The 439,716-nt window shown below is 66.0% G+C and carries 414 protein-coding genes, 4 tRNA genes, 2 other RNA genes and 11 pseudogenes (2 of these 431 cut by a window edge); 208 read left to right on the plus strand and 223 right to left on the minus strand.

Annotated features, from left to right (window positions below; genetic code table 11):
* Positions 1 to 766: the 3' portion of a multidrug effflux MFS transporter gene (locus ACW9UL_RS04040; protein WP_397496061.1), read on the plus strand. The gene continues 404 nt to the left of window position 1, outside the view; the window shows 766 of its 1,170 coding nt (coding positions 405–1,170); its start codon lies off the left edge, out of view; its stop codon occupies positions 764 to 766.
* 166 nt (positions 767 to 932) lie between these two features.
* Here ACW9UL_RS04040 and adeC read toward each other — a convergent pair whose 3' ends face one another.
* The 3 genes from adeC to ACW9UL_RS04055 are packed head-to-tail and all read right to left on the minus strand — an operon-like array spanning position 933 to position 6,669.
* Complete coding sequence (adeC, locus tag ACW9UL_RS04045) at positions 933 to 2,366, minus strand: AdeC/AdeK/OprM family multidrug efflux complex outer membrane factor (protein WP_457789058.1); 1,434 nt, start codon at positions 2,364 to 2,366, stop codon at positions 933 to 935.
* A complete protein-coding gene (locus tag ACW9UL_RS04050) occupies positions 2,363 to 5,506 on the minus strand; it encodes an efflux RND transporter permease subunit (protein ID WP_457789060.1) in 3,144 nt (1,047 codons plus the stop codon). Before ACW9UL_RS04050 ends, adeC begins: the two co-directional genes overlap by 4 nt.
* 14 nt (positions 5,507 to 5,520) lie before the next feature.
* Positions 5,521 to 6,669: an efflux RND transporter periplasmic adaptor subunit gene (locus ACW9UL_RS04055; RefSeq protein WP_457789062.1), complete on the minus strand. Its 1,149-nt coding sequence runs from the start codon at positions 6,667 to 6,669 to the stop codon at positions 5,521 to 5,523.
* A gap of 179 nt (positions 6,670 to 6,848) precedes the next feature.
* Between ACW9UL_RS04055 and ACW9UL_RS04060 the strand changes: the two genes are divergently transcribed.
* Positions 6,849 to 7,484, plus strand: a complete 636-nt coding sequence (locus tag ACW9UL_RS04060; protein WP_031302949.1) for a TetR family transcriptional regulator — start codon at positions 6,849 to 6,851, stop codon at positions 7,482 to 7,484.
* Positions 7,485 to 7,490: 6 nt separating this feature from the next.
* Here the strand turns inward: ACW9UL_RS04060 and ACW9UL_RS04065 are convergent, their stop codons facing one another.
* The 3 genes from ACW9UL_RS04065 to ACW9UL_RS04075 form a co-directional block, all read right to left on the minus strand.
* Positions 7,491 to 7,670 (minus strand): hypothetical protein, encoded by a 180-nt coding sequence (locus ACW9UL_RS04065; RefSeq protein WP_021443408.1) that lies wholly within the window; start codon positions 7,668 to 7,670, stop codon positions 7,491 to 7,493.
* A 31-nt stretch (positions 7,671 to 7,701) separates the two neighbouring features.
* Entirely contained in the window at positions 7,702 to 9,069 is a 1,368-nt protein-coding gene (locus ACW9UL_RS04070; protein ID WP_457789064.1) for a PAS domain-containing protein, read from the minus strand.
* A 77-nt stretch (positions 9,070 to 9,146) separates the two neighbouring features.
* On the minus strand, positions 9,147 to 10,163 hold the full coding sequence (locus tag ACW9UL_RS04075; protein WP_457789065.1) for a zinc-binding alcohol dehydrogenase family protein: 1,017 nt from the start codon (positions 10,161 to 10,163) through the stop codon (positions 9,147 to 9,149).
* Positions 10,164 to 10,265: 102 nt separating this feature from the next.
* On the opposite strand from ACW9UL_RS04075, the gene vimR reads away from it, so the two are divergent.
* The 4 genes from vimR to ACW9UL_RS04095 all read left to right on the plus strand — a co-directional run bounded on the left by vimR (position 10,266) and on the right by ACW9UL_RS04095 (position 13,689).
* Positions 10,266 to 11,183, plus strand: coding sequence for a transcription regulator VimR (vimR, locus tag ACW9UL_RS04080; protein WP_457789067.1), 918 nt, complete (start codon positions 10,266 to 10,268; stop codon positions 11,181 to 11,183).
* A 67-nt stretch (positions 11,184 to 11,250) separates the two neighbouring features.
* Positions 11,251 to 11,637, plus strand: a complete 387-nt coding sequence (locus tag ACW9UL_RS04085; protein ID WP_457789069.1) for a DUF2946 domain-containing protein — start codon at positions 11,251 to 11,253, stop codon at positions 11,635 to 11,637.
* A gap of 79 nt (positions 11,638 to 11,716) precedes the next feature.
* Positions 11,717 to 13,120 (plus strand): PepSY-associated TM helix domain-containing protein, encoded by a 1,404-nt coding sequence (locus ACW9UL_RS04090; protein WP_457789071.1) that lies wholly within the window; start codon positions 11,717 to 11,719, stop codon positions 13,118 to 13,120.
* Between the two features lie 89 nt (positions 13,121 to 13,209).
* On the plus strand, positions 13,210 to 13,689 hold the full coding sequence (locus ACW9UL_RS04095) for a copper chaperone PCu(A)C (RefSeq protein WP_457789073.1): 480 nt from the start codon (positions 13,210 to 13,212) through the stop codon (positions 13,687 to 13,689).
* 37 nt (positions 13,690 to 13,726) lie between these two features.
* On the opposite strand, the gene ACW9UL_RS04100 is transcribed toward ACW9UL_RS04095, so the two are convergent.
* On the minus strand, positions 13,727 to 15,691 hold the full coding sequence (locus tag ACW9UL_RS04100; protein ID WP_457789075.1) for a methyl-accepting chemotaxis protein: 1,965 nt from the start codon (positions 15,689 to 15,691) through the stop codon (positions 13,727 to 13,729).
* 104 nt (positions 15,692 to 15,795) lie between these two features.
* Positions 15,796 to 17,409 (minus strand): diguanylate cyclase, encoded by a 1,614-nt coding sequence (locus tag ACW9UL_RS04105; protein ID WP_457789077.1) that lies wholly within the window; start codon positions 17,407 to 17,409, stop codon positions 15,796 to 15,798.
* A gap of 265 nt (positions 17,410 to 17,674) precedes the next feature.
* Here ACW9UL_RS04105 and ACW9UL_RS04110 point away from each other — a divergent pair, with 265 nt between their 5' ends.
* The 4 genes from ACW9UL_RS04110 (at position 17,675) to speA (ending at position 21,919) form a co-directional block, all read left to right on the plus strand.
* The gene (locus ACW9UL_RS04110; protein WP_457789079.1) at positions 17,675 to 18,736 is read left to right on the plus strand and encodes a DUF2333 family protein; all 1,062 of its coding nucleotides are present in this window, start codon (positions 17,675 to 17,677) and stop codon (positions 18,734 to 18,736) included.
* Positions 18,736 to 19,275 (plus strand): NUDIX hydrolase, encoded by a 540-nt coding sequence (locus ACW9UL_RS04115; protein ID WP_457789080.1) that lies wholly within the window; start codon positions 18,736 to 18,738, stop codon positions 19,273 to 19,275. Before ACW9UL_RS04110 ends, ACW9UL_RS04115 begins: the two co-directional genes overlap by 1 nt.
* A 236-nt stretch (positions 19,276 to 19,511) precedes the next feature.
* Positions 19,512 to 19,883, plus strand: coding sequence for a translation initiation factor Sui1 (locus ACW9UL_RS04120; protein WP_397496076.1), 372 nt, complete (start codon positions 19,512 to 19,514; stop codon positions 19,881 to 19,883).
* Positions 19,884 to 20,005: 122 nt separating this feature from the next.
* The gene (gene speA / locus ACW9UL_RS04125) at positions 20,006 to 21,919 is read left to right on the plus strand and encodes an arginine decarboxylase (protein WP_021442309.1); all 1,914 of its coding nucleotides are present in this window, start codon (positions 20,006 to 20,008) and stop codon (positions 21,917 to 21,919) included.
* Positions 21,920 to 21,967: 48 nt separating this feature from the next.
* On the opposite strand, the gene ACW9UL_RS04130 is transcribed toward speA, so the two are convergent.
* From ACW9UL_RS04130 to algW, 3 genes are all read right to left on the minus strand, one after another.
* Complete coding sequence (locus ACW9UL_RS04130) at positions 21,968 to 22,687, minus strand: DUF4198 domain-containing protein (protein ID WP_457789082.1); 720 nt, start codon at positions 22,685 to 22,687, stop codon at positions 21,968 to 21,970.
* A gap of 13 nt (positions 22,688 to 22,700) precedes the next feature.
* A complete protein-coding gene (locus tag ACW9UL_RS04135; protein ID WP_457790907.1) occupies positions 22,701 to 24,761 on the minus strand; it encodes a TonB-dependent siderophore receptor in 2,061 nt (686 codons plus the stop codon).
* A 103-nt stretch (positions 24,762 to 24,864) separates the two neighbouring features.
* Positions 24,865 to 26,007, minus strand: a complete 1,143-nt coding sequence (algW, locus tag ACW9UL_RS04140) for a Do family serine endopeptidase AlgW (RefSeq protein ID WP_021442306.1) — start codon at positions 26,005 to 26,007, stop codon at positions 24,865 to 24,867.
* Between the two features lie 111 nt (positions 26,008 to 26,118).
* On the opposite strand from algW, the gene ACW9UL_RS04145 reads away from it, so the two are divergent.
* From ACW9UL_RS04145 to cysN, 3 genes are all read left to right on the plus strand, one after another.
* Positions 26,119 to 26,877 carry a Nif3-like dinuclear metal center hexameric protein gene (locus ACW9UL_RS04145; RefSeq protein ID WP_457789084.1) on the plus strand — a complete coding sequence of 253 codons (759 nt, stop codon included), beginning with the start codon at positions 26,119 to 26,121 and terminating at the stop codon, positions 26,875 to 26,877.
* A gap of 133 nt (positions 26,878 to 27,010) precedes the next feature.
* Positions 27,011 to 27,928, plus strand: coding sequence for a sulfate adenylyltransferase subunit CysD (cysD, locus tag ACW9UL_RS04150; protein ID WP_021442304.1), 918 nt, complete (start codon positions 27,011 to 27,013; stop codon positions 27,926 to 27,928).
* Positions 27,929 to 27,940: 12 nt separating this feature from the next.
* Positions 27,941 to 29,836, plus strand: a complete 1,896-nt coding sequence (gene cysN / locus ACW9UL_RS04155) for a sulfate adenylyltransferase subunit CysN (protein WP_021442303.1) — start codon at positions 27,941 to 27,943, stop codon at positions 29,834 to 29,836.
* A 269-nt stretch (positions 29,837 to 30,105) separates the two neighbouring features.
* Here cysN and ACW9UL_RS04160 read toward each other — a convergent pair whose 3' ends face one another.
* On the minus strand, positions 30,106 to 30,537 hold the full coding sequence (locus ACW9UL_RS04160; protein ID WP_031302694.1) for a Z-ring associated ZapG family protein: 432 nt from the start codon (positions 30,535 to 30,537) through the stop codon (positions 30,106 to 30,108).
* A gap of 128 nt (positions 30,538 to 30,665) precedes the next feature.
* Here ACW9UL_RS04160 and ACW9UL_RS04165 point away from each other — a divergent pair, with 128 nt between their 5' ends.
* The 3 genes from ACW9UL_RS04165 to zapE all read left to right on the plus strand — a co-directional run bounded on the left by ACW9UL_RS04165 (position 30,666) and on the right by zapE (position 33,958).
* Positions 30,666 to 31,295, plus strand: coding sequence for an alpha/beta hydrolase (locus ACW9UL_RS04165; protein WP_122108205.1), 630 nt, complete (start codon positions 30,666 to 30,668; stop codon positions 31,293 to 31,295).
* 25 nt (positions 31,296 to 31,320) lie between these two features.
* Entirely contained in the window at positions 31,321 to 32,667 is a 1,347-nt protein-coding gene (locus tag ACW9UL_RS04170; RefSeq protein ID WP_457789087.1) for a tryptophan--tRNA ligase, read from the plus strand.
* Between the two features lie 196 nt (positions 32,668 to 32,863).
* The gene (gene zapE, locus ACW9UL_RS04175) at positions 32,864 to 33,958 is read left to right on the plus strand and encodes a cell division protein ZapE (protein ID WP_021442299.1); all 1,095 of its coding nucleotides are present in this window, start codon (positions 32,864 to 32,866) and stop codon (positions 33,956 to 33,958) included.
* Between the two features lie 96 nt (positions 33,959 to 34,054).
* Here zapE and ACW9UL_RS04180 read toward each other — a convergent pair whose 3' ends face one another.
* Both ACW9UL_RS04180 and ACW9UL_RS04185 read right to left on the minus strand, forming a co-directional pair.
* Positions 34,055 to 35,017 carry a hypothetical protein gene (locus ACW9UL_RS04180; RefSeq protein ID WP_457789089.1) on the minus strand — a complete coding sequence of 321 codons (963 nt, stop codon included), beginning with the start codon at positions 35,015 to 35,017 and terminating at the stop codon, positions 34,055 to 34,057.
* Positions 35,018 to 35,101: 84 nt separating this feature from the next.
* A complete protein-coding gene (locus tag ACW9UL_RS04185; RefSeq protein ID WP_177342870.1) occupies positions 35,102 to 36,004 on the minus strand; it encodes a GlxA family transcriptional regulator in 903 nt (300 codons plus the stop codon).
* A 240-nt stretch (positions 36,005 to 36,244) separates the two neighbouring features.
* Between ACW9UL_RS04185 and ACW9UL_RS04190 the strand changes: the two genes are divergently transcribed.
* Complete coding sequence (locus ACW9UL_RS04190; protein WP_457789091.1) at positions 36,245 to 37,384, plus strand: acyl-CoA dehydrogenase family protein; 1,140 nt, start codon at positions 36,245 to 36,247, stop codon at positions 37,382 to 37,384.
* 57 nt (positions 37,385 to 37,441) lie between these two features.
* On the opposite strand, the gene ACW9UL_RS04195 is transcribed toward ACW9UL_RS04190, so the two are convergent.
* Positions 37,442 to 38,479, minus strand: coding sequence for an NADP(H)-dependent aldo-keto reductase (locus ACW9UL_RS04195; protein ID WP_457789093.1), 1,038 nt, complete (start codon positions 38,477 to 38,479; stop codon positions 37,442 to 37,444).
* 280 nt (positions 38,480 to 38,759) lie between these two features.
* On the opposite strand from ACW9UL_RS04195, the gene rplM reads away from it, so the two are divergent.
* From rplM to ACW9UL_RS04230, 7 genes are all read left to right on the plus strand, one after another.
* Positions 38,760 to 39,188 carry a 50S ribosomal protein L13 gene (gene rplM / locus ACW9UL_RS04200; protein WP_021442294.1) on the plus strand — a complete coding sequence of 143 codons (429 nt, stop codon included), beginning with the start codon at positions 38,760 to 38,762 and terminating at the stop codon, positions 39,186 to 39,188.
* Between the two features lie 14 nt (positions 39,189 to 39,202).
* Entirely contained in the window at positions 39,203 to 39,595 is a 393-nt protein-coding gene (gene rpsI / locus ACW9UL_RS04205; protein ID WP_003242948.1) for a 30S ribosomal protein S9, read from the plus strand.
* 253 nt (positions 39,596 to 39,848) lie between these two features.
* Positions 39,849 to 40,442 (plus strand): ubiquinol-cytochrome c reductase iron-sulfur subunit, encoded by a 594-nt coding sequence (gene petA / locus ACW9UL_RS04210; protein ID WP_031302693.1) that lies wholly within the window; start codon positions 39,849 to 39,851, stop codon positions 40,440 to 40,442.
* Positions 40,442 to 41,653, plus strand: coding sequence for a cytochrome b (locus ACW9UL_RS04215; protein WP_457789096.1), 1,212 nt, complete (start codon positions 40,442 to 40,444; stop codon positions 41,651 to 41,653). The genes petA and ACW9UL_RS04215 overlap by 1 nt, the downstream gene beginning before the upstream one ends.
* A complete protein-coding gene (locus ACW9UL_RS04220; RefSeq protein ID WP_021442291.1) occupies positions 41,653 to 42,432 on the plus strand; it encodes a cytochrome c1 in 780 nt (259 codons plus the stop codon). The genes ACW9UL_RS04215 and ACW9UL_RS04220 overlap by 1 nt, the downstream gene beginning before the upstream one ends.
* 167 nt (positions 42,433 to 42,599) lie before the next feature.
* Positions 42,600 to 43,217, plus strand: a complete 618-nt coding sequence (locus tag ACW9UL_RS04225; RefSeq protein ID WP_021442290.1) for a glutathione S-transferase N-terminal domain-containing protein — start codon at positions 42,600 to 42,602, stop codon at positions 43,215 to 43,217.
* A 13-nt stretch (positions 43,218 to 43,230) separates the two neighbouring features.
* Positions 43,231 to 43,644, plus strand: a complete 414-nt coding sequence (locus tag ACW9UL_RS04230; RefSeq protein WP_397496085.1) for a ClpXP protease specificity-enhancing factor — start codon at positions 43,231 to 43,233, stop codon at positions 43,642 to 43,644.
* A gap of 121 nt (positions 43,645 to 43,765) precedes the next feature.
* Here ACW9UL_RS04230 and ACW9UL_RS04235 read toward each other — a convergent pair whose 3' ends face one another.
* The 4 genes from ACW9UL_RS04235 to ACW9UL_RS04250 are packed head-to-tail and all read right to left on the minus strand — an operon-like array spanning position 43,766 to position 47,070.
* Positions 43,766 to 44,299: a BON domain-containing protein gene (locus ACW9UL_RS04235; protein ID WP_457789099.1), complete on the minus strand. Its 534-nt coding sequence runs from the start codon at positions 44,297 to 44,299 to the stop codon at positions 43,766 to 43,768.
* Positions 44,296 to 44,889, minus strand: a complete 594-nt coding sequence (locus ACW9UL_RS04240) for a phosphoheptose isomerase (RefSeq protein WP_021442287.1) — start codon at positions 44,887 to 44,889, stop codon at positions 44,296 to 44,298. The genes ACW9UL_RS04235 and ACW9UL_RS04240 overlap by 4 nt, the downstream gene beginning before the upstream one ends.
* 25 nt (positions 44,890 to 44,914) lie before the next feature.
* A complete protein-coding gene (locus tag ACW9UL_RS04245) occupies positions 44,915 to 45,265 on the minus strand; it encodes a YraN family protein (protein WP_021442286.1) in 351 nt (116 codons plus the stop codon).
* Positions 45,262 to 47,070 carry a penicillin-binding protein activator gene (locus ACW9UL_RS04250; RefSeq protein ID WP_457789101.1) on the minus strand — a complete coding sequence of 603 codons (1,809 nt, stop codon included), beginning with the start codon at positions 47,068 to 47,070 and terminating at the stop codon, positions 45,262 to 45,264. The genes ACW9UL_RS04245 and ACW9UL_RS04250 overlap by 4 nt, the downstream gene beginning before the upstream one ends.
* 89 nt (positions 47,071 to 47,159) lie before the next feature.
* Here ACW9UL_RS04250 and rsmI point away from each other — a divergent pair, with 89 nt between their 5' ends.
* From rsmI to lpxC, 18 genes are all read left to right on the plus strand, one after another.
* Positions 47,160 to 48,059: a 16S rRNA (cytidine(1402)-2'-O)-methyltransferase gene (gene rsmI / locus ACW9UL_RS04255; RefSeq protein WP_457789103.1), complete on the plus strand. Its 900-nt coding sequence runs from the start codon at positions 47,160 to 47,162 to the stop codon at positions 48,057 to 48,059.
* An 80-nt stretch (positions 48,060 to 48,139) separates the two neighbouring features.
* Positions 48,140 to 48,487, plus strand: an RNA gene (rnpB, locus tag ACW9UL_RS04260) — RNase P RNA component class A.
* 311 nt (positions 48,488 to 48,798) lie between these two features.
* A complete protein-coding gene (mraZ, locus tag ACW9UL_RS04265; protein WP_457789105.1) occupies positions 48,799 to 49,254 on the plus strand; it encodes a division/cell wall cluster transcriptional repressor MraZ in 456 nt (151 codons plus the stop codon).
* A gap of 2 nt (positions 49,255 to 49,256) precedes the next feature.
* Positions 49,257 to 50,201: a 16S rRNA (cytosine(1402)-N(4))-methyltransferase RsmH gene (gene rsmH / locus ACW9UL_RS04270; RefSeq protein WP_457789107.1), complete on the plus strand. Its 945-nt coding sequence runs from the start codon at positions 49,257 to 49,259 to the stop codon at positions 50,199 to 50,201.
* Between the two features lie 20 nt (positions 50,202 to 50,221).
* Positions 50,222 to 50,491, plus strand: a complete 270-nt coding sequence (ftsL, locus tag ACW9UL_RS04275) for a cell division protein FtsL (protein ID WP_031303043.1) — start codon at positions 50,222 to 50,224, stop codon at positions 50,489 to 50,491.
* Complete coding sequence (locus tag ACW9UL_RS04280) at positions 50,488 to 52,215, plus strand: peptidoglycan D,D-transpeptidase FtsI family protein (RefSeq protein WP_021443737.1); 1,728 nt, start codon at positions 50,488 to 50,490, stop codon at positions 52,213 to 52,215. The genes ftsL and ACW9UL_RS04280 overlap by 4 nt, the downstream gene beginning before the upstream one ends.
* On the plus strand, positions 52,215 to 53,678 hold the full coding sequence (locus tag ACW9UL_RS04285; protein WP_457789110.1) for a UDP-N-acetylmuramoyl-L-alanyl-D-glutamate--2,6-diaminopimelate ligase: 1,464 nt from the start codon (positions 52,215 to 52,217) through the stop codon (positions 53,676 to 53,678). The genes ACW9UL_RS04280 and ACW9UL_RS04285 overlap by 1 nt, the downstream gene beginning before the upstream one ends.
* The gene (locus tag ACW9UL_RS04290) at positions 53,671 to 55,041 is read left to right on the plus strand and encodes a UDP-N-acetylmuramoyl-tripeptide--D-alanyl-D-alanine ligase (protein ID WP_457789112.1); all 1,371 of its coding nucleotides are present in this window, start codon (positions 53,671 to 53,673) and stop codon (positions 55,039 to 55,041) included. The genes ACW9UL_RS04285 and ACW9UL_RS04290 overlap by 8 nt, the downstream gene beginning before the upstream one ends.
* Positions 55,042 to 56,124, plus strand: coding sequence for a phospho-N-acetylmuramoyl-pentapeptide-transferase (mraY, locus tag ACW9UL_RS04295; protein WP_021443818.1), 1,083 nt, complete (start codon positions 55,042 to 55,044; stop codon positions 56,122 to 56,124).
* Between the two features lie 6 nt (positions 56,125 to 56,130).
* The gene (murD, locus tag ACW9UL_RS04300; RefSeq protein WP_457789114.1) at positions 56,131 to 57,477 is read left to right on the plus strand and encodes a UDP-N-acetylmuramoyl-L-alanine--D-glutamate ligase; all 1,347 of its coding nucleotides are present in this window, start codon (positions 56,131 to 56,133) and stop codon (positions 57,475 to 57,477) included.
* Positions 57,477 to 58,697, plus strand: coding sequence for a putative lipid II flippase FtsW (gene ftsW, locus ACW9UL_RS04305; RefSeq protein ID WP_457789116.1), 1,221 nt, complete (start codon positions 57,477 to 57,479; stop codon positions 58,695 to 58,697). The genes murD and ftsW overlap by 1 nt, the downstream gene beginning before the upstream one ends.
* On the plus strand, positions 58,687 to 59,757 hold the full coding sequence (murG, locus tag ACW9UL_RS04310) for an undecaprenyldiphospho-muramoylpentapeptide beta-N-acetylglucosaminyltransferase (RefSeq protein ID WP_457789118.1): 1,071 nt from the start codon (positions 58,687 to 58,689) through the stop codon (positions 59,755 to 59,757). Before ftsW ends, murG begins: the two co-directional genes overlap by 11 nt.
* Entirely contained in the window at positions 59,750 to 61,192 is a 1,443-nt protein-coding gene (murC, locus tag ACW9UL_RS04315) for a UDP-N-acetylmuramate--L-alanine ligase (RefSeq protein WP_021442022.1), read from the plus strand. The genes murG and murC overlap by 8 nt, the downstream gene beginning before the upstream one ends.
* Positions 61,189 to 62,130: a D-alanine--D-alanine ligase gene (locus ACW9UL_RS04320; protein ID WP_457789120.1), complete on the plus strand. Its 942-nt coding sequence runs from the start codon at positions 61,189 to 61,191 to the stop codon at positions 62,128 to 62,130. Before murC ends, ACW9UL_RS04320 begins: the two co-directional genes overlap by 4 nt.
* Before the next feature lie 3 nt (positions 62,131 to 62,133).
* Entirely contained in the window at positions 62,134 to 63,000 is an 867-nt protein-coding gene (locus ACW9UL_RS04325; RefSeq protein WP_021442020.1) for a cell division protein FtsQ/DivIB, read from the plus strand.
* Positions 63,001 to 63,014: 14 nt separating this feature from the next.
* Positions 63,015 to 64,262: a cell division protein FtsA gene (gene ftsA, locus ACW9UL_RS04330; protein WP_021442019.1), complete on the plus strand. Its 1,248-nt coding sequence runs from the start codon at positions 63,015 to 63,017 to the stop codon at positions 64,260 to 64,262.
* Positions 64,263 to 64,304: 42 nt separating this feature from the next.
* Positions 64,305 to 65,498, plus strand: coding sequence for a cell division protein FtsZ (gene ftsZ, locus ACW9UL_RS04335; RefSeq protein ID WP_021442018.1), 1,194 nt, complete (start codon positions 64,305 to 64,307; stop codon positions 65,496 to 65,498).
* A gap of 112 nt (positions 65,499 to 65,610) precedes the next feature.
* Entirely contained in the window at positions 65,611 to 66,522 is a 912-nt protein-coding gene (gene lpxC / locus ACW9UL_RS04340) for a UDP-3-O-acyl-N-acetylglucosamine deacetylase (protein ID WP_021442017.1), read from the plus strand.
* A gap of 89 nt (positions 66,523 to 66,611) precedes the next feature.
* Here the strand turns inward: lpxC and ACW9UL_RS04345 are convergent, their stop codons facing one another.
* Complete coding sequence (locus tag ACW9UL_RS04345; RefSeq protein ID WP_122108224.1) at positions 66,612 to 67,067, minus strand: DUF721 domain-containing protein; 456 nt, start codon at positions 67,065 to 67,067, stop codon at positions 66,612 to 66,614.
* A gap of 79 nt (positions 67,068 to 67,146) precedes the next feature.
* Here ACW9UL_RS04345 and ACW9UL_RS04350 point away from each other — a divergent pair, with 79 nt between their 5' ends.
* From ACW9UL_RS04350 to ACW9UL_RS04370, 5 genes are all read left to right on the plus strand, one after another.
* Positions 67,147 to 68,067, plus strand: a complete 921-nt coding sequence (locus ACW9UL_RS04350; RefSeq protein ID WP_021442014.1) for a M23 family metallopeptidase — start codon at positions 67,147 to 67,149, stop codon at positions 68,065 to 68,067.
* 254 nt (positions 68,068 to 68,321) lie between these two features.
* On the plus strand, positions 68,322 to 71,057 hold the full coding sequence (secA, locus tag ACW9UL_RS04355; protein WP_122108226.1) for a preprotein translocase subunit SecA: 2,736 nt from the start codon (positions 68,322 to 68,324) through the stop codon (positions 71,055 to 71,057).
* A 152-nt stretch (positions 71,058 to 71,209) separates the two neighbouring features.
* A complete protein-coding gene (gene argJ, locus ACW9UL_RS04360; RefSeq protein WP_457789124.1) occupies positions 71,210 to 72,427 on the plus strand; it encodes a bifunctional glutamate N-acetyltransferase/amino-acid acetyltransferase ArgJ in 1,218 nt (405 codons plus the stop codon).
* Between the two features lie 123 nt (positions 72,428 to 72,550).
* A complete protein-coding gene (locus tag ACW9UL_RS04365) occupies positions 72,551 to 73,183 on the plus strand; it encodes a glutathione S-transferase family protein (RefSeq protein ID WP_021445038.1) in 633 nt (210 codons plus the stop codon).
* Positions 73,180 to 74,121, plus strand: a complete 942-nt coding sequence (locus ACW9UL_RS04370) for a Nudix family hydrolase (protein WP_457789126.1) — start codon at positions 73,180 to 73,182, stop codon at positions 74,119 to 74,121. The genes ACW9UL_RS04365 and ACW9UL_RS04370 overlap by 4 nt, the downstream gene beginning before the upstream one ends.
* A 114-nt stretch (positions 74,122 to 74,235) precedes the next feature.
* Here ACW9UL_RS04370 and ACW9UL_RS04375 read toward each other — a convergent pair whose 3' ends face one another.
* From ACW9UL_RS04375 to ACW9UL_RS04390, 4 genes are all read right to left on the minus strand, one after another.
* On the minus strand, positions 74,236 to 74,811 hold the full coding sequence (locus ACW9UL_RS04375) for a cob(I)yrinic acid a,c-diamide adenosyltransferase (protein WP_457789128.1): 576 nt from the start codon (positions 74,809 to 74,811) through the stop codon (positions 74,236 to 74,238).
* Between the two features lie 2 nt (positions 74,812 to 74,813).
* Positions 74,814 to 76,832 (minus strand): ATP-binding protein, encoded by a 2,019-nt coding sequence (locus ACW9UL_RS04380; RefSeq protein WP_457789130.1) that lies wholly within the window; start codon positions 76,830 to 76,832, stop codon positions 74,814 to 74,816.
* A gap of 149 nt (positions 76,833 to 76,981) precedes the next feature.
* Positions 76,982 to 77,893 (minus strand): putative 2-dehydropantoate 2-reductase, encoded by a 912-nt coding sequence (locus tag ACW9UL_RS04385; protein ID WP_457789132.1) that lies wholly within the window; start codon positions 77,891 to 77,893, stop codon positions 76,982 to 76,984.
* Complete coding sequence (locus ACW9UL_RS04390) at positions 77,890 to 78,852, minus strand: response regulator (RefSeq protein ID WP_021444164.1); 963 nt, start codon at positions 78,850 to 78,852, stop codon at positions 77,890 to 77,892. Before ACW9UL_RS04390 ends, ACW9UL_RS04385 begins: the two co-directional genes overlap by 4 nt.
* A gap of 136 nt (positions 78,853 to 78,988) precedes the next feature.
* Here ACW9UL_RS04390 and ACW9UL_RS04395 point away from each other — a divergent pair, with 136 nt between their 5' ends.
* Both ACW9UL_RS04395 and ACW9UL_RS04400 read left to right on the plus strand, forming a co-directional pair.
* On the plus strand, positions 78,989 to 79,468 hold the full coding sequence (locus ACW9UL_RS04395) for a YajQ family cyclic di-GMP-binding protein (RefSeq protein WP_021444165.1): 480 nt from the start codon (positions 78,989 to 78,991) through the stop codon (positions 79,466 to 79,468).
* 101 nt (positions 79,469 to 79,569) lie between these two features.
* Positions 79,570 to 80,397, plus strand: coding sequence for a mechanosensitive ion channel family protein (locus tag ACW9UL_RS04400; protein WP_021444166.1), 828 nt, complete (start codon positions 79,570 to 79,572; stop codon positions 80,395 to 80,397).
* 55 nt (positions 80,398 to 80,452) lie between these two features.
* Here the strand turns inward: ACW9UL_RS04400 and ACW9UL_RS04405 are convergent, their stop codons facing one another.
* Together ACW9UL_RS04405 and ACW9UL_RS04410 are read right to left on the minus strand one after the other, a co-directional pair.
* A complete protein-coding gene (locus tag ACW9UL_RS04405; RefSeq protein ID WP_021444167.1) occupies positions 80,453 to 81,997 on the minus strand; it encodes an AmpG family muropeptide MFS transporter in 1,545 nt (514 codons plus the stop codon).
* Positions 81,998 to 82,034: 37 nt separating this feature from the next.
* Positions 82,035 to 82,427 (minus strand): MGMT family protein, encoded by a 393-nt coding sequence (locus tag ACW9UL_RS04410; RefSeq protein ID WP_122108250.1) that lies wholly within the window; start codon positions 82,425 to 82,427, stop codon positions 82,035 to 82,037.
* Here ACW9UL_RS04410 and ACW9UL_RS04415 point away from each other — a divergent pair.
* Together ACW9UL_RS04415 and ACW9UL_RS04420 are read left to right on the plus strand one after the other, a co-directional pair.
* Entirely contained in the window at positions 82,426 to 83,424 is a 999-nt protein-coding gene (locus ACW9UL_RS04415; RefSeq protein WP_021441760.1) for a DUF481 domain-containing protein, read from the plus strand. The genes ACW9UL_RS04410 and ACW9UL_RS04415 overlap by 2 nt on opposite strands.
* 133 nt (positions 83,425 to 83,557) lie before the next feature.
* On the plus strand, positions 83,558 to 84,571 hold the full coding sequence (locus ACW9UL_RS04420) for a DUF481 domain-containing protein (RefSeq protein WP_122108251.1): 1,014 nt from the start codon (positions 83,558 to 83,560) through the stop codon (positions 84,569 to 84,571).
* Positions 84,572 to 84,637: 66 nt separating this feature from the next.
* On the opposite strand, the gene ACW9UL_RS04425 is transcribed toward ACW9UL_RS04420, so the two are convergent.
* Positions 84,638 to 85,903 (minus strand): uracil-xanthine permease family protein, encoded by a 1,266-nt coding sequence (locus tag ACW9UL_RS04425; RefSeq protein ID WP_122108252.1) that lies wholly within the window; start codon positions 85,901 to 85,903, stop codon positions 84,638 to 84,640.
* 2 nt (positions 85,904 to 85,905) lie between these two features.
* On the minus strand, positions 85,906 to 86,544 hold the full coding sequence (gene upp / locus ACW9UL_RS04430; protein ID WP_021441757.1) for a uracil phosphoribosyltransferase: 639 nt from the start codon (positions 86,542 to 86,544) through the stop codon (positions 85,906 to 85,908).
* 382 nt (positions 86,545 to 86,926) lie between these two features.
* Here upp and ACW9UL_RS04435 point away from each other — a divergent pair, with 382 nt between their 5' ends.
* Complete coding sequence (locus tag ACW9UL_RS04435; protein ID WP_457789136.1) at positions 86,927 to 87,484, plus strand: hypoxanthine-guanine phosphoribosyltransferase; 558 nt, start codon at positions 86,927 to 86,929, stop codon at positions 87,482 to 87,484.
* Between the two features lie 29 nt (positions 87,485 to 87,513).
* On the opposite strand, the gene dauA is transcribed toward ACW9UL_RS04435, so the two are convergent.
* Positions 87,514 to 89,241 (minus strand): C4-dicarboxylic acid transporter DauA, encoded by a 1,728-nt coding sequence (gene dauA / locus ACW9UL_RS04440; RefSeq protein WP_457789138.1) that lies wholly within the window; start codon positions 89,239 to 89,241, stop codon positions 87,514 to 87,516.
* Positions 89,242 to 89,413: 172 nt separating this feature from the next.
* Between dauA and ACW9UL_RS04445 the strand changes: the two genes are divergently transcribed.
* A complete protein-coding gene (locus ACW9UL_RS04445) occupies positions 89,414 to 89,704 on the plus strand; it encodes a PA4642 family protein (RefSeq protein WP_021441754.1) in 291 nt (96 codons plus the stop codon).
* A gap of 110 nt (positions 89,705 to 89,814) precedes the next feature.
* On the opposite strand, the gene rpsT is transcribed toward ACW9UL_RS04445, so the two are convergent.
* Positions 89,815 to 90,093, minus strand: a complete 279-nt coding sequence (gene rpsT / locus ACW9UL_RS04450; RefSeq protein WP_021441753.1) for a 30S ribosomal protein S20 — start codon at positions 90,091 to 90,093, stop codon at positions 89,815 to 89,817.
* Positions 90,094 to 90,285: 192 nt separating this feature from the next.
* Here rpsT and murJ point away from each other — a divergent pair, with 192 nt between their 5' ends.
* The 6 genes from murJ to ispH all read left to right on the plus strand — a co-directional run bounded on the left by murJ (position 90,286) and on the right by ispH (position 97,676).
* On the plus strand, positions 90,286 to 91,821 hold the full coding sequence (gene murJ / locus ACW9UL_RS04455; protein ID WP_122108255.1) for a murein biosynthesis integral membrane protein MurJ: 1,536 nt from the start codon (positions 90,286 to 90,288) through the stop codon (positions 91,819 to 91,821).
* A gap of 61 nt (positions 91,822 to 91,882) precedes the next feature.
* The gene (gene ribF / locus ACW9UL_RS04460) at positions 91,883 to 92,833 is read left to right on the plus strand and encodes a bifunctional riboflavin kinase/FAD synthetase (RefSeq protein ID WP_021441751.1); all 951 of its coding nucleotides are present in this window, start codon (positions 91,883 to 91,885) and stop codon (positions 92,831 to 92,833) included.
* Entirely contained in the window at positions 92,830 to 95,661 is a 2,832-nt protein-coding gene (gene ileS / locus ACW9UL_RS04465) for an isoleucine--tRNA ligase (RefSeq protein ID WP_457789141.1), read from the plus strand. The genes ribF and ileS overlap by 4 nt, the downstream gene beginning before the upstream one ends.
* A complete protein-coding gene (gene lspA, locus ACW9UL_RS04470; protein ID WP_457789142.1) occupies positions 95,654 to 96,163 on the plus strand; it encodes a signal peptidase II in 510 nt (169 codons plus the stop codon). The genes ileS and lspA overlap by 8 nt, the downstream gene beginning before the upstream one ends.
* The gene (locus tag ACW9UL_RS04475; protein WP_457789144.1) at positions 96,156 to 96,593 is read left to right on the plus strand and encodes an FKBP-type peptidyl-prolyl cis-trans isomerase; all 438 of its coding nucleotides are present in this window, start codon (positions 96,156 to 96,158) and stop codon (positions 96,591 to 96,593) included. Before lspA ends, ACW9UL_RS04475 begins: the two co-directional genes overlap by 8 nt.
* A 138-nt stretch (positions 96,594 to 96,731) precedes the next feature.
* Positions 96,732 to 97,676 (plus strand): 4-hydroxy-3-methylbut-2-enyl diphosphate reductase, encoded by a 945-nt coding sequence (gene ispH, locus ACW9UL_RS04480; protein ID WP_457789146.1) that lies wholly within the window; start codon positions 96,732 to 96,734, stop codon positions 97,674 to 97,676.
* Between the two features lie 54 nt (positions 97,677 to 97,730).
* On the opposite strand, the gene ACW9UL_RS04485 is transcribed toward ispH, so the two are convergent.
* The 8 genes from ACW9UL_RS04485 to ACW9UL_RS04520 all read right to left on the minus strand — a co-directional run bounded on the left by ACW9UL_RS04485 (position 97,731) and on the right by ACW9UL_RS04520 (position 106,058).
* Positions 97,731 to 98,171, minus strand: coding sequence for a type IV pilin protein (locus ACW9UL_RS04485; RefSeq protein ID WP_143501402.1), 441 nt, complete (start codon positions 98,169 to 98,171; stop codon positions 97,731 to 97,733).
* A complete protein-coding gene (locus ACW9UL_RS04490; RefSeq protein ID WP_457789148.1) occupies positions 98,171 to 102,592 on the minus strand; it encodes a PilC/PilY family type IV pilus protein in 4,422 nt (1,473 codons plus the stop codon). Before ACW9UL_RS04490 ends, ACW9UL_RS04485 begins: the two co-directional genes overlap by 1 nt.
* A 15-nt stretch (positions 102,593 to 102,607) precedes the next feature.
* Entirely contained in the window at positions 102,608 to 102,931 is a 324-nt protein-coding gene (locus tag ACW9UL_RS04495) for a hypothetical protein (RefSeq protein WP_457789150.1), read from the minus strand.
* 11 nt (positions 102,932 to 102,942) lie between these two features.
* Positions 102,943 to 103,476: a pilus assembly PilX family protein gene (locus ACW9UL_RS04500; RefSeq protein WP_457789152.1), complete on the minus strand. Its 534-nt coding sequence runs from the start codon at positions 103,474 to 103,476 to the stop codon at positions 102,943 to 102,945.
* Between the two features lie 11 nt (positions 103,477 to 103,487).
* Entirely contained in the window at positions 103,488 to 104,327 is an 840-nt protein-coding gene (locus ACW9UL_RS04505) for a PilW family protein (protein ID WP_457789154.1), read from the minus strand.
* A complete protein-coding gene (pilV, locus tag ACW9UL_RS04510) occupies positions 104,324 to 104,941 on the minus strand; it encodes a type IV pilus modification protein PilV (protein WP_457789156.1) in 618 nt (205 codons plus the stop codon). Before pilV ends, ACW9UL_RS04505 begins: the two co-directional genes overlap by 4 nt.
* Positions 104,910 to 105,422, minus strand: coding sequence for a GspH/FimT family pseudopilin (locus ACW9UL_RS04515; RefSeq protein ID WP_457789158.1), 513 nt, complete (start codon positions 105,420 to 105,422; stop codon positions 104,910 to 104,912). Before ACW9UL_RS04515 ends, pilV begins: the two co-directional genes overlap by 32 nt.
* Before the next feature lie 111 nt (positions 105,423 to 105,533).
* The gene (locus ACW9UL_RS04520) at positions 105,534 to 106,058 is read right to left on the minus strand and encodes a GspH/FimT family protein (protein ID WP_457789160.1); all 525 of its coding nucleotides are present in this window, start codon (positions 106,056 to 106,058) and stop codon (positions 105,534 to 105,536) included.
* Between the two features lie 85 nt (positions 106,059 to 106,143).
* On the opposite strand from ACW9UL_RS04520, the gene thiO reads away from it, so the two are divergent.
* A complete protein-coding gene (gene thiO, locus ACW9UL_RS04525) occupies positions 106,144 to 107,238 on the plus strand; it encodes a glycine oxidase ThiO (RefSeq protein ID WP_457789162.1) in 1,095 nt (364 codons plus the stop codon).
* A gap of 81 nt (positions 107,239 to 107,319) precedes the next feature.
* Here thiO and ACW9UL_RS04530 read toward each other — a convergent pair whose 3' ends face one another.
* The 4 genes from ACW9UL_RS04530 to ACW9UL_RS04545 form a co-directional block, all read right to left on the minus strand.
* Entirely contained in the window at positions 107,320 to 108,660 is a 1,341-nt protein-coding gene (locus ACW9UL_RS04530; RefSeq protein WP_457789164.1) for a sigma-54-dependent transcriptional regulator, read from the minus strand.
* Positions 108,661 to 108,662: 2 nt separating this feature from the next.
* A complete protein-coding gene (locus ACW9UL_RS04535; protein WP_457789166.1) occupies positions 108,663 to 110,255 on the minus strand; it encodes a sensor histidine kinase in 1,593 nt (530 codons plus the stop codon).
* Positions 110,245 to 110,481: a PP0621 family protein gene (locus tag ACW9UL_RS04540; protein ID WP_021441730.1), complete on the minus strand. Its 237-nt coding sequence runs from the start codon at positions 110,479 to 110,481 to the stop codon at positions 110,245 to 110,247. The genes ACW9UL_RS04535 and ACW9UL_RS04540 overlap by 11 nt, the downstream gene beginning before the upstream one ends.
* A gap of 139 nt (positions 110,482 to 110,620) precedes the next feature.
* Entirely contained in the window at positions 110,621 to 111,613 is a 993-nt protein-coding gene (locus ACW9UL_RS04545; protein WP_021441729.1) for an outer membrane protein assembly factor BamD, read from the minus strand.
* A gap of 139 nt (positions 111,614 to 111,752) precedes the next feature.
* On the opposite strand from ACW9UL_RS04545, the gene rluD reads away from it, so the two are divergent.
* The 4 genes from rluD (at position 111,753) to ACW9UL_RS04565 (ending at position 115,412) form a co-directional block, all read left to right on the plus strand.
* Positions 111,753 to 112,727: a 23S rRNA pseudouridine(1911/1915/1917) synthase RluD gene (gene rluD / locus ACW9UL_RS04550; RefSeq protein ID WP_457789168.1), complete on the plus strand. Its 975-nt coding sequence runs from the start codon at positions 111,753 to 111,755 to the stop codon at positions 112,725 to 112,727.
* Positions 112,724 to 113,461 (plus strand): peptidoglycan editing factor PgeF, encoded by a 738-nt coding sequence (gene pgeF / locus ACW9UL_RS04555; RefSeq protein WP_457789170.1) that lies wholly within the window; start codon positions 112,724 to 112,726, stop codon positions 113,459 to 113,461. The genes rluD and pgeF overlap by 4 nt, the downstream gene beginning before the upstream one ends.
* A 193-nt stretch (positions 113,462 to 113,654) precedes the next feature.
* On the plus strand, positions 113,655 to 114,245 hold the full coding sequence (locus tag ACW9UL_RS04560) for a TetR/AcrR family transcriptional regulator (RefSeq protein ID WP_457789172.1): 591 nt from the start codon (positions 113,655 to 113,657) through the stop codon (positions 114,243 to 114,245).
* 57 nt (positions 114,246 to 114,302) lie between these two features.
* The gene (locus tag ACW9UL_RS04565; RefSeq protein ID WP_457789174.1) at positions 114,303 to 115,412 is read left to right on the plus strand and encodes an NADH:flavin oxidoreductase; all 1,110 of its coding nucleotides are present in this window, start codon (positions 114,303 to 114,305) and stop codon (positions 115,410 to 115,412) included.
* A gap of 128 nt (positions 115,413 to 115,540) precedes the next feature.
* Here the strand turns inward: ACW9UL_RS04565 and ACW9UL_RS04570 are convergent, their stop codons facing one another.
* From ACW9UL_RS04570 to ACW9UL_RS04580, 3 genes are all read right to left on the minus strand, one after another.
* Entirely contained in the window at positions 115,541 to 116,770 is a 1,230-nt protein-coding gene (locus ACW9UL_RS04570; RefSeq protein WP_457789176.1) for a glycosyltransferase family 4 protein, read from the minus strand.
* 15 nt (positions 116,771 to 116,785) lie between these two features.
* Complete coding sequence (gene cysZ, locus ACW9UL_RS04575) at positions 116,786 to 117,544, minus strand: sulfate transporter CysZ (RefSeq protein WP_457789178.1); 759 nt, start codon at positions 117,542 to 117,544, stop codon at positions 116,786 to 116,788.
* Between the two features lie 68 nt (positions 117,545 to 117,612).
* Positions 117,613 to 119,595 carry a sensor domain-containing diguanylate cyclase gene (locus ACW9UL_RS04580; RefSeq protein WP_457789180.1) on the minus strand — a complete coding sequence of 661 codons (1,983 nt, stop codon included), beginning with the start codon at positions 119,593 to 119,595 and terminating at the stop codon, positions 117,613 to 117,615.
* Positions 119,596 to 119,830: 235 nt separating this feature from the next.
* On the opposite strand from ACW9UL_RS04580, the gene trxB reads away from it, so the two are divergent.
* On the plus strand, positions 119,831 to 120,778 hold the full coding sequence (gene trxB, locus ACW9UL_RS04585; RefSeq protein ID WP_021444336.1) for a thioredoxin-disulfide reductase: 948 nt from the start codon (positions 119,831 to 119,833) through the stop codon (positions 120,776 to 120,778).
* A gap of 75 nt (positions 120,779 to 120,853) precedes the next feature.
* On the opposite strand, the gene ACW9UL_RS04590 is transcribed toward trxB, so the two are convergent.
* From ACW9UL_RS04590 to yaaA, 17 genes are all read right to left on the minus strand, one after another.
* Positions 120,854 to 122,014, minus strand: a complete 1,161-nt coding sequence (locus ACW9UL_RS04590; protein ID WP_457789183.1) for an AAA family ATPase — start codon at positions 122,012 to 122,014, stop codon at positions 120,854 to 120,856.
* Between the two features lie 21 nt (positions 122,015 to 122,035).
* On the minus strand, positions 122,036 to 122,404 hold the full coding sequence (locus ACW9UL_RS04595; RefSeq protein ID WP_457789185.1) for a hypothetical protein: 369 nt from the start codon (positions 122,402 to 122,404) through the stop codon (positions 122,036 to 122,038).
* Complete coding sequence (locus ACW9UL_RS04600; protein ID WP_457789187.1) at positions 122,401 to 123,231, minus strand: SDR family oxidoreductase; 831 nt, start codon at positions 123,229 to 123,231, stop codon at positions 122,401 to 122,403. The genes ACW9UL_RS04595 and ACW9UL_RS04600 overlap by 4 nt, the downstream gene beginning before the upstream one ends.
* Positions 123,232 to 123,283: 52 nt before the next feature.
* Positions 123,284 to 123,748, minus strand: coding sequence for a hypothetical protein (locus tag ACW9UL_RS04605; RefSeq protein ID WP_021443312.1), 465 nt, complete (start codon positions 123,746 to 123,748; stop codon positions 123,284 to 123,286).
* Positions 123,749 to 123,903: 155 nt separating this feature from the next.
* On the minus strand, positions 123,904 to 125,337 hold the full coding sequence (locus tag ACW9UL_RS04610; RefSeq protein ID WP_457789188.1) for a mannose-1-phosphate guanylyltransferase/mannose-6-phosphate isomerase: 1,434 nt from the start codon (positions 125,335 to 125,337) through the stop codon (positions 123,904 to 123,906).
* Positions 125,338 to 125,548: 211 nt separating this feature from the next.
* Positions 125,549 to 126,196, minus strand: a complete 648-nt coding sequence (locus ACW9UL_RS04615; protein ID WP_021443310.1) for an alginate O-acetyltransferase AlgF — start codon at positions 126,194 to 126,196, stop codon at positions 125,549 to 125,551.
* Between the two features lie 25 nt (positions 126,197 to 126,221).
* On the minus strand, positions 126,222 to 127,355 hold the full coding sequence (locus ACW9UL_RS04620) for an alginate O-acetyltransferase (protein ID WP_457789192.1): 1,134 nt from the start codon (positions 127,353 to 127,355) through the stop codon (positions 126,222 to 126,224).
* A gap of 13 nt (positions 127,356 to 127,368) precedes the next feature.
* Positions 127,369 to 128,820 (minus strand): MBOAT family O-acyltransferase, encoded by a 1,452-nt coding sequence (locus ACW9UL_RS04625; protein ID WP_457789194.1) that lies wholly within the window; start codon positions 128,818 to 128,820, stop codon positions 127,369 to 127,371.
* Positions 128,821 to 128,939: 119 nt separating this feature from the next.
* Positions 128,940 to 130,010 (minus strand): mannuronate-specific alginate lyase, encoded by a 1,071-nt coding sequence (locus ACW9UL_RS04630; RefSeq protein WP_457789196.1) that lies wholly within the window; start codon positions 130,008 to 130,010, stop codon positions 128,940 to 128,942.
* A gap of 8 nt (positions 130,011 to 130,018) precedes the next feature.
* Positions 130,019 to 131,449, minus strand: a complete 1,431-nt coding sequence (locus ACW9UL_RS04635) for an alginate O-acetyltransferase (RefSeq protein WP_457789198.1) — start codon at positions 131,447 to 131,449, stop codon at positions 130,019 to 130,021.
* 11 nt (positions 131,450 to 131,460) lie between these two features.
* Positions 131,461 to 133,020, minus strand: a complete 1,560-nt coding sequence (algG, locus tag ACW9UL_RS04640; protein ID WP_457789200.1) for a mannuronan 5-epimerase AlgG — start codon at positions 133,018 to 133,020, stop codon at positions 131,461 to 131,463.
* Positions 133,021 to 133,031: 11 nt separating this feature from the next.
* On the minus strand, positions 133,032 to 134,483 hold the full coding sequence (locus tag ACW9UL_RS04645; protein WP_457790910.1) for an alginate export family protein: 1,452 nt from the start codon (positions 134,481 to 134,483) through the stop codon (positions 133,032 to 133,034).
* A gap of 14 nt (positions 134,484 to 134,497) precedes the next feature.
* Positions 134,498 to 135,883 (minus strand): alginate biosynthesis TPR repeat lipoprotein AlgK, encoded by a 1,386-nt coding sequence (algK, locus tag ACW9UL_RS04650; RefSeq protein ID WP_457789202.1) that lies wholly within the window; start codon positions 135,881 to 135,883, stop codon positions 134,498 to 134,500.
* Positions 135,884 to 135,887: 4 nt separating this feature from the next.
* A complete protein-coding gene (locus ACW9UL_RS04655) occupies positions 135,888 to 137,051 on the minus strand; it encodes an alginate biosynthesis protein Alg44 (protein WP_021441932.1) in 1,164 nt (387 codons plus the stop codon).
* 26 nt (positions 137,052 to 137,077) lie between these two features.
* Positions 137,078 to 138,559, minus strand: a complete 1,482-nt coding sequence (locus ACW9UL_RS04660) for a glycosyltransferase family 2 protein (RefSeq protein ID WP_457789204.1) — start codon at positions 138,557 to 138,559, stop codon at positions 137,078 to 137,080.
* A gap of 47 nt (positions 138,560 to 138,606) precedes the next feature.
* Positions 138,607 to 139,917, minus strand: coding sequence for a GDP-mannose 6-dehydrogenase (algD, locus tag ACW9UL_RS04665; RefSeq protein ID WP_457789206.1), 1,311 nt, complete (start codon positions 139,915 to 139,917; stop codon positions 138,607 to 138,609).
* Positions 139,918 to 140,599: 682 nt separating this feature from the next.
* Positions 140,600 to 141,379, minus strand: coding sequence for a peroxide stress protein YaaA (yaaA, locus tag ACW9UL_RS04670; RefSeq protein WP_021441935.1), 780 nt, complete (start codon positions 141,377 to 141,379; stop codon positions 140,600 to 140,602).
* Positions 141,380 to 141,591: 212 nt separating this feature from the next.
* Here yaaA and dmeF point away from each other — a divergent pair, with 212 nt between their 5' ends.
* The 5 genes from dmeF (at position 141,592) to moaE (ending at position 145,757) form a co-directional block, all read left to right on the plus strand.
* Positions 141,592 to 142,557, plus strand: a complete 966-nt coding sequence (gene dmeF / locus ACW9UL_RS04675) for a CDF family Co(II)/Ni(II) efflux transporter DmeF (RefSeq protein WP_457789208.1) — start codon at positions 141,592 to 141,594, stop codon at positions 142,555 to 142,557.
* A gap of 293 nt (positions 142,558 to 142,850) precedes the next feature.
* Entirely contained in the window at positions 142,851 to 144,242 is a 1,392-nt protein-coding gene (locus ACW9UL_RS04680) for a PhoH family protein (protein WP_021441937.1), read from the plus strand.
* A 234-nt stretch (positions 144,243 to 144,476) separates the two neighbouring features.
* Positions 144,477 to 144,953, plus strand: a complete 477-nt coding sequence (gene moaC / locus ACW9UL_RS04685) for a cyclic pyranopterin monophosphate synthase MoaC (RefSeq protein ID WP_122108283.1) — start codon at positions 144,477 to 144,479, stop codon at positions 144,951 to 144,953.
* Positions 144,950 to 145,192: a MoaD/ThiS family protein gene (locus ACW9UL_RS04690; protein WP_397496148.1), complete on the plus strand. Its 243-nt coding sequence runs from the start codon at positions 144,950 to 144,952 to the stop codon at positions 145,190 to 145,192. The genes moaC and ACW9UL_RS04690 overlap by 4 nt, the downstream gene beginning before the upstream one ends.
* 112 nt (positions 145,193 to 145,304) lie before the next feature.
* Entirely contained in the window at positions 145,305 to 145,757 is a 453-nt protein-coding gene (gene moaE / locus ACW9UL_RS04695) for a molybdopterin synthase catalytic subunit MoaE (protein ID WP_457789211.1), read from the plus strand.
* A gap of 12 nt (positions 145,758 to 145,769) precedes the next feature.
* Here the strand turns inward: moaE and ACW9UL_RS04700 are convergent, their stop codons facing one another.
* Complete coding sequence (locus ACW9UL_RS04700) at positions 145,770 to 145,934, minus strand: hypothetical protein (protein WP_021441941.1); 165 nt, start codon at positions 145,932 to 145,934, stop codon at positions 145,770 to 145,772.
* A 174-nt stretch (positions 145,935 to 146,108) separates the two neighbouring features.
* Between ACW9UL_RS04700 and ACW9UL_RS04705 the strand changes: the two genes are divergently transcribed.
* From ACW9UL_RS04705 to ACW9UL_RS04720, 4 genes are all read left to right on the plus strand, one after another.
* Positions 146,109 to 148,064: a bifunctional metallophosphatase/5'-nucleotidase gene (locus ACW9UL_RS04705; protein WP_457789213.1), complete on the plus strand. Its 1,956-nt coding sequence runs from the start codon at positions 146,109 to 146,111 to the stop codon at positions 148,062 to 148,064.
* 243 nt (positions 148,065 to 148,307) lie between these two features.
* Positions 148,308 to 149,219: a DMT family transporter gene (locus tag ACW9UL_RS04710; protein WP_457789215.1), complete on the plus strand. Its 912-nt coding sequence runs from the start codon at positions 148,308 to 148,310 to the stop codon at positions 149,217 to 149,219.
* A gap of 126 nt (positions 149,220 to 149,345) precedes the next feature.
* Positions 149,346 to 149,504, plus strand: a complete 159-nt coding sequence (locus tag ACW9UL_RS04715; protein WP_397496152.1) for a hypothetical protein — start codon at positions 149,346 to 149,348, stop codon at positions 149,502 to 149,504.
* Positions 149,505 to 149,683: 179 nt separating this feature from the next.
* Positions 149,684 to 149,760: transfer RNA gene (locus tag ACW9UL_RS04720), tRNA-Met, on the plus strand.
* Between the two features lie 81 nt (positions 149,761 to 149,841).
* Here ACW9UL_RS04720 and ACW9UL_RS04725 read toward each other — a convergent pair.
* From ACW9UL_RS04725 to ACW9UL_RS04770, 10 genes are all read right to left on the minus strand, one after another.
* A complete protein-coding gene (locus ACW9UL_RS04725; protein ID WP_457789217.1) occupies positions 149,842 to 150,486 on the minus strand; it encodes an MBL fold metallo-hydrolase in 645 nt (214 codons plus the stop codon).
* Between the two features lie 314 nt (positions 150,487 to 150,800).
* On the minus strand, positions 150,801 to 151,901 hold the full coding sequence (gene ychF, locus ACW9UL_RS04730) for a redox-regulated ATPase YchF (protein ID WP_021446127.1): 1,101 nt from the start codon (positions 151,899 to 151,901) through the stop codon (positions 150,801 to 150,803).
* 25 nt (positions 151,902 to 151,926) lie between these two features.
* Complete coding sequence (gene pth / locus ACW9UL_RS04735) at positions 151,927 to 152,517, minus strand: aminoacyl-tRNA hydrolase (RefSeq protein WP_031304062.1); 591 nt, start codon at positions 152,515 to 152,517, stop codon at positions 151,927 to 151,929.
* Between the two features lie 63 nt (positions 152,518 to 152,580).
* The gene (locus ACW9UL_RS04740) at positions 152,581 to 153,180 is read right to left on the minus strand and encodes a 50S ribosomal protein L25/general stress protein Ctc (protein WP_021446125.1); all 600 of its coding nucleotides are present in this window, start codon (positions 153,178 to 153,180) and stop codon (positions 152,581 to 152,583) included.
* A 108-nt stretch (positions 153,181 to 153,288) separates the two neighbouring features.
* Positions 153,289 to 154,230 (minus strand): ribose-phosphate pyrophosphokinase, encoded by a 942-nt coding sequence (locus ACW9UL_RS04745; protein ID WP_003244667.1) that lies wholly within the window; start codon positions 154,228 to 154,230, stop codon positions 153,289 to 153,291.
* 45 nt (positions 154,231 to 154,275) lie between these two features.
* Positions 154,276 to 154,350: transfer RNA gene (locus ACW9UL_RS04750), tRNA-Gln, on the minus strand.
* 56 nt (positions 154,351 to 154,406) lie between these two features.
* Positions 154,407 to 154,481 (minus strand) — tRNA-Gln (locus ACW9UL_RS04755).
* Between the two features lie 26 nt (positions 154,482 to 154,507).
* Positions 154,508 to 155,383 carry a 4-(cytidine 5'-diphospho)-2-C-methyl-D-erythritol kinase gene (gene ispE, locus ACW9UL_RS04760; RefSeq protein WP_457789221.1) on the minus strand — a complete coding sequence of 292 codons (876 nt, stop codon included), beginning with the start codon at positions 155,381 to 155,383 and terminating at the stop codon, positions 154,508 to 154,510.
* Between the two features lie 169 nt (positions 155,384 to 155,552).
* Entirely contained in the window at positions 155,553 to 156,170 is a 618-nt protein-coding gene (lolB, locus tag ACW9UL_RS04765; RefSeq protein WP_021446123.1) for a lipoprotein insertase outer membrane protein LolB, read from the minus strand.
* On the minus strand, positions 156,170 to 157,897 hold the full coding sequence (locus ACW9UL_RS04770) for a tetratricopeptide repeat protein (RefSeq protein ID WP_457789223.1): 1,728 nt from the start codon (positions 157,895 to 157,897) through the stop codon (positions 156,170 to 156,172). Before ACW9UL_RS04770 ends, lolB begins: the two co-directional genes overlap by 1 nt.
* A gap of 198 nt (positions 157,898 to 158,095) precedes the next feature.
* Here ACW9UL_RS04770 and hemA point away from each other — a divergent pair, with 198 nt between their 5' ends.
* From hemA to ACW9UL_RS04800, 6 genes are all read left to right on the plus strand, one after another.
* Positions 158,096 to 159,376 carry a glutamyl-tRNA reductase gene (hemA, locus tag ACW9UL_RS04775; RefSeq protein WP_021446121.1) on the plus strand — a complete coding sequence of 427 codons (1,281 nt, stop codon included), beginning with the start codon at positions 158,096 to 158,098 and terminating at the stop codon, positions 159,374 to 159,376.
* Entirely contained in the window at positions 159,373 to 160,455 is a 1,083-nt protein-coding gene (gene prfA, locus ACW9UL_RS04780; RefSeq protein ID WP_031304060.1) for a peptide chain release factor 1, read from the plus strand. Before hemA ends, prfA begins: the two co-directional genes overlap by 4 nt.
* Before the next feature lie 173 nt (positions 160,456 to 160,628).
* Positions 160,629 to 161,462, plus strand: coding sequence for a peptide chain release factor N(5)-glutamine methyltransferase (prmC, locus tag ACW9UL_RS04785; protein ID WP_457789225.1), 834 nt, complete (start codon positions 160,629 to 160,631; stop codon positions 161,460 to 161,462).
* A gap of 7 nt (positions 161,463 to 161,469) precedes the next feature.
* Positions 161,470 to 162,228: a molybdopterin-synthase adenylyltransferase MoeB gene (locus tag ACW9UL_RS04790; RefSeq protein ID WP_457790911.1), complete on the plus strand. Its 759-nt coding sequence runs from the start codon at positions 161,470 to 161,472 to the stop codon at positions 162,226 to 162,228.
* Positions 162,218 to 163,006 (plus strand): glutamate racemase, encoded by a 789-nt coding sequence (gene murI / locus ACW9UL_RS04795; protein WP_122108353.1) that lies wholly within the window; start codon positions 162,218 to 162,220, stop codon positions 163,004 to 163,006. The genes ACW9UL_RS04790 and murI overlap by 11 nt, the downstream gene beginning before the upstream one ends.
* Before the next feature lie 100 nt (positions 163,007 to 163,106).
* Positions 163,107 to 163,622 (plus strand): acyloxyacyl hydrolase, encoded by a 516-nt coding sequence (locus tag ACW9UL_RS04800; RefSeq protein ID WP_031302943.1) that lies wholly within the window; start codon positions 163,107 to 163,109, stop codon positions 163,620 to 163,622.
* Positions 163,623 to 163,706: 84 nt separating this feature from the next.
* Here the strand turns inward: ACW9UL_RS04800 and ACW9UL_RS04805 are convergent, their stop codons facing one another.
* The 12 genes from ACW9UL_RS04805 to ACW9UL_RS04860 form a co-directional block, all read right to left on the minus strand.
* Positions 163,707 to 164,018 carry a YkgJ family cysteine cluster protein gene (locus ACW9UL_RS04805; protein WP_021443347.1) on the minus strand — a complete coding sequence of 104 codons (312 nt, stop codon included), beginning with the start codon at positions 164,016 to 164,018 and terminating at the stop codon, positions 163,707 to 163,709.
* 136 nt (positions 164,019 to 164,154) lie between these two features.
* The gene (locus ACW9UL_RS04810) at positions 164,155 to 164,682 is read right to left on the minus strand and encodes a DUF2878 domain-containing protein (protein ID WP_457789228.1); all 528 of its coding nucleotides are present in this window, start codon (positions 164,680 to 164,682) and stop codon (positions 164,155 to 164,157) included.
* Complete coding sequence (locus ACW9UL_RS04815) at positions 164,675 to 165,949, minus strand: SAM-dependent methyltransferase (RefSeq protein WP_021443345.1); 1,275 nt, start codon at positions 165,947 to 165,949, stop codon at positions 164,675 to 164,677. The genes ACW9UL_RS04810 and ACW9UL_RS04815 overlap by 8 nt, the downstream gene beginning before the upstream one ends.
* Positions 165,936 to 166,736, minus strand: a complete 801-nt coding sequence (locus tag ACW9UL_RS04820) for a DUF1365 domain-containing protein (protein WP_457789230.1) — start codon at positions 166,734 to 166,736, stop codon at positions 165,936 to 165,938. The genes ACW9UL_RS04815 and ACW9UL_RS04820 overlap by 14 nt, the downstream gene beginning before the upstream one ends.
* Positions 166,736 to 167,983, minus strand: a complete 1,248-nt coding sequence (locus tag ACW9UL_RS04825) for an NAD(P)/FAD-dependent oxidoreductase (protein ID WP_457789232.1) — start codon at positions 167,981 to 167,983, stop codon at positions 166,736 to 166,738. The genes ACW9UL_RS04820 and ACW9UL_RS04825 overlap by 1 nt, the downstream gene beginning before the upstream one ends.
* Positions 167,980 to 168,747 (minus strand): SDR family NAD(P)-dependent oxidoreductase, encoded by a 768-nt coding sequence (locus tag ACW9UL_RS04830; RefSeq protein ID WP_457789234.1) that lies wholly within the window; start codon positions 168,745 to 168,747, stop codon positions 167,980 to 167,982. Before ACW9UL_RS04830 ends, ACW9UL_RS04825 begins: the two co-directional genes overlap by 4 nt.
* Positions 168,744 to 169,166 (minus strand): nuclear transport factor 2 family protein, encoded by a 423-nt coding sequence (locus tag ACW9UL_RS04835; RefSeq protein ID WP_457789236.1) that lies wholly within the window; start codon positions 169,164 to 169,166, stop codon positions 168,744 to 168,746. The genes ACW9UL_RS04830 and ACW9UL_RS04835 overlap by 4 nt, the downstream gene beginning before the upstream one ends.
* Complete coding sequence (gene phrB / locus ACW9UL_RS04840) at positions 169,163 to 170,599, minus strand: deoxyribodipyrimidine photo-lyase (protein ID WP_457789237.1); 1,437 nt, start codon at positions 170,597 to 170,599, stop codon at positions 169,163 to 169,165. Before phrB ends, ACW9UL_RS04835 begins: the two co-directional genes overlap by 4 nt.
* Positions 170,587 to 171,552, minus strand: a complete 966-nt coding sequence (locus ACW9UL_RS04845; protein ID WP_457789239.1) for a MerR family transcriptional regulator — start codon at positions 171,550 to 171,552, stop codon at positions 170,587 to 170,589. Before ACW9UL_RS04845 ends, phrB begins: the two co-directional genes overlap by 13 nt.
* Positions 171,542 to 172,492, minus strand: coding sequence for a YbgA family protein (locus tag ACW9UL_RS04850; RefSeq protein ID WP_122108303.1), 951 nt, complete (start codon positions 172,490 to 172,492; stop codon positions 171,542 to 171,544). The genes ACW9UL_RS04845 and ACW9UL_RS04850 overlap by 11 nt, the downstream gene beginning before the upstream one ends.
* A gap of 173 nt (positions 172,493 to 172,665) precedes the next feature.
* The gene (locus ACW9UL_RS04855; RefSeq protein WP_457789241.1) at positions 172,666 to 172,890 is read right to left on the minus strand and encodes a TIGR02450 family Trp-rich protein; all 225 of its coding nucleotides are present in this window, start codon (positions 172,888 to 172,890) and stop codon (positions 172,666 to 172,668) included.
* Positions 172,887 to 173,873 carry an NAD(P)/FAD-dependent oxidoreductase gene (locus tag ACW9UL_RS04860; RefSeq protein ID WP_122108304.1) on the minus strand — a complete coding sequence of 329 codons (987 nt, stop codon included), beginning with the start codon at positions 173,871 to 173,873 and terminating at the stop codon, positions 172,887 to 172,889. The genes ACW9UL_RS04855 and ACW9UL_RS04860 overlap by 4 nt, the downstream gene beginning before the upstream one ends.
* A gap of 203 nt (positions 173,874 to 174,076) precedes the next feature.
* On the opposite strand from ACW9UL_RS04860, the gene ACW9UL_RS04865 reads away from it, so the two are divergent.
* The 3 genes from ACW9UL_RS04865 (at position 174,077) to ACW9UL_RS04875 (ending at position 177,497) form a co-directional block, all read left to right on the plus strand.
* Positions 174,077 to 174,979, plus strand: coding sequence for a TIGR01777 family oxidoreductase (locus tag ACW9UL_RS04865; RefSeq protein WP_397496171.1), 903 nt, complete (start codon positions 174,077 to 174,079; stop codon positions 174,977 to 174,979).
* A 12-nt stretch (positions 174,980 to 174,991) separates the two neighbouring features.
* Positions 174,992 to 176,014 (plus strand): ferrochelatase, encoded by a 1,023-nt coding sequence (gene hemH, locus ACW9UL_RS04870; RefSeq protein WP_021443495.1) that lies wholly within the window; start codon positions 174,992 to 174,994, stop codon positions 176,012 to 176,014.
* 151 nt (positions 176,015 to 176,165) lie between these two features.
* The gene (locus tag ACW9UL_RS04875) at positions 176,166 to 177,497 is read left to right on the plus strand and encodes a spinster family MFS transporter (RefSeq protein ID WP_021443494.1); all 1,332 of its coding nucleotides are present in this window, start codon (positions 176,166 to 176,168) and stop codon (positions 177,495 to 177,497) included.
* Between the two features lie 76 nt (positions 177,498 to 177,573).
* Here ACW9UL_RS04875 and ACW9UL_RS04880 read toward each other — a convergent pair whose 3' ends face one another.
* The 4 genes from ACW9UL_RS04880 to ACW9UL_RS04895 form a co-directional block, all read right to left on the minus strand.
* Positions 177,574 to 177,930 carry a hypothetical protein gene (locus ACW9UL_RS04880; protein ID WP_397496174.1) on the minus strand — a complete coding sequence of 119 codons (357 nt, stop codon included), beginning with the start codon at positions 177,928 to 177,930 and terminating at the stop codon, positions 177,574 to 177,576.
* A gap of 116 nt (positions 177,931 to 178,046) precedes the next feature.
* Entirely contained in the window at positions 178,047 to 178,787 is a 741-nt protein-coding gene (locus ACW9UL_RS04885; RefSeq protein ID WP_397496175.1) for a hypothetical protein, read from the minus strand.
* Positions 178,788 to 178,953: 166 nt separating this feature from the next.
* Complete coding sequence (locus ACW9UL_RS04890; RefSeq protein WP_457789244.1) at positions 178,954 to 179,676, minus strand: substrate-binding periplasmic protein; 723 nt, start codon at positions 179,674 to 179,676, stop codon at positions 178,954 to 178,956.
* 65 nt (positions 179,677 to 179,741) lie between these two features.
* Positions 179,742 to 180,083 (minus strand): zinc ribbon domain-containing protein YjdM, encoded by a 342-nt coding sequence (locus ACW9UL_RS04895; RefSeq protein ID WP_457789246.1) that lies wholly within the window; start codon positions 180,081 to 180,083, stop codon positions 179,742 to 179,744.
* Between the two features lie 456 nt (positions 180,084 to 180,539).
* On the opposite strand from ACW9UL_RS04895, the gene ACW9UL_RS04900 reads away from it, so the two are divergent.
* Both ACW9UL_RS04900 and ACW9UL_RS04905 read left to right on the plus strand, forming a co-directional pair.
* Positions 180,540 to 181,319, plus strand: a complete 780-nt coding sequence (locus tag ACW9UL_RS04900; RefSeq protein WP_397496177.1) for a gamma-glutamyl-gamma-aminobutyrate hydrolase family protein — start codon at positions 180,540 to 180,542, stop codon at positions 181,317 to 181,319.
* Between the two features lie 128 nt (positions 181,320 to 181,447).
* Positions 181,448 to 181,864 carry a CBS domain-containing protein gene (locus ACW9UL_RS04905; RefSeq protein WP_457789248.1) on the plus strand — a complete coding sequence of 139 codons (417 nt, stop codon included), beginning with the start codon at positions 181,448 to 181,450 and terminating at the stop codon, positions 181,862 to 181,864.
* A gap of 70 nt (positions 181,865 to 181,934) precedes the next feature.
* Here the strand turns inward: ACW9UL_RS04905 and ACW9UL_RS04910 are convergent, their stop codons facing one another.
* The 4 genes from ACW9UL_RS04910 to ACW9UL_RS04925 all read right to left on the minus strand — a co-directional run bounded on the left by ACW9UL_RS04910 (position 181,935) and on the right by ACW9UL_RS04925 (position 185,181).
* Complete coding sequence (locus ACW9UL_RS04910) at positions 181,935 to 182,408, minus strand: LEA/WHy family protein (protein ID WP_457789250.1); 474 nt, start codon at positions 182,406 to 182,408, stop codon at positions 181,935 to 181,937.
* Between the two features lie 54 nt (positions 182,409 to 182,462).
* Positions 182,463 to 183,311 carry an EamA family transporter gene (locus ACW9UL_RS04915; protein WP_457789252.1) on the minus strand — a complete coding sequence of 283 codons (849 nt, stop codon included), beginning with the start codon at positions 183,309 to 183,311 and terminating at the stop codon, positions 182,463 to 182,465.
* A gap of 228 nt (positions 183,312 to 183,539) precedes the next feature.
* Positions 183,540 to 184,304 carry a phytanoyl-CoA dioxygenase family protein gene (locus ACW9UL_RS04920; RefSeq protein WP_457789254.1) on the minus strand — a complete coding sequence of 255 codons (765 nt, stop codon included), beginning with the start codon at positions 184,302 to 184,304 and terminating at the stop codon, positions 183,540 to 183,542.
* 70 nt (positions 184,305 to 184,374) lie between these two features.
* Positions 184,375 to 185,181, minus strand: coding sequence for an outer membrane protein OmpK (locus tag ACW9UL_RS04925; protein ID WP_457789256.1), 807 nt, complete (start codon positions 185,179 to 185,181; stop codon positions 184,375 to 184,377).
* A 340-nt stretch (positions 185,182 to 185,521) separates the two neighbouring features.
* Between ACW9UL_RS04925 and ACW9UL_RS04930 the strand changes: the two genes are divergently transcribed.
* Positions 185,522 to 186,316 carry an SDR family NAD(P)-dependent oxidoreductase gene (locus ACW9UL_RS04930; protein WP_457789258.1) on the plus strand — a complete coding sequence of 265 codons (795 nt, stop codon included), beginning with the start codon at positions 185,522 to 185,524 and terminating at the stop codon, positions 186,314 to 186,316.
* Positions 186,317 to 186,342: 26 nt separating this feature from the next.
* Here ACW9UL_RS04930 and ACW9UL_RS04935 read toward each other — a convergent pair whose 3' ends face one another.
* Together ACW9UL_RS04935 and ACW9UL_RS04940 are read right to left on the minus strand one after the other, a co-directional pair.
* Positions 186,343 to 186,918 carry a TetR/AcrR family transcriptional regulator gene (locus ACW9UL_RS04935; RefSeq protein ID WP_457789260.1) on the minus strand — a complete coding sequence of 192 codons (576 nt, stop codon included), beginning with the start codon at positions 186,916 to 186,918 and terminating at the stop codon, positions 186,343 to 186,345.
* A 77-nt stretch (positions 186,919 to 186,995) separates the two neighbouring features.
* On the minus strand, positions 186,996 to 187,544 hold the full coding sequence (locus ACW9UL_RS04940) for a PaaI family thioesterase (RefSeq protein ID WP_457789261.1): 549 nt from the start codon (positions 187,542 to 187,544) through the stop codon (positions 186,996 to 186,998).
* Between the two features lie 84 nt (positions 187,545 to 187,628).
* Between ACW9UL_RS04940 and ACW9UL_RS04945 the strand changes: the two genes are divergently transcribed.
* Together ACW9UL_RS04945 and lpdA are read left to right on the plus strand one after the other, a co-directional pair.
* Positions 187,629 to 188,834 carry an MFS transporter gene (locus ACW9UL_RS04945; RefSeq protein WP_457789263.1) on the plus strand — a complete coding sequence of 402 codons (1,206 nt, stop codon included), beginning with the start codon at positions 187,629 to 187,631 and terminating at the stop codon, positions 188,832 to 188,834.
* A complete protein-coding gene (gene lpdA / locus ACW9UL_RS04950; RefSeq protein ID WP_457789265.1) occupies positions 188,831 to 190,231 on the plus strand; it encodes a dihydrolipoyl dehydrogenase in 1,401 nt (466 codons plus the stop codon). Before ACW9UL_RS04945 ends, lpdA begins: the two co-directional genes overlap by 4 nt.
* Before the next feature lie 111 nt (positions 190,232 to 190,342).
* Here the strand turns inward: lpdA and ACW9UL_RS04955 are convergent, their stop codons facing one another.
* The 12 genes from ACW9UL_RS04955 to ACW9UL_RS05010 form a co-directional block, all read right to left on the minus strand.
* Complete coding sequence (locus ACW9UL_RS04955) at positions 190,343 to 190,708, minus strand: DUF5064 family protein (protein ID WP_021443085.1); 366 nt, start codon at positions 190,706 to 190,708, stop codon at positions 190,343 to 190,345.
* 50 nt (positions 190,709 to 190,758) lie between these two features.
* Complete coding sequence (gene arcC / locus ACW9UL_RS04960) at positions 190,759 to 191,685, minus strand: carbamate kinase (protein WP_457789267.1); 927 nt, start codon at positions 191,683 to 191,685, stop codon at positions 190,759 to 190,761.
* A 59-nt stretch (positions 191,686 to 191,744) separates the two neighbouring features.
* Positions 191,745 to 192,755 carry an ornithine carbamoyltransferase gene (locus tag ACW9UL_RS04965; RefSeq protein ID WP_021443087.1) on the minus strand — a complete coding sequence of 337 codons (1,011 nt, stop codon included), beginning with the start codon at positions 192,753 to 192,755 and terminating at the stop codon, positions 191,745 to 191,747.
* Between the two features lie 67 nt (positions 192,756 to 192,822).
* On the minus strand, positions 192,823 to 194,073 hold the full coding sequence (gene arcA / locus ACW9UL_RS04970; protein ID WP_457789268.1) for an arginine deiminase: 1,251 nt from the start codon (positions 194,071 to 194,073) through the stop codon (positions 192,823 to 192,825).
* A gap of 16 nt (positions 194,074 to 194,089) precedes the next feature.
* Positions 194,090 to 195,517 carry an arginine-ornithine antiporter gene (gene arcD / locus ACW9UL_RS04975; protein WP_021443089.1) on the minus strand — a complete coding sequence of 476 codons (1,428 nt, stop codon included), beginning with the start codon at positions 195,515 to 195,517 and terminating at the stop codon, positions 194,090 to 194,092.
* Between the two features lie 423 nt (positions 195,518 to 195,940).
* Complete coding sequence (gene proC / locus ACW9UL_RS04980) at positions 195,941 to 196,732, minus strand: pyrroline-5-carboxylate reductase (protein WP_457789271.1); 792 nt, start codon at positions 196,730 to 196,732, stop codon at positions 195,941 to 195,943.
* A gap of 115 nt (positions 196,733 to 196,847) precedes the next feature.
* On the minus strand, positions 196,848 to 200,783 hold the full coding sequence (gene putA, locus ACW9UL_RS04985) for a trifunctional transcriptional regulator/proline dehydrogenase/L-glutamate gamma-semialdehyde dehydrogenase (RefSeq protein ID WP_457789273.1): 3,936 nt from the start codon (positions 200,781 to 200,783) through the stop codon (positions 196,848 to 196,850).
* 375 nt (positions 200,784 to 201,158) lie between these two features.
* Positions 201,159 to 201,386, minus strand: a complete 228-nt coding sequence (locus ACW9UL_RS04990) for a DUF2790 domain-containing protein (protein WP_021444122.1) — start codon at positions 201,384 to 201,386, stop codon at positions 201,159 to 201,161.
* A 114-nt stretch (positions 201,387 to 201,500) separates the two neighbouring features.
* A complete protein-coding gene (locus tag ACW9UL_RS04995; protein ID WP_021444121.1) occupies positions 201,501 to 201,677 on the minus strand; it encodes a hypothetical protein in 177 nt (58 codons plus the stop codon).
* A gap of 90 nt (positions 201,678 to 201,767) precedes the next feature.
* Entirely contained in the window at positions 201,768 to 202,724 is a 957-nt protein-coding gene (locus ACW9UL_RS05000; RefSeq protein ID WP_457789275.1) for a LysR family transcriptional regulator, read from the minus strand.
* Positions 202,725 to 202,763: 39 nt separating this feature from the next.
* Positions 202,764 to 203,366 carry a LysE/ArgO family amino acid transporter gene (locus ACW9UL_RS05005; protein ID WP_122108325.1) on the minus strand — a complete coding sequence of 201 codons (603 nt, stop codon included), beginning with the start codon at positions 203,364 to 203,366 and terminating at the stop codon, positions 202,764 to 202,766.
* Positions 203,366 to 203,779, minus strand: coding sequence for an ACT domain-containing protein (locus tag ACW9UL_RS05010; RefSeq protein ID WP_397496190.1), 414 nt, complete (start codon positions 203,777 to 203,779; stop codon positions 203,366 to 203,368). The genes ACW9UL_RS05005 and ACW9UL_RS05010 overlap by 1 nt, the downstream gene beginning before the upstream one ends.
* Positions 203,780 to 203,874: 95 nt before the next feature.
* Between ACW9UL_RS05010 and ACW9UL_RS05015 the strand changes: the two genes are divergently transcribed.
* Positions 203,875 to 204,768 (plus strand): LysR family transcriptional regulator ArgP, encoded by an 894-nt coding sequence (locus tag ACW9UL_RS05015; RefSeq protein WP_397496191.1) that lies wholly within the window; start codon positions 203,875 to 203,877, stop codon positions 204,766 to 204,768.
* Positions 204,769 to 204,831: 63 nt separating this feature from the next.
* Here ACW9UL_RS05015 and ACW9UL_RS05020 read toward each other — a convergent pair whose 3' ends face one another.
* Complete coding sequence (locus tag ACW9UL_RS05020) at positions 204,832 to 205,893, minus strand: saccharopine dehydrogenase family protein (protein ID WP_457789278.1); 1,062 nt, start codon at positions 205,891 to 205,893, stop codon at positions 204,832 to 204,834.
* A gap of 177 nt (positions 205,894 to 206,070) precedes the next feature.
* Here ACW9UL_RS05020 and ACW9UL_RS05025 point away from each other — a divergent pair, with 177 nt between their 5' ends.
* On the plus strand, positions 206,071 to 207,063 hold the full coding sequence (locus ACW9UL_RS05025; protein ID WP_457789280.1) for an NAD-dependent epimerase/dehydratase family protein: 993 nt from the start codon (positions 206,071 to 206,073) through the stop codon (positions 207,061 to 207,063).
* A gap of 103 nt (positions 207,064 to 207,166) precedes the next feature.
* Here ACW9UL_RS05025 and ACW9UL_RS05030 read toward each other — a convergent pair whose 3' ends face one another.
* Complete coding sequence (locus ACW9UL_RS05030; RefSeq protein ID WP_021445244.1) at positions 207,167 to 207,457, minus strand: hypothetical protein; 291 nt, start codon at positions 207,455 to 207,457, stop codon at positions 207,167 to 207,169.
* 343 nt (positions 207,458 to 207,800) lie between these two features.
* On the opposite strand from ACW9UL_RS05030, the gene ACW9UL_RS05035 reads away from it, so the two are divergent.
* Entirely contained in the window at positions 207,801 to 208,646 is an 846-nt protein-coding gene (locus ACW9UL_RS05035) for an ATPase (RefSeq protein WP_457789282.1), read from the plus strand.
* A gap of 127 nt (positions 208,647 to 208,773) precedes the next feature.
* Here ACW9UL_RS05035 and ACW9UL_RS05040 read toward each other — a convergent pair whose 3' ends face one another.
* Together ACW9UL_RS05040 and ACW9UL_RS05045 are read right to left on the minus strand one after the other, a co-directional pair.
* A complete protein-coding gene (locus ACW9UL_RS05040) occupies positions 208,774 to 209,823 on the minus strand; it encodes an alkene reductase (protein ID WP_122108332.1) in 1,050 nt (349 codons plus the stop codon).
* Between the two features lie 38 nt (positions 209,824 to 209,861).
* The gene (locus tag ACW9UL_RS05045) at positions 209,862 to 210,182 is read right to left on the minus strand and encodes an ArsR/SmtB family transcription factor (RefSeq protein ID WP_031303395.1); all 321 of its coding nucleotides are present in this window, start codon (positions 210,180 to 210,182) and stop codon (positions 209,862 to 209,864) included.
* A 102-nt stretch (positions 210,183 to 210,284) separates the two neighbouring features.
* On the opposite strand from ACW9UL_RS05045, the gene ACW9UL_RS05050 reads away from it, so the two are divergent.
* Complete coding sequence (locus ACW9UL_RS05050; protein ID WP_122108334.1) at positions 210,285 to 210,860, plus strand: acyl carrier protein phosphodiesterase; 576 nt, start codon at positions 210,285 to 210,287, stop codon at positions 210,858 to 210,860.
* A 33-nt stretch (positions 210,861 to 210,893) separates the two neighbouring features.
* Here the strand turns inward: ACW9UL_RS05050 and ACW9UL_RS05055 are convergent, their stop codons facing one another.
* Positions 210,894 to 213,608 (minus strand): cation-transporting P-type ATPase, encoded by a 2,715-nt coding sequence (locus ACW9UL_RS05055; RefSeq protein WP_457789285.1) that lies wholly within the window; start codon positions 213,606 to 213,608, stop codon positions 210,894 to 210,896.
* A 132-nt stretch (positions 213,609 to 213,740) separates the two neighbouring features.
* On the opposite strand from ACW9UL_RS05055, the gene ACW9UL_RS05060 reads away from it, so the two are divergent.
* The gene (locus ACW9UL_RS05060) at positions 213,741 to 214,592 is read left to right on the plus strand and encodes a universal stress protein (RefSeq protein ID WP_457789287.1); all 852 of its coding nucleotides are present in this window, start codon (positions 213,741 to 213,743) and stop codon (positions 214,590 to 214,592) included.
* Positions 214,593 to 214,654: 62 nt separating this feature from the next.
* On the opposite strand, the gene ACW9UL_RS05065 is transcribed toward ACW9UL_RS05060, so the two are convergent.
* Complete coding sequence (locus ACW9UL_RS05065) at positions 214,655 to 215,428, minus strand: lysophospholipid acyltransferase family protein (protein WP_457789289.1); 774 nt, start codon at positions 215,426 to 215,428, stop codon at positions 214,655 to 214,657.
* A gap of 178 nt (positions 215,429 to 215,606) precedes the next feature.
* Entirely contained in the window at positions 215,607 to 216,350 is a 744-nt protein-coding gene (gene olsB, locus ACW9UL_RS05070; protein WP_021444159.1) for an L-ornithine N(alpha)-acyltransferase, read from the minus strand.
* 149 nt (positions 216,351 to 216,499) lie between these two features.
* Here olsB and ACW9UL_RS05075 point away from each other — a divergent pair, with 149 nt between their 5' ends.
* The 10 genes and pseudogenes from ACW9UL_RS05075 to ACW9UL_RS05120 form a co-directional block, all read left to right on the plus strand.
* Positions 216,500 to 217,387, plus strand: a complete 888-nt coding sequence (locus ACW9UL_RS05075) for an acyl-CoA dehydrogenase middle domain-containing protein (RefSeq protein ID WP_457789291.1) — start codon at positions 216,500 to 216,502, stop codon at positions 217,385 to 217,387.
* Between the two features lie 66 nt (positions 217,388 to 217,453).
* Positions 217,454 to 218,239 carry an oxygen-binding di-iron domain-containing protein gene (locus ACW9UL_RS05080; RefSeq protein ID WP_021445675.1) on the plus strand — a complete coding sequence of 262 codons (786 nt, stop codon included), beginning with the start codon at positions 217,454 to 217,456 and terminating at the stop codon, positions 218,237 to 218,239.
* 160 nt (positions 218,240 to 218,399) lie between these two features.
* Positions 218,400 to 219,518, plus strand: coding sequence for a serine hydrolase domain-containing protein (locus tag ACW9UL_RS05085; protein ID WP_457789293.1), 1,119 nt, complete (start codon positions 218,400 to 218,402; stop codon positions 219,516 to 219,518).
* Positions 219,515 to 219,835 (plus strand): amidase, encoded by a 321-nt coding sequence (locus tag ACW9UL_RS05090; protein WP_122108339.1) that lies wholly within the window; start codon positions 219,515 to 219,517, stop codon positions 219,833 to 219,835. The genes ACW9UL_RS05085 and ACW9UL_RS05090 overlap by 4 nt, the downstream gene beginning before the upstream one ends.
* A 142-nt stretch (positions 219,836 to 219,977) precedes the next feature.
* Positions 219,978 to 220,550: a YceI family protein gene (locus ACW9UL_RS05095; RefSeq protein WP_397496201.1), complete on the plus strand. Its 573-nt coding sequence runs from the start codon at positions 219,978 to 219,980 to the stop codon at positions 220,548 to 220,550.
* A complete protein-coding gene (locus ACW9UL_RS05100) occupies positions 220,550 to 221,707 on the plus strand; it encodes a phospholipase D-like domain-containing protein (RefSeq protein ID WP_397496202.1) in 1,158 nt (385 codons plus the stop codon). Before ACW9UL_RS05095 ends, ACW9UL_RS05100 begins: the two co-directional genes overlap by 1 nt.
* Positions 221,708 to 221,919: 212 nt before the next feature.
* Positions 221,920 to 223,686, plus strand: coding sequence for a DUF1302 domain-containing protein (locus tag ACW9UL_RS05105; RefSeq protein WP_397496203.1), 1,767 nt, complete (start codon positions 221,920 to 221,922; stop codon positions 223,684 to 223,686).
* A 28-nt stretch (positions 223,687 to 223,714) separates the two neighbouring features.
* Positions 223,715 to 225,085, plus strand: coding sequence for a DUF1329 domain-containing protein (locus ACW9UL_RS05110; protein ID WP_397496204.1), 1,371 nt, complete (start codon positions 223,715 to 223,717; stop codon positions 225,083 to 225,085).
* A 509-nt stretch (positions 225,086 to 225,594) separates the two neighbouring features.
* Positions 225,595 to 227,391, plus strand: a pseudogene (locus tag ACW9UL_RS05115) (winged helix-turn-helix domain-containing protein); the annotation flags it as partial.
* A gap of 135 nt (positions 227,392 to 227,526) precedes the next feature.
* Positions 227,527 to 227,760, plus strand: a pseudogene (locus ACW9UL_RS05120) (response regulator transcription factor); the annotation flags it as partial.
* A 13-nt stretch (positions 227,761 to 227,773) separates the two neighbouring features.
* On the opposite strand, the gene ACW9UL_RS05125 reads toward ACW9UL_RS05120, so the two are convergent.
* The 4 genes from ACW9UL_RS05125 to ACW9UL_RS05140 form a co-directional block, all read right to left on the minus strand.
* A complete protein-coding gene (locus ACW9UL_RS05125) occupies positions 227,774 to 229,117 on the minus strand; it encodes a short-chain fatty acid transporter (protein WP_457789296.1) in 1,344 nt (447 codons plus the stop codon).
* A 175-nt stretch (positions 229,118 to 229,292) separates the two neighbouring features.
* Positions 229,293 to 230,471: an acetyl-CoA C-acetyltransferase gene (locus tag ACW9UL_RS05130; RefSeq protein WP_457789298.1), complete on the minus strand. Its 1,179-nt coding sequence runs from the start codon at positions 230,469 to 230,471 to the stop codon at positions 229,293 to 229,295.
* Positions 230,472 to 230,651: 180 nt separating this feature from the next.
* Positions 230,652 to 231,308, minus strand: a complete 657-nt coding sequence (locus tag ACW9UL_RS05135) for a CoA transferase subunit B (protein WP_457789300.1) — start codon at positions 231,306 to 231,308, stop codon at positions 230,652 to 230,654.
* Positions 231,309 to 231,320: 12 nt separating this feature from the next.
* Complete coding sequence (locus ACW9UL_RS05140; protein WP_021443594.1) at positions 231,321 to 232,019, minus strand: CoA transferase subunit A; 699 nt, start codon at positions 232,017 to 232,019, stop codon at positions 231,321 to 231,323.
* A 104-nt stretch (positions 232,020 to 232,123) separates the two neighbouring features.
* Between ACW9UL_RS05140 and ACW9UL_RS05145 the strand changes: the two genes are divergently transcribed.
* Positions 232,124 to 233,014 (plus strand): LysR family transcriptional regulator, encoded by an 891-nt coding sequence (locus ACW9UL_RS05145; protein ID WP_457789302.1) that lies wholly within the window; start codon positions 232,124 to 232,126, stop codon positions 233,012 to 233,014.
* Here ACW9UL_RS05145 and ACW9UL_RS05150 read toward each other — a convergent pair.
* The gene (locus ACW9UL_RS05150; RefSeq protein WP_457789304.1) at positions 233,011 to 233,604 is read right to left on the minus strand and encodes a nucleotidyltransferase family protein; all 594 of its coding nucleotides are present in this window, start codon (positions 233,602 to 233,604) and stop codon (positions 233,011 to 233,013) included. The two genes, ACW9UL_RS05145 and ACW9UL_RS05150, sit on opposite strands and share 4 nt — an antisense overlap.
* 111 nt (positions 233,605 to 233,715) lie before the next feature.
* Positions 233,716 to 233,955, minus strand: coding sequence for a cytoplasmic protein (locus ACW9UL_RS05155; protein ID WP_457789306.1), 240 nt, complete (start codon positions 233,953 to 233,955; stop codon positions 233,716 to 233,718).
* Between the two features lie 189 nt (positions 233,956 to 234,144).
* Here ACW9UL_RS05155 and ACW9UL_RS05160 point away from each other — a divergent pair.
* A pseudogene (locus ACW9UL_RS05160) lies at positions 234,145 to 234,462 on the plus strand (3-alpha domain-containing protein); the annotation flags it as partial.
* Between the two features lie 117 nt (positions 234,463 to 234,579).
* Positions 234,580 to 235,542: a helix-turn-helix domain-containing protein gene (locus ACW9UL_RS05165; RefSeq protein WP_457789308.1), complete on the plus strand. Its 963-nt coding sequence runs from the start codon at positions 234,580 to 234,582 to the stop codon at positions 235,540 to 235,542.
* Here ACW9UL_RS05165 and ACW9UL_RS05170 read toward each other — a convergent pair.
* Positions 235,529 to 235,912, minus strand: coding sequence for a helix-turn-helix domain-containing protein (locus ACW9UL_RS05170; protein ID WP_457789310.1), 384 nt, complete (start codon positions 235,910 to 235,912; stop codon positions 235,529 to 235,531). The two genes, ACW9UL_RS05165 and ACW9UL_RS05170, sit on opposite strands and share 14 nt — an antisense overlap.
* Positions 235,913 to 236,140: 228 nt before the next feature.
* On the opposite strand from ACW9UL_RS05170, the gene ACW9UL_RS05175 reads away from it, so the two are divergent.
* The 4 genes from ACW9UL_RS05175 (at position 236,141) to ACW9UL_RS05190 (ending at position 239,801) form a co-directional block, all read left to right on the plus strand.
* Positions 236,141 to 237,259 carry an SMP-30/gluconolactonase/LRE family protein gene (locus ACW9UL_RS05175; RefSeq protein WP_457789312.1) on the plus strand — a complete coding sequence of 373 codons (1,119 nt, stop codon included), beginning with the start codon at positions 236,141 to 236,143 and terminating at the stop codon, positions 237,257 to 237,259.
* Positions 237,260 to 237,404: 145 nt separating this feature from the next.
* Positions 237,405 to 238,229: an alpha/beta fold hydrolase gene (locus ACW9UL_RS05180; protein WP_457789314.1), complete on the plus strand. Its 825-nt coding sequence runs from the start codon at positions 237,405 to 237,407 to the stop codon at positions 238,227 to 238,229.
* Positions 238,230 to 238,267: 38 nt separating this feature from the next.
* On the plus strand, positions 238,268 to 238,822 hold the full coding sequence (locus ACW9UL_RS05185; protein WP_397496212.1) for a cysteine hydrolase family protein: 555 nt from the start codon (positions 238,268 to 238,270) through the stop codon (positions 238,820 to 238,822).
* A gap of 133 nt (positions 238,823 to 238,955) precedes the next feature.
* The gene (locus ACW9UL_RS05190; RefSeq protein ID WP_457789316.1) at positions 238,956 to 239,801 is read left to right on the plus strand and encodes an alpha/beta fold hydrolase; all 846 of its coding nucleotides are present in this window, start codon (positions 238,956 to 238,958) and stop codon (positions 239,799 to 239,801) included.
* A gap of 424 nt (positions 239,802 to 240,225) precedes the next feature.
* Here the strand turns inward: ACW9UL_RS05190 and ACW9UL_RS05195 are convergent, their stop codons facing one another.
* From ACW9UL_RS05195 to fabG, 9 genes and pseudogenes are all read right to left on the minus strand, one after another.
* Positions 240,226 to 240,495 (minus strand): hypothetical protein, encoded by a 270-nt coding sequence (locus ACW9UL_RS05195; protein WP_457789318.1) that lies wholly within the window; start codon positions 240,493 to 240,495, stop codon positions 240,226 to 240,228.
* Between the two features lie 568 nt (positions 240,496 to 241,063).
* Positions 241,064 to 241,415, minus strand: a pseudogene (locus tag ACW9UL_RS05200) (aldehyde dehydrogenase family protein); the annotation flags it as partial.
* 33 nt (positions 241,416 to 241,448) lie between these two features.
* A complete protein-coding gene (wrbA, locus tag ACW9UL_RS05205; RefSeq protein ID WP_457789320.1) occupies positions 241,449 to 242,048 on the minus strand; it encodes an NAD(P)H:quinone oxidoreductase in 600 nt (199 codons plus the stop codon).
* 156 nt (positions 242,049 to 242,204) lie between these two features.
* A complete protein-coding gene (locus ACW9UL_RS05210; RefSeq protein ID WP_457789322.1) occupies positions 242,205 to 242,852 on the minus strand; it encodes a helix-turn-helix domain-containing protein in 648 nt (215 codons plus the stop codon).
* Between the two features lie 300 nt (positions 242,853 to 243,152).
* Complete coding sequence (gabD, locus tag ACW9UL_RS05215; protein WP_457789324.1) at positions 243,153 to 244,595, minus strand: NADP-dependent succinate-semialdehyde dehydrogenase; 1,443 nt, start codon at positions 244,593 to 244,595, stop codon at positions 243,153 to 243,155.
* A gap of 75 nt (positions 244,596 to 244,670) precedes the next feature.
* Complete coding sequence (locus ACW9UL_RS05220) at positions 244,671 to 246,314, minus strand: acetolactate synthase large subunit (RefSeq protein ID WP_457789325.1); 1,644 nt, start codon at positions 246,312 to 246,314, stop codon at positions 244,671 to 244,673.
* Between the two features lie 37 nt (positions 246,315 to 246,351).
* Positions 246,352 to 246,696, minus strand: a complete 345-nt coding sequence (locus tag ACW9UL_RS05225) for an antibiotic biosynthesis monooxygenase family protein (protein WP_457789327.1) — start codon at positions 246,694 to 246,696, stop codon at positions 246,352 to 246,354.
* Between the two features lie 40 nt (positions 246,697 to 246,736).
* Complete coding sequence (locus ACW9UL_RS05230) at positions 246,737 to 247,711, minus strand: zinc-dependent alcohol dehydrogenase family protein (RefSeq protein ID WP_457789329.1); 975 nt, start codon at positions 247,709 to 247,711, stop codon at positions 246,737 to 246,739.
* A gap of 64 nt (positions 247,712 to 247,775) precedes the next feature.
* Complete coding sequence (gene fabG / locus ACW9UL_RS05235) at positions 247,776 to 248,549, minus strand: 3-oxoacyl-ACP reductase FabG (protein ID WP_457789331.1); 774 nt, start codon at positions 248,547 to 248,549, stop codon at positions 247,776 to 247,778.
* Positions 248,550 to 248,930: 381 nt separating this feature from the next.
* Here fabG and qhpR point away from each other — a divergent pair, with 381 nt between their 5' ends.
* Positions 248,931 to 249,983 carry an AraC-like transcriptional regulator QhpR gene (qhpR, locus tag ACW9UL_RS05240; RefSeq protein ID WP_457789333.1) on the plus strand — a complete coding sequence of 351 codons (1,053 nt, stop codon included), beginning with the start codon at positions 248,931 to 248,933 and terminating at the stop codon, positions 249,981 to 249,983.
* Between the two features lie 98 nt (positions 249,984 to 250,081).
* Here qhpR and ACW9UL_RS05245 read toward each other — a convergent pair whose 3' ends face one another.
* Entirely contained in the window at positions 250,082 to 251,095 is a 1,014-nt protein-coding gene (locus ACW9UL_RS05245) for a phosphotransferase enzyme family protein (protein ID WP_457789334.1), read from the minus strand.
* Positions 251,096 to 251,354: 259 nt separating this feature from the next.
* Between ACW9UL_RS05245 and ACW9UL_RS05250 the strand changes: the two genes are divergently transcribed.
* The 4 genes from ACW9UL_RS05250 to ACW9UL_RS05265 all read left to right on the plus strand — a co-directional run bounded on the left by ACW9UL_RS05250 (position 251,355) and on the right by ACW9UL_RS05265 (position 257,512).
* Positions 251,355 to 252,665: an aspartate aminotransferase family protein gene (locus tag ACW9UL_RS05250; RefSeq protein WP_457789336.1), complete on the plus strand. Its 1,311-nt coding sequence runs from the start codon at positions 251,355 to 251,357 to the stop codon at positions 252,663 to 252,665.
* A 55-nt stretch (positions 252,666 to 252,720) separates the two neighbouring features.
* Complete coding sequence (gene exaC / locus ACW9UL_RS05255) at positions 252,721 to 254,241, plus strand: acetaldehyde dehydrogenase ExaC (protein ID WP_457789338.1); 1,521 nt, start codon at positions 252,721 to 252,723, stop codon at positions 254,239 to 254,241.
* A gap of 73 nt (positions 254,242 to 254,314) precedes the next feature.
* Positions 254,315 to 255,763 (plus strand): ethanolamine permease, encoded by a 1,449-nt coding sequence (eat, locus tag ACW9UL_RS05260; protein WP_457789340.1) that lies wholly within the window; start codon positions 254,315 to 254,317, stop codon positions 255,761 to 255,763.
* Positions 255,764 to 255,889: 126 nt separating this feature from the next.
* Positions 255,890 to 257,512: an acyl-CoA synthetase gene (locus ACW9UL_RS05265; protein WP_457789342.1), complete on the plus strand. Its 1,623-nt coding sequence runs from the start codon at positions 255,890 to 255,892 to the stop codon at positions 257,510 to 257,512.
* Between the two features lie 174 nt (positions 257,513 to 257,686).
* Here ACW9UL_RS05265 and bkdR read toward each other — a convergent pair whose 3' ends face one another.
* Positions 257,687 to 258,172 (minus strand): Bkd operon transcriptional regulator BkdR, encoded by a 486-nt coding sequence (bkdR, locus tag ACW9UL_RS05270; protein WP_148117580.1) that lies wholly within the window; start codon positions 258,170 to 258,172, stop codon positions 257,687 to 257,689.
* Positions 258,173 to 258,308: 136 nt separating this feature from the next.
* Between bkdR and ACW9UL_RS05275 the strand changes: the two genes are divergently transcribed.
* Positions 258,309 to 259,268 carry a DMT family transporter gene (locus tag ACW9UL_RS05275; RefSeq protein WP_457789344.1) on the plus strand — a complete coding sequence of 320 codons (960 nt, stop codon included), beginning with the start codon at positions 258,309 to 258,311 and terminating at the stop codon, positions 259,266 to 259,268.
* Between the two features lie 394 nt (positions 259,269 to 259,662).
* Here ACW9UL_RS05275 and ACW9UL_RS05280 read toward each other — a convergent pair whose 3' ends face one another.
* Positions 259,663 to 260,586, minus strand: coding sequence for a LysR family transcriptional regulator (locus tag ACW9UL_RS05280; protein WP_195882831.1), 924 nt, complete (start codon positions 260,584 to 260,586; stop codon positions 259,663 to 259,665).
* A 148-nt stretch (positions 260,587 to 260,734) separates the two neighbouring features.
* Here ACW9UL_RS05280 and ACW9UL_RS05285 point away from each other — a divergent pair, with 148 nt between their 5' ends.
* Complete coding sequence (locus ACW9UL_RS05285) at positions 260,735 to 261,697, plus strand: LysR family transcriptional regulator (RefSeq protein ID WP_457789345.1); 963 nt, start codon at positions 260,735 to 260,737, stop codon at positions 261,695 to 261,697.
* Positions 261,698 to 262,318: 621 nt separating this feature from the next.
* Here ACW9UL_RS05285 and ACW9UL_RS05290 read toward each other — a convergent pair.
* The 4 genes and pseudogenes from ACW9UL_RS05290 to ACW9UL_RS05305 form a co-directional block, all read right to left on the minus strand.
* The gene (locus ACW9UL_RS05290) at positions 262,319 to 263,695 is read right to left on the minus strand and encodes a hypothetical protein (protein WP_457789347.1); all 1,377 of its coding nucleotides are present in this window, start codon (positions 263,693 to 263,695) and stop codon (positions 262,319 to 262,321) included.
* A 99-nt stretch (positions 263,696 to 263,794) separates the two neighbouring features.
* Entirely contained in the window at positions 263,795 to 264,619 is an 825-nt protein-coding gene (locus ACW9UL_RS05295) for an FRG domain-containing protein (RefSeq protein WP_457790912.1), read from the minus strand.
* A gap of 42 nt (positions 264,620 to 264,661) precedes the next feature.
* Positions 264,662 to 264,991: pseudogene (locus ACW9UL_RS05300) on the minus strand (YegP family protein); the annotation flags it as partial.
* Positions 264,992 to 265,058: 67 nt separating this feature from the next.
* A complete protein-coding gene (locus ACW9UL_RS05305) occupies positions 265,059 to 265,331 on the minus strand; it encodes a DNA-binding protein (protein WP_457789349.1) in 273 nt (90 codons plus the stop codon).
* A gap of 114 nt (positions 265,332 to 265,445) precedes the next feature.
* On the opposite strand from ACW9UL_RS05305, the gene ACW9UL_RS05310 reads away from it, so the two are divergent.
* The 8 genes from ACW9UL_RS05310 to ACW9UL_RS05345 all read left to right on the plus strand — a co-directional run bounded on the left by ACW9UL_RS05310 (position 265,446) and on the right by ACW9UL_RS05345 (position 269,525).
* Complete coding sequence (locus ACW9UL_RS05310; RefSeq protein ID WP_312913460.1) at positions 265,446 to 265,664, plus strand: DNA-binding protein; 219 nt, start codon at positions 265,446 to 265,448, stop codon at positions 265,662 to 265,664.
* Entirely contained in the window at positions 265,661 to 265,834 is a 174-nt protein-coding gene (locus ACW9UL_RS05315; RefSeq protein ID WP_092374249.1) for an Arc family DNA-binding protein, read from the plus strand. Before ACW9UL_RS05310 ends, ACW9UL_RS05315 begins: the two co-directional genes overlap by 4 nt.
* Positions 265,821 to 266,036, plus strand: coding sequence for a hypothetical protein (locus tag ACW9UL_RS05320; RefSeq protein ID WP_457789352.1), 216 nt, complete (start codon positions 265,821 to 265,823; stop codon positions 266,034 to 266,036). The genes ACW9UL_RS05315 and ACW9UL_RS05320 overlap by 14 nt, the downstream gene beginning before the upstream one ends.
* Positions 266,029 to 266,370 (plus strand): hypothetical protein, encoded by a 342-nt coding sequence (locus ACW9UL_RS05325; RefSeq protein WP_457789354.1) that lies wholly within the window; start codon positions 266,029 to 266,031, stop codon positions 266,368 to 266,370. The genes ACW9UL_RS05320 and ACW9UL_RS05325 overlap by 8 nt, the downstream gene beginning before the upstream one ends.
* Positions 266,363 to 266,752, plus strand: coding sequence for a hypothetical protein (locus ACW9UL_RS05330; protein ID WP_457789356.1), 390 nt, complete (start codon positions 266,363 to 266,365; stop codon positions 266,750 to 266,752). Before ACW9UL_RS05325 ends, ACW9UL_RS05330 begins: the two co-directional genes overlap by 8 nt.
* A 12-nt stretch (positions 266,753 to 266,764) precedes the next feature.
* Positions 266,765 to 267,079 (plus strand): hypothetical protein, encoded by a 315-nt coding sequence (locus tag ACW9UL_RS05335; RefSeq protein ID WP_457789358.1) that lies wholly within the window; start codon positions 266,765 to 266,767, stop codon positions 267,077 to 267,079.
* A 140-nt stretch (positions 267,080 to 267,219) separates the two neighbouring features.
* On the plus strand, positions 267,220 to 268,500 hold the full coding sequence (locus ACW9UL_RS05340; protein WP_457789360.1) for a phage replication initiation factor: 1,281 nt from the start codon (positions 267,220 to 267,222) through the stop codon (positions 268,498 to 268,500).
* Positions 268,497 to 269,525 carry a phage integrase gene (locus ACW9UL_RS05345; RefSeq protein ID WP_457789362.1) on the plus strand — a complete coding sequence of 343 codons (1,029 nt, stop codon included), beginning with the start codon at positions 268,497 to 268,499 and terminating at the stop codon, positions 269,523 to 269,525. The genes ACW9UL_RS05340 and ACW9UL_RS05345 overlap by 4 nt, the downstream gene beginning before the upstream one ends.
* A 223-nt stretch (positions 269,526 to 269,748) precedes the next feature.
* On the opposite strand, the gene ACW9UL_RS05350 is transcribed toward ACW9UL_RS05345, so the two are convergent.
* A complete protein-coding gene (locus ACW9UL_RS05350; RefSeq protein WP_457789364.1) occupies positions 269,749 to 270,603 on the minus strand; it encodes a hypothetical protein in 855 nt (284 codons plus the stop codon).
* Positions 270,604 to 271,024: 421 nt separating this feature from the next.
* On the opposite strand from ACW9UL_RS05350, the gene ACW9UL_RS05355 reads away from it, so the two are divergent.
* The 3 genes from ACW9UL_RS05355 (at position 271,025) to ACW9UL_RS05365 (ending at position 274,890) form a co-directional block, all read left to right on the plus strand.
* Entirely contained in the window at positions 271,025 to 271,258 is a 234-nt protein-coding gene (locus ACW9UL_RS05355; RefSeq protein ID WP_033978991.1) for a helix-turn-helix transcriptional regulator, read from the plus strand.
* A gap of 336 nt (positions 271,259 to 271,594) precedes the next feature.
* On the plus strand, positions 271,595 to 272,560 hold the full coding sequence (locus ACW9UL_RS05360; RefSeq protein WP_457789366.1) for a YagK/YfjJ domain-containing protein: 966 nt from the start codon (positions 271,595 to 271,597) through the stop codon (positions 272,558 to 272,560).
* 179 nt (positions 272,561 to 272,739) lie between these two features.
* Positions 272,740 to 274,890 carry an NERD domain-containing protein gene (locus tag ACW9UL_RS05365; RefSeq protein ID WP_457789368.1) on the plus strand — a complete coding sequence of 717 codons (2,151 nt, stop codon included), beginning with the start codon at positions 272,740 to 272,742 and terminating at the stop codon, positions 274,888 to 274,890.
* 552 nt (positions 274,891 to 275,442) lie between these two features.
* Here ACW9UL_RS05365 and ACW9UL_RS05370 read toward each other — a convergent pair.
* The gene (locus tag ACW9UL_RS05370) at positions 275,443 to 276,021 is read right to left on the minus strand and encodes a plasmid pRiA4b ORF-3 family protein (RefSeq protein WP_457789370.1); all 579 of its coding nucleotides are present in this window, start codon (positions 276,019 to 276,021) and stop codon (positions 275,443 to 275,445) included.
* A 14-nt stretch (positions 276,022 to 276,035) separates the two neighbouring features.
* Positions 276,036 to 276,911: a helix-turn-helix transcriptional regulator gene (locus tag ACW9UL_RS05375; RefSeq protein ID WP_457789372.1), complete on the minus strand. Its 876-nt coding sequence runs from the start codon at positions 276,909 to 276,911 to the stop codon at positions 276,036 to 276,038.
* A 636-nt stretch (positions 276,912 to 277,547) separates the two neighbouring features.
* Between ACW9UL_RS05375 and ACW9UL_RS05380 the strand changes: the two genes are divergently transcribed.
* The 6 genes from ACW9UL_RS05380 to ACW9UL_RS05405 are packed head-to-tail and all read left to right on the plus strand — an operon-like array spanning position 277,548 to position 287,809.
* Positions 277,548 to 280,172, plus strand: a complete 2,625-nt coding sequence (locus tag ACW9UL_RS05380; protein ID WP_457790913.1) for a sigma-70 family RNA polymerase sigma factor — start codon at positions 277,548 to 277,550, stop codon at positions 280,170 to 280,172.
* Between the two features lie 38 nt (positions 280,173 to 280,210).
* On the plus strand, positions 280,211 to 281,704 hold the full coding sequence (locus ACW9UL_RS05385; protein WP_201268337.1) for an ATP-binding protein: 1,494 nt from the start codon (positions 280,211 to 280,213) through the stop codon (positions 281,702 to 281,704).
* Complete coding sequence (locus ACW9UL_RS05390) at positions 281,701 to 284,577, plus strand: Z1 domain-containing protein (protein ID WP_128729990.1); 2,877 nt, start codon at positions 281,701 to 281,703, stop codon at positions 284,575 to 284,577. Before ACW9UL_RS05385 ends, ACW9UL_RS05390 begins: the two co-directional genes overlap by 4 nt.
* Positions 284,561 to 285,577 carry a PD-(D/E)XK motif protein gene (locus ACW9UL_RS05395; RefSeq protein ID WP_075749821.1) on the plus strand — a complete coding sequence of 339 codons (1,017 nt, stop codon included), beginning with the start codon at positions 284,561 to 284,563 and terminating at the stop codon, positions 285,575 to 285,577. The genes ACW9UL_RS05390 and ACW9UL_RS05395 overlap by 17 nt, the downstream gene beginning before the upstream one ends.
* Entirely contained in the window at positions 285,567 to 287,351 is a 1,785-nt protein-coding gene (locus ACW9UL_RS05400; protein ID WP_457789375.1) for an AIPR family protein, read from the plus strand. The genes ACW9UL_RS05395 and ACW9UL_RS05400 overlap by 11 nt, the downstream gene beginning before the upstream one ends.
* A complete protein-coding gene (locus ACW9UL_RS05405) occupies positions 287,348 to 287,809 on the plus strand; it encodes a very short patch repair endonuclease (RefSeq protein WP_276574281.1) in 462 nt (153 codons plus the stop codon). Before ACW9UL_RS05400 ends, ACW9UL_RS05405 begins: the two co-directional genes overlap by 4 nt.
* Here ACW9UL_RS05405 and ACW9UL_RS05410 read toward each other — a convergent pair.
* The 3 genes from ACW9UL_RS05410 to ACW9UL_RS05420 all read right to left on the minus strand — a co-directional run bounded on the left by ACW9UL_RS05410 (position 287,757) and on the right by ACW9UL_RS05420 (position 291,578).
* On the minus strand, positions 287,757 to 289,343 hold the full coding sequence (locus ACW9UL_RS05410) for a DNA cytosine methyltransferase (RefSeq protein WP_075751197.1): 1,587 nt from the start codon (positions 289,341 to 289,343) through the stop codon (positions 287,757 to 287,759). The genes ACW9UL_RS05405 and ACW9UL_RS05410 overlap by 53 nt on opposite strands.
* 544 nt (positions 289,344 to 289,887) lie before the next feature.
* Positions 289,888 to 291,063, minus strand: a complete 1,176-nt coding sequence (locus ACW9UL_RS05415; RefSeq protein WP_457789377.1) for a toxin-antitoxin system YwqK family antitoxin — start codon at positions 291,061 to 291,063, stop codon at positions 289,888 to 289,890.
* A gap of 161 nt (positions 291,064 to 291,224) precedes the next feature.
* A complete protein-coding gene (locus ACW9UL_RS05420) occupies positions 291,225 to 291,578 on the minus strand; it encodes a hypothetical protein (protein ID WP_075751196.1) in 354 nt (117 codons plus the stop codon).
* Between the two features lie 130 nt (positions 291,579 to 291,708).
* Between ACW9UL_RS05420 and relB the strand changes: the two genes are divergently transcribed.
* Positions 291,709 to 292,056 (plus strand): type II toxin-antitoxin system RelB family anti-toxin, encoded by a 348-nt coding sequence (relB, locus tag ACW9UL_RS05425; protein WP_457789379.1) that lies wholly within the window; start codon positions 291,709 to 291,711, stop codon positions 292,054 to 292,056.
* Here relB and ACW9UL_RS05430 read toward each other — a convergent pair.
* The 7 genes from ACW9UL_RS05430 to ACW9UL_RS05460 all read right to left on the minus strand — a co-directional run bounded on the left by ACW9UL_RS05430 (position 292,043) and on the right by ACW9UL_RS05460 (position 296,608).
* Positions 292,043 to 292,348 (minus strand): hypothetical protein, encoded by a 306-nt coding sequence (locus ACW9UL_RS05430; protein WP_457789381.1) that lies wholly within the window; start codon positions 292,346 to 292,348, stop codon positions 292,043 to 292,045. The genes relB and ACW9UL_RS05430 overlap by 14 nt on opposite strands.
* A gap of 59 nt (positions 292,349 to 292,407) precedes the next feature.
* Complete coding sequence (locus ACW9UL_RS05435; protein WP_457789383.1) at positions 292,408 to 292,617, minus strand: hypothetical protein; 210 nt, start codon at positions 292,615 to 292,617, stop codon at positions 292,408 to 292,410.
* A gap of 13 nt (positions 292,618 to 292,630) precedes the next feature.
* Complete coding sequence (radC, locus tag ACW9UL_RS05440) at positions 292,631 to 293,128, minus strand: RadC family protein (protein WP_457789384.1); 498 nt, start codon at positions 293,126 to 293,128, stop codon at positions 292,631 to 292,633.
* The gene (locus tag ACW9UL_RS05445; RefSeq protein ID WP_457789386.1) at positions 293,100 to 294,050 is read right to left on the minus strand and encodes a recombination directionality factor; all 951 of its coding nucleotides are present in this window, start codon (positions 294,048 to 294,050) and stop codon (positions 293,100 to 293,102) included. Before ACW9UL_RS05445 ends, radC begins: the two co-directional genes overlap by 29 nt.
* 90 nt (positions 294,051 to 294,140) lie before the next feature.
* The gene (locus tag ACW9UL_RS05450) at positions 294,141 to 295,145 is read right to left on the minus strand and encodes a YqaJ viral recombinase family nuclease (RefSeq protein ID WP_457789388.1); all 1,005 of its coding nucleotides are present in this window, start codon (positions 295,143 to 295,145) and stop codon (positions 294,141 to 294,143) included.
* A 75-nt stretch (positions 295,146 to 295,220) separates the two neighbouring features.
* A complete protein-coding gene (locus tag ACW9UL_RS05455) occupies positions 295,221 to 296,189 on the minus strand; it encodes a TIGR03299 family phage/plasmid-derived protein (protein WP_457789390.1) in 969 nt (322 codons plus the stop codon).
* Positions 296,190 to 296,278: 89 nt separating this feature from the next.
* On the minus strand, positions 296,279 to 296,608 hold the full coding sequence (locus ACW9UL_RS05460; protein ID WP_457789391.1) for a hypothetical protein: 330 nt from the start codon (positions 296,606 to 296,608) through the stop codon (positions 296,279 to 296,281).
* Positions 296,609 to 296,857: 249 nt separating this feature from the next.
* Here ACW9UL_RS05460 and ACW9UL_RS05465 point away from each other — a divergent pair, with 249 nt between their 5' ends.
* Both ACW9UL_RS05465 and ACW9UL_RS05470 read left to right on the plus strand, forming a co-directional pair.
* Positions 296,858 to 298,009 carry a dsDNA nuclease domain-containing protein gene (locus ACW9UL_RS05465; RefSeq protein ID WP_457789393.1) on the plus strand — a complete coding sequence of 384 codons (1,152 nt, stop codon included), beginning with the start codon at positions 296,858 to 296,860 and terminating at the stop codon, positions 298,007 to 298,009.
* Between the two features lie 33 nt (positions 298,010 to 298,042).
* Positions 298,043 to 299,770 carry a GumC domain-containing protein gene (locus ACW9UL_RS05470; protein ID WP_457789395.1) on the plus strand — a complete coding sequence of 576 codons (1,728 nt, stop codon included), beginning with the start codon at positions 298,043 to 298,045 and terminating at the stop codon, positions 299,768 to 299,770.
* 16 nt (positions 299,771 to 299,786) lie between these two features.
* On the opposite strand, the gene ACW9UL_RS05475 is transcribed toward ACW9UL_RS05470, so the two are convergent.
* Positions 299,787 to 301,043, minus strand: a complete 1,257-nt coding sequence (locus ACW9UL_RS05475) for an integrase domain-containing protein (RefSeq protein ID WP_457790915.1) — start codon at positions 301,041 to 301,043, stop codon at positions 299,787 to 299,789.
* A 185-nt stretch (positions 301,044 to 301,228) separates the two neighbouring features.
* Positions 301,229 to 301,585: a transfer-messenger RNA gene (ssrA, locus tag ACW9UL_RS05480) on the minus strand.
* Between the two features lie 131 nt (positions 301,586 to 301,716).
* On the opposite strand from ssrA, the gene ACW9UL_RS05485 reads away from it, so the two are divergent.
* Positions 301,717 to 304,632 carry a hybrid sensor histidine kinase/response regulator gene (locus ACW9UL_RS05485; protein ID WP_457789397.1) on the plus strand — a complete coding sequence of 972 codons (2,916 nt, stop codon included), beginning with the start codon at positions 301,717 to 301,719 and terminating at the stop codon, positions 304,630 to 304,632.
* A gap of 58 nt (positions 304,633 to 304,690) precedes the next feature.
* Here the strand turns inward: ACW9UL_RS05485 and ACW9UL_RS05490 are convergent, their stop codons facing one another.
* From ACW9UL_RS05490 to ACW9UL_RS05500, 3 genes are all read right to left on the minus strand, one after another.
* Complete coding sequence (locus ACW9UL_RS05490) at positions 304,691 to 304,936, minus strand: PA2433 domain-containing protein (protein WP_122107630.1); 246 nt, start codon at positions 304,934 to 304,936, stop codon at positions 304,691 to 304,693.
* Positions 304,937 to 305,010: 74 nt separating this feature from the next.
* Entirely contained in the window at positions 305,011 to 306,231 is a 1,221-nt protein-coding gene (locus ACW9UL_RS05495) for an RtcB family protein (RefSeq protein ID WP_457789399.1), read from the minus strand.
* Positions 306,232 to 306,280: 49 nt separating this feature from the next.
* Positions 306,281 to 308,125 carry an Lnb N-terminal periplasmic domain-containing protein gene (locus tag ACW9UL_RS05500; RefSeq protein WP_457789401.1) on the minus strand — a complete coding sequence of 615 codons (1,845 nt, stop codon included), beginning with the start codon at positions 308,123 to 308,125 and terminating at the stop codon, positions 306,281 to 306,283.
* Positions 308,126 to 308,263: 138 nt separating this feature from the next.
* On the opposite strand from ACW9UL_RS05500, the gene ACW9UL_RS05505 reads away from it, so the two are divergent.
* Complete coding sequence (locus ACW9UL_RS05505) at positions 308,264 to 308,584, plus strand: TraR/DksA family transcriptional regulator (protein ID WP_457789403.1); 321 nt, start codon at positions 308,264 to 308,266, stop codon at positions 308,582 to 308,584.
* Here the strand turns inward: ACW9UL_RS05505 and ACW9UL_RS05510 are convergent.
* Complete coding sequence (locus ACW9UL_RS05510) at positions 308,577 to 310,217, minus strand: cation:proton antiporter (protein ID WP_397496244.1); 1,641 nt, start codon at positions 310,215 to 310,217, stop codon at positions 308,577 to 308,579. The genes ACW9UL_RS05505 and ACW9UL_RS05510 overlap by 8 nt on opposite strands.
* 145 nt (positions 310,218 to 310,362) lie before the next feature.
* Here ACW9UL_RS05510 and ACW9UL_RS05515 point away from each other — a divergent pair, with 145 nt between their 5' ends.
* From ACW9UL_RS05515 to ACW9UL_RS05545, 7 genes are all read left to right on the plus strand, one after another.
* A complete protein-coding gene (locus ACW9UL_RS05515) occupies positions 310,363 to 312,852 on the plus strand; it encodes a Lon protease family protein (RefSeq protein WP_122107626.1) in 2,490 nt (829 codons plus the stop codon).
* 165 nt (positions 312,853 to 313,017) lie between these two features.
* Positions 313,018 to 313,359 carry a PA4575 family protein gene (locus ACW9UL_RS05520; RefSeq protein ID WP_021443601.1) on the plus strand — a complete coding sequence of 114 codons (342 nt, stop codon included), beginning with the start codon at positions 313,018 to 313,020 and terminating at the stop codon, positions 313,357 to 313,359.
* Between the two features lie 191 nt (positions 313,360 to 313,550).
* Positions 313,551 to 314,045, plus strand: a complete 495-nt coding sequence (locus ACW9UL_RS05525; RefSeq protein WP_021443600.1) for a TIGR00645 family protein — start codon at positions 313,551 to 313,553, stop codon at positions 314,043 to 314,045.
* Positions 314,046 to 314,185: 140 nt separating this feature from the next.
* Complete coding sequence (locus ACW9UL_RS05530; RefSeq protein WP_021443599.1) at positions 314,186 to 314,491, plus strand: DUF6482 family protein; 306 nt, start codon at positions 314,186 to 314,188, stop codon at positions 314,489 to 314,491.
* Positions 314,492 to 314,501: 10 nt separating this feature from the next.
* Positions 314,502 to 316,037 (plus strand): cryptochrome/photolyase family protein, encoded by a 1,536-nt coding sequence (locus ACW9UL_RS05535; protein WP_457789407.1) that lies wholly within the window; start codon positions 314,502 to 314,504, stop codon positions 316,035 to 316,037.
* Positions 316,034 to 316,180, plus strand: coding sequence for a DUF2256 domain-containing protein (locus ACW9UL_RS05540; RefSeq protein WP_021442569.1), 147 nt, complete (start codon positions 316,034 to 316,036; stop codon positions 316,178 to 316,180). Before ACW9UL_RS05535 ends, ACW9UL_RS05540 begins: the two co-directional genes overlap by 4 nt.
* 62 nt (positions 316,181 to 316,242) lie before the next feature.
* Complete coding sequence (locus ACW9UL_RS05545) at positions 316,243 to 316,872, plus strand: FKBP-type peptidyl-prolyl cis-trans isomerase (RefSeq protein WP_021442570.1); 630 nt, start codon at positions 316,243 to 316,245, stop codon at positions 316,870 to 316,872.
* 145 nt (positions 316,873 to 317,017) lie between these two features.
* On the opposite strand, the gene ACW9UL_RS05550 is transcribed toward ACW9UL_RS05545, so the two are convergent.
* The 8 genes from ACW9UL_RS05550 to ACW9UL_RS05585 all read right to left on the minus strand — a co-directional run bounded on the left by ACW9UL_RS05550 (position 317,018) and on the right by ACW9UL_RS05585 (position 328,747).
* Entirely contained in the window at positions 317,018 to 317,245 is a 228-nt protein-coding gene (locus ACW9UL_RS05550; RefSeq protein ID WP_457789409.1) for a PA4570 family protein, read from the minus strand.
* Positions 317,246 to 317,381: 136 nt separating this feature from the next.
* Entirely contained in the window at positions 317,382 to 320,441 is a 3,060-nt protein-coding gene (locus tag ACW9UL_RS05555) for a multidrug efflux RND transporter permease subunit (RefSeq protein WP_457789411.1), read from the minus strand.
* A gap of 101 nt (positions 320,442 to 320,542) precedes the next feature.
* Complete coding sequence (locus ACW9UL_RS05560; RefSeq protein ID WP_397496248.1) at positions 320,543 to 321,676, minus strand: efflux RND transporter periplasmic adaptor subunit; 1,134 nt, start codon at positions 321,674 to 321,676, stop codon at positions 320,543 to 320,545.
* A 141-nt stretch (positions 321,677 to 321,817) separates the two neighbouring features.
* On the minus strand, positions 321,818 to 323,440 hold the full coding sequence (locus ACW9UL_RS05565; RefSeq protein WP_457789413.1) for a methyl-accepting chemotaxis protein: 1,623 nt from the start codon (positions 323,438 to 323,440) through the stop codon (positions 321,818 to 321,820).
* 148 nt (positions 323,441 to 323,588) lie between these two features.
* Positions 323,589 to 324,692: a DUF1513 domain-containing protein gene (locus ACW9UL_RS05570; RefSeq protein ID WP_397496250.1), complete on the minus strand. Its 1,104-nt coding sequence runs from the start codon at positions 324,690 to 324,692 to the stop codon at positions 323,589 to 323,591.
* Between the two features lie 2 nt (positions 324,693 to 324,694).
* Positions 324,695 to 325,756 (minus strand): imelysin family protein, encoded by a 1,062-nt coding sequence (locus ACW9UL_RS05575; protein ID WP_457789415.1) that lies wholly within the window; start codon positions 325,754 to 325,756, stop codon positions 324,695 to 324,697.
* Positions 325,757 to 325,766: 10 nt separating this feature from the next.
* Positions 325,767 to 327,179: a di-heme oxidoreductase family protein gene (locus ACW9UL_RS05580; protein WP_457789417.1), complete on the minus strand. Its 1,413-nt coding sequence runs from the start codon at positions 327,177 to 327,179 to the stop codon at positions 325,767 to 325,769.
* Positions 327,180 to 327,409: 230 nt separating this feature from the next.
* Complete coding sequence (locus ACW9UL_RS05585; protein WP_457789419.1) at positions 327,410 to 328,747, minus strand: imelysin family protein; 1,338 nt, start codon at positions 328,745 to 328,747, stop codon at positions 327,410 to 327,412.
* 189 nt (positions 328,748 to 328,936) lie between these two features.
* On the opposite strand from ACW9UL_RS05585, the gene ACW9UL_RS05590 reads away from it, so the two are divergent.
* Both ACW9UL_RS05590 and ACW9UL_RS05595 read left to right on the plus strand, forming a co-directional pair.
* On the plus strand, positions 328,937 to 329,509 hold the full coding sequence (locus tag ACW9UL_RS05590) for a LemA family protein (protein WP_122107615.1): 573 nt from the start codon (positions 328,937 to 328,939) through the stop codon (positions 329,507 to 329,509).
* Between the two features lie 4 nt (positions 329,510 to 329,513).
* Complete coding sequence (locus ACW9UL_RS05595) at positions 329,514 to 330,416, plus strand: GIDE domain-containing protein (protein WP_021443759.1); 903 nt, start codon at positions 329,514 to 329,516, stop codon at positions 330,414 to 330,416.
* A 42-nt stretch (positions 330,417 to 330,458) separates the two neighbouring features.
* Here ACW9UL_RS05595 and ACW9UL_RS05600 read toward each other — a convergent pair whose 3' ends face one another.
* The 9 genes from ACW9UL_RS05600 to ACW9UL_RS05640 all read right to left on the minus strand — a co-directional run bounded on the left by ACW9UL_RS05600 (position 330,459) and on the right by ACW9UL_RS05640 (position 341,274).
* Positions 330,459 to 332,525, minus strand: coding sequence for a putative bifunctional diguanylate cyclase/phosphodiesterase (locus ACW9UL_RS05600; protein ID WP_122107614.1), 2,067 nt, complete (start codon positions 332,523 to 332,525; stop codon positions 330,459 to 330,461).
* Positions 332,526 to 332,762: 237 nt separating this feature from the next.
* The gene (sodB, locus tag ACW9UL_RS05605) at positions 332,763 to 333,344 is read right to left on the minus strand and encodes a superoxide dismutase [Fe] (protein WP_021443757.1); all 582 of its coding nucleotides are present in this window, start codon (positions 333,342 to 333,344) and stop codon (positions 332,763 to 332,765) included.
* Between the two features lie 274 nt (positions 333,345 to 333,618).
* The gene (locus ACW9UL_RS05610; protein WP_457789422.1) at positions 333,619 to 334,950 is read right to left on the minus strand and encodes a DUF58 domain-containing protein; all 1,332 of its coding nucleotides are present in this window, start codon (positions 334,948 to 334,950) and stop codon (positions 333,619 to 333,621) included.
* Complete coding sequence (locus tag ACW9UL_RS05615) at positions 334,947 to 335,987, minus strand: AAA family ATPase (protein WP_397496258.1); 1,041 nt, start codon at positions 335,985 to 335,987, stop codon at positions 334,947 to 334,949. Before ACW9UL_RS05615 ends, ACW9UL_RS05610 begins: the two co-directional genes overlap by 4 nt.
* The gene (locus ACW9UL_RS05620) at positions 335,984 to 337,165 is read right to left on the minus strand and encodes a DUF4350 domain-containing protein (RefSeq protein ID WP_397496259.1); all 1,182 of its coding nucleotides are present in this window, start codon (positions 337,163 to 337,165) and stop codon (positions 335,984 to 335,986) included. The genes ACW9UL_RS05615 and ACW9UL_RS05620 overlap by 4 nt, the downstream gene beginning before the upstream one ends.
* The gene (locus ACW9UL_RS05625) at positions 337,162 to 338,739 is read right to left on the minus strand and encodes a DUF4129 domain-containing protein (RefSeq protein WP_457789424.1); all 1,578 of its coding nucleotides are present in this window, start codon (positions 338,737 to 338,739) and stop codon (positions 337,162 to 337,164) included. The genes ACW9UL_RS05620 and ACW9UL_RS05625 overlap by 4 nt, the downstream gene beginning before the upstream one ends.
* Positions 338,726 to 339,706 (minus strand): stage II sporulation protein M, encoded by a 981-nt coding sequence (locus tag ACW9UL_RS05630; protein ID WP_457789426.1) that lies wholly within the window; start codon positions 339,704 to 339,706, stop codon positions 338,726 to 338,728. The genes ACW9UL_RS05625 and ACW9UL_RS05630 overlap by 14 nt, the downstream gene beginning before the upstream one ends.
* Entirely contained in the window at positions 339,703 to 340,428 is a 726-nt protein-coding gene (locus ACW9UL_RS05635; RefSeq protein WP_457789428.1) for an RDD family protein, read from the minus strand. The genes ACW9UL_RS05630 and ACW9UL_RS05635 overlap by 4 nt, the downstream gene beginning before the upstream one ends.
* 87 nt (positions 340,429 to 340,515) lie before the next feature.
* Positions 340,516 to 341,274 (minus strand): hypothetical protein, encoded by a 759-nt coding sequence (locus ACW9UL_RS05640; RefSeq protein ID WP_021442676.1) that lies wholly within the window; start codon positions 341,272 to 341,274, stop codon positions 340,516 to 340,518.
* A gap of 180 nt (positions 341,275 to 341,454) precedes the next feature.
* Between ACW9UL_RS05640 and sbcB the strand changes: the two genes are divergently transcribed.
* Entirely contained in the window at positions 341,455 to 342,888 is a 1,434-nt protein-coding gene (sbcB, locus tag ACW9UL_RS05645) for an exodeoxyribonuclease I (RefSeq protein WP_457789430.1), read from the plus strand.
* Between the two features lie 259 nt (positions 342,889 to 343,147).
* On the opposite strand, the gene mvaT is transcribed toward sbcB, so the two are convergent.
* Positions 343,148 to 343,522, minus strand: a complete 375-nt coding sequence (mvaT, locus tag ACW9UL_RS05650) for a histone-like nucleoid-structuring protein MvaT (protein WP_021442678.1) — start codon at positions 343,520 to 343,522, stop codon at positions 343,148 to 343,150.
* A gap of 303 nt (positions 343,523 to 343,825) precedes the next feature.
* Here mvaT and purU point away from each other — a divergent pair, with 303 nt between their 5' ends.
* The 3 genes from purU (at position 343,826) to ACW9UL_RS05665 (ending at position 345,520) form a co-directional block, all read left to right on the plus strand.
* Complete coding sequence (purU, locus tag ACW9UL_RS05655; protein WP_457789432.1) at positions 343,826 to 344,677, plus strand: formyltetrahydrofolate deformylase; 852 nt, start codon at positions 343,826 to 343,828, stop codon at positions 344,675 to 344,677.
* A gap of 45 nt (positions 344,678 to 344,722) precedes the next feature.
* Positions 344,723 to 345,148, plus strand: coding sequence for a CBS domain-containing protein (locus ACW9UL_RS05660; RefSeq protein ID WP_021442680.1), 426 nt, complete (start codon positions 344,723 to 344,725; stop codon positions 345,146 to 345,148).
* Between the two features lie 198 nt (positions 345,149 to 345,346).
* Complete coding sequence (locus tag ACW9UL_RS05665) at positions 345,347 to 345,520, plus strand: hypothetical protein (RefSeq protein ID WP_021442681.1); 174 nt, start codon at positions 345,347 to 345,349, stop codon at positions 345,518 to 345,520.
* 42 nt (positions 345,521 to 345,562) lie between these two features.
* Here the strand turns inward: ACW9UL_RS05665 and ACW9UL_RS05670 are convergent, their stop codons facing one another.
* Positions 345,563 to 347,440 carry a methyl-accepting chemotaxis protein gene (locus ACW9UL_RS05670; protein ID WP_457789434.1) on the minus strand — a complete coding sequence of 626 codons (1,878 nt, stop codon included), beginning with the start codon at positions 347,438 to 347,440 and terminating at the stop codon, positions 345,563 to 345,565.
* A gap of 157 nt (positions 347,441 to 347,597) precedes the next feature.
* On the opposite strand from ACW9UL_RS05670, the gene ACW9UL_RS05675 reads away from it, so the two are divergent.
* Positions 347,598 to 349,082, plus strand: a complete 1,485-nt coding sequence (locus tag ACW9UL_RS05675; protein WP_397496264.1) for a helicase HerA-like domain-containing protein — start codon at positions 347,598 to 347,600, stop codon at positions 349,080 to 349,082.
* 122 nt (positions 349,083 to 349,204) lie between these two features.
* On the opposite strand, the gene ACW9UL_RS05680 is transcribed toward ACW9UL_RS05675, so the two are convergent.
* Together ACW9UL_RS05680 and ACW9UL_RS05685 are read right to left on the minus strand one after the other, a co-directional pair.
* A complete protein-coding gene (locus ACW9UL_RS05680) occupies positions 349,205 to 349,417 on the minus strand; it encodes a hypothetical protein (RefSeq protein WP_122107604.1) in 213 nt (70 codons plus the stop codon).
* A gap of 247 nt (positions 349,418 to 349,664) precedes the next feature.
* Positions 349,665 to 350,439 (minus strand): annotated as a pseudogene (locus ACW9UL_RS05685) (aldose 1-epimerase).
* 100 nt (positions 350,440 to 350,539) lie between these two features.
* Here ACW9UL_RS05685 and ACW9UL_RS05690 point away from each other — a divergent pair.
* Complete coding sequence (locus ACW9UL_RS05690) at positions 350,540 to 351,295, plus strand: FadR/GntR family transcriptional regulator (protein WP_397485782.1); 756 nt, start codon at positions 350,540 to 350,542, stop codon at positions 351,293 to 351,295.
* 7 nt (positions 351,296 to 351,302) lie between these two features.
* On the opposite strand, the gene ACW9UL_RS05695 is transcribed toward ACW9UL_RS05690, so the two are convergent.
* Both ACW9UL_RS05695 and ACW9UL_RS05700 read right to left on the minus strand, forming a co-directional pair.
* On the minus strand, positions 351,303 to 352,205 hold the full coding sequence (locus tag ACW9UL_RS05695; protein ID WP_457789437.1) for an EamA family transporter: 903 nt from the start codon (positions 352,203 to 352,205) through the stop codon (positions 351,303 to 351,305).
* 103 nt (positions 352,206 to 352,308) lie between these two features.
* Positions 352,309 to 353,118: pseudogene (locus tag ACW9UL_RS05700) on the minus strand (TRAP transporter large permease); the annotation flags it as partial.
* A gap of 189 nt (positions 353,119 to 353,307) precedes the next feature.
* On the opposite strand from ACW9UL_RS05700, the gene ACW9UL_RS05705 reads away from it, so the two are divergent.
* On the plus strand, positions 353,308 to 353,496 hold the full coding sequence (locus ACW9UL_RS05705) for a hypothetical protein (RefSeq protein ID WP_457791016.1): 189 nt from the start codon (positions 353,308 to 353,310) through the stop codon (positions 353,494 to 353,496).
* A 276-nt stretch (positions 353,497 to 353,772) separates the two neighbouring features.
* Here ACW9UL_RS05705 and ACW9UL_RS05710 read toward each other — a convergent pair whose 3' ends face one another.
* From ACW9UL_RS05710 to ACW9UL_RS05720, 3 genes are all read right to left on the minus strand, one after another.
* On the minus strand, positions 353,773 to 354,123 hold the full coding sequence (locus ACW9UL_RS05710; RefSeq protein WP_457789438.1) for an antibiotic biosynthesis monooxygenase family protein: 351 nt from the start codon (positions 354,121 to 354,123) through the stop codon (positions 353,773 to 353,775).
* Positions 354,124 to 354,163: 40 nt separating this feature from the next.
* Positions 354,164 to 355,138: a zinc-dependent alcohol dehydrogenase family protein gene (locus tag ACW9UL_RS05715; protein ID WP_397496268.1), complete on the minus strand. Its 975-nt coding sequence runs from the start codon at positions 355,136 to 355,138 to the stop codon at positions 354,164 to 354,166.
* Between the two features lie 147 nt (positions 355,139 to 355,285).
* On the minus strand, positions 355,286 to 355,588 hold the full coding sequence (locus tag ACW9UL_RS05720; protein WP_021445912.1) for an ArsR/SmtB family transcription factor: 303 nt from the start codon (positions 355,586 to 355,588) through the stop codon (positions 355,286 to 355,288).
* A 268-nt stretch (positions 355,589 to 355,856) separates the two neighbouring features.
* On the opposite strand from ACW9UL_RS05720, the pseudogene ACW9UL_RS05725 reads away from it, so the two are divergent.
* Positions 355,857 to 356,082, plus strand: a pseudogene (locus tag ACW9UL_RS05725) (enolase C-terminal domain-like protein); the annotation flags it as partial.
* A gap of 6 nt (positions 356,083 to 356,088) precedes the next feature.
* Here ACW9UL_RS05725 and ACW9UL_RS05730 read toward each other — a convergent pair.
* Positions 356,089 to 356,580: pseudogene (locus ACW9UL_RS05730) on the minus strand (tripartite tricarboxylate transporter permease); the annotation flags it as partial.
* A 138-nt stretch (positions 356,581 to 356,718) separates the two neighbouring features.
* On the opposite strand from ACW9UL_RS05730, the gene ACW9UL_RS05735 reads away from it, so the two are divergent.
* On the plus strand, positions 356,719 to 356,913 hold the full coding sequence (locus ACW9UL_RS05735) for a hypothetical protein (protein ID WP_457791018.1): 195 nt from the start codon (positions 356,719 to 356,721) through the stop codon (positions 356,911 to 356,913).
* Between the two features lie 131 nt (positions 356,914 to 357,044).
* On the opposite strand, the gene ACW9UL_RS05740 is transcribed toward ACW9UL_RS05735, so the two are convergent.
* Positions 357,045 to 357,665 carry an NADPH-dependent F420 reductase gene (locus ACW9UL_RS05740; protein WP_371921454.1) on the minus strand — a complete coding sequence of 207 codons (621 nt, stop codon included), beginning with the start codon at positions 357,663 to 357,665 and terminating at the stop codon, positions 357,045 to 357,047.
* Positions 357,666 to 357,728: 63 nt separating this feature from the next.
* Positions 357,729 to 358,478 carry a 3-oxoacyl-ACP reductase family protein gene (locus ACW9UL_RS05745; RefSeq protein WP_457789441.1) on the minus strand — a complete coding sequence of 250 codons (750 nt, stop codon included), beginning with the start codon at positions 358,476 to 358,478 and terminating at the stop codon, positions 357,729 to 357,731.
* Between the two features lie 187 nt (positions 358,479 to 358,665).
* Between ACW9UL_RS05745 and ACW9UL_RS05750 the strand changes: the two genes are divergently transcribed.
* The 3 genes from ACW9UL_RS05750 to ACW9UL_RS05760 all read left to right on the plus strand — a co-directional run bounded on the left by ACW9UL_RS05750 (position 358,666) and on the right by ACW9UL_RS05760 (position 361,349).
* Complete coding sequence (locus tag ACW9UL_RS05750) at positions 358,666 to 359,592, plus strand: LysR family transcriptional regulator (RefSeq protein WP_457789443.1); 927 nt, start codon at positions 358,666 to 358,668, stop codon at positions 359,590 to 359,592.
* Positions 359,593 to 359,661: 69 nt separating this feature from the next.
* Complete coding sequence (locus ACW9UL_RS05755) at positions 359,662 to 360,591, plus strand: ABC transporter ATP-binding protein (protein ID WP_122107596.1); 930 nt, start codon at positions 359,662 to 359,664, stop codon at positions 360,589 to 360,591.
* Positions 360,588 to 361,349: an ABC transporter permease gene (locus ACW9UL_RS05760; protein ID WP_021446366.1), complete on the plus strand. Its 762-nt coding sequence runs from the start codon at positions 360,588 to 360,590 to the stop codon at positions 361,347 to 361,349. The genes ACW9UL_RS05755 and ACW9UL_RS05760 overlap by 4 nt, the downstream gene beginning before the upstream one ends.
* 247 nt (positions 361,350 to 361,596) lie before the next feature.
* On the opposite strand, the gene ACW9UL_RS05765 is transcribed toward ACW9UL_RS05760, so the two are convergent.
* From ACW9UL_RS05765 to ACW9UL_RS05775, 3 genes are all read right to left on the minus strand, one after another.
* On the minus strand, positions 361,597 to 361,995 hold the full coding sequence (locus ACW9UL_RS05765; RefSeq protein ID WP_457789445.1) for a protease inhibitor I42 family protein: 399 nt from the start codon (positions 361,993 to 361,995) through the stop codon (positions 361,597 to 361,599).
* A 167-nt stretch (positions 361,996 to 362,162) separates the two neighbouring features.
* Complete coding sequence (lon, locus tag ACW9UL_RS05770) at positions 362,163 to 364,559, minus strand: endopeptidase La (protein WP_457789447.1); 2,397 nt, start codon at positions 364,557 to 364,559, stop codon at positions 362,163 to 362,165.
* Positions 364,560 to 364,625: 66 nt separating this feature from the next.
* Complete coding sequence (locus ACW9UL_RS05775) at positions 364,626 to 365,330, minus strand: hypothetical protein (protein WP_021446369.1); 705 nt, start codon at positions 365,328 to 365,330, stop codon at positions 364,626 to 364,628.
* A 277-nt stretch (positions 365,331 to 365,607) separates the two neighbouring features.
* Here ACW9UL_RS05775 and ACW9UL_RS05780 point away from each other — a divergent pair, with 277 nt between their 5' ends.
* The 5 genes from ACW9UL_RS05780 to ACW9UL_RS05800 all read left to right on the plus strand — a co-directional run bounded on the left by ACW9UL_RS05780 (position 365,608) and on the right by ACW9UL_RS05800 (position 370,784).
* Positions 365,608 to 366,357 carry a helix-turn-helix transcriptional regulator gene (locus tag ACW9UL_RS05780; protein ID WP_397496272.1) on the plus strand — a complete coding sequence of 250 codons (750 nt, stop codon included), beginning with the start codon at positions 365,608 to 365,610 and terminating at the stop codon, positions 366,355 to 366,357.
* A gap of 137 nt (positions 366,358 to 366,494) precedes the next feature.
* Positions 366,495 to 367,181, plus strand: a complete 687-nt coding sequence (locus ACW9UL_RS05785) for a methylamine utilization protein (RefSeq protein ID WP_457789449.1) — start codon at positions 366,495 to 366,497, stop codon at positions 367,179 to 367,181.
* A complete protein-coding gene (locus ACW9UL_RS05790) occupies positions 367,168 to 369,507 on the plus strand; it encodes a putative bifunctional diguanylate cyclase/phosphodiesterase (protein WP_457789451.1) in 2,340 nt (779 codons plus the stop codon). Before ACW9UL_RS05785 ends, ACW9UL_RS05790 begins: the two co-directional genes overlap by 14 nt.
* Before the next feature lie 3 nt (positions 369,508 to 369,510).
* Positions 369,511 to 370,362 (plus strand): DUF3034 family protein, encoded by an 852-nt coding sequence (locus ACW9UL_RS05795; protein ID WP_457789453.1) that lies wholly within the window; start codon positions 369,511 to 369,513, stop codon positions 370,360 to 370,362.
* Between the two features lie 2 nt (positions 370,363 to 370,364).
* Positions 370,365 to 370,784, plus strand: coding sequence for a group I truncated hemoglobin (locus tag ACW9UL_RS05800; RefSeq protein WP_021442098.1), 420 nt, complete (start codon positions 370,365 to 370,367; stop codon positions 370,782 to 370,784).
* Positions 370,785 to 370,802: 18 nt separating this feature from the next.
* Here ACW9UL_RS05800 and lpcA read toward each other — a convergent pair whose 3' ends face one another.
* The 6 genes from lpcA to minC all read right to left on the minus strand — a co-directional run bounded on the left by lpcA (position 370,803) and on the right by minC (position 375,594).
* Positions 370,803 to 371,390, minus strand: a complete 588-nt coding sequence (lpcA, locus tag ACW9UL_RS05805) for a D-sedoheptulose 7-phosphate isomerase (RefSeq protein ID WP_122107590.1) — start codon at positions 371,388 to 371,390, stop codon at positions 370,803 to 370,805.
* A 14-nt stretch (positions 371,391 to 371,404) separates the two neighbouring features.
* Entirely contained in the window at positions 371,405 to 372,694 is a 1,290-nt protein-coding gene (locus ACW9UL_RS05810; protein ID WP_021442100.1) for a M18 family aminopeptidase, read from the minus strand.
* A 220-nt stretch (positions 372,695 to 372,914) separates the two neighbouring features.
* Positions 372,915 to 373,550, minus strand: a complete 636-nt coding sequence (locus ACW9UL_RS05815) for an RluA family pseudouridine synthase (RefSeq protein ID WP_457789455.1) — start codon at positions 373,548 to 373,550, stop codon at positions 372,915 to 372,917.
* 148 nt (positions 373,551 to 373,698) lie between these two features.
* Positions 373,699 to 373,953, minus strand: a complete 255-nt coding sequence (gene minE / locus ACW9UL_RS05820; protein WP_021443221.1) for a cell division topological specificity factor MinE — start codon at positions 373,951 to 373,953, stop codon at positions 373,699 to 373,701.
* The gene (gene minD, locus ACW9UL_RS05825) at positions 373,954 to 374,766 is read right to left on the minus strand and encodes a septum site-determining protein MinD (RefSeq protein WP_021443220.1); all 813 of its coding nucleotides are present in this window, start codon (positions 374,764 to 374,766) and stop codon (positions 373,954 to 373,956) included.
* A 102-nt stretch (positions 374,767 to 374,868) separates the two neighbouring features.
* Positions 374,869 to 375,594 carry a septum site-determining protein MinC gene (gene minC, locus ACW9UL_RS05830; RefSeq protein WP_457789458.1) on the minus strand — a complete coding sequence of 242 codons (726 nt, stop codon included), beginning with the start codon at positions 375,592 to 375,594 and terminating at the stop codon, positions 374,869 to 374,871.
* 151 nt (positions 375,595 to 375,745) lie between these two features.
* On the opposite strand from minC, the gene ACW9UL_RS05835 reads away from it, so the two are divergent.
* Together ACW9UL_RS05835 and ACW9UL_RS05840 are read left to right on the plus strand one after the other, a co-directional pair.
* Complete coding sequence (locus tag ACW9UL_RS05835) at positions 375,746 to 376,678, plus strand: lipid A biosynthesis lauroyl acyltransferase (protein ID WP_457789460.1); 933 nt, start codon at positions 375,746 to 375,748, stop codon at positions 376,676 to 376,678.
* 37 nt (positions 376,679 to 376,715) lie between these two features.
* Complete coding sequence (locus ACW9UL_RS05840; protein WP_457789462.1) at positions 376,716 to 377,897, plus strand: patatin-like phospholipase family protein; 1,182 nt, start codon at positions 376,716 to 376,718, stop codon at positions 377,895 to 377,897.
* A gap of 12 nt (positions 377,898 to 377,909) precedes the next feature.
* Here the strand turns inward: ACW9UL_RS05840 and ACW9UL_RS05845 are convergent, their stop codons facing one another.
* The 6 genes from ACW9UL_RS05845 to ACW9UL_RS05870 all read right to left on the minus strand — a co-directional run bounded on the left by ACW9UL_RS05845 (position 377,910) and on the right by ACW9UL_RS05870 (position 382,322).
* Positions 377,910 to 378,764, minus strand: a complete 855-nt coding sequence (locus ACW9UL_RS05845) for a pirin family protein (RefSeq protein WP_457789464.1) — start codon at positions 378,762 to 378,764, stop codon at positions 377,910 to 377,912.
* 102 nt (positions 378,765 to 378,866) lie between these two features.
* A complete protein-coding gene (locus ACW9UL_RS05850) occupies positions 378,867 to 379,310 on the minus strand; it encodes a MerR family DNA-binding protein (protein ID WP_457789466.1) in 444 nt (147 codons plus the stop codon).
* 91 nt (positions 379,311 to 379,401) lie between these two features.
* Positions 379,402 to 380,169, minus strand: a complete 768-nt coding sequence (locus ACW9UL_RS05855) for an MlaA family lipoprotein (protein WP_021443875.1) — start codon at positions 380,167 to 380,169, stop codon at positions 379,402 to 379,404.
* Positions 380,162 to 381,460, minus strand: a complete 1,299-nt coding sequence (gene mlaY / locus ACW9UL_RS05860; protein ID WP_457789468.1) for a lipid asymmetry maintenance lipase MlaY — start codon at positions 381,458 to 381,460, stop codon at positions 380,162 to 380,164. Before mlaY ends, ACW9UL_RS05855 begins: the two co-directional genes overlap by 8 nt.
* Before the next feature lie 88 nt (positions 381,461 to 381,548).
* Complete coding sequence (locus ACW9UL_RS05865) at positions 381,549 to 382,037, minus strand: GNAT family N-acetyltransferase (RefSeq protein WP_021443873.1); 489 nt, start codon at positions 382,035 to 382,037, stop codon at positions 381,549 to 381,551.
* A 63-nt stretch (positions 382,038 to 382,100) separates the two neighbouring features.
* Entirely contained in the window at positions 382,101 to 382,322 is a 222-nt protein-coding gene (locus ACW9UL_RS05870; RefSeq protein ID WP_397496292.1) for a DUF2061 domain-containing protein, read from the minus strand.
* A gap of 252 nt (positions 382,323 to 382,574) precedes the next feature.
* Here ACW9UL_RS05870 and ACW9UL_RS05875 point away from each other — a divergent pair, with 252 nt between their 5' ends.
* The 10 genes from ACW9UL_RS05875 (at position 382,575) to ACW9UL_RS05920 (ending at position 392,323) form a co-directional block, all read left to right on the plus strand.
* Entirely contained in the window at positions 382,575 to 382,943 is a 369-nt protein-coding gene (locus ACW9UL_RS05875; protein WP_457789470.1) for a DUF2784 domain-containing protein, read from the plus strand.
* A 107-nt stretch (positions 382,944 to 383,050) separates the two neighbouring features.
* A complete protein-coding gene (locus ACW9UL_RS05880; RefSeq protein ID WP_021443870.1) occupies positions 383,051 to 383,863 on the plus strand; it encodes an SDR family oxidoreductase in 813 nt (270 codons plus the stop codon).
* A 100-nt stretch (positions 383,864 to 383,963) separates the two neighbouring features.
* Entirely contained in the window at positions 383,964 to 385,154 is a 1,191-nt protein-coding gene (locus tag ACW9UL_RS05885) for an MFS transporter (protein WP_457789472.1), read from the plus strand.
* Positions 385,155 to 385,228: 74 nt separating this feature from the next.
* On the plus strand, positions 385,229 to 385,657 hold the full coding sequence (locus tag ACW9UL_RS05890) for a hypothetical protein (protein WP_021444565.1): 429 nt from the start codon (positions 385,229 to 385,231) through the stop codon (positions 385,655 to 385,657).
* A 10-nt stretch (positions 385,658 to 385,667) separates the two neighbouring features.
* Positions 385,668 to 386,000, plus strand: coding sequence for a YnfA family protein (locus ACW9UL_RS05895; protein ID WP_021444564.1), 333 nt, complete (start codon positions 385,668 to 385,670; stop codon positions 385,998 to 386,000).
* A gap of 180 nt (positions 386,001 to 386,180) precedes the next feature.
* On the plus strand, positions 386,181 to 387,494 hold the full coding sequence (locus tag ACW9UL_RS05900) for an OprO/OprP family phosphate-selective porin (protein WP_021444563.1): 1,314 nt from the start codon (positions 386,181 to 386,183) through the stop codon (positions 387,492 to 387,494).
* Between the two features lie 156 nt (positions 387,495 to 387,650).
* Entirely contained in the window at positions 387,651 to 388,775 is a 1,125-nt protein-coding gene (locus ACW9UL_RS05905) for a GNAT family N-acetyltransferase (protein ID WP_397496295.1), read from the plus strand.
* A 464-nt stretch (positions 388,776 to 389,239) separates the two neighbouring features.
* Positions 389,240 to 390,724 carry a sodium/proline symporter PutP gene (putP, locus tag ACW9UL_RS05910; protein WP_122107565.1) on the plus strand — a complete coding sequence of 495 codons (1,485 nt, stop codon included), beginning with the start codon at positions 389,240 to 389,242 and terminating at the stop codon, positions 390,722 to 390,724.
* A gap of 178 nt (positions 390,725 to 390,902) precedes the next feature.
* Positions 390,903 to 392,033, plus strand: coding sequence for a redoxin domain-containing protein (locus tag ACW9UL_RS05915; RefSeq protein ID WP_457789475.1), 1,131 nt, complete (start codon positions 390,903 to 390,905; stop codon positions 392,031 to 392,033).
* 71 nt (positions 392,034 to 392,104) lie between these two features.
* Positions 392,105 to 392,323 (plus strand): VF530 family protein, encoded by a 219-nt coding sequence (locus tag ACW9UL_RS05920; RefSeq protein WP_397485715.1) that lies wholly within the window; start codon positions 392,105 to 392,107, stop codon positions 392,321 to 392,323.
* Positions 392,324 to 392,412: 89 nt separating this feature from the next.
* On the opposite strand, the gene ACW9UL_RS05925 is transcribed toward ACW9UL_RS05920, so the two are convergent.
* Entirely contained in the window at positions 392,413 to 393,297 is an 885-nt protein-coding gene (locus ACW9UL_RS05925) for an alpha/beta hydrolase (protein ID WP_457789477.1), read from the minus strand.
* A gap of 93 nt (positions 393,298 to 393,390) precedes the next feature.
* Complete coding sequence (locus tag ACW9UL_RS05930; protein ID WP_457789479.1) at positions 393,391 to 396,489, minus strand: transglycosylase domain-containing protein; 3,099 nt, start codon at positions 396,487 to 396,489, stop codon at positions 393,391 to 393,393.
* 144 nt (positions 396,490 to 396,633) lie between these two features.
* Between ACW9UL_RS05930 and ACW9UL_RS05935 the strand changes: the two genes are divergently transcribed.
* From ACW9UL_RS05935 to ACW9UL_RS05950, 4 genes are read left to right on the plus strand one after another with little or no spacing between them, the layout of a single operon-like run.
* A complete protein-coding gene (locus ACW9UL_RS05935; RefSeq protein ID WP_031303464.1) occupies positions 396,634 to 397,314 on the plus strand; it encodes a class I SAM-dependent methyltransferase in 681 nt (226 codons plus the stop codon).
* Positions 397,315 to 397,316: 2 nt separating this feature from the next.
* Complete coding sequence (locus ACW9UL_RS05940; RefSeq protein WP_457789481.1) at positions 397,317 to 397,736, plus strand: VOC family protein; 420 nt, start codon at positions 397,317 to 397,319, stop codon at positions 397,734 to 397,736.
* Entirely contained in the window at positions 397,720 to 398,139 is a 420-nt protein-coding gene (locus ACW9UL_RS05945) for a VOC family protein (protein WP_457789483.1), read from the plus strand. Before ACW9UL_RS05940 ends, ACW9UL_RS05945 begins: the two co-directional genes overlap by 17 nt.
* An 18-nt stretch (positions 398,140 to 398,157) precedes the next feature.
* On the plus strand, positions 398,158 to 398,979 hold the full coding sequence (locus tag ACW9UL_RS05950) for an aldo/keto reductase (protein WP_457789485.1): 822 nt from the start codon (positions 398,158 to 398,160) through the stop codon (positions 398,977 to 398,979).
* A gap of 14 nt (positions 398,980 to 398,993) precedes the next feature.
* Here the strand turns inward: ACW9UL_RS05950 and ACW9UL_RS05955 are convergent, their stop codons facing one another.
* From ACW9UL_RS05955 to ACW9UL_RS05965, 3 genes are read right to left on the minus strand one after another with little or no spacing between them, the layout of a single operon-like run.
* Entirely contained in the window at positions 398,994 to 399,566 is a 573-nt protein-coding gene (locus tag ACW9UL_RS05955; protein WP_021445053.1) for a lytic transglycosylase domain-containing protein, read from the minus strand.
* Positions 399,567 to 399,573: 7 nt separating this feature from the next.
* Positions 399,574 to 400,527 carry a hypothetical protein gene (locus ACW9UL_RS05960; protein WP_122107559.1) on the minus strand — a complete coding sequence of 318 codons (954 nt, stop codon included), beginning with the start codon at positions 400,525 to 400,527 and terminating at the stop codon, positions 399,574 to 399,576.
* A gap of 20 nt (positions 400,528 to 400,547) precedes the next feature.
* Positions 400,548 to 402,263 carry a proline--tRNA ligase gene (locus ACW9UL_RS05965; RefSeq protein ID WP_021445051.1) on the minus strand — a complete coding sequence of 572 codons (1,716 nt, stop codon included), beginning with the start codon at positions 402,261 to 402,263 and terminating at the stop codon, positions 400,548 to 400,550.
* Positions 402,264 to 402,407: 144 nt separating this feature from the next.
* On the opposite strand from ACW9UL_RS05965, the gene ACW9UL_RS05970 reads away from it, so the two are divergent.
* On the plus strand, positions 402,408 to 402,815 hold the full coding sequence (locus ACW9UL_RS05970; RefSeq protein WP_031303460.1) for a PaaI family thioesterase: 408 nt from the start codon (positions 402,408 to 402,410) through the stop codon (positions 402,813 to 402,815).
* A gap of 80 nt (positions 402,816 to 402,895) precedes the next feature.
* Here ACW9UL_RS05970 and ACW9UL_RS05975 read toward each other — a convergent pair whose 3' ends face one another.
* Entirely contained in the window at positions 402,896 to 404,176 is a 1,281-nt protein-coding gene (locus tag ACW9UL_RS05975) for an OprD family porin (protein ID WP_122107557.1), read from the minus strand.
* 670 nt (positions 404,177 to 404,846) lie between these two features.
* On the opposite strand from ACW9UL_RS05975, the gene ACW9UL_RS05980 reads away from it, so the two are divergent.
* Both ACW9UL_RS05980 and ACW9UL_RS05985 read left to right on the plus strand, forming a co-directional pair.
* The gene (locus ACW9UL_RS05980) at positions 404,847 to 405,278 is read left to right on the plus strand and encodes an HIT family protein (protein WP_122107556.1); all 432 of its coding nucleotides are present in this window, start codon (positions 404,847 to 404,849) and stop codon (positions 405,276 to 405,278) included.
* Positions 405,275 to 405,481: a SlyX family protein gene (locus ACW9UL_RS05985; protein ID WP_457789488.1), complete on the plus strand. Its 207-nt coding sequence runs from the start codon at positions 405,275 to 405,277 to the stop codon at positions 405,479 to 405,481. Before ACW9UL_RS05980 ends, ACW9UL_RS05985 begins: the two co-directional genes overlap by 4 nt.
* Positions 405,482 to 405,645: 164 nt before the next feature.
* Here the strand turns inward: ACW9UL_RS05985 and ACW9UL_RS05990 are convergent.
* The 6 genes and pseudogenes from ACW9UL_RS05990 to ACW9UL_RS06015 form a co-directional block, all read right to left on the minus strand.
* Positions 405,646 to 405,864: pseudogene (locus tag ACW9UL_RS05990) on the minus strand (cold-shock protein); the annotation flags it as partial.
* 99 nt (positions 405,865 to 405,963) lie between these two features.
* Positions 405,964 to 406,275, minus strand: a pseudogene (locus ACW9UL_RS05995) (cold shock domain-containing protein membrane protein); the annotation flags it as partial.
* Between the two features lie 171 nt (positions 406,276 to 406,446).
* A complete protein-coding gene (locus ACW9UL_RS06000) occupies positions 406,447 to 407,514 on the minus strand; it encodes a GGDEF domain-containing protein (RefSeq protein WP_122107554.1) in 1,068 nt (355 codons plus the stop codon).
* A gap of 97 nt (positions 407,515 to 407,611) precedes the next feature.
* Positions 407,612 to 408,082: a Dps family protein gene (locus ACW9UL_RS06005; RefSeq protein ID WP_021445044.1), complete on the minus strand. Its 471-nt coding sequence runs from the start codon at positions 408,080 to 408,082 to the stop codon at positions 407,612 to 407,614.
* A gap of 134 nt (positions 408,083 to 408,216) precedes the next feature.
* Positions 408,217 to 409,035, minus strand: coding sequence for an SDR family NAD(P)-dependent oxidoreductase (locus tag ACW9UL_RS06010; RefSeq protein WP_122107553.1), 819 nt, complete (start codon positions 409,033 to 409,035; stop codon positions 408,217 to 408,219).
* Positions 409,036 to 409,109: 74 nt separating this feature from the next.
* Entirely contained in the window at positions 409,110 to 410,228 is a 1,119-nt protein-coding gene (locus ACW9UL_RS06015; protein WP_457789491.1) for an HD-GYP domain-containing protein, read from the minus strand.
* A gap of 198 nt (positions 410,229 to 410,426) precedes the next feature.
* Here ACW9UL_RS06015 and aspS point away from each other — a divergent pair, with 198 nt between their 5' ends.
* From aspS to nadA, 16 genes are all read left to right on the plus strand, one after another.
* Entirely contained in the window at positions 410,427 to 412,202 is a 1,776-nt protein-coding gene (gene aspS, locus ACW9UL_RS06020) for an aspartate--tRNA ligase (protein ID WP_457789493.1), read from the plus strand.
* Between the two features lie 85 nt (positions 412,203 to 412,287).
* The gene (locus ACW9UL_RS06025) at positions 412,288 to 413,037 is read left to right on the plus strand and encodes a YebC/PmpR family DNA-binding transcriptional regulator (RefSeq protein WP_457789495.1); all 750 of its coding nucleotides are present in this window, start codon (positions 412,288 to 412,290) and stop codon (positions 413,035 to 413,037) included.
* A 169-nt stretch (positions 413,038 to 413,206) separates the two neighbouring features.
* A complete protein-coding gene (ruvC, locus tag ACW9UL_RS06030) occupies positions 413,207 to 413,731 on the plus strand; it encodes a crossover junction endodeoxyribonuclease RuvC (RefSeq protein WP_021445489.1) in 525 nt (174 codons plus the stop codon).
* Positions 413,732 to 413,752: 21 nt separating this feature from the next.
* A complete protein-coding gene (ruvA, locus tag ACW9UL_RS06035) occupies positions 413,753 to 414,358 on the plus strand; it encodes a Holliday junction branch migration protein RuvA (protein ID WP_021445488.1) in 606 nt (201 codons plus the stop codon).
* Between the two features lie 13 nt (positions 414,359 to 414,371).
* Complete coding sequence (gene ruvB, locus ACW9UL_RS06040) at positions 414,372 to 415,424, plus strand: Holliday junction branch migration DNA helicase RuvB (protein WP_122107549.1); 1,053 nt, start codon at positions 414,372 to 414,374, stop codon at positions 415,422 to 415,424.
* Between the two features lie 53 nt (positions 415,425 to 415,477).
* Complete coding sequence (gene ybgC, locus ACW9UL_RS06045; protein ID WP_021445486.1) at positions 415,478 to 415,930, plus strand: tol-pal system-associated acyl-CoA thioesterase; 453 nt, start codon at positions 415,478 to 415,480, stop codon at positions 415,928 to 415,930.
* A 32-nt stretch (positions 415,931 to 415,962) separates the two neighbouring features.
* Positions 415,963 to 416,634, plus strand: coding sequence for a protein TolQ (tolQ, locus tag ACW9UL_RS06050; protein ID WP_031303639.1), 672 nt, complete (start codon positions 415,963 to 415,965; stop codon positions 416,632 to 416,634).
* Positions 416,635 to 416,661: 27 nt separating this feature from the next.
* Positions 416,662 to 417,114: a protein TolR gene (gene tolR / locus ACW9UL_RS06055; RefSeq protein ID WP_021445484.1), complete on the plus strand. Its 453-nt coding sequence runs from the start codon at positions 416,662 to 416,664 to the stop codon at positions 417,112 to 417,114.
* Entirely contained in the window at positions 417,111 to 418,067 is a 957-nt protein-coding gene (gene tolA / locus ACW9UL_RS06060; RefSeq protein WP_122107547.1) for a cell envelope integrity protein TolA, read from the plus strand. Before tolR ends, tolA begins: the two co-directional genes overlap by 4 nt.
* Before the next feature lie 5 nt (positions 418,068 to 418,072).
* On the plus strand, positions 418,073 to 419,371 hold the full coding sequence (tolB, locus tag ACW9UL_RS06065) for a Tol-Pal system beta propeller repeat protein TolB (RefSeq protein ID WP_021445482.1): 1,299 nt from the start codon (positions 418,073 to 418,075) through the stop codon (positions 419,369 to 419,371).
* A 55-nt stretch (positions 419,372 to 419,426) separates the two neighbouring features.
* The gene (gene pal / locus ACW9UL_RS06070) at positions 419,427 to 419,924 is read left to right on the plus strand and encodes a peptidoglycan-associated lipoprotein Pal (protein ID WP_003241687.1); all 498 of its coding nucleotides are present in this window, start codon (positions 419,427 to 419,429) and stop codon (positions 419,922 to 419,924) included.
* Between the two features lie 6 nt (positions 419,925 to 419,930).
* Positions 419,931 to 420,743, plus strand: a complete 813-nt coding sequence (gene ybgF / locus ACW9UL_RS06075; protein WP_036988431.1) for a tol-pal system protein YbgF — start codon at positions 419,931 to 419,933, stop codon at positions 420,741 to 420,743.
* Between the two features lie 282 nt (positions 420,744 to 421,025).
* Complete coding sequence (gene queE, locus ACW9UL_RS06080; RefSeq protein ID WP_031303636.1) at positions 421,026 to 421,673, plus strand: 7-carboxy-7-deazaguanine synthase QueE; 648 nt, start codon at positions 421,026 to 421,028, stop codon at positions 421,671 to 421,673.
* Between the two features lie 2 nt (positions 421,674 to 421,675).
* A complete protein-coding gene (gene queC / locus ACW9UL_RS06085; RefSeq protein WP_457789499.1) occupies positions 421,676 to 422,350 on the plus strand; it encodes a 7-cyano-7-deazaguanine synthase QueC in 675 nt (224 codons plus the stop codon).
* 58 nt (positions 422,351 to 422,408) lie between these two features.
* Positions 422,409 to 422,484, plus strand: a tRNA-Lys gene (locus ACW9UL_RS06090).
* Between the two features lie 137 nt (positions 422,485 to 422,621).
* Positions 422,622 to 423,680: a quinolinate synthase NadA gene (gene nadA, locus ACW9UL_RS06095; protein ID WP_021445478.1), complete on the plus strand. Its 1,059-nt coding sequence runs from the start codon at positions 422,622 to 422,624 to the stop codon at positions 423,678 to 423,680.
* Positions 423,681 to 423,760: 80 nt separating this feature from the next.
* Here nadA and ACW9UL_RS06100 read toward each other — a convergent pair whose 3' ends face one another.
* Together ACW9UL_RS06100 and ACW9UL_RS06105 are read right to left on the minus strand one after the other, a co-directional pair.
* Positions 423,761 to 424,834, minus strand: coding sequence for an LOG family protein (locus ACW9UL_RS06100; RefSeq protein ID WP_457789501.1), 1,074 nt, complete (start codon positions 424,832 to 424,834; stop codon positions 423,761 to 423,763).
* A 128-nt stretch (positions 424,835 to 424,962) separates the two neighbouring features.
* On the minus strand, positions 424,963 to 426,366 hold the full coding sequence (locus ACW9UL_RS06105) for an MBL fold metallo-hydrolase RNA specificity domain-containing protein (RefSeq protein ID WP_457789503.1): 1,404 nt from the start codon (positions 426,364 to 426,366) through the stop codon (positions 424,963 to 424,965).
* 190 nt (positions 426,367 to 426,556) lie between these two features.
* On the opposite strand from ACW9UL_RS06105, the gene ACW9UL_RS06110 reads away from it, so the two are divergent.
* The gene (locus tag ACW9UL_RS06110) at positions 426,557 to 426,751 is read left to right on the plus strand and encodes a hypothetical protein (RefSeq protein ID WP_021445475.1); all 195 of its coding nucleotides are present in this window, start codon (positions 426,557 to 426,559) and stop codon (positions 426,749 to 426,751) included.
* A gap of 4 nt (positions 426,752 to 426,755) precedes the next feature.
* On the opposite strand, the gene ACW9UL_RS06115 is transcribed toward ACW9UL_RS06110, so the two are convergent.
* Positions 426,756 to 427,154 carry a quorum-sensing-regulated virulence factor family protein gene (locus ACW9UL_RS06115; protein ID WP_021445474.1) on the minus strand — a complete coding sequence of 133 codons (399 nt, stop codon included), beginning with the start codon at positions 427,152 to 427,154 and terminating at the stop codon, positions 426,756 to 426,758.
* 121 nt (positions 427,155 to 427,275) lie between these two features.
* On the opposite strand from ACW9UL_RS06115, the gene ACW9UL_RS06120 reads away from it, so the two are divergent.
* On the plus strand, positions 427,276 to 428,001 hold the full coding sequence (locus ACW9UL_RS06120) for a tRNA-uridine aminocarboxypropyltransferase (RefSeq protein WP_457789506.1): 726 nt from the start codon (positions 427,276 to 427,278) through the stop codon (positions 427,999 to 428,001).
* 60 nt (positions 428,002 to 428,061) lie between these two features.
* Here ACW9UL_RS06120 and ACW9UL_RS06125 read toward each other — a convergent pair whose 3' ends face one another.
* Positions 428,062 to 429,030 carry a DMT family transporter gene (locus ACW9UL_RS06125; protein WP_457789507.1) on the minus strand — a complete coding sequence of 323 codons (969 nt, stop codon included), beginning with the start codon at positions 429,028 to 429,030 and terminating at the stop codon, positions 428,062 to 428,064.
* Between the two features lie 203 nt (positions 429,031 to 429,233).
* Here ACW9UL_RS06125 and erdR point away from each other — a divergent pair, with 203 nt between their 5' ends.
* Positions 429,234 to 429,881, plus strand: a complete 648-nt coding sequence (erdR, locus tag ACW9UL_RS06130; protein ID WP_021445471.1) for a response regulator transcription factor ErdR — start codon at positions 429,234 to 429,236, stop codon at positions 429,879 to 429,881.
* Positions 429,882 to 429,944: 63 nt separating this feature from the next.
* Here erdR and ACW9UL_RS06135 read toward each other — a convergent pair whose 3' ends face one another.
* Positions 429,945 to 430,871 carry a LysR family transcriptional regulator gene (locus ACW9UL_RS06135; protein ID WP_031303633.1) on the minus strand — a complete coding sequence of 309 codons (927 nt, stop codon included), beginning with the start codon at positions 430,869 to 430,871 and terminating at the stop codon, positions 429,945 to 429,947.
* A 114-nt stretch (positions 430,872 to 430,985) separates the two neighbouring features.
* Between ACW9UL_RS06135 and fpr the strand changes: the two genes are divergently transcribed.
* Positions 430,986 to 431,765: a ferredoxin-NADP reductase gene (fpr, locus tag ACW9UL_RS06140; RefSeq protein WP_021445469.1), complete on the plus strand. Its 780-nt coding sequence runs from the start codon at positions 430,986 to 430,988 to the stop codon at positions 431,763 to 431,765.
* 104 nt (positions 431,766 to 431,869) lie between these two features.
* On the opposite strand, the gene ACW9UL_RS06145 is transcribed toward fpr, so the two are convergent.
* Genes ACW9UL_RS06145 through ACW9UL_RS06155 form a run of 3 tightly spaced genes read right to left on the minus strand, consistent with a single transcriptional unit; the run spans position 431,870 to position 434,164 of the window.
* Entirely contained in the window at positions 431,870 to 432,424 is a 555-nt protein-coding gene (locus tag ACW9UL_RS06145; protein ID WP_021445468.1) for a peptidylprolyl isomerase, read from the minus strand.
* Between the two features lie 5 nt (positions 432,425 to 432,429).
* The gene (locus ACW9UL_RS06150) at positions 432,430 to 433,227 is read right to left on the minus strand and encodes an alpha/beta fold hydrolase (protein WP_457789510.1); all 798 of its coding nucleotides are present in this window, start codon (positions 433,225 to 433,227) and stop codon (positions 432,430 to 432,432) included.
* A 10-nt stretch (positions 433,228 to 433,237) separates the two neighbouring features.
* A complete protein-coding gene (locus tag ACW9UL_RS06155; RefSeq protein WP_397496314.1) occupies positions 433,238 to 434,164 on the minus strand; it encodes a LysR family transcriptional regulator in 927 nt (308 codons plus the stop codon).
* A gap of 228 nt (positions 434,165 to 434,392) precedes the next feature.
* On the opposite strand from ACW9UL_RS06155, the gene ACW9UL_RS06160 reads away from it, so the two are divergent.
* The 4 genes from ACW9UL_RS06160 to rarD all read left to right on the plus strand — a co-directional run bounded on the left by ACW9UL_RS06160 (position 434,393) and on the right by rarD (position 437,436).
* Positions 434,393 to 434,707 (plus strand): hypothetical protein, encoded by a 315-nt coding sequence (locus tag ACW9UL_RS06160; RefSeq protein WP_021445465.1) that lies wholly within the window; start codon positions 434,393 to 434,395, stop codon positions 434,705 to 434,707.
* Between the two features lie 135 nt (positions 434,708 to 434,842).
* The gene (locus tag ACW9UL_RS06165) at positions 434,843 to 435,442 is read left to right on the plus strand and encodes an FMN-dependent NADH-azoreductase (protein WP_122107540.1); all 600 of its coding nucleotides are present in this window, start codon (positions 434,843 to 434,845) and stop codon (positions 435,440 to 435,442) included.
* Positions 435,443 to 435,670: 228 nt separating this feature from the next.
* A complete protein-coding gene (locus ACW9UL_RS06170) occupies positions 435,671 to 436,543 on the plus strand; it encodes a carboxylate/amino acid/amine transporter (RefSeq protein ID WP_457789513.1) in 873 nt (290 codons plus the stop codon).
* On the plus strand, positions 436,543 to 437,436 hold the full coding sequence (gene rarD, locus ACW9UL_RS06175) for an EamA family transporter RarD (RefSeq protein ID WP_457789514.1): 894 nt from the start codon (positions 436,543 to 436,545) through the stop codon (positions 437,434 to 437,436). The genes ACW9UL_RS06170 and rarD overlap by 1 nt, the downstream gene beginning before the upstream one ends.
* Here the strand turns inward: rarD and ACW9UL_RS06180 are convergent, their stop codons facing one another.
* The 3 genes from ACW9UL_RS06180 to ACW9UL_RS06190 form a co-directional block, all read right to left on the minus strand.
* A complete protein-coding gene (locus ACW9UL_RS06180) occupies positions 437,437 to 438,015 on the minus strand; it encodes a dihydrofolate reductase family protein (RefSeq protein ID WP_457789515.1) in 579 nt (192 codons plus the stop codon).
* A 99-nt stretch (positions 438,016 to 438,114) separates the two neighbouring features.
* A complete protein-coding gene (locus ACW9UL_RS06185; RefSeq protein ID WP_457789517.1) occupies positions 438,115 to 438,522 on the minus strand; it encodes an anti-virulence regulator CigR family protein in 408 nt (135 codons plus the stop codon).
* A gap of 54 nt (positions 438,523 to 438,576) precedes the next feature.
* A protein-coding gene (locus ACW9UL_RS06190) for a mechanosensitive ion channel family protein (RefSeq protein WP_457789519.1) crosses the window boundary here: on the minus strand, positions 438,577 to 439,716 show its 3' portion. 156 nt of this gene lie beyond the right edge of the window; the window shows 1,140 of its 1,296 coding nt (coding positions 157–1,296); the start codon falls outside the window, past its right edge — the gene reads right to left on this strand; the stop codon is at positions 438,577 to 438,579.

The raw sequence follows: 439,716 nt of genomic DNA on the forward strand, positions 1-439,716 counted from the left end.
GGTGATGGGCCTGGCGCCTATCCTCGCGCCGCTGGGCGGCGGCCTGCTGCTCGGCACCCTGGGCTGGCCGTGGATCTTCCACAGTCTGGCGCTGTTCGCCGGCCTGTGCCTGCTGGCGGTGTTGCTGTGGCTGCCGGAAACGCGGCCGCGAGGTCTGGCGCCGGCGCCGCTGCGCGGGGCGCTGGGGCAGTACCGGGTGCTGTTGGGCAATGGCGCCTTCATCACCTATTCGCTGGCCGGCGGCGTGGCGATGGCCGGGATGTTCGCCTATATCGCCGGTTCGCCTTTCGTCTTCATCGAGCTGTACGGGGTGCCGGCCGAGCACTACGGCTGGCTGTTCGGCAGCAACGCCGCCGGTTTCGTGCTGATGGCACAGGTCAATGCGCGCCTGGTGCGCCGTGGCGGGCCGGGCCGCTGGTTGCGGCGCATGGCGCCGCTGTACCTGGCCAGCGGCCTGGCGTTGCTGGGGCTGGCGGCCTGGCAGCCGGCCAGCCTGTGGCCGCTGCTGGTGCCGCTGTTCGTCTGCGTCGCCAGCCTGGGCAGCATCCTGCCCAACGCCACCGCCTGCGCCATGGCCGGCCAGGGTGAACACGCCGGCAGCGCCTCGGCGCTGCTCGGCAGCCTGCAGTTCAGCGTGGCGGCCAGCGCCTCGGCCCTGGTCGGCGCCCTGCACGACGGCACGGCGGCGCCCATGGCCTTGGTGATCGCACTGTGCGGCGCCGGGACCTGCGCCTTCGCCTGGCGGAGTCGGCACTATGCCGGTTGATAAGAGGGGCGTCGGTGCGGGCTACCCCCTCTCCACGGACGGGCGAATGGATAGATCGACGTATCGACAGCTACCGCGCGTATGGCCTGAATAGAAAAACGCCCCCGCATTAACTGCGGGGGCGGCGCGTGGGATAAGGCTCATCCGTGATGCGGGGTACGCGCGATCAACCTTGCGGGGCCGTGCCCGTATTGGCGTTCCAGCCGCCGCCGAGGGCCTTGTACAGTTCCACTTCGCTGGCGAGCTGGGCCAGGCGGTCGCCGATCAGTTGCTGGCGCACGCTGAACAGCTGGCGCTGGGCGTCTAGCAGGGTCAGGTAGCTGTCGACCCCGGTGCGGTAGCGGCGTTCGGCCAGTTGGTAGTAGGTCTCGGTGGTGTCCAGCAGGGCGCGCTGGGCCGCCAGCTGCTCGCGGTAGGTGGTGCGTGCGGCGAGGCGGTCGGCGACTTCCTGGAAGGCGACCTGGATGGCCTTCTCGTACTGCGCCACCTGGATGTCGTTCTGCAGCTCGGCGTAGTCGAGGTTGGCGCGCAGGCGCCCGGCGTTGAAGATCGGCAGGCTGATGCTGGGCTGAAACAGCCAGGTGCCGGAGCCGCCGTCGAACAGCCCGGACAGCTGGCTGCTGGCGGTGCCGGCATTGGCGGTGAGGCTGACGCTGGGGAAGAAGGCCGCGCGCGCCGCGCCGATATTGGCGTTGGCCGCCTTGAGCTGGTGCTCGGCCTGCAGCAGGTCGGGGCGCCGTTGCAGCAGATCCGACGGCAGCCCGGCCGGCACGCTCTCGAGCAGCTCGGCGTCCAGCGCCAGGCCCTGCGGCAGGTCGTCCGGCAGGCCGGTGCCGAGCAGCTGGGTCAGGGCGTTGCGATCCTGCGCCACCAGGCGCTGGTACTGCGCCAGGCTCACCCGCGCGCTGTCCACCGCGCTGCGCGCCTGGCTCAGGGCCAGGGCATCGGCGACGCCGACGTCGAAGCTGCGCTGGGTCAGGCGGTAGCTGTCTTCGTAGGTCGCCAGGGTGTCACGGGTCAGCTGCAGCAGGGCCAGATCGGCCTGCCATTGCAGGTAGGCGCTGGCGACGCTGGCCACCAGGCTGATCTGGGTGCTGCGCGCCGCCTGTTCGGTGGCCAGGTACTGTTCCAGCGCCTGCTCGTTGAGGCTGCGGATGCGGCCGAAGAAATCCAGCTCCCAGGCATTCACCCCCAGGGTCGCGCTGTACTGGCCGCCGGTGCTGGCCGCGCCGTTCTGGCTGAGGTCGGCCGGCAGACGCTGGCGGGTGCCGCTGCCATCGGCGGAGAGCGACGGCAGCAGCTCGCTGCGCTGGATGCGGTACAGCGCGCGGTAGGCCTCGACGTTGAGTGCGGCCACGCGCAGGTCGCGGTTGTTTTCCAGCGCCAGCTGCACCAGCTGCTGCAGCGCCGGGTCGCGGAAGAACTCGCGCCATTGCAGGTCGGCGGCGGCGCGGCTGCCTTCGCTGGCGGCGCTGCCGTAGGCCTCGCCCTGCGGCCAGTCGGCGGCCAGTGGGGCGTCCGGGCGCTGGTAATCGGGAATCAGGCTGCAGCCGCCGAGCAGGGCGGCGGTCACGGCCAGGGTCAACAGGGACTGCCTCACTGCAGCGCCTCCTTTTCAGTTTCGCCGGCCGGCTCGGTTTTGTTCTTCTCGAACAGCGAGCAGACCAGCACGTAGAACAGCGGAATCCAGAAGATCGCCAGCACCAGGGCGCTGAGCATGCCGCCGATCACCCCGGTGCCGATGGCGTGCTTGCTGCCGGCACCGGCGCCGCTGGCGATGGCCAGCGGCAGCACGCCGAGGATGAACGCCAGCGAGGTCATGACGATCGGGCGCAGACGCATGCGGCAGGCCTCGATGGCCGCCTCGGTGAAGCTCATGCCCTGCTCGTACTGGGCCTTGGCGAACTCGACGATGAGGATCGCGTTGCGCGCCGACAGGCCGATGGTGGTGAGCAGGCCGACCTGGAAGAACACGTCGTTGGACAGCCCGCGGCCGTAGGTGGCCAGCAGCGCGCCGATGATCCCCAGCGGCACCACCAGCATCACCGAGAACGGGATCGACCAGCTCTCGTACAGCGCCGCCAGGCAGAGGAACACCACCAGCAGCGACAGGGCGTACAGCGCCGGCGCCTGCGAGCCGGACAGGCGTTCCTCGTAGGACAGCCCGGTCCAGGCGTAGCCGACGCCTTCGGGCAGCTGCTTGGCGATTTCCTCCACCGCGGCCATGGCGTCGCCCGAGCTGAAGCCGGGCGCCGGCGCGCCGAGGATTTCCACCGCCGACACGCCGTTGTAGCGGCTCAGCTTGGGCGGCCCATAGGTCCACTCGCCGCTGGCAAAGGCGCTGAACGGCACCATCTGTCCGGCGGCGTTGCGCACGTACCACTTGTTCAGGTCTTCCGGGCTCATGCGCGCCGAGGACACGCCCTGCAGGTAGACCTTCTTCACCCGGCCACGGTCGATGAAGTCGTTGACGTAGCTGGCGCCCCAGGCGATCGACAGGGTGTTGTTGATGTCCGCCAGCGACAGGCCGAGGGCGCTGGCCTTCTCGTCGTCGATCAGCAGCTGGTACTGCGGCTCGTCGCGCAGGCCGTTGGCGCGCACGCTGGTCAGCGTCGGGTGCTGGTTGGCCAGCTGGAGGAACTGGTCGCGCGCCTGGTTGAGCACCTCGTGGCCGACGCCGGCCTGATCCTGGAGGAACAGGTTGAAGCCGGTGGCGTTGCCCAGCTCCATCACCGCCGGCGGGGCGAAGGCGAACACCATGGCGTCGCGGAAGCTGAAGAAGTGCTGCTGCGCGCGCTGGGCCAGGGCGGCCACGCCGTTCTCCGCGCCGGGCCGTTCACCCCAGGGCTTGAGCATGATGAAGGCCATGCCCGAGCTCTGCCCGCGACCGGCGAAGTTGAAGCCGGTGACGGTGAACACCGATTTCACCGTGCTGCTTTCCTCGTCCAGCAGGTACTGGCGCATCTCGTCGACCACCGCCTGGGTGCGCTCGGCGCTGGAGCCGGCCGGGGTCTGCACCTGGGCGAACAGCACGCCCTGGTCTTCCTCGGGGAGGAAGGCGGTGGGAATGCGGGTGAACATAAAGGCCATCACAGCGACGATGGCGAGGTACAGCACGAGGTACGGCGCCTTGCGCTTGAGCATGGCGGTCACGCCGCGCTGGTAGGCGTCCGAGCTGCGCTCGAACTTGCGGTTGAACCAGCCGAAGAACCCCTTCTTCTCATGGTGCTCGCCCTTGGCGATGGGCTTGAGCAGGGTCGCGCACAGCGCCGGGGTGAAGATCAGCGCCACCAGCACCGACAGGGCCATGGCCGAGACGATGGTGATGGAGAACTGCCGGTAGATCACCCCGGTGGAGCCGCCGAAGAAGGCCATCGGCAGGAACACCGCCGACAGCACCAGGGCGATGCCCACCAGCGCGCCCTGGATCTGGCCCATCGACTTGCGCGTGGCCTCCAGCGGCGACAGGCCTTCCTCGCGCATCACCCGCTCGACGTTTTCCACCACCACGATGGCGTCGTCCACCAGCAGGCCGATGGCCAGGACCATGGCGAACATGGTCAGGGTGTTGATGGAGAAGCCGAACGCCGCCAGCACGCCGAAGGTGCCGAGCAGCACCACCGGCACCGCCAGGGTGGGGATGATGGTGGCGCGCAGGTTCTGCAGGAACAGGAACATCACCAGGAACACCAGGACGATGGCCTCGAACAGGGTGTGCACCACCCCCTCGATGGAGGCCGAGATCACCGGCGTGGTGTCGTAGGGGAAGACCACCTCCATGCCCGCCGGGAAGAACGGTTCCAGCGTGGCGATGGTCTCGCGCACCGCCTTGGCGGTGTCCAGGGCGTTGGCGCCGGTGGCCAGCTTGACCGCCAGGCCGGAGGCCGGCATGCCGTTGAACTGCGCGCTGATGGCGTAGTTCTCGCCGCCCAGCTCGACCTTGGCGACGTCGCCCAGGCGCACCTGGGAACCATCGGTCTCGACCTTGAGGAGGATGTTGCGGAACTCCTCGGGGGTTTGCAGGCGGGTCTTGCCGATGATGGTGGCGTTGAGCTGGTTGCCCGGCGAGGCGGGCAGGCCGCCGAACTGACCGGAGGAAATCTGCACGTTCTGCGCCTGGATCGCGTTGCGCACGTCCACCGGGGTCAGCTGGAAGGCGTTGAGCTTGGCCGGGTCGAGCCAGATGCGCATGGCGTACTGGGCGCCGAACACCTGGAAGTCGCCGACGCCCTTGGTCCGCGAGATCGGGTCCTGCAGGTTGGAAACGATGTAGTTGGCCAGGTCGTCCTTGCTCATGCTGCCGTCGGTGGAGACCACGCCGATCACCAGTAGGAAGTTCTTCACCGCCTTGGTCACGCGGATGCCCTGCTGCTGCACTTCCTGCGGCAGCAGCGGAGTGGCCAGCTGCAGCTTGTTCTGCACCTGCACCTGGGCGATGTCCGGGTTGACCCCCTGCTCGAAGGTCACGGTGATTTCCATGCTGCCGTCGGAGTTGCTCGACGAGCTGATGTAGCGCAGCCCGTCGATGCCGTTGAGCTGCTGCTCGATCACCTGCACCACGGTGTCCTGCACCGTCTGCGCCGAGGCGCCGGGGTAGCTGACGCTGATGCCCACCGCGGGCGCGGCGATGCTCGGGTACTGGTTGATCGGCAGCTTGAGGATGGACAGGCCGCCGGCCAGCATGATCACCAGGGCGATGACCCAGGCGAAGATCGGCCGGTCGATAAAGAATCTGGACATTCAGTGGCGCTCCGTTAGCCCTTGCCGTTGCCCGGGGCGGCGTCCTGCGCCACCTCGTCGGCCTTGATATTGCGCGCCGGCACGGTCTTGACCTGGGTGCCGGGCTGGATGAACTGCAGGCCCTCGGTGATCAGGCGGTCGCCCTCGGCCAGGCCTTCCTCGACCAGCCAGGCGTTGCCGGCGGTGCGCTCGGCCTTGAGCAGGCGCTGTTCGACCTTGCCGTCGGCGTCCACCACCAGCGCCACCGGCTCGCCCTTGAGGTTGCGCGTCACGCCCTGCTGCGGGGCGAGGATGGCGTCGCGCTTGACCCCGGAGAGCAGCTCGGCATGCACGAACATGCCCGGCAGCAGCAGGTGGTCGGGGTTGGGGAACACCGCGCGCAGGGTCACCGAGCCGGTGCCTTCGTCCACCGCCACCTCGGAGAACTCCAGGCTGCCCTCGTGGGCGTAGCGGCTGCCGTCCTCCAGTTTCAGCGCGACCCTGGCGCCGCCGTCGCCGGCCTTCTGCAGCTGGCCGCTGGCCAGGTCGCGGCGCAGGCGCAGCAGCTCCTTGCTCGACTGGGTGACGTCGACGTAGATCGGGTCGAGCTGCTGGATGGTGGCCAGGGCGGCGCTCTGGCCGTTGCTCACCAGGGCGCCTTCGCTGGCCGCGGATCGGCCGATGCGGCCGCCGATCGGCGCCAGCACCTTGGTGTAGCGCAGGTCGATGCGCGCCTGCTCCAGCGCCGCCTCGGCCTGCAGGCTGGCGGCGCGCGCCTCGTCGTAGGCCTGCTGGCTGACGGCCTGGTCGGCCACCAGCAGCTTGTAGCGCTCGGCCAGGGCGCTGGCCGACAGCAGGGTGGCCTGGGCGCTCTTGAAGCTGGCCTGATAGCTGGCCGCATCGATCTGGTACAGCTGCTGACCGGCCTTGACCTCGCTGCCCTCGGTGAACAGACGCTTCTGGATGATGCCAGCGACCTGCGGGCGCACCTCGGCGATGCGGTAGGCGCTGGTGCGGCCCGGCAGTTCGCTGGTCAGGGCGTAGGGTTGCGCTTGCAGCGTCACCACCCCGACTTCGGGGGCCTGTTGGGTCTGCGGGGCGCTGGCTTCCTGGCAGCCGGAGAGGCTGAGCAGGGCCGCAGCAATGGCGGAAACCATGACGGCGAAGGCTGGCTTCGTGTGCATCTGAGGTGACCTCGTTTGTCGAATCTGGTGCCCGGAGGGGCGGGGAGGGCAGTAACTGAGAACCAATGGCGGCGAATATACTTACGTACGTGAATGTTTGTAAATGCCTAAAACTGCCTTCATACTCCAGCCCGGCGCTCTAGCGAGCGGCTATTGGGCGATACAGGTAGGCGCGGAAAATGGTCAGACGAACCAAAGAAGAAGCCGAGGCGACGCGGGTGCAGATACTCGATGCCGCCGAACGGGTGTTCCACGCCCAGGGCGTTTCGCGCGCCTCGTTGGCGGAAGTGGCCAAGGCCGCCGGGGTCAGCCGCGGCGCCATCTACTGGCATTTCGACAACAAGCTGGACCTGTTCCAGGCCATGCTCGAACGCCTGCGTCTGCCGCTGGAAGAACTGGCCCGGGCCAGCGAGAGCGAGGACGAGCCGGACCCGCTGGGCTGCATGCGCGAACTGCTGGTCAAGGCCCTTACCCGCCTGGCGCAGGACGCGCAGAGCCGGCGCATCCACGACATCCTGCGTTACAAATGCGAGTACACCGGCGAGCTGGTCGGCCTGCGCGAACGCCTGCAGGCGCTCAGCGCCGAGTGCGACCAGCGCATCGCCAGGGCCCTGGGCAACGCGGTGAGCCGCGGCCAGCTGCCGGCGCAGCTGGACTGCCGGCGCGCGGCGGTGTGCCTGCACGCCTACATGGAAGGGGTGGAAGCCAACTGGCTGCTGGTGCCCGATTTCGACCTGGCTGCGCAGGCACCGGCGCTGGTGGACGCGGTGCTGGACATGCTGCGCAGCAGCCCGGCATTGCGCAGCCCGGCCTAGGCTGCTTCAGCTCGCCTGGCTGTGCTGCCGCCAGGGCAGGGCATGTGGCGCGCGCAGGCGCGCCTCGAGGGTGGCGACGAACTGGCGGGCCTCGCCTTCGCTGCGAAAGCTCACGCTGTGTTGATCCAGACGTACCTGCCAGAGGGTCTGGCCGGTCTTGTTCAGCGGCTGAATGAGGATGTTCATGCTGCACCACCTCTTGGGGGGAGCAGCAATCTTAGTCCGCCGGCTTGGCAGTTTCCTGACCTGGATCAAGCAGCCGACCATCGGCGCGTAGGCTGCCGTGCAGGCCGTGGCGCGGTTCGCTGCCGGTGGCCAGGCGCAGACTCACCGGCAGCGGTTCGGCGCCGGCGCGCAGCAGCAGGGCCGGGCCCTGCCAGTGGCTGCGGTGGCCCGCGAGCAGGGCGGCGATGGTCGCCTGCAGCGGCTCGCCCGCGGGATCCCGCAGGTAGTCGCCCAGCGGCAGGCCCAGGCAGCTGTGGCCGGGGCGCCCGCTCAAGCGATCCCAGGCCGGGTTGAGGAAGGTCAGGCGGCCCTGGCTGTCGGTCAGGCACACGGCATCGTCGATCTCCTGCACCAGCTCGCGGTAGCGCAGCTCGGACACCTGCAGCTCGTCGCGGGCGCGGCGCTGCTCGGTGAGGTCGATGTCGATGCAGTACATCTCCGCCTGGCCGCGGCTGTTGCGCAGCATCACGTGGCTGGAGAACACCCAGACCAGGCTGCCGTCCTGGCGCTGCAGCTGGATCTCTGCGGCGGGAATCACCGGTCCGCCCAGGTGCCAGGCCTGGATCGCCGCCACCACCTGACGGCGTTCGGCCTCCGGCACTATCAGTTCCTCCAGGCGCCGGCCGAGGGCGTCCTGCAGGCGGTAGCCGTACAGCTGCTCGCTGGCCGGGTTCCAGAAGATCACCCGGCGCTCGCGGTCGTAGCCCTGCACGGCGATGCGCGGGGTCTGCTCGAACAGCTGGCGAAAGCGCTGCTCGCTTTCGCGCAGAGCCTGCTCGTCGCGCTTCTGCGCGCTGATGTTCTGCAGGGTGCCGAGGGCATGGCCGGGGCGATCCGCCTCGCCGTGCAGCAGCAGCCAGTATTCGCCGTTGTCGCGCGACTGGCGCAGGCGCAGGCTGAGGTGCAGGGCCTGGCCCTCCTGCAGCAGCGCCAGCAGGGCGCGGCGCGCCGCCGGGCGGTCGCCGGGATGGATCAGGGCGAGCAACTGGTCGAGATGGCGCGGCGCCTGGGCCTCGCTCTGGCCGAGCAGCTCCAGGGCTTCCTCGCCCCAGCTGAACTGGCCGTCGTAGTCCCAGCTGCCGAGGGCGGCGTTGCGCTGCGCCTGCTGCAGCATGCGCGTGCGCAACTGCAGGGCGTCGTAGAGCCGCGATTGCTGGGCCAGGGCGTAGCGGGTCAGGGCGTACACCAGCAGGCTGCTGAACGCCACGAACAGCAGGCCCTTGGCGGTCTGCCAGACGGCCTGCAGGCCGGGGTCGGCGACCAGGGCCTGCAGCGCGCCGTCGCTGAAGACGATCCACAGCACGCCGAAGGCGCAGTAGATGGCGGTCAGATACAGGGGGTGGGCCAGTTTACGACGCATGACAAGACTCGCACTGAGGCGCCAGCGGGCGCCTCAGCAAGTCTAGCTGGCCTATTGCGAGTGGTGGCGAGAGGCTATCAAAAGCCTTCGAGGACGATCTTGCCCCGCGCCTGGCCGCTTTCCAGCAGGGCGTGGGCGCGGCGCAGATTGGCCGCGTCGATGCGGCCGAAGTGCTCGCCCAGGGTGGTCTTCAGCACGCCGCTGTCCACCAGCGCGGAGACCCGCTGCAGCAGACGGTGCTGCTCGATCATGTCCTCGGTCTGGAACAGCGAGCGGGTGAACATCAGCTCCCAGTGCAGCGACAGGCTCTTGCGCTTGAGCAGCATCACGTCCAGCGGCTGCAGCGGGTCGTCGATCAGCGCCAGGCGGCCCTGCGGCGCCAGCGCCTCGACCAGCTGCGCGAAGTGCTGGTCGGTCTGGGTCAGGCTGGCGACGTGGCTGACCTGGCCGAGGCCGAGGCGCGCCAGTTCCGCGGCCAGCGGCTGGCTGTGGTCGAGCACCTGATGGGCGCCCAGTTCGCGCACCCAGGCCTGGGTCTGCGGCCGCGAGGCGGTGGCGATCACCTGCAGTTCGGTGAGCTGGCGCGCCAGCTGCACCAGGATCGAGCCGACCCCGCCGGCGGCGCCGACGATCAGCAGGCTTTGGCCCTGGCTGGCCTGGCCTTCGCCGACCTGCAGGCGCTCGAACAGCAGTTCCCAGGCGGTGATGGCGGTCAGCGGCAGGGCGGCGGCCTCGGCGAACGACAGGCTGGCGGGCATGTGGCCGACGATGCGCTCGTCGACCAGGTGCAGCTCGCTGTTGGCCCCGGCGCGGTCGATGGCGCCGGCGTAGAACACCCGATCGCCGGGTTGGAACAGGCTCACCTCGCTGCCCACCGCCTGCACCACGCCGGCGGCGTCCCAGCCCAGTACCTTGGCCGTGCCGTGTTCCGGGGCGACGTTGCGGCGGATCTTGGTGTCCACCGGGTTGACCGAGATGGCCTGCACCGCCACCAGCAGGTCGCGCGGGCCGGGGGTGGGGGCGGGCAGTTCGACATCCTGCAGGGCGTCGGGATGCTCGGCGGGCAGGGACTGGTAATAGGCGACGGCTTTCATCGGGGCGAGCTCCGCGGGAGAGGGTGTCGCCATGCTCGGCTATTTCACAAAGGCGAAAAAGCGCGTAGGAATAGAGTCTCTTTCATTATTTTTTTGAAAATCATGCTGCGTTTCGACGACCTGCAACTCTTCGTCCGCACTGCCGAGACCGGCAGCCTGTCCGCCGCCGCGCGCCTGCTGGAGGTGTCGCCGGCGGTGGCCAGCGCCGCGCTCAAGCGCCTGGAACAGCAACTGCAGGTGCGCCTGCTGGCCCGTTCCACCCGCAGCCTGCGCCTGACCCCGGAAGGCGAGCTGTTTCTCGGCCATGCGCGCCTGGCCCTGCACAGCCTGGAGGACGGTCGCCGGCAGCTGGCCGGCAGCAAGGCCGAGATCGGCGGCGTGCTGCAGCTGTCGGTGCCCTCGGATTTCGGCCGCAACACCCTGCTGCCCTGGCTCGACGCGTTCCAGCGCGAGCATCCGCAGCTGCACCTGCGCCTGCTGCTGGGCGACCGCGTCGCCGACCTGTTCCGCGAGCCGGTGGACATTGCCCTGCGCTACGGCGCGCCGGAAGACTCCAGCCTGGTGGCGCTGCCGCTGGCGGCGGACAACCGCCGCGTGCTGTGCGCCGCCCCGGCCTACCTGGCGCGGCATGGCGCGCCGCAGACGCCGGAGGCGCTGGCCGAGCACAACTGCCTGCTCTATATGCTCGGCGGGCGGGTGCACGAGCGCTGGCGCTTCCACAGTGGCAAGCGCGAAATCGCCCTGACGGTCACCGGCGACCGGGTCAGCGACGATGCCGACGTGGTGCGCCGCTGGGCGGTGGCGGGGCAGGGGCTGGTGTATAAATCCTGGCTGGATGTCGCCGGCGACGTGCGCGCCGGGCGCCTGCAGCTGCTGTTGCCGCAGTGGCGCGGCGAGCCGACCCCGCTCAACCTGGTCTGCGCCCACCGCGCGCAGCTGAGCCGGCCGGTGCACCTGCTGCGCGAGTTCGTCCAGGCGCGCTGCGCCGAGCTGCTGGCGCATGCCCCCTGGCGCGGCTAGGCTTGCACTCGGCTGCGGCAATCCACCGCAGTGTCGCGCCGCCATCGCCTGTTTAGAGTCGCGCCCCATGAAACTGGCCCGCAAACACCGCTCGCTGACCGCCTGGCTGCTGTACTTCAGCATCCTGTTCGGCGCGTTCGTCTGCGCCATCAGCCACGGCCAGATGGCCGGCCTGCAGCTCAGCGGGCTGGATGGCCAGTACTGCTCCTTCGAGGGCAACTTCGGCGCCGGCGCCGATCTCGACGGCTCCGGCGTGGTCGCGCCCAATCCGGCCACCGGCTCCGGTTGCGCCCTGAGCAGCAGCTTCAGCGCCATCATCCTCGCCGCCTTCCTCGGCCTGCTCGGCCTGCTGCCGGTCAGTCGCGCGCTGCCCGGCGTCAGCCTCGTGGTCCGTCGCCCGCTCCGCTACCTCTGGCCCTCGGCCAACCCCCGCGCTTCTCCGTTGTTCGCCTGATCAGCCTGCCCCTGGCGGGGCATTCCCCACCATGCGAATAGTGCGTCGCGCGGCATGCGCGCGACGCTGGAGAACTCCCATGTCGTCACCCTCCGATGCCGTTGCAGGGGCTCGCATGCGCGCGCAGCCCGCTTTCTACAACCTGGTCTGGCGCTGGCATTTCTATGCCGGGCTGTTCGTCATCCCCTTTATGGTCATGCTGTCGATCACCGGCATGATCTACCTGTTCAAGCCACAGCTGGACCAGTGGCTGTACGCCGATCTGCTGCAGGTGCCGGCGGGCGAACGGCCCCTGGATGCCGACCGCCAGCTGGCCATCGTCCGCGCAGCCTATCCGCAGGCAGCGGTGAGCAAGTACCTGCCGCCGGTGGCGGAGGATCGCAGCGCGCAGTTCGTGATCGGTCAGGACGGACAGGAACTCAATCTGTTCCTCGACCCCTACCGCGGCACGCTGCTCGGCGTGCAGGACGCCAGCTGGAACCTGCAGGCGGTGGTGCGCAAGCTGCACGGCGATCTGCTGCTCGGCACAGTCGGCGACCGCCTGATCGAACTGGCCGCCGGCTGGGGCGTGGTGCTGGTGGTCTCCGGCCTGTACCTCTGGTGGCCGCGCGGCAGCGGCGGCGCCGGCGTGCTGTGGCCGCGCCTGGACGCCCGCGGGCGTCTGCTGTGGCGTGATCTGCACGGGGTCACCGGCTTCTGGGGCAGCCTGTTGCTGCTGTTGATGCTGCTCACCGGGATGACCTGGACCGGCTTCTGGGGCGCGCAGTTCGCCGGCACCTGGAACCACTTCCCCGCGGCGATGTGGGACGCGGTGCCGAAGTCCGGGCAACTCACCGGCAGCCTCAACGACAGCCGCCAGCAGACCGTGGCCTGGGCGGTGGAAGTGACGCCGCTGCCGGCCTCCGACCCGCATGCCGGGCAGCATGGCCAGCGTCCCGCCGGCGCGGCCGCGGCGCCGCAGATCGGCCTGCAGCAGGTGGTCGACACGGCCGCGGCGCAGGCTGTGCAGCCGGGTTACAGCATCAGCTTCCCGCGCGGCGCCGAAGGCGTCTACACCGTCGCCCTGTTCGCCGACGACCCGCGCCACGACGCCACCCTGCACCTGGATCAGTACAGCGGCGCGCTGCTCGCCGATGTGCGCTGGCGCGACTACGGCCTGGTCGCCAGAACGGTGGAGAGCGGGGTGAAGCTGCACGAGGGCAAGATGTTCGGCCTGGCCAACCAGCTGCTGATGGCGCTGGTCTGCCTGTTGATCCTGTTCGGCGCGGTCAGCGGCCTGCTGCTCTGGTGGCAGCGCCGCCCGGCCGGTCGCCTTGGCGTGCCGCCGCTGCGTCACGACCTGCCGCGCTGGAAGGTCGGGGTGGCGATCATGCTGGCGCTCGGCCTGGTCTTCCCGCTGGTCGGCGCCTCGCTGCTGCTGATCTGGCTGCTGGATCGCCTGCTGGCGCGGTTGCCGGCCTGGCGCCGGCTGGCCAGCGACTGATGCGCCACCTTTATCGCGGCGCCCCGGCCCTGGCCGGCGTCGCCGGATTCATTCAGGCTACGGCCGACTATCGCAACTGGAGGAACACCATGCTGCCGAACAAATTCCTGCTGCTGGGCGCGCTGCTCGGCGCCAGCCTGCTGGCCCAGGCCCACGACTACCAGGCCGGCGACCTGCATATCGACCACCCCTGGTCGCGCGCCATGCCGCCGGTGGCGCCGACCGCCGCCGCCTACTTCGTGGTGCACAACCGGGGCCGCGAGGCCGATCGCCTGCTCGCCGTCAGCACCCCGGTGGCTGGCAAGGCCGAGCTGCACGAGCATGTGCACGAAGGCGAGGTGATGAGGATGCAGCAGGTGCAGGACGTGACCATCCCCGCCGGCGGCGAGGTGCAGTTCGCGCCCATGGGCTACCACGTGATGCTGTTCGAGCTGAAGCAGCAGGCCAAGGACGGCGAACGCTTCCCGCTGACCCTGACCTTCGAGAAGGCCGGCCAGGTCGAGGTCGAGGTGGCGGTGCAGCAAGAGGCGCCGATGGTCGAGGCCGCCCATGAGCATCACCAGCACTGAGGCGAGCGCAGCGGCAGTGCCCGGCTGACGCACGCGTCTAGACGCGAAACACCTGCACCGCACTATGCAGCTGCCCGCCCAGGTGCAGTAGCTGCTCGCCCTGGTCGCGGCTGCGGCCGATGCGCTGCAGGTTGTCGCCGCCGAGCTGGTGGATGCGTTCGCCGTGCTCGCGGATTTCGCCGACCGCCTCGCTCTGTTGCGCGGTGGCGTCGGCGATGCGTTCGGCCATGCTGGCGATGGTGCGGATTGCCGCGACGATTTCGTCGAGCGCGCCGTCGGCCGCCTCGGCCTTGCCGGCGGTGGCCTCGGCATGTTCGACCTGGGCGCGCATGGCGCTCACCGACTGGCGCGCGGCCTGCTGCAGGCGGCCGATCAGCTCCTGGATCTCGGCGGTGGCGCTACCGGTGCGCTGCGACAGCGAACGCACCTCGTCGGCGACCACGGCAAAGCCGCGGCCGGCCTCGCCGGCCCGCGCCGCCTCGATGGCGGCGTTGAGCGCGAGCAGATTGGTCTGCTCGGCGATGCCGCGGATCACCGTCAGTACGCCGCCGATGGTGGCGGTCTCCTCGGCCAGGCGCTCGATCGCCTGGGCGTTGTCCTGCACCTCGCCGACCAGCGCGTGCAGCCCTTCCAGGCTCTGGCCGATGACCCGCTGGCCCTGCTCCAGGGCGCGGTCGGCGTCGCGGCTGGCGTCGGCGGTCTGGCTGGCGTCCTGCGCCACCTGGCCGATGGTGGCTTCCAGTTCGCTCAGCGCGTCGCGGATCAGCGCGGTGTCGCCGGCCTGGCGCTCGGCGCCGGCATGCAGGCCGCCGCTGAGCTCGGCCAGGGTGCGACTGGAGCCGGCGACCTGCTCGGCGTGGCCGCGGATGCTGGCGACCAGCTCGACCAGGTAGCGGCGCAGGTGATTGAGCGAGTCCTCGATATCGCGCAGCTCGCGGGTGCGCGCGCCGATGGCGATGGGCGTGGCGAAGTCGCCGCGGGCCCAGGCCGACAGCGCCGGCACCAGCTGGCTGAGCACCCGGGTCAGGCGCCGCTGGATGCTGTCGATGGTCAGCGCGATCAGCAGGATCAGGCCGATCATCAGGCCCTGGATCAGCCGCACGTCGCCCTGGATGCGCGCGTACTCGGCCTTGACCTGCGGCTCCAGGGCGGCCAGCGCCTGCTGCAGCTGGTCGATGCGCGCGCGGGTGGCGGCGGCCAGTTGCTGGCGCTGCTCGACCAGCTCGCGGGTGCGCTGCAGCTCGGCCGGGTAGCGGCGTACCAGGGCGGCGAAGTCGCGCTTGAGGGCGACGCCACGATCTTCCGCCTGGCTGGCGCTGCTGTCGTCGGCCAGGCCGAGCAGGGCGGCGAAGCCGACGCTGGCCGAGTCCGAAGCCTCCGCCACACCGAGCAGCGGCAGGCTGTCGAGGCGCCCGGCCTGTGCGCCGAGGGCCTTGAGTTCGCGTTCGATATCGGCCAGCAGCTCGTTGCGGCCCTGGGCAACGAAGCGACCGCGGGCATGGCCCAGGCGCGTCAGGTGTTGGCTGGCGTCGAACAGCGGGCGGCGGTAATCCTGCGCTGACGCCCCCGTGGCCGAGTCGGCGTACTGCGCCAGCTGCTCCAGCGCGCCGCCCATCTCCCGTTCGGCCTGCAGCAGCAGGCCCTGCGGGTCGCCGGCCAGCTTGCCGGCGGCGAGCAGCTCGCCTGCGCTGAAGGTGCGCAATTGCTCCAGGCTCGGCCGCAGCTCCTCGGCCAGCGGCGCCGGTAGCTCGTCGAGCGCCAGCTCCAGGCCGTCGATGGCCTGGCCCGCGGCGCTGTGGCGCAGGGCGTCGCCGCTGGCCAGGTAGGCCTGGATATTGCCGGCCACGTCCTGCTGGAACTGCTGGGACAGCGCCAGGTAGCGCTCCATCAGCTGGAACGGCTGTTGCAGCGCGCGCTGCGACCACCACAGAGTCGCCGCCAGGGCGACGCAGACGGTGACCAGCAGCAGGGTGTTGAGGTTGGTGAGCAGCTTGAGACGCATGGCGGGCTCGATCGACGGCTGAACGATGCCCGCGAGCCTATTGCGGTTTGGTTACAGGCTGATGACGTTGTGCGTTGCGTCACGTTCCGGCGACCGGCGAGCCGTCACGCGCCGCGGTACAGCTCCACCCGGTTGCGGCCGCCGTGCTTGGCCCGGTACAGCGCCTCGTCGGCCTGCTTGGACAGGGCGTTGCCGTCCAGGCCCGGCTGCAGCATGGCGATGCCGCAGCTGAAGGTGCAGGAGAGGTCCTGCGGCTGCGCCGGGTAGTGGATCTCGGCGAAGCGCTGGCGGATTTCCTCGAGCACCCGCAGCGCCGATTGCTCGTCGGTATCGGGCAGCACCACGGCGAATTCCTCGCCGCCGTAGCGGCCGATATGGTCGGTCTTGCGCAGGCGCTGCTTGAGAAACAGCGCCAGGCTCTTGATCACCCGGTCGCCCATGGGGTGGCCGTAGCTGTCGTTGACCCTCTTGAAGTGGTCGATGTCGAGCATGGCGAAGGCCAGCGGCTGCTCGTCGCGGCGCGCGCGGAAGCAGGCGTCTTCGAGCAGCTGCAGGGTGTGGGTGTGGTTGTACAGGCCGGTCAGGCTGTCGCGCACCATGCGCGCCTTGAGGTTGCGCGCGCGGGCGGCGCGGTTGCGCACGGTGGCGATCAGATGGCGCGGCTTGATCGGCTTGGTGAGGAAATCGTCGCCGCCCTCACTCATGGCGTCGAGCTGCTTGTCCAGGTCGTCTTCGGCCGACAGGTAGATGATCGGCACGCTGACGTAGCGGTCGTTGTGGCGGATCACCTTGGCCAGCTCGGTGCCGCTGCACTCGGGCATGTACATGTCGAGGATGATCAGGTCGGGCTGGAACTCGGCCAGCGCGTCCATCGCCTGGATCGGCTCGGTCAGGGTGTGGGTGAGGATGCCGGCGCTGTTGAGCACGCGCTCGGTGTGGGTGGCCTGGGCCTTGGAGTCGTCGACGATCAGCACCTTGTAGGGATCGTACTGGGCGACGTGGGTCAGCACCTCGATGCGTTCGAGCAGACTGGAGGCGTCCAGCGAGCCGGTGAAGAACTCCTGGCCGCCGGCGCGCACCGCGGCCAGGCGGGTCGGCGTGTCGGTGTCGCGGTGGCTGAAGAACAGCAGCGGAATCTTCTGCTCCAGGCCCTGCTGCAGCGAGTCGGCCAGCGCCAGGCCGGCACCGGCGAAGTCGACGTCCATGACGATGGCGGCCGGGTGGCGCTCGGCGATCGCGGCGCGAAACGCCGCGGCGTCTGTCAGCGCCTGCGCGGCCAGGCCGAAGAACTCCAGCTGCTGGGCCAGGCGCTCGGCGCGGGCGGTGTCCTGCAGGGCCAGGTAGACCGGCTTGCGCAGCGGCGGCAGGAAGGTCTGCTCGAACGCGTCGCCGTGGCGCAGGCCGGTGCGCGACAGGCGCTGCATGGCCAGGTTGAGCTGGCCGATCAGGCTGCTGTTGAGGCGTCCGCGGTTGTCCGCCACCGCCATCAGGCTGGCGGCGATGGCCTCGGCCAGCTGGGCATGCTCGGCCTGCTCGAAGCGCTCGGCGTAGCGCAGCAGGCGCAGGTTGGCCTCGCCCAGTTCGGCCATGCCGGCGTCGTTCCATTCGCTGCGCTGCAGGCGCTGCCAGACTTCCAGCACCTGGCGCGCCTGATGGATCACGCGCTGGGCGAAGTGATGCTTGAGGCGATCGCGACTGGGGTCTGGGTGCTCGGTCATGGGCCGACTTCTTTAAATGACTGGGTCAGTGGTGGCTCGATGCTATCACTTGGCAGCGGCGCTGACAGTGCCGTCGATCAATTGGCGTCGTGTTTTCTGTCGAATAGGCGACATAAACCTAGCTTTTTCCCACTGACTTGCCACCGGCGGTAAGTTTGCCCGTGCGCCCTGCGCTTTGCGGCGTGCTTGCCTTATAGTGCGGACACGCAACCCGTTGTCCGGGGCGCGGTCGAACATTCGAATTTGCTGAAGGAAGGACACTGCCATGCTGGACTGGAAGAATCGCGCGGCGAGCTCGCCCGACGCCGCCGCCAAGGCCGCCACGTACGCAGGCGAGCGCAGCGGCGCCAGCCTGATCGGTCGCGCGGTCGGCGGACTGCTCGGCGTCTACCTGCTGCTGGCCCTGGTGGTCGGCTGGTACTGGAGTCAGGAGCCGTCGGCCTTCCCGGTGCAGCAGCGGGCCCAGGCCGCGGCGGAGCAGGCCAAGCGCCAGCTGGTCGGCGGCTACACCACGGTGGAGACCCTCAAGCAGGTGGCCGGCACCCTGCTGGACAAGCCCGGCGGCTACCTGTCCAACGACCTGGCGCCGCCCGGCCTGTGGCTGGACAACATGCCGAGCTGGGAGTATGGCGTGCTGGTGCAGGTGCGTGACTTCTCCCGCGCCCTGCGCAAGGACTTCGCCCGCTCGCAGTCGCAATCCACCGAGGACCCGGACCTGGCCCAGGCCGAGCCGCGCTTCCACTTCGACAACAAGAGCTGGGCGCTGCCGGCCTCGGAGTCCGAGTACCGCGAAGGGATCAAGGCGCTGGATCGCTACCTGGCCCGCCTGGCCGATCCGAGCAAGCAGAACGCGCAGTTCTATACTCGCGCCGACAACCTCAACAACTGGCTGGGCGACGCCGGCACCCGTCTCGGTTCGCTGTCGCAGCGGCTGTCCGCCAGCGTCGGTCAGGTGCGCCTGAACACCGAGGTGCTGCCGAGCGAGCCGGACGCCACGGCGGTGGGCGAGGGCGGCATCTACGAGACGCCCTGGCTGCAGATCGACAACGTGTTCTACGAGGCGCGCGGCCAGGCCTGGGCACTGGCGCACCTGCTGCGCGCGGTCGAGGTGGACTTCGCCGACGTGCTGGCGAAGAAGAACGCCACGGTCAGCGTGCGGCAGATCATCCGCGAGCTGGAGGCGGCGCAGGAAACCCTGTGGAGCCCGATGATCCTCAACGGCAGCGGCTACGGCCTGCTGGCCAACCACTCGCTGGTGATGGCCAACTACATCTCGCGGGCCAATGCGGCGATCATCGACCTGCGCCAGCTGCTGAGCCAGGGCTGATGGCGGCGATCTCCGAGGCGGAAGCGGCGCATCGCGCCGCCTCCGACGCCGAGCGGGTGGCCTGGGTCGACGAACAGGACCGGCCGCTCGGCGGGGTGTCGCGCGCCGAGCTGCGCGAGCGCCGGCTGATCGGCCGCGGCACCTATATCCTGCTGTTCAACTCGGCCGGCCTGCTCTGCGTGCACCGGCGCACCCTGAGCAAGGCGCTGTATCCCGGCTACTGGGACGTGGCCGCCGGCGGCATGGTGCTGGAAGGCGAGGCATACGCCGAGTCGGCCGAGCGCGAACTGGCCGAGGAACTGGGCATAGTCGACGCCGAGCTGGTCGAGCATGCGCATTTTCTCTACGACGCCCCGGAAAGCCGGCTGTGGTGCATGGCCTACTCGGCGGTGTCGGATGCGCCGCTGGTGCTGCAGCCGGAAGAAGTGCTGGAGGCGCGCTTCATCAGCGTCGAGCAGGCGCTGGAGGAGACCCGCCGCTTGTCCTATTGTCCGGACTCGCTGGCCGCGCTGGAGCGTTACCTGGCGGCAACCGGGTAGCCCGGATGCAATCCGGGGTGTCAGGCATTCCGAGCACGCCGTGCGCGATGACGAACGGCGTCGCCAAAGTGCCGCACAATGACGCAAATCCGTACTTAGCAAGCGCCGCCTTTGCCGTTACACTGCGCGACCTTTTCAGCGGACGTCTGTCCGCTTGCGCTGCCCCTGCCAGAGTGGGGCTTCGCGGTCGACGCCCGTCGACCAGTCGCTATCCTGACCCCTACGAGGACAAGCCGGTGGTCAAGAAAGCTTCGTCATTTTCCGCCCTGAGCGGTCTCGTCTATTCCACCGACACTGGTCGGCATTGCCCTGGCTGCGGCCAACCGGTGGACGCCTGCAGCTGCAAGCAGAGCCAGCTTCCCGCCGGTGACGGCATCGCCCGTGTACGCCGTGAAACCAAGGGCCGTGGCGGCAAGACGGTGACCACGGTGAGCGGTGTGCCGCTGGCCGAGGAGCCGCTCAAGGAGCTGGCCAGCGCGCTGAAGAAGCGCTGCGGCACCGGCGGCGCGCTGAAGGACGGGGTGATCGAGATCCAGGGCGATCATGTCGAGTTGCTCCTCGCGGAACTGAGCAAGCGCGGTTTCACCGCGAAGAAGTCCGGCGGCTGAAGCGTCATTTCCTAAACTTCGATGCTGCTCATGCGGTCAACCGCCGAGCAAACGTCATCTTGCATCCTTAATTTCCAGGCTGGCCACCTAGAGGGCCAGACTCATTCTCATGGGAGAACCCGATGTCCGCACGACGCACCCGCAAAGACGACGGCAGCCAGTGGACGGTAGCCGACAGCCGCAGTGTCTACGGTATTCGCCATTGGGGCGCCGGCTATTTTTCGATCAATGATGCCGGCCGCATCGAGGTGCGTCCCAACGGCCCGGACAGCGCGCCGATCGACCTCTACGACCAGGTCGATGAGTTGCGTCAGAGCGGTCTGTCGCTGCCCTTGCTGGTGCGCTTCCCGGACATCCTGCAGGACCGCGTACGCCGTCTGACCGGTGCCTTCGACGCCAGCATCGAGCGCCTCGAATACCAGAGCCGCTACACCGCGCTGTACCCGATCAAGGTCAACCAGCAGGAGGCGGTGGTGGAGAACATCATCGCCACGCAGAACGTCTCCATCGGCCTGGAAGCCGGCTCCAAGCCCGAGCTGCTGGCGGTGCTGGCGCTGGCGCCGAAGGGCGGCACCATCGTCTGCAACGGCTACAAGGACCGCGAGTTCATCCGTCTGGCGCTGATGGGGCAGAAGCTCGGCCACAACGTGTTTATCGTCATCGAGAAGGAATCCGAGGTGCGCCTGGTGATCGAGGAGGCGGCCGAGCTCAAGGTCGCGCCGCAGATCGGCCTGCGCGTACGCCTGTCCTCGCTGGCATCAAGCAAGTGGGCCGACACCGGCGGCGAGAAGTCCAAGTTCGGCCTGTCCGCCGCGCAGATCCTGCAGGTGGTCGAGCGCTTCAAGGCCGCCGGCCTGGATCAGGGGATTCGCCTGCTGCATTTCCACATGGGCTCGCAGATCGCCAACATCGCCGACTACCGCAAGGGCTTCCGCGAGGCCATCCGTTACTACGGCGAGCTGCGCGCGCTGGGCCTGCCGGTCGATCACATCGACGTCGGTGGCGGCCTGGGGGTGGACTACGACGGCACCCACTCGCGCAACGCCAGCTCGATCAACTACGACATGCAGGACTACGCCGATGCCGTGGTCGACATGCTCAAGGAGTTCTGCGACCGCCAGGAAATCCCCCATCCGCACATCTTCTCCGAGAGCGGCCGGGCCATGACCGCGCACCACGCCGTGCTGCTGGTGCAGGTCACCGACGTCGAGCGGCACAACGACAAGGTGCCGGAGATCGATGCCAGCGTCGAACAGCCGGAAGTGCTGCAGGTGCTGATCGAGCTGCTCGACGACAGCGACCCGGAGATGGTCGCCGAGACCTACTGGCGCGCCACCCACTACATCGAGGAGGTGGCGGCACAGTACTCGGCGGGCAAGCTCGATCTGCCGCAGAAGGCCCTGGCCGAGCAGTGCTACTTCGCCATCTGCCGGCGCCTGTACAACCAGCTCAAGGCGCGTCAGCGTTCGCACCGCGCGGTGCTCGACGAGCTCAACGACAAGCTGGCGGACAAGTACATCTGCAACTTCTCGGTGTTCCAGAGCCTGCCGGACACCTGGGCCATCGGCCAGATCCTGCCGATTCTGCCGCTGTCGCGGCTGGACGAGGAGCCGCTGCGCCGCGCCGTGCTGCAGGACCTGACCTGCGACTCCGACGGCAAGATCCGCCAGTACGTCGACGAGCAGTCGATTGAGACCAGCCTGCCGGTGCACGAGGTGCGCGAGGGCGAGGACTATGTGCTGGGTATCTTCCTGGTCGGCGCCTACCAGGAGATCCTGGGCGATATGCACAACCTGTTCGGCGACACCGACTCGGTGAACATCTATCAGAACGCCGACGGCAGCGTGTACCACGCCGGCATCGAGACCCACGATACCATCGAGGACATGCTGCGCTACGTGCACCTGTCACCCGAGGAGCTGATGACCCACTACCGCGACAAGGTGGCCAGCGCCAGGATCAGCGCCCGCGAGCGCACCCAGTTCCTCGACGCCCTGCGTCTGGGCCTGACCCGCTCGTCCTACCTGGCCTCCTGAGTCCCCTGACCGCGCGCCGCCCTGGGCGCGCGGTCAGGCCGACCGCGGTTATTCGTGGTGCGCCTGGCCGAGGAAGGTCAGCGAGGCGAACAGGCCGCGAGTCTCGATATCCGCATCGTTCGCCACCGGCAGGCTGACCTCGGCGCTGATGATGTTCAGCCCCTGGTTGCGCACCGGTACCTGCGCGCGACCTTCGGCATCGGTCACCGCGCTGACCTGGTGCGGTGCGCCGCGGTAGTCGCCGACCAGCTCGACGCCCGCCAGCGGCTTGCCGTCCACCAGCACCCGCACCGGCAGCGACTTGCCCGGGCCGACCTTGAGCGGGTCGGTTTCCGGCAGGATGACCATCTTCAGTTGATTCAGCGCCGGCAGCTGGGCGCCTTCGGCGTAGATCGCCAGGCTGTACTTGTAGGTGTGCAGCGACTGGGTCGAGTTCGCCACCTGGCTGCGACCCTGGTTGATCCATTGGCCGTCCGGGGTCTTCGACCAGGCGCCGTTGTCCAGCGCCACACCGAGCACGGCGGGGGGCTTCAAGGGTTGCAGGCGGGCGTGGTCGCTCAGGCGCTCGACGCTCACCGGGATCATCTTGCCGGCGGCGTCATAGGCCCAGGCGCCGCTGATCTTCTCGGCCTTGAAGACGTTGTCCTCGGCGCCGTGGCCATAGACCACTTCGATGTTGCCGCGACGCTGTTCGGTCCACAGACCGTGGGCAAGGACGTTGCCGCTGGCGAACAGGCCGGCGAGGAGCAGGTAGGCAGGGATACGCATGTGAAACTCCGATTCAGAGGTTGAGGGTCAGGTTGACGCTGAGGTTGCGGGGCTCGCCGGGCAGTACCCAGACGCTGTTGAACGAGCGCTCGTAGTACTTGCGGTCGAAAAGGTTGTTGAGGTTCAGGCCCAGGCTGAGGTCCTGGGTGGCCTGCCAGCGTGCGAGCAGGTCGACCGTGGTGTAGGCCGGCAGCTCGAAATCGCTGCCGGTCTGCCCGGAGCGGTCGCCGACATGGGTGATCGCGGCGCCCAGCTCCGAGCCTTGCAGGGCGCCGCCCTGGAACTGATAGACGCCCATCAGGCTGGCGCTGTTGCGGGCGATGCCGAGCAGGTCGCTACCCTCGGGAATGCTGTTGTCCGCGGTCACTTCGGCGTCGATGTAGGCGTAGGCACCGATAATCCTCACGGCCTCGCTGAGCTGGCCGCTGATCTGCAGGTCGAGGCCCTGGCTGCGCGCCTTGCCGGCGGCGATGCTGTCGCCGGGACTGTTCGGGTCGGCGGTCAGCACGTTTTCCTTGTCGATATGAAACAGCGCCACGGTGGCGCCCAGACGGCTGTCGAGCAGGTCGAGCTTAAGCCCCGTTTCATAGCCGAGACCCTTTTCCGGTTTGAACACCTGGCCCTGAGCGCCGATGGCATTGGGTTTGAACGACATCGAGGCATTGGCGAACACGCCGACCTCTGGCGTCAGCTGATAGAGCAGGCCCGCGCGCGGGGTGGCGACATCCTTGCTCTGCTCGTTGCTGACCCGCGTGCTGCGGTTGCGCGCAGTCTGCTCGAAACGCTCCAGGCGCACGCCGAGCAGGCCGCTCCAGCGCTCGCTGAAGGCGATCTGATCCTGCAGGTTGAGGGCGTAGCTCTCGGTATGCTCGTGGAAGTCGTTGGGATTGACGATCGACGGCTTGGGCTGGCCGTAGACCGGGTTATGGATGTCCTGGCCGTAGCCCAGGCCGGTGACGCTCTGCGGGTACTTCTGGCTGTTGCGGTAGTTCTCGTACTCCAGGCCCATCAGCGTCTGGTGCTGCCAGCCGGCCAGCTCGAACTGGCCGTGCAGTTCGGCCTGGGTGATGCTGTCGTTCCACTCGAAACTGCGCTCGCGATAGAAGCGCGTGACCTGGTCGCCGATCAGCCGCGACGGCTCCGAGCTGTTGCCGTCCAGCGTGCCCTGGCTGTAATGGCTGGCCAGGCGCAGTTTCCAGGCATCGTTCAGATAATGCTCGAGGCTGACCTGCAACAGCTGGTTGTCGTTGCGGATCTTGCCGTCGTTGGGCTCGCCGAGAAAGGTCGAGCGCTTGACCGCGCCCATCTTGCCGTCGACCGCCGGAATGCCACGGTCGAACACCGAGTCGGTGCGCGAGAACTCGCTATCGAGGGTCAGCAGGGTGTCCGGCGACAACTGCCAACTGAAAGTCGGATTGACGATCTGCCGCTGGTTGCCGACGTGGTCCCGAAAACTGCCGTTGTCTTCCACTGCCAGGTTGACCCGCGAGAGCAGGGTGCCCTCGTCGTTTAGCGGCGTATTGACGTCGAGACTGCTGCGGTAGCGATCCCAGCGTCCGGCGCTGGCCTTGAACTGGGTGAAGGGCTCCAGTTGCGGGCGCTTGGTGACGATATTGACCAGGCCGCCGGGGTCGCCGCGGCCGTAGAGTGCCGCGGCCGGGCCCTTGAGCACCTCCAGGCGCTCGATGGCCGAGGCGTCCGGCGAGCTGTAGCTGCCGCGGTTGATGGCGAAACCGTTGCGGTACAGCTCGCCGGTGGTGAAGCCGCGCACGCTGTAGTTGAGGAAGGTCAGGCCGCCGAAGTTGTTCTGCCGCGACACGCCGCCGGCGAAATCCAGGGCGCGGTCGATGCGCGTGCTGCCGAGGTCGTCGAGCACCTGGGCGGGCACCACGGCGATGCTCTGGGGAATCGCCTCGATGCGCGTGTCGGTGCGGGTGGCGCTGGCCGAGCGCGTGGCGCGGTAGCCCTGCACCGGACCGTCAGCCAGCTCGGCGTCGGCGCTGATGATGCTGTCCTCGAGCTGGGCGGGAGATGGCGTGGCGAGGGCGCTGGGAGCCAGCAGGCTGGCAAGCAGGGCAAGGGTGGCGCGCAAGGGAAGGCTCCTGTCGATGGGATTTAATGTAATAACATAACATTAAACCCAATCGAGAAGAGTTCCCAGATGAAAATTCAGCCGATCAGTTGCCGTTGACGGGGGGGCGCAGGCCGATTTCCGCGGTCAGTTCCAGCGTCTTGCCGTTGCGCAGCACCTCGATGCGGATCTGGTCGCCCGGCTTGGTACGCGCCACCTGGTTCATCGAGCGGCGGCCGTCGCCGGCCGGTTCGCCGTCGATGCTGAGGATCAGGTCGCCCGGCTGCAGGCCGGCCTTCTGCGCCGGGCCGTCGCGATAGAGGCCGGCGACGACGATGCCGGGGCGGCCTTCGAGGCCGAAGGACTCGGCCAGTTCCGGGGTCAGCGGTTGCACCTCGATGCCCAGCCAGCCGCGAATCACCTGGCCGTGCTCGATGATCGCCTGCATCACCTCCAGCGCCAGCTTGACCGGGATGGCGAAGCCGATGCCCTGCGAGCCGCCGGACTTGGAGAAGATCGCGGTGTTGATGCCCACCAGGTTGCCGTGGGCGTCGACCAGCGCGCCGCCGGAGTTGCCCGGGTTGATCGCCGCGTCGGTCTGGATGAAGTCCTCGTAGGTATTGAGGCCCAGCTGGTTGCGCCCGGTGGCGCTGATGATGCCCATGGTCACGGTCTGGCCGACGCCGAAGGGGTTGCCGATGGCCAGGGTGACGTCGCCGATCTTGATGGTGTCGGAGCGGCCCAGGGTGATAGCCGGCAGGTCGGGCAGATCGATCTTGAGTACCGCCAGGTCGGTTTCCGGATCGGTGCCGATCACCCTTGCCAGGGTGTCGCGACCATCCTTGAGCGCCACGACTATCTGGTCGGCGCCGCTGACCACGTGGTTGTTGGTCAGCAGGTAGCCCTCGCGGCTCATCAGCACCGCCGAGCCCAGGCTCGACTCCATGCGCTGCTGGCGCGGCAGGTTGTCGCCGAAGAAGCGGCGGAAGGTGGGGTCCTCGAACAGCGGGTGCGTCGGCTTGCTCACCAGCTTGGTGGTGTAGAGGTTGGCCACCGCCGGCGAGGCGGTATCCACCGCCTCGGCATAGGACACCGGGCCCTCCTGCAGGCGGCTGTAGATCGGCGCCTGCAGCATATGCACTTCCTGGCGGGGCAGGCCGACCCACTCCGGATAGCGCTGGATAATCAACAGCGCGAGCAGCACGCCGACCAGCAAGGGCCAGCCGAGGAAACGCAGGGCCTGGGACATCGAGACGATCTCTGAGAGTTGCGAGGGGCCAAGGTGCCCCTTAAGGTGGCGCATTATAGAGAGGTGCCGGCCAATAAGGCAGCGGCCCGCAACAGCTTGTGAGGAAACCCCATGGCCATTGCCTTGTCTACCCTGGTCGCCGAAGCCGATGCCTATCTGGGCGCCGCGCGCATCGCCGATTACTGCCCCAACGGCCTGCAGGTCGAGGGGCGGCCGCAGGTGCGTCGCATCGTCAGCGGCGTCACCGCCAGCCAGGCGCTGATCGAGGCGGCCATCGACGCCGAGGCCGACGTGCTGCTGGTGCACCACGGCTACTTCTGGAAGGGCGAGAACCCCTGCGTCACCGGTATGAAGCAGCGCCGGCTGAAGGCGCTGCTGGCTGCCGACATCAGCCTGCTGGCCTATCACCTGCCGCTGGATCTGCACCCCGAGGTGGGCAACAACGTGCAACTGGCGCGCCAGCTCGGCATCGTCGTCGAAGGCCCGCTGGAGCCGGACAACCCGCGCACCGTCGGCCTGGTGGGGTCGCTGGAGGAGCCGATGAGCGCCGCCGATTTCGCTCGCCAGGTGCAACAGGCGCTCGGCCGCGAGCCGCTGCTGGTGGAGGGCGAGGGACTGATCCGCCGGGTTGGCTGGTGCACCGGCGGCGGTCAGGGCTACATCGACCAGGCCATCGCCGCCGGCGTCGACCTGTACCTGACCGGCGAAGCCTCCGAGCAGACCTTCCATAGCGCGCGGGAGAACGGCATCGCCTTCATCGCCGCCGGCCACCACGCCACCGAGCGCTACGGCGTGCAGGCGCTGGGCGACTACCTGGCGCGGCGCTTCGCCCTCGAACACTTGTTTATCGACTGCCCGAATCCGATCTGAGGGCGCTTTCTTGCGGGTATAAAACTAGACCTTTTCGATCTAAGTAGCGTCCTGATTAGAAGTTGGCGCTGTGCTAGAGTGCGCCCTCGTCCACGGCCCGCCGGCCCAATTACACAGCAAACCGTGAGTAGCCATGCTCGATAAACTGACCCACCTGAAGCAGCTGGAGGCGGAAAGTATCCACATCATTCGTGAAGTGGCCGCCGAATTCGACAACCCGGTAATGCTCTATTCCATCGGTAAAGACTCCGCCGTGATGCTGCACCTGGCGCGCAAGGCGTTCTTTCCCGGCAAGCTGCCGTTCCCGGTGATGCACGTCGACACCCGCTGGAAATTCCAGGAGATGTACCGCTTCCGCGACAAGATGGTCAGCGAGATGGGCCTGGACCTGATCACCCACATCAACCCCGATGGCGTGGCGCAGGACATGAACCCCTTCACCTACGGCAGTGCCAAGCACACCGACGTGATGAAGACCGAGGGCCTCAAGCAGGCGCTGGACAAGTACGGCTTCGACGCCGCCTTCGGTGGCGCGCGCCGCGACGAGGAGAAGTCCCGCGCCAAGGAGCGGGTGTACTCCTTCCGCGACAGCAAGCACCGCTGGGACCCGAAGAACCAGCGTCCCGAGCTGTGGAACGTGTACAACGGCAAGGTCAAGAAGGGCGAGTCGATCCGCGTGTTCCCGCTGTCGAACTGGACCGAGCTGGACATCTGGCAGTACATCTACCTGGAGCAGATTCCGATCGTGCCGCTGTACTTCGCCGCCGAGCGCGAAGTGATCGAGAGGAACGGCACCCTGATCATGATCGACGACGAGCGCATCCTCGAGCACCTGTCGGACGAGGAGAAGGCGCGCATCACCAAGAAGATGGTGCGCTTCCGCACCCTGGGCTGCTACCCGCTGACCGGCGCGGTGGAGTCCACCGCGGCGACCCTGCCGGACATCATCCAGGAAATGCTCCTGACTCGTACTTCCGAACGCCAGGGCCGGGTGATCGACCACGACGCCGCCGGCTCGATGGAAGAGAAAAAACGCCAGGGCTACTTCTAAGGATTCCGCACCATGAGTCATCAATCCGATTTGATCAGCGAGGACATCCTCGCCTACCTGGCCCAGCACGAACGCAAGGAACTGCTGCGCTTTCTCACCTGCGGCAACGTCGACGACGGCAAGAGCACCCTGATCGGGCGCCTGCTGCACGACTCCAAGATGATCTACGAAGACCATCTGGAAGCCATCAGCCGCGACTCGAAGAAGGTCGGCACCACCGGCGACGACATCGACCTGGCGCTGCTGGTCGACGGCCTGCAGGCCGAGCGCGAGCAGGGCATCACCATCGACGTGGCCTACCGCTATTTCAGTACGGCCAAGCGCAAGTTCATCATCGCCGACACCCCCGGCCATGAGCAGTACACCCGCAACATGGCCACCGGCGCGTCCACCTGCGACCTGGCGATCATCCTGATCGACGCCCGCTACGGCGTGCAGACCCAGACCAAGCGCCACAGCTTCATCGCCTCCCTGCTGGGCATCAAGCACATCGTCGTCGCGGTCAACAAGATGGACCTCAAGGACTTCGACCAGGGCGTGTTCGAGTCGATCAAGGCCGACTACCTGGCCTTCGCCGACAAGATCAGCCTCAAGCCCAGTACGCTGCATTTCGTCCCCATGTCGGCGCTCAAGGGCGACAACGTGGTCAACAAGTCCGAGCGCTCGCCCTGGTACGACGGCCAGTCGCTGATGGAAATCCTCGAGACCGTGGAAGTGGCGGGCGACCGCAATTTCGACGACCTGCGCTTCCCGGTGCAGTACGTCAACCGCCCCAACCTCAACTTCCGCGGCTTCGCCGGCACCCTGGCCAGCGGCATCGTGCGCAAGGGCGACGAAGTGATGGCGCTGCCGTCGGGCAAGACCAGCAAGGTCAAGTCCATCGTCACCTTCGAGGGCGAGCTGGAGCACGCCGGCCCCGGCCAGGCCATCACCCTGACCCTGGAAGACGAGATCGACGTGTCGCGCGGCGACATGCTGGTGCACGCCGACAACCGTCCGCAGGTCACCGACAGCTTCGAGGCCATGCTGGTGTGGATGGGCGAAGAGCCGATGCTGCCGGGCAAGAAGTACGACATCAAGCGCGCCACCAGCTACGTGCCGGGCTCGATCCCGAGCATCGTGCACCGCGTCGACGTCAACACCCTGGAGCAGGGCGCGGCCAGCGAACTGAAGCTCAACGAGATCGGCCGGGTCAAGGTCGCCCTGGATGCGCCCATTGCCCTCGACGGCTACGAGCACAACCGCACCACCGGCGCCTTTATCGTTATCGACCGCCTGACCAACGGTACCGTCGGCGCGGGCATGATCATTGCCGATCCGGTCGGCCATGGCGGCGGCCAGCACGGCCGTCTGGCCCATGTGTCGACCGAGGAGCGCGCCGCGCGCTTCGGCCAGCAGCCGGCCACCGTGCTGTTCAGCGGCCTGTCCGGCGCCGGCAAGAGCACCCTGGCCTACGCCGTGGAGCGCAAGCTGTTCGACATGGGCCGCGCCGTCTACGTGCTCGATGGTCAGAACCTGCGCCACGACCTGAACAAGGGCCTGCCGCAGGATCGCGCCGGGCGTACCGAGAACTGGCGTCGCGCCGCCCATGTGGCGCGCCAGTTCAACGAGGCCGGTCTGCTGACCCTGGCCGCCTTCGTCGCCCCGGATGCCGAGGGCCGCGAGCAGGCCAAGGCGCTGATCGGCGGCGAGCGCCTGCTCACCGTCTACGTGCAGGCCTCGCCGCAGGTCTGCCGCGAACGCGACCCGCAGGGCCTGTATGCCGCCGCCGGCGACAACATCCCCGGCGAGTCCTTCGCCTACGACGTGCCGCTGGACGCCGATCTGGTGATCGACACCCAGACCGTGTCGGTGGAAGAGGGCGTCAAGCAGGTGCTGCAGCTGCTGCGTAGTCGCGGCGCCATCTAGCAGCCTGCGCGCAATGCAAAAAGCCCCGCTCGCCAGCGGGGCTTTTTGTTGGTTGCGCTTTATTGGGGGTAACGGGCGAGGTCCACCTGGCCTGTCGAGGCGCCGATCCGGCCTCCGCAGGTGCGAATCTATTCGCGGTTGCGCGGTGAGTTTCGCGGATAAACCTGCGCCTTGGCGGCCATCCAGGGTGCCCGTGTCGGATTGCATCCGGGCTACAAGGCCAATAAAAAAGCCCCGCAATAGCGGGGCTCCCTGTCTTGGCCGAGGGGTTACTTCTTCAACCCGTAGCTCTCGTCCAGCATGCCGGGGCCGTCGCTTTTCGGCGCGTAGTCCTTGGGCATTTCGTAGTTCTTCGGCGGGGTCAGGCGTTCGCGCTTCTCGCCACCTTCGCTGCTGCTGAGGGCGGCCAGCAGACGCTGGCGGGTCAGTTCGTCCAGGGCCAGACGATTGGCGCCGTCGGACAGGTGCTCCTGCACGTCCTGGTAGCTCTGGGTGAGTTTCTTCACCAGGCTGGCGGTGGTGTTGAAGTGGGTCACCACTTCGTTCTGGTAGGCCTCGAAGCGTGCCTGCATTTCTTCCATCTGCCGCTGCGTGCGGCTCGGTGCGGCGCTGGGCGCCAGGCGAGCGATCAGAAAGCCGACGGCAATGCCGACCACCAGGGTCAGGGCGGGTATCAACCAGGCTGTAAGGGTCTGTTCCACGAGTCCTTCCTCTCAAAACGGCTTTGCTTTACGTTAGCGGCTCGAACCTGCGCTGTATACGGCTATGCCGTGCCGCGCAGACAGTTTGCTAGACGAGTCGACCCGATCCGGGGTCACGGAGTTCTCTGTTGCTCAACCGCGAAACCGCCGTTTTTATCCCTGGCCCCGTCGGCCAGCTCGAAGCCCTTTTTCTCGAAGTGCCCGACGCCCGCGGCGTGGCGCTGATCTGCCACCCCAATCCGGTGCAGGGCGGCACCATGCTCAACAAGGTGGTTTCCACCCTGCAACGCAGCGCCCGCGACTGCGGCCTGCATACCCTGCGCTTTAATTATCGCGGCGTCGGCGCCAGTGCCGGCAGCCATGACATGGGCAGCGGCGAGGTGGACGACGCCGAAGCGGTGGCCGCCTGGCTGCGCGAAGGGTACCCGGATCTGCCGCTCACCCTGCTCGGGTTCTCCTTCGGCGGTTTCGTCGCCGCCGCGCTGGGCGCGCGTCTGGAGCGCCAGGGCGTGGCGCTGGACAAGCTGTTTATGGTGGCGCCGGCGGTGCACCGGTTGACCGCCGACAATCCGCCGGCGGCTAATTGCCCGCTGGTGCTGATCCAGCCGGACGCCGACGAAGTGGTCGAGCCGCAGGCGGTGTACGACTGGTCGGCGAACCTTGGGCGTGCCCACGAGCTGCTGAAAGTGGCAGAATGCGGCCACTTCTTTCACGGCAAGCTGACCGATCTGAAGGATCTGCTGTTGCCGCGTCTCTGAACCAGCTGTACGACAAGCGAACGCCATGACCACCCGTATCCTCACCGGCATCACCACCACCGGCACCCCGCACCTGGGCAACTACGCCGGCGCCATCCGCCCGGCCATAGTCGCCAGCCGCGCCGCGGATGCCGATTCGTTCTACTTCCTCGCCGACTACCACGCGCTGATCAAATGCGACGACCCGGCGCGTATCCAGCGTTCGCGTCTGGAGATCGCCGCCACCTGGCTGGCGCTGGGCCTGGACGTGAACAAGGCGACCTTCTACCGCCAGTCCGACATCCCCGAGATTCCCGAGCTGTGCTGGCTGCTCACCTGCGTCGCCGGCAAGGGCCTGCTCAATCGCGCCCACGCCTACAAGGCGTCGGTGGACAAGAACGTCGAGGCCGGCGAAGACCCGGACGCCGGCATCACCATGGGCCTGTTCAGCTACCCGGTGCTGATGGCGGCGGACATCCTGATGTTCAACGCGCACAAGGTGCCGGTCGGCCGCGACCAGATCCAGCACGTGGAGATGGCCCGCGACATCGGCCAGCGCTTCAACCACCTGTTCGGTGCCGGCCGCGAGCTGTTCACCCTGCCCGAGGCGGTGATCGAGGAGGAAGTGGCGACCCTGCCCGGCCTCGACGGCCGCAAGATGAGCAAAAGCTACGACAACACCATCCCGCTGTTCGGCAGCGCCAAGCAGCTCAAGGACGCCATCGCCCGCATCGTCACCGACTCGCGCCTGCCGGGCGAGCCCAAGGACGCCGACGGCTCGCACCTGTTCACCCTGTACCAGGCCTTCGCCACCCCGGCGCAGCAGGCCGAGTTCCGCGCCGAGCTGGAAGGCGGCCTGGCCTGGGGCGAGGCGAAGAATCGCCTGTACCAGCTGCTGGAAAACGAGCTGGGTGAGGCGCGCGAGCGCTACAACGCGCTGATCGCCAGGCCCGCCGACCTGGAGGACATCCTCCTGGCCGGCGCCGCCAAGGCGCGCCGGATTGCCACGCCCTTCCTCGGCGAACTGCGCGAGGCGGTGGGCCTGCGTTCGTTCCGCGAGCAGGTGCAAACCGCCGCCGGCGAGAAGAAGAAGGCGGCCAAGAGCGCACGCTTCGTCAGCTTCCGCGACGAGGACGGCAGCTTCCGCTTCCGCCTGCTGGATGCCGCCGGCGAACAGCTGTTGCTGTCGAAAGCCTTCGCCGACGGCAAGTCGGCCGGCATGGTCAATAAGCGCCTGCAGTCCGGCGAACCACTGGATGTGCGCGCCGAAGGGCAGGGCTTCGGCGTCTGGCTGGATGACGAATGCGTGGCGACCAGCCCCGCGTTCGCCGATGCCGTGGCACTGGACGCCGCCATCGCCCGTCTGCGCGAGGCGTTGGCGACGCAGGAATGATGTCGCCCGGATGGCAGCCGGGCGACGGCCCGACGCCGTAGGTTGGGTTGAGGCGCGTAGCGACGAAGCCCAACGGCTCATGGCATGCCGTTGCCGGTCGTTGGGCTGCGCTGCGCTCAGCCCAACCTGCGATTGCCAATCCACGGGGGCGTCGCTAAAGTGACGCCCCCGTTTTTACTTGCCCGGCTAACGAATCATGACTCCTTTCGAGCGCTATCAGGCCGACCTCCAGCGGCCCGACTTCTTCCATGATGCGGCCCAGGAAAACGCCGTGCGCCACCTGCAGCGGCTGTACGACGAGCTGGTGGCCGCCGACCAGGGCAAGGGCGGTCTGCTCGGCAAACTGTTCGGCAAGAAGCCGCAGGGGCCGGTCAAGGGCATCTATTTCTGGGGTGGCGTCGGGCGCGGCAAGACCTACCTGGTCGATACCTTCTTCGACGCGCTGCCGTTCGAGCGGAAGATGCGCACCCACTTCCACCGCTTCATGAAGCGCGTGCATGAGGAGATGCGCACCCTCAAGGGCGAGAAGAACCCGCTGACCATCATCGGCCGGCGCTTCGCCGACGAGGCGCGGGTGATCTGCTTCGACGAGTTCTTCGTCAGCGATATCACCGATGCGATGATCCTCGCCACCCTGCTGGAGGAGCTGTTCAAGAACGGCGTGTCGCTGGTGGCCACCTCCAACATCGTGCCGGACGGCCTGTACAAGGACGGCCTGCAGCGCGCGCGCTTCCTGCCGGCCATCGCCCTGCTCAAGCAGCACACCGACATCGTCAACGTCGACAGCGGCGTCGACTACCGCCTGCGCGCGCTGGAGCAGGCCGAGCTGTTCCACTTCCCGCTGGACGCCGAGGCTGAGGTCAGCCTGGACAAGAGCTTCAGGAGCCTGCTGCCGGAGCACTGCTCGGTGCAGGAGCACGAGGCGCTGATGATCGAGAACCGCCCCATAGTCGCGCGCAAGGTCGGCGACGACGTGGCCTGGTTCGAGTTCCGCGAGCTGTGCGACGGCCCGCGCAGCCAGAACGACTACATCGAGCTGGGCAAGATCTTCCACGCGGTGATCCTGGCCAACGTCGAGCAGATGAGCACCGCCAAGGACGACATGGCCCGGCGCTTCATCAACCTGGTGGACGAGTTCTACGACCGCAACGTCAAGCTGATCATCTCCGCTGAGGTGGAGCTGAAGGACCTGTACACCGGCGGCCGCCTGACCTTCGAGTTCCAGCGCACCCTCAGCCGCCTGCTGGAGATGCAGTCGCACGAGTTCCTGTCGCGGCCGCACAAGCCCTGATGGCTTGCGCAGCATGAAAAAAGGCGACCCGAGTGGTCGCCTTTTTCGTATTGGCTGGTGCGCGCGGCGATCCGGATAGGGGGCGCCGCCGGCGGCTCAGTGCTTAGCCAGCTTCTGCTGGTACTGGGCGAGCATCTTCTGCGCATGGGCCACTTCCAGCGCCTCCATGGCGTTGATCGGCGTGATCGCCACGGCGCGCTCGAGGTGCTCGACGACCTTGTCGTGCTGGTCGTCGCCGTACACGTAGGTCAGCGCGTTGGCGTATTCGTAATGGCCGATCGGCAGGTCGTCGCGGGCCTGGAAGCTGCGGCTGAAGTATTTCTCCATATTGTCCGCGCTGACCCCGTAGGTCATCTTGCCCACCAGCTTGCCCACCTTGCGGATCACCCCGGCCTCGTAGCCGCCGTACAGCGCCAGGGCGAAGGGCTGCTGCGGCTGCTTGGCCAGCAGCGCCTCGAGCTCGTCGGGGATCTGCGAGGTGTAACCGCGCTTGAGCACCACCGGCACCGACAGCTCCTCGCCCAGGCGCGCCTTGGCGTAGACCCGGCCGAACTGGGCGACGGTGTCGGCCTGCACCAGTTCGCCGGCCTCGTCGGTGTAGGCGATCACTTCTTCCAGCAGGCGATGCTTCTCGGCCTGCTCCGGCACCAGAAACATGGCGTAGATCACCTGGGCGAACAGCGCCGGGATCTGCCCGCCGACGCCGAGCGTCAGGCCCTGCTCCTTGGCCTGGGCGAAGTCGCCGCGGAACATCAGGCGCCAGACCTCCTGCAGTTTCTGCGCATAGACCTCGGCCTCTTCCGGCTTGCCGGTGAAGCCGGTGCCAGCCGCCACGGTCCTCTCCAGCGTCTGCGGATGGCGGCTGGCCATGCTCACCACCCAGTCGGCGTCGGGGAAGGGGTAGTCGCCGAAGCCGCGGGTCAGCTGCGGCCAGGCCTGGCGCAGCTTGTCGCCGCTGTAGTCGTAGGCGCTCTGGTCGAGCGGGAAGGGCTTCCAGTTGTCGTCCGCCACGGCGGTGAGGCTGCAGGCGGCAAGCAGGGCGATAAGGGTGCGGCGCATGGCGATGGACCTGTTGTTGTTATCAGTGTCCCGATCATAGGCCGGCGTCACCTGCAGCCAACCTAACCAAGGGTGGGTGGCTGTTCAGTGGCTGTCCTTGTGCTGGAACTGGCGGCGGTACTGATTCGGCGACAGCTCGGTGTGCTGGCGGAACAGTCGGGCGAAGAAGCTGGCGTCGTCGTAACCGACCTCGTAGCTGATGGTCTTGATGCTCTTGCGTGTGGAGGACAGCAGGCTCTTGGCGGTTTCGATGCGCAGGCGCTGCAGGTAGTGCAGCGGCTTGTCGCCCGTCGCACCTTGGAACCGGCGCATGAAGTTGCGGATGCTCATGCCGTGCTCGCGGGCCACGTCCTCGAAACGGAACTTGTCGGCATAGTGCTCCTCCAGCCAATGCTGGATCTGCAGCACGGTGACGTCCTGGTGCAGCTTCTGGCCGCCGAAGCCGATGCGCCCCGGGGTGTAGCTGCGCTGTACCTCGTAGAGAATGTCGCGGGCCACGCCCTGGGCCACGCCGGCGCCACAGTAGCGCTCGATCAGGTAGATATAGAGGTCGCAGGCCGAGGTGACGCCGCCGGCGCAGTACAGGTTGTCGGCATCGGACAGGTGCTTGTCCTGGTTGAGCAGCACCCTGGGGAAGCGCTCGGCGAACTCGCGGAAGAAACGCCAGTAGGTGGTCGCCTCCTTGCCGTCGAGCAGGCCGGCCTCGGCCATCCAGAACACCCCGCTGGCTTCGCCGCAGATCGCCGTGCCGGCCGCGTGCTGGCGTTTGAGCCAGTCCAGCACCTGCGGATAGCGGCGGCTGAGGGCGTCGAAGTCGTCCCAGAAGGCCGGCAGGATGATCACGTCGCAGGCCTCCAAGCCGCCGTCCACCGGCACCTGCACCTTGCTGAAGCTATTCACCGGCAGGCCGTCCGGGCTGACCAGGTGGATCTCGAACGGTGGCTCATGGCCCAGGCCCTGCTGCTTGGCGTAACGGATGCCGGCCATATGGAAGAAGTCCTTGGCCTGCATCAGGGTGGAGGCGAATACGCCGTCGGTGGCGAGGATGCTGACGCGGCGCAGCGGGGCATTGGATTGGGTAGGCATAGATATTGTTCTTTTTAGGGCTAAGCGGTCATGCGACGGCTGGATCGTCTTATTTTTTGGCGCTTGTGTCCAGTGTGACCAAGCGTTTGCTTGGCTAAAGTCGAGGCCACTTTCCCCAAGGTCTCAGACACAGGTAGCGCCATGATCCCCAGAACGATTTTCAGCTCCGACCATGAACTGTTCCGCGACAGCGTGCGCAAGTTCCTCGAGCAGGAAGCGGTGCCTTTTCATGCACAGTGGGAAAAGGACGGTCATGTCGACCGCGCGCTGTGGAACAAGGCCGGCGAGGCCGGCATGCTCTGCTCGCACATCCCCGAGGAATACGGCGGCATGGCCGCAGACTTCCTCTACAGCGCAGTGGTGATCGAGGAGATCGGCCGCCTGGGCCTGACCGGCATCGGCTTCTCCCTGCATTCGGACATCGTCGCGCCCTACATCCTGCATTACGGCAGCGAGGCGCAGAAGCAGCATTACCTGCCCAAGCTGGTCAGCGGCGAGCTGGTCACCGCCATCGCCATGACCGAGCCGGGCGCCGGCTCCGACCTGCAGGGGGTGAAGACCACCGCGGTGCTGGACGGCGACGAGTACGTGATCAACGGCTCGAAGACCTTTATCACCAACGGCTGGCTGGCCGACCTGGTCATCGTGGTGGCCAAGACCGATCCCAAGGCCGGGGCCAAGGGCACCAGTCTGTTCTTGGTGGAGGCGGGTACGCCGGGCTTCGCCAAGGGCAAGCGCCTGGAGAAGGTGGGCATGAAGGCGCAGGATACTTCCGAGCTGTTCTTCCAGGACGTGCGCGTCCCCAAGGAAAACCTGCTGGGTCAGGCCGGCATGGGCTTCGCCTACCTGATGCAGGAGCTGCCGCAGGAGCGCCTGACCGTCGGCGTCGGCGCCCTGGCCTCGGCCGAGGCGGCGCTGCAGTGGACGCTGGACTACACCCGCGAGCGCAAGGCATTCGGCAAGGCGGTGGCGGACTTCCAGAACACCCGCTTCAAGCTGGCTGAGATGGCCACCGAGATCCAGGTCGGCCGGGTGTTCGTCGACCGCTGCCTGGAGCTGCATCTGCAGGGCAAGCTCGACGTGCCCGCCGCGGCCATGCTCAAGTATTGGGGCACCGACCTGCAGTGCAAGGTGCTCGACGAGTGCGTGCAGCTGCACGGCGGCTACGGCTACATGTGGGAATACCCGGTGGCGCGCGCCTGGGCCGACGCGCGGGTGCAGCGCATCTACGCCGGCACCAACGAGATCATGAAGGAAATCATCGCCCGCTCGCTGGTCTGAGTGCGGTGATGACAAGAAAAAGCCCGGCATTGCCGGGCTTTTTCGTTTGAGTCGGGATCAGGGCGCCGGGTTGGGCTGCGCCTTGTGGATCGCCTCGATGCCGGCCAGCACTTCCTCGGAGAGTCGCAGCTCGGCGCTGGCCAGGTTGCTGTCCAGTTGCGTCAGGCTGGTGGCGCCGATGATGTTGCTGGTGACGAAGGGTTGTGCTGTGACGAAGGCCAGGGCCATCTGCGCCGGATCCAGGCCGTGCGCGCGGGCCAGGGCGACGTAGCGCGAGCAGGCCGCCTCCGACTGCGGGTTGGTGTAGCGGGTGAAGCGGCTGAACAGGCTGATGCGCGCGCCGGCCGGCCGCGCGCCGCCCTCGTACTTGCCGCTGAGCATGCCGAAGGCCAGCGGCGAGTAGGCCAGCAGGCCGCACTGCTCGCGCATCGCCACCTCCGCCAGGCCCACCTCGAAGCTGCGGTTGAGCAGGTTGTAGGGGTTCTGGATCGACACCGCACGCGGCCAGCCGCGGCTTTCGGCCAGTTGCAGGAATTTCATGGTGCCCCAGGGCGTTTCGTTGGACAGGCCGATATGGCGGATCTTGCCGGCCTTGACCTGCTCGTCGAGCACTCGCAGGGTTTCTTCCAGCGGCGTGAAGTCCGCTTCCTGATGCTGGTAGCCGAGCTGGCCGAAAAAGTTGGTCGGACGTTCCGGCCAGTGCAGCTGGTAGAGGTCGATCCAGTCGGTCTGCAGGCGTTTCAGGCTTGCGTCCAGCGCCGCGACTATATGCGCGCGGTCGAATTTCAACTGGCCGCCGCGGATATGGCCGATGCCGTTGCCGGGGCCGGCGATCTTGCTCGCCAGGATCCAGTCGGCGCGGTCGCCCCGTTGCCTGAAGTAGCTGCCGATGATCTGTTCGGTGCGGCTGTAGGTCTCGGCGCGCGGCGGCACCGGGTACATCTCGGCGGTATCCATGAAATTGATGCCGCAGGCCTTGGCGCGCTCGATCTGGGCATGGCCCTCGGCCTCGCTGTTCTGTTCGCCCCAGGTCATGGTGCCTAGGCAGAGGGCGCTGACCCTGAGGTCGGTACGGCCCAGCTGACGGTATTCCATTGCTGACTCCTAGTTTTCGACTGCAGGTGAGAGGGGGCATCAAAGCAGGTTGCTATTTTCGCTGCAATCGGCATAATTCCGCGGCTCTCGACGCGGGAACGCCTAGCTCGCTGACAGAGAAGGTGGGGATGCCTAGCCCGCCGAACACCCCGCCGTAGCGGACGCGCTGACCCGAGCCCCCGATAGCGTCTGTTTCCGGCCGTCTTTGACTTGTCAAAGCAAGCACTATTCAGTAAGATCCGCCGTCTTATTTTCAGGGCGGCCCCTGAGGCTATAGCGAATGAAGACTTTTACTGCAAAACCGGAAACTGTTAAGCGCGACTGGTACGTCGTCGACGCTGCAGGTCAGACCCTGGGTCGTCTGGCCACCGAAATCGCCAGCCGTCTGCGCGGCAAGCACAAGCCCGAGTACACCCCGCACGTCGACACTGGCGATTACATCGTCGTGATCAACGCCGAGCAGGTGCGTGTCACCGGTGCCAAGACCAGCGACAAGATGTACTACTCCCACTCCGGTTTCCCGGGCGGCATCAAGTCGATCAACTTCGAGAAGCTGATCGCTCGTGCTCCTGAGCGCGTGATCGAGACCGCGGTCAAAGGCATGCTGCCGAAGAACCCGCTGGGTCGCGACATGTACCGTAAGCTGAAGGTGTACAAGGGTGCCGTCCACCCGCACACCGCTCAGCAGCCCCAAGAACTGAAGATTTAACGGAATAGTTCATTATGTCGGCGACTCAAAACTACGGCACTGGCCGTCGCAAGACCGCAACCGCGCGCGTATTCCTGCGTCCGGGCACCGGTAACATCTCCATCAACAACCGCAGCCTGGATACCTTCTTCGGCCGCGAGACCGCTCGCATGGTCGTACGTCAGCCGCTGGAGCTGACCGAGACTACTGAGAAGTTCGACATCTACGTTACCGTTATCGGTGGCGGTGTCAGTGGTCAGGCTGGTGCCATCCGTCACGGCATCACCCGCGCCCTGATCGAGTACGACGAGACCCTGCGCAGCCCGCTGCGTAAAGCCGGTTACGTCACTCGCGACGCCCGTGAAGTCGAGCGTAAGAAAGTCGGTCTGCGCAAGGCGCGTAAGCGTCCGCAGTACTCCAAGCGTTAATTCGCTGGCGCTTTCGAAGACGCCCAGTTTCCTTTCGGAACTGGGCGTTTTTTATGGGCGCGACAAAACGCTGCGACAACGTGCCGCAGCCGCGCAAGCCGCGCGCGACAAGGCTTTCGCCGGCCTGTTCGGGGGTAATTACCTTGTCAGAAAAGGGGCTTTTCTTTACCATTTGGCGAATTTTTTGCGCGGCCCGATTTTTACTTAGTAGAGGCCTGAACAACAGGCCACAAAGCTGATGGGAGACGACTGAATGAGCAATGACGGCGTGAATGCAGGCCGACGTCGCTTCCTGGTGGCAGCCACTTCCGTGGTGGGCGCTGCCGGAGCGGTAGGTGCTGCGACTCCGTTCGTGGGGTCATGGTTCCCCAGTGCCAAGGCCAAGGCGGCCGGGGCACCGGTGAAGGTGAACGTCAGCAAGATCGAGGCGGGTCAGCAGATGGTTGCTGAGTGGCGCGGTCAGCCGGTGTTCATCGTGCGCCGTACCGAGGAGATCCTGGCCAACCTGACCAAGATCGAAGGCGGCATGGCCGACCCCGAATCCGCTGCCTCGGTGCAGCCGGAGTACGTCGACAAGAAGACCCGTTCGATCAAGCCCGAGCTGCTGGTGCTGGTCGGCCTGTGCACCCACCTGGGCTGCGCACCGTCCTTCCGCCCGGAAGTGGCCCCGGCCGACCTCGGTCCGGATTGGGTCGGTGGCTATTTCTGCCCCTGCCACGGTTCGCGCTACGACCTCGCCGGCCGCGTCTACAAGGCTCAGCCCGCGCCGTTGAACCTGCCAGTGCCGCCGCACACCTACGAGACGGATGATGTGATCATCATCGGTGTGGACCAGGAGAACGCCTGATGAGCAAATTCATGGAATGGGTGGATGCGCGCTTCCCCGCCACCAAGATGTGGGAAGACCATCTGTCCAAGTACTACGCACCGAAGAACTTCAACTTCTTCTACTTCTTCGGCTCCCTGGCGCTGCTGGTGCTGGTCAACCAGATCGTCACCGGCATCTGGCTGACCATGAGCTTCGAGCCTTCGGCCGAGGGCGCCTTCGCCTCCGTCGAATACATCATGCGCGACGTCGAGTACGGCTGGATTCTGCGCTACCTGCACTCCACCGGCGCTTCGGCGTTCTTCGTGGTGGTCTACCTGCACATGTTCCGCGGTCTGCTCTACGGCTCCTACCAGAAGCCGCGCGAGCTGGTGTGGATCTTCGGCATGCTGATCTACCTGATGCTGATGGCCGAGGCCTTCATGGGCTACCTGCTGCCCTGGGGCCAGATGTCCTACTGGGGCGCCCAGGTGATCATCTCGCTGTTCGGCGCCATCCCGGTGATCGGCGACGACCTGACTCAGTGGATTCGCGGTGACTACCTGATTTCCGGGATCACCCTGAACCGCTTCTTCGCCCTGCACGTGATCGCCCTGCCGATCGTGATTCTCGGCCTGGTGGTGCTGCACATCCTGGCGCTGCACGAAGTTGGCTCGAACAACCCGGACGGCGTCGACATCAAGAAGAACAAGGACGAGAACGGTGTGCCGCTGGACGGCATCGCCTTCCACCCTTACTACACCGTGAAAGATATCGTCGGCGTGGTGGTGTTCCTCTTCGTGTTCTGCTTCGTGGTGTTCTTCTTCCCGGAAATGGGCGGTTACTTCCTCGAGAAGCCGAACTTCGAAGCGGCCAACCCGTTCAAGACCCCTGAGCATATCGCCCCGGTGTGGTACTTCACCCCCTACTACGCGATCCTCCGCGCGGTGCCGGACAAGCTGCTCGGCGTAATCGCCATGGGCGCGGCCATCGCGGTGCTGTTCGTCCTGCCGTGGCTCGACCGTAGCCCGGTCAAGTCCATGCGCTACAAGGGCTGGCTGAGCAAGATCTGGCTGGTGATCTTCTGCATTTCCTTCGTCATCCTCGGCGTACTGGGCGTGCTGTCGCCGACTCCGGGTCGTACCCTGCTGTCGCAGGTGTGCACCTTCCTGTACTTCGCGTACTTCATCCTGATGCCGTTCTACACCAGGTTGGAGAAGACCAAACCGGTTCCGGAAAGGGTGACTGGCTGATGAAAAAGCTCTTCGCTGCATTTGTGATCGCTGCGCTGCCGGCCCTGGCCCTGGGCGCAGCCAGCAACTATCCGCTGGACAAAGTGGATATCGACCTGCGCGACAAGGCCGCCATGCAGGACGGCGCGCGCACCTTCGCCAACTACTGCATGGGCTGCCACTCGGCCCAGTACCAGCGTTACGAGCGCGTGGCCGACGACCTCGGCATTCCGCACGAGATCATGCTGGAGAACCTGGTGTTCACCGATGCCAAGATCGGCGACCACATGAAGATCGGCATGAAGCCGGACGACGCCAAGGCCTGGTTCGGTGCGGCGCCGCCCGACCTGACCCTGGTCGCCCGGGTACGCGGCAACGACTGGCTGTACACCTACCTGCGCACCTTCTACGCCGACCCGGCACGTCCGCTGGGCGCCAACAACAAGGTGTTCCCCAACGTCGGCATGCCCAACGTGCTGGTAGGTCTGCAGGGCAACCAGGTGATCGGCTGCAAGCAGGTGCAGGTGGTGGAGAACGGCAAGAAGCAGTTCGACCCGCTGACCGGCACCCCGATCACTCACGAAGCCTGTGACCAGCTGACCGTCGAGCCGAACAGCGGCAGCCTGAGCGAGGCCGAGTTCGACGAGAAGATCAAGAACCTGGTGACCTTCCTGGCCTACTCGGCCAACCCGGTCAAGCTGGAGTCCCAGCGCATCGGCACCTACGTGCTGCTGTACCTGGCCTTCTTCTTCGTCTTCGCCTACCTGCTCAAGCGCGAATACTGGAAGGACGTGCACTAAGCCGCTTTACCCCTGCTGTCGACCTGCGCGCCCTATATGGGCGCGCAGGTTTTTGTGACCTGCCATCCCTGGCGGCCACCCCTGCGGGGCCGTCGCAAGCGACGTCAAAAATTGCTTCCGGCAATTTTTCCTGCTTCTGATAAATCCAAAACGCGAGGAGGATCGCCATGGCGGTGACCAATAGGTTGACCTGCTACTCCGACCCCGCCGACCACTATTCCCATCGCGTGCGTCTGGTGCTCGCCGAGAAAGGTGTCAGCGTCGAGATCGTCGATGTCGAGCTGGGCCGCTGTCCGCCCAAGCTGGCCGAACTCAATCCCTACGGCAGCGTGCCGACCCTGGTCGACCGCGACCTGGCGCTGTACGAATCGTCCGTGGTGATGGAATATCTGGATGAGCGTTACCCGCATCCGCCGCTGTTGCCGGTGTATCCGGTGGCGCGCGCCAACAGCCGCCTGCTGATGCACCGTATCCAGCGCGACTGGTGCGCCCTGGTCGACCGCATTCTCGACAAGCGCAGCAAGGAGGCCGAGCGCCAGCTGGCGCGCAAGGAGTTGCGCGAGAGCCTGACCGGCGTGTCGCCGCTGTTCGCCGACAAGCCGTTCTTTCTCAGTGACGAGTTGAGCCTGGTGGATTGCTGCCTGCTGCCGATTCTCTGGCGTTTGCCGCGGCTGGGGATCGAGTTGCCGCGACCGGCAAAGCCGCTGCTCGACTACATGGAACGGCAGTTCGCCCGCGAGGCCTTCCAGGCCAGTCTGTCCGCCGCCGAGCGCGAAATGCGCTGAGAAGGAGAAAACCATGAATTCCAGCCGTCCCTACCTGGTGCGCGCCCTGTACGAGTGGATAGTCGACAACGATTGCACCCCGCACCTGCTGGTCAATGCCGAATACCCCGGGGTGCAGGTGCCGCCGGGCTTCGCCAGCGACGGGCAGATCGTGCTCAACGCATCGCCCGGCGCGGTGCGACACCTGCATATGGACAATCAGGCGGTGAGCTTCGAGGGGCGCTTCGGCGGCGTGGCCCACAGCCTGTACATCCCGGCCGCGGCGATCCTGGCGATCTATGCGCGGGAGAACGGCCAGGGCATGGTCTTCGACATGGAACCGCCGCAGGCGGACGACGAAGACGAGCAAGGTCCGGACGACGACGGCCCGTCCGGCGGCGAGCCGCCGCGGCCCAGCGGTCGGCCGAGCCTCAAGGTGGTCAAGTAGGGCTGCTGCAGGCCAGGGCAAGAAAGAGTTGCATGACAATAAAAACGGGCGCCAATGGGCGCCCGTTTTTACTTGCAGCTTGCGGGGGAGGCGGCCATCCGCCTTATGGTTTGCCGCTGCCTCAGTTGGTGTACTCGAACAGGCGCACCACCTTCTGCACCCCGGCCACGCCCTGCACCACGCGGGTGGCGGCGTTGGCTTCCTCGCGGGTCACCAGGCCAAGCAAGTAGACGATGCCGTTTTCGGTGACCACCTTGATCCGCGTGCTCGGCACCGTGGCGTCGGCGAGCATCTGGGTCTTGATCTTGGTGGTCAGCAGCGAGTCGTTGCTGCGCGCCAGCAGCGAGGCCGGTTGCTGCACCTGCAGCTCGTTATAGACCTTCTTCACCCCCTGCACGCGGCGCGCGGCCTGGGCAGCGGCGTCCTTCAGCTCGCTGCGCGGGGTCTGCCCGGCGAGCAGAATCACGCCGTTGTAGCTGGTGACGATGATCCGCGAGGTCGGGCTGGCCAGGTCGGCGTGGGCCTTGCTGACCTGGGTGGCGACATCCGGGCCGAGGAACTGGTCGTCGATCTTGTTGCCGATGCTGCGGCTGCCGCAGCCGGCCAGGCTCAGGGTAATGGCCAGGGCGGCCAGGATCAGGGCGGAACGCTTCATTCTTCACTCCCGAATAGTTGACTGTCGATCAGGTCGCAGAGGCAGTGGATGGCCAGCAGGTGGACCTCCTGGATGCGTGCGGTGACTTTGGCCGGCACGCGGATCTCCACGTCCTCGGGCAGCAGCAGCGAGGCCATGCCGCCGCCGTCGCGGCCGGTGAGGGCGACCACGGTCATCTCGCGGTCGTGGGCGGCCTGGATGGCCTGGATCACGTTGGCCGAGTTGCCGCTGGTGGAGATGGCCAGCAGCACGTCGCCGGGCTGGCCGAGGGCGCGGATCTGCTTGGAGAACACCTCGTTGTAGCTGTAGTCGTTGGCGATCGAGGTGATGGTCGAGCTGTCGGTGGTCAGGGCGATGGCCGGCAGGCTGGGGCGCTCGCGCTCGAAGCGGTTGAGCAGCTCGGAGGAGAAGTGCTGGGCGTCGCCGGCCGAGCCGCCGTTGCCGCAGGAGAGAATCTTGCCCTCGTTGAGCAGGGCCTGAACCATCACTAGGCTGGCGTGCTCGATGTAGGGAACCAGGACTTCCATGGCCTGTTGCTTGGTGTCGATGCTGGCTTGGAACAGCTGGCGGATTCGGGATTGCATGTCCATCGGTTAAACCTTGAGTGTGCGGCCGTCAGGCGTCGAAGGCGTTCTTGATCCAGTCGAGGCCGGGGCCGCCGATGGCGACCACGTCGAAGCGGCAGGGGTGGCGGGCCCAGCGAGACTGCTGCTGGAGGAAGAGCTCGGCGGCCATGATCAACTTGCCGCGCTTGCGCGCATCGATACTCTCCAGGGCGCCGCCCCAGGCGCTGTGACGGCGGGCGCGGACTTCGACGAATACTACTGTATCGCCGTCGAGCATGACCAGATCGAGCTCGCCGCGGCGACAGCTCCAGTTCCGTTCGATCAGGCGCAGGCCGTTACGTTCCAGATGCTCTCGGGCTGCCTGTTCGGCGGCCCGGCCGAGCTCGTTGTGGGCACTCAATTGAGCGCGTCGGGAAGGCGCTGGACCTGGCCGCCGCGGAACTCGGCCCAGGGCAACTGGCGTTCGATGCGCTGTGCCGGGTTGAGGCTGAGGCTGCCGGACAGGCCGTCGATGCGCGACTCCGGCAGGGCCTTGAGCTGGCCCAGGCGCGGCGCCAGGCGGTAGGCGTCGACACCCATGGCGTACAGCCGACCGAGGCTGCCGGCGGCCTGCGGCCACTGACCGCTGACCTGCTGGCGCAGCGGATCCTGCGCGTCCAGCAGCCAGGGCGTCTCGCAGAAGCGGATGCCTTCCAGGTCCTGGTACTGCGCCTGGCTGTGGGCGCCGGTGAACAGGTGCGAGGTGGCGTACACCGGCACGTCGCCGGCGTACTGGAAAGCCAGGGTCGGCTTGATCTGCTGCGCCTGTTGCGGGGTGGCGGCGAGGAAGATGAAGTCGATGTCCTGGCGCCGCGCCGGCTGGGCGTCGAGGTTGGTGCCCAGGGTGTTCTGCAGGCGACGGGCGCGGGCCTCGCTTTCGCGCAGCTGGAACAGGTCGGCGATCTGCCGGGCCAGTTCCACCGGCTGGTCGACGTGTTCGGCGGCGATCAGGCTGCCGCCCTGGGCCTGCCAGCTCTGGCGGAAGGCTTCCAGCACGCGGTCGCCCCAGTCGCCGCGCGGCACCAGGGCCACGGCGCGGCGCATGCCATCGTCCCAGGCGCGACGGGCCACTTCGCGGGCCTCGTCCTCGGCGGCCAGGCCGAACTGGAACAGCTGGGCCGGGCCTTCCTGGCTGGCGTCGCTGTAGTTCAGCGCCAGGGTGGTGATCGGCAGCTGCTCGCGCTCGCTGAGCTGCTTGACCAGCGGCTTCTCCAGCGGGCCGACCACCAGTTGCACGCCGTCGGCCTGGGCCTGCTGGTAGAAGGCGTCCAGCGAGCCGATGCGGGCGCTGTCGTAGAGTTGGATCTGCGGCGGGTTCTGGCCGGCCTGCTGGGCCTCGTAGTGGGCGGCGAGGAAGCCGTCGCGCAGGGCGCGGGCGACGCTGGCCAGTTGGCCTTCCTGGGGCAGCAGCAGGGCGATGCGGGTCAGCGGCTGGCTGGCCAGCTCGCGCAGCTTGCCCAGCGCCTCGGGCAGCTGTTCGGCGGCCGGGTGTTGCGGGTTCTGCGCGACCCATTGATCGATGGCGGCTTGCTGCTGCTCCAGGGTGGCGCCGGCCTTGGTCACGCGCGCCAGTTCCAGCCAGCCGGCCAGGTCGCTGTCGGCGCCGGCCGAGGTCTGCGGCGGCAGGATGGAAACCAGGGCCCAGATGCTTTCATGGTTGTCGTGGGCGGCCTGGCCGCTGAGCAGCGGGGCGATGAACACCCGCTCGCGGGCGGCGGCCAGGGCCTGGCCGTCGGCTTCCAGGGCGCGGGCGCGGACCAGTTGGGTGCGGATCTGCTGCTCCACCGGCAGCTCGGCCAGGCGCTCCAGGCTGGGGTGTTGCAGGGCCTGCAGGGCGCTCTTGGGCTGCTGGCGGGCCAGCGCCAGTTCGGCGTCCAGGGTGCTGGCGAAGATCTGCTGGGCTGGCGCCAGGGCGGCCAGGTCGATCTGTTCGCGGATGCGCGCGGCGCGGGCGATGTCCTTCTGCTGATAGGCCTGGTCGGCGGCGGACAGGCGCAGCAGGGCGGCCTGCTCCGGCTTGCTTTCGGCGGCCTGCTGGAGCATCTGCTCGATGCTGGCCTGTGGGGTGCGCGGCAGCTGACCCAGGGTGTTGGAGGGCGAGCTGGCGCAGGCGGCGAGCAGGCCGGCCAGGCAAAGGACGGAAAGGGGGCGCAGGCTAGCGATCATCGGGGCATCCTGGTGCTTGAGCGAATCAGGCGGCGATTGTACCCAAGCCCTGCAGTCGGTGCGATGTTGCCGGGGTGGAAGCGGCTAGAATGAGCGCTCTTTCAATTAACGAGGTGTTTCCAGTGAGTCATTCCGCCGTCGTCAGCGCTCAGCCCGGCACCCTCTACGTGGTCGCCACGCCGATCGGCAACCTGGACGACATCAGTGCCCGCGCCCTGCGGGTTCTGCGCGACGTGGCGTTGATCGCCGCCGAAGACACCCGTCACTCGGTGCGCTTGCTGCAGCATTTCGGCATCGAAACGCCGCTGGCGGCCTGCCATGAGCACAACGAGCGCGACCAGGGCGGGCGCTTTCTCGCCAAACTGGAGGCCGGCGAGGATGTGGCGCTGATCTCCGATGCGGGCACGCCGCTGATCTCCGATCCCGGCTACCATCTGGTGCGTCAGGCGCGCGCCGCCGGCTTCGCCGTGGTGCCGGTGCCGGGAGCCTGTGCGCTGATCGCCGCACTGTCGGCCGCGGGCCTGCCGTCGGATCGCTTCATCTTCGAGGGTTTTCTGCCGGCCAAGACTGTGGGGCGGCGCGCGCGCCTGGAGCAGGTGCGCGAGGAGCCGCGCACGCTGATCTTCTACGAGGCGCCGCACCGGATTCTCGAGTGCCTGGAGGACATGCGTGCGGTGTTCGGCGACGAGCGTCCGGCGCTGCTGGCCCGCGAGCTGACCAAGACCTTCGAGACTCTCAAGGGCCTGCCGCTGGCCGAACTGTGCGCCTGGGTGGCCGGCGACAGCAATCAGCAGCGCGGCGAGTGCGTGGTGCTGGTGGCCGGCTGGCAGGCGCCGGAAGGCGAGGAGGCGGTCAGCGCCGAGGCGCTGCGGGTACTCGACCTGCTGCTGGCGGAAATGCCGCTCAAGCGCGCGGCGGCGTTGGCCGCCGAGATCACCGGGGTGCGCAAGAACCTGCTCTACCAGGTGTCGCTGACGCGCCAGGGATGAGCTCGCTCCTGCAGGGGGCAGGCTGCTTTTTCTTGCAGCTTGTGGCTTGCCGCTTGCGGCTTTGTTAACCTTGCCGGCGGAGAGTCGATCGGACAGTCGCTGCCTTCGCAAGAAGGGGGAGGAAAGTCCGGGCTCCATAGGGCGGAGTGCCAGGTAACCCCTGGGAGGCGCGAGCCTACGGAAAGTGCCACAGAAAATAACCGCCTAAGCGCTTCGGCGCCGGTAAGGGTGAAAAGGTGCGGTAAGAGCGCACCGCACGGCTGGCAACAGTCCGTGGCTAGGTAAACCCCACTCGGAGCAAGACCAAATAGGGTTCCATTGGCGTGGCCCGCGCTGGAACCGGGTAGGTTGCTAAAGGCGTGCAGTGATGTACGTCGTAGAGGAATGACTGTCCTCGACAGAACCCGGCTTACAGATCGACTCTCCACCTCTTTTTCCCCTCGATTTGCGCTTTTACTTCCCGCCTTTCTAATACCGAAAAAATCTTACTCTTAACAAATTACTTTAAGTTCGAATTTCAGCTCTCTGGAATAGCTGGTTTTTGTCTCTTGACTACCCCTTCCAGCATCGCTTTTTTCCTCGCTTTCGTTCGCTAAATCTCCGTCCTGTAAGGATTTTTCCCTTCTGGCGCGCCTTGACGGTGGGGCGTACGCATTCCTATAGTGTGCGCAAGTGGTGAGAAGTGGCATGAAGTGGGTTTTTTTGGGCATGGAAAGCTAATTACAGGGGAAGCGCAGCCGTGTTTCGCGGAGCTAACGCCATCAGTCTCGACGCCAAAGGGCGCCTCGCGATGCCGAGTCGGTATCGCGACGAGCTCGTTTCGCGTTGTGCCGGCCAGCTCATCGTCACCATCGATGCCGTCGACCCCTGCCTCTGTGTCTACCCGCTGGCCGAATGGGAGCTGATCGAGAACAAGCTGCGCGAACTGGCCTCCTTCCGTGAAGAGAACCGCCGCCTGCAGCGCCTGCTGATCGGCAACGCCGTCGACCTCGAACTGGATGCCAGCGGCCGTTTCCTGGTGCCGCCGCGCCTGCGCGAGTACGCCAAGCTGGACAAGCGGGCGATGCTCGTCGGCCAGCTCAACAAGTTTCAACTCTGGGGCGAAGATACCTGGAATGCCGTAGCCGAAGCCGATCTGGCTGCCATCAAGCAGCCCGGCGCCCTTTCCGACGACTTGCGTGACCTGATCCTGTGACCATGACCGATAGCACCTTGCGCCATATCACCGTGCTGCTCGACGAGGCCGTCGAGGGGCTCGCCGTGCGCGCCGGCGGCTGCTACTTGGACGGTACCTTCGGTCGCGGCGGACACAGTCGGCTGATCTTGCAGAAGCTCGGCCCGGACGGGCGGCTCCTGGGGTTCGACAAGGACCCCCTGGCGATAGCCACCGGGGAAGCATTGGCGGCCGAAGACGGCCGCTTTGTCGTTGTGCAGCGCAGTTTTGCGGAACTCGGCGAGGAAGTCGCTGTCCGCGGCCTGGCCGGCAAGGTCGCCGGCATCCTGCTGGACCTCGGCGTGTCGTCGCCGCAGCTGGACGATCCCGAGCGCGGCTTCAGCTTCCTCAACGACGGCCCGCTGGATATGCGCATGAACCCCGCAGTGGGCGTCAGCGCGGCGGACTGGATCGCCACGGCCGCCGAAGACGAGATCGCCCGCGTGCTCAAGGACTACGGCGAAGAGCGTTTCGCCAAGCGCATGGCGCGCGCCGTGGTGCAGCGCCGCGAGCAGCAGCCCTTTACCCGCACCGCCGACCTGGCAAAGGTGCTGACCGAGGCCAACCCGGCCTGGGAGAAGGGCAAGAACCCGGCGACCCGCGCCTTCCAGGGTATTCGTATCTATATCAACAACGAACTGGGCGACCTCGAGCGCGGCCTCGACGCGGCGCTGGAAGCGCTGGAAGTCGGCGGTCGCCTGGTGGTGATCAGCTTCCACTCGCTGGAAGACCGCATCGTCAAGCAGTTCATGAAGCGCCAGGCCAAGGGCGAGGCGGACAAGCTGCCGCGCGACCTGCCGATCATCCCCAAGGCCTTCGAGCCGCGCCTGAAACTGATCGGCAAGCCGGTCTTCGCCGGCGAAGCGGAGCTCAAGGCCAACCCGCGCTCGCGCAGCGCGGTGATGCGCATCGCGGAGAAACTGCGGTGAACCTGCGTCTCGGCAAGACCATGCCCAGCGGCAGCCTGCTGATGCTGGTGCTGTTCATCGCGGTGCTGCTGTCCGCCCTGGCGGTGTCCTACAGCGCGCACTGGAATCGCCAGCTGCTCAACGAGTTGTACGGTGAGCTCAGCGTGCGCGACAAGGCGCAGGCCGAGTGGGGCCGACTGATTCTCGAACAAAGCACCTGGACGGCGCACAACCGCATCGAGGCGCTGGCCAGCGAGCGGCTGCAGATGCGCATTCCCGACCCCGCCGAAGTGCGCATGGTGCAGCCATGATCGGACTCGAAGGCGCGCTCTACCCCTGGCGCTTCCGCCTGGTGCTGGCCCTGCTGGCGCTGATGGTCGGCGCCATCGCCTGGCGCATGCTCGATCTGCAGGTGCTCGACCACGATTTCCTCAAGGCCCATGGCGATGCGCGCAGCGTGCGGCACATCCCGATTCCGGCGCACCGCGGCCTGATTACCGACCGCAACGGCGAGCCACTGGCGGTGAGCACCCCGGTCACCACCCTGTGGGCCAATGGCAAGGAACTGCAGGCCGGGCGCGAGCGCTGGCCGGCGCTGGCCGCCGCCCTGGGTCAGGAGCCCAAGGCCTTCGCCGAGCGCTTGCAGCAGAACAAGGAACGCGAGTTCATGTACCTGGTGCGCGGCCTGACCCCGGAGAAGGGCCAGAGCGTGCTCGACCTCAAGGTGCCGGGCGTCTACGCCATCGAGGAGTTCCGCCGCTTCTACCCGGCCGGCGAAGTGGCGGCCCATGTGGTCGGCTTCACCGATATCGACGACCGCGGCCGCGAAGGCATGGAGCTGGCCTATGAAGAATGGCTGGCCGGCGTGCCGGGCAAGCGCCAGGTGCTCAAGGACCGCCGCGGCAAGCTGATCAAGGACGTCCAGGTCGCGCAGAACGCCAAGGCCGGCAAGGCCTTGGCGTTGTCCATCGACCTGCGTCTGCAGTACCTGGCCCATCGCGAGCTGCGCAACGCGCTGCTGGAACACGATGCCAAGGCCGGCAGCCTGGTGATGGTCGACGTCAAGACCGGCGAAGTGCTGGCCATGGTCAACCACCCCACCTACAACCCCAACAACCGGCGCAACCTGACCCCGGCGGCGATGCGCAACCGCGCCATGATCGACGTGTTCGAGCCCGGCTCGACCATCAAGCCGCTGTCGATGGCCGCCGCCCTGGAGACCGGACGCTGGAAGCCCAGCGATATCGTCCAGGTGGGCAACGGCACGCTGCAGATCGGCCGTTACAACATCCGCGACGTGTCCCGCACCCAGGGCCCGGCGCTGGATTTGCCTGGCATCCTGATCAATTCCAGTAACGTCGGCATGAGCAAGATCGCCTTCGACGTCGGCGGCGAGCAGCTCTACGAAGTATTCAGCAAGCTGGGCTTCGGTCGCGACACCGGCCTGGGCTTCCCCGGTGAGCGGGTCGGCAATCTACCCAACCACCGCCAGTGGCGCCAGGCCGAGACCGCCACGCTGTCCTACGGCTACGGCCTGTCGGTGACCGCGGTGCAACTGGCCCACGCCTACGCCGCGCTGGGCAACGGCGGCGGCATGGTGCCGCTGTCGATGATCCGCGTGGACAGCACGCCGGGCTCGATGCAGGTGGTGCCGCCCGAGGTGGCCAAGACCCTGCAGGGCATGTTGCAACAGGTCATCGAGTCTCCGCGCGGGGCCGTTCGCGCCCAGGTGCCGGGCTACCACGTGGCCGGCAAGAGCGGTACGGCGCGCAAGACCAGCGTCGGTACCAAGGGCTACCAGGCCAACTCCTACCGTTCGCTGTTCGCCGGCTTCGCCCCGGCGCAGAACCCGCGCATCGCCATGGTGGTGGTGGTCGACGAGCCCGGCAAGGGCGCCTATTACGGCGGCCTGATCTCCGCGCCGGTATTCAGCCGGGTGATGGCCGGTTCGCTGCGCCTGATGAATATCGCGCCGGACAACCTGCCGCCGCCGGAGCAGAAGGTAGCCGCCATGACCCAGGGAGGGCGCAACTGATGCCCATGCCACTCAATCAATTGCTGCCGGCCGCCGAGAGCGCCGTGCTGATTCGCGAACTGACCCTGGATAGCCGCAAGGTGCGCCCGGGCGACCTGTTCCTCGCCGTGCCCGGCACCCAGCAGGATGGCCGCGTGCATATCGCCGACGCCGTCGCCCGCGGCGCCGCCGCGGTGGCCTACGAGGCCGAAGGGGCTGCCCCCATGCACGCCGAAACTGCGGTGCTGGTGCCGGTCAAGGGGCTGGCCGGCCAGCTGTCGGCCATCGCCGGGCGCTTCTATGGTGAGCCGAGCCGCGGCCTGCACCTGGTCGGCATCACCGGCACCAACGGCAAGACCAGCGTCAGCCAGCTGCTGGCCCAGGCGCTGGACCTGCTCGGCCAGCGTTGCGGCATCGTCGGTACCCTGGGCAACGGTTTCCACGGCGCGCTGGAACAGGGCAAGCACACCACGCCCGACCCGGTCGGGGTGCAGGCCACCCTGGCCGGCCTCAAGCAGGCCGGTGCCCGTGCGGTGGCCATGGAAGTGTCCTCCCACGGCCTGGATCAGGGCCGAGTGGCGGCGCTGGAGTTCGACGTCGCGGTGTTCACCAACTTGTCGCGCGACCACCTCGATTACCACGGCGACATGCAGGCCTACGGTGCGGCCAAGGCCAAGCTGTTCGCCTGGCCGAACCTGCGTTGTCGGGTGATCAATCTGGATGACGCCTTCGGTCAGGAGTTGGCGCAGCAGGTGCATGATTCGCGCCTGATCGGCTACAGCCTGAGCGACGCCAACGCCTTCGTTTATTGCAGCGAAGCGCAGTTCGATGATCATGGCGTACGTGCGCGCCTGGTCACCCCGCGTGGCGAAGGCATGCTGCGCAGCAACCTGCTCGGCCGCTTCAACCTGAGCAACCTGCTGGCGGTGGTCGGCGCGCTGCTGGGCATGGACTACGGCCTCGACGAGATTCTCCAGGTGCTGCCGCAGCTGCAGGGGCCGGCCGGGCGCATGCAGCGCCTCGGCGGCGGCGACCGGCCGCTGGTGGTGGTGGATTACGCGCACACCCCGGACGCCCTGGAGAAGGTGCTCGAGGCCATGCGCCCGCACGTGCGCGGGCGGCTGATCTGCCTGTTCGGCTGCGGCGGCGACCGCGACCGCGGCAAGCGCCCGCTGATGGCCGCGGCGGCCGAGCGTCTGGCCGATGCGGTGTGGGTCACCGACGACAACCCGCGCAGCGAAGACCCCGCGCAGATCATCAACGATATCCGCGCCGGCCTCAAAGCGCCGGATGCCGTGCAGTTCGTCCCGGGGCGCGGCGAGGCCATCGCCCGCCTGGTGGCGCAGGCCGAGGCCGCCGATGTGCTGGTGCTGGCCGGCAAGGGTCACGAGGATTACCAGGAGATCATGGGCGTGCGTCACCCCTTCTCCGATCTGATCGAGGCGAACAAGGCCCTGGCGGCCTGGGAGGCGGCCCATGCTTAAGCCCTGGCTGCTCGGCGAAGTCGCCGGCCCTCTCAACGCTCGCCTGATCGGTGCCGACGTCGCCTTCTCCGCCGTCGGCACCGACAGCCGTACCATCGCCCCCGGCCAGCTGTTCGTGGCGCTGACCGGGCCGCGCTTCGACGGCCATGACTACCTGGCCGAAGTGGCCGCCAAGGGCGCGGTCGCCGCCCTGGTCGAGCGTGAAGTGGCCAATGCACCGCTGCCGCAGTTGCTGGTGGCCGATAGCCGCCTGGCCCTCGGTCAGCTCGGCGCGCTCAATCGCCAGGCCTTCAGCGGCCCGCTGGCGGCCGTGACCGGTTCCAGCGGCAAGACCAGCGTCAAGGAGATGCTCGCCGCCATTCTGCGCGCCGGCCTGAACGGTGCAGTGCTGGCCACCCGCGGCAACCTCAACAACGACCTCGGCGCGCCGCTGACCCTGCTCGAACTGGCGCCGGAGCACCGCGCCGGGGTGATCGAGCTGGGCGCCAACCATGTCGGCGAGATCGCCTACACCGTTAGCCTGACCCGGCCGCAGGTGGCGATCATCACCAATGCCGGCAATGCCCATGTCGGCGAGTTCGGCGGCCCGGAAAAGATTGTCCAGGCCAAGGGCGAGATTCTCGAAGGCCTGCCGCAGGACGGCGTGGCCGTGCTCAATCTGGACGACAAGGCCTTCGCCATCTGGCAGCAACGGGCCGCCGGGCGCCGGGTGCTGAGCTTCTCGCTGGTCGATCAGGCCGCCGATTTCCATGCCGGCGAGCTGAGCCGTGACGAGCGCGGCTGCCAGGGCTTCACCCTGCAGGGTGCGGCTGGCCGCGCGCGCATCCAGCTCAACCTGCTCGGCGTGCACAACGTCGCCAACGCCCTGGCCGCCTGCGCCGCCGCCCATGCCCTGGGCCTGCCGTTGGTCGCCATGATTCAGGGCCTGGAAAGCCTGCAGCCGGTCAAAGGCCGCGCCGTAGCGCAGTTGACGGCCACTGGCGTGCGGGTGATCGACGACAGCTACAACGCCAACCCGGTGTCGATGTGCGCGGCGGTGGATATACTCGCCGCCTTCTCCGGCCGCACCGTCCTGGTGCTCGGGGATATGGGCGAGTTGGGCCAGTGGGCCGAGCAGGGCCACCGCGATGTCGGTCGTCATGCCGCCGGCAAGGTCGATGCGATCTATGCCGTGGGGCCGCTGATGCGCTTTGCGGTCGAGGAATTCGGCTCAAAAGGCCGCCATTTCGCCGATCAAGCCAGCCTGATCGCAGCGCTTCGCGCCGAGCAGGCCGGCAGCACACTACTAATCAAGGGTTCACGCAGCGCTGCCATGGACAAGGTCGTGGCGGCGCTCTGTGGCGTATCTGGGGAGAATCACTAAATGCTGCTGCTGCTGGCGGAGTACCTGCAACAGTTCCACAAGGGCTTCGCGGTCTTTCAGTACCTGACCCTGCGCGGCATCCTCGGCGTGCTCACCGCCCTGGCCCTGTCGCTGTGGCTCGGTCCCTGGATGATCCGCACCCTGCAGATCCGCCAGATCGGCCAGGCCGTGCGCCACGACGGCCCGCAGTCGCACCTGTCGAAGAAGGGCACGCCGACCATGGGCGGCGCGCTGATCCTCAGCGCCATCGCCGTGAGCACTCTGCTGTGGGCCGACCTGTCCAACCGCTACGTCTGGGTGGTACTGGCGGTGACCCTGCTGTTCGGTGCCATCGGCTGGGTCGACGACTACCGCAAGGTGATCGAGAAGAACTCGCGCGGCCTGCCGAGCCGCTGGAAGTATTTCTGGCAGTCGGTATTCGGCCTGGCGGCGGCGATCTTCCTTTATATGACCGCACAGAGCCCGGTGGAGACCACCCTGATCCTGCCGCTGCTGAAGGACGTCGCCATTCCCCTGGGCGTCGGCTTCATCGTCCTGACCTATTTCGTCATCGTCGGCACCAGCAACGCGGTGAACCTCACCGACGGCCTCGACGGCCTGGCCATTCTGCCCACGGTGATGGTGGCTGGCGCGCTGGCGATCTTCTGCTACCTGTCGGGCAACATCAAATTCGCCGAGTACCTGCTGATTCCCTACGTGCCGGGCGCCGGTGAACTGATCGTGTTCTGCGCCGCGCTGGTCGGCGCCGGCCTGGGCTTTCTCTGGTTCAACACCTACCCGGCGCAGGTCTTTATGGGCGACGTCGGTGCGCTGGCCCTCGGCGCCGCGCTGGGCACCATCGCCGTGATCGTGCGCCAGGAAGTGGTGCTGTTCATCATGGGCGGGGTGTTCGTCATGGAAACCCTGTCGGTGATCATCCAGGTCGCCAGCTTCAAGCTGACCGGCAAGCGCGTGTTCCGCATGGCACCGATTCACCACCATTTCGAACTCAAGGGCTGGCCTGAGCCGCGCGTGATCGTCCGTTTCTGGATCATCACCGTGATTCTCGTGCTGATCGGCCTGGCCACCCTGAAACTGAGGTAATAGAGCGTGTCATTGATCGCTTCCGACCAGTTCCGCATCGTTGTCGGCCTCGGCAAGAGCGGCATGTCCCTGGTGCGCTTCCTGGCGCAGCAGGGCGTGCGCTTTGCCGTGGCCGATACGCGCGCGAACCCGCCGGAGCTGGAAACGCTCAAGCGTGACTACCCGCAGGTGGAAGTACGTTGCGGCGAGCTGGACGTGGACTTCCTCTGCCGCGCCTCGGAACTGTACGTGAGCCCGGGCCTGGCTGTGGCGACTCCAGCGCTGGCCGCAGCGGCTGCACGCGGGGTCAAACTGTCTGGTGATATCGACCTGTTCGCCCGCCACGCCAAGGCGCCGATCGTCGCCATCACCGGCTCCAACGCCAAGAGCACCGTCACCACCCTGGTCGGCGAGATGGCGGCTGCGGCGGGCAAGCGCGTCGCCGTGGGTGGCAACCTCGGTACCCCGGCGCTGGATCTGTTGGCCGACGATGTCGAGCTGTACGTGCTGGAGCTGTCCAGCTTCCAGCTGGAGACCACCGATCAGCTCAATGCCGAAGTGGCCACCTGCCTGAACGTCAGCGAAGACCACATGGACCGTTACAGCGGTCTGCCGGCCTATCACCTGGCCAAGCATCGGATCTTCCGTGGTGCCCGTCAGGTGGTGATCAACCGCGACGACGCGCTGTCGCGTCCGCTGATCGCCGACCAGGTGACCTGCTGGGAATTCGGTCTGGGCAAGCCCGACTTCAAGCGCTTCGGTCTGCTCGAGGAAAACGGCGAGAAGTCCCTGGCGTTTCGCTTCGAAGCGTTGCTGCCGGTGAGCGAGCTGAAGATCCGCGGCGCGCACAACCAGTCCAACGCCCTGGCCGCCCTGGCCCTTGGCCATGCCGTCGGCCTGCGGATGGACGCCATGCTGGCCGCCCTGCGCCAGTTCGCCGGGCTGCCGCACCGCTGCCAGTGGGTCGGCGAGCGCGCCGGGGTGAACTACTACGACGATTCCAAGGCCACCAACGTCGGTGCCGCGCTGGCCGCCATCGAAGGCCTGGGTGGCGATATCGCCGGCAAGCTGGTGCTGATCGCCGGCGGCGACGGCAAGGGCGCCGATTTCTCCGCACTGAAGGCGCCGGTGGCGCGTTTCTGCCGCGCCGTGGTGCTGCTCGGCCGCGATGCCGAGCGGATCGCCGCGGCCCTGGGCGACGCCGCGCCGCTGGTTCGGGTGAAAGCCCTCGACGAAGCCGTGCTGCGTTGCAGCGAGCTGGCCGAGGCGGGCGATGCCGTGCTGCTGTCGCCGGCCTGCGCCAGCCTGGACATGTTCAAGAACTTCGAAGAACGCGGGCGGCTGTTCGCCCAGGCCGTGGAGGGGCTCGTCTGATGCTGGCCTTCCTGTGTCCCTACCCGTCGCCGCTGCTCAGTCGTCGTGGCCTCGACCTCGACTTCCCGCTGCTGGCCGGCTGCCTGGGCCTGCTCGGCCTGGGCCTGGTGATGATCACCTCGGCCTCCTCGGAGGTGGCGGCGGCGCTGTCCGGCAACCCGCTGTACCACATGATTCGCCACCTGATTTACCTGATCATCGGCCTCGGCGCCGCCGGCGTGGTGCTGCTGATCCCCATGAGCTTCTGGCAGCGCTATGGCTGGATGCTGCTGCTGGCCGCCTTCGCCCTGCTGGTGCTGGTGCTGGTGCCGGGCATCGGCCGCGAGGTCAACGGCGCGCGGCGCTGGATCGGCTTCGGCGCGTTCAACGTGCAGCCCTCGGAAATCGCCAAGGTGTTCGTGGTGGTCTACCTGGCCGGCTACCTGGTGCGCCGTCAGGAAGAAGTGCGCGAGAGCTGGGCCGGTTTCTTCAAACCCTTCGTCGTGCTGCTGCCGATGGCCGGCCTGCTGCTGCTGGAGCCGGACTTCGGCGCCACCGTGGTGATGATGGGCGCGGCCATGGCCATGCTGTTCTTGGGCGGCGTCGGCCTGCTGCGCTTCGGCCTGATGGTGGCCCTGGCGGTCGGCGCGGTGTTCGTCCTGGTGCAGACCCAGGAATACCGCCTGCAGCGCCTGATCACCTTCACTGACCCCTGGGCCGACCAGTACGGCGCCGGCTACCAGCTGACCCAGGCGCTGATCGCCTTCGGCCGTGGCGAATGGTTCGGTGTCGGCCTGGGCAACAGCATCCAGAAGCAGTTCTACCTGCCGGAAGCCCACACCGACTTCGTCTTCTCGGTGCTGGCCGAGGAGCTCGGCCTGATCGGCGCCTTGGCGACCCTGGCGCTGTTCGTCTTCGTCTGCGTGCGCGGCCTGTACATCGGCCTGTGGGCGGAGAAGGCCAAGCAGTTCTTCGCCGCCTACGTGGCCTATGGCCTGTCGTTCCTGTGGATCGGCCAGTTCCTGATCAATATCGGGGTGAACACCGGGCTGCTGCCGACCAAGGGCCTGACCCTGCCGTTCCTCAGCTATGGCGGCAGCTCGCTGGTGATCTGCTGCGTCAGCCTGGCGCTGCTGCTGCGCATCGAGTGGGAGCGGCGCAACGTGCTGGGCAACGAGGACGTCGAGTTCGACGAGGCGGATTTCGCCGAGCCGAACCAGGAGGTCGCCCATGCGCGGTAACGTGCTGATCATGGCCGGCGGCACCGGCGGCCACGTGTTCCCGGCGCTGGCCTGCGCCCGTGAGTTCCAGGCACGCGGCTACGCCGTGCACTGGCTGGGCACGCCGCGTGGCATCGAGAACGAGCTGGTGCCGCAGGCCGGCCTGCCGCTGCACCTGATCGACGTCAGCGGCCTGCGCGGCAAGGGCAAGTTGTCCTTGCTCAAGGCGCCGTTCCAGCTGCTGCGCTCGCTGTGGCAGGCGCGGCGCATCGTGCGCCAGCTGCAGCCGGTGTGCGTGCTCGGCATGGGCGGCTACGTCACCGGCCCCGGCGGCCTGGCCGCGCGCCTGGCCGGCGTGCCGCTGGTGATCCACGAGCAGAATGCCGTGGCCGGCACCGCCAACCGCCTGCTGTCGCGCATCGCCGCGCGTATCTGCGAGGCCTTCCCGAATACCTTCGCCGCGTCCGACAAGCGCCGTACCACCGGCAACCCGGTGCGTGAGGAGCTGTTCCTCGAGACCCCGCGCGAACCGCTGGCCGGGCGCAAGCCGCACCTGCTGGTGCTGGGCGGCAGCCTGGGCGCCGAACCGCTGAACAAGCTGCTGCCCGAGGCCCTGGCCCTGCTGCCGGCCGAGTTGCGCCCGCAGCTGTTCCACCAAGCCGGCAAGCAACACGCCGAGGTCACCGCGGAGCGTTATCGCAATGCCGCGGTCGAAGCCGAGGTCGCGCCCTTCATCAAGGACATGGCCCGTGCCTACGGCTGGGCCGATCTGGTGATCTGCCGCGCCGGTGCGCTGACCGTCAGCGAACTGGCTGCCGCCGGTCTGCCGTCGTTTCTCGTGCCCTTGCCGCATGCCATCGACGACCACCAGAGCCGCAACGCCGAATACCTGGCGAAGGAGGGCGCGGCCGTCCTTCTTCCGCAACACGCCACTGACGCGGCCAAGCTCGCCGCGCAGCTCACCGAGGTTCTGATGCACCTGGAAAAACTCACCGCCATGGGCGCCACCGCGCGTCGCCTGGCCAAGCCCGACGCCACCCGCGCGGTGGTCGATATCTGCCAGGAGGTGGCCCATGGCTAAGTCGCCCGCCGCGGTCAAGGCCGAAGTGCGGCGCATGCGCCGTATCCGCCGCATCCATTTCGTCGGCATCGGCGGCGCCGGCATGTGCGGCATCGCCGAGGTGCTGCTCAACCTGGGCTACGAAGTGTCCGGCTCCGACCTCAAGGCCTCGGCGGTGACCGAGCGCCTGGAAAACTTTGGCGCCAAGATCTTCATCGGCCATGCCGCGGAGAACGCCGAGCAGGCCGACGTGCTGGTGGTGTCCAGCGCCGTCAACGCCCGCAACCCGGAAGTCGCCACCGCCCTGGAGCGGCGCATTCCGGTGGTGCCGCGCGCCGAGATGCTCGCCGAGCTGATGCGCTACCGCCACGGCATCGCGGTGGCCGGTACCCACGGCAAGACCACCACCACCAGCCTGCTGGCCTCGGTGTTCGCCGCCGGTGGCCTGGATCCGACCTTCGTCATCGGCGGCCGCCTCAACGCCGCCGGCACCAATGCCCAGCTCGGCTCCAGCCGTTTCCTGATCGCCGAGGCGGACGAGAGCGACGCCAGCTTCCTGCACCTGCAACCGATGGTCTCGGTGGTCACCAATATCGACGCCGACCATATGAGCACCTATGGCGGCGACTTCAATGTGCTGAAGAAGACCTTCATCGAGTTCCTCCACAACCTGCCGTTCTACGGCCTGGCCGTGCTCTGCGTGGACGATCCGGTGGTGCGCGAGCTGCTACCGCAGGTCGGTCGCCCGACCGTGACCTACGGCTTTGCCGAAGACGCCGACGTGCGCGCGATCAACGTGCGTCAGGAAGGCATGCGCACCCACTTCACCGTGCTGCGCCCGGACTGCGCGCCGCTCGACGTGTCGGTCAACATGCCCGGCAATCACAACGTCCTCAATGCCCTGGCGACCATCGCCATCGCCACCGACGAGGGCATCGACGATGCCGCCATAGTCGCCGGCCTGTCGGGCTTCCAGGGCGTCGGTCGACGCTTCCAGGTCTACGGCGAGCTGCCGGTGGACGGCGGCAGCGTGATGCTGGTCGACGACTACGGCCACCACCCGCGCGAAGTGGCCGCGGTGATCAAGGCCGTGCGCGGCGGCTGGCCGGAGCGCCGCCTGGTGATGGTCTACCAGCCGCACCGCTACAGCCGTACCCGCGACCTGTACGACGACTTCGTCCAGGTGCTCGGCGAAGCCAACGTGCTGCTGCTGGTGGAGGTCTACCCGGCCGGCGAGGAGCCGATCCCCGGCGCCGACAGCCGGCAGCTGTGCCACAGCATCCGCCAGCGCGGCCAGCTCGACCCGATCTACGTCGAGCGCGGTACCGACCTGGCGCCGCTGCTCAAACCGCTGCTGCGTGCCGGCGACATCCTGCTGTGCCAGGGCGCCGGCGATATCGGTGCGGTGGCGCCGCAACTGATCAAGCACCCGCTGTTCGTGGGGGAGTCGCAATGAGTTTGCACAGTAGCCTCGATCCCAAGGCTTTCGGCCGCGTCGCCGTGCTGTTCGGCGGCAAGAGCGCCGAGCGCGAGGTGTCGCTGAAGTCCGGCAAGGCCGTGCTCGGCGCCCTGCAGGCCGCCGGGGTGGACGCCTTCGGCATCGACGTGGGCGACGACTTCCTGGCTCGCCTGAATGCCGAGAAGATCGACCGCGCCTTTATCGTGCTGCACGGTCGCGGCGGCGAGGACGGCTCCATGCAGGGCCTGCTCGAGTGCGCCGGCATCCCCTACACCGGCAGCGGCATCCTCGCCTCCGCCCTGGCGATGGACAAGCTGCGCACCAAGCAGGTCTGGCACAGCCTCGGCCTGCCGACGCCGCGCCATGCGGTGCTGAGCTCACAGGCCGACTGCGAGGCGGCCGCCGTCGAGCTGGGCTTCCCGTTGATCGTCAAGCCGGCCCATGAAGGGTCCAGTATCGGCATGGCCAAGGTCGACAGCGTCGAGGCGCTGATCGCGGCCTGGCAGGACGCCGCGCGCTACGACAGCCAGGTGCTGGTCGAGCAGTGGATCGCCGGTCCGGAATTCACCATCGCCGTGCTGCGCGGCCAGGTGCTGCCGCCGATCGGTCTGGGCACCCCGCACAGCTTCTACGACTACGACGCCAAGTACCTGGCCGATGACACCCAGTACCGCATTCCCTGCGGCCTTTCGGCCGAGAAAGAGGCGGAACTGAAAGAGCTGACCGCGCGTGCCTGCGAGGCCGTGGGCACTCAGGGCTGGGCGCGCGCCGACGTGATGCAGGATGCCAGCGGCCAGTTCTGGCTGCTGGAAGTCAACACCGTACCGGGCATGACCGATCACAGCCTGGTACCGATGGCCGCGCGCGCCGCCGGCCTGGATTTCCAGCAGCTGGTGCTGGCGATCCTGGCCGACAGCGTCGAGGCGAGGGGTTAAGCAATGGTCACGGCCGTGCGTCACCAGGACTCGCTGAGGGCGCCGCTGCGCGGCAAGCCCGCGCCGCGTGGCGCCAGCCGTCTGGTGGCCAAGGAGCCGGTGCGCCTGCGCCTGCCCAAGGCGGATTTTTCCTGGGTGGGGCGTCTGGCCTGGCCGCTGCTGCTGGTGGGCTTGGGCTTCGGCGCCTACGAGGGCGCGTTGCGTCTGCTGCCCTATGCCGACCGGCCCATCGCCAAGGTCAGCGTGCAGGGCGATCTGGCCTATGTCAGCCAGCAGGCGGTGCAGCGGCGCATCGCGCCCTATATCGAGGCGAGCTTCTTCAGCGTCGACCTGCGCGGCATGCGCGAAGAGCTGGAGCAGATGCCCTGGATCGCCCACGCCGAGGTACGCCGGGTGTGGCCGGACCAGGTCGACGTGCGCCTGGAGGAGCAACTGCCGATCGCCCGTTGGGGCGACGAGGCGCTGCTCAACAACCAGGGCCAGGCGTTCGCCCCGCAGGAGCTGAACCACTATCAGCACCTGCCGCAGCTGTCCGGCCCCAAGCGCGCGCAGCCCAGGGTGATGCAGCAGTACCAGATGCTCAGCCAGCTGCTGCGGCCGCTGGGTTTTACCGTGGTCGGCCTGCAATTGCGCGAGCGCGGCAGCTGGTTCCTCTCGGCCACCGAGAACGCCAGCGGACAACGCATCGAGCTGCTGCTGGGGCGCGATCACGTGGTGGAAAAAATGCGTCGGTTCGCCGCCATATACGAGCGGGAACTGAAAGAACAGAGCGCGAACATCGCGCGCATCGACTTGCGCTACGCCAACGGCCTGGCCGTGGCCTGGCGCGAGCCGGTGGAGCCGGCCGCGGCCGAGCAGAAAGTGAATTGAGGAGAGGCAGCACAATGAATAGCGCGCAGAGCGGCAAGATGATCGTCGGCCTGGACATCGGCACCTCCAAGGTGGTGGCGCTGGTGGGCGAGGTGACTGCCGACGGCCAGCTGGAAATCGTCGGCATCGGCACGCACCCGTCGCGCGGCCTGAAGAAAGGCGTGGTGGTCAATATCGAGTCCACCGTGGCCTCGATTCAGCGCGCGGTGGAGGAGGCGCAGCTGATGGCCGGCTGCCGCATCCACTCGGCCTTCGTCGGCGTGGCCGGCAACCATATCCGCAGCCTGAACAGCCACGGCATCGTCGCCATTCGTGATCGCGAAGTGAGCCCGGCCGATATCGAGCGGGTGCTCGACGCCGCGCAGGCGGTGGCCATCCCGGCGGATCAGCGGGTGCTGCACACCCTGGCGCAGGACTACGTGATCGACAATCAGGAAGGCGTGCGCGAGCCGTTGGGCATGTCCGGCGTGCGCCTGGAGGCCAAGGTGCACGTGGTCACCTGCGCGGTCAACGCCTCGCAGAACATCGAGAAATGCGTACGCCGCTGCGGCCTGGAAGTCGACGACATCATCCTCGAGCAGCTGGCCTCGGCTTACTCGGTGCTGACCGAGGACGAGAAGGAACTGGGTGTCTGCCTGGTCGACATCGGCGGCGGCACCACCGATATCGCCATCTTCACCGAGGGGGCGATTCGCCACACCGCGGTGATCCCGATTGCCGGCGACCAGGTCACCAACGACATCGCCATGGCCCTGCGCACCCCGACCCAGTACGCCGAGGAAATCAAGATCCGCTACGCCTGCGCCCTGGCCAAGCTGGCCGGTGCCGGCGAAACCATCAAGGTGCCCAGCGTCGGCGACCGGCCGCCGCGCGATCTGTCGCGCCAGTCCCTGGCCGAGGTGGTCGAGCCGCGCTACGACGAGCTGTTCACCCTGATCCAGGCCGAGCTGCGCCGCAGCGGCTACGAAGACCTGATTCCCGCCGGCATCGTCATGACCGGCGGCACGGCGAAGATGGAAGGCGCGGTCGAGCTGGCCGAGGAAATCTTCCACATGCCCGTGCGTCTCGGCGTGCCGCACAGCGTCAAGGGCATGGCCGACGTGGTGCGCAACCCGATTTATTCCACCGGCGTGGGGCTGCTGATGTACGGGCTGCAGAAGCAGAACGACGGCGTTTCCATGTCGGTGGGCAGTCCTTACCAGGACGAAAACAAGACCCCGGTACTCGAGCGCCTCAAGCGCTGGGTGCAAGGCAATTTCTGAATTTGCAGTAGGCGTTACAACTAGAAAGGAAGGAGAGGGATCATGTTCGAACTAGTAGATAACATTCCGCAAAGCGCGGTCATCAAGGTCATCGGTGTCGGTGGTGGCGGCGGCAACGCGGTCAACCACATGGCGGTCAGCAACATCGAAGGCGTCGAGTTCATCTGCGCCAACACCGATGCGCAGGCGCTGAAGAACATCGGCGCGCGCACCGTGTTGCAGCTCGGCCCGGGCGTGACCAAGGGTCTGGGCGCCGGCGCCAATCCGGAAGTCGGTCGTCAGGCCGCGCTGGAAGATCGCGAGCGCATCGCCGAAGTCCTGCAGGGCACCGACATGGTGTTCATCACCACCGGCATGGGCGGTGGTACCGGTACCGGCGCCGCGCCGGTGATCGCCGAGGTGGCCAAGGAGCTGGGCATCCTCACCGTCGCCGTGGTCACCCGTCCGTTCCCGTTCGAGGGCAAGAAGCGCATGCTGATCGCCGACGAAGGCATCCGTGCGCTGGCCGAGAGTGTCGACTCGCTGATCACCATCCCCAACGAGAAGCTGCTGACCATCCTCGGCAAGGACGCGAGCCTCTTGTCCGCCTTCGCCAAGGCCGACGACGTGCTGGCCGGCGCGGTGCGCGGCATCTCCGACATCATCAAGCGTCCGGGCATGATCAACGTCGACTTCGCCGACGTGAAGACGGTGATGAGCGAAATGGGCATGGCCATGATGGGCACCGGCTGCGCCAGCGGCCCGAACCGCGCCCGCGAGGCCACCGAGGCGGCGATCCGCAACCCGCTGCTGGAAGACGTCAACCTGCAGGGCGCGCGCGGCATCCTGGTCAACATCACCGCCGGCCCGGACCTGTCCCTGGGCGAGTACTCCGACGTGGGTAACATCATCGAGCAGTTCGCCTCCGACCAGGCCACCGTCAAGGTCGGCACCGTGATCGACGCCGACATGCGCGACGAGCTGCACGTCACCGTGGTCGCCACCGGCCTCGGCGCGCGCATGGAGAAGCCGGTCAAGGTGATCGACAACACCGTGCAGGTCGCCGCCAGCCAGCCGGTTGCCCAGCAGTCCGCCGCGCAGCCGCGCAGCGAGCAGTCGGTCAACTACAAGGACTACGAGCGTCCCACCGTACAGCGCCAGAGCCACGGCGGCGCGGCGACCGCGGCCAAGCTCAATACCCAGGACGATCTCGATTACCTGGATATTCCGGCGTTCCTGCGTCGTCAGGCCGATTGATGGAATGTATCAGGAGTATAAGGGTGATTGGTGTTCAGCAAAGGCCGGTTCTGCTATCATCCCCGGCCATTGTTGAAAACAGTTCGCAACTAGCGATATAGCGGCCAAAGCCATGATCAGACAACGCACCCTGAAGAACATCATCCGTGCCACCGGCGTCGGCCTGCACTCGGGGGAAAAGGTTTACCTGACCCTGAAGCCGGCTCCGGTGGACAGCGGCATCGTGTTCCGTCGTACCGACCTCGACCCCGTGGTGGAAATCCGCGCGCTGGCCGGGAATGTCGGTGAAACCACCATGTCGACCACGCTGGTCAATGGTGATGTCAAGGTGGATACGGTAGAGCACCTGCTTTCGGCCATGGCAGGCCTGGGCATCGATAACGCCTACGTCGAGCTCTCCGCGTCCGAAGTGCCGATCATGGATGGCAGCGCCGGTCCCTTTGTATTCCTGATTCAATCCGCCGGCCTGCAGGAGCAGGACGCGCCGAAGAAGTTCATCCGCATCCTGCGCGAAGTCACGGTGGAGGAGGGCGACAAGCGCGCCACCTTCGTGCCCTTCGACGGTTTCAAGGTGAGCTTCGAGATCGATTTCGATCACCCCGTGTTCCGCAATCGCACGCAGAGCGCCAGTGTGGATTTCTCCAGCACCTCCTTCGTCAAGGAAGTCAGCCGGGCCCGCACCTTCGGTTTCATGCGTGACATCGAGTTCCTCCGTTCGCAGAACCTGGCACTCGGCGGCAGCGTGGAGAACGCCATCGTGGTCGACGAGTACCGCGTGCTCAACGAAGACGGCCTGCGTTACGAGGACGAGTTCGTCAAGCACAAGATTCTCGACGCCATCGGCGACCTGTACCTGCTGGGCAACAGCCTGATCGGCGAGTTCAGGGGCTTCAAGTCGGGGCACGCGCTGAATAATCGCCTGCTGCGCACCCTGATCGAGCAGACCGATGCCTGGGAAATGGTGACCTTCGAGGACGCCAAGCTCGCGCCGATCTCCTACATGCGCCCGGTTGCGGCGGTGTAGTTCGACCTCTCTTTCTCGCTTCAAAATTAGTGGCCACCCTAGGGTGGCCTCTTTTTTGCCTGGTTCTTTCGACGAGCGGTCTTGGGCGCTTATTCGGCGTCCTTGGTATGGCTGGCCAGGCGCTCGAGAGCCGCGCGCAGCCTGGGATCGCGGATACCTTCGGCGCCGGCCTGGATGCTCTGCGCGGCGCTGGCGGAGAGGTGAATTGTGCGACCGGGCGCACGACTCGCGCCGCTTTGCGGTTGCACCTTGAACAGGATTTTCGTTAAGGTCGCGAACTCTTCCAACGCTTGCAGCTGCCTGTGCAGCCTGCGCTGCTGATAGCGCAAGCGTGTTGCCCAGTGGCCATCGGTCACGATCAACAACAAACAGCCGTCGCGCCAGGAGGCCACATGACAGTGCTCCCGGGCGGCTGGTTGCAGCTGGCTTTCGACAAGACGCTGCAGATGGGCCAGGCGTTGCGCCTGACCGAACAGCGCTTTCAGGGGCTTGGCTTCGCGTAACAGCGCAGCGGGTGCCTGGGCCGGCAAGGGACGGAACGTCATGGCAGGAGGCCTTAGTATTGCAGAGCCGTCATGGTAGCAGAGCCTGCTACCAGCCTGGGTTCTGCCAGAAGGGGATGCCATGCATATTATCCTGCTCAACGGCCGGCACGGTTCGGCGCGAACGATCAATCTCGACCTGCGCTGGCTGCTGCTGGCTTTGTTCCTCCTGCTCAGCCTGAGCCTCGGCGCCGGCGCCGCCCTCGGCGCCAAGTGGCTGATCGCCGAACCCATTGCCGACAGCCAGCTGGCCGAAGCCCTCGACCAGCAGCGCGAGCAGGTCGGCGCGGTACGTCTGGACGCCCAGCGCCAGCTGGATGCCTTCGCCGCTCACGTCGCCGAACTGCAGGCGCGCCTGACCCGTCTCGATGCCCTCGGCGAGCGCCTGACCGAACTGGCCGAGCTGGACGCCAGTGAATTCGATTTCTCCCTCGACGTCGGCCAGGGCGGTGCCGAGGATGCCCTCGGCGCCTCGGCCTATGCGCCGCCGCCGTTCATGACCGCGCTGGACGAGTTGGCCCTGCGCGTCGACAGCCGCGAGCAGCAGCTGGAAGTGCTCGAGCAACTGCTCGGCGAGCGCCGCCTCAGCGAGGCCGAGTTCCTCTCCGGGCGGCCGGTGCTGCAGGGCTACATGTCTTCGCCGTTCGGCCGCCGGGTGCACCCGCTGACCGGGCGTTCGAGCATGCACAAGGGCGTCGACTTCGCCGCCAAGCCCGGCAGCGACGTGGTGGCGGTGGCCGCCGGGGTGGTGACCTTCTCCGGCAGGAAGAGCGGCTACGGCAATGTGGTGGAAATCAGCCACGCCGACGGTTATGTCACCCTCTATGCGCACAACCAGAGCAACACGGTGCAGATCGGCGACCTGGTGCAGCGTGGTCAGACCATCGCCAAGGTCGGCCGCAGCGGCCGCTCCACCGGTTATCACGTGCATTTCGAAGTCAGCAAGGATGGCCGCCAGGTCAATCCCGCGCTCTATATCGCCCGCGCCAGCGGCGTCGAGTGAGTTGCGTCTGAAAGGGTCGGCAACCGCCGTCGCTTGAATTCCTCGCATTCGCCCCAACCTATTGGTTCATGCCGCGCCGCCGCGATTGTCTGGGGCGTGCGCGGCCTGCGCCATCACGCGGTAGCAATGGGCAGACAACGTCACTTTCCTCCCCGGCTTTTCCGGGTAGAATGCCCCCTTCGCCCGCAGCCACACTGGCTGCCAGGTCGCGATTTGCGCCGACCTCCATCCATTCGCCGGAAGATCCTGTCGATATGTTTGCGCCTCTGTTGAAAAAACTTTTCGGAAGCAAGAATGAGCGTGAAGTCAAACGCATGCTCAAGGCGGTGCAATCCGTCAACGCCCTCGAAGAGCAGATGATCGCCCTCTCGGACGAGCAACTGCGCGGCAAGACCGAAGAGTTCAAGGCCCGTCTGGGCCAGGGCGAAACCCTCGATCAGTTGCTTCCCGAAGCCTTCGCCGTGGCCCGCGAGGCCGGCAAGCGGGTGATGGGCATGCGTCACTTCGACGTGCAGCTGATCGGCGGCATGACCCTGCACGAAGGCAAGATCGCCGAGATGCGCACCGGCGAGGGCAAGACCCTGGTGGGCACCCTGGCGGTGTACCTCAACGCGCTGTCCGGCAAGGGCACCCACGTGGTCACGGTCAACGAATACCTGGCCCGCCGCGACGCCAACTGGATGCGGCCGCTGTACGAATTCCTCGGCCTGTCGGTGGGCATCGTCACCCCCTTCCAGCCGCCGGAGGAGAAACGCGCCGCCTACGCCGCCGACATCACCTACGGCACCAACAACGAATTCGGTTTCGACTACCTGCGCGACAACATGGCCTTCAGCCTGGAGGACAAGTTCCAGCGCGAGCTGAACTTCGCCGTGATCGACGAAGTCGACTCCATCCTCATCGACGAGGCGCGGACCCCGCTGATCATCTCCGGTCAGGCCGAGGACAGCTCCAAGCTGTATATCGAGATCAACAAGCTGATCCCGCGCCTCAAGCAGCACATCGAGGAAGAGGAAGGCGTGGTCACGCAGGAAGGCCACTACAAGGTCGACGAGAAGTCGCGCCAGGTCGAACTCAACGAGCAGGGCCACCAGTACGTCGAGGAAATGCTCACCGACGCCGGCCTCTTGGCCGAGGGCGAGAGCCTCTATTCGGCGCACAACCTGGGCCTGCTGACCCACGTCTACGCCGGCCTGCGCGCACACACCCTGTTCCACCGCAACATCGAATACATAGTGCAGAACGGCCAGGTGATCCTGATCGACGAGCACACCGGCCGCACCATGCCCGGCCGTCGCCTGTCCGAAGGCCTGCACCAGGCCATCGAGGCCAAGGAAGGGGTGAACATCCAGGCCGAGAGCCAGACCCTCGCCTCGACCACCTTCCAGAACTACTTCCGCCTGTACAACAAGCTGTCCGGCATGACCGGTACCGCCGACACCGAGGCCTTCGAGTTCCGTCAGATCTACGGCCTCGACGTGGTGGTGATCCCCACCAACAAGGCCGTCGCCCGTAAGGACTTCAACGACCTGGTCTACCTGACCCAGGAGGAGAAGTACCAGGCGATCATCGCCGACATCAAGGAATGCCAGGCCCTGGGCCGGCCGACCCTGGTCGGTACCGCGTCGATCGAGGCGTCCGAGTACGTCAGCCAGTTGCTGAACAAGGAAAAGATCGAGCACAAGGTGCTCAACGCCAAGTACCACGACAAGGAAGCCGAGATCATCGCCCAGGCCGGGCGTCCCGGCGCGGTGACCATCGCCACCAACATGGCCGGTCGCGGTACCGACATCCTCCTCGGCGGTAACTGGGAGGTGGAAGTCGCCGCCCTGGAGAACCCCACCGACGAGCAGATCGCGCAGATCAAGGCCGAGTGGCAGAAGCGCCACCAGCAGGTGATCGAGGCCGGCGGCCTGCACGTGATCGCCTCCGAGCGTCATGAATCGCGACGTATCGACAACCAGCTGCGCGGCCGTGCCGGTCGCCAGGGCGACCCGGGTTCCAGCCGCTTCTACCTGTCGCTGGAAGACAACCTGATGCGCATCTTCGCCTCGGACCGGGTGAAGAACTTCATGAAGGCCCTCGGCATGCAGTCCGGCGAGGCCATCGAACACCGCATGGTCACCAACGCCATCGAGAAGGCGCAGCGCAAGGTGGAAGGGCGCAACTTCGACATGCGCAAGCAGCTGCTCGAATTCGACGACGTGGCCAACGAGCAGCGCAAGGTGATCTACCACATGCGCAACAGCCTGCTGGCCGCGGAAAGCGTCGGCGACACCATCGCCGAGTTCCGCGAGGAAGTGCTGAGCGCCGCGATCAACGGCCACATCCCGCCGCAGTCGATGCCCGAGCAGTGGGACGTCGCCGGCCTGGAGGCCACCCTGCAGAGCGACTTCGGCCTCAAGCTGCCGATTCAGCAGTGGCTCGACGAGGACGACAAGCTGTACGAGGAGACCCTGCGCGAGCGCATCCTCGCCGAGCTGCTGGCCGCCTACAACGAGAAGGAAACCCAGGCCAGCGCCGAGGCCCTGCGGACCTTCGAGAAGCAGATCCTGCTGCGCGTGCTGGACGACCTGTGGAAGGACCACCTGTCGACCATGGATCACCTGCGCCACGGCATCCACCTGCGCGGCTACGCGCAGAAGAACCCCAAGCAGGAATACAAGCGCGAGTCCTTCGCCCTGTTCCAGGACCTGCTGGAGTCGATCAAGCGCGACACCATCCGCGTGCTGTGCCATGTGCAGGTGCGCCGCGAAGACCCGGCCGAGGAAGAGGCGCGCCTGCGTCGCGAGGCCGAGGCCCTGGCCGAGCGCATGCAGTTCCAGCACGCCGAAGCCTCCGCCCTGGCCCAGCCGCAAGCGCTCGGCGAGGAGGGCGACGTCGCCGTGGCCGCCGCGCCGGTGCGCGCCGAGCCCAAGGTCGGCCGCAACGAGCCCTGCCCCTGCGGCTCGGGCAAGAAGTACAAGCACTGCCACGGCCAGATCGGCTGACCGCCGGCCCGCAAGGGCCGCTTGCAGTAGAGGGCGCTTCAGCTATGCTGTCGCCGCCCTGACAACGCCGCGAACGGCCCAGCCGCTCGCGGCGTTTTACCATCTACCCGGCCGCCTGCGCGGTCACCGAACACCTCAAAGGAGCGCTCTCTATGGCTGTTGGTCTTGGCCCGCTGTCCACCCTGCACCCGGTTCCCGGCTTCGAGCTGGGCATCGCCTCGGCCGGCATCAAGCGCCCGGGGCGCAAGGATGTGGTGGTGATGCGCTGCGCCGAAGGTTCGCGCATCGCCGGGGTGACCACCACCAACGCCTTCTGCGCGGCACCGGTGCTGATCACCCGCGAGCGCCTGGGTGGCGAGGTGCGCTACCTGCTGACCAACACCGGCAATGCCAACGCCGGCACCGGTGCCGATGGCCTGGCGCGTGCCCGCCGTGCCTGCGCCCGGCTGGCCGAGCTGACCGGCGTGGCCGAGGCGGCGGTGCTGCCGTTTTCCACCGGGGTGATCGGCGAGCCGCTGCCGGTGGAGAAGATCGAGTCCGCCTTGCAGGCGGCGCTGGACGATCTCAAGGAAGACAACTGGGTCAATGCCGCCACCGGCATCATGACCACCGACACCCTGCCCAAGGGCGCCAGCCGCCAGTTCCAGCACGACGGCGTCACCGTCACCGTGACCGGCATTTCCAAGGGCGCCGGGATGATCCGGCCGAACATGGCGACCATGCTCGGCTACATCGCCACCGATGCCAAAGTGGCCCGCGGCGTGCTGCAGGACCTGGTGCGCGACGCGGCGAACAAGTCGTTCAACCGCATCACCATCGACGGCGACACCTCGACCAACGACTGCTGCATGCTGATCGCCACCGGCCAGGCCGCCCTGCCGGAGATCGTCGACGCCTCCGGCGAGCTGTTCGCCAAGCTTAAGCAGGCGGTGTTCGAGGTGTTCATGGAAGTCGCCCAGGCCATCGTCCGCGACGGCGAGGGTGCGACCAAGTTCGTCACAGTGCAGGTCAACGGCGGCGGCACCCACCAGGAATGCCTCGACGTGGCCTACGCCGTGGCCCACTCGCCGCTGATCAAGACCGCGCTGTTCGCCTCCGACCCGAACTGGGGGCGCATCCTTGCCGCTGTGGGCTATGCCGGCGTACCGCAACTGGACGTGAGCAAGATCGACGTGTTCCTCGGCGAAGTCTGTATCGCCAGCAAGGGTTGCCGCGCCACCAGCTACACCGAGGAGCAGGGCGCGGCGGTGATGGCCCGCGAGGAAATCACAATCCGCATCGAGCTGGGCCGCGGCAGCTGCAGCGAGACCATCTGGACCACCGACCTGTCCCACGAATACGTCAAGATCAACGCCGAATACCGCACCTGAGTAACCTCGGCTGTGCACTATTCCCGCGCCTCATGCCCCCATGACGCGCGGGAATTTGCCTTTCGGGGAGCGAACTTTTACCGTCTCTCGATCCCTTCCTTAAGCAATCCAAGGAGCATCGGCATGGCCCTGCAACTGGTGATCGGCGACAAGAACTATTCCTCCTGGTCGCTGCGCGCGGCCCTGGCCCTGGAACTGGCCGGCGAGCCCTATGACGAGGTGCAGGTGCGGCTCTACCAGCCGGACAGCCGCGCGCGCCTGCTCGCGCATTCGCCGACCGGCAAGGTGCCGGTGCTGCTGACCGAGGAAGGCCCGGTATGGGACTCGCTGGCCATCGCCGAGTACCTGGCCGAGCGCTTTCCCGAGGCCCATCTGTGGCCGCGCGGCGAGTACGCCCGCGCGCTGGCGCGCAGCATCTGCGCGGAAATGCACAGCGGCTTCGCCGCGCTGCGCAGCCACCTGCCGATGGACCTGGCGCGCGACCAGGCGTTGACCGAGTTGCCCGACGCGGCCCAGGCCGACATCGACCGCATCTGCGCGATCTGGGCCGATTGCCGCGAGCGCTTCGGTCAGGACGGTCATTACCTGTTCGGCCACGCCAGCATCGCCGATGCCTTCTACGCGCCGGTGGCGGCGCGCCTGCGCAGCTACCGGGTGGTGCTGCCGACGACCGCGGCGGCCTATGTCGAGACCCTCTACCAGTGGCCGGCGTTCCAGCGCTGGTACCGAGCCGCCCTGCAGGAGGTGCAGGGGTGAAGCGCATCCATGTCGCGGCGGCGGTGATTCGCGCCGCGGACGGCCGCATCCTGATCGCCAAGCGCCCGCCGGACAAGCACCAGGGCGGCCTGTGGGAGTTTCCCGGCGGCAAGGTGGAAGACGGCGAGGCGGTCGAGCGTGCCCTGGCCCGCGAGCTGGAGGAGGAGTTGGGCATCCGCCCGACGGTGGTGCGGCCGCTGATCCAGGTGCGCCACGACTACCCGGACAAGCAGGTGCTGCTGGATGTCTGGGAGGTCTCGGCATTCGTCGGTGAGCCCCATGGCGCCGAGGGCCAGCCGCTGGCCTGGGTCGCCCCGGGACGGCTCGGCGATTACCAGTTCCCCGCCGCCAACGCGCCGATAGTCGCCGCGGCGCGCCTGCCCGAGCAGTACCTGATCACCCCCGACGGGCTGACGCCCGAGCAATTGCTCGCCGGCGTGCAGCGCGCCATCGCCGGCGGCACGCGGCTGCTGCAGCTGCGCGCGCCGAATCTGTTCGACGCCCAGTATCGTGATCTGGCGCTGGATATCCAGGGCCTGTGCGCCGGCAAGGCGCAGCTGATGCTCAAGGGCCCGGCGGAGTGGCTGGCGGACTTTCCCGCCGCCGGCTGGCACCTGACCGCGGCGCAGCTGCGCCAGCTCGCCGGCCGCGGCCGGCCGCTGGAGCCCGGGCGCTGGCTGGCCGCCTCCTGTCACGATGCCGAGGAGCTGGCGCTGGCCGGCGAGCTGGCAGTGGACTTCGTCACCCTGTCGCCGCTGCAGGCCACTCAGTCCCACCCGCAGGCCCGGCCGCTGGGGTGGGACGCCGCCGCCGAGTTGCTGCGCCACTGCAACCGGCCGGCCTACCTGCTCGGCGGCGTCGGCCCCGGCGAAATCGAGCGCGCCCGGCAGATCGGCGCCCAGGGCGTCGCCGGAATCCGCGCGCTCTGGCCGGCGTAGGTTGGCTTGAGGCGCGCAGCGCCGAAGCCCAACGGACGGCGCTGAGGATTTCTGCGACTTGTCGCGGGGTTCGCCGTCGGGCTTCACAGCGCTCAGGCTCCGCGCCCGCCCCGCCTACGGCTTCTCCGCCGCCTGCCAGAGCACCTCGGCGATGCCCTGGCGCTTGCCGATCAGGCGCGCGGCGACGAACAGCAGGTCGGAGAGGCGGTTGACGTAGGCCAGACCCTCGGCGCGCAGCGGTTCCACCGCGTTGAGGTGCTGGCAGCGGCGTTCGGCGCCGCGGGCGACGCTGCGGCAGAGATGGGCCTGGGCCACCAGGCGCGAGCCGCCGGGCAGGATGAAGTTCTCCAGCGGGCCGACCTCCTCGTTCCAGCGGTCGATGGCTGCCTCCAGGCGCTGCACTTCGCTGGCCTGCAGGGCCTGGTAGTCGGGCATCGCCAGTTCGCCGCCGAGGTCGAACAGGCGGTGCTGACAGGGCGCCAGCACCGCGGCGATTTCCTGCAAGCCCGGCCACCTGGCCTCGCCTTCGGCCAGCTCGGCCAGCAGCAGGCCGAGCTGGCTGTTGAGCGTGTCCAGCTCGCCCATGGCTTCGATGCGCGGGTGGTCCTTGGTCACCCGGCGGCCATCGGCCAGGCCGGTCTCGCCCTTGTCGCCGGTGCGGGTGTAGATCTTGGAAAGGCGGTAGCCCATGTTCAGAGTCCTGTGCTGTCGGGAGCGGGGGCCAGCGGCAGGCGCAGGGTGAAGCAGGTGCCCTGGCCGGGCTTGGATTGCACTTCCATCTGCCCCTTGTGGTTGTTGGTGACGATGAAATAGGACACCGCCAGGCCCAGGCCGGTGCCCTGGCCGACTTCCTTGGTGGTGAAGAACGGCTCGAAGATGCGCTTGCGCACGGCCTCGCTCATGCCGGTGCCGTTGTCCTCGACCTGCAGTTCGGCCCAGTTGCCGACCTGGCGCGTACGCAGGGTGATGCGCCCGGGTTCGTCGGGCGCGCTGCGCTGGTGGATGGCCTGGGCGGCGTTCTTCAGCAGGTTGAGCAGCACCTGCTCCAGCTCGTTGGCGGTGGCGGCCACCGCGCCCAGCTGTGGGTCGAAGTCGCGGACGATGTGCAGCGCCTTGAAGTCGAAGCTGTCGGTGAGGTCGAAGTCGTTGCCGGCGATCTCCAGCGCCTGGTCGATCAGTGCCGGCAGCTGGCAGGGCGCCAGTTGCCGGTCGCTGCGCCGGCTGAAGCTGAGCATATGGCTGACGATCTTCGCGGCGCGCTGGCCGGCCTGCTGGATGCCGTCGAGCAGGCGCGGCACCTCGCGGGCCTCGAGGTAGCGGTCGATGCTTTCCAGGCAGACGCCGATCTGTTCGGCCTGTTCGCGGTTCTTTTCCAGTTCCGGCGACAGGCGCCGGCGGATGTTCTGCACGTTGTGCAGGATGGCGCCGAGCGGGTTGTTGATCTCGTGTGCCATGCCGGCGGCCAGGCCGCCGACCGAGAGCATCTTCTCCGACTGCACCATCATTTCCTCCAGCGCCAGGCGCTGGGTGATGTCGTCGATGCGGATCACCGCGCCGCGCCCGGCACCGCCCATCAGCGGGTAGAAGGTCAGGGCATAGTGGCGCGGCTCCTCGTCCTTGTGCCAGGTGACCCGCTCGATCTTCTCCACCCGGTGCTGCTCGGCGGTGCGCTTGAGCTGTGGCAGGAAGGGCTTGAGCGGCGGGAAGGCGAGGAACACCGGCTGGTTCAGCGCCTCGTCCAGGCGCGTGCCGGAGAGTGCGCTGGCCTCCTGGTTCCATTGGGTGACGTAGAGCTGCTCGTCGAGGGCGATCAGCGCCGAGGGCATGGAGTCGATGATGCTGTTGAGGTAGTTCTGGAAACCGGTGAGCTTTTTCTCGATCTTGCTGCGCACCTGCACCTCCAGCTCCAGCTTGCGGTTGGAGTGGCGGGTTTCCTCGGCCAGGCTCTGCGCCTGGTCGAAGGCGGCCTGGGCGTCGTCGCGGGCGCGGCTGAGCTGCTGCTCGCGCGCCTCCATGCGCATCAGCATGGTGTTGAAGGCGTCGGCCAGGCTGCCGATCTCGTCCTGGTTGCCGCGGGCGGCGCGCAGGGCGTAGTTCTCCTCGCGGGTGACCTGGCGCGACAGCTCCTCCAGTTTGCGGATCGGCCTGGTCACCAGGCGCCTGATCTGCCGCGCCACCAGCAGCCAGAGCAGCACGCTGAGCGCCAGGATCGCCAGGCTGGCGGTCAGGGTGCCGGTGTAGAAGGCGCCGGGCAGTTCGCTGGAGGCCACCAGCAGCAGGGCGCCGGGGCGGCCGCTGGGGTGCGGCAGCTCGACCAGGTGGTTGGCGCGAAAGGCGGTCTCGCGCCAGTGCGGCAGCTGGCTGAGCTGCAACGGCACCTGCAGTTTCTCGCCGCGTTGCAGCTGCGCCAGGCTGACCCCGTTGCTGTCGTAGATCACCGCCGCGCGCAGCGGCGCGTAGTCGTCCAGGCGCTTGAGCAGGGCTTCGGCGGAGGCCGGCGAGTGCAGCGCCTCCTTGCTCAGCGCCGGGCTGGCGATCAGCCGGCCGAGGGTGTGCAGGGCCTGCGGCGCCATGCTCTCCTGGGTGATCCAGTAGGCGGCGCTGATAAAGGCCAGGTTGGCGATCAACAGCACCGCGGCGAGCAGCACCAGCAGCGCGGCGAGCAGCTTGCGGCCGACCGGCAGGTTGTCGAGGTGCTGACGCAGTCGCATGTGGCTATCGCTGTGACGGGCGGGAAGGGCAGGTTAGCGCGGCCGGGCGGCCATTGCCATGGCGGGATCGGGCGGCTGCGCACAGGTCGTGGGGTGGACATGCCGCAGCCCGGCTTGTCCACGGGGGCGGGCGCTGGTGGACAGGGCCGTCAGTCCAGCGGCAGGCCGCGTGCACCGAGGTGCGCTAGCAGGCGCTGCTGCAGGTGCTGCAGGTGCGGCAGCTGCAGGTCATGGCGGCGGGCGGTGGCGCAGGCATGGCCGAGCAGGTAGGCGATCTCGGTACGGCGGCCCTGGGCCACGTCCTGGTGCATGGAGGAGTAGTTGGCCGCGGTGGCTTCTATCACCCGCTGCACTTCCTCGTGCAGCTGCTCGGCCGCCGCCGGCTGGCCGCAGCGCTGCAGCAGCTCGCTCAGCTCGGCGCAGAGCGTGGCGACCTCGGCCGGGTGTTCGCGCAGGCCGCCGTTGCGGCAGTCATGGAGCACGGTCAGCGGGTTGATCGCGCAGTTCAGCGCCAGCTTGCGCCACAGCCGGGCGAGGATGTCCGGGCTCCACTGATAGGGAATGCCGGCGCGTTCGAGCTCGTCGAGCCAGGGCGGCGGCAGCGGGTCGGCCGGATCGCCCAGCCAGGTGTGGCCGTTGCCGGCGAACACCACCTGGAAGTCGGCCTGGCGAAACGCACCCTCGGTACTGGAGGCGAACAGGCAGCGCTGCTGCGGCAGGCGCTGGGCCACCGCGTCCTGGCTGCCCAGGCCGTTCTGCAGCAGCAGCAACTCGCCATCGGCGGCCAGGCGCGGCGCCAGTTCGGCGGCTGCGGCCTCGGCATCGTAGGCCTTGCAGGCCAGCAGCAGGCGGTGGATCGGCGCATCGGCCTGCGGCAGTTCGGCGGGGATGGCGTAGCGGCGGGCTGCGCCGCGCTCGACCAGGGTCAGGCCGCCGGCCTGCTGGTAGGCCGCCAGGCGTTCGTGGTTACGCAGGATCAGCCGTACCGGCAGGCCGGCGCGGGCCAGGCGGGCGGCCCACAGGCTGCCCAGGCTGCCGGCGCCGAGAACGTGCCAGGTCACAGCAGCGGCAGGCGCATGGCGGCGACCCGGCCGCTGGCGTAGGACTCGGCCAGCAGGCCTTCGGCATGGCGGATCAGCTGTTCTGGATCGGTAGGCAGGGCCTTGGCGTCCAGGCCCACCAGGCTGATGCCGGCCTTGAGCGTGACAAAGCCTTCGCTGGTCTTGAATGCCTTGAGGTTGAGGCCCTCGTGCAGGCGCTTGAAGCTGCTCGGCGAGCATTCGTGGAGGTCTTCGAGCAGGGTGATCAGGCCGAAGTGGTTGTCGTCCAGGCGGGTCAGCACGTCCAGCGGCCGCACCAGTTGCTGCAGGCGCCGGGCCACGCCGTGCAGCAGCTCGTTGTAGAAGCGGTCGCCGAACTTGCGGTGCAGCTGGCCAGCCTCTGGCAGGCCGATCAGCAGGTAGCACACCGCGCCGCCGCGCGACTCCACCTGGCGCAGGCTGTCGGCCAGCTTCTGCCGCAGGTAGCGCGGGTTGCCCAGGCCGGTGAGCGGGTCGACCAGGTTGCGCCGCTCCAGGCTGGCGATGTTCTGCGTCAGCAGGCGGTTTTCCTGCAGCAGGCGCTGCAGGGTATTGCACAGACGGTCGGCGGCGTAGACCCGCGGCACCAGTTGCTCGTTCATCGCCGCCTTGCTGATGAAGTCGTCGACGCCGCGATCGAAGGCCTCGCCCAGCACGTTCTCGCCCTCTTTGCCGGTGAGCAGGATGACGTAGGTGTAGTGATCGGCCGTCTCGTCCAGCTGGCGCACCCGCGCGGTCAGCTCCAGGCCGTCTATCTCGGGCATCAGCCAGTCGGCCAGAAGTACGCTGGCGGGACGCTCTTCGAGCAGCTGCAGGGCCTCGGCGGCGCTGCTGGCGAAGCGCACGTCCTGGTAGCCGGCCTGGCTCAGGGCGCGACCGATCATGGCGCTGGAGAACTTGGCGTCGTCCACCACCAGGATGCTGAGATGGGGGTTGGGCATGGGCAGGCTCGCGACAGAGAGGAAGGACGCCAAACGGCGTGGATCAGTCCGGTTATAATGGGCCCGCCATAGTTATCGTCAAGTCAGGCGCGTTCACTCCGTGAAGGGGATCGCGCCGTCCATCAGGAGCAAGCCCATGCCTTCGTTCGACGTGGTGTCGGAACTGGACAAACACGAACTGACCAACGCGGTCGACAATGCCGTCAAGGAACTCGATCGCCGTTTCGATCTGCGCGGCAAGTGCAGCATCGAAAGCAAGGACAAGACCCTCACCCTGACCGCCGAAGCCGAGTTCATGCTCGAGCAGGTGCTCGACATCGTGCGCAGCAGCCTGATCAAGCGCAAGATCGACTGTCAGTGCATGGAAGCCAAGGAGGCCTACGCCTCCGGCAAGGTGATGAAACAGGAGGTGACCTTCCGCGAGGGCATCGACAAGGAGCTGGCGAAGAAGATCGTCGCCCATATCAAGGACGCCAAGCTCAAGGTGCAGGCCGCCATCCAGGGCGAGCAGGTGCGCATCACCGGCAAGAAGCGCGATGACCTGCAGGAGGCCATCGCCCTGCTGCGCGGTCACGATTTCGGCATGCCGCTGCAGTACAACAACTTCCGCGATTGAACCTTTGCCGCCTAGCGGCGTCGCAACGCAGGATTGATAGCATTCTGACCGCCATGGCATGCCATGGCGGTGTCGTTTCATGCACAGGAAAGGAGTACCCCATGGAGATGAACGTCGACGAACTGGTGAAGCTCTCGGAGGCCTGGCTGCCGGTGGTGCTGGAGTACAGCGGCAAGCTGACCCTGGCGCTGATCACCCTGCTGATCGGCTGGTGGCTGATCGGCCGGCTGACTGCCAGCATCGGTCGTCTGCTCGAGGCGCGGCGCGTGGATCGGGCGCTGAGCAGCTTTATCGGCAGCCTGGTCAGCATCGTGCTGCGCATTCTGCTGCTGATCAGCGTGGCCTCGATGATCGGCGTGGAGACCACCTCTTTCATCGCCATGATCGGTGCAGCCGGCCTGGCCATCGGCCTGGCCCTGCAGGGCAGCCTGGCCAACTTCGCCGGCGGCGTGCTGATCATGCTGTTCCGCCCGTTCCGCGCCGGCGACTGGATCGAGGCGCAGGGCGTGGCCGGTAGCGTCGACAGCATCCAGATCTTCCACACCACGCTGAAGACCGCCGACAACAAGGTGGTCATCGTGCCCAACGGCAGCCTGTCCAACGGCCATATCACCAACTATTCGCGCGAACCGCGCCGGCGTGCCGACATCAATATCGGCATCGACTACTCCAGCGACATCAAGCGCGCCCGCGAAGTGCTGCTGGAGATCGCCAAGGACCCGCGCGTGCACCTCGATCCGGCGCCGGTGGTGTTCGTCACCGGTCTGGGCGACAGCGCGGTCAACCTGTCGCTGCGGGTGTGGGTGGCCACCGCCGATTTCTGGCCGGTGACCTTCGAGTTCACCGAGCTGGCCAAGGAGCGCCTGACCGCCGCCGGCATCGGCATCCCCTTCCCGCAGCGGGTGGTGCACCTGGCCAAGGCCGACTGAGGCGTAGCGGATGGAAAAAGCCCCGGCAGGTCCGGGGCTTTTTTCTGTCTGTCGTTCAGGCCTTCTCCGCCGGCGCTACCGGCGTGTCGCCGTTGGGCTGGCGGCGGTCGCGGCCCCACTGCAGGGCGATCAGGATCAGCGTGGGGATGCCGAGCAGCGCGGTGGCGAGGAAGAAGTGGGCGTAGCCGAGCTTCTCCACCATAACCCCGGAGTAGCCGCCGATCAGGCGCGGCAGCAGCAGCATGATGGAGCTGAGCAGGGCGTACTGGGTGGCGGAGAACTTCAGGTTGGTCAGGCTCGACAGGTAGGCGACGAAGGCCGCGGTGGCCAGGCCGGCGCTGAAGTTGTCGCAGCTGATGGTGACGATCAGCATGTTCAGGTGCGGGCCCATGCCCACCAGCAGCATGAACAGCAGGTTGGTCGCCGCCGAGGCGAAGGCGCCGATCAGCAGGATCGGCATGATGCCGAAGCGTACGATCAGCAGGCCGCCCATGCCGGCGCCGAGCAGGGTCATGACCAGGCCGAACAGCTTGCTGACGCTGGCGATCTGATCCTTGGAAAAGCCCTGGTCGATATAGAAGACGTTGGCCATCACCCCCATCACCGTGTCCGACAGCCGGTAGGTGGCGATCAGGCCCAGCAGCAGCAGGGCCTGCCAGCGGTAACGCAGGATGAAGTCGTTGACCGGGGTCAGCACCGGCGCCAGGCTGCGCCGGCCCATGGCCGACAGGCACAGCGCGGTGAGGATGGTGTAGAGCAGGGCGCGCAGGAAGGCGCGGTCCTCCAGCAGCAGGTCGAGCAGGCTGGCCTCGCCGCGCAGCACGCTGGCGAAGTCGGTGTGGAAGAACTGGGTGAACATCGCCGGCACCGACACCAGCAGCACGATCAGCACCAGCACCGAGAGGATCTGCCGCACGAAGCCGTACTTGGCCGCCGCCAGCTGGGTCTTCAGCGGCACCGGCGGCTCGCGCATCCACAGGCTGGTGAGCAGGCCCGGCAGCATCAGCAGGGCGAACACCAGGTAGGTGCCGGCCCAGGCGCCGTGCTTGTACAGCTGCGCGGTGGAGCCGAAGCCCTCGGCGAAATACAGCGCGCCGGCGGTGGCGAGCAGCGCGGCGACCCGGTAGCCGGCCATGTAGGCGGCGGCCAGGGCGGCCTGACGGGTGTCGTCGACGATCTCCAGGCGGTAGGCGTCCACCGCGATGTCCTGGGTGGCCGAGGCGAAGGCCACCACCACCGCCAGGGCGATCAGCCAGCTGAGCTGGGTTTGCGGGTCGAAGCTGGCCATGCCGACCAGACCGACGGCGATCAGGCTCTGCGCCAGCACCAGCCAGGAGCGGCGCCGGCCCAGCTTGCCCAGCAGCGGCAGGCGCCATTGGTCGAGCATCGGCGCCCACACCCATTTGAAGGCGTAGGCCAGGCCGATCAGGCTGGCGAAGCCGATGGTCTCGCGCGCCACGCCGGCTTCGCGCAGCCACACCGACAGGGTGGAGAACACCAGCATGTAAGGCAGGCCGGCGGCGAAGCCGAGCAGGAGCAGTGCCAGGGTGGCGGGGCTGGCATAGGTGGCGAGGGCTTCTCGCCAGGATTTGCGTGGCATCGGGCTCGAATCTGGGGAACGGGTGATAGCGCGCACTCTAACCGCTGTGCTCCATCGGGCGCCAGCCGTGCCGACGGATATCCACCCGTTCGTTCAGGATACTGATGCCTTCGGCGCGCAAGCGCGCGCGCTGCTCGTTGCCCGCCGGCGTTCCGGCGCCCAGGCTCAGGCGTCCGCCGGCGCCGAGCACCCGATGCCAGGGCAGCGCGGTGCCCTCCGGCAACTGGCCGAGGGTGCGCCCGACCCAGCGCGCGGCGCGACCCAGGCCGGCCAGTCGGGCCAGCTCGCCGTAGCTGATCACCTTGCCCGCCGGCACCTGCGCCAGCACCAGGTACAGCGCCTCGCGCCGGGCCTCGGCGCTTGCCGGTGGCGGGGCCGGCCATGCAGACTCTGCCGGGTCCACTGTGCCCCTATGGGTTGTCCTCGTCATGCTGCCACGCCTGTTGTTCGCCTTCGTCCTTTATACCCTGGCCGCACCGCTGTGGGCCGACACCGTGTGGCTCGACAACGGCGACCGCCTCAGCGGCGAGATCGTCCTGCTCGACGGCGGCAAGCTGGCGCTGAAGACCAAGTACGCCGGCCAGGTGCTGATCGACTGGAAGGATATCGACACCCTGAGCTCGGACAAACCCCTGCTGCTGCGCCGCCAGGGCTTCGACAGCGAGCTGAGCAAGACCCTGGCGGCGGCCGGCGCCGGCATGGTGCGGGTGGAGGGCGAGCGCAGCCAGGTGCTGCCGCTGGCCGAGATCACCCGCCTGGTGCCGCCGCGGCCGCTGCTGGAGGATCGCGTCTGGGAAGGCAATCTCGACGCCAAGCTGGATATGGAGCGCAACGACAGCAAGGTCGACGAGTGGAAGCTCAAGGGCAACACGCGCGTCGAACATGGGCGCTGGCGCCACGTGCTGAGCGGCGAGCTGGAGCACGAGACCAAGAACGGCGAGAAGGTCGACGATAACTGGGAGCTGGAGTACGACCTCGACCGCTTCTTCACCGAGCACTGGTTCTGGCGGGTGGGGGGGGAGCAGCGCGAGGACGAGTTCGAGTCCATCGAGCGCCAGCGCATCCTCGGCACCGGGCCGGGCTACCGCTTCTGGGACGACGAGCTGGGCCGCTTCGACCTGATCGCCCAGTTCAACCGGGTGCGGCTGGAATCGGACATCGTCGATCTGGCCTTCGACACCACCTCGCTGGAGCTGGACTACAAGCGCCTGCTGTGGGGCACGCGGCTGGAGTTCTATGCCAACGCCGAGCTGCAGATGCCGCATATCGACGCCATCGACTACGTGCTCGACAGCGAATTCGGCCTGCGCTACCGCCTCAACCAGTGGGCGCGGCTGTCGCTGCTGTACGAGCTCGACCAGTTGCGCGGTCAGGGCCAGACCATCTCGGATCGCCATTACCTGATCGGTGTCGGCGTGGGCTGGTGATGCCGCCCCGCGGAGTGCCGCCCAGCGGAAAAAGCTGAACTCTGCCGGCCGATGCCGGTCAGCTCTTGCTCTGGCGTCGGGCTTGCGCATAATGCCCGGCTTTTCGCCCCATCAGAGCTCAGTTGTCCTCGTTATGTCGCGTTCGCTACCGCTTTCCCTGCTCAGCCTGAGCCTTGCCCTGCTCAGTTCCACCGCCGTCGCCGATACCGTCTGGCTGAAGAACGGCGACCGCCTGACCGGCACCATCAAGTTCTACGACGGCAACAAGTTGCTGCTCCAGACCGACTATGGCGGCGCCATCGCCCTGGACTGGAAGAAGATCGCCACCCTGGAGAGCGAGCAGGCGCTGCTGATCAAGCAGGACGACTTCAATGGCGAGCGCGCCAAGTCGCTGCAGGCCGCCGAGCCGGGCAAGGTGACCCTGGCCAATGGCGACGTGCCGAAGACCGTGGAGTTGAGCGAGATCGCCCAGATCATCAAGCCCAAGCCGCTGGTGGAGGATTTCACCTGGAAGGGCAACGTCGACCTGGCGCTCGACTACAAGCGCGCCGAGAGCGACACCGACGACTACGATGTCGACGTCAAGACCCAGGCCCGCCACGGCTGGTGGCGGCACAACGCGCAGGCCGAGTACAACCGCGAGCTGAAGGACGATGTGGTCAGCACCGACAACTGGAGCGCCGAGTACGCCCTCGACCGCTTCCTCACCGAACAGTGGTTCTGGCAGGGCCGCTTCGAGTACAAGCGCGACCGCATCGAGGAGCTGGAGCGTCAGCGCACCCTGGGTACCGGTCCCGGTTACCAGTTCTGGGACAACGAACTGGGCGCCTTCTCCGTCGCCACCCTGGCCAACCGCAGCGACTACGTCTACAGCAACGGCGAGCAGGACCGCTTCTACGCGCTCAGCGTCAAGTGGGACTACAACCGCTACCTGATCGGCAAGGCGGTGGAACTGTTCAGCGTCGGCGAGGTGGGCAAGCCGCTGGAAGGCGTCGCCGACTACACCCTGGATGCCGAGGTCGGCCTGCGCTACAAGGTCACCGACTGGGCCTCGCTGAACATGAAGGCGGAAAAGGACATCGTCAGCGGTGCCGAGGGCGAGCTGGACGAGACCCGCTACAGCCTGGGCTTCGGCGTCGGCTGGTAAGCGCCCGGCGCAGTGGCCGAGCACGAAAAAGCCCGCGACTATCGCGGGCTTTTTCATGGGGACGACTCAGTCGGCCTCTTCGAGGCTTTTGTTGTTCCAGCCGGCGCCGCCGGGGAGCAGCAGGTTGAGCAGCAGGGCGCTGACGGCGCACAGGGAAATCCCCGACAGGGCGAATTCCTTGCCGCCGATCACCATGCCGCCGATGCCGAATACCAGGGTGACCGAGACGATGATCAGGTTGCGCGCCTCGGACAGGTCGACCTGGTGGCGGATCAGGGTGTTGAGGCCGACCACCGCGATGGAGCCGAACAGCAGGCAGAGGATGCCGCCCATCACCGGCACCGGAATGCTCTGCAGGGCAACGCCGAACTTGCCGACGAAGGCCAGGGCGATGGCGAACAGCGCGGCCCAGGTCATGATCTTCGGGTTGTAGCTCTTGGTCAGCATCACCGCGCCGGTCACTTCGGCGTAGGTGGTGTTGGGCGGGCCGCCGAACAGGCCGGCGGCCGAGGTGGCCAGGCCGTCGCCGAGCAGGGTGCGGTGCAGGCCGGGCTTCTTGACGAAGTTCTTGCCGGTGACGCTGCCGATCGCCACCACGCCGCCGATATGCTCGATGGCAGGCGCCAGCGCTACCGGCACCATGTACAGGATGGCGCCCCAGTGCAGCTCGGGCGCGACGAAATTGGGCAGCGCCAGCCAGGGCGCACTCGCCACCGCGCTGGTGTCGATCACCCCGAGCACGGCGGCGATCAGGCAGCCGACGGCGATGCCGGCAAGGATCGGCACCAGGCGGAAGATGCCGCGGCCGAGCACGGCGACCAGCAGGGTGGTGAGCAGCGCCGGCATCGAGATCAGCATGGCGGTGGTATAGGGCACCAGCTCGACGCTGCCGTCGCCGGCCTTGCCCATGGCCATGTTCACCGCCACCGGCGACAGGGCCAGGCCGATGGAGATGATCACCGGGGCGATCACCACCGGCGGCAGCAGGCGGTCGATGAAGCTGGGGCCGCGCAGTTTGACCAGCACCGAGAGCAGGATGTAGACCAGGCCGGCCGCCATCACTCCGCCGAGCACCGCCGGCAGGCCGAACTCACCCTTGGCCGCCAGAATCGGCGCGATGAAGGCGAAGCTGGAGGCGAGGAACACCGGCACCTGGCGTTTGGTCACCAGCTGGAACAGCAGGGTACCGAGGCCGGCGGTGAACAGCGCGACGTTGGGGTCCATGCCGGTGATCAGCGGCATCAGCACCAGGGCGCCGAAGGCCACGAAGAGCATCTGCGCGCCGGAGAGGCCCTGGCGCCAGAGCGGATCCTTGAATTCCGTTTGCGACATGTTCAGGCGTCCTTCTGCTTGGTGCCGAAGATCTTGTCGCCGGCATCGCCCAGGCCGGGGATGATGTAGCCGTGCTCATTCAGGCGCTCGTCGATCGAGGCGGTGAAGATGGTCACGTCGGGGTGGGCCTTCTCGACCGCTTTGATGCCCTCGGGCGCGGCGACCAGCACCATGGCGCGGATGTCCTTGCAGCCGGCCTTCTTCAGCAGGTCGATGGTGGCGACCATGGAGCCGCCGGTGGCCAGCATCGGGTCGATGATCAGCGCCAGGCGTTCGTCGATCTCCGGTGCCAGTTTCTCCAGGTAGGTGTGCGCCTCCAGGGTTTCCTCGTTGCGCGCCACGCCCACGGCGCTGACCTTGGCCCCGGGGATCAGGCTGAGCACACCGTCGAGCATGCCGATGCCGGCGCGCAGGATGGGCACCACGGTGATCTTCTTGCCGGCGATCTTCTCCACCTGCACCGCGCCGGCCCAGCCCTGGATCTCGTAGCTTTCCAGCGGCAGGTCGTTGGTCGCCTCGTAGGTCAGCAGCGCGCCCACTTCCTGGGCCAGTTCGCGGAAATTCTTGGTGCTGATGTCGGCGCGGCGCATCAGGCCGATTTTGTGACGGATCAGCGGGTGGCGGATCTCGCGGATGGGCATGGGCTGGGGTCTCCGGCGGGCTGAGAGCCCATTCACGGTCTGCTGCGCGTCGGCCAAACAGCGTTGAAAACAGCTTCGGAATGCTCATTTACCACTCGTAAACTCCGCTTCCTCAGCTTTTTTCGCCGCTGTTTTGCTCTAGCTCGCGAGACCCTGAACGGGCTCTGGGAAAAATCGCGTTAGATTAAAGCATTGCTCATGCCAGGTGGTGGGTGACTGATGGGTCAGCGCACCGCGCGAGCGGCCTCGGCTACGCTGGTCAGGCGAGGCTTGGCAAGTGCGACGCAGGTCTGTACCTTTGCCCGCTTTTATTTGACTGATCGCTCAGCTTTTGCCGCCGATCGCCGCTCATTTCATCAGCCCGACCAAGAGAGAACGCCCCATGTCCGCCGATCTCGCGCACATCCGCCAAGTCATGGCGGAAGCCGACTGCCTGTTCACCGAAGCCGAGGTGGAAGCGGCCATCGACCGCGTCGCCGCCCAAATCAACGCCGAACTGGCCGAACGCAACCCGGTGGTGTTCTGCGTGATGAACGGCGGCCTGATCTTCTCCGGCAAGCTGCTGCCCAAGCTGGCCTTCCCGCTGGAGGCGTCCTACCTGCACGCCACCCGCTACCGCAACGAGACCAGCGGCGGCGAGCTGTTCTGGAAGGCCAAGCCGGAAGTCTCCTTTATCGACCGCGACGTGCTGATCATCGACGACATCCTCGACGAAGGGCATACCCTGGGCGCGATCATCGACTTCTGCCGCCACGCCGGCGCCCGTGCGGTGCACACCGCGGTACTGATCGACAAGGAACACCAGCGCAAGGCGCGCCCGGATCTCAAGGCCAACTACGTCGGCCTGCACTGCGTCGACCGCTATATCTTCGGCTACGGCATGGACTACAAGGGCTACTGGCGCAACGCCGCCGGCATCTACGCGGTCAAGGGGCTGTAAGCGCGTGCTGCGCCCGGATTTCATCCGGGCTACGGCTCCAGGCCTTCTCCCAGCCAGCGCAGCGCCTTCTGCCGCGCCTGCGCCAGATCGCGCACATAAGCCAGTTCGCCGGCGCGCCGGTGCACCCCGGCGCGGCGCAGTTGCAGGCGCACCTGCGCGGTCGGGCCGCTGAGGATCAGCGCCACGCCCTGCTGGCGGTAGTCGCGCAGCACGTTGTCCAGCGCGGCGATGGCGGTCATGTCCAGCAGTGGCACCGCGCTGATATCGACTATCACCACGCGCACCCCGGGGGTGAGGCGGCGCAGCACGCTCAGTGCCTTCTCCGCCGCGCCGAAGAACAGCGGCCCGCGAATGGCGTAGGCCAGCACGTGCTCGGGCAGGTCCTGCAGGGCCTGGCGCTGCTGCCGGCTCAGCGCGGCGGTGTCGGTCAGCTCGCTCATGCGCTTGATGAACAGCCCGGCGGCCAGCAGCAGGCCGACGCCGACCGCCAGCACCATGTCGAACAGCACCGTCAGCAGCAGGCAGGTGAGCAGCACCAGCACGTCGCCGCGCGGGGCGATGCGCAGGGTGTGGGCCACATGCTGCGGTTCACTCATGTTCCACGCCACCACCAGCAGCAGGGCCGCCAGCGCCGCCATCGGCAGGTAGCTGAACAGCGGCGCCAGCAGCAGGATGGCAGCCAGCACCACGCCGGCGTGAATCAGCGCCGCCAGCGGCGAGAAGGCGCCGGCGCGCACGTTGGCGGCGGTGCGGGCGATGGCCGCGGTGGCGGTGATTCCGCCGAAGAAGGGCGCGGCCAGGTTGCCCAGGCCCTGGCCGATCAGCTCGGCATTGGGGTCGTGCTTGCTGCCGCTCATGCCGTCGGCGACCACGGCGCAGAGCAAGGATTCGATGGCGCCGAGCATGGCGATGGCGAAGGCCGGGGCCAGCAGCTGGCGGATCAGCTCGAAGGACAGCACCAGCGGCTGGCCGTCCGCGCCGGGCAGGTGCCAGGGCAGGCCCGGGCTGGGTAGCAAGGGCGGAATGCCGGGGTGCTCGACGCCGTCGACCATATAGCTGAAGCGCTCGCCCAGGGTCGCCACCGGCAGGCCGAGGCGCTCCAGGGCGAGCGCCAGCAGGGCGCCGACGGCCAGGGCGACCAGGTGCGCGGGAATCTTCGGCGCCAGGCGCGGCCACAGCAGCAGGGTGGCCAGGCAGACGGCGCCGACCAGGCTGTCGCCCGGCTGCAGGCTGGGCAGCGCGCTGGCCAGCAGGGCGAGCTGCTGCAGCAGGTGCTGCGGGGTTTCGGCCAGTTCCAGGCCGAGCAGGTCCTTGAGCTGCAGGATGGCGATGACGATGCCGATGCCGGCGGTGAAGCCCAGGGTCACCGGATAGGGCACGAACTCGATCAGGCGGCCGGCGCGCAGCAGGCCCAGGGTGATCAGGATGATGCCGGCCAGCAGGGTGCACAGCAGCAACCCGCCCAGACCATATTGCTGGGTGATCGGCAGCAGGATCACCACGAAGGCCGCGGTGGGCCCGGAGATATTGAAGCGTGAGCCGCCGCACAGGGCGATCAGTGGCGCCGCGACCAGCACGGTGTACAGGCCATGCTGCGGCGCCACGCCGACCGCGATGGCCAGCGCCATGGCCAAGGGGATGGCGATGATGCCAACCGTCAGCCCGGCGCTCAGGTCGCCGCGCAGGGCCTTCCAGGAGTAGCCGGCGCGCAGGGTCTGGCGCCAGGCGGCGAACAGCGGCAGGGAGTGGCGTGGCATGGTGGCTCCGGGATGGCTCGGCGCATTATAGGAGCGGCGCGCCGTGCGGCGGCATGACCTAGGTCGGCTGTTGCGTCGAATGTTCGCGTGCTAGCTTGCTCGGCTGCGCGTTGAGCCGCGCGCGGCGCGGCGGTAAACTGCCGGCCCTCTGTAATGCTGGCGGGAGCGGGCGATGCGTAAAGACAAGAAGCAGGTGATTGGCGAAGAAATCAGCGACGACTCGATCAAGCTGTTCCTGGCGGTGGAGCCGGCCGACGCCACGCCACCCTCGCTGCACAAGCTGATCAAGGCCTATCGCGGTCTGCGTATCGACGACTTCGAGCGTTTCGTCGGCTTCTTCGTCGCCGCCGGCTACGACCTAACGGCTACCGACGCGCAGGGCCACGACTTCGTCGCCCTGATCCAGGATCAGCGCAACGCCGAACCCTATATCGAGGTGATCAAGGCCGCGCGCGCCGGCTGATCCTGCAGTCGGGCGGACATGCCGAAGGCTTGTCCGCCCTGTGGTTTGCCTTTTCTTCCAGGCAATAAAAAACCGGCCACGAGGGCCGGTTTTTCAAGAACCTGTCGCGATTAGGCGGCAGCAGCTTCGCCCAGCGCCTTGATGTGCGCGTTCAGGCGGCTCTTGTGACGAGCGGCTTTGTTCTTGTGGATGATGCCCTTGTCGGCCATGCGGTCGATGACCGGAACGGCCAGGGTGTAGGACGACTTGGCAAGCTCGAGGTCTTTGGCGTCGATAGCCTTGACCACGTTCTTGATGTAGGTACGGACCATGGAGCGCAGGCTGGCGTTATGGCTACGGCGCTTCTCAGCCTGTTTGGCGCGTTTTTTGGCAGAAGGTGAGTTGGCCACCGTCAAGCTCCTCGAAAACTGGGGGGTTACGACAAATAAGGCCGCGAATCATGCCGACCCCCTGGGCATCTGTCAAGCCCGCTGGCGCTTTCCCGTGCTGGCCTGACCAATGGCGGCTCGCTACACTCGACGCCTTCGCGCGCCGGCGGATTGTCCTGCGGCGCGCCCGTTTGCGGGAAATCGAGTCACTCCATGAATCTGCTCAAATCCCTGGCCGCGGTCAGTTCCCTGACCATGGTCTCGCGCGTGCTTGGTTTCGTGCGCGACACCATCATCGCTCGCACCTTCGGCGCCGGGGTGGCGTCGGACGCCTTCGTGGTGGCCTTCAAGCTGCCCAACCTGCTGCGCCGCATCTTCGCCGAGGGGGCGTTCTCCCAGGCCTTCGTGCCGATCCTGGCCGAGTACAAGATGCAGCAGGGCGAGGAGGCCACGCGCACCTTCGTCGCCTACGTCTCGGGCTTGCTGACCCTGGTGCTGGCGCTGGTCACCGCCATCGGCGTGCTGGCCGCACCCTGGATCGTCTGGGCCACCGCGCCGGGGTTCGCCGATGAGGCCGAGCGCTTCGAGCTGACCGTCGACCTGCTGCGGGTGACCTTCCCCTATATCCTGCTGATCTCGCTGTCGTCGCTGGCCGGCGCCATCCTCAACACCTGGAACCGCTTCTCGGTGCCGGCCTTCGTGCCGACCCTGCTGAACGTCAGCATGATCGGCTTTTCCGTCTTCCTGACGCCCTATTTCGACCCGCCGATCATGGCCCTGGGCTGGGCGGTGCTGGTCGGCGGCCTGCTGCAGCTGCTCTGGCAACTGCCGCATCTGAAGAAGATCGGCATGCTGGTGCTGCCGCGCCTGAGTTTTGGCGACCTCGGCGTATGGCGCGTGCTCAAGCAGATGGGGCCGGCGATCTTCGGCGTGTCGGTGAGCCAGATCTCGCTGATCATCAACACCATCTTCGCCTCCTTCCTGGTCGCCGGCTCGGTGTCCTGGATGTACTACGCCGACCGCCTGATGGAGCTGCCCTCGGGCGTGCTCGGCGTGGCCCTGGGCACCATCCTGCTGCCGGCGCTGTCGAAGACCTACGCCAGCCGCGACCGCGAGGAGTACCGCCGCCTGCTCGACTGGGGCCTGCGCCTGTGTTTCCTGCTGGTGCTGCCCAGCGCCCTGGCCCTGGCGGTGCTGGCCGAGCCGCTGACCGTGTCGCTGTTCCAGTACGGCAAGTTCACCGCCAGCGACGCGCTGATGACCCAGCAGGCGCTGATCGCCTATTCCATCGGCCTGCTCGGCATCATCCTGGTGAAGATCCTGGCGCCCGGCTTCTACGCCCAGCAGAACATCAAGACGCCGGTGAAGATCGCCGTGGTGACCCTGGTCTTCACCCAGTTGATGAACCTGGTGCTGGTCGGCCCGCTGGCGCACGCCGGCCTGGCCCTGGCGATCAGCCTGGCGGCCTGCCTGAACGCCGGGTTGCTGTACTGGCAGCTGCGCCGCGCCGATATCTTCCGGCCGCTGCCGGGCTGGGGCCTATTCCTGCTCAAGCTGGTGCTGGCGGTGACGGCGATGGTGGCGGTGCTGCTGGGCCTGCTGCAGATCATGCCGGCCTGGGCCGAGGGCGACATGCCGCTGCGCCTGCTGCGTCTCGGCGCGCTGGTGGTCGCCGGGCTGCTGGTCTACTTCGGCATGCTGCTGCTGCTCGGTTTCCGCCTGCGCGACTTTGCCCGGCGGACGGTCTGACGCCTGTATTGGGCCGCGGGCTGTGCGTATAATCGGCCACTTTGTGAACAAGAAGCGTGCTATGCAGCTGGTTCGAGGTCTTCATAACCTGCAGCCCCAGACGCGGGGCTGCGTGGTCACCATCGGTAATTTCGACGGCGTTCATCGTGGGCACCAGGCCATCCTGGCGCGCCTGCGCGAGCGTGCCGCGGAATTGGCCGTGCCCAGCTGCGTGGTGATCTTCGAGCCGCAGCCGCGCGAATTCTTCGGTCCCGACACCGCTCCGGCGCGGCTGACCCGGCTGCGCGACAAGCTCGCCCTGCTGGCCGCCGAAGGCGTCGACATGGTGCTGTGCCTGGCCTTCAACCGCCGCCTGCGCGAGCTGTCGGCGGCCGAGTTCGTCCAGCGCGTGCTGGTCGACGGCCTCGGCGTGAAGGACCTGGAAATCGGCGACGATTTCCGCTTCGGCTGCGACCGCGCCGGCGATTTCGAATTTCTCCAGGCCGCCGGGCGGCGCCACGGTTTCAGCGTCGATGCCTCGACCACGGTGGAGGTGCGCGGTGGCCGGGTCAGCAGCACCCGCGTACGCCAGGCCCTGGCCGATGGCGATTTCGAGCTGGCCGAGGCGCTGCTGGGCCGGCCGTTCCGCATCGCCGGGCGTGTGCTGCACGGGCAGAAGCTCGGCCGCCAGCTGGCCGCCCCCACCGCCAATATCCAGCTCAAGCGGCGCAAGGTGCCGCTGTCCGGGGTGTACCTGGTGAGTTGCGTGGTGGACGGCCAAATTCAACCGGGCGTGGCCAATATCGGCGTGCGCCCCAGCGTTGCCGGCGACGGCAGCGCCCATCTGGAAGTGCACCTTCTGGATTTCGCCGGCGACCTGTATGGCCGGCGCCTCTCGGTGGCCTTCCACCACAAGCTGCGTGACGAGCAGCGTTTCGCCTCGCTGGAGGCCCTGAAGACGGCGATTGCCGCCGATATTGCCGCTGCCCGTGATTATTGGCAGAGCCACCCGCTGATGAAGAGTCCGACATGACCGATTACAAAGCCACGCTGAACCTGCCCGATACCCCGTTCCCGATGAAGGCCGGCCTGCCGCAACGCGAGCCGCAGACCCTGCAGCGTTGGAACGAGATTGGCCTGTATAGCAAGCTGCGGCAGATCGGCGAGGGTCGGCCCAAGTTCGTCCTGCACGACGGTCCGCCCTATGCCAACGGCAGCATCCATATCGGTCATGCGGTGAACAAGATCCTCAAGGACATCATCACCCGCTCCAAGACCCTGGCCGGTTTCGACGCGCCCTACGTGCCGGGCTGGGACTGCCATGGCCTGCCGATCGAGCACAAGGTCGAGACCACCTTCGGCAAGAACCAGCCGGCCGACCTGACCCGTGAGCGCTGCCGCAGCTACGCCGGCGAGCAGATCGAAGGGCAGAAGGCCGACTTCATCCGCCTCGGCGTGCTGGGCGACTGGGACAACCCCTACAAGACCATGGATTTCGCCAACGAGGCCGGCGAGATCCGCGCCCTGGCCGAGATGGTCAAGCAGGGCTTCGTGTTCAAGGGCCTGAAGCCGGTCAACTGGTGCTTCGACTGCGGCTCGGCGCTGGCCGAGGCCGAGGTGGAGTACCAGGACAAGAAATCCGACGCCATCGACGTCGCCTTCCCGGTGGAAGACGCCGGCAAGCTGGCCGCCGCCTTCGGCCTGGCCGAGCTGAGCAAACCGGCCGCCATCGTCATCTGGACCACCACGCCCTGGACCATTCCGGCCAACCAGGCGCTCAACGTCCATCCGGAATTCAGCTACGCGCTGGTCGACACCGGCGCGCGCATCCTGCTGCTGGCTGAGGAGCTGGTCGAGTCCTGCCTGCAGCGCTACGGCCTGCAAGGCCAGGTGATCGCCACCGCGCCGGGCGCGGCGCTGGAGCTGATCCGTTTCCGCCACCCCTTCTACGAGCGCTTCTCGCCGATCTACCTGGCCGACTACGTCGCCCTCGACGCCGGTACCGGCATCGTCCACTCGTCGCCGGCCTACGGCGAGGACGACTTCCGCACCTGCAAAGCCTACGGCATGAGCAACGACGACATTCTCAGCCCGGTGCAGAGCAACGGCGTCTACACCGCGGATCTGCCGTTCTTCGGCGGCCAGTTTATCTGGAAGGCCAATGCCAACATCGTGGCCAAGCTCGACGAAGTCGGCGCGCTGCTCAAGCACCAGCCGATCCAGCACAGCTACATGCACTGCTGGCGGCACAAGACCCCGCTGATCTACCGCGCCACCGCGCAGTGGTTCGTCGGCATGGACACTCAACCCAATGATGGCGCGACCCTGCGCGAGCGCGCGCTGGCGGCCATCGAGCAGACCCAGTTCGTCCCGGCCTGGGGCCAGGCGCGTCTGCACAGCATGATCGCCGGCCGTCCCGACTGGTGCATCTCGCGCCAGCGCAACTGGGGCGTGCCGATCCCGTTCTTCCTGCACAAGGTCACCGGCGAGCTGCATCCGCGCACCGTCGAGTTGATGGAGATCGTGGCCAAGCGTGTCGAGCAAGAGGGCATCGAAGCCTGGTTCAAGCTCGACGCCGCCGAATTGCTCGGCGCCGAGGCCGCCGACTACGACAAGATCAACGACACCCTGGACGTGTGGTTCGATTCCGGTACCACCCACTGGCACGTGCTGCGCGGTTCGCACGACCTCGGTCACATCTCTGGCCCGCGCGCCGATCTGTATCTGGAAGGTTCGGATCAGCACCGCGGCTGGTTCCACTCGTCGCTGCTGACCGGCAGCGCCATCGACGGCCACGCGCCCTACAAGGCGCTGCTGACCCACGGCTTCGTGGTCGACGAGAACGGCCGCAAGATGTCCAAGTCGCTCGGCAATGTGGTCGCGCCGCAGGAGGTCAACGACAGCCTGGGTGCCGACATCATGCGCCTGTGGGTCGCCTCCACCGACTATTCCGGCGAGATGGCGGTGTCCAAGGTGATCCTGCAGCGCAGCGCCGACGCCTACCGCCGTATCCGCAACACCGCGCGCTTCATGTTGGCCAACCTCAACGGCTTCGATCCGGCCAAGGATCTGCTGCAGCCCGAGCAGATGCTCGACCTCGACCGCTGGGCCGTCGACGCGGCCCTGCGCCTGCAGGAAGAGATCATCGAGGCGTACGCCGACTACCGCTTCTGGAACGTCTACTCCAAGGTGCACAACTTCTGCGTGCAGGAGCTGGGCGGCTTCTACCTGGACATCATCAAGGACCGTCAGTACACCACCGCTGCCGACAGCGTCGCGCGTCGCTCCTGCCAGAGCGCGCTGTACCACATCAGCGAGGCGCTGGTGCGCTGGGTCGCGCCGATCCTAGCGTTCACCGCCGAGGAAATCTGGCAGTTCCTGCCGGGCGAGCGCAACGAGTCGGTGATGCTCAATACCTGGTACGAGGGGCTCAGCCGCCTGCCGGAGGGTTTCGAGCTGGATCGTGCCTACTGGGATCGGATCATGGCGGTCAAGGCCGCGGTCAACAAGGAACTGGAGAACCTGCGCACGGCCAAGGCCATCGGCGGCAGCCTGCAGGCCGAGGTCACCCTGTTCTGCGACGAGGCCAAGCAGGCCGATCTGGCCAAGCTCGGCGACGAGCTGCGTTTCGCCCTGATCACCTCGGCGGCGCAGACTGCGCCACTGGCCGAGGCGCCGGCCGATGCGGTGGTCACCGAGGTGGAGGGGCTGAAGCTGAAGATCCTCAAGTCCGCCCACGCCAAGTGCGGTCGCTGCTGGCACTTCCGCGCCGACGTCGGCAGCCATGCCGCCCATCCGGAACTGTGCGGCCGCTGCGTGAGCAATATCGAAGGTGCAGGCGAGGTGCGCAAGCATGCCTGAGGTCTCGCGTTTCGGGCATCTGCCCTGGCTGCTGCTGAGCCTGCTAATTCTGGTTGCCGACCGTCTGAGCAAGGATTTCTTCGAGGCCAGCCTGAGCATGTACCAGCGTATCGAAGTCATCCCCGGCTACTTCGATTGGACCCTGGCCTACAACACCGGCGCGGCCTTCAGCTTCCTGGCCGATGCCGCCGGCTGGCAGCGCTGGTTCTTCGCCGCTATCGCCATCGTGGTCAGCATCGTGCTGGTGGTTTGGCTCAAGCGCCTCAAACGCCACGAAACCCTGCTGGCCGTGGCGCTGGCCATGGTTCTGGGCGGAGCCCTGGGTAACCTCTACGACCGCGTGGTGCTCGGCCACGTGGTCGACTTCATCCTGGTGCACTGGCAGGATCAGTACCGTTTCCCTGCGTTCAACATCGCCGACACCTTCATCACCATCGGCGCCATCCTCCTGGCGCTGGATATGTTCAAAAGCAACAAGTCCGGAGAACCTGCCAATGACTGACGTACGCATCGGCCCGGACAGGGAAGTCACCCTGCATTTCGCCCTCAAGCTGGAGAACGGCGACGTGGTCGACAGCACCTTCGACAAGCAGCCGGCGACCTTCAAGGTCGGCGACGGCAACCTGCTGCCCGGCTTCGAGCAGGCGCTGTACGGCTTCAAGGCCGGCGACAAACGCAGCGTGCAGGTGCAGCCGGAGCAGGGCTTCGGCCAGCCCAACCCGCAGAACGTGCAGGTCATGCCGCGCAGCCAGTTCGAGGGCATGGAACTGTCCGAAGGGCTGCTGGTGATCTTCAACGACGCCGCCAATGCCGAGCTGCCCGGGGTGGTCAAGGCCTTCGACGACAAGCAGGTGACCATCGACTTCAACCACCCGCTGGCCGGCAAGGTGCTCGACTTCGAGGTGGAGATCCTCTCGGTCAAGGCGATTTAGCCCGAATCGTCGCTTCCGTGGGAGCGGCTTTAGCCGCGAAGCTCTTGTTGCAGCCTGCGCTTATCCCGCGCAGGCTGTATCTTCCGGGATCGACCGATAGCGGCGCGTCGATCCTCGATCAATACCGAGACAACCAGCATGCATATCAAACTCGCCAATCCCCGCGGCTTCTGCGCCGGCGTCGACCGCGCCATCGAGATCGTCAACCGCGCCCTGGAAGTCTTCGGCCCGCCGATCTACGTGCGTCACGAAGTGGTGCACAACAAGTTCGTGGTCGAGGATCTGCGCGCCCGCGGTGCCATCTTCGTCGAAGAGCTGGACCAGGTACCGGACGACGTCATCGTCATCTTCAGCGCCCACGGCGTGTCCCAGGCGGTACGCGCCGAGGCCGAGCGCCGAGGACTGAAGGTGTTCGACGCCACCTGCCCGCTGGTGACCAAGGTGCATATGGAGGTGGTGCGCTACAGCCGCGAGGGCCGCGAGTGCATCCTCATCGGCCACGAGGGCCATCCGGAAGTGGAAGGCACCATGGGCCAGTACGACGCCAGCAACGGCGGCGCCATCTACCTGGTGGAAGACGAGACCGACGTCGCCGAGCTGCAGGTGCGCAATCCCGAGGCGCTGGCCTTCGTCACCCAGACCACGCTGTCGATGGACGACACCAGCAAGGTGATCGACGCCCTACGCGCCAAGTTCCCCGCCATCGGCGGGCCGCGCAAGGACGATATCTGCTACGCCACGCAGAACCGCCAGGACGCGGTCAAGCAGCTCGCCGCCGAGTGCGACGTGCTGCTGGTGGTGGGCAGCCCCAACAGTTCCAACTCCAACCGCCTGCGCGAGTTGGCCGAGCGCATGGGCACCCCGGCCTACCTGATCGACGGCGCCGAGGATCTCAAGGCCGAATGGTTCGACGGGGTAAGCGGCATCGGCATCACCGCCGGCGCCTCGGCGCCGGAAGTGCTGGTGCGCGGGGTGGTCGAACAGCTGCGCGCCTGGGGTGCGCAAGGGGAGACCGAACTGGACGGGCGGCCGGAGAACGTGACGTTTTCCATGCCGAAGGAGTTGCGGGTTAGGCAGGCGTGAGTTTTCGCGCAAATAAAAAAGCCGGCGTTAAGCCGGCTTTTTACTTTTTTCTTTCTACCAACAGCTTTCCACCGTACCGCTGCCTGTCTCGGTCTTTATGCCCTGGCTGTTCAGTCCCAGGTTGCCGCACTGCGTGTCCGCCGCCTGCGCGCCAACGGCGGTAGCCACCAGTCGTACGCAGCGAGTCAGCGGGGTGCCGGCGGCACACGCCTGGGCCGCGATGCTGTAGCGCCCTTCGTCGCTGATTACCGGGGCGTTGGCGGCAACGCCGGGAAAGGCCAGGCCGCCGGCGCCGAGGTTGGCGGTGTAGCTCTGGTTCTGCGAGTAGAAGCGTTCCTGCGCCTGCATGAGCTGGGTCAGCTTTGCATGGCCATCGGAGCGCCCCGTCTTGAGCAGGTACTGCTGATAATTGGGGTAGGCGATGGCGGCCAGTATGCCGATTATCGCTACCGCAATCATGAGTTCGATCAGCGTGAAACCGCGCTGCTGTCGCATCAGTTTTCTCTCCAGTAGGTCGTGGTCACCGGTGCAGGATTCTCGCAGAACTCTGCGCCTTCCACACAGCCATCAGGTCCCGGCTTGCCGTCGCCGCCAGCGGCCAGGCCGCCGACTTCCGAGCCGTTGACGATATTCGGCGTGCCGTCATCGGAGAACACGATTGCCGGAGAGGGCGGGATCCCGGAGCGCACCAGGGCATAGCTGCGGATCGGTACTTCATTCTTGGTGAAGATCGCACCGGCGTCGATCAGGCTGAGGGCGTAAGCGCGGCCACGACCGACGTCGGGACCACAGGTGGTAACGGTCTCGCCACGCGGGCTGAAGGTGTTGAACAGCACCGCGCCACGGAACGACAGCGAGGCAGAAAGTACCTTCTCGCCCTTGGGCAGACGCAGGAACCAGCCTTTGCTGTTGGCCAGCAATGTCTGGTTCGGCACGTAGTTGTTACCGGGGGTCAACTGGGCGTAGAGGGTGTTGATCTGCTCGCGCAGCGCCGGCAGGCCGTCGGTCTCGTCGAGGGTAGCCAGTTGCGCCTGGTCGACCAGGAACTGATAGGCCTCGAATACCGTCAGGTCATCGCCGTAGAGCGCCTTGGCCGCTGCCAGCTGTTCTGGCGTGAGCAGCCCGGAACCCTCGTCATAGGCGGCGCTGGAGATCAGATTGGCCTGCACCTGCGATGCATCGGCCTGGGCGCGCAGGTCGTTGCGCGTGCTTTCCAGTTGTGCCACCAGCGCCACGTTGCTGGCCAGGTTGGCCGCGTTGTTGGCGAGTTCGGTGTTCTTGCTCGCCTCGTCGCGGGCCAGCAGGTCGGCCTCGCTCGGTGCCGGGGATGCCGAACCGGTCAGGTCTTGCAGTTCGGCCAGGGCCTCGCCGATTGCGGTGCTATCTCCCCCGCTGATCGCACTATTGAGTTGCGCCAGGGCGTCCTGCAGGGCGGTGCTGGTCTGGCCGTCATTGAGGCCGTTGCGCTGATCCGCTTCGGGGCTGCCGGCATAGCTCTGGTTCAGTCCGTCCAGCTCGGCCTGCAGGTTGGCAATGGTGTCATCGTTCGCCGATGCCGCCTTGGCGGCGAGAAGCGCCTGTTCCTTGTCGACAATGGCCTGGTAGAGCGTGCCCAGCCCGGTTTGCAGGCTGATCAGGGCACCGTAGCTTTCGGCCAGCGACTGGCTATGGGTGGACAGCGCTTGCTGTTTCGCTTCGGACTGATCGCGGGCAGTGGTCGCGGCGTCATAGGCTGCTTGAGCGTCGCTCAGTGCTTGCTGTTTATCCACATTACCTGGGTCAGCCGCCAGAGCGCTCTGAGCGGCATCGCGATTAGCCTGCGCCGTATTGTAGGCAGCCTGTTTGCTGGCCAGATCTGCTTCGGCGTCGGTACGCGCCTGCTGCATGGCTTTCAGGGTTTGCTGGTTCGCCAGCAGCCCTTGCTGCAGCTTGCTCTGCTCACTGCTTTCGGCTGCGTGGGGCTGCAGATAGGGATCGGCGGCCATGATGGTATCGATCTGGGTTTGAGCGTCATTGGCGCTGCTGTTGGCCTGCAGCATGGCGTTGTAGGCCGCAGTGAAGCCGGACGAGTCCTTGTAGGCGTTGAACGCATCGCGGGCAGAGCCTACGGAGGCATTCAGGGCATTGATCTCGGCCTCCAGCTCCGCAATGTCCTCAAGAATCTGAGCAGCCTGGGCGTCCGTCAGATCAACGCTGGAGACGTCCACCAGGTCGCTCTCGGTCATGGTGGTGTAGGTGCTCGGCTTGGTGAAGACATTGGCATCGCGCAGCACGTAGAAGCGGTCGATGGTGTCCTCGTTGAGCGGGTGGGCCCGGTAGCCTGAACCGACAGAGATAGTGAAATAGGTCTTGCCGCCACGCTCGCGGATCAAGGCCACGTCGGGCGTGCTGAAGAAGCGACGATTGTTCAGGGCGTTGTCGCCGCCCAGTCGGGCGATACGGCCGCCGGTTGCCAGGTTGGCGGCACCGGTGTTGGCATTGTTGATATCGAAGCGGAAGACCTGCGCCCGGCTATCGGCGGCATACAGAATGTCGGCCAGACCGTCGCCATTGATATCGATGATCACCGGGTCTGCTGGCATGCTGTGGGTCATGCTGGCCAGTTGCAGGTTGGCACCGGTTTCCGTGGTGTGGCCGGCGCGCCAGATCAGCTGGCCGGTTTCGGCGTTGACGATATACAGGCTGTTGCCATAGCTATCGTTGGCCAGGGGCGTATTGGGGCTGTCGTTGTCCTGCAGGGGGTCGTAGCCGCCGCTGAAGATAAGCACCTTGGTCTTGGTGCCGTTGACGTTGATATCGGCCAGTTTGGGCGTGGACCAGGTCTGCCCCAGTTTTTCGAAGCCGGGAGTGGTGCCGCCCTTGATCACCCACTTCAGGGCGGGGGCAGTGATGGTGCCGACGTCCAGCGCATAGTAATTGCGGCCGCCGCGGCGCATGCCGGCGTAAAGAATGCTCTTGGTGATATCGCGGGTCTTGGCGGCGGTGTTGAGTGCGCCATATTCAACCCACAGGTTGAATTGGCCATCCATGCCGTAGCGCTTGTTCTCGGAGCCCTTGGGGTCGCGGTAATAGGCGTCGAGGTTAGGCAGCAACTCCTTCGGAATAAAGGCGAACTGTTCTACGCCGGTCTTGGGGTCGACGGCATGAATGAAGCCCTCGTTGGTGCCGAAGAACATATAGAGCTGTTCGGGGGAAGTCGCGGTACCCTTCTTGGCAGCCTCGACGCGCACCAGATCCTCGTCGGTCTTGTAGGCGACCAGGCGGGGTTCGTTGTGCAGCACGTCGGCTAGCTGCTGGCGAGCTTGATCGCCGTTGTCGGGGTCTAGGCCGCGACCCCACTTGATGGCGTTCTCCCTTGCAGTGGTAGTACTGACGCCCATAAGCGTATTGGTTACGGCGTTGTTACCCGTTGTCAGTGCGTGCGTGCTGGTGCTCAGCAGGACGCTGCCGGTAACCCCTGCGCTGGCCGTCGGGGAGCGGTCGGCAGCTGTCCAGGTGTAGACATTGCGGCTGCTAGGGCTGCCCAGCATGCCGGCGATACCGCCCTTGGCCACATCGCTGCCGTCCATGGTCGACCAATAACTGGAGGCGTTTTCCCTGAAGAAGCCTGTGGCCTCGTCGACGGCCGGCTGGCCGTTCTTGTCGACGATTTGTGCGGCAACGGTGTTGCCTTGCGCATCGGTGCTCTCGGGCTTGAGTGTGTAGCGTTTGACGTTGCCCACCCAGCGCGCGCCCTCCGCCGGACGGAACAGCGCGTAATAGAGATCGTTGCGGAAACCCAGGTTGTTATAGGCACTCACCGCGACGCTGGGGGTGGCGAAGGTGGTGTTCTCGGCGAGGATTTCCACCAGGATCGACTTCAGTGCCGATACCAGTCCGGAAGTGTTGTCGGTGGTGAAATAGCGGCCGTTACCGGCAGTAGCGGTGTTTTGCAGCAATGTCTGGTTGGTGGCGAAACCGATGGTGTAGGTGCTGACGGTCTGCTTGCCTGGTTGGCCACTGCTGACGTCCTGATTGGCCAGATGCTCGGCCAGGTGTGGCATGCACTCGCCGCTTCGACTGGTGCTGCTGGTACCGGGGTCGCGGCAGGTGGCGGCCAGATACTGGGTGTTTGCAGCGCCAGAGGTGCTGATCAGCGCGCGGATGTCGTTGTTGGCCGAGTTGTCGTAGGTGGGTTCGCCGTCGGTGAGCAGAATGATATTGCTCTTCTGGCAAGAGTACTGGATGGGGCTGTTGTAACTGCTACCGGATTTGGAGGCGGCGACGCTTGGCTTGGTTGGGTTGGTCCAGCTATTGCCATCTTCATAAGCCGCGTTGGTACCGTTGCCGAACTTTGGTGTCGCGCCTTTCATATAAAGCGCAGCTTCATAGAAACTTTCCGAAATGGGCGTATTGGACGCGCCATAGAGGCGGTTAAGTTCCGTGATGAAGCTATCGGCTGTCGTACTGGCGCGGCCCACGGGGATGGCGACCATCCCGCCTTCCTCGTTGCTGGTGTTGGGGGCGGCGTCGAAGTGCATCAGGCCGATATTGACGTCATCGCTTAAGCGCAGTTCTTCAATAAGGGTATTGGTTACGTCTTTGACGACTTGCAGGCGAGTTTTTCGGTATTCGTAATTATCGACATAGTTCTGGCACCTGCCTCGGTTGTCGTATCTTGTGCAGGTTCGACTTACCAGTATGGCTTCGCAGCGGTTGCGGATATTTCTTTCCGCCACGGTGCAGGTCGTGCCAGGAACGCTGGTTTGCATCGAGCCCGAGTTGTCGATGACAAACATCAAGTTGGGACGTACTTGCTGGTCTTCCGGAAGTTTACGGCTAACGTAGATTTCGGTGTCGTCTGCAAGTGCGGTCTGGAAGGTCAGCCCAACATAGAGAAAACTGCCGAGGACGAGGGAGAACGAGCGGGTATTCATATTCTGTCCGTCCTGTTACTTGGCAATTATTTCGTTGATTGAATCAATTGGCTTGTTGCGAAGGAAGACCGTGCCCTCCAGGGACTGGCCGTCCTGCAGGTTATCGGCGGTCATTCTTTGACCGTTGATATACACCAGGGCGCCTGGTGAGAAGGGCAGCAGGCGCAGTGGGCATTCCGGGCAGGGACGCAGTTCGCCATAGGGGTGGCCGCCGGTCATGCGGATGGTGACTTCAACCATCTCTAACGGGGCATAACTGTTGGTGTCTTCTTCGGCATATGCGCTGGCGTTCAGTAGCAGGCCGATAGGCAGCATGAGAGTGGCTGCAAGTTTGTACATGTGGATTCTCCCTAGCCCTTGGTATTCATGAAAACCAGGCCTTGCGACTGATCCGAGTAGGCGCCGTTACCCATCTGTGAGCGGGTCTGCAATTCATAGTCGGTGCACTCGAAACGTTCGAGGCTTGCGCCCGTGCAGAGACTGGGGCGGGTAAAACGCACCACGGTAAAACCGGGGGCGGGGATGGGGGTTTGGGTGTCGACCCCTCTGCCTGCGGTGCTGGCAGGAAGGCCGAGCACCTGCAACTGGGCGGCGGTAAGTTTTTTCGGATATCCGCCGTCACCGTCGGAGTAGCGGCCCGCGTTCAGTGCTTCCAGCAAGGGCATGCGACCGGAGAGACTGGCATTGAATACCAGCAGTTCGGAGCGAATCTCGTTCTGGGCCAACTGGAAGGTTTCGTTACGGAATTGCGAGTTGCTGGCCATGCGCTCTTCCAGGGTGGAAAACTGCATGGCGGTAATACCGGCGATGGTGAGCACGACCAGAAATACCAGTGCCACGATCAGGGTGGCACCGGTCTGGCGGGATGGGGCTGCGATATTCATGGCGCCTGACCTCAGAAGGTGTTGCGTAGCTTGATAGTGGTGGTGAAGACTTGACGGGCTCTGCCGTCATCAAAAGCTGCGGTCGGAGCCGCATCCAGCAATACATATCGGCGTGCCGGGGCAGGTGGGTCTACGGGTTCGATCGAGTTGGCCAACACGGCGATACGAACCGCTACGACGTCGTTCCAGGCGTTCAGCGCTGTAACGCGGTCGGCCGAAACATACTGGTTGACGTTATTGCGATCACCGCTGGTGCTGATTCCGTATTGGATTTGCAGCGCATCCACTCCATCAATCAACGGTGAAGCGCCGGGGCCGGCGACCCATTCACCCGCGCCTTTGGTGAAGTTCCAGGACCTACAGCCCAGTGCAGAGGGGGCGCCATCGGCCCCAGGGATAATCTCAAAATGATTGATTATGAGGTCTGTATTGGCGGTGGCGCCGCTGAGGGTATTGCCCAGGCAATCCCGGCGTGCGCCCTCGAGGATTCGTGGTTGCAATGCGAAACCAATGGTGTCCGATGCATTGCCGGCGCCTTGGGTGCTGCAAACGCGCGGAGTGTTGCAGTTTGTGGCGCCAGGAGTGGCGATAGGGTTTGGCGGGGCAGTTGTGGTGTTGGCAGCTTCCACATAACCGGCATGACGTGCGCTCTGGGCAATAAACTCCAGGGCGAAGCGTCCGTTTTCTTGCAGGCGCGACGCTGCTTCGTTGCTGGCGTAGGTCTGCTTCGATGAGAAAAACACCTGAACGACGCCGGTCAGCAGCAGCATGCTGATAACCAGGGCAACCAACAACTCGACAATGGAAAGGCCGCGCTGCCTCGAGAGATGAATGGACTCGCGATAGTTCATCGTTCAATCCTCAACTCGGTCGTGGCGCCGTCGCTTGTAGCTGCTTCGTTCTTGGCGCTGGGGTTGCTTCGGTTGAGCCAGTTCAGGCTGAGATCCAGGTTGTTGCCGTCAACGGTGGCGCCGACCAGATTGCCGGCCGCGGGAGGCGTGATGAAGTCTCGGCTATTGAAGCGGGCGTCGATGGTGTTGAAGTTGGCAATCGCGGCATAGCTACACTGCGCTTCCCAGGCATCGAAGGCCGCCATCTGCGCGGCATTGCACTCGCTGGCATTGACCTTTGCTGCCGTGCTGGGGTTGTAGTAATCGGCGCACATGCGTGCCGGCAGCGCGGCGCAATTTTGCGCGGCGGCATATTGGGCGGCAGTACCGTCCGGGTTGGCGCGCATGCGCTCGATAAAGTCCTGCATCAGCCAGACCGACTGCGAGCGTTGCCCGCTGTCGGCGGTGCTCTGCAGCGAGCTGAGCTGCATGGCAGCCAGCCCCAGCAGGCCGACGGTGAAAATCAGTAGAGCGACCAGTACCTCGATCAGCGAGGCGCCGCGCTGCGTGCATGAAGATGAGTTCATATACATTCCTTGACTGTCAGCAGCCGTCGTCGCGCGCGACTTTTTCAACTTCCGCACGCCCCTGAAGGTTCAAGGTGATGCAGCGGGCACTCTCGCCTGCCGCCTTGAGATTGGGGGAGGTCACGGCCAGGGCTGCGTTGGCCTGAGTAGCGGTGCCGTCACGGCGAAACACCAGAACCGGCGGGTTGGCGATACCGGAGCTGGTGATGCTCACGCCATTGGTTCCTGTGAAGACCCGTATAACGTCAGCATGATTACAGTTGTTGCCAATGGTGGCCGGGCCTACACACCAGCCATCGCTCCAGCCGCTGGCGGTGCCTGTGCGCGGAATGACCCGGACATCCTGATTGAGCTTTAGCGCCTCGCTTCTGGCGAACGCCAGAGAAAGCATCATTTCATTCGCCTGGGAGCTGACGCGCTGCTTGATGGCGAAGTCGGTGACGGCGGGCATCGCCAAGCCCAGGATGATCCCGAGCAGCGCCAGGGTGACCATCAACTCGATAAGGGTGAATCCGTATTGCTGCTTCATCGGGCGGAGTCCTTGCAATGTGCTTTGCATCATTGCCAGTTGCCTCGCGCGCTTCAAGATTGACCGGGACGTCCGGTGGCTTTGCGGTGCCGAGTGGTCGAGCCTGTCCCGTCACTGAGGGCAACGTGCGTCTTCAGTCGAGGTTTTTACCCGCCCCTGTCGACTGATAACGACCGCGCCCGCCTTGGCACCAGGCTTGGCTGGGCAGAGGCTCATGGTGCCGTTGCTGACGAAGGTGACCCCCTGGCTGCTGAAGTGGATCGAGTTGTTTGGCAGCATGCCGCGCCAGTGCAGGCTGATGCTGCTGGGTAGGTAGAGTGTGCTGACGATTTCTTCCCCCGGATCGAGGCGACGATTGCCGTTGCCATCGATAAAGCTGCTGATGCTCTCGCTCCAGCTCTGCTGGCAGAGGCCTTGCTCCGAGAGCGGGCAGAGGGTTACCCGGCTTTGGCTGGTCATCGCCAGGTAGCGGGCCTTGCTAGTCATATGAAATAGTCCGGTTTTCAGACTGTGCATTTGCTGGCGATCCTGCCAGACCGAAGAAGCGGGGACTGCCATGCCCATCAACAGACCGAGCACTGCAAGTGTGAGGAGTAGTTCGAGCAGGCTATAGCCCGCAATCTGATTGGCTCTCATCCTGAGTTCCCAATGTCGTTGTCCGTAACAATCTTTAGGGTAGAGCAATACCTGAATTTTCCCAATCGATGTGGAGCGCTTGGTTTTGTTGGATGCAATAGTTGTAGGTGGTGGGGCGCTAGGTTTGCTGACGGCCAGCAATCTTGCCGCACAAGGGATTCAGGTGACCCTGATCGAGCGGGGCTATGTCGGCACTGAATCCTCCTGGGCCGGCGGCGGCATCGTTTCGCCGCTCTATCCCTGGCGTTACGGCGCGGCGGTGACGGCGTTGGCGCATTGGTCGCAGGATTTCTATCCGGGGCTCGGCGAGCAGTTGCTGGCGGCGACCGGGATCGATCCCGAGGTGCATGTCACCGGCCTGTACTGGCTGGATCTGGACGACGAGGCCGAGGCGCTGGCCTGGGCGGCGCGTGAGGGGCGGGTGTTGCGGGCGGTGGAGATCGCCGAGGTGCATGCCCGGGTGCCGGCGCTGGGTGCGGGCTTCGCGCGCGCCATCCATATGCCGGGGGTGGCCAATGTGCGTAACCCGCGGCTGGTCAAGGCGCTGCGCGCGGCGCTGCTGGCGATGCCGAACGTGGAGTTGCGTGAGCAGTGTGCGGTCAGCGGCTTCATTCAGGAGGGTGGACGGATCTGTGGCGTCACCACGGCCGACGGCGAGATTCGCGCGGAGCGTGTGGTGCTGGCCGCCGGGGCCTGGAGTGGCGAGTTGCTCAAGAGCCTGGGGATCGATCTGCCGGTGCAGCCGGTCAAGGGCCAGATGATTCTCTACAAGTGCGCCGCGGACTTTCTGCCGAGCATGGTGCTGGCCGGAGGGCGCTACGCGATCCCGCGGCGCGACGGGCATATCCTGGTGGGCAGCACCCTGGAGCATGCCGGCTTCGACAAGACGCCGACCGAGGTGGCCCTGGCCAGTCTGAAGGATTCGGCGGAGACGCTGTTGCCGGCCTTGAAGGAGGCCGAGGTGGTCGGCCATTGGGCCGGTCTGCGGCCGGGTTCGCCGGAGGGTATTCCCTTTATCGGCGAGGTGCCTTCGTATCCCGGGCTGTGGCTCAATTGCGGGCATTACCGCAACGGCTTGGTGCTGGCGCCGGCGTCCTGCCGCTTGCTGGCCGATCTGCTGCTGGGGCGCGAGCCGATCATCGATCCGGCGCCCTATGCGCCGGCGGGGCGGCTGGGCTAGCTTGGCCAGGGGCATGCGGTATCGATCCCGCGCTTGGGTGGATGTAAACAGCGACATCCACCCTGCGGAACGCTGTGTGTCCTAGTCGATCCCCAGTTTCTTCAGGCGGTAGCGCATCGAGCGGAACGTCAGGCCCAGGCGTTGGGCGGCGGCGGTGCGGTTCCAGCGGGTTTCTTCCAGGGCCTGCATGATCAGCTTGCGCTCGATGCCTTCGAGGTAGTCCTCCAGGTTGTCGATCTGCGCCAGGCTGGTTTCGCCGGCCTCGCCGCTCGGGCCTGCGGCGTCGGCCAGGCGCAGGTCGGCGGCGCTGATCTGGTCGTCCTCGCACAGGGTGTAGGCGCGTTCGAGCATGTTCTCCAGCTCGCGCACGTTGCCCGGGAAGCGGTAGTTCTTCAGTTTTTCCAGCGCCTCGGGTTGCAGCTTGGCGGCGGCCAGGCCGCTGCCGTCGGCCAGGCGCGCGAGCATCACCGTGGCCAGCTGGGCGATGTCCTCGCGGCGCTCGCGCAGCGGCGGCACGCGCAGTTCGATGACGTTGAGGCGGTAGTAGAGGTCCTGGCGGAAGCGCCCGGCGGCCACTTCGGCGGCCAGGTCCTTGTGTGTGGCGCAGAGGATGCGCACGTCCACCACCACTTCCTGCTGGCCACCGACGGCGCGCACGGCCTTCTCCTGGATGGCGCGCAGCAGCTTGACCTGCATCGGCAGCGGCAGGTCGGCCACTTCGTCGAGGAACAGGGTGCCGCCGTTGGCGGCCTGGAACAGGCCCTGCTTGTCCTCGATGGCGCCGGTGAAGCTGCCCTTCTTGTGGCCGAAGAACTCGCTCTCCATCAGCTCCGAGGGGATGGCGCCGCAGTTGACCGGAACGAATGGCTGCTCGGCGCGCGGGCCCTGTTCGTGAATCAGCCGCGCCACCAGTTCCTTGCCGCTGCCCGACTCGCCGCTGATATAGACCGGCGCCTGACTGCGGGCGAGTTTCTGGATCTGCTTGCGCAGCGCCTTCATCGGCGGCGAGTCGCCGAGCAGGCGGTTGTCCACCGGCGCGTCCTCGCCCTCGGGAGAGCGGATGCGCAGGGCGGTGGCCACCAGTTCGCGCAGGCGGCCGAGGTCCACCGGCTTGGTGACGAAGTCGAAGGCGCCGGCCTTGAGCGCGTTGATCGCGGTGTCCAGGCTGCCGTAGGCGGTGATCATCGCCACCGGCACCTGCGGGTGGCGCTGCTGGATGTGCTGCACCAGGTCGAGGCCGGTGCCGTCGGGCAGGCGCATGTCGGTCAGGCACAGGTCGAAGGGTTCGCGTGCCAGCCACTCGCGCGCTTCCTTGACGTTGCGCGCGCTGCGCGTGTCCAGCTTCATCCGGCCGAGGGTGATTTCCAGCAGTTCGCGGATGTCCGGTTCGTCGTCGACGATCAAGGCTCTCTGGCGGGTCATGGTCAGCTCAGTTTGCGCGGGTGGGCGAAGGTGATGCGAAAGCAGCTGCCGCCACCTTCGCGGGGTTTGTAGTCGAGGCGTGCCTGGTTGCCCTGGCACAGCTCGCGGGAAATATACAGGCCCAGGCCCGTGCCCTTGTTCTCGGTGGTGTAGAAGGGCTCGAAGATGTGCTGCTCCTGCTCGGGTGGCACGCCGGGGCCGTCGTCGAGGATTTCCAGCACCGGCAGGTCGCTGGCCTCGTCGCGGAACAGGCGCAGCCAGACCTGGCCGATCTTGTGCTGCTTGGCGCTGTAGCGCAGGCCATTCTGCACCAGGTTGGTCAGCACCTGGGTCAGCTGGTGCGGGTCCATGCGCGTCTGCAGGCTGCCGCCCTGGGTCTCCAGGTGGATCTGCCGGTCGGCCGGCGCCGAGCTGCGGAACTCGCTGGCGAAGCGGTGCAACCAGTATTTCAGGTCGAGCAGTTGCGGCTCGGCCTGGCGTCGGCGCGACAGCTGCAGGACGTTCTCGATCACCAGGTTCATGCGCTTGGAGTGATCCTGGATGATCTGCGCCAGGCGCTGATCCGGGCCCTGCAGGTCTTCCGACTCCTGCAGCAGCTGCGCGGCGTGGCTGATGGCGCCGAGCGGGTTGCGAATCTCGTGGGCGATGCCGGCGGTCAGTCTTCCCAGGGAGGCCAGCTTGAGCTGCTGCGCCTGCTGGGCGATCTGCGAGATGTCGTCGAGAAACACCAGGATGTGCTGCTGCTCGCCGCGCTGCAGGGAAATGAAGCTGGGCTGCAGCACCGGGCCGTCGGGCTGGGCCTGCAGGTTGTCGGGGCGCAGGGTGGGGTTGTGCAGCCACTGCTGCAGGCGCTTGACCAGCTCGGGGCAGTGCGGGTCGATGATCTTGCCGGTCAGTTCGCCGCGCCCTAGCAACTGGGTGGCGCCCTGATTGGCCAGCAGCACGCGGTGCTGGGTGTCGAGCACCAGGATGCCGGTGCGCATGCGCTGGAGGATCTGCGCGTTGAGCTCTTCCAGGTTGGCCACGTCGGCGGCGCGCTGTTCGGCGAGGTTTTCGCTGACCTGCAGGCGGCGGGTGATGCCCTGGATGAACAGCGCGCCGGCGAAGCACAGTGCGCCGAGGGCGCCGGCCTGCACGTACTGCGCGGCGGCGGCCGGACGGTTGAGGCTGAGGTAGAAGGTCAGGTAGATCAGCGCCATCGCGGCGACGGCGGCGATCAGCAGGCCGATGCGTCCGCGCAGCAGAATATTGGCGATGGCCACCGCCACCACCAGCAGGTTGCCGATGCCGCTGGGCGTGCCGCCGGCAGCGTAGAACAGGCCGGAGAGGAAGATCACGTCGACCAGCGCCAGGCTGAACAGCTGCATCAGGTGCCTGGGCTTCTGCACCAGCACGGCGATGAAGATGTTGAGGATCAGGTAGACCCAGCTGCCGGTGCGAAACAGCTCGATATGCATCACGTCGAGCAGTTGCTCGTCGAGGTTGCTGGAGATCAGCAGGATCAGCGCCAGGCCGATGCTCAGGCGATAGAAGTGGTAGAGCCTGAGGATGCGCCGCCCCTGCGTGCTGTCGAGGACGCTGGCGTCAGCGATCACCGGCGTGCGGGCCTTGTTCGAGGTGGGCCTGGCTGCAGTACCAGCGCTGATCCTGGCTCAGTGCCTGGCTTTGCGGCACGTGCACGCCGCAGTGGGCGCAGCGCACCATGGGCGCGGCGGCGTCCTCGCGCGGACGCGGGCGTTTCGGTTTGCTGACGAAGCGGCGCCAGATCCAGATCGCGGCGAAGATCACGGCGATCCAGAACAGCAGGCGGAACAGGCCCATGGTGTGCTCTTTAGTCGGTTAAAGCCGGCAGTTTAGCCAAGCCGCGGCCATCGGCACAGGGGCCGGGTGGCAGGCTGTGCGCTGATTCCGGGCAATAAAAAAGGGAGGCCGTGGCCTCCCTTCTATGCGGACGTAGCGATCAGTCGAACAGGCCGAAGGTCAGGTAGCTCCAGATCGAACGCTTCTTTTCGGTCTCGCCGGTCTCGGCGTCCTGCTGCAGCTCGGCCGGAATCTGCTGTTCGGCGTCTTCGTACTGACGGATCACGTCCTGGCTGGCGCGGGTTTCGCCCGGCGGCAGCGGGGTGTCGGTCTCGATCAGGCCGAGGGTGGCCTTGGCCAGCCAGGAGCGGTTGTCCGCCTCTTCCTCGCGTGGCACGAACTGGCCGTCGACCAGGCTGGGGTGGTCGGGGTAGTTGAGCTTGAGGGTTTCCAGGCTGGTGGCGGCCAGGTCGTCGAGGGACAGGCGCTGGTAGGCCTCGGTCATGATCGCCAGGCCGTCGCCGACCGCCGGGGTTTCCTGGAAGTTTTCCACCACGTAGCGGCCGCGGTTGGCGGCGGCGACATAGGCCTGGCGCTTGAGGTAGTAGTGGGCGACGTGCACTTCGTAGGCGGCCAGCAGGTTGCGCAAGTAGATCATGCGCTGCTTGGCGTCCGGCGCGTAGCGGCTGGTGGGGTAGCGGCTGGTGAGCTGGGCGAACTCGTTGTAGGAGTCGCGCGCCGCGCCGGGGTCGCGCTTGGTCATGTCCAGCGGCAGGAAGCGCGCCAGCAGGCCGCGGTCCTGGTCGAAGGAAGCCAGGCCCTTGAGGTAGTAGGCGTAGTCGACGTTGGCGTGCTGCGGGTGCAGGCGGATGAAACGCTCGGCGGCGGACTTGGCGGCCTCCGGCTCGACGTTCTTGTAGTAGGCGTAGATCAGCTCCAGCTGCGCCTGCTCGGCGTAGCGGCCGAACGGGTAGCGCGACTCCAGGGCCTTGAGCTTGCTGATGGCGCTGGTGTAGCTGCGGTTGTCCAGGTCGGCCTGGGCCTGCTGGTACAGCTCCACCTCGCTCAGGTTTTCGTCGACCTCCGGCTGCTTCGAGGAACAGGCGGCGGTGAGGGCGAGGATGGCGATCAGCAGCAGGTGTCTCACTTGCATGGCGGCTTGCGTCCCTGTGACGGCCGCGCGGCCGTCCTGTTATGATGAGCGCCCCCTGGGTTCCCCTGGGGCAAAGACGCCGTATTTAACCACAAGCCCGTCGCCGAAACCAAAGGCCGGGCTCCCGCCGTTGCCGAAGATGACTTCTATCAATAAACAGCTGATCCAACTCCAGGCCACCGTGCCCTTCGAACAGGGCGGGCAGCGCCTCGACCAGGTGGCGGCGCAGCTGTTCGGCGAGTTCTCCCGCTCGCGCCTGTCCGCCTGGATCAAGGACGGCCGGCTGACCGTCGACGGCGCCGTGGCGCGCCCGCGTGACATCGTCCATGCCGGCGCGCAGCTGGTGCTGGACGCCGAGCAGGAAGCCCAGGGCGAGTGGCTGGCGCAGGACATCGAACTGAACATCGTCTACGAGGACGAGCACCTGCTGGTGATCGACAAGCCGGCCGGCCTGGTCGTCCACCCCGCGGCCGGACACGCCGACGGCACCCTGCTCAACGCCCTGCTGCACCACGTGCCGGACATCGTCAACGTGCCGCGTGCCGGCATCGTCCACCGCCTGGACAAGGACACCACCGGCCTGATGGTGGTGGCCAAGACCCTGCAGGCGCAGACCATCCTGGTCGAGCAGCTGCAGAAGCGCACGGTCAGCCGCATCTACGAATGCGTCTGCATCGGCGTGATCACCGCTGGCGGCACCATCGACGCGCCCATCGGCCGCAGCTCGGCGCAGCGCCAGCGCATGGCGGTGACCGACGGCGGCAAGCCGGCGGTCAGCCACTACCGGGTGCTGGAGCGCTACCGCTCGCACACCCATGTGCGGGTCAAGCTGGAAACCGGGCGCACCCACCAGATTCGCGTGCACATGAGCCACGTCGGCTACCCGCTGGTGGGTGACCCGGTGTATGCCGGGCGCTTCCGCATTCCGCCGGCGGCCAGCCCGAGCCTGGTGCAGAGCCTCAAGGAATTCCCGCGCCAGGCGCTGCACGCGCGTTTCCTCGAGCTGGATCACCCGGCCACCGGCAAGCGCATGAAGTGGGAGTCGCCGCTGCCGGACGACCTGGTCTGGCTGCTCACCCTGCTGCGCCAGGACCGCGAGGCCTTCGTCGGGTGAACGCCAGGGCACATGACTGGCTGACCCCGGACTGGCCCGCGCCGGCCAGAGTGCGCGCCTGCGTCACCACACGCCGCGGCGGTGTCAGCGCGGCGCCGTTCGACAGCCTCAACCTCGGCGAGCATGTCGACGACGACCCCGCCGCCGTGGCCAAGAACCGCCAGCGCCTGCTCAGCCAGCTGGGCTGCCAGCCGGCCTGGCTGCGCCAGGTGCATGGCATCCAGGTGGTCGTCGCCGACCCGGCGCGGGTCGCCGAGGCCGATGCCAGCTGGACCGCCACCCCCGGCATCGCCTGCACCGCGATGACCGCCGACTGCCTGCCGGCGCTGTTCTGCGACCGCGCCGGCACTCGGGTGGCCGCCGCCCATGCCGGCTGGCGCGGGCTGGCCGGCGGCGTGCTGGAGGCCACCGTGCAGGCGCTCGGCGTGGCGCCCGAGGACCTGCTGGTCTGGCTCGGCCCGGCCATCGGCCCGGCGGCCTTCGAGGTCGGCGCCGAGGTGCGCGAGGCCTTCGTCCGCCAGCACGGCGATGCGGCGAGCGCCTTCGTCCCCGGCGCCAATGCCGGCAAGTACATGGCCGATATCTACCAGCTGGCGCGCATCCGCCTGGCCGCCGTCGGCGTGACCGCGGTCAGTGGCGGCGGCCTGTGCACCTACAACGACTCGCGTTTCTATTCCTACCGGCGCAGCCCACGCACCGGGCGTTTCGCCTCGCTGATCTGGCTGCAACCCTGAGTCGGGATACCCTGACCGCGTAGGGTGGATCGCGCTTTATCGATCCACCGCTCTGGTGGATATAAAAAGCGATATCCACCCTACGGCCATCCCGCCATCCCGCCATCTCCGCTAATCGGCGCTTTTGTAGCTCTTAATCACCATCATCAATAGTGCTGTGCCGAGCGAGACGACCGGTCATATGCTCGGCGCCATGAACAGCATTCGACTCGACAAGCGCGACCTGATCCTGAGCAAGGGCTCGGCGGTGATGACCCGTCGCGGCTACCACGGCACCGGGGTACAGGAGATCGTCCAGGCCGCCGGGATTCCCAAGGGCAGCTTCTATCACTACTTCGCCAGCAAGGAAGACTTCGCCCTGCAGGCGCTGGCCTTTATCTACCGCCCGCGGCTGGAGCGTTATGCCCAGGCGCTGGGCAACCCGGCGCTGAGCCCGCGGGCGCGCATCCTCGGCTACTACCGCGACCTGCTGGCGCACTTCGCCCGCCAGGACTCGCCGCAGTACCACTGCTTCATCGGCAGCCTGAGTTTCGAGATGAGCGAGATGCTGCCGGCCATCGGCGCCGAAGTGGAGGCCATCCAGCAGGCCTCGGTGGAAATCCTCCGTCAGTGCCTGGAGCAGGCGCGCGCCAGCGGCGAGCTGAGCGCCGACGAGGACTGCGGCAACCTCGCCGTGTTTATCGCCAATGCCTGGCAGGGCGTGCTGGCGCGGCTCAAGGTGGGCCGCAGCCTGCAGCCGCTGGAAGCTTTTGTGTTGCGCCTGGAGCGTCTGCTGCAGGCCTGATTTTTCTTGACCCTTGAAACGAGACGACCGGTCGGTTGGCCGGCCCCAGGAGACCCCATGAGCGCCCCCGTACAAGCCCTGTTCGCCCCCTTCCGCCTCGGCAACCTGGAGCTGCCGACCCGCGTGGTTATGGCGCCGATGACCCGTTCCTTCTCCCCCGGCGGCGTGCCCAACGCCCAGGTGGTGGAGTACTACCGCCGCCGCGCCGCCGCCGGCGTCGGCCTGATCATCACCGAGGGCACCACGGTCGGCCACCAGGCCGCCAACGGCTACCCCAACGTGCCGCGTTTCCATGGCGAGGACGCCCTGGCCGGCTGGAAGCAGGTGGTCGAGGCGGTGCATGCAGAGGGCGGCAAGATAGTTCCGCAGCTGTGGCACGTGGGCAACGTGCGACGCCTGGGTACCGAGCCGGACGCCGGCGTGCCGGGCTACGGGCCGATGGAGAAGCTCAAGGACGGCAATGTCGTGGTACACGGCATGAGCAAACAGGATATCGACGAGGTGATCGCCGCCTTCGCCCAGGCCGCGCGCGATGCCAAGGCCATCGGCATGGACGGCGTGGAGATCCACGGCGCCCACGGCTACCTGGTCGACCAGTTCTTCTGGGAAGGCAGCAACCAGCGCACGGACGAGTACGGTGGCGACCTGGCCGGCCGCTCGCGCTTCGCCATCGAGCTGATCCAGGCGGTGCGCGCCGCGGTCGGTCCGGACTTCCCGATCATCCTGCGCTTCTCGCAGTGGAAGCAGCAGGACTACAGCGCCCGCCTGGTGCAGAGCCCCGAGGAGCTGGAGGCCTTCCTCAAGCCGCTGTCCGAGGCTGGCGTGGATATCTTCCACTGCTCGACCCGGCGCTTCTGGGAGCCGGAATTCGCCGGCAGCGACCTCAACCTGGCCGGCTGGACCCGCCAGCTCACCGGCAAGCCGACCATCACCGTCGGCAGCGTCGGCCTGGACGGCGAGTTCCTGCAGTTCATGGTCAAGACCGACAAGGTCGCCGAGCCGGCCAGCATCGACAACCTGCTCGAGCGGTTGCACAAGCAGGAGTTCGACCTGGTGGCGGTGGGCCGCGCGCTGCTGGTCGATCCGGACTGGGCGCTGAAGGTGCGCGAAGGGCGCGAGGGCGACATCCTGCCGTTCAGCCGCGATGCGCTGATGCAGCTGGTCTGAGGCTTCTTCCCCGGGCGCCGGTTTGCGGCGCCCACTTTCGAGCCCCGGCACATCGGGGCTTTTTTACGCCCGCTGGCAGGGGGCGGGGTGCGCCTCGGCTGCCTAGCCCGGCTGCGATCCGGCAGGGCTCAGGGCCCGGGCGCCTTGCCCCGGATTGCGGCCGCGCCAGCCCTGTCGGCGACCTTGGGCGGTGCCTGCAGGGCGCCGCGCAGGTGCTGTTCGAACAGCTGGACGATGCCGTCCCAGCCCTGTCTGCCGGCGTGCTGGCGGGCATTGAGGCGAACCCGGCGCAGGGTCTCGTCGTCTTCCAGCAGCCAGCAGGCCGCCTCGCAGAAGCCGTGCTCGTCGCCGGGGCGGGCGAGGGCGCCGTTGTGCCCGTGGTGAATATGCTGGGCGGCGGCGGCCTGGTCGTAGGCCACCACGCCGAGGCCCGAGGCCAGCGCTTCCAGCACCACGTTGCCGAAGGTCTCCGACAGGCTGGGAAACAGGAACAGATCGCCCGAGGCATAGTGTGCGGCCAGCGCCTCGCCGCGTTGCAGGCCGCAGAACACCGCGTCCGGCAGCTGCGCCTGGAGACTGGCGCGCTGCGGGCCGTCGCCCACCAGGATCAGGCGCATGCGCCGGCGCGGCTGGCTCGCCTGCAGGGCGGCGAAGGCCTTGCCCAGCAGGCCGAGGTTCTTCTCCGCGGCCAGGCGGCCGACATGCAGCACGGCCAGCTCGTCCGGGCCCAGGCCCCAGCTGGCGCGCAGCGCCTCGCTGCGCCGGCTGGGGTGGAACAGCTGGCTGTCGACGCCGCGGGCGAGCAGGGCCAGGCGCTCGAAGTCGCGTCGCTGCAGCTCGATCTGCTGCCCGGCGCTGGGCACCAGGGTCAGTTGCGAGCGGTTGTGGAACCAGCGCAGGTAGTTGGTCAGCAGGCGGGTCAGCAGACCGACGCCGTAGTGCCCGGTGTACTGCTGGAAGTTGGTATGAAAGCCGCTGACCACCGGGATGCCCAGACGCCGGGCGGCGCGCAGGGCGGACAGGCCGAGCGGGCCTTCGGTGGCGATATAGAGCACGTCCGGGCGTTGCCGTTGCCAGCGTCGCAGCAGCTTGTGCAGCGCCGACTGGCCCCACTGCAGGCCGGGGTAGCCGGGCAGCGGCCAGCCGCGGGTCAGCAGCAGGTCGGCGTCCAGCGGCTGCGCCGGGTCCGTCGCCTGGCGCGGGCGCACCAGCTGCACGCGATGGCCGCGGCCGCGCAGGCCCTCGACCAGGCGGCCGAGGGTGTTGGCCACGCCGTTGATTTCCGGTGGGTAGGTTTCGCTGATCAGGGTGATTTGCAGGGCGGTCGGGTTCATGACGGCAGTCTGGGCCGCCGCCATGTAGCCCATGTGACGTCAGGGTTGCGGTTTTGTGACGGGCTCTGCGCCGCGTTCGCGCACCCAGAACAGCGTGGCGCCGGCCACCGCCGCCGGCATGACGAGGATATTGACGAAGGGAATCAGCAGCGCGGCGTAGGTGATGCCGCCGAAGCTCAGGCTCTGCCAGCGCTTTTCGCGCAGCCAGGCGAGCATGTCCTGCCAGCTCAGCTTGTTGTTGTCCGCCGGGTAGTCGATGTACTGCACCGCCATCATCCACACGCCGAACAGCAGCCACAGCGGCGCGGCCACCAGGTTGACCACCGGGATGAAGCTCAGGATCAGCAGGGCGATGGCGCGCGGCAGGAAATAGGCCAGCTTGCGCGCCTCGCGGCCGAGGGTGCGCGGCACCATGGCCGCCAGTTCGGCCCAGCTGAAGGGCGGGAAGTGATCCTCGCCGCGCACCACCACCTCGACCTTCTCGGCGAGAAAACCGTTGAACGGCGCGGCGATGATATTGGCCAGCAGGGTGAAGCTGAAGAACACCATCAGCAGCACCAGCACCACGAACAGCGGCCACAGCAGGTACTCGAGAAAGCTCAGCCAGCTCGGCAGGCTGGGCATGAAGGCATCGACCCAGCCGCCGAACTGCTGCACGGCGACGCCGATCAAGGCGACGAAGAGGATCAGGTTGACCGTCAGCGGCAGCAGCACGAACAGGCGCAGGCCGGGGCTGAGCACCAGCTTCAGGCCTTCGCGCAGGTATTGCGGGCCGGACAGAACGGGGGCAGCGGGCATGATGGGCTCCAGGGTGGTTGAGTCGCGCGACCATACCGACTTTGCCGGGGCGGCGAAAGTTCAGCGGTTCATGGCTCCGCCGTGCTGGCCTGCGGCTGGTACAGCACCACCTGGTTGCGCTTGCGCTTGGCCAGGTACATGGCGCTGTCGGCGGCCTTGATCAGCGCCTCGGCCTCGCCGGCGTGCAGCGGGCAGAGGGCGATGCCGATGCTCGGGGTGACGAAGTCGATGCGCTCGCCGAGTATGTCGAACGGCGCGCCGAGGCTGGCCAGCAGACGCTCGCCCAGGGCCTGCGCGGCCTCGGCGCTGGCGCCGGCGAGCAGCAGGGTGAATTCGTCGCCGCCCAGGCGGTACAGCTTGCCGGGCTGGCGCAGGCCGTGCTGCAGACGCGCGGCGATGGCCACCAGCAGGGCGTCGCCGGCGTCGTGGCCGAACTGGTCGTTGACCTGCTTGAAGTGGTCCAGGTCGATGAACAGCAGGGCCAGCGGGCCGGCGTTGCCGCTCAGCGCCTGGTCGAGGTCGTGCTGCAGCTGTTCGTTGAACGCCTTGCGGTTGCCCAGGCCGGTGAGTGGGTCGCGGTAGGCCAGGTCGTGCAGGTGGCGCTGGTAGGCCATGCGTTCGCTGACGTCGCGCAGGATGCCGCGGTAGCCGAGCAAGGCGCCGCCGCGCTCGCGGATGGCGCTGACCCGTGCCTCGCAGTCCAGCGTCTGGCCGTCGCCGCGGCGAAAGCGCGCGTTGAAGGTGTCGCGGCTGGCGTCGTCGCGCGCCTGCTGGAACAGCTGGCGGGCGCGCTCGACCTCGTCGCCGGCCAGCAGCTCGACGAAGGGGCGGTGCAGCAGCTGGTCGTCGCGGTAGCCGAGCAGGCGCTCCAGGGCGCGGTTGAAACGCTGCAGGCGGCCCTCGGCGTCCACCTCGAAGTAGCCGTCGTGGATCGCGTCGAGCACCACGCGGTCGCGCGCCTCGCTCTGTTCCAGGCGCTCGAGCATCTGGTTGAGGCCGGTGCTGAGCGCGCCCAGCTCGTCGCGGCCGAGGTCGCCGACCCGCGGCAGGCGGGCCTGGTCGCCGATGGCGGCGATCTCGCCATTGAGCCGGCCGAGGCGGCGCAGCACCCAGAACTCCAGGCCGATGTACACCAGCAGCGCCGCCGCCAGGGCGATCGCCAGGCTGAGGCCGAGGAAGAAGTGGATGGCCTCGCCGCCCTTGCGGAAGTTGATGCGTTCGCCGGTCAGCTGCAGGCGCAGTTCCGGCTCGCCGAGGCTGTTGGCCGATTGCAGCTCGATGCGCTGACGCTGCGCGTCGAGCAGGCTGCGCGGGCTGAGCCAGCCCTGCGGCAGCGGGGTGTCGGCGGGCAGGGCCAGGCGTTGCCAGTCGTCGTCCATCGCCACGGGCGGCAGCAGGCGCAGGTCGCCGAGGGTGCGCAGCTGCAGGTTCTCCTGGCGTGCGCCGTCGAAGAAATAGCCGGCCAGCAGGCTGCCGATGGCCTCGGCGCTGCCCTGGCTGTTGCTCACCGCGCTGACCGTCAGCAGCAGCGGCACGCCCTGCACCAGCAGCAGCTGGCCGGACTGGAACTGCGCATCGCCGCCGTGCTGCAAAAGGCCCAGGCGCTGACTGCGGGCGAGGATGTCGCGGCGCAGGCTGGCGATGCTGCGCGGGCGCTCGCCGCCGACCGGGAGCATGTCGAGCAGGTCCGGCGGTGCCCATTGTTCGACCACCACCTGGCCGCGGTCGTCGAGCAGCACCATGAAGTCGAAGTCGAGGTTGGCCAGTTGCCCGGGGTCGAGGTTGCGCCGCAGGAAGCGGCTGCGGTCGCCTTCGCCGAGCAGCAGCTCGTAGCTGCCGTCCCACCAGGCATAGCTGCGCAGCAGGCTGCTGGTGCGGTGGATATGGGCGAGCAGCAGGGCATGCGCCTTGTGCGCCTCGGCCTGCAGGCGCAGGTTGTCCTGCTGGTCGAAGCGGCTCAGCAGCAGGCGCTCGGAGAGGCCGTAGACGGCCAGCAGGGTCAGCACCAGCAGGGGGGCGAACAGCGAGAACAGGCGGGTGCGCAGGGTCATGACGGCATTCGTCCCTGAAGTCGATGGGCCCAGTATAGCCAGGGCGGGCGATCCTTCCGGTCGATAGCGGGGCTCTATGTCGCGCATTGGCAATGGGTATTTCCGCTCGCGCCGAGCGCTCGCTAGCCTGGCGACCAGTTTCACACTTTGCCGGGCTCCCCCTGCGTCAGCCTTCCCCAGGTGCTCGGGAGCCCGTTCTTATCTCAGCCGGCGCAGCTGCCGGGAGGAGTCGTCGATGTCTGCCATTCGCCATGCCCGCGTCATCATCCTGGGTTCCGGGCCGGCCGGTTACAGCGCCGCGGTGTACGCGGCGCGGGCCAATCTCAAGCCGCTGCTGATCACCGGTATCCAGGCCGGCGGCCAGCTGACCACCACCACCGAAGTGGACAACTGGCCGGGCGATCCCCACGGCCTCACCGGCCCGGCGCTGATGCAGCGCATGCAGGAACACGCCGAGCGCTTCGAGACCGAGATCGTCTTCGACCATATCAACGCGGTGGACCTGGTCGGGCCGCGCTTCACCCTGGTCGGCGACAGCGCCATCTATAGCTGCGACGCGCTGATCATCGCCACCGGCGCCAGCGCCCGTTACCTGGGGCTGCCCAGCGAGGCGGCGTTGATGGGCAAGGGCGTGTCGGCCTGCGCCACCTGCGACGGCTTCTTCTACCGCGGTCGCCCGGTGGCGGTGGTCGGCGGCGGCAATACCGCGGTGGAGGAGGCGCTGTACCTGGCCAATATCGCCAGCAAGGTGACCCTGATCCACCGCCGCGAGACCTTCCGCGCCGAGAAGATCCTGCAGGACAAGCTGCGCGCGCGGATCGCCGAGGGCAAGATCGAGCTGCGCCTGAATGCCGAGGTGGACGAGGTGCTGGGCGATGCCGGCGGCGTCACCGGCGTGCGCCTCAAGCACCAGGACGGCGCCAGCAGCGAGCTGGCCGTGGACGGGCTGTTCGTCGCCATCGGCCACACCCCCAACACCAGCCTGTTCGAGGGCCAGCTGGCGCTCAAGGACGGTTACCTGGTGGTCAACGGTGGGCGCGAGGGCAACGCCACCGCCACCAGCATCCCCGGCGTGTTCGCCGCCGGCGACGTGGCCGACTCGGTCTATCGCCAGGCGATCACCTCGGCCGGTGCCGGCTGCATGGCGGCGCTGGATGTCGAGCGTTATCTCGACGGGCATTGAGCTCCGGTTGTGGACAAAGCCCCGGCATCGCGAGATGGCGGGGCTTTTTCGTGGTAGCCCCCCACCCACTATGACTCAATCCGGCCAGTGCCAGGCCGGTTCGTCCAGCAGTCCCTGACCGCGGAGGCAGGTCTGGCCCAGCGCTTTGTCCAGCTCCAGGGCGTTGCACGCCGGGCTTTGCTTGAGCGTGGCGATCAGGCGGCTGGCGTGGGACACCACCCACACCTGGGTGTGCTGCGAGGCGGCGATGATCAGGCGGCCCAGCGCGGGCAGCAGATCCGGGTGCAGGCTGGTTTCCGGTTCGTTGAGCACCATCAGCGACGGCGGCCGCGGGGTGAGCAGGGCGGCCACCAGCAGCAGGTAGCGCAGGGTGCCATCGGACAGCTCGGCAGCGCTCAAGGGGCGCAGCAGGCCTTCCTGGCGCAGCTCGACGGCGAAACGGCCGCCCGGCTGGAAGTCGATGTGCAGGCGGCTGCCGGGAAAGGCGTCGTCGATGGCGGCATCCAGCGCGGCGCGGTCGCCGATCTCGCGGATGGTCTGCAGCGCCGCGGCCAGGTCGCGGCCGTCGTGATGCAGCACCGGTGTGCGCGTGCCCAATTGCGGCTGGCGCGCCGGCGCGTCGGCATCGCTGCGAAAGTGATCGTAGAAGCGCCAGCGGCGAATGGTTTCGCGTAGCTGGAAGACTTCCGGGCAATTCGGGTCGTTGCCGATCTGGTCGAACAGGCTGTCGTAGCTCGGCACGTGCTGGGCCAGCACCTGCCAGCTGCGGCCTTCGCGCAGGCGCACCATGGGCCCGGCGCGATCCACCAGCAGCGAGGCGGGGCGGTAGCTGGCGCCGGCCCAGATGCACTCGCGCTTGATCTCCGGGTCGAGGGCGAAGGCCGAGCGGCTCGGCTCGGGCAGGCCGAGGGCAATCGCATAGCCGAAATCCTCGCCGGCAAAGCCCAGGCGCAGACGCATTGCGTGCTGCCGTGGGCCGCCTTGCACCGGCACCTCGCCGCTGCGCATGCGCCGGGAAATCTGCTCCGGCCCGGCCCAGAAACTCGACTCCAGCCCGCCCTCTCGGGCCAGCGCATTGACCACCCCGCCCTGGGCGGTTTCCGCCAGCAGGCGCAGGGCGCGGTAGAGATTGGACTTGCCGCTGCCGTTGGCGCCGGTGATCAGGTTGAGTTGGCCCAGCGGCAGCACCAGGCTGTTGATCGAGCGGTAGTTGGCGACGGCGAGGGTATGCAGCATGGGTGTCGTCCTGACCAGGAATCAGCGGCCGTGGCGCGGCGAGAAGGCCAGCCAGGCCAGCAGCGGGTAGCACAGGTAGTGCAGGCTGAACAGGAACAGGCCCATGGGGCTGGGGGTGTCCTGCAGGGCCATCATCGCCAGCAGGCCCAGGTAGAGCAGCGCCAGCAGGCCGCCGTAGAGCGCGGTGAAGCGCCAGCGTTCGGCGTTGCTCGGCGCGCGCCCTTCGCGCCAGTGGAACAGCAGCGCCAGGCCGGCGGCGATGGCGGCGGCGATCAGCAGGGTGGTCAGCACCCCGCCGAGGCGCACGAAGGTGCGCAGCAGCAGGTTCAGCAGCACCGCCGCGAGCACCCCGCTGAGGGCGTAGTAGCGCAGTTGCACGGCGCCGCTCACAGGCTGCGGGCCAGGCCGAAGCGCTTGCTCAGCACCCGGTCCAGCAGGGCGCCAGGCAGCAGCGCGGCGAGCAGCGGCAGGGCGCGGCTGCCGTTGCCCAGGCGCAGCAGGCGCGGGCGTTTGTCGCGCTGCACGGCAGCGAGCAGTTGCGCGGCGAACGCCTCGGCCGGGGTGGGGTTGTCCTGCGAGGCGCCGGCGCGGGCGCGGATGCCGTCGCGCAGCGGCCACCAGGGCGAGTCCTGGCGGATCAGTGCTTCGGCCTGCTGGCTGGCGTTGGCGCCGAAGCTGGAGGCGATGGCGCCGGGCTGCACCTCCATCACCTCGATGGCGAAGGGCGCCAGCTCCAGGCGCAAGGCGTCGGTCAGCGCGTGCACCGCCGCCTTGGAGGCGCAGTAGGCGCCGGCGAAGGGGGTGACCAGCACGCCGGAGACGCTGCCGATATTCACCACCAGGCCGCGGCTGCGACGCAGCAGCGGGAACATGGCGCGGGTCACGCCGACCACGGCGAACACGTTGGTCTCGAACTGCTGGCGCATGGCCTCCACACCGCCGTCGAGCAGCGGGCCCATGGCGCCGTAGCCGGCGTTGTTGATCAGCACCTCGAGGCCGCCGATCTCCTCGTTCAGGCGGCTGGCCAGGCGTTCGAGGGCCGCGCCGTCGTTGACGTCCAGCTGCACCGCCTGGAAACCGGCCTGCCGCAGCGCCGCCAGGTCGCCGTCCTTGCGCGCGGTGGCCCAGACGCGGTAACCGGCGGCCTGGAAGGCGTCGGCCAGGGCGCGGCCGATGCCGCTGGAGCAACCGGTGATCAGGACATTGGCTTGGGACATGCGGCGGTCTTCCTTGTGACGGGTTATCGGTATGCGCGGTGCAACCCGGGGCTCAACGGACGAACTGGCCCTGCAGGCGCTCGGCGCGAAACTCCAGGGTAGCCGGGCTGTAGCCGCTGCGCAGGTCGGGCAGCGGCAGGCAGTCGTTCCAGCTGGCGCCAGGCAGCAGTTCGCCGGGGCCGCTGTAGCGCGGCGATTCGTACAGGCGCTGAGCCAGGTTGGTGGCGTTGCCGGGGCGGTAGGCGGCGACTTCCCAGCGCAGTTCCAGCAGGGCGGCGTCGCTGCCGTTCTTCAGCGTGACGAACAACGGCCGGTCGGCCGGGCACTGCTGCGGATCGTAGCGCAGGCGCAGTTCCAGGTGGGCGAGGTAGCGGGCATCGCGGTTTTCCTGCCAGAGCACCCAGCTGGCGACCAGGGCCAGGCCGGCCAGCGCCGCCATGGAGATCGGCAGGGCCTTGAGCGGGTAGCGGATCAGCAGGATCAGCCAGGAGACGACGAGCAGGACACCGATCAGCATGGGGGGCAGCCTTGGAAAAGTCTGCCCTCATCCTACACAAGGCGGTTTGTCAGGGTAACCGCACGGGCTGTCTCAAGCTGTGACAGGGGCGTAGCCCGGATGCAATCCGGGGGGCTCGGCGGCGGGGCCCCGGATTGCGTCCGGACTACGGCGGCTCAATGTGCGCTGATGACCGCGGCATCGCTGCGGCCGTAGACGTCCTCCAGGCGCTCGATATCGTCCTCGCCCAGGTAGGTGCCGGACTGCACCTCGATGATCTCCAGCGGGATCTTGCCCGGGTTGGAGAGGCGGTGCACCGAGGTCATCGGGATGTAGGTGGACTGGTTCTCGGTGAGCAGGAACTCGCGGTCGTCGCAGGTCACCTTGGCCGTGCCGGACACCACGATCCAGTGCTCGGCGCGGTGGTGGTGCATCTGCAGCGACAGCTGCGCCCCCGGCTTGACGGTGATGTGCTTGACCTGAAAGCGCCCGCCCATGTCCACCGAGTCGTACGAGCCCCAGGGGCGGTACACGGCGCAGTGGTTCTGGGTCTCGCTGCGGCCCTGGGCGTCGAGCCTGCCCACCAGCTTCTTGACGTCCTGCACGCGGTCCCTGTGCGCCACCATCATGGCGTCCTTGGTTTCCACCACGACGATGTCGTCCAGGCCGAGCACCGAGACCAGCTTGCCGTTGCCGTGCACCAGGCAGTTGCGGCTGTCCTCGAGCAGCACGTCGCCCTTGGTGACGTTGCCGGCAGCGTCCTTGTCGTGCACTTCCCAGATCGACGACCAGCTGCCGACGTCGTTCCAGCCGGCGGCCAGCGGCACCACGCAGGCGCGGGTGGTCTTCTCCATCACCGCGTAGTCGATGGAGTTGTCCGGGCAGCAGGCGAAGGTGGCCGGGTCGATGCTGATTTCCGCGTCCTTGCGCTGGCTGCGCTCCAGGGCCAGCAGGCAGGTGTCGTAGATGTCCACGTCGTGCCGCTTGAGCTCCTCGAGGAAGCGGCTGGCGCGGAACAGGAACATGCCGCTGTTCCAGTAGTAGTCGCCGCTGGCCACGTACTCGGCGGCGCGCTCGGCGTCGGGCTTCTCGACGAAGCGGGCGACCCGCGCCACGCCGTCCGGCAGCTGCGCATCGACGCCGCCGCGGATATAGCCGTAGCCGGTCTCGGGGCGGTCGGCCGGTACGCCGAACAGCACCATCTCGCCCTTCTCGGCGGCCACGGTGGCCAGCGCCAGGGCCTGGCTGAAGGCCTGCTGGTCGTCCAGAACGTGGTCGGCCGGCAGCACCAGCATCAGCTCGTCACGGCCCTCGGCGATCAGCTGCAGGGCGGCCATGGCCACCGCCGGCGCGGTGTTGCGGCCGAAGGGTTCGAGCAGCAGCAGCTGCGCCTGCTGGCCGATCTGCTGCAGCTGTTCCTGGACGATGAAGCGGTGCTCCAGGTTGGCCACCAGCACCGGCGGCTGCATGCCCTCGACGGAGAGGCGCTGCAGGGTCTGCTGGAACAGCGTGTGCTCGCCGGTGAGGGCGAGGAACTGCTTGGGATACTGCTTGCGCGAGAGCGGCCAGAGTCGCGAGCCGCTGCCACCGGAAAGGATGATCGGGGTCATGGTGTGTCTCCTGAGATGAGGGTCATGAGGTGCTCCAGCGTCATGTGGTGCGGCGTGTGCCCGCCGTTTTCCTTGTTCTCGAAAAAACTCGTTGCCTTAAGGAAGTTCTGAAAAAGCCATTTATCGTCACTCCCGCGAAGGCGGGAGCCCAGGGACTACGCAGGCTCTGGATTCCCGCCTGCGCGGGAATGACGGCTATTTCAGAGTTTCCTTAACCGTCGATGGGGCGCTTGACCCACACCGGTGCCAACTTGCCCTGGGCGCCGGTGACGAACAGGCTGACCACCTCGCCGCGCTCCAGGGTCACGGGTTTGAGGTCGGCCACCTTGCGCTCGCCCTCGAACAGCGCCAGGCCGACCTTGACCGGGTTGATCTCGCGCTCGCCGCGGCCGTCGGGCTGCACATCGGCGACCACCGCGGTCTTGCCGTCGGCGGTCTTCAGGCTGAGCGGGCTGTCGCTGAGGTTCTGCACGCGCAGCAGCGCCTTCTGCTTGTTGCTGAACGCCGGTTCCTCGACCAGGCGCGGCGCGCTGCCGGTCTGGCTGACCAGGGTGTAGTAGTGGGCGGCCTGCAGCTGCACCGGCAACCGGGCGTTGCCGACCTGGGCCTGGTAGCTGCCGGCCGGCAGGTACTCGAAGTCGCTGGAGCCCAGCGGTGCGACCCGCTTGAGCTGCACCTCGCCGACGTTGACGTCGAGCTCGGCGTTGCCGGCGTTGTAGGCGCGAACGAAGGCCGAGCCCTTGGGTGCCTTGGGCCCGTAGAGGGCGCCGTCGTCGGCCTGGGCCTGGAACATGCCGAGGCCCAGGGCCAGGGCGCAGGCGCCCAGGGTGAAGCGGCGCAGGGTGGTTTGAGTGTTCATCGGATAGTCCTCCTTGGGGGATGAATCAGTGGCTGGCGGCAGCCAGCCCCTGGCGCTCGCCGCCGTCTTTCAGGGCGGCGAGCCATTGCGGGTCGAAGTCGGTGAGATCGCTGGTCATCGGCAGGTAGCGCTCGGGGAACTCCCAGATCACCAGCTGCGGTGGGGCGTTGTTCAGCTCCTCGCTCTGCAGGTACTTGAGCATCGGCACCAGCGGGCCGCCGCCTTCCTCGGCGTGGTTGGCCAGGTCGCGCTGCAGGTGCTGGCGCAGCGCGCCGGCGAAGTTCCAGGCCGGGTTGGCGCTGTAGCTGGTGCCGACCAGCGCCACCGGCAGGTCGGTCTCGGCGAACAGCGCATCGCCGTCGCCGCCGGCGGCATGGGTCTGGCGCAGTTGCAGGCGGTCGGCGCTCGGCAGCAGGCTCTCGAACAGCGGGCCGAGCGGCAGGAAGCGGGTCAGGTCGCCCTGGTGCGCGCGGGTTTCCAGGGTCTCGGTGACGAACTCCTGCGGCTCGCCGCGCAGCTGCAGGGCGCTGCGCACCACCTCGCTCAGGGCGCGCGCGGCGACCTCGGCGCCTTCCGGCGTCCAGTGGGTGTCGGTGCGCAGGAACATCGGCGCCTCACTCTTGGCCGCCTGCAGCGGGCCGAGCAGATCCGGCGCGGCGATCCCGGCATTGCGCACCGCGCGATGAAAGCGCGGGTAGAGGCTGCGCTGCAGGGCGCTGGGCTGATGGGCGCCGGTGTGCTCCGGGTAGAGGCGGGTCTTGGCCGGGACTATGGCCAGCAGCAGCTGGATATCGCGTTCTTGCAGCTGGCGCTGCACGCCACGGATCAGCGCCAGGTTGTCGCGCAGCTGGCGTTGAGCATCGACCACCGGGTCGAATTCCTCGTCCGAATACAGCCAGCCGTCCTGGCCGATCACCAGGCCGGCGCGGCCTTCGCCGAATGCCAGGTATTCCAGGGCCGCCCACAGGTTGATGCCGACCTGCTTGAGCGGAAAGTGCTCGTCGTAGTGCCGCTCGAGGCTCTTGGCCAGGCTGCCGTCAAGCACGCGCGGTTCGGCGGGCGGCCGGTAGTCCGCCAGGCCGCCGAGGGCGAGCAGGCTGGTGGGTACCAGCAGCAGGCTGAACAGCGCGACGTAGAGGGTAGTGACGGGGCGATTCATGGATGACCTCCGCTCAGAACTGGAAGTAGAGGAAGGGGGAGTAGCTCTGCGCGGAGAGCTTGAGCAGCGAGGCGCAGAACAGCAGCAGCAGGGCACCGCGTAGCGCCAGCAGGCGCAGGTCGACGGCCTGCAGGGCGACACCGGCGCTGGCCAGGGTCAGGCCCGGCTCCTGGCTGCGGCTGGCGAGGAACTGACGGGCGCCGTTGACGGCGATCACCACCCAGGCCAGCGCCAGGGTGACCATCTGCAGCCCGCTGATCTGCGCCAGGGTCAGCTCGCTCGGGCGCCAGTCGCCGAAGGGCAGCAGCGCGGCGTACATGCGCCCGGCCACCTCCAGGTTCTCGGCGCGGAAGATCACCCAGCCGAGCATCACCAGCAGCAGGGTGAAGGCCCATTTCAGCGGGTTGAACACAATCGGTGCGGCTTTCACGCCGAGCGCCCGTTCGATGGCCAGCCAGGTGCCGTGCCAGGCGCCCCAGATCAGGAAGGTCCAGTTGGCGCCGTGCCAGAAACCGCCCAGCAGCATGGTCAGGAACAGGTTGCGGTAGGTGTTGAAGGTGCCGTGGCGGTTGCCGCCCAGGGGCACGTAGAGGTAGTCGCGCAGCCAGGTCGACAGGCTGATGTGCCAGCGCCGCCAGAACTCGGTGATCGACTGGCTGATATAGGGCTGGTTGAAGTTCTCCATGAAACGAAAGCCCATCATCAGGCCCAGGCCGATGGCCATGTCGCTGTAGCCGGAGAAGTCGAAGTAGAGCTGTGCGGTGTAGGCGATCATGCCCAGCCAGGCGTCGCCGGTACTGGGGTTTTCCAGGGCGAAGCAGTGATCCACCAGCGGCGCCAGGCTGTCGGCGATGAACACCTTCTTGACGAAGCCCTGCATGAAGCGCGTGGCGCCTTCGCTGAACTTGTCCAGGCTGTGGCTGCGCTCGGTGAACTGGTCGGCCAGGTCCTTGTAGCGCAGCACGGGGCCTGCGATCAGCTGCGGGAACAGGGCGATGAAGGCGGCGAAGTTGATCAGGTTGCGCGTCGGTTCGGTGTCGCGGCGGTACACGTCGATCAGGTAGCTGATCGACTGGAAGATGTAGAAGGAGATGCCGATCGGCAGGATCACCGAGGTGAGAACGAAGGGCTCGAGACCGAAGGATTCGAGCAGGGCGTTGATATTGGCCACGCCGAAGTTGGCGTACTTGAAGTAGCCCAGCGTGGCCAGGTTGCCGACCACCCCGGCCACCACCCAGCGGCGTGCCGTTTCGGTGCCGGCATGGGCCTGGATGCGCAGGGCGAAGACGTAGTTCCACAGCGTCACCGCGGCGAACAGCAGGAGGAAGTCCACTCGCCACCAGGCATAGAAGGTGTAGCTGCCGACCAGGATCAGCAGATTGCGCCCGCGATTCGGGCACAGGTAGTACAGGCCGAGGAAGATCGGCAGGAACAGGAACAAAAAGACGTTGGATGAAAAGACCATCCGGGCTTCTCCGAAAATAGCCGGGGCAGCGCCCCCCTTTCCCCCCGCGAGCGGAGGGTTTGTTTTGCTGCGTCCCGTAGGCGCGAACTTATCCGCGAAATTCGCGGCTCAAGCCGCGCCTACGGGCTTTCAAATACCTGGCTTACCTCGCCGCCGAGGCGGAAGCTGTTGAACGGCCCCATCGTCCGGTTCAGTTCGCGGGTCTGTTCGCTGCAGGCGTAGAGGCTGCAGTAAGGCGCCAGCCAGGCGTACTTGTAGTCCTTGCGCAGCTCGCTCATGTCCTGCTTGGCGCCGCTGCGTTGGGCGAACGCCGCCGGGTCGCGCGCGCCTTGCAGCACGCGCTCGGCCAGGCGCTGCAGGGCGCCCTGGTTCTCGCCGCGCAGGTCGACGCCGTTGGCCTCGGCGAAGGCCGCGATCATCGCCAGCGGCGGCAGAGCGTAGTTGTGATAGGCCAGGGCGCGCTGGCTGCGGCGCATCTCATTGGCCAGGTAACCCTGGTCGTCGACCTGACCCGCGGCGACGCGGAACTGGCCCACCGACCAGTCGAACAGGTCGCGGCGGTCAGCGATGACGGCCACCGCCATCACCGACCAGGCGGCCCAGTAGCTGTGGTTGTTGATCTTCTTCAGCGGCAGGTCGCTCCACTCGCGCACCGTGTGCTCGGCCAGACGCACGAACCAGGCTTCGATGCGCGCGCTCTGCTGCGGGTAGGCGGCCAGCGGTTGCGACGCGGAGAACTTCAGGCGCAGCCAGGCGCCGGCCAGGCTGCCGAGCGCCCATTTGCGCATCGACTTGCCGGTGTGGTTGAACTGCTCGGACGCCAGCGCATCGGCGCTGGCCCACTGGTCGAGCCAGTCGATGGCGCAGTCCAGGCGTCCCTGCTGACCGGTGCGCATATAGCCGGTGATCATCCGCCCGGCTTCCTTTTCCAGGCGGGTGATGGGCGCGGTCTGCGCGCGGAAGTTCTGCTCCGCCTGGCGGTTGAGCGTGGCGCGGGCGCTGCCTGAACCCTCGTATTTGCTGGTGAACTGCAGCGCACCGGTGTAGGGCGCAGGCGTCACCGGGCAGCTGGGCGCCTGGCCGCCTTGCTGCCGTACCGGCGCCAGGTAGCCGGGCGGCGGCTGCAGCGCGGCGAAGGCCGGAGCGCCGAACAGCAGGCTGGCGAGCAGGGCGGGGGCGAATCGCTTCATGGGCAACCTCAACTCCTGGGCTCGTGGCGGGCCACCTGCTGGCCGGCACCGCTCGGGCGCTGGCACAGGCTGGCCTCGACCTTGAGGTCGTCGGCGCTGTCTTCGGGTTTCTGGATTTCCAGGGCGAAGAAGTTCTGTTCGCCCCAGCCCGGCTCGTCGCGCAGCTCGAAGGCGAAACGGCCGTCGGTGTCGGCGGTGTCGGGTTTCTCCAGCTTGAGTTGCTCGCGGCGGCCGTTGAGGTACCAGACGGTGGCGTCGACGCGCTTGACCGAGGGATCGCTGAAGCGCAGGTCGAGCTGATGGCGCGTGCCGGCCAGGGTCAGCAGGCGATTCTCGCCGTTGACCAGCACCTCGTTGCTGCCCGGGCGCAGGCGCGTCTCGGCGCTGAGCAGGGCGCTCTGGTCGCTGCAGCCGTTGTTCAGGGTGGCCATCAGCTGGCGGTGGATCTTGTCCGAGGCCAGGTCGTAGAGCGGCGAGAATTCCCAGATCAGGATCTTCGGCGGATCCTTCTGGAACGCCTCGCTGCCCAGGTACTCGAGCATCGCCCCTTCCAGGCCGCCGCCGGCGAAGGCGGCGTTGAGCACCTCGGCGCCCAGGTGCTGTTCGAGGAAGCCGCCGAAGTTGTAGTTCTTGCCGCTGTGGCTGGTGCCGACCAGGGCGATCTTCGGGCTGCTCGCCTCGCCGAACAGTGCGTCGCCATCGCTGGCGTCCTTCGGCTCGGTGACGAACTGGTCGACGTACTGCACCGCGTAGCCGGTGCCGCACAGCTGGCTGGCGACGTTCTGCATGGTGCCGGTCTTGCCCATCAGGCCGACGCGCTGGGTGACGAACTCCTTGCGCGGAATATCTTCGAAGCCGGGGATGCGTTTGACCGTCTCGGCCACCAGGCGCGCAGTGCGCTCGGCGCCGTAGGGCGTCCAGTGCTGGTCACGGCGGAAATAGAACGCCTGGTCGCTGTCCTCGTCGGTCAGTGGGGTCAGATCTGGCACCCAGATACCCAGCTGCTCGAAGCGCGTCAGCGCCTGGCGGTAGTTGGCCAGCGCCTTGTCGTAGTCGAAGCGCTGGTAGTCGGCGGGCTTGAGCTTGCTGCGATTGACCAGGCCGCGGGTCGGTTGATAGACCACCACCAATTCCACGCCGCGCTGCTTGAGGCCGTCGCGCAGTTCCTTGAGGCGCTGGTAGCCGGCTTCGCTGGTGCCGAACTCGGTGCGCAGGTCTTCCACGCTGCGAAACAGCCAGCCTTCCTCGGCGTCCATCAGGGTGATGAAGTTCTTCATGTAGTTGCTGGTGTAGCGGCTGGCGTCGTGCGCGGCGGGGCACAGCGAGCAGCAGTCTTCGACCTGGTATTGCGGCGCCTGGCGCTCCTGCGCCTGCAGGGCACCGGAGGCGGCGGCGCAGGCCACGGCCAGGGCGAGGGATTTGAGCGGAGAAACGATCATGGTGGGCCTCGTCAATTGGTCATCTGCTCGGGATCGATCGGGTCGATCAGCACGGGCTGGCGCTGGCGCACCAGCAGGTCGAGGATCTGTTCCTGTTTTTCGCCGAGGATGCCGGCGAGCTGGATGCCGTTGCTCTTGCGCGGGGCGATCAGCTTGACCCGGTACAGCTCCACCGACAGCGGCGAGTCGATGTTGATCGGGCTGGAGCCGTTGCCGGCCAGGGTGCCGCCGACGATGATCATCGACACCTTGGTGTCGAAGGGGTCGAGCTTGAGGTCGCGGTCGGTATCGGACAGGTCCTTGATGTGGCCGTACACGCCGGTCAGCTCGTTGAGCGCGGCGAGGTTGTCGTACAGGCGAATGTTCTCGCTGTTGCGGATGCGGATGCCGTGGCGCTGGTTGCGCAGCACCTGGTTGCCCCACAGCAGGTTGTCGCCGCTCTCGTAGATGGTGATGCCGTCGGCATGGTTGCCGTGCACGCGGTTGTAGGCGATCAGGTTGCCGACGCTGTTACGGTCGATGACCACCCCGGAGAGCTTGTTGTCATGGCTCTCGTTGTTGATGATCCAGCTGTCGTTGACCTCGCGCGAAATGATGATGCCGTGCTTCTTCTTGGTCCCGAACACCTTGTTCTCGGCGATGATCAGGCCGTGCGAACGGTCGTGCGGGTCGATGCCGTAGACGATGTTGTCGCGGTAGGTGTTGCCCTTGATCACCACGTTCTGCGCTTCGTAGCAGTAGAAGCCGTACCAGTGGTCGACGAACTCCGAATCGATCAGCCAGCCGGTCGGCTCCTCGCGCTTGAGGCGGGCATGCATGTTCGGCGTGTACTGGGTGATCGACACCCCGTAGGACTTGGAATTCGAATAGCCCAGGCTGGTCAGCACGCTGCCGGCGATGTACAGCTCGCTGCCGCCCCAGGACACCAGGAAGGGGCGGAACTCCTTGCCGTCGTCGCGCAGGGTGGCCGGGCCCTTGTCGGCCTCGCGCCAGGCGGTGACGCGGGTGTCGGTGAGGAACATCAGGCCGTCGTTGACCAGGAAGGCGCCGCGTTCCTGCGACAGGCGCAGCTCGCGGGTCTCCTTGCCGACGTGCAGGGTCGCGCCCTGGGCGACCACGATAGGCAGGCGGGCAATGTAGACGCCCGGCTGCTGTTCTTCGAACTGGCTGGCGGGCAGGGCCTTGGCCAGGTCCTGCGCGGTGACCAGGCCACCTTCGATGAAGATCGCCTGGGGCATGCCCTGCTGGCGCTTGACCCATTCGCGCAGGCGCTCGTTGCCGCCGGTGAAGTCCTTCAGCGCGTCCTGGCGCAGCATGCGCCGCACCGCCACGCGGCCCTTGTCCTGGCGCGGAATCTTGGCCAGCACGGCGTCCATGGTGTAGCCGGACAGATCCGGCAGCGTCGGCGCTTCTAGGTGCAGCGGCTCGGCCGGCGCACTGCGCACCCGGTAGTCGAACTGGTGCTCGCTCTCGGCGCCGAGCGCCGGCGGCGCGGCCAGCTGCACGGCGCCGAGCAGCGCGCCTGCGCCGAGCAGGCAGAAGGCGAGGCGCTTGTTGATCCTGCGTGGCATGGGATCTCTCCTTAGAAGCGCCAGATGAAGTCGACGAAGGCGCGGTGCATCACCGAGTCGGTGCCGCGGCCATAGGCGTCGCCGGGCAGGAACACGCCGCCGCGCAGACGCACCAGGGCCGAACGCTCGTCGAGTCGTTCCGCCACCGAGGCCGGCAGCAGGCCCTGCTTGAAGTAGCGGGTCAGCACCAGGTCGACCTCCTGGCCGACGTCCTTCTCGCCCGCCACCAGCGACGCGTCGACGCCGCTGTCGCCGATGTCCTGGTCGCCGTCGACGCGCCACAGGCGGTGGTAGACCAGGCTGGCGTCGTAGTCCTGGCCCAGTTGCCAGGAGCTGAAGGCGCTGGCCACCTGCAGGTTGGAGAGCTCGCCGCGGAAGGCCTCGCCGAAGCGGTGCAGGCGCGATTCGACGCCGGTGAAATTGGCGCGGTTGCTGTGCAGGCCGGTCTGCATGAACTGGCGCGACTCGTCCTCATCGCCGCCGCCACTGCCGCGGGCATAGGCCGCACCGATCTTCCAGTGCTCGTCGAGGCTGTAGCGCAGGCCGAGGTCCACCGCCCAGGCGTCGACGTCCTGGCTACGCGAGCCGCTGGCCAGGCGTTCATCGCCGACGATCTGTTGCTGCAGCTGGTCGGTGTCGCCCTTGAGCCAGGTCATCTGCGCCCAGTAGTTGAGGCGGTTGCGTGAGTTGCGCTCGAAGAAGCCGCCGTCGGCGTGCAGGCCGAACCAGGTGAGGTCGCCGGTATGGCGCTTGCTCAGCTCGTCGATGCGCTCGCCGACGCTGGGCAGGCTGCCGTCGTCGCGGCTGTGGTGCAGCTTGGCGCCGATGCGGTGGCCCGGGGTCCACTGGTAGGCGAGGCCGGCGAAGTAGTGGCGGCGGTCTTCGTCTTCCGGGGCCAGCTCGTCGAGGTCGGTGCGGTACTCGGAGAAGCGTTCGGCGACGCCGATATCGGCCTGCAGCAGGGTGCTGTCGAAGCGCCAGTGCAGGGCCTCGATATTGGTGTCCCACCAGGTGCCTTCGTCGCTGCGCAGGCGCTGGCGGCCGAAGCGCAGGCGCTCGCCGGGGTAGGCGGTGAGGCCGCTGTAGTCGACCCAGAACTCGCGCAGGGCCAGGTAGCTGTCGTCCGGTTGGCGCGCGTCGCTGCGGCTGCTGGCGGCGGTTTCGCCGTCGTCGCCGGCGCGCTGCAGCGGGTCGGTCTCGATGGTGTCGGTGGCGGTCACCGCCTGGCCCATGGCGAAGGCGCTCCAGTCGCCGCGCTGGGCATAGGCCCAGGGGCGCAGATCGAGACCGATGCCGTTGACGTCGCCGCCGTCGCGGGTGCCGAGGTCGCGGTCGTCTTCCGATTGCGCGGTGATCTTGATGTCCAGGCCGAAGTCGGTCTGGTTGTCGGTCGCCCAGGCGGTGCCGGCGGCGAGCAGGCTGGCACCGAGGCCGAGCTGGCTGACGATTCGATTGAACTGCATACGGGTGTCCTTGTTCATGGCTGGCTCGCCTGCAGGCTGTTCTGTTCGCGCCAGGCGTTGCCACGCGCCTCGCGCTCCTCTTGCAGCAGGCGCTGGGCCTCGGCCAGTTGCGCCGGGGTCAGGCGCTGGGCGATGGCATGGGCCAGCTCGTGGGTCTGCGGCGTGTTGCGCGGCAGGGCGAGCTGGCTGAAGACATAGGCATTGACCGGGTTGGGCTTGACGCCGCGGCCCTGGCTGAACATCTGCGCCAGGGCGAAGTCGGCGCTGAGCTGGCCGGCGCGGGCGGCGCTGAGCAAATGATCGAGCGCCTGTTGCGGGTAGACCTCGCCGAGGTAGCCGCGCAGGTAGAGCTGCCCCAGGTAGTAGTTGGCGCTGGGCTCGCTGGGCGCGGCCTTGCGCAGGTGCTCCTCGGCTTTCTTCGGCTCCTGCGGCAGCAGCTTGCCTTCGTAGTACAGGCGCCCGAGCAGCAGCTCGGCGCGCGGCAGGGCGGCGTCGCGGCCCTTGTCCAGGTAGCCGAGCAGGGTCTCGCTGTCGCCCTGCTGCGGGTAGTCGTAGAGCAGCCGCGCCAGGCTGACCCAGGCGGCCGGATGCTGCGGCGCGATGGCTTCGAGCAGCTCCTGCGCTCGCCCGGGCTGCGGCTGGCCGACTTCGGCATCGGCCAGCACCTGGGCCACGGCGTCGACCCGGTTGGGCGACACGCGGCCGGCGCGGTAGCCGACCATCAGCTGTTTGAGCAGGGCGTCGAGTTCTTCTTCGCGCCCCTGCTTCTGGTACACCGTGGCCAGCTCGACGTAGCAGACGTCGTTCGCCGCCAGGCCGGCCTGGCAGATGCGTTCGATTTCGCCCAGGTGCTGGTCGTAGCTGCCGTCGCTGCGGTAGACGAGGATTTGCGCCAGTTCGGCCTGCGGCAGTCCCTGCTGGCGCCAGTCATGGATGCGTTGCGATAGGTTCATGGCGGGGAAGTCCTGTGGGTAGAACAGGTAGAGCTCGGTCAGCGGCAGCAGCACGCCGGGCTCGCTGGCGCGGCTGGCGGTCTCCAGCAGTTCGGCCGCTTCCTGGCGCTCGGCGGAGCTGCTGCCGGGCTTGCGCGCCAGCAGCTTGCCGAGCCGCGCCTTGGCCCGCGGCGAACCGTCGAGGGCCTGGCGATAGACGCGCTCGGCCTCGGCCAGGTCCTGCGGCTGGCCGTTGGCGACATACAGGTCGGCCAGGCCGATCTGCGCTTCGTCGTAACCCAGCTCGGCGAGCTGGCGGAAATGCCGCTCGGCGGTCTGCTGGTCGCCGCGCTGCAGCGCCTCGCGGGCCAGGCGTTGATCGGGCAGGCCGGCGCAACCGGCGAGGGCGGCGAGGGCGGCGCTCACGGCCAGGCCGAGCAGGGCGGGGCGGAGAAGAGGCAGAGACATGGCGTTAACGTCCGGCGGCGATGGCCCGGTCGACCAGCCAGCTCAGCGACGGGCCGCGGTCGATGACCACGTCCACCGGCTGGCCGGCCAGGCTGGCGGGCAGGGTCTGTTCGGGCTTGATCTGCACGCGGATGTCGGCGGACAGGCCGCCGTCGTGCAGGCTGCTGCTGACGATCTCGCCGCGGCGCGGCTGGTCTTCGCCGGCCACCTTGAAGCTCACCGGGGTGCCCGGGCGCGCCTGTTCCAGGTGGCGGTAGGGGAAGCTGGCGCTGACGGTGGCGATGCCGTCCTGCGGCACCAGTTCGAAGATAACGTCGCCCTTGCTGGCGAACTGGCCGTCGGCCACCAGCTGGCGGGCGATCTTGCAGTTGCACGGGCTGGTCAGGGTGCCCTGCATCTCGCGGCTGAACAGTGCCTCGATCTGGCTCGGCTCGAGCTGCTCCTCGCCCAGATGGCCCTTGAGCATCTCCAGCATGCTGGTGGTGAAGGTGGCGATCGGTGCGCCTTTCTCGACGATGCCGTCGGGCTGCACCAGGCTCTGCACGCTGCCTTCGCGCGGCATGGTCACCTGCAGCGCCGGCAGGCTGATCTGCGCCGACTGCGCGTGGGTGACGAAGTACAGGCCGTAGATCGACTTGCCGATGTAGCCGAAGGCGGCCAGGCCGACGAGGAAGATCGCGGTGCTGAAGGTCACCGCGCGCAGGCGGCCGAACAGGCCCATGCCGCCGCCGGCACCGTTCTTGCGCGCCTTGGTGAAGTTCTCGCGCTGGAGGATGTGCAGCACCTCGCCAACGTTGACCAGCTCGCCGGCCAGGTGGGCGCTGATCAGGTGGCGCAGGGCGGCGGTTTCGCGGGTGCCGAGGTTGTGGAACTGGCAGCCGACGCGGCCCTGTTCGGGCTGCACCGAGCAGACCTGGAAATCCATGTCCAGGCCCAGCACCAGGCTGTCGAGCTGGAACTGCAGCTGGCCGCGATGGAAGTCGCCGACCTTGTGTGCGGTGCGTTCGCTGGCGAAGCTGAAGCCGCCGGCGGAGACATCCAGCAGGCGCACGTCGATGCGTTCGCGCTGGGCATTGCTGTAGCGCAGGCGTCCGGGCAGCTTGACCCGAGCGTGCTGGCGCTGGGCCTCGGACTCATGGACGACGTTGAGGTTGGCGACTGAGTTCATGGTGGCTAGTTCCTATTCGAGTTCGGTCATACCAGCGCCAACAGCGCGGCGATGAATACACAGGAGGCAGAGAAGGTCATGGCGCGCGACGACCAGCTGTTGAACCAGTTGGCGAAGCTGGACAGGCCGCGGTTGAGCTTGGTGTTCTGGCGCGTCCAGGACTGCTGGTCGAGGCGGAAGAACACGTAGATCTTCACCAGGGCGCCGACGATCTGGTTGTAATAGAGCAGCACCGGGTAGGCCGGGCCGACGCGGTGGCCGGAGAGCATCAGCAGCACTGTCAGAACCAGGCGCGTGCTGCCAATCCACAGCAGGTAGATCAACAGGTACATCAGGCTGTACTTGATGCTGGCGATGATCGCCACGCACAGGCCGAGCAGGCAGGTCCACATCGACACGCGCTGGTCCAGCAGCACCAGACTGGTGAAGGCGCCGAGGCGATTCAGGCCCAGGCGCAGGGCGCGCGAGTTCTGCCGCAGGTTGTTGCCGTACCAGCGGAACATCAGCTTGCGGCTGGCCTTGATGAAGCTCTTCTCCGGCGGATGCTCGACCGTGTTGATCGCCGCATCCGGCACGTAGAAGGTGTCGTAGCCCAGGCGCATCAGGCTGTACCAGCTGGACTTGTCGTCGCCGGTGAGGAACTGGAAGCGGCCCAGACGCCAGTGCTCGAGGTGATCGCTCTCCACGTCGCGGATGAACTCGGGGTCGGTCACCACGCTGGCGCGGAACACCGACATGCGCCCGGTCATGGTCAGCACGCGCTTGGAGAGGGCCATCGAGCACATGTTGAGGTGGCGCTGGGCGAAGCGCAGCTTGTGCCACTCGCTCATCAGGTAGCTGCCGCGCACCTCGCAGAACTCGTTGGTGGTCAGCCCGCCGACGTTGGGGAACAGCTTGAACCAGGGCACGCTCTTGCTCACCACGCCCGGCTCGAGCACGGTGTCGCCGTCGATCACCGCCACCACCGCATCGCGATCCGGCTGCTGCCGGGAGATGGCGCGGAAACCGTGGGCCAGGCCGTCACGCTTGCCGGTGCCGGGAATGCGCACGATGTTCAGCTTGACGTGCGCCGGCGGCTGGGCCTGGGCCCAGAGCGTCTTGATCAGCAGTTCGTCGGACAGCTCGACGATCGAACACACCAGGGTGCTCGGGTAGCCGCAGTCGATCGCCTCGCGGATCACCGAGCGATAGACCATGGCGGTGGTCAGCGCGTCGATGCGAAAGCTGGTCACCAGCAAAAAGACATGAGAGGGGTCGGCATCCTTGCCGAGTCTTTGCACCTTGCGGCGATACCAGGGGTACACCAGGTAGAGGAACAGGCAGCCGCGCACGAAATGCACGGCGCCCATGGAATAACGCCAGATGCCGACGATGCCGATCAGCAGGAGGAAGTCCCGCGATTCGGGGTCGAACACCGTGCGTGGCAGGGCCAGTGCCAGCAGCATCAGCGCGCTGAGGTACAGCAGCCAGCCGCTGGCGTGGTTGAGGCCGTTCTTGAGCTTGTCCATATGCGTCTCTCGGTACCCGCGCGCAGGGCGCGCGGGCACGCTTGGCCTTACCAACAGATGCCTTCGGCCACGCCATTGCTGGCGTGTGGCATGAAGCCGACCAGGTCGATCACCCGCTTGCCGCTGGGTGCCTGCGCGGCCAGCTTGGCGAAACGCTCGTCGCCGTTGCCGAGGACGATGATGTCGGCCTTGGCGATCACCGCGTCGAGGTCGCTGCCCAGCAGCGAGGACACGTGCGGGATCTTCGACTCGATGTAGTCCCGGTTGGCACCGTGGACGCGGGCGTATTCGACGTTGCGGTCGTAGATGCCCAGGTCATAGCCCTTGCCGATCAGCATCTCGGCCAGTTCCACCAGCGGGCTCTCGCGCAGGTCGTCGGTGCCGGCCTTGAAGCTCAGGCCGAGCAGGGCGACCTTGCGCGAGTCGTGGCCGGCGATGATGTCGAAGGCCTTCTGCACCTGGGCGGCGTTGCTGCGCATCAGCGAGCCGATCAGCGGCGCCTCGACGTCCAGGCTGCCGGCGCGGTAGTTCAGCGCGCGCACGTCCTTGGGCAGGCAGGAACCGCCGAAGGCGAAGCCGGGCTTCATGTAGTACTTGGAGAGGTTGAGCTTGTGGTCCTGGCAGATCACGTCCATCACCTCGCGGCCGTCGACGCCGACCGCCTTGGCGATGTTGCCGATCTCGTTGGCGAAGGTGACCTTGGCCGCGTGCCAGACGTTGCAGGTGTACTTGATCATCTCGGCGACTTCGATGTCCTTGCGGATGATCGGCGCGTCCAGCTCGCCGTAGATGCTGGCCAGCAGGTCGCCGGAGGCCTTGTCCAGTTCGCCGATCACGGTCATCGGCGGGAAGTCGTAGTCCTTGATCGCGGTGCTCTCGCGGAGGAACTCGGGGTTGACCGCCAGGCCGAAGTCGACCCCGGCCTTCTTCCCGGAGCAATCCTCGAGGATCGGCAGCACCACGTTCTTCGCGGTACCCGGCAGCACCGTGCTGCGCACCACCACGGTATGACGGCCGGGCTTGTCGCGCAGGGCGTAGCCGATCTCGCGGCACACGCCTTCGATGTAGTTCAGTTCCAGGTCGCCGTTCTTCTTGCTCGGCGTGCCGACGCAGATGAACGACACGTCGCTCTCCAGCACGGCGGCGGCGACGTCGGTGGTGCCGCGCAGGCGACCCTGGCGCAGGCCCTGTTGCAGCAGTTCCTCCAGGCCGGGTTCGACGATGGGCGATTTGCCGTTGTTGATCAGCTCGATCTTGTGCGCGGAGATATCCACGCCAATCACCTCGTGGCCGCGGGCCGACAAACAACCGGCGCACACGGCGCCCACATAACCCAAACCGAAAATACTGATTCGCATGGTATTCACCTCGTCCGTTCGATGCGTTTTCAAATACTGGCCAATTGGCCAAAACTGTTCTGCGAACTTGCTGTTTGTGCGTCAGCAAGTTCCTTCAGGCATAAGTAGGGTAGGGCACCGGAAGTGGCGCCAAATGTGGGCCTTTATATAAAGTGGTGGCCCTTGGGTATTGTCTGTGCGGCCCGAGTGGAGGCCTCTGTTTCGGTACTCTTACGCGGGTGTCTATCTCCCTCTGGTGGCCCGTCTACTTTCTTCCGGGCGAAACCGCCCAGCGAAGGTTGATTCGCATGGTGGCAGTTTAAAAAGGCAAGAAAGTTATGTATTGAAATGTGTTACGGGCTGTATGAGTGCATGACTTTTGCGATAGTTCCTACCGTTCGTCCTGTTCCTGAACGCAAGCTGAACGATTAATTGATCGCAAATTAATGGCAACTTGCAAATTGCACGATGGCACTTTGCAGTTTAATTGGCGTGCAACTAGCGGGTAACTAATGGCGGGCAATGGTTCGCGCTAAAACAGGCCGGCGTCGAAATTGCCAAGGCGTGCGGGTTTTGTTGGCGGGAACCAAGGTTCGTGGGGGCGCCACGGCTTCGATGGCCAGCGCTGCGCCTGGCCTGGACGGCCAGTCGCTGCGGCGGCAGAGGAGGCGGCCGGGCAGGGCGCCGGGCCGCGAGGTGAGGATCAGTCCTGCGGCTGGTCGCGCAGAAACACCAGGTTGTCTTCCTTGGAATGCTCGGCCGAGTAGCGGTAGCCCTGGTAGTCGAAGTCCTTGAGGCCCTCGGGGTTGGTCAGGCGCTCCTTGATCACGTAGCGCGCCATCAGGCCGCGGGCCTTCTTGGCGTAGAAGCTGATGATCTTGTACTGGCCGTTCTTCAGGTCCTTGAACTCGGTGTCGATGATCCGCGCCTTCAGCGCCTTGCGCTTGACCGCGCCGAAGTACTCGGTGGACGCCAGGTTGAGCAGCACCTCGTCGCCCTGGGCGGCCAGCGCCTCGTTCAGCCAGCCACTGATGCGCTCGCCCCAGAAGGCATAGAGATCCTTGCCGCGGCCGTTGACCAGCTTGGTGCCCATCTCCAGGCGATAGGGCTGCATCAGGTCCAGTGGGCGCAGCACGCCATACAGGCCGGAGAGCATGCGCAGGTGGGCCTGGGCGAAGTCGAAATCGTCCTCGGAGAAGTCCTCGGCATGCAGCCCGGTGTAGACGTCGCCCTTGAATGCCAGCAGCGCCTGCTTGGCGTTGGACGGATTGAACGGCCGCTGCCAGCTGCCGAAGCGCGCGGCGTTGAGGCCGGCGAGCTTGTCCGAGAGGTGCATCAGTTCGGCGATCTGCGCCGGGCTGAAGTCGCGCAGCTGCTCGATCAGTTCCTGGGCGTGGTCGAGGTGTTCGGGTTGGGTGAAGCGCGGCGTGGCCGGCCGGGTCTCGTAGTCGAGGGTCTTGGCCGGTGAAATCACCATCAGCATGGACATCTGCTCCTGAAAGTCTGGCGGCGATTCTAGAAGCTGGGGCCGGGCAAGACCACCTATAGGGGCGATTGAGTCAGGACAGCGACCGCAGCGCCCGGCCCGGCTGCAATCCGGAATCTGGTTTACCGGAACGGGCGCCAGGCGCCGGCTTGACCTCGGGGCCGCCCCGGGGTTGTAGTGTGGCGGCGAACCTCGCACAGGGAGTCGTCATGACGAGCTGCAACCATTCGCGCTGGGAGCCTTCCCACGACTATCGCCCGCTGGAGTCCACGGCCGAGCGCCAGGCCTGGCGGGTCACCGCGCTGACCGGCGCGACCATGCTGGTGGAGATCGCCGCCGGCTACGCCTTCAACTCCATGGCCCTGCTCGCCGACGGCTGGCACATGGCCTCGCATATGCTCGCCATCGGCCTCACCGCGCTGGCCTACCTGCTGGCGCGGCGCTATGCCAACGACCGGCGCTTCGCCTTCGGCACCTGGAAGGTGGAGGTGCTGGCCGGCTTCGCCAGCGCCGTGCTGCTGCTGGTGGTGATCGCCCTGCTCGCCGTCGAGTCGTTGTGGCGCCTGTGGCGGCCGCAGCAGATCGCCTTCGACATGGCCCTGGCGGTGGCGGTGCTCGGCCTGCTGGTCAACCTGGTGTCAGCCTGGATGCTGCGCGACCAGCACGAGCATGGCCACGACCATGCTGGGCACGATCACGATCACGATCACGATCACGATCACGCGCCGGCCGGCGGGCGCGATCTCAACCGCCACGCCGCCTTCCTCCATGTGCTGGCCGATGCCCTGACCTCGGTGGCGGCGATCCTCGCCCTGCTCGGCGGCTGGTGGCTGGGCTGGAACTGGTTCGACCCGCTGATGGGCGTGGTCGGCGCGCTGATCATCGCGGTGTGGGCCAAGGGCCTGCTGCTGGAGACCGCCAAGGTGCTGCTCGACCGCGAGATGGACAGCCCCCTGGTGGAGCGTGTGCGCACCGCGTTGGAGCAGGAGCACGACACCGAACTGGCCGACCTGCACCTGTGGCGCGTCGGTCGCGCCCAGTACGCCTGCATCGTCAGCGTGGTGACCCATGGCGAAACCACGGCTGATCGCTACAAGGCCCGTCTGGCGGGCTTTGCCGAGCTGGTGCACGTCACGGTGGAGGTCAATCGCTGCGCCGAGGTCGGCCACGGCTGAGGGCGAAAAACGGCGGGTGGGACTTCGGACTGTAACGGCGTCGCCGGAGCCCGCCAAGCGCTATTTGTCGCGGCGACAAATAAACCGGTAAAACCACAAAAAAACGTTTTTCTGTCACCTGAATTGGAGTAATTAAACAGCAAGACCGCCGAAACCTGCAGACAGGTGGCGGCCACTGGCCCTCACCTTGCTTGCACCTTCTCAGCCCCGGCACTGAGGAGTCGGCGGCCTCTCCGCGGCGCAGCACCGCCTTGGTATTGCGTCGCTTGGCTACTACAAGAAGGTGACCGAGTATGGATGACCACGGACGCTCCAAGCCCACCGCTCCAACCCTCTACGCCCTCGACACCAACGTCCTGATCCACGATCCGAACGCCTTGCTGAACTTCGAAGAGCATCACGTCGCCATCCCGATGACGGTGCTGGAGGAGCTCGACAAGCTGAAATCCGGCAAGCACGGCGTCGCCGCCGAATGCCGCCAGGCCATCCGCCTTATCGATCAGATCCTCGGTGTCGCCAGCCCGGACGACGTGGAGCACGGCGTACCCATCCAGCGCGGCAAGAGCGGCCCCTGCGGGCGTCTGTCGATTCTCATGAGCAAGCGCGCGGCGCCCATCACCTGGCTGCCGGAAGACCTCAACGACAACAAGATCATCAACCAGCTGGTGGAGCTGAAATCGCGTAATCCGGGGTTGTCCGTGGTGCTGGTGACCAAGGACATCAACATGCGCCTGAAGGCGCGCGCCTGTGGTATCGATGCCGAGGACTACCACACCGACCAACTGGTGGACGACGTCTCCCTGCTGTCCAAGGGCTACCACGATATGACCGGCTCCTTCTGGGACCGCGTCAGCAAGGTGGAAACCCGCCAGGACCACGGCCGCACCTGGCACCGGGTGCAGCTCACCGACAACCTGCCGGCGGTGCACATCAACGAGTTCATCCTCGACGAGCAGGGCTTCGTCGGCTGGATCAAGGCGATCAAGGGCGACGAGCTGGTGATCCTCGACATGCACCAGGAGCCGCTGCTGCACCAGGAAGCCTGGGGCCTCAAGCCGCGCGACGTGTACCAGTCGCTGGCGCTGTTCGCCCTGCTCGACCCGGACATCCACCTGGTCAACCTGTCCGGCGCCGCCGGTTCCGGCAAGACCATCCTGGCGCTGGCCGCGGCCATCGAGCAGACCATGGTCAGCAAGCGCTACCGGCGCATCATCGCCACCCGCAGCGTGCAGGGGCTGGATCAGGAGATCGGCTTTTTGCCCGGCACCGAGGCGGAGAAGATGGAGCCCTGGCTCGGCGCCATCACCGACAACCTCGAAGCGCTGCACATGGACGACGAGAGCACCCACGGCAGCGTCGACTACATCCTGCAGAAGGTGCCGCTGCAATTTAAGTCGCTCAACTACATCCGCGGGCGCAGCTTCCAGCAGAGCCTGATCCTCATCGACGAATGCCAGAACCTCACCCCGCACCAGATGAAGACCATCATCACCCGCGCCGGCAACGGCTCCAAGGTGGTGTGCCTGGGCAACCTGGCGCAGATCGACACCCCCTACCTGTCGGCGCCCAGCTCGGGCCTGACCTACCTCACCGAGCGCTTCAAGGACTTCCCCCACGGCGTGCACATCACCCTGCAAGGGGTGCCGCGCTCGATCCTCGCCGAATACGCGGAAACCCATATGTAGCGCTCGGGCTGTTGAGCGCTCGCGCCCCTGTTCGCAAGAGCAGGGGCGTTATTATTTGCGCGCCCTGTAGGAGCGGCCGGGCGGCGTTCCGCTTCAGCCGCGGTATTCGCGGATAAATCCGCTGCTACAGAAGCAGGGTGGAGTCCCGGCATATGACGCGGCATCGCTTTTTTATGCCTGCCAAATCCTGACCCGGGGGTTTACAATCGGCCGATCCCCGCCTGGAGCTTTCCCGTGCTGACTCACCTCGATTCCCAAGGCCGCGCGCATATGGTCGACGTCACCGATAAGGCGACCACCTTTCGCGAAGCTACCGCCGAAGCGCGCGTGCGCATGCTGCCCGCCACCCTGCAGATGATCGTCGCCGGCGAGCACCCCAAGGGCGACGTGTTCGCCGTGGCGCGTATCGCCGGCATCCAGGCGGCGAAGAAAACTTCCGACCTGATCCCGCTGTGCCACCCGCTGATGCTCACCGGGGTCAAGGTCGAGCTGAGCGCAGAGGGCGAGGATGCCGTGCGCATCACCGCGCGCTGCAAGCTGTCCGGCCAGACCGGCGTGGAGATGGAGGCGCTGACCGCCGCCAGCGTCGCCGCGCTGACCATCTACGACATGTGCAAGGCGGTGGACCGCGGCATGGTCATCGAGAACGTGCGCCTGCTGGAGAAACTCGGCGGCAAGAGCGGCCACTACAAGGCGGAGGAGCCAGCATGATCCGCGTGCAGTATTTCGCCCGTTACCGCGAAGCCCTGGGCCGCGACGAGGAGCAACTCAGCGGCGATTTCGCCAGCCTCGACGAACTGCGCCTGCACCTGCTGGCCCGTGGCGGCGAGTGGGAGGTGCTCGGCGAGCAGAACCTGATGTGCGCGCGCAACCAGGAACTGTGCGGCCTCGACGAGCCGCTGAGCGAAGGCGATGAAGTGGCCTTCTTCCCCACCGTTACCGGCGGCTGATACCCCTGTAGGAGCGGTCGGGCGGCGTTCCGCGTAGGGTGGGCTTCAGCCCACCAATCGGCAGCCCGCCGACCGACCCTGACCACAGCCCTCATCAAACGAGACACGTCGCATGACCATCCGCGTCCAAGCCCAACCCTTCGACCCCGGCAGCGAACTCAACGCCCTGCACGCCGCCAACCTCGGCATCGGCGCGGTGGTGAGCTTCGTCGGCTACGTGCGCGACTTCAACGAAGGGCGCGACGTCGGCGGCATGTTCCTCGAACACTTCCCCGGCATGACCGAGAAGGCCCTGGCCAAGATCGCCGACGAGGCGCGCGCGCGCTGGCCGCTGCTGGGCATCGAGATCATCCACCGCATCGGTCGCCTGGAGCCGGGCGAGCCCATCGTCTTCGTCGGCACCAGCAGCGCCCACCGCCAGGCCGCGTTCGACGCCTGCAACTTCGTCATGGATTATCTGAAGACCCGCGCGCCCTTCTGGAAGAAGGAAGACACCAGCGAAGGCCCGCGCTGGGTCGAAGGCCGCTGCAGCGACCAGAGCGCCGCCGAGCGCTGGAAACGGTAGGGTGCGCCCGATCTACGCCAATGCCAGATGCACCCGTAGCGCAATCGGCACCAGCATCAGCAACACCCCCAGGCCGAGCACGCGCACGCCCCATTCGTGTTCGCGGAAGTTGAAGCCGACTCCCAGCAGCACGAAGCCGCCGATCAGCAGCACCAGCATCAGGTGAAAGTGATCCATCGCTCTTCTCCGCTTCGCCGTCCTGCTTTCAGCCTAGTCGCTGTGCCGGTCTGCGGCGCTGACCTGTGGCAATGAATGCCTGACCCGATTGGCGACAAGCCGCGGCCCGATCGGTCGCTGCCGCTGTCGGCGGCTTGCTGCATACTTCGCCGCAGTCATCGTCAAGGATCGTCCATGCGCCTGTTTCCCACCCTGCTGCTCGCCGGCCTGCTGAGCGCCGCCCCGCTGGCGGCCGCCGAACGCAGCTTCACCATCCTGCACAGCAACGACTGGCAATCGCGCCTGCTCGGCTTCGGCCCCGACAACGAATACAGCCCGGCCACGCTGAACGACGACGACACGGTCGGCGGCGTCGCGCGCCTGGCCACCCTGCTGCGCGAGCGCCGCGCGGCGGCCGAGGGCGAGGCGGTGCTGCTGCTCGATGGCGGCGACTTCACCATGGGCACGCTGTTTCACACCGTCGCCCGCGAGATGGGCAGCGAGCTGCGCCTGATGAGCGAGCTGGGCTACGACGCCGCGGTGCTCGGCAACCACGAATTCGACTTCCGCCCCGCCGGCCTCGCCGCGATGATCGGCGCCGCGCACAGGGCCAAGGGCGAGGCGCTGCCGGCGCTGCTGTCGAGCAATATCCGCTTCGACCCCGCGCGCAAGGAGGACGACAGCCTGCAGGCGCACTTCGAGGCCGGGCGCATCCTGCCGTACCAGCTGATCGAGCGCGGCGGCATCCGCTTCGGCCTGTTCGGCCTGCTCGGCAACAACGCCGTGGCGGTCAGCCCGATGATCAAGCCGGTGACCTTCGCCGACCCTGTAGAGACCGCCAAGATCATGGTCGCCAAGCTGCGCGAGGAGGGCGCCGAGGTGGTCATCCTGCTCTCGCACATGGGCGTCACCCAGCAGGCCGACGGCAGCTGGCGCGGCGAGGAAGTGGAGCTGGTCGAGCAGGTGCCGGGCATCGACATAGTGGTCGGCGGCCATTCGCACGTGGCGCTGCCGCAGCCGGTGCTGGTCAATGGGCGCACCCCGGTGATGCAGGCCGGCTCGGAAATCCAGTACCTCGGCGAGCTGCGCATGAGCCTCGGCGCCGACGGCGTGCCGCGCCTGCGTGACTACCGCCTGCACCCGCTCGACGACCGCATCGCCGGCGATGCGGCGATCACCGCCCAGGTCGAGGACTTCAAGCAGGTGGTCAGCGAGCGCATGCTGGCGCCCAAGGGCTATCGCTTCGACCAGCCGCTGGCCAAGGTCGACCAGCGCCTCGGCCGCGACTTCACCGATACCACCCTGGCCAACCTGGTCACCGACGCCCTGCGCCACGCCGCCGGCGCCGACCTGGCCTTCACCGGCAACGGCACCATCCGCGACGACCTGATCAAGGGCCGCCACGGCGTGCAGAGCGTCTCCGACCTGTTCCGCATCGCCCCGCTGGGCATCGGCCAGTTCGACGACGAACCCGGCTACCCGCTGATCAAGGTCCACGTCAGCGCGCGCGAGATCAAGACCATGCTGGAGGTGCTGCTGCTCGCCTACCAGCTGCGCGACAGCCGCAGCTACTACCCGCGGGTGTCCGGCGTGCGCTTCAGCTACAACCCCTGGCGCGTGCCGTTCGACCGCGTCAGCCGCATCGAGATCGGCGACCCGGTCAACGGCTACCGCGAGCTGGATCTGGACGACCCGCGCCTCTACAGCATCGGCGCCACCAGCTACGTCGGCAGCTTCACCTGGCTGGTGCCGGACCTGACCAAGGGCCTGCTCGACGTGGTGCCCAAGGACGCCGCCGGCCGTCCGCTGCCGCGCATCGAAGACGCCATCATCGACCAGGACCCGGACACCCCCGGCGTGCAGGAACTCAAGGAATGGCAGGCGTTGCTCGACCATATCCGCAACCTGCCGGACCTGGACGGCGACGGCCTGGCCGACATCCCCACCAGCGGCGCGGCGGCCGAGCAGCGCATGCTGCGCCAGCCCAGCCTGCACCCGGCCGAACTGCTGCGCCTGGCCGGCCCGCTGCAATGGGGCGCCAGCGCGGTGATCCTGGCCGGCCTGCTGCTGATCCTCTGGCTGCTGACCCGACCGCTGCGCCGCCCCAGACGAGTCGAGCCAGCGGCGGCGTCGGGCGCATCGCCGGATTGATGCGTCGCCTTCAGGGGGCGCCGCGTGCACCAAGGCTCGACGCTCCGCCCCTAGGGGGCGCCGTGCGCACCGAGGCTCGACGCCCCCGGCGCCTGCCCCGCAACCTTGCCAAGCCCCCACTGCCTCCGTATGGTGCAAGGCCGCCCGATCCGGAAGCGACGCCATGCTGGCTCAGCACAACCCATGCCCTGGCCGCGCCTCGCGGGCCGTAAATTTCGCCGACTGCCCGCTGCGCCACGCCCAATGAATTCGCTCAACCCTTCCCGTCCGCTGGCCCTGTTCGGCCTGCTGCTGGCCGTGCTCTGCTGGTCCGGCAACGCCCTGGTGGCGCGCGCCTTCGCCGGCGAGATCCCGCCCTTCGCCCTGTCGTTCTGGCGCTGGAGCCTGGCCCTGGCGCTGCTCTTGCCCTTCGTCGCCCTGCCGCTGTGGCGCCACCGCCAGCAACTCAGGGCCGCCGGCTGGCGCCTGCTGCTGGTCGCCGGCCTCGGCATCGCCGGCTACAACTCGCTGCTGTACAGCGCGGCGCAGACCACCGCGGCAATCAACATCACCCTGGTCAACACCTGCCTGCCGCTGATGACCTTTATCGGCGCCGGCCTGCTGCTCGGCGAATGGCCGGCGCGGCGCGCCTGGTGGGGCATGGCCCTGGCCGCCATCGGCCTGCTGGTGCTGATCGCCCAGGGCCAGTGGAGCCGCCTGGCCAGCCTGTCGTTCAACCGCGGCGACCTGATCATGCTGCTCGCCGTGGCCGACTGGGCGCTGTACTCCCTGCTGCTGCGGCGCTGGTCCGGCTACCTGCACGCCATCCCGCCGCTGGCGCTGCTCGGCGTGCTGATCCTGCTCGGCGTGCCGCTGATCCTGCCGTTCTACCTGTACGAACTGAGCCAGGGCGCGCACTTCACCAGCACCCCGAGCAACCTCGCCGCCATCGCCTACACCGCGGTGTTCGCCTCGCTGCTGGCCTACCTGGCCTGGAACCACGGGGTCAAGGTCATCGGCGCGGCCAAGGCGGCGCTGTCCAACTACCTGATGCCGGTCTTCACCGCGCTGCTCGGCTGGCTGCTGCTGGGCGAAGGCCTGCAGCCCTACCACTGGGCCGGCGCCACGCTGATCTTCGCCGGCCTGCTGCTGGCCACCCGCCCGGGCAAGGCCTGAGCGAACCGCTGCGCGGCGCAGGAGCCCGGCGTGCGCCGCTCGTCTCCCCGCCGCACCGCACGCACGATATTTACCCGGCTCATCTGTCTAACCGCCTTGGGGGATAACCGCAGAGGAGACCCCGCCATGTTCAGACCGATGCTCCCCCTGTTCGCCCTCGCCGTGCTGATCGCCCTCAGCGGCTCTTCCTGTCACGACCACCACCCACGCGGCGACGGTGGCGACATGTCGCAACAGAAGCAGGAAAAACCGCGCAGCCCCACGGGCGGCGGCGGGGGCTATTGAGCGCTTGCGAGAGGGATCGCACCTGAGCCCGGTTCGCCTGCCGGGCGTTCGCCGCCGGCTGGCGCAAGCCTGCTCCCGGCCGCCGCATGCAGCCCGGCTAACCGCTTGATAAAGCGTAAATTTATCTAGGGTTCAGGGTTGACAGTCGCCACCGAGACGCGGAAAATGCGCGCCACGTTGGCTACATAGCTCAGTCGGTTAGAGCGCAGCATTCATAATGCTGATGTCCCAGGTTCAAGTCCCGGTGTAGCCACCATAAATTTCAAGGGGTTAGCGCAAGCTAGCCCCTTTTTGTTTGGGCGCGAAAAATTGCGCCATATGTCGCCGAGTTACTCCTTTAGCGCATTAGTCGTTCCAGCGCGTCATCCACATGCGCCTGCCATTCCCCCTGGCCCATTTTCTGGTAACCGTTGCTGCCGGCGAAGGCGCTGCCGATGACCAGGTCGGGCTGCAGATCGCGCAGGCCGGTGATGCTGATGGCCATGGTCTGGCGGTCTGCGGGGCTGTTGTGGCCGGGAATAAAGCCGGCCTTCCAGCTGCCGTCCGCGCTGCGGTACAGGGTGTCGCCGGTGAACAGGTAGCGCTGGCCGGTCGGGCTATGCACCAGAAAGCAGGTGCTGCCGGGGCTGTGCCCGGGGGTGGGGATCACGTCGATATTGCCGAGCAGCGTTTCGCGGTCGTCGAACAGGATGTCTGGTGTGACGAAGCGGGCGAATTCCGCCTGCTCCCGGCGGTGGCCGCCAAGCCGGGTGCCGAAGCGCTGGCGGATCTGCAGCAGCGAGTCACCCAGTTCGTCGCGGTGGCTGAGCAATTGGTAGGCGACGCCGCCCAGCTCGCCCATCCGTTCTATCTCCTGCTGCAGGCTGGTGTTGTAGAACAACAGGTTGCCGGCCTCGCGGGTCAGCAGGTAGGCATGGGTGGTCAGGCCCGGCATGGGGGGCTCGGTGGCGGTTTCCCAGAGGTCGTCTCGAATCTGTTGCATGGCTGGCTCCTTGGTCTTGGGAGGGACGGAGGTCAGCCTAGGACCTCAAGTTAGGTTGAGGTCAAGGATGAGGAGGACGGCTGAGGGGCTCGCTCGGTGGGAGTATGGCGTCGTCGGCGATAGGCGCTTTCGCCGCGGGGCGTGGCTCCTGCAGTGGGGGAGGGCCGGGCGTGAGAGGCTTGCTGTCACCTGTAGGGGCGGATTTATCCGCGATATTCATGAAGGAATCGCGAATAAATTCGCTCTTACGGATCGTGGGCGATAGGCAAAGAAAACCCCGCCGAAGCGGGGTTTTCTTTATGCGCTGACAAGGCTCAGACGTTGAAGCGGAAGTGCATCACGTCGCCGTCCTTGACGATGTAGTCCTTGCCTTCCAGGCGCCATTTGCCGGCTTCCTTGGCGCCGGCTTCGCCCTTGTAGGCGATGAAGTCGTCGTAGGCGACCACTTCGGCGCGGATAAAGCCTTTCTCGAAGTCGGTGTGGATCACGGCGGCGGCCTGCGGGGCGGTGGCGCCGACGCGCACGGTCCAGGCGCGTACTTCCTTCACCCCGGCGGTGAAGTAGGTCTGCAGGTTGAGCAGCGAATAACCGGCGCGGATCACGCGGTTCAGGCCCGGCTCTTCCATGCCCATGGTTTCGAGGAACATCTGCATCTCTTCCAGATCGTCCAGCTCGGCGATCTCGGCCTCGATCTTGTTGCACACCGGCACCACGATGGCGCCTTCTTCCTTGGCGATGGCGTTGACCACGTCGAGGTGCGGGTTGTTCTCGAAGCCGTCTTCGGCGACGTTGGCGATGTACATCACCGGCTTGGTGGTGAGCAGGTGGAAGGTCTTGGCCAGGCGTTTCTCGTCGTCGCCCAGGTCCTTCAGCAGGCTGCGCGCGGGCTTGCCTTCGGTGAAGTGGGGGATGAGTTTTTCCAGCAGGGCCTTCTGCGCCACGGCTTCCTTGTCGCCGCCCTTGGCGGTGCGGGCGACGCGTTGCAGCTGCTTCTCGCAGCTGTCGAGGTCGGCCATGATCAGTTCCAGGTCGATGATCTCGATGTCGCGCTTGGGGTCGACGCTGTTGGCGACGTGGATGACGTTCTCGTCTTCGAAGCAGCGCACCACGTGGGCGATGGCGTCGGTCTCGCGGATATTGGCGAGGAACTTGTTGCCCAGGCCTTCACCTTTCGACGCGCCCGCTACCAGGCCGGCGATGTCGACGAATTCCATGGTGGTGGGGATGACTTTCTCCGGCTTGACGATCTCGGCCAGGGCGTCCAGGCGGCTATCGGGCATCGGTACGATGCCGCTGTTCGGCTCGATGGTGCAGAAGGGGAAGTTTTCCGCGGCGATGCCGGATTTGGTGAGGGCGTTGAACAGGGTGGACTTGCCGACGTTGGGCAGGCCGACGATGCCGCAGTTGAATCCCATGATGTGTCCCTCGAGGGAAAGGTGGTTACTTGGTGGCCTTCTGGCTGTGCAGCTTCTGCATCGCGCGGGTCCAGTCGCCTGCGAGGATGTCGGGCAGCACGCCGAGGGCGAAGTCGATGCTTTGGTCGAGCAGTTCCTGTTCGCTGCGTGGGGCGCGTCCGAGCACGTAGCCGGAAACCAGGCTGGCGTGCCCCGGGTGGCCGATGCCGAGCCGCAGGCGATGGAAGTTATTCTGGTTGCCGAGCTGGGCGATGATGTCGCGCAGGCCGTTGTGTCCGCCGTGGCCGCCGCCCTGTTTGAGCTTGGCGATGCCGGGCGGCATGTCGAGTTCGTCGTGGGCCACCAGGATCTCTTCGGGTTTGATCTTGAAGAAATTGGCCAGGGCCGCCACGGACTGGCCGCTGCGGTTCATGTAGGTGGTGGGGATGAGCAGACGAACTTCGCGTCCCTGGTGGTTGAACTTGCCCACCAGGCCGAAATACTTGCGATCGACGCTGAGGTTGACGCGCTGGCTGTCCGCCACGCGCTCAACGAAAAGGGCCCCTGCATTGTGCCGGGTCTGGTCGTATTCGGGGCCGGGGTTACCCAGGCCAACGATCAGTTGTACGGCAGTCATACAGGAGCCCTTTCGAGGAAATCGCCCGGCGTGATCGCCTACCGGGCGGGTTCCGCGCTGCGATTACTCGGCAGCGCCTTCTTCTTTCACGCGGCTGGCGTGGATGTTGGCCACGGCCAGGTCGTTACCGTGAGCCAGTGCGACCAGCTCGACGCCTTTCGGCAGCTTGAGGTCGGACAGGTGAACGGTCTGACCGACTTCTACGGCAGCCAGGTCGACTTCGAGGAATTCCGGCAGGTCTTGCGGCTGGCAGGAAACTTCGACTTCGTTGATGGTGTGGGAGACTTCGCCGCCCTGTTGCTTGACGCCAACGGAGGTAGCTTCGTTGAGGAAGTGCAGCGGTACGTGGGCGCTCAGCTTCTGGCCGGCGACGACGCGCTGGAAGTCGGCGTGCAGGACGAAGCCTTTGGCCGGGTGGCGCTGCAGGGCCTTGATCACCACGTTCTCGGTGGTGCCGGCAACGTTCAGGGCCAGTACGTGGCTGAACGCGGCTTCGTTTTCCAGCAGCTTGGCCAGTTGGTTGGTCAGCAGGCTGATGGATTGCGGGGCCTTGTCGCCACCGTAGATCACGGCAGGAACCAGGTTGGCGTTACGACGCAGGCGGCGGCTCGCACCTTTCCCCAGGTCGGAACGCACTTCGGCATTCAGGGTAAAGTCAGTCATTGCATTTCTCCAAAATAACCAAACCGCCTGCACGCTTGCGACCAGCGTTGGGCGGTAGGGCAAAAAGCCCCGCACGAGGCGGGGCAGTGTTGATCTGGCCTGTTCCGCTTAGCGGAACATGGCGCTGATCGATTCTTCGTTGCTGATGCGGCGGACCGCTTCGGCGACGACCGGGGCGATGTCGAGCTGGCGAATGCGCGAGCAGGACTGTGCCGCAGCGGACAGCGGGATGGTGTTGGTGACCACCAGCTCGTCCAGGACGGAATTCTCGATGTTCTCGATGGCGCGGCCGGACAGCACCGGGTGGGTGCAGTAGGCGTAGACCTTAGCGGCGCCGCGCTCTTTCAGCGCCTTGGCGGCGTGGCAGAGGGTGCCGGCGGTGTCGACCATGTCGTCGACCAGGATGCAGGTACGGCCTTCGACGTCGCCGATGATGTGCATCACTTCGGACTGGTTGGCCTTCTCGCGACGCTTGTCGATGATCGCCAGGTCGACGCCCAGGCTCTTGGCCACGGCGCGGGCGCGGACGACGCCGCCGATGTCGGGGGAGACGATCATCAGGTTGTCGAAGCGCTGGTCTTCGATGTCGTCGACCAGGACCGGGGAGCCGTAGATGTTGTCCACCGGAATGTCGAAGAAACCCTGGATCTGGTCGGCGTGCAGGTCGACGGTCAGCACGCGGTCGATGCCGACCACGGTGAGCATGTCGGCCACTACCTTGGCGCTGATCGCCACGCGCGCGGAACGCGGACGGCGATCCTGGCGGGCGTAACCGAAGTAGGGGATGACCGCGGTGATGCGGGTCGCCGAGGAACGGCGGAAGGCATCGGCCATCACTACCAGTTCCATCAGGTTGTCGTTGGTGGGCGCACAGGTCGGCTGAATCAGGAACACGTCCTTGCCGCGGACGTTCTCGTTGATTTCGATCATGACTTCGCCGTCGGAAAACTTGCCGACCGAAGCATCGCCGAGGGGAATGTGCAGCTGACGAACGATCCGTCGCGCCAGATCGGGGTTTGCGTTCCCCGTGAAGACCATCATCTTGGACACGCGCAGTACCTGCCGGCTGGGGTATACCTGGATGGGTATGGAAAATGGCAGGGGCGGCTGGATTCGAACCAACGCATGGCAGGATCAAAACCTGCTGCCTTACCGCTTGGCGACGCCCCTATATTCTGTGTCGAACGCTGTGTGACCCGGCTGGCGATGCCTCCCGTGGGAGGTTATGGCAGGGGCGGCTGGATTCGAACCAACGCATGGCAGGATCAAAACCTGCTGCCTTACCGCTTGGCGACGCCCCTGTATCGTATAACCGAATGCTCAGCATTCACTTCTTGGCCAATGCTTGGAGCCTGCGGTGCAGCATCGAGATGTTGCGACCTTGAGCGACAAAGCTCGGCAGAGTGCCTGGAAGTTGGCGGGCGACTTTATCAGCATCGTCCCGCTTTGGGAAGCTCCCAAATACGCAAGCTCCAGTGCCGGTCAATCTAGCTGAAACAAATTTGTTCAACAAGATCAAAGCGTTACGAACCTCTGGGTAACGCTTCTCGACCACCGGCTGGCAGTCGTTTCGACCACCCCCCGCAAGAAGGCTGCGAACTTTAATGGGCGGCGTATCCCGTGTCAACTCGGGCGCGCCGAAAACTTCTGCTGTGCTGACAAAGACTTGCGGCACGGCGACGAGGAACCAGGGCTCGTCCAGTTCGACCGGCGTGAGGCGCTCGCCGACGCCCTCGGCGAAGGCCGCGCGGCCGCGCACGAACACCGGTACGTCGGCGCCCAGGGCTAGCCCCAGCTCGGCCAGGCGGTCTTCGCCGAGCCCGGTGTGCCACAGGTGGTCGAGACCGAGCAGGGTGGTGGCGGCGTCCGAACTGCCGCCGCCGATGCCGCCGCCCATGGGCAGGCGCTTGTCCAGCCAGATATCGGCGCCGAGCGCGGTGCCGGAGGCCTGCTGCAGGCGCCTGGCGGCGCGCACGATCAGGTTGCTGTCGTGCGGCACGCCGTCGATGGGCGTGTGCAGGCGGATCTCGCCGTCCTGGCGGACGCTGAAGCCCAGCTCGTCGCCGTGGTCGAGAAACTGGAACAGGGTCTGCAGCTCGTGATAGCCGTCGGCGCGGCGGCCGAGGATATGCAGCATCAGGTTGAGCTTGGCCGGGGCGGGCAGGATGAGTTCGGCGTGGGCGGGGATGGGCGTGGCGGTCATAGGTGCAAGTTGGCGAATTGTGGGGGCGGGAGAGGGCGGGTTACGGCTTTTAGCTTGTAGGGTGGATGACGCTTTTCCAGCCACCGGCTGCGGTGGAAAACCCTTCGCGGTTTTCCACCCTAGGTGCGATTACGTCGTCATTCCCCGGATTTCATCCGGGCTAAGGAAACTACTGCCCCAGCAGACGCGGTTGCCAGTCCTTGATCACCAGGGTCACTTCCAGGTCCTGGCCGTACAGCTTGAGGCGCTCGGGCAGGGCGTAGCCGTTCTGCTGCGCGTAGCGCTGGTATTCCACTTGCCAGCCGTCCTGCTCCAGGCGCGCCAGGTGGCTGTCGCCGTCGAGGGTCAGGCGGCTGCGGCTGTCCGGTGCGGGCAGGCCGCGAATCCACCACAAGAGGTTGGACACCGGCAGGTCGAGGCGCAGCTGTTCGCGTAGCAGGGCTTCCGGCGAGGCGGCCTGGTAGCGGCCGCGGTTGGCCACCTCCAGCAGGATGTCGCCGGGGCGGCCGGTCAGGCGCGCGGCGCCGCCGCCGAGCGGGCCGGACAGGCGGATGTCGTAGTAGTCCTGGCGCTGCAGCCAGAACAGCGTGGCGCTGCCGGAATCGCGCGGGGCGCGAATACCGATCTTGCCGCTGATCTGCCAGCCGTCGAGCTGGGTGATCTGCCGTTTGTGGGCTTGCCACTGGGCGGGGTCGCCCTGGCCTTCCAGCGCTTCGCGCGAGGTAAGGCCGGCGCAACCGGCGAGCAGGGCGATCAGGCTGAAAACGAGGAGGTGGCGCAGGAACATCAGAGCGTCTCGGAACCGGTCAGGCGCAGCAGGGTGCCGCGCAGGATGGAGCTGTCGGGGGTTTCGGCCAGCGCGTCGCGCCAGATGCGCCGGGCTTCGCGCTGTTTGCCCTGGGCCCAGAGCACTTCGCCGAGGTGGGCGGCGACTTCGTGGTCGGGGAATTTCTCCAGGGCCAGGCGCAGCAGACGTTCGGCCTCGTCGAGCCTGCCCTGGCGGTAGTTGACCCAGCCCAGGCTGTCGAGGATGGCCGGGTCGTCCGGGCTGAGCTGGTGGGCCTTCTCGATCAGCTCGCGTGCTTCTTCATAGCGCGTGGTGCGGTCGGCCAGGGTGTAGCCGAGGGCGTTGAGGGCCATGGCGTGATCCGGCTCGCGTTCGAGGATGAAGCGCAGGTCGCTTTCCAGCTGGCCGAGGTCGTCGCGCTTCTCCGCCAGCATGGCGCGGGTATAGAGCAGGTTCAGGTCGTTGGGGAACTGCTCCAGGCCTTGCTGGATCACGGCCCAGGCCGGTTCGACCTGGCTGCGGTTGCTCAGCGCCTCGGCCTCAATCAGGTACAGCTGGATGGCGTAGTCGGGCTGCGCCTCGCGGGCCTGGGCCAGGCGGGCGCTGGCTTCCGCGCCGCGCTGCTGGGCGAACAGCAGTTCCGCCTGGCGCTGCTGGGCCGGCAGGTAGTCGTTGCTCGGGCCGACCAGGCCGTATTCCTGCAGGGCGCTGTCGGCGTCCTCCAGGGCCTCGTAGGCGCGGCCGAGGTTGTAGTGGGCGGCGTCGACATGGCTGCGCCGCTCCACCAGTTCTTCCAGGTAGACGATGGCCTCTTCCCAGGCCTCGGCCTCCAGGCACACCAGGGCCAGGGAGAAGCGCAGGTCGTCGTCGTTGGGATTTTCCTGGACCAGGGTGGAGAACTCGCCCTTGGCCTCGTCGAGGCGATCCTGTTCCACCAGCAGGCGCGCGTAGGTCAGGCGCAGGCGCTTGTCGTCCGGGTGCTGGCGAATGCCCTTCTCCAGCAGCGGTAGGGCCTCGTCGCCGCGTTTCAGGCTCTGCAGCAGGCGTGCGCGCAGCAGCAGCGGGGAGACTTCGGTCTGGCTGCTCGGCTGGCTTTCCAGCAGGGCCAGGGCTTCCTCGGCGCGGCCGTCCTGTTGCAGCAGGATGGCCTTGCCGAACAGCAGCTGGCTGTTGTCCGGGTACTTGCTCTGCAGGCGGTCGAAGCCCTGCAGCAGGCCGGCGCGGGTGTCCGGGTCGGTTTCCGCGGCGGACAGGGCGAGGAAGTCGAAATGGGTGTCGCCCTGGCGCTGCAGCACCCCTTCCATAAAGGTCATGGACTCGTCGTAGCGGCCGGCGCGCGCCAGTTGCACGGCGGCGGCGCGCTGCGCGTCGATATTGCCGGGGGCGTTCTCGGCCCAGATCAGCGCGCTGTCCAGCGCCGCCTGTTCGGCGCCGAGGTATTCGGCGATGCGGAAGGCGCGCTCGGCGACGCCGGCGTCGCCGGTGGCATTGGCCTGCTGCACGTAGTTGCCGAGGGCGATGTCGAAGCGGTTGCGCTGCCCGGCCAGCTCGGCGGTGAGCAGGGCGAACAGGGTTTCCTGGCTGAACGAGCCGTATTCGCTCGGCTCCAGCTGGGTCTTCTGGTCGGCTTCCTGCACCGGCGGGGTGCCGTCCGGCTCGCTGGGGGCGAAGGTTTGGCAACCGCCGAGCAAGGCGAGTGCGGTGAGCAACGCGAGGGGTCTGTTCATAGGGCCTTGTCGTGCGTTATTTCCGGGCGGCTGGCGCCCTGCGACGTTCGCGGCATCATGACACAAGCCATGGGGCAAGCCCACTGGCAGCGGACGCCGCGGCGAACTGTCTATTGGGACAATAGGTCGCGGTAGTTGTTCTCGCCGGGTCGAAGTAGGACAATCGCCGCCTTCCGTACTGCCCCTCAGCGACCCTGCATGGCCTTTATCGCCCTCGGTATCAACCACAAGACCGCCTCGGTAGAGGTGCGCGAGCGCGTTGCCTTCACCCCGGAGCAACTGGTCGAGGCCTTGCAGCAGCTGTGCCGGCTGACCCCCAGTCGCGAGGCGGCGATCCTCTCCACCTGCAACCGTAGCGAGCTGTACCTGGAGCAGGATCAGCTGAGCATCGACGAGGTGCTGCAGTGGCTGGCCGACTATCACCGCCTGAGCCTCGACGAGTTGCGCGCCTGCGCCTATGTGCACAGCGACAACGACGCGGTGCGCCATATGATGCGCGTGGCCTGCGGGCTGGACTCGATGGTGCTCGGCGAGCCGCAGATTCTCGGCCAGCTCAAGTCCGCCTATGCCGTGGCGCGCGAGGCCGGCACCGTTGGCCCGTTGCTCGGCCGGCTGTTCCAGGCCACCTTCAGCACCGCCAAGACCGTGCGCACCGACACCGCCATCGGCGAGAACCCGGTGTCGGTGGCCTTCGCCGCGGTCAGCCTGGCCAAGCAGATCTTCGCCGACCTGCACCGCAGCCAGGCGCTGCTGATCGGCGCCGGCGAGACCATCAGCCTGGTGGCGCGCCATCTGCACGATCAGGGCATCAAGCGCATCGTGGTCGCCAACCGCACCCTGGAGCGCGCCAGCCAGCTGGCCGAGCAGTTCGGCGCGCACGCCGTGCTGCTGTCGGACATCCCCGAGGTGCTGGCGCACAGCGATATCGTCATCAGCTCCACCGCTAGCCAGCTGCCGATTCTCGGCAAGGGCGCGGTGGAAAGCGCGCTGAAAAAACGCAAGCACAAGCCGATCTTCATGGTCGACATCGCCGTGCCGCGCGATATCGAGTCGCAGGTCGGCGAGCTGGACGACGTCTACCTCTATACCGTCGACGACCTGCACGAGGTCATCGAGGAAAACCTCAAGAGCCGCCAGGGCGCGGCGCAGGCCGCCGAGGAGCTGATCGCCGCCGGCACTGAGGAGTTCATGCAGCGCCTGCGCGAGCTGGCCGCGGTGGACGTGCTCAAGGCCTACCGCCAGCAGGCCGAGCGTCTGCGCGACGAGGAGCTGGCCAAGGCCCAGCGCCTGCTGGCCAATGGTGCCAGTGCCGAAGAGGTGATGGCGCAACTGGCCCGCGGCCTGACCAACAAGCTGCTGCACGCGCCCAGCGTGCGCATGAAGAAACTCACCGCCGAAGGGCGCCTCGATGCGCTCGGTCTGGCCCAGGAACTCTTCGCCCTCGACGAGGGCGCGCCGTCCGATAAAGGTCTGCAATGAAAGCTTCACTGTTGAACAAGCTGGACAACCTCAGCGACCGCTTCGAGGAGCTGACGGCGCTGCTCGGCGACGCCGAGGTGATCGCCAAGCAGAGCCAGTTCCGCGCCTATTCCAAGGAATACGCCGAGATCGAACCGGTGATCGCCACCTTCCGCGAACTGCGCAAGGTGCAGGGCGACCTCGAAAGCGCTCAGGCGCTGCTCAAGGACAGCGACCCGGATCTGCGCGAGATGGCCGAAGAGGAAGTGGCCCAGGCCAAGGAAGCCCTGGTCGCCCTGGAAGACAAGCTGCAGCGCATGCTGCTGCCGAAAGACCCCAACGACGGCCGCAACGTCTATCTGGAGGTGCGCGCCGGCACCGGCGGCGACGAGGCGGCGATCTTCTCCGGCGATTTGTTCCGCATGTACTCGCGCTACGCCGAGAAGCAGGGCTGGCGGGTCGAGGTGCTGTCGTGCAACGAAGGCGAGCACGGCGGCTTCAAGGAGGTGATCGCCCGCGTCGAGGGCGACAACGTCTACGCCAAGCTCAAGTTCGAGTCCGGCGCCCACCGCGTGCAGCGCGTGCCGGAAACCGAGTCCCAGGGCCGCATCCACACCTCCGCCTGCACCGTGGCGGTGCTGCCGGAGCCGGACGAGCAGGCGGCCATCGAGATCAACCCGGCCGACCTGCGCGTCGACACCTACCGCTCATCCGGCGCCGGCGGCCAGCACGTCAACACCACCGACTCGGCGATCCGCATCACCCACATTCCCACCGGCACCGTGGTGGAATGCCAGGAAGAGCGTTCGCAACACAAGAACCGCGCCAAGGCCATGGCCTGGCTGGCGGCCAAGCTGCAGGACCAGCAGGAAGCCGCGGCGCACAAGGAAATCTCCGAGACGCGCAAGCTGCTGGTGGGCTCCGGCGACCGCTCCGAGCGCATCCGCACCTACAACTTCCCGCAGGGCCGGGTCACCGACCACCGCATCAACCTGACCCTGTATTCGCTGAACGAAGTGATCGCCGGCGGCGTCGACGCCATCATCGAGCCGCTGCTGGCCGAGTACCAGGCCGACCAGTTGGCGGCGCTGGGCGATTGAGTGCAGCCGCACGGTGCGCGCCTCGTAGGCTGCGCCGTGCGCACCGCAGCCCGGAGGCGATCCGGGAAGAGCTGACAGACCCGTAGGGTGGATGACGCTGTTTTCATCCACCATCCCGCACGGTGGGTCGATAAAGCGCGAGCTACGCGCCCGATCCACCCTACGAGAGAACCATGGCCACCATCGAAACCCTGCTAACTAACGCCGATCTGCCCGACTCGCCCACCCCGCGGCTGGACGCCGAGCTGCTGCTGGCCGCCGCCCTGGGCAAGCCGCGCAGCTACCTGCGCACCTGGCCGGAGCGCGAGCCGGATGCCGAGCAATTGGCCCGGTTCCAGGCGAGCCTGCTGCGTCGTCGCAGTGGCGAGCCGGTGGCCTATATCCTTGGCCACCAGGGCTTCTGGAGCCTGGATCTGGAGGTGGCGAGCCATACCCTGATTCCGCGCCCGGACACCGAACTGCTGGTGGAAAGCGCCCTCGAGCTGCTGCCGGCCACGCCGCTGGCGGTGCTGGACCTGGGTACCGGCAGCGGCGCCATCGCCTTGGCCCTGGCCAGCGAGCGGCCGGCCTGGCGCGTCACCGGGGTGGACCGGGTGGCGGAGGCGGTGGCCCTGGCCGAGCGCAATCGCCAGCGCCTCAAGCTGGACAATGCCGAGTTTCTCCACAGCCACTGGTTCTCCGCCCTGGCCGGCCGGCGCTATGGCCTGATCCTCAGCAACCCGCCCTATATTCGCGCCGACGACCATCACCTCGATCAGGGCGACCTGCGTTTCGAACCGAGCAGCGCGCTGGTCTCCGGCGCCGACGGGCTGGACGATATCCGTGTCATCATCCAGGCCGCGCCGGCCCATCTACAGCCCGGCGGCTGGCTGCTGCTGGAGCACGGCTTCGATCAGGCCGAGGCGGTGCGCGCGCTGCTCAGAGCTGCCGGCTTCGCCGAGGTGGACAGCCGGCGTGACCTGGCCGGCCACCAGCGCATCAGTCTGGGACGTTTCCATCATGAGTGACCCCACCATGCTCAGCGACGACGAGCTGCTGCGCTACAGCCGGCAGATTCTCCTCAAACAGATCGACGTCGACGGCCAGTTGCGCCTCAAGCAGAGCCGCGCGCTGATCGTCGGCCTCGGCGGGCTGGGCTCGCCGGTGGCGCTGTACCTGGCCGCCGCCGGCGTCGGCGAGCTGCACCTGGCCGACTTCGACCGCGTCGACCTGACCAACCTGCAGCGGCAGATCGCCCACGACACCGCCAGCATCGGCCAGACCAAGGTGGATTCGGTCATGGCGCGGCTGGCCGCGATCAATCCGCAGATCACCCTGGTGCCGCATCGCCAGGCGCTGGATGCCGACTCGCTGGCCGCGGCGGTCGGCGGCGTCGACCTGGTGCTGGACTGCTCGGACAATTTTTCCACCCGCGAGGCGGTCAACGCCGCCTGCGTGGCCGCCGGCAAACCGCTGGTGTCCGGCGCGGCGATCCGCCTGGAAGGCCAGCTCTCGGTATTCGATCCGCGCAATGCCGCCAGCCCCTGCTACCACTGCCTCTACGGCCACGGCAGCGAGGCCGAGCTGACCTGCAGCGAGGCCGGCGTGGTCGGCCCGCTGGTGGGCCTGGTCGGCAGCCTGCAGGCGCTGGAGGCGCTCAAGCTGCTGGCCGGCTTCGGCGAGCCGCTGGTCGGCCGCCTGCTGTTGATCGATGCCCTCGGCACGCGCTTTCGCGAGCTGCGGGTCAAGCGCGATCCGGCCTGCAGCGTGTGTGGCGGTGGCGATGGCCGGTAACGCGCCGGTCGGCGTGTTCGACTCCGGGGTCGGCGGCCTGTCGGTGCTGCGCGAGATTCGCCAGTTGCTGCCGCACGAGTCGCTGCTCTACGTCGCCGACAGCGGCCACGTGCCCTACGGCGAGAAGAGCCCCGAGTTCATCCGCGAGCGCAGCCGCGTCATCGCCGAATTCCTCCTCGCCCAGGGCGCCAAGGCGCTGGTGCTGGCCTGCAACACCGCCACCGTGGCGGCGGTGGCCGAGCTGCGCGAGCGTTACCCGGCGCTGCCCATCGTCGGCATGGAGCCGGCGGTGAAGCCGGCCGCGGCGGCCACCCGCAGCGGCGTGGTCGGCGTGCTGGCCACCACCGGCACGCTGAAGAGCGCCAAGTTCGCCGCCTTGCTCGACCGCTTCGCCAGCGACGTGCGGGTGATCACCCAGCCCTGCCCGGGACTGGTGGAGTGCATCGAGGCCGGCGCGCTGGAGGCGCCGGCCACCCGCGAGCTGCTGCAGGGCTATGTCGCGCCGCTGCTGGCCGAGGGCTGCGACACGCTGATCCTCGGCTGCACCCATTACCCCTTCCTCAAGCCGCTGCTGCGTCGTCTGGTGCCGGACTCGGTGAGCCTGATCGACACCGGCGCGGCGGTGGCGCGCCAGTTGCAGCGTCTGCTCGAACAGGGCCAGTTGCTGGCCGCCGGGCCGGCGCAGGCGACCCGTTACTGGAGCAGCGGGTCGCCTGCGCAAATGCAGCGGGTATTGCCGGTGCTGCTGGGCGAGACGGCCGAAGTCCGGGCATTCTGAGCGGGGTTTTGTACCTTTGTAGCCTTTCGCTCATAACGAAGGCTTCTATACTGAGGTGCAGGTCATTCGTTCTAGCTGACTTCTCGAGAAGGAATAATTCATGAAGAAGCTGTGTGTTTTGGCTGCCTGTGCAGCCTTGTCCATGGGACAGATGGGGGCGGTACAGGCGGCGGACGTGACCGCTGCCATCGGCCAGAGCGGCGATTCCACCATGGTCTATCGCCTGGGGGCGCAATGGGACTGGAGCAGCAGCTGGCTGCAGAGCGACGTCGGTCGCCTGACCGGCTACTGGGATCTGGGGTACACCTATTGGGACGGCGACGAGACGGCGAGCAACCACAGTCTGTCGTTCGCTCCGGTGTTCGTCTACGAGTTCGCCGGCCAGCACGTGCGCCCCTATATCGAGGCGGGCATCGGCGTGGCGGCCTTCTCCAGCACCGAGCTGGAAGACAACGACCTGGGCTCGTCCTTCCAGTTCGAGGACCGCATCGGCGTTGGCCTGCGCTTCTCCGGCCAGGAGGTCGGCCTGCGCGCGGTGCACTACTCCAACGCCGGCCTGAAGAACCCCAACGACGGCGCCGAAGCCTACACCCTGCATTATCGGCTGAGCTTCTGAACCACAAGACCGGGCCAGTCCCGGTCTTTTTCGTTGCGCGTCTCGCCTGGGGATTGGGGGCGCGCGGCGCACGGGGTTACCCCGTTATCGATAGGCCCCGGCGATACCGCGGCGCTGCTCCAGGCACTCGGCCGCGCCCAGCTCGAATTCGCGGCAGATCAGCGGACGCACTGCGTAGATGGTGCAGCGCATGCTGTCGCGATCCAGCGCCGCGCACCAGCCGTCGTCCAGGCGGCGCATCACCTCGCCGCCCCACTGGTCGGTATCGATATAGCGCGGCGGCACGCCGCTGTCGCCGAACAGCATCACTTCCAGCTGGCAGCAGCAGGCCGCGCAGGTGCTGCAGCTGACTTCGGGCTCGCTCGGCAATTGGCTGTGGGGGATGGTCTGGCTCATGGCGCGGCAGTGTACGCCAAGGCTCGCCGTCGTGCTGTGCGGACGGCTGAGCGGTTCGCGGCGCCGGTTGGCGCCGAGCGCCGCGAAGGCCGACAGGGAGCGCGCGGCGCTCCGCCCGTCGCTCTCAAGGCCGAATCTACGCCGCTCGCCGGCTACGCAGACTCTGTTCGTACTGGGCGCGATACAGCCGGGCAAAGCCGTGCAGCACCGGCATCGCCACCGCCCAGACCGCGGCGAGGATGGCCAGGGTCGGCCAGGTGCCCAGCGGCAGGCCGACGCCGGCGATCTGCGCGCCGCCGTAGTAGGACAGCGGCGCCGCCAGGGCGCCGAGCAGGCTGCCTTTCCACCAGGGCTGCGCGGTCCAGGCCAGGCAATGGTTGAGGGTGCTGGCCAGCAGCAGCCAGAGCAGCGCCAGCCACAGCGGGATCAGTTGGCGCGGCTCGCCGAAGTCGAACAGGCCGAGGTTGAGCAGGAAACTGTCCAGCGCGCTGCCGGCGAGAAACACGCTGAGCAGCAGCTTGCCCTCGGCCGCCCAACTGCTGACCCACAGCAGGTGCACCGCCATGATCGCCGCCACCAGCAGCAGCCAGGGGCTGTCGCCGGCGAAGACGCAGACCAGCCAGCCGAGCTGGAAGAGAAGGGCGTTGGCGATCAGTTTAGGCATCGAAGTTTCCTAGCAGAGGGGCGGGCCGCGCGGCCGGCTTGGCCAGCAGCAGTTGCGCGGTGCCAATGGTGCGTTCGAGGAAGCCTCCCTCGCAATAGCACAGGTAGAACTCCCAGAGTCGGTAGAAGTAGTCGTCGTAGCCCAACTGCTCCAGGCGCTGGCGGGCCTGGCGCAGGTTGTCGTGCCACAGGCGCAGGGTACGCGCGTAGTGCAGGCCGAAATCTTCCATGTGATGCAGGTTGAAGTCGGTATGGCGGCCGACCACCTCGAGCATCTTCTGTACCGAGGGCAGCGCGCCGCCGGGGAAGATGTAGCGCTGGATGAAGTCCACCGACTTGCAAGCCTGCTCGTAGCGTTGATCACGGATGGTGATGGCCTGCAGCAGCATCAGCCCGTCGGGCTTGAGCAGGCGCGCGCACTGCTGGAAGTAGGTGGGCAGGAAACGGTGGCCGACCGCCTCGATCATCTCGATGGAGACCAGCTTGTCGTACTGGCCCTCGAGGTCGCGGTAATCCTCCAGCAGCAGGGTGATGCGATCCTCCAGGCCCAGCTCGCGGATACGCCGTGCGGTATGGGCATGCTGCTCGCGCGACAAGGTGGTGGTGGTCACCCGGCAGCCGTAGCGGGTGGCGGCATGGATGGCCATGCTGCCCCAGCCGGTGCCGATCTCCAGCAGGTGGTCGGATGGCCTGAGCGCCAGCTTCTGGCAGATGCGCTCCAGCTTGTTGAGCTGCGCCTGCTCCAGGCTGTCATCCGCGCCTTTGAACATGGCCGCCGAATACATCATGGTCGGGTCGAGGAACTGCTCGAACAGTTCGTTGCCCAGGTCGTAGTGCGCGGCGATATTGCGCCGCGAGCCCTGGCGGGTGTTGCGGTTGAGCCAGTGCAGGCCCTGGATCAGCGGCCGGCCGAGTTGCGCCAGGCCGCGCTCCATGGCGTCGAGCACCTCCAGGTTGGCGACGAAGATGCGGATCACCGCGGTCAGGTCCGGGGTGCTCCAGTACCCGTGGATATAGGCCTCGCCCGAGCCGATCGAACCGTTGCCGGCCACCAGGCCCCAGACCGCGCCGTCGAGCACGCGGATTTCGCCGCGCAGGCTGGCCTGCGGGTCGCCGAAGTGCAGGGTCTCGGCGCCCTCGTGGATGGTCAGCCGGCCATGGCGCAGGCGACCCAGCTGGCGCAGTACGGCGCGGCGCAACAGGCCGGCACCGAGGCCGCTGCCGGCACGCACGCTGTCTTTGGCGGAGGTCAGGCTAGAGCTTTTCATAGGGCAGGTCCTTCGGTTGCGGGCGGGCGACGCGGAAGTCGCCTTCCGCGGCCTGGTGAGCGAACAGGGGCACGCGTTTGAGCAGCAGGCGCAGGGCCTGCCAGTAGATGGCCGCGAGGGTCTTGGCGGTCATCCAGGGGAAACTCAGCAGATGGCGGTGCAGGCTGGCGCGGCTCAGGGGCTGGCGCTGCAGGCTGAGGCTGGCGTCGAAGAGCTTTTCCTCGCCGTTCCAGTCGGCCATATGAATGCCCAGGCGCTCGCCCACCGGGCTGAAGCTCATGCGGTACTCAAGCTCGCGCGGCAAAAAGGGCGAGACGTGGAAGGCCTTGGCCACGCTGAACTGCTGCCGCCCAGTGCCGGCGGCCGGCAGCACGTAGTGATAGCGCTCGCGCCAGGGCGTGTTGCTCACTTCGCAGAGGATCGCCAGCAGTTGCTCGTCGGCGTCGAAGCAGTAGAAGAAGCTCGCCGGGTTGAACGCCAGGCCCCAGCTGCGCGGCTGGGTCAGCAGGCAGATGCGCCCCGGCGGGCGCCGGCCGATGGCCCGCTCGACGCGCTGGCGCACCGCCTCGGCCAGGGGCATGCCGCCGCGGGTGAATTGCGGCAGGTAATCGGACTCGCGAAAGGCGAAGGGCATCCAGCGGCTGCGCCCGGCCAGCTTTGAGAGGGCGAACAGGGCGTCCTGCTCGTCCAGATCGAGGTAGAGCAGGCCCATGCGGTAGCGGAAGGCGTGCGCGCGCGGGGCGAAGCGCCGATGCTGCACCCAGCCGCTGTACAGGGCGCTGTGCATCACAGCGCCTCGCCGAAGGCGCGGGCCACGCGCAGCGCGCTGAGCACGCCGTCCTCGTGGAAGCCGTTGGCCCAGTAGGCGCCGCAGTAGTAGCTGTGCTGGGCGCCTTGCAGCTCTTCCCAGCGCGCCTGGGCGGCGATGCCGGCCAGGCTGTACTGCGGGTGGGCGTAGCGAAAGCGCGCGAGCACCTTGGCCGGGTCGATGGCCGCGCCCTGGTTGAGGCTGACGCAGAAGGTGGTATCGCTGTCGATACCCTGCAGGATGTTCATGTTGTAGGTGACCGCTGCCGGTCGATCGCTCGGCCCGCCCAGGCGGTAGTTCCAGCTGGCCCAGGCCAGCTGGCGCCGGGGCAGTAGGCGCGTATCGGTATGCAGCACCACCTCGTTGTCGGCGTAGGGCAGGGCGCCGAGGATGGCCTGCTCGGCGGCGCTGGGCCCTGCCAGCAGGGCCAGGGCCTGGTCGCTGTGGCAGGCGAATACCACCTTGTCGAAGCGCTCGGCGCCGGCGGCGCTGTGCAGGGTGACGCCGCTGGCGTCGCGCTCGACCCGCTGCACCGGGCAGTTGAGCCGGATGCGCTCGGCGAAGCTGGCGCTCAGCGGCGCCACGTAGCTGCGCGAGCCGCCGGCGATCACCTGCCACTGCGGGCGGTCGCTGATCGACAGCAGGCCGTGGTTCTTGCAGAAGCGCACGAAGAACTGCAGCGGAAAACCGAGCATGCCGGCCAGCGACATCGACCAGATCGCCGCGCCCATGGGCACTATGTAGTGGCCGATGAAGCGCTGGCCGTAGCCGTTGCGCGCGAGGTAGTCGCCGAGGGTGGTGTCGGCGGCGATGCGGCCGCAGGCCAGGTCGTCCTGGGTCTGGCGGTTGAAGCGCAGGATGTCGCGCAGCATGCCCCAGAATCCCGGCGAGACCAGGTTGCGGCGCTGGGCGAACAGGCTGTTGAGGTCGTGACCGTTGTACTCCAGGCCGCTGGCCGGATCGCTGACCGAGAAGCTCATTTCGGTGGGCTGGTAGGCCACGCCGAGCTGTTCCAGCAGGCGGATGAAGTTGGGGTAGGTCCAGTCGTTGAAGACGATGAAGCCGGTGTCGATGGCGTACGCCCGGCCGTCCACCTCGACGTCCACCGTATGGGTGTGGCCGCCGACCCAGTCGCTGGCCTCGAACACCTGGATCTCGTGCTGGCGATTGAGCAGGTAGGCACTGGTCAGGCCGGCGATGCCGCTGCCGATGATGGCGATTTTCATGGGGCGTCCTGGGTGGTGGGCTCGCTGCGTGCCAGGCGGCGGCCGATGGCCAGGCGCAGGCGTTTGGGCAGCAGGCCGAGGAGTTTCAGGGTGACGATAAAGGGCGCGGGAAAGGCGATTTCCAGCGGGTGCTTGTCCAGCCGTGCGGCGATGTGCCGGGCGGCCCTTGCCGCCGGCCAGCGCATGGGCATGGGGAAGTCGTTCTTTTGCGTCAGCGGGGTGTCGACGAAGCCGGGGCTGACCAGGGTGACGTCGATGCCTTCGCCGGCGAGGTCGATGCGCAGCGCCTCCAGCAGGTAGCGCATGGCCGCCTTGGAGGCGCCGTAGGCCTCGGCGCGCGGCAGGGCGAGGAAGGTCACCGAGCTGCCGACGCCGACCAGGTGCGGCCGCTCGCCCCGACGCAGCAGGGGCAGGGCCGCCTCGATGCAGTGGCTGGCCGACAGCAGGTTGGCGCGTATCACCCGCTCGATGAGGGCGGACTCGTACGCCTGGGCGTCGAGGTACTCGCAGGTGCCGGCGTTGAGGATGGCGCAATCCAGCGCGCCCCAGGCCTGCTCGATGCGCTGGGCGATGGCGCGCACCTGCTCGGGCTCGCAGAGATCGCCCGGTACCACCAGCACCTGCTCGGGGAAGCGCATCGCCAGCTCCTGCAGCGGGCCGCTGCGGCGCGCGCTGAGGGCCAGGCGGTGGCCGCCGCGCAGCAGTTCCTCGGCCAGGGCGATGCCGATGCCACTGCTGGCGCCGGTCAGCCAGATACGCTTCATGCCAGCCTCCGCTTCAGCCAGCCGATGCTCTGGCCGAGCACGGGCAGATGCTCGTAGAGCAGGGCGCCGGCGTCGAAGTAGTCGCGGTGCAGATAGACCTTGTCGCGCCACTGCAGGTGCGTGCAGCCGTCGACCCGGATCGGTGCGCCGCGGGCCAGGCGCGGGTGGCGGTAGCTCAGGGTCCAGCGCAGGTAGCCTTGGCCCTCGTCGACCCGGTCGCGGCCGTGGAACTCGAAGCGCAGCGCGTCGACATTGGCGTACAGCTCGGCGAAGTAGCGGCGCAGCGCGTCCAGGCCGCGTACCTCGTGCAACGGGTCGCGAAACAGCACGTCGTCGCTGTACAGCTCGCCGAGCCGCTCGAGGTTGTCCTTGTTCAGCGCGGCGAAGCGTTCGCCGAAGGTGGACAGGAAATCGCTCATGCGGGCACCTCCCGGTTGCCGAGATGCTTGAACGCGGCCAGGGCGCGTTCGCGCGAGCGCGCCAGATCGACGATCGGCCGCGGGTAGCCGGCCGGGGCGAGCAGCCCGCCGAGCGCGGCCGGATCATGGATGTCGCGCTTGTTCAGCCCGGCCAGCTCCGGCACCCAGTGACGGATGAAGTGGCCGTCGGGATCGAACTTCTGCGACTGGCTGATGGGGTTGAAGATGCGGAAATAGGGGGCCGCGTCGGTGCCGGTGGAGGCGCTCCACTGCCAGCCGCCGTTGTTCGCCGCCAGGTCGCCGTCGATCAGCTGACGCATGAAGAAGCGCTCGCCCTCGCGCCAGTCGATCAGCAGGTTCTTGGTCAGGAACATGGCGACGATCATGCGCAGGCGGTTGTGCATCCAGCCGGTCGCGCGCAGCTGGCGCATGGCGGCGTCGACTATGGGCAGGCCGGTACGGCCCTGCTGCCAGGCGGCCAGCTCGTCCGGCGCGTCACGCCAGGGCAGCGCCTCGGTTTCCTGGCGGAAGGCGCGGTGCATCGAGACCCGCGGGTAGCCCACCAGGATGTGCTTGTAGAACTCGCGCCAGAGCAGTTCGTTGATCCAGGTGACGGCGCCGGGGTTGCCGCTGTCGAACTCGCCGCGGTTGGCGCGCAGCGCCGCATGCAGGCACTGGCGCGGCGACAGCACGCCGGCGGCCAGATAGGGCGACAGCTGGCTGGTGCCGGGGGTGGCGGGAAAGTCGCGTGCCTCTTGGTAGAACTCGATGCGTTCCTCGGCGAAGCGCGCCAGGCGGCTGTGCGCCTGCTCTTCGCCGGCCGGCCAGAGCGCGCGCAGCGCCTCGCTCGGTGCGGTGAAACCGGCGACCGCGGCGGGCAGCGGGTCGCTGGCCACGTCCAGCGGCGCCTGCGCCTGCGGTTGTGCGCGCAGCGCCGGCAGGGCTGTGTGCAGGCGCTGGTAACAGACCTTGCGGAACTGGCTGTAGACCTGGAAGTAGCCGCCGGACTGGGTCAGCACGCTGCCGGGCTTGAACAGCAACTGGTCCAGGTGGCTGTGCCAGGCGACGTCCTGCTGCGCCAGGTAGGCCGCGGTGGTGCGGTCGCGCAGGCTCTCGTGGACGCCGTACTCCTCGTTGACCTGCACCGCGGCGATGGCCTGCTCGCGGCAGACCTCGGCGAGCACGGCGGGGGCCTGGCTCCAGTCGTCGCACTGGCGCACCAGCAGCGGCACATTCAGCCGCTGCAAGGCACGCTGCAGTTCGACCAGGTTGCGCAGCCAGAAGTCGACCTTGCACGGCGCGTCGTCGTGGGCCAGCCACTGCCTGGGGCTGAGCAGGTACAGCGCCAGGGTCGGGCCGGCGGCCATGGCGCTGGCCAGAGCGCTGTTGTCGTGCACGCGCAGGTCGCTGCGCAGCCAGATCAGTTGACGCATGGTGAATCCTCGAGGGGGCCGAGCAGGCCCTGGCGTTGCAGCCAGGAATGGGCGGCGAGCGGGTCGGCGGCCAGCGCCAGCTCGGCCAGCACGTCGCGGTGGATATGGGCGGCGGGGCCGGCCAGCAGCAGCGGGATCCGGCACTGCCGGTGCAGGCGCGGCAGCTGGCGGCGCAGCAGGGCGCCGTCGAGCGCCTGGTCGGCGTACAGCAGCAGCGCGCGTGGAGCGATCTGCTCCAGGGCCAGGGCCAGTTCGGCGGGCGGCAGCGGCCAGTCGAACACTTCCACCGGGCAGTCGCTGTCGCTGACCAGCCAGGCGCACAGCCACAGGCCGGGCTCCATCGGCGCGTCGCCGAGGTTGACCAGCAGCAGCGGCGCACCGCCGGCCTGACGGTTGTTGTGGTAGATGCGTGTGGCGAACTTGCTGCGCAGCCAGGAAAAGAAGAACACCTGCTCCAGGCGCGCGCCGAACTGGCCCTGCCAGCGCTGCTGCAGTTCGCCGAGCAGCGGCCAGAGCAAGCGTTCGACCAGGGTGCGCAGCGGGTAGAGCGCCAGGGCGGCGTTGAAGCTTTCGTCCAGGCGCCGTTCGGCGAGCTGGGCGATATGCCCGAGCAGCTCGCCGCGCAATTGTCGCCAGCCGCCGTCGGCCGGCGGCTGCAGCGGTTGGCGGCTGTCCAGCAGTTCCTTGACCTGGCTCACCGCGACGCCACGGCCGAGCCAGCCGAGGATGGCCTGGATGCGCGCCACGTGTTGCGGCGAGTAGAGGCGGTGCCCCTTGGCCGTGCGCTGCGGCACGATCAACCCGTAGCGGCGCTCCCAGGCGCGCAGGGTGACGGCGTTGACCCCGGTGCTGCGCGCCACGTCGCGAATCGGCAGGTAGCCCTGGGCGAGGGCGCTGCGCAGCTGATCGGCGGCCTCGCTGCGCTGCAGCTGGTCGTTCGGCTCAGAGGGCATTGCGCAGACTCAGACGTTCCGGATGCGGCTGCAGGTAGACCTGCTCGGCGATGTAGCGATCCGGGTGGCGGCGGAAATGATGTTTGAGCAGGGTCAGCGGCACCACCAGCGGCACCACGCCGTCGCGGTACTGGCCGATCAGCTGCTGCATCTCCTGTTTCTCGTCGGGGCTGAGGGCGCGCTTGAGATAGCCGGCCAGGTGCTGCAGCACGTTGCTGTGGGTGCCGCGGGTGGCGCAGCGCTTCAGCGCCGCCATCAGCTGGCTGAAATAGTGCGGCGCCAGGCTCGCCAGGTCGTGCCGGGCGAGATCGCCGAGCAGGCGGCCGAGGGCCTTGTACTGCAGCGGGTCGGTGGCCAGTAGCAGGTACTTGTAGCGCGAGTGGAAGGCGATCAGCGCGCGGCGCGTCAGGCCCTCCTGCAGCAGGCGTTGCCACTCGGCATAGGCGAACACGCGGGTGAGGAAGTTCTCGCGCAGCACCGGGTCGTTGAGGCGGCCGTCTTCCTCCACCGGCAGGTCGGGATGCCGGGCACAGAAGGCCGCGGCGAAGATGCCACGGCCCGGCTCGCTGGGGCGGCCGCCGTCCTGGTAGACCTTGACCCGCTCTAGGCCGCAGGACGGCGACTGCTGCATGAAGATGAAGCCGCAGATGCCCTGCAGCTCGCCGGCCATGCGTTCGGCATAGGCGGCCAGGGCGTCGGTGACGTCGTGCGAGCGTTCCACCGTGCCGACTGCGCGCGGCGCCTGCGGGTCGCCCACCAGGCGAATCGGCTGGCGCGGCACCGGCATGCCGATGCCGACTTCCGGGCACACCGGGACGAACTCGAAATGCTCGGCGAGGCTGCGGCTGCACAGGCGCGACAGCTTGTGACCGCCGTTGTAGCGCACCTCGGCGCCCAGCAGGCAGGCGCTGATGCCCAGTTTGGCTTTGCTCGGTTGCATGACTCGACCTCCGGCTGTCTTGTACATGGGCTTGGCCATGTACAACTTTTGTCCATCATAGGTCTGCTGTTGTACAAGTCAAATGCTTTGTACAGCTTGTGTATGGCTTTTTGTGTGTGACGACAAGCGCCGCGCGAGCGCGGCGTCAGGGCGGGGAGGGGAAGAGAGGGGCTTCAGCGCCAGCCTTGCAGCCAGCGCTGGGTGTCCTGCAGCTGGCGCCAGTCGAGCTGCTGGCTGCGCCGGGTCAGCACGGCCTGCAGCTCCACGGCGAGAATGGTGTCGGCCTCGTCGCGGATCAGTTCGGTGACCAGGAAGTGGCGTTCGCAGTTCTGCGGCTGCGCCGCGGTCCATTTCGACAGCAGCAGCTTGCGCGGGTTGAGCCGCCGCGTGGGCGTCATGCCAGGTGTTCGAGCAGGCGGCGGGCGGCGTCCTGGCCGCTGAGCCAGGCACCCTCGACGCGGCCGGACAGGCACCAGTCGCCACAGGCGTACAGGCCCAGATCGGCGTCGGCCAGCGCGCCCCACTGGTGGGCCTGCGCCGGACGGGCGTAGAGCCAGCGGTGGGCCAGGGTGAAGCTGGGCGGCGGCACGGCGCAGCCGATCAGCTCGGCGAAGGCACCGTGCAGCTGCTCGATCACGGTGTCCTTGGGCAGGTCCAGGTGCTGCTTGCTCCAGGCGCTGCTGGCGTGCAGCACCCAGGTGTCCAGGCGGTTGTCGCGGCCGGGCTTGCTGCGGTTGCGCGCCAGCCAGTCGAGCGGGCTGTCCTGTACGAAGCAGCCCTCGACCTTGGTCTCCAGCGGCGTGTCGAAGCCCAGCGCCACCGCCCAGGTCGGCTCCATGATCACGCTGGCGGCGGCGCCGGCCAGCTTGGGCGCGGCCGCCAGCAGGGCGCTGGCCTGCGGCGCCGGGGTGGCGATGACGACGTGGCTGAACGGGCCGTGGCTGCAGCCCTCGGCATCCTGCAGGCTCCAGTGGCTGCCGCCGCGGAACACCTCGGTGATGCGGCAGGCGAAGTGCACCGGCAGGGCGCCGAGCAGGGCGCGGGTGATGGCGCTCATGCGCGGCGTGCCGACCCAGCGCACCTGTTCGTCCGGCGAGGCGCTGAGCTGACCGTCCTTGGCGTGGTACATGCCGGGCGTCCATTCGGCGACCCAGCCGCGGGTCAGCCACTGCTGCACCACCTCGACGAAGCGGCGGTCGCGCGCGGTGAAGTACTGGGTGCCCAGGTCGAGGCTGCCGACATCGCTGCGCTTGCTGGCCATGCGCCCGCCGCTGCCGCGACTCTTGTCGAACAGCTGGACCTCCTGGCCGGCGGCGTGCAGGGCCTGGGCGGCGGACAATCCCGCGATGCCGGTGCCGATGATGGCGATGGGTGCGTTCATGGTGACCTCGTCAGCTCTGAATGCTTTACAGGCTACGCTTTGGACAAAAGCTATACAAGAATGCTTTCATGTACAGCTGTTGCCTCGGGTGTCGCTCCTTACTCTAGGTTTAGGACAAACGCGGCCATCAATAAAGGCACGTGTGCGCGTCATAAACCAGACTAGGGGTGAAAGCTCATCAATTTCCATGCGAGGACGATGCCATGCATATCCTGCTGACCGGCGGTACTGGCCTGATCGGCCGCGGGCTCTGCGCCTACTGGGCCGAGCAGGGCCACCGCCTGACCGTCTGGAGCCGCGAGCCGGACAAGGTGAAGCGCCTGTGCGGCGCGACCGTGCGCGGCATCGGCCGGCTCGAGGAGCTGGCCGAGGAGCCGCTCGACGCCGTGGTCAACCTGGCCGGCGCGCCCATCGCCGACCGGCCCTGGAGCAGCAAGCGCAAGGCGCTGCTGTGGGCCAGCCGCATCGGCTTGACCGAACAGCTGCTGGCCTGGCTGCAGGGCCGCAGCCAGCGCCCGGCGCTGTTGCTGTCCGGCTCGGCGGTGGGCTGGTACGGCGACGGCGGCGAGCGCGAGTTGCACGAGGACACGCCGCAGGTCACCGACGATTTCGCCGCGCAGCTGTGCGGCGCCTGGGAGGAGACTGCCCTGCGCGCCGAGGAACTGGGCCTGCGCGTGGTGCTGGTGCGCACCGGCCTGGTGCTCAGCGCCGATGGCGGCATGCTCAAACGCCTGCTGCTGCCGTTCAGGCTGGGCCTGGGCGGACGCCTCGGCGACGGCCGGCAGTGGATGCCCTGGGTGCATATCGCCGATCAAATCGCCCTGATGGACTTTCTCTTGCAGCGAGACGCTGCCCGGGGTCCCTATAATGCGTGCGCGCCGCAGCCGGTGCGCAACGCCGAGTTCGCCAGGGCGCTGGGCCAGGCCCTGCATCGCCCGGCGATCCTGCCGGCGCCGGCCTTCGCCCTGCGCGCCGGCCTCGGCGAGCTGTCCGAGCTGCTGCTCGGCGGCCAGCGCGCGGTGCCGACGCGCCTGCTGGAGGCGGGTTTCAGTTTTCGCTTCACCCATCTGGACGTGGCCCTGGCCGATCTGCTGGGCCATCACTGACTAGGATTTCGCATGACCGATCACGCATTGTTGCTGGTTAACCTGGGTTCGCCCGCGTCCACCGAAGTAGCCGATGTCCGCCGTTACCTCAATCAGTTCCTGATGGACCCCTATGTCATCGACCTGCCCTGGCCGCTGCGCCGCCTGCTGGTGTCGCTGATCCTGATCAAGCGCCCGGCGGCCTCGGCGCATGCCTATGCCTCGATCTGGTGGGACGAGGGCTCGCCGCTGATCGTGCTCAGCCGCCGCCTGCAGCAGGCGATGCAGGCGCACTGGACGCGCGGCCCGGTGGAACTGGCGATGCGCTATGGCGAGCCGTCCATCGAAACCAGCCTGCAGCGCCTGGCCGACCAGGGCGTCCGCGAGGTGACCCTGGCGCCGCTCTACCCGCAGTTCGCCGACAGCACCACCACCACGGTGATCGAAGAGACCAAGCGGGTACTGCGCGAGCGCGGGCTGAAGCTGCGCCTGTCGATCCTGCCGCCGTTCTTCGAGCAAGCCGAATACCTCGACGCCCTGGCGGCCAGCGCCAAGCCCTACCTGGAGCAGCCGTTCGATCACCTGCTGCTGAGCTTCCACGGCCTGCCCGAGCGCCACCTGCACAAGCTCGATCCCAGCGGCCATTGCCTGAAGGGCGCCGACTGCTGCCGCACGGCTTCGGCCGAGGTGCTCGCCGGCTGCTATCGCGCGCAGTGCCTGCGCAGCGCCGAGCTGTTCGCCGCGCGCCTGGGCCTGCAGCCGCAGCAGTGGTCGGTGAGCTTCCAGTCGCGCCTGGGCCGGGCCAAGTGGATCGAGCCCTACACCGAGACGCGCCTCGACGAGCTGGCCGCGCAGGGGGTGAAGAAGCTGCTGGTGATGTGCCCGGCCTTCGTCGCCGACTGCATCGAGACCCTGGAGGAAATCGGCGACCGCGGCCGCGAGCAGTTCGTCGCGGCCGGCGGCGAGAGCCTGCAGCTGGTGCCCTGCCTCAACGACCACCCGGACTGGGCGGCGGCGCTGAAGACCCTGTGCGAGCGTGCGCCGCTGGCCATCTGAAACGGCCGCCGCGCCATTCGCCCCGGCGGGTATGAAGCATTCGCCCGCCTGATAACACCTTCGAGCGATACTCAGCGCCGTTTATATCGCCCTAAGCTGACGCACTTTCAACCGCCGCGCGCCGCGTTCAGCGGTGCCGAGGAGAGCGTCCGTGCATAACAACAATAACGGCTATCCCTCCAGTGCCCGTGCCTGGGTCACTGTCGCCATCCTGATGGTGGCCTACGTGCTGTCCTTCGTCGACCGGCAGATTCTCAACCTGCTGGTCGAACCGATCCGCCGCGACCTGCTGATCAACGACACGCAGATGAGCCTGCTGATGGGCCTGTCCTTCGCCCTGTTCTATACCATCTGCGGCATTCCCCTCGGGCGCGTCGCCGACACCCGCAGCCGGCGCGGGCTGATCGCCGTCGGCGTGCTGTTCTGGAGCGCCGCCACCGCCGCCTGCGGCATGGCCAAGCTGTACTGGCAGTTTCTGCTGTGCCGCATCGGCGTCGGCGTGGGCGAGGCGGCGCTGTCGCCGGCGGCCTATTCGCTGATCGCCGACAGCTTTCCCGCCGAGCGCCGCGCCACCGCCATCAGCGTCTACTCCATGGGCGTCTACCTCGGCTCGGGGCTGGCCTTTCTGGTCGGCGGGCTGGTCATCCAGTTCGCCTCGGCGCAGGGCAACGTGCTGCTGCCGGTGCTGGGCGAGGTGCGCCCCTGGCAGTTGATCTTCCTGATCCTCGGCGGCGCCGGGGTGCTGTTCACCCTGCTCATGCTGGCGGTCAAGGAGCCGGCCCGGCGTGGCGCCGGCGCCGGCGTGGCGGTGCCGCTGGCGGATGTCGGCCGCTATATCCGTGCCAACCGTCGCACCGTGCTGCTGCACAACTTCGGCTTCGCCGGCCTGGCCTTCGCCGGCTACGGCAGCGCGGCCTGGGTGCCGACCTTCTATATCCGCACCTACGGCTGGGACGCCGGTCAGGTCGGCATCGTCTACGGCTGCATAGTCGCGGTGTTCGGCTGCCTGGGCATTGTCTTCGGCGGGCGCCTGGCCGACTGGATGGCCAAGCGCGGGCGCAGCGACGCCAACATGCGCGTCGGCCTGTACGCCGCGCTCGGCGCGCTGCCGCTGGTGCTGCTGTTCCCGCTGATGGACACCGCCTTCTGGGCCAGCGTGCTGCTGGCGCCGACGGTGTTCTGCCTGAGCATGCCGTTCGGCGTGGCGCCGGCGGCGATCCAGGAGATCATGCCCAACTCGATGCGCGGCCAGGCCTCGGCCATCTACCTGTTCGTCATCACCCTGATCGGCCTGGGAATAGGCCCGACCGCGGTGGCGTTGGTGACCGACTTCGTCTTCGCCGACGACAACGCGCTGCGCTACTCGCTGCTGATCGTCACCACCCTGGCGGTGCTGATGTCCATCGTGCTGCTGGGCAAGAGCCTCAAGCCCTACCGCGAGAGCGTGGTGCGCCTGGAACAGTGGGCGGCCAGCCCGGCCTGAGCCCCGTAAGGGGCGCCGCGCGCACCAATGATGAAAAAGCCGCGATAGTCGCGGCTTTTTCACAGAGCGAGCGGGTTTAACGACGATAGCGATGATGGTGCTTGTGGCCGCGCCAGTGCTTGTGCGGGTGGTGATAGTGGCGCGATTTGTAGTGATACGGCCGGGGTTCGTAGTAGCGCGGGCCCACCACCACGGTATAGGGGCGGTAGTAGACCGGCGGCTCGTAGTACACCGGCGGTGGCGGGTAGTACACCACGTGCGGTGGTGGGGCGTAGTAGATCCGGCTGTTGGCGCCGATCACGCCACCGACCACGGCGCCGACTACCGCTCCGGCGATGGCGGCGTCGCGACGATCCGAGGCCTGAACCGGTTCCACGCCGGCCAGTGCCAGGCTGGCGAGCAGGCCGGTGACGAGGGAAATACGCGTATGCATGAGCGTGCCTCCTGTAGGGCCGGAGCGATCCGGTTACTGGTTTCGACCGATACTCGGGCGGCGCATTGCATGGCGCTGTGTAAAAGCTATGTAAACCAGGGGGCGCTGCCTGCTGGCTAGGAACTGCGCTTGGTGCCTCGACCGCTCAGCCGCCGGCTCGAGCGCGGGCCATCGACTTCCAGGTGGAGGCCGGCGAACAGCCGGTGGATCAAGCGCTCGTGGCGTTCGATGGCGTCGGCATGGCGCTCGATGACCATGGGCAGTTGGCGCAGGCTGTCCGAGGGGGTGTCGAGCAGGAAGGGCAGTTGTGGGTTGCCGAGACTGTGCTCGATCTCGCCCAGGTGCAGGAGGATGTCTTTCTCCATCTCGTTGAGCTGAACCAGCATGTCCAGCAGCTCGCCCTGCACCGGCAGGCGGGTGGCGTCGCACAGGCGGATCAGCAGCAGGCCGGCCTCGCGCAGCAGGCCGATCAGCTGCGTGCTCTTGATGCCGTAGTGGACGATGGCCAGGCTATCGCTGGCGCGCCGCTGGTAGTTGAGTCCGGCATGGGGCAGGCGATGGCCGGCGAGGTCGCGCGGTTGCTGGCCAAGCTTGAGGCCGAGCCACTTGGCCTTCAACTGCACGAATTCGGCTTCGAGGCTGTCCTTCTGCTCGAACAGGCGGTGCAACTGCTGGTGGGGCAGCAGCGGCTCGGGTGTCTTGCCCAGGCTGCGCTGCGAATCGCGGACACTTTTCCACAGGCGCCACAGCATCAGCGCGATGCATAGCGCGGCGAGTCCCGACAGGGCCAGCAGCAGGGCGGGCTCGGCCTGGGCCAGGGCATCCAGTCGCGAGGTGAGGGGGATCGGTTGTTGCATCCGTGAGCTCCAGTGCGGGTCCATCTGACTGGGTGATTCGAATCCAACGCACTACAGGTTCGCCCACGGTCGGCCGATGAATGATCAACAGGCTTAGCGTAGTTGCCCGCCGGCGAATTGAAATGGCCAAACGCTAGTATTTTTCCGCAAGCCGCTGGCCTGGGCGTCACTGTGCCCAGCGCTGCTGGATGCGCTCCAGCGTGCCGGCCTTGCGCAGTCGTACCAGCGCCTCGGAGAACTGCCGGGCACGCTGGATATCGCCCTTGGCGAAGGCGACGAAGCGCGGCATCTGCACCAGCGGGCGGGGCAGGATGCGCACCTGTTGCTGGGCGCGCTGTTCGCGGACGAAGTACTGCAGTTGCACGCGGTCGCCGACGATGATGTCGATGCGCCCGGCCAGCAGCATCGACACCAGCTGGCGCGGGTTCTGCGCGCTGCTGTCGCGGGCCAGGTCGGCGCGGTCGAAGTGCTCCTCGTAGGCGTAGCCGCGCACCTGGCCGATCACGTAGGGGGCGAAGTCGTCCAGCGTGCGCCAGTCGGTGATCGCGGTCTTGGCGGTGGTCATGAACACCGTGGCGCCGCTGCGCAGCGGGCCGACCAGTTCGTACTGCTCCTGGCGCTGCGGCGTGCCGGCGAACTGGAAGGCCATCTGCGCCTCGCCGCGCTCGAGCATGCGCTTGACCCGCTCCCAGGGGTAGAGGCGGATCTGGTGCGCGACCCTGGCCTCGCGCAGCACCGCCTCGACCAGCTCGACTTCGAGCCCGCGCGGCGTGTCGTCCTCGGCGGTGACGAAGCTGTAGGGGGCGAACTGCTCGTCGCCGACCACCCGCCAGGGCTCCGCGGCCAGGGGATTGGCCAGGGCCAGCAGGATGAGCAGCAGAAGGCGCATGGCGGGTCTCCTCGGGGCGGGCTTGTGTTCAGGCTAGCCAATTTTCCCCGAGGGCGTGCGGCAGATCAGACCTTGCGCACGAACTCCGACTTGAGCTTCATCGCGCCGATACCGTCGATCTTGCAGTCGATGTCGTGGTCGCCGTCGACCAGGCGAATGTTCTTCACCTTGGTGCCGACCTTGACCACCAGCGACGAGCCCTTGACCTTGAGGTCCTTGATCACGGTGACGCTGTCGCCGTCCTGCAGCAGGTTGCCCACCGAATCCTTGATCGCCCGCGCCGCCTCGTCGCCCCCGGCGGCGTCGCCGGCCCGCCATTCATGGGCGCATTCGGGGCAGATCAGCTGCTCGCCGTCAGCGTAGGTGTATACGGAGTTGCACTGGGGGCAAGGTGGCAGGCTGCTCAAGGGACGTCCTCGACTGTGGGTTGAGAGACCCTGAATTGTATAGGGTTTTGCCCGCGGGCGCCGCTCTAGGACGCCGCTCGGCTCGCCGGTGATGTCAAAAATATTGGACTTGCCGGGCGGGCAGGTTTCACCGCTTTTTGCTTGAATCATGCCGGTTTAAGCCATTTCTGCGGAATCTGCGAGTGCATTTTGTTCGACAATGTCGCGCTTATTTGTTTGACATATTTTACGGCTCGGGCAGACTGGCGATAGATTCCGCTGCCGAACCGGGTGGCGGGCGCTCCTGTGGCGCCCCTTTGCGCAGAGTCGCCAAGGCCCGGTTTCGCGCCGCCGTCGGAAGGCGGCACCCCGGCTCAGGACGAGCCCGGGTGCACGGAGTTAGCCAAACAGGCCGCAGTCGGCGACAGCCACCGGCCTGCACAGCAACGACAGGCCCGGCCTGTCCCAAGGTGACGTATGTCCGACAAGAAAATCCGCAGTACCCCGCGCAAACCCGTCGTGTTGATGTCCATGGGCGCTCAGGAGCGCAAGGGCCACGACTATCAAGTGATGACCCACAAATACATCCAGCCGCTGGTCGAGCTCTCCGGCTGCGTGCCACTGCTGGTGCCGACCTGCTGCGGCACGGCTGACCTCGAGCAGTACCTGGACATGGCCGACGGCGTGTACCTGACCGGCGCCGGCAGCAATATCGACCCGGCGCTCTACGGCCAGGAAAACGAGACGCCGAACAAGACCCAGGATCGCGACCGCGATCTGTTCGACCTGCCGCTGATCCGCGCCGCCCTCGCGCGCGGCCTGCCGATCTTCGGCATCTGCCGCGGCATGCAGGAGATCAACGTGGCCCTGGGCGGCGACATCTTCCAGAAGGTCTATGCCGAGCCCGGCTACCACGACCACCGGGAGAACCCCGATGACCCGGTGGAGGTGCAGTACGCGCCGCGCCATGCGGTGTACCCGGTGCCCGGGAGCTGGTTCGCCGAGCTGCTGGGGCAGCCGGAGATCCGCGTCAACTCCCTGCATGGCCAGGCCATCCGCAACCTGGGCCAGGGCCTGGAAGTGCTGGCCAGCGCCGAGGACGGCCTGATCGAGGCCATTCACGCCCCCAGCCTGTCGCCCTTCCTGCTGGCGGTGCAGTGGCACCCGGAATGGCGCGCCGCCGCCAACCCCGACTCGGTGAAGATCTTCCAGGCCTTCGGCGAGGCCTGCCGGCGCCGCGTCGCCGAACAGAGCTGAGCCCTCCAAGAGGCGGTTCCCGGCGCGTCCTGCGTCGATCTGTCAGGAAAGGGCGTGGAACTTGCTAGCGGCTGAGCGTCCGGGCCATGTCCCCGGGCGCTTCCTCCAATCGCACAAGGACCACCTCGATGATCACTGCCTCCATCGCCGACTGCATGAGCCGGGATTTCGCCCGCATCCATCCCGATATGCCCGTGGTCAAGGCGGTCGCCAAACTGATGCGCCACGAGCTGCTCGGCGGCCCGGTGACCGACGGCGACGGCCGCCTGCTCGGCTGGCTGTCCGAGCAGGAATGCCTGAAGGTGGCGATCCAGGTGGCCTACTACAACCAGCGGGTGGCCACGGTCGGCGACATCATGCGCCGCGACGTGCTCAGCGTGCGCGCCGACATGGACCCCATGGCACTGGTGCAGCAGATGCTCGGCGACAAGCCGAAGAACTACCCGGTGGTCGACGCCTGTGGCCGGGTGCTCGGGGTGATCAGCCGTCGCCATCTGCTGCAGCAGCTGGACAAGCTGCTGCAGGGCCGGGCTCAGGCGGCCTGAGGCACAGGCGCGCCGTCCTGGTGCGGCGGCGCCGAGCGGGTGCACCAAAAGGGTTGGCGTGCGCGGCCTGTCAGTAGACGCGCGGCGGCTCCGGCCAGTCCAGGGTGCCGCTGTCGCTGAACCGGCGGGTGCCGAACAGGCCGCCGGCCAGCTTGCCGCGCAGCACGTAGGGCAGGCCCTGGCCCAGGCGGTAGTCGGTGGCGCCCCAGGCCTGGCGCATGGCGGAGAAGGCGGAAATGCTCACCGGCACGCTGATCAGGGTCTCGCCGAAGCGCGGCACGCTGCCGCGCTGGTCGCTCACGCCGCTGGCCAGCGGCTGGCCGTTGACTTCCAGCTCCAGCGCCACGCCGTCGAAGTCCACCGGGCTGTCGTTGGGATTCTGCACCCGCAGCTTGACCGCGAAGCGCATCTCCAGGCCCTGGCCGGGCAAGGGTTCCAGCCCGGCCAGGTCGATGCGCAGCGGGTCGCGCTGGCCCAGGCTGGCGCAGGCGCCCAGGCCCAGGGCGAGCAGCAGGATAAAACAGAGGCGAAACAGACGGGGCATGGCGATCTTCCGGATGAGCATTGGCTACAGCATAGAAGACCGTCGCCAGCCGCTTTAGCCCCCGGCCTTGCGTTGCCGACTGCCGAGCACCAGGGCGATGCCGCCGAGCACCGCGCCGGCGCTGAGCAGCAGACGCAGGCTCAGCGCTTCGCCGAGCAGCAGGGCGCCGCCGAGGGCGGCGAGGATCGGCACGCTGAGCTGCACGGTGGCGGCCTGGCTGGCGCGCAGGCCGGGCAGGGCGCTGTACCAGATGGCGTAGCCGACGCCCGAGGTCAGCGCGCCGGACAGCAGGGCGTAGCACAGCCCCGCGCCGTCCCAGCTCAACCGCGGCAGCAGCGTCAGGGCCAGGAGCAGGGCCAGCGGTGCGGCGCGCAGGAAATTGCCGGCGGTCACCGCCAGCGGGTCGCCCTGGCCGCGCCCGAGCAGCGAGTAGCCGCCCCAGGCGATACCGGCCAGCAGCATCAGCAGGGCGGCCGTCAGCGGCGGCGCGCTGGCGCCGGGCAGCAGCAGCGCAAGCAGGCCGCCGGCCGCCAGGGCGGTGCCGAGGCTGGCCGCCAGGCCCAGGCGTTCGCCGCGCCACAGGCCCCAGAGCAGCATGCTCAGTTGCACCGCGCCGAACAGCAGCAGGGCGCCGACGCCGGTGTCCAGCTGCAGGTAGGCGAAGGAGAAGGCCGCGGCGTAGGCGAACAGCGCCAGCGCCCCCGGCCAGTTGCCGGCCATGGGCTGGCGCGCCGTGCGCAGGCGCAGCAGCAGCCAGAGCGTCAGCGCCCCGGAAACGAGACGAATGGCGGTGAAACTGGCGGCGTCGATGGCCGTCTCGCGCAGGGCCAGGCGGCACAGCAGCGAGTTGCCGGCGAAGGCCAGCATGGCCAGGGCGGTGAGCAGCAGGATACGCGGGGGCATCGGCCATCCTTGTGAGAGTCTGTTCAAAGCCTGCTGCGCGTCGGCACTGCTGCGTTAAAAACAGGCTCGGAATGCTCATGTACAAAAGTACACTCCGCTTCCTCGCCTGTTTTTGCCTTGCATTGCTCTAGCTCGCGAGGCTTTGAGCAGGCTCTAAGGGCGTGACCGCCAGCTAAGCACAGCGCAGCGATGGATGGGATTGGCCGAAGGTCGCAACTGCGTCGGCGCTCAGTCGTACTCGGCCTCGGCGTGATCGCCGAGCAGGCGCCGCTGGCGTGGGGTGCAGGCGGCCAGCACCGCCGGGTCGAAGCGAAAGTGCAGGTAGGGCGAGAACTTCTGCGCCACCATGCGCCGGCCATAATGGATCTGCAGCAGATAGCGGCTGCGCGTGCGGCTCAGGTTGGGGCTGCCGGCGTGCCACAGCTCGCTGCGAAAGAACAGCAGATCGCCGGCGCGGCAGAAGATCGGCTCGGGCTCGCGGCCACGCCAGTGACGCTCGCCGGCAGCGGGCGGCCGGCCGGCGCGGTGGCTGCCGGGGATGACCCGGGTCGGGGCCAGCTCGGCGTCGATGTCGTCGAGATAGAGCTGGGCGGTGCAGATCTGCATCGGCAGCTCGAAGGCGGGATCGTCCAGCAGGCTCGGCGGCAGCGCCATCAGCAGATGGTCCAGATGCAGCTCGCTGCCGACGAAGCCGGGGTGGCAGCGCCAGGCGGTCTGGCCGATCACGTGGCAATCCTCGCCCAGCGCCGCTTCGGCCAGCTCGATCACCTGCGGCAGGTCGAGGTAGGGCAGCCAGAACGGGTCGCGGTTGAACAGGCACTTGTAGTGGTCGAGGCTGCCCTGGTAGTCCCAGTGGATGGGACGCAGGGCATCGATGGCGGTGCGCAGCGCGGCGATGCGTGGCGCCTCCAGCACCCCGGGCAGCAGGACGAAGCCCTGCTGGTGCAGGGCCTGCAGCCGTTCGGCGGTGTGGCTGGCGATGAGCTCGGGCATGGCGCCGCTCCCGAAGGTGACCAGAGCATGCTGGCACTCGCAAGCGGCGTTGCCCAGTCCTCGGTGGTGCTTAGAAGTGCGCCTTGACCAGCAGGCTGGCGGTGTTCTGGTCGGTCGGGCCGACGAAGTTGGTGCTGACGAAGCCGCCGTCCTTGATGCCGTACTTGTTCTTCCAGTAGTCGTACTCGACGCCGACGTACAGCTGCTTCTCGCCCCACTTCAGCGCCTTGCCCAGGTCGTACTTGATCTGCGGGTTGAAGTGCAGGTTGGCGTGGTAGTCGCCGCGGCTGTTCTCGTCGTTGTCCACCACCCAGTCCATGAAACCGTCGATGAGGATGTCGGACTCGCCGACCGGGATGGTGTAGCTCCACACCGGGGTGATCTGCCAGACGTTGTCGCCGGGACGGCTGCCATCGGTGGTGCGCAGGTAGGTGTTGAGCTGGAAGTAGTCGAAGCCGGGGATGGCCAGGTCGAAGCCCGGGCCGATCAGGTAGGACTCGACGTCGTCCTCGCCGAACTCGTAGGTGGTAGCGATCAGCACGTCCTTGAGCGGGCCGAACGACAGGTCGGCGCCGCTGAGCTTGCCCAGGGAGAAGCGCGGGCTGAACTCGCCGTAGAAGGTATGGCCGTCGCCGGCGCCGTTGCGGGCGTCGGTGTTGTACTTGATCGCGTCGACGAAGATGAACAGGTCGCCGAAGCTCCAGCCGCTGGCGTGCTCGAAGGTGACGGTCTGCTGGATCTCCGGGTCGATCTTGAAGTCCTGGCCGTAGAGGTAGGTCAGGCTGTTGTCCTGCCAGTGCAGCAGGTCGCCGGCGACGGCCTGGCCGCCCGCCAGCAGGCCGCCGGCGAGGATCAGCGAAGAAAGGGTGCGGTTCATGAAGGCTCCTGGTGTGTAGCGTGTCGTTATGGTTGTAAACCTGTCTGCTTGGTCAGGCTGGTGCAGCTAGAGCAAAAACGGCGCCAATTCTCGTGATTGGCGATAGACCTTGCAAATCAATCGGATGGCTTGCATTTCGGCGCAGGATGGCGGCCGTTCGTGCACCTTTTGCTGACCGCTGGGACAGAAACGGCCATAAGTTGGTGCGCACGGCCGTGGCGGTCATTGGTCGGCTGGAGTGGAAAGGCCATTGACGAGCAGTATGACGAGGTTCATATAGGCGATTAGGATTATGACTGTAATCTAATTGGCCCGCTCAAACCTCTTCATGGAGAACGCTATGAACGCTGCAAGCAAACCCGCCACCGCCCTGATCACCGGCGCCTCTTCCGGCATCGGTGCCACCTATGCCGAGCGCCTGGCTCGGCGTGGTCACGACCTGCTGCTGGTGGCGCGCGACGCCCAGCGCCTGCAGGCCCTGGCCGAGCGCCTGGGCGGCGAGTACGGCGTCGCCGTCGAGGTGATGCCGGCCGACCTGACCGTGCCGGCCGACGTGCGCAAGGTGGCACAGCGTCTGCGCGAGGACGCGCGCATCGGCCTGCTGGTGAACAATGCCGGGGTGGCGATGAACGGGCCGCTGGCCGGCGCCGACCTGGAACAGGTGGGCGCGATGATCCAGCTCAACGTGGTGGCCCTGACCCATCTGGCCGCCGCCGCGGCCGCCAGCTTCGGCCAGGCCGGGCGTGGCGCCATCGTCAATATCGGCTCGGTGGTGGCGCTGGCGCCGGAGATGTTCAACGCCGTGTACAGCGCCACCAAGGCCTATGTGCTGAGCCTGACCCAGACCCTGGCCGGCGAACTGCGCGGCTCGGGCGTGCAGCTGCAGGCGGTGCTGCCGGGGGTGACCCGCACCGAGATCTGGGAGCGCAGCGGCACCGATGCCTCGGCGCTGCCGCCGTCGATGATCATGGAGGTGGGCGAGATGGTCGACGCGGCGCTGGCCGGTTTCGATCAGGGCGAGCTGGTGACCATCCCCTCGCTACCGGATGCCGCCGACTGGGACACCTTCGTCGCCGCCCGCGCGGCGCTGGGGCCGAACCTGTCGCATAGCCAGGCGGCGGCGCGCTACAAATAAGCGCGCGGGGCGCCGCTCAGGCGCCCCTATTGTTGCTGAGCGTCCTGCGCCTGCTCGATCAGCAGACGGCGGGTGGTCTTCAGCAGGCGGTCGGACAGCTCGGGGTCCTTGACGCTGCGCGACAGCAGCAGGGCGCCGACCATGGCCGAGAGCAGCAGCACGCTCTGTTCGGCGGCGTCGTCGCCCTTGAGGTTGTCTTCGATCAGCGCCAGGCGATTGCGGATCAGCGCGTCGGTGATCTCGCTGGCCTCGCCGCGCTGGCCCAGCTCGGCCGACATGGTCGGCAGCGGGCAGCCGGCGCCGGGGTTGGCGCGGTGCGCGCTGGACAGGTAGCTGGCGATAAAGCGCGGCAGCGGCGCCTCGGACTTCTCGGCCTGCTGTTCGGTGTTGCTGGCAAGGTCCTGCACGGCATGGCGCAGGGCGGTCTCCACCAGCTCGTCCTTGGACTTGAAGTGGGCGTAGAAGCCGCCGTGGGTCAGGCCCAGGGCCTTCATCAGCGGCTGCAGGCCGGTGGCGCCGATGCCGTCGCGGCGAAAGCGCAGCGCGGCCTCGTCGATGATGCGTTGGTGGGTCTTGGCCTTGTGGTCTTCCGAATAGCGCATGGGGTGCTCCGGATGATTCAGATGTTGGCTGTCATCTTACACCCGCGGCCGCGCCTTGGCGCGACCGCGTTGTGCACTCAGGGCGCCGGCGGCGCCATATCGAGAATCAGGCAGGTGGTGGAGGCCATGGCGTAGAGGCGCTCGTCGACGTCGTACAGGCGTCCTTCGGCCAGCGCGGTGGAGCGGCCGAGGTGGATGATGCGGCCCTCGGCGCGCACCGGGCCGGCGCCGCTGCGCAGGGCGCGGATGTAGCTGACGCGCAGGTCGCTGGTGGTGTAGCCCTGGCCCGGCTTGAGCAGGGTGTGCACCGCGCAGCCCATGCAGGAGTCGAGCAGGGTGGCGATATAGCCGCCGTGCACGCTGCCCAGTGGGTTGTAGTGACGCGCATCGGGCGTGCCCTGGAAGACGAAACGACCGCTGGCCCACTGCAGCGGCACGAAATCCAGCAGCTGGCCGAAGGGCGGGCTGGGCAGCTCGCCGCGGCCGATGCGGTCGAAGAAGTCCATGGGCGCCATGCTGGCCACCTCGGCCAGGGCCAGGGTGCCGGGGGCGGCGAGATTGGCGCGCAGCGCCTGTTCTTCGGCGTGCCAGGCGGCCAGACGGGTATCGCGGTCTTGCGGGTTCATGCGGGTCTCCCAATTTTATGATGGACGACATTTAATCTTTCATATTATGGTTGAAATATAAATACCCCGAGCCAGAGATTCGCCATGCGTCCGTCCCCCTCCCGTCTGTTGCTGCTGCTCCTGATGCTGCTCACCGCCCTGGGGGAAATCTCCACCCAGTTGCTGATTCCCGCGCTCGGCGCCCTGGAGCGCGGTCTGCACGCTGCGCCGGGCAGCAGCCTGCTGGCGCTGTCGCTGTTCGTCGCCGCCTTCGGTCTCGGCCAGCTGCTGCTCGGCCCGCTGTCCGACCGTCTCGGCCGGCGCCCGGTGCTGCTGGCCGGACTCTCGCTGTACCTGCTGGCGAGCCTGGGCATGCTGCTGGCGGAGAACATCCAGACGCTGATCGCCGCCCGTGTGCTGCAGGGCTTCGGCGCCTGCGCCGCGCTGGTGCTGGCGCGCGCCATAGTGCGCGACGTGTGGCAGGCCGAGGCGGGGCCGGCCCTGGCGCTGACGGTACTGGGCATGTTCGTCGCCATCGTCCTGTCGCCGCTGCTCGGCGGTCTGCTGACCCAGTACGGCGGCTGGCGGGCGCCGCTGGTTGCCAGCCTGGTGCTGGGCGGCGTGGCGCTCTTGGCGGTGCTCGGCAGCTACCGCGAGAGCCATTTGCAGCGCGACCCGCAGGCCGGGCGCTTGAGTCGTCTGGCGGGCGACTATTGGGATCTGCTGGGCAGCTGCCGCGCGCTGGCGCTGACCATCGCCATGACCTACGGCGCCATGTTCGTCGTGGTGGCCGGCTCCTCGGCGGTCTATATCGGCCTGCTCGGGCTGAGCGCGGCGCAGTACGGCATGACCTTCGCGGCCATCGTCTCGGGCCTGCTCGGCGGCGCCCTGTTCACCCTGCGCAACGTGCAGCGCCTGGGCCCTCAGCGAGTGGTGGCCATCGGCGTGGCGCTGGTGCTGGCAGGCGCCGCCCTGTCCCTGGCGATCTATGTGCTGTTTGGCCTGTCGCTGCTCGGCCTGTCCCTGCCGCAGGTGCTGGTGACCCTGGGCGGCGGCATGCTGCTGCCGGCGGCGGTGGCCGGCGCGGTGCTTCCCAACCCGCAGCGCGCCGGGCTGGCGGCCGGGCTGATGGGCTTCGCGCAGATGAGCGGGGCGACGGTGAGCGGCCTGTTGCTGGCCTGGCTGCAGGATGGCTCGGCCTGGCCTATGGTTGCCTTGCAAGCCCTGTTCGCCGCGCTGGCGTTCACCGGCTTCCATCTGTTGCGCGCCCGCCCGAGCGCATTTTCTGAGGCAAGGAGAGTTTCGTCATGAGCAGCTACGACGTGGTCATCATCGGCGCCGGCCCCGGCGGCTACAACGCCGCTATCCGCGCCGGCCAACTGGGGCTCAAGGTGGCCTGCGTGGAGGGCCGCGAGACCCTCGGCGGCACCTGCCTGAACGTCGGCTGCATGCCGTCCAAGGCCCTGCTGCATGCCTCCGAGCTGTACGAGGCAGCGGCCGGCGGCGAGCTGAGTGCGCTGGGGGTGGAGGTGACGCCGCAGTTGAACCTGCCGCAGATGATGAAACAGAAGGAAGGCAGCGTCGAAGCCCTGACCAAGGGCGTGGAATTCCTGTTTCGCAAGAACAAGGTGGAGTGGGTCAAGGGCTGGGCGCGCATCGACGGCCCGGGGCGGGTGCAGGTCAAGCTGCACGAGGGCGGCGAACGCCTGCTCGAGACGCAGAACATCGTCATCGCCAGCGGCTCCGAACCGACGCCTTTGCCGGGCGTGGAGATCGACAACCAGCGCATCCTCGATTCCACCGGCGCGCTGTCGCTGCCCGAGGTGCCGGGGCACCTGGTGGTGATCGGCGCCGGGGTGATCGGCCTGGAGCTGGGCTCGGTATGGCGTCGCCTGGGCAGCCGGGTCACCGTGGTGGAATACCTCGAGCGCATCTGCCCCGGGCTGGATGGCGAGACCGCCAAGACCCTGCAGCGCACCCTGGGCAAGCAGGGCATGAGTTTCAAGCTCGGCACCAAGGTCACCGCTGCCAAGACCGGCAAGTCAGGGGTGACCTTGAGCCTGGAGCCGGCCGCCGGCGGCGCGGCGGAAAGCCTGGAAGCCGACTACGTGCTGGTGGCCATCGGCCGCCGCCCCTACACCAAAGGGCTCGGGCTGGAGAGCGTCGGCCTGAGCACCGACCGGCGCGGCATGCTCGCTAACGACAAACATCAGAGCGGCGTGCCCTGCGTGTGGGTGATCGGCGACGTCACCTCCGGGCCGATGCTGGCGCACAAGGCCGAGGACGAGGCGGTGGCCTGCATCGAGCGCATCGCCGGGCATGCGGCCGAGGTCAACTACGGGGTGATCCCCGGGGTGATCTACACCCGCCCTGAGGTGGCCAGCGTCGGCAAGGGCGAGGAGGAGCTGCAGGCCGAAGGCCGCGCCTACAAGGTCGGCAAGTTCCCCTTCAGCGCCAACAGCCGGGCGAAGATCAACCACGAGACCGAAGGCTTCGTGAAGATTCTCGCCGACGCCACTACCGATCAGATTCTCGGCGTGCACATGATCGGCCCGAGCGTCGGCGAGCTGATCGGCGAATACTGCGTGGCCATGGAGTTCTCCGCCTCGGCCGAGGACATCGCCCTGACCTGCCACCCGCACCCGACCCGCTCGGAGGCCGGGCGCCAGGCGGCGATGGGCGTGCACGGCTGGACCATGCAGGCATAGGGGCGCCCTGCGCGTCAGCAGCGCCGAGTGTCCGGCAGGCGCTGCGCGACGCGCGTCCTGCGAGCGTTGTGCGTCGATCAGCCAGCCCGGATTTCATCCGGGCTACGGCGCTCACAGCACGTGATCGAGATTCACCGTTTCGCCCGGCTTGGCATGCAGCTTGGCACGGATATCGGCGAACACCTTGTCGTACTCGTCGTGGCCGCGCATCACCGGGCTGGCGTTGATCGGCAGGCCGTGACGGGCGGCGACGCGGGTGGCGGCGCTGGCGAAGTTGAAGGCGACGTCGCGGTGCAGCTCGAACTCCTCGTCGAAATGCCGGCCCTGCACCTCGCCGACCAGGCGCATATGCAGCATCGGGCCCTGCGCCGGGTCCTGGCGCACCTGGTAGTAGAAGTCGACGGAGAAGGGCGGCGCCAGACGCAGGCTTTCCGGGCGGTCGAGGTTGTCGCGGTGCAGATGGCCTGGGGTGAACATGCTGAACGTCCCTGCAACGTGGCGAGCGGGGTCATGGCCCCGCGCCGGGGTCAGTGGTAGCGGATGCCGTCGCAGTCCAGGCTGATGCGGGTGCCCGAGGTGCCCTGGACGATGGCCTCGATGTTTTCCAGCGAGCCGATCACCGCGGTGCTGCCGGTGTTGCGGGCGAACTCGCAGGCGGCCTGCACCTTGGGCCCCATGGAGCCGGCGGCGAAGCCGAGCTTATCGATCTCGTCGGGGTGGGCGGCGGCAATGGATTTCTGCGTCGGCTTGCCCCAGTCGACATAGGCGGCGTCGACGTCGGTGGCGATCACCAGCAGCTCGCAGGCCAGTTGTTCGGCCAGCAGCGCCGAGCACAGGTCCTTGTCGATCACCGCCTCGACGCCGCGCAGCTTGTTGCCGTCGTACATGGTCGGGATGCCGCCGCCGCCGGCGCAGATCACCACGCTGCCTTTCTCCAGCAGCCACTTGATCGGGCGGATCTCGAAGATGCGCTGTGGCCGTGGGCTGGCCACCACGCGGCGGAACTTGTCGCCGTCCGGGGCGATGCTCCAGCCTTTCTCGGCGGCCAGGCGCTCGGCCTCGGCCTTGTCGTAGACCGGGCCGATCGGCTTGGTCGGCTTCCTGAAGGCCGGGTCGGCGCTGTCCACCTCGACCTGGGTGAGGATGGTGGCGAAGGGCACCTCGAACGGCAGCAGGTTGCCCAGCTCCTGTTCGATCATGTAGCCGATCATGCCTTCGGTCTCGGCGCCGAGCACGTCCAGCGGGTAGGGGTTGCTGGCGTCGTAGGCGGCGCCCTGCAGGGCCAGCAGGCCGACCTGCGGGCCGTTGCCGTGGGCGATCACCAGTTCGTTGCCGGGCGCCACCTTGGCGATCTGCTCGCAGGCGATTCGCACGTTTTCCCGTTGGTTTTCCGCGGTCATGGCTTCGCCGCGGCGAAGCAGGGCGTTGCCGCCCAGGGCGATGACGAGTCGCATGGTGTTCTCCTTGTTCGAGGCCGTAGCCCGGCTTTCATCCGGGCTACGGTTCTAGGGCGTCAGATATCGGCCAGGGTCGAGACCAATATCGCCTTGATGGTGTGCATGCGATTTTCCGCCTGCTCGAAGGCGATGTTGTAGGGCGACTCGAACACGTCCTCGGTGACCTCGATGCCGTTCTTCAGGTGCGGGTACTGCTCGGCGATCTGCTTGCCGACCTTGGTCTCGCTGTTGTGGAAGGCCGGCAGGCAGTGCATGAACTTGGCCCGCGGGTTGCCGGTGGCCTTCATGATGGCCATGTTGACCTGGTAGGGCAGCAGCTCCTGGATGCGTTCGCCCCAGGCCTCGACCGGCTCGCCCATAGACACCCAGACGTCGGTGTGGACGAAGTCCACGCCCTTGACCGCTGCCTTGGCGTCCTCGGTGAGGGTGATGCGTGCGCCGCTTTCCTCGGCGAACTGCTTGCAGGCGGCGACGTGTTCGTCGCTCGGCCACAGCGCCTTGGGCGCGGCGATGCGCACGTCCATGCCCAGTTTGGCGCCGATCAGCAGCAGCGAGTTGCCCATGTTGTTGCGCGCATCACCCAGGTAGGCGTAGCTGATCTCGTGCAGGGCCTTGTCGCTGTGCTCGCGCATGGTCAGCACGTCGGCGAGCATCTGCGTCGGGTGGTATTCGTCGGTCAGGCCGTTGAACACCGGTACGCCGGCGTAGCTGGCCAATTCCTCGACTATTTCCTGCTTGAAGCCGCGGTATTCGATGGCGTCGTACATGCGCCCGAGCACGCGGGCGGTGTCCTTCATCGATTCCTTGTGGCCGATCTGCGAGGAGCCCGGGTCGATATAGGTGACGTTGGCGCCCTGGTCGTAGGCGGCCACCTCGAAGGCGCAGCGGGTGCGGGTGGAGGTCTTCTCGAAGATCAGCGCGATGTTCTTGCGCTTGAGGTGCTGCTGCTCGGTGCCGGTGTACTTGGCGCGCTTGAGGTCGCGCGAGAGGTCGAGCAGGTAGCGCAGCTCACGCGTGCTGTGGTGCATCAGGCTGAGCAGGTTACGGTTGTGCATGTTGAAAGCCATGATTCTTTCTCCTTGTGGGCAGCTGAAAACGGCGCCCGGCGGTGGATGACCGCCGGGGCTGGCTTGTTCAGTAATCGATCGGGTCGCGGATGATCGGGCAGGTCATGCAGTGGCCGCCGCCGCGGCCACGCCCCAGTTCGCTGGCGCTGATGGTCACCACCTCGACGCCGGCCTTGCGCAGCAGGGTGTTGGTGTAGGTGTTGCGGTCGTAGCCGACCACCACGCCCGGCTCCAGGCAGACCACGTTGTTGCCGTCGTCCCACTGCTCGCGCTCGGCCTCGTAGGCGTCGCCGCCGGTTTCCACCACGCGCAGTTTCTTCAGGTTGAGCGATTCGGCGACTACGTCGAGGAAGGACTTGTCCTCGCGGCGCAGGTCGATGCCGCCGGGGCGGCTCTCGTCCGGGCGCAGGACGAAGGGCACGATGGAGTTGGCCACTTCCGGGAAGACGGTCACCAGGTCGCGGTCGCAGAAGCTGAACACGGTGTCCAGGTGCATGGCCGCGCGCGACTTGCCGAGCCCGGCCACCACCACCCGCTCGGCTGCGCCCTTGGCGAACAGCGCCTGGGCGACCTGGCCGATGGCCTGGTGCGAGGTGCGCTCGCCCATGCCGATCAGCACGGTGCCGTTGCCGATCGGCATCACGTCGCCGCCCTCCAGGGTCGCGGCGCCATGATCCTGATCCGGGTCGCCGTACCAGATCTCGAACTGCTCGCCGACGAAGTCCGGGTGGAACTTGTAGATGGCGGTGGTCAGCAGGGTTTCCTGGCGGCGCGCCGGCCAGTACATGGGGTTGAGGGTGACGCCGCCGTAGATCCAGCAGGTGGTGTCGCGGGTGAACTGGGTGTTGGGCAGCGGCGGGAAGACGAAGCTGGACTCGCCCAGGTAGGCGTTGAACATCTTCGCCGCGTCGGAGTCCTTGTGCCTGACCAGGTCGGCGCCGGATACCCCGCCAATGAGGAACTCGGCGATCTTGCGCGGCTCCAGGCCCTCGATAAAGGAACGCACCTCGCCCTGCAGGCCGAGGCCGACGCTGTTGGGGGTGATCTTGCGGTCGAGAATCCACTTCAGCGCTTGGGGATTTCTCACCGTCTCTTCCAGCAGGTTGTGCATCTCCACCACCTCGATGCCGCGCTCGCGCATCTTGGTCATGAAGTCGAAGTGGTCACGTTTGGCCTGGGACACCCAGATCACGTCGTCGAACAGCAGTTCGTCGCAGTTGTTCGGGGTCAGGCGCAGGTGGGCCAGGCCCGGCGAGCAGACCATCACCTTGTGCAGTTTGCCGGCTTCCGAATGGACGCCGAGGGCTTTCTTGGACATATCGAACTCCTTCTCGCTAGAGACTCAGGAAACCGTCGTACAGCCCGTAGGCGGCGATGGCGGCACCGATCAGCACGACGACGAAGATCAGTTTTTCGACGCCGGTGAAGATGGGCTGCCCCAGCTCGCGCTTGGCCTTGGCGAACAGGATCGCGCCTGGGGCATAGAGCAGGGCGGAGAGCAGCAGGTACTGGACGCCGGCGGCATACACCAGCCACACGGCGTAGAGGGTGGAGATCAGGGCGATCAGCAGGTCCTTGTTGCGCTCGCCGCCGGCGGTCTCGTAGGTCTCGCCGCGCCAGGCCAGCAGCAGCGCATAGGCGCTGGACCAGAAGTAGGGCACCAGGATCATCGAGGTGGCCAGGTACAGCAGGCTGAGGTAGGTGGAGGCGTTGAACAGGGTGACGATGAGGAACAGCTGGATCAGCCCATTGGTCAGCCACAGGGCGTTGGCCGGGACGTGGTTGGCGTTCTCCTTGCGCAGGAACTCCGGCATCGTGTGATCTTTGGCCGAGGAGTAGATTATCTCGGCACACAGCAGGGTCCAGGACAGCAGGGCTCCGGCCAGGGATACGAGCAAGCCGATGCTGATCAACTGGGCGCCCCAGGGGCCGACCACCTGCTCCAGCACGCCGGCCATCGACGGGTTCTTCAGCCCGGCCAGTTGGGCCTGGGCCATGATGCCCTGGCTCAGCACGTTGACCAGCACCAGCAGCAGCAGCACGCCGATGAAGCCGATCACCGTGGCCTTGCCGACGTCGCTGCGCTTCTCGGCGCGGGCCGAGAAGATGCTCGCGCCCTCGATGCCGATGAACACCCAGACGGTGACCAGCATCATGTTGCGCACCTGGTCCATCACGCTGCCCAGCTCGGGGTTGCCGCTGCCCCAGAAGTCGTTGGTGAACACGTCGAGCTTGAACGCCACCGCGGCGATGACGATGAACAGCGCCAGTGGCAGCATCTTGGCGATGGTGGTGATGGTGTTGATGAAGGCCGCTTCCTTGATTCCGCGCAGCACCAGGAAGTGCAGCAGCCAGAGCAGTACCGAGGCGCAGATCACCGCCGGCAGGGTGTTGCCTTCGCCGAACACCGGGAAGAAGTAGCCGAGGGTGGAGAACAGCAACACCATGTAGCTGACGTTGCCGATCCAGGCGCTGATCCAGTAGCCCCAGGCCGAGGAGAAGCCCATGTAGTCGCCGAAGCCGGCCTTGGCGTAGGCGTACACCCCGCCGTCGAGCTCGGGCTTGCGGTTGGCCAGGGTCTGGAACACGAAGGCCAGCATCAGCATGCCCACCCCGGTGATCAGCCAGCCGATCAGGGTGGCGCCGGCGCCGGCGCTGGCGGCGATGTTCTGCGGCAGGGAGAAGATCCCGCCGCCGACCATGGAGCCGACCACCAGGGCGATCAGGGCGGCCAGGCGCAGTTTCTGGGTCGAATCGGACATCTCGTTACCTCCATGTCGGGGAGCGACTACGGTATTGAGCGCGTTTGGATGGGCAGCCGTGCTGATCTGCGTCAATCGGGCTGCTGGCAACTGTGCAAGCGCGCTTCCATGCTGGCCATTTACTAGTGAAGAAGAGCACCTGAGGGGCAGGAAGACAGCTCTGCGCCGGGCGTTGTGCGACGCCCGACTGTTGAAACGCTAGTCAGCTTTTATGGCAATGCAAGGACGGCAAAATGAAATTTTTCCCAGCCAGGGCCGGCCAGGGAGAGGGGTGAGCGGGGCGGATGGCCCCGCTGCTGCACTGGCCGGGTAGGCTGGTGCCTGGACTCGAAACGAGCCCGGAGAGGAGGAAACGCGACACCGGGCGGGTAGCCCACTGCAGGCAGCCGTGTCGCGCTTGGCCGCGCCAATTGGCGCGGCCGGTCAGGCGCCTTGGGAAAGCTCCTGGGAGCGGCGCTGGGCCGCTTGCGCCGCCGCTGCGACCAGGCGGCGCAGGGCCTGATCCTGTTCGAAGACGGCGATGGCGGCGGCGGTGGTGCCGTTGGGCGAAGTCACCGCCGTGCGCAGTTCGACGAAATCCGCACCGGCCTGGGTCTGCAGCGAGGCCGCGCCGAAGGCGGTCTGCGCCGCCAGGGTCCTGGCCAGTTCGGGAGTGAGGCCGAGGGCGATACCGGCATCGGCCAGCGCCTCGCTGAACAGGTGGTAGTAGGCCGGGCCGCTGCCGGAGATGGCGGTGACCGCGTCCAGCAGTTCCTCGCGCTCGACCCAGCTGGCGCTGCCGACGGCGCCGAACAGGCGGCCGATCAGCTCGCGCTTGCCGCTATCCAGCTCGGCGTCGTCATACAGGCCGGTGCAGCCAGCGCCGACCAGCACCGGGGTGTTGGGCATGGCGCGTACCACCGGGCAGCGTCCGCGCAGGGCGGCGGTGAGGTTGGCGCAGGTGACGCCGGCGGCCACCGACACCACCACGGCGTGCTGGCACAGGGCGTCGGGCAACTCGCCGAGCACCTGACAGGCATGGCCGGGTTTGGTAGCGACCAGGATCAGATCGAAGGGCTGGGCCGGCACCTGGGTCAGCGCCGGGTAATGGGCGACGGCGGCGTCGGCCGGCGCGTGCGGGTCGACCGCGACCAGGCGCTGGGCCAGGCCGGCCTCGAGCCAGGCCGCACCGATGGCGCTGCCCATGCGGCCGTAGCCGATAAAGAGTACGTTCATGCTGTTCCTTGAAGCCCTTTGGCGGGCGCAGCATGCCCGGGAAAGCTTTCAGGCCGCTTTCCCGGGCAAGGTTTCGGCAAACCCCGGCCGCCTCGCGGCGACCGGGCACGGGCCATCAGCCGATGGTCATCAGGCTGGCGTTGCCGCCGGCTGCCGCGGTGTTGACGCTCAGGGCGTGCTCGATCAGCAGGCGTTCCAGCGGGATATCGGTTTCGCCCTTGTTCAGGCCGTGCACGCTGACGATGGCGCCCTTGCGCTGCGCCGCCTGATGGCAGACCTCGCGCAGCTGGTCGGAATCACCGTGATGCAGGATGGCGTCGAACTCGGCGTCGACCGTACTCCAGTCGGCGACCAGCGCGATGCGCTTCTGCACCTCCTTGGGCAGCTCGGCGTACAGGCTGCGCTGGCTTTCCAGCCACAGCGCATGGCTGCCCACGGCCAGGGTGGCGGCCAGCTGCGCCAGCAGGTCGCCGCGCTCGTCGGCGAGATTCAGCACGCGCTCGCGCGGCAGCAGGGTGTAGCTGTTGCGCTCGCCGGTCGGGCCGCTCAGCAGGTGGCTGCTGTAGCTCTGGGTCAGCCCCAGGTACTGCTCGAACAGCGCGGCAACGGCCGGCTCCTGCTTGGCCGCCCACTCGGCGAAGGCGGCGCGCGCCTTGGCCAGCTCGGCCGGCACGTCCAGCACCTGCACATTGTCGCCGGCCAGCTGCTGGGCCACGGCTTCCTGCGGACGGGTCGACAGCAGGCGGTACAGGTACAGCGGGCCGCCGGCCTTGGGGCCGGTGCCGGACAGGCCTTCGCCGCCGAACGGCTGCACGCCGACCACGGCGCCGACCACGTTGCGGTTGACGTACAGGTTGCCCACCTTGGCGCTGCTGACCACCTGGTTGATGGTCTCGTCGATGCGGGTGTGTACGCCCAGGGTCAGGCCGTAGCCGCTGTCGTTGATCTGCTGCAGCAGCTTGGCCAGGTCGGCGCGCTGGTAGCGCACCACGTGCAGCACCGGGCCGAAGATCTCGCGCTTGAGCTCGTCGAAGCTGTCCAGCTCGATCAGGGTCGGTACCACGAAGGTGCCGCGCTTGAGCTCCTCGGCCTCAAAGCGGGCGCACTGGAACACCTTGCGGCCCTTCTCGCGCAGCTTGGCGATATGGTTGTCGATGTTGTCCTTGGCCTCGTGGTCGATCACCGGGCCGATGTCGGTGTGCAGGCGCTCCGGCGAGCCGACGCGGTACTCGGCCATGGCGCCCTTGAGCATTGCCACCACGCGGTCGGCCACGTCGGCCTGCACGCACAGCACGCGCAGCGCCGAGCAACGCTGGCCGGCGCTGTCGAAGGCGGAGTTGACCACGTCGACCACCACCTGCTCGGCCAGCGCCGAGGAGTCGACGATCATGGCGTTGAGGCCGCCGGTCTCGGCGATCAGCGGAATGCTGCGGCCCTGGGCGTCCAGGCGCCCGGCGATGTTGCGCGCAAGGATGCCGGCCACTTCGGTGGAGCCGGTGAACATCACCCCGCGCACCCGCTCGTCGCCCACCAGGCGGGCGCCGACGGTCTCGCCGCGGCCCGGCAGCAGCTGCACGGCACCGCCGGGGACGCCGGCTTCGAGCAGGATGCGCACGGCTTGCGCGGCGATCAGCGGGGTCTGTTCGGCCGGCTTGGCCAGCACGGTGTTGCCGGCGGCCAGGGCAGCGGCCACCTGGCCGGTGAAGATCGCCAGGGGGAAGTTCCACGGGCTGATGCACACCACCGGGCCCAGCGGGCGGTAGCTGTCATTGCTGAAGCTGCGCGCCTGCGCCGCGTAGTAGCGGAGGAAGTCCACCGCCTCGCGCACTTCGGCGATGGCGTTGGCGAAGGTCTTGCCGGATTCGCGTACCAGCAGGCCCATCAGCTGCTGCATCTCGCCTTCCATCTGGTCGGCGGCGCGCTCCAGCACAGCAGCGCGTTCGGCCGGCTGGGTCGACTGCCAGATCTGCCCGCTGGACTGGGCGCAGAGGATCGCACTCTTGACGTCGGCCTCGCTGGCCTCGTGCACATGGCCGACCAGGTCGCGCTGATCGGCCGGGTTGCGCACCGGCTCGGCCGGGCCCGGATTGGGCGTGTCGCAACCAAGGATCGGGCCGGCGACATAGCTATTGTTGGTCGACGACAGCAGCGCCGAGGACAGCGAGCCCAGGCGGTGTTCGTTGGCCAGGTCGATGCCTTCGGAGTTCAGCCGGGCCTCGCCGTACAGATCGCGCGGCAGCGGGATGCGCGGGTGCGGCAGGCCGAGGGTGCCTTCCTGGGCGGCCATCTGCTCGACCTGCTGCACCGGGTCGAGCACCAGGTCCTTGAGCGAGATGCTGTGGTCGGCGATGCGGTTGACGAAGCTGGTGTTGGCGCCGTTTTCCAGCAGGCGACGCACCAGGTAGGCCAGCAGCGTCTCGTGGCTGCCGACCGGGGCGTAGATGCGGCACGGACGAGCGTACTTGCCGTCCTTGAGCGAGCCGACCACCTGCTCGTAGAGCGGCTCGCCCATGCCGTGCAGGCACTGGAACTCGTACTGGCCCGGGTAGTAGTTCTGCCCGGCGAGCTGGTAGATGGCCGACAGCGAGTGGGCGTTGTGGGTGGCGAACTGCGGGTAGATGGCTTCCGGCACGGCCAGCAGCTTGCGCGCGCAGGCGATGTAGGACACGTCGGTGTACGGCTTGCGGGTGTACACCGGGTAGCCTTCCAGACCGCCCACCTGGGCCAGCTTGATCTCGCTGTCCCAGTAGGCGCCCTTGACCAGGCGGATCATCAGGCGATGGCGGCTGCGCTTGGCCAGGTCGATGACGTAGTCGATCACGTAGGGGCAGCGCTTCTGGTAGGCCTGGATGACGAAGCCGATGCCGTTCCAGCCGGCCAGCTCGGGGGCGAAGCACAGGCGCTCGAGCAGGTCGAGGGAGATTTCCAGGCGGTCGGCTTCCTCGGCGTCGATGTTCAGGCCGATGTCGTACTGCTTGGCCAGCTTGGTCAGGCCGAGCAGGATCGGGAACAGCTCGTCCATCACCCGGTCGTACTGGGCGCGGCTGTAGCGCGGATGCAGCGCCGAGAGCTTGATCGAGATGCCCGGGCCTTCGTAGATGCCGCGGCCGTGGGAGGCCTTGCCGATGGCGTGGATGGCCTGCTCGTAGGAGGCCAGGTAGCGCTTGGCGTCTTCCTCGGTCAGCGCGGCTTCGCCGAGCATGTCGTAGGAGTAGCGGAAGCCCTTGCTTTCCATGCTGCTGGCGTTGGCCAGGGCCTCGCCGATGGTCTCGCCGGTGACGAACTGCTCGCCCATCAGGCGCATGGCCATATCCACGCCCTTGCGGATCACCGGCTCGCCGCTCTTGCCGATCAGGCGGTTGAGCGAGGACGACAGGCCTTCCTCGTTATGGGTGGCGACCAGCTTGCCGGTGATCAGCAGACCCCAGCTGGCGGCGTTGACGAACATCGACGGGCTCTGGCCCAGGTGCTGGCTCCAGTTGCCGTTGGCGATCTTGTCGCGGATCAGGGCGTCGCGGGTGGCCTTGTCCGGGATGCGCAGCAGCGCCTCGGCCAGACACATCAGGGCCACGCCTTCCTGCGACGACAGGGAGAATTCCTGCAGCAGGCCCTGCACCAGGCCCTGGCGGCCACCGGCGCTCTTCTGGTTGCGCAGCTTCTCGGCAATCCCCAAGGCCATCTTGTCGGCCGCTTCGGCCTGCGCCTTGGGCAGACGCGCCTGCTCCAGCAGCATCGGCAGCGCCTCGGTTTCCGGGCGGCGGTAGGCGGCGGTGATGGCGGCGCGCAGCACCGACTGCGGCAGGATGCTCTCGGCGAAGTCGAGGAACACCTGCAGGCCCGCCTCGTTCAGGTGCTCCACCGCCTCCTCGCCGGCGGCAGCGGCCAGGCCGGCGTGCTCGGCGGGGGTCAGGCCACCCTCGATCTGCTCCAGATAATTGAAGATCGCCTGCTTGATCAGCCAGTGCGGGGTGCGGTCGATGGACTGGGCGGCCTGCTTCAGGCGGTCGCGGGTGGCATCGTCGAGTTTTACGCCAAGGGTGGTGGTGGCCATGGGGAGTCCTACTTGTCAGGTGATGCACGGCAAAAAAAGCTGCGGGAGATTAAACCCGCATCCATCTTGGGTGCAACCAGGTGCAACCTTTGATTTCGCTTGGTGCGACGGACGTTGATTCGGGTGTTTGAAATTTGGCCTAAGCCAGGTTTTCAGGGGGCGCGGGATTCGAGGGGGATGCTGTCGCGATGGGCGGTTAGGGCTCGACATGGCTGCGCCTGCTGCGATCTGACTGGCCTCACGTTGCTTGGGTGCAACCGAATTCGCTCGCCTGGAGGGGCAGGGAGGGATGGGTGCTACCCACTCAGGGTAGCCTTGTCAGAGAACTTTGTAGCAGGGCGGAGCCGGTCTCCGATCAGTGGGCGTGTGACGCGCTCAGTAATGGCAGTCCTCGCCCTGGCGCTGGTAGATCAGGCTGTGCTGCCGGCCTTGCGAGTCCAGGTAGACCATGCGTGCCTCGCCCACCTCGCAGCCGTGCGGCAGGCTCTGGCTGATGACCTTGGCCACGTCCAGGTGCATGCCGTAGTGGTAATGCTGCGGTTCGTCGGCGTGGGCCAGGGCAGCGGCGAAGGACAGGGGGAATAACCAGGCGAGATGCTTCATCGTGACCTCGAATCGGCAGCGGCTGGCACGCCGCCGCGAGTGAATAAAAGGGGCCGCGCAGGCGGCCCAGGGACGTCGACGAGGAGCTGGCTGGTCGACGCCGGGAGGAACGGCTCAGCCCTGTTGCTGGGAGGCGTCGGCGGTGCGTTGCGCCTGCTGCTGCGCCGAGCCGGCGTTTTGCTGCAGCTTTGCGTGGTGCTCGACGAAGGCGGAAGATTCCTCGGCCAGGCAGGCCTGGGCGGCGAGCAGGGTGGCGAGGGTCAGGCTGGCGGCAGTGAGAAGCTGTTTCATGGGGCGATCCTCTGGCGGATTCTTCGTGGGTTCGCAGCCATGCTAGTGGCGCGCAGGACCATGAAACAGACAGCGACAGGTGAATGACCTTTACCTGTGACGTAACAATTGCCCGGCCTCCGCCCAGCAGGCCGGGTCGTCCAGCACCGCTTCGTCGGCGGCCAGCAGCGGCGGCAGCTCGGCCTTGAGGAAATCCACCCAGGTGCGCGTCTTGGCGTCGAGAAAGCGCCGCGACGGGTACAGTGCGTAGATGCTCAGGGCACGCAGGCGGTGCTGCGGCAGGATGCGCAGCAGGCGCCCCTCGCGTAGCGGCTGGCTGGCGACGAACGAGGGCAGCAGGCAGAAGCCCATGCCCGCCTGCGCCGCCTTGACCAGCGCCTCGGCGACGTTGACCTGGAAGCTCTCGGCCGGCAGGGCGTCCAGCTGCTCGTCGCCGAAATCCCACTGGCCGCGGTACAGCGGGTCGGTCAGGCGCAGGTAACGGTGCCGTTGCAGATCGCCCGGCTGCTGCGGCACGCCGTGCTCGGCCAGGTAGCTGGGTGCGGCGCACAGCACGCTGTACACCGGGCCCAGGCGCTGCGCCACCAGTTGCGAGTCGGGCAGGTCGCGGGCGAAGGCGATGGTCACGTCGTGGCCGTCTTCCAGCAGGTCCGGGGTGCGCTGGGCCAGGGTCAGTTCCACCACCACCTGCGGATGCCGTTCGGCGTAGCGCGCGATCAGCGGCGTCAGGTGCTTTAGGCCGAGGCCGGTCATGGTGTGCACGCGCAGCCGGCCGCTGGGGGTGAGGTGGGCGCCACGCGCCTCGGCGGCGGCCTCGTCGACCTGGGCGAGAATCTGCCGGCAGCGCTCCAGGTAGCGCTCGCCGGTCTCGGTCAGCGCCAGGCGCCGGGTGGTGCGATGCAGCAGGCGTGCCTGCAGCTGCTGCTCCAGATCGGCGACCAGCCGCGACACCTGCGCGGTGGACAAATCCAGCGCCTGGGCGGCGGCGGTGAAGCTGCCGTCGTCGATCACCCGGACGAACACGCGCATGCTGTGCAAGGTATCCATTGTTGCTCCTGGCGTAAGAGGCCAGGGGATTATGCGCGACTACAGAGCCCCCAGCATCAGCTGCGCGGCCACCGCGAACATCATCGCCGCCACGCCCAGGTCGATCAGCCGCCAGGTCAGCGGTCGCGCCAGCCAGGGCGAGAGCCAGGCGGCGCCGAGGGCCAGGCTGGCGAACCACAGCAGGGACGCGCTGGCGGCGCCGGCGGCATAGGCGCCGGGTACCGGCTGCTGGGCGCCGAGCGAGCCGATCAGCAGCACGGTGTCCAGGTACACGTGCGGGTTGAGCAGGGTCACCGCCAGGGCGGCGAGCAGCACCGCGCGCAGCGAGCGCGGCGGGCTGTCGACGGCCTGCAGCGACTGCGGGCGCGCGGCGCGCAGCAGGGCCTGGCTGCCGTACCAGATCAGAAACGCGGCGCCGCCCCAGCGGGCGATGGCCAGCAGCGTCGGGCTCTGCGCCAGCAGCGCGGCCAGGCCGAACACGCCGGCGGCCACCAGCACGGCGTCGCAGAGGATGCACAGCGCCGCCACCGGCAGGTGATGTTCGCGGCGCAGGCTCTGCGCCAGGACGAAGGCGTTCTGCGCGCCGATGGCCATGATCAGGCCGATGGCCACCAGCAGGCCGTTGCTATAGCTCTGCCACATCACCGGGGCTCCGGCATGGACGCCGCTGCCAGGGCGTGCAGGGTCGACAGCGCCTTCTCGGCCCGTTCGAGGGGCACGAACAGGTGGTCGTGATGAACGCCGGCGATCACGTTGCAGCTGATCCCGGCCTGGGCCAGGGCGGCGGAGAAGGACGCGGTCAGGCCCACCGCCGCCAGCGAGGAGTGCACCTCGAGGGTGATCCAGGCGGCGACGTAGTCGTAGCTCAGGCCATGGGCATCGGCGACTTCGCGCGGCAGCACCAGGCTCAGGCCTTCGCCTTCGCGCATGCTGGCCAGCGGCTGTAGGGCGCTGCAGTCGCGATCGGCGGCGACGCAGCAGAACACGTACTGCCCCGGGTTGAGGTGTGGCGTCATGCTCTGCAGCAGGCGCGCGAGGTTGGTTTCGCCGGACATGGCAGGCTCCTGAAATGGGCTGAGTGCTGGCGAGTCTGGCGGCTGTGGCGGTATAAGAGAAACCAATATTGCTGATCTCTCATTAGGTAAATCGATTGTTCGACTATAAGTTGCTCGCCGCCCTGGCGGCGGTGGTGGAGCAGGCCGGCTTCGACCGTGCGGCGCAGGTGCTGGGCCTGTCGCAGTCGGCCGTGTCGCAACGGATCAAGCTGCTCGAGGCGCGGGTCGGCCAGCCGGTGCTGGTGCGCGCCACGCCGCCGACGCCCACCGAGATCGGCCGTCGCCTGCTCAACCATGTGCAGCAGGTGCGTCTGCTCGAACGCGACCTGCAGGGGCAGGTGCCGGCGCTGGACGAGGCGGCGACCCCGGAGCGCCTGCGTATCGCCCTCAACGCCGACAGCCTGGCGACCTGGTGGGCGGCGGCGGTGGGTGGCTTCTGCGCGCGCCAGCGGCTACTGCTGGAGCTGGTGGTGGAGGACCAGGAGGTCGGCCTCAAGCGCATGCGCGCCGGCGAGGTGGCCGGCTGCGTGTGCGCCGCCGAGCGCCCGGTGGCCGGCGCGCGCAGCCTGGCGCTGGGGGCGATGCGTTATCGCGCGCTGGCCAGCCCGGCCTTCGTCGCCCGGCATTTTGCCGACGGGGTCACGGCCGCGGCGCTGGCGCGGGCGCCGGCCATCGTCTTCGGTCCGGACGATCAGCTGCAGCACCGCTACCTGGCCGAGCTCGGCGTGGCGGGCGGCTTCGCCTACCACCTGTGCCCGTCCTCGGAAGGCTTCGTGCGCCTGACCGAAGGCGGCCTGGGCTGGGGCCTGGTGCCGGAGCTGCAGGTGCGCGGCGAGCTGGCGCGCGGCGCGCTGGTGGAACTGGTGCCCGGGCGTTCTATCGACGTGCCGCTGTACTGGCATCACTGGCGCAACGGCGGCGAGCTGCTGGCCGGGCTCACCGAGCAGCTGCGCCGCGCCGCCGCCGGCGCCCTGGTGCAACAGGGCTAGGCGCGAACCAGGCGGCCGGCCCGGGACAAGCCGGCGGCCTGTCCACGGCGGCGGTACGCCGTGCTAGCTATCGAGACGAATCGGCCCGCAGCCTGGCAGCTGTTCCACGCAGCGCGCGCCGAACAGCTGCGACGGGGTGAAGTAGCCGCCGCGGCCCTGGTAGTCGAGCAGGTGGCGCACCGCCAGCAAGCTGCCGTGCACCGTGACCTCGTAGCCGTTGGCGGTTTGCAGGTGGGCCGTGCGCACGACGCCGGCGGCGTTGCGCACCTCGCCCCACAGCCAGGTGCGCAGGCGCTCGCGGCTGGCCGCGTCGGGGCCTTGCACGCGCCTGTCCACCTGGCGCTTGAGCCAGGCCTGCACGCTGGCCAGGCCGAACAGTGGGCGCAGCGGATCGAGCAGGCGCATGCCGATGGCCAGCGCCTTGGGCGCCGGCAGGTAGACCTCGATATTGCCGATGCCGGTGGAGTGGTAGGCGGTGGCGACGTCGCCCCAGGGAATGGTCACGGCGTCCTTGGCGCCGCGGCCGAAGTCGATGGTACGGCGCCGATAGCCCAGCGGCACGTCGGTGACGATCCCCGCGCGGCGCACCTTGCCGCCCAGGTGCAGGCCTTCCACGGTGGTCTTGGCGGTGCCCGGCGACAGCCCGCTGGCGGTGTCGAAGCCCAGCGCCAGGTGCGTCGCGTCGGGCAGCGCCTGGTGCAGGCAGGCGGCCAGGCAGTCGCTGGGAATCACGTCGAAGCCGACGCCCGGACAGGCCACGATGCCGCGCTCCCGGAATTGTGCGTCGCGGGCGAACGCCGCCTCGAACACCGAGATTTCGCCGGTGATGTCGACATAATGGCTGGCGCTGGTCAGGCAGGCTTCGAGCATCGGCGCGCTGGTGGCGGAGAAGGGCCCGGCGCAGTGGGCCACCACCGCGACGTCGGCCAGGGCCTCGCGTGCCCGTTGCGGCTGCTGGATGTCGAAGATGCGGCAGTCGAGCCCCAGCAGGCTGCCGAGGGCGTGCACCGCCGCCGGGTTGCGGCCGGCGAGGATGGGCCGCAGGCCCTGGCGCTGCGCCTCGGCGGCGAGCAGGTGACCGGTGTAGCCGTTGGCGCCGTAGATCATCCAGTGTTGCTTGGCCATGGGAGCGTCCTGTTGCGTCGATGGGGTGTCGTGCAGGGTAGCCGTTATACCCGCGTCGCGGCGGCGCAGCGCCCATCCATCGGCCTGCGCGGTCGCTGTTCTGGCCGCCGCCGACAGCGCGCAGGCGGCGTGGCGCTGCTAGAGTGCGGCAAACGGCAGCACCACGGGGGAGTGGCGATGAAGATTCTGGTCACCGGCGCGAGCGGATTCATCGGCGGGCGTTTCGCCCGCTTCGCGCTCGAACAGGGCCTGGCGGTGCGGGTCACCGGCCGCCGCGCCGAGGGCGTGCAGCACCTGATCAAACGCGGCGCGGAGTTCGTCCAGGGCGATCTCGGCGACGCCGATCTGGCCCTGGCGCTGTGCCGCGACGTCGAGGCGGTGGTGCACTGCGCCGGCGCGGTGGGGGTGTGGGGCGACTACGCGCATTTCCACCAGGCCAACGTGACGGTCACCGAGAACGTCATCGAGGCCTGCCTGAAGCAGAAGGTGCGGCGCCTGGTGCACCTGTCGTCGCCGTCGATCTATTTCGATGGAAAATCTCATGTCGATGTTCGCGAGGAGCAGGTGCCCAAGCGCTTCTCCGATCACTACGGCAAGACCAAGTACCTGGCCGAGCAGCAGGTGTTCGCCGCCCAGGAGTTCGGCCTCGAGGTGATCGCCCTGCGCCCGCGCTTCGTCACCGGCGCCGGCGACACCAGCATCTTCCCGCGGCTGATCGGCATGCAGCGCAAGGGCCGCCTGGCGATCATCGGCAACGGCCTGAACAAGGTCGACTTCACCAATGTGCACAACCTCAACGACGCCCTGCTCAGCGCCCTGCTGGCCGCCGGCCCGGCGCTGGGCCAGGTGTACAATATCAGCAACGGCGCGCCGGTGCCGCTGTGGGACGTGGTCAATTACGTGCTGCGCCGCCTGGAGCTGCCACCGGTGACCCGCCATGTGCCTTACCCGCTGGCCTACGCCGCCGCCTGCCTCAACGAGGGCGTGTGCAGGCTGCTGCCGGGGCGCCCGGAGCCGAGCCTGTTCCGCCTCGGCGTGGCGGTGATGGCCAGGGATTTCTCGCTGAATATCGACCGCGCGCGGCAGTACCTCGACTATGAGCCCAGGGCCAGCCTGTGGGATGCGCTGGACGAGTTCTGCACCTGGTGGCAGGTGCAGTCGCGCGCCTGATCAAGCGCGGTCGCAGGTCGTCCGGCAGGCGCGGCTTCAGCCGCGAACAGCCTTGAGCACGGCAGAGTCGGCACGGCCAGGCGGAGTGTCGCCTGCCAGCCACTCAGGCATAGACGCGCTGGCCGCGATAGATGCGCACCGAGCCGCTGGGCGCCGCCTGTGGCAGCGCCACGCTGGCCACCGGCTTGGCGGCGGGCGTCGGCGGGCGTTGATCGGCGAGTTCGGCCAGGCGCTGGCCGAGCCGACGGGTTTCTTCGTCGCTCGACTGCAGGCAACCGCCGAGCATGGCGATCACCGCATCGCTCTGGCTCAGGCGGATATCCAGGGCCAGTTCGTCGCGCAGCCGGCGACGCAAGGCTTGCATGCAGTCCAATAGCGCTTTGTTCAGTTCCATGCCGCTTCCCCCAGGTTGGTTGAAGGGTCACCCCTGGCCTCGTCCTGACGCCTGTGTGACCGGGCCGGGCGTATTCCCTCGCCCGGCTGCCCATCGCCCGCGGCGCCGTGCCGCGGAGCACGAGCGGCTCCAAGGCCGCCCGTCGCTGAACTCGAATGATCCTCAGCAAACTGCGTACCAGTTCAAAAAACGCGGAACCACGGGGCTGGCGGCGGGTCGATGAGGCTGTCGCGCCCTTCGTCGGTGCGCCGCGCACCTGCTTGGCGCGGCGCTGATCGGCCATCGGCGAATCGGTATACTGCGCGGCACTTTCGTTTACCCCGTTCCAGACAAAGGTCCGACCATGCGCAACGATGCCCACGACGAGCTCGATCACCTGCCCAGCCTGACGCCCGGGCGCCGCGAGGAATTCGCCGAGCCCCAGGACGAGCCGGCCCCGCGCCCGCAGCGCGCGCCGGCCGGCCCGGCGGCGGGTAAAGGCGCCAGCACCGGCCCGCTGTGGGCGCTGGTCGGCGCGCTGAGCATCGCCCTGGGCGGCCTCGGCTGGTGGAGCCTGCAGCAGATCGGCCTGATGGAGCAGCGCCTGGTGGCGACCCAGGAAAGCTTCGCGCGCATCAGTGAGGAGGCCGCTGGGCGCATCCAGGACATCTCCGGCAAGGTGGTGGCCACCGAATCGAACGTCACCAGCGGCAGCGAGGCGCTCAAGCTGCAGGTCAAGCAGCTGGAGAATCGCCTCGCCGAGCTGGGCAAGCAGCAGCAACAGGCCGCCAGCGCGCAGGCTGCGCTGGACAAGCGCCTCGAGCAGCTAGGCAGCGAGCTGAAAAGCGGCCTCGGCGCCAGCGCCGCCTTCGACAAGCGCCTGCAGGCGCTGAGCAGCGAGCAGGCCGCGCTGAAGAGCGCGCAGGGCGAGGCCAAGGCGGCGCAGGCCGAACTGGCCAAGCTCGATGGCCGGATCAAGAGCCTGAGTGGCGAGATCGACACGCTGAAGCAGCAGGGCAACCCGGCCCAGGCCATCCAGCGCCTGGAACAGGACCTGCTGGTGCTGCGCAGCGAGCTGGACAGCCGCCCTGCCGCCAGCGCCGGCCCCAATACCGCCGAGTTCGACGCCTTCCGCGCGCAGATGACGCGCAACATCAACACCCTGCAGAGCCAGGTGATCAACCTGCAGCAGCAGCTCGACGCGCGCTGAGGCGTCGCGCTAAACGCACAAGCCCCGCAATGCGGGGCTTGTGCGTTTACGCTCGCGGCTGAAGCCCCTCCCACAGGCGCTGTGGGTGTTGCGGGAGGCGCTTCAGCGGCGCGTTTCGTTGCCGGGCTTACAGTCGCGGATAGTCGATATAGCCCACCGGGCCGGCGCTGTAGAAGGTCTGCGGCTGCGGTTCGTTGAGCGGCGCGTCCTGCTGCAGGCGGGCCGGCAGGTCCGGGTTGGCGATAAAGGGGATGCCGAAGGCCACCGCATCGGCCTTGCCCTCGGCCAGCCAGGCATTGGCCTGATCCTTGGTGAAACGCTCGTTGGCGATGAAGACGCCGCCGAAGGCTTCCTTCAGGCTCGGCGACAGGCTGTCGTCGGCTTCCTGCTCGCGGGCGCAGATAAAGGCGATGCCGCGCTTGCCCAGCTCGCGGGCGACGTAGGTGAAGGTCTCGGCGCGGTTGGCATCGCCCATGTCGTGGGCGTCGGCACGCGGCGCCAGGTGCACGCCGACGCGGCCGGCACCCCACACCTCGATGGCGGCATCGGTGACTTCCAGCAGCAGACGCGCGCGGTTCTCCAGGCTGCCGCCGTAGCGGTCGGTGCGCTGGTTGGTGCTGCTCTGCAGGAACTGGTCGAGCAGGTAGCCGTTGGCGCCGTGGATCTCCACGCCGTCGAAACCAGCGGCCTTGGCGTTCTCCGCGCCCTGGCGGTAGGCCTCGACGATATCGGCGATTTCCTCGGTTTCCAGCGCGCGCGGGGTGACGAACTCCTTGATCGGGCGCACCAGGCTGACGTGGCCGGCCGGCTTGATCGCGCTCGGCGCCACCGGCAGTTCGCCGTTCAGGTAGATCGGGTCGGAGATGCGCCCGACGTGCCACAGCTGCAGGACGATCTTGCCGCCGTTGGCGTGCACCGCCTTGGTCACGTTGCTCCAGCCGCGGATCTGCGCCTCCGACCAGATGCCGGGGGTGTCCGGGTAGCCGACGCCCATCGGCGTGACCGCGGTGGCCTCGCTGATGATCAGCCCGGCCGAGGCGCGCTGCACGTAGTACTCGGCCATCAGCGCGTTGGGCACGCGGCCTTCGTCGGCGCGGGTGCGGGTCAGTGGCGCCATGATGATGCGGTTGTTCAGGGCGAGGTCGCCGATCTGGATCGGGTCGAAGAGCGTGGGCATGGTGAATCCTCCGTGGGGAGCGATTGGGAAAAGGATGTTCAGAGTTGCTGGCCGAGGCGTTCGACGAAGGCCTGGATGGTCGCCTCGTTGCGCTTGAAGAAGTGCCACTGGCCAACCTTGCGGCTGCTCACCAGACCGGCGCGCTGCAGGGTGGCCAGGTGCGCCGACACGGTGGACTGCGACAGCCCGCAGCGCTGGTTGATCTTGCCGGCGCACACGCCGATCTCGAGCGGATGCTCCTGGTCGGCGAAGTGGCGCTCGGGCTCCTTCAGCCAGTGCAGGATGTCGCGCCGCACCGGGTGGGCGAGGGCTTTGATGATGGCGTCGAGGTCCATGGTGTGGGTTCGCTGTATCGGCATGGGACGAACCTTATATCGGTCTGTGGCGATATACAGATCGTTTGTGCCGATAGCCGTTATCGACGGCTTCGATTCTGCGAGGCGGCCGGTTAAGCTCGGCGCATGAACTACCTGGCCCACCTGCACCTCGGCGGCGCTGCCCCGCCGCAACTGCTTGGCAGCCTCTACGGCGATTTCGTCAAGGGGCCGCTGGGCGGGCAGTGGCCGGCGGAAATCGAGGCGGCCATCCGCCTGCACCGGCGCATCGACGCCTTCACCGACAGCCATCCGCTGCAGGCGCGTGCGCGGGCGCGCTTCCCCGCCGCGCGGCGGCGCACAGCCGGCATGCTGCTGGATCTGTTCTTCGACCACTGCCTGGCGCGCGACTGGGCCGACTACGCCGAGCAGCCGCTGGAGGCCTTTACCGCGCGGGTGTACCGGGTGCTGGCCGACGAGCCCCAGCTGCCCGGGCGCCTGGCGCTGATCGCGCCGCGCATGGCGGCGCAGGACTGGCTCGGCAGCTACCGCGAGTTCGCGGTGCTGGAGCAGGTGATCGCCGGCATGCAGCGACGGCTGTCGCGACCGCAGCTGCTCGACGGCAGCCTGGGCGAGCTGGAGCGCCTGTACCAGCCGCTGAGCGAGGATTTTCGCGCCTTCTACCCCGAGCTGATGGCGTTCGCCCGCGGCGAGCGGGGTTGAGACGATTGCCCCGGTGCGCCGCGCGCACCGAGGTTACCCCGTCGGCTGCAGGCGCAAACGGCGGATCAGCCATTTCTCCAGCTCGGCGACGACGAACAGCGCCAGCCCGGCCAGCACCACCCGCGCCCACTGCGCCGCATCCAGCGCGGTGGAGTGGAACAGCCGCTGCAGCGGCGGGGCATAGGTGTACAGCGCCTGCAGCAGCAGGCAGGCGGCGATGGCCAGCAGCACGGCGCGGCTGCCGAACAGGCCGTCGAGGCTGAGCACCGAGGCGAAGATGCGCCGGCTGTTGATCAGGTAGAACACCTCGCACATCACCACCGCGTTCAGCGCCATGGTCCGCGCGCTGTCCAGCCCGGTGCCGTTGTCCAGCTCCCAGAGGAACAGGCCGATGCCGGCGCCGGCCATCAGCAGCGACACCAGCAGCACGCGCCAGACGAAGAAGGCCGACAGCAGCGGCTCGTTCGGCGCCCGTGGCGGGCGGTCCATCAGCCCGGCCTCGGCCGGCTCGAAGGCCAGCGCCAGGCCCAGGGTCACCGAGGTGACCATGTTGATCCACAGCACCTGCGCCGGGGTCAGCGGCAGGGTCAGCTGGAACAGGATGGCGGCGATCACGATCAGCGCCTGGCCGCCGTTGGTGGGCAGGGCGAAGAGGATGAACTTCTTCAGGTTGTCGTAGATCGCCCGGCCCTCGCGCACGGCACCGGCGATGGTGGCGAAGTTGTCGTCGGCCAGCACCACCTCGGCCGCCTCCTTGGCCGCCTCGGTGCCCTTGTCGCCCATGGCCACGCCGACGTCGGCGCGTTTCAGCGCCGGGGCGTCGTTGACCCCGTCGCCGGTCATCGCCACCACCTCGCCGCTGGCCTGCATGGCCTGCACCAGGCGCAGCTTGTGCTCGGGGCTGGCGCGGGCGAACACCTCGACGCCGGGCAGCACCTGGCGCAGCTGGCGCTCGTCGAGCAGCTCCAGTTCGGCGCCGGTCAGCGCCGGCAGGCCGACGCCGATGCCCAGCTGGGCGCCGATGGCACGGGCGGTCTCGGCGTGGTCGCCGGTGATCATCTTGACCCGGATGCCGGCGCGCTGGCATTCGGCGACGGCGGCGATGGCTTCCTCGCGCGGCGGGTCGATGATGCCGACCAGCGCCAGCAGGCACATGTCCTGCTCCACGTCGGCGAAACTCAGGCTGCGCTGGGAGGCGTCAGCCGGGCGGCTGGCGATGGCCAGCAGGCGCAGGCCGCGGGCGGCCAGGTCGGTGGCCTGGCGCCGCCAGTAGTCGGCGTCCAGCGGCTGGCTGCCGCCGTCGGCGCCGCGCTGCTCGCGGCACATCTCCAGCACCCGCTCCGGCGCGCCCTTGAGGTAGATGGTCCCGTGGCCTCGATGATCGTGATGCAGGCTGGCCATAAAGCGGTGTTCGGACTCGAAGGGAATGGCGTCGCTGCGCGGCAACTGGGCGTGCAGGGTGGCGGCGTCCAGGCCGGCCTTGAGCGCCAGGGTGTGCAGCGCACCCTCGGTTGGGTCGCCCTGCAGGCGCCAGGTGCCGCCGGCGTCCTGCTGCAGCTGGGCGTCGTTGCACAGCGCGGCGGCGCGGGCGATTTCCAGCAGCGCGGCATCCGGTTCCATCAACGCGCCGTCCAGGTGGAAGGCGCCTTGCGGGGCGTAGCCGACGCCGCTGACGTCGAGGATGCGGCTGGCGCTGACCACGCGCTGCACGGTCATCTCGTTGCGCGTCAGGGTGCCGGTCTTGTCCGAGCAGATCAGCGTCACCGAACCCAGGGTCTCCACCGCCGGCAGACGGCGGACGATGGCGTTGCGCCCGGCCATGCGCTGCACGCCGAGGGCGAGGATCACCGTCATCAGCGCCGGCAGCCCCTCGGGGATGGCCGCGGCGGTCAGCGCCACCACCATCATGAACATCTCGGCCGGGTCCTGGCCGTGCCAGAAGGTGCCGAGGGCGAAGGTGGCCAGGGCGAAGATGAGGATGGCCAGGGCCAGCCAGCGGCTGAACTGCTCGATCTGCCGCAGCAGCGGGGTGGTCATCGCCTGCACCTGCTGCAGCATGGCGCCGATGCGGCCCAGTTCGGTGCCCGCGCCGGTGGCCACCACCAGGCCGCTGGCCTGACCGCTGGCCACCAGGGTGCCGGAATAGGCCATACAGCGGCGGTCGCCGAGGGCGGCATCGGCCTGGCAACGGGCCAGGGATTTCTCCACCGGCAGCGATTCGCCGGTCAGCGCCGCTTCCTCCACCAACAGGTTCTTCACGCTGAGCAGGCGCAGGTCGGCCGGCACCTTGTCGCCGGAGGCGAGCAGGACGATATCGCCGGGCACCAGCTGCTCGGCGTCGATCTCCAGGCGCTCGCCGCCGCGCAGCACCAGGGCATGCGGCGACAGCAGGTTGCGGATGGCGTCGAGGGCGTTTTCCGCCTTGCCTTCCTGGATAAAGCCGATCACCACGTTGATCAGCACCGCGGCGAGGATCACCCCGGTGTCGACCCAGTGGCCGAGCAGGGCGGTGATCAGGGCGGCGGCCATCATCATGTACAGCAGCACGTTGTGGAACTGGTACAGCAGGCGCAGCAGCGGGCCGCGCCGCTTGGGCGGCGGCAGCCGGTTGGGCCCGTGCAGCTGCAGGCGAGTGGTGGCCTCGCGCTGCTCCAGGCCGCTCGACGAGCTGCGCTGGGCCTCCAGTGCTTGTTGTGGAGTCAGTTCGTGCCAGGCGTTGTCAGAGTGTTCAGGGAGCCGAGTGTCCATTCGGGTGTCTCTGTTCGATGTCCCGCTAGGACCTTAGTCGGTTTCTCCGCGCCTGGCCTGATCTGCATCAAGCATCGGGGGGCTGTCCAGGCGCTCGACGGAGCGGGCCAGATGCCTGCCGAGGAGGATGAGATGAACAAGATACTGGTGGCGACCGACCTTTCCGAGCGCTCGGCACATGCCACGCAGCGCGCCGTGCAGTTGGTGCGAAGTCAGGGCGGTGGGGACTGGAGCCTGGTGCATGCGGTCGATGACGATGCGCCGACGGTATTCGTACAGAATCAGGTGCGTCAGGCCGAGACCCTGCTGCAGGCGCAGGCCGAGCGTCTGGCCGAGCAGGCCGGCAGCCGGCCGCGAGTGGTGGTCGACAGTGGCGACCCGGCCTCGCTGCTGGTGGCGAGTGCACAGGAGCTGGCGGCCGACCTGCTGGTGGTGGGGGCGCACCGCAAATCGATGTTGCGCGATTTCTTCGCCGGCACCACCCTCGAACGGCTGGTGCGCAGCAGCCATCTGCCGGTGCTGCGGGTCAATGGGCCGGTGATGCACGAGTACCGTAGCGCGCTGCTGGCGCTGGATCTATCCAGCGGCACTTCGCAGCAGGCCTTGCGTCGGGCACGGGATCTGGGGGTGCTGAACTCGCTGGATCTCGCCGCGGCCTGCGCCCTGGAGCTGCCTTCGAGCGGCACGATGACGGAGGCGGGGCTCGGCCCGGCGTTGCTGGAGAATCAGCGCAGCGCCGCCCGTGATCAGGCTGTCGCCCAGCTTCGCGAGGAAGGGGTGGAGCTGGCAGCTGAGTGCCTGCATGTCGCGTTTGGTTCTCCCGAGCGGGTGATCGGCGAGGCTCAGCAGCAGTCTGGCGCCGATCTGCTGGTGCTCGGCACCCATGCGCGCCAGGGACTCGCGCGTTTCGTCCTGGGCAGCGTGGCCAGTCGTCTGCTGGCCGAGGTGGATTGCGATGCGCTGATCGTGCCGCCGTCGGCCTGAGAAAGGCCTGTGCTGCAATCAGCGCCGCCCACAGCTCCTGGGTGGCCGGCCTGGTGTGGGCTTCAGGCGGCCTCGCGCTGGGCTGCCGGCGCGTCCAGCTGTAGGGCGGCGGCGATGCGGCTCTGCGCCTGGCGCGCCAGTTCGTTGCGGCTGGCGCTGTTGCTGGCGATCGGCGCCAGCAGCTGGATCTGCACCTCGCCGGCTTGGCTGCGCAGCAGGCGCAGCAGGTGGCTGAGCATGTCGTCGTCGCCGACGAAGGGCGCCACCGGGCACGGCTGGCCGCCGCGCAGGTAGCGGATGGCCACCGGTTGCAGCGGCACGCCGCTGTCGATCGCGCTCGCCAGCAGGCGGCCGTGGAAGGTGCGCAGGCCCAGGCCGTCGGTGGTGGTGCCCTCGGGGAAGATCAGCAGGTGGCGGCCGCGTTGCAGATGGCGCCCCAGCTGCTGGCCGACCAGGTTGCTGTCGCCCGAGCCGCGGCGGATGAACAGGGTGCCGGCCTTGTGCGCCAGCCAGCCGGCCAGCGGCCAGGTGCGCACCTCGGCCTTGGACAGGAAGGAGATCGGCTGCAGCGCGCCGAGCAGCGGGATGTCGGTCCAGGACACGTGGTTGGCGACCCACAGCATGGGCTGGGCCGGCAGCTCGCCTTCGACGCGCACGCGAAACGGCAGGGCGCCGCTGAGGCGCGCGAGGAACCAGCGGGTCAGGCGTTGGCGCAGGGCCATCAGGTCGTGGCGCACCAGGCGTTCGCACAGGCTGACCACGCCGGCCAGCAGGGCGCCGCAGGCGATCACCAGCAACAGGTGGGCCAGGCGCAGGGACAGACGCAGTTGGGCCATCGGGGCCTCCGCATAAGGATGAGTGGCGGCATTATCCATGCACAGGAGCGTTTGGCGATGCCTGGCTGTCTGGCTGTAGGTTGGGGCGAGCAGCGACGGAGCCCAACGAGAGCGGGGCGGCGCAACGCCGACGTGTGGCCGCACATCGCCCGTTGGGCATCGCTGCGCTCAGCCCAACCTACACGGCCGCCTTGAAGTGGCGGGCATAGCGCGGGCACAGCTCGTCGCGCTTGAGCAGGATGAACACGTCGGCGACCTGGAAGTCGCGGTCCCAGCAGGGCTCGCCGCAGATCTTCGCGCCCAGGCGCATGTAGGCCTTGAGCAGCGGCGGCATCTCGGCGATGACGTTGCCCGGCACGTCCAGTTGCGGCAGCGGGTGCCTGGGTTCGGCGCGCAGGTGTTCGGTGCACAGGTAGCGTTCGCGCAGGCGCTGCATGATCGCCTGGGCCTGGATGCCGCCGTCCTGCATGGAGATGCTGGCGCACCCCATCAGGTAGCGGTAGCCGCCCTCGTTGAGCACCTCGGCCAGTTCGCCCCAGAGCACGGCGATGGTGGCGCCGTTGCGGTAGGCGCCATCGACGCAGGTGCGGCCGATCTCCAGCACCGGGCCCTGCAGCCCGGCCAGGCCGTGCAGGCTGAATTCCTCTTCGCTGTAGTAGCGGCCGAGGCCGGCGGCGGCCTGGTGGTCGAGCAGGCGGGTGGTGGCCACCAGCTCGCCGCTGTTCATATCACGCACACCGATATGCCGGCAGTGAATGTCGTAGTCGTCCATGTCCAGGCCCAGTTCGGCGCCGTTGAGCTTGGCGTCGAATTCGGCGCTGAACACCCGGTAGCGCAGGGCCTGGGCTTCGCGCAGGGCGGCGGGGCCCACCAGGCGTTCGGCCTGCAGGCGGCGTGCGGTGTTGGGTGCAGTCTGGGTCATGCCTGAGCCTCCTTAAAGCCGGCTTTCGGGACTTGCAGCCGGTCGATCTTGTTGGGCAAAGTCAGGCTAGGTAGCCGCGGTGTCACCACCGTGAAGCTTTTTTGATGCTTGTGTGACGGCCGCCGGCCGTTGCCTGGAGGGAATACGCGATGCCCTGGTCAACCCTGCTGCAACCCGCTGCCCGCCTGAGCGCCGAACAGGGCCTGGAGGACTGGTACGGCCGGCTGCTGCAACGCCTGGGCGGGGCGCCGCAGCCGTTCGAGCTGGCCCTCGGCGGGCGCCTGGCGGCGACGCCGGGGCTGGCCTTTCTCGCCGGCTACCAGGCGGCGCTGCGCGTGCTGTGGCCGGCGGCGCCCTGGTCGGCCGGCGCGCTGTGCGTCACCGAAGGGCGCAGCACGCGGCCGGCGGATATGCACACACGTATCGACGGCCTGCATATCGACGGGCGCAAGGACTTCGTCACCGCCGCCGAGTGCGCCGACTGGCTGCTGGTGGCGGCGCGCGAGGACGGCCCGGGCGAGGCGCCGCGCCTGGTACTCGGCGTGGTGCGCCAGGGCGCGCCCGGGGTGCGCATCGAGGCGCTGCCGGCACTGCCGCTGATGCCGGATATCGGCCACGCCCGCCTGCATCTGCAGCAGGCGCAGTGCGAGCGTCTGGCCGGCGACGGCTGGGCCGACTACGTCAAACCCTTTCGCAGCATCGAGGACGTCCACGTGCTCGCCGCGCTGTGCGCCTGGCTGCATGGCGTCGGCCAGGAATGCGCCTGGCCCGAGGCCCTGCAGCTGCGCCTGCTGGCGCAGCTGGCCGGCTGCGCCGAGGTGGCCCGGCAGTGCCCGAGCGCGGCGCCCACGCACCTGCTGCTGGCCGGCCTGTTCGCCCAGCAGCGAGCGCTGGCGGCCGAGCTGGACGCCGCCTTCGCCACCGGCCCGGCGCCCTGGGCGGCGCTGTGGCAGCGCGACCAGGGCCTGCTGCAGATCGCCGAAGGCGCGCGGGCCAAGCGCCTGGAGAAGGCGCGGCAGATTGTCGCCCGGGCTTGATCCATATCAGTACGCCGCACAGGGCGCGGCCCTAAGGTTGCCTCGCGTTTCGTCTACGAGGTTTCCATGCGCCGCGAGCCCATCGTGCTGTTCGATAACGGCAGCCACCAATGCCTGATGTTCGATGACCTGGTCAGCGGCGAGGGCGTGCAGTCCAACCAGTTCCTGATCACTGACCATGAGCAGTACCTGCTGCTCGATCCGGGCGGCGACCTGACCTACACGCCGCTGTCGCTGGAGCTGTCCAAGCACATCCCGGTGCAGGACCTGACCTACATCTTCGCCTCGCACCAGGACCCGGACATCATCGCCTCGCTGGACAAGTGGCTGCTGCACACCCGGGCGCGGGTGATCTGCTCCAAGCTGTGGGCGCGCTTTCTGCCGCACCTGACCGCCAACTACCTGGCGTTGAGCCGCGGCATCAACACCTTCGATCGCATCATCGCGCTGCCCGACCGCGGCCAGAGCATCGCGCTGGGCCAGTGCACGCTGAAGGCGGTGCCGGCGCATTTCCTCCATTCGGTGGGCAACTTCCAGCTGTACGATCCGGTGAGCAAGATCCTCTTCTCCGGCGACATGGGCGCCTCGCTGGTGGACGACGCCAACCCGGTGCGCGACTTCGTCAATCACCTACCCAACATGGAGGGCTTCCACCGCCGCTACATGGCCGGCAACAAGGCCTGCCGGCTGTGGGCGGCGATGGTCCGCGAGATGGACGTGGCGATGATAGTGCCGCAGCACGGCCGGCCCTTCGTCGGTGCGGAGATGATCAGCGCCTTCCTCTACTGGATCGAGAACCTCGAATGCGGCCTCGACCTGATGGGGCCGGAGGACTATCGCCTGCCGAGCTGAGGCGCGCTCGGTGGCTTGGCTGCGATGGGGCGCGCTCCCCGTTGGGCTGCGCTGCGCTCGGCGCCAACCCACCTTTGCCCGCGTGCAGGGGCGGCGCGGCGCTTCAAGCGGTCACCGGCTCCGTGCTAGGGTGCGCCTCGATTTCCTAGCGAGGCCGCCCATGAGCCCCTTTTCCCTTCGCCGTATGAGCCTGCTGCTCGGCCTCAGCCTGCTGGCCGGCATCGCCCGGGCCGAGTCCTGGCCGCAGCCGGACTGGCAAACCGCCCCCCACAGCGACAGCCCGGCGCTGGCCGCGCTGGAGGCCTACGCCTTCCCGCCGCGCGACGACGCCACGCGCCTGGGCGTGCGCAGCGATGCGCTGCTGGTGGTGCGCGACGGCCGGATCGTCTACGAACGCTACGCCGCGCCGACCCGCGCCGACACCGCGCACCTGACTTGGTCGATGGCCAAGAGCCTGCTCGCCACCACCCTCGGCGTGGCCTACGGCGAGGGCCGCTTCAAGCTGGACGCGCCGGTAGCCAAGTACTACCCGGCGATGGCCGAGCACCCGCAGGTCAAGGTCGGTCACCTGCTCAACTGGGCCTCGGGTCTGGCCTGGCAGGAGGACTACGAATACGCGCCGCTGCAGTCCTCGGTGATCGCCATGCTCTACACCCGCGGTCGTGACGACATGGCCGGCTTCGCCGCGGCGCATGCCGCCGACGCCGCGCCGGGGGTGCGCTTTCGCTACTCCAGCGGCGACAGCAACCTGCTGGCCGCCGCGCTCAAGGGCATGGTCGGCGCCGAGGCCTACCCCGACTACCCCTGGACTGCGCTGTTCGAGCCGCTGGGCATCGCCAGCGCGACCTGGGAACGCGACGGTGCCGGCACCTTCGTCGCCTCGTCCTACGCCTACATGAGCGCCCGCGACCTGGCCCGCGTCGGCCTGCTGCTGCAGCGCGGCGGCCGCTGGGGCGAGCGCCAGCTGCTGCCGCCGGCCTGGGTCGAGTTCGTCGCCACGCCGTTCGCCGGCTACCAGCCGCAGACGGCCAAGCCCGGCGACGCGGTACCCGGCGCCCACTGGTGGCTCAACGCCGAACTGCCCGGCGCCGCGCGGCCCTGGCCGGATGCGCCGGCCGATACCCTGGCCGCCCTCGGTCACTGGGGCCAGGGCCTGTACGTGCTGCCCGAGGAGAAACTGGTGGTGGTGCGCTACGCCGACGATCGCGACGGCAGCTACAGTCATAACGAACTGCTCAAGCGCGTGCGTGCGGCCTTCGCCGAGGAGGTGCAGCCATGATCCGTCGTCGTCCCTGGCTTACCCTGCTGCTGTTGCTGGTCATCGTGCTGATCGCCCTGGCCTGGCCCAATCGCGCGCACCTGGCGGCGTTCCCCGACATCATCGGCGCCTACACCGCCAAGGAGTACTGCTCCTGCCGTTACGTCAGCGGCAATCCGGCGGCCTATTGCGAAGGTTACGTCGCCCAGTACGTGCCCATCGGCAGTCTGCTCGACGATACGGCCGGCAAGCGGGTGACCGCCAGCGGCCTGGGCCGCACCCACAGTGCCGTCTGGCTGGGCGCGCGCCAGGGCTGCCAGCTGTTGCCGAACGACTAGCGACCAACCCTCTCCCCGCAATGGGAGAGGGGAGCCTAGCCCCACGATCTTGAGCCAATGGCACCGGAGCAGGGCGCCGGGCTTTGCAAGCCCGGCCGCGGCGACTATCGTTGCGCCTGGTCATGCCGTTTGCCGAGTCCCCATGCGTCGTTCGCTGTTTGCCCTGCTGCTGGCTGCCGCCTTGCCCGTCCAGGCCGATTGGTACCTGGACAACGAGTCCTCGCGGCTGTCCTTTATCTCCACCCATTCCGGCAACCTGTCGGAGGTGCACCGCTTCCTCACCCTGCACGGCCAGATCACCGCCGACGGCCGCGCCCGCCTGCGCATCGAGCTGGACTCGCTGAGCACCGGCATCCCGCTGCGCGACGAGCGCCTGCGCGCCATGCTGTTCGACACCGAGCGCCTGCCCGAGGCGCGGGTCGCCGCGCAGGTGAACCTGGCGCAGCTCACCGACCTGGCGCCGGGTGCGCAGCTGGAACTGCGCCTGCCGCTGACCCTGACCCTCAACGAGCGCGCGCGCCAGCTGGAGGCCGAGCTGCTGGTCACCCGCCTGGACGACCGCCGCTTCCAGGTGGTCAGCCTGGCGCCGCTGGTGCTGCACGCCGAGGACTTCGGCCTGGCCAGCGGCATCGAGGCGCTGCGCAAGGTGGCCGACCTGTCCGCCATCAGCCTGTCGGTGCCGGTGGGTGCGGTGCTGATCTTCACCGCTCGCTGATGCGCGGCGCGATCTTCCCCTGGCGCGGCGGCAACCGCTTCGCCCTGCTGCTCGACGGCCCGCAGTTCTTCCCGCGCATGCTCGCCGCCATCGACGCCGCCGAGCGCCAGGTCGAATTGGAGCTGTACCTGGTCGAGGACGGCCAGTGCAGCGAGCGCCTGGTCGCCGCGCTGTGCCGGGCGGCGGCGCGCGGCGTGGCGGTGCGCGGCCTGTTCGACGCCTTCGGCTCCGCCGGCCTGGGCCAGGCGCTGCGCCAGCGCCTGCAGGCGGCCGGGGTGCAGCTGCGCTGGTACAACCCGCTGCGCTGGCGCCGCGGCCTGCGCAATTTCCAGCGCGACCACCGCAAGCTGCTGCTGGTCGACCGGCGCCTGGCCTATGTCGGCGGCACCGGCGCGACCGACCGGTTCTGGCTGCCGGAGCAGGCCGACAGCGCCTGGCACGAGGTCATGGTGGAGATCGAAGGGCCGCTGGTGCACGACTGGCAGCAGTTGTTCGAGTACCAGTGGCAGGCCTGCCTGGCGCGCTTCGCCTGGCAGCCGCCGCGGCTGCCGGGGCTGCGCAAGCTGCCGGGCAATCCGCCGGCGGGGCAGGGCCTGGGCAGGGTGGCCTACGCCGATGCGGCGCAGCACCGCGACATCCTGCAGTCGCTGGTGCGCGCGCTGCGCGTGGCCAAGCATCGGGTGTGGCTGGCCACGCCCTATTTCCTGCCGACCTGGAAGGTGCGCCGGGCGTTGCGCCGGGCCGCGGCCAGCGGCGTCGAGGTGCGCCTGCTGCTGACCGGCCGGCACACCGACCACCCGCCGGTGCGTTTCGCCGGCCAGCGCTACTACCCGCGCCTGCTCAAGGCCGGGGTGCGCATCTTCGAGTATCAGCCGCGCTTCCTGCACCTGAAGATGGTGCTGGTGGACGACTGGGTCAGCGTCGGCTCGTGCAACTTCGACCACTGGAACCTGCGCTTCAACCTCGATGCCAACCTCGAGGCGCTCGACCCCGAACTGACCGCCGCGGTGACGGCCAGCTTCGTCGCCGACTTTGCCGCCAGCGCCGAGATCACCCTCGACGAGTGGCGCGCGCGGCCCTGGTGGGGGCGCCTGCAGCAGCGCCTGTGGGGCTGGCTGGATCGCCTGGCGGTCAACCTGCTCGATCGCTGGCGCTGAACGCCACGCAATACCGGCCCGCCCCCTGGGAAAGTTCCCCGTTGGCCTGATGTTTCGTCATTCAGCAGCCTGAGGGTGGTCGCGCGCCGCCCGCGCCAGGGCGCCATTCATACTTTCGGGCGACAGATGAAATCCCTCCTTGGTGCGCTTATCCGGGCGTCGGTCGCTGCGTAGGGTGCAGGGCAGTCGCACCCCAACCTCAGGAGACCCGCATGACAAGAACAACAGGGCCCGGAATCTTCCAGCCGCACACCTTGGCCTTGGCCATCGCCGTCGGATTCGCCGCCCCCGCGCAGGCCATCACCTTCAATATCGGCGAGATCGAGGGCCAGTTCGACAGCTCGCTGTCGGTCGGCGCCAGCTGGTCGGTACGTGGCGCGGACCCGGATTTCGTCTCCGTCGCCAGTGGCGGCAAGGCCTCCTCGCGCACCTCGGACGACGGCCGGCTGAACTTCAAGAAGGGCGAGACCTTCTCGAAGATCTTCAAGGGCATTCACGACCTCGAGCTGAAGTACGGCGACACCGGTGTGTTCGTCCGCGGCAAGTACTGGTACGACTTCGAGACCAAGGACGAGAGCCGGCTGTTCTACGACATCGAGGATCACAACCGCAAGACCGCCGCGCAAAGTGCAGGTGCGGAAATCCTCGACGCCTTCATCTACCACAACTACAGCCTCGGCGATCTGCCGGGCAGCGTGCGGGTCGGCAAGCAGGTGGTCAGCTGGGGCGAGAGCACCTTTATCGGCAACAGCATCAACTCGATCAACCCCATCGACGTCGCCGCCTTCCGCCGCCCCGGCGCCGAGATCAAGGAAGGTCTGATTCCGGTCAACATGATTTACGTCTCGCAGAGCCTGAGCGACAACTTCTCGGCCGAGGTGTTCTATCAGCTGGAGTGGGACCAGACCGTGGTCGACAACTGCGGCACCTTCTTCTCCACCTCCGACGTGGTCGCCGACGGCTGCGAGGATCGTCTCGTGGTGTTCGGCCCGGACCTGCCGCCGGGCGAGTCGACCAACTCCTTCGTCGACAACGCCTACATTCCCCGCGCCGGGGACCGCGACGCGCGCGACAGCGGCCAGTACGGCCTGGCCCTGCGCTGGTTCGCCGAACAGCTCAACGACACCGAGTTCGGCCTCTACGCACTGAATTACCACAGCCGCAACCCGGTGTTCAGCACCATCCGCACCACCACGCCGAACTTCGTCAGCTTCATTCCCGGTGCGCCGAACGCGCGCTACTTCATCGAGTACCCGGAGGACATCCGCCTCTACGGCCTGAGCTTCCAGACCAACGTCGGCGGCACCGCGCTGTCCGGCGAGATCAGCTACCGGCCGAACATGCCGATGCAGATCAACTCCACCGACCTGTCCTTCGCCGCCCTCGGCCTGCCGTTCAACCCGGTGTTCGAGAGCGGTCATGCGCAGAACGTCGCCAGCGCCGATCTCCACGGCTACGAGCGCAAGCCCTTCACCCAGGCACAGCTCACCGCGGTGCAGTTCATCGATCGGGTGCTCGGCGCCAGCCGCCTGACCCTGCTCGGCGAGGTGGGCTGGAACCATATCGGCGGGATCAAGGACGACCCCAGCGAGCTGCGCTTCGGCCGCGACCCGATCTACGGTGCCGGCGAGTTCAGCGCGCCGGGGGTGTGCGCCGCGTTCAACGCCGCCAACCCGGACGAATGCCAGGGCGACGGCTTCCACACTGACACCTCCTGGGGCTACCGCCTGCGCGCCAGCGCCGACTACAGCAACGTCTTCGCCGGGGTCAACCTGACGCCAAGCGTGGCCTGGTCGCATGACGTCGACGGCTACGGGCCCAATTTCAACGAGGGCAGCAAGGCCATCAGCATCGCCCTGAATGCCGACTACCAGAACACCTACAACGCCAGCCTCAGCTACACCGATTTCTTCGGCGGTGAGTACAACACCATCACCGATCGCGACTTCGTGGCCCTGAGCTTCGGTGTGAACTTCTGATCAACCACGCGCAAAGGATCCGTACCCGATGAAAACTACAAGAATCCTGCAAAGCGGAGCGCTGGCCCTGACCCTGCTGGCGACCGGTGTGATGGCCGCCGTCTCCGAACAGGAGGCTGCGCAACTGGGCACCAGCCTGACCCCGCTCGGCGCGGAGATGGCCGGCAACGCCGACGGCAGCATCCCCGCCTGGACCGGCGGCCTGCCGAGCAACGCCGGTGCGGTCGACGCCAAGGGCTTCCTCGCCGACCCGTTCGCCGCCGAGCAACCGCTGTTCACCATCACCGCGGCCAATGCCGAGCAGTACCGCGACAAGCTGTCCGCCGGCCAGCTGGCGATGCTCAAGCGCTACGCCGACAGCTACAAGATCCCGGTCTACTCCACTCATCGCAGCGCCGCGGTGCCCGACGAGATCTACGCCGCAGCCAAGCGCAGCGCTCTCCATACCACGGCGGTGGACGGCGGCAACGGCCTGCAGAACTTCGCCGACAGCCGCTACTACGCCTTCCCGATCCCCAAGAATGGCATCGAGGTGGTGTGGAACCACATCACCCGCTACCGCGGCGGCAACGTGCGGCGCTGGATCACCCAGGCCACTCCGCAGACCGGCGGTTCCTACAGCCTGGTGCGGTTCGAGGACGAGGTGGCGTTTCCCGCCGACATGCCCGACATCGATGCGGACAAGGCGAGCAACGTTCTGCTCTACTTCAAGCAGCGGGTGACCGCGCCGGCGCGCCTGGCGGGCAACGTGCTGCTGGTCCACGAGACCATCGACCAGGTCAAGGAGCCGCGCCTGGCCTGGCTCTACAACGCCGGTCAGCGCCGCGTGCGCCGCGCCCCGCAGGTCGCCTACGACGGCCCGGGTACCGCCGCCGACGGGATGCGCACCGCCGACAACTTCGACCTGTTCTCCGGCGCCCCGGATCGCTACGACTGGAAGCTGGTGGGCAAGAAGGAGATGTACATCCCCTACAACAGCTACAAGCTCGATTCGCCCACGCTGAAGTACGACGACGTGCTCAAGGCCGGGCATATCAACCAGGACCTGACCCGCTACGAGCTGCACCGGGTCTGGGAAGTGGAGGCCACGCTGAAGTCCGGCGAGCGCCACATCTACGCCAAGCGCCACATGTACTTCGACGAGGACAGCTGGCAGCTGGCGCTGGTCGACCACTACGACGGTCGCGGCCAGCTGTGGCGGGTAGCCGAGGGGCATGCGCAGAGCTACTACAACCACAAGGTGCCGGGCTACACCCTGGAAGCCCTGTACGACCTGATCGCCGGTCGCTATCTGGCGCTGGGTATGAAGAACGAGGAGAAGTCCGCCTACGCCTTCGGCTTCAAGGCCACCGGCGCCGACTACACGCCCGCCGCGCTGCGTACCGCCGGGGTGCGTTGAGTCCGGGGCAAGCGTCTCTCCATGTTCGGGCGGCCTGCGGGCCGCCTTTTTTATTGGTCCTCATCAGGGCCGGTGATACAGCTGTCGGCCGCGGGGATTGCGCACTAGCCTGCAATCAGCCGGTCCCCGCATAAGAACAATTCAGAGCCGCTATGACCGCTTACGCTCCCTCCACGCCCCTGGTCGTGCCGTCCTGCGGCAAGGGCGTGCCGCTGCGCCAGCCGCCGGGGCACATTCGCCGCGAGCCGTTGATCCAGCGCCTGCTCGAGCAGGATTGCCGCCTGCGTCTGCTGATCGCGCCGGCCGGCTTCGGCAAGTCGGTGCTGCTCGCCGATTGCGCCCGTGCCTGTCCCGCCGGGCGCCTGCCGGTGTGGCTCGGTTGCGCCGGCCAGGCCTGGTCGGCGGGCGAATTCTGCCGACAGCTGGCCGTGGCCCTCGGCTACCCGCCCGATTTCACCGAGGCCCAGCTGCTGGCGGCGCTGGCGCAAGAGCCACGCGCGCTGTGGATCATGCTCGACGATTACCCGCGCGAGCCCGACGCCGAACTCGATGCCTGCTTCGACCGCCTGCTCGCGGCCGCCGCGCCGGGGCTGAACTGGTGGCTCGGCAGCCGCCGGCGGCCGGCCTGCAACCTGCCCCGGCTGCTGCTCGAGGGCGAGCTGTTCGAGCTTGGCAGCGCCGACCTGGCGTTCAGCCTGGCCGAGGTCGATGCCTGGCTGGCGCAGTTCGATGGCCGCCGCGTGGCCGGCGCCGAGGCGCTGCGGGCGCAGACCTGGGGATGGCCGGCGGCCTTGCGCCTGCTCGCCGTCCAGGGCGAGCGCGAGGGGGCTGTCGCGCCCGGCTGCGCACTGCTGCGCGACTACGTCGAGCACGAGGTGCTGCGCGGCCTGCCGGACGAACTGCTGCAGGCGCTGCTGCAACTGGCGCAGCTGCCGCGCTTCTGCACCGAGCTGTGCGAGCACCTGCTGGGGGTGGGCGAGGGCGCCGCCTGGTTGCAGGCATTGCGCGCCCGCGGCCTGTTCATCGAGGCGCTGGAGGGCGCCGCCGACTGGTTCGTGCTGTTCCCGCCGCTGGCCCAGGTGCTGCAGCGACGCGTCGGCGGCGGCAGCCAGAGCCTGCACCTGCACGCCAGCCAGTGGTTCGCCGCCCGCGGCGAGGTGCGACCGGCGGTGGAGCACGCGCTGCTCGGCGGACAGCCGGAGGTGGCGGCGAGCTTTCTCGAGCGCTTCACCGAGGAACAGTTGCTGCAGGGGCAGGAGCTGGCGCTGATCCTGCGCTGGCGCGGCGAACTGCCGGAGGACCTGCTGGCCAGTACGCCGCGGCTGATCCTGCTCAATGCCTGGGCGTTGTTGCTGGTGGGACGCCTGGACGAGGCGCAGGACTGTGCCGACCAGCTGGCGCGCTTTCAGCCGCGTGCCGATGGCGAGCGGCTGCGTGAGCTGTTCGCCCAGTGGCAGGCCATACGCGGTATCGCCGCCTATGGCCGCGGCTGCGCCGAGGAGGCCCGCGCTCATGTCCTCGAGGCGCTGGCCATGCTGCCGGAGGGGGCCTGGGCGCAGGCGTTGCTGTGCCGTTCGGTGTTGACCCAGATGGCCATCGGCGAGGGCCGTCTGGAGGATGCCCAGCTGCTGGGCTACGAGGCGCTGAAGCAGGCGCGGCGCTGCGGCAGCCTGGTGTTCGAGGCGCTGCTGGAGCTCGATCATGCGTTGTTACTGGAGGCCCGCGGCGAGTTCGGCCGCGCCCAGGCGCTGCTGCGGCGGGTGCTCGAGCAGCCGGACGGCGGGGTGTTGCGCAACACCCCGGTGTGCGGGCGGATTGTTCTGCGCCTGGGGCGTCTGGCCTTGCGCCTGGGCCGTGCGGAGGAGGCCCGCGAACAATTTCACGCCGGCCTCGCGGTTGCCCTGGAACATGGCGATCCCGGCGCCTTCCATGGCTACCTCGGCTTGGCCGAGCTGGCGGCGCGCCAGCGCGACCTGGCGGCGGCCTTCGCCCGCCTGGCCGAGGCCGAGCGCCTGATGCAGCGCCAGGGGGTGGCGGATTCGCTCTATCGGGGCGTGCTGTTGCTCGTCAGCAGCCGTCTGTGGTCGTGGCAGGGCCATCACGAGCGCGCCCGCGAGGCGCTCACCCGGGTGCTCGAACACTGGCGCAGGCATCAGGTCATGCTACCGCCGCCCAACTTTCCCGACCTGTTGCCGCGCCTGCATCACCTCTTGCTGCTGCTCGATCGGGACCAGGGCCGCGACATTGGCGAGGCGCTGCAGCGGCTGCTCGAGCGGGCGCTGGCCGAGGGGCGTCAGGCCCTGGCCTGCGAGTTCTGGCTGAGCTATGCCGAGGCCTGCACGGATGCCCCGACGGCGACTTGCGCCAGGCAGACCGGGCAGGCCCTGCGCCAGCGTTTGAACTACCAGGGCCTGTGGTTCGTCGCCGACGAGTTGCCGTTGCCGGCCGCGAGTGAGGGCGAGGCGGCCGCCGCGGAGGCCCCCTTGAGCGGCCGCGAGCTGGCGGTGCTGCAGCTGATCGCCCAGGGCTGTTCCAATCAGGAGATCGCCGACCGCCTGTTCATCTCCCTGCACACGGTCAAGACCCATGCACGGCGGATCAACGTCAAGCTCGGCGTACAGCGCCGCACCCAGGCGGTGGCGATGGCCAAGGCCTGGGGCTTGATGGGCGATTGAGCGGGCAGGGTGGTCAGCCGAGGAAGTAGAAGGCGCCGCAGATCACCACGCCCGAATACAGCAGCATGATCAGGCAGTAGCCCATGATGTCGCGCGCGCCGAGGCCGACGATGCCGAGCAGCGGCAGGGCCCAGAACGGCTGGATCATGTTGGTCCAGGCATCGCCCCAGGCGATCGCCATGGCGGTGACGGTGGGCGACACGCCGAGGGCCTGCGCCGCCGGTAGCATGATCGGCCCCTGCACCGCCCACTGGCCGCCGCCAGACGGCACGAAGACGTTGACCACGCCGGCGCTGAGGAAGGCCAGCAGCGGGAAGGTGTCGGCCGACGACCAGGAGATGAAGGCCTCGGTGATCTGCCGGCCGAGGGAGATGCCGTCGGCGTTGGCGCCCATCATCATGCCCATGATCCCGGCGTAGAAGGGAAATAGCAGGACGATGCCGCCGATGCCGCGCACGCTCTCGTCCACCGCGCGCATGTAGCGCTCCGGGGTGCCGTGCAGCAGCAGACCGCAGAACAGGAAGATGGCGATCACCACGTCGAGGCCGAGGACGAAGCCCTTGCTGGCGAAGTGGTTGAACAGGTAGATCGCCGCCATGGCCACCAGCGCCAGGCCGAGGATGCGGCTGTCGTCCAGGCGCTGCGCCGGGGTTTCGCGCTCCGGGAGTTGGGCGTGGGATTCCACCAGCTTGGCGGCATCGGCGACCTTGGCGTCCTGGCGCGGGTGCATGGCACGGTTGAGCAGCGGCAGGCCGATGAACAGCAGGATGACGATGGTCAGGTTCAGCGGGCTGAACAGGGTCTCGCTGATGCTCACCGGCTCGCTCAGCACGCCGGCGGTGATGCGCGCCAGATCCGGGCCGCCGGTGGCCATGGACAGCGGGATGGAGCCGGCCAGGCCGCCGTGCCAGACCAGGAAGCCGGAATAGGCCGAGGCCACCAGCAGCGGGTAGTCCACGCCTTGCACCTGGCGCGCCAGGGCGCGGGCGAACACGGCGCCGATCACCAGGCCGAAGCCCCAGTTGATCCAGCAGCCGAGCAGCGCCACCAGGGTGACCATGATGATGGCCTGGCCCGGCGTGCGCGCCATGCTGGCCAGGCGGTCGAGCTGGCGGTTGACCACCGGGGCGCTGGCCAGGGCGTGGCCGGTGACGAAGATCAGCGCCATCTGCATGGCGAAACCGAGCAGGGTCCAGAAACCGCTGCTCCAGTGTTGCACCATGGCCGGCAGCGACTGGCCGGTGGAGGAAATGCCGGCGACCAGCACGGCCAGGGTCAGCAGCGCGGAGAACACGAAGGGTGAGGGTAGGTAGCGCTGTACCAGACTCACGCTCAGGCGGGTGAGGGTGTTGAACATGGATGACGCCTCTTTTTTATGGTTGTGAAGTGGGGCTGACGGCCAGGCATGCGAGGTTGGCTGAGCCTGGGGTTGGGGTGGAAATGACAAAGCCCGGCACGAGGCCGAGCTGGTTATCGTCGTTGCCTGGTTGGGCTTCGGGGCTGCGCCCCTCGACCCAAGCTACGGCTTTGGCTTAGCGCTCGATGGCCAGCGCCACGCCCTGGCCGCCGCCGATGCACAGGGTGGCCAGGCCCTTCTTCGCATCGCGGCGGATCATCTCGTGCAGCAGGGTCACCAGCACACGGCAGCCCGAGGCGCCGATGGGATGGCCGAGGGCGATGGCGCCGCCGTTGACGTTGACCTTGGCCGCGTCCCAGCCCAGCTCCTGGCCGACCGCCAGGGCCTGGGCGGCGAAGGCCTCGTTGGCTTCGATCAGGTCCAGCTCGGCGAGGTTCCAGCCGGCCTTGTCCAGGCAGCGGCGGGTGGCCGAGACCGGGGCGATGCCCATGATCGCCGGATCGACGCCGGCATTGGCGTAGGCCTTGATCCTGGCCAGCACCGGCAGGCCCAGTGATTGCGCCTTGGCCGCGCTCATCAGCAGCACGGCAGCGGCGCCGTCGTTAAGGCTGGAAGCGTTACCGGCGGTGACGCTGCCGTCTTTCTTGAACGCCGGCTTGAGCTTGCCCAGCGCCTCGGCGGTGGTGCCGGCGCGCGGCTGTTCGTCACGAGCGAAGGCGACGGGGTCGCCCTTGCGCTGCGGGATCAGCACCGGAACGATCTCGGCATCGAAGCGACCGGTCTCGATGGCCGTGCAGGCCTTCAATTGCGAGGCGGCGGCGAAGGCGTCCTGGGCTTCACGGCTGATGCCGTATTTCTCCACCAGGTTCTCCGCGGTGATGCCCATATGGTAGTCATTGAAGGCATCCCACAGGCCATCGAGGATCATGCTGTCCTGCAGCTGGGCGTGGCCCATGCGCAGGCCGGTGCGCGCCTTGGGCAGCACGTAGGGCGCCAGGCTCATGTTCTCCATGCCGCCGGCGATCACCACCTCGGCATCGCCGCAGCGGATGGCCTGGGTGGCCAGGTGCAGGGCTTTCAGGCCCGAGCCGCAGACCTTGTTCAGGGTCATGGCCGGCACGGCATGCGGCAGGCCGGCGCGGATCGCCGCCTGGCGTGCGGGGTTCTGCCCGGAGCCTGCGGTGAGCACCTGGCCGAGGATCACTTCATCGACCTGGGCGGCATCGAGGCCGGTCTGCTGCAGCAGGCGTTTGATCACGATGGCGCCGAGCTCGGGCGCGGGAATCTCGGCCAGGCTGCCCTGGAAGCTGCCGATGGCGGTGCGGGTGGCGGCGACTATGACGACGTCTTGCATGCTTGACTCCTAGGCGAGAGCGAATCGCTCCACGCTGCAGTGCGATACCAGAGCCGTGGGAAGCGCTTTAGCGGCGAGTTTCCAGTCGCGGCTAAAGCCTCTGCCACAAGCCCCATCTGGCCGAACTAAAAACGCCCCGAAGACGCCGTGCGTGGTGGCGCCTTCGAGACGGTAGACAACTTAGAAGCTCATTTCCGGCACGTGTTCGGGGACGATCAGCTTGCCGGCGGTCTTGGCGACGATTTCCTCGACGCTCACCCCCGGCGCGCGCTCGCGCAGGACGAAGGCGTTGTTCTCGATCTCCAGGTAGGCCAGGTCGGTCAGCACCTTGCGGATGCAGCCACAGCCGGTCAGCGGCAGGCTGCAATGCTCCAGCAGCTTGGACTCGCCGTCCTTGGAGGCGTGGGTCATGGTGACGATGATGTTGTCGGCACCGGCCACCAGGTCCATGGCGCCACCCATGCCCTTGACCAGCTTGCCGGGGATCATCCAGGAGGCGATGTTGCCGCGCACGTCCACCTCGAAGGCGCCGAGCACGGTCAGGTCGACGTGGCCGCCGCGGATCATGGCGAAGGACTCGGCCGAGCTGAAGATCGACGCGCCCTTGACCGCGGTGACGGTCTGCTTGCCGGCGTTGATCATATCGGCGTCGACCTCGGCTTCCGTCGGGAAGGCGCCCATGCCGAGCAGGCCGTTCTCCGACTGCAGCATCACCTGCATACCCTCGGGCACGTAGTTGGCCACCAGGGTGGGGATGCCGATGCCGAGGTTGACGTAGTAGCCGTCCTGCAGTTCGCGGGCGACGCGCTGGGCCATCTGTTCACGGGTCAAAGCCATGGTCGTCTCTCCTCAGGCGCGCAGGGTGCGTTTTTCGATGCGTTTTTCGAAGCTGCCGCAGATCAGCCGGTCGACATAGATGCCGGGGGTGTGGATCTGCGTCGGGTCCAGCTCGCCGGGCTCGACTATCTCCTCCACCTCGACCACGGTGATGCGTCCGGCGGTGGCCACCACCGGGTTGAAGTTCTGCGCGGTGTGGCGATAGACCACGTTGCCGAAGTGGTCGGCTTTCCAGCCCTTGACGATGGCGAAGTCGCCGGTGATGGCCGGCTCGAGGATGTAGTGGCGGCCGTTGATCTCGCGTGCTTCCTTGCCCTCGGCGACCGGGGTACCGTAGCCGGTGGCGGTGAAGAAGGCGGGGATGCCGGCGCCGCCGGCGCGCAGCTTCTCGGCCAGGCTGCCCTGCGGGGTCAGTTCGACTTCCAGCTCGCCGGACAGCAGCTGCTGCTCGAACAGCGCGTTCTCGCCGACGTAGGAGGCGACCATCTTGCGGATCTGCCGGTCTTCCAGCAGCACGCCGAGACCGAAACCGTCGACGCCGCAGTTGTTGGACACCACGGTGAGGTCGCGCACGCCGCGGCGGCGGATCTCTTTGATCAGGTTTTCGGGGATACCGCACAGGCCGAAGCCGCCGGCCAGCACGGTCATGCCGTCCTGCAGGCCGTCCAGGGCTTCTTCATAGCTGCCGACGCGCTTGTCGAGTCCGCTCATCTCGGGGTGCCTCTTGTTGTTATCCGGGGTGAGGCCAAGCTTCAGCTCTGGGGAGTGATTTGTTAAGTTTGTTTTTCCTCTGAATTAATCAGGTAAGCAAATCAATGACCGTCAAGCAGCTGCGCGCCTTCCTCGCCGTGGCGCAGAACCTGAGCTTCGCCCAGGCCTGCGAACGCCTGCACCTGTCGCAACCGGCGCTGAGCCTGGCGATCAAGAACCTGGAGGAGTCGCTCGGCGGCCAGTTGCTGGTGCGCACCACCCGCAGCGTGGCGCTGACCCCCGAGGGCGAGACCCTGCTGCCGATCGCCGTGCGCCTGCTGGCCGACTGGGACAACGCCGAGGACCTGCTGCGCCAGCACTTCAGCCTGCAGCTGGGCAGGGTGGCGGTGGCGGCCATGCCCTCGTTCGCCGGCAACCGCCTGCCGGCGGCGCTGCGCGCCTTCCGCGACGCCCATCCGCGGGTGGGGGTGACGGTGCACGACGTGATCAACGAGCAGGTGCTGGAGATGGTGCGCGACCGCCGCGTCGAGCTGGGCATCGCCTTCGAGCCGGCGACCCTCGACGGCCTGCAATTCACCGCGCTGTACGACGACCGCTTCGTCGCCGTGGTGCCGGCCGCCAGCGCCCTGGCCGCCTGCGCCGAGCTGAGCTGGGCGCAGCTGCTGGAACAGCCCTTCATCACCCTGCAGCGGCCCTCGGCGGTGCGCCTGCTGCTGGAGGACAGCGTCATCGCCACGCACGGCAAGCTGCCGGTGGCCTTCGAGAGCCATCAGTTGGTGACGGTAGGGCGCATGGTCGCCGAGGGCCTGGGCGTCAGCGCGGTACCCAGCCTGTGCCGGCGGCAGATGGAGGAGTTGGGCGCGCGCTGCCTGCCGCTGCGCGAGCCACAGGTCGCCCGCCGCGTCGGCCTGCTGCACCTGGCCGGGCACCAGCTGTCCCGCGCCGCCCAGGCGCTGAGCGAGACGCTGATGCGCCAGGCGGGGGACGAGGCTTAGAGGCGGAGCCAGTCCTCGGCGGTGTCGATATCCAGCACCAGACCCGGATCGTCCAGCTCGACGATCCGCACCGCGCCCGGGTGCTGCTGGATGACCGACTTGGCGCCCGTGTCGCCGCTCAGCGCGGCGAGCTGCGGCCAGAAGCGGCGGCCGAACAGCACCGGATGGCCGCGGCTGCCGCGATAGCTCGGCAGCAGGATGCGCTCGGCGTCGGCTTGCGCCAGCAGGGCATCGAGGCTGTCGCGGCGAATCCGCGGCATATCGGCGAGAAAGATCGCTACGGCCTGCGCCGACGATTCGGCCAGCAGGCGCCGCGCCCCGGCGGCCAGGCTATGGCCCATGCCCTGGGCGCTGGCCGGGTCCTGGACGATGCGCACGGATGCCGGCAGCCCCAGCTCGGCGGGCGTCTCGTCCGGGCGCAGCACCAGCCACACCTCGTCCAGCGCCGCGCAGGGCAGCGCCAGGCTGGCGGTCAGCAGCGAGCGGCCGTCGGCCAGGGCCGCGCGGCGCTTGTCGGCGCCGAAACGGCGGCTGTAGCCGGCGGCCAGCATCAGGGCGGCGACGGCGAGGGGCGGGGCGGGCATGGCCATGGGCGGTTTCCACTGCATGGGTGGCGAGGTCGAAGGGGCTTGCCAGCCGGCAAGCGCGGGCGAAGACGGCTCAGCATAACCCGCCACGGGCGCCGCGAGCGCCTCGCCCGGTCACCACGGCTGCAGCTCGGTGCGCTTGAACAGAGGTTCGCTGGCGAGCACGCGGATGCCATCCGGAGCGCAGTCCAGCAGGCGCCGCTCGCCGTCGGCCACCAGCAGTTCGAGGTCGTAGCCGGCGCCGGCCAGGCAGCGCGAGATGTCATGCACGGCCTCCCGCGCCCAGGGGGTAGCGGATTCGAAATGGCCCAACAGCCTGGCGCCCTTGCGCACCATGAGTCGGTATCTGTTCATGTAGTTCTCGCTCGACGATGGGGCGCTCAGAACGCGCAATGACTGGCGCCCGCCGATGCGGCGCTGATCTGTCGCGAACATCAAGCCGCCGAGGTGGCGACATGAGCCTGCCCGGTATTCGTCTCGACGTGCTGCTCACCGGCCGCGCACAGCCGTTCAGTCGACCGGGTTCGCGCAGCGCCATCGACAAGCGACCGCTTCGGCGTCGCCACGCTGGCCCTGCGCGTGCAGCAGTCCGGGCGTACCGGCTGGTACTACCGGGTGCTGGAAGAGGGGGTGGTCGGCGCCGGCGAGCACCTGCAACTGGTCGAGCGCGCCCATGCCGACTGGCCACTGAGCCGTCTCTCGGCGGTGTTGTTCGACAAGCGGGTGGAGAGCGAACTGCTGCGCGAATGCCTGACCCTGCCGCTGGTGCCGTCGTGGCGGCGCACCCTGGAGCGGCGGCTGGAGCAGGGCCAGGTCGAGGACTGGGCACCCCGCCTGCAGGGCCGGGACGCGGCCGAATAACGCCGCACCGGCCGCCGGTCGCCAGCGCGGCAAGCGGATACGAATGCTTCTAAACTGGACTCGCGCGTTGATCTGCGGCTGTCCAGTACCGGCGCAGGGCGCTTTCCTGGGGGCAGCATGAGCCGGCTGATCTGCGCCGACTTCGACGAGTTCGAAGAGGCCTTGTACGGGGTCGAGGGGCATTACGTGCTGCGTTCGCGGCAGCAGCGCGACTGGCGTTTGCGCGTGGTCGAGCTGGACGGCGTGGCCCTGATGTTCGGCCGCGAGGGCGCCGGCACCGTCTACAGCGGCGTCGGCCTGCCCGGCTTCTTCAATATCTTCCTGCCCCTGAGCCGGCACGAGTGCACCGTGCTGGGCGGCCAGCGCCTGGATCGGCGGCTGATCGGCTGGATGGTGCCCGAGGCGATGTTCCATATCGACGCCAGCCAGCCGGCGAGCTGGATGACCGTGGCCATGTCCTGCGAACTGGTGCTGCGCTGGGCGCAGCAGCACGAGGACGAGTTCGACGCCTCGATGTTTGCACGCAATCTGGTCTGCCTGGCCCAGCAGGACCTGGCGCCGCTGGTCTGGCTGGCGCTGCGCCTGCTGCGCATCGACCACTGTGCACCGCAGGAGCTGCATGCCCCGGCGGCCGAGTGCGCGGCGCGCGGCGAACTGCTGGACCGGGTGTTCCGCAGCCTGTTGCCGGTGACGCCGGCGCCATCCGCCGCCGCTGGCCGGCACAACCACCAGTCGATACTGCGCCGGGCCCTGGAACTGCTCGACGCCATGCCGGATACCCCGCTGCACCTCGCCGACCTGTGCCAGGCCTGCCACACCTCGGAGCGCACGCTGCGCAACCTGTTCACCCGCTACCTGGGCATGAGCCCGCACCGCTACCTGATGCAGCACCGCCTGCACGCGATTCGCCGCGCCATCCTGCACGCGGCGGCGGGGGAGACCATCACCGAGATCTGCGCGCGCTTCGGCGTGTGGGACTTCGGCCGTTTCGCCGGCCTCTACCGGCGCTACTTCGGCGAGCTGCCGTCGCAGTCGCTGCGCAGCCGCCGTTCGCTGCCGCCGTCGCTCAGCCAGGGTTGACGCCGCGCAGCAGGGTGACGCTGGGGTACTCGCCGAACAATGCGTGGTAGTCCGCCGCCATGCGCCCGCAATCGGTGTAGCCGAAGCGCCGGGCGATCTCCGTGACGCTGCTCTGATGCTGATCGGCGACCGCCAGGGCGGCGCGCAGCAGGTGTAGGCGGCGCAGGCGCAGATAACGTGCCGGCGCCATGCCCAGGGTGGCGACGAAGGCGCTGCGCAGGGTGCGTTCGCTGACCCCGACGCTGCGGCACAGCTCGGCCAGGCGCGGCGGGCGCCCGCAGCCGAGCGGCAACGACTCCAGCACCCGCTGCAGCAAGCGCTCGTGAGAGGCCTGCCGGGCGCGTTGGAGCGGCGTGATGCGCGGTGGCATGGCAGTGTCCTGGCGAGGGCGACGCCTCCAGACTGGGCCGAGACGGGCGCTGCGACTACGTAAAACAGGCAAATCCACGGCGCCTGGCAACTTTGCCGATTTTACGTAGCTGCCTGCTGCCGCGCGCAGCGACCATCGATTCATCGCTCGCCATCCGCTGCCCCGGCATTCGGCGTCCTGACGAGCCCCCTGAAGCGTTCGAGCGTGGTCGACGCGAGTGGAGGCGATATGAGTCTGTCGCAGTGTCGAATGGGCATCCTGAGCCTGCTGCTGGCCGCCGCGCCTGCTGCTGTGCGGGCCGAGGCGCTGGGCCCGCAGGTGCTCGAGGTCGAGCCGTTCGTCGAGCTGCCCGCCGGGGTGCGCTACCCGGAAGGGCTCGCCGCCAACCCGGGCAACGGTGAAATCTACGTCGGCACCTTCGATGCGCGCGAACCTGCCAGCGTGCGCAACAACCAGCTGCTGCGCTATGCCGCCGATGGCCGGCTACTGGCGCAACGCGCCTTTGCCGCGACGCCGTTGACCGGCGTGGGTTATGCCGATGGCCAGATTTATATCCTCAACTTCGGTGCCGGCAAGCTGCAACGCATCGCGGCCGATTTCACCGCGGACAGCCCGGTCGAGGACCTGCTCGACTTCCCCCGGCTCAGCCCGGCCGTGCCCGCCCCGCGCAGCGTGGCCAACCCGGACGGCAGCCAGGACCGAATCCACTTCGGCGCCAGCGGCATGCCGGCGCCCAACGGCCTGGTGTTCGCCGGCAATGGCGATCTCTATGTCTCCGACTCCTTCCAGGGCGCGCTGTATCGCATTGCCAATGCCACGCGCTGCGCGCCCTGCACGCTGGAAGTGCTGTCGCGCGATCCGCTGCTGGCCACCGCGGGCTTTCTGCCGTTCGGCGCCAACGGCCTGGCCTTCAATGCCGACGAAAGCCGGCTCTATATCAACAACGCCGGCGACGGTCGCCTGCTGCGTCTGAACCTGGCGAGCGGCGAGTTGCGGGTGCTGGCCGAGAGCCTGCCGGGAGCCGACGGCTTGCTGTTTCACGACGGCCTGCTGTGGCTGCTGGCCAATCAGGTCGACCAGCTGCTCGGCCTCGACGAACGCGGCCTGATCCGCGTGCGCGCGGGCGGCTTTCAGGGCATCGCCGGCAACGGCGCGCCGCGCGGCCTGCTGTTTCCCGCCAGCAGCGTGGTGCAGGGCGAGTGGATGCTGGTCAGCAACCTGGCCCTGCCGCTGACGCCCGCCGAGGGCGACGAGTGGGAGGAACGGGTAAGCACCTGGAACCTGATGCGCGTGCGCCTGCCGCCGTCGCTTAGCAGAGGAGCGTCTGCCAATGCCGCAATACCCTGAACCACCGCTGAACCAAGGCCGTCGCCACCTGCTGCTCGGCTCCGCCGCGCTGGCCACGGCGCTGCTGTTACCCCTGGGAGGTTGCACGCGCGGCAGTGGCCCCGCGGCAAGCCGCCCGCAACCAGAGAATGGAGAGCGCAAGACCATGGGCACTATCACCACTCGCGACGGCACCGAGATCTATTACAAGGACTGGGGCACTGGCCCGGTTGTGGTGCTCAGCCACGGCTGGCCGCTCAACTCCGACAGCTGGGAGGCGCAGATGATGTTTCTCGCCAGCAACGGCTACCGGGTGATCGCCCACGACCGCCGCGGCCATGGCCGCTCCAGCCAGCCCTGGAGCGGCAACGAGATGGACACCTATGCCGACGACCTGGCCCAGTTGCTCGATCAGCTGGATGTGCGCGGCGCCGCGCTGTTCGGCTTCTCCACCGGCGGCGGCGAGGTGGCGCGCTACATCGGCCGCCACGGCACGGCGCGGGTGGCCAAGGCCGGGTTGATCGCGGCGGTGCCGCCGCTGATGGTGCAGACCGAGGCCAATCCCGGCGGCCTGCCACTTTCGGTGTTCGACGGCATCCGCGCCGCTTCCCTGGCCGACCGCTCGCAGCTGTACCGCGACGTCGCCAGCGGCCCCTTCTTCGGCTACAACCGCCCCGGCGCCAAGGCCTCCCAGGGGGTGATCGACGCCTTCTGGATGCAGGGCATGATGGCCGGGCACAAGAACGCCTACGACTGCATCAAGGCCTTCTCCGAGACCGATTTCACCGAAGACCTGAAGAAGTTCTCCATCCCCACGCTGATCCTGCACGGCGACGACGACCAGATCGTCCCGGTGGACGCCGCCGCACGCGCATCGGCCAGGCTGGTGCCGCACGCCAAGCTGGTGATCTACCCCGGCGCCCCGCACGGCATCACCGACACCCACAAGGAACAGCTGGGCGCCGACATGCTGGCCTTTCTGCGCAGCTAGGCGGCAGCGTTGTTCGCACCCATTGAGAGGTCATTCACATGAGCAGCAAGACAGCCCTGATCGTGGTGGATATCCAGAACGATTACTTTCCCGGCGGCCTGTGGACCCTGAGCAAGGTCGAGGCCGCCGCGGCCAAGGCGGCGCAGGTGATCGCCGTGTTCCGCGAGCGCGGCGATCTCGTCGTGCATATCCGCCATGAGTTCACCAGCGCCGACGCGCCGTTCTTCCGCCCCGGCAGCGAAGGCGCGCAGCTGCACCCCAGCGTGATCAATCAGCCTGACGAGCCGGTGGTGCTCAAGCACTACATCAACTCCTTCCGGGAAACCGAGCTCAAGGCCGTGCTGGATCGGCACGCCATCGAGGCCGTGGTGGTGGTGGGCAACATGAGCCATATGTGCGTGGACGGCATTACCCGCGCCGCCGTGGATTTCGGTTACGCCACCACCGTGCTGCACGATGCCTGCGCCACCCTCGACCTCGAGTTCAACGGTGTGAAGGTGCCCGCCGAGCAGGTACACGCGGCCTTTATGGCGGCGCTCCGCTTCGGTTACGCGCCGGTGATATCCACGGCCGAGTACCTGCAGGCGCTCTAGGAGGCCCCATGAAACAGAGCATGACTTTGGCCGCGATGCCGGGGGCAATGCCGCTGGGCGCCGAGCGGGGGCGAGGTGGCCACGGCGCCCTGGCGGGCGAATCACAGCGGTCTTTGACCAGGAGCCCACGATCATGAGCCTTGCAGATTCCGCCACTACTGTCGCCAACCAGTTCGTCGAGGTCGACGGCCGGCGCCTGGCCTATCGCGTCATCGGCGCAGGCACGCCGCTGCTGCTGTGCCTGCGCTTTCGCGGCACCATGGACGACTGGGATCCGGCCTTCCTCGATGCGCTCGCCGCGCGGGATTTCCGCGTGCATGTCTTCGACTACAGCGGCCTCGGCTGGTCCACTGGGCAGCCGAGCTATGACCCGGCCGCGCTGGCCAAGGACATCCTCGATCTGATCGGCGCGCTGGGGCTGGGCCGCCTGGTGCTGGGCGGCTGGTCGATTGGCGGCGTGGCGGCGCAACTGGTGCTGTTGCAGGCGCCGCAACTGCTCAGCCACCTGCTGCTGATCGCCACCACGCCGCCCGGCCCGCTGGTCAAGACCGGCGAGCCGCTGTTCTATGAGCTGGCCGCCCGCGACAACGATTTCGAGGATTTCGTCAGCCTGTTCTTCGAACCGAGTTCGGCCAGCAGCCGCGAGGCGGCGCAGCGTTCGGCCGAGCGCATCGCCCGACGTAGCGACGGGCGCTGCCCGCCGGTGCCTTTTGCCTGGGCCGCGCAGTTTCTCGGCGACGGGCCGCGCAACCCGATGTTCCCGCTGCCGGCGGCGCTGGAGGCGCTCAAGCGGACGCAAACGCCGGTGCTGCACCTGGGCGGCGACCACGATATCGTGTTTCCGGTGGAGAACTGGTACGCGCTCAACCGGACGCTGCCCACCCTGCAGCTGCTGACCCTGCCCAGCACCGGGCATGGCCCGCAGTTGCAGTATCCCGAGGCCAGCGCCGCGCATATCGCCGCCTTCGTGGCCGGCTGAGAACGAGCGCGCTGCAAGGCGCGGCGCAACCCCGAGGCAGGGCGACAGCGGTTGTGCGCCGTTGCCCACCGCCTTGGCTGTGTGTATCTGTTGTGAAAGGTGTCGAAGCATGAAAGCCCGCACGGGGCGGGCTATTCAGGGGTGTTTCCGGTCACGTGGGAACATGTGGAAACTTGCATTTGGTGAAGCCGAGGGTGTGACCCGACTCGTCGAACCCATGGGCTGCCACCTCGAGATTCACGCCGGCACGTGGCTTATGCCTTGTGCTGTCTGGCGTTCTCAGTGCTCAAACACGGCGGATTTTTCCGGACGTCAAGGGCATAACCTATTGGATCGCTGTTTCGGGGCATTGCAGATCCTTGTTTCTGGAAAAAGGGATATAGGGATTTTTCGATATATTGGGGCGTGCTTTGAGTCTTCCGCGTCAGGCATGACCAAGTCTGATGCGATCGCTGTCGATTACTGCCAGCAGCCGACCCAGTGGCGTGCGGTCGAAACCACCTTCAGCAATGCGTTCGCCGAGGGGGGTACGGTCGAAGCCATTTTCCGAAACGTTACGGTCGACGGCAGTTGCTTGCTGGACGGTCGCAGCGTCTTGCGCTTCCCCCAGCAACGGCTGCGGGCTGGACGGTGGAACGGCGAATGCAGACGAAGCCACGTTGGCCAGAAGGATACTTGCTAGTAGTTTTTTCATGAGATTGTCCTCGGTAGGAGTGGTTACGGAACCTAGGCTACAGATGAGGACGAGATGGACAAACGCGAGCGTATCAATAGTAATATTTGACAGTCGTGATAATAGACTTCATTTGGTAATGAATATTTTAATCTAATAGTATTATTCGATGGGCTCGATAGGTAATGGCTCTCAGGATCTGAATTAGCTTGTGGTTTCACTGCGTGCGGTCATTGGATAGCTGTGCTCGTAGGTGCAAAGTCTCACTTTTCACCTTGAGCAATTCGCTAAAATTTCGCTCGGACTGATCGGGTGTAACAGCTTCAACCCATTTATAGCTGCTGGCAGTGGAGGCGCCGAGGTGTGCTGCTGTTTCCGCAACTAAATAGTACCGCCCAACAAACTCTCTGGCCGTTTCGGTCTTGAGTTCCGGGGGCGTCATAGAGGGTTCATAGACATCGCCCTGTGCTCAAAGCATAGGCTGGGGAAGTCTATTAGGATTGTGGTAATCGCACTGTCAGGATGCGCCTGACTTTGATCAGGCCCGTTCGCTGCAAGATTGAAAGGTAGCCTGACATCGTTGACGGCTTTACGCAGGCGCCCAACGTGAGAGCGTCACTTTCACTGTTGCGCCCAGACACACCTGTTCAATCTCCGGGTAATCTTCGATAGCGTACTTGGGGGCTTCACGGCTTAAGTCCGAGGCCTTCATGCCGCCGAGTGGTGTGACTTGACGTCAAGGCTTGCGCAGCGCGGAGTGCACGGGGCAGGTCACGCGCATGGAAGTCCGAGTCCAGACCGAACTCGGTGTCGTTGGACATCGCGATGACTTCGGCTTCGTCCTTGAAGCGAAACAGCGGCGCCAGTGGGGCGAAAGTCTCTTCCTTTGCCACGGCAGCCCCATCTAAGGCGGACATTCTCGCCGTAGATGGGGTCAGGTTCAGAAGTAGGCTTCGCTCCAGGTGAGCTCGGCTCTAAGCGTGCAACTTCGATGCGACCCGAGCAACGTGCTCTCCCTGATGGCGTGCGATTTCCAACTCACGGTCATCCGGCTGCCGAGAACCATCGCCACCTGCAATGGTAGATGCACCGTAAGGCGTACCTCCTCCTACTTTTGAAATATCAAACAGTGCTGAGGTGGTATAGCCAATTGGCACGATGATCATCCCGTGATGGGCCAACGTGGTCCAGGTGGAGGCGATGGTCATCTCCTGACCTCCCCCAGTTCCAGTTGAGGTAAACACGCTTGCGACCTTTCCAGCCAGAGCGCCCTTGGCCCAAAGACCGCCTGTCCGGTCGAGAAAGTTGCGCATTTGTCCGGACATATTGCCGAAGCGGGTCGGAGTGCCGAAGATGATTGCATCATAGTTTGCCAGTTCCGCCGGCTCTGCCTCTGGTGCACTCTGATCGGTCTTGCCGCCTGCTGCTGCGAAGGCTTCTGGGTTCATCGTTTCAGGAACTCTCTTTACTACAACCTCGGTCCCTGGAACGCTGCGCGCACCTTCGGCGATCTGGTTCGCCATGGTCTCGATGTGGCCATACATGGAGTGGTAGAGCACTAGTACTTTAGCCATTGTTAGTTCCTTCTTCTGTGAATTTACGCTGCTTGGAACAGCCGCGATTCGGGGATGTGTCTACTGCGTTTGCTCCTCTCGGCTTGAGCTCTGCGGCTGTGTTGAGCTGATCGACATAAACCTGCGACAGCCGAAGCAAACCGCATGGATAGACTTTCAAGATATCGTCTTATCCAGCTGCGCTGAGGCTGATGATGCGTCGCTGACTTGTGCGGCTGGATGGGTTGAGGAGCCAGGTAAGGATGCCTGCGGCCGGGTATTAGGTGTATGCAGCTTCCGCCAGGTTTGCGGCGACAACCCTGTTTCGCGTCTGAACACACGGCAAAAGTGCGACTGGTCGCAGAAGCCGTGACTTAGCGCAATGTCGATCAAGGAGTGAGCGGAGTTGAGCATAAGTTGTCGCGCCGCATCCACACGTGCGGCATACACATACATCAATGGGGTCATGCCGGTCGTCTGTTTGAACAGGTGCGAAAAATGGCTGACACTCAAATCCAGTAACGACGCCATCTCACTCGTTCGTATGCGCTTGTCTATATTTTCATTTATGAATGCATCTACGCGTGCTATCTGCCAGTTTGTCAGTCGTCCCTTATATTTCAGCGACGATTGTTCGCTCTGGTTGTCGACCGCCAGCAAGGCGATCGCCTGATTGAGATAGGTCAATGTGATGTCGGGATCACGATGAATGGTCTGCTCCATTTCCATGAGTAACATCAACAGGTGCTTTGCCTGTTTAACGCGTTCAGGAAAGCTGGAGGTGCTGTCGTCCAGAGAGTGATTTGTGCTGGTATTACTGCTCATGGCTTATGCTACTTGTTATAGATAAAACCAGGAGTGAACGTGGTGTTCGTCATCGTGAGCAGCACATGCTGTGCTGGATAGTACGTTCCCACCGTCACCGGGAGTAGCGATAAGCTCGAGCGTGGGCATAGTGCACTCTAGGTTATTTGGTTTTGTAGATACAATCAGCAACCAGCATGTCGGGCACAATCGCCAGGAGTCCGGGGTGTTTTGGCAAGGCCCAAAGTCTTCTTCAGAGGTTCCCCAGGCCGATGAGGTAAAGAACTGCTAGGTGAAAAATTCTTTACCAGATCGGGAGCTTCATACGCTCAGGCACAGGTATTTGATCTCCAGGTAATCCTCAATACCGTACTTGGAGCCTTCACGGCCCAAGCCCGACGCCTTCATGCCGCCGAACGGTGCGACCTCATTGGAAACGAGACCGGTGTTGACGCCGACCATGCCGTATTCCAGGGCTTCCGCAACACGGAACACTCGGTTCAGGTCACGCGCATAGAAGTACGAGGCCAGACCGAACTCGGTGTCGTTGGACATCGCGATGACTTCGGCTTCGTCTTTGAAACGAAACAGCGGAGCCAGTGGGCCGAAAGTCTCTTCCTTGGCCACGGCTGCGTTGTTTGGCACGTTGGTCAGGATGGTCGGCTCAAAGAAGTTGCCCTCGATGGACTTGCCGCCGGACAGCACGGTCGCGCCTTTGGCAACCGCGTCCACGATATGTTCTTTCACCTTGGCCACGGCTTTTCCATCGATCAGGGGGCCGGCGGTGGTGCCATCTTCCAGACCGTTACCGACCTTCAGTTTGGCCACAGCCACCTTCAGCTTCTCGGCGAAGGCGTCGTAGACCGAATCCTGAATGTACAGACGGTTGGCGCAGACGCAGGTCTGGCCGTTGTTGCGGTACTTGGAAATGATCGCGCCTTCGACGGCCTTATCCAGGTCGGCATCGTCGAACACGATGAACGGCGCGTTACCGCCCAGTTCCAGCGAGACCTTCTTGATGTCCTTGGCGCATTCGGCCATCAGCTGGCGACCGATTTCGGTCGAGCCGGTGAAGGTCAGTTTGCGTACGGTCGGGTTGCCGGTCAGCTCGCTGCCGATGTCGCCGGCGCTGCCAGACACCACGTTGAACACGCCGTTCGGGATGCCGGCACGCTGCGCCAGTTCAGCCAAGGCGAACGCGGAGAACGGGGTTTGCGAAGCCGGCTTGAGCACCATGGTGCAACCGGCGGCCAGGGCCGGCCCGGCTTTACGGGTGATCATCGCGGCCGGGAAGTTCCACGGCGTGATGGCGGCGGTGACGCCGATCGGCTGTTTCAGCACGATCAGGCGCTTGTCCGGCTGGTGGCCCGGAATGACGTCACCGTAGACACGCTTGGCTTCTTCGGCGAACCACTCGATAAAGGAAGCGGCGTAAACGATTTCACCCTTGGCTTCGGCCAAGGGTTTGCCTTGCTCCAAGGTCATCAAGCGCGCCAGGTCGTCCTGGTTCTCGATCATCAGTTCGAACCAACGACGCAGCTTGTTCCCACGTTCCTTTGCCGTCAGCGCGCGCCAGGCCGGCAGTGCCTTGTCCGCCGCTTCTATGGCACGGCGGGTTTCGGCGGCGCCCATTTTCGGCACGCTGCCCAGAATTTCGCCTGTTGCCGGGTTGTCGACCTTGATCGTCTGGGCGCTGTCAGCATCGACCCATGCGCCGTTGATGAAGGCTTGCTGGCGGAACAGTCGGGTGTCTTTGAGCAGCATGATGAACTCCGATTTCAGTACGGAAAGACTGGCGGCACCGCAATGTCGCCTCCAAGACAAACGCGTCTGGCCAGATCAGACCAGGGCACTTCTTCTCTTGATTTCACTGTTGAGAATGAAGTCATTTTCCGAGTAGTCCACCGGGCAATCGATCACGTGCACGCCCGGTTCGCTGATGCAGCGCTGCAACAGCGGCAGGAAGCCTTCGGCGCTTTCCACGCGATGGCCCTGGGCGCCGTAGCTTTGCGCATACATGACGAAGTCCGGGTTGCCGTAGTCCAGGCCAAAATCGGTGAAGCCCATATTCGACTGCTTCCAGCGAATCATGCCGTAGCCGCCGTCGCGCAGGATGATGACCGTCAGGTTCATCTTCAGGCGTACCGCGGTCTCCAACTCCTGGCTGTTCATCATGAAACCACCGTCACCACAGACCGCGACCACCGGCCGATCCGGGCAGACCAGGTGCGCAGCCATGGCCGACGGCAGGCCTGCGCCCATGGTCGCCAGGGCGTTGTCGAGCAGCACGGTGTTCGGCTTGTGCGCCTTGTAGTTGCGCGCGAACCAGATCTTGTAGATGCCGTTATCCAGCGCGATGACGCCTTCGGACGGCAAGGCCTGACGCACGTCAGCGACGAAGCGCTGCGGGTAGATCGGGAAGCGGTTGTCGTCAGCACCCTCGACGATCTGTGCTTCGTTGGCTTCGCGAATCGCCATCAGCCGGCTGAAGTCCCAATGCTCCTGAATCTGCAGCGCTTCGCCGATCTGCCACACGGCGTTGGCGATATCGCCGATCACTTCCACCTGCGGGAAGTACACGGCATCGACTTCGGCGGAGCGGAAACTGATGTGGATGACTTCGGTACCGCCACGCACCATGAAGAACGGTGGCTTTTCGATCACGTCGTGGCCGATGTTGACGATCAGGTCGGCGGCCTCGATGGCGCGGTGCACGAAGTCGCCCGCGGACAGCGCGGCATTGCCCAGGAAACGTGGGTGGCGCTCATCTACCACGCCCTTGCCCATCTGGGTGGTGACGAAGGGGATGTCGGTCTTGTCGATCAGTTGCTTGAGCACCTTGGCGGTCATCTTGCGGTTGGCGCCAGCGCCGATCACCAGAATCGGGGTGCGGGCGTTCTGCAGCTTCTCGACCGCGGCCTCAATCGCCTTGTGCTCGGCCAGCGGGCGACGGTGCAGGCTTGGCGGGATCGGTGTGCTGTCGGTCTGTTCGGCGGCGATGTCTTCCGGCAGTTCCAGGTGCACGGCACCGGGCTTTTCTTCTTCAGCCAGGCGGAAGGCTTCGCGCATGCGCGCCGGAATGTTGTCGGCCGAGGCGAACTGGTGGGTGTACTTGGTGATGGGCGCCATCATCCCGCATACATCGATGATCTGGAACCGGCCCTGCTTGGACTTCTTGATCGGCTTCTGGCCGGTGATCATCATCATCGGCATGCCGCCCAGGTAGGCGTAGGCGCTGGCGGTCACCAGGTTGGTGGCACCGGGGCCGAGGGTCGACAGACTGACGCCGGTCTTGCCGGTCAGGCGGCCGTAGGTGGCGGCCATGAAACCTGCGGACTGCTCGTGACGGGTCAGTACCAACTGGATCTTCGACTTGCGCAGGGACTCCAACAGGTCGAGGTTTTCCTCACCGGGAATGCCGAATACGTACTCGACACCTTCGTTTTCCAGGCATTGCACAACAACATCGGCGGCCTTGGCCATTGCTTCACCTCACTGTCTGTGAGCGCTTGCGCGCAATTTAAGGTACTGCCACGCCAAAGATGCTGTTCTGATCGTCATCCTTTCCCGTAGTAAAAGCCGCCCCTTCAATGTGATAGACCGTCGGCTCTTCGGAAAAATATTCCTCCAGGCCCAGCATGAACAGCCGATGGTCTTCGCTCGCTTCGAAGCCCGGCGTGTGGTCCTCGAGTGAAGCCCAGCGCACGATGAGGTTGAATCGCTCGGGGCTTTCGATACCGGGCGCGAGCATGTGGCCGCCATACCCCTTGGCGCGGCGGAGCAGAGGAGCGACCTCGGCAAATGCGCGTTTGAACTGTTCAGTTTGTTCTTTGTGGACGGGCAGCAGTGCGATTTCATAAATCATTGCGGTATTCCTCTAGAGCAAGTTCGGCAGTTGCATGCCCTTACGGGGCGAGCGAGGGCTCGACGGCAATCGCGATTTTTCCCCGCAGACCCTTGTTGGGCGTCTCCAGCAGGGCATGGGCGAGCCCAATGTCGGCGAGCGAATAGACCGCACCAACATGGGGCCGCAGCTGACCGCGCTCGACCAATGCCTTCAGTTCATCGAGCTTGCCGCGGTTCTGGCGGGTGAAGACGAAGTGGTAACTGGCGTTCTTGCCCCAGGCCTGAATGAGGTTCTGCGGCTTGGCGATGTCCACGATCGAAACCACGCGGCCGAGCTGGGCGAGCGCGTCGGGGCTACGGGTCAAGGTGTCGCCGCCGATGGTGTCGAAGATCACATCCACGCCCTGGCCATCGGTTTCCCGCAGGACGGCGTCCACGTAATCCTCTTGTTCGTAGTCGATGACCACGTCGGCACCCAGCCCCCGGGCGAACTCGAAGTTCGCTTCGCGCACGGTGGTGAAGACCCGCGCACCAATGGCCTTTGCCACCTGGATCGCGACATGGCCCACGCCGCCAGCGCCGCCGTGGATCAGAATGCTTTCCCCGACCCGGAGCGATACACGCCCGACCAGGGCTTCCCATACCGTCCCGCCTACCAGCGTCAGGCTGGCCGCCTCGAGATGGCTCAGCGATGCCGGCTTCTTGCCAATGATGCTTTCGGAGGCGACGTGGTACTCGGCATAGCTGCCGTCGCCTTCGAAGATTTGCGTGGTGTACCAGACTTCGTCGCCTGGCACGAAGCTGGTCACACCCGGGCCGACGGCTTCGACGACGCCGGATACGTCATGCCCGGTAATGGCGGGGAGAGGCACGTAGTCGACGTAGTCGCCCCGACGTACCTGGTAATCCAAGGGGTTGATGGAGGTTGCGTGAACCCGCACCAGCACTTGTCCCGCTTGCGGCACCGGCTTGGGTACGTCGCTCAGTTCGAACGATTGCGGGCCGCCAAACGAATTGAGTATCTGCGCTTTCATTGAAAATCCTCGCTCCGATAAATATCGGGATATTTCGACATGCGGCCCTGTTCAGGCTGGTGGTTCAAGCAAGGGCTTGAAGTGACTCGGGCAGGACCTGGCCACCGTCGATAATCAGGCTTTGCCCGGTGATGTAACCGGCTTCGCGGCTGGCAAAGAACAGGACAGCGCTGGCAACGTCTTCGGGCGTGCCCAGGCGCTTGAGTGGAATAGAGGCCGCCACGCCCGCTTGGTACTCGGCATCCACGTCCAGGAAGCCTTCGGTGACGATGTTGCCGGGGAGTACCGCATTGACGGTGATGCCGTCTTTGGCCAGCTCGATCGCCGCAGTCCGCATGAACCCCAACTGCGCCGCCTTGCTCGCACCGTAATGGACCCAACCAGGAGACCCGGTGACGGGGCCAGTAATCGATGAGGTGAGGATCACCCGACCGTATTCGGCTCGTCGCAGGAGGGGCAGGGCGGCTTGCACGCACAGGAATGTGCCTTTGGCATTGGTTGCCATCACCCGATCCCAGTCGGCCTCGGTCAGGTTTTCCAATGCAGAATTGGGGAAAATGCCAGCATTGCAGCAGAGCACGTCGAGGCCGCCATACATCTCCTCCAGGGTGCGTATCAGCGCCTCGACGGAGGCGGATTCAGCCACATCGGCGGCCAGCCCCTGTACTTGCAACCCATCGGCGCGCATACCGGCAGCGACGGTTTCGATCTTGTCAGCGTTGCGCGCGGTGATCAGTACACGTGCCCCCTGGATAGCAAACTGCCTGGCAATTCCAAGGCCTATGCCACTGCTGGCACCGGTGACCAGGACACTCTTGCCGCTTAATGACGAGAACATCTGCGCAGCTCCTATCCAATGTGGGTGCTGGCATAGTCAGTCAAGCCATGGCGGTCTGCTTGACCGCTCGGCACATTTTTGTGCTCGGCGGTCAACTCCTAAGCAAAAAAGGTTTAGGTTTGTTCTCTGCGGTCAACGACTTATCTCTAGGTATCAAGCATTTGCCGCGCCACTAGGCATTCTTGGATTCGCCGCTTATTCGAGGAGAAACTGATAGAAGGAGACCGGTGGTCGCTGATGGCTCAGGTTGTATCGAATGTTGATAAGCTGGATGACATCCCCCTTCAGGATGTGTGTCAAAAAGCGGCATGAGGATTGCCTTACTTTGTGCTTGTCAAAACCGACTTACCGGTCCCATTAGCACTCGTGTGAGAGGTTGCCATGCAACTTGCCACTACGCGGCGACTCGCCGAAGAGCTTCAATCCATTGGAGTTCTCAGTTCGGCTGCAACAGGCTTGGCTGAATTCATCCAGCAGAAAGGTGGAGATGTAGACCGAATCTTCGGTCATGCGGGGTTCGACCCGGAGCATCTGCAGCACCCAACCTTGAGTCTGGATCTCAAGCAGTATTGCGCCGTTTTCGAAGAGGCCGCTCGTCAGACCCAAGATGACAATTTTGGTTTGCGCTACGGCAATCAGTTCAAACCCGACAGCCTGGGGATGCTCGGTTATGTCGGCATCTGCTCGGAAACTCTGGGAGACGCACTGCGTAACGTAGTGAAGGTGTTTCCCATCCATCAGCAAGGCAGCCTGTTGCGCCTTGAGGTGGAGAGCGAATGGTGCCGGCTCGATTACCAGGTGCAGTACGGTGCGATCTTTCGCAAGCGTCAGGACGCTGAATTGTCCATGGGGATGTTCACCAACTTGATGCGTCACGCCCTCGGGCAAAAGTGGGCCCCTGAGCGGGTTCATTTCGAGCACCCGCAGCCGGAGGCCTGGCACGAGCACTGTAAGGCCTTCGATGCTCCGGTCTTCTTTGGCCAGCCCTGTAATTCGCTGGTGTTCAGGAGGAGTGCGCTGGAGAAAGCCATGCCCGATCGTGATAGTCGCCTGCTGGCCATCGTCATGGAAAGCATGGCCCTGTTGGCGCGCCAATGGGGCGAGCGGCAAGAGGGACATGGCATCATCAACGATGTTCAGGCGCAGATCCGAATTCAGCTGGCCGAGGGTGAGCCGAGTCTCGAGCAAGTGGCGGACCTGCTGAATATGACAACCTGGAGCTTGCAGCGACGACTTGGCGAGAAGGGGCTGACCTTTTCTGCTCTGGTCGAAAAAGTGCGCCAGGACTTGGCCCAGTATTACCTGACTCGGACGAGCCTACCCATCTCCGAGCTCGCACTTTTGCTGGGCTATTCAGAAACCAGTGCTTTCTCGCGCGCTTTCCGGCGTTGGCATGGTGCGAGTCCGAAACAGTGGCGCAAGTCCGACGCATAGTTTGTTCCGCCAGCAGAATTCGCTCGGCATCCCAGGGGCCCGCTGCCGCTGCCGAGAACGCTATTTTTTGAAAGTGTCCGACTGTCGTTAATGAAGCTTCATCGAAGCGCGACCTGGGCGAGTTCATCGTTCAAATATCGCCGGCATAGATCAAGGCTTTGCTTCGCCCAGTTCGCCCCGAGGTTACGGACTTGCTGGGTGTCAGCATGGGTTCCGGTCCAGGCCAGAAGCTGGATGCGCCGCTGAATGATGAAGGTCGGAATCATGGCGATGTCGTGCGCCGTCAAACGACTCACCGCCGCATAACCGGCCAGCCAGTGTTCGATCCAGTCATTCAGGCGCTCGTGATGCTCGTAGAAGCTCAGAGCCGAAGCCAGGTCATGCATGTACCAGCCAAAACCGCAGTCATCGAAATCGATAACGTGCGTGCGCTCATGATCGACCAGCAGATTGGCCAAACGCAGATCGGCATGAATCAAACCGTACCGTTTAGCGTCCTGACCATAGCCCGCCAGCTCGCGATCCACGCGTTGCAACACCTCCTCGATCAAACCAAACGCGCTGCTGTCCAGATTGACCGCATCCCGCCAGTTTCCCCAGTGTCCCCCGGGGCCGACCATGCTTTGGTGATTCCAGACAATCCGGCGAAAATCGTCTGGGCGCTGCCATTGCTGGCTGTGCTGATGCAGCTTTGCGGTAATGGCGCCCAACCGCATGAAGGCACTGACGTCGACATCTGCGGTGGGCTCGCTCCCGTTGACCCAGTTGAACAGCACCAGATTAAGTTCCTTGCCGATACCCACCCCAGCACTCTGCACATAATGTCCATCCAGGCCTGCGATGGGGCGCGGGACTTGAATGCCTGACGCCTGCAAAGCGCTCAGCCAGTTCAGTTCGCTCTCGATATCGGCTTTTTGGTGATAACCCAGCTTGTGCACGCGCAAGGCATAACGTTGCCCGCCCGGCGTATCGACACGGTAGGTGGCGTTCTCTGAATGACACAGCAGCGTTACTTGCCCTTGCACATGGGGCGGGTAGCAATCGGCGAGCGTGCGGATCGCCACATCGTGCAGGGTCTGAAGGCCGATTTCTTCTTGTTTTGCAGTGCTCATACGTCAGCTCCAGCGTGTTCTGAGGAAAAGTCAGAATCAGGATGGAGAGACTGTCGTGGATGTGCTTGACCTTGGGCGGAGTGAATCTGACTGCAGAGGACAATTACAAGATCCAAGGCTGGAAGTTGACCGCAGCGCAGATAACGAATCTGCCAAGGTCAAGTCGCGCGAAGAAACCAGCGGCACTATTTCCAACACGCATCTGCTACCTGGATGCCGCTTCCGGTACTTCTTTGCACGCCTAGCGAGGCCGCTCAGCATGTTGAAAACCAACGCTTTTTCCCAGGAAAGCAGTAACACTCTCTCGCCGCGCACCCGCGAGATGATCGAGCGCCGACGGCGTTTGCTCGGCCCAGGTTATCAACTGTTCTATCAGAACCCGCTGCATCTGGTTCGTGGTGAAGGCGTCTGGGTCTACGATGTCGAAGGGCAGCGCTATCTGGATGTCTATAACAACGTACCGTCAGTCGGGCATTGCCACCCGCATGTTGTCGATGCCCTGTGTCGCCAGGCACGCCTGCTCAACACGCACACCCGTTACCTGGATGACAACATCCTGGATTTCGCGGAAAAACTGCTGGGAACCATGCCTGGCGAGCTGAGTCAGGCGATGTTTACCTGCACGGGCAGCGAGGCCAACGATCTGGCGGTGCGTATCGCCCGTGACCATACCGGCGGTACCGGTGTGATCGTTACCAGCTACGCCTACCACGGACTCACCGCCAGCATTGCCGAACTGTCTTCCTCGCAGTTTTCGCAGCTCGCGGCGAGCCCTGATGTGCGCACGGTTGCGGCGCCCATACATAACCCGCAAAACCCCGAAGAAGTTGGCCGACGGTTTGCCGCCGACGTACGTGCGGCCCTGGCCGATATGCGCCGTCACGGTATCAAGCCAGCGGCCCTGTTACTGGATTCATTCTTCACCAGTGACGGCGGCTTCTTCGACCCGCCCGGTTTCCTGCGCGAAGCCGTCGAGGCTGTGCGCGAGGCCGGCGGCCTGTATATCGCCGACGAAGTCCAGCCGGGCTATGGGCGCTCGGGGCGCCATATGTGGGGCTTTCAGTGTCATGGCCTGGTCCCGGACATCGTCACCCTGGGCAAGCCGATGGGCAACGGTCACCCAACGGCGGGCATCACCATCAAGCCGCAAATCCTGGAGCGTTTCGCCAACGAGTCCGGCTATTTCAACACCTTTGCCGGCAATCCGGTTTCGTCCGCTGTCGGCTTGGCGGTACTGGAGGTGATCGAGCGGGAAAAGCTCATCGCCAATGCCCACGAGTCCGGCAAGTTGATGCTCGAAGGGCTCAAGCGCCTGGCCACACGCCACAGGAGCATCGGCGATGTGCGCGGCATGGGGCTGTATCTGGGCCTCGATTTCACTACCCCGGAGGGGGCGCCCGATGCCGCGACCGCGGCGAAAGTGGTCAACGGCCTGCGAGAGGAGCAGGTGCTGATCGGCGCCGCCGGTCCACACGTCAATACCCTCAAGATCCGCCCACCGCTGGTATTCCAGCGCGAGCATGCAGAGATCTTCCTGAACAGCTTGGCGCGCGTGCTCGAGCGACTCTGACCGGCGCAGCGGTACTGCGCCCGACAATCACAAGAACGATGTCACGGAGAACACCATGATCTACGCAAAACCCGGAACACCCGATGCTGTCATCAAACTCAAGACACGGTACGGCAACTACATCGGTGGCGAATTCGTTGCGCCGGTCAACGGCCTGTACTTCACCAATACCAGCCCGGTCGACGGCTCGCTGATCGGCGAATTCCCCCGCTCCAGCAGCGAAGACATCGAACTGGCGCTGGATGCCGCCCATGCCGCCGCCGATGCCTGGGGCAAGACTTCGGTGCAGAACCGCGCCCTGGTGCTGTTGAAAATTGCCGACCGCATCGAAGCCAACCTCGAGCTGCTGGCCGTGGCCGAAACCTGGGACAACGGCAAGGCCGTTCGCGAAACCCTGAATGCCGACGTGCCGCTGGCAGCCGACCACTTTCGTTACTACGCCGGCTGCATCCGCGCCCAGGAAGGCAGCGCCGCCGAAATCGACGAACACACCGCGGCCTATCACTTCCACGAGCCCCTGGGCGTGGTCGGCCAGATCATTCCGTGGAACTTTCCGCTGTTGATGGCCGCCTGGAAACTCGCTCCAGCCTTGGCCGCCGGTAACTGCGTGATCTTGAAGCCTGCCGAGCAGACTCCGTTGTCGATTACCGTGCTGATGGAGCTGATCGGCGACCTGCTGCCACCGGGCGTGCTCAATGTGGTCCAGGGCTATGGCCGCGAAGCCGGCGAGGCCCTGGCCACCAGCAAGCGCATCGCCAAGATCGCCTTCACCGGCTCCACCCCGGTGGGCTCGCATATCTTGAAATGCGCCGCCGAGAACATCATCCCGTCCACCGTGGAGCTGGGCGGCAAATCGCCGAACATTTTCTTCGAAGACATCATGAACGCCGAGCCGGCCTTTATCGAAAAGGCCGCCGAAGGTTTGGTGCTGGCGTTCTTCAACCAGGGCGAGGTGTGCACCTGCCCGTCGCGCGCGCTGGTGCAGGAGTCGATCTACCCGCAGTTCATGGCCGTGGTGATGAGGAAGGTGCTGCAGATCAAGCGCGGCAATCCGCTGGACACCGAGACCATGGTCGGCGCCCAGGCTTCCCAGCAGCAGTTCGAGAAAATTCTTTCGTACCTGGAAATCGCCCAGGAGGAGGGCGCCGAGCTGCTGGCCGGCGGCAGGGTGGAGAAGCTCGAAGGCTCCTTGGCCAGCGGCTACTACATCCAGCCGACCCTGCTCAAGGGCCACAACAAGATGCGCGTGTTCCAGGAAGAGATCTTCGGCCCGGTGGTCAGCGTGACCACCTTCAAGGACGAAGCCGAGGCTTTGGCGATTGCCAACGACACCGAGTTCGGCCTGGGCGCCGGGGTGTGGACCCGCGACATCAACCGTGCCTACCGCATGGGGCGCGGTATCAAGGCCGGACGCGTATGGACCAACTGCTACCACCTGTACCCGGCGCATGCCGCGTTCGGTGGCTACAAGAAGTCCGGGGTGGGGCGCGAGACCCACAAGATGATGCTCGATCACTATCAGCAGACCAAGAACCTGCTGGTCAGCTACGACATCAATCCGCTGGGCTTTTTCTAAGTACTGCCACTCCCTAATTTGCCTCACGCCGCCGTGCAGGTGCACGGCGGCCGTCATGAAGAGGACCCAGCTCATGTCCATTCAACAAGAACAAACCATCAGCCTCGCGCACGGTGTCGAAACTGAAGGTGTCGATGCGCACTATTTCCAGAACCGACAGTTGAAACAAGGTGCCGCGGGATGGGTGCTGCTTATCGGCCTGGGTGTGGCCTATGTCATATCGGGTGACTTTGCCGGCTGGAACTTCGGCCTGGCCCAAGGCGGGTGGGGCGGCATGTTCCTCGCCACCTTGCTGATGGCCGCCATGTACCTGTGCATGTGCTTCTCCATGGCCGAGCTGTCTTCGATGATTCCCACCGCAGGTGGCGGTTACGGCTTCGTGCGCACGGCCTTCGGGCCCTGGGGCGGGTTCTTCGCGGGCGCTGCGATCCTGCTGGAGTACGCCATCGCGCCGGCCGCTATCGCGGTGTTCATCGGCGCCTACTGCGAATCGTTGTTCGGCGTGGGCGGCTGGCCGATCTACCTGGCGTTCTACACGGTGTTCATCGGTATCCATGTCCTCGGCGCCGGAGAGGCCTTGAAGGTCATGTTCGTGATTACGGCGGTGGCGGCCGTTGCACTTGGCCTGTTCATCGTGACGATGATTCCACACGTTGAAGTTGCCAACCTGTTCGACATCCCGGTGACCGAAGCCAAGGGGGCCAGCAGCTTCCTGCCATTCGGCTATGTCGGCATCTGGGCCGCAATCCCTTACGCGATGTGGTTCTTCCTCGCCGTGGAGGGTGTCGCGCTGGCCGCAGAGGAAACCAAGAACCCCACACGCGACCTGCCACGAGGATTGATTGGCTCGATGCTGCTGCTGCTGATCTTCGCTGCGTTGATTCTGACGGTAGGTCCCGGGGCGGCGGGAGCCATGGCGCTGATGGAGTCCGGTAACCCGCTGGTGGCGGCGCTGGAGGTGGTCCATGGAGGTTCGACCTGGATGAGCCAGTTCGTCAATCTGGTTGGCCTGGCCGGCCTGATCGCCAGTTTCTTCTCGGTGATCTATGCCTATTCGCGGCAGATCTTCGCCTTGTCGCGAGCGGGCTATCTGCCGCGCAAGCTGTCGGTTACCAACCGCAACAAGGCGCCGGTCCACGCATTGGTCGTACCGGGTGTCATCGGTTTCGGCCTGTCGCTGACGGGGCAGGGTGACCTGCTGATTCTGGTCGTGGTGTTCGGCGCGACACTGTCTTACGTGCTGATGATGGCGGCGCATATCGCTCTGCGCATCCGTCGCCCGGATATGCAGCGCCCGTATCGCACGCCAGGCGGCATCGTCACTTCGTCATTCGCCTTGGTGCTGGCGGCGATCGCCCTGGTCGCCGGCTTCCTGGTCGACCCGAAAGTGATGCTGGGGGCGGCGGCAATCTACGGGCTCTTCATTGCCTACTTTGCGTTTTACAGCCGTCACCACCTGGTGTCCGGCACTCCCGAGGAAGAGTTTGCGGCCATCCAGATAGCTGAAGAAACGTCTCATTAGCGACCACCTTTGTTACGGCCCCGTCGATCAGGCGGGGCCGTTCAAAACCTGATCAGAGCTAACAATCAGCCATTGGAGGCTTCCAGCCCAGCTACTCGGCTGGTGGCCTTCTTACAGGAAAACCTCATGTCGATTTTCGAAACGGGCCTGGCGCCCCTGGCGGTTAACCACATAGCGCTCTCACCGCTGAGCTTCATCGAGCGCACCGCTGCTGTTTACGGACAATATCCCGCGGTCATCCACGGCGCGCTCAGGCGCAACTGGCAAGACACCTATGAGCGTTGCCGGCGCCTTGCCAGTGCGTTGAGTCGGCGGGGCATCGGCAAGGGCGATACGGTGGCGGTGATGCTGCCCAACATCCCGGCGATGCTTGAAGCGCACTTCGGTGTGCCGATGATCGGCGCGGTGCTCAACACGCTGAACGTGCGCCTGGATGCGCCGGCGATTGCCTTCATGCTCGAGCACGGCGAAGCGAAGGTGTTGATCACCGACCGCGAGTTCCACGCCGTGATCCGTGAGGCCTTGAGCTTGCTGGCTGATCCGCCACTGGTGGTCGATGTCGATGACCCGGAGTACGGCGCAGGGCGTGCCGTGAGTGAGCTGGACTACGAAGCGTTGCTGGCCGAAGGTGACCCGCAATTTGCCTGGCAATGGCCGGAAGACGAGTGGCAGGCCATTTCACTCAATTACACCTCAGGCACCACCGGCAACCCCAAGGGCGTGGTCTATCACCACCGCGGCGCCTACCTGAATGCCTTGGGCAACCAGATGACCTGGGCCATGGGCAACCATCCGGTGTACCTGTGGACGTTGCCGATGTTCCACTGCAATGGCTGGTGCTACCCGTGGACGGTCACCGCGCTCGCCGGCACGCACGTGTTTCTGCGCCGTGTCGAGCCGCAGAAGATCCTGTCGTTGATTCGCGAGCACCGCGTCAGCCACCTGTGTGGCGCGCCAATCGTGCTCAATGCGCTGGTCAATCTGCCGGATGCAGACAAGGCGTCCATCGAGCATCCGGTCGATGCCATGGTGGCCGGTGCAGCACCGCCGGCGAAGGTCATCGGCGCGGTCGAGGAAATGGGTATCAAGGTCACCCACGTGTACGGGCTCACCGAAGTCTACGGGCCAGTCACGGTGTGCGCGTGGCATGGCGAGTGGGATGAAAAACCGCTCGACGAGCGCGCCAGGATCAAATCGCGTCAGGGTGTGCGTTATCCGACGCTGGAAGGTTTGATGGTGGCCGATCCGCAAACCCTGCAACCCGTCCCGAGCGACGGGATCGCCATGGGCGAAGTCTTCATGCGCGGAAACACAGTAATGAAGGGTTACCTGAAAAACCCTGATGCGACTCGCGAGGCTTTCGCTGGCGGTTGGTTCCACACCGGCGATCTAGCGGTGCGACACCCGGACGGCTACATCGAAATCCAGGATCGACTGAAGGACATCATCATCTCCGGCGGCGAAAATATTTCCACCATCGAGATCGAGGGTGTTCTCTATCGCCATCCGGCAGTGCTGGAGGCTGCGGTAGTAGCTCGGCCGGACGAGAAATGGGGAGAAGTGCCCTGCGCGTTCATCGCCCTCAAGGAGGGGCGTGCGGACACTCGGGAGGAGGACATCATTGGGTTTTGCCGCGAGCAGCTGGCCAGTTACAAGTTGCCCAAAACCGTGGTGTTTCGCGAGTTGCCGAAAACCTCGACGGGCAAAATCCAGAAGTATTTGCTGCGAGACTGGGCCAGGGCGCTCTGACAAAACCCGCGGTCGCGGGCATTTGTAGTGCTTATGCGTATACGTTGGCATTTGGTGCAAACCGCGTGCAGCGAGCCTTGTTGAAAGCTGTGGATAGGGAAGTGCATCGTCCTGGCAGCGGCAAGCTACCAACCGATGCACGCAGGCTGAGCGAACTCGCCTACGGGATCCGCTTCATCCAACCACCAACCCATTGGGTGGCAATGGCAGCGCCGTCTTGTAACGCACCTGCTTCAGCGCAAAGCTCGAGCGAATGTTCGCGACACCGGGGATTTTGGTCAGATGATCAAGGATGAAGCGCTCCAGCGCCTGAATGTCAGGCACTAGCACGCGTAGCAAGTAATCGGCGTCTCCAGTCATCAAATAACATTCCATCACCTCCGGCCGCTCGGCAATGGCGCTTTCGAAACGCGCCAGTGCATCGACCACCTGTTTTTCCAAGCTGACGTGAATGAACACGTTGACATGCAGACCCAGCAGCTCCGGGGCCAGCAGCGTGACCTGCTGACGAATCAACCCAAGCTCCTCCATGGCCTTGACCCGGTTGAAACAGGGGGTAGAGGAAAGATTGACCGCGCGCGCCAGTTCGGCATTGGTTATGCGCGCATTCTCCTGCAGCCGGTTGAGAATCCCGATGTCGGTCCTATCAAGCTTGCGCATTAAATTTTTCTCCATAATTCACCAGTAGAAGAATATTTGACTAAAACTCCGCTGTCTTCCAAGTCAATTAGGAAAGTTTCTCCGCCTCGGGACCATTAGGCTGTTCTGTACCCACTAATTGCTTCAGGAGGTCATCGTGACGACCTGCCCGCAAAGCCTGAGTACCGAGGCTCGAAACGCTCCAATATCCGAGCGCATTTTGCTGACCCCTAGAATCAAGGGGATCGCGTTGCTGCTCTTGGCGATCCTGGTATGGGGCGTCAACTGGCCGGTCATGAAGGCGGGACTTGATCACGTCACCCCCGTTTGGTTCTCAGCCAGCCGCTTCGCACTTGGCGCCTTATGCCTGTTCCTTCTGCAATTGGCGACCGGCACCCTGTACCGACCCCGTGGGCGCGACTTGCCACTCTTGCTGAGTGTCGGTCTGTTACAGATGCTTGCCTTTACACTGCTCGGCGCGCTGGCCATGACGGACCTCCCAGCGGGGCGTTCGGCTGTGCTCGCCTACACGACCCCGCTATGGGTGACCCCATTGGCCGTGCTCGTTTTTCGTGAACGTCTGGCCCCTCGTCAGCTGTTCGGCGCCGCCCTCGGCATGTTCGGCGTAGCCGTGTTGTTCAACCCGCTGGCGCTGGACTGGAACAATGCGAACCTAGTGCGCGCAAACCTGATGTTGCTGATCGCATCGGCCTGCTGGGCGCTGTGCATTCTGCACCTGCGCTACGCCAACGTACGCGCTACGGCCTACGAGCTTGCTCCTTGGCAGATGCTCGTCGCTGCGGTTCCCCTGCTGGTGCTCGCACGAATCGTCGAGGGACCATTCACAGGCGATGGCTCAATGACGTTCTGGCAGATCGTTTTGTTCGTCGGCCCGCTGGCCACCGCTTTTTGCTTCTGCGCCGTCAACGCCGCAAGCATGTGGCTACCGGCTACGAGCATGTCACTGGCCATGTTGGGTGTGCCGCTGGTGGGCTTGATTAGCTCGGTGTTCTGGTTTGGTGAGAGCTTGAGCATCAGTCTCATTGCCGGTGTGCTTGCGATCTCGGCAGGTATTCTCCTTGCCATGTTGAAGACACGAGCCAGCGGAATATCGTGAACAATCGAACGGCAAGCTCACACCTTGCCGTCGCTGATCCGACAGTCAGTTGCGAGGGCAGCCAGAAGGTGAATTGATGAGCGGCACACCTCGGATCAGTACGGCACTAAACGCAGCGCCAGGTAGATGGCGATGCCATGGTTTGGGACAGGTGAACACCGACCCTTTGATGGCACAAAGTGCGTGCATCGAGCTTTGATCGAATGCGGCTGCCGATGATTTCGGTATCGGCCCGCTTGATAGGGCTTTCTACCGCGATAGCCGCTCAAGCTCAGCAGTTCTGCGCCTATTTATGGCGGACGCGAAGTGTTGCTTTGGACGTCGTAGCTCTGGCGTTCCAGAAAGTTGTCCTGAGCCAGGCATAGCGATGATTGTGTTCGCAGTTCGGTGGTGATCAGCCAGGCGTAAGGTTGCGTGTCGCTGCAACCTTGGCCATCGCATCTGTAAACGGCGGATTTCTTTCAAATGATTCGATCAGCAACTCCGAGAGGATGCGCACTTTTTGCGCTGGGTGCGCGCTGGGCGGCCGCACGATGTAAACGTCTCCTACTGGCAGTGGGTAGCGAGTCATGATCGGAACGAGTGCGCCGGACGCCAGATATTCGTAAGTGACACAATCGGGGAGCCACGCAATACCGAGCCCCGCTGCCGCAGCACCGGCGAGCGCCGCGCCGTTATCGCTCTTGAAGCGTCCCTGCGGCTGCACGGTGATGACCTTGTTTCCATCCATGAAGCGCCAACTTTCGGCGCCGAGCAACGCCTGGTGGGCGGCGATTTCGTCCGGCGTCTCGGGTGCTCCATGTGCCTTGATGTAGTCCGGGCTGGCGACGAGCTTGCCGTAAATCTGACCCACGCGTTTGGCCAGCAGGTTCGAGTCGCGTAGGGCTCCGACCCGGATGGCACAATCGAAGCCTTCCGCGACCAGGTCGACGAAGCGATCTCCGTAGGCCGCATCAATCTGAAGGCGAGGGTAGCGGCGTGCCATCTCAGCAAGCACAGGGGCAAAGTGTATCGGGCCGGAGGAAAGCGGCACTGCGACCCGCAATCGACCACGAAGATCCCCGGTGGGAAGAATCGTTTCCCTGGCCGTTTCAATCTCGGCACTGGCTCGGGCCGCATGTTCCCGAAATGTCATACCCGCTTCTGTAAGTGCTGCACCGCGGGTGGTTCGTGCGAGAAGCTGAATGCCAAGGTCCGCTTCCAGTCGGAACAGCCGCCGACTGACGATTGATTTGGAAACTCCAAGGTGGCGCGCGGCGGCTGAGATTCCGCCAGCATCAGCGACCTCAACAAATGTTTGCAGGTCTTCGAGATTCAATCCGGCGTTCCTCATTTCGCGACACAGCTAGGCGCAGAGCGACACTAGCCCATCGTTAATCGCGACAGCAATACTGTGTTCAAGCAGCGTCGCCTCACAGCCTGATCGGCGACAGTCAAAAATGTACAACTCTGCGTAGGTGCCTAACATGATGAACAGAAATGATTTGCGTCGGGCGGACATCAATCTGCTGGTAGTTTTCGAAACCATGATGCACGAGCAAAATGTTAGCCGTGTCGGCGAGAAACTGTTCCTTGGGCAACCAGCAGTCAGTGCTGCCTTGGGGCGCCTACGCCACCTGTTCGATGACCCCTTGTTCATTCGCACCGGGCGGGTAATGGAGCCTACATCCCGCGCCCAGGAAATTTTCTCCAACCTGACGCCTGCTCTCGACAGTATTGCTGCTGCGTTGGGCAAGTGTCAGACGTTCGACCCGACAACGAGTGAGGCCACTTTTCATATTGGTCTTTCCGATGATGTCGAATACGCCTTGTTACCCACTCTGCTGCGCCGCCTACGCGTCGATGCACCGAGCATAAGGCTTGTGGTACGTCGCGCCGATCAATGGCAATTGCCCCAGTTGCTTGCATCCGGGGAGATTTCGCTTGGCATCAGCCATGCCTTGCAGCTGCCAGCCAATGCGCGGAGTAAGCATTTGCGGTCGATTCGCCCAATGCTGCTGCGGGCGGACTCTCAGGCTGGCGCACTGAACCTGGAAGAGTTCTGTCGGCGGCCGCATGCCGTGGTGTCGTCCATGGGCAACGTTATCGAGAATGCGGACCGGGTCCTCCATTCGCTTGGTCGTCAACGTAAAGTCGTCCTCGCTGTGCCGCAGTTCAGCGCCTTACCCATGCTACTCGAAGGCAGCAGCATGATTGCCATCGTGCCGGAATATGTTGCTCAGGCCATGTCTGGCTCGGGGGGCTTGAGAGCTGAAGCCGTGCCAGTTGTACTTCCTCAGCAAGAGCTATCGATGGTCTGGAGAGGGGCTGCTCACAGTGATCCGGGCGAGCGGTGGTTGCGTTCGCGATGCAGCTCTTTACTGGGAGCACAGCCCGAAGAACTTGTTCGCCAGAATATGTCGAGCGGTATTGTTGCGGCGGCAGCCTGACTAGCCCGGAGTGCATGCCACAGGCAAAGGCGGAAGTTCAGAATGTCAGTAAGTGCTAGGCACAGGCTGGTTGGTTGATCTGTGGGCACGCAGCGCTACCCGCGGTGATACCAGGGAACCCTGCGCAGCAGATGGCTCTGGTGGATAACGAAATCAATCGCATCTGATGCTGCTACTAAGAAAACCGGTTTGTCTCAGTCTGAGTGGGCGCTGACGCCAGGAGGATGATGAGCGCCGCAAGGAGTATTCATGATGCAGACCAGACGATGTTTTCCGGGCTGCCCGCTTGCCAGTTACCGGTAAAGGTTCCGCCTCTAGAAAAGTCAGCCATCGTCAAGCCGGATTATTGGGAGTCTGATCCTGCTGTGACACTTTCGGGACATTCGCAGTCCCTGAAAACATAAAACCCCTGAAGTTCTCTAGGAAAATCAGGGGTTTGTGCTTGCTTCAATTGGTGGGGCCGGGGGATTTGAACCCGTGCCGACGATTCCGCTTTACTCTGCTCTTGTCCGCTTTCCTAAGTAAATCAGCCGACTGCCGCCGTGGGCTATTGCATTGGCCGGCTGTGCCTTGCTTTATATGTGACACTTTTGGGGCACATCGGCGCTAGTGTGTTGTGCGCTACTTTGAAGTAGGTTTTTGTGGGTTCTTGATGGCTTGAATTTGCGGGAGCGTATTAGGGTATCCCTTTTGGCTATAATTTATTAGAAAGTCCTTGTAGCTTATTGCGTCAGCTATTAGCTCGTAGAATATGTAGAGGCAGCCATATATTTTTGCAAATAGATCGCCTTCATCTTTATAGAGCTGATGTAGGCTGCCATGAAGGGCAGCGTGCCTAAGGTTGTTCCAGTTGTCAGCAATATCCTTTCCAAAAAGCTCATATAAGATGGCCTTGGTTGATGCTTTTCCAGCATCTTTTAAAGAGCTATTGATCTTGCCTATTACTCTCTCGCTAAGAGGGTTTTTGGCAGATAGGTTGAGTTGCTCAAGTATTGGTATGGCTGCTTTACATTCGGCGGAGAATTTTATGTCTTTTATTCGAAGGCTTTGGTGGAATATATCAATCATGCCTTCTATATTTGAGCATACGGATTTTGTGAGGGCTTCAGCTGTATTGCTAGAGGTGCCTATTTCTCGCCAATACCAAATAATGTAATCTCTTTCGCTTTTTTTGAGTTTTTTGTATTTATTAATGAATTTTGTTAGGTAGGCGATGTGCGTTGGTGATCGGCAGGGTATCGGATTTGGAATCTGCCAAAGATTCTCTTTGTTCTCTTTTGTGTAAATGACTTCCTTTGTTTTATTCTGGCTTTTGTTGATCTCATAAATTTTCGCTAATCGTTGGCCAGTAGCTAGTTCTATGGCTTCGAGTGTTGCATTTGCGGAGATGTCACTGATGCTTCTAGGTGATGCTATCGTGATAGCAAGGTTGTCCCCGTCTTTTTTTAGAGCGTGGTCGGTGCCATTGATAGTTAGTCTTGCGGTGTCGCGCCTCTTTCCTTGCTCTCCCAAATCACTAAATTCGTTCGCGGGTATTCGTATGTTTTTTCCATCGCAGATGATGACTCTACGATATTCGGGAGGGGCCCCTTTTCCTCTCCTCGATTCACTTGTGAGAGAGTCTAGGTTGGCTCGAAATATAGCGGTGTAAGTTTGGTGATAGGCTTCGCATGTTAAATAAATATCTCGTGCCTTCCAGGTCTTGCCGGATACTGACAAGGCTTCTATTTCAAAATAGCAATCTGGGGGGATGATCTCACCTGGGCTCACTGAATAGCATAGTTCTGTGGAGCTTGTTGGTTTGAATTCTTTTGCGGTTGGGCACAGCCAAATGGCTTCCAGTTCTAGTGCGCCGCTTTCGTTTTGATAGATTTTGCCTGTAACGACATATTTTATAGGGGCGGCGGCCGATTGCCTGGATATAGATATTGTTTTGCAGGTTATGCTGAGCTTGTTTCTCTTTAATTCATCAATAAATATAGTTGTAGAGCTTGTCATGGAGATCGCTACTTTTAACCATTTTCACTAAGGCTGCTGGCTGCTGAGCAATAGCGCTATTGCATCCTTTGGCTCCAGCCTGCTCATATTTGAGTTTTCTTAGTAATCCATGTAGGTGTTTTTGATATACCCAGCTACATGTTCTATTTCAGGGTATATCGATTGCTTCGTTATTCCGAGGAGCTCAAGTTGTTGAAGAATTTTTCTTTTATCTGAACCGCGAATGATCATGCGAAGGTCGCCTAAGGAGGCTAGGTATCGACTGGGTACTTCTGCTGGATTTGTTTTTGATGTGTTCATTCCGAATAAAAGAAAGGCCCCGTCTTGTTTAATGATTCTGGGGTTGTCCAGTACTGGTTTGACACATACGACAGAGTTCAAGTGGTCCGACTCTATACGGCTTTCAAAGTAAGGTTTTTCACGCTGTATTTCGCGTACGAGTCTTATTATTTCGGGGTTTTTATTAAATGACTCGATAATCTTGTCTTTTTTGGCTGAGAATGTTGATGGCATTCTGCTTATGTTTGATATTGCACTGACCGTATCGCTATCATGATAGCGTACTTCGCTCTTCGGAACTCGAAATGCGATGACCTCTGCGTCATGCGGCTTTTCATCCTCGCAAGCGAAGTATAAGGCTATTAGTGGGTTTGCCGTTATGTCTAGGAGTCTTGTGGGTAGTGAGTAATGCTGCATCTTCACAAGACTGTTAAAAGTTGATCCGGAAATGTCGAAGTCATTGGGGCATCTGAGCATGAGCTCATGGAACATAGTGCTTTCGTTCTTAATCCAGCCGGCGTTTCTATATATTCCAGGGATTAAGTTATATTCAGAGCTTCCATGACCCCGATAATATCTAACATTCTCGCGCTCGGGTGGTATCTTGCTAATTACGCCTAGGTATGTGCGAACACTGCCGATTATCTCCGTTTGGCTGGCGTCAGTGTTTGATTTTGTAGGTTCTGGATTTTCGTCTAGTAGGGCGGCGCTAAAAGAGTTATGGATTACTGCGCTTATTCCATTTCTTGCGCCAGCTTTGCTTGCATATATTTGGCTCTGCCCCACTACTTGGCCGTTGGTGGCTTTTAGTGTGAAATAAGATTTTTCATTGTGCGTTTCTTTTATTTCAAAGGCGTCGGGCCTTAGAGCATTTTTCTTTACAGATTCAATTGCATTTAGAGCGGATTTTTTTGAGTGGAATAACTCACTTGTTAAAATTATCTCGCCGTTTCCAGCTAGCAAGTTGAAATAGTATTTTCCATTTGATGATTTTTTTAGATGGAAGCGTCCGCTCATGTTGTCGTGTCTTTCCTTGATCCAATTTCTCGGGCATACCAGCGCCTAGCTACTTCCTGGGTGATCGCTATCCCGCGTTGGGTGGGCTCAAGTTTCGATTTGCTTCATCGTACTCGGGGCTTGTTTGCCCTGCCTCTGGCATCACTTCGCCAGTGATTAGCCACCAGCGATACTTCGGAAAAACCTTCCCGATTTCCTCTATTTCCTGGGTGCCAACTCGCGCCCGGCCTCTCTTGACGTTCTGCCAGCGGAAGTACTCCTTCGTTCCGCTTTCAGCGAAGGCAGCAAGTCCAGCCAAATCCATCAATTGAATAGCTCTATCGGCTATCGGGTCTTTCATTGAAAAAGATTCGCCTTAGTCATATGTACACTGGGTCGGCGTGGTGTACTATGTGCTTGAGTACATGGTACTTAAGCGGTGCCGATCAATGCCGAACATAGTGGAACAAAGCTTATGGATACGGAAGGTCTCGACCCGCAAAAGCTGCACGGCGCACCGCCCTTGATGCCGTGGCAGAAGTTCGCCGAGTGGATCGGCATGGGCGACGAACCCATCGTGGTGCGCACCTGGGTGGAACGTAACTACCTGCCTTCGCAGAAGGTGGGCAAACGCACCATGGTCAACGTGGCCTTGCTGACCCAGCAACTTCTCGAACAGGAGTGGACGCTGTGAGCCGAACAGACCCGCAATTCAAGCTGCGCGTACCGCCCGAGCTGCGCGCCAAGATCGAACAGTCCGCCTTCGCGTCCCGTCGATCGATGAACTCGGAAGTCGTCATTCGCCTGGAAGCGAGCTACGCCCAGGACAAAGCCGCCAAGGAGGGCACCCATGAGCAAGCCTGACGAAAGCCTCGACCTGTGCAGCGTAAAGACCTTCGCCGAGCTGAGCGGCGTGACGGTTGAAGAGGTCATCAACTGGGTGGACAGCAAGACCATCCCGAGCATGAAGCTGGCCGACTTCCGCATGGTCAACCTCGCCCGTCTCCGGGCCGATCTGGAGAAGGGCAAAACCGAGTTCAAGGAAGGGGACTACGCCCATGTCTAAGCCTGCTCTCGCGTTCGATCCCATCACCGCCATCGGCTACATCGGCCAGACCGTGCTCGTCGAACTGCGCTGGGACGACGACAACGAAATGCTGTGGCGCTGCTACCACATCGTTGGCGTCGTGCTGCCGGTGCCGGACGTGTTCGAAGACGGCTACTTCCTCGTCATGCCGTTTGATATCGGTAACGACATGCCGCAAGAGGTTTACTTCGACAGCATCAACACCATCCGCGGCATCAGCGACCGTCACGCCGTCGGCAAGGTGCTGGGCTGCCTGCCGCTGCCGCACCTGTTCCAGGGCCACGCCACGCAAGGAGAGCGCCACCATGCGTAAGCCACGTATCCAGCTCGATGCCGCCACAGCCCTGAGCTATGTCGGGAAAACCGTGCTGCTCGAAACCGCCTGGGATGCTGAGCCGGAATCCTTCTGGCAATGCGTCCACATTGTGGGCGTCCTCTTGCCCACGCCGGATATGCAGGGCGCCCCATGCTTCCTGGCGGTCGAAGTCAGCTCCAGCACGCGCAACCCGAACGAGTTCTACTTCGACGACATTTGCACTATCAGGGCGATGCGGTACCGCGACCGGCACGGTTCCGGCAACGTACTGGGCCGCATGACCCTGACCCATTTGGACGGGTCAAGGGCCGCGCTCCCGGCTCGTCGGAACAGCTTCACCGTTCCGGCGAACGGAAGCACGGGCGCAGCGCACCCTTGACCCCACGCCATCATGAACAGCCTGACCACGGGAGAGTGGGGCAGCTTCACCGCCCCGCGCTCCCGAGCCCTCGGCGGCAAGAGTGGGATGACAAGGGCAAAGCCCTTGGTGTTGATCCAACCCCGCCCGCTGCACTTCGCTGACTGCCTGCGCCTGTTGTTCCTGGTGCTGCTCGGCGCCTCGCTCACCTATGCCAGCCCGCCGCCCTATGGCCGTCCGCAACTGTTCCCCTACGCCCAGGAAGAACCCTGCAAGGGAGAACAGCTAAACCGGATAACCCACCCTGAAAACTGGATAGAGAGAAACGAATGCGAGCCGTCGACGTAGAGGCCAGTGCTTCGGCGCGCCTGGGGAGGGCACCCGCTTGCGGGCGGGGCCCCCAGCGGGCGCCGCGCGCCGCTGACGTCCCTGTAACACGTCAGAAAGTAAGAAAAAGACTTCCGCAGTAATCAGCAATAGGTGAATAGATGAGAAAGCCAAAAGACTTCCTGAGACTGAACATGGTGGCCTGTGAAGACCCGACCGGGCGCCTGTTCGTCGACCCGAGCACAGCCCGTTTCGTCGACCTGTCGAAAGTCCGCTTGCTGCACTGCGGCGTCGATACCGTCCGCCAGTTGTACCGCGGTCTGATCCGTCCGGAAATCATGTGCCTGTTCGACAAGCCCGGCGCCATCGTCGACTTCGCGGGTGAGCGCTGGCATGCCGGTCGGGTCGGCAAGGACTCGGGCTACCAGTACAAGCTGCAGAACGCTGACCTGGGCTTCATCCTGCTGGTGAAGAACTTCAACGCCAAGCAGGAGAACATCGGCCCGCACCTGAAAATCGAAGTGTCGCCCCATGCCATCGACAGCCTGTCGCCTGAGCGCCTGCAAGCCCGCATGGATTTCTACGCCGAGCAGATCCTCACCAACATTGAACGCAACCAATGCGCGGTTCATCTCGCCCTGGATGTTCAAGGCTGGCAACCGCCTGCTGATCTGGTCGCCCGCATGCACTGCCGCGCCCGCTCGGCCCGCGATATTTCTGGCATCAAGGAAATTACCTGGGAGACCAAAAGCAGCGTCTACGGACGGGGCGAGACCTATATGTTCGGCTTTGCCGGTGGCGTCCAGCTGGCGATTTACAACAAGACCGAACAGGCCCGAGCGGCGGACAAGCTCGACTACTGGGAAGGCATCTGGAAGCGCCGCAACAGCCTCGACGACAACGACCCGGACAACTACAACCCGGCCCAGGACGTGTGGCGTGTCGAGCTGCGTTATCACCATTCCGTCATCCAACAATTCGCCAGCGGTTCCGTCGATCTGCACAGCGGCCAGGCCATCGACACCAACAGCTATGCCGCGTTCACACCGCACCTCGATGGCCTCTGGCGCTACGGCATGCAGCAGTTCAAGTTGCTGGCTCGCCCTGGTTACTACGAACCCATCTGGACACTGCTACGCGAAGACGCCCGCGTTGATCTGCCGGTCGATTCGCTGCTGGAAGACACCGAATACAAGCGCAACTACAAGACTTCGCGCGGCTTCTCCGGCAAGAACGTGGAACTGTTCCTGGGAAACTTCGTAAGCCTGCTGGCACGGGAGCGAGTGGGCGCTAGAAAGGGTTTTTACCGGCTCAAGGACTGGGAATGCTGGCCGGTGATCCGTGACCACTATGCCGCCAAGGGCATGGACGAGGACGGGCTGTATAAGCACCTCAAGAACATCCTGGAAGAACGGCATGTGAGGTGGGGCAGGGCTGTATGACGGTCAAAAAGCGCCCTGACGGTCGATGGTTGGCAGACGTACAGCCGATCCGTGGCCAGCGTTTCCGCAAGCTGTTTGCCACCAAGGCGGAAGCCCTGCGCTATGAGCAGTACATCACCGCCAACAAGGCCACTGACCCGGCCTGGAACCCCAAGGCCCAGGATCGCCGCCGACTCTCGGAGCTTGTGGGTCTGTGGTTCGATTTGCACGGCCACATGCTCAAAGATGGTGAACGCAGAAAGGCCAAGCTCGATGCCCTGTGCGTTCGTCTACGTGACCCCATCGCCATGAAGCTCGACCCGGCCACCTACGCTCATGATCGCCGCTTGCGGGCAGAAGCCGGCATCACGCCCAAGACCCTGAACAACGAACTGGGCTACATCCGGGCCGTTTTCAATGAGCTTCGCGGCTTGGGCCAGATCGACTACGCCAACCCGTTGGAGCTGATGAAGCTCTACAGGATCGAAGAGAGGGAACTGTCCTGGCTGACCCAGGAACAGATAGCCGATCTCCTGACCGCCATTCGTGAAGGCTGCGACAACCCGCACGTCGAGCCTATCGTGCTGCTCTGTCTGGCCACTGGTGCTCGATGGTCGGAAGCGGAAGGCCTCACACCGTCCAGGCTGCGCAATGGTGCTGTCACCTACAGCAAGACGAAATCCAGCAAGGTGCGAACGGTGCCCATCCCGGCCGAGCTGGAAGCCCTCATACGCAACCACTGGAAGCGGCATGGCCAGTTCACCGGGGCGATCACGTCATTCCGTCGAGCCTTGAGCCGATCCGGCATCGTGCTGCCGAAAGGGCAGGCCAGCCACGCGCTCCGGCACACCTTCGCCAGCCACTTCATGCAGAAGGGCGGGAACATCCTCACGCTACAGAAAATCCTGGGCCACTCCAGCTTGGCCATGACCATGCGCTATGCGCACTTGGCGCCGGAGCATCTGGCGGAAGCGGTAAAACTCAACCCGTTGGCAGGTGTGACACTTTCGGGACATTCGCAGTCCCTGAAAACACAAAACCCCTGAAATTCTCTAGGAAAATCAGGGGTTTGTGCTTGCTTCAATTGGTGGGCCGGGGTAATCTGAAATGATTTTCTATCGCTATGAAATATAAGGTAAAAAACCGGTTAAATATTCTTGTGGAATACCATTTGGAATACCACAAGTCGGATTTGAACTCAGGAGATGCCAAGACGCGGCTCCGTGGCTGCTTTGCCCATCCCATGCAACCACTGCCGCACCGCTGCTTTCAAGTGCTCGCCAGGTGCGCGCTGGTTTCTGCCTCCATTCTCACCAGGGTCTCAATCACTTGCGCGCGCTTCAGGCCATGTTGCTTGGCTAGCTCATCCAGCTGGGCAATCACTGCTTTTGATAGCATCACGTTGATCTGTTTCTTGTCGGCGTTACGCTCGTCAAATTGCTGGCGATTCCATCGCTTTTTGATCTCTTGGATCATCGCCTTTTGCTCATGGCGGCCGAGCTCGGCATGGTCGAAGAACATTAGCAGCTCGTTGTAGTTACTGATCGGGAGCTGTCTGGAGTGCGGACGGAGGTGGTGTTTTTCGAGCCACTCCCAGGCACAAGTGCAACGTTTTTTGCTTTCCTTTTTGTCAGAGAACCACTCGAAGGCACTATCCCGCGCCACGTGGCGGAGCCATTCCTCCCGCAAGGAATTGACTTCGCGTGCCTTCGTTTCAAGCTCTATGTCCCAAAGATCAATCATGGCAACAAGGTGGTCTTTCCCTTCGAGATGAACCAGCTCCCGCGGGATTCGAATGCCTGTCAGTTGCTCGATGCGTGCGAGCAACCATTTATGTTGCCTTTCGTTCCCCTCTTCAATCCAGCCCAGTCTTTCGTCCGATAGCAGTAACCGATCCTTTTTTGACGGGATGCGAAGAATGCGATTCGCGCGTTGTTTTAAGCACTTGGCGATCTCGTCTCGCATGGTGGGGCGGTTACAGGTATTGGGATTTAGCTTGGCTCCTTCGTTGAGGTAGAGATCCAGCCATAGCCAGATGTCATGACGGTTGCTCTGGTGCGGATCTCGAAGAAGCTGGCTGAGTGCGTCAGAGGTCTTGCTTCCTGCATGATTCTCAATAGTCAAAATACATCACCAAAATATTGTTGACAGAAATTTACTATTTATTTCATTGAAAATTCTATATGAATTCCACATTGGATCTATAGAAATTATAGGATCAATCTATACCTATTCTTTCTTTATTCTATTGGCGGTTAACGGTTATTCTATAACTATTCTAGAATTATTCTATTGATTGATTTTTCTTCGATATGCCCAGAAACTGCTGGTCATGAGTGCTTTCATGGCTTGATTCATGGCGTTTTGGGGATGGTGCTAGCGCTGATTAATTTTGATGGATTGTTGGCCATAGTCAACGAAGCCGTCCCTGAAGTATGCAGATAAGGGTCTGTCTCGCGTGACGTCGTGCTGGGGTACGACCCCAGCTCAGCGTTTTTTTTTATCGCCCCTGCAGATCCTCTGAACGAATACGAGGAGCCCGTTCATGAGGATCATCCGATTGAAAGAAGTCATCGACTCGACCGGTCTGGCCCGGTCGACCATCTACAAATACATCAAGGAAGGCACCTTCCCGAAGCCGGTATCCCTGGGTGACCGCTGCGTCGGCTGGGTCGATAGCGAGGTGCATGACTGGATCCTGGCAAGGATCGAGGAGCGTGACCTGGCGGAGGAGGGGGCCGCGGTGCGCTCCACCAGCCACCTGAGTATGGCCAGCTAAAACTACCACCTGCGCCATGACCGGCTAAGGCTGGTCATGGCGTTTATGCTGCTTGGAAAGTCCAACGCTCTCAGCTAACTCTCCCAGGATGTGATTCGGTGAGTCTCTCGGCTGGCTAGGCAATGTTGCTCTCCATTGCCTAGCCAGCCTGGGATGGTCGCTGGGGCTTGGATCGGGATCTAGTTATATAGATCCAGGCTATCAATCCATAACCACTCAATAGGCTGAGCTCTAATGGCTACACGAGCTCTATCACCCTGCCTATGGGTTAGGCCGTCGGTTAAAAAATACACAGCACGTACCTGGTATGCGAAACCACCAATCAGGTACACAACCATGACCGAACGAAACACCAACACCCTTCGATCTCAGTCCGATACCGCTATCCGGATTGAGCGCCTCATCAACGCCATCCAGCGTACAGATAGCCAAGCCTACCGAATCACATACTCGAAGCATGGAGATGAGCAGGTCAGAGAAACCAGGCTGTCAAAATACTTCGATGGGATCGAGCAGATGGTCACGCTGTTCGAGGGAGATGTGGAGTACCAGTCCAGCTGGCACTTGAGCCTCTTTCAGCAAGCCTGCCAGTCCATTGGGGTTGAGCTCAGCCCCGTTGGAATTACCTGCTTAAACGAGGACGAAACACGCTACCTGAGCACCAGCGAGACACTGAACGAGCTGACCAAGTGCATCCGTACTCTCCGCACCCAAAAGAGGTTCATGCGTCGGGACGCTGACCAGCGCTACCTGGCCATTCAGCAGGAGATCGAGGTCGGCCGCTACGTGGATACCGTGCTTGATCGCTACGCCCGTACCTGCGTGGTCAGGGTTGATCTGTATTACCGTACAGAGGCCCAAGCGAGGTTGCGTGTGGAGCGCGTATTCGACGACCTGAATCGGTTGATTGCTGAGCGTGAACGTAACCTGATTTTTGACCATGAAACCGGCTACATCTGCAGCGTTGAACAAGGCGAGGATCGGGGCTATCACATCCATGCTGCGTTCTTCTTCAACGGCTCTGAAGTGAGTGCCGACATCTACAGGGCCCAGCGGATCGGTGAGCTGTGGGAGCGCATTACCCGTGGTCAGGGCTGCTTCAACAACTGCAACCTCGAAAAGGATAAATACCAAGACAGGCTTGGCATTGGCCTGATCCACCGGCGAGACCTGAACGCGCGGGGTCACGTGCATTACGCCATGCGTTACCTGGTCAAGAGTGATCAACATCTGCGACTCAAGCCGGTAGGTGCTCGCTGCTTGCGTAAGGGGCAGGCAAGGAGAGGCTTTCGGGGCGACTAATCGGCCCGCTCTCCCTGCGACTGTAACTCATCACGCAGGTTGGTTTGGTAGCTAAAGCTCGTGCTGGTGATCCGATGGGTCGCCAGCGTGCCGGGTGCTAGCGCAGTGCCTGTGGAGTCCTGGTCGGCCGATGGTTTAGGCTCTGTCCAGGAATCCAAGGCTGGTGTGAGTGCTGTGGGATGACAGAGAAGGGGGAGCGATGCCGGCAGCATTACCAGTCGGTATATGAACGGAATCAGCCGGCACTCAGCAAGGGACGTGCTCTTGATGAAAGCCTGCATCATTTCCTGGATCAACGGCCGGCAGGTAAAAACCTCTCTGCTCTTGACCGTTCGACGGGCCTGGCTTCAGCTGCGTTTTGGCGTGATGTGGAGGCGGTCACTCGCTCCGAGCTGGCAAGCCTTGCTCTCAGTCGGGTGCTGCACTTCGACAATGCAGTCAGTGTCGACCTACTGCTGGAGCTGGCCAGCCATGCCCCAGACACCCTCAGATGGGCAATCCGCTACTCGAAGCTGTTTGAGCGTACTGCTTCGCCGCTATGGCTTGCGCTTCGTGCGGCGCTCGTGGGGGGAGAGTGGCAGGTATTCTTCGGTGTCTGTGACCGTTTGCTGGATCAGCTCAAGCCCTTTGATGAGCTGATTACCAACGCTGAAAAGCAGCTTGGGCACTTATCCCTGCTGGAATTGTTTTCCTACCTCAGCGTGCTGGCTTATCAGGCGTTTTCTGAAGACGCTTCCGATGATCGTTCCGGCCAGCAGTGGAAGGTCTACAACCGCATTATCCTGAGGAAACTCCAGGCTTGCCCGGAGGAAGATTTTCGCCTGAACGAGTCGCGGCTCGGGCAGTCGCTGAAGCGTCACCTGTCACCGATTATTTTCCCCGAATCGTCCACCGTTGATGCAGCTAGATGTCGTGAAAACCTCGAATGGCTAGCTGTTCTGATTGCGGCAACCCAAGAGCGGATCGATTACGAGGGTTCGATTGACTGGTTCTGCTTCGATCCTGAATGCCGTTACCAGCTAAAGCCGGGCGAGTCGGTTATCTATAACCAGTCGGAGGCGGGAACCGAGCGGTGGCAGCGAACCGGGCGCAAGAGCGATCTGCTTTGGCACTACTGGATGAGCCGTGCCGTGCAGGCATTCGTCGACTCCGGCCTGGCCGAACAAATGATCGGCTCGCCGGAGAATCATGAGCTGAATCAGTTGGCCTACATCAAGGCGATGCGCAGCGAGCTGCAGTTGCAGCAGATTTACGGCCTGGGTCATCGGCTCTCACTCAGTGATGGCATCCAGGTTCAGCTTCACCACGTGTTGCTGGCGAGTGAACTGACGTCGGTTTTCTTTCAGAGCCAGTTCATCCAGCCATTCCAGGGCTATCTTCGCGAGTCAGGCGTGCTTGCCCATGCGCTCGGCCGTCTGGCCATGGATGGCTTGCTGTCGAGGGAAAACAGGTTCCCCATGACCTGGTTCGAAGAGGAAGAGAAGATCCGCAGGATTAAAGGCTGGACGGTCAGCAAGGAACATCCGCGAGGCAGCGCCGATTCAGCCAAGGCCATTCTCAGATTCTGGACCAGCGACCTCAGCGCGTTATCTCAGCAACTGAAGCAGCAGCCAGGGATGCCTGCGCCGCGCCTATATGAGCAGCCCTTCTACAAAGTTGGCCGCTACAGCTTTCAGTTTCCTTGGGTCGGCGCGCAGCAGAACAACCTGACGGCAGCCCTCAATAACCTGCGGCGCGTGAAAGCCCGCAGAGCTGATGTGCAGACAGAAACCCAGCGTGTGGAGCTGGCACTGGCCGAGAGCCTTCGGCAACGAGGCTTTACCGTTGAGGTGGGTTATCGGCCGCTAGTGACAGAAGAAGACGATGCCGGAGAAGTGGATTTGATCTGCCAGCAGGATGGCGTACTGCTGCTCATGGAAGTCAAGTCGGGGTATATCCGTTCGACTACCCATGAGGTCTGGTTGCATCGCACCAACACCTTGCGTAAGGCTGCCTGGCAGCTACGGCGCAAGCGGATTGCGGTGGCAAAGGCGTTGGTGGCTGATCAAGATCTGCGCTTCAGGTTGGGCTACCACGGTCAGCATCCTGAGGCGGACCTGCGGGCTTGGATCGTCGATACCTCCATTGAGCTCGATGGGCAGTCAGTCGATGGGTTCAGAGTGGTATCCCGTGAGGCACTGGAGGTCATTCTGCGTGACGAGAAGCAGCTCCTCCGGCCAATGGGGCAGCTTGACGAGGAAGGTCAGCATTCGCTGTTTCCCGACGGGTTTACTGCGGGACGATTTATCGCTGTTGTCGAGTCCGATGAGCTGTGGCGAGGCATCTGCTAGCACTTGGATGGTAATGGCCTTGGTTCGGTCTGCTACGCGGTGCGTTGGCATCGGCCGCATCCTGAGTGCCGACCGGGCGATTCAGCGTCATGTGCACAAGGCCGTGAAGTACCCCGTCAAAGATGCGCAGCACCTGCGTTTGAGGCCTGAGGGGAGCCGGTGCCGGCGGACGGGAATGCTCTGGTAGTCGAGCGCCATGGGCGGGGATGGCGTATCCAAACACCCCATCAATCGTTTGAGTGGATGACCTGCCCACTTTGTTTACATGCCAAAAGTGGACAGGTGGCCATGGCAGGAGCGCCTCGCTATGGTCGAGCCATCACCTATCCGGAGGTTCACCATGTTCACTTTGCTGATCTCGCCTCATGATGTCCTGGCCCTTGTCTGTCTTGTGGCGGTCTTGCTCGGACTGGCCAGGCTGGCCTATGGCGGTGCAGTCCAGTGAGCGTCCGGACTTCGATACCGCGGCGGTATCGATCGTGCTAGTCAGGCCGCTTCATCGTGAACAGCCTGTCAGACTGCTTCTGCTGGAGTAGTTGGGGCGCTGCTGACTCAGCCCCACAGGTTATTACAGATCCGCTGCACAGCCGCGTTGGCCGCTCGGCGATCAAAACCCTCAGGATCGAAACAGCCACCGGCCCATTCCAGTGCGTTTCGGCCTTCCTCGCTGGCCGGTTGCTGGATCAGTGCCAGAAAGTCCAGATAACCCGGCACACCGCCTACATCCTCGGGAGGGCAGGCGCGGGCGCCATCTAGCACTTCACACCAGCTTCCAGTGAAGTCGCAGGGTTCAACGGCCTCTACGGCGATCACGTGCTGCCAGCTATCGCCGAAGTCGTAGAGGTAGCGCAGCCGGTCGCCTTCCTTCAGCATGCGGCGCAGCTTGAACTTGCGATCATCCAGCGCTTCGTCGTCATCCATAAACTCGGCATCCAGGGGCATGTAGCGGTTCATCCCCAAACTGAACTCATGCAGATGACTGCTGTGCCAGCCCATGGCCGCCTGAATGAAATGGTGCAGTTTACGCAGGGTGCAATCGCCGCTGACGCGAATGCGCCGCCAGATCGGCGGATCGAGCTGCAGCGGTTCCAGTTGGATATGCAGGGTGTAGAGCAGAGGTTGAGTGGCCATGTCTTTATCCTTGCTCAGTGATACAGCCACGGCTGCAGTTCATCCAGGTTGGCGACGACAATCTGCTGCGCCGTCGCCTTGGCATGCACCTTGGTCGGGTCGATCTGATAGCGCTGCAGCACGTACTGCACCAGGGCGCCGCGGGTTTCGATTACCAGTCGGCCATCCTGCATGCCGTAGTCGGCCTCGATGATGGCGCGTTGTTCTTGTTTCAGGCGCGAGTCGGGCTCGATGATCACCGGCAGTGAGGTGGCCCAGCCCGGATCACTCTCGCGGCCGTGATCGGTCGGATCATCCATCAGCTCCGGTATACCCCGGAAGCGGCTCAGGACGAAGTCACGATAGTCCCGATTCTTCTCGCAGTACGCTCGCACATGCCAGCGCATGCCGGTGTAAACCAGGGTGTGCGGGGCAATCAGGCGGGTTTCGCCATCGGGCGTGGTGAAGGACACGTACTCGCATTCCAGGCGCAGCCCCTCCCGGCAGGCTTTGAGCAGCGGGCGCAGCACTTCCGGCCTTACCGAGCGATCCGGCACTGCCAGTACCTCTGTGTGCGCATAGGCCAGTGCCAGGCCTTCGATATGCGGAGCGCGCTCATGGTTCTGGTTGAGCAGGTGCAGATAGGCGCTGGCGCTGTCGTCGATGAACAGCGGTTGGAAGCGTCGGCTCGGGACGTACCCCTTCAAATGCTTGTCATATTCGAGGTTCTTCGGCGCGTGTTCGCTGATGTAGGTGTTGATGTCCTTCGACGCCTGCTGGCGGCTGATGCCGAAGCTCTGCATCAAGTGATTGGTGGTCAGGCGGCCTTCCCACCAGGCCACTGTCTCGATGAGGCGATAGCGCAGCGCCAGATCCCAGCGCACGGACTCGATTGACTGCTTGCGTTTCATGGCCCTTCCATCTGCTCGAAAACTTTAAGTTCGCCGAATTCATTTCAGGGCTGATTGTACTGTCTGCCGGGCGGACAATCCGCCTGAAAACTTGACCTGTATGAATGCCCACTATTGGTGTGTCCAGTCGCGCGACATATCTTTCAGGTTGCCCGTTAGATGTGGTGGTCAAGAATGGGCAGCCCAACATCAGTGCCCATCGTCAGGCGGTTTTCTTTGCGAGCAAGTCGGGCGATTACTGTCTGCGTCACCGCGGCTGGCGGCATCGCGAAGTACAAGCTGCCTGAGTCGCTGGCTGAAATATGAACAGATGTACAAAAAAACACTGGCCAGCTGCCTCTCAGGCTTTACCCAAATAAGACCGGTGGATATTGTGACCGCAGTATCATCATGGAGGGCCGCAGTAGCGTCAGGGATAGCCGCTAACCCGCTTCACCTCCCGACCGGGCGCGTCGATTTTGCGTCGCCCTTGTTCGGCCTGAGCCCGTTTACCCGTGAGGGTGAGTACGACCTTTCATGCCGTTTGGGACTGGACCATGGACAAGGAGTCACCCCTGAAAATAGTCGTATGCAGCAACTCCATTTCCCAAGCTATTGTTGCGGGTGCGCGCGTATGAGGGTGGCACGGTCGTGACTATGAACCCTTTACTCCGTATGGCGTCGATTGCTGGCGTTGAGGTTGCCGTCAAGCTCCATATAGCCAGGGGCGATGACCTAAACGCCCGGGACAATGCCGGCGCCACTCCTCTGATGCTTGCCGCCGCAAGAAGGAAAAAGGGTGTTGTGCGGCTTCTTTTGACTGCTGGAGCCAATCCGGAACTGCTCGACTCTCAAGGGGTGAGCACCCTGGCCTACGCGGAGAAGGGTGGATGTTCTGAATGTATCGCACTGCTGCGAAATGCTCTGGATGTTCTGGACCCGATAAAAGAGAGCGAGGTGCCCGGAGAAGCTTCGTCTCTGCCGAGTGAGTCAACCCAGGCCAATGCCACAAAGGCAGATGCCTCTCAGGCCTCCCTCTCTAGAGAGCTTGATTCCTGCAAAGCGGAGGATGAGCCGGTCTGTATGGAAGCTCAGCTCAGAAAAGTAGCTGAGGTTGATGGCCGTTTCATTCCTAGACCCTCTCCCTCTGGTGAAGGGCCTTTTCTGAATGTGGAGGAGTCGTTCACCGTCAAACAAGCTTTACCCGTCGTTATGGGAAGGCTGTCAAACCTCATCGATATTGACGACGAACCTCTTGAGTCTGGATTTGAAAGCGACTGGTTAGCGGAGCCGGAGGCGGTTGCCCCGAAGGGTGACGATACCGTTGCCAAGGGAACCAGTGCACTTCAGGAAGTGATCGGTCGGCACAAAGCTATCGATACTGATGTGGAATGGGACGACATTGACCTGTTCCTCCCCGTCAGGGCGCTTCCGTTGGCGCATGACGAGGGCGAAGGCGTCCGTGGTTTGCTACTCCGGGCGCTGCGTGAGGGTGCTGTATCCGAAGCCGATCTTATCGAGGTCTGTCGAGGGGCTGACGACTGTCGCAACGAAGAGTCTGAGCGATTGCTGGCCTTTGTTTTGGGCGATCTGGGTGTGGTGATCGACGAATCCGGGGCGTGGGCTTATCAGTCGGATCTGACTGAGCCAACGGCCGAAGAGGAGCTGTTATTAGTTGAGGCCCTGGAGTTTGCGGAGGACCTGGCATCCGGTCGCAACGACCCTTTGCGATACTACGTCAAAGGACTCAAAGCTGACCTGCTTCGGGCCGAAGAAGAAATTTCTTTGGGACGTGAGATGGAGGAGGCCGGGGCTCAGGCGCTGGACGCTCTTTCTGGCTGGCCCGCGGGCCTTTCTATGGTTTTCGAGGCTGCTGATAGGGTTGCTCGTGGAGAAGCTGATTATGGAACATTTAGTTCCGAGATTGCGCCCGGTGAGGGAGATGAGGAGAGCATTGGGTCGGCGGCAATTGAGGACGATGCTGAAAAAGATGAAGAAGTAGCCTCTGATCCAAAGGGGGCAGCTTTCCTCTCCGCAATCTCCGCAGCAAGATCTGCGGGCGGAGATCAAGTCCGAGTGCGCTCAGCACTTGCAGCTGCGTGCCTTTCAAGAGGCTTCCTGTTAGAGCTTGCACGTAAAGCAGCCGACCCGGCGGGCGAGACTTTCGTATCTGCAGTTCGGCGCCAGGTCGGTGCAAGGGAGCGGATGATCCTCGCTAACCTGCGCTTGGTGTACTCCACTGCCAGGAAATATATGTGGTCTGAGCTTCCCTTCGATGATCTGGTGCAGGAGGGGAATATCGGTCTGATCAAGGCCGTTGAGCGCTATGACTGGCGAAAGGGATTTAGATTTTCCACTTATGCAATGTGGTGGATCCGTCAGCAGATATCTCGCGCAATAGACAACAAGGCTAGGACCATTCGTGTTCCGGTGCACGTTCACAAAGACGCCTTGCCTATCCTGCGCCAGAGGGCGCTATATGAAAACAAGACAGGGCGCCCTGAAACCGAAATCGAGACGTCGCGTCGGATGGGGATACCCATCGATAAAATCAGATTTTTCCTGGCAGCTTTTGATGATGTCGTCTCCTTGGATGAGGTCAGCAGAGATACTGGACTTCCTCGTATCGACACCTTGGTGGAGTTTGAGACTTCGGATCCTGCTCCTGCAGTTGAGGAGGACTCTCTTCGGAAGCTCATTCTCAATGTTATTGGTAGCCTTGATGAGCGTGCCGCTGAGGTAATAAAGCTTCGCTTTGGTCTTGGGGGCGAGGAGCCCATGACTTTGGAGGAGGTGGGGCTTCGATTCAATGTTACTCGCGAACGAATTCGACAAATAGAATCAAAAGCCTTGGGGAAATTATCCACCCCTGCAAGGAAAGAAAAACTTGCCCTGTACATGGGCGATCAATTTGAGTGGAAGCTTCCCCCCGCACCCCCTTCCTCCTCAGCGGAAATGCCACAATCGCCCGAAGATAGGCATGCTCGAGAGGTGACGTGTGATCAACAGCTCGCTGATCCGCTGAAGGATGTTTTCCAATCGGGCGAGCAGCCTGTGTCGGCGAGAAGCCCTGAGGCAGTATCCGAGCGTCAATATGAGCTGCTTTCCGAGCTTCTCGAAGAGGCTCGAATGTTAGGGCTTACGGTAGAGGACGCTCGTCTCCATGGCGGACAGATCCGCGTGTCTTTTTCGGCACGGTCAGATGCCGCTATTCGCAGTATTGCCCGGAAACTCATGAATGCCGGATTTGCCCTTCATTTAGGAAATACCTACGTCAAATGAACGTGAGAACCCGATTTGCTCCGCCACGAGCAGGGGCGATGCTGGAAGCCCTGCGTGGCCTCGGTTACTCAACAGCAGCTGCTTTGGCAGATGTGATTGATAACAGCGTGTCAGCTGGGGCAACAGTGGTTCGTGTGAAATTTGAATGGGATGGGCAGGAAAGCCGGATATCCATCTTGGACAACGGCCGTGGAATGGACGACGCCGAACTGGAGACTGCCATGACTCTTGGTGCCAAGAGTCCTCTTGATGAGCGCGCACCCACTGATCTCGGTCGTTTCGGGATGGGCTTGAAAACTGCCTCCTTCTCTCAATGCCGCTGTCTTACTGTCGCATCCAGAAGGATGGATGGCCCCGTTTCCTGTTTGCGTTGGGATCTCGATGCCATTGCGGCATCGCAGGACGGTGGATGGAAGATGTTTGAGGGGCCGGCCTTTGGTTCCGATGCGTTCGTTGAGCCAATCGAGACTCTCTGCCATGGAACGATCGTCCTCTGGGAACGATTGGATCGCATTGTTACTCCCGGCTATGACCTCGACCACTTTGCGGACTTGGCCGACGACGTAGAGCTACGTTTGGCAATGGTCTTCCATCGTTTGCTAGAAGGGCCAAACCCGATTTTTCGGCTGTTCATCAACGACAGATTGGTGAGCCCTTGGGATCCCTTCATGACAGGCCACCCTGCGAAACCGTGGCAATCACCGGTCGCTCAGATTATCACTCCGTCCGGTCTAGTTGAGGCTCAATGCCATGTTCTGCCACACAAAGATCGGATCTCCGAGGACGAATACCTTAAAGCAGGCGGGCCAGAGGGGTGGACATCCCAGCAGGGCTTTTACGTATACCGGAACCGCCGTTTGCTTCTGGCAGGAGGGTGGCTTGGGCTTGGGCAGGGGCGCTCGTGGAATCGGGAGGAGCCTCAGCGGCTCGCCAGAATCAGGTTGGATATCCCCAACACTGCTGATTCCACCTGGAAAATTGATGTCAAGAAGTCAACCGCACGGCCACCTGTAACAGTGCGCCCATGGCTTACCAAGTTGGCTGAGGATACTCGAGAAAGAGCTAGAAGGGTCTTTGCCTTTCGTGGTGCGCCAATGCCCGGGCCGGGCGGCCTCAAGGTCGAGCAACAAGCATGGCGTGTCGACAGGCTCAAAGGCGGTGTGCGTTACCGCATTGATGAGGGGCATCCGGCGGTAGCTGCAGTCATAGAGTCGGTTGGTGACAAAGCTGACCTTGTCCGGGCGATGCTCCGGGTTGTGGAGGAGACCGTCCCTGTTCAGCGGATATGGCTCGACACTGCCGAGAACAAGGACACCCCGAGAACCGGCTTCTCGGGAGAGGCCGAGACGGCCCCCGACGGCGTCAAGACCGTGCTTCTGACCCTGTTCCGGGACATGATCGGGCGGCGCGGCATGAGTCCGGAGGCGGCCGTCAGAGCCCTGTCCTCTACGGAGCCTTTTCAGATCTACCCAAATCTCGTCGCGAGCCTCCCGGATATCGCGGCAACGCCTGACGAAGGGAATGCAGGATGACGGAAGAGCAGAGCAAGGTGTTTCAGCGGGTCGTAAGCGTCGCCCAGACGTTCCTGGCCGAGGCCATGGAGAAGGGCGCGGTCACGCCGACCCTGATAGCCGAGAAGGTCGACTTCGTGGCGACTCACATGGCCCCGGGCGAGAGCATCGACAGGAAGGAGGTGGTCGCGGAGCTCATTCGTCGATTCAGTCTATGGATCGGCGGGGCTTCCACGCTCTCCGACAAGACCGGCCACAAGGACTGGCTCACCGCCGCCCGCAGGAAGGATTGGCGCTACTGGCAGCGCTACCGCGACTTCTTGGAGGGCAAGATGTCCGTCAAGGCCGTGGACGCCTTGGATGACGCGACCAACAAAGTATTGGAGCTGCTCGAAGATCCTCTGCGTCAGGGATGCTGGGATCGGCGCGGGCTCGTCGTCGGGCACGTCCAGTCAGGCAAGACGGGCAACTACACGGGGCTGATATGCAAGGCGGCCGACGCGGGCTACAAGATAGTCATCGTCCTCGCCGGTCTGCACAACAACCTGCGCTCGCAGACTCAGATTCGTCTGGAGGAAGGCTTCCTCGGCTACGAGACCTCGGCGAAGAATGACGTAGTCCGCTACATCGGAGTCGGCGAGAACGGTCGCGACGCTGAGATTCGCCCCAACTGCGCGACGAATCGCTCCGACAACGGGGATTTCAACACCAAGGTCGCGAAGCACCTCGCCATCTCCCCGGAGCAGCGTCCCTGGCTCTTCGTGGTGAAGAAGAACAAGACGGTGCTGGACCGCCTCCTCAAATGGATTCGCAACCACGTCGCGGATTCCAAGGACGCCGACGGCCGTCCGCTCGTTTCAGGTTTCCCTCTGCTTCTGATCGACGATGAGGCAGATCATGCGTCGGTGGACACCGGGGATCAAGTCGTGAACAAGGACGGTACGGTGGACGACGAGTATCAGCCCAAGGCCATCAACAGCCGAATCCGGAAGATCCTCCACTCTTTCTCCCGAAAGGCCTACGTCGGATACACCGCCACGCCGTTCGCAAACATCTTCATTGATCGGCGCAAGGCGACCAAGGAGGAGGGGCCTGACCTGTTCCCGCAGTCCTTTATCATCAACATCTCTGCCCCCTCGAACTACGTTGGCCCCGCCCGTGTCTTCGGACTGCGCTCGACTGAGGGCAGAGACGGTGGCCTGCCGCTGACCCGGGAGGTGAATGATCAGATTGACGCTTGGGGCGAGGACGGTTGGATGCCGCCCCGACACGACAAGAGCCACGTGCCCATGTTCGAGGGACGTGACGAGGTCCCACCGTCCCTAAGGGAGGCGGTATCCGTCTTTGTCCTGGCCTGCGCTGTCCGCGTCCTGCGCGGTGAGGGCCGCAGGCACTGCTCGATGCTGATTCACGTGACGCGCTACACCGCTGTCCAGGAAGAAGTACGACGCCAGGTCGACGAGCTCGTGAAACACTTCCGCAACCGAGTGAGAGGGTTCGGTCAGGCGGAGAAGGATAAGTTGATGGCCGAGTGGCTCGAGCTTTGGGAGTCCGACTTCGTCCCAACGTCAGCCGCCGTGGCGACAGCTATGGGCGAGGTGGGCGGCGAGTTCGACCTTCCCCAGTGGGATGACGTCGAGGCAGTGCTCCCTGAAGTTCTCGAAGATCTTGCGAACAGCGTCAGGGCTATTAACGGCTCGGCCGGGGACGTCCTTGACTACGCAGAGCGCGAGGAGACCGGCTTAAAGGTCATCGCCGTCGGCGGCGACAAGCTCGCCCGGGGGCTGACTCTTGAAGGGCTCTGCGTCAGCTACTTCGTGCGCTCCACGAAGATGTACGACACCCTGATGCAGATGGGCCGCTGGTTCGGCTACCGTCCTGGGTACCTTGATCTGTGCCGCCTTTACACGACCTCCGATCTCGTCGAGTGGTTCGGCCACATCGCCGACGCGGCCGAGGAGCTTCGCCAAGAGTTCGACACCATGGCTGCGGTCAAGGCGACCCCCGAAAGCTATGGCATGAAGGTCCAGTCTCACCCCGTCCTGATGGTCACCTCGCCGATCAAGATGCGCAGCGCGAAGAGTCTTCAACTGTCGTTCAGCGGCGAGGTGCTGGAGACCGTGGCCTTTCATCGAGACAGAGCCACCCTTGATAAGAATCTGACCGTCGCCGAACGTCTCTTGGAGGCGGCCGGAGCCCCTTGTTGCGACGGTGTCATTTCCCGACGGCGCGGCGAAGGTCGCCAGGAATGGAAGGGGTTCCTCTGGGAGAGCGTCCCGGCCGACCATGTAGTGGACTTCTTCACCAGCTATCTCACTCACCCGGCAGCCAGGAAAGTAAACAGCGCGGTGCTGGCTGACTTTGTCAAAGTGATGGCAGCGGGTGGCGAGCTAACCTCCTGGACGGTCGTTCTTCTGGGCGGCGGCGACGGCGCCTCACACGTTTTATGCGGTAAGTACGCCGTCGAGAACATGGTCGTCCGGAAGCCGAAGGAGGGCGGGGAGCATTACTCCATCGGGCGACTTCTGTCGCCGAGGGACGAGTCGATCGATCTTGAAGAAGATGCCTGGCAGGCTGCTCTCGAACTCACGGTCTCCGCTTGGACCAAGGATCCCGCCAGAGGAACCGAGGACACCGGTAAGGAACCTCCGAAGTCGCCTAGCGGCCCGTGTGTCAGGAGGGTGCGCGGACTGGGCGCCGATGGCGTTCCGGGGAATCCCAAGCGAGGTCTCCTGCTGATTTATCCTCTCGATCCCGCCGCCGCGAACCTGCCCGCCGACGGCCCGCCCGTTATCGCCTTCGGGGCCAGCTTCCCCGCTAGTCGCTCGACGACGACCGTCAAGTACGAGGTGGATCACCTCCTCTGGGAGACCGAGTATGCCCCGGCCAATTGACGAGTTCGTCGCCGCTTGGGAGGCGCTTTCCGGACGCAGTGGGGAGGAGAGCGGCTGGCGCGGTATCGCCGTGACTCCCGTCGGCGAGTGCGAGCTCTTGGCTGCTCGGCGCTTCCCCGGTAACGAGGAGGCTCTTCTGGCTCGCTTTCCGACGGCCCGTCTCGGTTCGTCCGAGCGACTGCCCGAGGGCAGGGGGTTCGAGGTCGTTCGGGCGGATCCTCGCGGCGATGGCAAGACTTGGATAGCGTTGTCTAGGAAGGAGTCGGGAAGTCCCGAACTGTTCGTGGAAATGGTCGGCGATGTTGCCGGGGCCATGGACGGCTGCGCGGCGGAGGGCGAGGCCGCTGTTCTGCGGACCATGCTGCGCCGGGTGCGCATGTGGCAGCAGTTCATGTCGCGCGGCGCGGGACCTCTCAGCCCCGAGGCGGAACTCGGTCTGGCGGGAGAGCTCTTCTTCATGGGCATTCTTTTCGATGCGGGGATTTCTCCGGAGACGATCCTCAAAGGCTGGGTTGGGCCCGACGATGCCCCTCAGGATTTCCTTTTGGGAGACGGGGCTATAGAGGTCAAGGCGACGATGTCCTCATCCGGCTTTCCGGTGAAGATTGGCTCGTTGGAGCAGTTGGACGATGCAGTCGCCTCGCCGCTGTTCCTTGCGGCTGTCAGGTTCGCCAGAGGAGAGGGTGGCGCGACCCTTCCCGAGATGGTTGGGGAGGTCGAACGACGTCTAGGCGGTGAGCCCGAGTTGATCGACTTCCTGCACGAAAGGCTCATGGTCGCTGGCTACTCAGACGCCCACGCGGGCCAATACTCCCGAAGGTTCGAGTCGAAGGAGAGGCGGACTCTCTCCGTGTCTGCGGGCTTTCCACGGCTGACGGTAGGAGCCGTTCCAGCTGGTGTCACAAGAGCAATTTACGAAATCAATCTTGATCACGCCGGGGATTTTCTCGTGGACCTCGACGTGGCTTTAAAGCTACTAGGAGTAACGGATGACGCTTGACGAATTCTTCGCTGAGACCAGGGGCGAGATCGCGGCTCAGATGAGCGACGGATCCCCCTTTGCTGAGCTCGTTTTCTCTGAAGTAGTGATGCAGCACCTCGTTGATGCCGGAATGACCTTCGAGCCGGTCGTCTGTCACTTTCAAGGGAAGGTAGGCAATGCGAATCTGCGCTTGAGCGGCTATGCCATGTCTGAAGAGGCCGACCAGCTTGACCTTTTTGTGAGTCTCTACGAGGGTTTCGAAGGCCTGAAGCCGATACCCGACCAAGACGTGAAGACGGCGGCGGCTCAGTGTGTTCGCTTCTTGGAGCTCTGCGCAGCGGGGCGCATCGCCGATAAGCTGGATCCGTCAAGCGATGTCCACTCCCTTGCGCTGACGATTCGGGAAATTTACGACGGGCTTGAACAGGTTCGTGTCTACGTACTCACGGACGGCATAGCTAAGTCGAAGAGTTTCAAAGCCCGAGACGTTGGTGGAAAGTACGTGAAGCTTGAAGTCATGGACATCGAACGGCTATTTCGGCATCGCTCCGAAGGTAAGCCACGTGATGAGCTTGTCGTTGACTTCAATGAGGTATCTGGTTCCCCACTACCCTGTGTCTTTGTGCCAGGTGACACCGGGGACTATGACTACGCACTGACTGCAATTCCAGGTGAGGCGCTTCGGTTTGTCTATGAGAAATTTGGCTCTCGTCTACTTGAGGCCAATGTCCGCTCATTCTTGAGCGTGAAGGCCCGGGGCGTGAATGCAGGGCTCCAGAATACTCTCAGGAATGCCCCGGAAAGATTCATGGCATACAACAACGGAATTGTATTGGTCGCTGATGAAATGCGACTTGACCGTGCCGCAGATGGTTCACCTGGCATAGTTTGGTTGCGGGGGATGCAAATCGTTAATGGCGGCCAGACTACTGCGTCAATTTTCTTTGCCAAGAAAAAATATGCAGATACGGATCTGAGCAAGGTTCGCGTGCCAGCCAAAATCATCGTCATGAAAGAGGAGGATCCTTCAAAAGAGGAGTCTCTTGTTTCCGATATATCGCGATATGCAAATAGTCAGAATTCTGTGCGTCAATCAGACCTGTCTGCCAATAAACCGTTTCATGTCGATATTGAGCGGTTGTCGCTCTCGGTCTACTGCCCTGACGGTACTGGGCGCTGGTTCTATGAGAGGGCGGCAGGCAGTTACAACACTCTTCTTGCCCGAGAGGGCGTGACCCCTGCCAAACTCCGCGCGCTGAAGGAATCTGTACCAACCTCGAGGAAAATTACAAAAACCGAGTTGGCAAAATACCTCATGGCGTGGGATGGCCAAGCTGACGTTGTCAGTCTTGGTGCACAGAAGTGCTTTGATCGATTCATGTCTGGCATGGCTGAAGTGGAACCTGAAGGGAAGGCTTTCGTTCCTGATGTTGCCTATTTCAAGGCTATTGTCTCGAAAGCATTACTTTTCAAAGCAGTCCATAAGGCGGCGCGGCCATTGGTACCAGCCTTTCTTGCCAACGTTACTGCTTACTCTGTTGCGTTGGTTTCAAAAACTTACGGCGAGTCTTTTGATCTCGAACGGATCTGGAGTAGACAAGGTGTATCTCCTCAGCTTGTTGAGCAGATTGAAATCTGGGTTCGGGAGATCAATGATCGGCTTCATGAGACCTCTAACGGCAGAATGATCTCTGAATGGGCGAAGCGTCCAGAGTGTCGAGAGGCCATGTTCTCCCGGCCATTCTCTGCCCCTTCCATTGATATTCCGGAGGCGCGTCGGGGGGGACTGTGACAGATGTAGTCAATACACTGATCCGCAGCCGAATGATGTCGGGAATACGGGGAAAGGACACCAAGCCAGAGATGCTTGTACGTCGCGTCCTTTTCAAGGCGGGTTATCGTTTCAGGTTGCACAGGAAGGACTTGCCCGGAGTCCCCGATGTCGTTCTTCCCAAGTGGAAGGTCGCGCTTTTTGTGCACGGATGCTTTTGGCATATGCATCAAGGTTGTTCCAAGGCAAAGATCCCTTCCACTCGCACCGAGTTCTGGCGGAGAAAGCTCGAGGCTAATGTCGAGAGGGATCTAAGGGCGCAGATTGCGTTGGCAGAGGCAGGTTGGCGAGTTGTCGTTGTGTGGGAATGTCTGACCCGAGACTCTCAGGCATTGGAAGCCTTTCCCGATATGCTGTCCGCTTGGATCAGAGGCCCTGCAATTTTTGGCGAGTTTTCCCTGCCCGATAAGAGTCGATGACCGCTGCAACGATAGCTGCGATTTTCCGAGCTAGAAGTGGCGGCACAGCGTTTCCGACCTGTGTGTACTGCTGTGTTCTGTTACCTTCGAAGAAGTAATTGTCAGGGAAGGTCTGCAGTCGTGCAGCTTCGCGAACAGTCAAGCTCCGGCACTGACTCGGATCGGGGTGTATGTAGTAATGGCCATCTTTGGCTATGTGAGCAACAACAGTCGTAGATGGGCCATCCGCCATTTGAACCCTGAAACGGTCACTGAAGGGGACTGAGGCGGAAGAAACGTTCTCATGAGCTGGCAGGAGTTGTTCGGGGAACTGATGTATTTTCGGGGAGGTTCCGTAAAGCTTTGCGAAGCTTGCAGCAAAAATATATCTATGCAGGTCAGAGCGCATATGACTCCTTGCCTCATGCTGCAGGACTCCCCCAAGCCTGGGGTCGAGGAACCACTCCCGTTGTTTGGGACTCATCTTTGGAGCTACGTTCCAAGATATGTACCGACTGCCGTTTGAGTTCAATCGCTGTGCGTCGAGCGCTGCAGTTCGAATGGTATCTATTAGATCACCTCGACCGGCTACATAAGAGCGAAAAAGGATAGAGCTGGCCTCATCCAATGCTGCAAGCCAAGATTCAAGGGAGTCTCCTCCCCTTGAAATCTTGCTACGCAGTGGGGGGAGTCCCGATAAGGCTTGGTCAACGGTAAACGCCGTTTGACTGGGTTCCAGCACCAGGTTGTGAGGACGCTCCAGCAATGCGGGACAGTTCGATGCGACATCAGAGCGAACACCGAACAATATAACTCGGTGTCGTGCCTGTGGGAGACCGTAGCGCTCGGCTTGGATGATGAAGTCGTGCGGATCCAAGTTTTCCGCTTCGTCAGCGACGACAAAGGAGCGGATGCGGTACGAAAGATCTCCTGCGGGACTCGAAAGGTCTTCGAGAATCTGTTGGAAGATGTGCGATCCACTGTGTTGCGAGGACAGGATGCCTTTTACGTTCTCCATGACGAAGATTGTTGGTTTGAACTCGCGAATAATCCGCAGGTATTCCTTGTATAGAAAGTGCTTCTCGTCGCTCTCAAATTCCTCCAAGGTCTCGCGGGTCCGACGGGCGCGGCCGGCTACCGAGTATGCCTGGCACGGTGGACCGCCGATGAGAACCCATTCATTTGCGCCACTCAAAGCTCCACTGATCCAACGGTCGATGTCCTCATGTGAATCCTTGCCAAGCTCCGCGAGCTTTGCCTCTTGCGAGGCCTCCACAGCTTCCGCCGGGACGTCCGGATGCCTGAACAGCTCTTCACGGGTAATCTCGCCCCGAGTGTACTGGTAGTAAGCTTCAGGCGCTTCGCCTTTCGGAAAGGCGCGGAACAGCGCGCGTAGGGAGAGTGTCGCGTGAGCGACTGGATCCTTCTCGATCGAGACACGAAGCTTGAACTTGCGTGTTCCCTTTTCATGACCGCCGATGGAAGAGAATCCCTCTCCGAGTCCACCTGGCCCCGCAAAGAGGTCGATGACCGGGATTGAATCCTTGTGATTCATTGAGCTAGCCAACACGCCAAGGGGAAAATAAAAGAGCGCCATTTTGCGCTCAGGGGGGGACGCAGCCCCTTCACGGGTATGCGCTTAAATAGAGCCAGATGGTACCGGTTCACCAAGTGGCGGGCAAGAAATGAGGGTATGGATAATGCTGCGAGCGCGGCGATCAGCTTGGTCTTAATGACGATGAGCTGGTTTCTGTGATGCCTTGGCCAGCGTGGCTTCGGTACACGAGCTGGACGACGAGACGTTGGCTAGAATTGCTCATTAATTGACCAGTAGTCTGCGCAAGAACAAGGCGGCCGATTGAGGCAAGCACGGCAGTGTGCGTGCCAAACTGCGGCTATTGGGTAATCAAATACTGCTTAAGTACAAGCGGAGATGGCACAACTGGTGCTGGCGCAGGCTGAGACGCTCTGTGAGGCATGGATGTAAGGCTGGCTGCCGGTATGCAGGTGGCGGCTTTTAAATCAAAAAAAAACGGTGGTTCAACTGAGGGGACCATTGAGGCCCCTTCAGTCAAATGTCAACCGTTTATCGACACCAGTTAAGGCAGCTTCCCTTCGCTACACCAGTCCTCCCACTCATTTATTTGCTCGCTCACGATCATGGCTTCATCACCAATTTCTTTTCGATAGGCGGTGATCCAAGCATCCAGGCAGCCCTCAGATGAAAATGCTTGTGTACTGTCGGTGAGATACTCTTCGCGCGGAGTCTCTTCTTTCCGTATATTAATACTATACTCCTGGCTTTCTTGGAGTTGAGGAGGATGGTCAACTTTTACCCCATTGACCCAGAGCTCTTCGCCAGTAGTTGTATCAAGCAAGGCATTATATTTCTTGATAAGACCGTCTGGCACTAAGGTGCCGGGATAGTCATCGTAAAAGCCTTTGCCTTCGTCATTGGGAGCTCGAATCAGCTTGATTTCTTGTATGAGTCTCCCGTCTACTTTGCTGTACTGCCTAAACCACCCAGATACAGTGTCGTCATTTTTATAGTGGATTTCAAGATCCTGCTGGATTGTGTCTGTGTTTGGGATGCTGATATACCTTTTGAATATGCCGTCCTGTTTCCCATTTTGGAAATTATTCTCGATATGCGTGTACTGTTTTCCGCTGTTTGTTCTGCTGTAGGTGAGTTGTTGTCCGTGCAGTTGGCCGTTTAGGTAGTTATATCTACCTGATGGGTAATTGAAGCTGGTATTGAATTGGGTTTTAAAGCCGTTTAGTTCTTTGCCATTGCTCCAAGTGATATCGGTCAGTTTCGTTTGGCCGTCTTCGGACCAGCCGACCTCATCTCCGTCTTGCAGGCCATCTTTGTATTCTTTTCGGCTTATCAGGGTTCCGTTGAGGTATTCCTCTGCTGTTCCGTGTAGGCGATTGCTTTTCCAGTTCTTGACGAATTTCGTTTTTCCGGTTTCTGCATCGAATACGGTCTCTGTTCCGTCCTTGCTGCCTGCCGAGAACTCAACCTCGTACACCTTCTGAGAGTTGTAGAAACACTCGCTTTTTCCGCTGTAGCGACCTTTCTCGACTTGGGAGTTGCAAAGCGCTGATATGCCGGGGATTCCTGCTGGAGTGTTTAGTACCAGTCCGGTAAATGGATCGGTTTCGCCGTATTTATAGATAAGCCCATTTCTGATAACGGTCTCTGCATTGTCGATTTCGGATTTGCAGCCGGTTATGGCTAGTGCGACTAGGGTGATTCCTATCAATCTTTTCATAATCGGTCTATTCCAGGATTCTTAGGGGCTTATATGTAGGTGGTTAGGGGCGTGGCTTTTAAGCTGCAGGTGTCGGGCCGCGTCCAATTCGGTATCGGTCGACACTTGCTCGCTTTATTACACCTGTGCCGAACCACTGGCTTTTTTCAGAGGGGGCGGAGTTATTTCTTGTAGATGACCCTGAGCCGTTGATTCACGTAGTCCTTGAGGATTTCGTAGTCCGGGTTGCGGGTCAGGAGGTTGTGCCCGGCGCTGGCTGCAGCGGTTAGCGTTACGACTGAAAGGGTGACAGGGACCGAAGCCAGGCTGGCAAGCGCGCCAATTGCCCCACCTTGAGCGAGTGCGCTTTTCGTATCGCTCTTGACGCGGCACTTCATCCCCAAGCTTTCAATCTTGGTTTCGACCAGTTTGATGCCGGCCATGAAGTTGCCCCTGAGACCGTTGATCTCGAAGGACGCTTTGCTGCGCACGAGACTTTCGATCTGCGCTTCGTTCAGTCCGGAGATGACATACATCTGTTTTGTGCTCCCTGCTTGGAGTTGGAGGAAAAGTTGAATATCAACCTTTAGAGTCGAGTCTCGGTTTGTGAGGTCCTTCATGTCAACGGGTTGATGCCCAACCATCCAGGTCGATCTGGAGGGTGGCATGTCAAAAAGCGATTCGAAGCAGCTGGCGGAAGTCGTGGGCCAGGCAATTGCTCGCCAGCGAGTGCGCTGCAAGCTGAGTCAGGAGCAGGTCGCGGAGCGATTGGGGATCGGTAGTGAGGCCGTTTCACGCATCGAGCGTGGCGTCGTGATGCCCAACGTCGAGCGTCTTGTTGAGCTGGCGGCGGTCTTCGGTTGTGAAACCGCCGACCTGCTGACCGAGGGCAGCTCGCGCCCAGAGGATCAGGCGCGTCGACTGCAGGGGCTGCTGTCCACGTTGAGCTCGGATGATCGTGCGCTGGTGCTGGAGTTTGTGGAGCGTCTGGTGGAACGCCTCAGCCGTGGCTAAGGCCCTCCTTACTTTCTGTTGTCTCGTCGAACAAAGCGCCGCAGCGTAGGCACAGGCAGTCGAAGCCGGCGAAGTGAAACCGCACGACATCTTCTGCCGCCTTTCGGGCCTCCGGGTACGCGGGTGCAACTGCTGCCAGGCCGCTGAGAAGATCGGCATGGCCGCTCCCCTCATGTGGGCGCTGAGCTCCCTTGATTGCGCCATTGAGTAACCCGGCCAGCAGGGTCAGCCCTTTGGCTGCGTCCCGTGTCAGCACGGCGCCGGAGTCGCAGATCAGACACTGTCTGTTCATCGTCATGCTCCCTATTGAATTGAGGCGGCCAGTGCATGCCTGGCGGCTCGTAGTAATGATTAGTTCGGTGGTGCAGTGGTGGACTCTGCCGCGGCTGTTCCGGGGGCTAGCGCCTTCACGAGGCGGCAGAAAATCCAGCACGCCAGCAGTACGGCGATCAGCAGTGGCGGAAAGCGCACCATCAGAAGCACCAGCAGCAGAAGGGCCAGGCAGCCCGCGAGGATGCCGGCGAACAGGAACACGGCGGCAAAGATCCGTAGTAGCTTCATCGTCGTGTTCTCCTCACAGGTAGCCCTGTTCTGCCAGCGATACGCAGCCCTCGTGGCCCACCACGATATGGTCCAAGGTTCGCACCCCGACCAGGTTCAGGGCCTCCCGCAGTTTGTGAGTCAGGGTGAGATCTGATTGGCTGGGTTCCGGGTCACCGGAAGGGTGGTTGTGGACCAGCACGGTTGCTGCGGCGTTGTGCTCCAGGGCAGCTTTGACGACTTCCCGGGGATAGACACTGGCGCTGTCCAGGGTGCCCCGGAACAGTTCGTGAAAGATGATCACCCGGTGCCGGCTGTCGAGCAGAAGCAGGGCGAATACCTCATGCTCGTAATCGCCCAGCAGCGCCTGCAGGTGGCTGAACACTTCCTTCGGTGAAGTCAGTGCTCGCCCCCGGCGCAGACGCAGATTCGCCAACTGCCGGGCCATCAGCAGGATGTCGGTTTCGGTGACCGGCGACTCGACCAGGTAGGTGCCGGTCGATTCACTGGCCTTCAGCTTGTGCAGACGCATGCAGGGCTCCTTGATGGTTATCGGTCGGTGGGGTATGGCGCTGGGCTTGCGCGTCCAGCTTCTCGGCCAGGCTGGTTTTCCCAGAACGCTGGAGAGCGTTGGGGGCTGGAGATGGGCTTTCTTCGGTGGGGTAGAACTCCTCGGCGACGGCGCCAGCGTCTTCCTCGCTGTCCTCGAAGGCGCCATTGCCGAAGCCACGCTGCGCCGCTTCATCCAGCGCGGCCTGATCGAAGCCAGCTGCTTGCCGCTGCGCATCGAGCTCGTTGGCGGCCAGCAGCGCCTCCGCCATGCCCATACCGCCACGTACCGTCAGGTCGACGTAGAAGATCGGCGTCCCATGGCTTTGCCGGGTGGACTTTCCGCGCAGACGCAGCTCCAGCGGCAGGCAGGCCAGGCGGTTGCCGGATATGGCCTGGAAGTAATGCAGGCGAGCGGCGAGGGTGCGGATGCTGTTGAAACCGGTGGTGCGGAACACGAAGCTACCCAGCGGATCGTCGTCGCCAATGACCACGTTCAGCCGACCGTAGGGCCTGCAGGCATTACCTTTGGCCAGCGGGCAGGCATCCGGCGAAGGGCAGGGCAGCGACTGCATGCCGTCCTGGGTGACGCGCTTGCAGGTCTCGCCATTACCCACGCACAGCGGCCGTCCGGACTGCCGATCGAACAAGGTGTAGTCGGCGCGGAAGTTCAGCTCCGGTTCGTTGAACAGCAGGCGTACCGGAATGCTGCGCAGCTTGTCGTCCTTGCCCTGACGCAGCTCGTCGTTGAGCGGATGCAGCAGCCAGCCGTCCTTGCCTTGCACCTGGGAGGTGATGGTGAACTGGTCATCCTTCTCCGGCAGGCGCTTGCCGTTCTTCTCGACGACCTTGCCTATTGAGATGCGGCCGAGCACCGGCGGTGTGATAGCCAGACCTTTGAGCATGATGGTTCTCCTGGAAATGAAAAAAGGCCAGCCATGCAGCGCTAACTGTCTGGGCTGGCCAAGGGGATGGAGGGGCGAAAGAGATGGAAATCAGCCGACCAGGAAACGCCGCGCACCGGGTTTCAGCAGCGGGTACTTGGCCTGCAGGTAGGGTTTGTCCTGGAGCAGTTGAGCGACATCGAGACCGATGCTGTCCTTGGCCTTGCGCCAGCTGACGTAGCCGCTGGAGAACTCCGCCCGGCTGGCAGCGCCCATGGCCTGTTGCAGCATCTGCTTGAGCTCGGCCTCGCGCTTTTCCTTGTCGGCAATCGACTGGCGCACGGCCTTGAGCTCGATGAAGGCAGCGGCCAGTCCGGCATGGCCGCTGAAGTCGACGATCTGGCCGTTGTCCTCCGGATAGAGGCAGCGCAAGGCCGCTTCGGCGGACGCCGTGCCATCGGCCGGCGGTGGCGTGTCGGTTTCCACGTACTGCCAGAACTGTCGCTCCAGCTCGATCAGGCGCTCGATCATCTGCTCGTCGCGCTCGATACGGTGGATCTCCAGCGTCTGGCCGCCGAGCAGCACGGCGATATCCGCGGCCTGCTTGCCGGTGACGGCGAGTTGGTGCATCACCTGCAGCGTCACATACTCGGGCACGCCTTCTTTCCAGAGGCGTGCCCCGTTTATGCCCGCGGTCTTGCATTCGAGAATTTGCACATCGTCGGCCCCGATCACCTCGCGGTCGATGTTGGCCAGCATCCAGGGCAATTCGGGATCCGGATGCTGCAGCACGGCGTTGATGCGGCGTACCTTGTTCTTCGTGCGCTTGCTGTAATGCCAGGCCACGATGGGCTCCAGGACATTGCCCCAGTACATCGGGCTTTCCTCATCCTGGGGATCGGCCTTCGGCAGCCCGGCATCGCGACCGGTCTTCTCCAACCACAGTTCCAGCTGCGACTTGTAGGGATTCAGGCCCACGGCCGCCGCGGCATCCGAACTGCCGATGCCCCGCTTGCGAATTTGCAGCCAGTCCTCGCGCGGCAGCTCCTTGGTGCTGACCAGGCGCAGGGCAGGGCGTTTCTTGCTGGTGCTGCCGTTCAATGACGTTGCTTTCATGCTGTTCACCTGCAGACATAAAAACGCCCGACCAGCACAAGGCTGACCGGGCGCGAAGGTTGATGTAAGTGAGGGTTAAGCGGCGAGCTGCAGCGCGGTATCCAGGGCGCGTTGCTTGATCTGAGCGCCCTGGCCGAACCAGGCCGAGTCCATGCGGTACTCGTTGCTGCGCGCACGGCGCTCGTGGTCGACGTACTCGGTCACGGCGTTGAGCAGGCCCCAGGCGGTCCCGCGTGCCGAGTCCAGCTGGCTACCGCGACCACGGCCTTCGTACAGTTCCTGGGCCTTGCGCAGGGCGCGCTCGTTGGGCAGTTGCTCCGGCAGCGCGCCGGTCGGGTTGGTCTCGCACATCACGTTCATGAAGAAGCCCAGTGCCTCATGCCACTGCACCTTGCGCTCGGCCAGCGCGCGCATGCGGTACATGAACTCGTCCCATTGCGAGACGGCGATGCCGAGCTGCTTCTTCACTGCCTGGGGATCGAAGCGGGTGTTGTGCGGCACCTTGATCGCCCGGCTGGTGCCGTCCAGGGCGATAGTCAGGGTGTTGTTGCAGACCACGCGCACGGTGGTCGGGGTTGCCGTGGTGGCCAGGGTGCCGTCGCAGGACGTCGCCAGCAGCAGGTAGCCATTGACCTGGTCGTTGCCCTTGAGCGCAGCGCCTTGCCCGGTACGCGCCAGCGCCCAGAACTTGCGTCCGCCTTTGAGCACGCCAGCTGTTTCCAGCTCGTAACCGGAGACTTCGGTGAGATCCCGGTAGAACTCCAGCACCTCACGAGGCTGCACGGTGTGATAGCGCTGCGAGACCACCGACAGCGGGGCCTTGGTGTCCGAGCGGAACAGTACCTTTTGTTCGGGGAAGGAATGGATCGCGCCCAGATGCCCAGCGACTTCTGATTTGAAATGCACGGGGCTTTCCAATATCTGCCAGTCCATGCCGGCTTCGCGTTGCCAGACTTCGATGGGTTGTTTCTGCGTGAGTTGATTGCCCAGGCCGTGCCACGGAGTAGCGCCAGCGTAGGCCATGGTTTCGACAAGATGTGCCATTTGGATGATTCCTTTGGGTACTCCGGCATCAAGCGCTGCGCACGGCGCAGCACCGACCGGACAAGTGAAGTGAGAGGAGAGGGCGCCGATCAGGTCGGCAGGTTGAAGCGATGACCGCAGAACAGGCAGAGGTTGTGGGCCAGTACGTGGCGGTCGAGCGACTCGCCGAGCTGAGCGCCGAGTGCACAACCACCGACACCACCGGCCAGGCCACCGAGGATGGCACCCGACACGGAACCGAGGGTGATGCCGACAGGGCCAGCGAACGCGCCGATAGCTGCGCCAGCCTGGCCACCTGCCAGGGCAGCGCTGACGCCCCGCGCAACACCGCCCACGGTGCCGATGGCAGCGCCGACTTTCATGGCGTGATGGAAGGAAGCGACTTTGGGGGAGAGACAGCGAGGGCACTGCAATGACATGGGGCGAACCTCCTTGGTAGTGATGTCATTGCTGTTATGTGTGGTTGAGATTTTTTCGAGTTGAATCTGGTTGCGCGATGACAAATCGATACTCGAAATGGCCCGCCTGACGTCCTCAAGACTGGCTCCGTGTATCAAGGCAACGGCTAATTCCCATCCTTTACAGCTCCCCTGAATGTGGCCGATGATGTCGAAACGGAATTACTAGGGCAGCCATCGTCGGTGGCAATAACGCATAGGGAGGATGCTTTGACCATATCGGCTGGCGCCGCAGAATTATTGCTCGTCGCAAACAAACCTGGCCTCGCGGAGACAGGAGGAGGCCACGGGGCTAAGGGGGTGGACTTTCAGCGTTGGTGGGCAGTGCTCCGAATGGTGGAAATGGAGCAGGCGAATGAGCCGGATTTCTTGCTCCTCTTCGAAACCGTGCAAGATGTCACAGAGCTGGATTCAGCAAACTCACCCACGCGTGCCCGCGTTTATCAGGTGAAGAAGAAGGACCGTGGAGAGTGGGGCTGGTCTGTGCTCACTGGAACAACAGTGCCTGCGAAGAAGAAAAGCTCGAAGGTAGCATCTCCCACGTTTACAAAGGTCAGTGATAGCGCACTGGGAAAGCTTCAGCTCAGTCTTGCTGCCTTCGACAAACTCCCAGTCGAGGCGTACTTCATCTCAAACGCTGGCTGTGATATCCCCCTTGCGGCTGGAGGAAATGCCGCAACGTCGATGCCTTGCTCGCTAGCGGACTTTGCCCTTGAGCATGTGCAACTCTTGACTCAAGCCCTGCATACACTTGGGATAGATGGCTCACCTGCTCCCGACCTAACGAAGATCAAGCTTAAGAGGGTCGCCATCCACCCCGATGAACCCAGTAGCCATGTCATCAAGTCGGCTCTAGAGCTTTTAACAGAGCGCAGCCCGCCCCATGCAGGTCAGGCAGCATCCTTCGTGGAGTCTCTTGTCACGAAGATTTCACCTCTGGGCCGACACACCGATACGTGCTCATCTTTCGATGACCTTGTGAGGCAGCGTGGGTTCTCGCGGCAGGAGTTTATGTCTGCGCTCGGTGCGCTTGAGACCGTCCCGGACCATTCTGCCTATCTAAATGACTGGCTTACTCAACTGCAGAGTGAGGGCATGGACTTCATGGAGGTAACAGCTATCCGCGCACAAGCTGCCAGAGTCGTGCGAGAGCAGCTTACGGGAGCAGCCCTACCCACTGTTCAGCCACTCCATGATTTCTGTGATGCCTGGCTCGACTCCAATGCGCGCGGATCCGGCCTGTTACCGTATTTCGAGACGGCGCTAGCTGCGCTGAGAAAAAATTTTAGCGGCTTTCGCGATGCAGAACTTCTAGCGCGCTTTGCGATGAGGGCTATTAAGAAATGCGTGGACCAGAACTGAGACTTCTCGTTCGTAGCTTGAGAACTAAGAACTATGAAAAGCTTCCGCTTCGTAAACATCTGGCTGCTCTCGCATCGCGACAGGAAAGCGCGGCACGTCAATTTCCACCCTCAGAAGAACTTATTGAGGGGAAGGAACCACACAGGCAAGACCAGTCTGATACGGAGCCTCTTTGAGACTCTTGGCGCCAAACCTCAGGGCAAGCTAGAGGCGTGGGACGAAAACACGGCTTGCATACTCGAATTTTCTGTCGATGGACGTCACTTTTTCGCATTGCACCAGAACGGGCGGCGTGCATTGTTCAACGCCAATCGCGAGATGATTGTCGCGACTTCTAATTTTGGGGAATGGTCGAAGAGTTTCTGTGATGTCACTGACTTTAACTTGGTGTTTACCGACAAGAAGGAATCTGAGATTCGGCCCGCCGATCCTGCATGTTTCTTCTTGCCTTTTTATGTAAACCAAGACGGCAGTTGGCAGGCTGAGTGGAACACATTTGGTGGGCTCAAAAGGTTTAGCTCGCCTTGGGGCTCCATTTTGGAGTATTTCACCGGCGTTTGTCCTCCTGAGTACTACCGTGCTAGGGCTGAGAAGGCTCAAGAGTCTAAAGTTCTTGAGGAGCATCGGCGTGAGTACAAACTCCTTGAGCGTACTATAGAACGATTTAGTCGCACGCTTCCTTTATCCGGGCCAAAGGTCAGTGCCGAGAATTTTGCAGACGAGATTGCTCTGTTGACCCAAGAGGTTAATGAGCTTAATCAGAGGCAGGAAGTGCTACGAAATGCAGCTGTCCGTGAGCAAGACTTGCTTTCTAGTCTGGAGCAGCAGATTCGATTGGCCGACGATGCACTCGCGGCTTATGACCACGATGCAAAGTACTTGCGCGCTGGAGATTCGGAGCCGCTGATTTGTCCGACTTGCAACGCCGAGCACACCAAGTCCTTTCTCGATTTGCTCAATTTTGCTGAAGATGCGCGTGTGCTCCGTGAGCTCGCTGGGCGCCTTAGAGATGACGCAAATCAGGTGCGGCGCCGATGCGGCACCGCTTTGGCAGAGTTGAACACCCTAAATGGAAACTATCAGCGTATCTCAAAGCTGTTGGATACACGCAAAGGGGAGTTAAAGTTTCAAGATGTCGTTGGCAGTATGGGGGCAGAGAGTGCGTTTGCTGCCTTCGAAGCTGAGCGTAAGCATCTACAAGAGGCCATCGATAAGGCTCTCGGTGCGGTCGATGCTTTAGAGGAGAAGATGAAGTCGTTACGCGCCGCGAAAAGAACGCGAGCGATCTTAGACGACTTTAGGTCCAACTACATGACCGGTCGTGTTGCACTGCAATTACCCTCTGTCGATGCATCAAAGATGAAGCTTACTGGTCGTCCTGATCTATCTGGAAGCGGAGGCCCTCGGTCAATCCTGGCTTACTACGCCGCATTGTGGCGAACCTGTCAGGGGGAGACCGGAACGTACGACGTACCAGTCGTAATTGACTCACCAAACCAACAAGCTCAGGATGACATCAATCTTCCTGCTGTGCTCCATTTCATAGCCAAGGAACTGCCAAAGGACATGCAGCTAATTGTTGGCTTGGAGACCTCAACTGATTTTCCCTTCGATAGAGAAATACACTTGGACGTGAAGTACTCAATGTTGCGTGAGGACCAATGGGGGGAGGCTGAGAGCATTGTTGAACCATTGCTTAAAGAGATGTATGCAACGATGAAGTCCGATATCGAGGAACAGGACGACACCGTAGCGCGGTGACTTGGTCGTCTATTTGTCAGCGAATCGAAACGACTTTCCGATCCTGACTTTCCCTGATAGCCGACATCGACAGATTTCCCGTAGCAGCTTCCTGAATGTGCTCACTCCACCAGGCCATCATCGGGCGCCTACGCTCAATGTAGTCCGCCCGGTTGTAGGCGCTGCGAACCTCGTCCTTGTCGACGTGGGCAAGCGCTACCTCGATCAATTCAGGATCCCAACCGTGTTCGTTGAGGATGGTGCTGGCCATTGAGCGCATGCCATGGCTGACCAGGCGCCCTTCGAAACCCATGCGTTTTAGTGCCATGTTGGCGGTCTGGCTGTTGCAGTGGGTGCGAGGGTTCCGGTCTGCGGGGAACACGTATTCCCTGTGCGCACTGTAGGGCTTGATCGCTTCCAGGAGCGCGAGAGCCTGCTCCGTGAGCGGGACGATGTGCGTGCGGCGTTTCTTCATGCGTTCCGCAGGAATCGTCCAGATCTTCTTCTCGATGTCGATGTCCGCCCAGCGTGTGGTTGCTGCCTCCGCTGGCCGGGTCATGGTGTGGAGCTGCCACTCGATCAGGCAGCGAGTGGTCCTTTTGATGCTCGCATTGGCGACTGCCACCATGAGCTCTTTCAGCTCATCGGGAGGGAGCGCCGCCATGTTCTTCTTCTTCGGCTTCTTGAAGACGGAGCGGATCCCACTGAGCGGGTTCGCGTGAATCAGTCCCGAGTTGACTCCGTAGGTCATGATTTCGTTGAGCCGCTGCGTCAGCCGCTTCACGGTCTCAAGGCTGCCCTTGGTTTCGAGCGGTCGGAGCAGGTTGATGACCTGAGGGGCATTGATGGCGGAGATTGGCGTGGTGCCCAAGTCCGGGAAGATGTGCAGAGTGAGGGAGCGCCAGATGTCCTCGGCGTAGGCCTGGGTCACCGCATCCTTTTTCAGCTCATACCAGGCCGTCGCCACGTTCTGGAAGGTGTGTTCGGTCGCCGCCTTCCTGGCCTGCTGTACGGCATCCCGTTTCTCTTTGGGGTCGATACCGTGGGCGAGGAGTTCACGTGCCTCAACGGTGCGCTTGCGTGCTTGCGCCAATGAAACTTCGGGGAAGGTCCCAAGGCCCATGTTGATCCGGTTCTTCGTCACCGGGTGCCGGTAGTTGAAGTTCCAGAGCTTTGAGCCATTGCTTCTCACTCGCATTTGAAGGCCGTCACCATCACTCAGGACGTAGTCCTTCTCTTGAGGTTTGGCGGCTTTGACCTTGAGGTCCGAGAGGCGGGTGGCTTGGGCGCACATGGGGTATTCCAGGAACAGTTTCGGTATTCCAAAAATTACCAGTGGATGGCTTGGAATACCACTTGGAATACCGGATTTCATGGATCCTGCTGGACGCTATCGGATCGCGATGACGCTGAAGGCCCCGTATTTACTGGGTTTCAGGCACAAAAAAAGACGTCCGTGGACGTCTTTAGATGTGTTGTTGGTGGAGCCGGGGGGATTTGAACCCCCGTCCGCCAGCTCTCCGCTATCGGTTCTACATGCTTAGCCATCTCTACTGAGTTAACTCCGCGCGGCCCGAGTGGCAGGGCGCTTGGAGCGAGCTGTATGAGTTTTAGCCGTTACGTCTACAGCGAACTTGGCGGCGATCCTGTTCTATATGACTGACCAGATCTTCGGGTTTACAGGCATCCCCTAGGGTCAGCTGGCGCCCTTAGGCGGCCAGAGCGTAGTTGTCGTCGTTGGCAACTATGAAGTTGTGGCAGCGGATTTACGAGAACTGTCACCTACTCGGCATGCCCCTCAAGTTTCGTTACCGGCGTCGAATCCTAATCGGCCCCAAAACCTTCGTGGTTACAGCTAGGACGCGGAGTGTACGGCAAAGGTTCCATAACGTCGACTGCGGATTCCAGCGCGGGAAGCTATGATGGCGCCTGGCGTCCCTCTGCGCGCCCTATGGAAAGGAGTCGTCATGCCGAGTTCTAGCCGCTACCCCCTGCGTCAGTGGATCTGGCGGGCCTTCGTGCAGAGCGCGCTGATCCCGTTGATCCTGGTGGAGTCGGTGTTGATTGCGGCGTACCTGCTGAGCAATCAGGCGATTCGCGACACGCAGATCGGCCATCTGCAGGAGGCGGCGGTGAAGGACCTGGCCAGTGCCGCGCTGCGCGAGGGGCAGATCGTCGATGGCCGCCTGCGTTCGATCGAATCGCTGGTCCAGGTGTACCGCGACGCGACTCAGCGCGCGCTGCTCGATACCGGCTATCAGGCCGACGAACTGGAGCGTCAGCGCCATACCAGCACCGACAGCGGGGTGTTCTACACCCGCAGCGACGACGGCCGCGCCGCCTCCTTCTACGCCAACAGTACGCCGCTGGCGCAGCAGGATCACGCCAAGGTCATGCGCCTGTCGCAGCTCGATCCGCTGATGCGCTCGATCCATGAGGCCAACCCGCTGGTGGCGGCGCTGTATTTCAACAGCTGGGACAGCTACAACCGCATCTATCCCTGGTTCGACACGCCGGCGCAGTATCCCCATGACATGGTGATCCCGGATTACAACTTCTATTACCTCGCCGACGCCAAGCACAACCCCGAGCGCAAGGTGGTGTGGACCGAGGTCTACCTCGATCCGGCCGGCCTCGGCTGGATGATGTCGGCCATCGCCCCGGTCTATCGCGGCGATTTCCTCGAGGGCGTGGTGGGCCTGGACATCACCGTCGGCCAGGTGCTCGGCGAGATCGCCGAGCTCAACGTGCCCTGGCAGGGCTACGCCATGCTGGTCAGCCACGACCACAACATCATGGCGCTGCCGGCCGCCGGCGAGCTGGATTTCGGCCTGCGCGAGCTGACCCATTACTCCTACGAGGAGGCGGTACGGCGCGAGGTGCTCAAGCCCGAGGACTTCAACCTGGCCAAGCGCGAGGGCATGGAGCCGCTGCTGCAGGCGATGAACGAGGGCCGCGGCAACGTCCAGGAGGTGCTGCTTGGCGGGCGCAAGCAGCTGGTGGCCTGGAGCGAGATTCCGCAGACCGGCTGGCGCCTGTTGCTGGTGGTGGACGAGGAGCAGATCTTCCACGACACCAACCAGCTGGCCGAGCGCTACCTGCAGATCGGCTACCTGCTGATCGCCGGCCTGCTGGCCTTTTACCTGATGTTTTTCGCCTGGATGTGGCTGCGTTCGCGGCACCTGAGCAACCAGCTGGCGCACCCCATCGCCGATATCGTCGAGATGGCCGGCAGCCTGGGCCAGGGCAACTACCTGCCGGCGGCGCCGGACAGCCGGATCGCCGAAGTCAGTCGCCTGGCGGACGCGATGCAGCAGGCCGGGCGCCAGCTGCAGGCCAGCGAGCAGGAGCGCCAGGAGGCGCAGAACATCCTCCAGCTGGTGCTGGAGAGCACCACCGAGAGCCTCTGGCAGATCAACGCCCGCGACCTGACCATCGACCTCAGCGACCGCTTCGTGCGGCGCTTCGGCCTGGGTGCGCGTCACCTGAGCCTGAGCGAGTTCAACCAGCGCGTGCACCCGGACGACCTGGAGCGCCTGCGCCACCTGCGCAAGCACTTCGCCGAGAGCGGTGACGAGCATTTCGACGCCGAGTACCGCTACCTCGACTGCCAGGGCCAGTACCTCTGGCTGCTCAGTCGCGGCAAGGTGCTGGAGCGCGACGCCAAGGGCTGGCCGCTGCGCGTGGCCGGCACCCATGTCGACATCACCCGTCTCAAGCAGGTGCAGGAGGAGTTGCGCCACGCCAGCCTCGAGGCCCTGGCGGCCAGCCAGGCCAAGAGCCGTTTCCTGTCGAGCATGAGCCACGAGCTGCGCACGCCGCTCAACGCCATCCATGGCTTCGCCCAGCTGATCGAGATGGAGGCGCAGGACAAGGCCGATGCCAAGCTGGAGTGCGACTACGCCCACGAGATCGTCAACGCCAGCCGCCATCTGACCGCGTTGGTCGACGACATCCTCGACCTGTCGAGCATCGAGAGCCGCCGTCAGCAGCTGCAGTTGCAGCCCCTGGAGATCGGCAGCCTGCTGGCCGGCTGCGCCGAGCTGGTGCAGCCCGAGGTGCAGCAGCGCCAGCTGCAGCTGCAGGTGATGGCCGCGGCCGAGCCGCCGCTGTTCGTCCAGGGCGACCCGCGCCGGGTGCGGCAGATCCTGCTCAACCTGCTGTCCAACGCGATCAAGTACAACAGCCCGCAGGGCCTCATCCGCATGGGCTACGAGGTGCGCGCCGACTGCGTGCGGCTGTGGGTCGACGACACCGGCCCGGGGCTGTCCGGCGAGCAGCAGGCGCAGCTGTTCCAGCCGTTCCAGCGCCTAGGTCGGGAGAGTTCGAACATTCCCGGCACCGGCATCGGCTTGGTGCTCTGCCGCGAGCTGGCCAGCCTGATGGACGGTGAGATCGGCGTGCGCAGCGAGCCGGGTGTGGGCAGCCGCTTCTGGCTCGACCTGCCCAGCGCCGCGCGGCCGGACGAGACCGACGCCGATGCGCCAGAGCAGTCGGCGCAAAGCGAGCGGCGCCTGGTGCAGGTGCTGTGCGTGGAGGATCACCCGGCCTGCCTGAAGATTCTCCAGGAGGCGCTGCGCGAGTTCGCCGAGGTGCGTGGCGCGGGTACCCGCCAGCGCGCGCTGGCCGAGCTGCAGGACAACGAGCCGGCGCTGTTGCTGCTGGATATCGACCTGCCGGACGGCAACGGCCTGGAGATACTCGACGCCATGCGCGCCGAGCCACGGCTGCGCGAGGTGCCGGTGCTGGTGATCAGCGCGGTGGCCGACCAGGCGCTATTCGAGGAAGCCAGGGCGCGCGGGGCCTCTGCCTGCCTGAGCAAACCGGTGGACTTGCAGGAGGTGCGGCATCTGGCGCTGGAGCTGCTCTACACCGGCTACTAGGCAGCAGTGCTGCAGGCGCCGCCAGGCCGGCGCCTACGACCAGCAACTGAGCCGGCGACTACTCGCTGGCTTCCAGCAGATTGATGGCTTCGCCCAGCACCTTGACCGATTCGCTGTGGTTGCCGGCCTTGTGCAGGGCTTCGCCTTCGGCGCGCAGTTCCTTCACCTTGGCCAGCACGGTGGGGTCGGCCGGTGGGTCGCTTTGCAGCATGGCGTCGATCTTGGCCATGTCCGCCGGGCAGTGCATCGCCCAGAGGGGCGCGCTGAGCAGGGCGGCGGCGAAGAAGGCGGTTAGGCGGCGCATAATGGCTCTCCAGAACGGGACGGTGGGACCTTCAGTATAGAAAGCCGTGTCGCGGCGTCATCTCCGCCGGTCACTCAGCCCTTCACGCACACCAGCTGGCGCAGGCTGTGCACCACTTCGACCAGGTCGCGCTGGGCCGCCATCACCGCCTCGATGTCCTTGTAGGCCATGGGGATTTCGTCGATCACGTCCTTGTCCTTGCGACATTCGACATGGGCGGTGGCGCGCAGCTGGTCGGCCAGGTCGAAGCGCTTCTTCGCCTGGCTGCGGCTCATCACCCGGCCGGCGCCGTGGCTGCAGGAGCAGAACGCCTCGGCATTGCCCAGGCCGCGCACTATGTAGCTGCGCGTGCCCATGGAGCCGGGGATGATGCCCAGCTGGCCTGGCTGCGCCGACACCGCGCCCTTGCGCGTGACCAGCACCTCGCGGCCGAAGTGGCGTTCCTGCTGCACGTAGTTGTGGTGGCAGTCCACCGCCTCCAGCTGCGCCTCGAACGGCCGGCCGAGCACCTGGCGGGTGGCCGCGATCACCGCCTGCAGCATCAGTGCGCGGTTCTGCCGGGCGTAGTCCTGGGCCCAGCCGACCGCCTCGAGGTAGTCGGCGAAGTGGCGGCTGCCTTCCTCGAAGTAGGCCAGGTCCTTGTCCGGCAGGTTGGCCAGGTGCTGGCGCATGTCGGCCTGGGCCAGCTCGATGAACAGGTTGCCGATGGCGTTGCCGACGCCGCGCGAGCCGCTGTGCAGCATCAGCCAGACGCGGTCGGCCTCGTCCAGGCAGAGTTCGATGAAGTGATTGCCACCGCCCAGGGTGCCGAGGTGCACACGGTGGTTGCTCTTCTCCAGGCGCGGGTGCTTGGCGCAGATTGCCCGGAAGCGCCCGGCCAGGGCGCGCCAGGCCGCGTCGGTGGCGGCCGGCACCTCGTCCCAGGCGCCGATGTCGCGCTTGCCGAAGCTCTTGCCGTGCGGCACCGCGCGTTCGATGGCGCTGCGCAGGCGGTGCAGGTTGTCCGGCAGATCCGTGGCGCGCAGCGAGGTGCGCGCGGCGACCATGCCGCAGCCGATATCCACGCCGACCGCGGCGGGGATGATGGCGCCGAGGGTGGGGATCACGCTGCCGATGGTCGAGCCCTTGCCCAGGTGCACGTCCGGCATCACCGCCAGGTGCTTGAAGATAAAGGGCATCCGCGCGGTGTTGAGCAGTTGCCGGCGGGCTTCGTCCTCCACTGGCACGCCGCGGGTCCAGAGCTTGATCGGTTTGCCGCCGGCGACGTGCAGCAGCTGCGGGCCGTGGTCGTTCATGCAGGGGGTCCAGGCTGGTGCGACAAGGCTATTGTGCGCCTGCCGGCGCTCAATAGTGATACCAGCGCAGCTCCAGCTTCACCTCGTTGACCGGCGCGGCGAGCTGGCTGAACTCGCGCTGGGCGCTCAGGCGCAGGCCGAGGTCGGTGCGCACTTCCCATTGCTGGTTCAGCGACAGGCGACGGCGCACCTCGCCGTTGTGGAAGTAGTCGCCGGCCGCCTCAAGGGTCAGGTTGCCCAGCGTGTTGCGCCACAGCAGGCCGGTGTTGAAGCCCAGCGCCGGGGCGACGAAGGCGGCGAAGTCGCGGTTGTGCTCCAGGCGCGCGGTGGCCAGGGCGAAGCCCAGGGTGCCAGCGCCGAGCTGCCAGGTGGCGCCGCCGCCGCCGCCGACATGCGCCACCAGCGGGCTGTCGCCGTCTGCGCCGAGCACCCGTTCCAGGCCGCCGCCGACCTGCCAGGACCAGGGCTGGAGCAGGGCGTCGCGCGGCGTCAGCGAGCGGATGTTGGCCAGGTCCAGGCGCTGCACTTGCCAGTGGTTGCCCTCGTACTGGCGCAGCTTGAGCTGGGCGATCTCGATCTGCGCGCCGAGGGGGAAGCCGTCGAGGTTGTCGTTGAGGTCGTGGTAGGCCATGCGCAGGCCGTATTCGGCGAAGGCGCGATCCTCGCGGCTGCCGCCGGCCAGCTGCCAGGTGCGTGACTGGTGGCCTTCCTCGGGCAGCAGCGGGCGTTGCAGCGCCAGCGGCGGCGGCGGGTTGCGGTTGACCGCGCCGAGCAGCTGGAAACTGCGCTCGGCGGTCTCGCCCGTGCGCGCCTCGCCGCTGGCGCGGTAGCGCACCAGGCGGAAGGCGGCGTCCTGGATCAGCGCGCGGCGCTCGCTCGGCAGGCTCTGGAACGGCGCCGCGCCGAGCTGCGCGGAGTCGCCGGCCAGGCTCAGCACCCAGGCCTTTTCCGCCGCACCCAGCGGCTCGGCGCGGCCCAGCAGTTCGCGCTCGCGCGAGGGGCGGTAGTCGATGCGTTCGATCAGCCCGGCGTCCTTCACCGCGCGCACGGTGTCGGTGGGGATGGCGGTGATCGGGAAGTGCTCGGTCAGCTCGATGCCGGGGCGGGCGATCTCCAGCAGTTCGAGCAGGCGGTAGGAGCAGTTCTCGTCGAAGAAGAAGTAGTCGAAGCGCACCTGCTTGAGTTCCCACACGTGCTCGACCATGCGCCCGGTTTCCTCGGGGCTGAGGTTGAGTCGGTATTCCCACAGGTCGCGGTTTTCCAGGCGGCTGTACTCGCTGAGTTTCTCGCGGTAGGGCACCAGGGCGAACAGCCCGGGATAGCCGCCCATCAGCCCGCGCCAGGCGTAGAGGATGCTGTTGTCGTCGCCCTCGATAAAGGCGCCGAAGTTCAGCGCGTAGCTGAGCAGGGCGGTGTTGTGGCTGTCGACGTCGGCCTGGTCGATGCGCAGCAGGGTGTGGCCGAACATGGACGAGGGGCTGTTGAGGTAGGCGGCGGGGAACACCAGCACGGTGCTGTGCGGATTGACGTCGGCGAACCAGGCGCGGTATTCGGCGCAGTCCGGGCTGGGCAGGTCGTCCAGCGCCAGGCGCTCCTTTAGCCAGCGGGTGCGCGCCGGGTAGACGCACTGCGGGTGGCGGTCACCCAGCTCGGCCGGCTGGTACAGGGCCTCGAGCGTGGCGGCCAGCTCCGCGGCCGGATCGCTGGCGCCAGCCTCGGCGAGGAAGAAGGCCTGGTCGTCGACGTAGCTGCGCCAGCCGCCGAGCTTGCCGGTCTCGTAGTGGCCGAGGGCAATCCAGTAGGGATCGGCGGCCAGTGTGGCCAGCGGCGGGGGCGAGGCGGCCTGCAGCGGCAGGCTGAGGCTCAGGGCGAGGGCGGCGAATGTCCGTTTCAAGGTCGCTGTTCTTCTAATAGTGGCGATGGCCGAGCTTTGGCCAGGCGCGTGGCGGGTGTCAAGGCGGTGCTTGCGCGGTTGCCGTGCAACTTGGCCGGCAGCGGCCACACTTAAGTCATCGCCTCGAGGAGTTGCATCATGACCGCCCACGACACCGCCGCCGTGCTCGACGGCCTGCTGGCCGAATACGGCGCCCGCGCCAACGCCATCCGCCGCGACCTGGGGCGCAGCCATTCGGCGGATTTCGCCGAGCAGGCGCAGCAACGGCAGAACGACGAGGTGCTCGAGGCGCTGCTGGCCGAGGCCGAGGCCGCCTTGCGCCAGGTCGGCCTGGCCAAGCAGCGCCTGGCCGAGGGCCACTACGGCGAATGCCAGCGCTGTGGCGAGCCGATCGAAGCCGGGCGGCTCAGGGCGCTGCCGGCGGCGGAATTCTGCCTGCGCTGCGCCGCGCTCAACTGAGCGGCTGGCCGACCTCTTCCAGTAGCCGCCGCGCGGCCGAGTCGGCGGCGTCTATATAGGGCTGCAGCACGCTGGCCGCGCCGGCGCGGGTAAAGGCCTCCAGGTCGCCCTCGCGGAAGGCGCTCAAGGTCACCTGGCCGCGGAAGCCGGCGCTGCGCGCGGCGCGCAGGAGGATGGCGTTGACCTCGCGCTGGGGGATGGTACTGACCAGCGCGCGCGCCTGCTGCAGCGGCAGATGGGCGATGAAGTCGTGATCCTCGGCATCGCCGTAGCACACCGTCAGGCCGGTGCGCCGGGCACTGGCCAGGGCTTCCGGGTTGAAGTCGACGCCGAGCACGCGCAGCCCGGCGTCTTCCAGGCGGTGCGCCAGCTGGCGGCCGTAGCGGCCCAGGCCATAGACGATCACCTCCGGCTGCTGGCTGTCGCTGGCGCTGTCGGCGGCGTTCTCGCGGTGCGCCACGCGCCGCTCGAACGGTCCCAGCCAGGGCGACAGGCGCTCGAACAGCGGCTGGGCGTAGAGAATCATGTAGGTGGACAGGGTGATGGTGATCACCCCCACCAGGGTGGTCAGGCCCAGGGCTTCGCCGCCGACGTGGCCGAGGCCGATGCCCATGGCGACGAAGATGATCGAGAACTCGCTGATCTGCGCCACGGTGAGCCCGGCCATGAAGCCGGTGCGCTTGCGGTAGCCCATCGCGCCCATGATCGCCATGACGATCAGCGGGTTGCCGATCAGCACGAACAGCGACAGCAGCAGGGCGCTGCCGAGCTGGCCCTGGAAATGGGTGAAATCCAGCTGGATGCCCAGGTGCAGGAAGAAGAACAGCAACAGGAAGTCGCGCAGGCTGGTCAGGCGGCTGGCGATGGCCTCGCGCAGCGGCGTCGAGGCCAGGCAGAAACCGGCGATAAAGGCGCCGATCTCCTTGGACAGGCCCAGCGCCTCGGCGCCGCCGGCCAGCAGCGTGCCCCAGGCGATGGCCACCAGCATCAGCAGCTCCGGCGAGCGCGCCATGGGGGCGAGCAGGTGCGGCAGGGCGTAGCGCATCAGGATGTAGAGCAGGATCAGGCTGCACAGCAGTACCGTGATCAGCGCCAGCGGCGACAGGCCCTGGCGTTCGCCCGCCGCCGGCTGGTAGAGGTTGATCGCCAGCATGGCCAGCACCACGGCGATGTCCTGCACGATCAGAAAACCCATGGCGATGCGCCCGTGCAGCGAATCGATCTCGCCTTTGTCCGACAGCAGCTTGACGATGATGATGGTGCTGGAGAAGGTCAGCGCCACCGCCACGTAGGTGGCGGTCAGCCAGTCCAGGCCGAGCAGGCGGCACAGCAGCAGGCCGAACAGGATGGTGAAGGTGAGCTGGCCCAGACCGGTGGCCAGCGCCACCGGGCCGAGGGTGCGCACCAGGCGCATGTCCAGTTTCAGGCCGACCACGAACAGCAGCACGGTGATGCCGATCTCGGCCAGCAGGCCGAGCGAGGCGTGGTCGCCGGACAGGTTCATCGCCGCCGGACCGGCGAGGATGCCGACCAGGATGTAGGCGATGATCAGCGGCTGGCGCAGGCGCACCGCCAGCATCCCGAACAGCGCGGAGAGGGCGAGCAGGGCGGCGATTTCCTGGAATAGGCTCATGCGGGGCGTCCGGTGAGAGGAGCGCGACACTTTAAGCGGCACTGGGCGCAGGAGGCTGCCCTGGATCAAGCTTAGCGCTTGTCCGGGGCCGCGGATGGGGCCATGATTTCCCCCAGGCCCCTGCCTTCCCGCCTAAGGATTTACGATGCCCGACTCCGTTGCTGCCAGCCTGCGGCTGCCGCCCGACTCCCTGACCCGCCCCTTCGCCCCCGAGCAGTTCAACTTCACCAGCACCGACGACCTCGAGCCCTTCCGTGGCGTGCTCGGTCAGGCTCGCGCGGTGGAGGCCCTGCAGTTCGGCGTGGCCATGCCGCGCCCCGGCTACAACGTGTTCGTCATGGGCGAGCCGGGTACCGGACGCTTCTCCTTCGTCCAGCGCTACCTCAAGGCCGAGGCCAAGCGCATGGAGACCCCGGCCGACCGGGTCTACGTCAACCACTTCGACGAGCCGCGCGAGCCGCGCGCGCTCGAACTGCCAGCCGGCACCGCGAGCGATTTCATCGCCGACATCAACCAGTTGATCGACAACCTGCTGGCCACCTTCCCGGCGGTGTTCGAGACGCCCACCTACCAGCAGAAGAAGAGCGCCATCGATCGCTCCTTCAACAAGCGCTACGACCAGGCGCTGGACGTGATCGAGAAGCTGTCGCTGGAGAAGGGCGTGGCCCTGTACCGCGACAGCAGTAATATCGCCTTCACCCCGATGGCCGACGGCAAGGCGCTGGACGAGGCCGAGTTCGCCCAGCTGCCGGAAGCCGAGCGCGAGCGCTTCCATGCCGACATCGCCCTGCTCGAGGAGCGCCTCAACGAGGAGCTGGCCAGCCTGCCGCAGTGGAAACGCGAGTCGAGCAACCTGCTGCGCCAGCTCAACGAGGAGACCATCACCGTCGCCCTGCAGCCGCTGCTGGCGCCGCTGTCGGAGAAATACGCGGAGAACGCCGGCGTCTGCGCTTATCTGCAGGCGATGCAGGTCAATCTGCTGAAGACCGCGGTCGAGCAGCTGGTCGACGTCGACAAGGCCGACCCGCAGCTGCGCAAGCTGCTCGAGGAGCAGTACTGCCCGAGCCTAGTGGTCGGTCACCACGCCAACGGCGGCGCGCCGGTGGTGTTCGAGTCGCACCCGACCTACGACAACCTGTTCGGCCGCATCGAATACAGCTCCGACCAGGGCGCGCTGTACACCAGCTACCGCCAGTTGCGCCCCGGCGCGCTGCACCGCGCCAACGGCGGCTACCTGGTGGTGGAGGCGGAGAAGCTGCTCAACGAGCCCTTCGTCTGGGAGGCGCTCAAGCGCGCCCTGCATTCGCGCCAGCTGAAGATGGAGTCGCCGCTGGGCGACCTCGGCCGCATCGCCACCGTGACCCTCAATCCGCAGGTCATCGCGCTGCAGCTGAAAGTCATCATCATCGGCTCGCGCCAGCTCTACTACGCGCTGCAGGACCACGACCCGGACTTCCAGGAGATGTTCCGCGTGCTGGTCGACTTCGACGAGGACATTCCCCTGGCCGAGGACAGTCTGGAGCAGTTCGCCCAGTTGATGAAAACGCGCACCTCGGAGGAGGGCATGGCGCCTTTGACCGGCGCGGCGGTGGCGCGCCTGGCCACCTACAGCGCGCGCCTGGCCGAGCATCAGGGCCGTCTGTCGGCACGCATCGGCGACCTGTTCCAGCTGGTCAGCGAGGCCGACTTCATCCGCCACCTGGCCGGCGAGACGCTCACCGACGTCGGCCATATCGAGCGCGCCCTCAAGGCCAAGGCCACCCGCACCGGGCGGGTGTCGGCGCGGATCATCGACGACATGCTGGCCGGCATCATCCTGATCGACACCTGCGGCGCCGCGGTCGGCAAGTGCAACGGCCTGACCGTGCTGGAAGTGGGCGACTCGGCCTTCGGCGTACCGGCGCGCATCTCCGCTACCGTCTATCCCGGCGGCAGTGGCATCGTCGACATCGAGCGCGAAGTCAGCCTGGGTCAGCCGATCCACTCCAAGGGGGTGATGATCCTCACCGGTTTTCTCGGCAGCCGCTACGCCCAGGAATTCCCCCTGGAGATTTCCGCCAGCATCGCCCTGGAACAGTCCTACGGCTACGTCGACGGCGACAGCGCCTCGCTCGGCGAGGTCTGCACGCTGATCTCGGCGTTGTCGCGCACGCCGCTCAAGCAGTGCTTCGCCATCACCGGCTCGATCAACCAGTTCGGCGAAGTGCAGGCGGTCGGCGGGGTCAACGAGAAGATCGAAGGCTTCTTCCGCCTGTGCGAGGCACGCGGTCTGACCGGCGAGCAGGGGGTAATCATCCCCCATTCCAACGTCAGCAACCTGATGCTCGACGACCGCGTGCTGCAGGCGGTGCGTGCCGGCCAGTTCAACGTCTACGCCGTGCGCCACGTCGACGAGGCGCTGAGCCTGCTGGTCGGCGAGGCGGCCGGCCATCCGGACGAGCAGGGCCGTTTCCCCAAGGGCAGCGTCAATGCGCGGGTGGTCGAGCGCCTGCGTGAAATCGCCGAGATCGACCTGGAGGAAGACGGCAAGCACGCCGAGGCGGCCAAGGCCAAGGCCGAAGCCGAGCCCGTCGCCGCCAAGCCGGCCAAGGCGCCGCGGCGCAAGAAGGGCGAAGGCGAGGGCGCCGCGGGCTGAACAAATCTTGCACGATTGTCCCGGATCGCCCGGGGCAACCGTGCCGGCATCGTTGTTCAGCCGTCATGCACAGAGTTATCCACAGATTGCGGGGATAACTTTGGCCTTCACAGTGCGGCCGCTCGGGGTGTAGGCTGGAGCCTGGAATCCGCGAGGGTCGCCGCCATGCCGCGTAGCCTCTGCCTTACCCGCCAATGCCTGGGCCTGGTCACTCGTATCGAATGCGTGATCCGGCCGCTGGCCGGGGAAAACGGACTTTGGACGCTGCTCTGCGCGGCCGGCATGTCCGGCGCGCAACCCTCGGCGATCAAGGCACAGGGCCCGTTCTACGGGCCTTTTGTCGCCGAAGGGGTGCTTGCGTCCATCGCCGAGAGCCTGGCCCAGCAGGGCTATGCCGAATGCTTCGAACCACCCATCTGGCGCCTGCACCTGCAGGCCGAACTGCGTCGCCTCAACGGCGAGCGCCGTCGACCCACCGGGTGCTACCAGTTCCAGCCGGAGACCTGAGGGTCACATCTGCGCGGCTTTTGTACAGCGCCGCCCAGGCCGCAGGCCATGCCCCGTCGCGCCGCGCAAGGCGCCATTGCCCACAGCTTTATCCACAGAAAGCGTGGATAACCGCCGAGGCCGTCGCGCGCTTTGTCTGGCGCGGGCGGCTGGGTATACTCGCGCCAGTTTTGACCCTGCAGTGAGTCCCTATGGAACGCCTCATCGAAAACGCCATGTACGCCTCGCGCTGGCTGCTGGCCCCGATCTACTTCGGCCTGTCGCTGGCGGTGCTGGCACTGTCGATCAAGTTCTTCCAGGAGCTGTACCACATCCTGCCGCAGATCTTCACCCTCGCCGAAGCCGACGTGATCCTCAAGCTGCTGTCGCTGATCGACATGGCTCTGGTCGGTGGCCTGCTGGTGATGGTGATGCTGTCCGGCTACGAGAACTTCGTCTCGCGCCTGGACATTCGCGAAGGCACCGAGAAGCTCAGCTGGCTGGGCAAGATGGACTCCGGCTCGCTGAAGATGAAGGTGGCCGCCTCCATCGTGGCGATCTCCTCGATCCACCTGCTCAAGGTGTTCATGGACGCCAAGAACTACGACCTCGAGTACCTCAAGTGGTACGTGATCATCCACCTGACCTTCGTCGGCTCGGCCTTCGCCATGGGCTATCTGGACAAGCTGACCAAGTACGACGGCTGAGTCGTCCCGGGGCTCCACCGCCGCCCGGCCGTTGCAAAACGGACGGGCGGTTTGCTTTCTGCCTTGTGCTTTTATCTGCTTGTACAAAAATTGTATATGAAGTGATTTTTGTATAGCTTTGCCTGCGTAAGGAGAGCCCCATGAATCTGCAAGACCTGTCCAGCCATGCCCACGCCGGGCACATCGACGAGCTCAACCTGATCTCCATGGAGGGCGGCATCTATCTGCTCGAAGCGCAGATGGACGGCCGCGCCCACCCGCTCAGCGACAGCCAGGGCGCCACCCTGCACCTGCGCTCGGTGGAACATGCGCGCGACCTGCTGCACGAGCTGCCGAAGGTGCCGTTTAACCTGGTGCACGCGGTGGTGCACGACGAGATGTGCGGCATGCCGGCCGGTAGCCAGGACTGCCTGAAGGTGCCGATTTCCCTGCGTTCCAGTTGGTGATCGGGTGAGGGTGAGCGCGCGCCGCCTGGCCCTGGTGCTCGGCGACCAGCTCAGTTTCGATCTGGCCAGCCTGCAGGGGCTCGACCCGGCGCAGGACGTCGTGCTGCTCGCCGAGGTCGCGGAGGAGGCCGGCCATGTGCCGCACCATCCGCAGAAGATCGCCCTGATCTTCAGCGCCATGCGCCACTTCGCCGCGGCGCTGCGTGAGCGCGGCCTGCGCGTGCAGTACGTGCGCCTGGACGATGCCGACAACAGCGGCTCGCTGCCTGGCGAATTGCTGCGCTGGGCTGATCATTTCGGCGCCCAGGAAATCCACCTTACCGAATGCGGCGACTGGCGCCTGGAGCAGGCCCTGCGCCACTGCGGCCTGCCGATTCACTGGCATGTCGACCAGCGTTTTCTCTGTAGCCGCGAGGCGTTCGCCGCCTGGGCCGGCGGGCGCAAGCAGCTGCGCATGGAGTACTTCTACCGCGAGATGCGCCGCCGCAGCGGCCTGCTGATGAACGGCGACGGCACGCCGGTGGGCGGCGCCTGGAACTTCGACGCCGACAACCGCAAGGCCCTGCCGCGCGGTGTGCGCCCGCCGCAGCCGCTGCGCAGCGCCCCCGACGCGATCACCGGCGAGGTGCTGGCGCTGGTGGCCGCGCGTTTTTCCCACCACTACGGCAGCCTGGCGGCCTTCGACTACCCGGTGACCCACGCCGAGGCCGAGCGGCTCTGGGCGCATTTCCTCGCCCGCGGCCTGGCGGATTTCGGCGACTACCAGGACGCCATGGCCAGCGGCGAGCCCTACCTGTTTCACGCGCGCATCAGCGCCGCGCTGAACATCGGCCTGCTCGACCTGCGCCGCCTGTGCGCCGACGTCGAGGCCGCCTATTGGGCCGGGCGGGTGCCGCTGAATGCGGCGGAGGGCTTTATCCGCCAGCTGATCGGCTGGCGCGAGTACGTGCGCGGCATCTACTGGCTGCAGATGCCCGAGTACGCCGAGGGCAACGCCTTCGGCAACACGCGTGCGCTGCCTGCGTTCTACTGGACCGGCAACACCCGTATGAACTGCCTGCGCCAGGCCATCGGCCAGACCCTGGAGCACGCCTACGCCCACCATATCCAGCGGCTGATGGTCACCGGCAACTTCGCCCTGCTCGCCGGCATCGCGCCCAAGCAGATCTGCGATTGGTACCTGGCGGTGTACATGGATGCCTTCGACTGGGTCGAGCTGCCCAATACCCTGGGCATGGTGATGCACGCCGACGGCGGCTACCTGGGTTCCAAGCCCTACTGCGCCAGCGGCCAGTACATCAAGCGCATGTCCGACTACTGCAGCGGCTGCGCCTACAAGGTCAGCGAGAGCAGCGGCGAGTCGGCCTGTCCGTTCAACGCGCTGTACTGGCACTTCCTTATGCGCCACCGCGAGCGGCTCGAGCGCAACCCGCGCCTGGGCATGGTCTATCGCAACCTGGCGCGCATGGACGAGGCCAGGCAGCAGGCGCTGTGGGACTGGGGCGAACGCCTGCTGGCCCGCCTGGATGCCGGGGAGATGCTGTGAACAAGCGCCAGTTGCCGGTGAAAAGCTGCGCGGTCTGCGGGCTGCCGTTCACCTGGCGCAAGAAATGGGCGCGCTGCTGGGACGAAGTGCGTTACTGCTCCGAGCGCTGCCGACGGCGCCGTTCCGCCAGCATGGGCGCGTGACGACGGGCCGCGCTTCTGTGCTAGTCTGGCCGGCCTTTTTGCAGCCCCAAGCGGAGCCTTTCATGTCCGAATTCACCTTCAGCCCCGATCTGTCCTCCGACGAGGGCCGCGTCAGCTACGGCATCGGCCGTCAACTCGGCGGTCAACTGCGCGACAACCCGCCGCCCGGCGTCGACCTGACGGCCATCCTCGCCGGCCTGACCGACGCGTTCGGCGGCCAGGCCAGCCGCGTCTCCGAGGCCGAGCTGGGTGCCAGCTTCAAGGTCATCCGCGAAATCATGCAGGCCGAAGCCGCCGCCAAGGCCGAAGCCGCTGCCGGCGAAGGCCGCGCCTACCTGGCCGAGAATGCCAAGCGCGAAGGCGTGACCGTGTTGCCGTCGGGCCTGCAGTACGAAGTACTGGTGGCGGGCGAGGGCGCCAAGCCGTCGGCCGACGACCAGGTGCGTACCCATTACCACGGCACCCTGATCGACGGCACCGTGTTCGACAGCTCCTACGAGCGCGGCCAGCCGGCGGAATTCCCGGTCGGCGGGGTGATCCCGGGCTGGGTCGAGGCGCTGCAACTGATGGGCACCGGCAGCAAGTGGCGCCTGCACGTGCCGAGCGAGCTGGCCTATGGCGCCCAGGGCGTCGGCAGCATCCCGCCGCACAGCGTGCTGGTGTTCGATGTCGAGCTGCTCGATATCCTGTAAGCCTTGGACACAGGCTGTCGCTGCGGGGCGCATGGCGCACCCTACCTGACAGCGAGAAAGGCCAACGAAACGGGGCGCCCTGGAAACAGGGCGCCCCGTTTGCGTTTCAGCGATTGCGCCGCGAGCACCGAATGGCGGTTTCGACTTAGGGCCGCAAGGCCCGCGCGTAGCAGTAGAGGAACAGGCTGCGCACCAGCTCCTTGAGCACTATGGGTTCGCTGGAGTTGAGTTCGTGCAGGTCCAGATCGCCCTGGTCACGCAGCTCGTCCAGGGCTTCCTCTTCGAGCATGGCGCAGACCTCGCCGGTTTCACGATTGAGGATGCGCAGATAGGGATGCGGGCGGTCCAGCCAGGCATCGATCAGGTAGGTCATGGCAGGTCTCCTTGGCCGTCTTTACGTAACTGAGAATAATTCCTATTACATAAATAGCAAGGACTAATTACGCCTTTCTGTCGTACGCCGGCTGTAGGGTGTCGCGGCCCTGCGACACCCTACGGGCAGGCACTGCTCAATGGGCGGGCGAAGCCTGTGCCTGTTCCTGCCGCTCGGCATCCGGCTTGGCCAGCAGGCTGTAGACGCAGGGCAGGACGAACAGGGTGAACAGCGTGCCGACGCTCATGCCGGTGGCGATGACCAGGCCGATGTCGAAGCGGCTCACCGCGCCGGCGCCGCTGGCGAGGATCAGCGGCACCATGCCGAACACCATCGCCGCGGTGGTCATCAGCACCGGGCGCAGGCGGATCGCCGCCGCTTCCTCGATGGCCTCGCGCAGCGGCAGGCCCTTGTCGTGGCGCAGCTGGTTGGCGAACTCGACGATGAGGATGCCGTGCTTGCTGATCAGGCCGATCAGCGTCACCAGGCCCACCTGGGTGTAGATGTTCATGGTCGAGAAACCGAGGAAGATCGGCACCAGTGCGCCGCAGATCGACAGCGGCACGGTGACCAGGATCACCAGCGGGTCGCGGAAGCTCTCGAACTGCGCGGCCAGCACCAGAAAGATGATCGCCAGGGCCAGGGCGAAGGTGACGAACAGCGCGCTGCCTTCCTGGATGTACTGCCGCGAGGCGCCGGCATGGTCGAAGCTGTAGCCGCGCGGTGCTTCCTCGCGGGCGATGGCGGTGATGGTGTCGATCGCCTCGCCCTGGCTGACGATGGGCACGCCCTCGATGATCGCCGAGTTGAGCTGCTGGAACTGCTTGAGCTTGGTCGGCCGGGCGCGGTCGCTGAGGCTGATCAGGGTGCCTAGCGGCACCATGACGCCGCTTTCGCTGCGCACGTGGTAGCTGTCCAGCCAGCCCGGATTGTCGCGATAGGCGCGCTCGACCTGGGCGATCACCTTGTAGCTGCGCCCGTCGATGGTGAAGCGGTTGATCTCGCCCTCGCCGAGCAGGCTGGCCAGGGTGACGCCCAGGTCCTCCATGGACACGCCCATCTGCGCGGCCTTGGCGCGGTCGATGTCGACCACGATTTCCGGCTTGTCGAAGGCCAGGTCGATATTGAGGAAGGCGAACTTGCCCGACTCCAGCGCGCGCGCCTTGATGCGCTCGGTCACCTGCAGCAGCGACTCGTAGTCGTTCGGCGTGTTGATCACGAACTGGAACGGCAGGCCCTCGCCGGTGCCCGGCAGCGACGGCAGGTTGAAGCCGAAGATCTGCAGGCCGGGGATGTGGTTGAGCCGCGCCTGCACCTCGGGAAGGATCTCCATCTGGGTGCGCTCGCGCTCGTTCCAGGGCGTCAGCAAGAAGCCGCCGATGCCCGACTGCACGCCGTCGAAGCCGTTGATCTGGAACGAGGAGTAGTACTCGGGGAAGGTCTTGAAGATCTCCACGAACTGGTCGGTGTAGGCGTTGACGTAGTCGAGGTTGGTCGGCTGCGGTGCGTTGGCGAAGAGGAACACGATGCCCTGGTCTTCCTCGGGCGCCAGTTCGCTTTGGGTGAAGCTGAGCAGCACCGGGATCAGCGCCATGACGATCAGGGCGAACACCACCACCACCGGGCGGGTGTTGAGGGTGCCGTGCAGCATCTTCTGGTAACGCTGCTTGAGCCGGTCGAAGATCAGATCCAGGCGATGGGCCAGCCCCGAGGGGTTCTCGTCATGGCGCAGCAGCTTGGCGCACATCATCGGCGACAGGGTCAGGGCGACTATGCCGGAAATGATCACCGCGCCGGCCAGGGTCAGGGCGAATTCCTTGAACAGCGCGCCGGTCAGGCCTTCGAGGAAGCCGATGGGGGCGTACACCGCGGCCAGGGTGATGGTCATCGACACCACCGGCACGGCGATCTCGCGCGCGCCCTCGATGGCAGCGTCGAACGGCGTCTTGCCCTCCTCGATATGGCGGTGGATGTTCTCCACCACGACGATGGCGTCGTCCACCACCAGGCCGATGGCCAGCACCATAGCCAGGAGGGTGAGGAGATTGATCGAGTAGCCCATCAGCTGCATGAAGAACAGCACGCCGATCATCGACAGCGGGATGGTGATCACCGGGATCAGCACCGAGCGCAGCGCGCCGAGGAACAGGAACACCACGACTATGACGATCAGCACCGCCTCGATCAGGGTCTTGACCACCTCGTCGATGGACGCCTGGATAAACAGGGTGGCGTCGTAGGCGATGGCCACCTTGAGGTTCGGCGGCAGCTGCGCCTCCAGTTCGGGGAGGATGCCGCGCACCTCCTTGATCACCTCCAGCGGGTTGGCGCTCGGCGTGCCCTTGATGGCGATGTACACCGAGGGGATGCCGTCGAAGGAGCTGATCGAGTCGTAGTTCTCCGCGCCCATTTCCACCCGAGCGATATCGCGCACCAGCACGCGGGTATCGCCGAGGGTCTTCACCGGAATCGCGCCGAAGGCCTCGGCCGACTTCAGGTCGGTGCTGGCGTTGATGCTGGTGACCACGTACTGACCCTTCACCTCGCCGGCGGCGGAGAGGAAGTTGTACTTGCGCACTGCCTCGTTGAGGTCGCCGGCGGTGACGCCGTAGGCGGCCATCTTCACCGGGTCCAGCCACAGGCGCATGGCGAACACCTGGTTGCCGAGGATCTGCGCCTCGGCCATGCCGGGCAGGGTGGCCAGCTTGGGCTGGATCACCCGGGAGAGGTAGTCGGTGATCTGCGGGTTGGACAGCTCGTCGCTGTAGAAGCTGACGTACATCAGCGCCGAGGCGTCGGCCGCCTCCTTGGACAGCACCGGGTCTTCGGCGTCCTGCGGCAGCTGGTTCTTCACCTCGTTGGCCTTGGCCAGCAGCTCGGTGAACAGGCGGTCGGTGTCGGCGCCGATGCGCGCGTAGATGGAGATGGTCGACAGGTTCTGCTGGCTCGACGAGGTCATGTAGTCGATGCCTTCGGCGCTGGCCAGGCTCTGCTGCAGCGGCTGGGTGATATAGCCCTGGATGGTCTCGGCGTTGGCCCCGGGGTAGGCGGTGGTCACCGTGATCAGGGCGTTCTCCATCTGCGGGTACTGACGGATGCTCAGCTTGCCGAAGGCCTGGAAGCCGAGCAGCACGATCAGCAGGCTGACCACTGTGGCCAGCACCGGACGGCGGATAAAAGGATCGGTAAAAGCCATAAGGATTTCCTTGGCTGTTGTCATCCGTAGGAGCCGGCATGCCGGCGAGATCTGGCTTGGGGCAGATCGCCAGCGGGCTGGCTCCTACGCGCGTTGACGGGTCAGTTCGCGTCTAGTTGCAGTGCCGGATCTTCGACCAGCTCGACATGGGCGCCATTGTCCAGCTTGAGCTGGCCGGAGGTGACCACCTGTTCGCCGGCTTGCAGCCCCTTGACTATTACCACGCGGCCGGCACGGCGCTCGCCGGTCTCGACGAAGCGCCGCTCGACCGTCAGCTGCGTCTCGCCCTCGGCATCCTTGACCGGTTGGCCGTCCTCGTCCTGCTTTTCCTGCACCACGTACACCGAGTTGCCATAGAGGGTGTAGGTGATGGCGGTTTCCGGCACCACGATCTTCGGCTCGTCGCCCGCCAGCAGCACCTCGAGGTTGGCGAACATGCCCGGCAGCAGCTTCTCGTCCGGGTTGCTCAGGGTGGCGCGCACCTGCAGGTTGCGGGTTTCGTTCTCCACCTTGGGGTTGAGCGCGGCGATCCGGCCCTCGAAGGTCTCGCCCGGGTAAGCGGCCACGCCAACCAGCACGCGCTGGCCGACCTGCAGCAGTGGCGCGCGCTGTTCGGGCAGGAAGAAGTCGACGTGCAGGCGCGACAGATCCTGCAGGGTGGCGATGGCGGCGCCGGGCGAGAGGTAGTCGCCGGTGTCCACCTGGCGGATGCCGATGGTGCCGGCGAAGGGGGCGAGCACGCGCTTCTTGTCCAGTTGCGCCTTGAGCTGGGCGACCGTCGCCTCGGCCTTGAGCAGCTCGGCGTTGAGGCGGTCGAACTCGCTCTTGGAGATGCTCTGCCGGTTCACCAGGCTGCGGCCGCGTTCGAATTCGACCCGCGCCAGGCTGCGCACCGCCTCGGCGGTGGCCAGGTTGGCGCGTTCCACTTCGCTGTCGAGCTGGATCAGCGGCTGGCCGAGCGTGACCTTCTGCCCGGACTCGAACAGCACTGCGCTGACGATGCCTTCCACCTCGGCGGACAGGTCGACGCCCTGGAACGCCTTGAGCGTGCCGATGGCCGGCAGGCGACCCTGCCAGGGCTGCTGCTCGGCCTGTGCGGCGGAGACGCTGATGGCCGGCTGCGGTGCCGAGAACATCTGGATCTGCTGGTAGATGGAGAGGCCTTTGTAGGCGGCGAAGGCGAGTACCACGACGAGTACCACGCCGAGCATGATGAGCATGCGGCGGAGCAACATATTCCGTTTCCTTGGCGAGCAGGGTAGGGCCTGGGAATAGGCAAGAGAGGCACCTTAGTGCCAGAGCCGGGCGCTGTCAAAACCCCGTGGGGCGGGTGATTGCAGGGTGCTGGCACTTCCCTGTGCCAGCTGCTGAGTGATCTATGAACCGAGGCGGCGGGTCACCTCGCCCAGCTGCCCGGACAGGTTGCGCAGGTTGTGGCTGGCGGCCTGGGTGCGCTCGACGTTCTCCTGGTTGGCGCTGGCGATGGCGGTCAGCTCGGTGAGGTTGCGCGAGATGTCCTCGGCCACCGAGGTCTGCTCCTCGGCGGCGGTGGCGATCTGCCGGTTCATGTCGCGGATCGCCTCCACCGCGCCGGTGATGCGCTGCAGCATGGCGCCGGCCTCGGTGACCTGGGTGACGCCCTGCTCGCTGCGCTGCTGGCCGCTCTCGATGGCGCGCACGGCATTCAGCGCGCCGGTCTGCACGGTATCGATGATCTGGTTGATCTCGGCGGTGGATTCGGCGGTGCGCTGGGCCAGGGTGCGCACCTCGTCGGCGACCACGGCGAAGCCGCGGCCCTGTTCGCCGGCGCGCGCCGCTTCGATGGCGGCGTTGAGCGCCAGCAGGTTGGTCTGCTCGGCGATGCCGCGGATCACCTCCAGCACCTTGCCGATGCGCCCGCTGTCGGCCTCCAGGCGGCGGATCACCTCGGCGGTGTTGGCGATCTCGCCGCGCATGTCGGTGATGGTGGCGATGGTCGACTGCATGACCTTGCCACCCTGGCGCGCCGAGTCGTCGGCATCGTCCGCCGCGTGCGCCGCCTCGGCGGCATGCCGCGCCACCTCCTGGGCGGTGGCGGACATCTGGTGCATGGCGGTGGCGACCTGGTCGGTGCGCTGGAACTGCTCGTTGACCCCCTCGGTCATGCGCGAGGCGATGGCGTTCAGCTCGCCGCTGGCGTTGTCGAGGTTGCCGGCGCTCTGGTGCAGGCTCTCGGTGGTGCTGGCGAGAAAGTCGCGCAGGGTGTTGGCGGCTATCGCCAGCATGCCCAATTCGTCGGCGCGCGAGGTCTCCACGCGCTGGCCGAACTGGCCATGGCTGAGCTGATCGACGTGGGTGATCAGGTGGCGGATGGGGATGATCAGGTGGCGATTGACCAGCCACAGGCTGAACACCCCGATCACCAGGGCGGCGGCCAGCATCAGCAGGGTACCGCTGAGGATGGTGCGCTCGGCGCTGGCGTTGATCTGCTCGGCCTGGCTCAGGCTGTGCTGGCGCAGCTGGTCGACCAGCGCGCTCATCTGCTCGCTAGCGGCGCGGTCGATACCCTTGACCGCGGCATCGCCGGCCTGGGCGTCGGCGCCGGCGGCGACGAAGGCGTCGCGGCCCTTGCGGTAGTTGGCGCCGAGGCTCTGGTGTTCGCTGCGCAGGCGTTCGACCTGGGCCTTCAGCGCCGGATCGGCGGCGGCGACCTGGATCAGTTGGCCGAGGGTGTCCTGCACCTTGCGCTCCTGCGCCTCGAACTGGCTCCAGTAGCGCTCGAGGTTGGCGCTGTCCTGGCCGCGCAGCAGCACGTTCTTCCATTCCTGCACCTGGGTCTTGAACTCGACGTTGGCCGCGTCGATCAGCCGCGAGGCCTCCAGCGGGCCGTCGAGCAGGCCGCGGTAGGACTGGATGCCGCCGGAGAGGAAACTGAAGCAGGCCAGCGCGGTGATCAGGATCAGCGCCAGGCTGCCGCCGAGTAGAGCGAGGATCTGCGCGCGCAGGGATTTTTGCAGCATGGACGTCACGCCTCGGAAAATGGAATGGACAGGTGCTGGCCGGATATCCCTTTCCGTTGGCCGGTCATGCGGAGGCCATGCCCCTTAGCGGCATTTGATAACAGTTTGATGACATAAATATGTCAGTAGGCGCGCGGCGTACTCTACGTCAGGCCAGGCGCAGGTGGTTGTCCCACAGCCCGGCCGGCAACTCCAGCGCCTTGGCGACTATGCGCTCGCCGCGGCAGTCGTACAGGCGGCAGCGGCCCTGGCCGGAGCTGACCACGAAGCCCTCGGCCAGCGCGCCGACCCCGGCGCAGTCGGCCAGCGGCACGTCCAGGCGCACCGCGGCGCTGTCCAGGTCCCAGATGAAGAAGCGGTTGCCGCGTGGGGCGGTCAGCGCCAGCAGGCGCAGCTCGCTGTGGATCGCCACGCTGGCGGTGTACTGGTTCATCGCCAGGCGCTGCGCCTCGCCCAGGGGGAAGGGCTGGAAGGCCTGGCCGGGACGCTTGATCGCCAGCAGCGGGGCCGCATCCTGGATGTCGCCCATGTATTGCTGGCCGCTGACCACCGTGCCGTCGCTGGCCACGGCCAGGTGGCGCACGCTGTTCTGCTGCTCGGCCAGGCGTTCGCGGCTGACCAGGCTGCCGTCGCGGCGCATCAGCACCAGGCTGGCGTCCATGGCGTCGAGGTTCATCTCCACCCGGCTCTCGGCTTCGGTGCGGATGCCGCCGTTGGCCACCACCAGGGTTTCGCCGTCGGGCATCCACAGCAGCTGGTGCGGGCCGACGCCGTGGCTGGCATGCTCGCCGGCGCGCACCAGGCGCTCGCCCTGCAGGCGGTAGACGCCGAGCACGCCGCGACCGGGCTCGTTGGTGTCGTTCTCGGTGGCGTACAGCCAGTCGCCGCCCTTGTGGAACACCGCGTGGCCGTTGAAGTGGCGGCCGGCCGGCGTGACCAGGCTCTGCAGCAGGCGGCCTTCGCGGGTGTCGATCAGGTAGCTGGCGGTGCTCGGCCGGCGGCCGACGAACAGCGCCAGCGGTAGGCTGGGGTGCGGCACCACGTCGTGGCAGCGCTCGGCTACCTGCGTGGCGAAGGCGCGCGAGCCGTCCAGTCGGAAACCCACGGCGTAGTGGCGGCCGTCGCCGTCGTCGCGGGCGGACAGCAGCAGCGGCTGGCCCTTTGGGCCGAGCAGGGTCCAGCCGGCGAAGGCGCCGGTCGCGGCGCCGACGCCGAGCAGCGCGCCCAGGCCGAGCAAGGTTCTGCGCTGCATCGTCAGTCCCCGTCGTGGGCGTTGAAGCCGATCTGCACGCCGAGGGCCTTGGCCAGCTCGCCTTCCTGCAGGCGGTGCAGGCGATTGAGGCTGTCGTACAACTCGTCGAGGTTGGCGCGCCCGGCGTCTTCGCCGAGCAGCTCGCCCAGCGGCCGCTCCAGCGCGGCCAGGCGTTGGCGGGTGTCCTGGTAGGCGGCGTCGATGCGCTCCACCAGTTCGGCCTGATCGCTGCCGAGCAGCGCCTGCAGGCCGTCCTGGTTGCTGCCGTGCCACAGCAGTTCGGCGCTGGCCAGGGCGGCACCGAGGTTGGCCAGGCTCGCGGCGCTGCGCCAGGCTTCGGCCTGGTAGGGCTGGGGAATGCCCTTGCTCTGCCGGCCCATGGGCGCGCCGAGCTTCTTCTTCAGGCCGTCGAGGGCGCCGACCTGCACGCGCAGCAGTTCGGCGATGGCCTCGTCGGCGTCGGCGTAGCGCTCGTTGGGAAAGCGCTTCATCTGCGCGGCCATGCCCTGTTCGCCCTGCCACTCGCCGAGAATCTCGCCAGCCAGCGCCTGCTGATGCTCGCCGATGGCCGTCAGCAGCGGGCAGTAGCGCGCCTTCTGCTCGGACTGGGCCAGATCCAGGCTGGGGTCGAACAGCAGGTATTCGTAGGCGCTCAGGCCCTGCACCACCACGCTGGCGCTTTCCACATCGGCCTGGCTCAGCTGCGGCTTGTTCTTGACCAGGGCTTCGACCTGGCGCTGCACCAGGTTCTTCTTGTCCGGCCAGAACTGGATCTGCCAGGCGCGATTGCCTTCGGCCAGCGGCCCGAGCAGCAGCGGCTGCAGCCCGGCCCAGGCGCTCTGCGCGCCGAGGAAGGCCTGGCGCGCGGCCGGCAGGTCGGCGTCGCCGGCGCAGAAGGCGGCGGCGCTGGCGGCGAGTTGGCGGTCGGCTTCCTGCCAGCTGCTGTAGGCTGGCAGCAGCACGCCGTCGGCCAGCGCCGCGCTGACCTGGGCATTGGGCTCCTGCTGGCCGCAGCCGACCAGGGCCAGGCCGAGCAGAGAAGCGATCAGGCTCTTGTGCAGCATGTCGGGCTCCTTATAGGGAATTGAGAAAGGCCAGCAGCGCGGCGCGCTGCTCGGCGTCGAAGGTAAGGACCTGCTGCTTGGCCGCCTCGGCCTCGCCGCCGTGCCAGAGGATGGCTTCCAGCAGGTTGCGCGCGCGGCCGTCGTGGAGGAACTGGCTGTGACCATTGACCGTCTGCGTCAGGCCGATGCCCCACAGCGGCGCGGTGCGCCACTCGCGGCCAGTGGCGAGAAACTCCTCGCGGCCGTCGGCCAGGCCCTCGCCCATGTCGTGCAGCAGCAGGTCGCTGTAGGGACGGATCGACTGGCCTGCCAGTTCCGGCTCGGCGGCAGCGGCCGCGGTGGTGAAGCTGGGGGTGTGGCACTGCTGGCAGCCGGCCTGGTGGAACAGGTTCTTGCCCGCGAGCACGGCGGGCGAGTCGACGTCGCGGCGCGCCGGCACGCCGAGGTTGCGGCTGTAGAACAGCACGCTGGCGAGAATGCTGTCGCTGACCTCCGGCGCGCCGCCGTGGGGCGCGGTGCGGCAGTCGGCCTGCGCGGCGGTGCAGTTGTCCTGGTCGACCAGCGAGCTGGTCAGGCCCATGTCATTGGCGAAGGCCTCGGCGTTCTGCTGATTGAGGTTCGGCTGGCCGGCCTTCCAGCCGAAGCGGCCGAGCACGCTGCGCTGCTGGACGCGATCCCAGACCCGGTTGGGTCGCCCGGAGATGCCGTCGCCGTCGGCATCAATCGGGTCGGCATTGGCCAGGATATCTGCCTCGGCGATGGCTTCGAGCAGGCCCAGGCCGATCATCGGCGGCGCCACGCGCACCGAGAAACGGGTGTCCGGATGCATGTCGCCGTAGCCGAGCTGGCTGATCTGCAGCTCGGGCTGGCGCAGCTCCACCAGCGTGCCGTCGGCGAAGCGCACCGGCAGGCTGCGGTAGCTCAGGCGCACCTTGCCTTCCGCCGCCACGCCGGGGTTGGCCATGTCCTGCAGCTGGCTGCCATAGGTCGGCTCGGGAATCACCCCCAGGCGCTCGATCAGCTCGGCCTGGGCCGCATCGTGGGGCAGCGACAGACGCACCAGCAGCGAGGCGGCGCTGGCGGCATCGGGCGCCGGCGGGTGGCCGCGGCCGTCCTTGATATGGCAGTTCTGGCAGGCGTTGGTGTTGAAGAGCGGGCCGAGGCCGTCGCGTGCGGTGGTGGTGGCCGGGGCGACGACCCAGGGGTTGCGAAAGAAGCTGTTGCCCACGGCGAAGTCCAGACGCCGGCTCGGTGCCAGGTTGGCCGCGGGCATGGAGAAGGCGTTGTGATCGTACTGGCGCACGCTGGCGGCGCCGGCCGAGAGCGCTTCGCCGGGCTCGGCGGCGGTGAAGCGCGGTTGCTGATCGCAGGCGGCCAGGGCGAGGGCCAGCAGGGGCAGCAAACGGCGCGGGAACGACAGCATCGAAGAGTCCGGAGCGTGAAACAGGAGGGGGCTAAGCTTAGCAGGCTAACGGAGCTTAAATAAGATGGATTAGCGTTTCATTGGCGGGGCAAAAGGTCGCGCAAAGCTGTCTTGTGGCCTGGATGCAATCCGGGAGTCGGGTGCCAGACTGCTTCTACAGGGCGTGCAATCGCCCATAAAAAACCGGCGCTCCCTTGCGAAAGCGCCGGTCCGTGCGGTTACCGGTTCGATCAGAACTGGTGATCGGCGGTATCCGGGTTGAGGTCGCCGATGCCCAGCTTGGCCGCGGCCTGTTCGATGGCGCCGGTCTGCTTGACCAGGGCGGCGATGGCGTCGCGCACCAGTTGCTGGCCTTCGGTGTTGCCTTCGGCGATCAGCTGGTCGAAGTGCTGGTTGTTCTTCTCGGCGCTGTCGACCAGGGCCTGCAGCTTGGCCTCGCTGGCCTCCAGGTCGGCCTTGAGAGTGGCGTCGGCCTGGGCGTCGACCTTGGCCACCAGCTCGGCCAGGCTCGGGCCGCTCAGGGTGCTGCCGTCGACCTTCTTGTACTCGCCGAGGTAGACGTTGCGGATGCCCTTGCCGTTGTAGAAGTGCGAGTTGTGGGTGTTGTCGCTGAAGCAGTCGTGTTCGTCTTCGGTGGAGCCCGCTTCCAGGGCGACCTTCATGCGCTCGCCGGCCAGCTCGCCAAGGGACAGGCTGCCCATGCCGAACAGCATCTTGCGCAGGCCGTTCTCGGCCGAGTCGGCCAGCAGCTCGCTGCGGTAGTTGCCTTCGACGCCGTCTTTCCACTGCTCGACCATGCTGTCCAGGTCGCTGACCAGCAGCTCGGTGGCGGCCTTCAGGTAAGCGCGACGGCGCTCGCCGTTGCCGCCGGTGGCGCCTTCGCCGACCAGGTAGTCGGTGTAGGGGCGCTCGCCGGCGCCGGGGTTGGTGCCGTTGAGGTCCTGGCCCCAGAGCAGGAACTCGATGGCGTGGTAGCCGGTGGCGACGTTGGCCTCGGAGCCGCCCAGCTCGTTCAGGCTGGCCAGCAGCTCGGCGTTGATCTCGCTCGCGTCGATCTTGTCTTCGCCGATCTGGAGCTCGCTGTTGGCGACGATATTGGCCTGCGCGCCGGGGTTGCCCAGGGCGTGCTGGTAGTCGGCGGCGACGTAGTCGATCAGGCCTTCGTCCAGCGGCCAGGCATTGAGCTGACCTTCCCAGTCGTCGACCACGGCGTTGCCGAAGCGGAACACTTCGGTCTGCATATAGGGCACGCGCGCGGCCAGCCAGGCCTGCTTGGAGGCGTTCAGCGTGGCTTCGCTGGGGTTGGCCAGCAGGGCGTCGATGGCGCTCTGCAGGGCCTTGCCGGTGCTGGCGGCGTCGCGGAACACGGCCAGGGCCAGATCCGCGTAGTGCTTGACCACGGCCTTGGCCGCCGCCTCGTCGACCTTGGCTGCGGCTGCCGGAGCGCTGCTCTCGCTGCTGGCAGCCGGGGCCGCCGCTTGGCTGGCGGGCGCTTGGTCTTCGCCGCAACCGGCGAGGGAAATGGCGATGGCCAGCAGGCTGGCGGAGGCCAGGGGCATACGAATCATGACGGGGTCCTTTGCATGTGCGGAATGTGGATGGTACGCAGGGGTACCTGTAAAACTGCAACATAATGCAAATGTTTCCCATTATGTGTAAAGGCCATTATGCGTCGCTGTGCGGGATATCGCTGCCGCCGGGCGGCGCTGCCGCTAGAATGCCGGCACCGATTCGCAGTTCTGCATGGAGAAAACTGCATGAGCCTGACCGCCGTGATCCTGATCGTCGTCCTCGTCCTGCTCGGCGCCTACGCGGTGTCGCTGTACAACGGCCTGGTGCGCCTCAAGCATGGGGTGAGCAAGGCCTGGTCGAACATCGACGTGCTGCTCAAGCAGCGCCACGACGAGCTGCCCAAGCTGGTGGAGACCTGCAAGCAGTACATGCAGTACGAGGGCGCCACCCTGGAGCGGGTGATCGCCGCGCGCAGCGCCGTGGCCAGCGCCCGCGAGCAGCACGACGTCGGCGCCCTGGGCAAGGCGGAAAGCGGCCTGCGCGCCGGCCTCGGCCAGCTCTTCGCACTGGCCGAGAACTACCCGGAGCTCAAGGCCAACGACAGCTTCCAGCACCTGCAGCAGCGCATCAGCGGCCTGGAGAACGGCATCGCCGACCGCCGCGAGCTGTACAACGAGGCGGTCAACCTCAACAACGTGCGCATCGAGCAGTTCCCCGACGTGATCCTGGCCCGCCTGTTCGCCTTCCAGGCCGCCGAGCTGCTGGTGTTCAGCGACGCCGAGAAGGCCGACGTCGACCTCAAATCGCTGTTCAGCTGAGGCGATGGAAGGCGATATCGGCGGCCTGCTGGTCGCCCTGGGATTCAGCCTGGGCGCCTGCCTGGGCGGTGGCTGGTGGTGTCTGCGGCGCTGGTCGCAGGCGCGCCATCTGTTGGACACGCCGACCTCGAAGATCCGCTCGGCGGCGCAGGGCTATGTCGAACTCTACGGCGTGCTGGAGGAGCTGCCCGAGGCGGCGGTGCGCGGCCCGCTGACCGGTAAACCCTGCCTGTGGTGGCGCTTTCGCATCGAGGAGTACAAATCCAGTGGCAAGAAGCGCAGCTGGCGGGTGATCGAGAGTGGCAGCAGCGATGCCTGGCTGCGCCTGGTCGACGGTACCGGCGAATGCCTGATCGACCCGCGCGGCGCCGAGGTGCGCCCGCTGGTGCGCGAGGTCTGGCAGGGCAACCTGCGTCACCCGCTGGGGCCGGCGAAGACCGGGCTGCTGGGCTTTCTCAGCAGCGGCAAGCGTTACCGCTACTGCGAGGAGCGTTTTCACGTCGGCCAGCCGCTCTATGCCATCGGCGATTTCCGCACCACCGGCGGCGGCCAGCAGGGCCTCGACCTGCACGGCGCGCAGGGCCAGGTGATCCGCGAGTGGAAGGGCGACTATGCCGGGCTGCTGCAGCGTTTCGATAGCGATGGCAACGGCGAGCTGGACGAGCGCGAGTGGGGCCGCGTGCGCCTGGCCGCGCAGCTGGAGGCGGAGCACAGGCACCGGCGCAGCAGCGCCGAGCCGGCGCGGCACAAGATGGCCAAGCCGGGCGAGGCGCGTCCCTTCATCCTTGCCAATGCCGGCGAAGACGAGTTGGCCCGCGGCTTCTACTGGCAGGCCGCGGCCGGCGCGGCGCTGTGCCTGGTCGGCGCTTTAGCCACTGCCTGGCTGCTGGGCGTTCGGCATTTCTGAGGCCCAGGGCAGCGAGCCCGCCATCGAGGTGGGCTTGCCCCTTTAAAGCGTGGCGGGGTTACCGGCGGCGGCGCTTAAGCGGCGGGCCTGCTTGAGGAACAGGGTCAGTTCGCGCGCTGGCAGCGGCTTGCTGTACAGGTAGCCCTGCCCCTCGTGGCAGCCCTGGGCGATGATGTAGGCCTCCTGCTCGGCGGTCTCCACGCCCTCGGCGATCACCTGCATGCCCAAGCTCTTGCCGAGCTGGATGATGGCGCGAACGATGGTGGCGTCGTCCTCGTCTTCCAGCAGGTCCTGGACGAAGCTCTTGTCGATCTTGATCTTGTCCAGCGGCAGGCTCTTCAGATAGCTCAGCGAGGAGTAGCCGGTACCGAAGTCGTCGATGGCGATCAAGGCGCCGGAGCGGCGCAGGCTGAGCAGGTGCTGGGCGGCGGTGCTGATGTCTTCCATCAGGCCGGTCTCGGTGACTTCCAACTCCAGGCTCTTGGCCGGCAGGCGGTAGACCTGCATCAGGTTGTTGACCACTCGCGGCAGCTCGGCGTGGTGCAACTGTACGGTGGACAGGTTGATGGCCATGCGCAGGTCGCTGAAACCCTGGTCGTGCCACTCGCGCAGCTGGCGGCAGGTCTGGTCGAGCACCCATTCGCCGATGGGGATGATGGTGCCGTTCTGTTCGGCCAGCGGGATGAACAGGTCCGGCGCGACGAAGCCGTGTTGCGGGTGCTGCCAGCGCAGCAGCGCCTCGACGCCGACCACGCGGTGGTCGCGGTAGTCCACCTGCGGCTGGTAGACCAGGTGCAGCTGGTTCTGCGCCAGCGCCTCGCGCAGATCCTTTTCCAGTTCGCGGCGGCGGCGCATCTCGCTGTCGACGCTGGCGATATAGAACTGGTAGCGGTTGCGCGAGCGGCTCTTGGCCAGGGTCATGGTCTGCTCGGCCTTCTGCAGCAGCTTCTCGGTGCTGTCGCCGTCCTCGGGGAACAGGGTGATGCCGATGGTGGCGCGCAGCTGCACTTCCTGCTGGTCGAGGAGGAACGGCTGCTCCAGGTCGTCGAGCACGCTCTGCGCCAGCTCGGCGGCCTCGTAGGGTTGTTCGATATCGGCCTGGACCAGGGCGAACTGGTCGCCGCCGAGGCGGGCCAGCGCGCCGAGGCGGCCGCTATGGCTGCGCAGGCGATCGGACAGGGCCAGCAGCAGCTGGTCGCCGCTCTGGTAGCTGAACTGCTCGTTGATGCCCTTGAAGTCGTCCAGGCCGACGCACAGCACGGCGACGCGGCGTTGCAGACGGCCGGCGTCCTCGAGGATCTGGTCGAGCTGCTGCTGCAGCTGCTGGCGATTGGGCAGGCCGGTGAGGAAGTCGTACTGGGCCATGCGCAGCAGGCTGTTCTCCGCCTCGCGGCGCAGGTGGGTGTTGCGCTCGATGGAGGCCAGCAGCTGGTTGGCGGTGTTGATCCACAGGCCCAGCTCGTTCTTCTCGTTGCCCCTGAGCATGGGCAGCTTGTGTTCGCTGGGGCGGTCGGGGTTGATGTGGGTCAGGTGCTCGATGATCTTCGACAGTGGCTTGGTCAGCAGCCAGTGGTAGACCAGGTACAGCACCAGGCCCATGGCCAGGGCGCGCAGCACGCCGGAGATGAAGATGATCACCGAGTTGGTGACGAAGCTCTGGCCGTAGGGCGCGGTATCCAGGGTGATGTTGAGGTCGCCGTAGTATTCGCTGTAGGGCCCGCGACCGACCAGCTTGGTGGAGAAGTGCTGCTCCTGGCCGAGGATCGGGTCGGTCATCCAGCGCGTCGGCAGCTGGGTCAGCTCGCGGGATTTCTCCGCCAGCATGGGTTCGTTGGGGTGGCCGATGCTGGCGTAGCGCACCGATTCGTGCTGGAACAGGCCCTCGATGACCTGCATGCCCATCTCGCGATCCAGGCTGTACACCGCCTGGGTCGAGGGGTCGCGGAACATGCCGAGGATGCGCTGGGCGTCGTTGGCCACTGCCTGGCGGGTCTTGTAAGCGTCGAAGACGATCTGCGCGCAGCTTAAAACCACCCCGACTGCCAGCGCCGAGAGCAGCACCACGCGGAGCAACTTGAGTGACAGGCTGTTCTTCAGTTCCAGCTTCAAAGGCGATTCCTTGTTCTGTGCGCCCAGCGTCAGTCGGATCAGAGTATTGGCAATCTCGCCCTGGCCGTCAAAGGGCCATCATGCGGGCCAGCAGTTTTTTCTCGACGGCGCGCAGCCTGCCGGTGTAGCAGGCGTCTAGCACTGTGTCGGTGCGCCGGCTGCGGACTTGAGCGCCGTTCGCCGCGCCGAAAACGAAAAACCCGGCCGAGGCCGGGTTTTTCGTTACGGGGCTTGAACTCAGGCCGCGTAGTTCTGGGCGACGAAGTCCCAGTTGACCAGGTTCCAGAACGCCTCGACGTACTTCGGACGCAGGTTGCGGTAGTCGATGTAGTAGGCGTGTTCCCAGACGTCGCAGGTCAGCAGCGGGGTGTCGCCGCTGGTCAGCGGGCAGCCGGCGCCGATGGTGCTGGCCAGGGCCAGGGAACCGTCGGCCTTCTTCACCAGCCAGCCCCAGCCGGAACCGAAGGTGCCGATGGAAACCTTGCTGAACTCTTCCTTGAACTTGTCGAAGGAACCGAAGGCAGCGTTGATGGCGTCGGCCAGGGCGCCGGTCGGCTGACCGCCGCCGTTGGGCGACAGGCAGTTCCAGTAGAAGGTGTGGTTCCAGATCTGCGCGGCGTTGTTGAAGATGCCGCCCGAGGAGGTCTTGACGATCTCTTCCAGGGTCTTGCCTTCGAACTCGGTGCCCGGCACCAGGTTGTTCAGGTTCACCACGTAGGTGTTGTGGTGCTTGCCGTGGTGGTATTCCAGGGTCTCGGCGGAAATGTGCGGCTCGAGGGCGTTCTTTTCGTAAGGCAGCGGCGGCAATTCGAAAGCCATGGTCTATCTCCTACTCAGGTCGTGTGCGGTATGCGCATGGGCCGATCACGGGCGGCCGGAACAGCAGGCGCGGGTGGCCTGCAAGCGGCGGGAATTTCCACTCCTTGCGCCGCAGACCGGGGATCATAGCACCGCCCCCCGGGCATAACCACGCAGCAACTGTGTGGAAAAGCCGGTGCCAGGGCCCTGTGCCGCGCTTCTGTCAGCGCGTGGCCTGGGTCGAGCGTAGCGGTACCCGGGGCTCGCCTGGAGGACAAGGCTTCGCCATGTCCCCCTACAGCGCACCGGCTTTCTTCCAGGCCAGGTAGTTGCTGACCAGTTCGGGGCCCAGCTCGCCGGGGCGGGCGTCGAGTACCGGCACGTCGTGGGCGGCCAGGCGTTCGTGCAGGTCGGCGCGGGCGTTGAGGTAATCCAGGGTGCCGCAGTAGGCCAGGGCCTGCTCGAACTGCTGCACCGGCTCCTGACGCAGGCGATCGAGCACTTCCTCGCGCAGGCTGGCGATCAGCACGCGGTGCTGGCGCGACAGGCGCTTGACCGCGGCGAGCAGTTCCTGGTCGTCCTCGTCACGCAGGTTGGTCACCAGCACCACCAGGGCGCGGCGGCGCTGGCGGGCGAGCAGGGCGTCGGCGGCAGCGGCGAAATCGGCCGGCTGCTGGCTGGCGTGCAGGTCGTAGACGGCATTGAGCAGCACGTTGAGCTGGACCGGGCCCTTGACCGGCGCCAGGTAGCGCGGCTGGCCGCCGGCGAAGGTGGCCAGGCCCACCGCGTCGCCCTGGCGCAGCGCCACGTAGCTGAGCAGCAGGCAGGCGTTGAGGGCGTGGTCGAAGTGTGACAGCTCGTCGTCCTGGCTGCGCATGCGCCGTCCGCAGTCGAGCAGGAAGACGATCTGCTGGTCGCGCTCGTCCTGGTATTCGCGGGCGATGGGGGTGCGCTTGCGCGCGGTGGCCTTCCAGTCGATCTGGCGCAGGCTGTCGCCGTCGCGGAATTCGCGCAGCTGGTGGAACTCCAGGCCGAGGCCGCGACGCGGGCGCTGGCGCACGCCGAGCTGACTGAGCCAGTCGTCCACCGCCTTCAGCTGGGCGCCGTAGAGGCGGGCGAAGTCGGGGTAGACGCGGCTCTCGCCGGGCAACGCCAGCAGGCGCCTGGCCTGCCACAGGCGCAGTGGGCTGGGCAGCGTCAGCTCGCAGTGCCGGAAGTGGAAGTGTCCGCGTACCAGCGGCTTGAGGCGGTAGGCGAAGCGCGTCTGCTGGCCGGGGCGCAGGGCGATGCGCTGCGGCAGGTGTTCGAAGGCCATGCCCGCCGGCACATGGTCGAACGCCTCGATCTCCAGGCCCTGGGCGTAATCGTGGTGGGCGGTCAGTTGCACCTCGCTCCAGCGCCCCAGCGGCAGGTTGCCCGGCAGCGCGCGTTCGAGGCGCGGCGAGGGCAGGCGACGCAGCCACAGCGCATCGACCGCGGCGACCAGCAGCAGGGCCAGCAGCAGGCCCCAGGCCAGCGGCATCAGGCTGGCGGCCAGGCGCACGCCGAGCAGGGGCAGGGCGCCGAGCAGTACGGCGACGACGGACAGGCCGCCGAGCAGCCCGAGGAGCAGGCGCGAGGGTTTCATAGGCGCGGCGCCGGCACCTGGTCGAGCAGCTGTTGCAGCACCTGGTCCACCGACAGGCCCTCGATGTCCAGCTCCGGTGCCAGGCGCACGCGGTGGCGCAGCACGGCCAGGGCGCAGCCCTTGATGTCGTCGGGCAGGACGAAATCGCCACCGCGCAGCAGGGCGCGGGCGCGGGCGCCGCGCACCAGGGCGATCGAGGCGCGCGGCCCGGCGCCCATGGCCAGCCCCGGCCAGCTGCGGGTGGCGCGGGCCAGGCGCACGGCGTAGTCGAGCACCTGGTCGTCCAGCGCCAGGTCGCTGGCGATCTTCTGCAGCGCCAGCACGTCCTTGGCCTGCAGCAGGGTGCGCAGCGGGCTGACCTCGAGCATGTCGGCCTTGGCCGAGCGGGTCACCTGGCGCACCATGCTCAGCTCTTCGTCCGGCGCCGGGTAGTCCATGCGCAGCTTGAGCATGAAACGGTCCAGCTCGGCCTCCGGCAGCGGGTAGGTGCCTTCCTGCTCGATGGGGTTTTGCGTCGCCAGCACCATAAAGGGCAGCGGCACCGCCAACGCGCGGCCTTCCAGGGTCACCTGGCGTTCCTGCATCACTTCCAGCAGCGCGGCCTGGGTCTTGGCCGGGGCGCGGTTGATCTCGTCGGCCAGCAGCAGGTTGGTGAACACCGGGCCCTTGCGCAGCTTGAACTGCTCGCTGGCGAGGTCGTACACGGCGTGACCGGTGACGTCGCTGGGCATCAGGTCGGGGGTGAACTGGATGCGCGCGAACTCGCCGCCGAAGCAGCGCGCCAGGGCGCGCACCAGCAGGGTCTTGCCGAGGCCGGGAACGCCTTCGACCAGCACGTGGCCGCCGGCGATCAGCGCGGTGAGCACGTCGTCGATCACCGCGCCCTGGCCGATCACCGCCTTGCGCAGCTCGGCGCGCAGGGCCTGGGCCAGGGCGCTGGCGCGCTGGCGCTGCTGCGCCTGCGGGTTGCTCGGGGTGGCGGCCGGGGCTTCGCTGGCCGACAGGTTTTCGGTATCTGGCGTCTGTTCGCTCGTCATAGGGCATTCCTGAGGCTTTGCAGGTGGGCGACCTGGCGGGTGAAGTCGCTGGCGGAGAGGCGTTGCGGCGGCAGCGGGCGCATGGCCTGGCTGATGTCCCTGGCCGGTAGGCGGGTCAGGCGACCGAGCACCTGCCACTGTTCGGCCACGCCGAGTTTGTCGAAGCCGGGATGACGGCGCCGCGCACGGCGCTTGATGTCCTGTTGCAGACCCTGCAGCAGGGCCTGCTGGCCGCTGCGGCGGAGGAGGAAGTCGGCGCTGGCACGCAGGTGCTCCTCCAGCTGGCGGCGGGCGCGGCTGGCGGGGGCGAGCAGCGGGCCGTGGCGCATGCCGAGGTGCCACAGCGCGGCACCGAGCAGCAGCGCCAGCAGCACCAGCGCCAGCGGGAAGTGGCGCAGCAGCAGGCGGGCCAGGTCGTCGCGCTCGGCGCGGTAGAGCAGGGTCACCGCGCTGTCTTGGCCGAGGTACCAGAGCAGCCAGGCATGGTCGTACTGGTCGATGTTGCGGTTCTGCCAGATCCAAGGATCGCTGAGCACGGTGATCAGGCCGTCGCCGTGATACAGCTGCAGCAGGTGGGTGGCGGCATCGCTGTTGGCCCAGGCGTGGGCGCGATTCTGCGCGTCATAGAGGTGGAAGGCGGTGTCGAAGGCGATATAGGCCGGCGCCTGCTCGTTTTCCAGGTAGAGCTTGGTCAGCTGCGGATAGGGCTCGCCGTCGCCAGTCTCCTCGTCGTCCGCGGCCGCTTCCTCCTCGTCCAGCTCCTCGCTCATGTACTGCTGGATGCCGAGCAGGTCGAGCAGCAGGTCGCCGCTCTTGCCTTCCTCCTCGTCCCACAGGCGTTCGGCGACGAACAGCAGATGGCCACCGCCCGCCGTCCACTGCAGCAGGCGCTCGACTTGGCGCGGGGTCATGTTGCCGCGATCGGCCAGCAGCATCAGGGTCTGGCCCTGGCTGGGCAGGCCGGCAAGCACTTCCAGGCCGTCGGCGCGGCGCGCGGCGATGCCCTGCCGGCGCAGGAAGTGTTCGGCGGCGAGATAGGGGCTGCTGGCGACCTCGGGGGCCGGGCCGTGCTCGACTTCGTCTTCGTAGGCTTCGAGCTTGCCCAGCAGGTAGCTGGCGAGCAGGCCCAGGCCCAGCAGCAGGGCCATGCTCAGGATGAAGCCGGCGCGCCGCGTCATGCCGGGCGCTCCTGGCCGAACAGCTCGCGCCAGCCCTGGCACAGGCCCTGGCGCAGCGCCTCGGGCGGCAGGCGGTGACCGTAGGCCAGGGCCTGCCAGTGGCCGGTGAGCTGGCGGCTGTAGGCGGACAGCTCCTGCTGCTGCAGGGTCTCGACCAGTTGCAGCACCTCGCCCTCGGTGTGCGCCTGTTTCAGCGGCAGCCGGTGTTCGTGCAGCAGGCGGCTGAGCAGGGCACGATAGAGCAGGCCGAGGGCGGCGCGCGGCTGCTCGGCCCAGAGCCGTTCGGCCGCGCTGGCGACGTCCTCGGGCAGGCTCTCCGGCGCCAGCTCCAGGCCGAACAGCTGATCCGGTGGCTGCAGCCGGCGCCGACTCGGCAGGCCGAGGCGCTCGCCGAAGGTCTGCAGCCACTCGCGGTAGCGCCACAGGACGAATACCAGCAGGGCGACCAGGGCGGCCCACAGCAGCGCCTCGAAGACCTGCGCGACTATATCCAGGCTCTTCCACCATTCGCCGAGCTTGAGCAGGTTCTTGAGCATCTCCAGCAGGGCTTCCAGGTCCTCGGGATCGGCCTCCTGCGCCGGTTTTTCCTCGCCGAAGCGCCAGCGGGTGACGGTTTCGCGGTGCTCGAACGGCGGCTCGTCGAGCAGCGCCTCGATGCCGGCGCGCGCCGCCTGGCTGGTCAGCGGCTGCTGCAGCAGGCGCGGCGCATCCGGGCCCTGCGGGTCGAACGGCGCGCTGGCCGTCGGCGCCGAGTCGGCCCAGGCGGCGCCGGGCAGCTGGCTCAGCAGCAGGGCGCAGCCGAGCAGCAGGGCGTAGGCGCTACCGGTCAGGCGCTGGCGCAGGCGCCGGAAGCTCAGCTCGATGTCCCAGGCCTCCAGGGCGGTGCGCCGGTTGAGGTAGAGGCTGAAGCCGCAGGCGACATAGACCGGCTCCCAGACGATCAGCAGCAGCACGTAAAGCAGGTTGGACAGGTGCTCCAGCCACAGCCACTGGCCGCTGCTGGCGGCGATCAGGGTTTCCCAGCTCCAGTTCAGTTCGATCTGCTGCGGCAGCATCAGGTAGAACAGCGCGGCCAGGCCCATCCACAGGGCGATTTCCAGGTGCATGCCGACCAGGGTCAGCCAGGTGGCGGCGGCGCCGTCGCGCTGGCCGAGGACGATCAGGCGCTGGCTGCGCGCCTGGCCGGCCAGGCCTTCGAGCTGCAGCACCGGCAGGTCGAAGCTGCGCGTCGGGCTCAGCCGGCGCCAGGTCAGGCTGGCCAGCAATTGCGGCCCGAGCAGCCGCGGCAGGGCGCGCAGGGCCTGCTTCAGCGTCGGCACGTTGCCGAACAGCGCCTGCGATAGGATGTACAGCGGCAGCCGCTCGTACGCCGGCTTGAGCCACCAGAACAGGAAGATCGCCCAGCCCGGGTACTGCCAGAGCAGCGCGCAGAGCAGGGCGAACAGCGGCAGGGTGAGCAGAGCCCAGCTGGCCATCAGCAGGCCGGCGTGGCGGCGGGCGAGCAGCACGCCGAGGTCGATGGCTTCCCAGGCGGTGCGCGGGCGGATGGCGACGCTGGCTTCAGTCAGGCGCATGCTGCCTCCGTCCGGCCAGCAGCAGGTAGCCCAGCACCAGCGCCCACAGCCCGGCGCCGACCGCGTACTTGATGGTCGGGCTGGCGAAGGTGGTGGACGACCAGAAGGCCTCGATAAAGGCCGCCAGCAGGAGGAACAGGATCACCCCGGCGACCAGCTGCACCGCGGTGCCCGCGGCCAGGCGCAGCGCCTCGCCGCGCGGCAGGCGGCCGGGGGCGAGCAGCGCCCAGCCGAGCTTGAAGCCGGCGGCGCCGGCCAGGGCGATGGCGGTCAGCTCGAAGGCGCCGTGGCCGACGACGAAGGACCAGAAGGTTTCGCTGTAGCCGATGCGGGTCAGATGGCCGGCCACCGCGCCGATCATCAGACCGTTGAACAACAGGAAGAACAGGCTGCCCAGGCCCAGCAGCAGGCCGCTGGCGAAGGTCTGAAAGGCGATGCCGATGTTGTTCATGATGTAGAAGCCGAACATCACCCAGTCGTCGCCGGCGTCGCGCTCGCCGAAGCGGCCGAGGCGCCGCGCGTCGGGGTCGTACATTTTCTCCATCTCGCCGACCTGCTCGGGGCTGACCAGGCTGTAGATCAGCTCCGGGTAGAGGTAGGTCAGACCGCCCATCAACGCCAGGCTGCCGAAGAACAGCAGGCTGGCGACGCACACGCTGCGCCATTCGTTGCGCACCAGGCGGGGGAAGCCGCCGAACAGGAAGCGGATCAGCTGGGCGCCGAGGTGGCTGCGGTGGCGGTAGAACTGCTGGTGGCCGCGCATCGCCAGCTGCTGCAGCTGCTCGATCAGGTGGCTGCTGTAGCCGCGCGCCTCGGCCAGGGCCAGGTGCTGGCACAGCCGGCGATAGTCGGCGGCGAAGCGGCTGCCGGCCTGCGCCTCGGCCTTGCCTCGCTCGAGGGCGTCGAGCTGCGCAGCGAAGGCGTCCCAGTCGGCCTGGTGGCGGCTTTCGAACAGGCTCTGCTTCATGGCGCGCTCCCCAGCAGGCCGCGGGCGATGCCGTTCAGGCGCGCCTCGGCGTGCTCCGCCGGCACCTGCAGCGGTTCGGCGAGCAGGGCGGCCAGCTCGGCGCGGCGCGCGGCCGACAGCTGGGCGCCGCGTTCGGCGAAGCCGAGCAGCGCGCGTTGCTCGGCCAGGCTGAGCGGGAAGGGCGTCGGCAGGGGCTCGGCCTCCGGCAGCGATGGGCGCGCCGGTGCGGCGTCGCGGTAGACCACCAGGGTGCCGGCGGCGATATCGCCGAGGCGCTTGAACGCCGGATGGTTGAGGCAGCTGAGAATGCCCAGGCTGTAGCCGAACGGCAGGATGTCGACGAAGCGCAGCAGGTTGCGTGTCAGCGAGGCGGCCCAGCCGATGGGCGTGCCGTCGTCGTGTACCACGCGCAGGCCGAGCAGCTGCTTGCCGGGCGAGCGGCCCTGGTTGAGCACCTCGAACAGCACCATGTACCACCAGGTGACGAGAAACAGCAGGATGGTGCCCAGGCCCATGCCGAACTGACCGAGCAGGCCGAGGACGATGAACATAACCGCCAGGATCAGTCCGCGGATCGCCAGGTCGATGGCGAACGCCAGGGCACGCGGCACCAGGCCGGCGGGGCGCAATTGCAGGTCGATGCCCTCCGGCGTCTCCACCTGGTAGCGGGTGTCCAGGGGCGGCTGGTGCTGCGGGAGGCTGGCGCTTGAGCGTGAGGGCATCGGCGGACTGCATCAGGGAAAGCCCGATGCTAGCGAGCAGCGGGCCACGAACGCAACCGGGCCGATGGCTCGGCCCGGCATAACGGCTTACTGGGCGGCGGGCAGCACGCCGAAGATGGTGCGGTAGAGCACGCCCATGGCCACGACCATCAGCGGGATGCTCCAGACCAGGCCGATACCCAGCGGGATGGCGCTGAGGATCACGATCACGCCGAGCAGCAGGAACAGGCCGAAGACCTTGAACCAGTGCTGGCTGATGGCCTTGCGCGAGGCCTCCAGCGCCTGCCAGGGCGACAGGCCGCGCTCCACCACCAGCGGAATCGCCAGCAGATAGGCCACCGCCAGGTAGATGCCGGGGAGCAGCAGCAGGAGCATGCCGAGGTAGATCAGCAGCATCATCACCACGGCGGTGATGATCAGCGGCACGGTGCGGCCGAAGTGGCTGAAGATTTCGTTGAAGCTGATCGGCTGGTCGGCGGCGCGGCGGATGCCGACCATGTTGATCCCGGCCATGAAGGGATAGGCCAGGGCGGAGGCCAGCAGCGACACCAGCACCTCGCCGACCACCACCGCGACCAGGTTGTCGCTGAGGGCGCCGAACACGCCGACTATGCCGCCGAGGATGAAGGTGGCGGCCAGCAGCACCAGGTAGAACACCAGGAAGCCGCCGATGATGATGCCCTTGGTGCCTTTGACCTTGGCCCAGGCCTCGCCGATCAGTGCGCCGATGCTGAAGTCGTAGCCGCGGGCCAGCGCTTCTTCGATGCTCGGCGCCTGGTCGCCGAGCGGCTGCTGCAGGTCGCTGACGGGGGCGGCATAGGGATTGGGGGTGGTAGCGTCACTCATGGCGGCGTCCTTGTACGTAGAGTGGGGGAGGTGGCACATGCTAGGGGTACTGGCATTTGGCCTACAAGCGGCGCCTGGGCGGGCATGCAGCGGCTGTGCGCTGGTTCATGCTTTGCCGGCGGCGGCGCGCCTGAGCATGAATGATAGACTGCCTGGCCACTGTGCACTGGGGATACGCGCGTGACTTCCAGCATCTTCTGGTACGACTACGAGACCACCGGCATCAATCCGCGCTGCGACCGTCCGCTGCAGGTGGCCGGCATCCGCACCGACGAGGCGCTCAACGAGATCGGCGAGCCGCTGAACCTCTACTGTCGGCCCAGCGACGACATCCTGCCGCACCCGGCCGCCTGCCTGGTCACCGGCATCGACCCGCAGCGCCTGCAGCAACTGGGGCTGGACGAGGGCGAGTTCGTCGCCCGGGTGCATGCCGCGCTGTCCGCGCCGGGCACCTGCGGCGCCGGCTACAACAGCCTGCGCTTCGACGACGAGGTCACCCGTTACAGCCTCTATCGCAACTTCTTCGATCCCTACGCCCGCGAATGGCAGGGCGGCAACAGCCGCTGGGACCTGATCGACCTGGTGCGCACCGCCTACGCCCTGCGCCCGGAGGGCATCGAGTGGCCGGAGGAAGACGGCCGCGTGACCCTCAAGCTGGAACGCCTGACCCAGGCCAACGGCATCGACCATGGTCAGGCCCACGACGCGCTGTCCGACGTGCGCGCCACCATCGGCCTGGCGCGCCTGCTGCGCGAGCGCCAGCCGCGGCTGTACGACTTCCTCTATCAGTTGCGCAGCAAGCAGCGGGTGCTGGATCAGATCCGTCTGCTGCAGCCGCTGCTGCATGTGTCCGGGCGTTTCTCCGCGGCGCGTCATTACCTGGCGCCGGTGCTGCCGCTGGCCTGGCACCCGCGCAATCGCAACGCGCTGATCGTTTGCGACCTGCAGGCCGACCCGGCGCCGTTGCTGGAGCTGGATGCCGAGACCCTGCGCAGCCGCCTGTACACCCGGCGTGAGGAGCTGGCCGAGGGCGAGGCGCCGGTGCCGCTGAAGCTGCTGCATATCAACCGCTGCCCGGTGGTGGCGCCGCTGTCGGTGCTGCGCGAGCAGGATCGTCAGCGCCTGCAGCTGGACTGGACGCAGTGCCAGCGCCACGCCGAGGCGCTGCAGGCGGCGCAGGCGCTGTGGCAGGACAAGCTGGCAACCATCTATCGCGAGGAGGCCTTCGCCGCCAGCGGCGACCCCGAGCAGCAGCTGTACGAGGGTTTTATCGGCGACCGCGACCGCCGCCTGTGCGAGCAGGTGCGCCGTGCCGAGCCCGAGGCGCTGGCCAACCAGGACTGGCCGTTCGACGACGCGCGTCTGCCGGAGTTGCTGTTCCGCTATCGCGCACGCAACTTTCCGGACAGCCTGTCGCCGGCCGAGCGGCAACGCTGGCAGGAGTTCTGCCGCCAGCGTCTGAGTGCCGCCGAGTTCGGCGCACCCAATACCCTGGGGCAGTTTCGTCAGGCGCTGGATGAATTGCGCGGCAACTGCACGCCGAGCCAAGTGCAACTTCTGCAGCAATGGCAGGCGTATGCGGAGGATGTGCAGGCGCGCTACGGGATAAATTAGCCGCGCCGTCGGCAACGGGGCATAGCCCAATTGTGCGCGGGCATATCGAGCGGGGTGGCGGCGGCCGGCGCTTGTTTGTCCGGGCGCGCTGGCGAGTTGCCCTGTGGCAATTGCCGGCTGGGCGTTGGCCGTGGCCCGCGCGGCAAACTTGCGGGGCGCCGGACGAGTTGCCGGCAACAATTGCGCCGGTCATCCCGCGGCAAAATAACGGCAATAAAAAACGCCAGCAGGGCTGGCGTTTTCGGGTATTGCGCGAGGCTTAGCCGAGCAGGGTGGCCCAACCTTCGACGACGTCGGCGCCCCACTTGGCTTTCCACTCTTTCAGGGTCTTGTGGTTGCCGCCTTTGGTTTCGATCACTTCGCCGCTGTGCGGGTTCTTGTACTGCTTGACCTTGCGCGCGCGCTTGGTGGCAACTGGCTTGCCGGCACGCGGGGCCTTGCCGACCTTGGCTTCCGGGTCGAGCAGGGCAATGATGTCGCGCAGGGACTTCTGATATTCGCCCATCAGGGTGCGCAACTTGCCTTCGAATTCCAGTTCCTTTTTCAGCTTGTCGTCTTGCGACAGGTTCTTCAGGCGCTCTTGCAGCTCCTTGATGGCTTCTTCGGTGGCGCGGTATTCATTGATCAGCGACATGGACTTTACCTTGGCGTGAATAGGTTTAAAAAGTGAGCAGTGAGGCAATAATAGTCACGCACTTATAACAAGTAAACAGTGTCGGAGAAAATAGCCGCGGCGCACTGCAAGGTTTTGTAACCACGGGCTTTAATTTAAACCGGGTATTTCCGCGCTGGCCGAAGTTGCCTGTTTTTCCGCCGCGTCGATATTTTTCCGCGCCGGCCAGGGGTTGCCACGGGTGCCCAGCCCTCCGCGCTACTGCAGTTTCCCCGGCTTGTCGCTAGAATGGCCGACTTTTGCGCCGTCATTGGGGTTTTGTATATGCGCACGTTCAGACTGGTCATCGCCTGCCCGGATCGCGTCGGCATCGTCGCCAAGGTCAGTAGTTTCCTGGCGACCTACAACGGCTGGATCACCGAAGCGAGTCATCATTCCGATACCCAGAGCGGCTGGTTCTTCATGCGGCACGAGATTCGCGCCGATTCCCTGCCGTTCGAGCTGGAGGGCTTCCAGCAGGCCTTCGCGCCGATTGCCCGCGAATTCTCCATGGAGTGGCGCATCACCGACTCGGCGCAGAAGAAGCGCGTGGTGCTGATGGCCAGCCGCGAGTCGCACTGCCTGGCCGACCTGCTGCACCGCTGGCACAGCGACGAGCTCGACTGCGCCATTCCCTGCGTGCTCTCCAACCACGACGACCTGCGCAGCATGGTCGAGTGGCACGGCATCCCCTACTTCCATGTGCCGGTCGATGCGCAGGACAAGGCGCCGGCCTTCGCCGAGGTGGAACGCCTGGTCAAGCAGCACCAGGCCGACGTTATCGTCCTGGCGCGCTACATGCAGATCCTGCCGCCGGCACTGTGCGCCGAGTACGCGCAGCGGGTGATCAACATCCACCACAGCTTCCTGCCGTCGTTCGTCGGCGCCAAGCCCTACCACCAGGCCTCGCTGCGCGGGGTCAAGCTGATCGGCGCCACCTCGCACTACGTGACCGAGGAGTTGGACGCCGGGCCGATCATCGAGCAGGACGTGGTGCGCGTCACCCACCGCGACGATATCGAGGAAATGGTGCGCCTGGGCAAGGACGTGGAGAAGATGGTGCTGGCGCGTGGGCTACGCTATCACTTGGAAGACCGGGTTCTGGTGCACGACAACAAGACGGTGGTGTTCGACTGATCTTGCGCCGTGGGCCGAACCGATGCTCGCCAGAGGAGATCGCCCATGCTCAAGTCCATCAAGGTGCGGGACTACATGACCCGCCATCTGGTGACCTTCAGGTCGGATACCGATCTGTTCACCGCCATCAACCGCCTGCTGGAGCACCGTATCTCGGCGGCGCCGGTGGTCGATTCCCAGGGCCACCTGATCGGCCTGCTGTCGGAGGGCGACTGCCTGCGCGGCATCCTCTCCGGCGCCTACTACGAGGCCATCGGCGGCAACGTCAGCGCCTACATGACCGCCGAGGTCGAGACCATCTCGCCGGAGGCGGACATCATCGAGCTGTCCGAGCGCTTCCTGCGCGGTCGGCGTCGGCGCCTGCCGGTGGTCGAGGACGGTCACCTGATCGGCCAGATCAGCCGCCACGACGTGCTGCGGGCGGTCAAGGAGTTCGCCCAGCATGAGCAGGGCAAGCTGGAAGCCGGTTAGAGCCTGTTCAAAGTCTGCTGCGCGTCGGTACTGCTGCGTTAAAAACAGGCTTGGAATGCTCATTTACAACTCGTAAAGTCGCCCGCGACTCCGACCGTTCCTCGCCTGTTTTGACCAGCCGAAGGCTGCTGCTAGCGTAGCGCCTTGCATTGCTCTAGCTCGCGAGACTTTGAACAGGCTCTGAGTGAGGAGGACTTGATGAGCGATCCACTGGACAAGGCGACATCCAAGGCGCCGCCGACCCTGGGCGAGGGCTGCGTGCGCCGTTACGACCCGGACGCCTTGAGCGAGGACGACGGCACCGAGTTCGCCGAGGCCGCCGAACTGTGGCGGCAGCTGCAGGAACAGGCGCCGCCTGAGCCCGAGCCATAACGATCCAGGGCGCCGTGGCGCCCTTGGTCTCGTTTCGCGTACTCAGATGCGGAAGCTGTCGACCAGCTGTTTGAGGCGCGCGGCCTGTTGCTCCAGGTCGCCGCAGGCGCGCAGGGTGGCCTGCAGGTTTTCCACGCCCTCCTGGTTGAGGGTGTTGATCTCGATGATGTCCATGTTCAGCGACTCGATCACCGAGGTCTGCTCCTCGGTGGCGGTGGCCACCGACTGGTTCATCCCGTCGATCTCGCCGATGCGCGCGGTGACGGTGCCCAGGCGTTCGCCAGCCTGGTTGGCGATCGCCACGCTTTCCTCGCTGTAGCGCTGGCTCTCGGTCATGGTGGTGACCGATTCGCGCGAGCCGATCTGCAGTTCCTCGATCATCTTCTCGATTTCCTGCGCCGACTCCTGGGTACGGTGCGCCAGGTTGCGCACTTCGTCGGCGACCACGGCGAAACCACGGCCGGCCTCGCCGGCGCGGGCCGCCTCGATGGCGGCGTTGAGCGCCAGCAGGTTGGTCTGCTGGGAAATGCTCTTGATCACCTCGAGAATCTGGCCGATGTCCACGGTCTTGCCATTGAGCATCTCGATCTTGGCGCAGGCGTCGCTGATCTTGTCCGACAGCTCGCTCATCGAGGAGATCGCCTGCTGCACCACCTTGCCGCCGTCCTCGGCCTGATGGCGGGCGTCGGAGGCCTGGGTCGAGGCGTCGGCGGCGTTACGCGCGATCTCCTGGGCGGCGGCGCCCAGTTCGTTGATCGCCGCGGCCACGCTGTTGGTGCGGCTGGCCTGCTCGTCGGAGTTGGCCATCGACGAGTTGGAGGCGTTGACCACCAGCTTGGCCACCTCGTTGACCTGCACGGTGGCCGAGGACACCTCGCGGATCGAGCTGTGGATGCGCTCGACGAACTGGTTGAAGGCGCGCGCCAGGGCGCCGAACTCGTCGTTGGACTGGATCGCCAGGCGCTTGGTCAGGTCGCCCTCGCCCTGGGCGATGTCCTGCATGGCCTTGCCCATGGCGTTCAACGGCTGCATCAGCACGCGGATCAGCACGCCGAGCAGGGCGATGATCAGCACCACGGCGATGACGGTGGCGACTATGGCCGAGGCGCGGAACTCGGTGAGCATCGCGTAGGCCTTGGCCTTGTCGATGGACAGGCCGACGTGCCAGTTGACCGAAGGCAGGCCCTTGACCGGGGTGAAGGTGAGGATGCGGGTGTTGCCGTCTTGTTGCGCCTCGCTGAACTCGCTGCTGATGCGCGGAGTGTTCTGCGGGTAGATGTCCTTGAGGTTCTTCATCACCAGGCTCTTGTCCGGGTGCACCAGGATCTTGCCGTCGGCGCTGACCAGGAAGGCGTAGCCGATGCCGTCGAAATCCAGGGCATTGATGATGTCGACCAGGGTCTGCAGGCTGAGGTCGCCGCCGACCACCCCGGCCGGCCTGGCCGGCGTGGCGATGGTGATGATCAGCTCGCCGGTGGCGGCGTCGACATAGGGCTCGGTGAGGGTCGTGCCGCCGGCGGCCAGGGCGTCCTTGTACCAGGGCCGCGTGCGTGGATCGTAACCCTCCGGCATTTTCTCGTCCGGGCGCATGGTGAAGTCGCCGTTCTCGGCGCCCAGGTAGGTGAAGGCGAAGGAGGAGGTCAGCGCCTTCTGCTCCAGCAGCTTGACCACGCGATCCGCGCTGCTGTCGTTGACGATCGACTGGGCGGCGCTTTCCACCAGGAGGATGCGCCCGGACAGCCAGTTCTGGATGTTGCTGGCGGTCACATCGCCCATTTCATGCAGGTAGCTCTCCAGGTCCGCACGGATGGCGTTGCGTTGCAGGTAATCGTTGTAGAGGGTGAACAGGGAGAAGGCGACTATCACCACCAGCGATGCTGCGAGCAGGATCTTGTGGCTGAACTGCAGGTTTTTAGTCATGTTGTCTTGCGTCCGGAAGGCTCTGGAACCAGTCTTGTGTTCCACGAAGCCGCCAGTGGGGCGGTTCGTGGGAGATTGTGGCGAAGGCAATTCGCCTTTGGTCTGATGCCTATGTCGGCATACCTGCAGTAAAGCTTTAACCCAGGGGATGGCAAAGATGCCTTTGATTTCGCAGTTCGTACTGGGCGCCGGCAGCGATGGCCAGCCCGTCGGCCAGCCGTTGCGCCTGGCCAACCGTCACGGCCTGATCGCCGGCGCCACCGGCACCGGCAAGACGGTGACCCTGCAGCGCCTGATCGAGACCTTCAGCGACGCCGGCGTGGCGGTGTTCGCCGCCGACGTCAAGGGCGACCTGTGCGGCCTCGGCGCCGCCGGTGCGCCGCAGGGCAAGGTCGCCGAGCGCATCGCCAGCATGGCCTGGCTGCAGCACCGGCCGCAGGCCTATCCGCTGTGCCTGTGGGACGTGCACGGGCAGAGCGGCCACCCGCTGCGCACCACCTTGAGCGAGATGGGCCCGCTGCTGCTCGGCGCCCTGCTGGAACTGACCGACAGCCAGCAGGCGGCGCTCTACGCCGCGTTCAAGGTGGCCGATCGCGAGGGTTTGCTGCTGCTCGATCTGAAGGACCTCAAGGCGCTGCTCGGCCACCTCAAGGACAACCCGCAGGTGCTCGGCGAGGACAGCGCGCTGTTCACCAACACCTCGGCGCAGGCGCTGCTGCGGCGCCTGGCCAGCCTGGAGCAGCAGGGCGCCGAGGCGCTGTTCGGCGAGCCGGCGCTGCAACTCGAGGACCTGCTGCACCCCGATCGCGACGGCCGCGGCCGGGTTCATCTGCTCGACGCCAGCCGCCTGGTGCACGAAGCGCCCAAGGTCTACGCGACCTTCCTGCTGTGGCTGCTGGCCGAGCTGTTCGAGCAGCTGCCCGAACGTGGCGACGCCGACAAGCCGGTGCTGGCGCTGTTCTTCGACGAGGCGCACCTGCTCTTTCAGGGTACGCCCAAGGCGCTGCAGGAGCGCCTGGAGCAGGTGGTGCGGCTGATCCGCTCCAAGGGCGTGGGGGTGTACTTCGTCACCCAGTCGCCCAGCGACCTGCCGGACGACGTGCTGGCCCAGCTCGGCCTGCGCATCCAGCACGGCCTGCGCGCCTTCACCGCCAAGGAGCAGAAGGCGCTGCGCGCGGTGGCCGACGGTTTCCGCCCCAATCCGGCGTTCGACAGCCTGAGCGTGCTGACCGAGCTGGGCATCGGCGAGGCGTTGGTCGGCACCCTGGAGGAAAAGGGTACGCCGGCCATGGTGCAGCGCGTGGCCATCGCCCCGCCGCAGTCGCGCATCGGCCCGCTGAACGAGAGCGAGCGTGCCGCCCTGGTGCGTCAGTCGCCGTTGGCCGGGCGCTACGACAAACCCGTCGACCGCGAATCGGCCTACGAGCTGCTCACCGCCCGCGCCGCCCAGGCCAGCGCCGAGGCGCCGGCCCAGCCGAGCGGACGGCAGAAGGCCGCGGCACCGGATCAGGGGCTGGGGCAGATGGCCGGCGAACTGCTCGGCGGGGCGATGAAGTCGGCGCTGCGCCAGGCGGCCAACCAGCTCGGGCGGCAGCTGGTGCGCGGGCTGATGGGGTCGCTGCTGGGCGGCAAGAGACGCTAGCCGGCGAGGGCAGGGTGGACAGGGCGAAGCCGGGTCCACCCTTTACCGGCGCCGGACAGGCCTGAGCGATCGCGGTAATAGCTGAGCGGCGATGAAACGCTAGTTCGACAGAGGGCCTGGCGCTATTCGCTGGCGGCGTCTTGCTTGTCCTGACGTTCTTTTTCGATCTTTTCGATTTCCTTATCGAAGGCCTGATCGAGCAGGCTTGGTTTCTTGCGCCAAGGTTTGCGGTCGGGGTCCGGCTGCGCGGCGTAGGTGATGACTTCCCCGCCGTATACATCCTTGTAACGCTGCGCCTGGCGCTCGAGTTCGGCGCGCAGTTCGTCTTTCGTCACTGGGTTTACCTATATGGTCTGGCGATCGACCCGCATGACGCGTGAAGCACTCCGCTTCACTGCTGCGGTCAGGGATCAATCTAGGGTGCTGCTGATGGTTTCGTTCGGCGAATACTTTGCAAAGTGTCAGAGCTTGCAAGTTTCCCGTTCTTATTCAGTTACTTATGTGTATGTAACTTTTTATAAATGAAGTTGCGAGAGGCAACTTGCGCGCCATTATCGCGAAGTGTCGGCGAATGTCCAGCGCTCAGTTATCGAGCGCCTGGCACTCCAGGCTGAACTGCAGCCGGCAACTTTGCCCCGGCGTCAGCAGTTGCAGGCCCGGGCGCCCCGGCAGGTGGTGGGCGTTGACCGGATGGCTGACCGGCTCGAAACAGAAGAAGTTCTGCTCCTGCGGGCAATACAGCAAGAAGAACTCGGCGCCCTCGGCGTGGCAGAGCAATTGATAGCCGGCCTCCGGCTGTACGATAAGCGCGCTGCCCGGCCAGCCAGTAAAGGCATTGTCCAGCGTCTGTGCCGGCAGGGTGGCAAGTTCGGCGAAGTTTCAGGCCGCGGGTAACTCGGCCAGTTGAGTGGAGAGTTTGTCGGCGTCGCACAGCCATACTTGCCAGGCCTGCGCTTGCAGGCGGGTATGTGCGGTGCGGGTGATATAGGGATGCAGGCCGAGGCCGTACCAGGTCGGCCGCTCGCCGAGGTGGGTGGCCTGCAGGCGCAGGCTCAGGCGCCCGTCCGCCAGTCGCACCCGCAGACGCGCGCGGTAAGGGGAAGGGCTGCAGGCTGTCCAGTTGCAGGGTGGCGCTGTCGGATGTCGCATCAACCAGTTGCCAGGTTTGTTGCCAGGCGCTGCCGTGGATCGGCAGCGCCTCGTGCGCGGTGTTGGCCGCCAGCGCCTGCCCGTCGCTGTGGCGCAGCAGCGGCCAGTCGTCGCTCAAACGGGTCCAGTTGACCAGGCTGGCGCCCAGTTCGGGGGCCAGGGTCAGGCGGGTCAGGCTGTCGTGCCGGGTCAGCAAGGTGGTCGGCATCTGCCGCTCCGGTGTCGCTATTTGTCGGGAATTCATAGCGTCATCGTACAACTGCTGGGCTATGATTGCGGCTTAGCCGTCAGCCGAGAGCGCTCCTGCCATGGAAACCCCCAACGCCCAACCCCGCGCCCGCCGCAAGCACCGTAGCCTGGCCCAGGAGTTGGTGGCCGAGCTGTCGCAGCGTATCCGCGACGGTGCAATCAAGCGCGGCGAGAAGCTGCCCACCGAGTCGGCGATCATGGAGGAGCAGGGCGTCAGCCGCACCGTGGTGCGCGAGGCGCTGTCGCGGCTGCAGGCCGCCGGTCTGGTGGAAACCCGCCACGGCATCGGCACCTTCGTGCTCGACACCCCCAGCCCCAGTGGCTTTCGCATCGACCCGGCGACCATCGTCACCCTGCGCGACGTGCTGGCGATTCTCGAATTTCGCATCAGCCTGGAAGTGGAGTCCGCCGGCCTGGCCGCGCAGCGCCGCAACGAGGCGCAACTGAAGGCCATCCGCGAGGCGCTGGACGCGATCAACGAGAGCGCGGCGCACGCCAGCGACGCGGTGTCGTCGGATTTCCAGTTCCACCTGCGCATCGCCGAGGCCACTGGCAACCGCTACTTCACCGACATCATGAGTCACCTGGGCACCAGCATCATTCCGCGCACCCGGGTCAATTCCGCCAGCCTGGCGCGCGACGACCAGGCGCATTACATGGCGCGCCTTGCGCGCGAACACGAGCAGATCTTCGAGGCCATCGCCCGCCAGGACTCGGAGGCGGCGCGCGCCGCCATGCGCCTGCACCTGACCAACAGCCGTGAGCGTCTGCGTCAGGCTCATGAAGCCGCCGAGGCCGAGGCGCTGCACGGCTGAGCCATGGCTAGCGGCGGTAGGCCAGCAGGACGATGCCGCCGACCACGATCAGCCCGCCGACCACCTGCAGGGCGCCGAGCAGCTGATCGAGAATCAGCCAGCCGAACAGCATCCCGGCCACCGGCTCCATGTTCATCACCGGCGCGTTGCGCGCGATATCCAGGCGCGGCATGCAGATGAACAGCACCGAGAACGCCGTGCCGTAGAGCAATACCAGGCAGGCCAGGGCGACCCAGCCGACCACCGCGTCGGGCAGACCCAGGCCGCCGGGCAGGGCGCCGCTGGCACCGACCATGGCCGAGGCGCTGAACACCACGGCCATGGTCAGCATGCTGCGCACTCGCCCGGGCATCGCCGACAGCCGATGTTCGGTGACCCACAGGGCCACGGCGAATACCGCTGCCGCGGTGAGGCTGAACGACACCCCTTCGATCCAGCGCACGTCGAGCTGGGCCTGACCGGCCAGGCGCGCCGGCACGTCCAGCACCAGCACCAGGCCGAACAGGATCAGGCCCATGATCAGCGCCGCGCGGCCGGTCGGTCGCGGGCCGCCGAGGGCCCAGGTGAGCAGCGCCAGGAGGATCGGCGAGAGGTTCACCACCAGCAGCGCCAGGCCCACCGGGATGCGCGCCACCGCCGAATAGATGCAGAAGCTCTGCACAGCGATCAGCAGCCCCAGCACCAGCTGCCAGCCCCAGGTCTGACGGCTCAGGCGCAGCGAGTCGCGTTGCCACAGCACCAGCGCGGTGAGCACCAGGAAGGTCACCCCAGAACGGCAGAGGATCGCCAGCAGCAGGCCGGCGTCGTGGTCGAAGGCGATACGCGCGGCGATATGGTTGCCGGCGAAGGAGCAGGCCAGGGTGGCGAGGATCAGCGCGGCGATATGCCGGGGGAACGGGGCGGCGGGCATGGCGGGGCGTTACGTCCTTATAAAGCGAGAGCCGCCAGGCGGCGGCTCGGGGTGAATGGGGCAGGCCCCGCTCCCGCAGGACGGGAGTGGGGCGGGCGCGGGTTCAGGGCACCACGCTGGGCAGCCACAGCGAGATGGCGGGGATGTAGGTGACCGCCATCAGCACCGCGAACAGCGCGGCGTAGAACGGCAGCAGTGCTTTCACCGTGCTCTCGATGCTGACCTTGCCGATGGCGGCGCCGACGAACAGCACCGCGCCCACCGGCGGGGTGATCAGGCCGATGCCCAGGCTGACCAGCATGATCATGCCGAAGTGTACCGGGTCGACGCCGAAGGAGGTCACCACCGGCAGCAGGATCGGCGTGAGAATCAGGATCAGCGGCGCCATGTCCATCAGCGTGCCCAGGGCCAGCAGCATGAAGTTGACGCACATCAGGATCACGTAGCGGTTGTCCGACAGGGTCAGGAAGGCCGTGGTGATCTTCGACGGAATCTGCATCAGGGTCATGATGTAGTCGAAGCTGGCGGCGAAGGCGATCAGGATCATCACGATCGACAGGGTGCGCACCGTGCGGTGCAGCATCTTCGGCAGTTCGCTCCACTTGTAGTCGCGGTAGATGGACATGGTCACGAAGAAGGCCCAGACCACCGCCACCGCGGCCGACTCGGTGGCGGTGAACACGCCGCTGAGGATGCCGCCGAGGATGATCACCATGGTCATCAGGCCCCACAGCGCCTCGACGCAGATCTTCAGCGCCTGGCGCAGCGGAATCACCTCGCCCTTGGGGTAGTTGCGCTTGCGCGCGAACAGCAGGCATAGCGCGGCCATGGTGAAACTGAGCAGCAGGCCCGGGCCGATGCCGGCGACGAACAGCGCGGCGATCGACACCGTGCCGCCGGCGGCCAGCGAGCGAACAAGGTGAGAAACGGCTGGACACGCGCACCCTTCGTCTCTTTTGATTAAGGTTGTATGACAACGTATCTCGCGTAAATCCGGGCCCGCGCCCTGGGTAAGGTGCCCGGACTCCCGAGGGGCAGAGCATGAGTCGAGAAACTCCCGATTCGCGCGCCGCCCCTGATCGACGTGGCCAAGGTGGCCGGCGTGTCGCCCATTAGCCTGTCCCGCGCCCTGGGCTGTCCCGAGCTGATTGGCTTCGGCGACCTGTCCTGCGCGGCGCACACCCATCCGCCGCTGACCACCGTGCGCATCGACGGCCCGCGCATCGGCCGCACCATCGCCGAACCGGCGCTGGTGTACCAGCCGTTGCGCCTGGATGTGGGGGCGAGGTGATCGAGCGGGGCGTGGGTGAGGGGAGTCGAGCGATGGGCAGTCGATAGCGCCCTCGATGGGCCCCCGCGCGCCCCAGGTTATTTGGCGGCCCAGTCTCCGATCAGCGGCTATTTAGCTTGATCGCAATAAGATCACCACACTGAACAGCTGAATTTGACCTGACAGTCGCGGGCCTCAAGGCAGGTAACTGTCAGATCAACTTATGATCACTGCAAATTAGCGACATCTGGTCCGCATGTTTCTGACAACGGCCAATTCTTTGCAGCCCACAACCGCCTAAGACACCGGCATTGCCCGGTCAAAGATGCTGTTTTGATCGTCATCCTCTCCCGTAGCAAAAGCCGCTCCTTCAATGTGATAGACCGTCGGCTCTTCGGAAAAATATTCCTCCAGGCCCAGCATGAACAGCCGATGGTCTTCGCTCGCTTCGAAGCCCGGCGTGTGGTCCTCGAGTGAAGCCCAGCGCACGATCAGGTTGAATCGCTCGGGGGTTTCGATTCCTGGCGCGAGCATGTGGCCGCCATAGCCCTTGGCGCGGCGGAGCAAAGGTGCAACCTCGGCAAATGCGCGTTTGAACTGTTCAATCTGTTCTTGGTGAACGGGCAGCAGTGCGATTTCATAAATCATTGCGGTATTCCTCTAGAGCAAGTTCGGCAGTTGCATGCCCTTACGGGGCGAGCGAGGGCTCGACGGCAATCGCGATTTTTCCCCGCAGACCATTGTTGGGCGTCTCCAGCAGGGCATGGGCGAGCCCAATGTCGGCAAGTGAATAGACCGCACCAACATGGGGCCGCAGTTGCCCGCGCTCGACCAATGCCTTCAGTTCATCGAGCTTGCCGCGGTTCTGGCGGGTGAAGACAAAGTGGTAACTGGCATTCTTGCCCCAGGCCTGAATGAGGTTCTGCGGCTTGGCGATGTCCACGATCGAAACCACCCGGCCGAGCTGGGCGAGCGCGTCGGGGCTACGGGTCAAGGTGTCGCCGCCGATGGTGTCGAAGATCACATCGACGCCCTGGCCATCGGTTTCCCGCAGGATGGCGTCCACGTAATCCTCTTGTTCGTAGTCGATGACCACGTCGGCACCCAGCCCCCGGGCGAACTCGAAGTTCGCTTCGCGCACGGTGGTGAACACCCGCGCGCCAATGGCCTTTGCCACCTGGATCGCGACATGGCCCACGCCGCCCGCGCCGCCGTGGATCAGAATGCTTTCCCCGACCCGGAGCGATACACGCCCGACCAGGGCTTCCCATACCGTCCCGCCTACCAGCGTCAGGCTGGCCGCCTCGAGATGGCTCAGCGACGCCGGCTTCTTGCCGATGATGCTTTCGGAGGCGACGTGGTACTCGGCATAGCTGCCGTCGCCTTCGAAGATTTGCGTGGTGTACCAGACTTCGTCGCCTGGCACGAAGCTCGTTACCCCTGGGCCGACGGCTTCGACGACGCCGGATACGTCATGCCCGGTAATGGCGGGGAGAGGCACGTAGTCGACGTAGTCGCCCCGACGTACCTGGTAATCCAAGGGGTTGATGGAGGTTGCGTGAACCCGCACCAGCACTTGTCCCGCTTGCGGCACCGGCTTGGGTACGTCACGCAGCTCGAACGATTGCGGGCCGCCGAATGAGTTGAGAATTTGCGCTTTCATGGTAGTTCCTCGTTTCTGGAAAAAGGGATATAGGGAATTTTCGATATATAGAGTCAAAGAATTAACGGGTCTTTCCTACGATCTCTCTATCGTGAGTGCTTCGGTAAAAAGGGATATCGGGAATTATCGATGTTATGCGTGAAAAAATTACAACTCCTTGCCTATGATCTCGGCCAGAGCACGGATGTTGGCTTCATTGCGCTTGTAGTAGGTCCACTGCCCGATACGGCGGACTTCGACCAGTCCTACTCGCTGCAGCGTGGCAAGGTAATCGGACACCGTCGACTGCGACAGACCGACACCTTCCTGAATACTGCTGACGCAGACGCCCACGGTATGAACGTCCCCTTCATCCTGTGGAGGAAAGTTCTTCACCGGATCCTTCAGCCCCTTGAGGATTTCAAGGCGGGTCGGATTTGAGAGGGCTTTGAATACATTGATCAGTTCCATGGCGCGATAATATCGAGATTTACCGATATGTCAATGCGAAAATCATCCGCCCGTCGGACGGCTAATCCCAAGGGGCCGCCTCCAGGGGCAGTCGAGTTGCGCAGCACATCCCAAATTGGCCAGCCTCTCGACGGGGGCTCGATCTGCACTCGCCTTTTACCGCCCGCTCGCCGTCGAGGTCATTACTGCGCCCGCCTGAATGAAGCTGACGGTTCCGCCTGTGAGTGCCTCAATCGCGCCAGCGAGGTGCCTTGGAACGGCTCAAGTTCGGTTCGACACGCCGATCGCCACCGGCGAGATGCTCACCAGCCCGGCCGAGCACAGGGAGTTCATCCGCCGGCGCGCCGCCGACATTCCTAATGCCCGATGCGCCGCGGGTCGGCGGCAGCACCCCGTATCTGCGCATGCAGACCCTGGCCGAGCAGGCCGGCATGAGCTTGGCGCCGCATTTCGCCATGGAGCTGCGCGTGTACCTGGCGGCTAGCCTTAGGCGCGGGCGATCAGGTGCGCAGAATGGCGTTGATCGCGCTGGGCTTGGGCCGCAGGGCGCTGAACACCTGCCAGAGGACGAAGGCCAGGGCCAGGCCGAGGAAGCTGCCGGCGATAGGGGTGGTGAAGAAGTCGGCGAAGTTGCCATCGGAGAGCATCAGGCCGCGGCGCAGGTTGGTCTCGACCATCGGCCCGAGGATGAAACCGATGATGAACGGCGCCGCCGGCAGGCCAGCCTTGACGAAGCCGTAGCCGAGCAGGCCGAACAGCAGGATCGAGCAGACATCGAACAGGCGGCTGGACAGGCCGAAGGCACCGACCACGCAGAGCACCAGGATGATCGGCAACAGGATGTGCTTGGGCACGTCGAGCAGCTTGATGGACAGGCGCAGGCCGTAGAACTCCATGAACAGCATCATCACGGTGGCGACCAGCAGGGCGGTGAAGGTGGTGTACACCAGCGGGCCCTGGCTGATGAACAGCAGCGGGCCGGGCTGGAGCTTGCTGGTGAGGGCGGCACAGACTTGCAGCACGCCGAGCAGGGTCAGAAAGCCGGCCAGCAGCAGGGGCGGGGTGGCGGTGTCGACGCCCTGGTGGTCGGGCAGTTGGTAGGCCATCACCTCACGGCTTTGCAGAACGGTGTGATTGCTGGCGAGGGTCTGGACGTCTACCAATGCGAACCCGAAGTCCCGGCCGCGTTGCTCGAGTTGGACAACGCGGTGCTGCTGCCGCATGTCGGCAGCGCTAGCGTCGAGACCCGCCAGCAGATGGCCGATCTGGTCCTCGACAACCTGCGTTGCTGTATCGCCAGCGGCCAGCTGCTGACGCCGCTGTAACCCATTCGCGTGACGGCGCCCGCCGCCACGCTTATCGCCGCAACGCCACAAGCGTAGCGGCCGCTTCTCCCTAAACCTCACCTGCAGCACCGGCGCGCCACAAGCGCGCCGGGTTTTTTCCTGCCTGCCATTCAGGCGAACCTGACCAGGTTCAGCGCCGGCAGCGGCCCACCGGGAAACTGCGCCAGCCGGCCCTGTTCGTTGCCGCCGAGGTCGAGGGCGAAGAAGCCCAGGCGCTCGATCAGCGCCGCCACCGTCACCTTGGCCGCGGTGTCCTCTCCGGAGACGAACAGCACGCGGCGGCCGCCCTCGGCCTGCGGGTCGCCAGTCAACAGCGCCGGTTGCAGGTGGTTGAAGGCCTTGACCAGGCGCGCGCCAGGCAGCAGATCGCCGACCACCGCGCTGGAGGCGCGGCCGCCCAGATCGACGGCCCGGAAGGTCGGCGCCTCGATGGGGTTGTTGGCGTCGATGACGATGCGCCCGTTCCAGGGCCCGAGGCCCTCCACCGCGCCGGCCAGCTTGGACCAGTTGACCGCGAGAAACACCAGGTCGGCGCGGGCCGCCTCTTCGCGGCTCACGGCCCTGACCTTGGGGCCGAGTCGCTCGACCAGCGCCGCCAGGCTGTCCGGCCCGCGGCTGTTGGCGATGACCACGTCGATGCCGGCAGTTGCCAGGGCCTGGGCGATGGCCGTGCCGATGGCGCCGGCGCCAATGATGCCGATGTTCATATAAAGCCTCCTGAAATTCTGGATCCCTCTCCCTGTGGGAGAGGGTTGGGGTGAGGGTAGTCGCGACTGGCTGCCGAGCCGGCAGCGTCAGGCGGTAAAGCCGCCGTCCACCAGCAGTTCGGCGCCGGTGACGAAGGCCGCCTGCGGGCTGGCCAGGTAGGCCACCGCGCTGGCGATATCGTGGCCTTCGCCGTAGCGGCCGACGGCGATATGGGGGCGAACGAAGTCGGCCACCGGGCCGTCGGCCGGGTTCATGTCGCTGGCGGTGGGGCCCGGGTGCACGGTGTTGACCGTGATGCCGCGCGGGCCGAGGTCGCGCACCAGGCCGCGGCTGAAGCCGGCCACGGCGCCCTTGGTCAGGGTGTAGGCCGAGGCAGTGGCGAAGGCGGCGTACTGCACCATGGAGCTGCCGATATGGATGATGCGTCCGCCCTGGCCCATATGCTTGAGCGCTTGCTGGGTGGCGACGAACAGGCCGGTGACGTTCACCGCGAGGATGCGCTGGAAGTCGGCGAAGGCGATCTCTTCCGGTGCGCCGAGCACGCTGATGCCGGCGTTGTTGACCAGGATGTCGACCTTGCCGAAGCGCGCGGCTACCTGCTGCACGGCGCTGCGCACCGCCTCGGGGTTGCCGGCGTCGGCGGCCAGGGCGATGGCCGTGCCGCCGGCGGCGACGATCTCATCGACCACCTGTTCGGCCCGCTCGGGCGAGGCGTTGTAGGTGATGGCGACGCTGGCGCCATCGGCGGCCAGGCGCTTGGCAATGGCCGCGCCGATGCTGCGCGAGCCGCCAGTGACGATGGCGATCTGGCCGGAGAGGGGAAGGGTGCTGTTCATGGTTCGAGCCTCGGTGTGTGGTTGGTGAGGCTATGAAACGCCTTTGCAGTTTTGCGCGGTAGCGGGTAATAGCTAGAATCACCTTCAAGCAATGCTTGAATATTAGCTGCGCACCCAATCGCCTCTGGTGCGCCATGCGCACCAGACCGGTAACAGCTCGCCCGCGACGCGACAGGAACCCCGTCCCATGGAAAGCCTGGCCAACCTCGAATCCTTCGTGCGCAGCGCCGAGCTCGGCAGCTTCTCCGCCGCCGCTCGGCGTCTGGCGCTGACCCCGGCGGCGGTGAGCCGCAACGTTGCCCAGCTGGAGCGCCACCTGGGCGTGCGCCTGTTCCTGCGCAGCACCCGCCGGCTGAGCCTGACCGAGGCCGGCGAGCGCTTCCTCGGCAACGTCAGCGGCGGCCTGGCGAGCATCCAGGCGGCCATCGCCGACCTCAGCGATGCTGCCGGCGAGCCGGCCGGCACCCTCAGGCTCAGCGCTGCACCGGCCTTCGCCCGCGATCACCTGTTGCCGCTGATGCCGGCGTTTCTCGCCCGCTACCCGGCGGTGCTGCCGGACTGGCACCTGGACAATCGCCAGGTCGATCTGATCGGCGAGGGTTTCGACGCCGCCATCGGCGGCGGCATCGAGCTGGCCCCCGGGGTGGTGGCGCGGCGCCTGGCCCCGGCGCATCTGGTGACGGTGGCGGCGCCCGGCTATCTGCAGGGCCGCGCGCTGCCGCGGCACCCCGGCGAACTGGCCGAGTTCGACGGCCTGCTGATGCGTTCGCGGCAGAGTGGCAAGCTGCGCCAGTGGCAGTTGCGTCATGCCAGCGGCGAGGAAGCGGCGCTGAATCTGCGCCCGCACCTGCTGCTCGACGATCCCGAGGCGCTGCGCCACTGCGCGCTGCTCGGCATGGGCGTGGCGCTGCTGACCATGGCCGACGTCGCCGAGCACCTCGAGCGCGGCACGCTGCTGCGCCTGCTGCCGGACTGGCATGTCGATGCCGGGCCGATTTCGCTGTATTTCGCCAGCCAGCGCCTGCTGCCGGCCAAGACCCGCGCCTTCGTCGACTTTCTCACTGCGCACTTCGAGACCGAGCAACTGGCCCGACGTTTTTGTGCAACGCAGTGATCCGTGCTTGCCCTGTCCTGGTGGTCAGGCTCTACACTCTGTGGTTTTTCCGCAGGCAAGGACTCCACCGTGCAGTCGGTCATCTCCATTTCGCAACTGAACAAGACCTACGCGTCGGGCCATCCGGCGCTGCAGGGCATCGACCTGGACATTCGCCAGGGCGAGATCTTCGCCTTGCTCGGCCCCAACGGCGCCGGCAAGACCACCCTGATCAGCATCATCTGCGGCATCGTCAATCCCGGTAGCGGGCAGGTGCTGGTCGGCGGCAAGGACATCGTCCGCGACTACCGCGCGGCCCGCGCGCAGATCGGCCTGGTGCCGCAGGAGCTGGTCAGCGACGTGTTCGAAACCGTCTGGGCGACGGTCAAGTTCAGCCGCGGCCTGTTCGGCAAGAAGCCCGATCCGGCGTACCTGGAGCAACTGCTCAAGGACCTGTCGCTGTGGGACAAGCGCAACGCCAAGATCATGGAACTGTCCGGCGGCATGAAGCGCCGGGTGATGATCGCCAAGGCACTGTCCCACGAGCCGCAGATTCTGTTTCTCGACGAACCCACCGCCGGCGTCGACGTCGAGCTGCGCCGCGACATGTGGAACATGGTGCGGCGCCTGCGCGAGCGCGGCGTGACCATCATCCTCACCACCCACTACATCGAGGAGGCCGAGGAAATGGCCGACCGCATCGGCGTGATCAGCAAGGGGCGGATCATTCTGGTGGAGGACAAGCAGGTGCTGATGCACAAGCTGGGCAAGAAGCAGCTGAGCCTGCAGCTGCAGCAGCCGCTGGCCGGCGTGCCGGCCGAGCTGGAACGCTACGGCCTGGAGCTGGTGGACCAGGGCCATGCCCTGGTGTTCACCTTCGACGCCCAGCACGAGCACACCGGCATCGCCGAGCTGTTGCGCGACCTGGCCCAGCACGGCATCGACTTCAAGGACCTGCAGTCCAGTCAGAGTTCGTTGGAGGAAATCTTCGTGTCCTTGGTCAAGGAGTCGCGCGCATGAACCTCTATGCCATCAAGGCCATCTACCTGTTCGAGCTGGCGCGTACCTGGCGCACCCTGCTGCAGAGCATCGCCACGCCGGTGATCAGCACCTCGCTGTATTTCGTGGTGTTCGGCTCGGCCATAGGTTCGAGCATGACCCAGGTGCAGGGGGTGAGCTACGGCGCCTTTATCGTGCCGGGGCTGATCATGCTGGCGCTGCTCACCGAGAGCATCTCCAATGCCTCGTTCGGCATCTATATGCCGAAGTATTCGGGGAGCATCTACGAGCTGTTGTCGGCGCCGGTGTCCTACCTGGAAATCCTCGTCGGCTATGTCGGCGCGGCGGCGACCAAGTCGGTGATCCTCGGCATCATCATCCTGCTCACCGCGCGCCTGTTCGTCGACTTCGAGGTGCAGCACCCGCTGTGGATGGCGGCCTTCCTGGTGCTCACCGCGCTGACCTTCAGCCTGTTCGGTTTCATCATCGGCGTGTGGGCCGACGGCTGGGAGAAGCTGCAGATAGTCCCGGCGCTGATCGTCACGCCGCTGACCTTCTTAGGCGGCGCCTTCTACTCCATCAGCATGCTGCCGCCGGCCTGGCAGACGGTGACCCTGTTCAACCCGGTGGTGTACCTGATCAGCGCCTTCCGCTGGAGCTTCTACGGCGTCTCCGACGTCAACGTCGGCCTCAGCCTGGCGATGATTCTGGGGTTCCTGGCACTGTGCATTTTGCTGGTGGGCTGGATCTTCAAGACCGGCTACCGGCTCAAGAGCTGAGGTCGCCGGTAGGCACGCCGGGGCGCTGTCGGGAGGCGTCCCGGATTGCATCCGGGCTACGGGGCTGAGGCCAGCCGTATCGCGAAACGGAGGCTCGGCGCAGGGTGGATCGCGTTTTATCGATCCATCGCTGTGGTGGATGTAAAAAGCGACATTCACCCTGCGGAGCGAGGTGTGCCACGGGCGATCCAGGGCATCTGCAGATCGCCCACAAGCGGGCTCCTACCGGGCGAATCGGGGTGGCCCCTTATTTCACCCGCAACTCGCAATCGAAGGTCTTGGCCGGCGCCACGTCGGTTTCCCAGGGGCGCTGGTAGGTCAGCAGCAGGCGACCCTCGCCGCGCTCGCGGGTCTGGAAGCGCCAGGTGGATTTACCGGCGGCGCCGACCAGACCGGCGTCCTCCGGGTTGCTGTAGACCTCCGGGCCGAGGCTCTGCAACACGCTCTCGGCGCCGTCGCGCAGCACCCAGCGAAAGCCGGTGGTGGGATTGCTGGGCAGGCTGAGGATCAGTTGCTGGCCCAGGTCGAGGCTCAGCGGGCATTTGTTGCCCTGCTCCTGGGTCAGGGTCTGGGTGCTGGGCTTCTGCGCGCAGGCGGCGAGCAGGGCCAGGCTGGCGAGGGACAGCAGGCGGAAGGCGGCGGTCATGACGGATTCCTGTCGGCGAAACGCGCCCAGCATAGCCGCATTGGCCAGGTGCAGGCCACCGGGTAGGTTGGCGCTGAGCGTAGCGAAGCCCAACAGGGAGCGCGCAGCGCTCCGCCCGACGATTCCTGCCGCCGCTTTTGCTTGAAGTTTGCCGCTTGCCGCTGCTTCTACTCGAACAACACCCTGGCCACATCGCTGTAGCGCCTGGCGAAATGCACGGTCAGGCCTTCCTTGAGGTAGTCCGGCAGCTCCTCGTAGCTGCCGCGGTTGGCCTCCGGCAGGATCAGTTCGAAGATCTTCTGTCGCCGCGCGGCGATCACCTTCTCGCGCACCCCGCCGATGGCCAGCACCTGGCCGGTCAGGGTCAGCTCGCCGGTCATCGCCACGCCCTTTTTCGCCGGTTGGTTGCGTGCCAGCGACAGCAGCGCGCAGGCCATGGTGATGCCGGCGCTGGGGCCGTCCTTGGGCGTGGCGCCTTCCGGCACGTGCAGGTGGACGAAGGCTTGGTCGAAGAAAGCCGGGTCGCCGCCGTACTGCTTCAGGTGCGAGCTGACGTAGCTGTAGGCGATCTCCGCCGACTCCTTCATCACCTCGCCGAGCTGGCCGGTGAGCTTGAAGCCGCGGTTGAGGGTGTGGATGCGCGTCGCCTCGATCGGCAGGGTGGCGCCGCCCATGCTGGTCCAGGCCAGCCCGGTGATGACGCCGGTGCCGGCCAGCAGTTGCTCGTTGCGAAATACCGGCATGCCCAGGGCTTCTTCCAGGTCCTTGGCACCGATGCGGATCTTCGCTTCGGGATCGTCCAGCAGTTTCACCACCGCCTTGCGCACCAGCTTGCCCAGCTGCTTCTCCAGCTGGCGCACGCCGGCCTCGCGGGCATAGCCCTCGATCACCCCACGCAGCGCCGCGTCGCTGATCCCCAAGCGCGCCTTGGGCACGCCGGCCTTGGCCAGCTGCTTGGGCCACAGGTGGCGCTTGGCGATGGCCAGCTTCTCCTCGGTGATATAGCCGGACAGGCGGATCACCTCCATGCGGTCGAGCAGCGGCCCGGGAATCGAGTCGAGGGTGTTGGCGGTGCAGACGAACAGCACCTTGGACAGGTCCAGGCGCAGGTCCAGGTAGTGGTCGAGGAATTCGACGTTCTGCTCCGGGTCGAGGGTCTCCAGCAGCGCCGAGGCCGGGTCGCCCTGGTAGCTGGCGCCCATCTTGTCGATCTCGTCGAGCATGATCACCGGGTTCATCACCTCGGCTTCCTTGAGCGCCTGCACCAGCTTGCCGGGCATGGCGCCGATATAGGTGCGGCGGTGGCCCTTGATCTCCGCCTCGTCGCGCATGCCGCCGACCGAGAAACGATAGAAGGGCCGGCCCAGGCTTTCGGCGATGGACTTGCCGATGCTGGTCTTGCCCACCCCGGGCGGGCCGACCAGCAGCACGATGCTGCCGGCGATCTCGCCCTTGAAGGCGCCGACGGCGAGGAACTCGACTATGCGTTGCTTGATGTCATCCATGCCGGCGTGGTGCGCATCCAGCACCTTGCGCGCATGGGCCAGGTCGAGCTTGTCCTGGCCGTAGACGCCCCAGGGCAGGTTCGTGGCCCAGTCCAGGTAGTTGCGGGTGACGGCGTATTCCGGCGAGCCGGTCTCGAGGATGGCCAGCTTGTTCAGTTCCTCGTCGATGCGCTTGCGCGCCTGCTCGGGCAGGGTCTTGCCCTCCAGGCGGGCGCGGAACTCGTCGGCGTCGGCACTGCGGTCGTCCTTGACGATGCCCAGTTCCTGCTGGATCAGCTTGAGCTGTTCCTGCAGGAAGAATTCGCGCTGACGCTCGCCGATCTTGCGGTTGACCTCGGCCGACAGCTCGTTCTGCAGGCGCGCCACCTCGACCTCCTTGCGCAGCAGCGGCAGCACCTTCTCCATGCGCCTGAGCATCGGCACGGTATCCAGCACCTCCTGCAGCTCGGCGCCCGGCGCGGTGGTGAGGGCGGCGGCGAAGTCGGTGAGCGGCGAGGGGTCGTTGGGGCTGAAGCGGTTGAGGTAGTTCTTCAGCTCCTCGCTGTACAGCGGGTTGAGCGGCAGCAGCTCCTTGATCGCGTTGATCAGCGCCATGCCGTAGGCCTTGACCTCGTCGCGCGGGTCGGCCGGCGCCTGCGGGTACTCCACCTCGGCCAGGTACGGCGGCTTGCGGCTGAGCCAGCCGCGGATGCGCACCCGCGCCAGGCCCTGGGCGACGAACTGCAGCTTGCCGCCGTCCTCGCTGGCATGGTGCACGCGCACCAAGGTGCCGTGCTCGGGCAGCTTGTCGAGGTCGAATTCGCCGCTGTCGCCGGGCGGGGTGTCGACGTAGAACACCGCCAGGCAGCGGTGGTCGGTGTTGCCGACGCGCTCCAGGGTCTTGCCCCAGGGCTGCTGGTTGACGATCACCGGCAGCACCTGAGCGGGGAAGAACGGGCGGTTGTGGATGGGGATGACGTAGAGCTTGTCCGGCAGGCGCTGGGCGGGCAGCACCAGGCTGGTGCCGTGCGTCTGGGCGCCTTCTGCGGCGGCGTCGGGGGTGATGTCCTGATCGTTCATGGAGCACCTTTGCTTGCACGTTAAGTGCTAGATGGGGCGGTGCTCGGGGTTTTTCAACGGCTCTGTTCAAGCGAGATTCAGGCGAATCCCCTGCAGGCGTTGCTCGATCAGCGGCGTGAGCAGGGCGAAGCAGTCGGCGGGGGCCAGGCGCACCTGCGGCGCGTCGATCAGCTCATGGCGCAGGCGCTCGAGCAGGGCGTGCAGCGGCTGGTCCTGGCCCTGTTCGTCGAGGCGCTCGCAGAGAAAGCGCATCTGCATCTGCAGGCCGGGCGGGCAGCGCGAGTAGTTGGCCGCGCGCACCGCCAGGCCGCGCAGGCGGGCGAGGTCTTCCAGGGCGCGGCAGGCCTCGCCGAGGCCGCGGATGGCCGGGTGTTCGTGCTGGTAGAGGCGATCCTCCAGCTGCTCGATGGCTTCCAGCAGGGCCTCGATCAGTTTGCTGTGCGCCTCGAAGTCGGCGGGCTTGCGCCGCAGCTGCGGCCAGTGCTGCTGCAGCGCCGGCAGCTGCAGGCTGGCGCCGGGCCAGTTCAGCCACAGCGCATCGAGCTGGCGGGCCAGGGCGTTGCGCTGGCTGACGCTGGCGATGTCTTGCTGCGCGCCGAGGCCGCGATGCTTCTGCAGCGCCTGCAGCAGTTCCAGGCAGCGTTGCAGGGTCTGGCTTTCCAGTTGGCCCAGGGCCAGGTGATGGCGGCGTTCGGCGCGCTGGCTGAGCCAGTGGCCGAGGGTCAGCAGCACGGCGCCCAAGGCCAGGGCGATAGAGAGTTCCAGATTCATGGGGCCTCGCTTGGTTGAATCCGCTGGCTGAGCCATGTCGATTGGATCTCGCTCAAGCAACTCTCCTGCCAGCCGCCGGCAATGCCCGGATTGCCTGGGCACGGCGGTTGCGCCGCGGCGCCGGCTGTGCCCATTAATGGCGCCTGGGCGGATTTCGCTGCCCAATCTGGTGCGTGCGTTGGAAAAGGTGCAACCCGTCCGCTGGTCGTGGGTTGCGGCGTTTTTTGCGATTAAGGAGTAAAGTGCAACCCTTGTTTCGTGCCGCCAGTCTTTCGCGATGCTGCAAGCCCGAGTGATCCGCCTGGATGAACAGGCCCATGTCCATGCCCACGACCATCACCAGCTGGTGATGTCCCTGGTCGGCCGCGCCGAATTCGAGGTCGGCGGCCGCGGCGGCGAGGTGTGCCGCATGCGCGCCTGCCTGGTGCCGGGCGACGCCGCCCACCAGTTCGCCGGCATGGGCGACAACCGCATGCTGATCCTCGACCTCGACGAGCAGGACACCCCCAGCGAAGACCTGGAACTGCTCCACCGCCTGTTCGAGACCCCGCGCTATCCAGCGCTGGACGTCGATTTCCAGCACCTGCTGAGTTACGCCGGCGCCGAGCTGGAACGCTACGGCAGCGACTCGATCCTGGCCCGTTCCCTCGGCGGCGTGCTGCTGCGCGCGCTGCACCTGCGCCTGTTCGGCGAGCAGCGCTGGCGGCCGCAGGGCAGCCTGGATCTGCAGCGCCTGGACGGCTATATCGGCGAGCACCTGGCGCGGCGTATCAGCGTCGCCGAACTGGCCCAGGTGATGTGCCTGAGCCCCAGCCATTTCCACGCCCAGTTCAAGGACAGCGTCGGCCTCACCCCGCACCAGTATCTGCTCAAGACCCGCCTCGACCGCGCCGCGCGGCTGCTGCGCGAGAGCAAGCTGCCGCTGGTGCGGATCGCCGAGGAATGCGGCTTCTCCAGCCAGAGCGCGCTGACCACGGCGATGCGCCGCTACCTCGGCCTCACGCCCAAGCGCCTGCGCAGCGAATAGCGCCGCTGCTGGCCAATTGCCGCTGGCCGGTTCGCCGCCGGCCAGCTAGGCTGTCATCTCAGTACGCCAAACTCGGTTGCCAGGACGGCATGTAATCCTGTGAACGTCCGGCCTTCGGCTCGGGCCAAGGTACGCGCATGACTGGTTGCAATTCCCGCCTGCTCCCCCTCGTTCTGTTCGCCGCCCTGGTCCTGCACGGCTCGGCGCATGCCGCGGCGCTGCAGGCCGAGCTGGTGGACGCCGCCGGCCAGCCGCTGGCCGATGCGGTGATCAGCCTGCGCGGCCCGCTGGACGCCCCCCAGGCGCCGTCGCCGGCGCGCATGGATCAGCGCAACAAGCAGTTCCTGCCCCATGTGCTGGCGGTGCGCACCGGTACCTCGGTGTCCTTTCCCAACAGCGACGACATCCGCCACCAGGTCTATTCCTTCTCGCCGGCCAAGCGTTTCGAGCTGCGCCTGTACCAGGGCACGCCGAGCGAGCCGGTGCTGTTCGACAAGCCCGGGCTGGTGGTGCTCGGCTGCAATATCCACGACTGGATGCTCGGCTATATCTACGTCACCGACGACCCCTGGTTCGCCGTCAGTGACGAGCACGGCCGCGCCGCCATCGCCGAGCTGCCCGCCGGGCGCTACGCCGTGACCCTGTGGCACCCGGGCAACCCGCAGCTGCTGCCGCAGGCCGCCGGCGAGCTGCAGTTCGACGCCCTGGCGCCGAGCCAGCGGTTCGTCCTGGCCAGCAGCGGCCCCGCCGAGCCACCCGCGCCGCCGGCGCCGAGCGCGTTCGGCGAGGCCTTCAGGAAAGCCGCCGAAGATGCTGCGCAGTAGCTTCCAGGCGCGTATCGCCGGCGTTCTCGTCCTGCTCCTGCTGGTGGTGATCGGCGCCCTCTATGTCGCGGTGAAGGCAGCCACCGATGCGGCGCTGCGCGCCCAGGCGCAGGAACAGCTGAACGTCGGCAGCCGGGTCTTCGAGCAACTGCTGGCGCTGCGCAGCGACCAGCTGCAGCAGGCCGCCCAGGTGCTGGCGGCCGATTTCGGCTTCAAGGATGCGGTGGCCAGCGGCGATGCGCCGACCATCCGTTCGGCGCTGGCCAACCAGGGCGCGCGGATCAACGCCGGCGCCGTGTTCCTCCTGGGCCTGGATGGCAGCCTGCAGGTGAGCACCGACCCGGGCATCGATGCCGAGGCGCTGGCCCGTCTCGACGGCCAGTTGCAGTTGCCGCGGCGCGACGGCCCGCGGCTGTTCCTGCTGCCCATCGGCAGGCAGATCTACCTGCTGGTGGATGCCACGGTGAGCGCGCCGCTGCCGATTGCCCGGGTGCTGATGGGCTTTGCCGTGGACCGCGAATTCGCCCTGCAACTGCGTGAGCTGACCCACCTGGAACTGAGTCTGGTGGCCAGTCGCGACGGCGCTGCGCCGACCTGGATCAGCACCCTGCCGGCCAGCGCCCAGGCCCTGCTGGAGGCACAGATGGAGGCGGCCGGCGCGATGCCGCAACGCCTCGACGACGGCACCGAGCACTACTTCGGCCAGCACCTGCAACTGGCCAGCGGCCCCGGTTACCGGGTCGAGGCGCTGCTGCACAAATCCCTCGGCGAGGCCGAGGCGGCGTTCGCGCCGCTGGATCGACGCATCCTGCTGATCAGCCTGGGGGCCATGCTCGCCTCGCTGGTCGGCGCCCTGCTGCTGGCGCGCAGCGTGTCGCGGCCGGTGCGCGAGCTGGCCGCTGCCGCCCAGCGCATCGGCCGCGGCGACTACCAGCAGCCGGTGGCCCTGGCCCGCAGCGACGAGCTGGGCCTGCTGGCGCTGGCGGTCAACGACATGCAGCGCGGCATCGCCGAGCGTGAGCGGCAGCTGGCGCACAACGCCCTGCACGACGCGCTGACCGGTCTGCCCAACCGCACCCTGGCGCTGGAACGGCTGGGCAGCGCGATCACCGCCGGGCGACCCACCGCGCTGCTGTACCTGGGCGTGGGCAACTTCGCCGCGATCAACGAGAGCTGCGGCCAGGGCGGCGGCGACCTGGCCCTGCAGCAGCTGGCCCGGCGCCTGCAAGCGACCCTGCGCCCCGGCGACAGCCTGGCGCGCCTGTTGGGCGACGAGTTCCTCCTGCTGCTGGAGCAGTGCGATGGCGACAGCGCGGTGGCCAGCGCCGACCGCCTGCACCAGCTGCTGCTCAAGCCGCTGCGCATCGGCACCCTGGACGTCGCCCTGGACTGCCGTATCGGCATCGCCGCCTACCCGGCCGACGGTGACACGCCGGACGACCTGCTGCGCCGTGCGCGCATCGCCATGCAGGACGCCGCCCAGCAACCCGGTCGCCTGCAGCTCTACCAGCAGGGCCGCGACGCCGCCCAGCAGCGGCAGATCCGCCTGATCCGCGACCTGCGCCACGCCGCCGCGCAGGGCCAGCTGCTGCTGCACTACCAGCCCAAGCTGGACATCCGCGAGGGCCTCGTGCGCCAGGCCGAGGCGCTGCTGCGCTGGCAGCACCCGCAGCTGGGCATGGTCTCGCCCGGCGAATTCATCCCGTTGGCCGAGCGCACCGGCAGCATCCAGCTGCTCACCGCCTGGGTCATCGAGGAGGCCATGCGCCAGTTGCAGGAATGGGACGGGCGCGGCGTCTGGGTGCAGCTGTCGCTGAACATCTCCACCGAGGACCTGCTCGACGCCGACCTGCCGGCGCGGGTCGGCGCGCTGCTGGCGCACTACCGGGTGGCGCCGGAGCAGCTGATCTTCGAGATCACCGAGAGCGGCGTGATGCTCGACCCCGAGCGTGCGCTGCAGGTGCTGCACGGCCTGCGCGGCTGTGGCATCGGCCTGTCGGTGGACGATTTCGGCACCGGCTACTCCTCGCTGGCGCAGCTCAAGCGCATGCCGGTGCAGGAGCTGAAGATCGACCAGAGTTTCGTGCGCGAGCTGGACGACCACAGCGAGGACTCGGTGATCGTCCGCTCGACGATTGAAATGAGCCACAGCCTGGGCCTCAAGGTGGTGGCCGAGGGCGTCGAACTGGCGCCCAGCCTGAGCCTGTTGCAGCGCTGGCACTGCGACACCGCGCAGGGCTACCTGATCAGCCGGCCGCTGGCCGCCGCGGCCTTCGAGGCCTGGCTGGCGCAACCCTATCGTTCCCCCCTGGCCAAGGTGCATTGAAGCATGCGACTCGCTTATCTGTTGGGCCTGTGCCTGTGCGCCGAGCTGGCCGCCGCCGGCGAAGGTCGCCTGCTGGCCACCGGCGGCGCCACCAGCCTGGAGGGAACCGCCGGCGGCGGGATCATGCCCTGGGCGGTGCTGGCCGGTTACGGCGAGCGCGGCGAATGGGGCGCGGACGTGTTCGCCACCCGCGTCGAGACCGGCGACTACCGCCTCGACGTGGCCGGTGTGGCGGCGGCCTACGGCAACCGCATCGAGCTGTCCTACGCGCGCCAGCGCTTCGACCTCGGCACCCTGGCGCGCGACCTGCACTTGCCGGACAACAGCCTCAGCCAGGACGTGCTCGGCCTCAAGCTGCGCCTGGCCGGCGACCTGATCTACGACCGCCTGCCGCAGATTTCCCTCGGCCTGCAGCACAAGCGCCAGCGCGACTTCCGGGTGCCCAGCCTGGTCGGCGCGCAGCGTCGCGAGGACAGCGAAGGCTACCTGGCGGCCAGCCGGCTGATTCTCGGCGGTGCCTTCGGCTACAACCTGCTGCTCAACGCCAACCTGCGCTACAGCCGGGCCAACGAACTGGGCCTGCTGGGCTTCGGCGGCGACCGGCGCGACCGCCATTCCTGGCTCAAGGAAGGCTCGGTTGCGGTATTGCTGGATCGGCACTGGGCGGTGGGCATCGAGTACCGGGAAAAGCCTGACAACCTGAGTTTCGCCGGCGAGAGCGACTGGGCCGATCTGTTCGTCGGCTACTTTCCGAACAAGCACCTGGCCCTGGTGCTGGCCTACGCGCGGCTCGGCGAGATTGCCACGCTGGACCACCAGGACGGCGTCTACCTGTCCGTGCAGGGGAGTTTCTGAACATGCGCCTGGCCATGCTCTGCCTGCCGCTGCTGCTGGCGGCCTGCGCCCAGCAGGCGCCGCGCGACGACGGCCTGTACCGCGCCCTGGGTGCGGAGCCGGGTATCGTGCGGATAGTCGAGGGCATGCTGCTGGGCAGCGCGCGCGATCCGCGCATCGCCCGGCACTTTCTCGATATCGACATCGAGCGCCTGCGCGACAAACTCATCGAGCAGCTGTGCTTCGAGAGCGGCGGCCCCTGCGTCTACACCGGCGACAGCATGGAGGAGAGCCACAAGGGCCTGCGCCTGACCCCCAGCGATTTCAACGCCCTGGTCGAGCACCTGCAGGACGCGATGGACGCCGAGGGGGTGCCGACGCCGGCGCAGAACCGCCTGCTGGCGCGCCTGGCGCCGATGCGTGGGCAGGTGATCGACCGCTAGCGAGCGGGGCGCCCGGGTTCAGGCGTAGTTCTGCGGGCTGAGCTTGCGCTCGATCAGCTCGATGAGGATGTGCAGCACCTTGATATGCAGCTCCTGCACGCGGTCGGCGTAGTCGCCGCCGGGCGCGCAGATGCACACGTCCGCCAGGCTCTCCAGCAGCGAGCCGGGCTTGCCGGTCAGGGCCACCACTTTCACCCCCAGGGCCTTGGCCGCTTCGGCGGCCTTGACCACGTTGGGGCTCTTGCCGCTGGTGCTGATGGCGATCAGCACGTCGCCGGCGCGGCCATGGGACTCGATATAGCGCGAGAAGATGTGGTCGTAGCCGAAGTCGTTGGCCACGCAGCTGATATGGCTGGGGTCGCTGATCGACACCGCGGCGATGCCGGGGCGGTTGTTGCGGTAGCGCCCGGTCAGTTCCTCGGCGAAATGCATGGCGTCGCACATCGAGCCGCCGTTGCCGCAGGAAAACGCCTTGCCCTTGGCCTCGAAGCTTTCGATCAGCAGCTCGGCGGCCTGCTGGATATTGCCCAGGGTCTGCTCGTTGGCGAGGAAGGCCTCCAGCGCGCGCTGGGCTTCCTGCAGGCTGTTGCGGATATGTTCGATCATCGCGGGGCTCGCTCTCAGGGCAATTCGGGGCTGGAGTAAAACGCACTCAGCACTTTCACCAGGTGCTCCAGGTCGTGGCTGCCGGCCAGTTCGCGGATCGAGTGCATGGCGAAGGTGGGCAGGCCGATATCGACGGTGCGTACGCCCAGCTGGCTGGCGGTGAGCGGGCCGATGGTGGAGCCGCAGGCCATGTCGCTGCGCACCACGAAGCTCTGCACCGGCACCTCGTTCTCCAGGCACAGGTGGCGGAAGAAGCCGGCGGTCTCGCTGTTGGTGGCGTAGCGCTGGTTGCTGTTGATCTTGATCACCGGGCCGGCGTTGAGTTTGGGCCCGTGGTTGCCGTCATGCTTGTCGGCATAGTTGGGATGCACGCCATGGGCGTTGTCGGCCGACACCAGCAGCGAACGCTGGATGGTCCGCACGAAGGCATCGCCCTCCGGCAGCACGCGGCGCAGCACCTGTTCAAGGAAGGGGCCGTCGGCGCCGCAGGCCGAGCAGGAGCCGACCTCTTCGTGGTCGGTGCAGACCAGCACGCAGGTTTCCTCGTCGCTGGAGTCGATCAGCGCCTGCAGGCCGGCGTAGCAGGACAGCAGGTTGTCCAGGCGCGCGCCGGCGATGAAATCCTGGTTGAGGCCGACGATGGCGGCGCTCTGGGTGTCGTAGAAACTCAGCTCGTAGTCCAGCACCGCATCGGCATTGAAGTCGTGCTCCATGGCCAGCTGTTCGCTGAGCAGGGCGCGGAAGTCGGCGGTCTCGCTGCTGGCCAGTTGGGCGAGGATCGGCGGCAGCTCGTTCTGCGGGTTGATCGCCCAGCCCTGGTTGGCTTCGCGGTTGAGGTGGATGGCCAGGCTGGGGATCACGGCGATGGGCTGGTAGAAGTCGATCAGCTGGCTCTCGACCTTGCCGTCGCGGCGGTAGGTCACGCGGCCGGCCAGCGACAGGTCGCGGTCGAACCAGGGGGCGAGCAGGGCGCCGCCGTAGACTTCCACGCCGAGCTGGAAGAAGCCCTGGCGCTGCAGCTCGGGGTTGGGCTTGACCCGCAGGCAAGGGCTGTCGGTATGCGCACCGACCAGGCGAATGCCGCCGTCGACGGCCGGGCGCTTGCCGAGCTTGAAGGCGATCAGCGAGGAGTCGTTGCGGGTCACGTAGTAGCGACCGCCGGCCTCGGTGTGCCAGGGCGCGCGTTCGTCGAGGTGGCGATAACCGGCCGCCTCCAGGCGCATGGCCAGGCTGGTGGTGGCGTGAAAGGGGGTAGGCGAGGCGTTGAGAAAGTCGATCAGGCCTTGGTTCAGTTCTTCGCGCATAGGGACTCCGGGCAACGATGGCGCGAGTTTACCAATTTGCCTCGGCCTGTGCCGGTTGTGCGCTCGTTTGCGGGCGATAGTTCGCGTCTATCGCGCTTTTAGTGCTGGTGGTGCGCAGGGCAACGCGTAGGGTGCATCACGCTTCACCGATCCACCAGAGCGGTGGATGAAAAAGGCGTCATCCACCCTACGGCGTGCGCCGTGCGCACCGGGCGGGCAATCAGAACGGCGCCGGGCACTCGAAGCGCATCCGCGCGCCGCTCTGCGGGTGGGTCAGGCTCAGCATGCTGGCATGCAGGCACAGGCGCTGATGGGCGGTCAGGGCCTGTTCGTGGGCATAGAGGCGGTCACCCAGCAGCGGATGGCCGATGGACAGCATATGCACGCGCAGCTGGTGCGAGCGGCCGGTGATGGGGGTGAGCTCGACCCGGCACCAGTCGCCGCAGCGCTCGAGCACGCGCCAGTGGGTCAGGGCGTGCTTGCCCAGCTCATGGTCGACCACGTGGCGCGGCTTGGTCGGCGGGTCGTAGCGCAGCGGCAGGTCGATGCTGCCGCTATCGCCCTCGAGCTGGCCCCAGCACAGCGCGGTGTAGGCTTTCTCGGTCTCGCGGTCGTGGAACTGGCGCGACAGCTCGCGGTGGCTGTCGGCGTCTCGGGCCAGCACGATGATGCCGGAGGTTTCCCAGTCCAGGCGGTGGACGATGCGCGCCTCGGGGTAGCCGTTGTCCTGCAGGCGGGTGACCAGGCAGTCCTTGTTGTCATCGGCGCGGCCGGGCACCGAGAGCAGCAGGGTGGGCTTGTTGATCACCAGCAGGGCGGCGTCCTGGTGGAGTATTTCGATCTGGCTAAGGGGCATGGGGCGTTCGCAGCGGTCTTGTAGGAGCGAGCTCTGCTCGCGAAGTCTGCAGGCTACCGGCGTTCGCGAGCAGAGCTCGTGCCTACAGGTGCCTGGGACTATAAACGAACACGGCGGCCGAAGCCGCCGTGAACCGGGCCGGTAGCTATCAGCGATCCGGCAGGGTGATGTTGAGCTCCAGGATCGAGCAACTGCCCTGGTTCTCCAGGGCGACCTGGACCTGATCCGAGTCGATATTGACGTACTTGCGGATCACTTCGACCAGTTCCTGCTGTAGCGCCGGCAGGTAGTCCGGCTGGCTGCGCTGGCCGCGTTCGTGGGCGACGATGATTTGCAGACGCTCTTTCGCGATCGACGCCGGGGTTTCCTTTTTGCGTTCGCGAAAGAAGTCGAAAATATTCATTTAGCGAGCTCCGAATAAGCGTTGCATGAGTCCTTTCTTCTGCACGTCGAGGAAGCGATGCGGCACTTCCTTGCCGAGCAGGCGTTCGACCGCGTCGCTGTACGCCTGGCCGGCGTCGCTCTGCTCGTCGAGGATCACCGGCACGCCCTGGTTGGAGGCCTTGAGCACCGCCTGCGACTCGGGAATCACGCCGAGCAGACGGATGGCGAGGATTTCCTCGACGTCCTCGACGCCGAGCATCTCGCCCTTGGTCACGCGCTCGGGGTTGTAGCGGGTCAGCAGCAGGTGTTCCCGGATCGGCTCCTCGCCCTTCTCGGCGCGGCGCGACTTGCTCGCCAGCAGGCCGAGCATGCGGTCGGAGTCGCGTACCGAGGAGACTTCCGGGTTGGTCACGACGATCGCCTCGTCGGCGAAGTACATGGCCAGGTGCGCGCCCTTCTCGATGCCGGCCGGCGAGTCGCAGACCACGTAGTCGAAGTTCTGCGACAGTTCGCCGATCACCTTCTCCACGCCTTCCTGGGTCAGCGCGTCCTTGTCGCGGGTCTGGCTGGCAGCCAGCACGAACAGGTTCTCGATGCGCTTGTCCTTGATCAGCGCCTGGGTCAGGGTGGCTTCGCCGTTGACCACGTTGACGAAGTCGTACACCACGCGGCGTTCGCAGCCCATGATCAGGTCGAGGTTACGCAGGCCGACGTCGAAGTCGACGATGACGGTCTTGTGCCCGCGCAGGGCGAGGCCGGTACCGATGGCGGCGCTGGTGGTGGTTTTACCGACACCACCCTTGCCGGAAGTAACTACGAGGATTTTGGCCAAGGTGATTCACCCCAAGAAATGAAGAAAAAAGCGGGAATCCGTAGGCTGTTATTGGGCTTCCGGATGCCTTTTTGTGTCCCTGAAAATTGGCCGCAGTATCCGTTAAAGGCGGGTGATGTTCAACACGTCACCCGACAGGCTGACATGCACCGCATCGCCCCACAGCGGGTCGCGGCGCAGGTCTTCGGCGACCTTGTAATGACCGGCGATCGACAGCATTTCGGCGCCCATTTGCTGACAGAAAATCCGTGCCTTGCCGTTGCCCTTGACGCCGGCCAGGGCGCGGCCGCGCATGGGCGCGTAAACATGGATGTTGCCGTCGGCGAGAAGTTCCGCCCCGGCGCTGACCGGGGCCAGGACGATCAGGTCGCCGCCCTGGGCGTAGACCTGCTGGCCGCCGCGCACCGGGCTGGTGATGATCTTGCTCGGCCTGTGTTCGGGTTCGGCCGGCTTCTCGACCTTCTTCGGTGCCGGGTCGAGCGGTCGTTCGCGCGCGCCGGAGGGCGGCAGCACCGGCAGATCCATGGCCTCGGCGGCGGCGATATCGGCCGCGCGGCTGGCGCGGATGGCCAGGGTGCGCAGGCCGTGGCGGCGGCAGACGGCCATCAGCTCGGCCAGGTCCAGTTCGCCTTCGCCGTCCGGCAGTTTGTCCAGGGCCAGCACCAGCGGGGTGTTGCTGAAGAAGGCCGGGGCCTGGGCGACCTTTTCCGCCAGTTGCGCGTCGAGGCGGGCCAGGTCGTTGTGCGCCAGCTCCATCACGGTGATGGCGAGCATGCTGCCCTTGAGCTGGAACACGGGGTCTTGGGCGAGGAGATCGGCTTGGCTCATGGGAGGGCGATGGGCCTTGTGGCGAGTCGGAAAGTTGCCCGGACTTATAGCGACTCGAGCTGCAAGCCGCAAGCCGCCGACACCCTGGCTTCCGAGTCGGCGGGAAAACTGCGTTAGAATGCGCGGCTTTGCTCGTGCTCGGAAACCTTTCATGGATCGCCCACGCTTTCGCGCCTATTTCCTTCATCCGCGCTTCTGGCCGCTGTGGCTCGGCCTGGGCCTGCTGTGGCTGGTGGTGCAGTTGCCCTACGCGCTGCTGCTGCGGTTCGGGCGCGCGCTGGGCTGGCTGATGTACCGCACGGCCGGCTCGCGCCGGCGCATCGCCGCGCGCAACCTGGAGCTGTGCTTCCCGCAGCTGAGCGCCGCCGAGCGCGAACGTCTGCTCAAGGAGAACTTCGCCTCCACCGGCATCGCCTTCTTCGAGATGGCCATGAGCTGGTGGTGGCCCAAGGCGCGCCTGGCGCCGCTGGCGCACATCGAGGGGCTGGAGCACCTCAAGCAGGCGCAGGCCGAAGGCCAGGGCGCGATCCTGATGGCCGTGCACTTCACCACCCTGGAGATAGGCGCCGCGCTGCTCGGTCAGCACCACACCATCGACGGCATGTACCGCGAGCACAAGAATCCGCTGTTCGACTTCATCCAGCGCCGTGGCCGCGAGCGGCACAACCTCGACGCCAGCGCCATCGAGCGCGAGGACATCCGCGCCATGCTCAAGGTGCTGCGCGCGGGCCGCGCCATCTGGTACGCGCCGGACCAGGACTACGGGCGCAAGCAGAGCATCTTCGTGCCGCTGTTCGGCATCCCCGCGGCCACCGTCACCGCCACCAGCAAGTTCGCCCGCCTGGGCAAGGCGCGGGTGATTCCCTTCACCCAGCAGCGCCTGGCCGACGGCAGCGGCTACCGCCTGGTCATCCACCCGCCGCTGGCGGACTTCCCCGGCGACAGCGAGGAGGCCGACTGCCTGCGCATCAACCAGTGGATCGAGCAGGTGGTCAGCGCCTGCCCCGAGCAGTACCTGTGGGCGCACCGGCGCTTCAAGACCCGCCCCGAGGGCGAGGCCAGGCTGTACGGGAAGCGCAAGTAGCTCGCCTATACTCGAATAAACCCCAGGATCTGCCCCGATGACCGTCATTGCCCGCCCCCACGAGCCTGTCACCGGGCTGATCCTCTCCGGCGGCGGGGCGCGGGCGGCCTATCAGGTCGGCGTGCTGGCGGCCATCGCCGACCTGCTGCCGGATGCCGCGCACAACCCCTTTCCGGTGATAGTCGGCACCTCGGCCGGCGCGGTGAACGCGGTCGGCCTGGCCTGCGGGGCGCTGCATTTCAGCGAGGCGGTGCGACGCCTGACCGCGGTGTGGCAGGGTTTTCACACCCATATGGTGTACCGCAGCGACTGGCCGGGGGTGCTGCGCCAGGCGGCGCGCTTCGTCGGCCACAGCCTGCTCGGCCTGGGTCGCGAGGTGCCGGTGGCGCTGCTCGACAGCTCGCCGCTGCGCGAGCTGCTGGCGCGCGAGCTGGATTTCTCCGGCATCGCCGCGGCGGTGCGCCATCGCCAGCTGCGCGCCGTGGCGGTGACCGCCTTCGGCTACGAGAGCGGCCAGGCGGTGACCTTCTACCAGGGCCGCGCCACCATCGACCCCTGGTTCCGCCACCGCCGCGTCGGCGTGCCGACCCGCCTGCAGCTGGAACACCTGCTGGCCAGCGCCTCGATCCCGCTGATCTTCCCGCCGGTGAAGATCAACCGCGAGTATTTCGGCGACGGCGCGGTGCGCCAGTCGGCGCCGATCAGCCCGGCGCTGCACCTGGGCGCTAGCCGCGTGCTGGTGATCGGGGTCAGCGGCAACGCCCAGCTCGAGCCCAGTCAGCCGGCGCCGCGCCCGCTCAGCAATCGCCCGCCGAGCCTGGCGCAGATCGGCGGCCATCTGCTCAACAGCACCTTTATCGACAGCCTGGAAAGCGATATCGAGCTGCTCGACCGGCTCAACCAGTTGAGCGGCCTGGTGCCGACGGAGCATCGCCCGCGCGGCCTGGGCCTAAACCCGGTGGACGTGCTGGTGATCGCCCCGAGCCGGCCGCTAGATCAGATCGCCGCGCGCCACCAGCGCGAGCTGCCGCGGGCGCTGCGCCTGTTCCTGCGCGGGCCGGGGGCGACCAAGGCGGGCGGCGCCGGGGTGCTCAGCTACCTGCTGTTCGAGCCCGGCTACTGCAGCGAGCTGATCGAGCTGGGCTACCAGGACGCCATGGCGCGCAAGGCCGACCTGTGCGCCTTTCTCGGCCTGGCCGAGGTGGCGCAGCCGGCCTGACACTGCGCCGGATCAGGCCAGCACGCCGTCGCGGAAATCGCGCAGGGCCTGCTCGATCTCCTCGCGGCTGTTCATCACGAACGGGCCGTACTGCACGATGGGCTCGTGCAGCGGCGTGCCGGCGATCAGCAGCACCCGTGCGCCCTGGGCGCTGGCCAGATGCAATTCACCCGCGTCGGACAGCCGCACCAGGCGTCCGGCGCTGACGGGTTGCGCGCTGGCCTCGGGCAGTTCGAGCAAGCCTTGGTAGACGTACAGCATCACCCGCTGGCCGTCGGCCAGGCGCGGGGCGATCCGGCTGCCGGGCGGCAGGTGCAGGTCGAACAGCTGCGGCTGGGTGTGCGGGCGCTGCACGGCGCCGGCCTGGCGGTGCTGGCCGTCGTCGAACTGGCCGGCGATCACCACCACCTCGACACCGCCTGCCGTGGTCAGGCGCGGAATCTCCTCGGCCGGAATATCGCGGTAGCCGGGGTCGCCCAGTTTGTCCCTGGCCGGCAGGTTGAGCCACAGCTGGAAACCGCGCATGGCGCCGGACTCCTGTTCGGGCATCTCGCTGTGGACGATGCCGCGCGCAGCGGTCATCCACTGTACGCCGCCCGTGCCGAGCAGGCCGACGTTGCCCAAGTGGTCCTCATGGCGCATGCGCCCTTCGAGCATATAGGTGATGGTCTCGAAGCCGCGGTGCGGGTGCGGCGGGAAGCCGGCGATGTAGTCGTCCGGGTCGCTGCTGGAGAACTCGTCGAGCATCAGGAAGGGATCGAAGCGCTCCAGGCCCGGGCCACCGATCACCCGGTTGAGGCGCACGCCGGCGCCGTCCGAGGCCGGCTGGCCGGGTTGGATGCTGAGGATGCGGCGGGCTTGGATCATGGTGTGGACTCCGTCGGTCGAGGCGATGGAGACCATGCTACGCCGATCTTGTCGATCAAATGTCGCAAGTTTTGCGGGCTATTGATCGATCTGTTCGATGTTTCAGTGGGCGGGGCAGGGGCTGGCCGGGCGGCTTTCGCCGGGCAGTTCGAAATCCTCGATCAGCTGGCAGATGGCCTGGCCGTCGGCCGCGCATTGCGGCCGCGCGGCCCAGTCGGCGAGGGCGCGCTGCATCACTCCGGCCAGGCGCCGGCATTCGGCGATATGCGCCTCGAGCGCGTGCAGGCGCTCGCCGAGCAGTTCGCGCACCTCGGCGCAGGGCTCGGCACCGCTGTCGGCGCGGGCGAGGATGGCCTGCACGTCCTTGAGGCTGAAGCCCAGGCGGCGGGCGCGGGCGATAAAGCGCAGGCGCTTGAGGTCCTCGGCGGCGTAGAGCTGGTAGCCGTTGTGCGGATCGCGCCGCGGTTTGAGCAGGCCGAGGTCGGTGTAGTGGCGCACGGTATCGCCGCTGACGGCGGCGGCCTTGGCCAGTTGGGCGACGCGCATGCTGCACTCCTTCTGCTGGCGAGAGGCCGTCAGCTTAAAACCGCGGGGCGGCCCCGCGGTCAATGGGTTTATCCCGCTGCTCGGCGGCCAGTCATTCGGCAATCTTCAGCTTGCGCGACTCGTGATAGAAGTAGCGCAGCTTCTCGTACTCGAACGGCGAGTTGAGCTGGCCGTAGCGGAAGCTGGTGTGCGCCCGCTCGTCCACCGCGCGCAGCGCCGTGATGCCGGGGTTGCGGCTGCTGGCGTCGGCCACGTCGAGGTAATTGACCGCGCTTTCCAGGCTGTAGTCCGCCACCAGCCCGCCGGTGTCGCGCAGGTTGGAGGGGCCGAGCAGCGGCAGCATCAGGTAGGGGCCGGCCGGCATGCCGTAGTGGCCGAGGGTCTGGCCGAAGTCTTCGCGCAGCCTGGGTAGGCCCATCCGGCTGGCCGGGTCCCAGATGCCGCCGATGCCGAGGATGGTGTTGAACAGCAGCCGCGCGGTGCTGTTCATCGCCCGCTGGCCCTTGAGCTGCAGCAGGCTGTTGGCCAGGGTCGGCACTTCGCCGAGGTTGCTGAAGAAGTTGTGGATGCCGCTTTCCACCAGGTTCGGGGTGACGTAGCGGTAGCCGTCCACCAGCGGCAGGAACACCCACTGATCGAAGCGGTAGTTGAAGTGGTAGACGCGGCGGTTCCACGACTCCAGCGGGTCGTACACCTGCAGGGCGTCGTTGGAGGCGCGTTCGAACTCCTGCTGATCCAGCCCCGGGTTGAAACGCAGGTGCTGCAGCGGGTTGGTGAAGCCGTCGGGGTCGGCGTGGTGTTCGGCCAAGGCCGGCCCGCTGCCCAGCAGCAGGGCGATCAGAATCCAGTGCTTAGCCACGGAAGAACTCCAGCATGGCGTCGCTGTTGACGCGGTAGTTGAGGTTGCCGCAGTGCCCGCCGCGCGGGTACAGGGTCAGGCGCTCGCCGAAGGCGCGGCGCAGGAAGCCGATGTCGCCGGGGCCGAGGATCAGATCGTCGGCGTTGTGCATCACCGCCACCTTGTCGCTGCCCTTGAGGTAGTCCTCCAGCGCGTAGAGGCTGGCCGCATCGATCAGCTGGTTGAGGCTGCCGCCGTCGTAGCGGGCGCGCCACATCGGCACCAGCTGTTCGGCGATGTAGCAGTCGAAGTCGCAGCGCAGCGCCAGCTGGAAGAAGGGGGTGAGGCTGGTGCCCTCGCTGATGCGATAGCCCTGCGGGGTGATCAGGCCGCGGCGGTTGAGCAGGTCCGAGCTGAACACTATGTCGGCGGCGGCGAAGCGGAATACCGTGCCGATGAGCATGGCCATCTGCTCGTCGGAGAGCTTCTCCTTGGACTGCTGGAAGTCGTAGAGCATGGCCTCGTTGATATCCAGGTAACCCTTCTCGTTGAAGTAGCGGGTCAGCTTGCCGAGCACCAGGTCGTAGAAGTTGGTGCTGTTGTCGATGCCCTCGACCTGGGTCTGCACCAGGCGGTCGAGGTTGGTGATCGAGGTGTAGAGGTTGACCGGCGGGTTGAGCAGCAGCACGCGCTTGAAGTCGAAGGCGCGGCGGGTTTCGTCGAGCTGGCTGACGAAGGCGGCGTGCAGGCCGCCGAGGCTGTAGCCGGTGAGGTGGAACTCGCTGACCTCGAGCTTGGGGTGCTGGGCGCGCACCACCTGCATGGCGCGGTACAGGTCGTCGGCATCGTCCGGGGTGTAGCCCGGGGTGGCGAAGCGCGAGGCGGCGGCCATGAAGTCGTAGCTGGTCGGCGACGACAGCTGCACCACATGGAAGCCGGCGCCGTAGAACAGCTTCTTCAGGTATTCCGGGGTGCCGCTGGAATAGTGCGCACCGGTGCCGGCGATGATGAAGATCAGCGGCGCACGGCCCTTCTGCTGGGCCAGGCGGTACTGCAGCTTGGTCACCGGCCAGAAGTTCTCCAGCAGCTCGAACTCGCGATCCGGACGGATGCGCACGGCGTAGTCGCGCTGGTCGATGGCGTCGTCGGCGGGCAACGCCGGGCGCAGCTGCGGCGGGGTGGTGGCGATGGTCGCCTCGAACGGGTTGGCCAGCGGAAAGCCGTAGCTTTCGGCGTCCACGTCCGCCGCTGCGGCGGACGCACAGAAGACCAGGCCGCCGAGCAGGGCGGCGAGTCGGGCAAGGCTGGGCATGTGGCAAGTCCCTTTTAAGAAGAGAACGTCTCGATTGAACAGCCCGCTTATGACAGCAATAGTTGGGGCAAAGTGCCAGAACCGCGGTTTATCGAGGCTGTCCGGCCAGCGCGTCCAGCGCCTCGCCGGTCAGCCGGTAGACGGTCCAGTCGTCCTGCGGCGTGGCCCCCAGGCCCTCGTAGAAGCCGATGGCCGGCGTGTTCCAGTCCAGCACCGACCACTCCAGGCGGCCGCAGCCGCGATTCACCGCCAGGCGTGCCAGCTCGGCCAGCAGCGCCTTGCCGAGGCCGGCGCCGCGGGCGGCGGGACGCACGTAGAGGTCTTCCAGGTACAGCCCGGGACGGCCGAGGAAGGTGGAATAGTTGTGGAAGAACAGGGCGAAGCCTGCGGCCTCGCCGTCCACCTCGCCGATCAGCACTTCGGCGAAGGGGCGCGGGCCGAACAGGTGTTCGGTCATCTGCAGCGGATCGGCGACCACCTGGTGGCTGAGCCGTTCGTACTCGGCCAGTTCCTGGATGAAGTCGAGAATCAGCGAAATATCGGCGGGTTGCGCGGGGCGCAGGCTCAGCTTGGACATGGCGGCTCCTTGTGGATGCTGCCGAGTATGCCGCGGGTGCCCAGGGCTCTGGCAAGTCGCCGATCAGACGTGGTGATGCAGCCAGGCATGCCTGGGAATGGCCGACTCGCGCTTCTTCGCCTCCAGGCGCGCCCAGACCTTCTCGTGGAAGTAGAAGCCCACCGAGTTGCACAGCGGCTCGACCGCCGCCACCAGGCCGCTGACCGCGATGCTGCCGGTCAGCGCGTAGGCCACGCCGAAGGCGATGCAGAAGTGCATGATGGTGAAGGTCAGGGTCTTGAGCATGCTGCACCTCGATGAGAATCGTTTCGCGTCGAGAGCAAGGCTAGTCTCCCTGTGCAGCCTGGGGAAATACGGGCTGTGCATGGCTTCGATAGTCGAAGTGCATGAGCGGGATTCTCTGGAGAGCTTTGCTCTATTTATCTTGCGGCGCCGCGCCCTGCCAAAGAGGCGCGCGCCATTGACAGGAGGTTGTTGCATGCCGGTCCGCGATCGCCCTGGCTCCACCACGGCGCCGCCGCCGCGGGTGGTGAACTGATGCTGCTGCGCCTGGCCGCCGATGCGCTGGTGCTGCTGCACCTGGCCTTTATCCTCTTCGTGCTGGGCGGCGGCCTGTTGCTGCTGCGTTGGCCGCGCCTGGTCTGGCTGCACCTGCCGGCAGTGGCCTGGGGCGCGGTGGTGGAGTTGTGCCACCTGCTGTGCCCGCTGACGCCCTGGGAGAACCAGTTGCGCCGCGCGGCGGGGCAGGCCGGTTACGACGGCGGCTTCGTCGAACACTACCTGATCCCGCTGATCTATCCGGCCGGACTGACGTCGCAGATCCAGCTGTGGCTCGGCGCACTGGTGCTGCTGGTCAACGGCGCGGTGTACGGCTGGCTGCTGTGGCGCTGGAGACGCAGGCCGTAGCGCCGATTTGCCCTGCCTATTCATAATCCTGATGAAGGGCTGGCGGCACTATTTCCTTCGCTACACTGCCAGCCATTCCAACCGGACATTGAAAAGGCAGGCCCGCTATGCAAAACCGCATGATGATTACTGGCGCCGGTTCCGGCCTGGGGCGCGAGATCGCCCTGCGCTGGGCGCGCGATGGCTGGCGTCTGGCCCTGGCCGACGTCAACGAGGCCGGCCTGGCCGAGACCCTCAAGCTGGTGCGCGAGGCCGGCGGCGACGGTTTCACCCGCCGCTGCGACGTGCGCGACTACAGCCAGCTGACCGCGTTGGCGCAGGCCTGCGAAGAGCAGTTCGGCGGCATCGACATCATCGTCAACAACGCCGGGGTGGCGTCCGGCGGCTTCTTCAGCGAGCTGTCGCTGGAGGACTGGGACTGGCAGATCGCGATCAACCTGATGGGCGTGGTCAAGGGCTGCAAGGCCTTCCTGCCGTTGCTGGAGCAGAGCAAGGGCAAGATCGTCAACATCGCCTCGATGGCGGCGCTGATGCAGGGGCCGGCGATGAGCAACTACAACGTGGCCAAGGCCGGCGTCGTGGCGCTGTCGGAAAGCCTGCTGATCGAGCTGCGTCAGCAGGAGATCGGCGTGCACGTGGTCTGCCCGTCGTTCTTCCAGACCAACCTGCTGGACTCCTTCCGCGGTCCGACCCCGGCGATGAAGGCGCAGGTCGGCAAGCTGCTGGAAAGCTCGCCGATCAGTGCGGCGGATATCGCCGAGTACATCCACGCCGAGCTGGCCAAGGGCAGCTTCATGATCCTGCCGCACGAGATGGGCCGCATGGCCTGGGCGCTCAAGCAGAAGAACCCGCAGGCGCTCTACGACGAGATGGCCAACATGGCCGACAAGATGCGCGGCAAGGCCAAGCCGGCGGGTTGACCGAAAGGTCAGTTAATTGCCGCTGCAGGCTTGCCCGAGCGGGCCTGCGGGGGTAGGGTGGCCGATCCGGCCTGCCTGCCGTTCTGACCTTGGATAATCCGTGAAACCAGTCCCTCGGGCCCTGCTGCTGGTGGCCCTGGTGCTGGCGGCGATCAACCTGCGCCCCGGCATCACCTCCCTAGCCCCGCTGATCGAGCGGATCGCCGCCGAGCTGTCGCTGAGCCGCAGCTTCATCAGCCTGACCACCGCGCTGCCGGTGCTGTGCATGGGCCTGCTCGCCCCGCTGGCGCCGCGCCTGGCGCTGCGCTGGGGGCTGGAGCGCACCATCGTGTTGTGCATGGCACTGATCGCCCTGGCCCTGCTGGCGCGTCTGGCGGCGCACCAGAGCGCGGTGCTGATCGCCAGCGCCATCGCCCTCGGCGCCGCCATCGCGGTGGCCGGGCCGCTGCTGTCGGGTTTCATCAAGCGCTATTTCGCCGGGCAGATGGGCCGTGTGGTGGGCTGGTATTCCCTCGGCATGGCCATCGGCGGCGCCGGGGGGGGGGGGGGGGCCATTGGCGGCACCGCCGGCGCGGTGCTCACCGCGCCGGCCACCGCGCTGTTCGGCGATGCCTGGCACCTCGGCCTGGCGGTCTGGGCGCTGCCGGCGCTGCTCGGCGTGCTGCTCTGGCTGTGCCTGCCCAACCAGCTCGGCGCCGGCGAAGCGCAGGAGGGCGGCCTGCCCTGGCGGCAGCCGCGCGCCTGGCTGATCAGCTGTTTCTTCGCCCTGCAGGCCGGGCTGTTCTATGCCCTGGCCACCTGGGTGGTGGCGCGCTACCACGAGGCCGGGCTGAGCCTGCTGCGCAGCAACTCGCTGCTCAGCCTCTCGATGCTGATGGGCCTGCCCAGCTCCTTCCTGCTGCCCTGGCTGGCGCAGCGCTTCGATGCCCGCTACCCGCTGCTGCTGGCCTGCGGCGCGCTGAGCAGCCTGTGCCTGGCGATGATCAGCTTTGCCCCGAGCGTGGTCCCCGAGCTCTGGGCGGTGCTGATCGGCTTCGGTCTCGGCGGCTCCTTCGCCCTGTCGCTGGTGCTGCCGCTGTACGAGGCCGGCTCGCCGCTGGCGGTCAGCCGCTGGACCGCGATGATGCTGTTCACCGGCTACGGCCTGGCCTGCATGACGCCGATTCTCACCGGCCTGGCGCGCGACCTGTCCGGCAGTTACCGTCTGCCGTTCGCCGCGCTCACCGGCCTGGCCCTGCTGATGACGCTGATCGCCTGGCTGCTCGGGCGCAGCCAGCGGCGCCAGCGGTGAAGAATTCGCGCCAGTTCCTTTCTTGCCCGCCGGGGCTGTGTTAGAAGGCGGTCTGTTTTTCCTGGAGTGCCGGTGTGGAGTCCGAATCCATCGTCTATGGCTGCATCCGCGACTGGCCCTCGGATGACCCCGAGCTGCGTCGCCTGCGCCGCGAAACCAACCACGGCGTGCTGGCCGAACTGCCGGCCGGCGACCTCTGGCCCTTCCTCGGGCGCGAGATGTTCTCCTTCTGCGAGCAGCCCGGCGCCGGCCTGTACCAGACCCAGGTGATCCACTTCGGCGCCAGCTACGGCGCGGTGGAGTACGAGTGGAACCTGTGGATCGAGGCCTTCGAGGCGCTGCTCAAGCGCCTGTACTGGGCCAATGCGGTGGTGCACCTGGAAACCGAGCTCAATGGCGTGCACACCTTCCGCTGGGAATCCGACAGCGGCTTTCACAGCCCCCAGGAGGGCGCCCTGCGCGTGCGTTGCGCCTGGGAACGCGAAGGCATGCTGCGCGGCTGAGGAGGCGAACGTGCTCAACTACCTGTGGTTCCTGCTCGCCGCGCTGCTGGAGATCGCCGGCTGCTACGCCTTCTGGATGTGGCTGCGGCTCGACCGCAGCGCCTGGTGGATAGTGCCCGGGCTGCTCAGCCTGGCGCTGTTCGCGCTGATCCTGACGCGGGTCGAGGCGGCGTTCGCCGGGCGTGCCTACGCCGCCTACGGCGGGGTCTATATAGTCGCTTCGCTGGCCTGGCTGGCGCTGGTCGAGAAGACCCGGCCGCTGGCCAGCGACTGGCTGGGCGCGGCGCTGTGCCTGGCGGGCGCCGCCATCATCCTGTTCGGGCCGCGCGTCGCGCCGTCCTGAACCGCGGGCCAGAGCGCTGCACTGCTTATAGAAAATCGAAGTAAAAAAGTTCCGCTGTCATGAAATCTTTATATATCGGCAACTGAGCTGAAATAACCCCTCGCCAAGATTCCCCCCAGCACGAACGAGCCCAGCGCTCGGGTGTTTTCAACACTAAAAGTCCAACAGGGGAATTTCTCGATGATCCGTAAGCACTTCGCCGGTTTCGCAGCCAGCGCCCTGGCCCTGGCCGTTTCCGCCCAGGCTTTCGCCGGCACCGTCACCACCGACGGCGCCGATATCGTGATCAAGACCAAAGGTGGCCTGGAAGTAGCGACTACCGACAAGGAGTTCAGCTTCAAGCTCGGCGGCCGCTTGCAGGCCGACTATGGCACTTTCGACGGTTTCTACACCCGCAACGGCAACAACGCCGACGCCGCCTACTTCCGTCGTGCCTTCCTGGAGCTCAGTGGCACCGTCTACAAGGACTGGAAGTATGTGCTGAGCTACGACCTCGCCCACAACGCCGGCAACAGCGACGACGGCTACTTCGACGAGGCGTCGATTGCTTACACCGGCTTCAACCCGGTCAACCTGCGCTTTGGTCGCTTCGATCCGGACTTCGGTCTGGAGAAGGCCACCAGCTCCAAGTGGATCACCGCCATCGAGCGTTCCGCCATCTATGAAATCGCCGACTGGGTCAACGGCCACGAGAACGGCATGGGCGTGCAGGCCAGCTCGGTTCTGGGCAACATGGCCTTCCTGTCCGGTGGCGTCAGCGCCAAGGACAGCAACGACACCGACGGCGAGAGCGTCAAACAGTTCAACGTGCGCGGCGTGTTCGCGCCGATGGCCGAGGCCGGCAATGTCCTGCACCTGGGTCTGAACTACGCCAACCGCGGTCTCGACGATGTCGCCGCAGACGGCCGTATCCGTCCGCGTCTGACCGTGCGGGGCGTGTCCACCAACGGCGGCAACGACGCCGGTACCAACGGCAACCGCGCCACCTTTGGCGGCTTCCAGGGCGTGGCTGGAGACTTCGACAACGACGCGGCCTGGGGTGCCGAACTGGCCTACGCCATGGGGCCGTTCTCGGCTCAGGCCGAATACCTGGCGCGCAAGCTGAAGGCCGACCGTGCCGGTATTGAAGACGTCGAAGCCAACGGTTACTACGCTCAGCTGGCCTACACCCTGACCGGCGAATCGCGCGGCTACAAGCTCGATGGCGCGAAGTTCGACAGCATCAAGCCGGAGAACAAGCAGCTCGGCGCCTGGGAAGTCTTCTACCGCTACGACAACATCAAGGTCGAAGACGACAACGTCACCGTGGCCACCGCCACCCGCGAAGTGGGCGACACCAAGGCCAAGCTGCACACCGTAGGCGTCAACTGGTACGTCAACGACGTGGTCAAGGTAGCCGCCAACTACGTCAAGGCCGAGACCGACAAGATCACCAACAACGTGGGTGACGACGACGGCGACGCTTTCGTGATGCGCATGCAGTACGCGTTCTGATTCAACGCCGACTCTGCTCCTGTTTGAGCCCCGCCTGATGGCGGGGCTTTTTTATTGCTCGCCACCCCTGGCGGCCATCCGGCGGGCCGGTGCCAGGCGAGGTTAAAAATGGCGCCCGGGCTTTTTTTCGCCCACGGCACAGGCCAGACTGCGCCCATGCCGATCATGACCCTGCACCGACTTGCCGATCTGGATCCAGCCAGCTGGGACGCCCTGCTGGCCGACGCCCAGCCCTTTCTGCGTCACGCCTTTCTCGGTGCCCTGGAAGACAGCGCCAGCGTCGGCGGGCGCAGCGGCTGGCAGCCGGCGCACCGGCTGTGGCTGGACCGGCGCGGCACGCTGCGCGCCGCCATGCCGGTCTACCTCAAGCAGCATTCCTACGGCGAGTACGTGTTCGATCACGCCTGGGCCGACGCCTGCCGCCGCGCCGGCATCGGCTATTACCCCAAGCTGCTCGGCGCGGTGCCCTTCTCCCCGGTCGGCGGCGCGCGCCTGCTCGGCGATCCGCAGGCCGCCGGGCAACTGCTCGACGCCCTGGCCGCTGGCCTGCCCGAGGAGGGCCTGTCGAGCCTGCACATCAACTTCACCGCACCGGCCTGCGACGCCCTGCTGCAGGGCCGCGCCGGCTGGCTGGAACGCCTCGGCTGCCAGTTCCACTGGACGAACCGCGGTTACCGCGACTTCCAGGACTTTCTCGACGCGCTGAGTTCGCGCAAACGCAAGCAGCTGCGCAAGGAGCGCGAGCAGGTGGCGGGGCAGGGCATCGACTTCGACTGGCGCCAGGGCGGCGAGCTGAGCGAGGCGGACTGGGACTTCGTCTACCAGTGCTACGCCAACACCTACCAGGTGCGCGGCCAGGCGCCGTACCTGACGCGCGCCTTCTTCAGCCTGCTGGCCGAACGCATGCCCGACGCCATCCGCGTGGTGCTGGCGCGCCAGCGCTCGCGTCCGGTGGCCATGGCCTTCAGCCTGCTCGGCGGCGGCTCGCTCTACGGCCGCTACTGGGGCTGCCTGGCCGAGTTCGACCGGCTGCATTTCGAGACCTGCTTCTACCAGGGCATGCAGCTGGCCATCGACCAGGGCCTGGCCCGTTTCGATGCCGGCGCGCAGGGCGAGCACAAGCTGATCCGCGGTTTCGAGCCGGTGATCACTCGCTCCTGGCATTACCTCTGCCATCCCGGCCTGCGCGCCGCGGTGGCGGATTTCCTCGCCCAGGAACGCCCCGGCGTGCTGGCCTATGCCGAGGACGCGCGGCGCTACCTGCCCTATCGCCAGGGCTGAGGGCGGTGGCGCTGGCCGGCTCGAACGGCCGTTCGCCGGAAGTTCCCCGGGCTGGAGCTTTCTGTAAAAACTCCAGAGCTTTTTGCAAGAAGCCCGCGCCGCTCTGCCACTAAATTCCGCCCTTCACTTTTCGTCACGACCGTTTTCCGGCCGCGCCCATTGGTCAGACCAGCGATGCTGAGCTAGACCGATAACAGCGGCCAGCACGGTGGTGGCGCGATTCGGTGGCCGCAGGCGTCAGCCAGGGAGGTCAGGGAGGGTGCCCAGGCACTTGCCGATGCAGTGACGATGCGGTGGAGATCCCACAGCGCCGGTTTCTGCCCTTGCCTGTGCCCGCCAATGCGCCGGTGCGACGAGTGACAGAGAGCGGAGCCCGGCACTCGCCACGAGCGGGTGCGTTTTGCCAATCAGGGCATGGGCGGTCGCCGATGCCCGATAACAACAAACGAGAGGGGAGCCCCCCAATGACAGCTAGTACTCCAATGCTCGTCACCTTCGTGGTGTACATCGCAGCCATGGTGCTGATCGGCCTGGTCGCCTATCTGCGCACCAAGAACCTTTCCGACTACATCCTCGGCGGCCGCAGCCTCGGCAGTTTCGTTACCGCGCTGTCCGCCGGTGCCTCCGACATGAGCGGCTGGCTGCTGATGGGCCTGCCGGGCGCCATCTTCATCGCCGGTATCTCGGAAAGCTGGATTGCCATCGGCCTGGTCATCGGTGCCTACCTCAACTGGCTGTTCGTCGCCGGCCGTCTGCGCGTGCAGACCGAGCACAACGGCAACGCCCTGACCCTGCCGGACTACTTCACCAACCGCTTCGAAGACAACAGCCGCATCCTGCGCATCTTCTCCGCCGTGGTGATCCTGGTGTTCTTCACCATCTACTGCGCCTCCGGCGTGGTCGCCGGTGCCCGTCTGTTCGAGAGCACCTTCGGCATGAGCTACGAGACCGCACTGTGGGCCGGCGCCGCCGCCACCATCGCCTACACCTTCATCGGCGGCTTCCTCGCGGTGAGCTGGACCGACACCGTGCAGGCCACGCTGATGATCTTCGCCCTGATCCTCACCCCGATCGTGGTGCTGATCGCCACCGGCGGCGCCGATGCGACCTTCGCCGCCATCGAGCTGAACGACGCCACCAACTTCGACATGCTCAAGGGCGCCACCTTCGTCGGCGTGATCTCGCTGATGGCCTGGGGTCTGGGCTACTTCGGCCAGCCGCACATCCTGGCGCGCTTCATGGCCGCCGAGTCGGTGAAGGCCATTCCGGCCGCGCGCCGCATCTCCATGACCTGGATGATCCTGACCCTGGCCGGTGCCGTGGCCGTCGGCTTCTTCGGCATCGCCTACTTCGCCGCCCACCCGGAACTGGCCGGCCCGGTCGCCGAGAACCCGGAGCGGGTGTTCATCGAGCTGTCCAAGCTGCTGTTCAACCCCTGGATCGCCGGCATCCTGCTGTCCGCCATCCTCGCCGCGGTGATGAGCACCCTGAGCTGCCAGCTGCTGGTGTGCTCCAGCGCCCTGACCGAGGACTTCTACAAGGCCTTCCTGCGCAAAGGCGCCTCGCAGACCGAACTGGTCTGGGTCGGCCGCGCCATGGTGCTGCTGGTGGCGTTGATCGCCATCTGGCTGGCCGCCAACCCGGAAAACCGCGTCCTGGGCCTGGTGTCCTACGCCTGGGCCGGCTTCGGTGCCGCCTTCGGCCCGGTGGTGATCCTCTCCCTGGTGTGGAAAGGCATGACCCGTAACGGCGCCCTGGCCGGCATGCTGGTCGGTGCCACCACGGTGATCGTGTGGAAGAACTGGATCGGTCTGGGCCTGTACGAGATCATCCCGGGCTTCATCCTCGCCACCCTGGCGATCCTGATCTTCAGCCGCATCGGCAACGGCCCGAGTAAGGCGATGCTGCAGCGCTTCGACGAAGCGGAGAAGGAATACCAGTCGGTCTGATCCCCTGGCAGTGACGACACAGGCGGTGGTTGCCTCGGCAACCACCGCCTTTTTTATGCCTGTACAACAGCTCGGCAGATGACGCCCGGCCATCGTTCCTGCCGCCGACTGGCTATGCTTAGGCCTGAGTTCCCTATGACAGGGGCCGCTTTCCTTCAGTCGCGCGGAGGGCGCGGACATGGCCAACGGTTTACTCGGCGTCGGCGAGGCCGCGCCCTGGTTCGTCTGTCCCACGCAGAGCCGGCAGCGCTTCGTGTTCGACACGGTCGGCGGGCGCTACATCCTGCTGTGCTTCTTCGCCTCGGCCGCCGAGCCCGCCAGCCAGGCGCTGCTGGCCGGGCTGAATGAGCAGCGCCAGCGCTTCGACGACCTCAACCTGGCCTTCTTCGGCGTCTCCGTGGATGCCGACGACGCGCGCCTGCAGCGCGTCGCCGAGTCGCTGCCGGGGGTGCGCTACTTCTGGGACTTCGACCGCCAGGTCAGCCGCCTGTACGGCGCCTGCCGCGAGGACGGCCGCTACCAGCGCGTCAGCTACGTGCTCGACCCCATGCTGCGGGTGCTGGCGGTGCTGCCCTTCGCCGGCGAGGTGGCGGCGCACCTGCAGGCGCTGACACAGGTGCTGGACAGCCTGCCGCAGATCGGCGCGCCCTGCCGCGCGGCGTTCCAGGCACCGGTGCTGGTGCTGCCGCGGATCTTCGAGCCGAGCCTGTGCCGCGAGCTGATGGACTACTACCGGGCGCGCGGCGGCGAGCCGTCCGGCTACATGCAGGAGATCGACGGCAAGACCGTGCAGGTGATCGGCCAGACGCACAAGAGTCGGCGCGACTGCCTGGTGGAGGACGAGACGTTGCGCGCGGCCTGTCGCCAGCGCATCCACCAGCGCCTGGTGCCGCAGATCGAGCGCGCCTTCCAGTTCAAGGTCTCACGCATGGAGCGCTACCTGATCGGCTGCTACGACGCCGAGGAAGAGGGGCACTTCCGCCCTCACCGCGACAACACCACCAAGGGCACGGCGCATCGCCGCTTCGCCGTCTCGCTGTTTCTCAACAGCGGCGAGTACGAGGGCGGCTGGTTGCGCTTTCCCGAGTTCGGCGCGGCGCTGTACAGCGCGCCGCCGGGCGGCGCCGTGGTGTTCGCCTGTTCGCTGCTGCACGAGGCGCTGCCGGTGACCCGCGGGCGGCGCTTCATGTTCCTGCCGTTTCTCTACGACGAGGCGGCCAAGCAGATCCGCGAGGCCAACCTGGGCTTTCTCGAGGAGGGTGTGCGCGCCGCCGACGCGCCGGGCGAGCAACCGGCGGCGAGTGGTTAGCAGGCTTTCGCCGGCGGCCGCCTTTGGCTAAGGTGGCGGCCCCGATTCCCCGACCCCGCACAGGCTGCCCCATGACCGCGAAAGACCCGCTCCACGGCCTCACCCTGCAGGCCATCCTCAGCGCCCTGGTGGAGCGCCTGGGCTGGGACGGCCTGGCCCGGCACATCGATATCCGCTGCTTCAAGCACGAACCGAGCCTCAAATCGAGCCTGGCCTTCCTGCGCAAGACGCCCTGGGCGCGGGCCAAGGTCGAGGCGCTCTATCTGCAGCAGTTCAAGGATCGGGCCTAGGCGCGCGCCACTCCCTGTCTCCGATCCGGATTGCATCCGGGCGACGTGCTGGCGCTGTGCAAGAACAGCTGTGAATCCCAGGCCGCTGCCTAGTTCAAACCCAGCCCCAGCGCCTGCAGGGCCTGGCGGTAGCTGCTGCCGGCCATGCGCAGGCCGTTGTTGTGGTTGGCGCCATCGATCAGCAGCAGCTGCTTGGGCTCGCTCGCCGCGGCGTACAGCGCCTCGCTGAAGCGCGCGGGGATGAAACGGTCGTCGCGGCCGTGGGCGATCAGCACCGGCATCCCCACCTCGGCGATCTTGCTCAGCGAGTCGAACTCCTGCGACAGCAGCCAGTGCACCGGCAGGCGCGTGCGGGTCACCGCGGCGGCGACATCCGCCAGGTTGGTGAAGCTGGATTCGACGATCAGCCCGCCGGCCTGCGCCGTTGCGTCCGCCTCGGCCAGCTCGCGGGCCAGGTGGATCGCCACCGCGCCGCCGAGGGAATGGCCGTAGATCAGGCGTTTGGCCGGCTCCGGCTGCAGCCTGGTCAGATGCTGCCAGGCGATGCGCGCGTCCTGGTAGACGCTGCGCTCGGAGGGCAGCTGGCCGCGGCTCTGGCCGAAGCCGCGGTAGTCGACGGCCAGCACGGCAAAGCCCATGGCGTGCAGCTGTTCGATGCGAAACAGCTGGCCGGTGAGGTTCCAGCGCGAGCCGTGCAGGTACAGCAGGGTCGGCGCATCGGCGCGCGCGGCCGGCCACCACCAGGCGTGCAGGCTTTCCTCGGCCGTCAGCTGCGGCGACTGCAGCTGCACCTCCTCGATGCCGGCGGGCAGGCCGCTGAACCAGCGCGCGGTGCCCGGCTCGATGCGAAACACCAGCTCGCGCTCGGTCTGCTCCAGCTTGGCGCAGCCGATCGGCAGCAGCACCAGCAGGCAGGCCAGGGTGAACAGGCTCAGGCGCCGGCGGCGCAACAGGGCGATCCAGGATGGGGGCATGGCGGCTCCAGGCAAAGGTCCTAGGCTAAACGGACACGGCAGCCATAGACTGCTCGTTCGTCGCCCGGGTGCCTTCGCGCTGGTTACCGGGTGTTACCGCCAGCTGATCTGCGGCGCGCTCTGCGGCGCCTGGCACAGGGTGGCGCTGCCCGGTTCCAGGTAGGGCGCGAGGATCGGCGCCATGCCCTTGAGCACCTGCACCGGCAGCGCCGAGGTGAAGGTGAATTTCTCCGCCTCGCGGCCGGGGACGAAGGCGGTAAGGGTGCCGTAGTGACGCGGGCCGAGGAAGAACACGAAGGTGGCGGTGCGGTTCATCGCCCGCGAGCTGAGCACCCGACCGCCGGCGCCGACGCTCTCGATGCGGTTGTCGCCGGTGCCGGTCTTGCCGCCGAGGGTCAGGCTGCGCCCGTCCTGCAGCAGGAAGCTGCCCTGCAGACGCCGCGCGGTGCCACCCTCGACCACCTGCGACAGCGCGCCGCGCAGCGCCGCGGCGACTTCCGAGGACATCACCCGCTTGGCGCCGCGGGTATTGCGCTCGACGCGCGTCTCGTAGGGGGTGGCGGCGGCGAAGTGCAGTTCCTCGATGCGCAGCACCGGCTGGCGGATGCCGTCGTTCTGGATGATGCCCATCAGCTCGGCCAGCGCCGCCGGGCGGTCGCCGGAGCTGCCGATGGCGGTGGCCAGTGACGGCACCAGATGGGCGAAGGGGTAGCCGAGGTTCTGCCAGCGCCGGTGGATGTCGGAGAAGGCCTCCACCTCCAGCATGATGCGGATGCGGCTGTCGCGGGCGCTCTTGTGCCGGCTGCGGAACAGCCAGCCGTAGACCTCCTGGCGCTCGTCGACGCTGGCGGCGACGGCGTCGCCGAAGCCGGCCTGCGGGTTCTCGATGAGAAAGCCCAGCAGCCACAGCTCCAGCGGGTGCACCCGGGCGATGTAGCCCTGGTCCGGCAGGCTGTAGGCGTCGGGGCCGTAGTCCAGGTAGAGGCGGGCGATGCGCTGGTCGGTCAGTTTTTCCTGCGGTACCTGGGCACGCAGGAAGGCGGCGAAGGTGGCCTCGTCGGCCTGCGGCATCAGGTAGCGGTGCACCGCGGCCAGGCGGACCGAGGTCTGCCGCAGGCCGCTGAGGAAGGTTTCCAGGCGCTGCTGCTCCGCCTGGCCCTGGTACTTGCGCCAGAAGCGCAGGAGAAAGGTGCGCCCCTCGCGGTCGGCGAAGCTGCGCAGATATTCCTCGCGGCGCGGATCCTTGTCGTCCTTGAGCAGCTCGGCGCTGCTCTGGTAGGTGCTGTAGCGCACCAGGTCGCGCATCAGGCGGATGAACGGCAGGTTGATCGACTCGCGCAGGGACTCGCGCAGGGTCGGGATGCGGCCGTTGTCCTCGCGGCGGAAGTTGCCGAAGGTGTGCAGGCCGCCGCCGGTGAAGAAGCGTTCGTGTGGGCTGGCGGAGTATTTGCGCTCCAGCGCCGCGTCGAGCATGGCCGGCAGGCTGGCGCCGGTGTTGCCGCGCAGGTAGTCGATCGCCCAGCGGCTGAGGTTGTCCTGTGGGGCTATGTCCAGCGCGCGCAGCTCCTCGACGCTCTTGCCGGCATGCCGCTGGTGCAGCTCGGCGATCATCTCCAGGTAGGTGGCCAGCACCCGCAGCTTGGCGGTGGAGCCCAGCTCCAGCTTGCTGCCCTCGTTGATGTCGAATGGCTGGTCGGTGCTGTCGGTCTGCACCCGCACCCGGCTGCCGGTGGCGGTGCGCTCGAACAGGGTGAAGCTGTAGCGCACCTCGGCGGTCTTTTCCGGCGACAGCAGGCGTTCGCCGAACAGGCCGATCTGCCCGGCGAATTCCGGCTCGGCCAGGCGCTGCAGGTAGGCGCTGGCCTGCTGCTGCAGGTCGCGCTGCAGGGTGCTGCGGGCGGCCAGGTCGAGGCGGTCGAGGTCGTACAGCGGCATGCCCAGCAGGTTGGACAGGCGCGAGCGGGCCACGCTGATGCCCTTGTCGCTCTCCACCGGACGCAGGTTGGGTTCCAGCTGCCAGTCACGGTAGCGCAGTTTCTGCGCCAGGGCGGCGTCGCGCAGGGCGCCGTCGATCAGCCCGCCGCCGGCCAGCAGGCGGATATGGCTGTCGGTCAGCGCCTCCATCTCCTTGCGGCCCTGGGCCAGGTAATAGGATGGGCGGCGCTGGGCGATCATCAGCGACAGCACCTGGCGCAGCGCCAGACCGCGTTCGGCCAGGCTGGCCTCGGGGGTACGGGCCGGGTCGAGCAGGGCGTTGCTGCGCTCGAAATCGGCGCCGTACCAGATGCGCAGGCCGTCGGCCAGGCCGTGCACCTCGCCGTGCCCCGGCGCGGCGGACAGTGGCACGCTGTTGAGGTAGTCGCGCACGATGTTCCGCCGCGCCTCCAGGGTCTGCGGGCCCTGCTGATAGGCGCGCACGCTGGCGGAAATCATCTGCCGCAGCTTTTCCCCGGCCGACAGGGTCAGGCCGTCGGGCGAGTGGCGGTATTTCTCCAGCTGGGTGGCCAGGGTGCTGCCGCCGGCGGACTGATCCTGCACGTCGAGCAGCTTGCCCAGCTGCGACAGCGCCGCCATGGCGAAGCGCGGCCAGTCCACCGCCGGGTTGGCCAGCGGCTGCTCGCTGTCGAGCAGGTGACGGTTCTCGATGAACAGCAGGCTGCCCACCACCAGCGGCGGGATGGCGGCGAAGTCGGCATAGCCCTGCTGTGGGTAGCGGAACTGGTAGAACGGCGTGCCGCGGCAGTCGGCGATGCTCAGGCCGCTCTGGCTCTTCTCGACGAACGGCGGGAAGAAGCCGCGGTGGCTATAGGCCATCAGCGCCGGGGAGAAACGCGCCTGCTCGCTGATCAGGAAATCGCGCTGCTGCAGGCGCTCGAGCATCAGCGGCAGGTAGGCGTAGCCCTGGCGCTTGTCGAACGGCCCGTCGCTCGGGTAGACGATGGCCGGGCTCGGCCCGGGCTCGACGCGATAATTCAGGCTGGCGGCGTAGCGGCTCAATTCGCGGGCCTGGAAGTGCGCACTGCGCAACTCGAAGGCGAGCAGGGCGGCGGCGAGCAGCAACAGCAGCGGCACCAGCAGGTAGGGCAGCAGGCGCCAGCGCCGCGACGGCGGACCCGGCGTCGGCTCGGTCGCCGCGATAGCGTCCGACGCAAGGTCGCGCTGCTGAGGATCGGATTGCCATAATGCGCCCATAATCCACCGGCCTGGCCTGTCAGCTCACGGAAATCCCCCGGGTGAGCGCCGCCAGAAGGCGGGTCACCGCGTTTGCCTGATATCAGCTTAGACGCTGGCGCAGCGTCTAGAATCCACTTCACCGCAAAAATGCAGGAAATCGCCATGCAGCGCGATCATCGAGAACAGCTTCAGCAGAGCTGGCAGGCCAACGCCGATGCCTGGGCTGCCGCGGTGCGCGAGCAACGCATCGAGAGCCGGCGGCTGGTCACCGATGCGGCGATTCTCCAGGCAGTGCTGGCCCTGGCACCCAAGCGGGTGCTGGATATCGGCTGCGGCGAGGGCTGGCTGTGCCGCGGCCTGGCCGAACACGGCATCGAGCCGGTCGGCGTGGATGCTTCGGCGCCGCTGATCGAGGCGGCCCGCGCCGCCTGCGATGGACGCAGCCAGTACCGGGTCTGCGGTTACGCCGAGCTGGACAGCCAGGCCGAGGCGCTGGGCCGTTTCGAGGTGCTGGTGTGCAACTTCGCCCTGCTCGAGGAGCCGCTGCAGCCGCTCCTGCACAGCCTGCACGGGCTGCTGGCGCCGGGCGGCAGCCTGCTGATCCAGACCCTGCACCCCTGGCGCGCCAGCCACGGCGAGGCCTATCGCGACGGCTGGCGGGTGGAGGACTTCGCCGGTTTCGGCGAGGGCTTCCAGGCCCCCATGCCCTGGTTCTTTCGCACCCTGCAGTCCTGGCTGACGCTGATCGGCGAGACCGGCTGGCGCCTGGAGTGGCTGCAGGAGCCGCTGCACCCGGAGAGCGTGCAGCCGGTATCGCTGCTGTTGCTGCTCAAGCCGCTCTGAGCATGGAGTTGTTGCTGAACCTCGACGTGCCGGACCTGGCGGCGGCCGAGGCCTTCTATACTCGAGCGCTCGGCCTGCGCGTCGGGCGCCGGTTGTTCGCGGGCAGCGTGGTCGAGCTGCTGGGGGCCGCGGTGCCGCTCTATCTGCTGCACAAGGCGGCGGGCAGCAGGCCTTTCGCCACGGCGAGGACGGGGCGCGACTATGGCCGCCACTGGACACCGCTGCATCTGGATGTCGTCGTCGACGACCTGGACGTCGCCCTGGCGCGGGCCCTGGCTGCCGGCGCGCGTCAGGAGAGCACGATCAGCGAACAGGCCTGGGGCCGGCTGGCGTTGCTCAGCGACCCTTTCGGCCACGGTTTCTGCCTGCTGCAATGGCGCGGCGACGGCTATGCGGAGGTGTGCGATGAAAGAGTGCAATGACGGTAACCGATTGATTCCCTGCCTGCGTTACCGTGATGCCCCGGCGGCAATCGACTGGCTGTGCCGGGTGTTTGGCTTCGAGGCGCAACTGGTGGTACCCGACGCGCAGGGCGGTATCGCCCACGCCCAACTGCGCCGGGGGCGCGACCTGCTGATGCTCGGCTCGCCGGCCGACTCGCCCCACGGCCGGCACATGCGCCAACCGGACCAGGCCGCTGGTTGTACCCAGTGCCTGTACCTGGTGGTGGAGGACGCCGATGCCCTGTATGCCCGGGTTCAGGCGGCCGGGGTGGAGGTGGTCATCGAGCTGCGCGACGAGGACTATGGTGGGCGCGGCTTCACCTGCCTGGATATCGAAGGGCATCTGTGGAGCTTTGGCACCTATGATCCCTGGCGGTCATGAACAGGAGGAGCAGTGACGATGCGTACGCTTGAGTTGGCCGGCACCCGGGTGCCGGTGATCGGCCAGGGCACCTGGCATATGGGCGAGGATCGCCGCCAGCGGACGCGCGAAGTGGCGGCCCTGCGCGAAGGCCTCGAGCTCGGCCTGCGGCTGATCGACACCGCGGAAATGTATGGCGAGGGCGGCGCCGAGGAGGTGGTCGGCGAGGCCATCGCTGGGCGCCGCGAGCAGGTCTTTCTGGTCAGCAAGGTCTATCCGCACAACGCCAGCCGCCAGGGCGTGCAACAGGCCTGCGAACGCAGCCTGCGGCGCCTGGATTGCGAGAGCATCGACCTGTACCTGCTGCACTGGCGCGGCCAGCACCCCCTGCAGGAGACGGTCGCGGGCTTCGAGCGCCTGCGCGAGCAGGGCAAGATCGGCGCCTGGGGCGTGTCCAACTTCGATCTGGACGACCTGGTCGAGCTGGACGAGGCGGCTTGCGCCGCCAACCAGGTGCTGTACAACCTCGAGGCGCGCGGCATCGAGTACGATCTGCTGCCCTGGCAGCGCCGCGCCGGCATGCCGCTGATGGCCTATTGTCCGCTGAGTCAGGCCGGCGCCCTGTTGCGCGAGCCGGCGCTGAGCGAAGTGGCCGCGCGGCATGCCGCCACGCCGGCCCAGGTGGCGCTGGCCTGGATCCTGCGCCAGGGCGGGGTGATCGCCATTCCCAAGGCCGTGGAGGCCGCGCACCTGCGCGACAATGCCGCGGCGGCTGCGCTGGTGCTGAGCGAGGACGATCTGGCCCTGCTCGACGCGGCCTTTCCTCCGCCGCAAGGCAAGCAGGGCCTGCAGATGGTCTAGGCGCAGGGCGCGCGCTACGGCTTGACGTACCAGTAGTCGTACCAGAAGCCCATGACCTTGGCCGGGTATTTCAGCTGGCCGAGGCTGCCGTTGTAGCGGGCCAGGGCGCGGCTGAGATTGCCGTTCTCGCGCTTGAGGTAGTAGGCCAGGATGGTGCAGCCGTAACGCAGGTTGGTGGCGTTGTCGGTGAGGTTGTCCTGCGGCCGGCCCAGTTCGGCCTTCCAGAAGGGCATCACCTGCATCAGCCCCTGGGCGCCCACCGAAGAAATGGCGAAACGGTCGAAGTGGCTCTCGGCGTGGATCAGGGCGATCACCAGGTCCGGACGCAGCCCGGCCTTGCTCGCCTCGGCGTGCACCAGGCGCAACAGCGTCAGGCGCTGCTGGTCGTCGGGGATATAGCGGGTCAGGCGGGTGGACATGTCCAGCAGCCAGACCTCGGCATCGAAGCGGTCGGCGAAACTGTCGGCCTGGCTCACCGTGCGTTGCAGCAGTTCGCGCAGTTCCGGCTCGGGCGCCTGGCGCAGGTTGGCCTCGGCGGCACTGACGGCCAGCAGCAGCGCCGCCAGCAGCAGTCGAGGCAGGGGCACAGGCGCCTCAGTTCACCACGGGATCGGCGGCCAGGCGGCCGGCGTCTTCCAGCAGGGCCTTGAGGAAGGCTTCCTGCAGTTCCGGGTCGTTGCGGGTCAGTTCGATCAGGCTCTGCTCCAGCTCGCTGGCTTCTTCTTCCAGGCCCAGGTCGGACAGGCGCTTGACCCGGTGCACCCACTGCGCCACGTCGTCGTCCTCGAGGTCGTCGAAGATCAGGTCGTGGGCCTCGCGCAGCTTGCCGCGCAGGGTGTGGCTGACCAGCAGGCTGGCCTCGGCGCGGGTCTCGTCGCGCTCGTCCTCGACGCTGAGCAGGAGCATGCCGAGGCGGCCGATATCCTGTTCGGTGAAGGGGCTGTCCAGCAGGTTCAGGCGCAGCACGCCGCTGCGGTCGGTGAGCAGCTCGAAGCTCTGCTCGCCGGCCAACACCCGCACCGGACGCTCGGCCCAGGGCAGGCTGGAATATTCCATGCGGCGATCCTGCTGGACCTCTTCGATGCTCGCCAGGTTCTGCTCGGCGCGGCCGTTGGACTCGACGTTCATGAAGGGGTTGAGCCCGGCCATGCCGTAGCTGATCCAGTCGCGCGTCGCGCTGTCCGGCAGGCTGCCGAGCAGCACCACGTTGAGCACGTTGGCGCCGATCCCGGCGACCACCGCCACCGCGCCCAGCGGCACCTCGTACAGCTCGCGCCAGGGCTGGTAGGGGGTGTAGCGGTCGTAGCGGCGGGTGACCTCGAAGGCGGTGACCTCGAAGTTCTTCTGATCATGCACGCGCACCCGGCGCTGCGGCAGTTCCAATACCTTGGGCTCGCCCACGTCGATCTGCAGCTGGTGATCCAGCAGTTTGCGTTCGACGCGCTCCTCGTGCTCGCTGCGTTGCGGCAGCTGGTTAGCGCAGCCGCTGAGGAAGAGGGCGCCGCACAGGGCGGCGCCGATGAGGCGAAGGCTGTTGCTCGTGTGCATGATGTCTCGGTGCGGCGTGATCAGCGGCTGATACGGGCTTGCAGGAAGGGCAGGATGTCGGCCAGCGGCACGGCCTGGGCTTCGGTCTCGGCGCGGCTCTTGTATTCCAGGTTGCCGTCGGCCAGGCCGCGGTCGCTGACTACCACGCGGTGCGGAATGCCGATCAGCTCCATGTCGGCGAACTTGATGCCGGGGCTGGTCTTTTTGTCGCGGTCGTCCAGCAGCACCTCGAAACCGGCGGCGGTCAGCTCGGCGTAGAGCTTGTCGGTGGCCTCGCGGACCTGCTCGGTTTCGTAGCGCAGCGGCACCAGGGCGATGTGGAAGGGCGCCAGGGCGTCGTTCCAGAGGATGCCGCGCTCGTCGTTGTTCTGCTCGATCGCGGCGGCCACCACGCGCGACACGCCGATGCCGTAGCAGCCCATGGTCAGGGTGACCGGCTTGCCGTTCTCGCCCAGGACCTGGCAGTTCATCGCCTCGCTGTACTTGGTGCCGAGCTGGAAGATATGCCCGACTTCGATGCCGCGCTTGATCTCCAGGGTGCCCTGGCCATCCGGGCTGGGGTCGCCGGCGACCACGTTGCGCAGGTCGGCCACCGCCGGCAGCGGCAGATCGCGCTCCCAGTTGACGCCGAAGTAGTGCTTGTCCTCGATGTTGGCGCCGGAGGCGAAATCGCTCATCAGCGCCACGCTGCGGTCGACGATGCAGGGGATCGGCAGGTTGACCGGGCCCAGCGAGCCGGGGCCGGCACCGATGGCGGCGCGAATCTCGGCTTCGCTGGCCATCTGCAGCGGGCTGGCGACCTGCTCCAGGTTGGCGGCCTTGATCTCGTTGAGCTCGTGGTCGCCACGGACGATCAGGGCGATCAGTTTGCCTTCCTCGGCAGCGTGCACCACCAGGGTTTTGATAGTCTTCTCGATGGCCAGGCCGAAGCCCTGCACCAGGGCGTCGATGGTCTTGGTGTCGGGGGTGTCGACCAGGCGCATCTCTTCGGTGGCGGCGCCGCGCGCCTGCTCGCGCGGGATGGCCTCGGCCTTCTCGATATTGGCGGCGTAGTCGGAAACGTTGCTGAAGGCGATATCGTCTTCGCCGGACTCGGCCAGCACGTGGAACTCATGCGAGCCGGTGCCGCCGATGGAGCCGGTGTCGGCCTGCACTGGGCGGAAATTCAGGCCCAGGCGGCTGAACACGTTGCAGTAGGCCTGGTGCATGCGGTCGTAGGTTTCCTGCAGCGAGGCCTGGTCGGCATGGAAGGAGTAGGCGTCCTTCATGATGAACTCGCGGCCACGCATCAGGCCGAAGCGCGGGCGGATCTCGTCGCGGAACTTGGTCTGGATCTGGTACATGTTGATCGGCAGCTGCTTGTAGCTGTTCAGCTCGTTGCGCGCCAGGTCGGTGATCACTTCCTCGTGGGTCGGGCCGACGCAGAAGTCGCGCTCGTGGCGATCCTTCAGGCGCAGCAGCTCGGGGCCGTACTGCACCCAGCGGCCGGACTCCTGCCACAGCTCGGCCGGCTGGATGGCCGGCATCAGCACTTCCAGGGCGCCGGCGGCGTTCATTTCTTCGCGCACCACCTTCTCCACCTTGCGCAGCACGCGCAGGCCCATCGGCAGCCAGGTGTACAGGCCGGAGGCCAGCTTGCGGATCATGCCGGCACGCAGCATCAGCTGGTGGCTGATCACCACGGCATCGGAAGGGGTTTCTTTCAGGGTCGAGAGCAGGAACTGACTGGTACGCATGTTTGGCCGTTCTGTCGGTTGCTAGGGCTTGGAATAGGGCGGCATTGTACGGTGCCTGTACAGTGGCGTACAGGACGGGGCGCCGGCAGACCGGCCGCGTGCCTGCGCAACGACGGCGATAAGCGGGAGGTCGAGGTGGCGGGATTGACTGCGGGGGAGGTTCAGGCGCTGATTCGCGCGGGGCTGCCGATGGCCGAGGATATCGATCTGCACATCGACCGGCTGGACGGCGAGAGCGTGCTGGCGCGGGTGCCCTTTCAGGCCAAACTGGTGCGTCCGGGCGGCACCCTGTCCGGGCCGACCATCATGGCCCTGGGCGATGCGGCCATGTACGCCATGGTGCTGGGCCGCCTCGGGCGGGTGGAAATGGCGGTGACTTCCAATCTGAACATCAACTTTCTGGTCAAGCCCAGGCCGGTGGACCTGCTCGCCGAAGCGCGCATCCTGCGCCTGAGCCGCCGCCAGGCGGTGTGCGAGGTCTCGCTCTATTCGGCGGGCAATGAGGACGAGTTGGTGGCGCATGTAACGGGCACTTACGCGTTGCCGCTTTGAACGCTTCGGTTAATTGAAGTGCAAAGAAAAAGCCCGGCGAATGCCGGGCTTTTTTAACTAGCTATCGAATAACGCAGGAGTTACAGCACTTCCAGCGGGTATTCGACGATCAGGCGGAAGTCGTTCAGGTCGGAGCCGTATTCAGCGTTCTGCACGCTGTTGGCGCGCCAGATGGAGCTGCGGATGCGGAACGACAGGTCCTTGGCTGCGCCTTCCTGAACGACGTACTTGGTTTCGAAGTTGAACTCGTGTTCTTTACCTTCTTCATCGAAACCTTCGACGTCGATATTATCGCCGTAGATGTAGCGAGTCATGAAGCTCAGGCCCGGTACGCCGTACTCGGCCATGTTCAGGTCGTAGCGAGCCTGCCAGGAACGCTCGTCCTTGCGGTCGAAGTCGGAGTATTGAACCGAGTTGGCCAGCCAGATGGTGCCGCCGCCGTCCACGCCATAAGCATAGGCGGTGTCGCCGGAGGAGCGCTGGTGAGCGACGGTGAAGGTATGGGCGCCCAGCGAGTAAGCCGCTGCCAAGCTCCAGATCTTGTTGTCGACTTCGCCCGACAGTGCCTGGCCGTCATCCCTGGTGCGGTAGCCGTTGAAGTCGAAGTTCAGGGCCTGATCTTCTGCCAGCGGCAGGTTGTAATTCAGGTTGATGTACTGCTTCTTGAAGTGATCTTCGACGTCGGAAGCGTGAATGGCGCCGCTGAAGTTGTCGGTGAAGCTGTAGCTGGCGCCAACGATATTGGCTTCGGTCAGGGCGAAAGTGTCGCGATCGGTGCTGACCTGGCTGCTCATGGCGGTGAAGCGACCGGCGGTCAGTTCCAGGCCTTCGATTTCGTTGCTGGTGATCAGCGTGCCGGTGGTGGTTTCCGGCAGGATACGGCTGTCGTCGGTGCTGAACACAGGGCTGGCAGTGAACATGTTGCCGTGCTTCAGGACGGTGTCGGAAATACGGAACTTGACGGCGCCGCCGACTTCGGTCTGGGTATCGTCACCACGGCCGTCGCCAGTGGTGTCGAACAAGCCATTGCTGTGGCGGCCGCGGCCGCTGTCGAGCTTGATGCTGCTCAGGGAGTGAGCGTCGAAACCGACGCCTACGGTACCTTGGGTGAAGCCGGATTCGTACAGCAGGCGAATGCCCAGGCCGGTTTCTTCGCGATAACCATTCTTGGCGCCGGTGACGCTGTTGAAGTTTGCGCCGCCATTCTTGAAATCGCGGTTCATGTACAGAACGCGATTGAAGATGTTGAAGCTGCTGTCTTCAATGAAGCCGTTGGATTCGGACTGGCTGGACGCCACTGCCATTTGGGAAGTGCCCGCGGCTACTGCCAGGGCGATTACGCTCCACTTCATCACTTGCATCGTGATTGCTCCTTTGGTTTAGAAGAGTTGCGCTGCCCATCTAATTATTGTATGGGCGGCTCTTTCTTTTTGTGTCGGCGCTAACTTATAGCACGCAGCCAATGTTGGCGATAGTTGCAATCTATTCGTTGCGATTTCTTCACAGCAGTGTCGCAAAGGCTTATGAAGGATGTCGCAAATCTGTAGTTCTGCACTTGCGTCCCGTTGCGCCGACTGGTTCCGCGGTTTGAGTTGCCGGATACCGCTGTTATTGACCCGCTGCGCGGCGTGCCGAGCATTGCCCAAACCGATAGCAAAAGTCGTGCTCAAAACCCCAGTTCGGCGTTAAAAGCTCGCTTTTGCCGGCGGCCAGGGGCGCTTTGGCCCAGGCCGAGCCGGCTCCGCCGCGGGTTCGCCGTGGCCGCGTCGACGCTTTGCGGCTGGGGCGGGCGAGGCGCCTTGAGGCTCTTGGCGGCCGCATCGGAAGCCGCGTGCGGTAACGTGCGGCGGCGATTATTACGGTAGGAAACAAAATGGTGCACGCCTGCGGTGCGCGTCGCGCCGAGCTGCCTTGCGCTGGTGCGTGGCGGCGGGGTGAATTGTCGCCGCCGGCCGCGTATGCTGCGCGCCCAGTGCGCCGAGCTGGTCCGGCGCTAAGCTTGGTTGATGGCTTGATGCGAGGAGAGTCGCCATGTTCGTCCTGGATTCGCGTTTGCAGCAGGACTGCCTGCTGATCGGGGACTTCCCCCTGTGTCGTCTGTTGCTGATGAACGATGCCCACTACCCCTGGTTCATCCTGGTCCCGCGGCGCGAGGAGGTCAGCGAATTGTTCCAGCTGGATGCCGCCGACCAGACCCGGCTCTGGCAGGAAACCACCCTGCTGGCCGAGAAGCTCAAGGACACCTTCGCCGCGGACAAGATGAACGTGGCGACCCTGGGCAACCTGGTCAGCCAGCTGCACATGCACGTGATCGTGCGGCGCCGCGAGGATGCCGCCTGGCCGGCGCCCGTCTGGGGGCGGCAGCCGGCGCAGCCCTACGCCGAGGACCAGGTGCAGCAACTCAAGGACAAGCTGCGCCTGGTGCTGACCGAGGATTTCCAGTTCGCCGGAGAGGCGGCATGAGCCTCGAGGCGCGGGTCATGGAGCTGGAGAGCCGCCTGGCCTTCCAGGACGACACCATTCAGGCGCTGAGCGACGAGCTGGTCGAGCAGCACAAGCGTATCGAGCGCCTGCAACTGCAGTTGGCGGCCCTGGCGCGGCGTCAGGAAGAGTTGCACGGGCAGGCGGGCCTCGCCGAGGACGAGGCGCCTCCGCCGCACTATTAAAGAAACTCTGAATAGCCGTCATTCCCGCGCAGGCGGGAATCCAGAACCTGCGTAGTCCCTGGGCTCCCGCCTTCGCGGGAGTGACGATAGATGGCTTTTTCAGAATTTCCTTAAGGCCACAAAAAAGCCCGCGATGATCGCGGGCTTTTTTGTTGCTGCGAGCTTCAGCGCCGTGCGGGGGCGGCGGCGATCACGTCTTCGGCCTGCAGGCCCTTGTCGCGCTGCATCACCGAGAACTCCACGCGCTGACCTTCGACCAGTACGCGGTGGCCTTCGCCGCGGATGGCGCGAAAGTGCACGAAGATGTCTTCGCCCGAGTCGCGGGAGATAAAGCCGAATCCCTTGGAGGTGTTGAACCACTTGACCGTGCCGGTTTCGCGGTCGTCTTGCTCGCTGGTCGCGGCGTGCTGACCGGGTTGCGCGCGCGGGCTGCGTTGACTGCTCTGGCGCGGCTGCGGGCGCAGCTGGCTGGTCAGGTGCAGCAGGGTGGCGACGACGGCGATCAGCAGACTCAGCCAGATGGCGGGTTGGCCGCCGATATTCGGCAGCGGCGCGAGCAGGATCAGGCCCTGAACCACGGCGGCGAGGATCAGCAGGGCCGATGCCAGACCCTGCAGCTGCTGGCGGGCTGCGCCGAGGTTGAGCGCTTGCTGCGGCGCGAGCAGCAGGTTGAGCAGGCCGATCAGAGCCAGGTAGGGCGCGTCGGGGGTGGCGAGGAATGTGCCGGAAAAACTGGGAACGGCAGACAGCAGCAGGGCGGCAAACCCTGTCACAAGATGGGCAATCTTCAACATCTTCGATGAACTCACTGATTGAATGACGACTTAGGGTGCTGCGGAGGCGGCAAGTTCGCCGTGGCCAGCTGGACGGCCATGGCGCGCGCCGATGTATTGCGTCGCGCGCGCCGCAGGACAAGAGCGCGGGGCGCGGGGCGTATTTAACAGCAAAGGCAGGGGCTTCTCAAATCAAGCGCTTAGCATGCTTTCGCCGGTGGCGGGGTGAACCTGGTTGCGGCCATTGCGCTTGGCCTGATAGAGCGCATCGTCGGCGCGGGTGAGCAGGGCCTCGAGGGTGTCGCCGGCTTCGGCCAGGGCGAAACCGAAGGAGGCGGTGATGCTGTCGAGCACCTGGTCGGTGCGGCGCACCTTGACCCGCAGGGCCTGGATCTTGTGGCGTAGCTGCTCGGCGAAGTTGCGCACGCCGGCGAGGTCGGTGCAGCCGCGCAGCACCACGCAGAACTCCTCGCCACCGTAGCGGGCGGCGAAGGCGCGCGGCGGCAACAGCTCGCGCATCAGCTGGCCGACGTGCTGCAGCACGCGGTCGCCCAAGGGGTGGCCGTACTGGTCGTTGAACTGCTTGAAGTGGTCGATATCGAGAATCACCAGGGCCAGGCCCTCGTGCGATTCGTTCAGTGCCTGCTCCAGCAGGCGGGTGAAGGCGTGGCGGTTGAATACGCGGGTCAGGCTGTCGAGGGTGGCGGCCAGGTGCGCGCGCTCCAGCTGGCTGCGCAGGTGCTTGATCTCCTCCTGGGCGGCGCGCAGGCGATAGAGGAATTTTTCCTGCTGATCCTGCATCAGCTGGGTGCTTTCCTGCAGCTCGCTGAGCACGCTGGGCAGGTCGTCGATGATCGGCTCCTGCAGGGCGCTGAGTCCGTGGTTGAGACTGTGCTGGTAGTTCTGGCTGCCGATCACGCTGCGCGAGACGTCGCCTTCGATGTCGTCGACCAGCTCGATCACTTGTTGCTGGCCGGCGCGCGCCTCGTCCAGTTCGGCGCGGATGATGTAGTCGCGAAACAGCTTGACCGCGGTATCCGGCGGGAAGACGTCGAAATCTTCCACGGCCTTGTCCAGGCGGCGGTTGAGTTCCGGCTCGCTACCCTTGCTGTAGGTGTACCAGAGGGCGTAATGCACCGGGTTGGGGGCGATGGCGTGGCGCATCATCAGCGGCACCGCCTGTTTCAGCAGGGTCGCCGCTTCGCGGGTGTCTTCCGGGTAGAGCTCGAGAATGCTGGGGGATTTGGGCGGCTGACTCATATGCGTCACGAAACTCGGTGGCGAATGGCCAGAGCATAGAACAGGCGGGGGGCGACTGCCTAATGAAAAGGCCCGGATCACCGGGCCTCGGGGCGGGTCATGCGGCGAGCAGGCTGCGCAGCATCCAGGCGGTCTTCTCGTGCACCTGCATGCGCTGGGTCAGCAGGTCGGCGGTGGGTTCGTCGCTGACCTTGTCCAGCAGCGGGAAGATGCCGCGTGCGGTGCGCACCACGGCCTCCTGGCCCTGCACCAGTTGCTTGATCATGTCCTCGGCGCTGGGCACACCTTCCTCTTCCTTGATCGACGACAGGCGGGCGTAGGCGGCGTAGGTGCCCGGCGCCGGGAAACCCAGGGCACGGATGCGCTCGGCGATGGCGTCGACCGCCAGGGCCAGCTCGTTGTACTGCCCCTCGAACATCAGGTGCAGGGTGTTGAACATCGGGCCGGTGACGTTCCAGTGAAAATTGTGGGTCTTCAGGTACAGGGTGTAGGTGTCGGCCAGCAGGCGCGACAGGCCTTCGGCGATGGCGGCGCGATCCTGTTCGGCGATTCCGATATTGATTTCCATAGGGTTTTCTCCTCTCAGGTGAGCCCGGGGTGTCGATCCCCCAGTGTTGGGCGGAGCCTAACACGGGACCGCTCGGGGCAATCTTGGCTTATGTCAATGAAAGCCATGTTTAGAAGCTATCGATAACTTGCGGTTCACTTTTTATGCAGAAGCTTGGCCAGCAGCCTGGGGTAGGCCGCCGGTAGCAGGCGTTGGACGCGGTCGAGAAAGCGCGCATCGCTGCCGATCAGGATGCGCGGCTGGCCGGCCTTGATCCCGGCGACTATCGCCTCGGCCGCCTGCGCGGCGCTGGTGCGCGCGAGCTTGTCGAAATTGTGGGCGGCGCGCTCGGCGTCCTGCGAGCCGTCGATGCCACGGTAGAAGCGCGCGGAACGGGCGATATTGGTCTTGATCCCGCCGGGATGCACGCAACTGACCGCCACGCCGCGGCAGGCGACCTCCTGGCGCAGGGCCTCGGTGAAGCCGCGCACGGCGAACTTGCTGGCGTTGTAGGCGCCCTGGGTCGGCAGGCTGATGATGCCGAAGATGCTCGACAGGTTGACGATGTGCCCGCTGCCCTGTCGCAGCAGGTGCGGCAGGAAGGCCTTGCTGCCGTGCACCACGCCCCAGAAGTTGATGTTCATCAGCCACTCGAAATCGTCGTAGCCGAGCGCCTCAATGGTCTGCGACACGGCGACGCCGGCGTTGTTGACGATCAGGTCGGCGCCGCCATGTTCGGCCAGCACGCGGTCGGCGAAGGCGTAGACCGCCGCGCGCTCGGCGACGTCCAGGGCGTGGCAGCTGACGCGCGCGCCGCTGCCGCGCAGGGCCTCGGCGTTGCGTTCGAGCTGCGCCAGGTCGATGTCGGCCAGGGCCAGTTGGCAGCCTTCGGCGGCCAGGCGGGTGGCCAGGGCCTGGCCGATGCCGGAGGCGGCGCCGGTGATCACGGCGACCTTGCCGGAGAGAGAGTGCATGGTGGCTCCTTGCGCGCGATGGTTGTCCATGGAGGCCGGAGCTTAGCCACTCGGGGCGGGCCGGCACAACCGTTTCAGCCGTGGGCCAGGTTGGGGTTCTGCTGCAGGGTGCGGTTGAACACCTCGACCCAGTGCGCGCTGAACTGCTGGCCGGCGAGGTTGTTGATCTCCAGGATGGCGCGCAGCAGCGGGCGCTTGCTCAGGGTCTGGTGGGCGCGTTCGTGGGTGCGCGCGTCGAAGGCGTCGGCGATGTGCAGGATCAGCGCGCCGGGGCTGATCTCCGCCTCGCGCAGGCCCTTGGGATAACCGCTGCCGTCGGCGTGCTCCTGGTGCTGCAGGACGATCTCCATGGCCGGCGCCCAGTCCGGCATGCGCCTGAGCAGGTCGCCGGCCAGGCGCGGATGGCCCTGCATCAGGCGGCGTTCCTCGCGGCTCAGGTCGGCCTGCTTGTGCAGCAGCTGCAGCGGCAGGAAGGCCATGCCCAGATCGTGCAGGCAGACCGCCGCCGCCAGCTGTTCCGGGCGCTCGGCCAGGCCGCCCTGGGCGTTGATGCTCAGGCTCAGGTCGAGCAGGCGCAGGTTGCGGCCTCGCCAGTAGCGCGAGCGCTGCTCGGCGGCCTGGGTCAGGGCGGCGAAGAACTGCAGGTCGGGGTGCGCGGCGATGCCGTGGTGGGCCAGCAGGGCGTCGGTCTGGCTCTGCAGCGGCGCGGGCGGGGCTTGCAGGTGGGTGCTGGGGTCCAGTCGCTGCAGCAGCTGGCGGCGGATTTCCACCTGCTGGCTCTCCGGCGCCATGGCCAATGCCTGCAGGGCCTGGCACAGCTGGTCGAGCTGGGCGGCGCCGAGGCGTGCGTTCGGGCCGCCGAGGGCCTGGTCGATCAGGGCGCGCAGGTGGTCGAGGCTCAGCAGCAGGATGTCGCCGAGCAGGCTGTCGAACGCCAGGCGTTCCTCGCGCAGGGCGCCGAGCACGTCCTCCATGGCCTGCGGCAGCGGCATCAACGCATTGAGGCCGACGTAGCCGAGGTTGCCCTTGAGCGTGTGCACCAGGCGAAACAGCTCGCGCAGCCGCTCGCCGCTGCTGGGTGCGCGCTCCAGTTCGATCAGCAGTTGTTCGCAGCGCGGGAACTGCTCGGCGGCGTCCAGGCGAAAGTCATCCAGCAGGTCGCTGGAGAGGTCGGCGAGGCGGGGCAGGGGCATGGCGGTTCTCCGCGACGAAGGCGCCCTTCATTATAGAAGCCATCCGCCGGGCGGCTGCGCCTCGGCGATTTACCCTATATAATCCCGCTCTTTTCAAGACGGGGCGCGCGGCTGGACGCTCGCCGCGGCGTGGCCTCTGCCCAGTGCGCAGGGCGCCGCCTGACCAATCCAAGACCTTTAGAGAAGCGAACCACGATCATGATGCGCAGCCACTATTGCGGCCAACTGAACGAGAGCCTGGATGGCCAGGAAATCACCCTTTGCGGCTGGGTGCACCGTCGCCGCGACCACGGCGGGGTGATCTTCCTCGACATCCGCGATCGTGAAGGCCTGGCCCAGGTGGTGTTCGACCCGGACCGCGCCGAAACCTTCGCCAAGGCCGACCGCGTGCGCAGCGAATACGTGGTCAAGATCACCGGCAAGGTGCGCCTGCGTCCGGCCGGTGCGGTCAACCCGAACATGGCCAGCGGCGCCATCGAGGTGCTGGGCTACGAGCTGGAAGTATTGAACGAGGCCGAGACCCCGCCGTTCCCGCTCAACGAATACACCGACGTCGGCGAAGAAACCCGCCTGCGTTATCGCTTCATCGACCTGCGCCGTCCGGAGATGGCCGAGAAGCTCAAGCTGCGTTCGCGCATCACCTCGAGCATTCGCCGCTACCTGGACGACAACGGTTTCCTCGACGTCGAGACGCCGATCCTGACCCGCGCCACCCCGGAAGGCGCGCGCGACTACCTGGTGCCGAGTCGTACCCACCCCGGCAGCTTCTTCGCCCTGCCGCAGTCGCCGCAGCTGTTCAAGCAGCTGCTGATGGTGGCCGGCTTCGACCGCTACTACCAGATCGCCAAGTGCTTCCGCGACGAGGACCTGCGCGCCGACCGTCAGCCGGAATTCACCCAGATCGACATCGAGACCAGCTTCCTCGATGAAAGCGACATCATGGCCATCACCGAGACCATGGTGCGCAACCTGTTCAAGGAAGTGCTGGACGTCGAGTTCGGCGAACTGCCGCACATGACCCTGGCCGAAGCCATGCGCCGCTTCGGTTCGGACAAGCCGGACCTGCGCATCCCGCTGGAGTTGGTGGACGTGGAAGACCAGCTCAAGGACGTCGAATTCAAGGTGTTCGCGGGACCTGCCAACGATCCCAAGTGCCGCGTCGCCGCGCTGCGCGTGCCGGGCGGGGCGGGCATGCCGCGCAAGCAGATCGACGACTACACCAAGTTCGTCGGCATCTACGGCGCCAAGGGCCTGGCCTATATCAAGGTCAACGAGCGTGCCGCCGGCGTCGACGGCCTGCAGTCGCCGATCGTCAAGAACATCCCGCTGGACAACATCAACGTCATCCTCGACCGCGTCGGTGCCGTCGATGGCGACATCGTGTTCTTCGGCGCCGACAAGGCCAAGATCGTCAGCGAGGCCCTCGGCGCGCTGCGCATCAAGCTGGGTCACGACCTCAATCTGCTGACCTGCGAGTGGGCGCCGCTGTGGGTCGTCGACTTCCCGATGTTCGAGGAAAACGACGACGGCAGCCTGACCGCCATGCACCACCCCTTCACCTCGCCGAGCTGCAGCCCCGAGGAGCTGGAAGCCAACCCGGCCGCCGCGCTGTCGCGCGCCTACGACATGGTGCTCAACGGCACCGAGCTGGGTGGCGGTTCGATCCGTATCCACGACAAGGCCATGCAGCAGACCGTGTTCCGCGTGCTCGGCATCAGCGAAGAGGAGCAGCAGGAGAAGTTCGGCTTCCTCCTCGATGCGCTCAAATACGGCGCGCCGCCCCACGGCGGCCTGGCCTTCGGCCTGGATCGCCTGGTGATGCTGATGACCGGCGCCAGCTCGATCCGCGAAGTGATCGCCTTCCCGAAAACCCAGAGCGCCGCCTGCGTCATGACCCAGGCGCCGGGCGTCGTCGACAACAAATCGCTGCGCGAGCTGCATATCCGCCTGCGCGAGCAAGCCAAGGCCGAATAAGCCTGTACAAGAAGCCTGGATTGCCAGGCTTCTTCGTTATGGGGGGCGCCCCGGCAATTGTTCAATGAAAGAAACGGAGTGAGTTATGGCTGGTCATTCCAAATGGGCCAATATCAAGCACCGCAAGGGTCGTCAGGACGCCAAGCGCGGCAAGATCTTCACCAAGCTGATCCGTGAGCTGACCGTGGCGGCCAAGCACGGCGGGCCGATCCCGGCGGACAACCCGCGCCTGCGCCTGGCGGTGGACAAGGCGCTGACCGCCAACATGTCGCGCGAGGTGATCGATCGCGCCATCGCCCGCGGCGCCGGCAACAACGAAGCCGACAACGTCGTCGAGTTCAGCTACGAAGGCTACGCGCCTAGCGGCGTGGCGATCATCGTCGAAGTGATGACCGACAACCGCAACCGTACCGCCGCCGAAGTGCGCCATGCCTTCAGCAAGTGCGGCGGCAACCTCGGCACCGACGGTTCGGTGGCCTACATGTTCGAGCGCAAGGGCCAGCTCAGCTTCGCTCCCGGCGTGGATGAGGACGCCCTGATGGAAGCGGCGCTGGACGCCGGCGCCGACGACGTGGAGATGGGCGAGGACGGCTCGGCGCTGGTGTCCACCAGCTTCACCGAGTTCCACGCGGTCAACGAGGCGCTGGCGGCCGCCGGTTTCAAGGCCGACGAGGCGGAAATCACCATGATCCCCTCGATCAGCGCGCCGATTGCCGATCTGGAAACCGCGCAGAAGGTGATCAAGCTGATCGACATGCTGGAAGACCTCGACGACGTGCAGAACGTCTACCACAACGCGGAAATCCCCGACGAGATCATGGATCAGTTGGGCTGAGCCATAGGACAGGCCGTGAGCCGGAAGTCGCCGCGGGCGCTTCCGGCTTTTTCATATCTGCCCGCCGGGCATCCGCTACTGGGTGACGGCGGCCCGTCGGCGCCCCTATACTCGCGCCCTGGATAAATAGACAGTGTGACGCCTGGCGCGTCATCGATGGAAAACAGGCATGACGCTGATTCTGGGGATAGATCCCGGCTCGCGCATCACCGGCTACGGCGTGGTGCGCGATACCGGCCGTGGCTGCGAGTACGTCGCCAGTGGCTGCATTCGCACCGGTGACGGGCCCCTGGCCGAGCGCCTGCAGATCGTCTTTCGCGGCGTCGGCGAGGTGATCCGCAGCTATGGGCCGGTGACCATGGGCATCGAACAGGTGTTCATGGCGCGCAACGCCGATTCGGCGCTCAAGCTCGGCCAGGCGCGCGGCGCCGCCATAGTCGCGGCGGTGGAGGCGGGGCTGGAGGTGGCCGAGTACACCGCCACCCAGGTCAAGCAGGCGGTGGTCGGCACCGGCGCGGCGGACAAGCAGCAGGTGCAGATGATGGTCATGCACCTGCTCAAGCTGACGCAGAAGCCGCAGATCGACGCCTCCGACGCCCTCGGCATCGCCCTGTGCCACGCCCACCATCGGCAGAGCCTGATTCCCCACGGCCTGGCCGGCGCCAAGCGGCGCGGCGGGCGCCTTCGTTTGTAATCTGATTAAAGGACAGCAGTGGTGATCGGACGTTTGCGCGGCACCCTGGCGGAAAAGCAGCCGCCGCATTTGCTTCTGGATGTAAATGGCGTCGGTTATGAGCTGGAAGTGCCGATGACCACCCTTTATCGTCTGCCCTCGGTGGGCGAGCCGCTGTGCCTGCACACCCACCAGGTGGTGCGCGAGGATGCCCAGCTGCTCTACGGCTTCTTCGAGAAGCGCGAGCGCGAGCTGTTCCGCGAGCTGATCCGGCTCAACGGCGTCGGCCCCAAGCTGGCCCTGGCGCTGATGTCCGGGCTGGAGGTGGACGAGCTGGTACGCTGCGTGCAAGCCCAGGACACCGCGGCGCTGACCAAGGTGCCGGGCGTCGGCAAGAAGACCGCCGAGCGCCTGCTGGTGGAACTCAAGGACCGCTTCAAGGCCTGGGAAAGCATGCCGGCCATCGCCACCCTGGTGGTTGAACCTCGCGCCGGGGGGGCAGTCTCAAGCGCGGAGAACGATGCGGTGAGTGCCCTGATATCCCTGGGCTACAAGCCGCAGGAGGCCAGCCGGGCCGTGGCGGCCGTCAAGGAGGATGGTTTGACCAGCGAAGATTTGATCCGTCGCGCCTTGCGCGGCATGGCTTAGTGGAACCCTATCGATGATCGAAGCCGATCGCTTGATTACCGCCAGCCCGCGCGAGCGCGACGAGCAGCAGGATCGCGCCATCCGTCCGCTAAGGCTGGCCGAATACATCGGCCAGCCCGGCGTGCGCGAGCAGATGGAGCTGTTTATCCAGGCCGCCAGGGGCAGGGCCGAATCCCTCGACCACACCCTGATCTTCGGTCCGCCGGGCCTGGGCAAGACCACCCTGGCCAATATCATCGCCCAGGAAATGGGCGTGTCGATCAAGAGCACCTCCGGCCCGGTGCTGGAGCGCCCGGGCGACCTGGCCGCGCTGCTGACCAACCTGGAAGCCGGCGACGTGCTGTTCGTCGACGAGATCCACCGCCTCTCGCCCATAGTCGAGGAGGTGCTGTACCCGGCCATGGAGGACTTCCAGCTCGACATCATGATCGGCGAAGGCCCGGCCGCGCGCTCGATCAAGCTGGACCTGCCGCCCTTCACCCTGGTCGGCGCCACCACCCGCGCCGGCATGCTGACCAACCCGCTGCGCGACCGCTTCGGCATCGTCCAGCGCCTGGAGTTCTACGGCATCGACGACCTGGCGACCATCGTCACGCGTTCGGCCGGTATCCTCGGTCTGCCCATCGAAGAGCGGGGCGCCTACGAAATCGCCCGCCGCGCCCGTGGTACGCCGCGTATCGCCAATCGCCTGCTGCGCCGGGTGCGCGACTTCGCCGAGGTGCGCGGGCGTGGCCATATCACCCGCGACATCGCCGATCAGGCGCTGAACCTGCTGGACGTCGACGAACGCGGCTTCGACCACTCCGACCGCCGTCTGCTGCTGGCCATGATCGAGAAGTTCGACGGCGGCCCGGTGGGCGTCGACAGCCTGGCCGCGGCCATCAGCGAGGAGCGCCACACCATCGAGGACGTGCTCGAGCCCTACCTGATCCAGCAGGGCTACATGATGCGCACGCCGCGCGGGCGCGTGGTGACCCGTCATGCCTATCTGCATTTCGGCCTGAACCTTCCCAAGCGCCTCGGCGAGCAGCCGGGCGCGGATCTCTTCGCGGTGAGCGACGAATGACGAAAAAATTGTTACCAAGCCGGATTGGCAAGCAGCAGGGCGAGGACTAGAGTATGCGCGCGCAAAACGGAGTCCAGCCGTTCAGCCACCGTTGCCGGGTCTACTACGAGGACACCGACGCCGGCGGTATCGTCTACTACGTCAACTACCTCAAATTCATGGAGCGGGCTCGCACCGAGCGTCTGCGTGAACTGGGTTATGCCCAGTCGGCGCTGGCCGGTGAGGGCCTGTTGTTCGTCGTGCATTCGGCCGAGGCGCGCTATCACGCGCCGGCGCGGCTGGACGACGAGCTGACCATCAGCGCCGAGGTAATCGAATTGAACCGTGCCAGCCTGCGTTTTCGTCAACAGGTCAGGCGGGCCGCGGATGCTGTGCTGCTCTGCGAAGGGCAGTTCCTGGTGGCCTGTGTGCGCGCCGACAACTTGAAACCCCGGGCCATCCCCGAATCCCTGCGCCATGCGTTCGCCGGGGTGCAGGCGCCGGGCCTAATTGCAGCAGGAGAGTAAGCGTGGAAGCCAACGCCAACGCCGTTGACCATATGTCGATGTGGAGTCTGATCAGTAACGCCAGTCTGGTGGTGCAGTTGGTGATGCTCACCCTGGTGGCCGCCTCGGTCATTTCCTGGGTGATGATCTTCCAGCGCAGCAATGCCATTCGCGCCGCCAAGCGTGCGCTGGATGCCTTCGAGGATCGCTTCTGGTCCGGTATCGACCTGTCCAAGCTGTATCGCCAGGCGGGCAGCAACCCCGATCCGGATTCCGGTCTGGAGCAGATCTTCCGCGCCGGCTTCAAGGAATTTTCCCGCCTGCGCCAGCAGCAGGGCGTCGACCCGGATGCGGTGATGGATGGCGTGTCGCGTGCCATGCGCGTGGCCATCTCGCGCGAAGAAGAGAAGCTGGAAACCGCGCTGCCGTTCCTCGCCACCGTCGGCTCCACCAGCCCCTACATCGGCCTGTTCGGCACCGTATGGGGCATCATGAACTCCTTCCGCGGCCTGGCCCAGGTGCAGCAGGCCACCCTGGCCACCGTCGCCCCGGGCATCGCCGAGGCGCTGATCGCCACCGCCATCGGCCTGTTCGCCGCGATTCCCGCGGTGATCGCCTACAACCGCTTCGCCGCCCGCGGCGAAATGCTGATCGGTCGTTACTACACCTTCGCCGACGAGTTCCAGGCCATCCTGCACCGCAAGGTGCACACCTCGGACGACTAAGACGCGCGCATAGGATAGGTGTTAGCCATGGCGAGAATTCGCAACAGACGCAAACCGGTCGCCGAGATGAACGTGGTGCCCTACATCGACGTGATGCTGGTGCTGCTGGTCATCTTCATGGTCACCGCGCCCATGCTCAACCAGGGGGTCAAGGTCGATCTGCCCAAGGTCAGCAGCGAGGCGCTGCCGCAGGACAACAACGCCCAGGTGCTGACCATTTCCATCAAGGCCGACAAGACCTACTACTGGAACATGGGTAGCGAGGTGGACGTCGACACCGAGCAGGAGCGTGCCTCGACCCTGGAACAGATGACCCAGGCGGTGTCGGCGATCATTGCCGAGAACCGTCGTCAGGGTAAGCCGGTGCAGGTGTTCGTGCGCGGCGACAAGTCGGTCGACTACGGCACGGTGATGGCCGCCATGGGCGGTCTGCAGCAGGCCGACGTGGGCAACGTCGGATTGATTACCGAGGCGCCCTGATGCAGCACAGCGAGCGTTCGCCCTCGGAAAGCTACTTCTGGCCCGTGGTCTGGGCCGTGGGTCTGCACGTCCTGATGTTTGCCATGCTGTTCGTCAGCTTCGCCTTCAGCCCCGAGCTGCCGCCGGCACGCCCGGTGGTGCAGGCCACCCTGTATCAATTGAAATCGCAGAGCCAGGCCACCACCCAGACCACCCAGAAGGTGGCGGGCGAGGCGCAGAAGACCTCGGCGCCGCAGTTCGAGACCGAGCGTCTGGAGCAGAAGAAGGCCGAAGAGCAGAAGCTGGTCCAGGCCAAGGCAGCGGAACAAAAGAAAGCCGAAGAGGCTCGAAAGGCCGAGGCAGCCAAAGCCGAGGCGGCGAAGAAGGCCGAAGCCGAGAAGAAGGCCGCCGAGCAGAAACGCCAGGCCGACATCGCCAAGAAACGCGCCGAGGAAGAGGCGAAGAAGAAAGCCGCCGAAGAGGCCAAGAAGAAGGCCGCGGCCGAAGAAGCGAAGAAGAAGGCAGCCGCCGAGGCGGCCAAGAAGAAAGCGGCCGAGGACGCCAAGCGCAAGGCCGAAGAGGCGCGGCGCAAGGCGGCCGAGGATCAGAAAGCGGCGGCCCTGGCCGAGCTGCTGTCGGACAACGTGCAGAACCAGCAGGCGCTGGCCGAGACCCATGGCGACCAGGTGGCGGGCAACCTCGACGACCTGATCATCAAGCTGATCACCGAGAACTGGCAGCGGCCGATGTCGGCGCGCCGCGGCATGAGCGTCGAACTGCTGATTCAGATGCTGCCCGACGGCACCATCGCCAACGCCAGCGTGTCACGCTCCAGCGGCGATGCGCCGTTCGACAGCTCCGCCGTGGCCGCGGTGCGTAACGTCGGCCGTATTCCCGAAATGCAACAATTGGATCGCGCTACCTTTGACTCCCTGTACAGGCAGCGTCGCGTCATTTTCAAACCGGAGGATTGAGCGCTGTGAATACCCTGATTCGTATGGCCCTGTTGGGTCTGATCATGCTGGTCGGCAGCGTGCAGGCGGCCGATCCGCTGGTGATCTCCCATGGCGCCGACCGTGCCACGCCGATCGCCGTAGTGCCCTTCGGCTGGCAGGGGGGCTCGGTGCTGCCCGAGGACATGGCCGAGATCATCGGCAACGACCTGCGCAACTCCGGCTACTTCGAGCCGATTCCGCGGCAGAACATGATCAGCCTGCCGACCCAGGCCAGCGAAGTCATCTACCGCGACTGGAAGGCCCTCGGCGCCCAGTACGTGCTGGTCGGCAGCCTGGTGCCGAACGCCGGTCGCCTGCAGGTGCAGTACGCGCTGTTCAACGTCAGCACCGAACAGCAGGTGATGACCGGCAGCGTCGGCGGCGGTACCGACCAGCTGCGCGACATGGCCCACCATATCGCCGATCAGTCGTTCGAGAAGCTCACCGGGGTCAAGGGCGCGTTCTCCACCCGCCTGCTGTACGTCACCGCCGAGCGCTTCGGTGCCAACAACACCCGTTACACCCTGCAGCGTTCCGACTACGACGGTGCCCGCGCGGTGACCCTGCTGCAGTCGCGCGAGCCGATCCTGTCGCCGTCCTTTGCGCCCGATGGCCGGCGTATCGCCTACGTGTCGTTCGAGCAGCGCCGCCCGCGCATCTTCGTCCAGCATATCGACACCGGCCGCCGCGAGCAGATCACCAACTTCGAGGGTCTCAACGGTGCGCCGGCCTGGTCGCCGGATGGCAATCGCCTGGCCTTCGTGCTGTCGCGCGACGGCAACCCGGAAATCTACGTGATGGACATGGGCAGCCGGCAGATGCGCCGCATCACCAACCATTACGCCATCGACACCGAGCCGTTCTGGGGCAAGGACGGGCAGACCCTGTACTTCACCTCGGATCGTGCCGGCAAGCCGCAGATCTACAAGACCAATATCAACAACGGGGCGGTGGAGCGGGTAACCTTCGTCGGTAACTACAACGCCAACCCGAAGTTGTCGGCCGACGAGAAGACCCTGGTGATGATCCATCGCCAGGATGGTTTCACCGTGTTCAAGGTGGCTGCGCAGGACCTGGAAACCAAGCGCCTGCGCATACTTTCCGACACAAGTTTGGACGAGTCGCCCACTGTTGCGCCCAATGGCGCCATGCTAATCTACGCCACCCGCCAGCAGGGCCGGGGAGTCTTGATGTTGGCGTCCACCAATGGACGCGTGAGGCTCCCTCTTCCTACCGCTCAAGGCGAAGTTCGAGAGCCTTCTTGGTCCCCTTACCTGAACTGATGCGGCGCTACACCTTTATTGCTTAACACAACTGGGGTTCATTAGGAGTTACATGATGGAAATGCTGAAATTCGGTAAGTTTGCTGCACTGTCCCTGGCTCTCGCCGTCGCTGTTGGTTGCTCTTCCAAAGGCGGTGACGCTGCTGGTGAAGGCGCAGTCGACCCGAACGCCGGTTACGGTGCCAACACCGGTGCCGTCGACGGCAGCCTGAGCGAAGAAGCCGCCCTGCGCGCTATCACCACCTTCTACTTCGAGTACGACAGCTCCGACCTGAAGGCCGAAGCCATGCGCGCTCTGGACGTACACGCCAAGGACCTGAAAGGCAACGGCGCTCGCGTCGTTCTGGAAGGCCACGCCGACGAGCGCGGTACCCGTGAGTACAACATGGCTCTGGGCGAGCGTCGTGCCAAGGCCGTTCAGCGCTACCTGGTGCTGCAGGGCGTTTCCCCGGCTCAGCTGGAACTGGTTTCCTACGGCGAAGAGCGTCCGGTTGCCACTGGCAACGACGAGCAGTCCTGGGCTCAGAACCGTCGCGTAGAGCTGCGCAAGTAAGCTGCCATGCGTAATTGCCGCCGTATCCTGACCCTTCTGACGCTCGCCCTGCCGCTTGCGGCGATGGCGGAAGTTCCCGTACTGGAAAGCAGCTCCATGCCGCAAGGCAGCAGCTATCCACCGGCGGGTTATGGTACGGCCGGCTCCTACGCCGGGGGCGGGGCGCAAGCCCCGGCCTCGGCGCAGGGTATGCTGTTCAACCAGCTCGAGCAGATGCAGCAGGAAATTGCCCAGCTGCGCGGCATGCTCGAAGAACAGCAGAACGAAATCCAGCGCCTCAAGCAGGAGAGCCTCGAGCGCTATCAGGATCTGGACCAACGCCTGTCTTCCGGTGCTGGCTCCGCTGCTCCCGCACAGAATTCCGCCGCTGGCGCGATCAACGCCAACGGTACCCCGACGCCGCCTGCCGCCCAGCAGCAGGCCAGCGCCGAGCCGGGTGATCCGGCCAAGGAAAAGCTCTATTACGACGCCGCCTTCGACCTGATCAAGGCCAAGGATTTCGACAAGGCGTCGCAGGCTTTCACCGCCTTCCTCAACCGCTATCCCAACAGCCAGTACGCCGGCAATGCGCAGTACTGGTTGGGCGAGGTCAATCTGGCCAAGGGCGACCTGCAGGGCGCCGGTCAGGCCTTCGCCAAGGTCAGCCAGGCGTACCCGAGCCATGCCAAGGTGCCGGATTCGCTGTTCAAGCTGGCCGATGTGGAGAAGCGCCTGGGCAACAACGACAAGGCCCGCGGCATCCTCCAGCAGGTCATCGCCCAGTTTCCCGGCAGCTCGGCCGCGCAGCTGGCCCAGCGCGATCTGCAGCGCCTGCCGTAACGGCCACGACCTTTCAAGAACCCGCGCCAGGCGCGGGTTTTTTATGCTCGGCTGTCGTGCTGCAGGCTGTGCCGGCGCACTCCAATGGGCGATGGCGGGGTGAAATATCGGCCGCGGCGTTTTTCGTTTAGAATCGCCAGCCCCGCAACGGCTGCGAAGTTTCAGCTCGGCTGATGCCTTCGCCGTGCGGGGTAACCGATCGCTGCCGCTACGTGCGGCAAGCATCCCGATTCAACGCAACGGAGGCGGATGGCCTGTTTCGTCATCACGCCCGTGGCCACTATGCAAACAACCCTGCGCATCACCGAGATCTTCTACTCGCTGCAGGGCGAGACGCGTACCGCCGGCTTGCCGACGGTATTCGTGCGCCTGACCGGCTGTCCCCTGCGCTGTCAGTACTGCGACACTGCTTACGCCTTTAGCGGCGGCGAGCTCGTTGCGCTGGACGCCATCCTCGACCAGGTGGCGGCCTACAAGCCGCGCTACGTCTGCGTCACCGGCGGCGAGCCGCTGGCCCAGCCCAATTGCATTGCCCTGCTCGAGCGCCTGTGCGACGCCGGCTACGAGGTGTCGCTGGAGACCAGCGGCGCGCTCGACGTATCGGCCGTCGATCCGCGGGTGAGCAAGGTGCTCGACCTGAAGACCCCGGGCTCGGCCGAGGTGCAGCGCAATCGCTACGAGAACATCGACTGGCTGACCGCCAAGGATCAGGTCAAGTTCGTCATCTGCTCGCGCGAGGACTACGACTGGGCGGTGTCCAAGCTGATCCAGTATCGCCTCGAGGCGCGCGCCGGCGAGGTGCTGTTCTCGCCCAGCCACCAGCAGCTGGACGCGCGCGCGCTGGCCGACTGGATAGTGGCGGACAACCTGCCGGTACGCCTGCAACTGCAGCTGCACAAGATTCTCTGGAACGACGAGCCGGGACACTGAGCATGAACGACAAGAAAGCGCTGATTCTTCTCTCCGGTGGCCTGGACTCGGCCACCGTGGTGGCCATGGCCAAGGCCGAGGGCTACGCCTGCTACAGCATGAGCTTCGACTACGGTCAGCGTCATCGCGCCGAGCTGCAGGCCGCCGAGCGCGTTGCCCGGCAACTGGGGGTGGTCGAGCACAAGGTGATCGGTCTCAACCTCAACGGCATCGGCGGCTCGGCGTTGACCGATGCGTCCATCGCCGTGCCGGAAACCCCCGGCGAGGGCATTCCGGTGACTTACGTGCCGGCACGCAACACGGTGTTTCTGTCCCTGGCCCTGGGCTGGGCGGAAGTGCTGGGCGCACGCGATATCTTTATCGGGGTCAACGCGGTGGACTATTCCGGCTATCCCGACTGCCGGCCGGAATTTATCGAGGCCTTCGAACGCATGGCCAACCTGGCGACCAAGGCCGGGGTGGAAGGGCAGGGCTTTCGCATTCGCGCGCCGCTGCAGCAGCTGAGCAAGGGCGAAATCATCCAGGCCGGCATGCGCCTGGGCGTGGATTACGCGCTGACCGTGTCCTGCTACCAGGCCGACGACGACGGCCGCGCCTGTGGCAAGTGCGACAGCTGCCGCCTGCGCGCCGCCGGTTTCGTCGCCGCTGGCGTACCCGATGCTACCCGCTACGTTTGAAAAAGTTTTCGCGAAGTGTTGATTTCCTGAATTAAATCAGTATCATGCGCCTCGCGTTGGGTCGTTAGCTCAGTTGGTAGAGCAGTTGGCTTTTAACCAATTGGTCGTAGGTTCGAATCCTACACGACCCACCAGATCGCAAAAGCCAGTCGCAAGACTGGCTTTTTTTTGCTCTCGGAAAAGCCCCTTGGCCGATGCTGCCCCGCCTGTGGCGATGGGCAGCCAGGGGGTATACTCGCAGCTCGCTCAAGAGCGCCGCAGGTTCGATGATATGACGCAGATTTCCGAACGCCTTCTGGTTCAAGCCCACCTCGATGCCAAACAGCCCAAGCCTCTGACCGCCGAGGAGGAGGCCTTCTATCGCCGCGAAATCGCCGCCGAGCTGAAGAAGCAGAACGCCGTGCTGGTGGCGCACTATTACTGCGACCCGGTGATCCAGGCGCTGGCCGAGGAAACCGGCGGCTGCGTTTCCGACTCTCTGGAAATGGCCCGCTTCGGCAATCAGCACCCGGCGCAGACGGTGGTGGTGGCCGGGGTCAAGTTCATGGGCGAGACGGCGAAGATCCTCAACCCGGAAAAGCGCGTGCTGATGCCGACCCTGGAGGCGACCTGCTCGCTCGATCTGGGTTGCCCGGTGGACGAGTTCTCGGCCTTCTGCGATCAGCATCCCGAGCGCACCGTGGTGGTCTACGCCAACACCTCTGCGGCGGTCAAAGCGCGGGCCGACTGGGTGGTGACCTCCAGCTGCGCCCTGGAAATCGTCGAGAGCCTGATGGACAACGGCGAAACCATCATCTGGGCGCCGGACAAGCACCTGGGCAACTACATCCAGCGCGAGACCGGCGCCGACATGCTGCTGTGGGACGGCGCCTGCATCGTGCACGAGGAGTTCAAGTCCAAGCAGCTGCTGGACATGAAGGCGCTCTACCCCGACGCCGCCATCCTGGTGCACCCGGAGTCGCCGCAGAACGTGGTCGAGCTGGCCGATGCGGTGGGCTCCACCAGCCAGTTGATCAAGGCGGCGCAGACCCTGCCCAATTCCACCTTTATCGTCGCCACCGACCGCGGCATCTTCTACAAGATGCAGCAGCTGTGCCCGGACAAGACCTTTATCGAGGCGCCCACTGCCGGCAACGGCGCGGCCTGCCGCAGCTGCGCGCACTGCCCGTGGATGGCGATGAACACCCTGGAGCGGGTGCTCACCGGCCTGCGCGAAGGCAGTGGCGAGATTCATGTCGACCCGGCGCTGATTCCCAAGGCGGTCAAGCCGCTCAAGCGCATGCTCGATTTCACCCAGGCCGCCAGGCTGAAGGTGGCGGGCAACGCCTGATACGCCCGCGCAACCCGACAAAGCCCGGCACATGCCGGGCTTTGTGTTTTCAGTAGCCTGGATGCAATCCGGGTCTACGCTCAGGCCGCCCAGTTGCCCGGCAGGTTGACGAAATTCAGCAGTTCGCGCAGCCGGCCGTGGTCGCGGCCGTTGAAGGCGAAGGCCAGGCGGGTCAGGTGGCACAGTTCGGGTTCGTCGCGTTCCTGCTCGCAGTAAGGCTGCTGGCTGAAACCGCCCTGTTTGCACAGGCCGGCGAACTCCCCCTGCAACTGCTTGAGCGCGGTGTCGCTGAGCGGGTGGTTGAGGCGCAGGACGAAGCTGTCCTTGAGCCAGCGGCTGGAGTGGAAGTTGCGGTAGAACTGGGCGATTTCCTCGGCGGCGTCTTCGGCGCTGTGCACCAGGCGCATTAGGTTGAGGTCGCTGGGCAGGATATAGCCCTTGTCCGCCAGTTCCTGCTGGAGAAATTCGATGGCGCGTTGCCAGTAGCTGCCGCCCGGCTGATCCAGCAGCACCACCGGCACCAGTGGGCTCTTGCCGGTCTGGATCAGGGTGAGCACTTCCAGCGCCTCGTCCAGGGTGCCGAAACCGCCGGGGCAGAGCACCAGGGCGTCGGCCTCCTTGACGAAGAACAGCTTGCGCAGGAAGAAGAAGTGAAACGACAGCAGATGCTCGCTGCCCTGCATGGTGGCGTTGGCGTTCTGCTCGAACGGCAGGGTGATGTTGAAGCCCAGGCTGTTCTCGCGTCCGGCGCCCTCATGGGCGGCAGCCATGATGCCGCCGCCGGCGCCGGTGATGACCATCAGGTCGTAGCGCGCCAGGGTCGCGCCCAGCTCGCGGGCCAGGGTGTAGACCGGGTGCTCGGCCGGCGTGCGCGCCGAGCCGAAGACCGTGACCTTGCGCCGGCGCTTGAACTGCTCCAGGGTGCTGAAGGCGTGCTCCATCTCGCGCAGGGTCTGCAGCATGATCTTGGCGTCCCAGCGGTTGCGGTCGGCCTGGGCCATGCGGATCACGGTGGTGAGCATGTCGCGGTACAGCGGCAGGTTCGGGCTGTTGCCGGGGGCGGAGAGGGCGAGCAGCTCGTCCACTTTGCTGGCCAGGTCGATGCCACTGGTCTGGAAGTGGCGTGACAGGTAATCGTCCGGTTCGTAGGGCATGCAGCGTCTCCTTGATCGAATCCGCTCGGCACCTCCAAGTCCCTGAAAGCCCGAGCCTTTTCAGAGTATGGACGTCTGCGGACGATGGCGGAAGGCGCATCGGGCGCGAGCGCCGCTGGCGGCGCCGGTCAGATGGCGATCTGCTCGCCCGGTTCGGGGATGTTGGCGATCCAGTTCAGCCGCTGGTGCAGGGCCTGCTGCAGCGCCTGCATCTTCTCCAGCTCGCCGTGCACCAGGTACAGCTCGGGGTGGTGCTCGAAATGGCTGGCCCAGTCGAGCAGCTGTGATTGCCCGGCATGCGCCGAGAAGCCGCCCAGGGTATGCACCTTGGCCTTCACCGCGATGCGCTGGTGCAGCACCTTCACCGTACTGGCGCCGTCGACTATCAGGCGGCCGAGGGTGCCCTTGGCCTGGAAGCCGGGGAACACCAGGTGGCAGTTCTCGCGCCAGAGGTTGTGCTTGAAGTGATGGACGATGCGCCCGCCGTTGCACATGCCGGCGCCGGCGATGATGATCGCGCCGCTGTTGATCCGGTTGATCGCCATCGACTCCTCGGCGCTGGGCGTACAGCGCAGGATCGGCAGCCAGTCCTCGACTCGCTTGACCCCCTTGGCGGCCAGCGCGGCACGATCCTCGGCGGCGAACTGGTCGTGGAAGCGGCTGTAGATGGCGTTGGCGCGGATCGCCATGGGGCTGTCGAGGAACACCGCCTGTTGCGGCAGGCGGCCCTCCTGGTAGAAGCGCCCAAGGTAGTAGATCAGGTCCTGGGTGCGGCCGACGGCGAAGGAGGGAATCAGCACGTTGCCGCCCTCGCGGTGGGCCTGCTGCAGGATCGCCGCCAGCTCCTCCAGAGTGTCCTCGCTACGGCGGTGGTCGCGGTCGCCGTAGGTCGACTCCATCAGCAGCACGTCGGCCTCGCTCAGCGTGGTCGGCGCCTGCATCAGCGGCGAGCAGGTATTGCCCAGGTCGCCGGAAAACACCAGATGGCGGTGCAGGTGGTGGTCCTCGATCTTCATCTCGACTATCGCCGCGCCGAGGATATGCCCGGCGTTATGGAAGGTCACCTGCACCCCCTTGGCCACCTCCACCGGCGTGCCGTAGGCCTGGGTGCGGCGTTGGCCGAGCGCCTGCTCGGCGTTGGCCAGGGTGTACAGCGGCACGATCGCCGGCTTGCCCTGGCGCGCGCGCCAGCGGTTCTCCCACTCGGCGTCCTTCTCCTGGAGAAAGGCGGCATCCAGCAGCATCAGTTCGAGCAGCTCGCCGCTGGCCTCGGTGACATGGATGGCGCCGCGGTAACCCTCGGCCACCAGGCGTGGCAGCAGGCCGCTGTGGTCGAGGTGGGCGTGGGACACCACCACCGCATCCAGGCCGCGCGGGTCGAAGGGGAAGGCGCTGCGGTTGCGGTCCTCCTCCTCGCGGCGGCCCTGGTGCATGCCGCATTCGAGCAGCACCTTGGCGCCGTCGCGGCTCTCCACCAGGTAGCAGGAGCCGGTGACTTGGCGAATCGCGCCGAGAAAGCTCAGTAATGCCATGATCCTCATCTCCAGTGGGCGACGGCCCATCTTGCCGAGCCGCGCGGACGATGCCGTTGATGCAGGTCAGTATGGTCGCTGGCGCGCCGTTCGTCCGGGCGAGCCGGCCATGGCGCGTCGTCTGATTTACTGGAGAGGTGAGGGCGCGTCGTCTGGCGCAGATGCACGGCAAGGAAAGGGAGGGGCAGGCATGCCCAAGTTGATCCTGGAGATAGATGTGGATTTGTACCGCCTGCTGCAGCAGGCGGCGCGTACCAATCAGTTGAGCCTGGAAGACGAATGCCTGCGTCGTCTGGAGGGTGGCGTGCGCCGCTCGCGCTATATGGAGGCGCTGCTCGCCGAACTGCGTGCCGACGACGCGCAGCGTCGGGCCGAGAAGGGCTGAAGGCTTACAGGCCGCAGTCGGCCCTGTCGAACTGCTCGGTGGTTACCGGGCGGTTGCTGCGGTATTCGCTGAACTGGTAGCGCAGCTGCGCGCCCTGGGCCAGCAGCTGGCGGTAACCCGGGTTGCGGCACACGCTGGCGGCCAGCTGGGCGCGCACCGTGTCCGGATTGCCGCGCATCTGCGCGGCGTGGGCCGGCCGGACGCTGAGGTGGTTGATCAGGGTGTGGCCTTCGACGGTATAGCCCTGATCGAGAATGTCCTCGTTGATCGCCCGCGGCGTACCCTCGCTGCTTTGCCGGGCGACCTGCTCGAGGGCGCGGGTCAGTTCGAGCTCCTTGAGCGAGGCGGCCTGGGCGGCGACGGGCAGAGCCAGGGCGAGGACGAGGGCGGTAACGCGGGACATGCGGATTCTCCTGAACGAGTGCGGGCTTTGACCCGCCAGGCGCGGCCGGGTTCAGCGCCTGGCGCATCATAGCCTGCCCGGCTTTGTTAAACTGCCGCGTTTTTTCTGTCGAGCCCTGTTCGTGGACCAGTCCTATCCCCCGCATGCCGTCGCCCGGCTACGCGCCGAGCGCCTGGCGCGCAGCGTGAAACCCTTCGTCGCCCGTGGCTCGCGAGCCGAGCGCTGCCCTGCTTGCCGGGTGCAGCCGGATTACTGCCTGTGCGCCTGGCGCCCGCGGGTGGAGGCGCATGCCGGCATGTGCCTGGTGATGCACGACATCGAGGCGCTCAAGCCGAGCAACACCGGCTGGCTGATCGCCGACGTGGTGGCCGACACCCACGCCTTCGGCTGGACGCGCACCGCGGTCGATCCGGCGCTGCCGGCGCTGCTCGCCGAGCCGCAGTGGCAGCCCTACCTGGTGTTTCCCGGCGAGTACGCCGCTCCCGAGCGGGTGGTGGACGAGGTGCATCTGGCGCCGGGCAAGCGGCCGCTGTTCGTGCTGCTGGATGCGACCTGGACCGAGGCGCGCAAGATGTTTCGCAAGAGCCCCTATCTGGACGCACTGCCGGTGCTCAGCCTGACCCCGGCGCAGCTGTCGCGCTACCGCCTGCGCCGCTCCACCCGCGGCGAGCACCTGTGCACCGCCGAGGTGGCGGCCATGTGCCTGGAACTGGCCGGCGACGCGCAGGCCAGCGAGGCGCTGGACTGCTACCTGGATGCCTTCAGTCAGCATTACCTGGCGGCCAAGCGGCGCCTGCCGCTGGATCTGGACGACGAGCTGCATCAGCGCCTGGCGCGTTTTCGCTGAGAACCTACCCACGATCTGCTGCGCGTCGGCCCTGCTGCGTTAAAAACAGGCTCGGACTACTCATTTACAGCTCGTAAACTCCGTGTCCTCACCTGTTTTTGCCTTGCATGGCTCTAGCTCGCGAGATCGTGAACAGGTTCTGAGCGCGGCCGGCAGCGGCTTGGGCCACAGCTGGGCCAGGAGCATGCCGGCGAACATCAGCGTGCAGCCCAGGTAGCCGCGCAGCGCCAGCACTTCGCCGAGCAGCAGGGCGCCGGCGATGGCGGCGAACACCGCCTCCAGCGAGAGGATGATCGCCGCGTGCGAGGCGATGGCGTGCTGCTGCGCCACCACCTGCAGGGTAAAACCGACGGCCACGCCGAACAGGCCGCCATAGAGGATCGCCGGACCGGCTTTGATAATGCCGTCCAGGGTCGCCGTCTCGAAGACCAGCGCCAGCAGCAGGCTGATCGCGGCGCAGGTGGCGAACTGGATGAATGCCAGACGCAGCGGGTCGTGGCGGCTGGCGAACAAGCCCACCAGCAGCACGTGCACGCCCCAGACGAAGGCGCCGGCCAGTTGCAGCCAGTCGCCGGAGGCGACGGTGAAGCCTTCGCCGACGCTGAGCAGGAACATGCCGAGCACCGCCAGGCTGGCGCCCAGCCAGATGCCCAGGCCGCTGCGCTGGCCGATCAGCAGGCCGAGGATCGGCACGACTATGACGTACAGCCCGGTGATGAAGCCGGAGTTGGTCACCGTGGTGAACAGCAGGCCGACCTGCTGCAGGTTGATCCCCAGCGACAGCGCCAGGCCCATCACCACGCCGCCGAGCAGCAGGCCGCGGCTCAGCGGCGCCGCCGGGCGTCGGCTGCGCCGTTGCAGCAGGGCCAGCAGCGGCAGCAGCACCAGGCAGGCCAGGGCGAAACGCAGGCCGGTGTAGAGGAAGGGGCCGATGCTGTCCATGCCCAGGCGTTGGGCGACGAAGGCGCTGCCCCAGATCATCGCGGTGATCAGCATCAACAGGTCGGCGCGCAGGGCTTGGCTCGGCATGGCGGTGTCTCGGCGGGCAAAGCGGCGAATCGTGCCGCAAAGCGCGGCGCTTGACCACCCCGTCACGGCTCGGCATGCTGGGCGCCGCCGTCGCTCCGTGTGGGGAGCCTGTCGCGTCGAGTGCGCAGGCTTGAGCGGGTCGTCCGGCGCCAGGCGCTGCCATAATCAATGCAGTGCACTCATAACAAGAACAGGATCTGCCAATGGCCGCCTACGAAATCCTGATTGCCGACGACCATCCGTTGTTTCGCAGCGCGCTGCAGCAAGCCCTGACCCTGGGCCTGGGGCCCGAGGTGCGGCTGGTGGAAGCCGCCAGCATCGCCGAGCTGGAAGGCCATCTGGCCGCCAAGAGCGACTGGGACCTGGTTCTGCTCGACCTCAACATGCCCGGCGCCTACGGCTTCTCCGGTCTGGTGCTGCTGCGCGGGCAATACCCGCAGATTCCCGTGGTGATGATCTCCGCGCAGGAGGAGGCCTCGGTGGTCAACCGCTCCCGCGAGTTCGGCGCCAGCGGCTTCATCCCCAAGTCCAGCCCGCTGGAAACCATCCAGCAGGCCGTGCGCCAGGTGCTCGACGGCGATACCTGGTGGCCGCCGCTGGCCGAGGAGGGCGCGCCGGTGTCGGCCGAGGCCAAGGCCGCCAGCGCCGGCCTGGCCAGCCTCACCCCGCAGCAGTTCCGCGTGCTGACCATGGTCTGCGAAGGCCTGCTGAACAAGCAGATTGCTTACGAGCTGAGCGTCTCCGAGGCCACGGTCAAGGCCCACGTCACCGCCATCTTCCGCAAGCTCGGGGTGCGCACCCGCACCCAGGCGGCGCTGCTGCTGCAGCAGATGGAGTCGATTCCGGGTTAATGGCCCGGGCGGGCACAAGCGTTCGCCGTGTAAGACGGTGGACAAGCCTGCGGCATGTCCACCCTAGGCAATCGACGGCAGGACGATCTGATCGCTGCGCGCCACCCCGACGGTGAGCGCGCGGCACTGTTCGAGAAACTCGCGCATGGCCGCGGTCTGGTACTTCTGCTTGTGCCAGATGAAGTAGAACTGCCGGCGCAGGTCCAGTTGCGGCGTTTCCACCGGCACCAGGCTGCCGCGACGGAAGGCGTCGCGCAGCGCCAGGCGCGAGATGCAGCCGATGCCTAGACCCGACTCCACCGCGCGTTTGATCGCCTCGGTGTGTTCCAGCTCCAGGCGGATGTTCAGGCTGCGTGGGTGATGGCGCATGGCCTGATCGAACGTCAGGCGGGTGCCCGAGCCCTGCTCGCGGAGAATCCAGGCCTCGTGCGTGAGCTCCTCCAGCGTCGCCGTGCCGCGCGCGGCGAGGGCATGCTGCGGCGCGCAGAACACCACCAGTTCGTCCTCCACCCAGGGCTGCACCTCGATGTCCGGGTGTTGGCAGTCGCCTTCTATCAGGCCCAGGTCCAGCTCGTAGTGGGCGATCTGCTGCACCACGTGGGCGGTGTTGTGCACCTGCAGCTTCACCCGGCATTCGGGGTGGCGCTGCATGAAACTGCCGATCAGCAGGGTGGCCAGGTAGTTGCCCACGGTGAGGGTGGCGCCGACGTTGAGCGAGCCGAAGCCGCTCTTGCCGCCGAGCAGGCGTTCGATCTCGCGCGCCTGGTCGAGCAGCGCCACCGCCTGCGGCAGCAACTGGCGACCCAGGGCGTTGAGCGCCAGGCGCTTGCCGGCGCGGTCGAACAGCTGGCAGTCGGAGTGGCGCTCCAGCTCGGTCAGCGAGGTGCTGGTCGCCGATTGCGACAGCGCCAGCGACTCGGCCGCGCGCGAGACGCTTTCCTGCTGGGCCACGGCGACGAAGACCTGGAGTTGTCTGAGAGTAAATCGCATATCGATATAACCGATAACCTATATCTTGATAATCCACTTAACAGATATTCTGCGCCCGCCTAGAATGCCGCGCAATTCGTCTTTTTTGGTTCCCGTCCTCGCGAGGAAGTCCGCATGAGCAATATGAACGTCGAGCGTGTGCTCAGCGTCCACCACTGGAACGACACCCTGTTCAGCTTCAAGTGCACCCGCGACCCGGGCCTGCGCTTCGAGAACGGCCAGTTCGTCATGATCGGCCTGCAGCAGCCCAACGGTCGTCCGCTGATGCGCGCCTACTCCATCGCCAGCCCGAACTACGAGGAGCACCTGGAGTTCTTCAGCATCAAGGTGCCGGACGGCCCGCTGACCTCGCAGCTGCAGCACCTCAAGGAAGGCGACGAGATCGTCATCAGCAAGAAGCCCACCGGCACCCTGGTGCTCGACGACCTGCTGCCGGGCAAGCACCTCTACCTGCTGTCCACCGGCACCGGCCTGGCGCCGTTCATGAGCGTGATCCAGGACCCGGAAACCTACGAGCGTTTCGACAAGGTGATCCTGGTGCACGGCGTGCGCTACGTGAACGAGGTGGCCTACCGCGAGTTCATCACCGAGCACTTGCCGCAGAACGAGTTCTTCGGCGAGGCGCTCAAGGGCAAGCTGATCTACTACCCGACCGTGACCCGCGAGCCGTTCGAGAACCAGGGCCGCCTGACCGACCTGATGCGCAGCGGCAAGCTGTTCGCCGACATCGGCCTGCCGCCGATCAACCCGCAGGACGACCGCGCGATGATCTGCGGCAGCCCGAGCATGCTCGACGAGACCAGCGAAGTGCTCGACGGCTTCGGCCTGAAGATCTCCCCGCGCATGGGTGAGCCGGGCGACTACCTGATCGAGCGCGCCTTCGTCGAGAAGTAAGACCGCAGCGAAAACGACAAAGCCGCCCACTGGGCGGCTTTGTCGTTGTAGGGCCGTAGGGTGCGCAACCCTTCATGGAAGCCCGGGGATGGCCCCCGGCGGCGTTACAGACGCTTGGCCTCGAGGATCAGCACCGGCTCGCGCGGCACGTTCTGGTGCATGCCGCGGTTGGCGGTGGGCACCTGGGCGATCTTGTCCACCACTTCCATGCCGCGGGTCACCTTGCCGAACACCGCGTAGCCGAAGTCGCGCGAGCCGTGGTCGAGGAAGGCGTTGTCCTTGTGGTTGATGAAGAACTGGCTGGTGGCCGAGTCGCGTACCTGGGTACGGGCCATGGCCAGGGTGCCGCGCACGTTGTGCAGGCCGTTGTCGGCTTCGTTCTTGATCGGCGTGTCGGTGTCCTTCTGCTGCATCTGCGCATCGAAGCCGCCGCCCTGGACCATGAAGCCGGGGATCACCCGGTGGAACTGGGTGCCGGCGTAGAAGCCGCTGTCGACGTACTTGAGGAAGTTGGCGGTGCTGATCGGCGCCTTGTCGGCGGCCAGCTCCACCTCGATCTCGCCGAGGCTGGTGGTCAGCAGCACCTTGGGATTGTCCGCCGCCAGCAGGCTGGTGGAGAGCAGCAGGGAACAGGCGGCGAAGGCGAGTTGCTTGAGCATGATGGTCAGTTTTCCTTGTTGGCGGTTTCTTCGAGAAAGGCGAGCAGGGCGCTGTTGAAGCGTTCGGGTTGATCCAGCGGGGTGGCGTGGCGCGAATTTTCGATCACCAGCAGGCGCGCGTCGGGCATTTCGGCGACGTACTCGCGCTTGCGTTCGACCGGGGTGTAGTCGCGGTCGGCGCTGATCACCAGGGTAGGACAGGTGATGCGGCTCAGGCGTTCCCGCACGCCCCAGCCGATGATGGCGTCGAGGCTGGCCAGGTAGGCGCGCTTGTCGTTCTGCGGCCAGCGCTCTTCGATCTTGCGTCGCAGTTCGGCCTGCTCCGGCCTGGGGAACAGCAGCTTGCCCAGGGCCTTGGCGATGGTCTCCAGGCTGAGCAGGCGCGACAGCGTCCAGCGCTTGCCGATTTCCAGCCAGTCGCGCGGGCTTTTCGCCTTCACCTCCGGGCCGCTGTTGACTATGGTCAGGCTGCGCAGCAGCTCCGGGCGGTCGACACTGAGCTGGAAGCCGATCATGCCGCCCATGGAAATGCCCACCAGGTGCACCGGCGGCAGTTGCAGGTGTTCGATCAGCGCGGCCACGTCATCGGCGAAATCGGCAATGCGATAGGCCTCGCGCGGTTTGTCCGAGCGGCCATGGCCGCGAACGTCGAGCGCCAGCACGCGGTAGTGCTGGCTGAGCACGGGAATCTGGTACTCCCAGTCGCGGGTGCTCGAACCCAGGCCGTGCACCAGCAGCAGCGGCGCGCCGTGGCCGTAGTCCTCGTAGTGCAGCTGGCAACCGTCGTTGTCGAAGTAGGGCATGGCCGGGGTCTCAGTTGGGCGACTGTGGGGCGGCGAAGGCGGCATCCAGGGGGGCGGCGTCGAAGTTCTTGATCAGCTCGATGAGAATCTGCGTGGCCGGGCCGAGCACCCGTTCCTTGTTGCTGTAGAGGAAGAAGCGCGGCTTGCGCGTGCCGCCCTGGGCCAGCGGCAGCGGCTTGAGCAGGCCCTCGTCCAGCTCGCGGGCGATCAGGTGGCGCGGCAGCCAGGCGAAGCCCAGGCCGCTGCCGACGAAGGTGCGCGCGGTGGGCAGGCTGCCGACGGTCCAGCGTTGTTCGGCACCGAGCCAGCCGCTGTCGCGCGGCTGCACCCGGCCGCTGTCGCGGACCACTACCTGCATCTGGGTTTCCAGGTCCTGGAAGCTCAGCTCGCGTTGCAGGCGGTGCAGGGCATGTTCCGGATGGGCCACGGCGATAAATTCCACCTCGCCCAGTTCCTGCGGCAGGTAGCCGGTGATGTTGAGGGCGCTGATGGCCAGGTCGGCGGAGCCTTCGAGCAGCACCTCCTCGACGCCGGACAGCACCTCCTCGCGCAGGCGCACGCGGCAGCCGCGGCTCTGCGGCATGAAGGCCGACAGCGCGCGGACGATATTGGCGGTGGGGTAGGCGGCGTCCACCACCAGGCGCACCTCGGCTTCCCAGCCCTGCTCCATATGGTGGGCCAGGTCTTCCAGCTGGCTGGCCTGCTTGACCAGTTGCCGCGAACGGCGCAGCAGCACGTCGCCGGCCTCGGTGAGCACCGCCTTGCGCCCGTCGATGCGCAGCAGCGGCACGCCGAGCTGCTCCTGCATGCGCGCCACGGTGTAGCTGACCGAGGATTGCGAGCGGTGCAGCACCTCGGCGGCCTGGGCGAAGCCGCCCTGGTCGACCACCGCCTGCAGGGTGCGCCATTGATCCAGGGTTACACGGGGAGCCTTCATTGCATCATCCTGTCTGTGCCGGCAAACGGGTTCTGTCAGGCTGGTGAAAAACTATCTGCGTTGGCAATACTGCGTTAAAAACGGCCTCAAAATGCTCATTTACAGCATGTAAACTCCGCTTTCTCGGCCGTTTTTGCCTTGTCTTGCCTGCCTCGCTAACGTTTTTTCCCAGCCTGTTATCGCCGGCGATATCCACCTACACTGGCGCTTCCCCGTTGGAGAGCGTCGATGAAAAAACTCTGCTGCCTGCTGTTCGTCCTGTTGCCGCTGGGCGCCCATGCCTACCCCATCGAGCTGGACAAGCAGCTCAACGGTGCCGAGGTGTCCGCCAGCACCCAGGAGATCGACCACAATATGGCGGCGCTGATGCTCTACAACTATGGTCAGAGCGAGGCCGAATGCACCGCGGTGTTCCGCAACGGCCCCGAAGCGCCGCGGACCCGTCGGGCCGCGCTGGCGCCGGGGGCGAACACCAATCTGACGGTCAAGTTCACCCGCAGCGTGATTCGCCTGCGGGTCAGCCTGACCTGTGGCCTCAAGTAAGCAGAGCCTAGTGCCGGGGCATAGATAAATCAACTTTGTCGATATATGTAAGCGGATATTTGCGCTTTTTAATCGATAGTTGCGACTCTAATCTCTGCTCCATCGATCTCTACCCACCTCGATGGAGTCTCAAACATGTCCCGTGTTCTGGTTATCGAAAGCAGCGCCCGTCAACAAGGCTCGGTGTCCCGCGAGCTGACCCAGCAGTTCATCGCCAACTGGCAGGCCGCCCATCCCGCCGACCAGATCCAGGTACGCGACCTGGCCGCCGAGCCGGTGCCGCACCTGGACGCCACCCTGCTGGGCGGCTGGATGACCCCGACCGAGCAGCAGAGCGAGGCGGAGAAGGCCGCGCTGGCACGCTCCAACCAGCTCACCGACGAGCTGCTGGCCGCCGACGTGCTGGTGCTGGCCGCGCCCATGTACAACTTCGCCATCCCCAGCACCCTGAAAGCCTGGCTGGACCACGTGCTGCGCGCCGGGGTCACCTTCAAGTACAGCGAAACCGGCCCGCAGGGCCTGCTCAGTGGCAAGCGCGCCTTCGTCCTCACCGCCCGCGGCGGCATCTACGCCGGCAGCGGCCTGGATCACCAGGAACCCTACCTGCGCCAGGCGCTGGCCTTCATCGGCATCCACGAGGTGCAATTCATCCACGCCGAAGGCCTGAACCTGGGCAGCGAGTTCAGTGCCAAGGGGCTGGCCCAGGCCAAGGCCAAGCTGGCGGCCGTGGCCTGAGCGCGACTCCACTCTCCTGAGCGCCCGCATCCGGGCGCGTTCGCCGGCCGGTGCCCGAGGGTGCGGGCCGGCTTTTTCGTCTGATCCGGGGCAAAACCGGAGACATTCACGCGGAGCCTCCCGGATTGCGACCGCAGTCCACCCTGTTCGCGGCCCAAGCCGCTGCGACGGATTGTCCGGCACTGGCGAACGCGCTAAGGTCGCCGCCTTAGTTGCCTGGAGCTCGCCGTGCGCTACCTGCTGATTGTGACCCTGCTGTGGGCCTTCTCCTTCAGCCTGATCGGCGAGTACCTGGCCGGGGCGGTCGACAGCTACTTCGCCGTGCTCAGCCGCATCCTCATCGCCGGGCTGCTGTTCGTGCCGCTGACCCGCTGGCGCGGCCAGGCGCCGGCCTTCGTGCGCGGCATGCTGCTGATCGGCGCGTTGCAGTTCGGCGTCACCTATGTCTGTCTGTACCTGAGCTTCAACCTGCTGACGGTGCCCGAGGTGCTGCTGTTCACCATCCTCACGCCGCTGCACGTGACCCTGATCGAGGACGCCCTCAATCGCCGCTTCAACCCCTGGGCGCTGCTCGCCGCGCTGGTGGCGGTGCTGGGCGCCGGGATCATCCGCTACGACGGCGTCAGCCAGGGGTTCCTGCTCGGCTTCCTGCTGCTGCAACTGGCCAACTTCACCTTCGCCGCCGGCCAGGTGCTGTACAAGCACCTGCTGTTGCGCCACCCCTCGAGCGAGCCGCAGTACCGGCGTTTCGGCTTCTTCTACCTGGGTGCGCTGCTGGTGGCGTTGCCGGCCTTTCTGCTGCTGGGCAATGCCGAGCGCCTGCCGAGCACGCTGCTGCAGTGGAGTGTGCTCGCCTGGCTCGGCGTGGTGGCCTCGGGCCTGGGGCTGTACTGGTGGAACCAGGGCGCCAGCCTGGTCGACGGCGGCACCCTGGCGGTGATGAACAATGCGCTGGTGCCGGCCGGCTTGCTGGTCAATCTGCTGATCTGGAACCATGACGCCGATCTGCTGCGCCTGGCCCTGGGCGGTGCGGTGATCGTCGCCTCGCTGCCGCTGGCCGGCCTCGGCCGGACGCGGCTACTGCAGGGCAGGGTGGCCTGATGCACCTGTCCGGGCGTGGGGTGGCGCTGTCGGTGGGCGCCTCGCTGCTGTTCGCCGTGCTGCCCGGTTACGTGCAACTGCTGGCGCCGCTGGACGGCATCCAGATCTTCGCCCAGCGCGTGCTCTGGTCGATTCCGCTGGTGCTGTTGCTGGTGCTGCTGACCCGCCAGGGGGCGCTGCTGCGCGAGACCTTCGCCCGCCTGCGCCGCGAGCCGTTGCTGCTGGCCGCCTGGCCGCTGGCGGCGGTGCTGATCGGCGTGCAGTGGGGGCTGTTTCTCTGGGCGCCATTGGCCGGGCGCATGCTCGAGGTGTCGCTGGGCTACTTCCTCCTGCCGTTGGCCATGGTCCTGGCCGGGCGGCTGTTCTACGACGAACGCCTGCGCCCGCTGCAGCAACTGGCGGTGGCCTGCGCCGTGCTCGGCGTGCTGCACGAACTGTGGCGCAGCCAGGCGTTCTCCTGGCTGACCCTGGTCACCGCGCTGGGCTATCCGCCGTATTTCATGCTGCGCCGCTGGATGCGCCTGGACGCGCTGTCGGGCTTCGTGCTGGAGATGCTGATGCTGGCGCCCTTGGCGATCTGGCTGATCGTCGCTTACGCCCCGGTGGGCGCCTTCGAGGAGCGGGCCGCGCTCTGGCTGCTGGTGCCCGGCATGGCGCTGATCGGCACCCTGGCCTTCGCCGCAATGATGGCTTCCAGCCGCCTGCTGCCGCTGGGGCTGTTCGGCATTCTCAGTTACGTCGAGCCGGTGCTGCTGTTCGGCGTGGCCCTGCTGGTGCTCGGCGAGTCCTTCGATGCCGGGCAATGGCTGACCTACCTGCCGATCTGGCTGGCGGTGCTGCTGGTCGGTTGGGATAGCGCCCGGCTGCTGCGCAAGCAGCAGCGCGGGCACTGATCAGGCGGCGCTGTTGCGCGGCATGGGAATCTGCGTCGGCTGGCTGGCCTGCTTCTTCACCTGGTAGTGCAGCTGCACCGTGCCGCTGTTGAAGCGCCGCTGGTCGCTCAGCACCAGGCTGCGCTCCATGCCGCTGGCCAGCAGCGGAATGCCGGCGCCGAGCAGGTGCGGTACCAGGTTGATCACCACCTCGTCGAGCAGGCCGGCGGTGTAGCAGGTGCCCGCCAGGGAGCTGCCGCCGACCAGCCAGATGCGCTGGAACTTGGCTTCCTTCAGCGCCGCCACGGCCTGCCCCGGCGTGCAGTGGGTCAGCTGAACCTCGGTCGCCGCACGCGGCAACTGGGAGCGGGTTAGCACTACGCAGGGCTTGCCCGGATAGGGCCAGGGCCCACCGCGCTTGAGCAGCGCCTCGTAGGTGCCGCGGCCCATCAGCAGGGCGTCAATGCTGGAGTAGAAGTACTGGAAGCTGTATTCCTCGTCCGGTTGGCGCTGGGCTTCGAACCAGTCGAGGCGACCATCGGGGCGGGCGATATAGCCATCGAGGCTTGAGGTGACGTGGTAGATCAGCGAGGGGTTCATCATGCCTCCGCAATAAAGCGTCTTAGCGTTGGAGCGATGCGTAGGCGACAAGTTCGGCGGGCGCCGCGACCGCTGGTCGGCGGCGCCCGGGGCTCTGGTTTAGTCCAGCACGTTCCTCAATACCTCATAGACGATCCCGGTGGCGATTGCCACCAGCACCACGTCGCGGCCCACCTGTTTCCACTCGTAACCCTCGTAATAGGGCAGGCGCGCCGACAGACGGCTGTCGAAGTTCTTGGCGATGCCCGGCGGCAGCGGCTTGCCGCGGGCCAGGTTCTTGGCGATGCCGGGCGGCAGGGCGGAGGTCGGGCCGATCAGCTGGCGGTTGTCGCCGAGCACGATGCGCACCTGGCCGATATCCACGGTCGGGCCGCGCAGGTCGATCTGCACCTCGTCATGGCCGCCGCCGTGCTTGCCCTTTCCAGGCGGCGGGCTGGCCAGCAGTGGCGAGGCGACCAGCAGCAGGCTGAGGCCGAGCGCGAGGGGAGTTCGGGGTATGGCAGGCATGGGCGGAGCTCCAGCAAAGGGGTGTGCCGATTAGACCGCCGCGGCCGGGGCGGTTCAAGCTTCCGGCGTCGGCGGCGATTGTGACGGCAGTCTTTGACTCAGCGCCTGCAGGCCCTGGCGCAGGTCGTTGCCGGCCGGCTGCTGGTACAGCGCCAGGTCGAACTCCGGCAGCAAGGCCAGCAGGTAGTCGAAGATGTCGCTCTGGATGCGTTCGTATTCCAGCCAGTTGGTGGTGCCGGTGAAGCAGTAGATCTCCAGCGGGATGCCTTCGGCGCCGGGTTGCAGCTGGCGCACCATGCAGGTCATGTCCTGGCGGATCTGCGGGTGGCTCTTCAGGTAGGCCTCGGCGTAGGCGCGGAAGGTACCGATATTGGTCATGCGTCGGCGGTTGGCCGAGGGGCCGTTCTCGGCCTTGTGCTCGGCGTTCCACTGGCGCAGTTCGGCCTGCTTGTGGCCGAGATAATCGGTGAGCAGGCGCACGCCGGCCAGGCGCTGCTCCTCGGTGGCGTCGAGAAAACGCACCAGGCCGGCGTCCAGGTGCAGGCTGCGCTTGATCCGCCTGCCGCCGGCCTGGGTCATGCCGCGCCAGTTCTTGAACGACTCGGCCATCAGTCGCCAGGTGGGAATGGAGACGATGGTCTTGTCGAAGTTCTGCACCTTGACCGTGTGCAGGCTGATGTCCACCACGTCGCCGTCGGCGCCGACCTGGGGCATCTCGATCCAGTCGCCGACGCGCAGCGAGTCGTTGCTGGTCAGCTGCACGCCGGCGACGAAGGACAGCAGGGTGTCCTTGTACACCAGCAGGATCACCGCCGACATCGCGCCGAGGCCGGACAGCAGCAGCAGCGGCGAGCGGTCGATCAGGGTGGCGACTATGACGATGGCGGCGAACACGTACAGCAGCATCTTGGCCAGCTGCACGTAGCCCTTGATCGAGCGGGTGCGCGCGTGCGGGGTGCGTGCGTAGAGGTCGAGCAGGGCGTTGAGCAGGGCGCTGAGGGCCAGGGTCAGCGACAGCAGGGTGAAGGCCAGGGCCAGGTTGCGCAGGAAGTGCTCGGCCTTGTCGCTCAGCTCCGGCACCAGCACCAGGCCGAACTGCACCAGCAGCGACGGCACCATCTGCGCCAGGCGGTTGAACACCTTGTTGTGGCGCAGGTCCTCCAGCCAGAACAGCGCCGGCTGGCGCGCCAGCAG

This window comes from Pseudomonas sp. PL-6 (genome assembly GCF_054110165.1).

What these genes read in the sequence shown, in the direction of transcription:
- ACW9UL_RS04050 (WP_457789060.1), bottom strand. Translation starts at nt 5,506, where the DNA reads ATGTCCAGATTCTTTATCGACCGGCCGATCTTCGCCTGGGTCATCGCC.
- ACW9UL_RS04055 (WP_457789062.1), bottom strand. Translation starts at nt 6,669, where the DNA reads ATGCACACGAAGCCAGCCTTCGCCGTCATGGTTTCCGCCATTGCTGCG.
- ACW9UL_RS04060 (WP_031302949.1), top strand. Translation starts at nt 6,849, where the DNA reads ATGGTCAGACGAACCAAAGAAGAAGCCGAGGCGACGCGGGTGCAGATA.
- ACW9UL_RS04065 (WP_021443408.1), bottom strand. Translation starts at nt 7,670, where the DNA reads ATGAACATCCTCATTCAGCCGCTGAACAAGACCGGCCAGACCCTCTGG.
- ACW9UL_RS04070 (WP_457789064.1), bottom strand. Translation starts at nt 9,069, where the DNA reads ATGCGTCGTAAACTGGCCCACCCCCTGTATCTGACCGCCATCTACTGC.
- ACW9UL_RS04075 (WP_457789065.1), bottom strand. Translation starts at nt 10,163, where the DNA reads ATGAAAGCCGTCGCCTATTACCAGTCCCTGCCCGCCGAGCATCCCGAC.
- vimR (WP_457789067.1), top strand. Translation starts at nt 10,266, where the DNA reads ATGCTGCGTTTCGACGACCTGCAACTCTTCGTCCGCACTGCCGAGACC.
- ACW9UL_RS04085 (WP_457789069.1), top strand. Translation starts at nt 11,251, where the DNA reads ATGAAACTGGCCCGCAAACACCGCTCGCTGACCGCCTGGCTGCTGTAC.
- ACW9UL_RS04090 (WP_457789071.1), top strand. Translation starts at nt 11,717, where the DNA reads ATGTCGTCACCCTCCGATGCCGTTGCAGGGGCTCGCATGCGCGCGCAG.
- ACW9UL_RS04095 (WP_457789073.1), top strand. Translation starts at nt 13,210, where the DNA reads ATGCTGCCGAACAAATTCCTGCTGCTGGGCGCGCTGCTCGGCGCCAGC.
- ACW9UL_RS04100 (WP_457789075.1), bottom strand. Translation starts at nt 15,691, where the DNA reads ATGCGTCTCAAGCTGCTCACCAACCTCAACACCCTGCTGCTGGTCACC.
- ACW9UL_RS04105 (WP_457789077.1), bottom strand. Translation starts at nt 17,409, where the DNA reads ATGACCGAGCACCCAGACCCCAGTCGCGATCGCCTCAAGCATCACTTC.
- ACW9UL_RS04110 (WP_457789079.1), top strand. Translation starts at nt 17,675, where the DNA reads ATGCTGGACTGGAAGAATCGCGCGGCGAGCTCGCCCGACGCCGCCGCC.
- ACW9UL_RS04115 (WP_457789080.1), top strand. Translation starts at nt 18,736, where the DNA reads ATGGCGGCGATCTCCGAGGCGGAAGCGGCGCATCGCGCCGCCTCCGAC.
- speA (WP_021442309.1), top strand. Translation starts at nt 20,006, where the DNA reads ATGTCCGCACGACGCACCCGCAAAGACGACGGCAGCCAGTGGACGGTA.
- ACW9UL_RS04130 (WP_457789082.1), bottom strand. Translation starts at nt 22,687, where the DNA reads ATGCGTATCCCTGCCTACCTGCTCCTCGCCGGCCTGTTCGCCAGCGGC.
- algW (WP_021442306.1), bottom strand. Translation starts at nt 26,007, where the DNA reads ATGTCCCAGGCCCTGCGTTTCCTCGGCTGGCCCTTGCTGGTCGGCGTG.
- ACW9UL_RS04145 (WP_457789084.1), top strand. Translation starts at nt 26,119, where the DNA reads ATGGCCATTGCCTTGTCTACCCTGGTCGCCGAAGCCGATGCCTATCTG.
- cysD (WP_021442304.1), top strand. Translation starts at nt 27,011, where the DNA reads ATGCTCGATAAACTGACCCACCTGAAGCAGCTGGAGGCGGAAAGTATC.
- cysN (WP_021442303.1), top strand. Translation starts at nt 27,941, where the DNA reads ATGAGTCATCAATCCGATTTGATCAGCGAGGACATCCTCGCCTACCTG.
- ACW9UL_RS04170 (WP_457789087.1), top strand. Translation starts at nt 31,321, where the DNA reads ATGACCACCCGTATCCTCACCGGCATCACCACCACCGGCACCCCGCAC.
- zapE (WP_021442299.1), top strand. Translation starts at nt 32,864, where the DNA reads ATGACTCCTTTCGAGCGCTATCAGGCCGACCTCCAGCGGCCCGACTTC.
- ACW9UL_RS04180 (WP_457789089.1), bottom strand. Translation starts at nt 35,017, where the DNA reads ATGCGCCGCACCCTTATCGCCCTGCTTGCCGCCTGCAGCCTCACCGCC.
- ACW9UL_RS04185 (WP_177342870.1), bottom strand. Translation starts at nt 36,004, where the DNA reads ATGGCCGGCATCCGTTACGCCAAGCAGCAGGGCCTGGGCCATGAGCCA.
- ACW9UL_RS04190 (WP_457789091.1), top strand. Translation starts at nt 36,245, where the DNA reads ATGATCCCCAGAACGATTTTCAGCTCCGACCATGAACTGTTCCGCGAC.
- ACW9UL_RS04195 (WP_457789093.1), bottom strand. Translation starts at nt 38,479, where the DNA reads ATGGAATACCGTCAGCTGGGCCGTACCGACCTCAGGGTCAGCGCCCTC.
- rplM (WP_021442294.1), top strand. Translation starts at nt 38,760, where the DNA reads ATGAAGACTTTTACTGCAAAACCGGAAACTGTTAAGCGCGACTGGTAC.
- rpsI (WP_003242948.1), top strand. Translation starts at nt 39,203, where the DNA reads ATGTCGGCGACTCAAAACTACGGCACTGGCCGTCGCAAGACCGCAACC.
- petA (WP_031302693.1), top strand. Translation starts at nt 39,849, where the DNA reads ATGAGCAATGACGGCGTGAATGCAGGCCGACGTCGCTTCCTGGTGGCA.
- ACW9UL_RS04215 (WP_457789096.1), top strand. Translation starts at nt 40,442, where the DNA reads ATGAGCAAATTCATGGAATGGGTGGATGCGCGCTTCCCCGCCACCAAG.
- ACW9UL_RS04220 (WP_021442291.1), top strand. Translation starts at nt 41,653, where the DNA reads ATGAAAAAGCTCTTCGCTGCATTTGTGATCGCTGCGCTGCCGGCCCTG.
- ACW9UL_RS04225 (WP_021442290.1), top strand. Translation starts at nt 42,600, where the DNA reads ATGGCGGTGACCAATAGGTTGACCTGCTACTCCGACCCCGCCGACCAC.
- ACW9UL_RS04230 (WP_397496085.1), top strand. Translation starts at nt 43,231, where the DNA reads ATGAATTCCAGCCGTCCCTACCTGGTGCGCGCCCTGTACGAGTGGATA.
- ACW9UL_RS04235 (WP_457789099.1), bottom strand. Translation starts at nt 44,299, where the DNA reads ATGAAGCGTTCCGCCCTGATCCTGGCCGCCCTGGCCATTACCCTGAGC.
- ACW9UL_RS04240 (WP_021442287.1), bottom strand. Translation starts at nt 44,889, where the DNA reads ATGGACATGCAATCCCGAATCCGCCAGCTGTTCCAAGCCAGCATCGAC.
- ACW9UL_RS04250 (WP_457789101.1), bottom strand. Translation starts at nt 47,070, where the DNA reads ATGATCGCTAGCCTGCGCCCCCTTTCCGTCCTTTGCCTGGCCGGCCTG.
- rsmI (WP_457789103.1), top strand. Translation starts at nt 47,160, where the DNA reads ATGAGCGCTCTTTCAATTAACGAGGTGTTTCCAGTGAGTCATTCCGCC.
- rsmH (WP_457789107.1), top strand. Translation starts at nt 49,257, where the DNA reads ATGACCGATAGCACCTTGCGCCATATCACCGTGCTGCTCGACGAGGCC.
- ftsL (WP_031303043.1), top strand. Translation starts at nt 50,222, where the DNA reads ATGCCCAGCGGCAGCCTGCTGATGCTGGTGCTGTTCATCGCGGTGCTG.
- ACW9UL_RS04280 (WP_021443737.1), top strand. Translation starts at nt 50,488, where the DNA reads ATGATCGGACTCGAAGGCGCGCTCTACCCCTGGCGCTTCCGCCTGGTG.
- ACW9UL_RS04285 (WP_457789110.1), top strand. Translation starts at nt 52,215, where the DNA reads ATGCCCATGCCACTCAATCAATTGCTGCCGGCCGCCGAGAGCGCCGTG.
- ACW9UL_RS04290 (WP_457789112.1), top strand. Translation starts at nt 53,671, where the DNA reads ATGCTTAAGCCCTGGCTGCTCGGCGAAGTCGCCGGCCCTCTCAACGCT.
- mraY (WP_021443818.1), top strand. Translation starts at nt 55,042, where the DNA reads ATGCTGCTGCTGCTGGCGGAGTACCTGCAACAGTTCCACAAGGGCTTC.
- ftsW (WP_457789116.1), top strand. Translation starts at nt 57,477, where the DNA reads ATGCTGGCCTTCCTGTGTCCCTACCCGTCGCCGCTGCTCAGTCGTCGT.
- murG (WP_457789118.1), top strand. Translation starts at nt 58,687, where the DNA reads ATGCGCGGTAACGTGCTGATCATGGCCGGCGGCACCGGCGGCCACGTG.
- murC (WP_021442022.1), top strand. Translation starts at nt 59,750, where the DNA reads ATGGCTAAGTCGCCCGCCGCGGTCAAGGCCGAAGTGCGGCGCATGCGC.
- ACW9UL_RS04320 (WP_457789120.1), top strand. Translation starts at nt 61,189, where the DNA reads ATGAGTTTGCACAGTAGCCTCGATCCCAAGGCTTTCGGCCGCGTCGCC.
- ACW9UL_RS04325 (WP_021442020.1), top strand. Translation starts at nt 62,134, where the DNA reads ATGGTCACGGCCGTGCGTCACCAGGACTCGCTGAGGGCGCCGCTGCGC.
- ftsA (WP_021442019.1), top strand. Translation starts at nt 63,015, where the DNA reads ATGAATAGCGCGCAGAGCGGCAAGATGATCGTCGGCCTGGACATCGGC.
- ftsZ (WP_021442018.1), top strand. Translation starts at nt 64,305, where the DNA reads ATGTTCGAACTAGTAGATAACATTCCGCAAAGCGCGGTCATCAAGGTC.
- lpxC (WP_021442017.1), top strand. Translation starts at nt 65,611, where the DNA reads ATGATCAGACAACGCACCCTGAAGAACATCATCCGTGCCACCGGCGTC.
- ACW9UL_RS04345 (WP_122108224.1), bottom strand. Translation starts at nt 67,067, where the DNA reads ATGACGTTCCGTCCCTTGCCGGCCCAGGCACCCGCTGCGCTGTTACGC.
- ACW9UL_RS04350 (WP_021442014.1), top strand. Translation starts at nt 67,147, where the DNA reads ATGCATATTATCCTGCTCAACGGCCGGCACGGTTCGGCGCGAACGATC.
- secA (WP_122108226.1), top strand. Translation starts at nt 68,322, where the DNA reads ATGTTTGCGCCTCTGTTGAAAAAACTTTTCGGAAGCAAGAATGAGCGT.
- argJ (WP_457789124.1), top strand. Translation starts at nt 71,210, where the DNA reads ATGGCTGTTGGTCTTGGCCCGCTGTCCACCCTGCACCCGGTTCCCGGC.
- ACW9UL_RS04365 (WP_021445038.1), top strand. Translation starts at nt 72,551, where the DNA reads ATGGCCCTGCAACTGGTGATCGGCGACAAGAACTATTCCTCCTGGTCG.
- ACW9UL_RS04375 (WP_457789128.1), bottom strand. Translation starts at nt 74,811, where the DNA reads ATGGGCTACCGCCTTTCCAAGATCTACACCCGCACCGGCGACAAGGGC.
- ACW9UL_RS04380 (WP_457789130.1), bottom strand. Translation starts at nt 76,832, where the DNA reads ATGCGACTGCGTCAGCACCTCGACAACCTGCCGGTCGGCCGCAAGCTG.
- ACW9UL_RS04390 (WP_021444164.1), bottom strand. Translation starts at nt 78,852, where the DNA reads ATGCCCAACCCCCATCTCAGCATCCTGGTGGTGGACGACGCCAAGTTC.
- ACW9UL_RS04395 (WP_021444165.1), top strand. Translation starts at nt 78,989, where the DNA reads ATGCCTTCGTTCGACGTGGTGTCGGAACTGGACAAACACGAACTGACC.
- ACW9UL_RS04400 (WP_021444166.1), top strand. Translation starts at nt 79,570, where the DNA reads ATGGAGATGAACGTCGACGAACTGGTGAAGCTCTCGGAGGCCTGGCTG.
- ACW9UL_RS04405 (WP_021444167.1), bottom strand. Translation starts at nt 81,997, where the DNA reads ATGCCACGCAAATCCTGGCGAGAAGCCCTCGCCACCTATGCCAGCCCC.
- ACW9UL_RS04415 (WP_021441760.1), top strand. Translation starts at nt 82,426, where the DNA reads ATGCTGCCACGCCTGTTGTTCGCCTTCGTCCTTTATACCCTGGCCGCA.
- ACW9UL_RS04410 (WP_122108250.1), bottom strand. Translation starts at nt 82,427, where the DNA reads ATGACGAGGACAACCCATAGGGGCACAGTGGACCCGGCAGAGTCTGCA.
- ACW9UL_RS04420 (WP_122108251.1), top strand. Translation starts at nt 83,558, where the DNA reads ATGTCGCGTTCGCTACCGCTTTCCCTGCTCAGCCTGAGCCTTGCCCTG.
- ACW9UL_RS04425 (WP_122108252.1), bottom strand. Translation starts at nt 85,903, where the DNA reads ATGTCGCAAACGGAATTCAAGGATCCGCTCTGGCGCCAGGGCCTCTCC.
- upp (WP_021441757.1), bottom strand. Translation starts at nt 86,544, where the DNA reads ATGCCCATCCGCGAGATCCGCCACCCGCTGATCCGTCACAAAATCGGC.
- ACW9UL_RS04435 (WP_457789136.1), top strand. Translation starts at nt 86,927, where the DNA reads ATGTCCGCCGATCTCGCGCACATCCGCCAAGTCATGGCGGAAGCCGAC.
- dauA (WP_457789138.1), bottom strand. Translation starts at nt 89,241, where the DNA reads ATGCCACGCCACTCCCTGCCGCTGTTCGCCGCCTGGCGCCAGACCCTG.
- ACW9UL_RS04445 (WP_021441754.1), top strand. Translation starts at nt 89,414, where the DNA reads ATGCGTAAAGACAAGAAGCAGGTGATTGGCGAAGAAATCAGCGACGAC.
- murJ (WP_122108255.1), top strand. Translation starts at nt 90,286, where the DNA reads ATGAATCTGCTCAAATCCCTGGCCGCGGTCAGTTCCCTGACCATGGTC.
- ribF (WP_021441751.1), top strand. Translation starts at nt 91,883, where the DNA reads ATGCAGCTGGTTCGAGGTCTTCATAACCTGCAGCCCCAGACGCGGGGC.
- ileS (WP_457789141.1), top strand. Translation starts at nt 92,830, where the DNA reads ATGACCGATTACAAAGCCACGCTGAACCTGCCCGATACCCCGTTCCCG.
- lspA (WP_457789142.1), top strand. Translation starts at nt 95,654, where the DNA reads ATGCCTGAGGTCTCGCGTTTCGGGCATCTGCCCTGGCTGCTGCTGAGC.
- ACW9UL_RS04475 (WP_457789144.1), top strand. Translation starts at nt 96,156, where the DNA reads ATGACTGACGTACGCATCGGCCCGGACAGGGAAGTCACCCTGCATTTC.
- ispH (WP_457789146.1), top strand. Translation starts at nt 96,732, where the DNA reads ATGCATATCAAACTCGCCAATCCCCGCGGCTTCTGCGCCGGCGTCGAC.
- ACW9UL_RS04485 (WP_143501402.1), bottom strand. Translation starts at nt 98,171, where the DNA reads ATGCGACAGCAGCGCGGTTTCACGCTGATCGAACTCATGATTGCGGTA.
- ACW9UL_RS04490 (WP_457789148.1), bottom strand. Translation starts at nt 102,592, where the DNA reads ATGAATACCCGCTCGTTCTCCCTCGTCCTCGGCAGTTTTCTCTATGTT.
- ACW9UL_RS04495 (WP_457789150.1), bottom strand. Translation starts at nt 102,931, where the DNA reads ATGTACAAACTTGCAGCCACTCTCATGCTGCCTATCGGCCTGCTACTG.
- ACW9UL_RS04500 (WP_457789152.1), bottom strand. Translation starts at nt 103,476, where the DNA reads ATGAATATCGCAGCCCCATCCCGCCAGACCGGTGCCACCCTGATCGTG.
- ACW9UL_RS04505 (WP_457789154.1), bottom strand. Translation starts at nt 104,327, where the DNA reads ATGAACTATCGCGAGTCCATTCATCTCTCGAGGCAGCGCGGCCTTTCC.
- ACW9UL_RS04515 (WP_457789158.1), bottom strand. Translation starts at nt 105,422, where the DNA reads ATGAAGCAGCAATACGGATTCACCCTTATCGAGTTGATGGTCACCCTG.
- ACW9UL_RS04520 (WP_457789160.1), bottom strand. Translation starts at nt 106,058, where the DNA reads ATGAGAGCCAATCAGATTGCGGGCTATAGCCTGCTCGAACTACTCCTC.
- ACW9UL_RS04530 (WP_457789164.1), bottom strand. Translation starts at nt 108,660, where the DNA reads ATGACCCGCCAGAGAGCCTTGATCGTCGACGACGAACCGGACATCCGC.
- ACW9UL_RS04540 (WP_021441730.1), bottom strand. Translation starts at nt 110,481, where the DNA reads ATGGGCCTGTTCCGCCTGCTGTTCTGGATCGCCGTGATCTTCGCCGCG.
- ACW9UL_RS04545 (WP_021441729.1), bottom strand. Translation starts at nt 111,613, where the DNA reads ATGCAAGTGAGACACCTGCTGCTGATCGCCATCCTCGCCCTCACCGCC.
- rluD (WP_457789168.1), top strand. Translation starts at nt 111,753, where the DNA reads ATGACTTCTATCAATAAACAGCTGATCCAACTCCAGGCCACCGTGCCC.
- ACW9UL_RS04560 (WP_457789172.1), top strand. Translation starts at nt 113,655, where the DNA reads ATGAACAGCATTCGACTCGACAAGCGCGACCTGATCCTGAGCAAGGGC.
- ACW9UL_RS04565 (WP_457789174.1), top strand. Translation starts at nt 114,303, where the DNA reads ATGAGCGCCCCCGTACAAGCCCTGTTCGCCCCCTTCCGCCTCGGCAAC.
- ACW9UL_RS04570 (WP_457789176.1), bottom strand. Translation starts at nt 116,770, where the DNA reads ATGGCGGCGGCCCAGACTGCCGTCATGAACCCGACCGCCCTGCAAATC.
- cysZ (WP_457789178.1), bottom strand. Translation starts at nt 117,544, where the DNA reads ATGCCCGCTGCCCCCGTTCTGTCCGGCCCGCAATACCTGCGCGAAGGC.
- ACW9UL_RS04580 (WP_457789180.1), bottom strand. Translation starts at nt 119,595, where the DNA reads ATGACCCTGCGCACCCGCCTGTTCTCGCTGTTCGCCCCCCTGCTGGTG.
- trxB (WP_021444336.1), top strand. Translation starts at nt 119,831, where the DNA reads ATGTCTGCCATTCGCCATGCCCGCGTCATCATCCTGGGTTCCGGGCCG.
- ACW9UL_RS04590 (WP_457789183.1), bottom strand. Translation starts at nt 122,014, where the DNA reads ATGCTGCATACCCTCGCCGTCGCCAACTACCGCTCGATCAACAGCCTG.
- ACW9UL_RS04600 (WP_457789187.1), bottom strand. Translation starts at nt 123,231, where the DNA reads ATGTCCCAAGCCAATGTCCTGATCACCGGTTGCTCCAGCGGCATCGGC.
- ACW9UL_RS04605 (WP_021443312.1), bottom strand. Translation starts at nt 123,748, where the DNA reads ATGCTGATCGGTGTCCTGCTCGTCGTCTCCTGGCTGATCCTGCTGATC.
- ACW9UL_RS04610 (WP_457789188.1), bottom strand. Translation starts at nt 125,337, where the DNA reads ATGACCCCGATCATCCTTTCCGGTGGCAGCGGCTCGCGACTCTGGCCG.
- ACW9UL_RS04615 (WP_021443310.1), bottom strand. Translation starts at nt 126,196, where the DNA reads ATGAACACTCAAACCACCCTGCGCCGCTTCACCCTGGGCGCCTGCGCC.
- ACW9UL_RS04620 (WP_457789192.1), bottom strand. Translation starts at nt 127,355, where the DNA reads ATGAATCGCCCCGTCACTACCCTCTACGTCGCGCTGTTCAGCCTGCTG.
- ACW9UL_RS04625 (WP_457789194.1), bottom strand. Translation starts at nt 128,820, where the DNA reads ATGGTCTTTTCATCCAACGTCTTTTTGTTCCTGTTCCTGCCGATCTTC.
- ACW9UL_RS04630 (WP_457789196.1), bottom strand. Translation starts at nt 130,010, where the DNA reads ATGAAGCGATTCGCCCCCGCCCTGCTCGCCAGCCTGCTGTTCGGCGCT.
- ACW9UL_RS04635 (WP_457789198.1), bottom strand. Translation starts at nt 131,449, where the DNA reads ATGATCGTTTCTCCGCTCAAATCCCTCGCCCTGGCCGTGGCCTGCGCC.
- algG (WP_457789200.1), bottom strand. Translation starts at nt 133,020, where the DNA reads ATGCCACGCAGGATCAACAAGCGCCTCGCCTTCTGCCTGCTCGGCGCA.
- ACW9UL_RS04645 (WP_457790910.1), bottom strand. Translation starts at nt 134,483, where the DNA reads ATGCAGTTCAATCGAATCGTCAGCCAGCTCGGCCTCGGTGCCAGCCTG.
- algK (WP_457789202.1), bottom strand. Translation starts at nt 135,883, where the DNA reads ATGTCTCTGCCTCTTCTCCGCCCCGCCCTGCTCGGCCTGGCCGTGAGC.
- ACW9UL_RS04655 (WP_021441932.1), bottom strand. Translation starts at nt 137,051, where the DNA reads ATGAACTCAGTCGCCAACCTCAACGTCGTCCATGAGTCCGAGGCCCAG.
- ACW9UL_RS04660 (WP_457789204.1), bottom strand. Translation starts at nt 138,559, where the DNA reads ATGGACAAGCTCAAGAACGGCCTCAACCACGCCAGCGGCTGGCTGCTG.
- algD (WP_457789206.1), bottom strand. Translation starts at nt 139,917, where the DNA reads ATGCGAATCAGTATTTTCGGTTTGGGTTATGTGGGCGCCGTGTGCGCC.
- yaaA (WP_021441935.1), bottom strand. Translation starts at nt 141,379, where the DNA reads ATGCTGATGGTGATTTCACCGGCCAAGACCCTCGACTACGAGACCCGG.
- dmeF (WP_457789208.1), top strand. Translation starts at nt 141,592, where the DNA reads ATGACGAGCTGCAACCATTCGCGCTGGGAGCCTTCCCACGACTATCGC.
- ACW9UL_RS04680 (WP_021441937.1), top strand. Translation starts at nt 142,851, where the DNA reads ATGGATGACCACGGACGCTCCAAGCCCACCGCTCCAACCCTCTACGCC.
- ACW9UL_RS04690 (WP_397496148.1), top strand. Translation starts at nt 144,950, where the DNA reads ATGATCCGCGTGCAGTATTTCGCCCGTTACCGCGAAGCCCTGGGCCGC.
- moaE (WP_457789211.1), top strand. Translation starts at nt 145,305, where the DNA reads ATGACCATCCGCGTCCAAGCCCAACCCTTCGACCCCGGCAGCGAACTC.
- ACW9UL_RS04700 (WP_021441941.1), bottom strand. Translation starts at nt 145,934, where the DNA reads ATGGATCACTTTCACCTGATGCTGGTGCTGCTGATCGGCGGCTTCGTG.
- ACW9UL_RS04705 (WP_457789213.1), top strand. Translation starts at nt 146,109, where the DNA reads ATGCGCCTGTTTCCCACCCTGCTGCTCGCCGGCCTGCTGAGCGCCGCC.
- ACW9UL_RS04710 (WP_457789215.1), top strand. Translation starts at nt 148,308, where the DNA reads ATGAATTCGCTCAACCCTTCCCGTCCGCTGGCCCTGTTCGGCCTGCTG.
- ACW9UL_RS04715 (WP_397496152.1), top strand. Translation starts at nt 149,346, where the DNA reads ATGTTCAGACCGATGCTCCCCCTGTTCGCCCTCGCCGTGCTGATCGCC.
- ACW9UL_RS04725 (WP_457789217.1), bottom strand. Translation starts at nt 150,486, where the DNA reads ATGCAACAGATTCGAGACGACCTCTGGGAAACCGCCACCGAGCCCCCC.
- ychF (WP_021446127.1), bottom strand. Translation starts at nt 151,901, where the DNA reads ATGGGATTCAACTGCGGCATCGTCGGCCTGCCCAACGTCGGCAAGTCC.
- pth (WP_031304062.1), bottom strand. Translation starts at nt 152,517, where the DNA reads ATGACTGCCGTACAACTGATCGTTGGCCTGGGTAACCCCGGCCCCGAA.
- ACW9UL_RS04740 (WP_021446125.1), bottom strand. Translation starts at nt 153,180, where the DNA reads ATGACTGACTTTACCCTGAATGCCGAAGTGCGTTCCGACCTGGGGAAA.
- ispE (WP_457789221.1), bottom strand. Translation starts at nt 155,383, where the DNA reads ATGACCGCCACGCCCATCCCCGCCCACGCCGAACTCATCCTGCCCGCC.
- lolB (WP_021446123.1), bottom strand. Translation starts at nt 156,170, where the DNA reads ATGTTCCTGCGCCACCTCCTCGTTTTCAGCCTGATCGCCCTGCTCGCC.
- ACW9UL_RS04770 (WP_457789223.1), bottom strand. Translation starts at nt 157,897, where the DNA reads ATGAACAGACCCCTCGCGTTGCTCACCGCACTCGCCTTGCTCGGCGGT.
- hemA (WP_021446121.1), top strand. Translation starts at nt 158,096, where the DNA reads ATGGCCTTTATCGCCCTCGGTATCAACCACAAGACCGCCTCGGTAGAG.
- prfA (WP_031304060.1), top strand. Translation starts at nt 159,373, where the DNA reads ATGAAAGCTTCACTGTTGAACAAGCTGGACAACCTCAGCGACCGCTTC.
- prmC (WP_457789225.1), top strand. Translation starts at nt 160,629, where the DNA reads ATGGCCACCATCGAAACCCTGCTAACTAACGCCGATCTGCCCGACTCG.
- ACW9UL_RS04790 (WP_457790911.1), top strand. Translation starts at nt 161,470, where the DNA reads ATGCTCAGCGACGACGAGCTGCTGCGCTACAGCCGGCAGATTCTCCTC.
- murI (WP_122108353.1), top strand. Translation starts at nt 162,218, where the DNA reads ATGGCCGGTAACGCGCCGGTCGGCGTGTTCGACTCCGGGGTCGGCGGC.
- ACW9UL_RS04800 (WP_031302943.1), top strand. Translation starts at nt 163,107, where the DNA reads ATGAAGAAGCTGTGTGTTTTGGCTGCCTGTGCAGCCTTGTCCATGGGA.
- ACW9UL_RS04805 (WP_021443347.1), bottom strand. Translation starts at nt 164,018, where the DNA reads ATGAGCCAGACCATCCCCCACAGCCAATTGCCGAGCGAGCCCGAAGTC.
- ACW9UL_RS04810 (WP_457789228.1), bottom strand. Translation starts at nt 164,682, where the DNA reads ATGCCTAAACTGATCGCCAACGCCCTTCTCTTCCAGCTCGGCTGGCTG.
- ACW9UL_RS04815 (WP_021443345.1), bottom strand. Translation starts at nt 165,949, where the DNA reads ATGAAAAGCTCTAGCCTGACCTCCGCCAAAGACAGCGTGCGTGCCGGC.
- ACW9UL_RS04820 (WP_457789230.1), bottom strand. Translation starts at nt 166,736, where the DNA reads ATGCACAGCGCCCTGTACAGCGGCTGGGTGCAGCATCGGCGCTTCGCC.
- ACW9UL_RS04825 (WP_457789232.1), bottom strand. Translation starts at nt 167,983, where the DNA reads ATGAAAATCGCCATCATCGGCAGCGGCATCGCCGGCCTGACCAGTGCC.
- ACW9UL_RS04830 (WP_457789234.1), bottom strand. Translation starts at nt 168,747, where the DNA reads ATGAAGCGTATCTGGCTGACCGGCGCCAGCAGTGGCATCGGCATCGCC.
- ACW9UL_RS04835 (WP_457789236.1), bottom strand. Translation starts at nt 169,166, where the DNA reads ATGAGCGATTTCCTGTCCACCTTCGGCGAACGCTTCGCCGCGCTGAAC.
- phrB (WP_457789237.1), bottom strand. Translation starts at nt 170,599, where the DNA reads ATGCGTCAACTGATCTGGCTGCGCAGCGACCTGCGCGTGCACGACAAC.
- ACW9UL_RS04845 (WP_457789239.1), bottom strand. Translation starts at nt 171,552, where the DNA reads ATGCCCTCTGAGCCGAACGACCAGCTGCAGCGCAGCGAGGCCGCCGAT.
- ACW9UL_RS04850 (WP_122108303.1), bottom strand. Translation starts at nt 172,492, where the DNA reads ATGCAACCGAGCAAAGCCAAACTGGGCATCAGCGCCTGCCTGCTGGGC.
- ACW9UL_RS04855 (WP_457789241.1), bottom strand. Translation starts at nt 172,890, where the DNA reads ATGACGCCCACGCGGCGGCTCAACCCGCGCAAGCTGCTGCTGTCGAAA.
- ACW9UL_RS04860 (WP_122108304.1), bottom strand. Translation starts at nt 173,873, where the DNA reads ATGAACGCACCCATCGCCATCATCGGCACCGGCATCGCGGGATTGTCC.
- ACW9UL_RS04865 (WP_397496171.1), top strand. Translation starts at nt 174,077, where the DNA reads ATGCATATCCTGCTGACCGGCGGTACTGGCCTGATCGGCCGCGGGCTC.
- hemH (WP_021443495.1), top strand. Translation starts at nt 174,992, where the DNA reads ATGACCGATCACGCATTGTTGCTGGTTAACCTGGGTTCGCCCGCGTCC.
- ACW9UL_RS04880 (WP_397496174.1), bottom strand. Translation starts at nt 177,930, where the DNA reads ATGCATACGCGTATTTCCCTCGTCACCGGCCTGCTCGCCAGCCTGGCA.
- ACW9UL_RS04885 (WP_397496175.1), bottom strand. Translation starts at nt 178,787, where the DNA reads ATGCAACAACCGATCCCCCTCACCTCGCGACTGGATGCCCTGGCCCAG.
- ACW9UL_RS04890 (WP_457789244.1), bottom strand. Translation starts at nt 179,676, where the DNA reads ATGCGCCTTCTGCTGCTCATCCTGCTGGCCCTGGCCAATCCCCTGGCC.
- ACW9UL_RS04900 (WP_397496177.1), top strand. Translation starts at nt 180,540, where the DNA reads ATGTCCGACAAGAAAATCCGCAGTACCCCGCGCAAACCCGTCGTGTTG.
- ACW9UL_RS04905 (WP_457789248.1), top strand. Translation starts at nt 181,448, where the DNA reads ATGATCACTGCCTCCATCGCCGACTGCATGAGCCGGGATTTCGCCCGC.
- ACW9UL_RS04910 (WP_457789250.1), bottom strand. Translation starts at nt 182,408, where the DNA reads ATGCCCCGTCTGTTTCGCCTCTGTTTTATCCTGCTGCTCGCCCTGGGC.
- ACW9UL_RS04915 (WP_457789252.1), bottom strand. Translation starts at nt 183,311, where the DNA reads ATGCCCCCGCGTATCCTGCTGCTCACCGCCCTGGCCATGCTGGCCTTC.
- ACW9UL_RS04920 (WP_457789254.1), bottom strand. Translation starts at nt 184,304, where the DNA reads ATGCCCGAGCTCATCGCCAGCCACACCGCCGAACGGCTGCAGGCCCTG.
- ACW9UL_RS04925 (WP_457789256.1), bottom strand. Translation starts at nt 185,181, where the DNA reads ATGAACCGCACCCTTTCTTCGCTGATCCTCGCCGGCGGCCTGCTGGCG.
- ACW9UL_RS04930 (WP_457789258.1), top strand. Translation starts at nt 185,522, where the DNA reads ATGAACGCTGCAAGCAAACCCGCCACCGCCCTGATCACCGGCGCCTCT.
- ACW9UL_RS04935 (WP_457789260.1), bottom strand. Translation starts at nt 186,918, where the DNA reads ATGCGCTATTCGGAAGACCACAAGGCCAAGACCCACCAACGCATCATC.
- ACW9UL_RS04940 (WP_457789261.1), bottom strand. Translation starts at nt 187,544, where the DNA reads ATGAACCCGCAAGACCGCGATACCCGTCTGGCCGCCTGGCACGCCGAA.
- ACW9UL_RS04945 (WP_457789263.1), top strand. Translation starts at nt 187,629, where the DNA reads ATGCGTCCGTCCCCCTCCCGTCTGTTGCTGCTGCTCCTGATGCTGCTC.
- lpdA (WP_457789265.1), top strand. Translation starts at nt 188,831, where the DNA reads ATGAGCAGCTACGACGTGGTCATCATCGGCGCCGGCCCCGGCGGCTAC.
- ACW9UL_RS04955 (WP_021443085.1), bottom strand. Translation starts at nt 190,708, where the DNA reads ATGTTCACCCCAGGCCATCTGCACCGCGACAACCTCGACCGCCCGGAA.
- arcC (WP_457789267.1), bottom strand. Translation starts at nt 191,685, where the DNA reads ATGCGACTCGTCATCGCCCTGGGCGGCAACGCCCTGCTTCGCCGCGGC.
- ACW9UL_RS04965 (WP_021443087.1), bottom strand. Translation starts at nt 192,755, where the DNA reads ATGGCTTTCAACATGCACAACCGTAACCTGCTCAGCCTGATGCACCAC.
- arcA (WP_457789268.1), bottom strand. Translation starts at nt 194,073, where the DNA reads ATGTCCAAGAAAGCCCTCGGCGTCCATTCGGAAGCCGGCAAACTGCAC.
- arcD (WP_021443089.1), bottom strand. Translation starts at nt 195,517, where the DNA reads ATGTCCGATTCGACCCAGAAACTGCGCCTGGCCGCCCTGATCGCCCTG.
- proC (WP_457789271.1), bottom strand. Translation starts at nt 196,732, where the DNA reads ATGAACGTACTCTTTATCGGCTACGGCCGCATGGGCAGCGCCATCGGT.
- putA (WP_457789273.1), bottom strand. Translation starts at nt 200,783, where the DNA reads ATGGCCACCACCACCCTTGGCGTAAAACTCGACGATGCCACCCGCGAC.
- ACW9UL_RS04990 (WP_021444122.1), bottom strand. Translation starts at nt 201,386, where the DNA reads ATGAAGCATCTCGCCTGGTTATTCCCCCTGTCCTTCGCCGCTGCCCTG.
- ACW9UL_RS04995 (WP_021444121.1), bottom strand. Translation starts at nt 201,677, where the DNA reads ATGAAACAGCTTCTCACTGCCGCCAGCCTGACCCTCGCCACCCTGCTC.
- ACW9UL_RS05000 (WP_457789275.1), bottom strand. Translation starts at nt 202,724, where the DNA reads ATGGATACCTTGCACAGCATGCGCGTGTTCGTCCGGGTGATCGACGAC.
- ACW9UL_RS05005 (WP_122108325.1), bottom strand. Translation starts at nt 203,366, where the DNA reads ATGTGGCAGAGCTATAGCAACGGCCTGCTGGTGGCCATCGGCCTGATC.
- ACW9UL_RS05010 (WP_397496190.1), bottom strand. Translation starts at nt 203,779, where the DNA reads ATGTCCGGCGAAACCAACCTCGCGCGCCTGCTGCAGAGCATGACGCCA.
- ACW9UL_RS05020 (WP_457789278.1), bottom strand. Translation starts at nt 205,893, where the DNA reads ATGGCCAAGCAACACTGGATGATCTACGGCGCCAACGGCTACACCGGT.
- ACW9UL_RS05025 (WP_457789280.1), top strand. Translation starts at nt 206,071, where the DNA reads ATGAAGATTCTGGTCACCGGCGCGAGCGGATTCATCGGCGGGCGTTTC.
- ACW9UL_RS05030 (WP_021445244.1), bottom strand. Translation starts at nt 207,457, where the DNA reads ATGGAACTGAACAAAGCGCTATTGGACTGCATGCAAGCCTTGCGTCGC.
- ACW9UL_RS05035 (WP_457789282.1), top strand. Translation starts at nt 207,801, where the DNA reads ATGCGCAACGATGCCCACGACGAGCTCGATCACCTGCCCAGCCTGACG.
- ACW9UL_RS05040 (WP_122108332.1), bottom strand. Translation starts at nt 209,823, where the DNA reads ATGCCCACGCTCTTCGACCCGATCCAGATCGGCGACCTCGCCCTGAAC.
- ACW9UL_RS05045 (WP_031303395.1), bottom strand. Translation starts at nt 210,182, where the DNA reads ATGCCGATACAGCGAACCCACACCATGGACCTCGACGCCATCATCAAA.
- ACW9UL_RS05050 (WP_122108334.1), top strand. Translation starts at nt 210,285, where the DNA reads ATGAACTACCTGGCCCACCTGCACCTCGGCGGCGCTGCCCCGCCGCAA.
- ACW9UL_RS05055 (WP_457789285.1), bottom strand. Translation starts at nt 213,608, where the DNA reads ATGGACACTCGGCTCCCTGAACACTCTGACAACGCCTGGCACGAACTG.
- ACW9UL_RS05060 (WP_457789287.1), top strand. Translation starts at nt 213,741, where the DNA reads ATGAACAAGATACTGGTGGCGACCGACCTTTCCGAGCGCTCGGCACAT.
- ACW9UL_RS05065 (WP_457789289.1), bottom strand. Translation starts at nt 215,428, where the DNA reads ATGGCCCAACTGCGTCTGTCCCTGCGCCTGGCCCACCTGTTGCTGGTG.
- olsB (WP_021444159.1), bottom strand. Translation starts at nt 216,350, where the DNA reads ATGACCCAGACTGCACCCAACACCGCACGCCGCCTGCAGGCCGAACGC.
- ACW9UL_RS05075 (WP_457789291.1), top strand. Translation starts at nt 216,500, where the DNA reads ATGCCCTGGTCAACCCTGCTGCAACCCGCTGCCCGCCTGAGCGCCGAA.
- ACW9UL_RS05080 (WP_021445675.1), top strand. Translation starts at nt 217,454, where the DNA reads ATGCGCCGCGAGCCCATCGTGCTGTTCGATAACGGCAGCCACCAATGC.
- ACW9UL_RS05085 (WP_457789293.1), top strand. Translation starts at nt 218,400, where the DNA reads ATGAGCCCCTTTTCCCTTCGCCGTATGAGCCTGCTGCTCGGCCTCAGC.
- ACW9UL_RS05090 (WP_122108339.1), top strand. Translation starts at nt 219,515, where the DNA reads ATGATCCGTCGTCGTCCCTGGCTTACCCTGCTGCTGTTGCTGGTCATC.
- ACW9UL_RS05095 (WP_397496201.1), top strand. Translation starts at nt 219,978, where the DNA reads ATGCGTCGTTCGCTGTTTGCCCTGCTGCTGGCTGCCGCCTTGCCCGTC.
- ACW9UL_RS05100 (WP_397496202.1), top strand. Translation starts at nt 220,550, where the DNA reads ATGCGCGGCGCGATCTTCCCCTGGCGCGGCGGCAACCGCTTCGCCCTG.
- ACW9UL_RS05105 (WP_397496203.1), top strand. Translation starts at nt 221,920, where the DNA reads ATGACAAGAACAACAGGGCCCGGAATCTTCCAGCCGCACACCTTGGCC.
- ACW9UL_RS05110 (WP_397496204.1), top strand. Translation starts at nt 223,715, where the DNA reads ATGAAAACTACAAGAATCCTGCAAAGCGGAGCGCTGGCCCTGACCCTG.
- ACW9UL_RS05125 (WP_457789296.1), bottom strand. Translation starts at nt 229,117, where the DNA reads ATGTTCAACACCCTCACCCGCCTGAGCGTGAGTCTGGTACAGCGCTAC.
- ACW9UL_RS05130 (WP_457789298.1), bottom strand. Translation starts at nt 230,471, where the DNA reads ATGCAAGACGTCGTCATAGTCGCCGCCACCCGCACCGCCATCGGCAGC.
- ACW9UL_RS05135 (WP_457789300.1), bottom strand. Translation starts at nt 231,308, where the DNA reads ATGGCTTTGACCCGTGAACAGATGGCCCAGCGCGTCGCCCGCGAACTG.
- ACW9UL_RS05140 (WP_021443594.1), bottom strand. Translation starts at nt 232,019, where the DNA reads ATGAGCGGACTCGACAAGCGCGTCGGCAGCTATGAAGAAGCCCTGGAC.
- ACW9UL_RS05145 (WP_457789302.1), top strand. Translation starts at nt 232,124, where the DNA reads ATGACCGTCAAGCAGCTGCGCGCCTTCCTCGCCGTGGCGCAGAACCTG.
- ACW9UL_RS05150 (WP_457789304.1), bottom strand. Translation starts at nt 233,604, where the DNA reads ATGGCCATGCCCGCCCCGCCCCTCGCCGTCGCCGCCCTGATGCTGGCC.
- ACW9UL_RS05155 (WP_457789306.1), bottom strand. Translation starts at nt 233,955, where the DNA reads ATGAACAGATACCGACTCATGGTGCGCAAGGGCGCCAGGCTGTTGGGC.
- ACW9UL_RS05165 (WP_457789308.1), top strand. Translation starts at nt 234,580, where the DNA reads ATGAGCCGGCTGATCTGCGCCGACTTCGACGAGTTCGAAGAGGCCTTG.
- ACW9UL_RS05170 (WP_457789310.1), bottom strand. Translation starts at nt 235,912, where the DNA reads ATGCCACCGCGCATCACGCCGCTCCAACGCGCCCGGCAGGCCTCTCAC.
- ACW9UL_RS05175 (WP_457789312.1), top strand. Translation starts at nt 236,141, where the DNA reads ATGAGTCTGTCGCAGTGTCGAATGGGCATCCTGAGCCTGCTGCTGGCC.
- ACW9UL_RS05180 (WP_457789314.1), top strand. Translation starts at nt 237,405, where the DNA reads ATGGGCACTATCACCACTCGCGACGGCACCGAGATCTATTACAAGGAC.
- ACW9UL_RS05185 (WP_397496212.1), top strand. Translation starts at nt 238,268, where the DNA reads ATGAGCAGCAAGACAGCCCTGATCGTGGTGGATATCCAGAACGATTAC.
- ACW9UL_RS05190 (WP_457789316.1), top strand. Translation starts at nt 238,956, where the DNA reads ATGAGCCTTGCAGATTCCGCCACTACTGTCGCCAACCAGTTCGTCGAG.
- ACW9UL_RS05195 (WP_457789318.1), bottom strand. Translation starts at nt 240,495, where the DNA reads ATGAAAAAACTACTAGCAAGTATCCTTCTGGCCAACGTGGCTTCGTCT.
- wrbA (WP_457789320.1), bottom strand. Translation starts at nt 242,048, where the DNA reads ATGGCTAAAGTACTAGTGCTCTACCACTCCATGTATGGCCACATCGAG.
- ACW9UL_RS05210 (WP_457789322.1), bottom strand. Translation starts at nt 242,852, where the DNA reads ATGAGCAGTAATACCAGCACAAATCACTCTCTGGACGACAGCACCTCC.
- gabD (WP_457789324.1), bottom strand. Translation starts at nt 244,595, where the DNA reads ATGCTGCTCAAAGACACCCGACTGTTCCGCCAGCAAGCCTTCATCAAC.
- ACW9UL_RS05220 (WP_457789325.1), bottom strand. Translation starts at nt 246,314, where the DNA reads ATGGCCAAGGCCGCCGATGTTGTTGTGCAATGCCTGGAAAACGAAGGT.
- ACW9UL_RS05225 (WP_457789327.1), bottom strand. Translation starts at nt 246,696, where the DNA reads ATGATTTATGAAATCGCACTGCTGCCCGTCCACAAAGAACAAACTGAA.
- ACW9UL_RS05230 (WP_457789329.1), bottom strand. Translation starts at nt 247,711, where the DNA reads ATGAAAGCGCAGATACTCAATTCGTTTGGCGGCCCGCAATCGTTCGAA.
- fabG (WP_457789331.1), bottom strand. Translation starts at nt 248,549, where the DNA reads ATGTTCTCGTCATTAAGCGGCAAGAGTGTCCTGGTCACCGGTGCCAGC.
- qhpR (WP_457789333.1), top strand. Translation starts at nt 248,931, where the DNA reads ATGCAACTTGCCACTACGCGGCGACTCGCCGAAGAGCTTCAATCCATT.
- ACW9UL_RS05245 (WP_457789334.1), bottom strand. Translation starts at nt 251,095, where the DNA reads ATGAGCACTGCAAAACAAGAAGAAATCGGCCTTCAGACCCTGCACGAT.
- ACW9UL_RS05250 (WP_457789336.1), top strand. Translation starts at nt 251,355, where the DNA reads ATGTTGAAAACCAACGCTTTTTCCCAGGAAAGCAGTAACACTCTCTCG.
- exaC (WP_457789338.1), top strand. Translation starts at nt 252,721, where the DNA reads ATGATCTACGCAAAACCCGGAACACCCGATGCTGTCATCAAACTCAAG.
- eat (WP_457789340.1), top strand. Translation starts at nt 254,315, where the DNA reads ATGTCCATTCAACAAGAACAAACCATCAGCCTCGCGCACGGTGTCGAA.
- ACW9UL_RS05265 (WP_457789342.1), top strand. Translation starts at nt 255,890, where the DNA reads ATGTCGATTTTCGAAACGGGCCTGGCGCCCCTGGCGGTTAACCACATA.
- bkdR (WP_148117580.1), bottom strand. Translation starts at nt 258,172, where the DNA reads ATGCGCAAGCTTGATAGGACCGACATCGGGATTCTCAACCGGCTGCAG.
- ACW9UL_RS05285 (WP_457789345.1), top strand. Translation starts at nt 260,735, where the DNA reads ATGATGAACAGAAATGATTTGCGTCGGGCGGACATCAATCTGCTGGTA.
- ACW9UL_RS05290 (WP_457789347.1), bottom strand. Translation starts at nt 263,695, where the DNA reads ATGACAAGCTCTACAACTATATTTATTGATGAATTAAAGAGAAACAAG.
- ACW9UL_RS05305 (WP_457789349.1), bottom strand. Translation starts at nt 265,331, where the DNA reads ATGAAAGACCCGATAGCCGATAGAGCTATTCAATTGATGGATTTGGCT.
- ACW9UL_RS05310 (WP_312913460.1), top strand. Translation starts at nt 265,446, where the DNA reads ATGGATACGGAAGGTCTCGACCCGCAAAAGCTGCACGGCGCACCGCCC.
- ACW9UL_RS05320 (WP_457789352.1), top strand. Translation starts at nt 265,821, where the DNA reads ATGAGCAAGCCTGACGAAAGCCTCGACCTGTGCAGCGTAAAGACCTTC.
- ACW9UL_RS05325 (WP_457789354.1), top strand. Translation starts at nt 266,029, where the DNA reads ATGTCTAAGCCTGCTCTCGCGTTCGATCCCATCACCGCCATCGGCTAC.
- ACW9UL_RS05330 (WP_457789356.1), top strand. Translation starts at nt 266,363, where the DNA reads ATGCGTAAGCCACGTATCCAGCTCGATGCCGCCACAGCCCTGAGCTAT.
- ACW9UL_RS05335 (WP_457789358.1), top strand. Translation starts at nt 266,765, where the DNA reads ATGAACAGCCTGACCACGGGAGAGTGGGGCAGCTTCACCGCCCCGCGC.
- ACW9UL_RS05340 (WP_457789360.1), top strand. Translation starts at nt 267,220, where the DNA reads ATGAGAAAGCCAAAAGACTTCCTGAGACTGAACATGGTGGCCTGTGAA.
- ACW9UL_RS05345 (WP_457789362.1), top strand. Translation starts at nt 268,497, where the DNA reads ATGACGGTCAAAAAGCGCCCTGACGGTCGATGGTTGGCAGACGTACAG.
- ACW9UL_RS05355 (WP_033978991.1), top strand. Translation starts at nt 271,025, where the DNA reads ATGAGGATCATCCGATTGAAAGAAGTCATCGACTCGACCGGTCTGGCC.
- ACW9UL_RS05360 (WP_457789366.1), top strand. Translation starts at nt 271,595, where the DNA reads ATGACCGAACGAAACACCAACACCCTTCGATCTCAGTCCGATACCGCT.
- ACW9UL_RS05365 (WP_457789368.1), top strand. Translation starts at nt 272,740, where the DNA reads ATGACAGAGAAGGGGGAGCGATGCCGGCAGCATTACCAGTCGGTATAT.
- ACW9UL_RS05370 (WP_457789370.1), bottom strand. Translation starts at nt 276,021, where the DNA reads ATGGCCACTCAACCTCTGCTCTACACCCTGCATATCCAACTGGAACCG.
- ACW9UL_RS05375 (WP_457789372.1), bottom strand. Translation starts at nt 276,911, where the DNA reads ATGAAACGCAAGCAGTCAATCGAGTCCGTGCGCTGGGATCTGGCGCTG.
- ACW9UL_RS05380 (WP_457790913.1), top strand. Translation starts at nt 277,548, where the DNA reads ATGAACCCTTTACTCCGTATGGCGTCGATTGCTGGCGTTGAGGTTGCC.
- ACW9UL_RS05385 (WP_201268337.1), top strand. Translation starts at nt 280,211, where the DNA reads ATGCTGGAAGCCCTGCGTGGCCTCGGTTACTCAACAGCAGCTGCTTTG.
- ACW9UL_RS05390 (WP_128729990.1), top strand. Translation starts at nt 281,701, where the DNA reads ATGACGGAAGAGCAGAGCAAGGTGTTTCAGCGGGTCGTAAGCGTCGCC.
- ACW9UL_RS05395 (WP_075749821.1), top strand. Translation starts at nt 284,561, where the DNA reads ATGCCCCGGCCAATTGACGAGTTCGTCGCCGCTTGGGAGGCGCTTTCC.
- ACW9UL_RS05400 (WP_457789375.1), top strand. Translation starts at nt 285,567, where the DNA reads ATGACGCTTGACGAATTCTTCGCTGAGACCAGGGGCGAGATCGCGGCT.
- ACW9UL_RS05410 (WP_075751197.1), bottom strand. Translation starts at nt 289,343, where the DNA reads ATGAATCACAAGGATTCAATCCCGGTCATCGACCTCTTTGCGGGGCCA.
- ACW9UL_RS05415 (WP_457789377.1), bottom strand. Translation starts at nt 291,063, where the DNA reads ATGAAAAGATTGATAGGAATCACCCTAGTCGCACTAGCCATAACCGGC.
- ACW9UL_RS05420 (WP_075751196.1), bottom strand. Translation starts at nt 291,578, where the DNA reads ATGTATGTCATCTCCGGACTGAACGAAGCGCAGATCGAAAGTCTCGTG.
- relB (WP_457789379.1), top strand. Translation starts at nt 291,709, where the DNA reads ATGTCAAAAAGCGATTCGAAGCAGCTGGCGGAAGTCGTGGGCCAGGCA.
- ACW9UL_RS05430 (WP_457789381.1), bottom strand. Translation starts at nt 292,348, where the DNA reads ATGAACAGACAGTGTCTGATCTGCGACTCCGGCGCCGTGCTGACACGG.
- ACW9UL_RS05435 (WP_457789383.1), bottom strand. Translation starts at nt 292,617, where the DNA reads ATGAAGCTACTACGGATCTTTGCCGCCGTGTTCCTGTTCGCCGGCATC.
- radC (WP_457789384.1), bottom strand. Translation starts at nt 293,128, where the DNA reads ATGCGTCTGCACAAGCTGAAGGCCAGTGAATCGACCGGCACCTACCTG.
- ACW9UL_RS05445 (WP_457789386.1), bottom strand. Translation starts at nt 294,050, where the DNA reads ATGCTCAAAGGTCTGGCTATCACACCGCCGGTGCTCGGCCGCATCTCA.
- ACW9UL_RS05450 (WP_457789388.1), bottom strand. Translation starts at nt 295,145, where the DNA reads ATGAAAGCAACGTCATTGAACGGCAGCACCAGCAAGAAACGCCCTGCC.
- ACW9UL_RS05455 (WP_457789390.1), bottom strand. Translation starts at nt 296,189, where the DNA reads ATGGCACATCTTGTCGAAACCATGGCCTACGCTGGCGCTACTCCGTGG.
- ACW9UL_RS05460 (WP_457789391.1), bottom strand. Translation starts at nt 296,608, where the DNA reads ATGTCATTGCAGTGCCCTCGCTGTCTCTCCCCCAAAGTCGCTTCCTTC.
- ACW9UL_RS05470 (WP_457789395.1), top strand. Translation starts at nt 298,043, where the DNA reads ATGAAAAGCTTCCGCTTCGTAAACATCTGGCTGCTCTCGCATCGCGAC.
- ACW9UL_RS05475 (WP_457790915.1), bottom strand. Translation starts at nt 301,043, where the DNA reads ATGTGCGCCCAAGCCACCCGCCTCTCGGACCTCAAGGTCAAAGCCGCC.
- ACW9UL_RS05485 (WP_457789397.1), top strand. Translation starts at nt 301,717, where the DNA reads ATGCCGAGTTCTAGCCGCTACCCCCTGCGTCAGTGGATCTGGCGGGCC.
- ACW9UL_RS05490 (WP_122107630.1), bottom strand. Translation starts at nt 304,936, where the DNA reads ATGCGCCGCCTAACCGCCTTCTTCGCCGCCGCCCTGCTCAGCGCGCCC.
- ACW9UL_RS05495 (WP_457789399.1), bottom strand. Translation starts at nt 306,231, where the DNA reads ATGAACGACCACGGCCCGCAGCTGCTGCACGTCGCCGGCGGCAAACCG.
- ACW9UL_RS05505 (WP_457789403.1), top strand. Translation starts at nt 308,264, where the DNA reads ATGACCGCCCACGACACCGCCGCCGTGCTCGACGGCCTGCTGGCCGAA.
- ACW9UL_RS05510 (WP_397496244.1), bottom strand. Translation starts at nt 310,217, where the DNA reads ATGAGCCTATTCCAGGAAATCGCCGCCCTGCTCGCCCTCTCCGCGCTG.
- ACW9UL_RS05515 (WP_122107626.1), top strand. Translation starts at nt 310,363, where the DNA reads ATGCCCGACTCCGTTGCTGCCAGCCTGCGGCTGCCGCCCGACTCCCTG.
- ACW9UL_RS05520 (WP_021443601.1), top strand. Translation starts at nt 313,018, where the DNA reads ATGCCGCGTAGCCTCTGCCTTACCCGCCAATGCCTGGGCCTGGTCACT.
- ACW9UL_RS05525 (WP_021443600.1), top strand. Translation starts at nt 313,551, where the DNA reads ATGGAACGCCTCATCGAAAACGCCATGTACGCCTCGCGCTGGCTGCTG.
- ACW9UL_RS05530 (WP_021443599.1), top strand. Translation starts at nt 314,186, where the DNA reads ATGAATCTGCAAGACCTGTCCAGCCATGCCCACGCCGGGCACATCGAC.
- ACW9UL_RS05545 (WP_021442570.1), top strand. Translation starts at nt 316,243, where the DNA reads ATGTCCGAATTCACCTTCAGCCCCGATCTGTCCTCCGACGAGGGCCGC.
- ACW9UL_RS05550 (WP_457789409.1), bottom strand. Translation starts at nt 317,245, where the DNA reads ATGACCTACCTGATCGATGCCTGGCTGGACCGCCCGCATCCCTATCTG.
- ACW9UL_RS05555 (WP_457789411.1), bottom strand. Translation starts at nt 320,441, where the DNA reads ATGGCTTTTACCGATCCTTTTATCCGCCGTCCGGTGCTGGCCACAGTG.
- ACW9UL_RS05560 (WP_397496248.1), bottom strand. Translation starts at nt 321,676, where the DNA reads ATGTTGCTCCGCCGCATGCTCATCATGCTCGGCGTGGTACTCGTCGTG.
- ACW9UL_RS05565 (WP_457789413.1), bottom strand. Translation starts at nt 323,440, where the DNA reads ATGCTGCAAAAATCCCTGCGCGCGCAGATCCTCGCTCTACTCGGCGGC.
- ACW9UL_RS05570 (WP_397496250.1), bottom strand. Translation starts at nt 324,692, where the DNA reads ATGCAGCGCAGAACCTTGCTCGGCCTGGGCGCGCTGCTCGGCGTCGGC.
- ACW9UL_RS05575 (WP_457789415.1), bottom strand. Translation starts at nt 325,756, where the DNA reads ATGCTGCACAAGAGCCTGATCGCTTCTCTGCTCGGCCTGGCCCTGGTC.
- ACW9UL_RS05580 (WP_457789417.1), bottom strand. Translation starts at nt 327,179, where the DNA reads ATGCTGTCGTTCCCGCGCCGTTTGCTGCCCCTGCTGGCCCTCGCCCTG.
- ACW9UL_RS05585 (WP_457789419.1), bottom strand. Translation starts at nt 328,747, where the DNA reads ATGATTCGTATGCCCCTGGCCTCCGCCAGCCTGCTGGCCATCGCCATT.
- ACW9UL_RS05590 (WP_122107615.1), top strand. Translation starts at nt 328,937, where the DNA reads ATGAGCCTGACCGCCGTGATCCTGATCGTCGTCCTCGTCCTGCTCGGC.
- ACW9UL_RS05595 (WP_021443759.1), top strand. Translation starts at nt 329,514, where the DNA reads ATGGAAGGCGATATCGGCGGCCTGCTGGTCGCCCTGGGATTCAGCCTG.
- sodB (WP_021443757.1), bottom strand. Translation starts at nt 333,344, where the DNA reads ATGGCTTTCGAATTGCCGCCGCTGCCTTACGAAAAGAACGCCCTCGAG.
- ACW9UL_RS05610 (WP_457789422.1), bottom strand. Translation starts at nt 334,950, where the DNA reads ATGAAACCCTCGCGCCTGCTCCTCGGGCTGCTCGGCGGCCTGTCCGTC.
- ACW9UL_RS05615 (WP_397496258.1), bottom strand. Translation starts at nt 335,987, where the DNA reads ATGACGAGCGAACAGACGCCAGATACCGAAAACCTGTCGGCCAGCGAA.
- ACW9UL_RS05620 (WP_397496259.1), bottom strand. Translation starts at nt 337,165, where the DNA reads ATGACGCGGCGCGCCGGCTTCATCCTGAGCATGGCCCTGCTGCTGGGC.
- ACW9UL_RS05625 (WP_457789424.1), bottom strand. Translation starts at nt 338,739, where the DNA reads ATGCGCCTGACTGAAGCCAGCGTCGCCATCCGCCCGCGCACCGCCTGG.
- ACW9UL_RS05630 (WP_457789426.1), bottom strand. Translation starts at nt 339,706, where the DNA reads ATGAAGCAGAGCCTGTTCGAAAGCCGCCACCAGGCCGACTGGGACGCC.
- ACW9UL_RS05635 (WP_457789428.1), bottom strand. Translation starts at nt 340,428, where the DNA reads ATGCCCTCACGCTCAAGCGCCAGCCTCCCGCAGCACCAGCCGCCCCTG.
- ACW9UL_RS05640 (WP_021442676.1), bottom strand. Translation starts at nt 341,274, where the DNA reads ATGAGTGACGCTACCACCCCCAATCCCTATGCCGCCCCCGTCAGCGAC.
- mvaT (WP_021442678.1), bottom strand. Translation starts at nt 343,522, where the DNA reads ATGTCGCTGATCAATGAATACCGCGCCACCGAAGAAGCCATCAAGGAG.
- purU (WP_457789432.1), top strand. Translation starts at nt 343,826, where the DNA reads ATGCGCACGTTCAGACTGGTCATCGCCTGCCCGGATCGCGTCGGCATC.
- ACW9UL_RS05660 (WP_021442680.1), top strand. Translation starts at nt 344,723, where the DNA reads ATGCTCAAGTCCATCAAGGTGCGGGACTACATGACCCGCCATCTGGTG.
- ACW9UL_RS05665 (WP_021442681.1), top strand. Translation starts at nt 345,347, where the DNA reads ATGAGCGATCCACTGGACAAGGCGACATCCAAGGCGCCGCCGACCCTG.
- ACW9UL_RS05670 (WP_457789434.1), bottom strand. Translation starts at nt 347,440, where the DNA reads ATGACTAAAAACCTGCAGTTCAGCCACAAGATCCTGCTCGCAGCATCG.
- ACW9UL_RS05675 (WP_397496264.1), top strand. Translation starts at nt 347,598, where the DNA reads ATGCCTTTGATTTCGCAGTTCGTACTGGGCGCCGGCAGCGATGGCCAG.
- ACW9UL_RS05690 (WP_397485782.1), top strand. Translation starts at nt 350,540, where the DNA reads ATGGAAACCCCCAACGCCCAACCCCGCGCCCGCCGCAAGCACCGTAGC.
- ACW9UL_RS05695 (WP_457789437.1), bottom strand. Translation starts at nt 352,205, where the DNA reads ATGCCCGCCGCCCCGTTCCCCCGGCATATCGCCGCGCTGATCCTCGCC.
- ACW9UL_RS05710 (WP_457789438.1), bottom strand. Translation starts at nt 354,123, where the DNA reads ATGATTTATGAAATCGCACTGCTGCCCGTTCACCAAGAACAGATTGAA.
- ACW9UL_RS05715 (WP_397496268.1), bottom strand. Translation starts at nt 355,138, where the DNA reads ATGAAAGCGCAAATTCTCAACTCATTCGGCGGCCCGCAATCGTTCGAG.
- ACW9UL_RS05720 (WP_021445912.1), bottom strand. Translation starts at nt 355,588, where the DNA reads ATGGAACTGATCAATGTATTCAAAGCCCTCTCAAATCCGACCCGCCTT.
- ACW9UL_RS05745 (WP_457789441.1), bottom strand. Translation starts at nt 358,478, where the DNA reads ATGAACAGCACCCTTCCCCTCTCCGGCCAGATCGCCATCGTCACTGGC.
- ACW9UL_RS05750 (WP_457789443.1), top strand. Translation starts at nt 358,666, where the DNA reads ATGGAAAGCCTGGCCAACCTCGAATCCTTCGTGCGCAGCGCCGAGCTC.
- ACW9UL_RS05760 (WP_021446366.1), top strand. Translation starts at nt 360,588, where the DNA reads ATGAACCTCTATGCCATCAAGGCCATCTACCTGTTCGAGCTGGCGCGT.
- ACW9UL_RS05765 (WP_457789445.1), bottom strand. Translation starts at nt 361,995, where the DNA reads ATGACCGCCGCCTTCCGCCTGCTGTCCCTCGCCAGCCTGGCCCTGCTC.
- lon (WP_457789447.1), bottom strand. Translation starts at nt 364,559, where the DNA reads ATGAACGATCAGGACATCACCCCCGACGCCGCCGCAGAAGGCGCCCAG.
- ACW9UL_RS05775 (WP_021446369.1), bottom strand. Translation starts at nt 365,330, where the DNA reads ATGAATCTGGAACTCTCTATCGCCCTGGCCTTGGGCGCCGTGCTGCTG.
- ACW9UL_RS05780 (WP_397496272.1), top strand. Translation starts at nt 365,608, where the DNA reads ATGCTGCAAGCCCGAGTGATCCGCCTGGATGAACAGGCCCATGTCCAT.
- ACW9UL_RS05785 (WP_457789449.1), top strand. Translation starts at nt 366,495, where the DNA reads ATGACTGGTTGCAATTCCCGCCTGCTCCCCCTCGTTCTGTTCGCCGCC.
- ACW9UL_RS05790 (WP_457789451.1), top strand. Translation starts at nt 367,168, where the DNA reads ATGCTGCGCAGTAGCTTCCAGGCGCGTATCGCCGGCGTTCTCGTCCTG.
- ACW9UL_RS05795 (WP_457789453.1), top strand. Translation starts at nt 369,511, where the DNA reads ATGCGACTCGCTTATCTGTTGGGCCTGTGCCTGTGCGCCGAGCTGGCC.
- ACW9UL_RS05800 (WP_021442098.1), top strand. Translation starts at nt 370,365, where the DNA reads ATGCGCCTGGCCATGCTCTGCCTGCCGCTGCTGCTGGCGGCCTGCGCC.
- lpcA (WP_122107590.1), bottom strand. Translation starts at nt 371,390, where the DNA reads ATGATCGAACATATCCGCAACAGCCTGCAGGAAGCCCAGCGCGCGCTG.
- ACW9UL_RS05810 (WP_021442100.1), bottom strand. Translation starts at nt 372,694, where the DNA reads ATGCGCGAAGAACTGAACCAAGGCCTGATCGACTTTCTCAACGCCTCG.
- ACW9UL_RS05815 (WP_457789455.1), bottom strand. Translation starts at nt 373,550, where the DNA reads ATGCCCCTTAGCCAGATCGAAATACTCCACCAGGACGCCGCCCTGCTG.
- minE (WP_021443221.1), bottom strand. Translation starts at nt 373,953, where the DNA reads ATGAATATTTTCGACTTCTTTCGCGAACGCAAAAAGGAAACCCCGGCG.
- minC (WP_457789458.1), bottom strand. Translation starts at nt 375,594, where the DNA reads ATGAGCCAAGCCGATCTCCTCGCCCAAGACCCCGTGTTCCAGCTCAAG.
- ACW9UL_RS05835 (WP_457789460.1), top strand. Translation starts at nt 375,746, where the DNA reads ATGGATCGCCCACGCTTTCGCGCCTATTTCCTTCATCCGCGCTTCTGG.
- ACW9UL_RS05840 (WP_457789462.1), top strand. Translation starts at nt 376,716, where the DNA reads ATGACCGTCATTGCCCGCCCCCACGAGCCTGTCACCGGGCTGATCCTC.
- ACW9UL_RS05845 (WP_457789464.1), bottom strand. Translation starts at nt 378,764, where the DNA reads ATGATCCAAGCCCGCCGCATCCTCAGCATCCAACCCGGCCAGCCGGCC.
- ACW9UL_RS05850 (WP_457789466.1), bottom strand. Translation starts at nt 379,310, where the DNA reads ATGCGCGTCGCCCAACTGGCCAAGGCCGCCGCCGTCAGCGGCGATACC.
- mlaY (WP_457789468.1), bottom strand. Translation starts at nt 381,460, where the DNA reads ATGCCCAGCCTTGCCCGACTCGCCGCCCTGCTCGGCGGCCTGGTCTTC.
- ACW9UL_RS05865 (WP_021443873.1), bottom strand. Translation starts at nt 382,037, where the DNA reads ATGTCCAAGCTGAGCCTGCGCCCCGCGCAACCCGCCGATATTTCGCTG.
- ACW9UL_RS05870 (WP_397496292.1), bottom strand. Translation starts at nt 382,322, where the DNA reads ATGCTCAAGACCCTGACCTTCACCATCATGCACTTCTGCATCGCCTTC.
- ACW9UL_RS05875 (WP_457789470.1), top strand. Translation starts at nt 382,575, where the DNA reads ATGCTGCTGCGCCTGGCCGCCGATGCGCTGGTGCTGCTGCACCTGGCC.
- ACW9UL_RS05880 (WP_021443870.1), top strand. Translation starts at nt 383,051, where the DNA reads ATGCAAAACCGCATGATGATTACTGGCGCCGGTTCCGGCCTGGGGCGC.
- ACW9UL_RS05900 (WP_021444563.1), top strand. Translation starts at nt 386,181, where the DNA reads ATGATCCGTAAGCACTTCGCCGGTTTCGCAGCCAGCGCCCTGGCCCTG.
- ACW9UL_RS05905 (WP_397496295.1), top strand. Translation starts at nt 387,651, where the DNA reads ATGCCGATCATGACCCTGCACCGACTTGCCGATCTGGATCCAGCCAGC.
- putP (WP_122107565.1), top strand. Translation starts at nt 389,240, where the DNA reads ATGACAGCTAGTACTCCAATGCTCGTCACCTTCGTGGTGTACATCGCA.
- ACW9UL_RS05915 (WP_457789475.1), top strand. Translation starts at nt 390,903, where the DNA reads ATGGCCAACGGTTTACTCGGCGTCGGCGAGGCCGCGCCCTGGTTCGTC.
- ACW9UL_RS05920 (WP_397485715.1), top strand. Translation starts at nt 392,105, where the DNA reads ATGACCGCGAAAGACCCGCTCCACGGCCTCACCCTGCAGGCCATCCTC.
- ACW9UL_RS05925 (WP_457789477.1), bottom strand. Translation starts at nt 393,297, where the DNA reads ATGCCCCCATCCTGGATCGCCCTGTTGCGCCGCCGGCGCCTGAGCCTG.
- ACW9UL_RS05930 (WP_457789479.1), bottom strand. Translation starts at nt 396,489, where the DNA reads ATGGGCGCATTATGGCAATCCGATCCTCAGCAGCGCGACCTTGCGTCG.
- ACW9UL_RS05935 (WP_031303464.1), top strand. Translation starts at nt 396,634, where the DNA reads ATGCAGCGCGATCATCGAGAACAGCTTCAGCAGAGCTGGCAGGCCAAC.
- ACW9UL_RS05940 (WP_457789481.1), top strand. Translation starts at nt 397,317, where the DNA reads ATGGAGTTGTTGCTGAACCTCGACGTGCCGGACCTGGCGGCGGCCGAG.
- ACW9UL_RS05945 (WP_457789483.1), top strand. Translation starts at nt 397,720, where the DNA reads ATGAAAGAGTGCAATGACGGTAACCGATTGATTCCCTGCCTGCGTTAC.
- ACW9UL_RS05950 (WP_457789485.1), top strand. Translation starts at nt 398,158, where the DNA reads ATGCGTACGCTTGAGTTGGCCGGCACCCGGGTGCCGGTGATCGGCCAG.
- ACW9UL_RS05960 (WP_122107559.1), bottom strand. Translation starts at nt 400,527, where the DNA reads ATGCACACGAGCAACAGCCTTCGCCTCATCGGCGCCGCCCTGTGCGGC.
- ACW9UL_RS05965 (WP_021445051.1), bottom strand. Translation starts at nt 402,263, where the DNA reads ATGCGTACCAGTCAGTTCCTGCTCTCGACCCTGAAAGAAACCCCTTCC.
- ACW9UL_RS05975 (WP_122107557.1), bottom strand. Translation starts at nt 404,176, where the DNA reads ATGCAAGTGATGAAGTGGAGCGTAATCGCCCTGGCAGTAGCCGCGGGC.
- ACW9UL_RS05980 (WP_122107556.1), top strand. Translation starts at nt 404,847, where the DNA reads ATGTTCGTCCTGGATTCGCGTTTGCAGCAGGACTGCCTGCTGATCGGG.
- ACW9UL_RS05985 (WP_457789488.1), top strand. Translation starts at nt 405,275, where the DNA reads ATGAGCCTCGAGGCGCGGGTCATGGAGCTGGAGAGCCGCCTGGCCTTC.
- ACW9UL_RS06000 (WP_122107554.1), bottom strand. Translation starts at nt 407,514, where the DNA reads ATGAGTCAGCCGCCCAAATCCCCCAGCATTCTCGAGCTCTACCCGGAA.
- ACW9UL_RS06005 (WP_021445044.1), bottom strand. Translation starts at nt 408,082, where the DNA reads ATGGAAATCAATATCGGAATCGCCGAACAGGATCGCGCCGCCATCGCC.
- ACW9UL_RS06010 (WP_122107553.1), bottom strand. Translation starts at nt 409,035, where the DNA reads ATGCACTCTCTCTCCGGCAAGGTCGCCGTGATCACCGGCGCCGCCTCC.
- ACW9UL_RS06015 (WP_457789491.1), bottom strand. Translation starts at nt 410,228, where the DNA reads ATGCCCCTGCCCCGCCTCGCCGACCTCTCCAGCGACCTGCTGGATGAC.
- aspS (WP_457789493.1), top strand. Translation starts at nt 410,427, where the DNA reads ATGATGCGCAGCCACTATTGCGGCCAACTGAACGAGAGCCTGGATGGC.
- ACW9UL_RS06025 (WP_457789495.1), top strand. Translation starts at nt 412,288, where the DNA reads ATGGCTGGTCATTCCAAATGGGCCAATATCAAGCACCGCAAGGGTCGT.
- ruvC (WP_021445489.1), top strand. Translation starts at nt 413,207, where the DNA reads ATGACGCTGATTCTGGGGATAGATCCCGGCTCGCGCATCACCGGCTAC.
- ruvB (WP_122107549.1), top strand. Translation starts at nt 414,372, where the DNA reads ATGATCGAAGCCGATCGCTTGATTACCGCCAGCCCGCGCGAGCGCGAC.
- ybgC (WP_021445486.1), top strand. Translation starts at nt 415,478, where the DNA reads ATGCGCGCGCAAAACGGAGTCCAGCCGTTCAGCCACCGTTGCCGGGTC.
- tolQ (WP_031303639.1), top strand. Translation starts at nt 415,963, where the DNA reads ATGTCGATGTGGAGTCTGATCAGTAACGCCAGTCTGGTGGTGCAGTTG.
- tolR (WP_021445484.1), top strand. Translation starts at nt 416,662, where the DNA reads ATGGCGAGAATTCGCAACAGACGCAAACCGGTCGCCGAGATGAACGTG.
- pal (WP_003241687.1), top strand. Translation starts at nt 419,427, where the DNA reads ATGGAAATGCTGAAATTCGGTAAGTTTGCTGCACTGTCCCTGGCTCTC.
- ybgF (WP_036988431.1), top strand. Translation starts at nt 419,931, where the DNA reads ATGCGTAATTGCCGCCGTATCCTGACCCTTCTGACGCTCGCCCTGCCG.
- queE (WP_031303636.1), top strand. Translation starts at nt 421,026, where the DNA reads ATGCAAACAACCCTGCGCATCACCGAGATCTTCTACTCGCTGCAGGGC.
- queC (WP_457789499.1), top strand. Translation starts at nt 421,676, where the DNA reads ATGAACGACAAGAAAGCGCTGATTCTTCTCTCCGGTGGCCTGGACTCG.
- nadA (WP_021445478.1), top strand. Translation starts at nt 422,622, where the DNA reads ATGACGCAGATTTCCGAACGCCTTCTGGTTCAAGCCCACCTCGATGCC.
- ACW9UL_RS06100 (WP_457789501.1), bottom strand. Translation starts at nt 424,834, where the DNA reads ATGCCCTACGAACCGGACGATTACCTGTCACGCCACTTCCAGACCAGT.
- ACW9UL_RS06105 (WP_457789503.1), bottom strand. Translation starts at nt 426,366, where the DNA reads ATGGCATTACTGAGCTTTCTCGGCGCGATTCGCCAAGTCACCGGCTCC.
- ACW9UL_RS06110 (WP_021445475.1), top strand. Translation starts at nt 426,557, where the DNA reads ATGCCCAAGTTGATCCTGGAGATAGATGTGGATTTGTACCGCCTGCTG.
- ACW9UL_RS06115 (WP_021445474.1), bottom strand. Translation starts at nt 427,154, where the DNA reads ATGTCCCGCGTTACCGCCCTCGTCCTCGCCCTGGCTCTGCCCGTCGCC.
- ACW9UL_RS06125 (WP_457789507.1), bottom strand. Translation starts at nt 429,030, where the DNA reads ATGCCGAGCCAAGCCCTGCGCGCCGACCTGTTGATGCTGATCACCGCG.
- erdR (WP_021445471.1), top strand. Translation starts at nt 429,234, where the DNA reads ATGGCCGCCTACGAAATCCTGATTGCCGACGACCATCCGTTGTTTCGC.
- ACW9UL_RS06135 (WP_031303633.1), bottom strand. Translation starts at nt 430,871, where the DNA reads ATGCGATTTACTCTCAGACAACTCCAGGTCTTCGTCGCCGTGGCCCAG.
- fpr (WP_021445469.1), top strand. Translation starts at nt 430,986, where the DNA reads ATGAGCAATATGAACGTCGAGCGTGTGCTCAGCGTCCACCACTGGAAC.
- ACW9UL_RS06145 (WP_021445468.1), bottom strand. Translation starts at nt 432,424, where the DNA reads ATGCTCAAGCAACTCGCCTTCGCCGCCTGTTCCCTGCTGCTCTCCACC.
- ACW9UL_RS06150 (WP_457789510.1), bottom strand. Translation starts at nt 433,227, where the DNA reads ATGCCCTACTTCGACAACGACGGTTGCCAGCTGCACTACGAGGACTAC.
- ACW9UL_RS06155 (WP_397496314.1), bottom strand. Translation starts at nt 434,164, where the DNA reads ATGAAGGCTCCCCGTGTAACCCTGGATCAATGGCGCACCCTGCAGGCG.
- ACW9UL_RS06160 (WP_021445465.1), top strand. Translation starts at nt 434,393, where the DNA reads ATGAAAAAACTCTGCTGCCTGCTGTTCGTCCTGTTGCCGCTGGGCGCC.
- ACW9UL_RS06165 (WP_122107540.1), top strand. Translation starts at nt 434,843, where the DNA reads ATGTCCCGTGTTCTGGTTATCGAAAGCAGCGCCCGTCAACAAGGCTCG.
- rarD (WP_457789514.1), top strand. Translation starts at nt 436,543, where the DNA reads ATGCACCTGTCCGGGCGTGGGGTGGCGCTGTCGGTGGGCGCCTCGCTG.
- ACW9UL_RS06180 (WP_457789515.1), bottom strand. Translation starts at nt 438,015, where the DNA reads ATGAACCCCTCGCTGATCTACCACGTCACCTCAAGCCTCGATGGCTAT.
- ACW9UL_RS06185 (WP_457789517.1), bottom strand. Translation starts at nt 438,522, where the DNA reads ATGCCTGCCATACCCCGAACTCCCCTCGCGCTCGGCCTCAGCCTGCTG.